The following is a 368,668-nucleotide window of genomic DNA, read 5'->3' as shown; positions in this document are numbered from 1 at the left end:
AACCGTCGGCTCCCCACCCTCAAGAACCGCCACCACAGAATTCGTCGTACCAAGATCGATACCGACCGAACGAGACATAACCACAAGCCTCCGAGTTGAGAGCCGCCCGGCGGACGCCGCGCGGATGGATCTGGTGTTGTGTGTGTGCGATGCGCTTGCGCGATCGTGCTGGTGTCGCCCCCCGCGGGCGGGACGGCCGAGGCCCGACCTGTCACCCTTGAGTGCAACCGGCTCAATATTGCCGACCTAGTGCGCTTCAGTCAACAGAGGTGAGTCAGCTCGGCTCAAGTTCAGGGTCGTCTCAGGGTCGCGTCCGGGTACCCCCGCGAGTACGAAGCCCCAGCTCAGGGTGCCCGCCGCCCGCCCGGCGCAGGCAGCAGGCGGACATGCGAGAGGGCCCCGAGATCACCAGTGGCGATCTCGGGGCCCTCTCGGCTCGTGGTGCGGTGACTACGAGTGGCTACTCCTGCCGGAGGCTCCGCTGACGCGGAACCTCACCGGCCGACCACCCGAGCGTCGGTCATGCGCAGGTGTAGATCTTGAAGTTGTCCACACCCATCAGCGACGCCTGGTTGTCGTTGGAGACATCCTTGACCGAGATCTGGAACCTCACGGTCTTTCCGGCCAGGGTCGACAGGTTGTACTTCGCCGAGGCCCAGCCGTGGGAGTCGTGCTGGGTCCACGGGCCCGGGTTGACCGAACCGGTCAGCGTGCTGCCGTCCTTCCAGCCACTGCCGTCGTTGTACTGGAGCTTGGCGGTGGCACCAGCGGAGGGCTGGTAGAGGCTGAACAGGGTGGCGTAGTCGATCCGCAGCCAGCTGCCGGCGGGGATCTTCTTGCCGGCCGACGTCGCCGTGCCGCTCTCGACACCGGGCTGGGTGAACAGACCCAGAGCGTCCTTACCGGTGTTGACGTAATCGAACTCGAGGTCCGCGTTCATCAGGCCGTTGCCACCGGTCGGGTCGAGCGTCCAGTCAGACGGCGCGGAGTCGAAGGTCTGGACGTAGGACGTCTTCACGTTGCCGACGGTGCAGTAGGGCGTGGCAACCGGGGCGCCGTTGGCCGGGTCCTTGTAGAGCTCGGTCGCGCGGACGGCCTTGTCGACCTGGGCGCAGTCGTCCTCGGTGATGTAGGTGCCGGTCTTGCCGATGTTCTTGCGGCAGGACAGCGGCAGGACGTTGAACAGATCCTTGTAGTCCGTACCCGAGGTCATCAGGTTTTCGGCGGTCCAGTAGATCTTGAACGCCTTCGCCAGGCCGATGCCACGAATGGTGTAGCCGTTGAAGGTGTCGCCCTGGGTCAGCAGGTAGGCGGTCTTGTTGCCCGGCCCGCTGTTGGTGTGCACGCCACCGCTGTCGCGGTACTGCTGGTCGGCAGTCCACAGCGAGGAGGTCAGCCGGTCAGGCTGGTCGTACTTCGTCGGGTCCTTCATGCTGCGCAGCGGCGCGGGCAGGTCCGGCGACGCCGGGTCCTCGTCCTCACCGATCAGCCAGCCCTGGTCGCTGCCGGCCTTGCCGGGATTGGCGGCCAGGTCGATCAGCTCACCCATCGTGTCGGAGATCGACTCGTTGATCGCGCCCGACTGGTAGGCGTAGTAGAGCGCGGAGGTGTGCGAGGTCACGCCGTGGGTCAGCTCGTGGCCGGTCACGTCGAGGCCGGTCACGCCCTCGCCGTAGACCATCTGACCGATGCCGTCGCTCCAGAAGGCGTTGGCCAGGGGGCAACCCGGCTGCAGCTGCGACAGGCAGGTCCGGGTGGAGGCCCTCAGCGTCTTGCTGCTGCCGCCGATGAACGCCGAGACGTCCAGGCCGGCGTAGGAGGCGTACCACCTGGAGACGACGCCGAGGTTGTCGTACACCTTGTCGACGTCGGCGATGCCGGACTTCGCACCCCCCTCGCGGCGGGTGTACTTGTTGGTGGTCCCGTCGCACTTGGCGCCGTCGAGGTCACCAGCGTCCTTGTTGTTCAGGTCGCAGATGTCGCGCTTGAGCGCCGCGTGGTTGTTGCTGACGGCCAGCGCGACGGAGTTGAAGCCGCTGTCGACGAAGACGGTGTAGTCGACGGCGTGGTCGGGGGTGTTGACCTGGAACTTCAGCGTCTCGCGGTTGATCGGCGCACCGGGCGCACCGAGCAGCGAGGGGTTGTAGATCCAGCGACCCTCGTTCTTGACCTCGAGCTTGCCGGCGGAGACGTCCGCCTTCTTGGCGACGTACTTGCGCGCCGCGATCCCGCTCGCCACGGCACTGAACTGCTTCTTCGGCGCCTGCACCGAACCCTTGGCGGTCTTGCCGAGCAGCGCCTCGAGGTTGTTCTGCTTGTCGAGGGACGCGACCAGCTCACCGGCGACGACCGGAATGCCGTTGATCTCCTGCTGCATGCGAACGACGTTGCCGCCGTCGACCTGCTGGGACCTGACGGTCTTCATCTGGGCCGCGTCGACGCCGAGCTTGCCCGCGAAGTTCTGCAGGTGCTGCTTGGCAGCGACCCTCGGAGACTCCGACGAACCCTTCGGCAGCTTGATCGCCGCCCCCTTGGCCGCGATGCCGGTGACGTCGCCGTCGGAACCCTCTAGAACCTTGATCGAGCTGTCCGCCTTCTTGGGCAGGAAGCTCGGGCCGGACATCGTGCCGGCATATGACGGTGCGGCGAGCGCCAAAGCACTCCCGCTGACGACCGTCGCCAGGGCGGCGATACCGCCGACTGTGCGTCGGTACTTCACTAGGAACCCCCATCAGTCCGGAATGTGACGTGACCTTGCGTGCCGAGAGGAGATCGGAACGCGCATACAGGTGCCCGAGGAGCCTAGTGGCAAATCGGGCGATTTGGATACCCACGGGGCGGTGCAACCCAGGTGGGCCCGAGATACCAGAAACCGGACATGACGGCACGGTTACTGTGCGCCAGCTCGCTTCGCTCGAGGTGACCGGAACGCGCAGCGACGTTCGGCTCGACGCGACAGGGGCGAACCGGCACACGCGAAACGGCCTCGGTACCAACCGGGTTTCCGGTTGGTACCGAGGCCGTCGTTCCTCGGTTACGCGACAGGTGCGCCGCGACTCAGCTGCAGGAGTAGATCTTCAGGTTGTCGACCCACCAGGCGGAGTCGTCCGTGCCCACCTTGGAGTGGAAGCGGAACTGCACGGTCTTGCCCGCCAGGCTGGACAGGTCGTACCGCGTCCCGCCGAACCCGTTGGACGTTCCCGCGAAGCTCTTCAGGCCGCCGAACTCAGCTGCCGGGGTGTCCTCGCCGTTGACGTTGGGCAGAGCAGCCATTCCGTGCCAGCCCGAGCCTGTGTTGTACTCGATCCTCGCGCCGTCGCCGTTCGCGAGCAGGTAGGCGTGGTCGAAGCGGAGGTACGAACCAGCCGGGATCTTCACGCCCGTCTTCTGGGTCAGCAGGACGTTGTCGCCCGCGCTGGTCCATGCGACCGCGGACTCGTCGCCGACGGTGGCGTAGGGAAGGCCGACCTCGCTGGAGAGCACCCAGCTACCCCCGAACGTCCAGCCACCGCTCTTGGACTCGAAGCCCTCGGTGTAGCTGGCCTGGGGCGACTTGCCGTTCGCGCAGTAGTTGACGTTCTTGGCGCTCCCCTGCACCGGGTCCTTGTACATCTCGGTGGCCCGGACCGCGTTGTCGACCTGCTGGCAGTCGTCCTCGGTGATGTAGCTGCCCGCCTGGCCGATGTTCTTCCGGCAGGCCAGCGGCATGGTGTAGAAGACGTCCTTGTAGTCCGCGCCCGGGGCGAGGAGGTTCTGGGTCGTCCAGAGAATCTTCGCGGTCTTCGCCAGGCCCAGGCCGCGGACCGTGTAGCCGTTGAAGGACGCGCCGTCGGCGATCAGGTAGACCGACTTGTTGAAGACCCCGCTGTTGTAGTGGACGCCGCCGTTGTCCTCGAAGTCGACGTCGTCGAACCACATGCCGGAGGTCATCTTGTCGGGCTGGTCGTAGGCGGTGGGGTTCTTCATGTCCCGGATCACGCCGAGGGACGAGCCCTCGCCGATCTTCCAGCGGTTGGCCGCGGTGTCGTCGGCGCTTCCGTTGGTGAGGTCGACGATCTCACCCCACGCGTCGGACAGGCCCTCGTTGATCGCACCGGACTGGTAGAGGTACGCCAGGGCGGCGGTGCGCTCGGTGACGCCGTGGGTCAGCTCGTGCCCCGTCACGTCGTCGGTGGTCACGCCCTCGCCGAAGACCATCTGCTGGCCGTCCCAGTAGGCGTTGGCGAACGGGCAGCCGTTGGGGTCGGAGGTGCAGACGCGCACCGTGGCCCGAAGGGCCTTGCCCTTGCCGTCGCCGTAGTCGATGCCGATGAGCTTCGTCAGGTCGAGGTTGACATAGCTCGCGTAGCGGACCGACGTGTCGTGGAAGAAGTCGTAGACCTTGTTGACGTCGGCCACGCTGGACGGGCCCTGGCCCTCGACACGGGCGTAGGGGTTGGCGTCGCCGTCGCAGGAGGTGTCCTCGACGACCCGGCGCTTCGCGTCGCAGATCACGCGGTTGAGCGCCCGCTCGGTCAGCGAGTAGGCCAGCGCGGCCTTGCCGGTGGAGGCGTCGACGAGAACGCGGTACTGCAGTCCGCGGCGGGCGTCGCCGACGAGGTAGGTATAGACCGGCTTGACGCCCTTGGCACCGGGCACACCGAGAATCGAGCCGTCGTACCAGTTGCGGCCCTCGGACCGGACCTTCAGACCAGCGGTCGATCCGAGCTTCTCGCGGGTCGCGACGACCTGCTTGGCGACGCCGGCGAGCTTGTTGGCCTGGAGCTTTCCGACGCTGGGGAACGAACGCGTGGGCTTGCCACCGGTCTCGCCCACTATGAACTGCAGGTTGTTGGACTGGTCGAGCGCGACGACCAACTGCCCGGCGAACACCGGGACGCCGTCGACGGCGCGGTCGAAGCGGACCGCGGAGCCGTTGGCGAGCTTCGTCGACGAGGCCGCCGTCAGCTGCGAGCTGGACACGCCGAAGGCCTTGGCGTAGGTGGACAGGTGCGCCTTCGCGGCCGTCTCCGGCCTGGCGTCGGCGGCCACGCCCTTGGGGCGGGCGATGGTGCCGCCCTTGGGCTCGATGACGCGTACGGACCCGTCGTTGCCGCGCTGCGACACGACTGCGTCCGGGGTGGTGGTGCGAGCGAACGCGGGACTCGTACTCGAGCCCGCGCTGGCCGGCACGGCCATGGCAACAAGCGCCGAACCGCTGACAGCGGTGGCGAGAGCTGCAAGACCGCCGACCAGGCGACGCGATCTCACGTGGGACCCCCCGAGGGTGTCGTCTGGGAAGAGAGGGAACAGACCGGAGCCTAGGGCAGATCAGGCGGGAGGAAGCGGAAGATCTGTGGAAAACCCCGCCATCGGGTCGAAATGCCGACGAGAGGGGACGAATGCCTACGGTCTGTAGCGATGTCAGTACTGTATGTGATCGACCGGGTGCGAAGCTCTCGGCTCACGGGAGGACTGCGCGAACGGCGGCGTCCAGTCGGCGCGCGACGTGGTCCACCCGCCGGTGCCGGCCACCGGCCACCACCTGCACACCGCCGCTGACCACCGCGTCGACGTCGGCCGCCGTGGCGGCGAACACCACCGTCTGCGCGGCGTGGGCGGGGTCCGTCCCGGCAGTCCGCACCGAGTCCAGCCGGACGCTCACCAGGTCTGCTCTCGCGCCGGCCTCGATGACCCCGGTGTCGGGAAACCCGAGCGCGTGATGGCCCGCCTCGGTACACGCCGTGAGCAGGGCCGACGCCGGCCAGTGGCCGCGACGGCCGGTGGCGAGGCGCTCGCCCCACTCCAGGGCGCGGGCCTCGGCGAACAGGTCGACCACGGCGTGGCTGTCGCTGCCCAGGACGAGGGTGGTGCCGGCCCGGGCCAGCGCACCCGCGGGGCCGAGTCCGTCGGCGAGGTCGCGTTCGGTCGTGGGACACAGGCACACGGTCGTCCCGGTCTCCGCGAGCAGGCCGACGCCACTGTCGTCCAGGTGCGTGGCGTGCACCGCGGTGGTCCGCGGGCCGAGGACGCCGCGGTCGAACAGCAGCCGTACCGGATCCATGCCGTACGCCGCAACGCAGTCGGTGTTCTCGCGGGGTTGCTCGGCGACGTGGACGTGCAGCGGCGCGGCCCGGGCATGCGCCCACGCGGCCACGGTCGGCAACTGCTCGGCGGGTACGGCGCGGACCGAGTGCACCGCGGCCCCGATCGACACGTCGTCGGCGCCGGCGTACCTCTCGTGCAGCGCGTCCACGCGTCCGGCCCAACGCTCGGCGTCCCCGTCGCCGAAGCGTTCCTGCGCCCCGGTCAGCGGAGCGCCGATCCCGCCGGTGAGGTAGCACGCGTCGAGCAGGCAGATCCGGATCCCGGCGGTCCGGGCCGCGGCGACCAGCATGTCGGCCATCGCGTTCGGGTCGTCGTAGCGCCGGCCGCCCGGCCCGTGGTGGAGGTAGTGGAACTCCCCGACGCAGGTGATCCCGGCCAGGGCGAGCTCGGCGTACACCGCGACGGCGAGGTCGTAGTAATTGTCGGGATCCAGCCGCTCGGCGACCTCGTACATCCGGTCCCGCCAGGTCCAGAACGTGCCGATACCGGCGGGGGCGCCGGTGCCACCGGGGCCGTCGACCGGGTCCTGGGTTCGCCCGCGCAGCGCCCGGTGGAATGCGTGTGAGTGCACGTCGGCCAGGCCGGGGAGGGTCAGGCCGGGCAACCTGACGGCCGAGGCGGGCGGTCGCGGGACGTTCGTACGGACTGCCGTGATGCGCGTGCCGGCCACCTCCACCAGCACTCCGGTCTCGACCTGGCCGGGTGGCAGCCAGGCGAGGGCACACCAGTACGCCGTCGGCTCCGGACTCATCCGACGCTCGATCCGGGGCTCATCCGGAACTCATCCGGAACTCATCCGCCGGCCCCGTCCGGCTCTCCGGCCAGCAGGTCGGCGAGGACGGCGGTCAGCGCGTCCACGCCGGCGAGGCAGTCGGAGGGTTCGGCGTACTCCTCCGGCGCGTGCGACACACCCGTGGGATTACGGACGAACAGCATCGCGGACGGGATCCCGGCGGCGGCGAGGATGCCCGCGTCGTGGCCGGCCTGGGTGGACAGGACCGGCGGTGAACCGAGCCGGGCCGCCACCCGGTCGCGCAGGCGTACGTCGAACTCCACGCGCGGCGTCCACGACTCCGGGTGCACCTCGAGCCGGGTGCCGTCGCGCTGGGCGCGGTCACCGGCCTGCCGGCGGATCTCCTCCACCAGGGCGTCCAGGCTCGCCTCGTCGGCGGCGCGGGCGTCCAGCCAGGCGCGGACGAGGGAGGGCACGGCGTTGGTGGCGTTCGGCTCGACCAGCACCCGGCCGAACGTCGTCCGGGCGGTGGTGAGCCGGGCACGCTTGTTGGCGGCGAGCGCGGTCATGGCGTACGTCAGCATCGGGTCGTGCCGGTCGGCCATCGCGGTCGTCCCGGCATGGTCGGCCCGCCCGCCGAACTCGAACCGCCAGCGTCCGTGCGGCCAGATGTCCCGTGCGACGGCCACCGGCGCGCCCACGTCGGCCAGTGTCCTGCCCTGCTCGACGTGGAGTTCGACGAACGCCGACGGCGCGCGCAGCAGGCCGGGTGCGGGGCCGAGGTCGACCGCCACGCCGGCCCGCTCCATCGCGTCGGTGAGCGACACGCCGTCGGCGTCCCGCAGACCGCGTGCGCGGTCCGGCTCCAGCGCTCCGGTCAGCAGCCGCGAGCCCAGGCAGGGCACCCCGAACCGCGCGCCCTCCTCCTCCGCGAACACCGCGATCCCCAGCGGCCGGGTCGGCTCGCTTCCCCCGTCAGCGGCGCCGGCCCGGATTGCGTCCAGTGCCGCGAAGGCCGAGACCACGCCGAGCGGCCCGTCGTAGCCACCGCCGTCGGGTACGGAGTCCAGGTGGCTACCGGTGACCACGCCCCCGGTCACCCGCGCGGGATCGGGCCGCCACCACGCGACCAGGTTGCCGCTGCCGTCGGCCTCCACCGCCAGGTCGCGGCGGTCGGCCTCGTCCCGGAACCACCGCTCGCATTGCTGGTGCGCCGGCGTCCACGAGTAGCGGTGGTATCCGCCGGTGCGGTCGTCCCGGCCGATCGGCGCCAGCGCCTTCCACATCTGCTCGAAGCCGTTCCCGAACGAGCCACTCCCGGCCGCTGTCATGCCTGCACGGATCCTTCCACCGAACCCCCTGCCGACCCCTCCGCCGAATCTTCCGCCGGCCCTTCCCGCATGGGTGTGCGTACGCCGAGCCGGCGCGCGGTCTCCTCGGCTCGTTCGTACCCCGCGTCGACGTGCCGGATGACCCCGGTGGCCGGGTCGTTGCCCAGCACCCGGGCGAGCTTACGGGCCGCGAGGGGTGTTCCGTCGGCGACGGTGACCTGGCCGGCGTGGATCGACCGGCCGATGCCGACGCCGCCACCGTGGTGCAGGGAGACCCAGGCGGCACCGGAGGCGACGTTCACCATCGCGTTCAGCAGCGGCCAGTCGGCGATCGCGTCCGAGCCGTCGGCCATCGCCTCGGTCTCGCGGTAGGGCGAGGCGACCGAGCCGGCGTCGAGGTGGTCGCGGCCGATCACGATCGGCGCCGAGACCTCCCCGGAGGCGACCAGCTCGTTGAACCGTAGCCCGGCCCGGTCGCGTTCGCCGTAGCCGAGCCAGCAGATCCGCGCCGGCAGCCCCTGGAAGTGGATCCGCTCGCCGGCCAGCCGGATCCACCGGGCCAGCGGCTCGTTGTCGGGGAAGAGTTCGAGCACCGCCTTGTCGGTCCGCGCGATGTCGGCCGGGTCGCCGGACAGCGCCACCCAGCGAAACGGCCCCTTGCCCTCGCAGAACAACGGCCGGATGTACGCCGGAACGAAACCGGGAAACGCGAACGCCCGCGTCAACCCGCCCTTGCGGGCCTCGTCGCGGATGGAGTTGCCGTAGTCGAACACCTCCGCTCCCGTGTCCAGGAAGCCCACCATCGCCTCGACGTGACGGGCCATCGACTCCCGCGCCCGCTCCACGATTCCCTCGGGGTCACGCGCGCGCTCGGCGGCCCACTCGTCGAAGCCCACCCCGAGCGGGAGGTACATCAGCGGGTCGTGCGCGGAGGTCTGGTCGGTCACCACGTCGACCGGGGCGCTTCGCGCGAGCAGCGCCGGCACCACCTCGGCCGCGTTGCCGAGCACCCCCACCGACAGCGGCCGCCTCGCCCGCACCGCCTCCTCGGCCAGCCGCAGTGCGTGGTCGAGGGAGTCCGCGCGGACGTCGAGGTAGCGGTGGTCGAGGCGGCGGCGGATCCGGCTGTCGTCGCACTCCACGCAGATCACCACGCCGCCGTTCATGGTCACCGCGAGCGGCTGGGCGCCGCCCATCCCGCCCAGGCCCGCGGTGACGGTGAGCGTCCCGGCCAGCGAGCCGGCGGCCTCCGGCCGGGTGACGCCGCGCTCGGCGAGCCGGGCCGCGACCGCGGCGAACGTCTCGTACGTGCCCTGCAGAATGCCCTGCGTACCGATGTAGATCCACGAGCCGGCCGTCATCTGGCCGTACATCGTGAGCCCGAGCGCCTCCAGCCGGCGGAACTCCTCCCAGGTCGCCCAGTCCGGCACCAGGTTGGAGTTGGCGATCAGCACCCGCGGCGCCCACTCGTCGGTACGCAGCACCCCGACCGGGCGGCCCGACTGCACCAGCATCGTCTCGTCGTCGGCCAGCGTGGTGAGCGTGCGCACCAGGGCGTCGAAGCTCGCCCAGTCGCGGGCGGCCCGGCCACTTCCGCCGTACACAACGAGGTCCTGCGGATGCTCGGCCACCTCCGGGTCGAGGTTGTTCTGCAGCATCCGCAGCGCCGCCTCCTGCGGCCAGCCGCGAGCGTGCAGGGTGGCGCCGCGCGGGGCCGTCACCGTGCGCGGGCAGCTGGAATGGGTGTCGGCCGGCGAGTGGGTCATCCGGAACCTCCTGGCCGGGGTCGGTGCGGCTGGTCGGTGCCGCTCCCACCAGCCTCGTCCGGACCGCCGCCCTCCGCCAGTGCGCCACGCTCGACCACTGTGTCGGCGGCGGCGAGGGCGAGCCCGTCGGTGACCACGGCCACCGCAGCGTCGATCTCCCGGGACATCTGCCGGTCCGGCCCGGGCCCGAAGACCCGCAGCCGGAGCTCTCGCAGCGCCGCGGCGGTCGCCGGTGCCGGCGCCAGCGGCACCCGCAGGTCCAGTCCCCGCGCCGCGGTCAGCAACTCGATCGCCAGCACCCGGGTGAGACCGTCGACCGACTGCCGCAGCTTGCGGCCGGCCGACCAGCCCATCGACACGTGGTCCTCCTGCATCGCCGAGGAAGGGATGGAGTCCACGCTGGCCGGTACGGCGAGCCGCTTCAGGTCGCTGACGATCGCCGCCGCGGTGTACTGCGCGATCATGTGGCCGGAGTCCAGGCCCGGGTCGTCGGCGAGGAACGCCGGCAGGCCGTGGTTGCGGGCGACGTCGAGGAACCGGTCGGTACGGCGTTCGGACATGCTCGCCACGTCGGCGGCGACGATCGCGAGGAAGTCGAGCACGTACGCGAGCGGCGCACCGTGGAAGTTGCCGTTGGACTCCACCCGGCCGTCGCGCAGCACCACCGGGTTGTCGATCGCCGAGGCGAGCTCGTACTCCGCCACCGAACGCGCGTGTGCCAGGGTGTCCCGCGCCGCGCCGTTGACCTGTGGTGCACAACGCAGGGAGTACGCGTCCTGGACGCGGGTGTCGGCCGGGCCGGCGTGACTGGCCACGATCGCGGAGCCGGCCAGCAGTGCCCGCATGTGCGCCGCCGCGGCGACCGGGCCCGGATGCGGGCGCAGCGCCTGGAGTTCGGGCGCGAACACACGGTCGGTGCCGAGCAGCGCCTCCACGCTCATCGCGGCGGTGAGGTCAGCGGTCCGGATCAGCCGGTCCAGGTCGTGGCAGGCGAGCACGAGCATCCCGAGCATGCCGTCGGTGCCGTTGATGAGGGCGAGGCCCTCCTTCTCGCCCAGCACCACGGGGCTGATGCCGGCGGCCGCGAGAGCCTGGGCGGCGGGCTGGACCAGGCCGGCCGACTCAAGCCCGGAGCCGACGGCCGTACGGACCTCGCCCTCGCCGGTCAGGGCCAGCGCCACGTGTGCCAGCGGGGCGAGGTCACCGGAGCAGCCGAGACTGCCGTGCTCCGGGACGACCGGCGTGATTCCGGCGTTCAGCAGCGCCTGCAGCGCCTCCGCAGTCTCCGGCCGTACGCCGGTCCGGCCGGTGGCGAGGGTGGACAGCCGGAGCAGCATCATCGCCCGGACCACCTCGGTCTCCGTCTCCGGACCCGAGCCGGCGGCGTGGGAACGGATGAGGCTGCGCTGCAGCCGGGCCCGCGACTCGGGCGGGATGTGCCGGGTGGCGAGTGCGCCGAAACCGGTGGATATGCCGTACGCCGGTGAGGTCGACGAGCCGAGCCGCTTCACCGCCGCCCGCCCGGCGACCAGGGCGGTCAACGCCTCGGGGGCGAGGATCACCCGGGCTGCGTACCGCGCCACCGCGACGACGTCGGCCTCGATGAGCGGTCCGGTGCCGACCTGGACGGTGTCGGCCTGGGCGAAGTCGACCATGCACCAATTCCACTGCGCGTGAGGCCGCCGTGCCAGCGTTGACGGGAATCCCCTATGTCACAGCGCGGGCGCGCAGCGGCACGGTGAACATTCGACGGCGACGACGAGAGCACCGTCAGGGCAGCGGGCGCCGCCAGCCACCGACCTTCGCCAACCACTTGCCGACGCCGGTCATCCACCACCGGAAGGCACTGGCAACCAGAAGTCACTGGCAACGCGAAGGCCCTCGCCGGAGCGAGGGCCTTCGAGAGGTTCGGCGGGTTCGACGGGGTGGTCAGCAGACGCTGTCGTCGCGGCGCGGGTTGGCGAGCCCGAACGCGGCGCGGCCCCGCAGGCCGACCCAGGTTCCGAGGAGGGCGCACAGCCCCCACACCCACCCGTGCAGGCTGCCGGACGCGATGCCCGCGAGGTAGGCGCCGATGTTGCAGCCGCCGGCCAGCCGGGCGCCGACGCCCATCAGGATGCCGCCGAGCACGGCCGCGATCGCCGTACGCGCCGGGATCCGGCTGTGCAGCGTCCACACGCCTCCGGCGGCCGCGGCCACCGCGGCACCCAGCATGATGCCGATGTCCGTCAGGCTCGTCTTGTCGGTGAGGATCGGACCGGCGAGCGTCTGCGCCTGCTTGGGCTCCTGCCAGTACGCCCACGTCTCCGGGTGGAACCCGACGGCCTGCAGCGCCTTCGAACCCCACAGGGTGAACGCGCTGGTCACGCCCCACGCACCGCCGGACACCACCAGGACGGCGGCGCCCAGCACGGCGAGGGCGACCGCGCCGACCCACAGCGGCCAGGAGCCGCGGATGGCGCGCAGGGCGCCGCGGCTGGTCGGCACCGGCGCGACCGGCGGCGGCACCCGGCGGGCCTGGACGACCCGGGTCACCGCGACGACCACCAGCAGCGCCAGGATCGTGATCGCCCACGAGCCCAGCCAGCCGACGTGGTCGGCGAGGACGTACGGCTGGAGCGTCGGCAGGGTGTCGACGAGCGGGTAGGCCCAGGCGTAGACGACCGAGCCGACGATGAAGCCGCCGAGGGTGAGCACGATGGCGGACTGGCCGGAGCCGACCGCGAACAGCGTCCCGGACGCGCAGGCACCACCGATCTGCATGCCCACGCCGAACAGGAACGAGCCGACCAGCAGGCCGACGCCGAGGGGACCGGCACTCGGCGCGGGGACGCTGCCGAACAGACCGGTGCCGGTGCCGATGACCAGTGCGAACAGCGTGGCCGTGGTGCCGAGCAGCAACGCGTGCGCCCGCAGGCCCGCGCCGTTGCCGACCGCGACCAGCTGCCGCCACGCGGAGGTGAAGCCGAACCTGGAGTGGAACAACGCGACGCCGAGCCCGGCGCCGAGCAGGAGCAGGACGCCGGGTTTTGCGCCGTACGACACCCAGACGTAGGCGGCCAGCGCGATCGTGCCGAGCGTGGCGACCACCAGCGGCACCCGCGAGACGGGTCCGAGTGGTGCGGGCTGCGGGGTGGGGGCGGAGGTGGCGGAGGTCAGGAAGCGCCTCGGCGTGGAGGCGGTTCTGGTCAGAACGCCGGTGCCGGTGGAGCCGGGGGACGCGGTGGACCCGGAGGTCGAGGTGGTGCCGCTGGACATGGGCGCACTCTCTGCTGAGGAGGAAAATCTGCGGACTTCGGCGCCGCTCGCCGAGGGCGAGCGAGAGTTCAGCGGCAGAGCTCGTCGTCGACGAGGACGAGCTCGGTGGCGAACAGGGCCAGGCAGAGCTGGCAGGCCGGGCTACGCATGGCCGACACCATAGGTCGGATTCGTGGCGGACACCGAACCGTCGTCTCGCATCATGGACGTTCAGCTCGAAATGTGGACACGTCCCGCGTGCGGCAGACGAAACCGGCGGGGCGCCGGCTCCGGTCTCCCGAAGCCGGCGTCCCGCCGGTTGTCAGTCCTGTGAGCCCCGAACGAACCTGGGCTCAACCCTGGGTGAGGCTTCAGACCAGGCCGTTCCTGGCGAGCCACTCCTTGGCCACCGCGGACGCGTCCTTCTTGTCCACGACGACCTGGGTGTTCAGCGCGAGCAGCGTCTTGGTGTCGAGCTTGGCCGAGACGCCGTTCAGCGCCTCCTCGACCTTCGGCGACGCCTTGGACTTGTTGATCAGCGGCACGACGTTCTGCGCCGGGAAGAGGTTCTTGTCGTCGTCCAGCAGGACGAAGCCGTTCTTCTGCACCACCGGGTCGGTGGTGAACATGTTGGCCGCGTCGACCTGGCCGTTGGCGAGCGCCTGCGGGATCAGGGTGCCCTTGAGCGACTTGTAGTCGCCCTTGAACTGCAGGCCGTAGACCTGCTTCAGCGCCGGTACGCCGGAACGCTCGCGGGTCTTCCACTCCGGCGGGCCGCCGAGCACCAGCTTGCCCGCGACCGGCTTGAGGTCGCTGAGCTTCTTCAGCTTGTACTTCGCGGCCGTCTCCTTGGTCACCGCCACGGCGTCCTTGTCCTCCGCGCCGGCCTGTTCGAGCACGGTGAGCTTGCTCGGCGTGGCCTTCTTCAGCTCGGCGTAGACGTCCTCGGAGGTGGATGCCTTCGTCTTCGCGTCGAACGCCTGCAGGAGGTTTCCGGTGTACTCGGGGATCAGGTCGATGGACCCGTCCTCGAGCGCCTTGAGGTAGATCTCGCGGGCGCCGATGCCGAACTTCGTGGTGACCTTGACTCCCTTGGCCCGCAGCGCGCCGGCGTAGATCTCACCGACCAGCGTGCTCTCGGGGAAGTCGGCGGAGCCGACCACGATCGTGTCGGCCGGCGCCTTGGTCGCGGGAGCCTTGGTGTTCTCGGTCATCGGGTTGCCGCCGCCCCCGCACCCGGCGAGGGCGAGCAACGCGACCGTCGCCGCGGCGGCGATCCTTGCGAACTTCATGACGGGTATCTCCTTGGTGGGTGACGGTTGCGCGGCCTGGTCGCGCCGTACGTGCTCGCGGGTGTCAGGCGTACAGATCTCAGCGGGCTCCGGCGAGTTCCTCCGGGCCAGGCACCTCGGCGTCCGGCTCCATCTCCGTGCGCTCGGCCGAGACGACCGACGCCCGTCGCTGCGCCCTGCTGGTGAGGCCGGTCGGGACCACCAGCCGCTGCACCAGGGCCAGGATCGCCTCGACCACGATCGCCAGCGCGGCGACCAGGATCGAGCCGCCGACCATCTGGGCGTAGTCGCGAACCGCCTGGCCGTCGACGATGAACCGGCCCAGGCCGCCGAGTGAGGTGATCGCGGCGATGGTGGCGGTGGCGATGATCTGCAGCATGGCGCTGCGCACTCCGGACAGGATGAGCGGCAGCGCGCACGGCGCCTCGACCTTGGTGAGCACGCTCATGCCGGTCATGCCCATGCCGTACGCCGCGTCACGGGCGGCCGGGTCGACTCCCTGCACTCCCGAGTACGTACTGGCCAGGATCGGTGGGACGGCCAGCACGACCAGGACGAAGATGCTCGGGATGACGTAGACCAGGTCGCCGTGGATCCGTGGGCCCAGCAGCAGGGCCATCACCACCAGCAGACCCAGCGAGGGCAGCGCGCGCAGGGAGTTGGCGAGGCCCGCGACGAGGAACGCGCCGCGTCCGGTGTGGCCGATGTAGAGGCCGAGCGGGATGCCGATCAGCGCCGCGATCAGCAGCGCAGCCAGGGAATACTCCATGTGCTCGAGCAGCCGGGCCGGGATGCCGTCGCCGCCGCTCCAGTGGTCCGGGTCGGCGAACCAGCCGATCACCGACGAGATCATGGGGTCCCCCTCGCGATGCGCTGCCACGGGGCCAGCAGCCGGGTCAGCACCAGGATGAGCGCATCCAGCGCGAGCGCGAGGACGACGCACAGCACGATGCCGGCGACCAGCGGCGGGAAGTAGTTCCGGTTGAGCCCGTCGGTGAACAGCAGCCCGAGCTGGGGTACGCCGAGCAGCGCCGATACCGCGACCAGGCTGACGTTGGACACCGCGGCGACCCGCATGCCCGCGGCGATGACCGGCACCGCCACCGGCAGGTCGACGGCGAAGAACCGGCGGAAACCGGTGTAGCCCATCGCGGTCGCGGCCTGCTCGACGTCACCTGGAACCGAGCCCAGCCCGTCGGCGACGGTGCGGACCAGCAGCGCCAGCGAGTAGATCGTCAACGCCACCACGACGTTGATCGGGTCGAGGATCTGCGTGCCCAGGATGAGCGGCAGCACGACGAACAGCGCCAGCGACGGAATCGTGTAGAGCAGTCCGGTCACGCCGATCATCGGCGTGTGCAGCCAGCCGAACCGGCTGGCCACCCAGCCCAGCGGGATCGCCAGCACCAGGGCGATCACCAGCGGCAGCGTCGCCAGCCAGACGTGTTGCAGGAAGTACGACGTGATGGTTCCGGCGTTGTCGCCGACCCAGGAGATCACGGGTTCGCGACCTCCGGCTCGGCGGACTGGCCGGGTGCGCTCCGGCCCGCGGTCGGCTGGTCGAGCCGGGCGAGAACCGGGCCGGCGGTGATGGTGCCGAGCAGGCGGCCGGCCGGGTCGGCGACCACGCCGCGTCCGGTGGGCGAGGACAGCGCGGCGTCGAGCACTCCTCGCAGGGAGCCGTCCACGGACGCCACCGTGCCGGCGCGGTTGAGGTGGTCGCTGTCAACCGCGTCCTGGCGGGAGTTCTGTGCGTCAAGCCAGCCTTGCGGACGCTTCTCGTCGTCGACGACCAGCACCCACCCGTCGACGGCGGCCGCGCGGGCGTCGGCGATCGGGGCGCCCAGCCGCACGGTGGGTTCGTCGTTCAGCGAGATGCCGTCGGCCGGGGTGAACGACAGGGCGCGGTAGCCGCGGTCCTTGCCGACGAAGCCCGCGACGAACTCGTCCGCCGGGTGCTCCAGCAGCCGCTTCGGCTCGGCGAACTGCGCAAGGCGCCCGCCGGTACGGAAAACCGCCACCCGGTCTCCCAGCTTGATCGCCTCGTCGATGTCGTGCGTGACGAACACGATCGTCTTGTCGAGTTCGTCCTGCAGGCGCAGGAACTCCTCCTGCAGGCTCTCACGTACGACTGGGTCGACGGCGCTGAACGGCTCGTCCATCAGCATCACCGGAGGATCGGCGGCCAGCGCCCGCGCCACTCCCACCCGCTGCTGCTGCCCGCCGGACAGCTGCGCGGGATAACGGTCACCCAGATGTGCGTCCAGGCCGACGCGTTCGATCAACTCCGCAGCGTGCGCGCGCGCCTTCTTTCTGCTCCACCCCAGCAGCAGCGGGACGGTCGCGACGTTGTCGACCACCGTGCGGTGGGGGAACAGGCCGGCGTGCTGGATGACGTAACCGATGCCGCGGCGAAGCTGCGCGGGATTTGTCGTGCCGGTGTCCTCGCCGTCGATCAGGATGCGGCCCGATGTCGGCTCCACCATGCGGTTGATCATCCGCAGGGACGTCGTCTTCCCGCATCCGGAGGGTCCGACGAGCACCGTGATCTCCCCGGACGGAGCCCGGAGGTCCACCTGGTCGACCGCTACGGTTCCATCGGGGTAACGCTTGGTCACGGATTCGAACTCGATCACGTCGGCCCTCCTCGGTCGACGAGCACGCCTGGCCGCCTGGTGTCGTAGTGACTCCGGCCTGTCACGACCGCGCGCCGAAAATCCACCCCACCCTAGCCGCGTGCACCGACAGTGGCAGAACTCGGAAATGCTCACCCTCGGTTGCGACCAGCCAATGAAACTACCCCGGCCGGTCCGGCGCCGGCCACCCCGGTGACCCAGTCGCGCGGATCCGCCGGGCGAAACGGCCCGGCGACCCGCGGTGTCGGTCCGACCTCCTACCCTCGAACCACCACAGCCGTTCCGAGAAGCCGCTTCCGAGAAGGGCGCCGCGCATGCGTGTCGCAGCGATCGTCATCTCCACCGTGATCACCCTGGTAGCGGTCGCGCTGGTCGCGCGCACCGCGGCCGCGATGGTCGGGGTGATCCGGCTCGGCCAGCCGGCTGCCGGCCGCACCGACCGGCCCGGTCAGCGCTGGCTGACCCTGCTGCGGGAGACGATCGGCCACTCCAGGCTGGCGAAGTGGCGCCTGGTCGGAGTGGCGCACTGGTTCGTGTTCGTCGGCTTCGGCGCGCTCTTCTTCACCCTGGTCACCGCGTACGGCCAGATCTACGCGGGGCCGGAGTGGGCGCTGCCGGTGATCGGGCACTGGTGGCCCTACGAAGCGGCGTCCGAAGTGATCGCGTTCCTCACCCTCGTGGCGATCCTCACGTTGATGGTGATTCGTCAGCTCAGGCACCCGCGGCGGCTCGGGCGGGGCAGCAGGTTCGCCGGGTCGACGTTCTGGCAGGCCTACTACGTCGAGTGGACGATCGTCGCGATCGCGGCGTGCATCCTGGCGCTGCGCGGCCTGGAGGGCGCACTGGCCGGCCAGCGCGGGTGGAGCATCCACTACCCGATCAGTGCCCCGCTGGTCGCGGGCTTCACCGGCATGAGCGCGGCCGCCCTCGGCACCGCGATCCTGGCGGTGGCCACGGCCAAGATCGTGGTGTCGATGGCGTGGTTCCTGGTGATCGCACTGAACGCCACCATGGGGGTGGCCTGGCACCGCTTCACCGCGTTCTTCAACGTCTGGTTCAAGCGGGAGGCCGACGGCGGCACCGCACTCGGGCCGCTGCCGCCGATGCGTTCGCGCGGTGAGCCGATCGACTTCGAGGACCCGGGCGAGGACGACATCTTCGGCGTCGGCGCGGTCGAGGAGTTCACCTGGAAGGGGCTGCTCGACTTCACCACCTGCACCGAGTGCGGTCGGTGCCAGTCGCAGTGCCCGGCCTGGAACACCGGCAAGCCGCTGTCGCCCAAGCTGCTGGTGACGACGCTGCGCGACCACGGGTACGCGAAGGCGCCCTACCTCCAGGCGGACGAGGAGGCACGCGCGTCCCTGCCCGACGCCGTACGCGCCGAGGGTGAGCGGCCCCTGGTCGGCCCGACGACCACGACCTCCGACGGCTCGACCGGCGGCGCCGCCATCGGTCACGGCGCCTCCGGCCACGGGATCACCGGTTACGGCGTGGCCGGCGACGGTTCGGCCACCGCGCTGATCGACCCCGACGTGCTGTGGGGCTGCACCACCTGCGGTGCCTGCGTGGAGCAATGCCCGGTTGACATCGAGCACGTCGACCACGTGATGGACATGCGCCGCAACCAGGTGCTGGTGGAGTCGGAGTTCCCGAGCGAGCTCAACCAGTTGTTCCGGGGCCTTGAAAACAAGGGAAACCCGTGGAACATGAACCCCTCCGCCCGGTTGGACTGGGCGAAGGACCTGCCGTTCGAGGTGCCGGTGATCGGCGGCGACGTGGAGAGCCTGGGCGAGGTGGAGTACCTCTTCTGGGTCGGGTGCGCCGGCGCCTACGACGACCGCGCGAAGCGGACCACCCGTGCCGTCGCCGAACTTCTGCACATCGCCGGCGTCTCGTTCGCCGTACTCGGCGAGGCGGAGACCTGCAGCGGTGACCCGGCCCGGCGCGCGGGCAACGAGTTCGTCTACCAGATGCTCGCCCAGCAAAACGTCGAGACGCTGAAGGAGGCCGGCGCCACCAAGGCGGTGGTCACCTGCGCGCACTGCTTCAACACCATCAAGAACGAATACCGCCAGCTCGGCCTGGAGCTGGAGGTGGTGCACCACACCCAGCTGCTCAACCGGCTGGTCCGGGAGAAGAAGCTGACGCCGGTCGCGGCGGACGCCGGCGGAAACGGCACGGGCAACGGCTCGGCCGGGCGGCCGATCACCTACCACGACCCGTGTTACCTCGGTCGGCACAACCAGGTCTACGAGCCGCCGCGGGAGCTGCTCGGTGCGCTGCCGGGGGTCGAGGTACGCGAGATGCCCCGCAGCGGCAAGGAGTCGTTCTGCTGCGGTGCCGGTGGTGCCCGGATGTGGATGGAGGAGCGGATCGGCTCCCGGATCAACCTCAACCGCACCGAGGAGGCCGTGGCCACCGGGGCCGACCAGATCGCCACCGGCTGCCCGTTCTGCAAGACGATGCTCTCCGACGGGCTGACCCAGAAGCAGTCCGAGGGGGCCGCCAGGGACGAGGTCGAGGTGATCGACGTCGCCCAGTTGCTGCTGGAGTCGGTGCGGCGAGGCACCCTCGCGCCGCGCGCGGCGAACGGCGAGGAGAGCGCTGCCGGCGCCTCGAACACCGCCGGGACCGCGGACACCGCCGGCGGTGCCGACGCCCACAACCAGCCCGGCGACCAGCCCAGCGACCAGAACATCCACCAGGCCTCGCGGGCCGACGGTGACGCCGACGACACGGGGGTGACGTCGCGATAGCGCCAGATGACGTCATCCTGACGATATTGGTGGTTGACATGGCGTCGTGGATGACGCCATGATGACGTCATGGAACTCGCACCGTACGTCGACAGCATCCGCCGCGACCTCTCGGTCGCGGCGGAGGTTGCCGGGCAGGAAGCCCGGATCGCCGCGGAGCGCCTGACGGCCGCGCTGGACGCTGCCGTACGGCTTGCTCTGATGGACGCACTCTCCACCGCCGCCGAGGAGGTCACCCGCGAGCTCGCACCGGGCTCGGTCGAGGTGCGCCTGCGCGGCCGCGAGCCGGAGTTCGTCGTCACCCCGCCGCCGAGTGCACACCTTCCGGAGGAGGAGCCGGCGGGACCGCCGTCGCCTCCCCCGCCGCCCCCGCCGGGTGACACCGAGCAGGGCACCTCCCGGGTCACCCTGCGACTGCCCGAGTCGCTGAAGGTCCGGGCCGAGGAGGCCGCCGCCCGCGAGGGCGTCTCGGTCAACACCTGGCTGGTCCGTGCGGTGAGCTCGGCCCTCTCCGACAGCTCTCCGAGCGGAGGGCCGCGTGGCTCGCGCGGCCGGTCCGGCCCGCGCGTGGGCAAGCGCGTCACCGGCTGGGTGCGCTAGCCCGCCCGGCGGACCAACGCGGCTCGGGGCCGCCCGACCCCCAGCCCCGGAGCCGCGCAGCGCCCGAGACTCCGGGCGCACAGCACATCTCCTTCACTCACCAGCTCACCCCGAGGAGCCAGCATGCCTACTTTCGCCACCCCTGAACCCGTGACCCTGCGGCTGCGCGTCCAGTCCGGTGAGGTCCTCATCGAGGCCTCCGACCGGGCCGACACCGAGGTCGAGGTCCGCCCGTACAACTCGAACAAGCCCGCCGACGCCGAGGCTGCAGAGCAGACTCTCGTGGAGCAGCGGGACGGTGCGGTCGTGATCGAGTCACCCGACGGCAAGGAGTTCGGCCGGCTCGGCCGCTCCGGCGCCATCTACGTACGAGTCGCCGTGCCGACCGGCTCGAACGTACGGGGGACCAAGGCGTCCGCGGACCTGCGGGCCGTCGGCCGGCTGGGGGACGTCAACCTCAACACCGCCTCCGGCGACGTCGAACTCGAGGAGGTCGGCGAGCTGGAGGTCCAGACCGCGAGCGGCGACGTCACCTGCCGGCGGGTGGACGGAGCAGCGAAGGTGCAGAGCGCGTCCGGCGACGTCACTCTCGGCGAGGTCGGTGGTGACCTTCAGGTGGCCAGCGCCTCCGGCGACTTCGACCTGGGCCCGGTCGGTGGAAACGTACGCGTGCAGACCGCATCCGGTGACACGTCGGTCGCCGTCGCGGGCGGCTCGGTCGAGGCTCGGTCCGCGTCCGGTGACGTCTCACTGCCCAGCGTCCGCCGCGGCCAGGTCTCGGTGGAAACCGCGTCCGGAGACGTCACCGTCGGCATCGTCGCCGGAGTGGCCGCCTGGCTGGACGTGTCCTCGCTGTCCGGTGACGTGCACTCCGATCTCCACGACGCCGGCGAGCCCGGCGAGGGTGACGAGTCGGTCGAGCTGCGTGCCCGCACTCTCAGCGGCGACGTCTCGATCGTCCGCGCCCGCTGAACCCGGCCCCCTTCTTCCCTTCCTGATCGATCCCTTCCCGACCATCGAACCCGCCGCGAGAGGCGCACCATGAACGACCACTACCTCCACGCCGCCGCCAGGCAGCGCACCGAAGCCGTCCTCGCCGAGCGCCGTACGGACCAGCTCGCGGCTCGCCTCCGCACGGCCGGGGGTCCCACCCCCGGCCCGGCGCGGCGCGAAGTGGCCGGCCTGCTGCACCGGCTGGCCGACCGCATCCACCCGGGCACGGCTCGCCCCGCGCTACCCATCTCCTGACCAGCGCCGCGGACACCCCGTCCGACAGCGCCCTCGTCACCCCCGAAACGGAGCAACCCACCATGAGCACCTTCCCGGCGTACGAAATCGCCCAGCAGCGCCAGGCCGAACTCCGCGCCCTCGCCGACAGGCACCACGCCACGCCGATGCGCACCGCGGGCAGACCCACGTTGCGCCCCTGGTTCGCCCGGCTCCTACGCGGCCTCGCCGACCGGTTGGAGCCCGCCGCCATCTACCGCACGCAGCGCCGGATGACGTTGCCCGCGCAACGACTGGCCCGCCCGTCGGGCTAGCCACCAGATCAGGGCCGGCCCGGGAGGCAACCGCCTCAGTCGCGCGGGAGCTCGACCAGGGCCTGGACCGGCCAGTGGTCGGAGGCCCACCGGCCGCCGAGGGTGTAGGTGTTGATCGCCGCGACCGGAACCCGCACGCCAGGGCGGGCGAGGATCCAGTCGATGCGGTCGCCGCCCACCTCCGGCGGCCGGTAGCCGTGGAACGTCGCGTACGCCGGTGACAGCCGCTCGTCCGCGACGGTCCAGGTGTCCACCAGGCCGGCCTTTCCGACCAGGCTTTCGTACGGCGCGGACGTCTCCGCCGCCACGTTGAAGTCGCCGGTCACCAGCACCGGCAGGTCGGGGTCGAACTCGCCCAGCCGCTCGGCGACGAGTTCGGCGCCGCGGCGCTGGGCCTCGTCCACGGCATGGTCGAGGTGGGTGTTGAGGACCACGAACGTCACGCCCGTGGACCGGTCGCGGAAGCGCACCCAGGTCGCCATCCGGACCACATCGTTGCCCCAGGACGACGAACCCACGAGGTTGGGCTGGTCGGAGAGCCAGAAGTGGTCGAACTCGCGGGGTTCGAGCCGGGAGGCGTCGAAGAACACGGCCATGAACTCGCCGCGGCTGCCGCCCTCCCGCCCGGTGCCGATCCATTCGTACTCGTCGGGCAACCCCTCGGCCACCTCGCGTAGCTGCTGGTAGAGGCCTTCCTGGGTGCCGATCACCGTCGGGAGCTCGGCCCGGAGGAGGGCACGGCTGGCGGCCTGGCGTTCGGACCACGGGTCGGATCCGTCGCCCACGGCGTTGCGCAGGTTGAACGACATCACCTGCAGGTGGGGCGGCGCGGCGCGGCCGACCAGCGGCGTGGACACGGTGTCAGTTTCGGGCTGCAACACGGTGCCACTGTGGCCCAGATCGCCCGGGGCCGCCACCTCGGGGCTGCGACCACGGCCATGATCGGGCAGTACGAGATGCCGGCTGCACGAACCGTGATCAGTACGAAGCCGGCACGAACCTCGTACGAATCCAGGACGAACTCAGTACGAAGCGTGAGCGGTAGGAACCGTCAGCCGTCGCCGGGGCGGGGCCGGGGCACCAGCGGTCCGGGCTGCCGCTCGGCCCGCTGCTTCACACCCTGCAGCATCGCCCGGTCCATCACGACGCTGATCGGCTCCAGCAGGCTCGGCCCGAACGTCAGCCGGGTGACCAGGTCCTCGGAGGAGTCCGCGCGGAACCTGCTGATGAACCTCGTCCGGCGCGCGTTCAGCGGTTCGACGGCGAAAAGCCAGGTGGCCCGCGCCCACGGCCGGCCCTCCTCGCGTGCCGTCTCGTCGTCCACGTACGCCACGAACGACCGGCCCGGCGAGAGCGTCACCAGCCGCAGCGGCGCCACCTTGGGATGCACGAGAAGTTCGCCGCCCTCCTCCGCGGTCCATTCCGGGTGCAGCGTCTCGGCGTTGCGGATCCCGCAGCCGACGAGGTTCTCCAGCCACTGGTAGCTGTAGAAGCCGGCCCGGTCGGCGCCGACCTGCTGGACCCACGGCCACACGCGTTCCACCGGCGCGTTGATCTCGATCGCGTGGGTGAAGCCCCAGCGCGGCTCGGGGATCAGGTGGTCGCCGGGATAGGTCCGGTCGCGTACGGCTGCCGGGTCGTCGTCGGCGAGGCCCCAGTTACGCCGCCGCCCGCGCAGGAACGGCGTCGCCACACCGGCCGCCATCCTGGCGGCCGCGCCCAGCCCGGCAGTGACGTCGCGCCAGTCGTCGCGAGGAAGACGGCCCTCCGCGCGGGCGGCGATCCGGCGGAGCTGGTGGTTCTGGGCCACGTGGTGCAGCGGGCTGATCCAGCGGGTGTGCAGCCGCCCGCGTGCTCCGCACGCCATCCGCAGCCGCGCGGTCAGCCGGGTGGTGTCGTCGTCGACGGGTTCGAGGACGAACGCCCAGGTCGCCTGCCAGAACCGCTCCGGCCTGGTGGCGGCGAACGGCAGCTGCGTGTTGCTCAGCCGGTCGACGAGCCCGCCGAGGACGAGGACCCGGGCCGGATGCAGGACGAGCACGTCGAGTCCCGCCCCGCCCTCCGGCGTCGCCGGGATCACGTCGCCGACCCGCAGGTCCTGGAACTCCGGGTGCAGCTCGCGGGCGCTGCGCCGGCCGGCGTTGTCGAGGAGGTCGAAGCTGTAGAAGCCGGCCCGGCCGGTGCCCATCTGCACCAGCCAGGGCCAGATCGTCGTCGGCCGGGCGTGGATGGTCACCTCCTGGGTGAGCTGGCCGTCGGCGTCTGGGATGAGTTCGTCGCCGGGCAGGGCGCGTGCGGCGGCAGGGGTCCGTCGGGGTTTCGCGGGTCGCTGCCGTTGCCTGGTCAGCCGGCGGGCGAGCCCGCCCGCGGCCGTGCCTACCGAGCCCGCTGCGCCCGCCGCCGCGCTCCCCGCGCCCATGACGGCGGCCACTCCGCGCCGACTGCGGCCGGCCTCCGCGAGTTCGCCCGGCGTACGGCCTTCTGCCGTACGGCTCTCGTCCGAACGCGCCGCCTCGTCGCGCAGCTCGTCGGCACGCAGCTCGCCGGGGACCATCCCGTCCGTACGGGCTTCCTCCTTCGGCCCGTGCGCCCGGCCGAGACCCGCCATCATCCGCCGGCGCAGCAGCCGTGACCCGGGGCCGAAGACCCGCAGGTGGCGCCGGAACCGCCGCCAGGTTGCCGCGTCGGTCGCGTCCGCCCGTACCTCCAACGTCACCCGGGTCGCGCCCTCACCCAGCGGCACCAGCCGCAACGCCCAGGCCGCCTTGACGAACCCCGGCCGGTCGAACTCCATGAACGCCTTCGCTGAGGGCACCTCCACCAGCGCGACCCGCGCCCGCCACACCTTGCCGACCGCGCCGACGACCATCTCGTGCGGACTGTCCTCCGCGAGCACCTGGACGCCCGGTTCCCGCATGGGTGTCCCCAGGCGTTCCGGGACCTTGCGCAGCGTGGCGAGGGTGCGGCCCAGCCGAGAGTGGGTGAAGAGGTCGCCGCGCCGGATCACTTCCCAGGCGTCCTCGGGGGACAGCGCGAGGTCCACCGTGTCGATCTCGACCATGCGGGCCGCCGGCAGCATCCGGTCGAGTGCCGTTGCCAGCTGCGCCGTGGTGGGGCGCATGGTCTTCGCGCGAGTGGCGCCCGGCATCGCAACCTCCGGCTTGGACGGCCCCGGACCCGAGCGCTCCCGGCCCGCGCGTCGGCAGCCCGGGGCGCACCCGGCCGCAGGACGGCGGACGGTCCCTTTCTCGCAGAATGTGTCCGCGAGGACCGCCGGAGTAGGGGACTCAAGCCCTAGCTGGCGGGCCGTCCGCCAGGCTCAGATGTCGGCGCGGTGGAAATTCCGGTACGACCTGGAAGGAGTCGGGCCGCGCTGGTCCTGGTAGCGGGAGCCGTAGCGCTCGGAGCCGTAGGGATGCTCTGCCGGCGAGGTGAGCCGGAAGAAGCACAGCTGGCCGATCTTCATCCCCGGCCACAACTTGATCGGCAACGTGGCGACGTTGGACAGCTCGAGGGTCACGTGACCGGAGAAACCGGGGTCGATCCAGCCCGCCGTGGAGTGGGTGAGCAGGCCCAGCCGGCCGAGGCTGGACTTGCCCTCCAGCCGGGCGGCGATGTCGTCGGGCAGCGTGATCACTTCGTACGTCGAGGCCAGGACGAACTCGCCCGGGTGCAGGATGAACGACTCGCCCTTCTCACACTCGACCAGGCGGGTCAGGTCGGGCTGCTCCTCGGCCGGGTCGATGTGGGGGTAGCGGTGGTTCTCGAACACCCGGAAGTAGCGGTCCATGCGTACGTCCACACTGGACGGCTGGACGAACCCGGGCTCGAACGGGTCGAGGACCACCCGGCCCTTGTCGAGCTCGATGCGGATGTCGCGGTCGGAGAGCAGCACGCAGGCAACTTACCGAACCCGAGTCGGCAGGAGGACATGCCGTCGGCGGCGCGCCGGGGATGGGTAGTATTCTGAGCGATCGTCGCCTTCGTGGCGGCGGGCGCCGCCTCACCGGCGGCGCGCTGCGGGTGTAGTTCAATGGCAGAACATCAGCTTCCCAAGCTGACAGTGCGGGTTCGATTCCCGTCACCCGCTCCACCACAAAGGCCCAGGCCAACCCCATGATCGGGAAGCCCGGGCCTTCGTCTGGCCGCCATCAGCTCGCGTGCTCGACATCATCAACCGAGCCGTCATCGTACGGGCCATCGCCGGGCCTGGTCCGCCTCTCCACCTCCGCGACCTAGACGCCAAGAGCCCGAGCAACAGTCCGGTCAGCCTCGCTCGTCGCGTGCTGATAGATCAGCGCCGCACTTATCGGGTCGTTCCCCATCCGGGCCATCAGTCACGCGCACTGACCCGTGTCGCCGCCGCGACTGGATGGTGCCGTGCGTCGAGCCAGGGACAAGCCAAAGCCCGACGCTCCTTCACCGTGATCGCCCTACACACAACCCCAGGTGCGGACATGCTGTCCGACTGACGGGAGTGGAGCGCAGTCTCCTACGACCTCAACCGCCAGCGAGTCACTGTCCTAGGGAACTCGGTCCAGCCATAGACGACCGATGGCTCCAGCACCCAGAACGGCGCGGGGTGGCGCATGTCGTACTTCGCTTCGTACACGTCCTTGATCCGCTCCAGCAACTCGGGGTCACCGTCCTCCTCAAGCCGCGAAACCGGACCCTCGAGAATGATGGCCTGCTCACTGCTGTCGAGATGCACTGAGGCATGCGGGTTGACCCGAAGACTCCGCGCCCAGAGGGTCTCACCACCACCGAAGTACAGTCTCTGGTCTACCCACGCCCCCCACACCGGCCTGGCATGCGGCCGCCCCGCCCGGTCGGTTGTGGCGATCCAGTAGTTTGCCGCAGTGTCCATGCGCTGGGTGACGTATTCCCAGGGGAGCAGGCCTTCATCACTGTCGGGGATGCCGTAGCCCTCAGGCGAGGGACGATCGGCTATCGGCACATGTCGGTGTGTTTGCATGCCGACAACCTGCCAGGCACCACCGACAACCGTCGTGGCACGTGGATGGCACGGCCAGGGCGTCGCGCGCCGGGTCGCACGCTCAACTGAGCGGAGGATCAGCCCGCCGTGCGGCCTTGGCGGTTGTGACCGCCGTTGACCGCCGCAGACCATGATCATTCCCGTGATCTGGCACGCATCTGGCACGACACGGGCCTGGAGTGCCCTGGAGGATCCGATCTTGGCCCGTCGGAAGTGCGTAGCGGCGGGTGGCGGCCGTGACGGACTTGAGCCAGCTCACGCGTCCAAGATTCGGGGGCAGAGAAACGATCCCGTGTAGGCGCGAAGACGACCTACCAGACGAGTCCATCTAGATGGTTATGGCCGGAAAGCAGGCGAGCCATGCGGTCCTGCGCCCCTTCGCGTTCGTCAGGCTGGGGGTGGTGTGCGTACAGCGCGAGCTCACCCTGCATGTCATAGAAGTTCAACCGCTCGCGCAGATGCTCGCGCTCGAACAGCTCCGGATACGCGCCGTGCAGCCATCCGGGGACCTGTGTGAGTGTGGTCTCGTCGAGCCCTCGTCCGTCGGGTACGGGTGGGAACTCTCGCGCCTTCGCGCACCAGCGCAGGATGGTGTCGAGCTCGACATCCGCAGGCTGAGCCAACGCCTCCGCGAAATCGATAACAGCTGTGACGCGTCCTTGGTCGACGATCACGTTGGATCCATGTAAATCACCGTGGACGAGGACGGGTTCGTCGGCGGCGAACAACGCCAGCCGCTCCTGGATCCAATCGGCGACGTCCGCGAGTAGGCGCGAGTCATGACCGGGCAGTCGCCGGGCATCCTCGACCTGCTGGAGCGCCGCACTCACGACGGGTGGGTGGAACGCAGCCGGCGGCTTGCCGGCGAGCGCGTCGGCCAGTCAGGGCGGCAGCAGGCCCGCCGGGACAGGAACCCGGTGTAGGGCGCGCAATGCAGCGCCGAAGCTTTCGATGATCGCTTGGCGAGTGTGCGAGTCCGCCGCCGGCCACGCCTCGTGCATGGTTCGGCCGGGCACGCGTTCGGAGACGTACCACGGCCCGTCCGGGCCGTCGCCGTGGGCGAGGTGCCGGGCGTGTGGGACCTCGCTGCCGGCGAGCAGGTTGACGACGGCAGCCTCGTGGCGATACGCGTCGCGGAACCGTTCGTCGTTGTTCAGTCGTACGACGTGTTCGTCGCCGATCCACACGCGGCTAACCCAGCCGGCCTTTCGAATAAAGCGCCCGGTTGCCGGCAGACCAGCGGCCGCCAGGATCCTCAGCAACGCCGGATCGGTAGCCGGCTCGCCGACGAACGGTGTTGATTGGTCGCACACGTACCAAGTCTCGCAGCACATCGGTTCACTAGACCAGCCAGTATTGACCCCACCCTGACTCCAACGACCTGCAACGTCCGGCGACGATGAGCACCTGGTCGACGACATTCGGAGCGCGGACGAGCAAGTCCCGATCGAGCTGCATCTACGGATCACAAGGTCAAGACGGAGCGGGTGGGACGATGATGCGCCTGGGTCGACCCGACAGTCTCGGCCACATGGCCCTCGGCGTAGAACGACTCCACTACGAAGAGGTTGAACTCGAAGCGGCCATATCCCGCCCCTTTGGCCGCCGCCACGTCCGCACGGAGCCGACCGGCGAGCTCATCGTCGCATAAAGGCCCAGACCAACCCCATGATCGGGACGCCTGGGCCTTCGTCGTCAGCCACCATAATGGGCCGCATCCCGCCGAGACCGCTCGACTTGGACGACAGCCGTTTTCGTTTAGAAGTACTCAGGCAACTCCTTGGCCAGCGCGTCGTGGATACGAGCGCGCACGGAGACCGTTGGGTGCGGCTTCTCGAACTCCAGGCCGGTCAGGCGCTCGAACAAGGCGACATACTTGTTGCTGAACTCGATCAACGTCTCGGTGGGGATGTCCGGGACCGGGTCCTGGTAGGGGTCGCACTGGCTCGCGATCCACAACCGCAGGAATTCCTTGTCCAGACTGTCCGGCTCCTCGCCGACATCAAACCTGTCCTGATAGGTGTCGGCGATCCAGAATCGGCTGGAGTCCGGAGTGTGGATCTCATCGGCGACAACGATCATCCCGTCTTCATCAAGGCCGAACTCATACTTGGTGTCCACCAGGATGAGACCCTTCTCGGCCGCCAGTTCCTGTCCACGGGCGAACAAAGCCAGGCTTCTCTCCACCAGCTCGTGCCATTGCACGGCCGTCACCAGCCGGGTCCGGAGGATCTCCGACTCGATGATCGGCGTGTCGTGCCCACCGTGGACCGGCTTCGTCGTCGGTGTGATGATCGGTCGGGCCAGCTTCTGGTTCTTCTTCATGCCATCGGGAAACTCGTGGCCGTACAGCACCCTCTCGCCTCGGTCATACATGGGCCAAAGGCTGGTGTTGGTCGAACCGGTGAGGTATGACCGGACGACGAGTTCGATCGGGAGCATGTCGAGATCTTTGACGATGACCACGTTCGGGTCTGGGTAGGAGATCACATGGTTTGGACAGACACCTGCGGTTTCGTCGAACCAGTAGCGCGCTGTCTGGGTCAGCACCTGACCCTTGTAAGGTACGGCGGCCAAGATGCGGTCGAAAGCAGATTGACGGTCAGTCGAGATCAAAAGCCGTCGTCGATCCGACAACCGATAGGAATCCCGCACCTTGTTGCGTTGGTAGCCAGGAAGCTCGCTAAATTCTGCATCGATGAGACAATTGGCCAGGAATTCAAAATCGTTTGCCGGTCGGCTCATGAATTCGATACCTCGTGGATAGTCTTCGGTGCAGTCGTCCGTATCGTACCGGCCGGAGGTCGCAGCAGCGACAGTCCGCCCACTTCAGATCACTCGAACCCTCGACGCCTTCTCTGCCGGCCGCGCCATGTTGAGTCGCTGTAGAGCGGTACGAACCGCCAGGCTGCGTATGCGAGGTCCCACAAAGCCGGGCTGAGCAAGCCGTTGGTTTTCGAACCCGCCTGACCGGGCCCGATTCAGGCGACGTCAGCTCGCCTCAACCTTCCCAGCTGGGTGCCGCCTGTCATGCAATGCACCTCAGTTGCCGGGGTACGGCGCCGCCTCACTGCCCATGAGCGGCGATCGGCGCAGGAGCCTGCCTACCTGCCAGTCGAAACCGTGAGGCTCGATCGAGTCTGACGTCATGCGTCGGATGTTCTCCGCAACGCCGAGCAGGACCCACGACCACAGCGTGGGAGCCAGGAGGGCCCGATCGACCTCGTCGAGCGGCCGCACTTCTTCGTAGCCGTGCAGAACTTCGTCGTACCTTCCCTGCCACGCCAGCGCGAACTCCGAAGCGCGGTGGTTGAGATGCGTACTTTCGAAGTCCACGATGCCCGTCAGCTTCCCGTTCTGGAAGAGCAGGTTTCTCGCATTGAAGTCGCTGTGCAGCACGATGAGACAGCGGTTGCCAAGATCCAATGCGTCGAACCGTTCGTGTGCACGCTCGGCATGCCACCGGAGGAGGCGGGCCTGCCATGGAAACAGACGTTGATAGGCCGCCAATCCCCGGTACAGCTCCGAATCGGCCACCACCGCCTCGGCACGGTGCCATCCTGGCCGCTGCCCCAGATCACCGAGGGTCTCCGTATCCGCATGCAGCTCTGCCAGGAGGCGTCCGCGCGCACGCTGCTCGGCCTTGGGATCAGCAACGGTCCGCGACGCCCCTGACAACCGACTGAACAAGCACCAGGTATGCCCATCGACATCGATCGGATCGTCGACCGGTACGGGGACTGGCCAGCCCATGGCGTTCAGACGCCGCAGAACGCTCAACTCATAGCCCACGTCGCCGAGGGGCTCCGCGGGGTAGCGGCGGAGAACGAGGGGCGATCCGGCGGCGGTGACCAGCCACTGGGTGTTCGCCCTCCCACCCAGGTACCCCTCGACCTGAACCCCCAGCCGGCCCGTCACCTCACTGGGCGGAAGCGGATACCCGGTTGCCGAAGCGTCCATCGAAGCCATCTTGCCCCAACTTGAGGTAGTCACCGAACCGCCAGGTCCGAGCCGCAGGGGCTTGCGGGCCCGGTCTCCGCGACCCGAGTCAGGCACCGGCCAAAGCCCGCCGGTCCTTCAGGCTGACCGCCCAGCCGGACTCCTCATCGTGAGTCGAGGCGGGCCAGCCATTCATCGCGTCGCGCCACTTTGGCGGGAAGCGTGTTCTCCCAAGCGTTCGGATACGAGACTCCGAAAGCATGCATCACAAGCGTGTCGGCGATCACGTGGCGAAGGCCGTGGGTGCGCATGACCCGAGTCATCAGTTCGAAGGTGTCGAGGTACTGGCTGCTCTCAGCCCATAGGTAGCTCGCGCAGGAGAGGCCGACCTCCTCGACGACACGACGGAACAGCGGGGTGTTGCGCACCAGCGCACAGCACGGGTGCAGCCGGGTCTCGTAGAGCCCCGAGCGTTCCGCTCGCTCCCGCTCCTCCGGTGTTTCCGTCTCGCCGTCCCAGGACATGCGCGGCGCCGTTCCGAACGCGTCCTCGTGGGTGAGCAGGGTCTCGATGAGCCGTTGGATCGTTCCGGGCTGGGTGAGGCAGACGTCGGTGTCGAGGAACAGGAAGTAGGTGCAGTCGGCGTTGGCCGGATCCAGGACGAACCGGCGGAGAATCTCGCCATGAGAGTTGTTCAGCGTCTCGGTGGTGAAGCCGGATGCCACGATCGGCACGCCGAACTTGCCAGCCGCACGGCGAAGGCTGGTCTGGTCATCGGTGGAGGCGTTGTCGTAGATCGTCAGGGTGATGTCGAGGTCGGGATCCTGCGCGAAGAGGGAGCGCACGGCCAGCTCGGTCCATGGCGAGGTGTTGTGGTTGACCACTGCCGCACGGATCTTGGCGGATCCGGCACGCTCTGCAGTTCCCATGGACCCCTGTCCTATCCCGCCGTCGACGGCTCCCGCCAACGGATATCCGAGTTGGTGCTCATCGAGCCGCAAACAGGGTTCGCGTCAGCCCGCAAGCAGGGTGTCCGGCTCGGTCGATGGCCGCCACTCTCGCCGGATCAGCCCGTAGACCCACGAGTCGGAAACCTCGCCGTCCACGATGCAGTCTTCCCGCAACGTCCCTTCACGCACGAACCCGAGCTTCTCCAGCACGCGAGCAGACGCCACGTTGCGCGTGTCCGCCTCAGCCTGGACGCGATTCAGGTCCAGCGTGTCGAAGGCCCACCGCAACAAGCCGCGCGCGGCCTCGGTCGCGTAGCCCTGGCCCCACGCCGCATCGCTGTAGCAGTAGCCCAGCGCCGCGCTGCGGTAGTCCGGATTCCACCGGTTCAGGCTGCACCAGCCGATGAACGCCCCGTCGGAGACACGATCGACGGCCAGCCGCGCCCCGGTACCCTCCGCTGCCGTCTGCCGGCAGGCCGCGATGAACCGCTCGGCGCGCGCACGGTCGGTCCACGGCGGCGAGTCCCAGTAACGCAGCACGTACGCGCTGCTGTGCAGCGCGAAGAGGTCGTCCGCGTCCGTCTCGGCGAAGGGACGCAGCCGAAGACGAGCGGTGAGCAGCGTGGGGGTGGGCAACGACATGGGCGTCCTGTTCTCTCCCGTGACTGGCGGCCGGTCAATCAGACATGCGGTGCCGGCCCCTCGCAATGGATTTTCTCGCCGGGCGGGCAGAACGACGTGCCCGCTCGTCGGCAAGTTCCGCGCCTCAGCGTGCCAACTACGGGCCTGAAGGTCCCCGGGCGTTTTGGACTTTCGGGGGACCGGCTTAGCGTGTGGCTGGTGGAGCGATACGAGGGACTGCTCCGACGGCCGCTGATGGTGGTTCTTCTGAACCTGGGGTTGGCGGCCGCCTTGTATGGGTCTGCGCGGATTGGCCTGGTGATCGGGCTGGATCGCGGATCCATCAGCCCGTTCTGGCCACCTACCGGGATCGCCGTGGCGGCGCTCCTTCTTCTGGGGCCCGAGATGTGGGCCGGAATCCTGTTGGGCTCGGCGGTCAGCAACGTGATGACCGGCCCGGCGATCAACGCCGTCCCCACCGCGGTGGGCATGACCCTTGCCTGCCTGACTGCGTACTGGGCACTACGCAGGATAGGTTTCCGGGTCGAGTTGGATCGCTTGAAGGATGCCCTCGCGCTTGTCTTCATCGCCGCCCTCGGAGCGATGCTCATCAGTTCGACGGTCGGGGTAGCGGTGCTGCTGATCACCGGGGTGGTGCCCCTCGGCTACCTCCTTCCCTCCTGGCTGACCTGGTGGACCGGCGACGCGATGGGCGTCCTCATCGTCACGCCACTGCTGCTGACTCTGAGCAAGCTTCCGTGGCGCCGATATCGCTACATCGACTCCGAACGATTCACGGAGGTAGCACTCCTGATAGTTGGGACGCTCGGCATCATGCTGGTCGGCGAAAAGGTGTTGGGGGTGTCGTTCCTGGCGTTCCCGGTGCTGGTCCTCGCCGCCTGGCGATTCCAGCTGCCGGGCGCGGCACCCGTCGCGCTGCTGGTCTCTGCAGTGGCCATCCACGCCGCGGTTCATGGGTACGGCACGTTCGCCGGCCACGATCTGCTCTGCACGATGGCGATACTTCAGATGCTCAACGGCTCGATCGCCCTGACCGGGCTCCTGTTGTCCGTCGCCATCAGTGAACGCGAGCGTTCACGCGAGGAACTCGAACGCACCTGCACACAACTCGGAGACGTCATCGCCCATCTCGACCACGCTATGCGGCCGGACAAAACGTCCTCTCTCCGACACTGGGCCAAGCATAAGCAGAGTACCTCCAGGGGACGAGCCTGACCCGCTGAGATCAATGCACCCGTGCTTGCTCCGGTGCCATCATCACCCGGCCAGCCTGCCGACCTCCATATTGCGCCCAGAACGCCTTAGCGCCACGGCGCAGCCGTACCCGGTCCGCGCCATTACCGGATGGGACTGATATACGACCCAATCGTAATATGCGCAACGTGCCGTTGCCGGGGCGCTTGTGTTGGTCGGCGCGGCCTCGAAGTTGACCCGTCAGATCGCTCGCAGGACGAAGAGAACCACGCCGAGGTGCCTATTGAGCCACTCCTGCTTGTGGGGATAGCGGTTCTGGTTCTCCGGGGTCAACTGCGGCTCGATGGCTCGTTCGACATGAAGCCCTGCGGCGGCGAAGGCGTTGAGCATGTCAGCGATCGTCTGGGTCTTGCGGGTGAGAGTCACGTTCGCGTTCCAGCGGGAGGCGTACTGGTACGGGTCGGTCGAGTAGTACTCCTCGCCGAGGCTGGTGCCGTTGACTTCGGCCCGTTCGACAGCGAATCGAACGGGGTGGGATCGCTGAACGATGATCCGGCCTTGCGGCGCCAACAGACCGCGAGCGCTGCGCAGCGTGTGCACCTGGTCCTTGGCGTAGCTGAGGGACTGGAGGAAGAGGATTCGGTCGTAGACGCGACCGCGTATTTCGTCGATGGCGTCGGGGTCAGACAGGTCCCCGCTGATCAGTCGAACGTTGTCCGGCGGATCGGGGACGAACTGACCGGTGATGTCCACGCCGACAACCTCGGCCGCACCGTGTCGGGCCCAGTGCACCGCCTTCGCACCGCTCCCACAGCCGAGGTCCAGGATCCGCAGCCCTTGCGGATCACCGATGACTTCCTGCTGCATCGGCCACTCGAGGATGCGATCGAGAGAATCCGGACGCTGCCGCGCATTCTCGTAGTCACTCGCCAGGTCCCGCCAAGGCTCACCGACCGACACGGCCGTCACCCTAGCAGTGGGCGATTCGGGCTACTCAGGATCGCTCCGCCAGTTGGGCGACAACGTGGCCACCCGGATCACGCCACACCCGCGGAGTTCCTCCACCGGCACGGTTGTCTCCGCAGCGACATCAGGCGGCACCAATCCGCCGTCGAAGATCATCATCACCCCCTCCGTCCGACCCTCGTTCGGCGGCACCCAGTCCACGGCCAGGAGGCGCCCCATCCGGATCCAGAAGTAGCACGCCGGCTCCCATTCGCTTCCGGGGAAGGGTCGACAGGTACTGGTCCGGCGAAGGATCGGGGACGCTCATCCACGGCAAGCTACTGGCTCCCACGATGATCGTGTCCCTCCACGTCGGCGTCCCCCTCTGGTCAGCGCAGGCGGAGTTCCGCGAGATAGCCGGCCCCGTCTTCGTCGAACTCGGCGAGCCGCCAGGCCGAGTTCTTCGTCAGGCCGACCAGTTCGTCGCGCGAACAGAAGAGGTAGTCGAACCACGGGTCGGCGAGTCTCTCGAACCGACTTCGGATCCGGGTCTGCCCTCCAGGCCGGCCACGTTTCCGGTTGTGGGCGTGGTAGTCCAGATGGAGCTTCGCGTCGGTGCGGTAGGGGTCCCTACTCCCGCCCAGCACCTTGGCGTTCGGCGAAGCCACCTGGGCGAGTGCGTCGAGCACGATCGGAGCATGCTCCGGTGATCCCAGCAACGCGAGGTTGTTGCCGAGAAGCACGAAGGTGTCGAAGCGTTCCTCAAGGCGGGGAACGTCCTCGACGCTGGTCCGACGTACTTTCCGTACGCCACGCGCACGGCTCACCTCGCATGCCCCGGCAGACGGATCGATCCCGGTGACGTCGAAACCCTTCTCCTGCAGATGAAGGCTGTGCCGACCCGCGCCGCAGCCGACATCGAGCGTCTTCCCCACCACGCGGGCGCACGCGATCCGGTCCAGCTCGCTCCACTCGTGGATGCCGCCGAGATAGATGCGGCCATCGTGGGGGTCGAGCACACCGTCGTCTCTCTCGATGGCGCCAAGGGAAGGGCGCCCTTCCATAGCGGCGCGAAGAAGCTCGCCGAAGGCGTCACCAGTTGTCGGGCCGTCCATCAGACGGACGCTAGCACCGCCCTCCAGCGACGGTCATGGGCATTTCAACCGGCTTCCTCACAGGCAGCGAGTCCATCCGACGATCAGGGAGGATCCCCCGTCCGGATCCCGGAGCCAGGTGTAGCCGGCCTCGACCGGCACCTGTGACACGTCTTCGTCGCCTTGTCGTCGATGCAGATGGGAAGGCGGACGACGACCGAACGCCTCGTCGAATCGCGGGTTGACATCAGGCGGTCCAGTTCAAGAACACGTCCCCGAACCACAGCACCGCGAACCACCACGCCAGCCCCAGGAGCGGCAGAGCGAGCGCCAGCAGCGGCCGGCGCCGAAACGTTCGCAGGGCGGTGACGAACAACAGGCACCAGACCACGCCGAAGCCCGCGACCGCCCACCACGGCGCGACCAGCCCGCTGACGAGGTAGAGGAACAACAGCGGCACGAAGCATGCCAGCCCCAGCCACCCCACGACGACCCGCGCAGAGATGTTCACACGCTCATAGTGGCGGGTGACTGGTCCCGCGGCCAGTATCGACCGTGCCGGCTTGACTCGCCTCAGATCGCCAGGAGCAAGATCAATCACCGAAACGGGCATCGAGCTCCAGAACGTGGTGTTCTAACGTCCGCCGCGCTGGCCGGACCCGGAGTACCCGCAACAGATGCACCTCGACATCTCCGTACCCGATCTGGACGACGGCGAGGGACTCGTTCAACGGCTCGGCGCGTCCAAGCTTCAGGACAACGAAGGGTTCCGCGTCTAAGCCGACCCGGACGGGCATCCGTTCTGCCTCTACGCCACCACGGCGCAGGAGTCCCCTCGGGTCGAACGCGTGGTCATCGACTGCTTCAGCCCACGCGCGGTTGCGGCATAGGGCCCATTGCCCGTACTCCTCCTCAGCCAGCCGAGCGGATGGCGGCGGCAAGGTGCTGGTAGGCAGGGACGAGTTCGCCCCATCGTGTCCCGTCGTCGTCTCCGGGCCCGCGACCGGCGACGTGGGCCGCCAGGTGTTCGACGTGGATCTGCAACCCGGCCCCGTAGGCGGCGACCTTGTCCAGGGGCATGCCGTGGGCCTCGATGACGAGGACCGTGCGATCTCCGTCGACGGTCAGCGTGGCCTCGAGGGTCTGGTCGAAGGGCGGGACGCCACCACTTCGCTGCCAGGACTCGTCGGTCTCTCTGGTCACCACGCGCAGGCGGCGCGGGGGCTCGCACGTCTCCACCCGACCGACCCCACGCAGGTCCGGACCTTCGAGATAGGTCCGGAACTCTCCGCCGGCACGAAGGTCGCCTTCGACCGTGCCGTACCACCGGGCCAGTCGATCCGGATCGGTGAGTGCCGACCAGAGGTCGTCGATGTCGGTGTCGTAGCGGTCCTCGACGCGTACGAGGCCTTTGCCGTCGACAGCCCCCAGGCTGCCCAGGATGCGAGTGCCGCCACCGGTGGTGCTGGTCATCTGGTACTCCTTCGTTCGCGCCCGCGAGAAACGTACCCAACCGGTTACGTAACAGTCAAGGTACGAACTGTGGAAGATCCGGTACGCGATCTTGTGACCTGGGCGGTCGCCGGACCATATCCTCGGCGTTTTGGACTTTCCGGGAGCCGTCCTAGCGTGTGTGGCGTGGAGCGATACGGGCAACTGCTCCGGCGACCGCTGACGATGGTGCTCCTGAACCTCGGATTGGCGGCCGTTCTGTATGGTTCTGCCCAGATCGGCCTGCTGATCGGACTGGAGCGTGGGTCCATCAGCCCGTTCTGGCCGCCCACCGGGATCGCCCTGGTCGCCCTTCTCGTGCTCGGACCCGAGATGTGGCCCGGGATCTTCGTGGGTTCGGCGATCGTCAACATCTTCACCGGCCCCGTGGCCACCGTCGTTCCCACCGCGGCAGGGACCACGTTGGCCTGCCTGGCCGCGTACTGGGCGTTGCGACGAACGGGCTTCCGACCTGAACTGGATCGCCTGAAGGACGCACTCGCACTGGTGTTCCTCGCCGCGCTCGGCGCGATGCTCATCAGTTCCACGATCGGCACCTCTCTGCTGGTGCTGTCCGGCCTGATACCACTCGCTTCCTTCGGCACCTACTGGCTGACCTGGTGGACCGGTGACGCGATGGGCGTGCTCATCGTGGCACCGCTCCTGCTGACGCTGATCAAGGTTCCGTGGCGTCGCTACCGCTATGTCGACGTCAGACGAATCGCGGAAGTGGCGGTCATGCTGGCGGCATCGTTCGCGCTCATGGTGATCGGCGAAACCGCGTTCAGTGTCTCGTTCCTCGCATTCCCGGTGCTGGTGCTGGCCGCCTGGCGATTCCAGTTGCCGGGTGCGGCACCGGTCGGCGTGCTGCTGTCCGCCGTGGCCATCCACGCCGCGGTGCACGGGTACGGCACGTTCGAAGGCCGCGATCTCATGGGCACGATGGTGATTCTTCAGGCTTTCAACGGCTCCATCGCCCTGACCGGGCTCCTGTTGTCGGTCGCGCTCACCGAACGCAACCGTACGCGCCAGGAACTCGAACGTGCCTGCATGGAACTCGGAAACGTCGTCGAGCACCTCGACCGCGCCCTGCGACCGGAGAGCTCCCCGCTTCTGAGCCATTGGACCGAGCACAAACAAGCAGCGCCGAAGGCCCGAGGCTGAATTCCTGCGACCCTTGATCGGGCTCAAGCGTCACAGAGCGCGTGCTCGATCTCCACCCGGTGCGCCTTGGTCCACTCGTAGTTGGCGTGTCCGAATTCCACCGCGCCCAGGTCACGCAGCAGTTGGTAGCCCTTGTGCCCGGCGTCGGCGAGGTCCGCGATTCCGCGCCAGGTCTGGTCATGGCGCGTCAGGACGATCGTGATCAGCGCGGAACGGTCGGGGAGCCCGTAGGCGTCACACATCAGGCGCATCAACCGTCCCAGCGTCTTCGGGTCGGGGCGGTCGGGTGCGAACCGAGCCGACGGATACATCCAGCAGATGTCTGCCACGTCGTGGATGCGCGGCCCTGGAGTCGAGTCGTCCCAGTCGATGAACGCCACCGGGCGGAAGGATCCGTCGCCGGCGTCACGGTAAACAGTGTTGTTCGGGGTCAGGTCGTTGTGACAGAGGGTCTCCTGATCCTCGGCAAGCGGGGTCGCTGCGGTGAGATCGTGGAACTCCCGTACGAGCCTGGCCACCCCGGCAAGGCTCTCGTCCGACCACACCCCTGGGGGAGCGACCTGGCTTTCAGCCGGCTGCGCCACCAGCCTGGGCAGCGGAACCCATCCTGGAACGTAGCTGAGTATCTGGCGGCCCTCGTCGTCGACGCCCAGGAAGCGAGGGGCGCCGGCCCAGCCACGGTCTTCGAAGTGGTTCAGCAGCGCGCGGGTATCGTCAGGACGACCGGGTGGCCGTCGCCGAACCGTGTTGCCGATGCGCACGACCTTGTTGATGCGGCCACCAGGCAGCTCACTCACGAGGACGGCTCCTTGTGTGGTTTCCCCGCGCGAGGAGTGACGGCGGTGGACTGGTCAGCGCGGCAGCTGCATCGCTCACGGGCAGTTCCCCCAGGGCGTCGCAGGCCGGGTCACCGCATTCACAGTCGTACGTCCGGACGACCGTACTGGCATCGGGGGGTACGGAGGCCCGCGCGAACGCCTTGAAGCTGTTGCTGACAGCGACCTCGTTGGCGTAGCGCAGCAACTGCCACCGTTCTTGCACATCCTGCGCTGTCGGACCCGCCGCCAGTTGCCTGGCGAAGTGACTCTCGACAGCGGCGACCGTCTGACTCACGGACTGATTGTCGACGACGATGGTGGCCGCGTTCGCTGCCGCGTCGAGTTGGTCCCGGACCAGCTGCCAGCCCCACAGATAGCCATGGTGCACGCCTTCCGGGTGGTGCTTCTCGAGCCTGGTTCGCTGTTCTTCCTGCGACGGCATCAGCCACACCGCGTTGCCCGTGGACGCGGCCAGGCCGGGCGTGACGAGGGCACCTTCGACCACCACCAGGGGCCCCGGCAGAGAACGCAGATCCTCGAAGATCATCGGACCGCGGTCGAAGTCACCCGGACCCTCACCCGGCAAGGCGACCCCTGCCGCCGCCGCACGGTCCCGGTACTCCATCATGTGCGCATCCACGCTGTACCACCGCAGGCCGTGACGTCTTGCCAGCAGCCGGCTCACCGTCGTCTTGCCGGCAGCAGCGGGGCCGCCGATCCACAGTACGTGCGTCAGGTCTCCCATGGCCCTCCCCTGGCTAACGTGAGCCCGCGGCCTCGATCGTGGCGGCGATGGACTCGAGGTCGGCGACGAGCTGGTCGAGTGCGTCCGGCTCCTGGCAGAAGCACGTCACCAGGTGGATCGGCTCCACGAGCTGGGGCATGCGGCGCGCGGTGGGCATCTTCGAGGATTCCTGGGCCGTCAGCCGAGTTCCTCGGCCAGCGCGACGATGATCCCTTCGGGGCCGAAGACGTAGCAGAGCCGGTAGCTGTTGCCGTACTGCACCACCTCACCGACGAGTTCGGCGCCGTGGGCTCGCAGGCCGGCGACCGTGGCGTCGAGGTCGTCGACGGCGAACATGATGCTACGCAGACCCAGCGTGTTCCCGAGCGCGTTCTTCGGTTCGGCAGGGACCGCGGTCGGGGTGTGGAACTTCGTCAGTTCGAGCTTGCCGTGGCCGTCCGGGGTCCGCATCATCGCGATGTCGACTCGGATCCCGTCCAGCCCGTTGAGCCGGTCCACCTCAGGTCCCTCGATCGGCGCCTCGCCCTCGAGTTCCATGCCGAGCTCGAGGAAGAACGCCTTGGCAGCCTCGAGGTCGTCGACGACGACGCTCACGTGATCCATCCGCCGAATCGTCACCCTGATTCTCCTTCTTCGCGTTCAAGTGGCGGGCCTACCGGTCGGCGTCCTTCCTCGCGAGCAGAGTGAAGTCGTTCGGGAACCTGCCCAGTTGCTCGACGTCAGCGGCCGGGACGTCGGCGGACTCCGGAGGTGAGAAGTACTCGTCCAGCAGTTCGATGCGCATTCCTGCTCGGGCCAACGCTGTCACGACATCGCCCACGAAGCAGCCGCGTAGAGGATGCATCTCCTCCAGGAGCAGGTGGCCATCGCGCCTGAGACAGGATGCCACGATAGTCGCCCGGCTGGAGATGGGCAGCTCCGACGGATCGAAGTTCCCCACACCCCTGGCAAAGGACTCGGCGGACCTCAGTCCATCGGGGCGTGTCCGCGCCACCACGTCCCACGCTCGCCGGTTGACCTCTGTCAGTCGGGTGATCTCCGAAAGGTCCATGCGCGAACACTAGGAACCCGCCGCCGGTCCGTCCAAGGCATTCCCGTTCAGGAACGTACGGATGTGCTCGGACCAGACCTCGGGTTTCTCGAAGTGGCACATGTGCGCGGTGTCCTCGATGGTCGCCAGCTCGCTGGTGGGCAGCGCGGCGTGCAGACGTCGGGCGAGTTGTACGGGGAAGCCCATGTCCTTTTCTCCGTGCAGGATGAGGATCGGCTTCCCCCAGGTCCGCAGGATCTCCTCCGGATCACCGGTGAACCACGGATGCATCCGCCCGGCGAGGTAGGCCTCGTGGCTCCAGTCACCCTCGTCCAGGTCCCTGATCAGGTCGAGATACGCGGGTGCCAGGTGGAGATTCCAGACGAAGATCGTAGAGTTGCGCAGCGCGCCGTGCTGGGCGTCCTCTGCCCGCTGACGTCGTTGGTACTCCTCCTAGTCCCGCAGATACGGCTCGTTGTCGGCGGAGCTGTACGCCGAGCTCGAGGCCAGCACGAGTCGGCGCACCTGGCCGGGATGCCTGTTCACGAACTGCACGGCGGCGCGCCCTCCGGAGGAGAAGCCCACCAGGTCGACCTGCCCCAGCCCGAGGACGTCGACCAGCCGACGGGCGTCCTCGACGACGTACTCCGGCTGCAGAGCTTCCTCGGGCAGACCGCGACTGCTCCGCCCGCACCCGCGAAAGTCGAACAGGACCACGTGATGGTCACGCGCCAGGGGCTCGAACCCGGGCAGCAGGTAGCTGTGGCCCACGTCCGGCCCACCGTGCAGCACCAGCAACGACGGCTTGTCTCGCCGGCGCTCACCGAGCTGGCGTACGAAGAGCGTCACGTCCCCTACGTCGATCAGTTCGCCGTCGTCCATGCCGCGCAGGATCCCAGACCCCACCGACAGCCCTCGCACTCCGAAGAGCTACAGCTGAGCAGCGGCCTCCAGCGCCTGCACCGCGAAGCCCACCATGGTTCGGATCTCGACCTCCTCCCCGAGCGACCACTCCGCCACGCGCGAGGCCATCGCCGCCGGCACCGGGTCGGCGATGCCAGGGGCCACACCGATGTCGTACGTCGCGTGGCCGTCGTGCGGCATCACGAGGCCGAGGCCGCGCGCCAGGGCGGTTCGGGCGGTCGCGGCGACACACATCTCCGACATGCCCCCGCCGAGGGCGATCCGGGTGACCGCATGACGGCTCAGCAGCTCCGCCAGGTGAGTGCCGTCGAACCCGTCGTCCTTCGTCTTGCGATCACGTGCGCAGGCTGGTGTCACGTATCCACCGCTTTGTCCGGGGCGGCCCGGCGAAGCGACCGGGGATACGAGCTCTTCGGGGAACGCCCCCAGTTCCCGGGCGGTGGCGACGTCGGAGCGGTGTTCTAGGGTCGGCCGTACGCGCGCGGACCGGTGCCGTTCCTCGCCCGCTTCGTTCTCGCGCCCCTTCAGCCCCCTAAGGACGCCATGACCTCGACCATTGCCGGACGTACGACGCCGACCGCGGTTCGCGCCGCCACGGCGGCGACCTACGCCGCGTTCATCGGCTCGGGTTTCGCGTTCGCCAGCTGGGCTTCCCGGATCCCGCAGATCCGCGACCGCCTCGAACTCGACTCGGCCGCGCTCGGCCTGGTGCTCCTCGCGGTCGCCGTGGGTTCCCTGCTGGCGCTCCCGTTGTCCGGGCCGGTCGTCACCCGGATCGGTTCGGCCCGCACCGTCAGGGCGATGGCCATCCTGCTCGGCGTCGGCCTGACCACGGCGGCTCTCGGCTCGCTCATCGGCGTCGTCCCGGTGGTGATCGGGTTGTTCCTGCTCGGCTTCGGCAACGGCGCCTGGGACGTCGCGATGAATGTCCAGGGCACGGTGGTCGAACGCCACCTCGCCCGGTCGATCATGTCCCGCTTCCACGCCGGCTTCAGCCTCGGCACCGTCGCCGGCGCCTTGGTCGGCGCCGCCATGGTGGCGCTGCACGTGGAGGTGGCCGTGCACCTGGCCGCGGTCGCGGTGCTGGTGGTGATCCCCGTGGTGTGGTTCACGCGGCGGTTCGTCCCCGACCACGACGGGACGGAGCAGGACGAGGCCGGCCAGGACGGCGCCGAGCAGCCCCGGGGTGGCGGTGCGCTGACCGCCTGGCGGGAGCCGCGCACCCTGCTCATCGGGCTCTTCGTCCTCACCTTCGCCTTCGCCGAGGGAGTCGGCAACGACTGGATCAGCGTCGCCGCCATCGACGGTCACGGGGTGTCGGCCCCGCTGGGCACACTCGCCTTCGCCGGCTTCCTCACCGCCATGACGGCGGGTCGCTGGTTCGGGCCCGGGCTGCTGGACCGGTACGGCCGGGTCCGCGTGGTCCGCACCATCGCCCTGATCGGCATCCTCGGCGTGGCTGTATTCGTCTTCTCGCCGGTGCCGAGCCTCGCCTACGTCGGCGCCCTGCTGTGGGGCCTCGGCGCGTCGCTCGGCTTCCCGGTCGGCATGAGTGCCGGTGGGGACGACCCGCGGCGGGCAGCCGCCCGGGTCAGCGTCATCGCCTCGATCGGCTACTGCGCGTTCCTCGCCGGCCCGCCCGCCATCGGCTTCCTCGGCCACCACATCACCGTGCTGCGCGCCCTGGTGGTCGTGGCCGCCCTGCTGGGCCTGGCCCTCCTCATCGCCGCCAGCGTCCGCCCGCTGCCCGCCGTACAGCCTGCATCCGACGAGGCCGCCGACCGGGCCGCGTGACACCCGCCGGGGGGCCGTACGCCACGCGGCGGCCTCCTACTTGGGTTTGAGGACGACCCGGGTGGGCGCGTTGTCGGGGACCACGACGGCCCGCCAGGTGTAGGTGCGCCCTTTCGGTCCGCCGGTGATGAAGCGGTCGCCCCTTGCCTGCCCGGGCCTGTCGTCCACGAACGTGTAGGCGCGGCGTCCGTTCACGGTGATCTGGTGCAGGCTGCCCGGACGGTCCAGGACGCCGATCCGGACGCCCAACGTGCCCGGGTCCGCCAGGTCGGCGGTTCCCACGACGACCGGATGCCACACCGAGGTGCAGGACCCGGCACACACGCCCACCTTGGAGTCGACTGGCGCGTTGTTGATGTAGATGGTCAGCCCGCGATGGTCGGTCAGGAGGCGGCTGAAGCCCGCGATGTCCCGGGTCCGCAACGTCGACGGCCCGACCGTGGGCGTGTACGCCGGCGGCGCGCTCGGCACGAAGCCGACCGCCTTGTCGGGCTCGGAGGGCTTGGGGTTTCCCCCGCACCCGGCCGCCAGCAGCACGGCGACCACCGCCGCGGCCATGGCCGACCGTACGACGCCTGCCGCCGCACGCTGTCTGCGCTGCGGGATGCGTCCGCACAGGGCCTGCGCTCGGTTCGTCACCGGTTCACTTCCGTGGCTTGAAGACGACGTCGGTGGGTGCGTTCTTCGGGACTCGTACGGCACGCCAGGTGTAGGTCCGCCCGCTGGACGAGCCGGTGATGAACAGGTCGCCCTGAAGCTCCCCGGGCCGGTCCGCGACGAAGGTGTTGACGTAGATGCTGAGGCCCTGGGTGGTGGTCAGGATGCGGCTGTAGCCCTTGACCTCGCGCGTACGCACCGCCGCCGCCTGCACCGTCGCGGTGTACGCCGGCAGTGCGCTCGGCACCCACCCGGCTGGTTTGCCGCGTTCGGACGGTGAGCCTCGCTGGCATCCGGTGAGCAGGGTGGCGACCATCACCGCGGCCACGACGGTGGCTGCGGCCCGTACGACGGTCTGGGGCCGGCGCGGCCGCGGGCGCGGTGTGAATCGGTCGTCCAGAGACCGCGCTTGGTTCATCATGCTGACTCCGTACCCATCTTTGTATTCATCGCTTCAACTCATCGCTCCAACCGGATCGTCGCCGTAGCGGTCGACGGAAGGACGACCACCGACCAGGTGTAGACGTCACCGGTCGCGCTGCTGGTCCGGAACTTCTGCCCGCGGGTCTGTCCGGGCAGCCTGTCGACCACGAACGTGTAGACGCGGCGACCGTTGGTGGTGAGCTGGTGCTGGCCGCCGGGCAGCGGAAGGGTCCCGAAGGTCTTCCCGGGCACGCCGGCGACCGTCGACCGGACACTCGCCGACCCGACCACCACCGGGCGCCAGATGTTCGTACACACGCCCTTGCAGCGCGGGACGGCCTGGCTTGTGGGATAGCTGTCGGTGACGTAGACCGTGAACCCGCGGTGATCGGAAAGCAGCCGGCTGCCCCCCCGGGAGTGCCCGGGTGCCCAGGCTCGTCGGCCCCACCGTCGGGGAGTACGACGGATGCGGGCCCCCCTCCGTACTGGAGGTGGGCACCGGAAACTCCGAGCTCACCGGCACTCCTCGCTTCGTCGGGAGTGGGCTCTGGCAGCGGGTCACCATGGCGGTCACGACGACAGCGAGCAGAGCCAACAGTCCCCAGGTCGAGTCGCCGCTTCTTGACGTCGAACTGGTCATCCGAACCCTCTGATCCGATGGTCACCTGGGGGTGAAGACGACCTCGGCCGGCGCCGCATGTGTGACGCGTACCGCCTGCCAGGTGTACGTCCGGTTCTGTGCGTCGCCGGTGATGAAGCCGTCGCCACCGGCCTGTCCGGGCCCGCTGTTGGTGTAGATGGTCGTGCCCCGGTGGTCGGTGAGCAGCCGGCTGAAGCCCCTGACCTCTCGCGTACGGTGCCCCTACCCTCCGTTCCAGCCCCACCAACCCCGAGCGGCCCAGTCCCACTCGCTACCAGGATCGCGGCATCGTGGGTGAGCGGGACGTGGCCAAGGGTTGCCCTAGCCTGAGCGGGTGGTCACCAGAGAACGGGACGGACGCACGTGGCGGATCGGGACCGGTGCCGATGTCATGTGGATCATGCGCGGCACCTCCGTCAGCCGGACCATCACCGCCGCCGTTCCGCCGGTCTTCGAGGCGTACGCCACCGTGCTCCTTCCCCAGGAGACCGGCGAGCAGTACGAACGTGACCGCGCCCTGCTCTCGCTGCTGCGCGAGCAGTCGCCGGACCAGCCGTGGTGGATTGGTTACCTCGACACCGGCGCCGACGACATCGTCTTCCCCGACGCGCCCACGGTCACCCTCTACACCGGTTGGCCGTACGTGCTGGTGGAGGCCGGGCCGGAGCAGGCAGCGACCTGGCGGCACCAGGAGGCCGGGTCGTTCTGGCTGGGTGCGCTGCCCAATCTGATGTTTCCCGCGGACCACTCCTGGCTGGTGTCGACGATGTGGGACGACGACTGGACCTGCGTCGGCGGACCGGCCGACCTGGTGGACCGGCTCGTACGCCACCCGGTCCTGCGTGGCCGGCAGGTGACCCTCGACCAGGACGCCGCCCCGCCCGGGAAGCCGTTGTGACCACGGACTGGCTGGCGGACACCCGTACCTCCTACGACACGGTCGCGGCCAGCTACGCCGAGCGGCTGCGTGGCGCGCTGGCCGGTGCGCCGTACCTGCGGGCGGGGCTGGCGGTGTTCGCCGAACTCGTGCACGCCGCCGGTGACGGCCCGGTGGCGGACGTGGGCTGCGGGCCGGGTCACGTGACCGCGCACCTGCACGCGCTGGGGCTCGACGCCTTCGGCCTGGACCTGTCACCGGCGATGATCGACGTGGCCCGCCGTGACCACTCCGGGCTGCGGTTCGAGGTGGGCTCGATGACCGAGCTGCCACTCGCCGACTCCTCGGTCGCCGGCCTGGTGGCGTTCTGGTCGCTGATCCACGTACCCGACGAGGTGGTGCCGACGGTGCTCGGGCACTTCCGGCGGGTGCTGCGTCCGGGCGGTCCGCTGCTGCTCGGCTTCCACGTCGGCGACCGCTCGACGCTGAAGACGGAGGGCTACGGCGGCCACCCGATGAAGGTCCACGTCCACCGACGCCGGCCGGAGCAGGTGGCTGAATGGGTCCAGGGCGCCGGTCTCACGGTGTCGGCCCAGATGCTGCTCGGCCTCGACCAGAGTTCCCCGGGCGCGTTGCTGTTCGCCCACCACGGCGACGCCTAGGCCGCGTCGTCCTGCCGCGTCGGGCCCATCACGAAGAGGGTGTTGCCGGCAGGGTCGATCACGTTGAACGTGCGCGCACCCCACGGCTCGTTCTCCGGCGGGCCATCGATCTCGACCCGCTGCCGCCACTCGTCGTAGTAGGAGTCGGCGTCGTCGACCTCTAACGAGACACAGGCGTGTCGGCCGTGCCCGGACATCGGGGCGTCGATCGTGAGGCGGATCGTCCCGCGTTCGAGCCCCAGCAATCCGGTCGTACCGTCCTCGGACGCCTCGAAGGTGACCGCGAACCCCAGTCCGTCGACGTAGAAGTTCCGAGCAGTACGCAGGTCGTCCGCGGGCAGGATGGGGATGGCGCGCTCCATGGCCAGCAGACGATACGCCGCGAGGCGCCGGCCTGACCAGCCGTGCGGTCAGTCGGTGAGCGGATGCACCATCAGGTGCTGGTCGTGCTGGAAACCGACGCGCTCGTAGACCGGGACCGCGCGGGTGCCGGAATGGACGGTGACCCGGCTGCAGCCGCGCTCCCGGCCGTGGTCGACGAGCGCGCGTACGACCATCGAACCGATACCCTGGCCGCGGTAGTCCGGCAATACGAAGACCGACTGGATGTCGCCGGTACGCCGGTCCAGGTCGCCCGGCACGGGCACGCGACCGGCCAGCGCGAGGAACCCCACGCCGACGAGTCGCGTTCCGTCCGCCGCCACCACGGCCACGTAGTCCTCGCGCCGCTCCCACCACGCCGAGAAGCTCCGGACGTAGTCGTCGAGGCCGTCGACCGGCTCCGGCCCCGGCTGGCGCTCGAAGGTGGATCGCCAGCGGAGCCTCGCCAGCTCGGCCGTCTCGGCCTGCGTCGCCTCGCGGATCTTGATGGTCACGGCCTGACTCTATGCAGTTCCCTACGATGGGTCGATGCGCAGGCGACGGCTCACCGGGCGACTGCTGACGCTCGCCCAGCTCGGACATGCTCACTGGTTCTTCGGCAATCTCTACGAAGCCGTGGTCAGGGTTCCGGACCGGCTGGCTGCCGGCGCCGAGTGTGAGCGTGCGCATTCGCCGCTCGGTCCCGGAAGTCCGCTGCGCTACTACGTTCCCGCCGTTCCTGCGACGTTTCCGGCCTCGCTCGCCGCGGTCTGGTCCGGATGGGACGACTGCCCGGAGTCTCGGAGATGGCTCGTCGTCGCGGCCTCCTGCTCCATCTCCGGTGCCGCGGTGACCGCCGTTCTCGTACCCCTCAATCTCAGGCTGTTCTTCGCCACCGAGCAGTCACCGGCCGCTGAACGGGAGGAACTCCTGCGGACCTGGTATCGCTTGAACGCCCTACGGCTCGCCACCACCGCTGCGGCGTGGATCGCCACCCGCCAGGCTGCTGCCCGCATCACCCGGATCGCCCGCTAGCGAAAGATGAACGCATGGAGCCGGACGAACGCCGCGCGGGAGCTTGGCGAGCAACGCCATTCCACCGCGGCGTTCCGCCGGGTCGAACCGCTGGCGTTGCCCGACTGGCGGGCTGAGCCTGTATCAACGCGTTCATCTGCACAGAGCCGTATCCCTCGTCAAGGAGTCATTGACGAGGGATACGGCCTGCGTGTGGTTCGGCGAGGTGGGCCGGAGCCCTACGCCCATTCGGTCGGGACGTCGCCGGCGATGTAGGTGCCGTGCTCCTCGCCCTGGCAGATGCCGGCCATCACCCCGGCCCGGTCGATGTCGAAGACGTGCAGGGGAAGCTTCTGGTCCCGGGCGAGGATGAACGCGGCCTGGTCCATCACCCGCAGGCCCTGCGCCAGGACCCGGTCGTAGCTGATCGAACGGTAGCGGCGCGCGTCCTTGTCGACGTTCGGGTCGCTCTCGTACACCCCGTCGGCCCCGTGCTTGGCAACCAGGATCGCGTCCGCGTCGATCTCGGCGGCACGCTGGACCGACGGGTAGTCGGTGGTGACGTAGGGCTGGCCGATGCCGCAGGCGAGTACGACGATCTTGCCCTTGGACAGGTGGTTGAGCGCGCGAAGCCGGATGTACGGCTCGGCGACGGAGTTGATCGGGATCGCGGTCATCACGCGTACGTCGTGGTCGCTCAGCGCACTGATCTTGCCCCGCAGGAGGATCGCGTTGATCAGCGTGCTCAGCATGCCGATACTGTCGGCCTCCACGCGGTCGATGCCCCACTCGTCGGCAGAACTCCCGCGGAAGACGTTGCCGCCGCCGACGACGATCGCGACCTGGAGGCCGAGGTCACGCGCGCGCAGGACCTCTCGTGCGAGGTGGTCGAGCGCGTCCGCGCTGAACCCGGAGTTCTGCGCGCCCGCCACGGCCTGGCCGCTGAGTTTGATTAGGATGCGTCCGTACCGAGACATGCATGCGTCCCCTCGTTCTGCGTCGCGGCCGGGGTGCCGCGGCGCCCCGCACTCTACTGGGGCGTACGTCGGCGACCGGCGCACTCGTTGCCCGGACTCACGGGGTGTCAACATCCCCCGCGTGGCGACTACGAGCGGTCACCGTCGAGTCGGCGCGACTGCCGGTTGGCGCTGCTTCGATCCACAGGTGAACAGGTGACCTCGTGTACCTACGGACATCACCCGTCTTCGTCGACTTTCCCTTGTGGACAACGGCTCGCTTGTCGGTGGTCGCCGATAGCATTCGATCATGTCTTCGAGTGAGTGGGGTGCCTGGACCGGTGGCGGTGCCGCCGACCGGATCCTGGCTGCGCTCGACTCGGTGGACCCGTTCCTGGACGAGGCGTGGGTGGTCTCGAAGGGCTCTTTGACCGCGGAGGAGTGCGGGCTGGTGCTCGCCAGGGCGCGGGCGAAGAAGGCCCGCTTCGAAGCACTGGAACTGGCCCTGGTCCGCCAGGCCGAAGCCTGTGACATCGGGAAGCTGACCGGCTCGCCGAACGCCACGGTCTACCTGCGCACCGCGCAGCGGTACGCACAGAAGGAAGCGTCCGCCGCCGTGGGGCTGGCCAGGGTCCTGGATAAGGAGGCCCGGCTGACCGGTGAGGCGTTGGCGGCGGGGGTGGTGTCGGCCCGGCAGGCCGGCGTGATCGCCGAGGCGATCAAGAAACTCCCCGAATACGTCGGTGCTGACGAACGTGACCGGGGTGAGGAGTTCCTGATCGAGGCCGCCCGGACCCACAACCCCGACGAGCTCCGCAGGCTGGGCGAGCCCCTGCTGGAACGGATCGCCCCCGAAGAGGCCGAACGGCTGCTGGGAGAGGAGTTGGAGCGCAAGGACCGCAAGGCCGAACAGAAACGCTCCCTTCGCTACGTCCCCAACGGGATCCCGCAGTCGGAGTCGGTGCGGATCACCCTGCCGGTGTGGGAGATGGAACTGCTCCGCAAGATCATCGAACCCCTCGCCGAACCCAACAAAGGACCGGAGCCGGATCTGCGTTCGATCGAGCAGCGGCGCGGGGACGCGTTCGCCGAAGCGCTCGGCCTGCTCGCCGCCGCCTCCACCGCACCCGTCCGCGGCGGCAGACCACCCCAGGTCACGGTCACCATCCCCCTCGACACCCTCCTGAAGGGCACGGGTGCGGGGACCATCGACGACACCGCCACCCCCATCCGCCCCAGGCCCTGCACCTGCCCCAGCACCGACCCCAAGTACGGGACTGCGAAGGCGACCAACACCGCTGGGAGTGCGGCCAAGAAGCCTGGCCACGCCGGTGAACCGACACCGCGGGAGGCAGCAGGCCAGGGCGAAGGCCGGAAGGCACAAGTAGGTAAGCCGAAACGGCCATCACCCGACACAGGTTCGCTCGGGGACGGGATACCGCCACCTCGAACACCGGGGCAGCGCCCACAACCGAACACCAAACCCGGTACGGCCGGGTCGGAGGCTGCCATCGACCCGCACGACGGGTGCCCGAAATGCGGAGGCGGCGGATCAGCCCGCTACCTCGGCACCGACGGCAAAGCCATCTCCGCCGCCACCGTGCGACGGCTGGCGTGCGAGGCCGACCTCATCCCCGTCGTCCTCGCAGGAGACGGGCACGTGCTCGACCTCGGCCGCTCCGACCGGTACTTCAAAGAACACCAGCGCCGTGCTCTGGCGATCCGCGACGGCAGCCACTGCCACTTCCCCGGCTGCAACATCCCCGAACCACGCTGCATCACCCATCACATGACCGCCTGGGACCACGGCGGCCCAACAGACCTGAACAACGGCGTACTCCTGTGCCGCTACCACCACGTCACCGTCCACCACAAAGGATGGCAAGTCCGCATGGGAGCACACGGCCACCCCGAATACGTACCGCCGGAGTGGGTGGATCGACAGCAGAGAATCCTCCGCCCCTGAAGCCCGAGCGAGCCGTTCCCGGCTGCGCACGCGTCCTAAAGTCGTTGTACACGTGCTTGCCGCACCAGCAAGACTGGCGGCGTCCGCCGGCCCGGGTCGCGAGCACGGAGGTCTGACATGCCGTACTACTACGCCGAACACGAAGCCGCGTACGAACAGATCGCACGGCGCGGGCTCACCCAGTGGGACGAACTCTTCGAGAGCGGCAGCCCGAACTCCTATGAGGAGTTCCCCAACCGGCGGTTCCTCGAACGCACCCTGGCGCGACTCGACCTGCCGGCGCCGGCAGAGGTGAACGTACTCGAGTACGGCTGTGGCACCGGTCCGGCAGCCTGTTTCCTCGCCTCGCGGGGGTTCCGGGTCCACGCCGTCGACCTGATCCCACGGGCGATCGCACTCGCTCGCGAGTTCGCGCGGCAACGCGGCCTTGACATCAGGTTCGACGTCCAGGACATGTGCGCACTGGCGAAAGTACCCGCCGACGAGAGGTACGACCTCGTGGTGGACAGCTTCTGCCTGCAATCCATCGTCACGGACGCGGACCGGGCCGACCTGTACGCCGCGGTGCGCGCCCGGCTCGCGTCCGGCGGCCACTACCTGGTCTCGACGGCGATGTACGAGCCGGAGCGTGACTACGAGGACGGATTCCGGTACGACGAGGCCACCGGCATCTGCTACGAGGAGGTGCCGGCCCCGGTCGCCGCCGGAGAGGAACTGGACAGCGCGACGCGGACCGACGGCATCTGGTATCTGCCGCATCGCCGCCACCTGCGGCCGGAAGCGCTTCGTGCGGAACTCACCCGTGCCGGCTTCGAGGTCGTGTCCCAGAGCACATCCGGAGGAGATGTCGCGTGCTGCCTGTCAACCTGACCTTGCCTACCGCGTGGGCGACGGGCACCGGCATCCCCCGGGAGTCGGCTATCACCGTGGTACTGCCGGCGGCCCGGCGTGACGTGATCACGGCCGGCCCGGGAAGCCACGACGGGCGAGGGTACGGACCGCGCCGCGTCACCCGGACGGAAAGCACTGTCGGAGTCCTCGACGACGTCGGTAGGGTCTGCCTCCATGCCGGCTACCCGATCCGTCGACCTGCTCGCCACGGAGATGGACGTCCTCTGGAACCGAGACGCCCGCGGGCGACTGCGGAAGGCACACCACGTCGTCCTCGGCGTCGCCGACGACGGCCACATGCTGGCGGTCGGTGAGGACGTGCCCGACGACGTGGCCGACGACCTGACCAAGACGTTCGAGGCCGCGGTGGAAGGCATGCAAGGGGACGCCGAACCCGGTCGGCCGCCGGAGTTTCTCTCGTACTGCCGGCAACGAATCACCGGCTCGCTCGGCCCGGTGGTGGTCTCGGCCGGGCCGAGTTACCTGGTCCCGAGCACGGTGACGCCGAACACCGACGGGCGTACGTACGACAACGACGCGGCAGCCGTACGGATCGTGCGCTCCGACGACGGGACCGAGGCCAGGGAGGTCCTGCGCGCCGCCGCGACCCCCGCCACCTGGACCGGTGAGGAGTGGGCCGACCTGCTCAGCGGGTCGCTCGGCCCGTGGGCGATCGCGGTCCGCGACGCACTCGTCCTCGCCGTCGCGCACACTCCGGTCGCCGACTCCCGGGGCGCCGAGGCCGGAGTCTGGACCCACCCGGACGCGCGAGGGCGCGGGCTCGCCACCACGGTCACCGCGCACTGGGCGACGTTGACCCGGGGTACGGGGCGGCTGCCGTTCTACAGCACGTCCGCGGACAACCTCTCCTCCCAGCGGGTGGCCGCGCGCCTCGGGCTGCGCCCGATCGGCTGGCTGTGGAAACTGTCGAGTCCGGACCGGCTCGGCGTACACGCGCATCGGACGTGGCGATCCGGCTGACTTCGCCGCGACAACGCTGAACTCGGTGACAATGGCCGCATGTCCGAGGGAGTCTCGCGGCCCCATCCGGCCGCTGCGCGGTCCACGTCCGGCCGCGAACGCGCTCTGCTCACCTGCGGGGTCGTGGGTCCGATCGTGTTCGTCGTCGCGTTCCTCGTCGAGGGAGCGACCCGTCCCGGTTACAGCGCCCTGCGGCACCCGGTGAGCTCGCTGGCGCTCGGGGAGTACGGCTGGACCCAGCGCGCGAACTTCCTCCTCACCGGCATCCTCCTGCTCGCCTTCGCGGTCGGGTCCCGGCCGGCGTTGCGACGGATGTACGCCGCCGGCGTCTGGGCGCCCATCCTGCTCGGCGGGGTCGCGGTGGGCCTGCTCGGCGCCGGCGTCTTCGCCACGGACCCGGTCGGCGACTATCCGCCCGGCACTCCGGTACCCGCCCCGCAGACGACGACGGGAAACCTGCACGACGCGTTCTCGGCGCTCGTCTTCCTCGGGCTGCCGCTGGCCTGCTGCGTGGTCGGCTATCGGTTCGCCCGCGCCGGTCATCGGGGCAGGGCGGCGTACTCGGTGGCGACCGCGGTGGTGTTCTTGGCCCTGTTCTTCCTTTCCAGCGCGGGGTTCTCCCAGCAGACCGCACTGGCGCCGGTCGGCGGGCTCTTCCAGCGGCTCACGCTGGTGGTCGGGATGGGCTGGCTCGGGTGGCTGGCACTTACGCTGCTGCGCGGCCTGGCCGGACGACCGTCCACGTCCGATTGACAACGAGTGGGCGGCAGACGGCGGGTCATCGCTTCCGGGGTGGGACGCGGCGTTCCGGTCGGCACCGCACTCTGCAGGGGAAGCCGGGTGGGTGCGTCGGGCGACACCGTGATCACTCGCCTCCGGAAAACAGCGCCGTCCGGAGCCGGGTCCGTCGACGGTGTCGTCTCGGCATCCTTCGTGGCTGTCGACCTGAACCACCGCATGCCGCGAGCACCGCCTGCAGGGAACACGCGGGCGGGGCAGATCGCCCCGACTTTCGCGGGCCGACGGTCTGGGGCAACAACCTGCCGGGAAACAAAGGTGTCCGGGGAAACAACCTCTCGGCGATACTTCGCGCATGGAACTCGATCCGATCGTGCACGAGTACGTCCTGCGGTGCGGACCCGAACGCGCCTTCGAGGTCTACACCGGCGACATCGCCTCGTGGTGGCATCCGAGTTACACCGCGAACGCGCAGACGCTGACCGCCGTGACGATCGAGCCGCGCGTGGGCGGCCGGGTGTTCGAGTCACATCGTGACGGCGAGGAGTACGGCTGGGGATGGGTGACGGTCTGGGAGCCGGGCCGCCGGCTCGCCTACACCTCGACCCTGGCGCAGCCGTCCGGCCATCCCAGCGAGATCACCGTAAAGTTCGGCCCACACGACGGCGGCTGCCGAATGCGCTTCGAGCACGGCGGATGGAACGCCGACAACGCCGCCGAACGCTCGAAGTTCACCGAGTGGCCGAACATCCTGGACCGGTTCGCCGCCCTCGCCGACGGCGCGCCGGCCAGCTGATCGTGGCCAGCTGATCGTGGCCGGCTGATCCCCGGCCGGCCCGAGACCTGCGGCGTCTACGTCAGCGCGGGAACCACCTCCGCGGCCAGGCGTTCCATCTGCTCGGCGTCGTCGTACATCGGGTTGAGCAGGATCGTCGCGGCGCCCGCGTCGGCCACCGCGCGCAGCCCGCGCACGCACTCCTCCGGTGGGCCGTAGACGGCGAGTGCCGTCAGGTTGCTCAGGCCGAAGTAGCCGTAGAGCCGGTCCAGTGCCGCGCCGATCCGGGCACGGCCGCGCTCGAGGTCGTCGTCGACGGCGATGTAGACCCGCTTGGCGATCGGGAGGTCCTTCTCGTCGCGACCGGTCTCGGCGAGCGTGGCCCGCAGGGTCCGCACCTGGCCGGCGAACTGCTCCGTGGTGGTCGACCCCGCACCCATGAACGCGTCGGCCAGCCGGACCGCCCGGCGCAGCGCGTTGGGATGGCTGCCGCCGAACCAGACCGGGGGATGCGGCTTCTGGAACGGCTTCGGCTCCATCGCGGCCTCCTCCAGCTGCCAGAACTTGCCGGCGAAGGTGACCCGCGGCTGCGTCCAGCAGGCCCTCATCACCTCCAGCCCTTCGGTGAACCGCCGGTTGAGGCTGTCGGGGTCGACGCCGAACGCCGCCACCGCACGCTGCCGGCCGCCGATGCCGAGCCCGACGTCGATCCGCCCCCGGCTGAGCTGGTCGAGGGTGCTGACGCTCTTGGCGAGGTGGACCGGGCTGTGCAGCGAACTGACCAGCACCGCACACCCCAACCGCAGCCGCTCGGTGCAGGCCGCGGCGTACGTCATGGTCTCGATCGGCGCCAGATGCGGCATCGTGCCCAGCACCTGCTCCTGCGTCCAGGCGCTGTCGAAGCCGAGCTCCTCGGCCCGGGCGAGGTAGGCGCGGAACGCGCCCGGGTCGAAGCTGCCGTCGGGGTAGTGCTGCGGTATGGAGATCGAGAAGCGCATGCGCCGACGTTAGCCCCGGCCACCGACAGTCCGCACCGGTTCAGCTCGTCGGCGTTGCCGGCTGCCGCATGACGCGGAACGCCGGGACCTTCACCACCCGACGAGGCACCTCCTTCAGCAGCCAGGCCGGATCCACGCCGGCCAGGTCGGGTGCGCCGAGCTCGGCCCGCACGGTGTCGAGGTCGGACCCGATCACCACCTCACCTGCCGGGACGTCGACCAGGCTGCCCTCGATCCGGGCGAGCACGCTCGCGACATCCATGCCGAACTCCATCTCCCGTGACGACCGCGGGACCGTTCGGACCCCGCTGCCGGAGAGCCTGGCAGCCCGGCGCCCCGGCGGCCATCGGTCGTTGGGCGGACCGTCCTACGACCTGCGCCCGGGTTGATGCCCGTCCGACGGGCTTCGTCCCGCCGATGTAACCACCGAACGACCTGCGCGAGATGGCCGTACCTGCCCCGAAAGGTTGGTATCGGTCTGGACGCAATGTCCGGCAGAACTCGCGTGATGCTCGCACGGTCGGCGAGAACTGAGGACAATGGTCGTATCTAATCGCGGCACCCGGTCAGGGAGCTGGCTGGATGCCCGGCCTGTGAGGGAAGGGGGATGCCGTGATCGTTCTCGGCGTCATCCTGTTGATCCTCGGCGCGATCCTCAAGATTTCGATCTTGTGGACCATCGGGATCATCCTGCTGGTAGTCGGGGTCATCTTCTTGATCCTCGGCCGGATCGGCAAGCCGGTCGGCGGCAGGCGAGTTTGGTGGTAGCTGCCGGCCGCGGGCACCCACGGGTGTCCGCGGCCTCCAGCGTCACCTTCGGCCCCACCGCCTGATCCCACAACGTTCGGGGTCTGGTCCGGTTCGGACGCCGGCCTGCTTCAGGCTCTGACTCGGCGGGCCTTCCACACCTCCGCGCTCGGCCACCGACGCGACCACTCGTGGTCGACGTAGTCGTACTCCGTGGTGGCGTTCTCGGGCGCCTGCACCTCGATCAGGTCCTCCAGCACGAAGCCGGACTCCCTGAGCAGCCGCACCATCGGGCCGTGCGGCAAGTGGAAGTTGACAGCACCGCCGTCTGCGCCGTCGGCCCCGTCGGACTCCTCCTCCAACCGGAACAGGCCGAACTGCGGGCGCAGCAGGGTGCGCCCCGCCGGACCCTCGTCGGGTACGCAGAGGGTGAGCAGGGTGGAGTTGCGGACGAAGACGAGCTCACCGCCGTCGCGCAGCAGCCGGGCCGCCTCCGGGATCCAGCGGTACGGATCGCACCAGCCGATAGCGCCGTGTTCGCTGATGGCCACGTCGAAACTCGCGTCCGGAAGGTCGATCTTCTCGGCGTTCCCGTGGATCAGCGGGAACTCGCAGCCGAACTCCCGCTGCATCGCCCTGGCAGTCGCCAACTGGCGTTCGGAGTTGTCCACCCCGACAGGACGGGCGCCGGCCCGGGCCGCCCACGCGCTGACGTAGCCGGTGCCGCACCCCAGCTCGATCAGGTCCTTGCCGGCCAGGTCGTCCGGCAGCACGGGCAGGTCCGTCTGCGGAATCCGCCACGTGCCCCAGTGCGGCTCGGCGGCCCACTGCTCGCGCGCCCGGGCGCCGTACCACTCGCTGTGCCGGGCGTCCCACACCTGCCGGTTGCGGCGCACGTGCTCGGGAAGGTCGTCCGCGTTCGGTTGGTGCGACTCGTTCGACCGGTTCGACTCGCTCGGCTCGTTCACGAGGTCAGGCTGGTGCACCCCACCGGGTCACGTCAAAGGTGTTTCGGCACGCCACAACCGCTGTCAGTGGAGCCCGCCGGCTACTGGGATCCGCCTGCCAGCTTGCGAAGCTCCGGGCCGTAGTCGGGGTGGGCGAGCGCCGCCGCGAACTGCGCGCGAAGGTAGCCGAGCGGGTTGCCGGTGTCCCACCACGTCCCGTCGATGACCTGCCCGAAGACTGGGTACTCCCGTGCGTGCTCGTGGATGGCGTGGGAGAGGTAGACCTCGCCCTCCGGGTTGTGCCGGTGCCGGTTGAGCTGGCGTTCGAGTTCGTTCACGATGCCCGGCGTCACGACGTACCCGCCGATCGAGGCGAACGCCGACGGCGCTGCGTCCGGGGACGGCTTCTCGATGATGCCGGAGATGCGCAACAGCCCGGCTCCGAGGTCGTCCTCCACCACCGGAACGCCGTAGCGCTGGGACTCACTCGGCTCCATCGGCATCAGCCCGAGCACCGGCGCACGGGTGCGTTCGTACGCCGCGACCAACTGCTGGGCACGCGGCACGGCGGAGGTGAACACGTCGTCGGCCCACAACACCATGAAGGGCTCGTCGCCGACGATGCGCGCGGCGTTCAGTACCGGTGTGCCATTGCCGTAGGGGCCGTGCTGGTAGAGGAACGTGATCCGGGCCAGCGACGCGAGCTCCTCCAGCGCCTCGGCCAGGTCGTCCTTGCCGTCCGCGCGCAGCCGCATGTCGAGGTCCTCGTCAGGTGCGAAGTGCTGCTGGATCAACGCCTTGCGGGCGGAGGTGACGATGATGATGTCGTCGATGCCCGAGGCGACGAGTTCCTCGATCGTGTGCTGCAGAACGGGTTTGTCGAGGATCGGCAGCATCTCCTTCGGCAGCGCCTTCGTCAACGGCAACAGCCGGGTTCCCAGCCCCGCGACCGGGATGACCGCCTTGCGCACCATGTGTTCGCCCTTTCGCCGCACCGAAGAACATTCTCACCGAGCACATCGTCGGAAACGCTACCCGCTGTGGGCGCCGGGCGCGGCCGGGCGAACAGGCCCGCAGGAAAGGGATCCGCTGCTCTCCGGCCCGGCGGTGTCAGGCGGGGTCGAGGCGGTGTCAGGCGGTCGCGACGCCCGCCGCCGCACGCAACAACAGCGCGGCGTCTCCCACCACCGGAGCACCGTGGCCGAAACACGCCACGTCGACGTCCAACTCCGCGACCCGTCGGAACGATGCGACGGCCTTTGCCCGGTCGACGTTGAACACGCCCAGAATCGGCACGTCCTGGATGCTCGCGATCGCGTCGCCGGTGAACAGCACCCTGTGCTTCGGAAGGTGCACGGCGATGCTGCCGTCGGTGTGACCGGGCATGCCGATCACCGCGGCACCTCCGCCGATCTCGATCCGGTCGCCGTCGACGAGTTCCCGGTCGACCCGCACCGGCTGCGCCGCGGGGACGTTCGGCACGACGCGTTCGTAATAGGGGCGTTCCTCCTCGGTGATGACCGGCGCGGGCCCGGACTGCTCCCCACGAACGACCGGTGCGTCCAACTGGTGCGCCATCACCGTGGCGCCGTTCCAGCGCGCGACGTCGGCCGCCGAACCCACGTGGTCCTCGTGGAAGTGCGTGAGAACGACGTTCCTGATGTCGCGCCGGTCGAAGCCGAGACGGTGCACCCCCGCCTCGATCTCCGGCGCCGAGCCGGCCACACCCGTGTCGATCAGGGTGAGACCGTCCTCATCTGCCCACAGATAGACCTGACCCACCTCGAACGGGAACATGTGCAGGCCCGGCACCAGCTCGATCGTCTGCATGTCATCGACCCTAAACGGGTCGTACGCCCGGAGTCCGGCCATTCCGCCGGGGGCTGAAACATGCCCCGGAGCCGACGGTCGGCGAGGATGCCGCCATGGATCTGCATCTGCGACTGTGATCGTGACGTCCACGAAAAGTTGATCGACCCGTGAGTCCCGGAGGGGCAGAATCGGCTCGCGCCCGGTGGACCGGAGCGCGCAAGCGCTCCTTGACGCCGGGAGGACGACCACCATGCCGGATCCGCGCGAGCAGCTCCCGGACACCGAAGTGCTGCAGGACCGCGCCGACCGGCCTGTGGTCCGGGTGGGCGGCACCGTGCACCGTCCCGTCCAGCCGTGGACCCCTGCGATCCACGCGCTGCTGGACCACCTCGCCGCCGTGGACTTCCGGTACTCCCCGCGCGTCCTCGACGTTCTCCCCGCCACCGGCACCGGACCGGCGACCGAGGTCGTCACCTACATCGCCGGCGAGTCGGGTCCGGCCGGCTGGGCGAAGGTGGTGGACGAGAAGGGTCTGCGGGCGGCGGCGCGTCTGCTGCGTGAGTACCACCAGGCGGTCGCGGAGTGGTCGCCCTCGACGCCGCCGGTGTGGTCCGGCGGCCGCACGGGCGCCGGTGGACCGGGCGAGGTCGTCTGCCACAACGACTTCGGGCCGTGGAACATCGTGTGGGACGACGTCACGCCGGTCGGCCTGCTGGACTGGGAGTACGCCGGACCGGGGCCGGTCATGCAGGACGTGGCGTACGCACTGGAATACGTCGCACCGTTTCGCGACGACGAGGAGTGCGTGCGCTGGCTCCGCCACCCCGGCCCGCCGGACCGCCGCCGCAGGCTGGAGATCTTCGCCACCGAGTACGGCCTGTCCGACACCACAGGCCTGGCGGACGAGGTGATCGCGATCCAGCGGGCCGGTCTGGATTTCGTCCGGCAGCTGGCCGAGGAGGGGCACGAACGCCAGGTCGAGCTGGTCGCGTCCGGCCACCTCACCGAGATCGCGGACCGCATCCGGTGGAGCGAGGACCACCGCCACCTGTTCGACTGAGTTGGCGGCCGGCCGAAGCCGGGGATCCGAAGCAGGAGATCCGAAGCCGGGGGATCCGAGGCTGAGATTCGGCTTTCCGCCGTCCGGCCGGCGGCCGGTCTGCGACGCTGGCACCGTGACCAAGGCCGTCAGCGGCAGCAGGGAAACCCGGCTCGCGCCGCCGTCTCCCACCGAGATCGCCCGGTCCACCTGGGCGGCGGGTGACTTCCAGCGGATCGCCAACCGGATGGTCCCGGTCAGCGAGGAGCTGGTCCTGGCGCTGGACGTCCTTCCCGGTGAACGCGTGCTCGACATCGCCGGCGGCACCGGCAACACCGCGCTCGCCGCCGCCCGCCGGGACGCCCGGGTGACCTGCGTGGACGTCGTACCCGAGCTCCTCGACCACGCCCGGCTGCGCGCCGACGTCGAACTGCTGCCGCTGGAGACGGTCGAGGTGGACGCCGTGGCGCTGCCGTTCGCCGACGGGGAGTTCGACGTGGTGACGTCGACGTTCGGGCTGATGTTCGTGGCCGACCAGTGGCAGGCCGCGGCGGAGGCGTTGCGGGTGCTGCGTCCGGGCGGGCGGATCGGCCTGACCAACTGGACCCCGGACAGCGCGCTCGGCGGCCTGTTCCAGCTGGTCGCGAAGTACGCCCCGCCACCCGCCGATGCTCCGTCGCCGCTGCGCTGGGGCACCCGCGAGGGCCTGGCCCAGCTGCTCGCCCCGTACGCGGAGTTCACCGATCAGCGGCTGGAACTGCGGTGCGTCGACCTGGCCGCCCGCTCGGTCGCCGAGCAGTTCCGCAGGTACCGGCAGTGGTTCGGGCCGGTGAAGCTGGCGGTGGACGGGATGAGCGAGGAGGACGCGGAGTCGTTCGCGGAGGAGTTCGCCGGACTGTGGGAGCGGTTCAACCGCGGTGGGCCGGACGCCGTGGTCGTGCCGTTCGACTACCTGCAGTTCGTGGCCACCGTCGGCGGTCCCGGAGTCACCGAGCATGCCGACGGGCACGCCGGCCACTGACGCAGCGAGGGCGGCCCCGTTCCCGGGTCCGTCACCGCACGTGAGGGATCTCTCCGCCTCCGCCCGGCCGCTGCATCCAGGCATGCACACAGGGTGAGGGGTCAAGATGGGCGCGTGCACCCCAGCGACACGTTCCGGCCCGCGCGGCTGCTCCTGGTCGAGGACGACCAGGAGCTCGCCGCGATGCTGGCCGGCCTCCTCACCGAGGAGGGGTACGCCGTCGACCTCGCGCCGGACGGCCAGCGGGGGCTGCACCGCGCCCTCAGCCGGGAGTACGACGTGATCGTCGTGGACCGCGGCCTGCCCGGCATCGACGGCCTGGACCTGCTGGTCCGGCTCCGCAACAGCGGTGTGGCCACGCCCGGGCTGGTGCTGTCCGCGCTGGGCACGCCCGCGGACCGGGTCGAGGGCCTGGACGCGGGGGCCGAGGACTACCTGGCCAAGCCCTTCGACGTGGCCGAACTCCTCGCCCGCCTCCGGGCGCTGCGCCGGCGCCACCTCGACCAGGCCCGGCTGCTGCCCGTCGGGGACGAGGTGCTCAACCTGGACACCCGGGAGTTCGGCCGGGCCCAGCTCTCCGAACGCGAGTGCGACCTGCTGGCCGCCCTGGCGTCCCGGCCCGGCCACGTGTTCAGTCGTACCGAACTGCTCGCCCGGGTCTTCCCCGGCGCCGAGGGCGAGATCGTCGTGGACACCTACGTCCACTACCTGCGCCGCAAACTCGGCCGGGCGATCGTCAGAACGGTCCGCGGCCGGGGGTACCGGCTGGGCGAGGGGTCGTCGTGACCGCGCCGAGGGTAGGCCGGGACCGGCGGCTGACCAGCGCCGAGTCGGCGATGTTGCGGCGTACGGCGGTACGCCTCGGCATCCAGGCAGGCCTGATCGTCGCCGCCATCGTCGCGGTCCTGGTCGGCGTGACCCTCGCCGTGGTGCTGCACGCGGAGGCGGCGGGCACCAGGTCGATGCTGGCCGCCGCGGTCGGCCGGGCGGACGAAGACGTGGCCGACGCTCCGGCGAACATCTGGCTGGTGATGCACGGGCCGGACGGGCAGCGCAGCACCGAGGGCCTCCCGGCGGGCGCGGCCGACCCGCAGGCACTCGCCCGGACCGCCCGCACCGGCGTCGCGGAGACCCACGAACGCGAGGTCGGCGGCGCGGAGTACCAGATCTTCACCATGCGGCGCGGCGACACCACGGTCCAGGGCGTCCTCGACCTCGGCCCGGTGCACACCGACCGCAGGCACCTGCTGTTCTCCCTGCTCCTGGTCGGCGGACTCGGGCTGGTGCTGGCCGCCGGTGCGGGCGCCATGCTCGGCGTACGGGCGGTCCAGCCGCTGGCCAGCGCGCTCAGCCTGCAGCGCAGGTTCGTCGCCGACGCCAGCCACGAACTCCGTACGCCCCTCACCCTGCTCACCACCAGGGCGCAACTGCTGCGCCGGCACCTGCAGCGGGGACACGACCACCAGGCCGCGCTGGCCGACGCCGAGAGCCTGGTGCGCGACAGCGACAATCTCGCCGCCGTACTCGAGGACCTCCTGATCGCCGCCGACCCGCACGTCGAGGGCGCCACGGAGGAGATCGACCTGCGGGTACTGGCCGGCGGGGTGGCGGCCGCGAGCGCCGCGGAGGCCGGCGCGCGGGGGGTCACCGTGCGGGCCGAGGGCGGCGACGACCCGGTGGTCGTACGGGGCGCGCCGGTGGCATTGCGCCGGGCGCTGACCGCCGTCCTCGACAACGCGGTCCGGCACGCCGAGCAGACCGTCACCGTGACGGTCCACGCGACCGACCGGCAGGCCGTGGTGGAGGTCGCCGACGACGGTCCCGGGCTGGACCCGGGCCTGGCGCCGCGGATGTTCGACCGGTTCTCCTCCGCCGGGGGAAGTTCGCCGGACGGGCGGCAGCGGAGGTTCGGCATCGGGCTGGCGCTGGTCGGGGAGATCGTCGCCCGGCACCACGGCGAGGTCGAGGCGCTGGCGGCTCCCGGCGGCGGCGCGGCGTTCCGGCTCACCTTTCCCCGGCAGGTCCCGCGCACCCACACCGATCCCACTGACCACCCGAACCCCACAAACGCCACCGGCCCGGATCGTCCCTGACCCCGGCACGGGCCGGTACCAGCACGCCACGCTCCGGTCAAACCCGGCGTTTCCCAGGAAACCCACAGGTGCCCTCGAGGCGTACTCCAAGAAATCTCCCAATCAGGGTGGACATGCTGAGAAGCGGCCATCGGGGCCTGCCCGGTGCACCACAGGTGCGCGAGAGGTACGAGAGATACGCCAGCGGCAACTGCCAGGAGGTTCGCCCGTGCCCACCTTCCTGAACGGACTTCCCTTCCACGTCCTGATCGTCCACGCCACCGTGGTCGCGGTGCCGCTCGCCGCGCTGGCCGCGGTGATCGTCGCGCTCGTGCCGCGCCTGCGCCGCCGGTACGGCTGGGCCGCCGTCGCCGTGGCCGCGGTTGCCACCGTCCTCGTGCCGATGACCACGTCGGCGGGCGAGGGCCTGGAGTCGCGGATGGAGCACAGCGCCGCGATCGAGAAGCACGCCGAACTCGCCGACGCGATGATCTGGCTGGTTGTGCCGCTCCTCGTCGCGCTCGCCGCCCTGGTCGCCCTGGACACCTACCGGCTGCGCAACGCCCGCGCGGAGGGGCCGGGCACGATGACCGCCGAACGCCGCGCGGTCGGCGCTCCCGCGTGGACCCGCTTCGTGAGCATCGCGCTCATCGTGGTCACCTGCGGGTTCGCGGTGGCGTCGACGGTGCAGATCGTCCGGGTCGGCGACGCGGGCTCGCGGGCCGCCTGGGGCGACGAGCAGTACACCGCCCCGCACGGCGGCGGCGACTGATCGCAGACTCCTACGACGTAGCGGTACGCGGCGTCGCCATCAGCAGCGTGGGTACGCCCGGGTCCCCGGTCTCGCCCGACCGCACCGGCAGGGGCACCCAGTCCAGGCCCACCATCCGCGGGCAGTCGCACGGCAGGTCGGGGTCGACGCCGAGGCGTGGCTCACCCTCGGCGCAGGTCACCGCGAACGCCGACGTCTGCCCGGAGGGATACGGGAAGTCGTAGAGGTAGCGGACATCGAGGCAGGTCAGGCCGACCTCCTCGGCCACCTCGCGGCGGACCGCGTCGGCGGGTTCCTCGCCGCGGTTGATCCCTCCACCCGGAAGCGTCCAGTACTCCTGGCCGTCGTGCCGACCGGTCGCCCCGAGCCCCCGCTCGCGCACCATCAGCACGGCGCCGTCGCGGAGGATGACCGCCGCCACCCGCCGGCGGCGGGGTCTCACGCGGGGCTGCCGGCGTAGCTGGTGCTGCCCGGGGCGAGCTTGCGGCGCCCCGCCGGCGACACCAGGAGGACCGGGTCGGGCCCCACCGCAGTGACGGCGTTCCCGGCCACGATCGCGTTGGCGTGCTCGGTCAGCGCGAGGACGGGCCGGCGGTAGGTGGCCGTCCACACCGCTTCGCGCGGCAGGTCGCCGTCGGCGTGGTGCACGAACACCGCGTGGCCCGCGGCCAGGTCGGCGCCGGTGGTGTCGACCACCTTGTCGTCGTTGCGGTCCAGGTGCGCGACCGTACTGATGTCCGCGCCGAGCAACGCCGCGCCCGCGCTGCCGCCGAAGACCATGCCGCCGGTCGCGACGTACTCACGCAACCGGTCCAGCAGGCCGAAGCGCTGGGCGTGCGCGAGCAGGCGGTAGGTGTTGCCGCCACCGATGTAGATGCCGCGTACGCCGGTGAACGTCGGTGGGGTGTCACCGGTCCAGGTCGAGATGTCGCGGACGCCGAACGGCTCGTAGATGTCGCGCAGCCACGCCTCGGCACCGGCGTACCGCTCCGGCTCCGCGCCGACCGGCCAGAATGCCAGCGGACCCGCGCCGATCGCGTGCGCGAACTGCTCGTCCAGCGGCTTGGAGACTTCGGGTCTGCCACCCCCCGCGAGGAACACCCGCCCGGTCACCTATACCTCCATAGCCCGACTGTCGAAGAGACTACTCACCGACTCGCCGAGGTGGATCCGGCGGATCGCCTCGGCGAACAACGGCGCGATCGAGCGTACGGCCAGGTGAGGAAGGTTGTTGTCCGGAGCGAGCGGGACGGTGTTGGTGGTGACGATCTCGTCGACGTCGTCCTGCACCGCCAGGCGCTGCACTGCCTTGCCGGTGAACAGCCCGTGCGTGCAGGCGAGCACGATCCGGCCCGCGTGGTGCTCGCGCAGCCGGTCGAGGAGTTCGACGATGGACCCGGCGGTGGCGATCTCGTCGTCCAGCACGATGACGTTCTTACCCTCGACGTCGCCGACGATCGCGTCGATCACCACCCGGTCGTCGCTGAGGCGCTGCTTGCTGCCCGCGGCGACCGGGAGGTTGAGCAGCCGGGCGAACTGCGTGGCCGCCTTGGCGTTGCCGAGGTCGGGCGAGACGACGACGGTGTTGCTCAGGTCGCGTCCGGCGAAGTGCTTGGCGAGCTCGTTGATGGCGTTGAGGTGGTCGACCGGGATGCTGAAGAAGCCGTGCACCTGCGGTGCGTGCAGCGCCATCGTCAGCACCCTGCTCGCGCCCGCGGTGGCCAGCAGGTCGGCGACCAGCCGGCCGCCGATGGAGATCCGCGGCTGGTCCTTCTTGTCCGAACGCGCGTAGGCGTAGTGCGGGATCACCGCCGTGATCTGCGCGGCCGACGCGCCACGCGCCGCGTCCAGCATGAGCAGAAGCTCCATGAGGTTCTCCTGCACGGGCGGAACCAGGGGCTGCACGAGGTAGATGTCGCGTTGCCGGCAGTTGGCGCGCAGCTGGACCTGCAGGCAGTCGTTGCTGAACCGCTGGATGTGGGCCTCGGACAGCTCGACGCCGAGTTCGGCGCAGATCTCCTGGGCCAGCCTGGGGTGCGCGCTTCCGCTGAAGACGCCGATCTGAGGCATGGTGGATGAGCCAATCGTGACCGGGGGGCGGGCGGGGCGGTGACGACGGACCTCAGGGTAACCCGCTCTCCTCGGCGTACGCCCACGCGCCGGGTCGTAGGCGACCCGCCTCCTGCAGGGCGTCCTGCAGGAGGCGGAGCTGTCCGCAGGCGCGGTCTACCGCTACTTCCCGGACAAGAACGACATCGTCGAGGCCATCGCCACCCACGCGCTGGCACGCGGGGAGATCAGCGCCGACGTGCCGGCGCACAACTTAGGTTACCGACAGGTAGCCACCGAAGTTACCGGCAGGTAGCATCGGCTGCAGCGGTCCAGGTCCACCTCCCGGTCGATCCCGACCGGTCGATCCCGCCCGGTCGACGCCCGCGACCCCCCGCCGTCCCGCCTGCGTCCGGTAGCACCCGGCCCCCGTCCGAAGGAGCGCGCCCGATGAGCCACTACAGGAGCAACCTCCGCGACCTCGAGTTCACGCTCTTCGACGTGCTCGGGCGCGGCGAGGCGCTCGGCTCCGGCCCGTACGCCGAGATCGACGTCGACACCGCGCACAGCATCCTCTCCGAGGTCGACCGGCTGGCCCGCGAGGAGGTGGCCGCGTCCTTCGTCGACGGCGACCGCAACCCGCCGGTCTACGACCGCGACGCCCGCACCGTACGGGTGGGCGAGTCGCTCAAGGACAGCTTCCGGGCCTGGATGGACGCGGAGTGGTGGCGGCTGGAGATTCCCCCGGAGCTCGGCGGACAGCCCTGCCCGCCCTCCCTGCGCTGGGCGGTGTCGGAGCTGGTTCTCGGCGCCAACCCCGCGCTGTTCATGTACTGCAGCGGCCCCCGCTTCGCCGGCGTCATCTCCCGCAAGGGCACCCCGGACCAGCAGCGGCTGGCGCAGCTGATGATCGACCGCCAGTGGGCCGCCACCATGGTGCTCACCGAGCCGGACGCGGGTTCCGACGTGGGCGCCGGCCGTACCCGCGCGATCCAGCAGCCCGACGGGACCTGGCACCTGGAGGGCGTGAAGCGCTTCATCACCAGCGGCGAGCACGACCTGACCGAGAACATCGTCCACTTCGTGCTCGCCCGGCCGGTCGGCGTCGAGGGTGCCGGCGGCCCGGGCACCAAGGGCCTGTCGCTGTTCCTCGTACCCAAGTTCCACGTCGACCTGGAGACCGGCGAGCTGCGCGGCCGCAACGGCGTACACGCCACCAACGTCGAGCACAAGATGGGCCTGAAGGTGTCCACCACCTGCGAGCTCACCTTCGGCGAGGGCGAGCCGGCCGTCGGTCACCTGCTCGGTGACGTGCACGACGGCATCCGGCAGATGTTCCTGGTGATCGAGTACGCCCGGATGCTGGTCGGCACCAAGGCCATCGCCACCCTGTCGACGGGCTACCTGAACGCGCTGGAGTACGCCAAGGAGCGCGTGCAGGGCGCCGACCTCACCCGGATGGCCGACAAGACCGCTCCCCGGGTGACCATCACCCACCACCCCGACGTACGCCGCTCGCTGCTCACCCAGAAGGCGTACGCCGAGGGTATGCGTGCACTGCTGCTCTACACCGCGTCGGTGCAGGACGTCGTGGAGGCGGGCGAGTTCGCCCAGCGGCGCGGGGAGGACGAGCGCGCCGCGGCCGGGCTGAACGACCTGCTGCTGCCGGTGGTCAAGGGCTACGGCTCCGAACGCGCGTGGACGCTGCTCGGCTCGGAGTCGCTGCAGACGTTCGGCGGCTCCGGCTTCCTGCAGGACTACCCGATCGAGCAGTACGTCCGCGACGCCAAGATCGACACGTTGTACGAGGGCACCACCGCGATCCAGGGCCAGGACCTGTTCTTCCGCAAGATCGTCCGCGACCAGGGGCAGGCGTGGGGCCGGCTCGCCGGGGAGATCCAGGCGTTCGTGAAGTCCGGTGCGGGCAACGGCGCACTCGACGCCGAACGCGGCCTGCTCGGCAAGGCACTCGACGACGTGCAGGGCATTCTCACCGCGATGGTGGGCTACCTGCACAGCTCCCAGCCGCAGGTGCCCGGCGGTGACCCGGCCAACCTCTACAAGATCGGCCAGAACACCACCCGCCTGCTGCTGGCCGTCGGTGACCTGGTGTGCGGATGGCTGTTGCTGCGCAAGGCCGAGGTCGCCCTTGCCCGCCTGGGCGGCGAGTCCGCGGGCAGGCACGGCGGCGAGCTCCGTCCGGACGACCGCGCGTTCTACGAGGGCAAGGTCGCCGCCGCCCGGTGGTTCTGCGCGCAGGTGCTGCCGAAACTCACCGCCGAGCGGGCGATCGCCGAGTCGACAGGCAACGATCTGATGGAGCTGTCCGAATCAGCCTTCTAGAGCGGGCCTGATCGACCTACTCTGGCCTGACCGGCGCACACCGAAAGGTGCCCGCCTCAGATACCTCGGGCCGGGTTCGACGGCTACCCCCCAACCGTCGGCCCGGCCCGAGTCATGCCTTCGCCGCGTCAGAAGTTGAAGCGGGCCAGGGTTTCTCCGGCGAGGCGGACGTTGTCGACCTCGTGCGCGTCCAGCATGTTGAACAACAGTCCGTCCAGCCCGGCGTCGACGTGCGCCTGCACCTGCTCCAGCACCTGGTCGGGGCTGCCGGCGACGAGCATCGCCCGCACCTGTTCCTCACCGAAGCCGGTGGCGGCGCGGATCTGCTCGACCTTCTTGTCCGCCTGCTCGGCGGTCGGCGCGATCACCATCGTGCACAGCTTGGTCTTGGTGATCTCGGCCGGGTCGCGGCCGACGTCGGCGCAGTGCCGGGCCAGCACGTCGAGCTTGTGCCGGATGGTGGGCAGGTCACCGAAGATGTTCGACGCGTCGCCGTACTCCGCGACCAACCGCAGGGTGCGCTTCTCGCCGCTGCCGCCGATCATCACCGGCGGGCCGCCCGGCGTCACCGGACGGGGAACGTTGAACGCCTCGTGGATCCGGTAGTACTTGCCGGAGAAGCTCGGTGCGTACTCGGTGAACATCGCCCGGCAGATCTGCAGCGCCTCCTCCAGCCGGTCCATCCGCTCGCGGGTGGACGGGAAGTCGAAGCCGTAGGCGTTGTGCTCGCTCTCGTTCCACGCCGCGCCGATACCGAGGATCGCCCGGCCGGAGGAGATGACGTCCAGCGTGGTGACGGTCTTGGCGAGCAAGGCGGGGTTGCGGTAGGTCACGCCGGTGACCATGGTGCCGAGCCGGACCCGGGAGGTCCGCGCGGCGAGCGCCGACAGCAGGCTGTACGCCTCGAACATCGGCTCGTCCTCGGCGCCGAGTCCGGGCAGTTGGTAGAAGTGGTCCATCACCCACACCGAGTCGAAGCCGCCGGACTCCTCCGCGGTGGTGGCGATGTCGGCGACCCGTTCGAACAACGCCGAGTCGGGCACGCCGGGATAGGTGAACCGTGGGATCTGCAAACCGAAACGCGTGACAGTCACTGGCTGGGCTCCTTCGCTGTGGCTTCGTCGCCTGTGACGGATACCTCTCGTCAGCCTATGCGCTGGATCGGTGGCGCTCCCACCTGAGGACGCGCTCTGAGGACTCTGAGTACACGCCTGGGGACGGGACGACCATGACCGGTTTGCGGCCGGCCGCCCGCGCCCTGATCATCTGTCCATGAACCAGACTCCTGCGCCGGTGAGGCGCAGACATGCCGTCCGGGCGGTCATCCTGGCCGATGACGACCGTGTCCTGCTGTGCCGCTTCAGCTTCCCGCATCCGGCCGTGCCGGCGGGTGCGACGGTCGTATGGGCGGCCCCGGGCGGCGGCATCGAGCCCGGTGAACTGCCGCTGGAGGCACTGCGCCGGGAACTGCACGAGGAGACGGGGCTGGTCATCGACGCCGACCCGCCGCACGTCTGGCACCAGGAGGTCGCCGCTCCCGCCAACGCGGACGGGTACGACGGCCTGGTCAACGACTACTTCCTCGTCCGCACCAGGCACTTCGATCCCCGCGGCGCACTGTCCGAGGAGGACCTCGCCGCCGAGCACATCAGCGGGATGCGATGGTGGCAGCACGCAGACATCGCCACATATGGCGGCACCGACCTCTTCTCACCCCGCGACCTCGCCACACCGCTGGCGGCGCTGATCGGCGGAGACATCCCGAGTACGCCGGTGATGCTCGGACTGTGATCAGCGTTCCACCCGGAAGTAGTCGAACACCGACATGGCCGGGCCGTACTTCCCGGTCGTCTCCGGTGTGGACGCCTGCGACACCAGCCCGACCTGCGGGTCGGCGTCCGCGGGCAGCGTCCAGGTCAGTCCCCACGTCCAGTGGGTGCCGTCGGTGCTGGACGCCGCGCGGTAGCGGTGTTCGCCGGTACGCGGGTCGCGGGAGTGCACCAGCCGCAGCCACGTCGTGTCGGCCGGTGCCCCGATCAGCCCGCCACCCCAGGACCGGCGGCCCTGGAACACCGTCTCCTTGCCGAACTCCACGATCCGGGTCGGGCCGACCGCCACCACGTCCAGCCGCAGGAACTCGTCGTCGTCCGCGTACACGATCAGGCCGCCCTGCTGGAAGTTGCGATCGACGTCCTCGCCGAGGTCGATGGTCAGCTTCGTCTGCACGGTGTAGTCGCCGTCGGGCATGGCCGACCGCAGCAACAGGCCGGGCGTTCCGTCGCCCACCAGGTCACCGGTCTGCGTCGGCCAGCGCAGGGCGCCGCCGCTCACCTGCGCCTTCGGGTCCGGCCGCACCCAGGTCCAGCCGTCGCCGAGTGAGCCGTCGAACTCGTCGGAGTACGCCGGGTCGACCCGGCCCGGCTTCGGGGCGGGCACCGCGCGGGTCACCGGCGTGTAGAGCGGGTTCGCGGCGAAGTTGTCCGCCTCGGCGGTGACTCCGGAGCCTCCGCCGGATCCTGCGGACACCAGGCCGGCGCTGCCGGGCCGGTCCAGGCCGTGCGGCAGGTCGAGTCGTACGGTCGCCCACGGGTCCTCCAGCCGGGCGTCGGTGACGTCGGCGGTCGCGGTGGTCCCGCGGACCTGCAGGGCGAGCACGTGCCACGCGGAGGTGTCGAACCCGGCCGGGAGCGAGACCGCCGCACGGCGCACCTGGCCGCCGAGCCGGGCCTCGATCCGTACCTGCCGGGCGCCCGCGTCCAGGACCGCACGCACCCCGGACCCGTCGGAAGCAGCCCGGGCGACCACGCCCACCGCACCCTTCGCGTCGTCTCCGGGCACCCGCACGTCGGCCTCGACGCGCACGTCGGGACGAGAGATCGTCCGCCGGGTCAGCGCCGTGGTCGTGCCGGACAGCCGTGCGAACCGGCCCGAGTCCGATGCCTGGTCCGGGCCGGCGACGTTCATCGCACCGCCGGCCACGGTGAACGCCGAGCCGGTCGCCGCCGGGTCCTCGAACCGGTCGTCCACCTCGCCGCGCACCACCGGCGCGGGCTGCGGACCTTCCGACGCGCCCAGCCCGGCGCGGACGGTCGGCCAGCCGTCGATCCAGTCCATCCGGTCCAGGTTCATCGGCCGCATGGTGAAGCCGGGCGAGACGTCCAGCCACGGGTCGAAGCGGTCGATCGCGTGGTAGGCCATGTAGGTCTGCCCGCTCACGTCGAGCGCGGCGGAGTGGTGACCGGTGCCGATCCACTTGTTGCCGTTCGGCGCGATGACGGGGGTTCCGCCGGCCCGGCTGGCCAGCAGCGGCTTGCCAAGCCTGTCGACGAACGGTCCGAGCGGGCTGCGGGAGCGCCCGGCGAACACCGAGTAGCCGGTGGTGGGGCCGGCGCAGCAGTTCGCCGAGGAGCCGAACAGGTAGTACCACCCGTCGCGTTCGAGCACGTTCGGTCCCTCGTAGCGGGACGCCGCGACGTGCACCGGTTCGCCGACCGTGCGCAGCCCGTCGGCGGACAGCTTCACCACCCAGACGCCGGTGCCGAAGCCGCCGTAGTACAGGTAGTGCGTTCCCGTGCTGTCGGTGAACATCGCCGGGTCGATCACCGTGTCGTACCCGCCGCCCACCGGCTTGGCCGGGACCAGCGGCCGGTCCGACGGCGTCCACGGACCGGCCGGGGTGGGTGCGGTGGCCACGCCGATCGCGGGGTCGAACCCCTGCGTGGTCGTCGTGGTGTCGGGGACGGTGAAGTACAGCAGGTACTTCCCGTTGAGGTAGCGGATGTCGGGCGCCCAGAAGCCGGTGGTCGGTGTCGCCCAGGACGGCCGCCGGCCCTCGGGGAACACGTCGCCGACCCTGCGCCAGTGCACCAGGTCCGGCGAGGTGGCGATCTTGTACGACGAACCTGTCGTACCCGTCTCGTCGTACGGGCCGCCGGTGGCGTAGGCGTACCACTGCCCGTCCTTGCCCCGCATCACCGCCGGATCGGGAAAGTCGATGGAGTAGCCGCGGGTCACGTAGTTGGTGTACGTCGCCCGCTGCGCGTCCGCCGGCCGGCTGGCGTTCGCCGGTGCCGGCGCGGCGGCGAGGGCCGCCGCGGCGAGAGCACCGCCGAGCACACCGGCCAGCGCTGCACGGCGGGGTAGAGCCTGACGGGAGTGCCGGAACGGCTTCATCGGTGCTCCTTCGGGTTCCGCGGGATCGCACCACCACGGCTACGTGGGCCACATCCGGGGTACGACATGCCCGATGTGTCCGTTCCGACGTGTCTAGGCGTACCGGCCAACGTTGTAAAGATCGGCTGGCCGGGTCCGGCCGTGCGACGTCCGGCCCGAAGCCGCGCCAGGATGGGGACATGGCCGGCCGCCCGGCCGGTGCGAGCCCTGCGCCACCAGCGCGACGTCAGCGTTCTGCGAAGGAGTGCCCATGCCGATCGCCACCGTCAATCCCGCCACCGGCGAGACCCTGGAGGAGTTCACCGCCCAGTCACCGGACGAGGTGGACCGCCGGCTGGCGGCCGCGGAAGAGGCGTTCCGGGCGTTGCGGCGGACGACGTTCGAAACCCGCGCGGAGTGGATGCGGGCGGCCGCCGACGTCCTGGAGCGCGAGACCGACCGCGTCGCGGCGACGATGACCACCGAGATGGGCAAGACGCTCGGCGCGGCGAAGGCCGAGGCGACCAAGTGCGTGCACGGCATGCGCTACTACGCCGACAACGCCGAGCGCCTGCTGGCCGACGAGCCGTATCCCCACCCGGACAAGGTCGGCGCCTCCAGCGCGTACGTCACCTACCAGCCGCTGGGGCCGATCCTCGCGGTGATGCCGTGGAACTTCCCGCTGTGGCAGGTGATCCGGTTCGCCGCGCCGGCGCTCATGGCGGGCAACACCGGGCTGCTCAAGCACGCGTCGAACGTCCCGCGCACCGCGTTGTACCTCGACACGCTGTTCATCCGCGGCGGTTTTCCCGAGGGCAGCTTCGCCACCCTGCTGATCGGCTCCGCAGCCGTCGAGCAGGTGCTCACCGACCCGCGGATCCGGGCGGCGACGCTCACCGGGAGCGAGCCGGCCGGCCGCTCGGTCGCGGCGGTCGCCGGCAAGCACGTCAAGAAGACCGTGCTGGAGCTCGGCGGCTCCGACCCGTACGTCGTGATGCCCTCGGCCGACCTCGACAAGGCGGCGCAGGTGGCCGTCACCGCGCGCTGCCAGAACAACGGCCAGAGCTGCATCGCGGCGAAGCGGTTCATCGTGCACGAGGACTGCTACGACGAGTTCGCCGAACGCTTCGTCGCCGCGATGGCCGCGCTGAAGGTCGGTGACCCGATGGACGAGGAGACCGATGTCGGCCCGCTGGCCACCGAGTCCGGCCGCGACGACGTGGAGCAGCTGGTCGCGGACGCGGTGGGCAAGGGCGCGAAGGTGCTCTGCGGCGGCGACACCCCCGACCGGCCGGGCTGGTGGTACCCACCGACGGTGCTCGCCGACATCACCCCGTCGATGCGGATGTACACCGAGGAGGTGTTCGGCCCGGTCGCCCAGCTCTACCGCGTCGGTTCGCTCGCCGAGGCGATCGAGCTGGCCAACGTCACGACGTTCGGTCTCGGCGCGAACGCCTGGACCCGCGACGGCGACGAGCAGGCGGCGTTCGTCCGCGACCTCGAGTCCGGGATGGTGACCATCAACGGCATGGTCACCTCCTACCCCGAGCTGCCGTTCGGCGGCGTGAAGAACTCCGGCTACGGCCGGGAGCTGGGTGCCCCGGGGCCGAAGGAGTTCTGCAACGCCAAGACGGTGTGGGTCGGCTGAGACCGGTTGACGTCGGCCGAGTCCCACTGAAGCCGTGCGTCAGCCCTTGCGTCAGCGGGGTGACGGTCAGCCGCGGTACGCCGCGAACGCCAGCAGGGCCAGCGGCAGGCCGAGGGCAAGCACCCACGGCAGCCCGAAGACGAGCGGCACGACACCGACCAGGGCGAAGTCCGGTCCGCGGAAGATCTGCGCCACGAAGCCCGCCGGGAGCGCGCCGGCCGGGGTGGAGATGAGCGGGCCGTCGTAGCTGACCCGCTGCCGGGTCACCGAACGGATCCCACCGGCGGCGATCGTCGCGGCGAGCGCGAGCCAGGTGACCGCGGCGGGTTCTGGTGCGGAGAACCCGAAGACGAGCATGGAGTTCCCGGCGACAGCGGGCAGCGCGGCCAGCGCCCACAGGACGGCGGCCGCAACCAGGGGTGCCGCGAACGCCATCCGCAGCGGCCGGTCGGTGACCGGGAAGGCGCGCCGCAGCCCGGCCGACCGCGCGACGACGTGCAGGCCGCCGCCAAGCGGGCGCAGCGCGAGATACCCGACCACCACGGCGAGGATGGGGGTGAGCGTGGGTACGCCGATCCGGTCGACGGCGTACGGCACCGCCAGCAGACCCACGGCGAGCGCCAGCCGCTGGGGCGACCGCAGGGACCGCTGCGCCTCCCGTACGGCGACCGCGACCAGACCGCTCCCGTGTCCGCGCAGGACACGCCCGGCGCCGCGCTGCCGGAACCTCCGGGCGACCAGCAGGTCGGACACCATCGAGGTGTCCAGCGAGGCCGCCGCACCGGCCAGCCCGGACAGGAGTTCGCCTCCGGCGACGAGGTCCCGGCGTGGCAGCCGGCCGACCCGGCGGACGACGGTGACCACCAGTAAGAGGGCAGCGACCCCCGCCACCACAGCGCACGCGACCAGCGGACCCGGCCGCGCCCAGGCCGTCGACCACACGGCCCGGTCGAAGAGCAGCAGGGGTACGACGGCCAGGGTGGCGACCACCACCACGTCGCAGCCGATGCCCAGCGCCCGGCGTACCTTCGGCGTTCCCTGGACGAGGATCGACGCCGCCACCGCCACCACGCCGACACCCGCGCCGGCCAGGGCACCCGCGCCGACCGCGGCGGGGTGGCTGGAGGTGAGCAGCACGAGGACGGACGCCAGCCCGGCCCCGAGAACGATCGCGCCCGCCAGCAGCGCGGCCGCCGGCCGGAGCAGCAGCCCGCGCCGGTCGACCGGCGTACCCAGCAGGAAAGTCCCCGACGCCCGGCTGGCCACCAGCGGTCCCAGTGCGACCAGCGTCCGCACCGCGAGCGCCAGCACCGCCGCACCCAGCGGCAGCGGCAGCACCAGCCGGGCGTCCACGCAGCCCGGCCCGGAGCAGCGGGCGATCTCCAGCCAGGCCCGGGACAGGGTCGTACCGGCCATCGACCCCACCATGAGCACCGCGAACAGCCACAGGTAGAGCTGGTCCAGCGCCTGCCCGAGCGTGCGGTTGGAGTGGTCGCGGCGGCGTTGCCGGATCTCCCGCCGCAGGCTCCGCGCCGTCGGCACGGTGACCGGCCGGCCGGGAGTCGACGGCGCGCCCACCCTGGCGGTCACGCGTCGCCGCCGACGCGCAGGGTGTCCGTGGCGACGGCCCTGATCAGGTCCGGTGAGTGGCTGGCGAACACCACGGCCACCCCGGCGGCCAGATCGCACCGCAGCTTCTCGGCGAGCCACTGCCGTCCCTCGACGTCCAGCCGCTGCTCGGGTTCGTCGAGCACCAGGAGCCGGCGCGGCCGGACGAACGCGGTGGCCAGCGCGAGCCGGTGCCGCTGGCCCGACGACAGCGTGCTGGGGAACTGCCGGGTGGTGCCGTCGATCCCGAGTTCGCGCAGGGTGTCGTCGACCGCGTCCTCGGGATCCGGCACGCCGTGGGCGCGGGCCAGCAGGTCGAGGTGCTCGGCGACGGTGAGATCGGGGAAGAAGTCGATGTCGTCGAAGACGGTGGCCACGTCGCGGCGGATGTCGGCGGAGGTCTCCTCGTACGTCGCCCCGTCGAAGGTCACCGTGCCGCCGGTGGGTTTCTCCGCGCCGGTGAGGCAGCGCAGGAGCGTGCTCTTGCCGGTGCCGTTGCGGCCCACCACGGCGAGCGCGGAGCCGGCGTTCACCGTGAACGACACCGCGTCCAGGACCGTGTGTGCGCCGTAGGCGTGGCGGAGCCCGTCGACGACGAGCAGCGGCGCGGTCATGCGGTCACCTTCTCCACGTCCAGGGTGTCGCCGATCTGGCCCAACAGGTCGAGGAACGCCTGCTTGCCGGCCGCCACGTCGCCCTCGCCGGGTGGGGTGTCGACGGTCGCGGCGAACATGTCCGCAACGAGGTCGAGGGTCTGGCCGAGAAGCGCGGGACCGGTCTCGGCTCCGGCGCGGACCGGGCCGATCATGATCATGCCCAGCGAGATCACACCCATCAGGTGGCCGAGCACCGCCGGGTCGACCTCGGCGCGCACCAGGCCGGCCGACCGCAGGCGTTCCACGAACGCCTCGCTGAGTGCCAGCCGCGGGCCGCTCGGGCTGGGCGGGTTGCGGCGCAGGCGGGTGCCCAGCACCTCGACGTCGCGGGTGTAGAGCGCCCGCAGGAAGGGCCGGTCGAGGAGTTCGGCGGTGCAGTGGTGGTAGATCCGGGAGAGCCGGCCGCCCTGCTCATCGGCCTGGACGCGCGTGGCGGCGGCTCCGAGATAGGCCCGCAGCTCGTGCCGGACCAGTGCCTCGACCAGGGCGTCCTTGCTCTGGAACTCCAGGTAGATCGCGCCCTTGGAGATGCCGGCGGCCCGGGCGATCTCGTCCACGGTCGTCTTGGCCACCCCGAACCGCACGAACAGCTCGGCTGCGGCGACCAGCACGCGCTCGGTCCGATCCATCCCACTCCCATGCTCTCCGACTGCCCCACCAGCTGACCGGTTGGGCCCATCCGGTCAGAAGGTAGCAGCCCTTTCCCGGTCGGCCTCGGGGCCGGTCTCCGAGTCAGGCGTCGGATCAGGCTCCGGGCCGTCCGGGCCCGGCTCCGACGGCCCCTCCAGCGCCAGCCGGTGAGCCAGCCGCGCCAGCGGGCGGGGCGCCCACCAGGCGGCACCGCCGAGCAGCGCGAGCACCGCCGGCACCAGCAGCCCGCGCACGATCGTGGCGTCCACGGCGATCGCGATCAGCATGCCGAGGCCGATCAGCTTCATGAACTTCAGCCCGCTCAGCGCGAACGCCCCGACCACCACCGCCAGCAACAGGGCGGCGGCACTGATCAGCCCGCCGGTGCGCCCGAGGCCGATCACCACCGCCTCCTTCGCCGACGCACCCGACCGGTAGGCCTCGGCGATCCGGGACAGCAGGAACAGCTCGTAGTCGGTGGACAGCCCGAACAGCACGGCCAGCATCAGCACCGGGATGGAGGCGTCGATCGGGCCGGCCTCGGTGTTCAGCAGGCCGGTCAGGTGCCCTTCCTGGAAGATCCACACCACGGCGCCGAAGGACGCGGTGAGGGACAGTCCGGACAGCAGAACCGCCTTGACGGGTACGACGCCCGAGCCGAACGCCAGGAACAACAGCACCAGCACCGCGCCCGCGAGCACCGCGAGCATCCACGGCAACCGGTCGCCGATGGCCTGCAGCGAGTCGACCAGCGACGCGGTGGGGCCGCCGACCAGCACCTCGTCCACACCCGCCGGCGGCCCGAGGTCGCGTACTTTCCGTACGGCATCCTGCGCGGCCTCGCCCTGCGGGTCGCCGTCGACCTGCGCGGCGAGCACCACCCGGTCACCCTTGCCCCCGAGCGGCGCCACCTGCCCCATGCCGGGCACCGCGGAGATGTCGGCGGAGAACTCCCGCACCGCCTGCTGCCCCGGCGCCCTTCCGTTCGCGCCGACGAGGACCACCTGGGCGGCGTCGGTGGACGCGGCCGGCAGCCGGTCGCGGACCTGTTCGGTGGCGGTACGCACCGGGTTGCCCCTGGGCAGCACCGAGGCGTCCACCTCGCCGTACTCCGCGCGCAGGAACGGCGTACCCGCGAGCAGCAGGGCGCCGATCACGACCACCGCCACCAGCGCGGGTTGCCGCATCACCACCCGGCCGATGCGGCCCCAGCCGCGCTCGGTCCGGACCGCCGACCGCGCATGCCGGCCGGTGCTCCGGGGGCGGCCGGCGCGTCGGTTCCGCCCCCACGGGACCGCCAGCGCGTCGACCCGGTAGCCCAGCACGGCGAGCAGCGCGGGGAGCACGGTGACCGCGGACAGCGCCGCGACGATGACCGCCGCGATCCCGCCCAGCCCGATCGAGCGCAGCATCCCCTGCGGGAACACCAGCAGCCCCGACAGCGCCGCGGCCACGGTGAGGCCGGACACCAGGACGGTGCGGCCGGAGGTGCGCATCGCCACCGCCAGCGCGGCCCGGACGCGTTCCCGGTCGGCCTCCCTGCCGCCGCTTCGATCGGCACCCGCCGCAGTCGTCCCGGCGTGCAACTCCTCCCGGAACCGGCTGACCATGAACAACCCGTAGTCGATGGCCAGGCCGAGGCCCAGCAGCGTCACGATGTTCATCGCGAACACCGACACGTCGGTGAACGCCGAGAGCACCCACAGCACGCCGAGCGCGCCGACGATGCCGATCCCGCCCACCACGAGTGGCAGGCCGGCCGCGACCAAGCCGCCGAAGACCACCACGAGCAGGACCATCAGGACGGGGAACGACACGAGTTCGGCCCGCTTCAGGTCGCTCTCGGTCTGTGCGTTGACCGCAACGCCCATCGCCGCCCAGCCGCTGAACCGCACGGTCAGGCCCCGCACGCCGTACGTCGCGCCGCTCTGACCGTCGAGCTCTCGCTGCACGGCCTCCCAGTCGGCCAGCTGGTCACCCTTGGCGGTGGTCTTCAGCCGGATGCCCACCGCGGCGGTACGCCCGTCGCGGGACAGCTGCGCCGGCTGCTGCCACCAGCCGGTCGCACCGGCCACCTTGGCGGCGGGCAGGCCGGCGACCTTCCGCTGGACGGCGCGGACGGTCGCGGGGTCGCGCATCGACCGGCCCGCGGGCACCGTGTAGACGGCCAGGGCGTCCACGCCGTGGCCGCCGAGCGTCCTGGCCACGGCGGAGTTCGCGCGCACGGACTCGCTGCCGGGCACGTCGTACCCGCCCTGGTCGAGCCGGCCGGTGAGCGTCGTCGACGCGACTCCGGCGAGCACCGCGAGGGCCGCCGCCACCGAAAGAACCCACCAGCGGCGGCGCACGACCAGCCCTGCCCAGCGTGCGAGCATGGATACCTCCGGAATGCGGAAAATGTGACGATCCTAAACTTGCTAAAGGATCGTAACGAAGGACGAGGTGACCAACGACATGAGAGCGGCCACATCGGCGCGTGGTCCCCGTCCGTCCCCGTCCGCTCACCAGACGGCCCCAGCCCCGGCGGCCCCGGCCGCGTCGGACGTCCGGCCGAGCCGCCGGGAACTGCGGCGGCGGGAGCTCCTCGCCGACATCGGCGCCGCCGTCCGCGAACTGGTGGTCGCCGAGGGACAGCCCGCGGTGACCATGGCGGCGGTCGCGGCCCGGCTGGGGGTCACCCCGCCCGCCCTCTACCGCTACGCACCGCAGGGACGCACCGGCCTGCTCGACCTGGGCTGCGCGTCGGTCGCGCACGAGGTCAGCGCGGCCCTGCGCGACTATCGAGCCTCCCTCGGCCCCGAGCCGCTGGACCAGGCGGTCGGCATCTGCCGGGCGTTCCGCCGCTGGTCGCTGGACCACCGCGCGGAGTTCGCGCTGCTCTTCGCGCACCCGGCCGACCACCTCAACCAGCTCACGCTCCACACCGGAACGCCAGCCGGCGCCACCGACACCACCGGCGCCGCCTACACCACAGGGGACAACGACGGCGGCGTGGAGGCCGAGGTGATCGCGGCCGTCCACGACCTGGCCTGGGTGTTCGAGGAGACGATGCTGAGACTGTGGGCCGCACGGTCGTTCGACGTGCCCGCCGACGAGACCCTGCCCGCGGCCCTGCGTACCAGCCTCACCGGCTACCGCGACGAGGTGCTCACCCGCGCCCGGGCGGCCGGCGTGACCGTCGACTCGCTTCCGGTGGCCGCGATCTCCACCCTGCTGCAGTGCTGGGTACGGGTGTACGGCCTGATCTCGCTGGAGACGTTCGGGCATCTGGCCCACATCGGAGGCGATCCCGAGCCGTTGTTCGAATCCGCACTCGACGAGCTGACCCGGCTCGCCGGAACCGCTCCCGAGCGCACGCCCGAAGCCTGAGCCTGAGCAGGGCCGGAGCAGGGCCGGGCTCAGTCCTCGACGCTGCCCCCGAGCACGAGCGACAGGGTCGTCCCGGCACCTTCGGCCAGCCGGATCGGCACGCCCCAGTCCTGCTGGTGGATGTGGCACATCGGGTGGTCGGCGTCCACGTCGCAGCTGGCCGCCGTGGCCGCCACGTGCAGGACGCCATCCCCTACGGCGGCGTCCAGGACCAGCCGCCGGGCGAGCTCGGTGCCGCTGCCCTCGCCCTCGCGCAGGAACGCCGGCGGGGTCGCCGACACGTACAGCCGGGTCGCCGGACCGGCCGTGTCGTCCAGCTTCTGCCCCGGCGGCGGCTCGAACTCCACCAGCAGCTCCACCTCGCCGGGCGCGATCGTCGTCACCGGGCGCTGGGTCTGGTGGGCGAACTCGCGTACGGGCCGCACCTGCCCGCCGAGCGGGAACCTCGCCACGCGGTGCGCGGCCGACTCCACCACGACCAGCGTGTCCCCGTCGACGACGGCGCCGCTCGGCTCGACCAGACCCGTGAGCAGGGTGGTCACGGTGTTCGCCGCGGGGTCGTAGCGGCGGACCGCGCCGTTGTAGGTGTCGAGGACCGCGACCGAGTCGTCGGGCAGTACCGTCACGCCGAGCGGGTGCTGCAGCAACGCCTGGTCGGCCGGGCCGTCCCGCAGGCCGAAGTCGAACAGGCCGGTGCCCACCACCGTGTGCACCTCGCCATCCTCGCCGTCCTCGACGTAGCGCAGGGCGGAGGTCTCGGCGTCGGCCAGCCACAGCCGGCGCCCGTCACCGGAGACCGCGAGCCCGGACGTCTGGGCGAACCACGCCTCCGGCAGCGGACCGTCGGCCAGGCCCTCGTTGGTCGTCCCCGCTACCGGACGCGCCTCCCGGGTCGCCGGGTCGAACGTCCACAGCTGGTGGATGCCGGCCATCGCCACCCACACCTGGCCGGCGTACCACGCCACGTCCCAGGGACTGGACAACGCGCCAACCCCGTCACCGCGCATCCACTGCAGGCCGTTGCCGGCCAGGGTGTGCACCTGACCGGTCGACAGCCGTACGCCGCGCAGGGCGTGGTTGGCGGTGTCGGCGACCACCACGTCGTATCCCGCGGACGCGGCGACGTCGGGCGGGAGGAGACACAGGCCGTTCGGCTCCCGGAAGGCCGCCTCACCCGGGCCGCCGTCGAGGAAGCCTCGATCACCGGTCCCGATCCTGCGGACGACGGTCTCCAGGTCGGGCGCCAGCACGGCCAGGCTGTGCGCGCCCGCGTCGGCCACCAGCAGGTTGCCGTCGGGCAGCGGCACCGCCTTGGCCGGGAAGCGCAGCGCGGTGTCCGGCGGGGGCGGCGGGACGTACGGCGAGGAGTCCCGACGCAGGGTCGCCCGGGCGTCGTGGGCGGGGACGAGTTCGGCCAGCAGGGCGTCCAGCGCGTGCGCGTGGCCCTCGCCGGAGTACTGCGCGACGACGTACCCCTCGGGATCGACCAGGGTGAGCGTCGGCCAGGCCCGCGCGGTGTAGGCCTGCCAGGTGGTCAGGTCGGGGTCGTCGAGGACCGGATGGCGGACGGCGTACCGCTCGATCGCGGACCGGACGGCCGCCTCCTCCGCCTCGTGGGCGAACTTCGGCGAGTGCACGCCCACCACGACCAGGACGTCGGAGTACTTCTCCTCCAGCGGCCGCAGCTCGTCCAGGACGTGCAGGCAGTTCACACAGCAGAAGGTCCAGAAGTCCAGCAGCAGGAAGCGGCCCCGGAAGTCGGCCAGCTCGTACTGCCGTCCGCCGGTGTTCAGCCAGCCGCCACGTCCGACCAGCTCAGGGGCACGTATCCGCATGAGCGGAACCTATCCCGTGAGCCCGCGACGTGCGGGACGCGGGACGCCGGTGCCGCGTCAGGTGCGCCGGGCGTACCACGGGGGAACCAGGTCCGGCTCCCGCGGATAACGCTCGAGGTCCTCGCGGAAGTCGTCCTCGGTCGCCGACGCCACGGTGGGCTCGCTGTCGTAGTCGAAGTCGATGCTGAACCGCCCGTCGGCGGCGAGCTCGAACCTGGCGACGTACCACGCGCCCTTGCCCGGCTCGTACGTCGCGTCCCGCAGGTCCCGGAACAACTCGTAGAGATCGTCGGGCATCGCGGTCGAGGACTGCCGCCCGGACCCGTCGGTGTACCCGACGTCGAACCTCGCCTGGTCCCCGACCATCGAGCAGACCACCCGCGCGGAGGCGAAGTCGTCGGGCAACTCGTCGAAGAGTGCCTGTCCGATCGCCTGCAGGAGCTCCTGCTGACGTGCCTGATCCACCATCGCCTGGGTCCCTACTTCGGCTTGCTGCGGTTGGAGATTACCTCCGTGACCGTATAGGGCGGGCTGCCGTCCCTCGGCGTCACGGTGTACTCCACCTTGAACCAGTCCGGGCGCTCGCCATTGCCGCCGGGGTACTTCGGGACGACCTTCAGGTCGACGTCGTTCTCGCCGTCGACCAGGGTCTTCAGCCTGCGCTCCATGTTGCGCCACTGGCCGTAGCTGTTCTCCCGCCAGCTCTGCGGCAGGGTGTTGATGCCCGCTCCCGAGCCGCCCAGTTCGCGGGCGATGATGTGGCCGCCGGCGTCGGTGTCGTACCCCTGTGGGTTTCCGGACTGACGCCGGTGCCGGCCGCCGGACCAGACCTGCTGGTCGGGGTCACGGACGTTCTTGGTCCTGACCAGCCGGCCCTCCACCCTCGAGACCCGGCCGTACCGGTCGGTCTGGTAGACCGCGCTGAGCTTGGTCTCCGGGTCATGGACGCGGTAGATCGTGTTCGGTTCCCACCCGCGCGAGGTGTTCGGCGCCTCGGACGCTGTCGTACGACGGCCCGGCGTGTGGCCCGGCAGGTGGCGGTTGACGCGCACGTCGGAGGGGTCGACGTGATGAACGCGGACCCGTCGGCCGGACATCTTCTCCAGCCTCTTCACGATCGCGCGCGCCACGCGCGTGCTCGACTCCCCCGCCACACCACGTCGTGCCATGTCCCGACTCCCCGGCCACCGTCAGCGAGTCCTCACGATAGAGGTCCGGCAGGTGAGTCCGGCACGGTTTGTCCACAGGAACCACGCTGTCCACAGGCCGTGGCCCACGCGTCCTCGGCCGGCAGGTCCGGCGGACTACAGTGCCCGTTGGTCCCGCCGAGCCGATCAAGCCGATGGAGCCTAATCAAGCTGGATCGAGCACGACGCCGGCTCGGACCTCCGGGTGACGGTCGGGCGGGAAGCCGAACCGTGAAGTCGAACGTGAAGCCCAACGAGAAGTCGGACGGGAAGAGGTGCGCGCCGATGTCGCGAGCCGGGAGAGCGGGTTGGTTCGTGCTGGTCGCCGCCGGTGCGCTCCTCGCCGGATGCGGTGCCCCCGGGGTGCAGCCGGTGAGTCTGGCCGAACGCCCGCCGAAGGCGCCGCCGAGCCGCACGCCCGAGCCGGGCGGACCACCGGCGTCGACCGAGACTCCCTCACCGGACCCCACGGCCACGGGGAAGCAGGAGTCGCGCCCGCCCGGCACCGTGCTGGTGACCTGCGCGACGCTCGAGTTCGCGGTCCCGACGTCGTGGACGGCGAAGGAGGCGGCGGGTGGCGCGACCTACACCGTGCCCGCCGACGACGGCGGTGGCGAGGTGAGCGTGTCCGGTAGGTACTACACCGGGGAGCGGGCGCAGCAGTCCCAGGAGGACCTGCGCGCGGTCGTGCGCGGCACCGACGGTGTGACCCTGCAACGCGACACCGACAACCAGGTCGTCGGCAGGCTGAGTGTGCAGCGCGGCACCGAATGGCGGTTCGCGCAGGCCTTCCCCGACGAGCGGAGCGAGGTCGTCAAGATCACCTACGCCCCGGCCTCCGACGCCTCCGAGGACGCCGTCGGCAGGACGACCGACCTGCTGCAGAGCGCCGTCGGCAAGCTGGAGATCACCGACCCCGGCACCTGCGACTAGGGTCCGGCCCGCACGCGGCTCCGGCTACCGGACCTTGAGCGGGGCAGGCCCTCGAGGGGCTGCCCCGCTCGCGATCACGTCGTCAGATCGGCATCGACACGAACGGCGAGGCGTACGCGTCGACCTTGTCCAGCTGCGCGGAGATCTGCTCGGCGCTCAGCGCGGAGCGGTCCTTCTCGCCCTGGACGAGCTTGGACAGCAGCCGCACCTCACCCGGCGTCGCGATGCCGGTGATCTGCGGGTGGGAGAGCACCCACGCCAGCGCGGCGGTGACGTTGCTCTGCTCGTCCAGCGGCTCGTACCACGTGGTGTAACGGTGGTCGTCCTCGGTCCAGGTGCGCCGGGCGACCGTCTTGATGATCATCAGACCGGCGTCCACCCGCTGGGTCTCGGCCGCCAGCTCCTGCCACGCGTTGTAGTAGGTCTCGTCGCGGCCGAGGGCGTAGTTGAGCGGGGTGAGCACCGTGTCGAACGGGAACCTGCGCAGCGCCTCGCGGTGCGTGGCCGGCGCCTCGTGGCCGTGGCCTGTGATCCCGATGTGCGAGACCAGGCCCTCGTCGCGCGCCCTGATCGCCGCCTCCAGCGCGCCGCCGGTGCCGGTCGCCTTGTCCAGCTCCTCGCGGTCACCGACCGCGTGCAGCTGGATCAGGTCGAGCCGGTCGGTCTGCAGGCGTTCCAGCGAGGCGTTGATCGACGCCCACGCCGCCTCGCGCTCCCGCTCACCGGTCTTGGTGGCGAGGAAGATCTGGTCGCGAATGCGCGGCATCCACGGGCCCAGCCGCAGCTCGGCGTCGCCGTAGCTCGCCGCCGTGTCGAAGTGGTTGATGCCCGCGTCCAGCGCCTCCTGGATGGACGCGTCGGCGACGTCCTGGGTCACCTCGGCCAGAGAGGCCGCGCCGTAGATGAGGACGCTGCTCTGGTGTTCGAGTCGTCCGAGCCGCCGCTTTTCCATGGTGAGCTCCGCTCCACAAGTCTGGACACATCCGTGCGCCCGCCGCACGTCAGCGCACCGGGCACGGCGTTCACTCTACGGCGGCGGGCCGCAATACGCTGTGGCCACGCCTGGCCAATGGACGGCCGCTCGACCGGACCATTTCCCGGCGGTGGCCGGCGTCCTGCAGGTTCAGGCCGGGTCAGGACGGGGCTGGCCGCCGGCTCTGCACGATCCGGAACCGGCCGGTCACGTAGGCCGCGTCGACGTACGCGGCGTTGGCCGCCGGGTTGGCGCCGGTGCCGTGGTAGTCGCTGAACGCCGCGGACTGGTTGACGTACACCCCGCCGGTGAGGTTTTCAGACAGTGCCACGCCCACGTCCAGCGCGACCTCCCGGGCGGCGTCCAGAACCGACTCGGAGGTGGAGTAGACCGCCGCGGTCATCGCGCCCCGCTCGTGGCCGAGGCGGCGTACGAGATCCAGCGACTGGCCGGTGTCGGCCGTACGGACCAGGAACGTCACCGGGCCGAAGCACTCACGGGTGTACGGCCGGTCACCGGCAGCGTCGGCACCGCTGGGGTCACCCGCGTCGACCGCCACGATCGCGGGGGTACGGACCACCGCGTTCTTGAGCGAGGGGTGGTTCAGCGGCCGCGGCTCCAGCACCACCTCGCCGAGGTCCGCGGCCCGGTCCACCCGGCCGAGCACGTCGTCGTTGACGATAGCGCCGAGGAGCTCGACCGCCCGGGCCTCGTCGGCGAGCAACTTGTCGACCGCCGCCGCCAGGCCCGCACCGACGTCGGCGAAGCTCTTGTGCCCCTCGTCGGTCTCGATCCCACCTGCCGGGACGTAGATGTTCTGCGAGGTCGTACACATCTGCCCGGAGTACAGCGACAGGGTGAACGCGAGGTTGGCGGTGAGTCCGCGGAAGGAGTCAGTGGAGTCGATCACCACCGGGTTGACGCCGGACTTCTCGGTGAAGACGAGCGCCTGGGTGGCGTGCGACTCCAGCCAGCCGCCGAACTCTCCCGACCCGGTGAAGTCGACGATCCGCACCTCCGGACGGGTGGCGAGGTCCATGGCCAGGCCGGTGCCCTCGGCCTCGGCGGCGAGAGTGACCAGGTGCGGGTCGAAGCCCCGCTCGGCCAGCACCTCCTGGCAGACCTGGACGGTGATCGCCAGGGGCAGCACCGCACGCGGATGCGGCTTCACCACGACCGGGTTGCCGGTGACCAAAGACGCGAACAGGCCGGGGTAGGAGTTCCAGGTGGGGAACGTCGTACAGCCGATCACCACCGCCACCCCGCGCGGAACCACGGTGAACGTCTTCTCCACCCGCACCGGGTCGCCCTTGGCCGGGCGTTCCCACACCATGGTCGCCGGGTGCCGGGTCATCTCGGTGTGCGCGAACGCGACGGCCTCCAGCGCCCGGTCCAGCGCGTGCGTCCCTCCGGCCTGGAAGGCCATCACGAACGCCTGGCCGGTGGTCGCCATCACCGCGTTCGCGAGCTCGAAGACCCGCCGGTGCAGCCGCTGCAGGATCTCCAGCGTCACTTCGACCCGGGTGTCGGGTCCGGCGTCGCGCCACTGGGCCATCCCGGCCCGGGCAGCGGCGAGCAGGCCGTCCAGTCCGGCGGCGTCGACCTTGGGGTAGCGCACGTCCAGCGGGATGCCGAAAGGCGATTTCTCGTTGGCCACCGTGCCGTCCGAGCCCGGCGTGCCGACCGGGAACTCCCGGTCCTGCCACGCCTCGAACGCCCGCTGCCCCTCCACGGCCGCGTCCGGTCCGTAGATCCGAGGGCTCGGGGACTCGGGGAACGCGGAGAAGTAGCCGCGCGTACGGATGGCGGCAACGGCCTGGTCGAGAGTGTCGGCATCCACGGCGTCAGCGTAGGCGCTCGGCGGCATCCCCGGCACGCATTGCGCGGACCCGTTCCGGCGCCGGGTGGGACTCATGCCGGTCCCCCGTGCATGCGCTGCTGGAGCAAGCGGAGCCTGGGGCCGAGCAGCGCCAGGACGTCGCCGCCCGGTCCTCTGCTCGGGGGAGGTTCTCCACGAACGACCCGCCGATGAGAACACCGGCTACCGCGTCCACAACCCTCGCCGAACGGCGGCTGTGGACAACCCGGCTGTCGCGCGGGCTGTGGACGACATCGGGGGACGGAGCCGCTCCTGGACGCCGCGCCGCGGGCCGTCCACGGTACGAGTGCACCCGCGGGGCCCGTACGCCAGGATGGGGCCATGGCGGGACTTCCTGTTTCCACTCCGGTCGGTGTCGTGGGCTCCGGGACGATGGGCGCCGGCATCGCCCAGGTCGCCCTGGTCGCGGGCCACGAGGTGCGGTTGTACGACGCGCAGGACGGCGCGGCCGACCGCGGCGTCGCCCAGATCCTGGCCCGGCTGGACCGACTGGTGGAAAAGGGCCGGCTCGATCCCGCCGCCGCCGACGCCGCACGCGGCCGGCTGACCGCGGTCGCCTCACTGACCGACCTCGCCCCGAGCGGCCTGGTGGTCGAGGCCGTGGTCGAGCACCTCCCGGTCAAGCGAGAGGTGTTCGGCACCCTGGAGAAGGTCTGCGCCGACGACACGATCCTGGCCACCAACACCTCGACGCTGTCGGTGACCGCGATCGCCGCCGGGCTGCACCGCCCGGGCCGGGTCACCGGCATGCACTTCTTCAACCCCGCCCCGCTGATGGCCCTGGTGGAGGTGCCCGCGGGCGCGGCGACCGACCCGGAGGTCGCACAGACCGTCGCCGACACCGCCACCGCCTGGGGCAAGACGCCGGTGCGGTGCGCGTCGACGCCCGGGTTCGTCGCCAACCGGGTGGCCCGGCCGTTCTACGGCGAGGCGATGCAGGTGCTGGAGGAGGGCGGGGCCGACTGCGCCACCATCGACGCCGTACTCACCGAGGCGGCCGGCTTCCCGATGGGCCCGTTCACCCTCGCCGACCTGGTGGGCAACGACGTCAACCTCGCGGTCGGACGGTCGGTGTGGGAGCAGACGTTCGGCGACCCACGCTACGCGCCGTTCGTCGCCCAGCAGCAGGTCGTCGACGCCGGCTGGCTGGGCCGCAAGACCGGGCGCGGGTGGTACGAGTACGGCGGGGACGCCGAGCCTCCCGGGCCGCGGACGGCGGAGCCGCGAACGCCGCCGGACCAGGTGACCTACCACGGCGGGTTCACGGCCTGCTTCGGTCTGCTCGACCGGATCGCCGCGGCCGGGGTGAGCATGGAGCGGTACGACACCGGACCGGCCGCCCAGCGTTCCGGACCGGGCGAGTTCGAGCCGGGTGAGTCGGCGTACGGCATCGAACTCCCCGGCGGCGGCCTGGTGCTGGAGACGACCGGCGAGCCCGCCACCTTCGATGGGGACGCGGTGACGCTGGACTGGGTGGGTGACGCGGCGACCGCGACGCGCGTGTGCCTGGCCCCCGGCGACGGCTGCGAGCCGGGCACCCTGGACCAGGCGATCGGGTTGTTCCAGGCCGCCGGCCTCGCGGTCAGCGTCATCGACGACGTGCCCGGCCTGATCGTCGCCCGCACCGTGTGCATGCTGGTCAACGAGGCCGTCGACCTGGTGGCCCGCGGGGAGGCGAGCGCACCCGACGTCGACGTCGCGATGCGGCTGGGCACCGGGTACCCGCGCGGCCCGCTGACCTGGGGTGACCTGGTGGGCCCGGAGGTAGTCGCGGACGTCCTCGGCACGCTCGCCCGCGCCTACCCCGGCGGGCGCTACCGCCCGAGCCCGCTGCTGGTCCGCGCCGCCCGGACCGGGCGTTCGCTGCGCAGCCTCTGACGTCCGGGCGCAGTCATGGGCCGGAACCTTCCCCGAAAAAGTCGCGAACCCCTTCCGGGGGCCGGACATAGAGGGGGTGTGGATCAACTCCGGCCCACCAGCGAGCCCGACGGGGAACTTTGGCGCAGGGCCGCCAAGGGCGACGACCCGTCGGCGTTCGGTGGGCTCTTCGAGCGCCACATCGATGCCGTCTACAACCACTGCTTCCGGCGTACCGGATCGTGGGAAGCGGCGGAGGACCTCGCCTCGGTGGTGTTCCTGGAAGCGTGGCGGCGCCGGCACGACGTGTCGCTCAGCGGAGAGTCGATCCTGCCCTGGCTGCTCGCGGTGGCCAACAACGTCGTCCGCAACCGCGACCGCAGCCTGCGGCGTCATCGCCGCCTCCTCGCGAAACTGCCCGCAGCGGTGGTCGCTCCCGACCCCGCCGACGACGCGGTGTCGCGAGTCGACGACGAACGCGCCATGCAACGGGTGCTCGAGGTCTTCACCCGTCTTCTACCAGACGAGCAGGACGTGCTCGCGTTGTGCGTCTGGGCCGGACTCAGCTACACCGACGCGGCCGTCGCCCTCGGGATTCCCGTCGGCACGGTGCGCTCCCGGCTCTCCCGCGCCCGCGAACACCTACGCCGGCTTGCCGGGCTCGAGGCGGGCGCGGGACGAACGGGGGGTCCCGCGCCCACCTCGAGCCCGGGAGGCGCCCAGGGAGCGGTCCAGGGACGGGCCCGGCGAAGAGCCACGGGAAGGGCTCTGTCGGCGCAGCGCTCGAACAACGTGAACGGGGAACTCCTGCCATGACTGACGACGACTTCCACCTTCCGCCCCCACGCACGATGCCGCGGGAGCGCCGCGACACGCTCCGCGCAGCGCTCGTCGCCGAGGTGAGCGGCACCAGCCGCCCGTGGTGGCGGCGCACCTGGAAGGGTGCCGCCGTCGGGGGAAGCGCGTTCGCGATGGTTCTGGCCGGCGGTGCGGCCACCGCCTACGTCGCGTTCAAGCCGCCCAGCAACACCAGCAGCGTCGTGTGCTACTCCGCGCCGAAGGTCGACGCCGCGCGCGTCGACGTCACCCGGGTCGCGGTCGCACGGAAGATGCCCGCGGGAAGCGCCGCCTCGGCCGGCGGCACCGTCGCCATCCACGACCCGGTCGCCGCGTGCGGACAGGCGTGGCGAAACGGTCTCGTCTCCGCGGGCGACCGCGGCTCCACCGCAGCATCGCCGGGCCGGTCGACCCGGGTCCCGACTCTTGTGGCGTGCACTCTCGACAAGGGCGTGGCGGGGGTGTTCCCGGGACCTCCCTCCACCTGTGAACGCCTCGGCCTGCCGCGCGCCACGAGATGAGCCGGCCGTGCTGCCCCCGGGCGGCAGCACGGCCGGCGAGCCCCCTCGACCGGGCCGGGCGTGACCCGCTCGGCCCGGTCACCTCCCGGATCGGGCCAGCCGGATCGGCGCAGGTGGGCCCGAAGGTCCGAGGGTCGGCTCAGAAGAACTTGATCGACGACGTCCGGTCGTTCATCGTGCCGAACGTCGAGCAGCTCCCGTCGCAGTAGCGGTAACTGCCGGTGTAGCTGGTGCCGTCGTGGTGGCGCCCGAGGCAGTTGGAGTACGTACGGGCGGAGGAGATGCGGTTGTCGAACCCGAGGCTGGACATGCTCGGGAAGCCGTACCACGTCCCGGAGTAGCAGCCGGAGCCGCTGGATCCGTAGAGGACCAGCGAGTCACCGCCGTAGTTGGAGTCTTCGTACTCGATGCCGACCAGCGGCTGGCTGGCGAGTGCTGCGGGGGTGGAGACGACGCCCGCGGCCTGCAACTGCCTGGTGCTCACCGAGCGGGCATCGGGCGCGAGCCGGACCCGACCGGCCGTGGCGTAGGAGACGGACTCGGCGAACGAGCCGAAGCAGGAGATCCTGCTCGGCTTGGTGAGATGGGCACCGGTCTCCGACTGCGTGGCCGGCATCGCCGGCATACCGACGGCACAGTGCCGGGAACGGTCGGGAACTCCGGTGGCCGCCTGTGCGGCCTGGGCCTGCCAGGACACGAGAACCAACGTGGCCAGGAAGGCCAGCCAGGTATATCGACGTCGACGCACGATGAGTACCTCCCGAGTGGGCCTGCCCCCGATCATGACATGTACCACTGATCACGGTCACGCACGTTTGTCCGGTAACTACCCAACGTACCCGCGGCCTCACGGCGGCGGCGGACCCCGCGGCGGGGAATCCCCGGCGGTTCGCTGATCGCCATCGACGTTCGCACCGGGCGTCCTGCGTTCGGGCCGCCCGCGCCTGACCCACGGCATCGCCAGCGGTGACCCGACCGCGAACGGTGCGGTGGTGTGGGCCCGCGCCGACCGGACCGCCCGGATGTGGGTCGAGGTCGCCCGTACGCCGGACTTCCGCCGGGCGGTCACCGTGCCCGGGCCGGTGCTCACAGCGGAGACCCACCACACCGGACGGGCCGACCTGCACGGCCTGCCGTCCGGCCAGGAGCATTTCTACCGCGTCCACCTCGAGGACCCCGACCGGCACGGCGTCGTCGGCGAGGCACTCACCGGCCGGCCGGTCACCGCCCCGCGGCACCGCACGGACGTACGGTTCCTGCGGTCGGGCGACATGGTGGGGCAGGGTTTCGGCGCCGGGTCTACCGCAACGTCGTGACCGAGGAGAAGAGCAAGGTCGCGCAGACCCTGGACGAGTACCGCGGCCAGTGGGCGTACAACCTTTTGGACCGCAACGTGCACGCGTTCGCCGCGGAGGTTCCGCAGGTCAACCAGTGGGACGACCACGAGGTGCACAACAACTGGTACCCGAGCCAGATCCTGGACGACGACCGCTACACCGAGAAGCGGGTGGACGTGCTGGCCGTGCGGGCACGGCGGGCGTTCTTCGAGTGGATGCCGATCCGGACGTCGCACCGCGACCCCGAGGGCAGGGTGTACCGGAAGGTGTCGTACGGGCCACTGCTGTACGTGTTCGTCCTGGACATGCGGACCTACAAGGACCCGAACACACCCGGGCTGGAGACCGTCCCCGACGGCGGCGTACTCGGTTGGCGGCAGACGAAGTGGCTGACCGAGGGGCTGCTGGGGTCGCGCGCCACCTGGAAGGTCGTCGCCAATGACCTGCCGCTCGGCCTGGTCGTTCCCGACGGCGCGACCGCGATGGAGGGCCTCGCCCAGGGCGACCCCGGTGCGCCGAAGGGACGTGAGCTGGAGATCGCCACCCTGCTGTCGACGCTGCGCCGGCACCGGGTCGAGAACGTCGTCTGGCTCACCGCGGACGTCCACTACACCGCCGCGCACCACTACTCACCGGACCGGGCGAGCTTCACCGACTTCTCGCCGTTCTGGGAGTTCGTGTCCGGGCCGCTGAACGCCGGCGCGTTCGGGCCGAACAAGCTGGACGCGACGTTCGGGCCGGAGGCGATGTACGTGCACGCGCCGCCGCGTCAGGGCGCCTCGCCGCTGGAGGGCTGGCAGCACTTCGGCGAGGTGGAGATCACCGGGGACAGCGGGGAGCTGACCGTACGGCTGCGCGACCAGGAGGCGAACGTGTTGTACGCGCGCACGCTCACCCCCGGCCGCCGCTGACTCCCAGCCGCTGGTCGGGCGACCCCGTTTACGCGAGCAGCAGGGCGGACGCGGGGTCCTCCAGCACGCTCGCGACGTCCATCAGGAAACGCGAGCCCTGTTCGCCGTCGACGATGCGGTGGTCGAACGACAGCGACAGCGTGGCCACCCAGCGCGGGACCACCTCGTCGTCGACGACCCACGGCTGCTTGCGGATCGCGCCGACGGCGAGGATCCCGGACTCGCCGGGGTTGAGGATCGGGGTGCCGCCGTCGACCCCGAAGACGCCGACGTTGGTGATCGTGAACGTCGTTCCCTGCATCTCCGCGGGCTGTGTCTTGCCGGCGCGGGCGGTCTGGGTCAGCTCGGTCAGCGACCGGGCCAGGTCGGCCAGCGGCATCCGGTCGGCGTTCTTGACGTGCGGCACCATCAGCCCGCGCGGCGTGGCGGCGGCGATGCCCAGGTTGACGTGGCGCTTGAGGACGATCTCACCGGCCGGCTCGTCCCAGGTCGCGTTGAGTTCGGGCGTACGCCGCAGCGCGAGCAGGCACGCCTTGGCCACCACGACCAGCGGGGACAGCCGGACGTCGGCGAAGTCGCGGCGGGCGCGCAGCCGGTCCAGCAGCTCCATCGTCGCGGTGGCGTCGACGCTGACCCACTCGGTCACGTGGGGGGCGGTGAACGCGCTCTGGGTGACGGCCTGCGCGGTGGACCTGCGTACGCCGCGGACGGGGATCCGGGTCTCGCCGGCGGAGGGTGCGGCGGGTGCCACCGCGGCCTCGGCGGGCTCGGCCGCCGAGGCCGCGGTGGCGGCGAAGGCCTCCACGTCGGCCCGGCTGACGGTGCCGTTCGGCCCGGTCGGCGGCACCTGCGTCAGGTCCACGCCGAGGTCCTTGGCGAGCTTGCGGACCGGCGGCTTGGCGAGCACACCAGGGTGGGCGGGTGCGGGAGCAGCCGGCGCGGGCGTGACGTGCAGGGGCGGCGCGGGAGTCGGAGGAGTCGCGGGGGCGGCGGCCGTCGGGGCGGGTGCCGAGGTGCTGGTACGCGGGCGGCGGCGGGCGGAGGTCGTCCGCGGGCCGTACCCGACGAGCATGCTGGTCTTCTGCTCGTCGACGGCCGCTGCTTCGGTGGTCGCGCCCGGGCTTCCGGCGGCGACGTCGAAGGAGCCGGCGACAGCGGCCTCGGCCGCCTGCGGAGCAGAGGCTGCCGGAGCCGCCGCGGCGGCCGGAGCGCTCGGAGCGGACGGTCCCGGGGAGACGGCGGTGCCGGGTGCGGCGACCCGGATGATCGGTGTACCGACGGGAACGACCTGGCCCTCCGGCACCAGCAGTTCCGCGATCGTCCCGGCGTAGGGGCACGGCAGCTCGACCAGCGACTTCGCGGTCTCGATCTCGACCACGACGTCGTTGACCTTCACCTCGTCGCCCGGCTTGACCCGCCAGGACACGATCTCGGCCTCGACCAGCCCCTCACCTACGTCGGGGAGCCGGAACTCGCGCGCTTCGGTCATGGACCTTCCCTTCGTACGTTCGGGCCCTCAGTAGGCGAGTACGCGGTCGACCGCGTCGAGGATGCGGTCCAGGTCGGGCAGGAAGTCCTCCTCCGCCCGGGCCGGTGGGTACGGTGTGTCGAACCCGCCCACCCGCCGCACCGGTGCCTGCAGGGAGTAGAAGCACTCCTCGGTGATCCGGGTGGCGAGCTCGGCGCCCAGGCCACCGGTGATCGGCGCCTCGTGCACGGTGACGACCCGCCCGGTCCGGCGTACCAGCTCATACACCGGGTCCAGGTCGAGCGGCGAAAGTGTGCGCAGGTCGACGACGGCGAGGTTCTTCCCCTCCTCGGCGGCAGCCTGCGCGGCCTCCAGACAGGTCTTGACCATCGGCCCGTACGCCAGCAGCACCGCGTCGGTGCCGTCGCGGACGACCCGCGAAGCGAACAGCGGGTAGGGCGCCTCGGTGGCCTCGGTGTCGACCTCGGCCTTCTCGTAGTAGCGGCGCTTGGGTTCGAGGAAGATCACCGGGTCGTCGCTGGCGACGCACTGTTGGATCATCCAGTACGCGTCGCCGGGGCTCGCACAGGCGACGACCTTCAGGCCGGCGGTGTGGGCGAAGTAGGCCTCGGGGGACTCCGAGTGGTGCTCGACCGCGCCGATGCCGCCGCCGAACGGGATCCGGATCACCATCGGGACCGCGAGCCGGCCCTGGGAGCGGAAGCGCATCTTGGCGACCTGGCTGACGATCTGGTCGTACGCCGGGTAGACGAACCCGTCGAACTGGATCTCGCAGATCGGCCGGTAGCCGCGCAGCGCGAGGCCGATGGCGGTGCCGACGATGCCCGACTCCGCCAGCGGCGTGTCGATCACGCGGTCCTCGCCGAAGTCCTTCTGGAGTCCGTCGGTGACCCGGAAGACGCCGCCGAGCCGGCCGATGTCCTCGCCCATGATGACGACCTTCGGGTCGTCCTCCATGGCGCGGCGCAGGCCGGCGTTCAGGCTCTTGGCCAGGGTGAGCGCGGTCATCGGGTCACCTCCGCGTGGGGTGCGCCGCCGTCGGCCGCCTGGCCGGAAGGATGGAAGGACGCGTGGTATTCGCGGAACCACTCCTGCTGGGCCCGCAGCTCCGGTGTCATCTCGGCGTACACCCGGTCGAACGTCGCCGCGAGGTCGGGTTCGGGCATGGCCAGGGTGCCGGCGCGGACGTGGGCGGCGAGGTCGTCGGCCTCGGTGTCCAGGTCGGACAGGAACGCGTCGTCGATCAGGGCGTTGCGGGTGAGGTACGCCTTGACCCGGGCCAGCGGGTCCTTGAGCTTCCAGTGCTCCAGCTCGTCCTGCAGGCGGTACCGCGTCGGGTCGTCGGTGGTGGTGTGGGCGCCCATGCGGTAGGTGAAGGCCTCGATCAGCGTCGGGCCGCCGCCGTCGCGGGCCTGCTGCAACGCCGCCTTGGTGACGGCGTAGCTGGCGAGGACGTCGTTGCCGTCGACGCGTACGCCGGGGAAGCCGAAGCCCGCGGCCCGGCGGTAGAGCGGGATCCGGGACTGCCTCTCCTGCGGGGCGGAGATGGCCCACTGGTTGTTCTGCAGGAAGTAGACGGTCGGGGTGTTGAACACCGCGGACCAGATGAACGACTCGTTCACGTCGCCCTGGGCGCTGGCCCCGTCACCGAAGTAGGCGAGCACCGCCGCGTCCCGCTCCGGGTCGCCGGTGCCGACGCAGCCGTCGCGCTGCATGCCCATGGCGTAGCCGGTCGCGTGCAGGGTCTGCGCGCCGATGACGATCGTGTAGAGGTGGAAGTTGACGTCGGCCGGGTCCCACCCGCCGTGGTCGACGCCACGGAACAGGCTGATCAGCGCCAGCGGATCGACGCCGCGGCACCACGCGACACCGTGCTCGCGGTAGGTGGGAAAGATGAAGTCCTGCTGCCGGACCGCGCGGCCGGAGCCGATCTGTGCGGCCTCCTGGCCGAGCAGCGACGCCCAGATGCCGAGCTCACCCTGCCGCTGGAGGGCGATCGCCTCGGCGTCGATGCGCCGGGTGAGCACCATGTCACGGTAGAAGCCCCTGATGGCCTCGTCGTCCAGATCGAACGCGTAGTCGGGATGCTCGCAGCGCTCGCCCTCGGGCGTGAGCAGCTGCACGAGGTCGGGCTCACCCGCCGGGGCCCCGAACGTGCCTTCAGTCACCGTGCACTCCTTCAGTCCATCGGTGGGCGGGGTCGCCGCCACCGGGCCGGAGCTCAAGCCGCCTCGGACCAGTCGCCACCGGTGGGCGCGACCAACGTCCGACACGCACGGCTGTGACCGATCGCACAGCCGTGCCACCTAACGTACCGACAGCGCCCGCTCGACGCACCCGAACCCTGGGTGCACCAGGTCGTCCCAAGCGTGCCCGCCTGAGCTGTGCGTCCAGGATCTGCCCTCCTTCCCAGACCGCGCCATGTCGGATTCCACGGTTAGGCGCAACCGAAGTCGTTCGGCTCCCACAGTTTGTCGGACGTCCGAACGGATGGTCGGACGTCCGACTACCCGGCCCCGGGGGCGACCGCGCCGGAGCGGACCAGCTCACCGATCTCGGCCTCTCCGAACCCCGCGCCGGCCAGCACCTCCCGGCTGTGGGCGCCCGGAGCCGGCGCCGCGCCCGGCACCCCGCTCGGCGTCCGCGACAACCGGGGAGCGGGGGCGGGCTGGACCTGTCCGCCGACATCCACGAACGACTGCCGGGCCGCCGCCTGCGGATGGTGCGGCGCCTCGGCGGGTTCGAGCACCGGGGTCACACAGGCGTCGGTCCCGGCGAAGCGCTCGGCCCACTCGTCCCGCGTACCGGTGGCCAGCGCCGCCGCGAACGTCTCGTGCAGCAGCGGCCAGCCCGCCTCGTCGTACTGTCCGGGCAGGTCCTCGTCGACCAGCCCCAGCCCGGCGAGGAGTGCTGCGTAGAAGCGGGGCTCCAGCGCAGCCACCGCGACGAACCGGCCGTCCGCGCAGGGGTAGCAGCGGTAGAACGGTGCGCCGCCGTCGAGCAGGTTGCCGCCGCGCGGCCCGGTCCACATGCCGTCGGCGAGCAGTCCGTGCAGCTGCGCCGACAGCAGCGCGGCCCCCTCGACCATCGCCGCGTCCACGACCTGGCCGCGGCCGGAGCGTTCGCGTTCCCACAGCGCCGCGAGGATGCCGACGACGGCGAGCATGCCGCCACCGGCGAAGTCGGCGACGTAGTTCAGCGGCGGGGTCGGCGGCGCACCGGCCGGCCCGATCGGCGCCAGCGCCCCGGACACGGCGAGGTAGTCCAGGTCGTGCCCGGCCTCGTTCGCACCCGGGCCATCCTGACCCCACCCGCTGATCCGGGCGTAGACCAGCCGCGGGTTGGCGGCCAGGCAGGCGTCCGGTCCGATCCCGAGGCGTTCACAGACGCCCGGCCGGAACCCCTCGACCAGCACGTCGGCGGACCCCACCAACCGGAGCACGACCGCGATCGCCTCCGGGTGCTTGAGGTCGAGGGCGATCGAGCGCCGCCCGCGCGCCAGCGGATCGCCCGGTCGCGCCGGTCCGCCGGCCACCGCGTCGTGCCGGTCCACCCGCACCACGTCGGCGCCGAGGTCGGCCAGCATGGTCGCCGCGAACGGCACCGGGGCGAGGTTGGTGAACTCCAGGACGCGTACGCCGTTCAGCGGGCCACTCATCCGCCCATCATTCCCGCGCGGCGCTCCGGGACGCGCACCTACCCGTCGAGCATCGCCCGGCCGATGATCTCCTTCATGATCTCCGAGGTGCCGGCGTAGATGCGCTGCACGCGCGCGTCGGCGTACGCCCGGCAGATGGGGTACTCCCACATGTAGCCGTACCCGCCGTGCATCTGCACGCAGTCGTCGACGACCCGGCCGAGCATCTCGGTCGCGAACAGCTTCGCCTGCGCCGCCGACGGCGCGTCCAGCGCGCCCGCGTTGGCGGCCAGCACGCACTGGTCGACGTACGCCTGCGCCACGTCCACCTCGGTCCGCAGCGACGCGAGCCGGAACCTCGTGTCCTGGAACGCCGACAGCGGCCGGCCGAACGCCTGGCGTTCCCGCACGTAGGCGATCGTGTCCCGCAGCGCGACCTCCGCGCCGGCGACCGCGCTCATCGCGACCACCAGGCGTTCCTGGGCGAACTGCCGGGTCAGCTGGACGAACCCCTCGCCCGGGTGGCCGAGCACGTTCTCCTTCGGCACCCGGCAGCCGTCGAAGAACAACTCCGCGGTGTCCTGCGTACGCAACCCCAGCTTGTCGAGCTTGCGGCCCCGGGTGAACCCGGGCGTGCCGCTCTCCACGACGAACAGCCCGATGCCGTGCCGGCGGTCGGGTTCGGTGCGCGCGGCGACGAGGACGATGTCGGCGGTGATGCCGTTGGAGATGAACGTCTTCGCGCCGTCCAGCACCCAGTGGTCGCCGTCCTCCACGGCCCGGGTGCGCAGCGCGGCGGCGTCGGAGCCGGCCTCGGGTTCGGTGATCGCGATCGCCAGCACGGCCTCGCCGGTGATCGCCCGGGTGAGGAACCTCCGCTTCTGGCTGCGGGTGGCGGCGTGCAGGAAGTACGGCGCGACGATGCCGTTGTGCAGGCCGAGCCCGAAGCCGGACTCGTGCACCGCGGCGAGCTCCTCGATCATCACCTGCTCGTAGCGCAGGTCGGTGACGCCGAGCCCGCCGTACGCCTCGTCGGCGGCGGGCACCAGGAACCCCCGCCGCCCCGCGGCCAGCCAGACCTCCCGGTCGACCAGGCCGGCCTTGTCCCAGCCGGGCTGGCGGGGCACGACCTCCCGGGCACAGAACGTACGAAAGGACTCCCGGAACGCGTCGTGGTCGGCGTCGAAGTAGCCGTGGGCCCGCATGGTCTCGATCCTGCCGTGCCCGGCCTTCGCCGTAAACGGGGTCGGCGAACCGGTCAGCGCAGCAGCAGGCCGATGCCCGCGGCACCGCCGGCCCACAGCAGACTGACGAACGTGCCGATGATGAACCGCTCGGCGGCACCGGAGGCACGCAGGTCGGGGTAGCGGCCCAGGCCCTTCACCGCGAGGACCACCGCGACGCCCTCGCCGTACCCCACCAGCAGGCAGCTCGCGATCGCGGCGCGTTCGAGCACGCCGATCCAGGCGCCGCCACGGAGTACGGGGCGGCCGGTGCGCACCCGGCCCGGGCGGCGGGGAGTCTCCGTCCCGGTGATGCTCCGGGCCGCGCCGGGCGCCCCGGCGGGCAGTCCGCCGGCGCCGGGCAGGCCCCGCCCGGAGGCCATGCCGGACAGGGGGTCGCCGCCGGACGGCGACGAGCGGGCACCCGTCCCTGCGAACGCTCCCCCGTCGGGTCCGGGTGTTCCCGGTGTCCCCGGCGGTGCAGCCGGACCGCTGCTCGTCCCACCGTCAGCGCCCTCCCCCGGCAACGGCGTCGGCGCGGGCGCGACCGGCCGGGTGATGTCGGGGATGCCGGACTCGCCGGCGCCCCGCAGGATCGCGTGGGTCACGGGCTCGCCGCCGGAGATCGCCACCGCGACACTCAACACGACGGCGAGGACCCGGATCTCGTGCGACGGGACGCCGGTCATCCCGCTCGCGAACAGGCCGGCCAGCCCGAGCAGCCCGGCAGGTACGAAGGCCACCAGCCACCAGGGGAGCTGCTCGACCCGGTCGTGGACCGTCGGCACCCACGAGCCGACGGCGACCACGGCCAGCAGGGCGAGGACGACCAGTGCCAGATCGCCCCACACGTTCATCCGGAACTCACCTCGTCCCTTCCCCGTCGGTAGGTGCTCTCCGTACTCTGACAGCCGCTCTGCGTACTTTGACAGGTGCGCGGCCTCCTCAGGTGCCCTGCGGACCTTTCAGTCGCGACCGGAGGTGGACGCCGTACCGCGGGCCGCCCGGTCAGCCTCGTCGGCCTGGGTGAGCAGCCTGGCGGCGAGTGGCCGGGCCCCGCGCTCCTCCTGCCACAAGGCAGTGCGCAGCCGCTGGCTCACCGCCTGCGGGCTGATTTTCAGGTCGGTCGCGATGTCCTTCTGCGGGAGCCCCTGCCGGATCAGGTCGACCACCTCCCAGCCGGGTCCCGTACGCCGCTGCACCACCGCGGACAGCAGCGCGAGCAGGGACTCCGCCTCGGCGGCCGTACGGGTGTCGGGCCCGACCACGGCCAGCCTGGACGGGGTGTTCTTCGCCCGCTCCACCGCCTCCCGGGCGTTGATGAACGCCGGCCCGGTGGCCGCGCGCACGCTCGCCGGGATGGGTTCGCGCACCGATCCCACTCCCACTCCCGCCCACCAGTCGCCGGCCCGGACGACGTCGAGCACGACGTCGACCGCGTCGTCGGGATGGTCGAGCAACCCCTGCACCTCGTCCCCCGCGGTGCGTTCGAAGTCGCGCACGAACCGCATCGATGCCGGGTTGGCGCGCAACCGGGCAAGCAAACCGTCGATCTTGTCGACACCGTTGCGGCTGCCGCGCTGATCAAGCGTGAGAACCAGCATGTTTCCCTCCGGTACTCACAGGGACCGAGGTCCGGGGGCGACATTATCCAGGCGAGAGACTTGATTGGGGGGAAACAAGTCTCACCACTTGATGGGAGGTGGCTGGAACCGTTCGCCGTAACGCGCCATCAGCTCCTTGGCACGCGCCGTGAACACCGCGGGCCCACCGGATGCCGAGACGAACTGCGCCGCACCGCCGGTCCAGGCCGGGAAGCCGATCCCGAGCACGGTGCCCACGTTGGCGTCGCGAGCCGTCTGAACGACCCCCTCGTTCAGACAGCGCAACGCCTCCAGCGCCTGGACGAACAGCAACCGGTCGGCGACGTCGCCGACCGGCACCTCACCGGACCCGGTGGCGAACCGCTCCGCCAGCTCCGGCCACAGCCTTCTCCCGTCGTCTCCCCCGTAGTCGTAGAAACCGGCGCCGCCGCCCTTGCCGGGCCGGTTCAGCTCCACCATCGCCTCGATCACGTCGTACGCCGGAGAGGGCGCGGGCGTGTGCCCCTCCGCCGCGAGGTCTGCCATTTCCTGCGCCCGTACCCGGGCCAGCAGGGTGAGGCTCACCTCGTCGGCGACCGCCAGCGGGCCGACCGGGAAGCCCGCCGTCCTCGCGGTGTTCTCCACCACGGCCGGCGGCACACCCTCGACCACCATGGCGATGCCCTCGGTGACGTAGGTGCCGAACACCCGGGAGGTGAAGAAGCCGCGGCCGTCGTTGACGATGATCGGCAGCTTGCCGATCTGGCGTACGAAGTCGAAGGCCGCGGCCAGCGTCACCGGCGAGGTCTGCGCGCCGCGGATGATCTCCACCAGCGGCATCCGGTGGACCGGTGAGAAGAAGTGCAACCCGACGAAGCGCTCCGGCGCCTGGACCGCCGCGGCCAGGCCGGTGATCGGCAGGGTCGAGGTGTTGGACGCGAGGAACGCCCGGGGCGCGGCGCGTTCGGCCGCGGCGTGGACGGCGTTCTTCACCGCGCGGTCCTCGAACACCGCCTCCACCACCAGGTCGCACTCGGCCAGCGCCTCCATGCCGGGCCCGGTGTCGGTGACGGTGATCCGGGACAGCACCTCGTCCCGGCGGCCGGGCGTGAGCCGGCCCTTCGCCACCCGCTCGTCCAGCAGCGCGGCGACCCGGTCCCGCCCGGCGCGGGCCTGGTCGGCGGTGACGTCGGCGAGTACGACGTCGATGCCGGCGTACGCACTGACGTGGGCGATCCCGGCGCCCATCATCCCCGCGCCGAGCACGCCGAGCGTGCGCACCGGCCGCTTCTCGTAGCCCGGTGGCTTGGACGCGCCGCGGGCCACCTCGTTCCGGCCGAACCACAGCGTGCCGATCATGTTCTTCGCGACCTGGCCGGTCACCAGGTCGCAGAAGTACCTCGTCTCGATCTCCAGCGCGGTGTCGACGTCGACGAAGCTGCCCTCGACGGCGGCGGCGAGGATGCGTTCGGGTGCGAGGTAGGCACCGTGTGTACGACTGGTCAGCATCGCCGGAGCGGCCGACAGCGCGGCGTACCCCTGGGCGTCGGTGGGCTGGCCAGGCACCCGGAACCCCTTGTGGTCCCAGGGCTGGACCGGCCCCTCGGCCTCGGCGGCCCGCGCGTCGATCCAGCCGCGGGCCCTGGCGAGCACGTCCTCCGGTGTCGCGGCCAACTCGTCGACCAGCCCCGCCTTGGCGGCCGCACCGGGACCGAGCTGGGTGCCCTCGACCAGCAGCGGAAGCGCGGCGGTGAGGCCGAGCAGCCGGACCGACCGGACGATGCCACCGGCACCGGGCAGCAGCCCCAGCGTCACCTCGGGGAAGCCGATCCTCACCGCCGGGTCGTCCAGCGCGATCCGGCGGTGGCAGGCCAGCGCGATCTCCAGGCCGCCACCAAGCGCGGACCCGTTGATCGCGGCGACCACGGGGCGGCCGAGGCGTTCGAGCCGACGCAACTGCGCCTTGACGTCGGTCAGGAAGCCGCGGAACTCCGCGAGATCACCGCGGTCGACGTCGCGCAGCATCTCCAGGTCGCCGCCGGCGAAGAAGGTCGGCTTGGCCGAGGCGAGGATCACCCCGCGGAGCTCGCCCGCGTCGCGGTCGCGTTCGAGCCGGTCGACCGACGCGCCCATCGCCGTCATGTAGTCGGCGTTCATGACGTTGGCCGACTGGCCCGGCTGGTCGAACGTCAGCGTGACGACACCGTCGGCGTCCCTGTCGTACCGCACGGCGTCTGTCATCACGTCCTCACCCAAGCTCGGGACGGCGGTGTTGTCGCGGAGGGTTGTCGCAGTGTTGTGTGGAGACGCTACCCGCCCGGTCACGCCTTCAGTCCGTACGTCGGCGCGCCCACGGGCCGGAGCCGGTCCCGCCGACGAGCCGAACGGTCGGACCGGCCACACTGGCGGACCGAACGTAGGACACAATCCTGCGCCAACCGGTTCGGGCGCCAGCCCCCGTCCCAAGATCAGATCGATTCAGATCGATAACGATAAGGAAAGATCGGGATCTGGTCGGGATCTGGTCGGAGACGGACCGGCGGACGGACCGCCCCGTGGTGAGGAGACGCCGATGCCGCAACCGTTCCTGCACGAGCTGGTCAGCTGCGTGCACGCCCCCGCAGTCGCACTGTCCGATGCGGACGGGCAGATCCGGCCCGGTGGCGTGCAGGGCGTGCTCCTGCACGACCGGCGCGCCCTGTCCACCCTGCTGGTCGATGTCAACGGCGTGGAGCCGACGCCGGTCGGGCACGCCGTCCACGACGCCGGTACGGCACGGTTCGTGAGCGTGGCGCGCGACCTGGGCGACCCCGGTGCCGACTCGACGGTGCGGGTCGAGCGCGAACGCCGGGCCGGTCCGGACGGCATCGAGGAGACCCTGACGCTGGTCAACGCCGCCCGGACCGCGGTGGAGTGCGTCGTACGGGTGCGGGCCGGGTCCGACCTCGCCGCCATGGACGACGTACGCCGCGGCGGTCGGCCACCCCTGGCGGCTCTGACCTCGGCGGGTTCGGGCACCTGCGCCTGGGACGGCGAGGACGTCCGGGTGACGTTGCTGGCCGCGGACGGTGCTGGAACGCACGGGGACGAGCGGACGCCGGTCATGTACGAGACCGACGCCGAGCGCCACGCGGTGTTCGCCTGGCGCGTCAGCCTGCCCGCGCGGACCCGCTGGTCGACCTCGCTGCGGCTCACCGTCGAGCGGATCGCTGCCGCCGGCGGCGCCGAGCCGGTGACAGCCACCAGTGCCTTCCTGCCCGCGGCTGACGGCCCCGGCTGGTCCGAGGTCGACGTCTCCGGACCGGCCGAGCTGGAACGGCTGGTCGACCGCAGCGTGGAGGACCTGGCCGCGCTCGCGCTCGCCGACCCGATGGCGCCGGACGACGTGTTCCTCGCCGCCGGCAGCCCGTGGTTCTTCACGTTGTTCGGCCGGGACTCGCTGTGGGCGGCCCGGCTCACCCTGCCGCTCGGCACCGACCTCGCCCGCGGCACGCTGCGGACCCTCGCCCGCCGGCAGGGCACCAAGACCAACCCGGACACCGCCGAGGCGCCGGGCAAGATCCTGCACGAGGTACGCCAGGACACCCTGGCCGTCGGCGGTCCCGGCGGGCTCCCGCCGCTGTACTTCGGGACGATCGACGCCACCGCGCTGTGGATCTCGCTCCTGCACGACGCCTGGCGCTGGGGCATGCCGGCCGAGGAGGTCACCGAGTTCCTCGACCCGCTGGAGGCCGCGCTCGGCTGGCTGACCGGGGACGCCGACGCCGACGGTGACGGCTTCCTGGAGTACATCGACGAGTCCGGGCACGGCCTGGCCAACCAGGGCTGGAAGGACTCCAACGACTCCATCCAGTTCCCCGACGGCACCATCGCCGACCCGTCGATCGCGCTCAGCGAGGCGCAGGCGTACGCCCACGAGGCGGCCATCGGTGGCGCGGCCCTGCTGGAGGCGTTCGGCCGGCCCGGGGCGGACCGGCTGCGGGACTGGGCGGAGGTGATGCGCGAGCGCTTCCGTACGACTTTCTGGGTGTCGGACCGACGCGGCTCCTTCCCCGCGATCGCCCTGGACGGCGGGAAGCGGCCGGTCGACACGGCCACCTCCAACCTCGGCCACCTGCTCGGCACCGGCCTGCTCAACCCGGAGGAGTCCGCCCGGGTCGCGGCCAGGATGGCCGAGTCCGACCTGGACAGCGGCTACGGCCTGCGCACGATGAGCGCCGACGCGGCCGGGTTCAACCCGCTCGGCTACCACTCCGGCTCGGTGTGGCCGCACGACACCGCGATCGGCATGCTCGGGCTGTCCCGCGCGGGCCACCACCGGGCCGCGGCCTCGCTGGCGTTCGGACTGCTGCGGACCGCACCCGACTTCGCGTTCCGGCTGCCGGAACTCTTCGCCGGCACCGACGCCCACGCCGGGGATCCGGTGCTCGCCTACCCCGCCTCGTGCCGGCCGCAGGCGTGGTCGGCGGCCGCCTCGGTGGTGATGCTCACCGCCGCACTCGGGCTGGAGCCGGACGTGCCGGGCGGGACGCTGCGGGTCGCGCCGGCGGCGGACTTCGCCGCATGGTGGCCGCTGCGGGTGAGCGGGCTGCGGATCGCCGGGCATTCGCTGGCCGTCGCCGTGGACGCTTCCGGCCAGGTCGAGGTGCAGACGTCCGCCCCGGTGAAGGTCGAGACCCGCTCCGTGTAGTGCTCGGCCCGCGATCCGTCCAGGTACCGGAGCTAGCATCGGCCGATGGCCGAACGACTGTTGCTGCGCGCCTTCCTCGAGGCCGACCTGGACGTCCTGGATCGCCTGTGCACGGACCCGGAAGCGCTGGGCACCTTCGAGTGGCACGGGTTCGTGGATCCGAAGATTCGCCGCCGTCGCTTCGAAAAGGACAGCTACGTGGGCGAGGACTCCACCGCGCTCGCCGTCACAGTGGACGGGGAGGTCGCCGGCCTGGTGTCCTGGCGCGGACTGGACTACGCCGGACCCGAAGGCACCTGCCTCGAGGTCGGTGCCGCACTGCTGCCCGAGCACCGCGGCAACGGGCTCGGCACGCAGGCACACCGGGTGCTCGTCGACCACCTGTTCAGGTTCACGACCGTGCACCGGCTCGAGGCTCGGGTCGAGGCCGGGAACACCGCCGAACAACGAACGCTGGAGAAGGTCGGCTTCCGGCGCGAGGGCGTGCTGCGCGAAGTCTGCTGGCGGGACGGCGCCTGGCGGGACGCAGTGATCTACGGCCTGCTCCGCACCGACGCCTAGCGAGTAGGGTCGTACCCGCGTGGTCAGCGGCGACCCGCGACGGACCGCCCGACAGTTCGCGAGCGGAGGAACCCGCGTGCCGACCGACCAGCGCCCCGACCGCCGGCCGAACATCGTCATGGTCCTCACCGACGACCACGCCGCACACGCCATCTCCGCGTACGACGACACCCTGCTGCAGACGCCCAACCTCGACCGTCTCGCGCACGAGGGCATGCGGTTCGACGCGACGTACTGCACGAACGCCCTGTGCGCGCCGAGCCGGGCGTCGATCCTCACCGGCACCTACAGCCACGTCAACGGCGTCCGCACGTTGTCGACGCACTTCGACGCCGCGCAGCCGACGTTCGTGTCGATGCTGCGCGACGCGGGCTACCAGACGTGGCTGGCCGGGAAGTGGCACCTCGGCCACGGCGGCGCGCACGACCCGCAGGGCTTCGACTACTGGGAGGTGCTGGACGGGCAGGGACCGTACTGGGATCCGGAGCTGATCTCCGAGCACGGGCGGCGCACCGTCCCCGGTTACACCACGACGATCCTCACCGACCTGGCCATCGAACGGATCCGGCAGCGGGACCCGGACCGGCCGTTCTGCCTGCTGCTGCACCACAAGGCGCCGCACCGCAGCTGGGACCCGGACACCGCGCACACCAAGCTGTTCGCCGACGAGGACCTGCCCGAGCCGGCCACGTTGTTCGACGACCACGCCGGGCACGGGCGCGCGGCCCGCGAGGCCCGGATGCGGATCGGCCGTGACCTGAACGAGCGCGACCTCAAGGCGCCGTTCCCACCCGGGCTGACCGAGCCGGAACGGACCCGGTGGGCGTACCAGCGGTATCTCAAGGACTACCTGCGCTGCGTGGTGTCGGTGGACGAAAACACCGGCCGGCTGCTCGACGTGCTCGACGAGGAGGGACTGCGCGACGACACGCTCGTGGCGTACAGCTCCGACCAGGGCTTCTTCCTCGGCGACCACGGGTGGTACGACAAGCGCTTCATGTACGACGAGTCGCTGCGGATGCCGCTGCTGGTGCGCTATCCGCCGGAGGTGCCGGCCGGGTCGACCACCGACGCGATGGCGCTGAACATCGACTTCGCGCAGACGTTCCTCGACTATGCCGGTCTCGAGGCGCATCCGCGGATGCAGGGCGAGAGCCTGCGGCCGCTGCTGCGCGGCGAGCGTCCGGACGGCTGGCGGGACTCGATCTACTACCGCTACTGGGAACACGACGACGAGCCGCACCACGTCGAGGCCCACTACGGCGTCCGCACGCAGCGGTACAAGCTCATCTACTACTACGCCCGCGGCTTCGGCCTGCCCGGCGCGTCGGACCGGACGATGCCGCCGGAGTGGGAGCTGTTCGACCTCGAACGCGACCCGGCCGAACTCACCAACGTGTGGGGCGATCCGGCCTATGCCGGCGTGCGCGAGGAGTTGCGGGCCGAGCTGGCCCGCCTGCAGGCGCAGTACGCCGACGAACCGTGCGAGGACGGCGACCGGTAGAGCACGCGGGGTTGGGCTAGCGGGGTTGGCTAGCGGGGTTGGCTAGGGGCTGAGGTGGCGGTGGGCGCGGCGACCCGGGTCAGCGGCATCGAGTCCGTCATCGACGAGACGCTCCACTTCGCCGCCCGGGCCCGGGCCGCCGAACTCGTCCTGGTCGACGGTGCGCCGGGCCTTGTCGTCGCGCACGAGGGCCGACCGCTGCTGGCGGTCACGTTCGCGATCGAACAGGACCAGATCGCGGCGTACGACGTGATCGCCGACCCGGCCCGGCTGGCGAGGCTCACCCTCGCGGTGCTCGACGGCTGACCAGCGCAGCCGCCCAGCCGGACGGTCACTCAGAGGCGCTCGATCACCGTGGCGACGCCCATGCCGCCGCCCACGCAGAGTGTCACCAGGCCGCGGCGAAGGTCCCGGCGCTCCAGCTCGTCCAGCACGGTGCCGACCAGCATGGCTCCGGTCGCGCCGAGCGGGTGGCCGAGCGCGATCGCGCCGCCGTTGACGTTCACGACCTCCGGCGACAGGTCCAGCTCCCGCATGAACCGCAGCACCACCGCGGCGAACGCCTCGTTCACCTCGTACAGGTCGATGTCCTTCGGCGTCAACCCCGCCTTGTCAAGAGCGCGGCGGGCCGCCGGGCCGGGACCGACCAGCATCAGGGTGGGATCGGTGCCGACCGCGGCGGCGCTGACGATCCGCGCACGCGGAGTCAGGCCGAGGTCGCGGCCGGCGCGTTCGCTGCCGATCAGCACGGCGGCCGCGCCGTCCACGATCTGGGAGGAGTTGCCCGCGGTGTGCACGTGCCGGATGCGTTCCACACTGGGGTAGCGGTCCATCGCCACCGCGTCGAACCCGAGCGCACCCATCTTCGCGAAGCTCGTGGGCAGCGCGGCCAGCCCGCCGACCGTCGTCTCCGGCCGGATCGCCTCGTCCTGGTCCAGCAGCACCTCATCGCTGACGTCGACGACCGGGACCAGCGAGCGTTCGAAGTAACCCTTGTCGCGGGCCAGCGTCGCCCGCTGCTGCGACGTCGCGGCGAACGTGTCCACGTCCGCGCGGTCCAGACCCTCCAGGGTGGCCAGCAGGTCGGCGCTGATGCCCTGCGGTACGAAGCCGGTCTTCAGGTTCGTCTCCGGGTCGATGAACCACGCACCCCCGTCGGAGCCCATCGGCACCCGTGACATCGATTCCACACCGCCGGCGACCACCAGGTCGTCGTAGCCCGAGGCGACCTTCTGCGCGGCCAGGTTGACCGCCTCCAGCCCCGACGCGCAGAACCGGTTCAGCTGGGTGCCGGGCACGCCGACGTCCCAGCCGGCCACCAGTACGGCGGTCCGGGCCAGGTCAGCGCCCTGTTCGCCCACCGGCGTGACAATTCCGAACACCACGTCGTCCACCCGGGCGGTGTCCAGGTCCGCGCGGTTGGCCAGCGCGGTGAGCACGGTCGTGGCCAGCGTCACCGGCTTCACGCTGTGCAGCGAACCCCGCTTCCCCTTGCCCCGGGGGGTGCGGACGGCATCGAAGACGAACGCATCGGTCATGCCCCCAGCTTGCCCCCTCGCCGCGGCCGCGGGCGCCGCAACGGTCGTTTCCCGAGGGGATTCGGGCTGATTACACGCCGTTACGCGAGGGATCTGGTGATTGCCGGCGGATCCTTCGGGACGGGTAGCGCGCCGGGGGGCGGACGGTGCACCCTGTCGGGATGGCCGCCGAGAGCACGACGGGTCGCCACCGCGCCGAGGCCGCCCGGGTCCCACGGGTCGAGGACCCCGACCCGTGGACGGTGCCGGCGGCAGACCCCTCGTACGTCCACGATCTTCTCTGCCACCTCGGCCACTACGGCTGGCCCGGCGCGCCCCGATACCGCGTCGACCGTGACGGCCGCGAGGTTCTCGGCCGGCTCGACGGGCACGTCGCGTGGGAGGTCGCCCAGCCGCCGCCGGTCTGGTCGGAGGACAGCCTGGTCAAGGTGGCGAAGCTGGTCCGGCAGTTCCACGACCTGACCGCGGGCACCCATCTCGCCGGTGACCAGGAGGTCGCCTGCCACCACGACCTGGCGCCGCGCACCACGGTCTACCGCGAGGAGGAGGCCGGGCTGCGTCCGTACGCGTTCGTCGGCTGGGATCTCGCCGGCCCGGGCCGCCGCGTGCACGACGTGGCGCTGGTGTGCTGGCAGTTCCTCGACCTCGGGCCGCGCCGGGCCAGCGCCGCCGGCCCGGCGAGGCTGGTGGCCCTGATCGCCGACGCGTACGGCCTGCTGCCCCGCGACCGGGCCGACCTGGTGGAGACGATCCTGTGGTGGCAGGACCGCTGCTGGCGCGGGCTGGCCGCCTCCGATGCCGCCGGAGCAGGAGACGAGGTGGCGGCCGCCGCGGTCGCGGACGTCCGTGCCGCGTACGCGTGGGTGGCCGCGCACGCGGACGAGTTCGCCGCCGCGATCGCCCCTGCCCGGGTGCTGGACGCCGGTACGCACGCCCGCGAGGCCTGACCTGCGTGACGCAGGTCCCGCTCAGCCGGTGCGTACGCCGGCGGGCTCGGCCTCGCCGACCTCGGTGACCACGTGAGCAGTGGGCGTCAACGGTGCCTTGGCGCAGCTGGTCTTGCGGTCCGGGCGGAGGGTCTCCTCCCGGCCGGTGACGGTCCAGGCCCGGCCCCCCGCGACCACTCGTACCCGCCATCCCGACGCGTCGGGCACCTCGGGCTCTGGTCGTACGGCGTCCGGGTCGGTCTCACCTGTCAGCTCGCGGACGGCGAGTTCGGCCACCTGGCCCGGCGCCGACCAGGTGGACCGGCCGCGGCAGCGTTCGGTCACCATCCGCCCGGCCCTGGCCTCGGCGAGCACGTGCTCGGCGAAGTCGACGTCCAGCCGGCCGTACAGGTAGCCGGTGGGCAGCAGCACCGCGGTCGGCGCGAACCGGTGGCCGCCGGTGTGCGTGGTCTCCCAGACGGTGCCGCCCGCCGGATCGTCCGCGGCGTGGCGCCGGGCGAGCTCACCCGCGAGCGGACGTCCGACCAACGCGCAGCACAGGTCGCGGCGGCCGTTGCTGCACACCAGCAGGACCGGCCCCGCGAGCCGTTCCCCCCACCCGAGCGGCTCCTCGCCTGCCGTCAGCGCCGCGAGGTCGAGGTCGAGCAGGGACCGGGGGTCGTCGACGACCGCCGCCCGCAGCCAGGTCGCCCCGGTGCCGGTGTGGGCCACGAAAACCCGGCGGCCACCGGGCAACGTGTCCGGGGGATGCGCGTCGGCGTGCCGTCCGGGGCGTCGGATCAACTGGATGCGTACGCCGGTGCCCTTCGCCCGGGCGGCGAGCTCCCCGCCGAGTTCGACGTCGAAATGGCTCTCCACCAGCGCGTCCGCGCCGTAGGGGCCGGGCTGTTCGATGCACAGCCAGGTCGTCGCGGTCGCGGCCGATCCGGCGATGGGTTCGTCGTACGTCGCGGAAAGGATCGAGCACGCGTCGGGGGAACGCCCGACCAGACCGTGGCCGGCAGCCGGCTCGTCGGTATTCGCGCTCACCCTCGCTCCGGCCTCGGCACCGTCACGTGTCACCGGACTCCTCCGTCGCATCCGCGGATCATCTCCCACCACCGCCCTGGATCCGGACACCGGCGACCGGTCGGCCGTAAGGCCGGGCGATCGCCGCACTCCGTCCACTCTGTCAGCCCCGCGTCGGGGCCCGGGTCCGGGGCGCCACTATCGGCCAGCCGGTCCGGGCGGGAAGGTCCGACTCGGCCAGCTGTGCCCTCAGAACGGTGGCAGGTCATCCTCTGCCGTCCTCGTACCGGCGGTAGCCGTCGCGGGTTCGACCGGCACCACGGGATCGGTGAGGGATGGTGCCCCGCTGCTGTAGCTGCGGCCGAAGGGGTCGGTGAGGGTGTGTTCGCCGGGTGCGGTCTGCTTCAGTTTCCAGTCGCGTTCGGTTTTGGCCTTGTGGTGGCGCGGGCACAGCGGTGCGATGTTGTCCACACTGGTCTCCCCGCCGTCGGCGTACTCGGTGTTGTGGTCCAGGTGACACGTCGCCGCGGGCCTGCGGCACGTGGTCCACGCACACCGCTGGTCGCGGGCATGCACCAGCTCTGCCTGGAGTCCGCGCAGGAACCTCGCCGGTATCGGATGCAGATGCAGTAACCGCCCCGTGACCGGATGAGTGACCCCGACACTGAACCTGGCTTCGGGGTTGGTGAGGTTGTTCGCCACCAACCGCTCGGCCACCTCGGTGATGACGGGTCCGAACCCGCCGAGTTCCCCGGGCCGGGTGGACAGTCCCATCAACGTGGTCAACGGCACGTTCAGCTGGATCTTGGCGCGCGTTCGGATCGGCCCCCAGCTCAGCTGCGAGGAAGACCACGGCGGTGGTGGTGGCGAGTTGTCCGGTGGCGGGTCGGGTGGAACTGGTGGGCCCGGTGGGTCGGCCGTCTCATCCGGTGGCCGGTTCTGCCGCGGGATCTGACCCGCAGCCGAAGGCCCGGTCACCGAAGCCGCACTCTCACCGGTTGCGCTGCTTCCGGCCACGTTCTCCCCGGCTACGTTGCTTCCGGCCACGTTCTCCCCGGCCACGTCACACTCCGTGGCGCTCGTCCCGGCCGAGCCGCGGTCGGCGGCAAGGTGAGCTGCGGTGTCATGGACCGGAACGCCGGTCGTCGCGGCGCCGCCGCACACCGTGCACGTGGCGACCGGCACAGGAGAACAGTCGCCACACTCACACCAACTGTCGTGCAGATCATGGTCGGGGAACCGGTGAACACCACAGTGCCCCTGCCCGCCCTGCTCGTTCTCACCCTGCTCGTTCTGGCCCTGCTCGTTCGCCGACTGCTCACCGTCGACCGGCTCGGAGTCCGCCTGCTCGGGCTCGGTGCGTACCTGCGGCGTCTCGTTCTCCGCAGCGCACCGCCCAGACTCGTCCTGCCCGGCTTCGTCCTGCCCGGCTTCGTCCTGCCCGGCTTCGTCCTGCCCAGACTGGTCCTGTGCCGCCTGGCAGTGCTCAGAGTCTGCGGCCGCTGCGTCCTTCGCGGCCTTGGGCTGGGCCTGGCTCTTCCCGGTGTGGTTGTCAGTGACTGTAGGGGCGGAGCAGTCAACGATGTCGGCGGTGCCGGCGAGCAAGGAGTAGGCCACGTCCGCGCGCAGTTGGCTGAGCCTGCGGGGGTCGCCGCTGGACTTGACCGCGCGGGCGATGGCGTCGATGTAGCCGTACGCCTCCGCGGCCTGGTCCGCGGACAGTCCGCGGATGGCGAGGTCGGCGACGCCGTCGACGGCAGGCCAGATCGCGACGTTGCGCCCGGTCCTTGCGGCACGGTGGCGTTTGGCGGCGGCGTCGGGGTCGGCCTTGACCACCTCGGCCTCCACCTTCGCCCGCAACAACCCACCACGAAGTTCCAGCACCTTGGGGAAGATCGCGTCCTCGATCGCGCCCCACAGATGCGGTTTGGCGTCGGTGACCCGGTCCACGATGATGCGGACCTCAGCCAACTCCAACCGCCCCGACGCCAACGCCTCCCGCACCCGGGGCAGGCGGGGAAGGGTGGTGGCCAGCGTCAGATACCAGTCGGCGTGATAGCCGGACCACCCCAGCAGAGCCTCCAGGACGACCTGGGTCATCGAGTCCAGCTCGACACTGCGTTGCGCCGGCTCCTCAGGCATACCGGGGGCGGTGTGTGCCAGCTCGTTCACATCGGACAGGCACTCGGCCTCCAGCCAGCCGATCAGCTTCCGACGCGCCCTGACCAGCTCCTCCAGCTCGAACCCGTTACACAAAGCCCGGTCCACCGATGCAACCAGCACAGCCAGCCGCGGCCCAGGCAGCATCTCCGCCAACCCCGAAGGCAGCACCCGGCGACGACCCGGGCCCCCACCCGAGTCGTCGCCGAAGAACCCACTGCCGTCGCTCATGCGTTCGATTCTACCCGACAAGATCGGCTGACTCTCGCCGGAAACCGCTTATCCACAAAGAGATTCCCGCCAACTTCAACCTGTCGAACCGAGCGCAGCGGACCCGACGGGCGACAGGCGACAGGCGAACGCGAACGCGTTCAGCACAGACGAGGCCCGCGAATCTCGTACCACCGAACAGCGCAACCCACATCGCATCCCACGAGGACACCGGCAAGTCCGCGCGGGAGGCACCACACCAGAAAACGCCGACGGACCCTCCCCGATACGGGAAGGGTCCGTCGTAACGTGACCGTGACGCGTCCTGCGCATCTCTGTGCCGCACTACGGCTCGCATCCACAGGACGGACGCGAGCCGCAGCGAAGCGACTACTTGCTGAGCACCTCGTAGGTGACTTCCTGTCGGCCCTGGTCACGGGAAACGCCGAGCGCGTCCCAGGTGTCGGGCAGCAGGTCGATCACCGCGCCGGTCCAGCCGGCCGGGCCGCGGTCCTCGACCGGAGCGATGACACTCTTGCCGGTCTGCTTGCTGGTGATGCGCACCATGGTGCCGCAGGGGATCTTCCACAGCGCCACACCCTTGGTGGTGGTCCGGGTGTTGCCGCCGCAGGCGGTGGGCTGGTACTCCGAGGCGTCACCGAAGAAGGTGGCCGGCCCGCTCTTGGTCTCCAGCACCTTCCAGACCGGCCCGGAAGCCTTCTTGACGGACTTCTTCGCCTTCCTGGTCGCCTTGGGGGTCGGCTTGGCGGTCTTCTTCACCACCTTCTTCTCGACCTTCTTGACGACCTTCTTCTCGGCCTTCTTCTCGGCCTTCTTGGTCACCTTCGGCTTCGGCTTCGGCGACGGCTTGGCGGTCTTCGTCGGTGTGGGCTTCGGGGTGGCGGTCGGGACCGGCTTCCGGTCGGCGCCACGAGCAGCGGCCTTGGACGACTTGGCGGCCTTGATCGGCTTGTCGACGGACGCGGTCGCCGGCGTGGGCTCGGACCGGTTGGCCAGGACCAGGCCACCGGCGGCGACTCCGGCCACCACGAGGGCGGCGGCCACCACACCTACGACGATCTTTCGACGGGCTCTCTGCGAGAATTTCTGCGGCCCAGACAAGAGCAAAACCTTTCGATCGGGACAAGTCGTTCTGCACCGCTGCGGAATGATCTCCCCCGACCGCGCGCGGCCCGAATACACGGGCCACCGGCGTCACGAAACCTGGCGTTGTGTCGCTTTTGTGTGAAGGTCTCGATACTTATGTACGGACAACCGCGGGCAGTCGGCGCGATGAGACACGACTGCTCGGCGCAGCACCGGAATGTAGCTGGCGAAACCGCGCAGGGTTCGCCACGACGCCGCCTACATTTACATGTGCGGCGAGATCATTCCAAGTTGGTGCGCACGGGGAGAAAGTGACCTTCACCACATCAAATGCGGCGAGTGACCCGGTGGTGGCGCAGACCGGATATAACGGAAAGAATATGCGAACATCCTGCGGGTCCGCGAAAGATTATCAGCAATTTCTCGTGCCTTTATCGGGGCAACTCTAGCTTTCCCGGGCACACCGGTCCAAATGGCTCTCGAATTGCTCGGCAGCGGCGACAACCGGTCGTTGACAGCTTCTCGTCCGGACAGCAAGCGGCGCCCGGCCCCGCCACGCGGGTGGGACCGGGCGCCGCACGGCATCCGGAAGGCGGACCGCCTCCTTCGAGGTGGAGTACGCCTACCTCGCCAGATCGCCTACTTCGTCAGACCGTCCACGAAGTCGGCGTTCTTCTTCGACCAGTCGGACACGCCCTTGGCCTCGTTGCCCTTGTTCTTGTTCAGGGCCTCGTCTTCCAGGGTGCCGAGCTGCTGGTCGTTCATCTTGAAGTCGGCCACCCACTTCTTGACCTCGGGGAAGTCCTTCCCGAAGTCCTTACGGCCGACCACGTGCAGCTGCTCGCCCTTGCCCAGGGTGCCCTTGGGGTCCTTGAGGTCGTGGATCGGCAGCTTGGCGTAGGCCCAGTGCGGACGCCACAGGGTCACCACGATCGGCTTCTTGGCCTTGATGGCCTTCTGCAGCTCGGTGAGCATCGCCGGCGTGGAGGACTTGACCAGCTTGTAGTTGTCCAGGCCGTACGCCGGCATGACCTTCTTCTCGGTCGTGCTGGTCAGCCCGGCGCCCGCCTCGATACCGGTGATCTTGCCGCCGAACTCGCCGGACTTCGCCTTCAGGTCCGCGATCGTCTTGACGTCCTTGACGTAGTTCGGGACGGTGATGCCGAGCGTGGCGTTGTCGTACCAGACGCCGAGGTCCTCGAGCTTGTTGCCGTACTGCTTCCAGTAGGTCCCGTGGGTGGTCGGCAACCAGGTGTCCAGGAACATGTCGATGTCACCGCGGGCCAGGCCGGCGAAGAGCGGTCCCGGGTCCAGCTGGACCATCTCGACCTTGTAGCCCTTCTTCTCCAGGGCCTGCTTCCACAGGTGGGTGGTGACGACGTCCTCGTCCCAGGGGATCCAGCCGATCTTGATCGTCTTGCCTTCGCCGGAGCCACTCGCCTGAGTGGTCCCCTTCTTCTCGCCACCGCCGGCGTTGTTCGCACCACCGATGGTGCCGCAGCCCGCGGCCACCAGCGTGGTCGCCACCAGTGCCGCGAGCGCAACCGCCAGGCGGCGCCACAGTCCTCCATTTCGCACGGTTCAACAGTCCTTTCGTCGTCAGGTTGTTCACGTCACGCGCCGGACGACACGCGAGTGCCCCGTAAGGCGGGTGTCAGCGCTGCCGGAACCTCATCGGTTTCCGGTGGCCGACTGCGCTCGGACCACTGCCGAACGACTCGTCAAAGAGGCCGTCAGCCGGTCGAGGTAGACCGCGAGCACCACAACGGCCAGGCCGGCCTCGAAGCCGCCGGCCAGATCGATGGTGGAGATGGAGGTGTAGACCTTGCCGCCGAGCCCACCGGCGCCGACGAGTCCCGCGATCACGACCATGGACAGCGCCAGCATGATCACCTGGTTGATGCCGGCCATGATCGTCGGGAGGGCGAGTGGGATCTGGATCCGGCCGAGGATGCGTCCCGGGGGCGCACCGAACGACTCACCGGCCTCGACGACCTCGCGGTCCACCTGGCGGATCCCCAACTCGGTCAGGCGTACGCCGGGTGCCATCGCGAAGATGACCGTCGCGACGACGCCGGGCACCACGCCGACGCCGAACAGGAAGATCGCCGGGATGAGGTAGACGAATCCGGGCATGGTCTGCATGAAGTCCAGCACCGGCTTGACGATCCGGCTCACGGTCTCGCTCTGCCCCGCGGCGATGCCGATGGGGATGGAGAGCGCCACCGCGACCAGGCTCGCGACCAGGACCAGCGCCAGCGTGTCCATGGTCGGCTTCCACAGGCCCATGCTGTCGATCAGAAGGAACGCGACGACGGCGAAGAGACCGAACTTCCAGCCCCGCAAGGCCAATCCCAGCACGCCGAACGCCACCGCGAGCACGATCGCCGGTGGCAGTCCGCCGAACGCCGCGGCGTAGCCGAGCGCCAGGGCCACCACGAAGGCGCCCGCGCCCCACTTCCAGCCCTTCAGGGCAAGGGCGAGCAGACCGAAGACCACGGCCAGACCGACGATCACGGGCGCGTTGAAGAACCCGGCCAGCCCGTCGACGACGAACCCGACGGCACTGCCGATCGCGTCGAACACCCCGCCGAGGTTGTTCACCAGCCAGTCGACGACGGCGGCGAAGACCTTGCCGACGTGCAGGCGAGGAATCGAGAACATCGCGAGCAGACTCACGGCCTGACCTCCTGGGCGTCCGGGCCGGTACTCCCGGCGAGCTTGTCGTCAACCCCAGGTTGCGCACCGTCAGTGTCAGCTTGCGTCCCGTCAGGACCGGCTTGCGTCCCGTCAGGACCAGCTTGCGCTGCGACCGAACTGGCCTGCCCACCGGTGAGATCGGACGCATGGGTACCGCTGCCCAGCGCGGCGAGCAGGGTCACTCTGGGGATCACGCCCAGCAGTCGCCGGTCGTCGTCGACCACGGCGAGCGGCACCGGCACCTCCGACGAAGGAGTCAGCAGGTCGGCGAGCATCACGTCCGGCCCGACCGACACCACGTCATCGGCGTTGGTCAGTCCCTCCAGGGACTCCTTGCCGGTACGGGTCGCCTCTGCCGCAACGCTGTCACGCACGGCACCGATCAGGTGGCGGTCACGATCGACGACGAACGCCGCGCCGACCTGGTTCTCCCGCATCACCCGCAGCGCCTGCCGTGGGCCGGACTTGGCCCGCACCAGCGCTACCGGTGGTTCCATGACCGCGCTGGCGGTGAGCACCCGAGAGCGGTCGACGTCCTGCACGAACTGCGCGACGTAGTCGTTCGCCGGGTCCTGCAGGATCTCTTCCGAGGTACCGATCTGCACGATCCGGCCGTCCCGCATCATCGCGATCCGGTCGCCGAGACGCATCGCCTCGTTCAGGTCGTGGGTGATGAAGACGATGGTTTTCCCCAAGCGGGCTTGGAGTTCAAGCAGCTGTTCCTGCATCTCGCGCCGGATCAGCGGGTCGAGCGCGCTGAATGCCTCGTCCATCAAGACGATGTCCGTGCCGGCGGCGAGCGCCCGGGCCAAGCCGACGCGCTGCCGCATCCCGCCGGAAAGCTGGGTCGGCAGGTGGTCCTCCCACCCGTCCAGCCCCACCATGGAAAGTGCCTCGCGGGCACGGTCGTTCCGCTCGGCCTTGCCGAGCTTGCGGACCTCCAGCCCGTAGGCGGCGTTCTCCAGGACGGTCCGGTGCGGCAGCAGCGCGAAGTGCTGGAAGACCATGCTGATCTTCTGCTGCCGGACCTCCCGCAACTGCTTGGCGGAAAGGCGGCTCAGCTCGGTGTCACCGAGGTAGACCTTGCCGGAGGTGGGAGTGAGGAGTCCGTTGAGCATCCGGATCAACGTGGACTTTCCCGAGCCGGACAACCCCATGACGACGAAGATCTCGCCCTCTTCGACGGCGAAGGACGCGTCGATCACAGCTGGCGTGACGCCCATCCGGCGTACGTCCTTGGCTTCCTTGCCCTGCTCCAGCAGGGGTACGGCATCGTCTGCACGACGCCCGAAGACCTTGTAGATCTTTTCGGCACGTACTGCGTGCACGAGCTCCCAATCTTGTCGATCGCACCTCGTGACACACGGCGGTAAGGCCGGGCACGGCGAAGCACTCGGGGCCATGTCAACCGCGGGTTGGCGCACGCGGGTCGCGTGCGCTCGCACGGTCACAGTCGACCGGCACCCCCTGAATCGATCACGACGATCGACAGCACGGGCGCTGAGTGCGCCCAACGGCGCCCTGTCAAAAGACACCTGTGCGGGCCGGTCCACCCCTGACGGGTAGTTCGGCCCTTGACGCTACCGGGACCCGCGGTCAGATCGCCAATCCGGTAACCGGAATGTTGTCAATCTCCCACCGATGTCACGTCGCGTGCATGGGAGGAACGCCTGTGCCACAACGAATCGTCGAACAGCTCACACGCGGGCACTCGGTGTGACGGGATCCGGACCGACGCGGGAAGACAGGGTCGCCGGCTCGAGGTACCCGTTCGGTGAGGGTACGGACCGTCAACGTCGGGTTTGCGGTGGATCACCGGGGCCGGGGCCCAGCCGGCAGGTGACCGGACAACGAGAAGGAGCCGCCTCCCCCCAGGGAGACGGCTCCTCGTCACTCGCCGTGGCCGGCCCGAAGAGGTCGGCGCAGGTGATCAGTCGCTCAGGCCAGGCTCTCCAGCCACGCGTTGTGCAGGTCGGCGAACCGCCCCGTCTGCTCGACCAGCTGGCTGGGCGACCCGTCCTCGACCACCCGGCCCTGCTCCATCACCAGCACCCGGTCGGCGATCTCCACCGTGGACAGCCGGTGGGCGATGATCAGCGCTGTCCGGTCCGCGAGGATCGTCCGCAGTGCCCGCTGCACCAGCCGCTCGCTCGGAACGTCCAGGCTGGACGTCGCCTCGTCGAGGATCAGTACCGCGGGGTCGGCGAGGAACGCCCGGGCGAACGCGATCAGCTGCCGCTGACCGGCCGACAGCCGGCCACCGCGCTTGCCCACCTGGGTGTCGTACGCGTCCGGAAGGGCCTCGATGAACTCGTCCGCGCCGATGGCCCGCGCCGCCGCCACGACCTCCTTCATCGTGGCGTCCGGCCGGCCGAACCTGATGTTGTCCGCCACCGATCCGGTGAACAGGAAGTTCTCCTGGGTCACCATGACCACTGCATTGCGGAAAGTGGCCTCGTCGAGGTCGCGCAGGTCGACCCCGTCCAGACGGACGGCACCCTTCACCGGGTCGTAGAAGCGGGACAGCAGCTTCGCCAACGTCGTCTTGCCGGCACCGGTCGCGCCCACCAGCGCGACCGTCTGGCCCGCGGGCATCCGCAGGTCCAGCTCGGGCAGCACCGGCCGGCCCTCGACGTAGCCGAACTCGACGTGGTCGAAGTGCACCTCGCCGCGGGCGTTGTCGAGCTTGACCGGGTTGGCGGGCTCGGCCACCTCCGGCTTCTCCTCCAGCACGCCGGACAGCTTCTCCAGCGCGGCGCTGGCGGACTGGAACGTGTTGTAGAACTGGCTGATCTCCTGCATCGGCTCGTAGAACTGCCGCAGGTACAGCAGGAACGCCGCCAGCACACCGACGGTCACCGCGTCGTGGAACGCGAGCCAGCCGCCGTACAACAGGACTGCCGCCACCGTGACGTTGCCGATCGCCTTCACGCCCGGCATGAAGACCGCGATCAGCCGCATGCCCTGCATGTTGGCGTCACGGTAGTTGGCGTTGACCTCCTCGAAGATCTCCTGGTTGCGCGGCTCGCGACGGAACGCCTGCACCGCGCGGATGCCGCCCATCGACTCCACGAAGTGCACGATGACGACCGCCACCGTCTCCCGCGTCTTGCGGTAGGCGATGCTGGACTTCTTCCGGAACCACTGCGTGAAGAACAGCAGGATCGGAATCGGGACCAACGCCACCAGACCGAGGTTGACGTCGAGGATGAGCAACAGCACGGCCGTACCGACAAGGGTGAGCACCGCGCTCACCATGCTGTCGAAACCGGACTGCAACAGCTCGTAGATCGCCTCGATGTCGGAGGTCAGGCGGGAGATCACCCGACCGGAGGTGTACTTCTCGTGGAACGACAGCGACAGCTTCTGGAAGTGGTTGAAGATCCGTCGCCGCAGGTGGAGCAGCACCTCCTGGCCGATCTTTCCGGACAGCTGCAGGAACAGCTGCCGGGTGACGGCCTGGGTGACCGCCGCCACGACCAGGGCCACCACGACGGTGACCAGGGTGGTGGCGCCCTCGTTGTGGACCAGCGGCGGGATGCCGCGGTCGATACCGACCTTCACGAGGTACGGGATGGCCAGCCGGGCGGCGTTCTCGACGACCACCGCCACGACCAGCAGGGCGATCAGCTTGCGGTAGGGACGGAGCAGGTCGCCGAGCAGCTTCCGGGAACGCTCCCGGAGGAACACCGACGCCTTGTCGCCGATGTCGTCCTGCCCTTCGGCCGCGACACCCCGCCAGCCCTTGTCTTCCGCCGGCTGGGTGCCGGCGGTCTTCAGGGCGTTCTCGTCGGCCTCGCCGTCGGAGGTCTTCGTCGTGGTCTGGGTCTGGGTCGTCACGAGTACACCTCCTTCGCCTCGAGGTCGGTGTCGGCGTCCTGGCCGAGCAGCTCCCGGTAGGCGGGCACCTCGGCGAGCAGCTCCTGATGGGTGCCGACGTGGGTCACCGTGCCGCCCTGCAGCAGGGCCACCTTGTCCGCCAGCAGCACCGTCGACGCCCGGTGGGCGACCACGATGCCGGTGGCCTCGGCGAGCACGTACCGCAGCGCCTTCTCCACCAGCGCCTCGGTCTCCACGTCCAGTGCGGACAGCGTGTCGTCGAGCACCAGGATCTTCGGCCTGGTGAGGACCGCCCGGGCCAGTGCCAGGCGCTGCCGCTGACCGCCGGACAGCGACAGGCCCTGCTCGCCGATCCGGGTGTCCAGGCCCCACGGCAGGTCGTGGACGAACTTCGCCTGCGCAACCTCGAGCGCCTGGTGGACCTCCTCCTCGGTCGCGTCGGTGCGACCGAGCGTGAGGTTCTCCCGCACGCTCATGGAGAACAGCGTCGGCTCCTCGAACGCGGTGGCCACGATCGAGCGCAGCGCCGGGAGGGTGAGGTCGCGGACGTCGCGCCCGTCGATGGTCACCCGGCCCGCGGTGACGTCGTGCAGCCGGGGCACCAGCGCCGTCAACGTGGTCTTGCCGGAACCGGTCGCGCCCACGACCGCCACCGTCTCGCCCGGCTGGACGTCCAGCCACACGTCGTGCAGCACCGGAGTGTCGTCGTCGGGGAAGTGGAAGCCGACCCCCTCGAACCGCAGGTGACCGGCCGCCCGCGGCGCCTCGTCCGAACCGTCGACGATGGCCGGCTCGGTGTCGAGCACCTCCATCACCCGGTCGGACGCGGTCATCGCCTCCTGTGCCATCGCGAGGATCTGCCCCAGCGAGGCGATCGGCCACACCAGCTGCAGCACCAGCGTGCTGAACGCCACCAGGGCGCCGAGTGTCAACGCTCCCTTACCGACGGCCAGCGCGCCGAACAGCAGGACGAGGGTGAGGGTGAGGTTGGGGACGAACCCGAGGAACGTCCAGAACCTCGACGACAGCCGCACCTTGTCCATCGACGTGTCGTAGACCTGGCGTGCCTGCTCGTCGAAGGTGTCGTACATGTGGTGCCGGCGGCCGAACGCCTTGATGACCCGGATCCCGACCGCGCCTTCCTCGACGATGGTCGCGAGGTCACCCTGCTGGTCCTGCACCGCGCGGGAGATGCGGATGTAGCGCTTCTGGAACCGCGCCGACATCACGATGACCGGCGCCGCGGTCGCCGCCACCAACAGGCCCAGCGGCCAGTACATCTGCAGCAACAGCACCGTGACGACGGTCAGCTGCACGACGTTGGTGACCAGGAAGATGACACCGAAGCCGAGGAACCGCCGGATGATCGACAGGTCCGTGGTGATCCGGGACAGCAGCTGGCCACTCTGCCAGCCGCCGTGGAAGCTCATCGGCAGTCGCTGCAGGTGAGCGTAGATGTCGTCGCGGATCTCGGTCTCCAGGCCGAGCACGGCCACGGACTGGATCCAGCGACGGAGGAAGATGAGGAACGCTTCGACGAGTCCGAGTGCGACCGCCAGCAGGCCCAGCAGGACAAGGCCACGGGAGTCACGGTCCGCGATCGGTCCGTCGATGATCTGCTTGGTGACCAGAGGTATCGCGAGGCTGGCGCCGACGCCGACGAGTGCCGCGGCGAACATCACGACCAGTCGGCCGACGTAGGGTCGAAGGTAGCTCCGCAGCCGCCACAGGGAGTCGAGGCTACGGAGATGTTTCCTGGAGTTGTTGGTACCGGGCTGGTTGGACTGGTTGGCGACGGTCGCCGCCGAGGTATCTGATGGCATTGTCGGGCAGGCCACTCCTCACCGAGTGCGTTTCGGAAGAAGGATCGCCGGTCGCGAACGCCGCCCCTCCACGGGCGATCCGGCGGAAGCTGAAACTGAGACCTCCTCAGGATAATGGGTTCGAACAACCGCTCGCACCGGAGAAACCGAGACGCCCGGGGGAGACCGCCAACCCCGGTTGGACTTCTGGCCGCATCTGGCCAGGCAGTGTCACTGCCGCCGGACGTACGACATACAGCACGTGACTGGTCCCGGCGTGCGGGACCTCACGGGCGAAGCGCATCCCCAACCGGTCCATCACCGCACGTGAACGCGTGTTGTGCGGCAACGTGAAGGCGACCACTTCCCGGGCCCCGAGCTCGGTGAAGGCGAGCAGCAGTCCGGCCGCACCGATTTCGGTGGCGTACCCGCGGCCCCAGTGATCCGGGCGTACCGTCCACCCGATCTCGTGCGTCGAACGGCCGTCGAGGGTGTACGGAGAGACTCCGCCACGGCCGACGAGTTCGCCGTCGGCACGGTCGTAGGCGGCCCACGTGCCGAACCCCACCGCGTCCCAACCGGCCCGCAGGCGCAGCACGCTTCGCCGGGCGGACTCCTGCGTCCACGCGCCGCCGAGCCAGCCCGCCACCTCCGGACTGGCGTGCAGGCGCCACAGGTCCATCCCGTGTTCGGGACCGATCGGCTCCAGCCGCAGCCTCCGGGTCAGCCGGGTACGCGCGGCCTTCACCACCGTCTCGGCCAGGCCGGGTTCGGCCACGAGCTCCGGCGACCGCACCCATGCGGTGTCGCCGAGTCCGGCCCAGGTGAACGCGTCGTGGTCGGTGTGCGCGAGGTCGGGCCCAGCGGCGGGGTCCGCCGCGGACCCAGCGGCGGGGTCTGCCGCGGTGACCAGGAAGCGGAGCTCGCGGCGGACCGGCCGGCCCGTACGACCTGAGCCGTTCGGCGCCGGCCCGGCGATCGGGCCGCCGATCGGCCCGCGGAGCGGTTCGAGGATCGGCTCGACCGCGCGGACGGTCCAGCCGGTCGCCCGGCCGACCGCGTGGCGGAGGGCCTCACCAACGGTCGCGCCGGCCGGTACGTCGGCGACGACGGGCTCCCAGGTGCCGGGCCGCGGTGCCTGGTCGGAACGTCGGAGCAGCAGGACCCGGTGCTGCCGATCACGGACGAGCGCGGTCACCCGCAGTGCGGGCCCGCCATGGTCACGGGTCAGCCCGCACAGGTCCGCCGCGACGTCCCCCATGACCTCCGCCTACCCACCTGCGGCGCCCACACTCGCACGCAGTGGTCGGGGCAGGCGGGCGCGGTCGGCCGGCTCGGGCAGTCAGTTGGCTCGGGACGCCCAGCGGCCGGCGAGTTCCAGGAAAAGGTCGTTGGCGGCGGGTTCGCCGACGCTCACCCGGCACCCCTCGTCGCCGAACGGCCGGACCACGACGCCACCTTCCTCACACGCCCGGGCGAACGCCTGCGTGTCGGCGCCGAGCGGGAGCCAGCTGAAGTTGGCCTCGGTGGTGGGTACGTCGAAACCGAGCGCGCGCAGCCCCTCGGCCACCCGGGTGCGCTCCTTGACCAGCACCTCGACCTGCTCCAGGAGTTCGTTCTCGCAGGCCAGCGCCGCCAGGGCCGCCTCCTCCGCGACGCTGGAGACCGCGAACGGCGGGGTGCACACCCGCAGCGCCTCGGCCACCGGGTCGTGCGCGATCGCGAACCCGACCCGGAAGTTGGCCAGGCAGTACGCCTTGGAGAAGGTCCGAAGCACGCAGACGTTCGGGTACTCGCGGTACAACGCCAACCCGTCGGCCGCCTCCGGGTCGCGGACGAACTGCAGGTAGGCCTCGTCGACCACGATCAGCACGTCGCGCGGGACCTGGGCGCAGAAGTCGGCCAGCTCCTGGTGCGTGACCACCGGGCCGGTCGGGTTGTTCGGCGTACAGACGATCACGACGCGGGTCCGGTCGGTGATCGCGGCGGCCATCGCGGGAAGGTCGTGCCGCGCACCGGTGGTCAGCGGCACCTCGATCCTGGTGGCGCCGGCGACCTGCGCCGCGATCGGGTACGCCTCGAAGGAACGCCAGGCGTAGATCACCTCATCGCCGGGCTCGCAGGTCGCCTGGAGCAGGTGGTAGAGGAGCGCCACCGAACCCGTGCCCGTGGCGAAGTGGCTCGGCGGGACGTCGAGCCGGTCCGACAGCGCGCCGACCAACCGGCCGCAGGCGAGGTCGGGGTAGCGGTTCATCACCCGGCTGGCCTCGTGCGCGGCCTCGGTGAGAGCGGGCAGCGGCGGGAACGGGTTCTCGTTGCTGGACAGTTTGTACGTCGGCCGGTCGGTGGCCGCCGCTGCCGGGCGGCCCGGCTTGTACGACGGGATGCCCTGGAGGGCTTTGCGCAGGCGAGGTCCGGTCGACGGGTCGGTCATAGTCCTCACCATAGGGTCTGCCGGACGGGCCGCGGCGCCCGGATCCTGGTCCGGGACGAAGCGGTTCGCATCGGTACCGGCGGGCTCCAATTGCCTGGTCATCAGGCACGCTTGGTGACGTGCGGGCAGACAGGGACGCCAGGGACGTGCGGGCAGACGAGGTAGACCAGGGCGACACCCACCATTCCGACGATTCGGACTCGCTGGCCGACGTGCTCGGCGGCTGGGAGGCCTCCGTCGACGCCGCGCTGCCGCCGGTGGCGTTCGTGGCCGGCTGGCTGCTCACCGGCAACTCGGTGGGATGGGGCGTCGCCGCCGCGCTGGCGGTCGGGGTCGCGGTGGCGGCGTTTCGGTGGTCGCGTGGTGCCCGCCCGCGCGCCGTCCTGCTCGGGCTGCTCGGGGTCGCGGTCGCCGCCGTGGTCGTACTCCGTACCGGCCGGGCCGCCGACTTCTTCCTGGTCCAGCTCGCCACCAACGCCGCCAGCGGGCTGGCCTGGATCGTCAGCATCGCGGTTCGCCGGCCGCTGCTCGGCATCGTCGTGGGTGCCGCGCTCCGGCAGCGCGGGCGCTGGCGACGTGACCCCGACCTGTTGAAGGCGTACCGCGCGGCCTCCTGGGTGTGGGTCGGTCAGTACGCCGTACGGGTGAGTGTCTTCGGCGCGCTGTACGCCGCCGACGCGGTGCTCGCCCTCGCGGCCGCCCGGGCCGCGCTCACCTGGCCGCTGGTCGCGGCGTGTGTCGCGGTGAGCGCGTGGGTGCTGCGGCGCTCGCTCCCGGCCGGACATCCGGGCTTCCGGCGTCCCCGCGTCGAGGATTCCTGACCGGCCGGAACCCCGCGCGATCGTCGCCTCCGGCTCGGTCGTGGTCGACGACGTCTCCCGTCTGATCGTCGCGGCCCCTGCTGGCGGTCCGGATTTCTTCACTCAGGGCATGTCGGCGTCACTCAGGGCTTGTCGGCGTCGTATCGGCGATATATCGTGAACCATCGAACGACAGTCGGCGACACGTCGCCACACCTGAGGAGAGATCACATGACTCGGCACACCCCACCTTTCGCCCGGGCACTTCCCTACGCCGTGCCGGTGGCCGCGGCCGCGCTGCGGGCAGCCGCCGCCCGACGGGCTTGCGGCCCGGCGGGCCCTGGCTTCGGCCCCCAGACGTTCGGGGCCACCGGTTTCGAACCGCCGGGCCCACACCACCCGGGCGGTGAGTTCGCAGACGCCGGCGAGTACGACGTCCCGGGCGACCCGGCGGAACACCTCCGCGGCCACTTCCACGGAGCGCATGGAGAACACGGAGAACACGAAGGCCGCGGCGGAGGTCGCGGACGTGGCGGACGGGGACGTGGCGGCGGACGCGGGCGTGGCGGGGGCTTCGGCCCCGGCGGCTTCGGTCCTGGCGGCGGCCCCGGAGGATTCGGCGGCTTCGGCTTCGGCGGCCCGGGTGGCCCCGGCGGCTGGGGTCGCGGCGGCTGGGGCCCGCCCTTCGGTCCCGGCCGTGGCCCGCGGGCGCGTCGCGGTGACGTCCGGTCCGGAATCCTCCACCTGCTCGCCGACACCGGCCGGCCGATGCACGGCTACGAGATGATCCGGGAACTCGCCGAACGCAGCGGCGGCGCCTGGCGCCCCAGTGCGGGCTCGATCTACCCCACGCTGCAGTTGCTGGAGGACGAGGGCCTGGTCAGCTCCACCGAGGAGGGCGGGAAGCGGTCCTACGCCCTGACCGACGCCGGCCGCGAGCACGTGGCCACCCGCGAGGGTCAGGCGCCGTGGGAGGAGTTCGCCGAGCCGGCCGACTCGCCGTGGCACGAGCTGCGCAACGCCGGGATGGGCCTGGCGGCCGCCGCGATGCAGGGCGCCCAGGTCGCCGACGAGAACCAGCTCGCCCGGATCGTCGACACGCTGTACGAGGCCCGGTCGAAGATCTACCGGATCCTCGGCGAGGACCAGCCGCGCGGCGACGCGGACGGGGTGGCAGAAGAGGACGAGGACGACTGACGTACGCCTGACGTACGGCACGACCGACCGGCCCGGCCGACCCCGTACCCACGGGCGGCCGGGCCGGTCGGCATCCTGGGACCGTGCAGCTACCTCCGCCCCGCGATCCGTCCGCGTACCACCTGAGCCTGGTCTGCCTGGGCAACATCTGCCGGTCACCGATCGCGGCGGTGGTCGTACGGCAGCAGCTCGCCGAAGCCGGGCTCACCGCGGTCCGGGTGGACAGCGCCGGCCTCGGTGGCTGGCACGTCGGCGAGGGAATGGACCCGCGTTCGGCCCGTGTACTGGTCGCCTCGGGGTACGACGCGGACGAGGTGTCCGCGCACCGGGCACAGCAGTTCGACCGCGACTGGTTCGCCGGCCGCGACCTGGTGCTCGGCATGGACGACGCCAACCTCGACGGCCTGCGCCGCCTCGCCGGGCCCGGCGACCGGCACCGGGTGGGGCTGTTCGGCTGGTTCGGACGGAACGTCAACGAAATCCCCGACCCCTACACGGCGAGCGGCGAGGCGTTCGACAAGGTGCTCGAGATGGTCGAGGAGGCGGCCGCCGGTCTGGTCGCCGAACTCGGCTCGCTGCTCGCACCTGCGGACTGATCGTCACCAGATCGACATCGCCCGCCTACGCAAAGTAAGAGCCAAGGTCTTACTATCGGGCAATGGCTCGGCAGGCAAGCATCGCTCAGCACATCGAGGAGCTCCTCGGCACCGCGGTCGTGGCGACCAACCCCGTGGCCGGCGGCGACGTCTGCGTCGCCACCCGCGCCCGGCTCGGCGACGGCCGCAGCGTCTTCGTCAAGGCACGGCCAGGCGCACCCGACGACTTCTTCCCGACCGAGGCCGCCCACCTCGCATGGCTGGCCTCCGCCGGGGAGGGCGCGGCCGCCATCCCCGCGGTGCTCGGCGTCGGCCAGGAGTGCCTCGTCCTGGAGTGGCTGGAGGCGGGGCGGCCCACGCCGGAGGCGGCCGAGCAACTCGGCCAGGCGCTCGCGGCCACCCACCGCAGCGGCGCCGCGTCGTTCGGCGGACAGGCGGACGGCTACATCGGCGCGCTGCCGCAGCCGAACGAGCCGGCCGACACCTGGGCCGCGTTCTACGCCCGCAACCGCGTCGAGCCGTACCTCCGGACCGCGTTCAACCGAGGCCGGCTGCAGGCCGACGACGCGAACGCCATCTGCGCGGTCCTGGACCACATCGACGACCACGCCGGTCCGCCCGAGCCGCCCGCGCGGATCCACGGCGACCTGTGGTCGGGCAACATCGTCTGGGCGCTGGACGGCGAGCCGCGGCTGGTCGACCCGGCCGCGCACGGCGGGCACCGGGAGACCGACCTGGCGATGCTGGCGTTGTTCGGTACGCCGCACCTGGACCGGCTGGTCGCCGCGTACGACGAGGTGTTCCCGCTGGCCGACGGCTGGCGCGACCGGGTCGCGCTGCACCAGCTCCATCCGCTGCTCACCCACGCGGCCGCGTTCGGTGGGGGGTACGGCGCCCGCGCCGGACAGGCCGCCCGGTCCCTCACCGCGGCCCTCGCCACCCGGGACACGGTGACCGAGGCCTGACCCGTGACGCGTACCAAGGCACAGGCGTTCTGTGTTGTGACCGGCTCCAAGGAGCGGGACCGCGCCGTTGACCTGGTCCGCGGTTGAGGTCGTACGGTCTCAGGCCATGACCGACCGCGCCACCCACGCCGAGCTCGCCGACCGGTTGACCGTCGACCTCACCACGACAGGACGCCGCAGCGGGCGGCCGCTGCGGGTGGAGATCTGGTGGTTCCACGTGGACGGCAGGTTCGTCATCACCGGGACGCCGGGCCCTCGGCACTGGTACGCGAACGTCCTCGCGGACCCACACGTCACCGTCCACGTCGACGGCCGCGATCTGCCGGCGCTCGCCCTGCCGGTCACCGATCCGCTGGCCCGGCGCCGGGTGTTCACCGACCCGCGGACCGGGTGGTACCGCGAGCAGGCCGACCTCGAGGAGCTCGTGCGAACCTCGCCGATGATCGAGCTGGAGTTCACCGAGCCAGCGGCGACTCGGCCCGGGCCACAGGCGCAGGCTCAGGCACCGGACGAGTAGACAGCGGGCGGCGCGACACGTCCGGTGCGGACCGGACGCCGGCGACCACGACGAGGGGCACGCCGGTCATCAGGACCGCCGCGAGCACCGCCACCCCGGAGTCGTTCAGCGCGAAACCGAGCAGTCCGGTGAGCCAGACCGCGCGCAGGGTCGGCCGCGCCGTGGGCCAGCGGCGGCAGGTGGTGGTGAGCACCCTCGTGCCCACGCCGCGCGGGTGCAGGAGGAACACACCGACCCCGACGTACGCCAGCAGGGTCAGCCAGCCTAGTGGGCCGCCGTAGGTCAGGCTGGCCAGCGCCGCCTCGGCCTTGCGGGCGATCACCGGACCGCCCTGCCCCTCGACCAGCCGCTGGACGAAGGTGCCGAGGTGCGACCTGCTCTCCGGCGGCCGCAGCCAGTCCGCGACCGAGATCGCGCTCACCGCAGCCACGGTCGCGACCGCGACGAGGACGACCCGGCGTACGGTCAGCCGGACCCCGCCGACGTTGGCCGCGAGCACCAGCACTCCGGGCACCAGCGCGAGGACGCCGCCGAAATCCGCACCCCAGCTCGGCCAGCCGTCCAGCACTACCGCGGCGAACCCGATCGTCAGGACGACGAGCGCGGCCCGGCGACGGTGGTGGCGTTCGGCCGGGCGGGCGGCCAGGCCGCCGGCGGCGAGCAGGGCCGCGGTGGCGAAGATCGCGAACGCGACGTTGCCGAAGCCGAAGTAGCGCCCGCCGACCAGTGGCAGGTCGCCGGGCGTCACGAGGTTGCCGCCCTGCAGATGCGAGCCGGTCATCACGTCGGCGCCGAGCACGACGGCGGTGACCAGGGCGAGCATGGTCGGCCCCGCCCAGGGCGGGTCGTACGGTGTGCGGCCGGCCAACGTGGCCAGCACGGCCGTGAACGCGGCGACGGACAGGACGAGCGACCACACCGGGAGCGGCGAAGCCGCCCAGGGCACCAGCCCGGCGAGCACCGCCGCGATCGGGGCGGCGCCGCAGACCAGCCCGGCCGCCGACACCAGCCGGCCCACGCGCCGGCGCCACGCCGCCCGCCGGGTGCGGGCGGCGACCAGCAGTGCGAGCCCGTACGCCAGTGCCTGCAGGAGGACCAGCACGGTGAAGAACCAGAACCCGTAGGTGCCCACCACGCGGTTGGTGGTGTCGAACGTCCGCAGCCGGTCCAGGGTGCGGGCCGTGGCGGCGGCGCCTGCGGATCGGCCGACCGGCCGGTCGCCGGTGGCGCGCCAGCGGCCGCCGTCGAAGACCTCGTCGGTGCCGGTGCCGAGCAGCTCGGTGAGGGTCGGGGTCAGGTCGGTGAGCTGCACCAACGCCTCGCGCCGGGTCCCGCCGCTGGTGAGCCAGCTCCCCTCGAACCCTGCTCCGGCAGCGGCGGCCACCCGCAGGGACGTACCGCTGCCCGTGGACTCGTCGGACAGCCCGGCGGCCAGCACGGTCGCGGTCGGGCCGGAGGTCGTCACCGCCTTCGCGACCAGCGCGTCCACCGCCGCCACGGCGGCGGCACGTCCGGCGCCGCGGGGAAGGGCACCCGCGTCGACGACGGTCAGGGGGCAGTCGGCGGTGGGTGCCGCCGTACGGCCGAACGACGGAAGGTAGCGCGCCACCGTGCCGCTCCGGTCGGCCAGCGCGACCGCGGCGCCCGGTCCGACGGCGGTGGCACAGGTGCCCGCCCGGGCGAGGTGTTCGGCCAGCCGGCCCGGTTCGGCGCCGTAGCCGGTGCCCGCCTGAGCGGCCACCAGGCGACCCCAGCCGTGCACCGCGTACGTGCCGGCGCCTCCGGGGACCGGCACCACCCGCGGCAGCGGACCGCACGTCGAAGGTCCGGCCGCGCGCTCGCCCGCGGACACGGTGAGCCAACCGTCCAGTGGGCAGGTGTGCGTGCGCACCGAACGCGGCACGAGGACGCCGGGCGAGCCGCGACCGACCAGTGCGGCCAGCGAGGGGGTGCGGGCGGGCGAGACGTCACCGGCGGTCAGCCCGCCGATCCCGACCAGCACCACAGGCCGTGCGGGACCCGCGCGCTCACCCTGGTCGGCGTCCGCCCGATCCGGCGCGCCCGCCAGCGCCGTCGCGGCCACCGGCAACGCGGCGAGCATCCACACGACGGCGGCGGCGAACGACACCCGGCGCGACATCGCGACCAAGATTAGGGCGTGCCGGGGACAGCGCCCGGGACTTCACCTCAGCTGCCGGCGTTCCACTTCCGGACCAGCTCGGCGAGCACCTCGTGGAACTCCGGGAACGTCTTCTTCACACACCCCGGGTCGTCCAGCGTCAGGCCCGGCGTCCGCAGGCCGGTGACGCCGAAGCTCATCGCGATCCGGTGGTCGCCGCGGCAGTCGATCTCGGCCGCCCGCGGGGTGCCCGGCCACACCTGGATCCAGTCCCGGCCGGTCTCCACCCGCACGCCGAGCCGGGCCAGGTTGGCCGCGCAGGCGTCCAGCCGGTCGCACTCCTTCACCCGGGTGTTGTAGACGTCCTCGATCCGCACCGGCCCGTCGGCGAACGGCGCGATCGCGGCCAGCGTCGGCATCGTGTCGGAGATGTCGCGCATGTTGACCGTGACGCCGGTCAGCCGCTCCGGTCCGGTGACGGTGACCGAGTCCGCGGTCAGCGTCACGTCCGCGCCCATCCGGCCCAGCACCTCGGCGAACCGCACGTCACCCTGCAGCGCGTCCGCGCCGAGCCCGGGAACGGTCACCGAGCGGCCGGTCAGCGCGGCCGCGGCGAGGAAGTAGCTCGCCGTCGACGCGTCCGGCTCCACGGCGTACTCGGTGGCTCGGTAGCGGCCCGGCGGCACCGTGAACGTGTTGCCGGCCCGCGTCGCCTCCACCCCGAACCGCCGCATCATCGCCAGCGTCATCTCGACGTACGGCACCGACACCAGGTCGGTCACGGTGACCTCGAGGCCCTCGGTCATCAGCGGCGCGGCCAGCAGCAGTCCGGTGAGGAACTGCGACGACAGCCCGGCGTCGAGGGTGAGCGCGCCGCCCTTCAGCCCGGCGCCGCGGACGGTGACCGGAAGGTGCCCCTCACGCTCCTCGGCACGTACGTCGACTCCGAGCCCGGCAAGCGCGCCGACCAGGGGGCCGAGCGGGCGGCGGCGCAACTGCTCCGAACCGTCGAAGGCGAACTCGCCGTGCCCGAGGGTGCCCAGCGTGGGCAGGAACCTCGCGGCCGTCCCGGCGTCCCGGCAGAACACCTCCGCACCGCGGGCGGGCGGGCCGGTCGCACTGCCCCGCACCGTGCACCGGTCCGGGCGTACGTCGACGTCGTAACCCAGCGCGGCCAGGCCGGCGGCGAACGCCTCGGTGTCGTCCGACCACAGCGGCCGGTGCAGCACCGACGTGCCGTCGGCGCAGGCCGCGAGGAACAACGCACGGGCGGTGAGCGACTTCGACCCCGGGATCGCGACGTCCGTCACGCGTACTCCTTGGCTGGTGCGGTCACAGGTGTTCCTGCGCGGCGGCGGCGGCCTGCGCCAGCACCGTCTTGACGGGGCGGCCGGTGAGTTCGGCCAGCGCGAGCACGTCGTCGTACTCCGGCTGGGCGTTGACCACCTGCCCGGCGTACGTCGCGACCTTCAGGCGCACCGTGCCGCCGGGGAGTTCGAGGATACGGAACTCCCGCTCCAGTGGGCGTTTGCGCACGGTGTGGCTGCGTACGCCGATCGCGGAGGTCTGGGTGAAGACCACCTCGCACACCGCGTCGTACCGGTCGGGGTCGACCAGCACCGCGAGGGTGTGCGCCGGGCGGCCCTTCTTCATCAGGATCGGGGTCAGCCAGGCGTCCGCAGCCCCGGCCTCCAGCAGCTGGGTCAGCACCGCCGGCCACACCCGCGGGTCCAGGTCGTCGACGTTGGACTCCACAACGAGCTGGGTCGACTCACCCGGGGAGGCCGCCGCGCCGGCGGATCCCGCCGTCCACACCTCCGGGGCGGGCTCGCCGACCAGGAGGCGGACGGCGTTCGCGCGGCCGGGCGTCTCGCGGGTGCCGGCGCCGAAGCCCTGCGCGGCCACCCGCATCGGCGGCTGTGGGCCGTACGCCGTGGCGTGCGCGACCAGCAGTGCCGCGCCGGTCGGAGTGCACAGCTCACCGACGGGAGTTCCGTCGATCTCCCCGGCGTACGACGGCGCGCCGGCGGCGGCCAGCAACTCCACCACCGCGGGCACCGGCACCGGCAGCCGGCCGTGCGCGGCCCGGACGAACCCCGACCCGACCGCGACCGGCGACACGACCAGCCGGTCCAGGCCGAGGTGGGCCAGCCCCGCGCACACCCCCACGACGTCGGCGATCGCGTCCAGCGCGCCCACCTCGTGGAAGTGGATGGACTCCGGCGTCGTGTCGTGCACCCGCGCCTCGGCGTGCGCCAGCGCCTCGAACGTCGCGTGCGCGGACCGGCTCACCTGCTCGGGCAGGCCGGCGGCGTCCAGCAGCGAACGCACGTCGGCCCAGGTCCGGTGGTGGGTGGAGTCGGTGCCCTCGACGTGCACCAGGGTCGCGGCCAGGCCGTTGCGGACGACGCTCTCCGGGCGGAGCCGGATCTTCTCCGGCGCCACGGCGTCGACGGCGTGGGTGAGGACGTCGAGGGGTACGCCGGCAGCGACCAGCGCGCCGAGCAGCATGTCGCCGCTGGCGCCGGACGCGCAGTCCAGCCAGCCGATTCGGCTCACCGGGCGGCTCCGTTCGATACCTCGCCGTTGGGTGCGGCTCCGTTCGGTGCCTCGCCGTTGGGAGCAGCCGAGGACGCGCGGCCGGCGTGCGCCCGCCGGGCCACCCGGGCCGCGAACACGCCCGCGCCGAAGCCGTTGTCGATGTTGCAGACGACGACGCCGGGCGCGCAGGAGTTGAGCATTCCGAGCAGTGCCGCGAGGCCGCCGAACGACGCGCCGTACCCCACGCTCGTCGGGACCGCCACCAGCGGCACCCCGGTCAGCCCGCCGACGACGGACGGCAGCGCGCCCTCCATCCCGGCGACGACGATGAGGCAGTCGGCATCGTCGAACTCCTCCTTCGCGGCGAGCAGTCGGTGCACTCCCGCGACACCGACGTCAGTGATGGTGCGAACTCCCGCGCCGTAGGCCTCGACCGTGTGCACGGCCTCGCGGGCCACCCGCGCGTCGGAGGTGCCGGCGGCGAGTACGCACACCAGACCCACCGGGGTGGGCGGCGGGCCGAGCGTCGCCGTGCCGGCCACCTCGTCCAGCCGGGCCTCCGGGAACGCGGCGCGCACCCGGTCCAGCGCCGTGGCGTCGAGCCGGGTGGCGAGCGCGGCCCGGTCGGGGTGCGCGGTGTGCAGGTGGCGCAGCAGGTCGACCACCTGGTCGGGGGTCTTGCCGGCGCCGTAGACGACCTCCGGGTCGCCGGTACGGGTGAGCCGGTCGGTGTCCAGCCGGGCGTATCCGAGATCGACGAACCCGGGGTCGGGCTCGGTGAGCCGGGTGGCCTCGGTGGCGTGATCGGGCCGGGGGGTTCGGCCGGCGTCGTCGGGGGCGGGCGAAGTCATGGAACCGACCCTAAGTCCGGGCATGGCGGACCCTGCCGGGAGCCTGCCGTCCACACCCTGCCGGGGCCGGCGGAACCTCCCCGCCCCTCCCCTGCGGCGAGGTTGACATCCTCGAACACGCGTTCGATGATGCTTGGGTGGTCGGGACTTCACAGGCATCCGCGCTGGACACCAGCCGGGCGCCGCGGCGGTCCGCGGCCGACCGGGCAGCGGTGCTCGCCGAGCTTCGGGCCGAGCTCGCCGCCCGGCCGACGACCGCGGGGGTGGCCGGGCGCGCGGTGCCCACCGTGCCCGCCCTGCCGGCGTTCGCCGGACTGCTGCCCGACGGCGGGCTGCGGCGTGGCGCGAGCTACACCGTGGCGGGGTCGACCACGCTCACCCTGGCCCTGATCGCCGGCGCCTCCAGGGCGGGGTCGTGGTGTGGCCTGGTCGGGTTCTCCACCCTCGGCGCCGAGGCGGCCACCGGACTGGGCGTCGACCTGGGCCGTCTCGTCCTCGTCCCCACCCCCGGGCGGAAGTGGCTGGGCGTGGTGGCGGCACTGGTCGACGTCCTCGACGTGGTGGTCGTCCGCCCGCCCACCTCGGCCCCCGACGGCGAGACGCGCCGGCTGGCCGCCCGGGTGCGCGAGCGCGGCGCCGTGCTCGTCGTCCAGGACGCGGACTGGTCGGGAAGCGAGCTGGGGCTGTCGATCACCTCGAGCACCTGGCACGGTCTCGGCGACGGCCACGGGCACCTGTCGGCACGCGAGGTCACCATCCAGGCGACCGGACGCGGAACGGCCGGCCGGCGCCGCACCTCCCGGCTGTGGTTGCCCGACCACGCCGGTGCCGTGGCGGTGGCGACCGAGCCCGCCACCGCCATGGCCGACCAGTCGACCGGGCAGTCTGGCGACCGGCCGGACGATCAGCCCGCCGAGGTGATCTCCCTCGCCGGCCGCCGGTTGTCGGCATGACGTCGCGGCGACCGCGAAACTCGCGGGCGCCCGGTCGGCGGGCGCTGGCATGATCGCGGGTGACTCGACAGCCACACCGGCAGCCACGGGAGGACTCATGCCGACGTACGCCATCGCCAACCTGCAGGTCGCGGGATACCACCCGGACATCGCGGAGTACATCGAGCGGATCCAGGGCACTCTCGACCCGTTCAACGGCCGCTTCCTGGTGCACGCCACCCAGCACGAGGTGATCGAGGGCTCGTGGCAGGGCGGCGTGGTCATGATCGAGTTTCCGAGCCTCGCGGACGCGCACGAGTGGTACGACTCCCCGGCCTACCAGGAGATCCTCCACCTGCGCACCGACCACATCCCCGGTGACGTGATCTTCGTCGAGGGCGTGTCGGAGGGCTACGACCCGGCGAAGACCGCGGCCGCGATGCGCGCGGCGAACGAGGGCGGGGCCGGGCAGGAGTAGGGGCCTCACTCCCCCTCGAAACCCTCGGAATCAAGCCAGTCGAACCCGCTCGATCCGGTTGACACGGATCGAACATGTGTTCGAGGATAGGGCCATGGTTCCGGTCCGGTCGGGCGCACCGCGCGGTCTCCCCCGCCGCCTGGGGGTGGGGGCGGGATGAGTGCCGTACGCACCCTGGTGGTGTGGTGCCCCGACTGGCCGGTGACCGCGGCCGGGCGCGACGCCGGGTGTCCACCCGACGCCGCGCTGGCCGTGCTCGACCGGGGCCGGGTCCTCGCGTGCTCCCAGGCCGCTCGCCACCAGGGCGTACGCCGGGGCCTGCGGATCCGCGAGGCCCAGTCCCGGTGCCCCGGGCTGACCGTCCTGGCCTACGACCCGGCGGTGGACGCCCGGGCGTTCGAGCCGGTGGTGGTCGCGGTCGAGGCGCTCGCTCCCGGCGTGGAGATCATCCGTCCGGGCATGTGCGCGCTCGCCGCCCGCGGGCCGAGCCGCTACTTCGGCGGCGAGCAGGCGTTCGCCCAGGCGTTGCGCGAGCACCTGGGGCAGGCCGGTTTCCAGTGCGTGATCGGCATCGCCGACGGGCCGTTCGCGGCCGAGCAGGCCGCCCGGCTCGCCGAGCGGGCCGGCGAGCCCGAGCTGGCGTTCCCGCCGGGTGAGTCCGCCCGCTGTCTCGCGTCCCTGCCGATCGACACCCTCGACCGCCCCGACCTGGTGGATCTGCTGCGCCGGCTGGGCATCCGCACGCTCGGCGAGTTCGCCGCGCTGCCGGCCCGGAGCGTGCTCGGGCGGTTCGGCTCCGACGGCGTGGCCGCGCACCGACTGGCCGGTGGCCGCGACTCGCGCAACCTCGCCACCCGCAGGCCGCCGCCCGAGCTGGCCACCGAGGTGGCGTTCGAGCCGCCCGTCGACCGGGTCGACCACGTGGCGTTCGCGATCCGCGGCGCCGCCGACCAGCTGGTCGCGGGCCTCGCCGAACGCGACCTGGTGTGCACCTGCCTGCGGGTGGAGACCGAGAGCGAACGCGACGAGCCCGCCGGCCGGCAGTGGCGGCACCCCCGCTGGTTCAGCGCGGCCGACGTGGTCGACCGGGTCCGCTGGCAGCTCCAGGGCACCCGCACCGACTCCGGCGGGCCCGCCCAGGAGCTGACCTCCGGGGTGGTCCGGATCCGGCTGGTGCCCGACGAGGTGGCCGCCACCGGCGCCTACCAGGACGGCCTGTGGGGCGACCAGGCACCCGACGAACGCATCCACCGGACCTTCACCCGGGTGCAGAGCATGCTCGGCCACGACGCGGTGGTGACGGCCGTCCTGTCCGGAGGGCGAGCGGCCGCCGAACGCGTGACCTGGGTGGCGTGGGGCGACGAGCCCACGCCCGCCCGACCCACAGTGCCGCCGTGGACGGGGCACTTACCGCCTCCGGCCCCGTCCACGGTGTTCCCCTCCCCCGAGCCGGTCGACGTTCTCGACCCCGCCGGCCGGGCCGTCGCGGTCGGCGAGCGGGGCGAGATGTCCGGCGACTGCCAGACGCTCGCGCGGCCCGGCGGTCAGGTGGCCGCGCAGCCCATCGTCGGCTGGGCCGGGCCCTGGCCGGTCGACGAGCGCTGGTGGGATCCGGACGCCGCCCGCCGCTACGCCCGCTTCCAGGTGGCGTGCGCCGACGGGAGTGCGTTCGTCCTGCTGCACGAGGCCGGGCGGTGGTGGATCGAGGCCAGCTATGACTGAGCTGAGCGGCTGGTGTCCCTGATGGGATGGAAGAACCCCCGGATGCCCTGGTCGGAGCTGGAACGCAAGCTGTCCGGCCGCCGGCCCGGCGGCCCACCGGCCGAGGTGGACGGCGGCGACAGCCCGGCCTGGACCTCCGTCCGTCCGCCCTACGACCCACCTCCGGACGAGCGCCCGAAGCGTCCCGACGGCCCGGTCGTCCCGTACGCCGAGTTGCACTGCCACTCCAACTTCAGCTTCCTCGACGGCGCCAGCCACCCGGAGGAACTGGTCGAGGAGGCCGTGCGGCTCGGCCTGCAGGCGCTCGCGCTCACCGACCACGACGGCCTGTACGGCGCGGTCCGGATGGCCGAGGCCGCGGAGGCGGCCGACTACCGCCTGGGGACGATCTTCGGGGCGGAGCTGTCCTTCGACCTCACCGAGCCGCAGAACGGCGCCGCCGACCCCGAGGGCAGCCACCTCCTCGTCCTCGCCCGCGGTGAGGAGGGCTACCACCGGCTGGCCGGTGCGCTCACCGAGGCGCAGCTTCGCGGCGGGGAGAAGGGCCGGCCGGTCTACGACCTGGACGACCTCGCCGCCCGCGCCGGCGACCACTGGCTGGTCCTCACCGGCTGCCGCAAGGGGACCGTGCGGCAGGCCCTCGACCGCGGTGGCACGTCCGAGGCGGGCCGCGAGCTCGACCGGCTGGCCGGGCTGTTCGGCCGCGACCAGGTGGCGGTCGAGCTGATCGACCACGGCTACCCCCTCGACTCCGACCGCAACGACGCGTTGACAGAGCTCGCCCGGTCCCGCCGGCTTCCGGTGGTCGCCACCAACAACGTCCACTTCGCCACGCCCGAACGCCGGCCGCTGGCCACCGCGCTGGCCGCCGTACGCTCCCGCCGCAGCCTGGACGAGATCGACGGCTGGCTGCCCGCTGCGGGCACCGCCCACCTGCGAAGCGGCGCGGAGATGGCCGCGCGGTTCGCGCGCTATCCCGGCGCCGTCGCCCGCACCGTGGAGTACGCCCAGGCGCTGTCGTTCCCGCTGCGCCGGGCCAGGCCGCGGCTGCCCCGGCAGGACGTCCCGGCGGGCCACACGCCGATGAGCTGGCTGCGCGAGCTGGTCCGCCAGGGCGCCGAACGCGCCTACGGCACCTTCACCGGACGGTTCGCCGAGGAGACGCGCCGCCGGCTGGAGAAGGAGCTGCGGGTCATCGAGGAGAAGGACTTCCCCGGCTACTTCCTGATCGTGCACGACATCGTGGAGTTCGCCCGGAGCAGGCGAATCCTCTGCCAGGGAAGGGGATCCGCGGCCAACTCCGCGGTCTGCTACGTCCTCGGCATCACCTCGGTCGACGCCATCTTCTACGACCTGCCGTTCGAGCGCTTCCTGTCCGCGACCCGGGAGGAGGAGCCCGACATCGACGTCGACTTCGACTCCGACCGGCGCGAGGAGGTCATCCAGTACGTCTACGAGAAGTACGGCCGGTACAACGCCGCCCAGGTCGCCAACGTCATCACCTACCGGCCCAAGATGGCGATCCGCGACATGGCGAAGGCCCTCGGGCACAGCACCGGGCAACAGGACGCCTGGTCCAAGCAGGTCGACTCGTGGGGCACCACCGCCACGGTGGACAGCGACATCCCCACACCGGTGGTGTCGATGGCCGAACAACTGCTGAAGTTCCCGCGCCACCTCGGCATCCACTCCGGCGGCATGGTGCTCACCGACCGGCCGGTGGGCGAGGTCTGCCCGATCGAGCACGGCCGGATGGACGGGCGCACGGTGCTGCAGTGGGACAAGGACGACTGCGCGTGGATGGGCCTGGTGAAGTTCGACCTGCTCGGGCTCGGCATGCTCGCCGTCCTGCACTACACGATGGAGGGCGTCCGCGAGCACCTCGGCGAGGACTGGACGCTGGCCACGATTCCCAAGGAGGAGCCGGGTGTCTACGACATGCTCTGCCGGGCCGACTCGGTCGGGGTGTTCCAGGTGGAGAGCCGGGCGCAGATGGCGACCCTGCCCAGGCTGCGGCCGCGCCGCTTCTACGACCTGGTCATCGAGATCGCCCTGATCCGCCCGGGCCCGATCCAGGGCGGAGCCGTCCACCCGTACATCCGCCGCAAGCTCGGGCAGGAGCCGCCGACACCGCCCCATCCCACGCTCGCCCCCGCACTCGAGCGCACCCTCGGGGTGCCGCTGTTCCAGGAACAGCTGATGCAGATCGCGATGGAGGTCGGCGGGTGCACCGGCGACGACGCCGACCTGCTGCGCCGGGCGATGGGCTCCAAGCGCGGGCTGGAGAAGATCTCCTCGCTACGCCAGAAGCTGTACGCCGGGATGGCCGCGCGCGGGATCACCGGCGACACCGCCGACATGATCTACGAGAAGATCGAGGCGTTCGCCAACTTCGGGTTCGCCGAGAGCCACTCGATCAGCTTCGCGCTGCTGGTCTACGCGTCCTCGTGGTTCAAGCTGCACTACCCCGCGATGTTCCTGGCCGCGTTGCTGCGCGCCCAGCCGATGGGGTTCTACTCCCCGCAGAGCCTGGTGGCCGACGCCCGCCGGCACGGTGTCGAGGTGCGCGGTGCCGACCTCCACCTGTCCGGGGTGCACGCCGACCTCGAGCTTCTCGACCTGCCGGACCCGGGCTCTCCGGCCGAGTCACCCGGCGCGGGGCCGACCGGGGACCCGGCGTGCGTGGAGACCTTTCACCCGCCGGTCGGGGAGTTCGACCCGGACGCTCCCGCAGACGACGCCCGGCACCGGCGCGACGGGAGACACGCCGTACGCCTCGGGCTGGCCGGCATCCGCTCGATCGGCGCCGACCTCGCCGGGCGGATCGTCGCCGAACGCACCGCGCACGGGCCGTTCGCCGACCAGGCCGACCTGGTGCGCCGGGTCGGGCTTACCTCGGTGCAGATGGAGGCGCTGGCGACGGCGGGCGCGTTCGGGTGTTTCCGGATGTCCCGGCGGGAGGCGTTGTGGGTGGCCGGCAGTGCCGCCCAGGAACGCCCCGACCAGTTGCCGTCCAGTGGCACGTACGCCAGGAAGGGGAGCGGGGCGGCCGGAAAACCCAAGCAGGGCAGGGTTTCCACGCCCGCGCGCGGCGGCGTTCCCGAGCCTGCCAAGCCGGTACGCGAGGAGCGGCACGAGCAGGTGCCGCTGCTGCCCGAGCTCAATCCCGCCGAACGCGTGATGGCCGACCTGTGGGCCACCGGCATCTCCCCCGACGACTACCCCACCCGGCACGTCCGCGACAAGCTCGACGAGCTCGGCGTGATCCCGGCCGCCCGGCTGCGCACCACCGAACACGGCCGCCGCGTGCTGATCGGTGGCGTCGTCATCCACCGCCAGCGACCGGCGACCGCGGGCGGGGTCACGTTCCTCAACCTCGAGGACGAGACCGGCATGGTCAACGTCATCTGCCCACAGGCGGTGTGGAACCGCCACCGCCGGGTCGCCCGCGACTCCCCCGCCCTGCTGATCCGCGGCCGGCTCGAACGCGTGGAGGGCGTGACCAACGTGGTGGCCGAGAAGTTCAGCCGGCTGCCGCTCACCATCGCCACCATGTCCCGCGACTTCCGCTGACGTCCCGCGACTTCAGGTGACATGGGATCATCGCCACCGTGCACTCGTTGACCTTCGACGCGCTCCTGTGCGACCTGGACGGCGTACTCCGGATCTGGGACTCCGAACTGGCCGACGCCGAGGCAGCCGGCGGTCTGCCCGCCGGCTCGCTGGCGGCGGCCGCGTTCGCACCCGACCGGCTGCTCCCCGCGATCACCGGTCAGGTCGGCGACGAGCAGTGGCGGGCAGGAGTGGTCGACGACCTCGCCGAACGCCACGGGTCACGCGCCCCCGCCCAGGCGGCGGTCGACGGGTGGTCCGCGCACGTCGGGCGGGTCGACACCGAGGTGCTGGACCTGCTCGTGGCGGCGCGTACGCACGTTCCGGTCGTCGTGGTGTCCAACGCGACGACCCGGCTGGAACGCGACCTCGACGCGCTGGGGCTCACCTCGCACCTGGACGCGGTGGTCAACACCTCCCGGATCGGGGTGGTGAAACCCGATCCGCGGGTGTTCCGGTACGCCGCCGCGGTCGTCGGGGTGGACCTCTCCCGGTGCCTGTTCGTCGACGACCAGGCCGGCAACGTCGAGGCGGCGCAGGCCCTCGGCATGCAGGGCCTCACCTACACCGGCCCCGACAGCCTGCGTGCCACCCTCGGCCTCGCGGCGCAAGCCCGTGAGCGGGGTCAGGCGGGCCAGGTGAACGTGGCCGCACAGGTGCAGGTGCCCGGCTCGACCTCGGTGTAGCCGGCGTCGCGGACCGTCGCGGCGGCCACCTCGCCGCCGACGATCCGGCGCCAGCCCTCCGGGGTCGCCGGCACGACCCGCAGCGGGAAGTTCGCGAACGCCCACGCGGTGACGGTCGGCTCGTCGAGTTCCAGGAGCGCGAGGTGGGCGGCGTGGCCGACCTGGGCGCAGGCCTTGCCGGTCGACATCCGTACGCCCGGCGCGAGCACGATCGACAGCACCGGTCCGGGGCCATCGACCCGCTCGGCGGCACCCACCGGCTCGGCGGGCGTCAGGTCCAGCCCCTCCACCTGCAGCTTCGACACCTCTACCGGCGGCCGCGCGACGGGGTGCGGGGTCAGCGCGCGCACCTCCGCCCCGCCGGAGCGGGCGGTGATCCCCGGCAGCCGGTCCACCTCGGTCCACCGGATCCCCCGCGCCCGGCGTACGACCTTGCGGATCCGGCCGTCCATCCAGCGTTCGAGGTCGGCGTGCCACGGCCCGCCCGGCGCGCTGTCGCGGTCGGCCAGCAGGCGCACGACCGCCAGCGCGGACGCCGCCAGCGCGTCGTCGTGGGTCGGCAGGCTCTTCTTCTCCACCCGGACCACCAGCGGCAACGCCCACGGCTCGTCGTCGTCGCGCTCCGCCTGCCCGATCCACGCGAGGTTGCGCCAGTGTTCGCGCCACCAGCGCACCGCTGCCATCGGGTCGGACGCCTCGTCAACCTCGACTTGCGCAGGCAGGCCGGGCTGCCCGGACTGGTCATCAGGTAGGTCTGCGGGGTCGCCGGGCCGGACGGGTTCGGTCACCGGGCCAGTATCCGTGCGCACACCGCAGGCGCGGACGGGCGGGTACGTTGGGACGCCGACCTGAACGCGCCGCCGACAAGGAGGTCCCGATGAGCGAGCAGCCGGACTTCGCGCCCATGCCCACCGACTGGCAACGCTGCCTGGCGATCGTCGCGCATCCCGACGACCTGGAGTACGGCGCGGCCGGCGCGATCGCCAGCTGGACCGCGGCCGGTCACGAGGTGATCTACCTGCTGGTGACCCGGGGCGAGGCGGGCATCGACAACCTGTCGCCGGCGGAGGCCGAGAAGGTCCGCGAACGCGAGCAACGCGCCAGCGCCGAGGTCGTCGGGGTCGACCAGGTGGAGTACCTGGACCACGCCGACGGCGTCATCGAGGAGGGCCCTCGCCTGCGCCGCGACCTCGCCCGGGCGATCCGCCGGCACCGGCCAGAACTCCTGGTCACGCTGAACCACCACGACAGCTGGGGAATGCCGGGCAGCTGGAACACCCCCGACCACCGCGCGGTCGGCCGGGCCGTACTCGACGCCGCGGGCGATGCGGGCAACCGGTGGATCTTCCCCGAGCTGGTCGACGAGGGTCACGAACCCTGGAACGGGGTCCGCTACGTCGCGGTGGCGTCCTCCCCGTACGCCTCGCACGCCGTCGACGTCAGCGGCACCTTCGACCGGGCGGTGGCCTCGCTCGCCGAGCACCGGGCGTACATCCAGGCGCTGGACGACCGCGATCCGGTCGACTACGCCCGCGAGCACCTCACCACCTACACGCAGGGCGCGGCGGAGCGGTTCGGCGGCCGGCCGGCGGTGTCGTTCGAGCTGTTCACCCGCTGACGATCACCCGCTGAAGATCAGCCGCCGAAGATCAACCGCTGACCTCGCGGCGTACGGCGGACACGGCCGCGCTCACCCGGGCCGCGCGCGTCGGCCCGGGGCCCGCCTCGGTGACATACCCCACCAGGTGCCGAAGATGCGCCTCGCCCACCTCGTCGGTGTCGATGCCCGCGCCGGCTAGGGCGGCGGCCAGGTCGGCCGGAACGTCCACGTGGCGCCGGCCTTCCGGCAGGACGAGCGTGCCCTCCCAGGACTCCGGCAACGAGTCCGCGGCGCTCGTACTCAACGGGCAGACCAGTGTCACGTCGTCCAGCGTGAGGACCCGTACCCTCACTGCCCGGCACGTCACGCGCGCCGCACCCGACGACGTTTCCGGAGGCTCCGGCTCGGTGAGCAACAGCGTGACCGGGCGGAAGCTGTCGTGACCGGTCAGCCGGCGGTCCAGCACGTACGCCACCGCTCCCGCGTGGTCGTGCCGGCGGCCGCGCACCGCGATCCGGGTGGTCCCGTCCGTCCGGGAAGGCCCGCTCATCGGCACGGTCCGGTCAGCGGCCGGCCCGCGTACGTCGAGTAGCACAGCGGCCGGTAGCACCGCCATCGCTCAGGAACGAGCCCGCGCGGCGCGGCGGCGCGTTCGATGTCCCGCCGAATGTCGAGGTAGTACGCCAGCTCACCGGCGTCCTCGGCGCGCAGCAGATCCACCAGTGTGTGCGACTGGTACACCTGCACGGACGAGAACACCGTGCAGTGCGGAAGCAGCGTGCGCAGGAAGCCGCGCATCAGCGGGTACGGGTCCAGGCCCACGACGTAGGTGAACGACGTCTGCAGACCGGCCGCCCGCACCCGGGCCGGCAGGCCGGGCATCTCCTCCGGTGTCAAGCTCGCCTTGCTTGCCTTCAGGAGTACGTCCCGGCGCGACGCGCACTCGGCGGTGTACAGCAGGAACGGACCGATCTCGGCGAACGCCTCCGAGCTGCGCAGGTATCCCGGCACCGCGTCGTCCACGGCGCGGCGTTCGACCCGGGCGAGCGCGAGATCGTGCCACCTCGCCAGGGGCGGCGTGTCGACGAGTGCCGTCATGGCAGACCCACTTCCACCGATGCGCCGTGGCCGAACGCCGGTGGCGATTCGTGCGACAATCTCCCGCGTCTTCCCGCCTGCGGTTTCGCCCGCAGATCCCTGTCCGCGTGAGGAGTTCGCCGTGCCCGGCAGCCGCAGCGTCCTGGTCCTCGGAGCGACCGGCAACCAGGGCGGGGCCACCGCGCGGGCCCTGCTCGAGCGCGACCGGCCGGTGCGGGCGTACGTCCGCGACCCCGCCAAGCCGGCGGCCCGCGCACTCGCCGACCTGGGTGCCGAGCTGGCGACCGGTGACCTCGACGACACCGGCGCGCTGCGGGCAGCGATGACCGGCGTGCACGGGGTGTTCAGCGTGCAGCCGCTGGCGGTCAGTGCCGAAGAGCTCGCCGCCGAAGTACGCCAGGGCACGGCGGTCGCCGACCTGGCCTCGCAGACCGGGGTCGCGCACCTGGTCTACAGCTCGGTCGGCGGCGCCGAACGCCACACCGGCGTCGACCACTTCGAGACCAAGGCCGAGGTCGAACGCCACATCGCCCGGCTGGGCCTGCCGGCGACGGTGCTTCGGCCGCCGAGTCCGGCTACCAGGCCGACATCGCGGCACTCCGCGCACGGCACCCGGACATGCTGACGTTCAGGGAGTTCCTGACCCGTCACCTGCCGCGGTAGGAAGGCGCTCGGGCCGCATCCGTACGTCGTCGTCGATCGGCGCCCGGTCGCGACGGGACAGGCACCACCGAACCAGCCACACCAGGATCGCGATCTGCACCAGCGGCGTCACCGTGTCGCGGATCCGGTCGGTCACGAAGCCGACCAGGGACGGCAGGTCGACCACCCGGCCCGGCACGTACGCCGCGGCCATCATGGCGGTGCGGGCGAGCACCATCGAGTCCAGCCGGCCGGCGACCAGTCCGGCCAGCGGCGCCCAGGCGAGTAGGTCGTACCACGGCAGGCTGTACTGCGTGGTGAACACCCAGGCCAGGCAGAGTACGGCCGCCACCCGGACCGCCTCCGGTGTCGGATCGGCCGGCGCGTCGCCCGACGACGTCGCGGCCGCCACCGGCTCGCGCACCGCGGCCGGCACCGCCCGCCACAGCAACGCCGCCAGCAGCACCGTCGTCACCGCCGAGGCGATGGCGATGACCGCACGGGCCGCGGGCATCGGCAGCACGAACAGGTACAGCGGCCCGAACAGCAACCGCCACGGCGTGCCCGACGACACGAAGCTCGGTGCCGCCAGCACCCGGTCGAACACGTGCGGCCCGGCGAAGACGTACGTCCCGGCGAGCGTGAGCAGCGACCCGGCGCACAGTGCCGCCGCCGACCGCGGCGACCGGCGCAGCGCCCACAGCAGTGCCAGGCCGTAGAGCCCGACGGTGAGCTTCACCGCGCCGCCGAGGCCGACCAGCAGCCCCGCCGCGAACGGTGACCGGCGGACCACCACCAGCGCGGCCACCGCGAACACCACCGCCTCGGCGTCGTTGTGCGCGCCCGCGACGACCAGCCAGGCCAGGACGGGATTGGCGAGGACGCACAGCACGGCCCGGGCGCGCGCCCGCGGCGCCCGCCCGGCCAGCCGTACCGCGAGCAGACCGACGGCGACGAACGCCAGCGAGTTCGTGACCTGCAGGCCGAGGACCGTGGCGTGGGTGGAGCCGCTGCCCAGCCAGGCCGCCGCCTGCTGCAGCCAGGTGCCCACCGGGCCGTAGACGGAGGTCGCGGTCTGCCAGGGCCGTTCGGTGGCCGCGGCCACCGGGTCGGAGGTGTGCAGCACGAACTCCGCCGGCGCGGTGAGGTACGGGTCCCCGCCGCGCGCCGCGATCCGGCCGTACGCGGCGTACATCAGGACGTCCCCGGAGGCCATCGGCGGCACCAGTGTCAGCGCGGTCACCCCGGCGGCACCGAGCGCCGCCAGCCGCCGTGGGATCGGCGTCCATCCGGCGGACAGGGCACGCAACCCGGCGTACAGGCTCAGAGCGCCGACGACCAAGCCGGTCAGCGCGAGCGTGACCACCAGCCAGGCCGGTGGATGCGTGTCCCACCAGTACGGCGGTCGCCACGCCGCCCGCTGCGGGAGGGTGAGCGCGACGACGGACGGTCCGAGCAGTCCGGTGACGGTGAACAGCGCCAGGCTGGCTCCCAGGCCGAGCACCGCCAATCCGCCTGCCCGGCGGGCCGGGTCGGCCGGGCCGGCGCCGTCAGTTCGTACGTCGGTCACGACGGGGAGAGCCGGCGTCGACGTCCGGCTGGGCCGGTGCGTCCGGGCGGCGGAGGGGAGCAGTCCCGAACGCCGGAAGGGTGGGAACGGCCGGAAGGGGTACGACACCCCGCCGGGCCAGCGCCTCCGCGACGTGCAGCCACTGCCGGCCACGGTGGAGCTGTCCCCGCAGGTCTGCGCCGGTCACCCGGTGCTGGAAGTCGACTGGGACCTCCGCGACCCGGAAACCCCTGCGCAGCAGGTCGATCGTCATCCCCACCTCGACCCCGAAGCCGCGGGCGAGCGGGCTGGCGGCGTCCAGCGCGGGCCGGCTCAGACACCGCTGCCCGCACAACGGCTGCGTGGCCTGCCAACCGGTGGCCCGGGCGATGCCGGCCCGCGCGAGCCGGACGACGAAGCCGCGCCCGCCACCGGGCCCGCCGTGCTGCGGCGGCATCACCGCGATGGTGACGTCCGCGGTGCCGTCCAGCACCGGGCGAACCAGCGGCTCCGCCCGGTCCGCGCTCTCGGCGAGGTCCGCGTCCAGGAACAGCAGGTGCCGCGGCTGGGGAGGGTTCTCCCGCGCCTCGATCGCCGACACCGCCTGCGCACCGGTCGCCAGCGCGGCTGCCTTGCCACGTGGACGGTGGTGACCGACGACGACCGCGCCGGCCTCCTGCGCGTGCACCGCGGTGGCGTCCCGGGAGCCGTCGTCGACCACGACCACCAGGTCGACGGCGGATACCTTCCCGGCGGCGCGCACGGTCGCGGCCACCCGCGCGGCCTCGTCACGCGCGGGGATGACGACCGCCACCCGGCCTGCCGGCGAGGACGTAGCACCAGACACGGCACGAGCCTAGGCCATGGTGGGAGGTGAAACGCCTGTGTCGGGCCGGGCTGGTGTCCGGCGTCCGTGCGTCGTCGACTCGGGCGGGTGCCGGGCCTCAGCTCTGGTCGGTGCCGGGCGTCATGTCGAGCACGGCGTACACGGTGGTGGTGCGGTTGCCGCGGCGTACGCCCCACCGGGCGGAGAGGTCGTCGACGATCGCCAGCCCGCGGCCGCCCAGCGCGGACGCCGGCAGCTCCAACGGGCGTGGCTCGGTCGGCCCACCGCCGTCGGTGACGCTCACCTCCAGCTTGTGGGGACGCCACCTCCACGTCACCCGCAACGCGCCGGTGGCGAGAGGTCGAGCGTGCCGGAGGGCGTTGCCGACGAGTTCGCTGAGAACGAGGACCGCGTCGTGCACGTCGTCGGACGCGATGCCGGCGGCACGGAGGTCGGCCGCCAGCCGTCGCCGTGCCGTCCTGGCGCTGGCGACCTCGAACGGCAGCACCAAGGCAGTGGAGGTCGTCGAACTCTCGACGGAAACCACAGTCACGCCTTCTCCTTAGACCTCCGCTCGCCACACCCTTGTGCCGTGCATGCCCGCTTGGGCATGACGCTTTGCTTCCCGCACCGACAGGGGCGGAAACCCTCGCACGCCAGGGCAAAGCAGCTGTCCGGCGAGCGCACGCGGGGTCACAGGCGGTGGTTTTCCGGATGTGGCCAGGGAAGACGCGCGCTCGGGCACCCACACCGGACCACCCACGGATGGCTGTGAACGGCTGTGGACGGCTCCAACGATGCACCTGGCGACGCCCGGTAACCTCGCCCACTGTGACGTGGGCGAACGGCAGGACCGTGCGAACAGCGGGAATCCTACCCGCGCTGGCCCTCGCGCTCGCCACCGTGGCTCCGGCGACGATCGCGCCGCCGGCGGCCGCCGCTCCGAACCCCACGCCGACGCCCACCGCGAGCCGGACGCCGCCGAAGTCTCCCGATCCGACGCCCACGTCGCGGACCGGCGACGAGCCCGGCGGCACCGGTGCGGGAAACGCACCGGTCGACCCGAGCCGCTACCAGAACACCGACTGCCGAAACCAGTACGCCGGTCCCGCGACGAGCGCCGGGGAGCCATGGGCGCAGAGCCGCCTCCAACTGGACCGGCTGACCCCGTTCGCCACCGGGCGCGGCGTCACCGTCGCCGTGGTCGACACCGGCGTGGACTTCCGCAACGACCAGCTCACGCTCGCCCGCGCTCCCCACGCGGCCAGCTTCGTGCAGGACGAGGACACCCCGATCCCGCCGTGGCGCGACTGCGCACCCGGTGGGCACGGCACCCTGGTCGCGGGCATCATCGCCGCCCGGGAGCTTCCGGGCGCCGGGCTGCGAGGTGTGGCGCCGCTCGCCGACATCATGTCCGTACGGGTCGCGCCCGGACCGGAGCAGGGCTCGGCCGCCGCGCTCGCCGACGGCATCCGCTACGCCGCCGACAACGGCGCCGACGTCATCAACGTGTCCGTCGTCACAAGCACCGAGTACGACCCGCTCGGGCAGGCCGTCCACCACGCCCTGGACAAGGGTGTGGTGGTGGTCACCGCCGCGGGCAACACCGGCGGCAACCAGGGCAACGCCGAACAGTGGCCGGCGGAGTTCGCCGCCGAGAAGGGGTACGAGGGCCTCATCGTGGTCGGCGCGGTCGACGAACAGGGCAAGGTCGCCGACTTCAGCACCACCTCGGTCCCGGTGTCCGTCGTCGCGCCCGGCACCAACCTCACCAGCACCGCTCCGAAGGGCAACTACCAGCGAGGCCAGCAGGGCACGAGCTTCGCGGCCCCGTTCGTCTCCGGGCTCGCCGCCCTGCTGGTGGAGAAGTACCACCACCGGTTGACACCGGTCCAGGTCAAGCGGCTGATCGAGGACACCGCCGACCATCCCGGGCTGGACCTTCCGGACCGAAGCTACGGCTACGGGATGGTCAATCCGTACGAGGCGCTGACGCAACTGCTTCCGGATGCGGGCACCACCCGGAGGCCGGAGACCGGCCCTGCGATCGCCCCGCTTCCCACGCCCGCCGCCGCCGACTCCACCCCGCGTAGGGTCGCGCTCGGCGTCGGCGGAGGCGCGGTCGCCCTGACCCTGCTCGTGCTCGCCGGTGTCGCGGTGGCCCGACGAGGGAGGGCCCGCGGCTGGCGCCCCGGCCCGAACACCGACGCGGACGCCGCCCGCTAGCTCCTCTCAGGAGGGGGGCTGGTCGGTGGCGCCCTTGACGTACGCGGTCTGGACCAGCCGGGTGCCGAGGCGGCGGCTCACCAGCGTGCCGCGGCCGGGCGGCAGCGGCGCACCCCGGACGCCGCCCCACAGCTGGCCCTCCTCCCTGGTGCCGGACATGATCAGGCCGGGGTTGCCCATGTCCCGGATGCGCTGGACGATCGGGTCGTACATCGCCCGGCCGGCGCCGCCGAACCCGCGGGCGATGATCACGTGCAGGCCGATGTCGCGGGCCTGGCTCACCAGATCGGTGATCGGCGCCAGCGGGTTGCCCGAGGAGGTGGCGACCAGCTCGTAGTCGTCCACGATGAGGTAGAGGTCGGAGCCCTTCCACCAGGACCGGTTGCGGAGCTGTTCCGACGTCACGTCCGGACCGGGCAGCCGCTTGCGCAGGGCCGCACCGACGTCCTTGAGCAGCGACGTCGCGGCGTCGGAGGACGCGGCGAAACCGATCAGGTGGTCGCCGCTCACCGCGTCCAGCAGTGCGCGCCGGTAGTCGATGATGATCAGCCGCGCCTCGTTGGGCGGGTGCCGGTCGACGATCCCGCGGGCGATGACCTCCAGCAGGTTGGACTTGCCGCACTCGTTGGACCCGAACACCACGAGGTGCGGCTCCTCGTCGAGGTTGAGGTAGACCGGTGCCAGCTCGTCCTCGTCGATGCCGATGGGAACGCCCGGCCGCGGGTCGGCGCCCGCCTGCGGCAGGCTCTGCAGCGCAAGCTCCTCCGGCAGCAGCCGCACCGGCGGCGCGACCGGCCCCCGCCAGGCGTCCGCGACCGCGGCGACCATCGCCTGCACGCCGTCGGCGACGTCCTCGGCTTCCTCCACCCCGTCGATGCGGGGCAGCGCGCCGAGGAAGTGCAGTTGTTCGGGTGAGAGCCCGCGCCCCGGCCGGTTGGCGGGGACGTTGGCGGCGGCCCTGCGGTCGACCTCGGAGTCGTACGGGTCACCGACCTTCAGCTCCAGCCGGGTCTGGATGAGGTCCTTGATCGCCATCCGGAACTCCGACCACTTGTTCGCGGTGGCCACCACGTGGATGCCGAACCCGAGCCCGCGGGCGGCCAGCGTGGTGACGGCGGCCTCGACGGCCTCGTGGTCGGCGCGGACCGTGCCCCACCCGTCGACGACGAGGAACACGTCGGAGGCGAACCGGTCGGGCTGGATGCGGCCCTGCCGCCGCATCCGGCGGTAGGTGGCGATCGAGTCGACGCCGGCGTCGGTGAAGGCGCGTTCGCGCTGCTCCAGCAGGGCGGTCAGCTCGCCGACGGTACGCCGGATGGCGTCCGCGTCGAGCCGGGTCGCCACCCCGCCCACGTGCGGCAGCCCGAGCAGCGCCGACAGCGTCCCGCCGCCGAAGTCCAGGCAGTAGAAGGCCACCTCGTCGGGCCGGTGGGTGAGGGCGTACGACGCGATCAGGCTGCGCAGCAGCGTGCTCTTGCCGGACTGTGGTCCGCCGACGATGCCGACGTGCCCGCCCGCGCCGGCCAGGTCGAGCCACATCGGGTCGCGGCGCTGGTAGTAGGGCTTGTCCACCAGCGCGACCGGGGCACGCAGCATCCCGCGGCCCTCCCAGTCGACCGTCAGGCCGTTGTCGGTGCTGACCGTGAGGGGGCCGGGCAGGAGCGCGCCGAGCGTCGGCGGCGCGTCCAGCGGGGGCAGCCACACCTGGTGTGCGGCCCGGCCCATGGTCTTCAGCTGGTCGACCACCAGGTCGATCAGCACCCGGGGCTCGGGCCGGTCCTGCTGGGCGTACGCCGGCACCTCCTCCGGCTCCGGCTCCACCGGCACCTGCACGATCTCGGGCTCGACGTAGTCGGTGGTGTAGGCGGTGATCCGCGGCACCCAGCGCTTCTCGCCCGGCTTCGGCGGCGGCTTGCGTCCCGGTCCGGTGGCCAGCCCCGACGGCTCGTAGGTCCCGCCGACGTAGGCGGCCTTGAAACGGACCAGGCCTTCCGTACCGACCTTGAGGTAACCGCCACCGGGCTCCCGCGGCAGCTCGTAGGCGTCGGGGACGCCGAGCACGACCCGGCTCTCACCGGCGGAGAAGGTGCGCAGGCCGACCCGGTAGGACAGGTGCGTGTCCAGCCCGCGCAGCTTGCCCTCCTCCAGCCGCTGGGACGCCAGCAGCAGGTGGACGCCGAGGCTTCGCCCGAGCCGGCCGATCATCACGAACAGTTCGATGAACTCCGGCTTGGCCGACAGCAGCTCGCTGAACTCGTCGACCACGATCCACAGCGACGGCATCGGCTCCAGCGGCTTGCCCTTGGCGCGGTCGTCCTCGTAGTCGCGCAGCGAGCCGTAGTTGCCGGCCTGCCGGAGCAGCTCCTGCCGGCGGTTCATCTCACCGGCAAGGGCGTCCTGCATCCGGTCGACCAGGATCAGCTCGTCCTCGAGGTTGGTGATGACCGCGGAAACGTGCGGCAGGCTGTCCAGGCCGAGGAAGGTCGCGCCGCCCTTGAAGTCGACGAGGACGAGGTTGAGCGCGTCGGGGGAGTGCGTGACGGCCAGGCCGAGCACGAACGTGCGCAGCACCTCGCTCTTGCCCGAACCGGTGGCGCCGATGACCAGCCCATGCGGGCCCATGCCGCCCTGGGCGGACTCCTTGATGTCCAGCTCCACCGGCTGACCGTCGGGGGTGAGCCCGAACGGGATGCGCAGCCGGTCGTGACGTGGCCGCGGCTGCCAGATGACGTCGGGGTCGAGATGGTAGGCGTCGGGGATGCCGAGCAGGCTCATCAGCTCCAGCTCGTACTGCGGCTTCACCTCCTCGACCTCCGCCTGCTCCTCGACCACGCCGGTCGGCCCGACCAGGGCGGACCGCAGCGGGGCGAGCTGGCGGGCGAACGACTCGGCCTGGGCGACGGTCAGCTCGTCGGGCCGGCCGAGCAGGCTCTCTTTGCCGCCCGCGTCCAGGTCGTCGTCGGCGCCCGCGGCGACGTGGAAAACCTGGTCGGAGGTGACCCGCAGCCGCATCACGCCGTCACCGAACCGTCGGACGGCGTTGCCGGTGAGGTCGATCACCGTCACGCCCTGCGGAGGTGAGCTGAGGAACCGCGAGTCGGTGCTGGCGTGCCCGCCGTCGACCAGGACGACGACGTGCGGCTGGCCGGTGAGCGGCTTGCCGTCGGCGGAGAAGAGCGGCCGGTTGGCGAGCTCAGGTGCCAACAGGCGTTCGAGCTCGGCCAGCGACGAGGTGACCAGCCGTACCTGACCCGCGCCGTCGGTGGCGGTGGGGTGCAACGCGTGCGGCAGCCACTTGAGCCAGTCCCAGTCGGCCCGCCTGTCGGGGGCCAGGCAGGACGCGACGACGAACTCGTGCGGGGCGTGGAAGGCGGCGAGGTGCGCGACCATCGCCCGGGCCAGGCCGCGGACGGCCTGCGGGTCGCCGTCCATGCGGACGTGCGCGAAACCGCGCAGGGACACAGCGACCGGCACGTCGGGAACGGTGCGGTAGGTGGCGATGAACCGGCGCAGGGCGCCCGCGGCGACCGGCTCGAGATCCTCCACCGGCTTGGTCTCGGGCGCGATCAGCTGCAGGACGAACCGCTGGACGCCCTTGGCGACGCGTACGTGCCCGAAGTCGCGGTCGCCGGGCCGGCGTTCCCACAGCCGCCTGCTCAGCGGCAGCATCCACAGGCTGTCGGGCTCGGGATAACGCCACTCCAGCGCCTCGCGCTGCCGGTTGGCGGCGGTGCGGACCCGCCGGCGGAGCTGGCCGAGGTAACGGAGGTAGTCACGCCGGCTGCCGTCGATCTGGTGCTTGCGCTCGCCGTTCTTGCCGCCGCTGCCGAGCTGGCTGATGTACATCCCCACCATGGACACGGCCATCGTGCCGCTCATCAGCAGCCGCATGGAGTTGTTGCCGGTGGAGCCGCTGGACAGCATGAACGCCATCACCGCACCGCCGCCGAGCATGGGCAGGATGCCGAACATCTTCTGCATCGCCCCGCCGGGCGTGGCCTCGGGCAGCTCCGGCGGCGCCTCGAACAACACCTCGCCCTTGGGCAGCGCCGGCGGCTGCCGGCGACCGGGGCGACGGTAGAGCACCGTGCTCACTGCGCGGCCCCTCTCAGCCGGACCGACGGGTGCGGTGGATGTGCGGTGGATGTGGTGCGGGTGTGCGGTGGATGTGCGGTGGCGGTCGGTGCACTTCGGTGTCAGACAATGGCAGACAATACGACCCGACACGGACAGGCCCCTCCAGCCGCTTCCAGGCTGCCCCAGCCCGACGAGGAGATCAACAGTGGACGCGAACAGCGGCGTGGAGCTCTGTCGCGTCACCGTCGTCGCCCCGCGCACCCGGATGGATCTCGCCCTGCCGACCGACACCCCGCTGGCCGACCTGTTGCCGACACTGCTGCGGTACGCCGGGGAGAACCCCGACGACCCGGCGTTCCTGCGTGGCGGGTGGGTGCTGCAGCGGCTCGGCGAGTCCGCCTTCGACCCGTCGCTGCACCTGTCCGGTCTCGGCGTACGCGACGGCGACGTGCTCCACCTGCGCCACCGCGAGGGAGCCATCCCGGAGTTCGCGTTCGACGACGTGGCCGACGCGGTCGCGGTGGCCACGCGGGAGCGGCGGGCCGCCTGGCAGCCGTCCGACGCACGGGCGACCGCCCTGTCGACCGCGGGCACGTTCTTCGCGCTGGGGGCGCTGGTGGCGCTGACCACCGGCCCGTCCTGGCTGCTCCAGTCGGCGGTGGCGCTGGTCGCCGCGCTCGGCCTGGTCGGTGGTGGTACGGCGATGTCGCGGGCCTTCGGGCAGCCGGACGCCGGTGTGCTGCTGGCGGCCGCGGGCGTCGGCTACGCGGGCGTCGGCGGGCTGCTCCTCCTCGGCGGCGACCATCGGCTCGGCGACTTCGGCGCTCCGCAGGTGCTGGTCGGGTGCGCCTTGGTGCTCGTGCTGGCGACGGTCTCGGCGTTCGCGGTGGCGGCCGGATGGGACGGCTTCCTCGGCGTCGCGGCCGTCGCCCTGGTCGGCGCCCTCGCCGCGGCGGCGGTGCTGGTCCTGTCCGCCTCGGCCGGGGTGGTCGCCGCCGCGACGGTGGCGCTCGCTCTGGGGGTGATGCCGTTCCTGCCGACGATCTGCGCCCGGCTCGCCCAGCTGCCGCTCCCCCAGCTGCCGACCAGTTCGGAGGACCTCCGCCGGCAGTCCGGCGTCCTGCCCGGACCGACCGTCCTGCAGCAGGCCGTCGTTGCCGACCGGCTGGTGGCCGCGCTGATCGCCGCCACCACCACGGTGTGCGCCGTCGGCGCGGTCTGGCTCACCCGGCAGCCGGGCTGGTTCGGGCCGGCGCTGGTCGGCGTCACCGGGCTGGCGTTGTTCCTGCGCTCCCGGCACTTCCGGGGCCGTACGCACCGGCGGTGGCTGGTGTGTGGCGGGGTGGCCTGCGCCGCGCTGCTGGTCTGGCGGCTGGCGACCGGCGACGGATCGGGGGCCATGACGGTGCTCGCGGTGGGGGTGCCGTGCCTGCTCGTCGCCGCCGCGCTCGGTGCCTGGGCGGTCAACGCGCCGGGGCGGCGGCTGTCGCCGTACTGGGCCCGCTACACCGACCTGTTCGAGGTACTCGTTCTGCTCACGGTGGTGCCGCTGGCGTTCGGCGCGATGGGCGTGTACGACGCGATCATCGCGCTGCTGTCCTGAGATTTCGGGGGCCCGGGCCTCGGGCCGGGCCGCGCGCTCAGCGGTCGCCGAACAGCCGCTGCTCCATGCCGCTCAGCCCGAGCTGACCGAACGCCAGCTGCCCGGCGGCGGCCACCGCGACGACGTCCGGCGGCATCTGGGTGAGCCAGCCGGCGCGGTCCCTGGCCAGGCCGAACCCGCGCCGGGCCACGTCGGCCGCGGCCGGCTCCACCCGCTGCGCGATCAGCAGGTCCGAGGACCGCAGCCGCTGCTCGTCGCTGGGCTCGAGGTCGGTCTGCACCGACATGAACGTCTGCCAGTCGCCCTGCTCCCACCGAGGCAGGGCCTGGTGGTCGCGGGTGGCGTCGATGACCAGCGACGGCCGGGCGAGGCTGCCGGTAGCGCTCACCCGGGCTCCCGTCGGCAGCACGGTCAGCCAGGACGGGCCGCGCGGAACGGCCGACACCAGCCGGCCCCAGGCGGCCACCGCGTCGGTGACCACGGTGACGTGGGCGCCGACCGCGATCGCGCGGTAGGCGACGAGCTGGGCCAGCTGGCCGCGGGACACCACGCAGATGCGCACCGGGTCGCTGCGGAACAGGCGTACGACGAGCGCACCGGCCTGTCCCGACCCGAGCACCAGCCCGGCCGGCGGCAGGGTGAGCGTGGTGTCGTCAAGGTCGTCCAGCCGCGTCTCGTGCGCCTGCACCTGCGGGAGGTGGGCCGGTTGCGTGCGGCGGGTCACCGGGCGCCGCCTCCCATCGGGATCGTGGCGATCAGGCCCGGCAACTGCTCGCCGTCCAGCCGGACCACCCCGATCTTCGCGCGGGCGCCTGCCTTGGTGAGCTGCCGGAACGCCGTACGGGCGAGCTTGGCGTCGTCGGCGACCACCCGGACGAACGTGGTCGTACGCACGGTCCGGTCCGGCGACCAGGTGAGGGCGAGCGAGGCCACGGCGGCTCGTACCGGCAGCCCGGCCATCGCCGCCAGCAACCGGGACAGCGACGGAATCCCCGCCCGGGGCCAGCTCCGCAGCCAGCCACTGACGTGGGCGGCCCCGTCGCAGCTCCAGCCGCGCCAGGACTCGGCCGTACGGCGCTCGCGGCGGGCGCCGGGCGCGTGCTGGGCGTCGACACCGAGGGTGAGGTCGAGGACCTCCCGCAGCTCCGACTCGTCCAGCGGGCGGCAGGGCAGCCCGGAGGAGGACAGCACCTTTGTGGCCCAGCCGACGGTGGTGCGCAGTGCCCTGCTCACCGCCTCCACGTCGGAACCGTCCAGCGTCACCGACGTGCCGTCCCGGCCCGGCTCCAGCCGCAGCGCGACCCACCAGGACGTCGCCGCCGGGGTGGAGCGGCCGCTGATCTCGGCGTACGACGCGCCGAGCTGGGCGGCGTAGGCACCCAACGTCGGAGCGGGCGCCGGCAACGTGCGGACGAGCAGCTGGGCGGACGCGAGCCGGATTCCCTCGGCGTCGCCGACGTTGGCCAGCGCGCCCAGCGGGACCCGAACGGGGTCGGCGGAAGCGATCAGGTCGTCACCGCGCGGGCCGAGGACGACGACGTAGCCGGTGCCGTCGTGGGCGACCCCGGCCGGGCGTTCGCCGCGCCGGCCGGCAACTGCGGACAGCTCGAACGCCGGCAGCCACTCCCGCAGCGGCGCGAGTCCCGGCTCGTGGGGCGGGGCCGGCGCGGCCTGCGCGTTGCGCCGGCGAAAACGCGCCCACACGCCCAGCCAGCGCCACAACGGCCGGCCGTTCCACCACACCGCGGTGCCGAGCGCGACCGCGAAGAACACCACTCCGCCGACCACCAGCAGCACGCCGCCCACGGCCACGCCGGCGGCGAGCAGCCCCAGCGCGACCTGCCACGCCACGAGGGTGGCGACGGGGAGGGCGCCCAGGTGGCGCCCGGGGTAGGAGCGCCGCAGCCGGGCCGGTCGCCGTGGACTTCCGGAGCCGGCTCCCCGGTCACCGCGGCCGGCACGCCGGTCGCGTCTGCGGTCGTTCGCCGGGGACGATCCGGTGCGAGCGGTTGGTTGCGGGGCGCGGACAGCGGACACCGGACCCCTCCTCCCGTGGACGTCAGGCGCACCCGTCGGGTGCGGCCCGCGCGGGCTGCGCCGCGGTGGTCGCGGCTCGCCGGAATATCGTAGTGTCGCCGACTCGGGAACCGCCGGGGGCGGCGAGGCCGATCCACCCGCGGCCGCAGTGCCCCAGAAGTGCCAGGGGTGGCCCCGAAGCGCCCCAGAAGTGTCCCGGCAGTCACCGCGCAGCGCCGTCCGCGAGGAACACCACCACGATGCAGACCCGACGCGACCAGCTCCAGGCGTACCGCTATCTCGTACGCCGGGTGCTCGCGGCCATGCTCGGCAACGCCCCGGAGGCGATCGAGCACCCGATGCGCCGCGTCACCACCTCGACGTTCGCGGGCATCATGGTCGGCGCGCTGGCCTGCGCGGGAGTGGCGTTGTACGCCTGGCTGGGCAACAGCTCCTCCACCCGCTGGAAGAACGACGCGGCCTCCTCGGTGATCGTGGAGAAGGAGACCGGCGCGCTGTACCTCTACCTGCCGCGGTCGGCCCTCGACTCCGGCGGGCCCACTGCGCAACAGACCCCCCAGACACCGCAGGCACCGGGGCAGGCCTGGCAGGGCGACGACAAGAACATGATCCTGGTGCCGGTACGCAACACCACGTCCGCGCTGCTGATCCGGGGCAGCGGGATGAAGAAGGTGTCGGTGAGCAGGGAGTCGCTCGCCGGGATCCCTCGCGGCCCCGAGATCGGGATCGCGCAGGCACCCACGTCGGTACCCCTCGCCTCCAGCATCCGGTCCACTCCGTGGGCGATGTGCGCGACGGCGGTCGCCGGCCAGGGCGGCGCCGCGACCGGAACGCCGAGGGTCACGGTGCTGATCGGTACGCCGGCGAAGTCGGTCGGCGGCCGCCAGGTCGGGGACGCCGCGCTGCTCGTGCGCGGCCCGGACGGCAGTCACCACCTCGTCTGGCACGGGCGGCGGCTCGCCGTCGGCGAACGCGAACTGGCGAGCCTGGGCTACTCCACCTCGGCCGCCGTGCCCGTGAGCTCGGCGTGGCTGCGGGCGTTGCCGGCCGGGCAGGATCTCGCCGGCCCCGTCGTACCCCGTCGCGGTGAGCCGGTCTCCGTCGGCGACCAGTCCGCAACGATCGGCCAGCTCTTCCACACCCCCGACCCCGACCGCTACTACGTGATGACCGCCGACGGCTTCGCCAGGCTGAGCGAGGTACAGGCGAAGATCCTGCTCGGCACCGGCGCGGGCGGTGACGGCAGCGGCGGCGGCCAGGCGCAGAGCACGTTCACCGAGATCGCGTTCAGCGTCGTACTCGCGCACACCTCGCCCACCGACGACGACCTGCAGGTGAAGGACCTCCCGCCGACAGCGCCGCGGCTGGCCGCCCCGTCGAGCCCGGACGCTCCGCTGTGCCTGTGGTACGACAACGACCAGGCCGGCGATCGTGCCCGGATGCACCTCACCACGGGTGGGACCCTCCCGGCCGGCGCGGGGTCGTCGGGGTCCTCGGGGTCCGCTGGATCGGATCCCTCCGCGCCTCAGGTGCTCGTGCCGCCCGGCGGCGGTGCGCTGGCTGCGTTGCTCCCGGCACCGGGCGTACGACCGACCGGCTACTACCTCGTCACCGAGTCCGGAGTGAAGTTCCCGGTGCCCGACACCGACACCCTGGCCCGGCTCGGTTACGCCGACGCGCATCCGCTGCCGGTGCCTCCCACGCTGCTGAACCTCATCCCGACCGGGCCTGCGCTGTCGCAACAGGCCGCCTACCGCTCCGAACGCTTCGCCCCGCAGCCCGGCAAGTAGAGCCCGGCAAGCAGCCGGGCGGATTTCTTCACCGGAAGAATCGGCGGGCCGCTCGACTACAAGGCTCGACTACAAGATGGCCAGGGAGTTATCCACAGCTGGAGATTTCCGGCCCCCGGCCAAACCTCGATTCGCGTTAGCGTGTTCTCGCGTCGGGTGCCAACCCAACCGACGATCTCCCGGCACCGCGGTTGACACGGGGACCGCGGTCGAGCGGAACTCACGGACGCACGCGACATCGCGGATCGGCGCCACCAGGCGCCGGTCGACAAACACTGCCCGGCGTGACCGGGCTGACGGAGGAGGTAGGTGTGGGAGGAGCAGCGTCGCAAGACAGAGCTGCGATGGCCGAGGCCGCCCAGCGGGTGGGCGACTCGTTCGATGTCATTGTCGGCATCAAGGGCAAGCTGCAGGACTACAGCAGGGAAGCCGCCGGCCAGTGGGAAGGCAACGCCGCCACCACCTTCACCCGGGTGATGGGCACCTTCGACGAGAAGTTCCTGACCGTCTGCGACGCCCTGAACGACCTGCGGGAAAAGATGGGCGCCGCGCGCATGAGCTACGAGGCGACGGAGCAGCAGCAGGAGGAAGGCGTCAACAAGATCGACCAGCTCCTCAACGGCCTGACCTGATCGCGGTCCGATCCGATCGCGGCCTGATCTGATGCACGTCCGACGAAGTTCAGCACGCCCTACCTGCACGGAAGGTTCACGTTCATGAGTGATTTGACCAGGTGGAACAGCCAGGCGCTGCTCGACCTCCAGGCCAACCTGCGGCTCGCCTACCGCGGCGTCGAAGACGAGACCAACGACCTGGAGAAGAGCCTCGAGGCCAAGCTCCAGGACTGGGACGGCGAGGCGAAGAACGCCTACTGGGAGGCGAAGGCCCAGTGGGAGAAGGCGATCCGGGAGCTCAACGGCGTTCTCGACCAGCTGCACGCGGCAGTTCAGAACGTCCACGACAACTACACCGCGACCGAGCGCAGCAACACCACGATCTTTCAGTAGGCCGCCCGTGTCGTCCGTCGTACGGCAGTGGCGATGGCCCCGGTCACCGCACCAGGTGGCCGGGACCTTCGCTGTCCGGGCCGGCCTGGCTCCGCCCGGCACCTGAGCCCACCTGACCGGTCGCGCCGGTCACGTCGCCGTGGTCCGCGCTTCGCCGACCGTGCCGGCGTACGACCCGCAGTGCCCACGCGGCCGAGGCTGCGAGGAGCAGACACCCGATGCCGAGCAGGACATAGCCGGTGGCGATCCGGCCGGTGTCCTGGCCGGCGTGCAGGACCAGCGCCGCGGCGATCGCGAGAGCCGCCGCGATCGTGACGATCCACCAGGCCGGGCCCCAGCGCACCGGCCGCGACCGGTTCGCCCACCAGGCGCCGAGCACCACCGCGGCGACGGTGCAGAGTCCCAGGGCGGTGAAGAGAACGAGGTTCGTGCGGTCGCTGGCCGTGGCCTCGGCCCGGTCCACCCCGGCCGGGTCGACTGCGAGCGCGGCGAAGACTCCCCGGCGAGGACCGAACGCGAACACCGCGTAGACCACCGCGAGCACGACCTCGACGAGCAGGACGACGAGCACCCGGCCGAGCGCATCCGGCCGGTCGGACGCCGGCCTCGGTGGCTCGTTCGCGACCGGAGGACTGCCGGCCGCTGCCGGCACGTCGGTGCCGGGACGGTTCGGCGGGGTTCCGCGGCGCGGTGGCGTCTGCCACGGTGCGGCGTCGACGGACCCGGACCACGGTGGCGACTCGGCCGGCGCTTCGGCCGGTCGCCGCCACGACGGCTGGATCGGGGACGGCCGGGCCCCCTCGGGCGGGTCGGACACGTCGCGGCCCGCGGGGTCGCCTACCGGATCACGTGCCGGATCGCCTGTCGGGTCCGACGAGTCGGCCAGTGCCAGCCCACACCGCGCACACGTCCGAGGGTTGTCGGGGTTGTCGTAGCCGCAACGTGCACAGCGCATCTACGGGAGCCTCGTCATCTCGTCGTGCCGCCGTCTTGCCGGACGGCCGCGAGCCTACCCGGACCGGCGCGCGCGAAAGGCCGAGGATCACCAAGCCCTCATCCGGTCACGCCGGGTTTCGTCTCTCCGCCGTGGGACTTCTCATCGAACTTCTCACCGGCGTACGACGCCCGCACCGGCGCACCGGCATCACCCGAGGTACCGCTCGTCGGGAACGCACAGCTCGGCAGCCGCACGCATGCAGCGTTCGGCGTCGTCGCCGATGGAACGCACGACCTCCTCGGCGCGGCGCTCGTCGCGTACCAGCCCGGCCGCCTGGCCGGCGTATACCACCGCGACGTCGTAGTCCTCCGCCTTCGTGGCCTTCGTCAACTCCTCCTTGACAGCGGCCAGCTTCCCGGCGGACTCCGGGTCGGACCCTTCCGCCCACTCGGTGAGCTCGGCCTCCCGCGGATGCCAGCTGCGGGCGAAGGAGTTGCGCAGGGCCCGGCCCGGATAGCGCTCGGGCCAGGGGATTCCGCCCACGAGGTCGAAGACCCGGGTGTGGATGGTGTCGGTCTCCTTGGCCGAGAGCACAGCCATCTTGGCCAGCAGCGGGCTGTGCGCCTCGGGGGTGGCGAGGAACGCCGTACCGATCCAGCCGGCGTCCGCACCCGCCGCGAGCACCGCGGCCAGCCCGCGGCCGGTGCCGATCCCGCCGCCGGCGAGGACGAAGACGTCGTCGTACTCCACCGCCTCGAGCACGCCCTGCAGCAGCGGCAGGGTCGCCACCCGGCCGGCGTGGTGGCCACCGGCCTCCGCACCCTGGACCACCACCACGTCGACGCCCGCGTCGACCGCCTGCCGCGCGTCGGCGACCGAGTTGACCTGGGAGGCGGCCAACGCGCCGGCCCGATGGACCTGGTCGATGTAGGGGCTGGGGTCGCCGAACGACAACGAGACCAGTGCTGGCCGGGCGATCTCGATCTCGTCCATCACGCCGGGCTGGTTCGGCAGCGCCCACACCTGCACACCGACGCCCCAGCGCTGCTGGCCCATCGAGGAGGCGGCGTCGAGGTGGGCGCGCACCCATTCCTTGGTCGCGCGACTGCCCACGCCGACCATGCCGAGGGCACCTGCCCCGCTGACGATGGAGGCGAGCCGGCCGGTGCCCGGGCCCGCCATCGGCGCGCCGACGATGGGGTAGCTCAAGCCGAGGAAGCGGGAGAACTTCGTCTGCAACATGGTGGCCTCCGGGGTGCGGGTTGGGTTCGCGGCGCCAGTCTGCCGCGCACCACCCCCAGGGTCCGGGAAGGCGCCTCAGGCGTGCTGGGAACGCAGGAACGCGCCGAAGTGCGGGACGGTGAACGCCACCGAACCCCGCTCCGCGGCGTACACCAGGCCCTTCTTGATCAGCCCGTCCCGCGCCGGCGACAGGCTCTGCGGCCTGCGGCCGAGCAGTGCGGCGACGTCCGCGGTGGGCACCGGCCGGTCGGCGCGTTCCGCGCCGAGCTCGGCCATCGCCCGCATGTACTCCCGCTCGGCCGGGGTGGCGCGTTCGTACCGCGATCCGAAGAAGCCGACCGCGAGTTCGGCCTCCGCCTCCGGTGCCGCGACCTTCACGTCGTCGGCGCTGATCGGGCTGCGCGGTGCGACGTCCCAGGTGGCCTTGCCGAAGGCCTGGACGAAGTACGGATAGCCGTCGGTGACGTCGTGCAGCGCGTCCAGGGCCGCCGGCTCGAACTCCACGTCCTCGGTCTGCGCGGGGACGGTGAGCGCCCGATCGGCGGCGTCGCGGTCGAGCCGGTCCACCGAGACGTAGCGGAAAAGGCGTTCGGCGTAGGACTTGCTCGCCGACAGCGCGGTCGGCAGGTGCGGCAGCCCGGCGCCGACCACCACGAACGCCACGCCGCGCTGGCTGATCTCGTGGCAGGCGCCGCACAGCGCGGCCAGCTCGGCGGGCTGGATGTCCTGCATCTCGTCGACGAAGACCGCGACGCCCACGCCGAGGTCGCGGGCGAGCTCACCGGCGGCGGTGAAGAGTTCGGTGAGGTCGAGTTCGAGGTCGCCGGAGTCGGCTCGGCCACGGCTGGCGGGAACGTCGTACGGCGGCCGCCAGCGCACCCCCTTGCGGTCCTTCACCGACGTCTCCAGCGCGAACGCCTTGAGTACGCCGAGGAAGTCGTCCACCCGCTCGGGGTCACGGTGGCGTGGGGTGAGCTCCCGGCTGGCCGCGTGCAGCGCCTGGGCGATCTGCAGCCGGATCGACCGGTCGGGGCGGGCCTCGACCTTTCCGGTGCCCCACGCCCGGCTCAGAGCCAGCGAGCGGAGGGCGTTCAGCAGGACGGTCTTGCCGACGCCGCGCAGCCCGGACAGGACGAGGCTGCGTTCGGGCCGGCCGGCGGCGACGCGTTCGAGCACCACCTCGAACTGGCGTACCTCACGGTCGCGGCCGGCCAGCTCGGGAGGACGCTGGCCGGCACCGGGTGCGTAGGGATTGCGCACAGGGTCCACGCTCAGACTGTATGGGCTCGTCTAGCCGTGACCCTAGATTTGACTAGAGGTGGCTAGCCGCGTGTCGCGGTCACCTCAGGACGACGGTCAGGAGCAGCGGCGCGAGGAGGATCGCCGCGAACAGCGCGATGCCCTTCGGGTTGCCGAAGTTGACCGTCCAGCCCACCCCGAGCCGCTTGGGTACGAACATCGCCGGGTCGGCGCGGTTGACGTAGACGCTGCCGGCGGGCCAGTACCTGTCGTCGTCGCGCTGCACCAGACCGGTGTCCTCCGCTGCCGTACCCGCGCCGGGCTCGCCGTCGGCCGGGAGCCTGCTGCCGCCTTGCCCGGTCCGGATCGCCGAACCGATCACCACCGCGGTGCCCACCAGGATCGGCAGGATCACCACACCCGCCGGCAGCCGCGCTCCGCCGCCCCACATCTGCCAGGCGATCACCAGCATGGACACGTCGACGAGCGCGGCGAGGACGAGCACCGCCTTGGCGGTGGCGAGGAGGAAGCCGCGGTACTGGTGGGCGGAGACCTTCGGTGCGGCCGCGTCCAGGTCGGGCCGGAACCGGATCGACGCCCACATCAGCCCCACCAGGAGCGCAGTCATCCCCACCTGGACGAACACCAGCGCGAACGCGCTGCCCACGGTGGTGGTCATGGTCCGGTCGGGCGTGCCGTCGAGGTCCCAGTGGGTGACGAGCGTCGGCGGCAGGTCGGGGTAGCGCACGATCCCGAGGACCGCGGTCGCCGCGCACAGGAGCACGGCCGGCACCGCCCACAGCCACGGGAAGCGAACCGGCTCCGTGCGCAGGGAGGTGTCGGCGGCCACGCCCTGCCGCAGCCCGTCGTACCAGCCTTCGCGTTCCTTCACCGTGCCGATCTCCCGGCGAGCCCGCAGGAACGCCGGCAGCCACACCACGACGACCGCGACCAGTGCGATGCCCTGCGCGACCGGCAGCGGGAGGAGGTAGGTCAGCCCGACGGCGGCCGCCACGACGACGATCCCGGCGCCGAGGATCCACCGCCGGTACGTCCGCAACTGCGCCGCGATGACGGGGGCGTCGGCGTGCGCGGCCGGAACCCGGATCCCGAACGGCAGCGTCCGGCGGTTCATGGTGGGCAGCAGCCACAGCACCACCAGGCCGAGGACCGGCCCGAAGAGGTTCACCAACATCGACTCGGCCATCACTGCGTCCCCTCGTGGTTCGTCTCGGGTTGCGGCTTGAACGACGTGAGCACCGACCGGCAGTGCTCGAGCGCCTCCGGGCCCCGCACCCCCTGCGCGACGGCCTCGGCGAGCAGGGTGCGCAGCCTGGCTTCCCAGTCGCCGACGAAACCGGGCCCCGGTGGGCCGGACGCCGGGTCGCGGACGACGACCGCGCCGCTCTTGCGGTTGAGCCGGAGCAGTCCCTCGTGGCGAAGCAGGTCGTACGCCTTGTTGACGGTGTGGAAGTTGATGCCCAGGTCGACCCCGAGTTGACGGGTGGACGGCAGCGGACTGCCTTCCCGCAGGTCGCCGGCGGCGATGGCCTCGACGACGCGGTCCCGGATCTGCTGGTAGATCGGGACCTCGCTGGCGAGGTCCAGAGTCACGATCATGTCATCTCCTGGCGCTCTGTTATAGAAGTTATAGAACAAAGCGCGATAGTGCGTCAACTCGATGCCCGTTGGAGGGTCGGCGGAGGCTCGGAGACCGGAGACGGCGGAACGCCGGGCGGCACCCGGGTCTCGTGGCGTATCAGGGCGTATCAGGCTGTCTATCGGTCGCTAGCGCAGGTCTTAGATTCGGCTAGAGAGCACCAGAGAAGGGCAGAGAGCGGCGATGCCGGGCCTGCGGGCGGGAACAGAGCCTGGACCGGCCTGGACCGCTTGGCCGCCGATCCCTTGAACTCAACCCCGGTTGAGGCCCGAGGCTTGGCCCGTGCCGTTTCTTTCCGCGTACCGCCCCCTGCTCACCGACCCGCGGCTGCGCCGCCTGCTGGGCGCGTTCGGGGTGAGCGACCTCGGCGACGGGATGAGCGTCGTCGCGGTACCCCTGCTCGCCATCGAGATCGCCGCGCCGGGCCAGGCGGGGATGCTGGTCGGCGCGTCGGTCGCGGCGTACGCGCTGCCCGGCGTCGTCGGCGCCCTGGTCTTCGGCCGGTGGCTGCGACGGCTACCGGCCGCGCCGCTGCTGCTCGCCGACTCCTCGCTGCGGGCGGCATGCCTGTCGGCCGTGGCGCTCGGCTCGGCGTTCGGCGTTCTCCGGCCGGTGGGACTGGTGGCGCTGCTCGCGCTCTCCTCACTGCTGCACGCCTGGGGCTCGGCCGGGAAGTTCACCCTGCTCGCGGAGTTGCTGCCGCCGCACCAGCGCCTCGCCGGGAACTCGCTGGCCAGCTCGACGAGTTCCATGGCGATGATCGTCGGGCCGGCGGTCGCGGGTGTCGGCGCGGCGGTGGCCGGACCCGGCTGGGTGATCGGCGCGGACGGGGTGTCGTTCGCCCTGCTGGCGCTGGTGGTGTGGTCGGTCCACCGGGAGGTACGCCGTACAGCACGCGGAGCCGGATCGGCCGACCCGGCCGGAGCGCGCGGCTCGACATCCGGGCTGCGCTTCCTGCGCGGCCGGCCCGCGCTGCTCGGTCTGCTGGTCCTGACCTGGGCGTTCAACTTCCTGTTCGGCCCGGTCGAGGTGGCGCTGCCGCTGCACGTCACCGGCGGCGACCGCGGCCACACCGAACTGCTCGGCGCGTACTGGACGGCGTTCGGGATCGGGGCGGTGGCCGGCGGTCTCACGGTCGGTGCGTTGCGGCGGCTCTCGCCCGCGCCGGTGCTGCTGGCCGTGGTCGCCTGCTGGGGCCTGATCCTGCTGCCGTTCGGGTTCGGCCCGCCGACCGCGGTGGAGCTGGTCTGCTTCGGTCTGGGCGGAGCGATCTACGGGCCGTTCCCCGCCGTGTCGTACACCCTCCTACAGGCGCGTACGCCGGCCGCCGCGCTGTCCTCGGTGCTGGCCGCCCGGTCGGCCGTCCTGCTCACCGCGGCGCCGGTGGGTACGGCCATCGGCGGCCCGCTCACCAGTGCGTTCCGGCCCGCGCACGTGCTCGCCGGCTCAGGTGCCGCGACGCTGCTGCTGGCGCTCGCCGCCGTGGTGGCCTGGCGCGGCCGGAGCGTGCTCGACCGGCTCAGCGGGCCGGCTCGACGTCCGCCTCGGCGGGTTCCGGCGCCTCCTCCGCGCCGACCGGCCGGGGAGGGCCGGCCACCGACAGCCACGGCAGCGCACACCCCGCCACCAGCATCACCAGAGCGCTCGCGGTGAGCGTCACGGTGAACAGGTTGTTGGCCATCCCCTGGAAGAGGAACGCCAGCACCGCCACCCCGATGCCGAGGGGCTCACCGGCGGCCGGGCGACCCGCGGCGGAGAGTTTGCGCGCCCGCCGGATGACCGCCACCGCCACGGCGGCCAGGACGACGTTGAGGACCAGCGCACCGAGCAGGCCGAGGATGCCGTTCTCCGCTCCGGCGAGCAGCACGGTGTTGTGCGCGTTGTTGCCGGCCACCCCGAACGTCGTCGTCCGGTAGGTGGCGGGGTCGGCCGCGGTGAACGCGGCCTGTTCGCCCGGACCGACCCCGGCCAGCGGGTGGTGCCAGAAGACCCGCAGACCCGAGGTGTACAGCGCCATCCGGTCGGTCCGGTCGTGCGCGATCCGCTCGAACGCCGGCGGCACCAGGACGAGTACGCCGACCAGGACCGCGACACCGCCGACCAGCCATCGCAGCCGTCCGCGCAGCGCCACCAGTGCGGCCGCGGCGAGCACGGTGACCGCGAGCGAACTGCGGGTGTAGGTGAGGACCAGCGCCACCATCTGCACCAGGACCGCGGCCGACCACCACAGGCGCGTACGCCGGTCCGCCGCGTCCAGCGCGATCCCGAGCGCGACCGGGATGGACAGCACGAGCAGGGCGCCGAGGAAGTTCGGGGACAGGTCCAGCGTCCCGGTCACCCGGCCCGGGATCTCGCCCACCAGGCTGGTGTTGCCCTCCGCCGGCTGCAGGCCGAACCCACCGGGCAGCCCGACGAAGTACGCCACGACGCTGAACGCCGACTCGAACGCCCCCACGCCGGCCAGCGCCCGGGCCACCACCCAGCGGGTGCGCTCCGGCGGTGACTGGGCGAGCACGACCAGGACCATCGCGACGTACAGCAACAGCCGGCCCGGCCCGCGGAACAACAGGTCGACCGTGTCCGGCAGGGTGTCGGCGTTGACGAACGCCGACACCGTCGCGCCGGCGGCGAGCAGGCCCGCACCGAGCACCAGGCCACGGCCGAACGGCGCGCGTTCCAGCGGGCCGCGCCGCCAGGCGTACGGCACCAGCAGTGCCAGCCCGAGCAGGAAGAGCAGGTCGTCGGCACCGACCCCGGCGGCGATCGTCTGGTGCGGGGGCACGACCGTGAACACCGCGACCAGCAGCCCCAGCACCGGCGGCCAGGCGCGCAGCCGCGGCACCAGGCGCCACACCAGCACGGCCGTCACCACCGCGGCCGCACCGAACGCGAGCGCCATCGACGCCCTCACCGTTGACCGCCCTGACACGGGCAGTCCGGACCGAACTTGCTGATCGGCGGGCTGAAATCTGACCGCGCGTCGGCCGGGATGAGGTCCTTGTCGAGCACGTTGTGGCGGACGAGGTGGTCGACGCCGATGTCCACCGCGTCCGGCTCCACCCGGACGGCGTGCACGGCGCCGACCACCATCAGGTCGTCGATGCGCACGTGCCGCGAGCCCCTGGACAGGCAGATGGCGTCGCCGTTCTTCACGGTCACGCCGTAGTCGTGGGGGGACGCCCGACCGCTGCGGAGGTAGAGCCTGCCGCCGGACCACCAGGCCGCCTCGTGGGCGTAGTCGCGGGGCGCCCGGGCATAGCCGGTGAGGGCGATCCCGCCGATCTTGACGAAGCCGAAGTCCGGGTCGCCGGCCAGCCGGATCCGGTCCGGCCAGGGCGCGCTCCAGGTGCGGTGCTCCGGCGTGGTCTCCCGCAGCGTCCACGGTCCGGTGACGGGCGTGTCGGTGGTGAGCACCACCGGGCGCAGGATGTTGGTGTAGACGTTGCGCCGGATCACCACCGGCCGCTCCGCGGTGCCCACGACAGTCGGGCAGTGCACCCCGGTGCCGAGGTACGGAAGCTGGTCGCCGTACCCCGCCATCAGGATCTGGGTGCCCGGGCGGGCACGGCGCAGCGCCTCGGTCAGCGTCGCCAGCGGCTGGTCGGGGAGCGTGCCGGGCACGCCGTCGTCACCGATCCGGGCATCGACGTACAGCGTGTGCGGCGATCCGGCACTGGCCGGCGGGACGACCCGGTCGGCGACCAGGCTCACCGCGAGCACCGCGACCGCGGCCACGACGAGGCGGAGGAGCGTCCGGCGGGTCAGCACGGGCGCCTCAGCACCTCGGCCCCGCCGGCCGGTGGCGCCGACCCGGCCGGCGCCGACCCGGCCGACGTGGCCGACCCGGACCTGGCCGGCAGGCCGGCGTACAGGTCGATCGTCGCGGCCGCCGCGGCGTCCACGTCGTGCGTACGGGCAACCGCGTCGCCCGCGGTCACGAGCGCGGCGCGACGGGCCGGGTCGCGGACGGCATCCTGGGCGCGCACCAGCGCGGACGCCAGCGCGGACGAGTCTTCCGGCGGGCAGGTGAACCCGGTCACGCGGTCGGTCACCGACTCGGCCAGCCCGCCCACGGCGGAGACGACGGGCACGCAGCCGGCCGCCATCGCCTCCAGGGGCGCGAGACCGAGCGCCTCCTCCCGCGAGGGGACGGCGAGGAGTTCGGCTCGGGCGATCTCGCCGACCACGGCGCGCTGCGGCAGCGCACCGGCGAAGTCGACCCGCAGGCGTGCGGCGGCGGCCTGGCGCTGCAGCGGCTCGCGTTCGGGTCCGTCGCCGACGACCCGCAGACTCGGGACGGGGACGCCCCTCCGGTCGAGTTCGGCCAGCGCGGCGAGCAGTACGTCGAGACCCTTGCGGTGAACGAGGTTGGCGACGAAGAGGAGTTCGTACGGCCGCGAAGCCCGTCCGTCGGCGATGGTGCCGGAGTCGGTCCTTCTGTCGGAGGCGACGCGGGCGGCGGCCAGGTCGGCGTACCTGATCCCCGGCGACACGACGGCGACGCGTTCGGCCGGAAGGTGGAACCGGCCGGCTACCTCCCCGGCGAGGTAGCGGCTGTTGGCGACCACGAGGTCCGCGCGCTCGAACACGAACCGGCACAGCCGGGCGTCGACCCTCGACCGCCCGGGGAGCCGGAGCACGTCCGACCCGTGCGCGAACAACACCAGCGGGGCCCGCAGCCGGGCCGCGAGCGGCCAGGCGAACGCGCCGGACGGGTGTGCGATGTGCGCCTCGACGACGGTGCCGGGCGTGCCCGAGCGGCTGGTTCGACCTGGGCGGGCGGCGCGGACCACTCCGGTGAGCAGGCCGGCGTACCGTGCCGCCGCCGACCGGTGGTCGCGGACCGCGACGACCTCGACGTCGTGCCCCTGCCGCTCCAGCGCCTCCACCCGGTTGGCCACGAAGGACCCCCAGGCGGGCCGGCGCCGGCTCGGCCAGAGATTGGTGACGACGACGACGTGCAGCGGTGGCTCCTCGCTCGGGTGTACCTGTGCGGCGTGCGCCGGACCGCTCGGGCCGACGCGACCGGCGACCTCGATCGCCTGATCCGAAGGCTCTAGGGTCGGTCCTTGCGGATCAAGACCCTAGGACGCGACGGTGCCGAAGAATACCCTGCCGAACCCGGACGCCGACCCGACAGCCGGTTCCCCTGTGGACGACGGCGCCGGTGCCGGTCCGGACGGCGAGCCGGTTCCGCCGACGCCCACGGACGAGGAGGCGGCCGCACGGCGCCGGCTCACCGGCCGGTTGGTCCGCGGCACATTGTGGTCGATGCTCGGGATCGCGGCACTCGGCGTCACCCGGCTGGTCTACACCGCGCTGGTCGGGCGCACCGGCGACCCGGCCCGGTTGGCGGCGGTCAACTCCCAGGTGTCGCTGGCGTTCCTCGCGACGTTCGCCACCGCAGCCGCGACCGGCGCGGGTGCGGCGAAGTTCCTCCCGCTCACCGCCGCGCGGTCCGGGCCGGCCGCGGCCGCCGCCGTCCGCCGCCGGCTCACCCGGTGGACGGTCGCGGCGACCGTGGCCGTGGTGGTGGCGCTGGCGGCGTTCGGGCGGGTGTTCCTGCCGGACGCGGGTTGGGCCGACGTGGCGTGGGTGTGCGCGCTGGTCACGGCGTACGGCGCGTACTCCTACACCAAGTCTGTGCTGTACGGCCACCACCTCCCGCACCGCTACGCCGTCCTCGAGGTGGCCGCGGACGCGGTGATCCTCGTCCTCACGGTGGCGGTGGTGTGGTGGGTGCCGACCCGGCCGGCGGCCGGCGTGCCGGGCCTGCTGCTGGCACCGCTGGTGGTGGGGTACGCCGCGTTCGCGGTGGCGGCGGCCCGGTCCGCGCCGCGGGTCCGCCCGGGTGAGCTGCCCGCCCTGCGCGGTGAGCTGGGTGGCTTCGTGGCGTACACCGCGGTCGGCATCGCCGCGGGACAGGGCTTCTTCCAGGTGTCGATGATCGTGGCCCGGCACGCGACCGGCGGCTCCGAAGCAGGCGCCTACGCCGCCGCCATGAGCCTCGTCGGCCCGGCGTTCTTCCTGCCGCGGGCGATGGGGATGGCGTTCTTCCCGGCCGCGGCGGAGGCGGTCGGGCGCGGCGACCAGTCCGCGCTGGCCCGGCACACCGACCTGGTCACCCGGCTGTTGTTGCTGACCGCGCTCCCGGTGTTCGGGCTGGCGGCGATGCTCGGCGGTCCGGTGCTCGGGCTGGTCTTCGGACCGACGTACGCCGACGGCGGGCCGGCCTTCGCGATGCTCGTCCTGGCGGTGTTCTGGTACGTCGTGGCGGTGCCCTCGGTCAACGTGCTGTCCGCGCAGAACCTCACGCTGGCCCGGATCCCCCCGCTCGCCTCGGCGGCGGGGGTGGTCGTCGGGGTCGCGACCTGGCTGACCGTCGGCGCGCACTGGGGCGCGGTCGGGGTGGCCGCCGGCTACCTCGCCGGGATGCTGGTGCAGGCCGGCGTGCCGCTGGTGGTCGCGTTCACCCGGCTCCGGCTGAGGTGGGGCACCCGCCTGCCGCGCTACGCCGCCGGGCTGGCCGCCGGGATCGCCTCGTCCACGGTCGCGGTGCTCACTCCGCGTCCCGGCGTGATCGCCGTGTGCGCCGCCGGGTTCCTCCTGGCGTTCGGGCTGCTCAACGCCTCCGAGCTTGCGGGTACGGTTCGTCGCGTTCAGGAACTGCGATCGGCCACCGCTCGGCGCTGACCGCGGTACCCGTCGGGCGCGCATCATCCGTTCGCAGGGGATGTCCGGCACTCGACGGCACGATCATCCGACTGGCATCCTGATCGGCGCACATTGGTCGGTGGTTCCGGCGCGGGAGGGAATGTGACGACAACGCGGCACCTCCAGGCTCAGGTCGGGCCGCGTGCGGCCGGTCCCGCCCCTCCTGAAGCCGACCGGTCGCGGCGCACGCACATCTGCGGCGTACCCGTCGACGTCCTCACCATGGAGGAGACGCTCGTCGCGGCCAGCGAGCTCATCGAGTCCGGACGCCCGCACCAGCACGTCGCGATCAACGCGGCGAAGGTGGTGGCCGCCCGGCGCGACCCGCGACTGCGGCAGATCATCGAGTCCTGCGCGCTCGCCAACGCCGACGGCCAGTCGATCGTCTGGGCCAGCCGGCTGCTGCGGCCCCGGCTGCCCGAACGCGTCGCCGGCATCGACTTCATGCTGCGGATGTGGGAGGTCGCGGCAGACCGCGGCTACCGCGTCTACCTGCTGGGCGCCAAGCCGTCGACGGTGCAGAAGGCCGCCGACGCCGCCCGCGCGCAGGGCGTCACGGTGGTCGGCGCCCGCAGCGGCTACTGGACCCCGGCCGAGGAGACCGCCGTCGTGGCCGAGGTCGCGGGCTCCCGGCCCGACCTGCTGTTCGTCGGCCTGCCCACGCCGCGCAAGGAGGAGTTTCTGCACCGGCACCTGGACCGGCTGCGCACTCCGCTGGCCGTCGGCGTCGGCGGCTCGTTCGACGTCGTGGCCGGAGAGGTCACCCGCGCGCCGGAATGGATGCAGCGGACCGGACTGGAGTGGGTGCACCGGATGCGGCAGGAGCCACGCCGCCTGGTCCGGCGCTACGCCGAGGGAAACCTGAAGTTCGTCGCGATGGTGGTCCGGGACGCCGCCAACCGGATACGCCGCACGCCCCGGCGGCCCGACCGGCCACGCCACTCCGCGCGCTGAGCGCTCGCACCCCGACGACCGACGTGCCGACCACCGATCCGGCGTCCGCCGAACCCGGCCTTCGCCCCGCCGCGAGCTCGGAGACCATCCCTTCCTCGGACACCGCCGCGCCCGGGCACGTCCACTGGCTGTCGTGGGCGCGGATCGTGGCGATCGTCGCCGTCGTCACCGTCCACGTGTGCGCCCACCTCACCCTGGAGTGGGGGACGGTCGGCGCGAAGCTGTGGCACTTCGGCAACCTCGCCGAGTCGGCCGGCCGGTTCGCCGTACCCCTGTTCGTCATGGTGTCCGGAGCGACCCTGCTGCAGCCCCGGCCGGCGGAACGCCTGAGCGACTTCTACCGCCGCCGGGCCGCCCGGATCGCGGTGCCGCTGGTCGCCTGGACCGCGGGCTACCTCGTCCTCGACGCCTGGCTGAACGGCCGGGCGATCACGTCGTACACCTTCGTGCAGGGGTTCGCGTGGGGCCGGCCGTACTACCACCTCTACTTCCTGTACGTCGTCGCCGGGCTGTACCTCGTCACTCCGTTCCTTCGGGCGTTCGTCGCCACCGCCGACCGTCGACTGCTGGTCGCCGGCACCGCCGTGTGTCTCGGCCTGGCCGTCGCCGACAAGGCCCAGCACCTGCTGATGGGCGGCGGCGGGTTCAACGCGTTCTCCTACTTCGTGCCGTTCCTCGGCTACTACCTGCTGGGGTACGTCGTGGCCACCGCGCGGCCGCGCCGGCCCCGGCGGACCGTGCTCGCCCGGTCGGCGGCCGCGTACGCCGGCGCGGTGCTGGTGACGGCGGCGGTCACCTGGTGGCTGTTCGGCCTGGTGGGACCGCAGGACGGCCGGCCGCTGTACGACTACTACGCGCCGACCGTGCTGGTGGCGGCGGTGGCGATGGCGTACGGACTGCGCGCGGTGTTCGGCGACCGGGCACCTATCCCGGCACGCGCCCGGCTGGTACGCCGGCTGGCCGACCTGACGTTCGGCATCTTCGTGCTGCACCCGATCCCGCTGGAGCTGCTGGTCCGCCGGCGGCAGCCCGCGTTCGCCTCCGACTACGCCGACATGGCGTTCCACGTGGGAGTCGTGCTGGCGCTGGTGGTCGGCTGCGGACTGGTCACCCTCGTACTCCGGCGCGTGCCCGTGGTCCGCCGGCTCTTCTGACCGGCTGTTCCCGCCGGCGGGCCGACTGGTCCGGTCCGGCCGGTCCGACGTGCGCGTCTGACCGTCGGGATGGATCCCGCGCAAGCTTGCATCCGTGATCGACTGAAGCCACCCTCGATAACCGGACGACCGGGCGGCGCCGATGCGTTGTCCACAAGGCGACGATTCGCAGCAGCCGCAGCGCCGCGTGCTCGCGTACCGTAGTCGAGGCATCTACCCGCAGTTCGGAAACAGCCCGCGCGACGGTCGCCCGGGCAGGCACGTTCGGGAGCGACCGGTGGACAACCGCAACGCCCGGGTCATCGCGGTCATCGCGGCCGTGGTGGCCGTGCTGTCGGTCGTGGCGTTGATGGTGAGCACCTATCTCGGCGGCGACCGGGACACTCCGGCCGCCGAGCCGACCGCGACGACCGGCGAGGTCGACGGGCCACCCGCGCCCGCCGGACCGGAGGTCCCGACGCCGACGCCGACCATGCCGGACGAGGGCTCCGACCACGCCGACGACCCCTACACGCCGAACGCGAAGACGAAGGCCACGCTGATCCGGGTCAGCACGCGGTTCCTCGCCGAGTGGAAGCGGCCCGGCACCCCGGCCGAGCGCACGACTCGGCTGCGTCCGTACGCCACCGAGTGGCTCACCACCCGGCTGGCCAGGATCGACCCCGCCAACCTGCCCACCGCGTCACCGAAGGGCAGGCCCGCGATCGTCGCCGCCACGCCGTACGCCGCGGCCACCAGCACGCTCTTCGACGACGGCATCCGCATTCGCTGCAACCTCGTGCTCGACACCACCGGGTGGCGGGTCTCGGAGGTCCTGCCCGACTCCGACACCCCGGTGCCGAGCCCACCGGCCACGCCGACCACGTCGCCCTCACCGAAGCCGGCCAAGCCGGCGAAGCCGGTCGCCACGTCCAGCCCCAGCCCCAGCACGACGAAGCGCGCCGGAGCGCCCTGATGCCGGCACCGGTCGTCGTCGCCGCCCGCACAGCAGGCCGCCGGCTCGCCCGGGCCGCGGCCACCAGGGTGGGCCGCCGCACCGCCGACTCCGCCATCCGCCGCGGGACCGGCGGGCGGGTCGGGCACGCACCGCACCGCCGCACGCTCTACGTCGCACTCGGTCTGGCCGTCCTTTTGCTGCCGGTGCTGATGGTCGGCCTGGTCGGCTCGCTCGGGCTGGCATTGTTCGCACCACTGGGCTCGACCGACACGCAGAACTCCGTGCCGTGCGGGCCGATCGGTGTGCTGGCGGCGTCGGACACCTCCGGCGCGGGCACGGGTGCGGGCTCGCACGTCGGCGTGGTGGCCGGCGACCCGTCTCAGCTCGACCCGGACCAGATCGACAACACCAGATCGATCATCGCCGCGGGCAAGCAGTCCCGGGTGCCGGAGTACGGCTGGGTGGTCGCCCTCGCCACCGCGCTGCAGGAGTCGGGGCTGCGCAACCTCGACTACGGCGACCGGGACTCCCTCGGCCTGTTCCAGCAGCGCAACGCGTGGGGCCCGCGCGAGGACCGCACCAACCCGTTCAAGTCCGCCACGATGTTCTACACCGGCGGCATGCGCGGCCAGCCCGGTCTGCTGGACATCCGGGGCTGGCAGAACATGACCGTCACCGACGCCGCCCAGGCCGTGCAGGTGTCGGCGTTCCCCAGCGCGTACGCCGACGACGAGCCGCTCGCCCGCGCCCTGGTGGCGAAGTACGGCGGTGGCGGAGGCGACGGACCCGGCGACTGCGGCTTCCCGCCCGGCACCACCTGCCCGCCCACACCGTGGCCCGCGTCGGAGGCCGGACTCACCCCGGACGCACTGAAGGTGATCCGCTGCGTGCACCAGCAGTTCCCGCAGTTCCGGACGGTCTACGGCGTGGGCGAGCGCCCGGCCGGCGGCGACGGCGACCACGCCCACGGCCGCGCGGTCGACGCGATGCTGCCGTTCCCCGACTACAAGTCCCAGCCGGCGAAGGCGTTCGGCTGGCAGGTGGCCAACTGGGTGCGCGCCAACCAGGCCCGCCTGGGCGTGCACTACGTCATCTTCGACAAGAAGATCTGGTCCATCAACCGCGACAAGGAAGGCTGGCGCGACTACACCCACTACGCCGGATGTACGACCGACACCTGCCTGCACTACGACCACATCCACGTCTCGGTGTTCGGCAACGCCGCCACCCTGCCCGCCACCGGCGTGTGGGTGCTCCCGGTCCCGCCGGGTTCCTACCGACTCACCGCGCGGTTCGGCCAGTGCAGCAGCCACTGGGAGAACTGCCACACCGGGCTCGACTTCGCCGCGCCGCCGGGCACTCCGGTCCGCGCGGCCGCGGCGGGGACGGTCATCTTCGCCGGTAACGGCGGCCCGTACGGCAACATGATCAAGATCGACAACGGCAACGGCGTCGTGACGATGTACGCGCACCAGCGCGCGTTCGCCGCCAGGGTTGGGACACGGGTGATCCCCGGTCAGATGATCGGCGAGGTCGGCTCGACCGGCAACACCACCGGACCCCACCTGCACTTCGAGGTCCGGGTCGACGGACGGCCCCAGGACCCGGAGGTCTGGCTGTCCGGACACGGAGTCTCGCCGTGATCCGCCAGAAGGTCCGGCGAGGAAAGCGGCGAGGCATCCGGCGAGGTTGCACATCCGCGCCGAGGAACTACTGTTCGCGAAGTACACACCACGGACGCCGCACACGTGTCCGCCCGTGCGAGGCCGACGGTGCGCGCGTCATGATGGACGGGCGAGCGCTCCGGGGAGGGGGCAGCGAGGTGACGACAGGCTCCGGTGCGGGCTCGTCCGCACCCGACCGGCCCGACCGTTCCGGCGTCGACTCCCCCGGGCAGAGTGCGCCGAAGGCCGAGCCACCGACCTCCGGGCGACCGGCCGCCGGGTCACCGACGCCGGCCGCGCCGTATCCGGACCTGCCCGACGTGGAGTTCGCCGGATCGGAGTTTCCCGACGCCGAGGCTCTCGGTGCGCGCGACCCGAACCACACCGGCCCCGGCTACGAAGGCGCGGACTACGACGACGCCGACCACGACGGTCTGCCCTTCCCCGGCGGGCCGGAGTTCGCCGACGCCGACACCACGACGTCGAACTCCTCGGACCCGCCCGCCACCGACGGTGCCGGCCGTCCCGCGGGTCTTCGACTGGAGCCGGCGACGGCGTTCGGCGTGGAGGGTTACGATCCCGCGGATCCGTGGAACGCCGTCCTGTGCGTGGAGAACGAGACCGTGGCGACCGTCCTCCCACTGACACCGAGGAGCCTGGACCACCTGCTCGCCGGCCTGGTCGCCGTCCGCGACGCGCAACGCGTCGCTCTCGGCGCCGAGCCCGCACCGGACCTCGTCGGCGAGGCCGGTGCCACCCTCGACGAACGTCCCGGCGAACGCCTGAGTGCGCTGCGCCAGGTCGGGAACGCCGCCCGGCTCGCGACCGGTAGCGCCTCGGTCGCCCGCCTGTGGAACGACGCCGGCCGAGGCAGGATGGTGATCATCGGTGGCGCCGTGTTGTTCGTCCTGATCGGATTCCTCGCGTCCCTCTTCACTCGTTAGCGTGCTCAGAACGTGCTCAGGCCCCGCCGGGAGCAAGCCCCCACCGCAGGGAGAAAGTTGTGAGTGACCAGCAGCCCCACGATGACGACATGCCTACCGGCGATGCCACGTCGGGCGAGCGGCCGGCGTCGTTCCACGGACCGCACAACGGCTCCGGGAACGGCTCAGGGAACGGCTCGGCGGACGGGGCCGGAAACGGAAACGGTTCCGACGACGCCGGCGCCGGTTCGGCTCGGCCAGGGGAGCGCCCGGGCGAGCAACGCCCGGAGAGCGTGTTCGACGTCGATCCCGACGCCTACGAGGAGCACATCGGGGTCGGACGTCCCTACCAACAGCCCCCGCACCGCCAGCCCGACGACGACTCCCCGGAGTCGGAATCCGGGTCCGGCTTCGGGTCCGGCTTCGGTTCCGGGTTCGGGTCCGGCTTCGAGCCGGCACGGGACGAGCCACCGTCGCAGTGGTTCTTCAGTTCGGTTCCGGCCGGCAACGGGGACGCCGAGGTGACCCCGGCGGCCGCGTCCGACGCCGGCGGCATCGACCGCGCCGACGAGCCGGGAGACGCCGGAGCGCCCGACCACTCATCGGCCGCGGACTACTCCGACGAGGCCGGCAGCGGGCACGCCTCCACCGCGGACACAGCCGGCCAGGCCGACACCACAGGCACAGACGACGCGGACGCCGACGCGAGGACCGACACCGCGACCACCGGCCGGGCGGACGACGCCGGTGCCGACACCTCTCGGCAGGCGTACACCGGCGAGTCCGCGACGAGTGCTCCGGCGCGCGGTGACGACACCGGCTTCAGCCTCGGCTTCGGGCCGATCTCCTCCCAGCCGCCGTCGCGCTGGTCACCCCCGGCCCGCAGCCAGGGCGGCAGGCGTGGCCCCACCGAGCCGACCGGGACCGAGCCCACCGGAAGCGGGCCGTCCGGCGCCGGCTCGTCCGGCGCCGAACGCTCGCCGCAACCGGCCGCGGCGCAGGGCCGGGCCGCGCAGACCGGGTCGACGTACGAACGCGCGCAGTCCGGCTCGGCGACACCGGCCGAACCCTACGGCGGCGCGCGGTCGACGGCTGCCTCGACCGCACCACCCTCGCCGGCGGCCAGGCGACGTGGCGAGGACTCCCTGACCATTGACGGCCCCGCCCAGCGCACCTCGGTCGACCAGGGCTGGAACCAGCCGCGGCACAGTGCCGACAACGACCGGAGCGGGTTCGAACGCGACCCCAACGAGCGCGGCACCGGCGAACGCCGCCCCGCCGAGCAGTTGGCGGGCGACCACGCGCGCGGCGGTCCCGAGGGTGGTTCGGCCGCGACGGTTCGGGGAGTCAGCAGGTTCGGCCGGCCGGGCCGCGGCGACACGCCTGCGCGTGGGAAGGAACTCGTCCTCGACGTGCCACCGATCAGCGACGACGAGGACGAGGCGTTCAGCCGTGACCTGTCCACCCAGCGCCGCCGGCCGGTGCCGCGCTTCGGCTGGCAGGGCGCGTTGTACCGCCTCACCCGGATCAACCTCGGCCCGAGCCGGCGGGACCGCCAGGAAATGGAGCTGCGCGAACGCCTCAACCGCCAGCTTCGGCGTACCCGCGGCTACTGCGGCTACATCGGCATCGCCTCGGAGAAGGGCGGCGTCGGCAAGACCACGCTGGCCGCGCTACTGGCCGCCGAGATCGCCGAGGGGCGCCGGGAGTCGGTCGGCGTGGCCGACCTCAACCCCGACCTCGGGACGCTGCCGGACCGGTTGGGTGTCCGTCCGGCCCACTCGATCCGCGACCTGCTCGCCCACGTGGAAGAGATTCCGTGGCGCTACCACGTGCACGACTTCATGGAGAAGGTCCCGGAGATGAACGTCCGGGTGCTGGCCGCCTCCACCGACCGCAAGATCCGGCACCAGCTGAGCATGGCCGACGTCGAACTGCTCGCCGAGTTGTTCGCGCCGTTCTTCTCCTTCGCGATCCTCGACAACGGCACGCACATCACCCACGAGGCGATGCTCGGCACGCTGCGGGTCGCGCACGGAATGGTGCTGGTCACCGACAACACCAAGGACGGCGCCAACCTCGCCCGTAAGACGCTGCAGTTCCTCAGCGACAACGGGTTCCCCGACATGCGGCGCCGGGTGGTGCTGGCCGTGGTGGCGAAGGAGACCGCGAGCCCGGTGAAGGTGCGGGCGATCGAGCGGGCGTTCGCCGACCACGTGCGCGAACTCGTCGTCGTGCCCTACGACCCCGCGCTGGACGGAGGCGGAAAGATCCCGTTCCGCGACCCGAACGCCGTCAACAAGATGTTGCGCCCGCAGACCCGGGAGGCCGTCCGCCGGCTGGCCGCCATCCTCATCGACGACCTCGTGTCCTGACCTGCGATGGGTGGCCGGCAGGCGCCCGGGACCGGCCGCTGGGTCGGTATCGACCTGGGTACGACGTTCTCGGCGGTGGCCCGGGTCGACGAGTTCGGCCGGGCCACCGTGCTGCCCAACCGGGACGGCGAACGCATCACGCCCTCGGTGGTGTTCTTCGACGGGGAGCAACCGCTGGTCGGGACGATGGCCCGGCGGTCGGTGGCAGCGTCACCGCTGGACGCGGTGCGGTTCGTCAAGCGGGCGATGGGCGATCCGTCCTGGCGGTTCGAGACCTCACGGGGCACCGGCTACGGGCCGGAGGAGATCTCGGCGCTGATCCTCAAACGCCTGAAGGAGGACGCCGAACGCGCGCTGGCCGGCGAGGTGCGCGACGCGGTGATCACCGTGCCGGCGTACTTCGACGACGCGGCCCGGCGGGCGACGATCGCCGCGGGAACGATCGCCGGGCTGACGGTACGCCGGGTCGTCAACGAACCCACCGCGGCAGCGCTCGCCGCCGGGCTGGTCGGCGATCCCGGTGAGGGCAACGGGCCGGGCGCCGGCGGCTGGGCGGGGTCGCTGCTGGTGTACGACCTCGGCGGCGGCACCTTCGACGTCACCGCGCTGCGGGTCGAGCCGGACGCGGTGCACGTGCTCGCCACCGCGGGCGACCGCAACCTCGGCGGCTTCGACTTCGACAACGCGCTCATGCACCTGCTGGACGAACGCTTCCGCGCCGAGGGCGGGCCGAGCCTGCTCGGCGACGACGCCACCGAGGTGGACCTCCGCGAGCGTGCCGAGCTTGTCAAGCACACGTTGACAAGCGTCGACAAGGCGGTCGCCCACCTGGCCGTGGGCGGCTTCGCGCGCGCCGTCACCGTGACGCGGGACGACTTCGAGCACCTCACCTCCGCCCTGTTGAGCCGTACCCGCGACACCGCCGAGCAGGTGGTCGAGGAGGCCGGCCTGACCTGGCCGGGGGTGGACCGGATCCTGCTGGCCGGCGGCTCGACCCGGATGCCGATGGTGCGCCGGATGCTGACCGAGATCTCCGGCCGGGCTCCGGACGCGACCGCCAACCCCGACGAGGTGGTGGCGCTCGGCGCCGCCCGGATGGCTCACCTGCTGGAGCAGGCCGAACCCCCGGCCGCGCCCGCGCCGCGCGGACGTTCCTCCCGGCTCCGGTCCAGGGCGCCGTTCGGGCTGCGGCGGAAGGAACGCACCGAGGAGTCCGAGGAGTCCAGGGCAAGTCCTGCCGGCATGCGGCTCGCCGTGCACGACGTGACGTCCCACGGGCTCGGTGAGATCGTCTTCACGCGGGACACCGACGTCCTCATCAATCGGGTGATCATCCCGCGCAACACCCCGATCCCGGCGGAGGAGTCGGCGGTCTTCTACACCCGGTACCCACGGCAGGGTGAGCTGGGCATCCGGATCACCGAGGGGGACGACACCGATCCGGCGCACGTCCGCATCCTCAGTGACGAACCCGTCCGGGTGCCGCCGTACCCGAAGGGTGCGCCGTTCGAGACCACTCTCGCCTACGACGCGAACCAGATCATCTGCGTCCAGATACGCGACCTGACCGCCGGCGAGCTGGTCGGCACGTTCGAGATCGAGCACGTGCTCAACCCGAACGCCGAGCGGGTCGCCGCCTCGACCGACCGGATCCGGGCTATCTCACCGCTGTAGGCCTCACCCGCCACCAGGTGCCAGACGTTCGGGAGCTTCCCAGCCTCCCAGGTATTCGAGGCGGGCGGTGACCCCGGCCACCATCTGGGTGTCACCGACCTGCGGGCGGGCACGCAGCCAGCCCGCGACCTGGTCGCCCGCGACCAGGTGCACCACCGCCCGAGTGGCATGGTCACGTCGGCCGACCAGGGCGATGTCGATCGGTGTGCCGGGGCGGGCCGATCCCCACACCGCCAGCACCACTCCGAGATCCGCATCCCTCAGCCAGGGCACGTCGTCGGCCGCCTCGAGGAGTTCCCCCACGGGGCGCAGGCGGGCGGCCAGTTCGGCGGCATCACCGTCCAGTCCATAGGCCTCGACCGGACCTGAGTCCTGGTCGACCGAGGTGAGCGCGAGCGAGCCCTCCCAGCTGCGGGACTCCACGACGTACACCCCACCCGGTCCGGCGACCAGATGTTCGGCGACGAGTCCACCGGGCAGGGCGAGTCCGCCGGCCACCGTCCAGTCGCCGGGCAGCGAGGCCAGCGTCGTCGCCGTCCGGTCCGCCCCGCGGGCGGCGAGCGCGACCGCGCTTGTGTCGGCCGGCGCCCGCCGGACCGTCGTACGGCGGAGGGTCAACCGACCTCGTGAGCGGAGGACGACGAAGGCCACCGCCACCACAAAGCCGGCGACCGGAACCACGGACAGCGCGAAGACGCTCAGGAAGCTCGCCACCACGAGGAGCGCATGGGCGGCCACCACGGTGGGCAACCGACCAGCCGGTCGGCCCGTCCCCGGGTGGGGGGTCAGCCAGACCAGGAGCGTCAGCACGCCGAGGAACGTCCAGAACACCGTGCCCAGCCACAGCGGAGCATTGGCCCCCAGCCCCGCACCGGCGACCTGGGTCACCCAGGAGGTGACCAGGCACGCGAGCAGCAGGGACAGGAGGGTCAGCGCGCCGTCGCGGCTTCGGCGCATCCACCAGGCGAACCCCGCCGCCGTGAGCCCCGCCGCCGCCAGCGCGATCGTCGCACCGTCGCGAAGCGCCAGGACGACCACGAGGAGCAGCCCCAGCACGACCGCGACTCCACGGAACACGCGAGAGTGCGCCGTCACCATCACGTCGGATCATTGGGCGGCGGGCGCTTGCCGCCACCACCGGGGTTCTTCAGCGCCTCGAGCACTTCCTCGTGGCGGCCCTCGGCCTGGTTCCAGTCCTCGATCCGGCGCTGCTCGGCGGCCTCGTCCCGCCGCCGCCGCAGTGCCGGCGCCTGCGCCCTGGTCACGGTCATCCGGCCCTGGTCACCGGCGAGAGTCTGCGCCCGGCCGACCTGCGTCGTCATCCGCCCACCGGCGACGGCGCCCTGCATCCGGCCCCGGCGTACCTCTGTACGCCACTGCCGGGATCCGCGTTCGTAGCCGAGGCCCTCGGCGGCCTCCGCGCCGGCCATCGCACCGGAGCGGGCGCCGCTGCGTACGCCGCGCTGCATGAGGTACGCACCGCCGACCGCCGCGCGCGTGCGGGCGGTCGCGCCGGTGTCGGCCGGGACCACACCTGCCTGCGTGGCCTCCTGCACGACCTGGGGTGCGAGCGCACCGGTGCGCAGCGCGGACAGGATCTTCCAGATCGCGGCGGTGGCCACCAGCATCAGGAAGATCTTGATCACCATGCCGCCCTGTGCGACCTGCAGGATGTTCAGCACCGCGAGCAGCAGCGCCAGCACCAGGCCGAACACGCAGCGCAGGAACACCGCCTGCACCATCACCCCGGCCATCATCCGCACGATCCGCCGCGCTGGTGGGAACGCCGCGATCGCCCCGATCAGCGGCAGGAAGATCCAGGCCATGAGGAACACCGCGTGCCAGAAGATGGTGAGCAGCGCCAGCAGGCCGACGAAGACGAACGCGATCAGGTTGACGAACAACGCCGCGATCGCGGTGGCCATCCGCCCGGTCGGCTGCGTGCCCTCCCAGAACTCGTAGTTCTGCGGGTAGACCTGCGCGATCTTGTACTGCACGCCCTTCCACAGGAAGTAGTTCTGGCCGGTGTCGACGCGTTTGCCGTCGGCCTCGTCGATTGTCTGGTTGCGCGACAGCGACTGCGCCACGACCTGCTGGACGGCGAGGTTGATCTTCGGCCGGTCCTGGCCGGCTGCGACCGGACGGTCGTCGCAGCGGTACTCGATGCTGGTGACGCCCTTGGGGCGCTGGTAGACCGGCGCCTGGCTGTTCGGGCAGTAGTTCTGGGAGCCCACCTTCAGGTCGTCGACCTTGAGCTGGCGTTCGGTGCCGAACTGGCCGTTGACCCAGGGCTGGAACAACAGCACCTCGTAGAGCATGCAGGAGGAGACCCGCTTGCCGAGGTTGTACGTCAGTGCGCGCGGGGAGTCCTGCGGCGGCCGCATGCCCAGGGAGCCGGCCTGGGAGTCGCCCTGGGCCTGGCTCGGCGTGGCCACCGTGGGCAGGTAACACGCGCTGGACGCGTCGGTGTTGCGGTTGATGATGGCGAGGTCCATCACCGCGGAGTTGAACTCCGAGGTGTACTTGTCCACCGCGCCGGTGAGCTTGACGTAGTTGTTCCCGGTGAGGATGGCGGTGATGGCCACCACGATCAGGGCCGAGCTGATCACGCCCGCGTAGGTCTCGCGGGAGTCGGCGCGGCGGTGGATGCGGGTCAGCACCCACAGGCCGGTGACCGCCACCGCGAGCGCGATCGCGGGTACGCCGATCTTGTCGTTGAGGTTGGTGAGCAGGCTCTGCTGGGCGTCGTAGAACGTCTCGAACGGCGCTTCGTTGCTGGCCAGCTGCTTCATCCCGATGGTGAGGCCGCCGAAGAAGCCGCCGAAGGAGAACAGCATCTGCGCGATGCCGGTGGCCGAGGCGTCCATCACCGAGCACTGCGTCTCGAAGTTGCTCTCCGGGTCGGAGGTGCCGAACTTCTGCTTGCCGTCGCGTACGTCGGTGTTGAGCGCCTTGGGGGTGTACGACCACAGCAGGCCGCGCGGTCCAGCGACCTCCAGCAGCGTGTGGTCGGAGGGGTTGGCCTGTCGCCCGCGCTTCTGCTTGTCCGGGTCGGCGCCGGGCTCGACGTCCTCCTTGGCGATGACCGGGATCCACGCCGTCATCCCGGAGCCGCCGTGCTCGGGGCCGGCGTTGGTGATGTTGCCGCTGCCGAACGGGCAGTCCCACGGCGCGGCACTCGCCGGACGCATCGCGACCGTGACCCCGAAGATCGTTCCGGCCACCACGCCGAACGCGGCGAGCAGCCGGCCGGCGCGCAGCCACCCCGCCCGCCAGGCGCGCCGACGTGAGCCGGCCGCCGGACCGGGGCGATCGGCGGCGGTACCGGACGGGCCACCGGTGGGCTCGGCCGAGGCGGCGGGGACGGCGAGCAGGAACTCCCCGCGCTCGACGCGAGGACGGGCACACCGCCTGAGGGCCGACGCCCGACGGGGCGCCGGTGGCGTGACCGAACTGTCGCGTCTCATCTGCCCGGTGTCGTCCCTACTGCCTCACTGTCACAACTGCTCTGAACGTCCTCGATGCCCCCGCTGTCACCACTGTCCTCCATCCCCCCCGTGTGCCCGGCGTCCCTCGCGGCCGGTGTGTTGGGGTTGTGGCCGGTTGGTGGCACGTTGGTGCGCCCTAGTCACGATAGGCGTCCACGTCGGCTTTGTACGTACGGAGACCCCCGGATGTGGACATTCGGTGCCGAGTGCACCGACCTGCCACCTGAGGCCCTCCTCACCCCTCGGCGGGAGCGCGGATGCCTCCCGGGAGGGATGGCGGCGCGGGCCGCGGCGACGAGAGTTCCGAGTGTGAACGAAGCGGCGGGCCGCCACGCCGACGCGGGAGGGGGCGGATGTCAGGATGACGGCCATGACCACGACGACCACGACCCCGACGTTCGTCCTCGTGCACGGCTCCAACGGCAACGCCGCCAACTGGACCGCCCTGCAGCGCGAGCTCACCCTGCTCGGCCACCGCAGCCTCGCCGTGGACCTGCCCGGGCACGGCTTCGGCGCGACCTTCCCGGCGGCCTACCAGGCCCCGCAGGACCTGGCCGCGCTGGCGACCGCGCCGTCGGCGATGGCCGGCGTCACCCTGGCCGACAACGTGGACCACGTCACCGGCGTCCTGCGGCGGGCCGCCGAGCACGGGCCGGTGATCCTGGTCGGGCACAGCCGGGGCGGGATCACCCTCACCGCGGTCGCGAACGCCGTACCGGAACTCGTCGACCGGCTCGTCTACGTCTCGGCGTGGTGCTGCGTCGACTCGACCCCGGGTGAGTACATGCAGGGCTCGGAGTACGCGAGCAGCGCGCTCGGCGACACCATGGGCCTGCTGGTGGGCGACCCGGCCGCACTGGGCGCGATCCGGATGAACTGGCGTACCGCCGACCCCGACCTGCTGGCCGCGCTGCGCACGGCGATGCTGGCCGACGGAAGCGAGGACGAGTTCCTCTCGTTCCTGAACACCCTGGAGCCGGACGAGAGCCTGGACGCCGGCGGCCCGGACGACCGCGCCCAGGCAGCGACGTGGGGCCGGATCCCGCGTACATACGTCCGGCTCACCGGGGACCGCTCCATCCCGGTCGCGCTGCAGGACCGGTTCATCGCCGAGGCGGACGCCCTCACCCCGGACAACCTGTTCCAGGTGCACACGCTGGACAGCAGCCACGTCGAGTTCCTGATCCGGCCCCGGCAGGCCGCGAAGCTCCTCGCCGGCCTGGCCGAAAACGGGGCGGGCGACGGACCGCGCGGCCATTCGGACAGCGAGGGGTAGTGCCGTGAGGAGGGGACAGTGGTGAGGACGACGGTCCCGGCCGGTACGACGGCCCGGCTGCGGGCGTGGAGCCGCGCGCTGCTGTTCCTGCTCGTCGGCACCGGCGGCGCCAGCTCGGTCGGGTTGTGCGCGTGGTTCCTCACCCTCCCGGTCACGCTGAACCTGGATTCCGGCTGGGTCCGCGCCGCCCTGGTCGTCGCGACGGCGCTGGTCCTCGCGCTGGCGATGGGCCTGCTCATCCCGGCCCGGCGTACCGAGGTCGTCCTGGCCGAGACGCTGCTCGGCGCGCGGTTCCCCGACGGATGGCACCGGCAACAGCAGGCGGGGCGGGTCGAACGCGTACGAACGTCGCTGTGGTTCACCGCGCACCTGGTGGCCGGCGCGGCCGTGCTGCTCGCCGGCCTGGTGGCGATTCCGGTCGGGGTCGGCCTGGTCGGCGCGCCGTGGACCGGCGCCGCGGGCACCCGCCCGCTCGGCATACCGGCGCTTCCCCTGCTCGGCACGGGTGCGGACTGGCTGGTGGTCGCCGCCGGCGCGGTCGCCGCCGTGGTTGGTGCTGCGGTCGTGGTCGGCCTGCCCCTGCTGGCCACCTGGCCGGCGGAGGTGATGCTCGGCCCGTCGCCGCGGGAACTGATGGCGATCACCGCGACCCAGGCCGCCCGGGCCGCCGAGCGCAACCGGGTCGCCCGCGACCTGCACGACTCCGTGGGGCACAACCTGAGCATCATCTCGGTGCTGGCCACGGCCGCGGTCCGTACGCCGGAGGAGAGCGCGGTACGCGCGTACTGCGAGGACATCGCCGGGGTCGCGCGGTCCGCACTGACCGACCTCGACGAGGCGTTGCGGGTCCTGCGCGCCGACGCGGGTCCCGGCTCCGGGACCGGCTCTGGGACCGGCTCCGGGACCGGCTCCGGCAGCAGGTCCGGCAGCGGCGCGGACACCGGGCCCGGCCCGGGCGGCGGAGCCGACCAAGGCTCCGGTGGAGGGGACACGGACGCCCGCACCCTCGCCGACCTGGACACCCTGCTGGAGCGGCTGCGTTCGGCCGGGCGGCGGATCGACGGGAGCGTGCCCGCGGAGGCGGGCGCGGTGCCGGAGCCGGTGAGCCGCGAGGGATACCGGATCGTCGCCGAGGCGCTGACGAACGCCGCCCGCTACGGCACCGACGACCCCACCGAGCTCACGCTCACCCTCGCCGAGGACCGGTTGAGGATCGAGGTGGCCAACCGGGTCGGCTCCACCGGCCGCGGCCGGCGCGACGGCGGGCGCGGCCTGGTCGGCATCCGGGAACGTGTGAACCTGCTCGGCGGCACCCTCGCCGTCGGACCCGAGGAAGGCGCCGCGGGATGGTGGCGGCTGCGCGCCGAACTCCCCGGAGCGGCGGCACGCCCCCGTCCCGACTCCCGTTCCCGTCCCGTGTCACCGAACTCACCGGCCTCACCCACCCCACCGGCACCGGAGCAGACCAGATGAACCCGAACATCAGCGTTCTCGTGGCCGACGACGAGCCGATGATCCGGCACGGTCTCGCGGCGATCCTCGCCCCCGAACCCGACATCGCCGTCGTCGGCGAGGCCGGCGACGGGGCAGAGGCCGTCTCGGCGACCGGGCGGCACCTGCCGGACGTCGTCCTGATGGACGTCCGGATGCCCCGGGTGGACGGCATCGAGGCGACCCGGACGATCACCGCCCGGTGGCCCGACCGGGTGAAGGTGCTCGTGCTCACGACGTTCGCCGACGACGACTACGTGACCCGGGCGATGCTGGCCGGCGCCTCCGGCTTCCTGCTCAAGCGGGCGTCCGGAGAGGAGATCACCCAGGCCATCCGCACGGTGCACGGCGGTGAGTCGCTGCTGTTCCCGGCGAAGGTCCGGGCGATGTTCGGGTCGGCCGGTGCGGCCCACGAGGCGCACCCCGGGTTCGGCCGGCTCACCGCGCGGGAGGCGGAGATCCTCACCCTCGTCGCTGAAGGGCTGTCCAACGCCGAGATCGCCCGCCGGCTCTACGTCAGCGTGGAGACGGTGAAGACGCACGTCGCCTCGGTGCTCACCAAGCTGGAGGTACGCGACCGCACCCAGGCCGTGGTGCGGGCCTACCGCGACCGGTTCATCACGCCCTGACGCCGACCTTCGCGCATCCGGCACCCGGATGGCGAGGCTCCGGAAGCGGACGTACGATCTGCGTTCGTGTCGTGCAGTGTGTCGAGATCCGCGAGCGCTACCCGCCGGGACCAGTCCCCGGCGCAGGGGTACGTGCTCGCGTTGCTGGCCGTCCACGCACACGACGTCGCCGACGTGCTGTGTCGCTGACTCCTGCCTCCGACTTCCGGAGCACCCAGGGACCGGCGTCGGGCGCAGACGTCACACCACTCGCCGTACACCGCCGTACGCCGTCCCGGGTGCTCGTGTCCCCACCAGGCCGTCCGCTCCGACTGCTGAGCCGACCGGCCTCCGGTGCCTCCCGAAGGGCTCTCCATGCGTCACGTTCCACCTCTTCTCATCCGGGCCGCGGCCATCGGCGTCGCTGTGGCCACCCTCTCCGTCGCGACCGCGTGCGGTTCGGGCGGCGGTGACGACAACGCCCGCGGCGGCAGCGCGGGCGGCGGTGGGTTCGATCCCGCCAAGTGCCAGGGCGGCACGCTGTCGGTTCTGAACCAGAAGGACATCACCCACCTCGACCCGGCCCGCCTCTACACCTCCGGCGGCGGCAACATCCCCTCGCTGCTGTTCCGTACGCTCACCACCCGCAACCGCGCGGGCGGCGCCGCGGGCGCGAAGGTCGTTCCCGACCTGGCCACCAACACCGGTGTCGCCAGCGACGACGCGAAGACCTGGACCTACACGCTGCGGGACAACCTGAAGTTCAGCGACGGGTCGAAGATCACCTCCAAGGACGTCAAGTACGGCATCGAGCGGTCGTTCGCGCCGGAGCTTCCCGGCGGTGCGCCGTACCTCCGCGACTGGCTGGCCGGCGCCGCCAACTACCAGGGCGTCTACAAGGACCCGGCCGGCATCAAGGCGATCGAGACCCCGGACGACAAGACGATCGTGTTCCACCTGCGCAAGCCGGAGGGCGACTTCCCGTTCCTCGCCACGGCCACGCAGTTCGCCCCGGTGCCGAAGGCCAAGGACACCGGCGTGAAGTACGAGAACAAGCCGGTCTCCAGCGGGCCCTACCAGGTGGAGTCGTACCAGAAGAACAAGAAGCTGGTGCTCACCCGCAACCCGCACTGGTCGCGGTCGGTCGACAAGAACCGCCTCGCCTGCCCGGAGCGGGTCGAGGTCACCTCCGGCCTGGACGCCGCGGTGATCAACCAGCGGATCTTCACCGGCGCCGGCAAGGACGCGAACGCCGTCACCACCGACACCGACCTCGGCCCGTCCGAGCTCGCCCGCCTGGGTAACGACCCCGAGCTGGACAAGCGGGTGGCCAAGGGCCACTTCCCGTTCCTGTACTACATCGCGTTCAACCCCAAGCAGAAGCCGTTCGACGACCCCAAGGTGCGGCAGGCGATCTCCTACGCGGTGAGCCGTACGTCGGTGATCAACGCGGTCGGCGGCACCGCGCTGGCCGACCCGGCGACGACGTTCCTGCCGGCGCAGAAGTCGATGGGCTACCAGAAGTACGACTACTTCCCGGCGGGCAAGGCCGGCGACCCGGCCAAGGCGAAGCAACTGCTCGCGCAGGCGGGTCACCCGAACGGCCTCACCGTGCCGCTCACCTACGTCTCCGACTCCAAGGACGGGACCGGACCGGGCGCGGCCACCGCGATCCAGGACGCACTGAAGAAGGCCGGCATCACCGTCAAGCCGCAGGGCCTGGAGACCGACGCGTTCTACGAGCAGACCGGGGACCCGAAGAAGGAGCCCGGGATGATGCTGTTCGGCTGGGGCGCGGACTGGCCGTCCGGCTTCCCGTTCCTGCAGCCGATCTTCGACGGCCGGCAGATCCCGCCGCAGGGCAACTACAACCTCGCGCAGTACGACGACCCGAAGGTGAACGCGGAGTTCGACGAGATCGCGAAGATCACCGACCCGGCGCAGGCGGCGAAGCGCTACGGCCAGCTCGACGCCCAGCTGGGCAAGCAGGCGTTGACAGTCCCGCTCTACACCACCAAGGACCTGGTGATGTACGGCAAGAACGTCAAGAACGCCTTCGTCAGCGACTGGACCGGCAGGTACGACGTCACGATGCTGTCGGTGAAGTGAGCACCACGGTGATCAGCTCGGTGAGCAGCAGGTGAGCGCCACCGTCTCCACGCCGCCGCCCGCGTCCGGCCCCGAGCCGGACGCGGGGGCGGTGCCCGCGGGCCGCGGCGCGGTCGGCGGCGGCCGGGTGGTCTGGCTCCGGTTCACCTCGAGCCGGGCCGCCGTCGTCGCCGCGGTCGTCGTCGGCCTGCTCGTCCTGGTCGCGCTGCTGGCACCGCTGCTGGCCGCGTTGGAGGGGCAGGACCCGACGACCTTCCACGACGGGCTGATCGACTCCGGCCGCGGCGGCGTACCGCTCGGTTCGTTCGGCGGGATCAGCGCCGACCACTGGCTCGGCGTGGAGCCCACCACCGGGCGGGACCTGTTCGCCCGGGTCGTCTACGGCGCCCGGGTCTCCCTCGGCGTGGCGATCGGCGCGACCGTGCTGCAGGTGCTGATCGGTGTCACGGTCGGGCTGGCCGCGGGTGTGGGCGGGCGACTGCTGGACAGCGTTCTCGGCCGGTTCATCGACCTGATCCTGGCGTTCCCCGGGCTGGTGTTCTCAATCGCGCTGCTGGCGATCGTGCCGTCGTCGTTCCCGCGTCCGGTGCTGCTGGTGGTCGTCCTCGGGGTCCTCGGCTGGGCCGGGGTTGCCCGGATCGTGCGCGGCCAGACGCTGACTCTGCGGGAGGCCGACTATGTCGCGGCCGCCCGGCTGGCCGGCGTGCACCCGGTGCGGGTGGCGCGCCGGGAGATCCTGCCCGGCCTGGCCGCGCCGGTGCTGACGTACGCCGCGCTGCTGCTGCCCGGCAACGTCGTGGCCGAGGCGGCACTGTCGTTCCTCGGCATCGGCGTCCGCCCACCGACGTCGTCGTGGGGGCAGATGCTGTCCACGGCGACGACATGGTTTCGCGGCGACCCCACGTACGTGCTGATCCCGGCCGTGCTGCTGTTCGTCACCGTGCTGGCGTTCACCCTGGCCGGCGACGGCCTGCGGACCGCACTCGACCCGCGGGCCCGAGCACGCGTGCGGGGGCGGGCCTCGTGACCGGCTACCTGCTGCGCCGGCTGGCGGGCGCCCTGGTGGTGCTGCTCGTCCTGTCCGCCGTGGTCTACACGATCTTCTACCTCACGCCGGGCAACCCGGCGCTGCTGGCCTGCGGCAAGGGCTGTACGCCGGACCACCTGAAGGTCGTCGAGGCCCAGATGGGCGTCGACCAGCCGATCTGGGTGCAGTACTGGCACTTCCTGCAGGGCCTGCTGGCCGGCCGCGACTTCAGCGCCGGCCCCACCGTCGACCACTGCCCGGCGCCCTGCCTGGGCTACTCGTTCCAGACCGACGAGCCGGTACTGGCGCTGCTGTTCGACCGGCTGCCGGTGACGCTGTCGCTCACCCTCGGCTCGCTGGTGATCTGGCTGGTCGTCGGCGTCGCCGCGGGTGTGGTGTCCGCGCTGCGCCGGGGCCGCACCGCCGACCGGCTGGTGACGGTGACCACGCTCGCTGGGATGTCCGCGCCGACGTTCCTGGTGGGCATCCTGTTGCTGATGCTGGTGTGCGCGTACCTTCGCTGGCTGCCGTTCCCGTCGTACGTCCCGCTGCACGAGGACCCCGCCGCCTGGGCCACCAACCTGGTGCTGCCGTGGGTGACACTGGCGATCGTGCAGGCCGCGGTCTACACCCGGATCACCCGCACCTCGATCCTGGAGACGCTGGCCGAGGACCACATCCGCACCGGCCGGGCGTACGGCCTGACCGAACGCTCCATCGTCGGCCGGCACGCCCTGCGCAGCGCGCTCACCCCGCTGGTGACGCTGGTGGCGCTCGACCTCGGTGCCCTGCTCGGCGGCGCGGCGATCACCGAGAGCGTGTTCGGGCTGCCCGGCCTGGGCCAGCTGCTGGTCGACTCGGTCCGCGTGGTCGACCTGCCGGTGGTGGTGGGCCTCACCCTGCTGTCCGGCTTCTTCATCGTGCTCGCCAACGCTGTCGCGGACCTGTTGTACGCGGTGGCCGACCCGCGGGTCAGCCTGGGCGAGGACCGGCTGGGGCGGAGGGGCGCATGACCGGCAACGTCGTTGACAACATCGTTCAGCCGGCGGTGTCCGTCCGCGACCTGCGGATCGCCTTTCCGGGTGCCGCGGCCTCCGGGGCGCCTCCCGCCGTCGACGGGCTGTCGTTCGACCTGCCCCCCGGCGGCGGGCTCGGCCTGGTCGGTGAGTCCGGCTCGGGCAAGACGGTCACCGCGCTGACGCTGCTCGGGCTGCACCGGGGCACCGACGCGCGGGTGTCCGGCGAGGTGGAGGTCGCGGGAGTACCGGTCCTCACCGCGCCCGACGAGCAGGTACGCCGGATGCGGGGAGCGGAGGTCGCGATGATCTTCCAGGACCCGCTGTCGGCGTTCGACCCGTACTACCGCGTCGGCGACCAGATCGGCGAGGTCTACCGGCTGCACACCGGCGCCGGCCGGCGGGCCGCTCGCGAACGCGCGATCGAGGTGCTCGACCGGGTGCACATCCCCGACCCGCACCGCCGGGTGGACGCGTACCCGCACGAACTGTCCGGCGGCATGCGGCAGCGGGCCCTGATCGCGATGGCGCTGGCCTGCGAGCCGCGGGTGCTCGTCGCCGACGAACCCACCACCGCCCTCGACGTCACCGTGCAGGCGCAGATCCTCGACCTGCTGGCCGAGCTGCGGGCCGACACCGGGATGGCACTGATCCTGGTGACGCACGATCTCGGCGTGGTGGCGGGCAGCGTCGACAACGTGCTGGTGATGAGTGCCGGGCGGGAGGTCGAGCGCGGGCCGACCGCACGGGTCCTGGGCGCGCCCTCCGCGGCGTACACGCGCCGACTGCTGGCGGCGGTGCCCCGGGTGGACGTCGCGCCGGACCGGCCTGGCCGCGTAGGTACCGAGGTCGCGGCGAGCGAGGACGAACGCGACCCCGCCGACGGCGTGGTGATGACGATGCGCGGCGTGCACCGCGACTTTCCCGGCAGACGCGGTGGGGCCCGGCGGCGGGAGGTCGTGCACGCCGTCGCCGGCGTCGACCTGGACCTGCGCCGCGGCGAGGTGCTGGGCGTGGTCGGAGAGAGCGGCAGCGGGAAGACGACGCTGGCCCGGATGATGGTCGGCCTGCTGCGGCCCTCCGCCGGCGAGGTGCTGCTCGGCGGGACGGACCTCTCGAAGCTGTCCGGCCGCCGGTTGCGCGAGCGGCGCCGCGAGGTGGCGATGGTGTTCCAGGACCCGGCGTCCTCACTCAACCCCCGGCGCGCGGTCGGGGACAGCATCGCCGAGCCGCTGCGAGTACGGGGAGCAGGGCGGTCCGAGGCGGCGGCGACGGTCGCGGACCTGCTCACCCAGGTGGGCCTGGACCCGAACCGGTCCGGCGACTACCCGCACGAGTTCTCCGGCGGTCAGCGGCAGCGGATCGGGATCGCTCGAGCGCTCGCCGGCCGCCCGTCGGTGCTGGTCTGCGACGAGCCGGTGTCCGCGCTGGACGTCACGACCCAGGCGCAGGTGCTGGAGCTGATCGACGAGCTCCGGGCGGAGTACGGCTTCGCGGTGGTGTTCGTCAGCCACGACCTCGCCGTCGTCCGCCAGGTCAGCGACCGGGTGGCGGTGATGCGCCGGGGCGAGGTGGTCGAACTCGCCGACGCCGAGGTGTTGTACGAGGACCCGCGGCACGAGTACACCCGCGCGCTGCTGGCCGCCGTACCGGTCCTGGATCCCGAGCTCGCCCGGGTCCGCCGCGCCGAACGCCGCCAGCTCGCCGGGACTCCCCAGCCGACCGAAGCCTGACAGCTCCGGGTGACCTCGCTCGGGTGATTCTTCCGCGGAAGAATCCGTACGCGCCCGGAGTCGAGCCTCAGGAGTCGATCCGGCTGAGGTCGGTGAGGAAGTCCTCCTCCTCGGCCACGTCGTCGTCACGCGGGCCGACCACGAGCCGGGTCGACGCGGCGGCTTCGTCCACCAGCTCCGACGCCTCGTCCACCCAGCGCCACTCGTCCACGTCGGGCGAGGGGTCGATCGCCTTGAACCGCGACTCCAGGTGCGGGTTGGACTGGATTGCCGCGGCGAACTCGAAGAACGCCCGGTCCACCTCGACGCTCGCCAGCTCAGCGTCCACGTCGCGCATCACGCACTCGCCGTCCCGCAGCGACTTCAGCGTCTCGATCATCGACCGCTCCGCCGGCGCTCGGTTCAGCAGCGGAAGCGTCTGCGCCGCGTCGGCGTCGGAGTGGTGCCGGAACGCGAACACGGTGTGGATCTGGTTCGTCCCGGCCGCCTTGGCGTCCAGGTCCTCGGACTCGATCCGGGCCAGGTCGCCCGCCTGCTGGGTGATGAGCACGATCCCGATGTTGAACGCACGACCCTGCTTCAGCACGAAGCTGATCAGGTCGCGGCCCTCCCCGGTGCTCGCCACGCTGTACGCCTCGTCCACGAACAGCAGCTGCGGCCGCCAGCCCTTGACCGGGTGGCGTTCGGTCGTCTCCTCCAGCATCTGGAAACCGAGCCGGGTGACGAGGTAGATGATGCCGCGGGCGATGTTGGCCGAGGAGCTGTTGCCGTGCGCGCGGGGCAGTCCGCGCAGGGTGATGATCGTGCGCCGCTTGCCGCTGTCGTCGACCACTGCGCTGGCCTCGCGGGCGAACGCGACCCGGGCGTAGGGGTTCTTGCGCAGGTCCTCCAGCACGGCCGCCGCGAACCGCAGGTCGCGTACCTCCGTGTCGGCCACGCCCGCGTCCTTGACCCGGTCGAACTCGTCGACGACCAGTTGGAGGACGTTCCACGTGGTCGGCCGGGGCACCGCGCGCTCGACCTCGGACCGGGCGACGCCCGGGTTCGCGGCGCGGTAGGCGGCCACCTCCCGGTCGTACTCGTTGACCGTCCGCGAGAACGCCTCCACGACGTACCCGCTGATCCGGCTCCACGCGACCTCGCCGAGGAAGATCTCCAGCATCGCCTGGGCGTGCATCCGGCCCTCGGTGACCGTCGACGCGGTGAGCAGCGGGTCGAGGTTGCCGGCCCGTCCGCGCAGCGGGTCGATGATCTCGGTCTCCCGCCAGTACTCCTCGTTGATCGGCTGGAACGGGCACCCGGGCCGGCCGAGGCAGCCCTCGCCCGCGTGCCGCATGAACTCCGGGTCGAGCACCTGCGACCCGAACGCCAGGAAGTACGCCATCCGCGCCGCGTCGATCTTCGGGTCGATGAACACGCACCGCACGCCGGCCTCGGACTCGTAGTGGAAGATCTTCAGCGCGAGCGTGGTCTTTCCGCCGCCGGACGCACCGACGAGCACGACACCGGCGCCGTTCTCCCGGGCGATCGCGGAGTGGGCGGAGTAGTGCACGGGGTTGTGGCCGTCGCGGGTACGCCCGACCAGCATCCCCTCCCAGCCCTTGGCGATCCCGTCCCGGCCGACGACCGCGCGGTCGCCGACCTGGGTGGCGGTGGTGAGCAGGGCGACACCGAGCTGGTCCAGCTCCTGCAGCCGCCGGAACGGAGCGATCCGGCCCACCGGCGAGCGGTCGCCGTCGCCGGGCAGCATGTTGTAGAGCAGGCGGTACTGCAGCCGCTTGGGCCGCAGCACCGTCGCGTCCAGCGTCTTGGCGAACAGCCGCTCGATCCGCTTGCGGCGGTTCTCCAGCTCCTCCGGGGTGGCCGCGGCGATGGTGAGCAGCAGCTGGGACTCCATGCCGGGGAACGGCCGGCTGTCCTGCTCGTCGACAAGGTGGTTGGCGCGTTCGACCTGCTCCACCAGCAGGGAGTCGATCCGGGCGCTGGCGCGGTCCATGTCGCGCGCCTCGTCCTCCAGGTTGTCGCGGATCTTCTTGCCGCGTTCGCGGAACTCCTCCGGCGGCAGCAGCACGCCGCGCCAGGACACCACGACCGGGAAGTCCAGCCGCTTGAGGGTCCGGCCCCACGCGCGGTTCTTCGCGAACCGGATGGCGTCCGGCCAGCCGGTCGCGACCAGGGTGGTGAGGTAGGTCTTGCGGTCCTCGCCGGTGTCGTCGTCGATGACGCTCACCTCGAGGCGGCTCTTGTGGTTGGGCGCCCGGAAGTCCGCGGCCAGCTCGAACTCGTGCGCGCCCCACGGGCGGCGGTCGATCACGCCGTCCTCGGGGATCGGCAGGTGCCCGAAGAGACAGGTGCGCACGATGCGTACCAGGTCGCGGCGCATCAGCGGCTGGGTGGCCACCCCGGCGTCGACCGCGACGGCGTACACCTCGTCGGCGCGTTCGTGCCACTCGGCGACGACGTTCGGGTCGAAGTACTCGTCGTGGACGCCGGTGGCCTGGTCGGCGATCGCGGCCACCGCCGCCGAGGCCGAGCCGCGGCCGTCGCCGAGCTGGCCGATCCGCATCAAGAAGACGACGTCGTACTGCGAACCCAGCCGGTCGTTCGAGGTCGCCCGGGCCGCCTCGCGGCGGATCAGCTTGCGGTAGTTGTCGGTGGGCCGCCAGGAGCGTTCGACGAGGTCCAGGGCCCAGCCGGTGAGGTCGGGGCGGCGCGGGACCAGCATCACCTGGAACTGCGGCCGGTGGAACTCACGGCCGAGCTGGTGCATCAGGTTGGGCAGCTTCAGCGCCTCGGGTACGAGCTCGTCGCTGGAGATGTGCTCGTCGGTGGTGGTGTCGACGAAGAAACCCGTCCACACCGAGCGGCCCCAGACGAAGATGACGTCGTCGCCGTAGCGGTAAGGGAGGCGTTCCCGCTCCGCGCGCGGCTCCTTCGGCTTCTTCCGGGCCGCGTCCTCGTCACCGCCGCCGACGTTGAACACGAAGATCGCGACCGCGCCGAGAGCGACGACGCCGAGCGCCAGGAGAGGAAGGAGGTAGTAGAGCGGATTCATCGTCGTGACCCCTACTCACGGACCGGGTCTGCTGCTGGATCTGCCGTCCCGGTTGCCGGGGCGGTTGCCGTCACCGAGCCGGTTGCCGGGTCGTGGATGTAGTACGGGTCGTACGGATCGGCAGGGCACGCCCGCAGCAACCGCTCCGCCCGCTCCTCGCGGGCCCTGGCCAGCGCCTGGTGCCAGCGCGGGTGCAGAGGCCGCCACAGGATCATCCGCCAGTGCACGATCTCCGGCTCGACGTCCTCGGCGAGTCCGTGGATGCGGCGCGGCTGCAGAAAGAGGTAGTCGACCGCGACCAGGATGTTCTGTTCGGTGGTCAGGCCGTTGCGCCACCGCCTCGGCCAGAGTACGTACAGAGTCACCGCGATGGCGAGGCAGCCGAGGATCGTCCAGACGTTCAGCGCCAGCCCGGGCACCACCGGCGCGGCCAGCATCACCCCGCCGAGCAGGCCGAGGAACGCGATGCCGCCCGTCACCAGGGCACGCAGGTCGATGCCGCCGAGGATGGTCAGCGGGACACCCTCGGCGAGGTTCCACAGCTTCTTGCGCCGGCGTTCGAGGTCGGTGTGGTCGTACGCGACGTACTGACCGGGCGGGTCCGCCATCGCTCACCTCCTCCGGGGACGCTCGTCGGGACCTCGTTGGGACTCCTACGCCGACTAGCCGCCGATCTGCCGGCCGATCGCGCTCAGCAGCGAGGCGATCCCGGACGCACCGCCGATCAGGAGCGCGGCGAACGCCACCACGCCCATGTTCTGGATCGCCTCGCGGAAGTTGTCACCCCGCCGGATCGCGAACATGATCTTGAACCCGATGATGATGATGGCCACGGTCAGGGCACCTACCGCCACCCCGGCCAGCAGCCGTTCGATTCGGCCGAAGAGCGCGTCGAGCTGGGAACCCCCCGACGCGAGAATCCACATTCCGGTCACCTCGGCTCACCTCCCTCGTTCCTTGGTGACGTACGTCTGCGACGTCCGTCGTTGTTGACGCGTGGTGGGTCTTTCCTGGCCGGCCCGGGCGGCCGCACGCGGCGCGTGCACTGTAGTGAACTCGCCCCCCGATCGCTGAGCGAACACGTCTATCCCCCCTTGACGTCGGGGATCCCTCCCTGGATGTCGCGCACCGCCCATTCCTGGGTCGGGCTGCTCGCCTGGGTGGTCTTCACCAACTGGAGCCGGTAGGCGCGGGTCTCGGTCGCCTTGGATCCTTCACCCGGTGTACGCCAGACCACCCACACCCAGGCCTGCGTGGTCTGCCGGGTCTTCCATTCGTACGGCGTCGACGGGTCGGCACCCTTCGGCAGGAACACCCTGGCTTCCTGGATGGTCGGAGAAGCCAGGACGCGGTTGAGGCCCGCGGTCGTGCGGGCGGTGGCGTCCGGCGTCACCAACCGCTGCAGCGCCGGCCGGTCGGAGGCACCCCACGCGGTGAAGAACTGCTCGAAGAACTGTCCCTGGGTGAGCGCCTCGCTCAGCCGGGAGTCCGTCGCCGCCGGCGGCTTGACCTCCGGCGCGGCCGCGAGGTTGGGCTGGGGCATCTCGCCGATGTCGCCGACGATGCGCATGCCGTTGGCGTTGGCCAGGTCGGCGACGTAGACGGGGACGGTGACGATGCGGCTGCTGCCGGAGTCGGTCAGCACCCGTACGGTCATCATCCTGGCGTTGCCCTGCAGGCCGGGTACGTCGATGGGCTCGGAGTCACCGGTCCAGGTCGCGTCGGCGACGGACTGGGATCCCTCGCCGTTCCACCCGCAGCGGGGGTCGGTGCCGCCCGAGACGTACCGCGCCAACTGTCGCTCCCGGGCGTCGTTGGCGCCCGGCGTGGGGTCGTGGGTGAAGCAGAGCCGCGCGTAGTCCGCGGCGAATTGGCCGGCCTCCGCGGTGGGAAACGCGGTGAGGCGGTAACGAGCGAGGTCGGCGCTGCTCAACCGGGGGGAGTTGTCCCGTCCGGTGGAGATTCCGAGCGCGAAGGCGGCGTACCCGACGACGCCGAGGGCCAGCAGGCAGGCGGTGACGACGAGCGCGACCCGCAGCCCGGTGTGCGCGGCGCGGCCGCCGGAGAAGCGGCGACCGGGCGCCGGCACGTCGAAGTCGCCGCGGTCTCGCCGGCTCCGCTTGGTGGCTGTCACGGCGGGTGCCGGTGCGACGGGCCGCGCGCGGGGTCGGTCGGTGGCCCGGGTCGTTCCGGTGGTCGTGCCGCCGAGACGGCCGGAGGTGGCCGCGACGTTCGTTCGTGCGACGGGAGTACGGGAGGTGGGTTTGGCCGCCTGGTCGGCCGCCGCCTGGTCGTCGCCCACCTGGACCGGGGCGACTTCGGACTTCGCGGCCGCCTTCCTGGCGGTGGTCCTGCGGGCATTCTTCTGGGCGGCCTTGGCCTGCGCGGCCCGGCTCTTTCGCTCCTGGCGTTCGCGGCGCTTGCGTCGGCGTCTGCTCTCGGACTCAGCAGCCGCGTCGTCGTCGAGTTCGCCGAGGTCGGTGGCGACCCAGGCCGGGTCGTCGACGTCGGGCTCGGGCTGTGACTCCGACCGCGAAGCCGACCGTGACTCCGACGGCGAAGCCGACCGTGACTCGTCCAGCCGGTTGCGGGCCTCCTCGCTCACCCGCCGGCTGGGGGCCGTCGGGGGGGAGTCGTCGGTGACGGCGTGGCCGTTGGTCGACGTGGACGACGTGGACGGCGCGGCCCGGGGAGGCGCGGGAGTCGTCGGCAGGTCCGACCCCGGCTGGGCTCCTCGGGCCGATCGGGACTCCGGATCCGGCCGGAACCCCTGAGCAGGCCGGTCGGCCGGACCGGGCTCGGGTCGCGACGGGGACGCCGGCGTACCACCGGCACGAAGGCTGCCGGCGTCCCGCTCGTCGGCGTCCCGCTCGTCGACATCCGGCTCGACGGCGTCCTCGTGGACGGACTCGTCGTCGACCGACGCCTCGTCGTCGGCCACCTCAGGCGCGTCGGAGACGTCGGTCCCCCGCTGCCAGGAGAACCGCATCCGCGCCAGCGGTGTGGTCGGTTCGTTCGGTTCTGTCATGACCCTACTGTTCTCGGCTACTTGCCCGTAGTAGTCACGATAGGCGTCCGTACCCATCTAATGCGTCCCGGTGGGCACTGCGATGTCCGAACGCGGGTCATCCGTTATCGGGCGTTCGAGCGTTTCTCCACGATGCGGGAGGCGCGCCGACGGCTCAGTACCGAATCCTGCACACCTGCGCACCTTGTGTGCAGGATTGGATACCCGAAATGTGTCCGAACCGGACACCGGTGATGCTCAGGAACCTCGTGGGTGTCAGCGGGCGAGGAGCGAGCGGGCGATCGTGGTCGCCGGACGGGCGGCGTCGACGCGCAGAGCGGAGAGCCGGTCGAGGTAGGACTGGTCCGGCCCCTGGAGCGCCTTGCGGACGGCCACCACCACGTTCTCGCGCAGCTCTGCCTGGTCCGCGGCGCCCCCGGAGGGGATCGGCAGCGTGGCGGCGACGGGCCGGCCCACCCGGTCGGCGAACGCCGCCACCTTCGGGTCGTACGACAGCGCGACGAACGGCCGGCCCGCCCCGGCCGCGGCGATCAGCGCGTGCAGTCGCATACCGAGGACGGCGGTGGCGCCGGCCACCGCGTCCAGCGCGGCCTGGTGTCCGTCGCCACCGGCAGGTTCGACGTCGACCACCGAGGCGCCGGGACCGAGGTCGGCGGCCAGTTCGCGGGCCAGGTCGGCGTCCTGGCCGGCGTGGAACGGCACGAGTACGACGTCCGTCTCGGCCGCGAGCTCGGCCAGCGCCGAACGCACCGCGGGCAGCCAGTGCTCAGAGCCCGCCCACGGCCGGAGCGCGACCGCCAGCCGGGGTCGCTCGCCGCCGAGAGAGGGCGGGTGCTCCGCCGACAGGTCCAGACCGAGAACCGGATCGGGTACGAGGTCGACGTCGCGGACTCCGAGCCGTTCGGCCAGCGCCACCGAGTCGGCGTCCCGCAGCGCGACGTACCGCGACGCCCGTAACGCGGCACCGGTCAGGGCGCGGTTGACGGGGCGCCGCACCGGGCCCAGCCCCTGGGCGTACACGAAGACCGGCGTACCGACCGCCCGCGCGGCCAGCATGGTGCCGGCGTAGAACGCGACCGGCCGGGCGCTGGTGACGTCCTGGAGCAGGCTGCCGCCACCCGCGACCAGCGCGGCGCTGGAACGCAGGGCGGCCAGCACCGCCCGGACGTCCGTACGCGACACGGCGTCCACCCCGTGCGTGCGCCGGGTGTGGTCGGGGTCGCCGGAGATCACCACGAACGCAGGCTCCGCCTGGTCCGCCGAGGCGCCTTCCGGGACCTCCGCCGCGAACGCGGCCCGCAGCGCCGCGATCTCGGCCGCGAGGATCGCCTCGTCCCCCGCGTTGCCGAACCCGAAGTAACCGAGCAGTGCGACTCTCATCCGTCCTCCTGCCTCGTGTGGCCGACGGGTGCGTTCGCCGGCCCCGACCGCCTTCCCCGCCGCGCCCGTGACGCTGCCCTCCGCCTACCCGACCCCGACCTGGTCGGCCGCGCGGTCAGCCAGGCGAGTACCGCCGCCGCGACGGCGCCGAGCACGAGCCCGCAGACACCGGCGTACGCCGTGCGCAGCAGGGCCGCCGCCATCGGTGTGTGGAAGTGCCCGAACGTGTCCACCGTGCTGGCCGTACCGACCGCGGCGACCACTGCCGCCGCCCAGCCGAGGCCGAACCTGCCGCCGCGCGCCGTCAGGAGCAGCGCCACCATCAGCGCGGGCAGTCCGAGGAAGGCCTCCTTGAACCGCGGCCGGATGTACAGGGCCTCGTCCAGGGTGTCGCGGAGCGAGAGTTCGAAGCCGGGCGCGGCGCCGGAGTTGCCCGAACGGACCAGCAGGTAGCCGACCAGGGCGAGCACCACCGCGGTGGCGAGCAGGTGCCGCGGCCGCACCGCCCGGACGAGCCGGACCAGGCGCCCGCCTCGCCGCGGTGCCGGGGCAGTGGGACCGGCGTCGCGCGCGAGGGCCCGGCGCCGGCGGGCCGACAGCAGCGCGTACACCGCGACCAGCACCGGCGGGCCCACCAGCAGCGCCTTCACCCCGACGAACGGCGCCAGCCCGACCATGGAGAGGCTCCGGGCACCGAAGGCGGCGACCACGACTCCGGTGGTCACCGCGACCCACACCCCGAGGACGTACGCGGAGAACGCCCGGCCCCAGCCCCCGCGCCGAGCCCCACCCGGCGGATCGGCCGACCTCATCGCAGCCAGGACGGACAGGACCGCGCCGGCGGATCCGACCACGAACGTCACCAGTTGCCAGGGCAGCAGCCGGTCGGTGACCAGCGCCGCGAGCCCGGCCGCACCGGTCAGCGCGACCCCGGCGCCGGTCACCGTGGCGGCCACCCGCCGCCGCACCATCGCGCCGAGCCACCAGAAGCCGGCCATCGCGAGCAGCACCAGCCCGCCGGCGAGGACCAGCATCCGCGCCCACAGCGGGGGTTCCACGGCGGGCAGCGCCTCGGGCGTCCCGAGACGCAGGCCGACGGGCAGGTCACGGGTGAGCGGCGGGGCGAGGTCGAGGACGGTCCCCAGCGGCAGCCGCGACCGCGGATCGGTGCCCGAGGCGCTCAGGACCACGAACCGCACGCCGCGTTCCTTCTCGGCCCGGTGCGCGCGCACCACCACGGCGTGCCGGTCGTAGCTGCCCTGAACGGGGATGACGTGGGTGCGGATCACCCGGCCCGGCAGCCGGGTCGCGTACGCCACGTCGCCGGCCGGTGAGTACATGTCGGGGAGCGCCAGGTCGAAGTCCCGGGAGCGCAGGAACTCGGTGAACCGGTCCAGGTCGGCGGTGTCGGCGGTGCCGGAGGCGCCGTCGCCGGCGAAGGGCAGCGGGCCGGCCGCGAGAACCGACCGGGCCCCCGCCATCGACGCCGCCTGGTCGAGCTCGGACTCCAGCCAGGCCCGGCCGGACGTCACCCGGGCAGGCAGTGCGAGCACCACGTGGAAGCCGGACTCCCACAGCATCCTCAGCCGGGCCTGGTCGTAGCCGACCGGGAAGTCGTCCAGGTTGTGCGCCCCGGCGACCCGGAGGTAGGGCACCATGCCCGGCGTGCTCGCGGTGCTCAGGCGGGCGCCGAAGCGGGTGGTGAGGGCGTCGACGGCGCGCGCGAACGTCCCGTCCGGGTCGTACGGCCGGCCCCGGATGACGACCGCCTGGCCGGGCCGGTCCAGCGCGGCGGGCACCTCGCCGCGGGCCGCCCTGCGTACGTCGACCGGCGTGAGGTCACCGGTCTCTACGTAGTCGCGCACCGACCGCATGCCGACCACCAGCGACCCGACACCGCTCGCGCGTACCCGCCTCAGCACGTCGGCCGTCCCGGAGGTGCTCCGGCCGTCGGTCCAGTTACCCACGGAGGAGTCGACGACGGCGATGTTCACCGCGTTCGAACGACGCTCGGCCTGCATCCGTGTCCCCAGTACGGGAAGGACGAGCGCGACCGCGAGAAGGCAGCCGAGCGCGACCCGGGCTGGTTTCACGGGGAACCTCATACCGGATCTCGGCTGGCGCCGGACCGGCGTGCCTCCTCGGACACGTCCGCCGGGGGCATCTCGTGCGGTACGGCGTCCGGCGTGGGTCCCGGCGCGGGCCTGGCCGCGTGCCTCGGCGTGTACTCCGGTGCGGCCTCGCGCGTCGGCCCGGCCGCGGACCCGCGGGCCCACGCCGCGCCGGCCTCACCCGGCGAGGCAGCGGAGTCCGGCGAGGGAGCGGCGTCGGACGCGCCACCGGACCGGCGCAGCCGCCCGCGAACCAGTCGCACCACGTCAACCACGTCGGAGGGCCGGGGCACCAGGGGGAGCAGCGGGGCGCCGGTCACCCGGCGGTAGCAGCCGAGCAGGACCGCGGCGGTCCCGGCGTACGCGATCACCGAGGCCAACGCCGCGCCCTCGATCCCGAGCCGCGGGATCAGCACAAGGTCGGCCGCCACCGTGAGGACCGCACCCACGCCCGTGCCCACCGACACCAGACCTGGCCGGCCACGGCCCTTCAGGTCGGCGGCGAGGATCCGGGCCAGCGCGAGCGGCAGCATCGAAGCGAGCAGGAGGAGCAGTGCCGTGGTGCCCCTGCGGTACACCGGACCGAAGAACAGCCCGAGGACCAGCGGCGACACCGCGGCCAGAACGGCGGCAGCGGCCAGCGTGGTCAGCAGGGTGAGCCGCGAGGTGCGTTCGGTGGTGGCCGTGTCGTGCGGATCGGTCTGGGCGGAGACGTGGGGGAAGAGCATCGACGACGCGGCCGTCGACGGCTGGCCGACCACCTCGGCGACCCTGGTGGCCACGAAGTAGACGCCGGCGAGGTCGAGCCGGAGCAGGGCCGGCACCAACAGCAGGTCCAGCCGCAGGTTGAGGAACGTCAGTACGTTGCCGAGCTGTCCGGCCAGGCCGAGCCGCATGGCGTCCCGGGAGAACTCCCGGTCGAACCTCGGCCGGATGGTCCCCGTCGTGCGGCGCAACCCGACCAGGGCGGCGAACGCGGGTACGGCGATGCCGAGCCCGGTCGCGAGGACGTAGCCCTCCGCCGTCCGGCTGAACACCGCGAGGATGAGCACCGTGCATCCGAACGTCGCGGCGCTGCGGGCCACGTCGGCGAGGACGTACGCCCCCCGGCGGTGCAGGCCGAGCAGCAGCGCACCGACCACCTCGTACCCCACCGTCGCCAGCGCGATCACCGCGGCGGCGCCGATCAGCAGCGGGACCTGCCGGCCCACCACGAGCGGACCGACGACGACGCCGGCCGCGGCGGTGAGTACCGCACCGGCCGCGAGCGCCCCGAGGGTCAGCCCGAGAACCGCGCTGACGACGGCCCGCTCCTCACCGGGGCGCCGGCCGAGGAAGTAGACGGCGGAGATGTTCAGGCCGCCGTTGGCGACGATCGCGATCGCCCAGCCGAGAGTGAGGCCGACACCGGAGACGCCGAGCGCGGCCGGGTCGAGCAGTCTGGCCGCGACCACACCGGCCAGGAACTGCGCCACCACCGACGCCAGTCGGGCAGCGGTCAGCGCGACCATGGCCGAACCCAGGTTCCCCCGCTGGGGCGCGGCGTGGCGCACCACTCGTCCTCCGAAGTGTGTGGTGAAGTGAGGCCGCCGGCGTACATCCCCCACGTCGACGACATCGCTGCATCGCTATGTCGACCAGTTGCCTGGCGGCCTCGTCTGCCGCGGGTCACCCTAGGCCGCCCGCGTGTGCGGTGCTTCCCACGGGTCCCGCGCCGGCCACGTCCGTACGGTTTCCCGGACGGCTCGGACACGAGTTGAGACTGGCGTCCTACTTCAGCAGTCGGGAGAGCCGGCGGTCCGCGAGCGGTTTGCCGCCGGTCTGGCAGGTGGGGCAGTACTGCAGGCTGGAGTCGGCGAACGACACCTCGCGCACCGTGTCGCCGCAGACCGGGCACGGCTGTCCGGTGCGGCCGTGCACCGCGAGGTTGGTCTTCTTCTCCGCCTTGAGGTCCTTGGCGGCCAGACCCCGCGCGCGGACCGCGGCGTCGGCGAGCACCGAACGGATCGCGGCGTACAGCGCGGTGGTCTCGGCGGCGGAGAGCCCGTTTGCCGGCTTGAACGGCGAAAGCCGCGCGGCGTGCAGGATCTCGTCGGAGTAGGCGTTGCCGATGCCGGCGATGCGCGCCTGGTCGGTCAGGATGCCCTTCAACTGGGCGCGGCCGGCCGCCTTGAGGACGTCGCCCAGCGCCTGCTCGGTGAACTCGTCGGCCAGTGGGTCCGGGCCCAGCCGGAAGACGCCGGGTACGAGCGCGGGGTCGGTGACGACGTAGGTCGCCAGCCGCTTCTGGGTGCCGGCCTCGGTGAGGTCGAAGCCCACGCCGTCGCCGAGGTGGACGCGCACCGCCAGCGGGCCCTTGCCCGGACGCGGGGGCTTGTCCGCCAGCGAGGTGCTCCAGCGCAGCCAGCCGGCCCGAGCCAGGTGGACGATCAGGTGCAGGTCCTCGGCGGCCCCCGTGTCCCCGCTTCCCTCGGTGGCCCCCTGTGCGCGCATGGTGAGGTCGAGGAACTTGCCGTACCTGCCGACCGCCGCAATCGTCCGTCCGGCGAGGTCGGTGATAGGCGGCTGGAACGTCTTGAGCGCGCTGATCGCCACCGCGTCCACGCGCGTCACCGTCCGGCCGACGGCCTCCTCGCGCAGGAACTCGGCCAGCGCCTCCACCTCGGGCAACTCGGGCATGCTCACATCCTGCCCCGGCGCGCAAGTCCCCGACCAGTTGATCAGTGCCGCGGCGAGGCCCGGGGCGGGGCACCGTGGCCGGCAGCGACCTCGGCCCGGGGTAGGCGACGCGGAAATTCACGGCATGATCGACGCATGTCCGACGTCACGCCGCTGCCGGTTCACGGCGAGGTCTTCCTCGACGTGCGCGGAGACGACCGCACCCTGCGGGTCAACCGGCACCCGCAGATGGGCGCCGACGGGCTGGTCGTCCTGTCGCTGTGGCGGGGCGACACCTGCGTCGGGTCGTTCCGGCTGCGGCCGCGCGACGCGCACCTGCTGTCCGACCTCCTCGCCGGCAGTGCGCAGTCCACTTCACCCGACAGCTACGTCGATCCCTACGAGGGGCCCCACGACGGCCATCCCTACGGCGGCCGCCACCGCTACGCCGACGCCGAAAGCTACGACGGTGACACGGGCGCCGCCGACGACATCACCCAGACGATCGTGCGGGTCGCCGACAACCGCCAGCAGGACCCGTCCTACCTGCCGCGGGCGTTCCCCGCCCATCGAGGCTCCTCGGTCCGGCCGCCGAACGCCGGCGGGCTGGGCAGCCGCAGCGCCTGATCGAGCCGGGCGAGATACTCCGCGCGAGGGATCTCGATCGCGCCCAGCGACGCCAGGTGCGGCGTCCGCCACTGCAGGTCGAGCAGGCGCCGCTCGGCGTCCGGCTCCTTGGCGAGGATGTCGACCAGGCCGACGAGGGCGACCTTCGAGGCGTCCCGGACCCGGTGGAACATCGACTCGCCCGCGAACAACCCGCCGATGACGATGCCGTACAACCCGCCGGCGAGCTGCCCCTCGGGAGTCCACGCCTCGACCGAGTGCGCCCAGCCGAGTTCGTGTAGCCGGACGTACGCCGCGATCACCTCCGGGGTGATCCAGCCGCCCGGACGGCCGGGGTCGGCGCATGCCTCGATGACGTCGGGAAACACCGTGTCGACCCGTACGGTGAACCGCGCGCACGACTGCCGCAGCGACCGCGACACCCGCAGGCCGGTCACAGGGAGGATGCCGCGCTGGGCCGGTGACCACCACGCGGTCGGCGCGGACCGCCGGACCGGCATCGGGAAGATCCCCTTGCGGTACGCCGCGAGAATCGTCGCCGGGTCCAGGTCGGCGCCCTGGCCCACGAGGTCCTCGTCCCCGGCGAGGTCGGGGGTGGGGAACTCCCAGCGGGAAGGCGGCAGGTCGGTGGGCACGCCCCCATCCTGCCCAAGCCGGCGGCTCTCCGCTCGGCCGGACGCCGGACGGCTTGACGCCCGACGCCGGACGGCCGGACGCCGCTCGGCCGGACGCAGGACCCGTCGGCCGGGGACGGAAGGGGGCGAGATCCGACCAGCCGCGCGGAAACCGGCATCACGACGTATCGTTTCGTCAGATCGCTCGTCCAGGACGGAGCCGGCCAGGGGTCCCCCGCTCGAGCTCCCGTCGATCGGATCCGTACAGATCTCCTACAGATCTCTCGTCGAATGGACAGGTGGACCATGGCCGTAGGAAAGATGGTCGCGCGTGGCCTGGGGCCGATGGCCCGCCAGGTGACACCTCGCGCCGCCGCGGGACTGTTCCGCAACGTCCTGGACGCCGCCATCGACGGCCGCGGCCGGTTCCCCGGTGCGCGGGCGGTTGCCGACCGGCACCTGGCCCGCGCCGGGGGCGACCACACCAGGGCCGCCGACGAGGTGGTCGAGCAGCACGTCCGGCTGGCCGGCGCGCAGGGGTTCGTGACCAGCCTCGGCGGGTTCGCGATCCTCCCGCTCGCACTGCCGGCCAACATCACCGGACTCGCCGTACTGCAGGCCAGGATGGTCGCGGCGATCGCCCACCTGCGCGGGTACGACCTCGCCGACCCCCGCATCCGGACGGCGGTCACCGCCTGCCTGCTCGGCGACGACACGGTGACCGAGCTGGTACAGAAGGGCTCGCTGCCGTCGACCCCGCTGGCGATCGCGACCGCTCCGGTGCACGACGTCGAGCTCGACCACCGGGTGGCGACCGAGCTCGGCGCGATCCTCGCCGCCCAGGTCGGCGGCAAGCGGCTGAGCCTCACCGTGGGCCGGCGGATCCCGCTCCTCGGCGGCGGAGTCGGCGCCGTCGTGGACGCCGTGGCGACGTACCGCGTGGGCCGGTACGCGCAGAGTGAGCTTCCTCCTCGACGTTCGGCATAACGTCAAGCGTTCGACATACCGAACGAAGTCCGGAATCGGAAAGCGTCTTCCGCCCGATCACGCAAGGCCATACGCTGCGGAAACGCTTCGACGCAACCCCACCGCGCCGTCGAAGCAGCCGGGCGTGCGCGGCCTCTCCTCGACTCCGCAGGCGCCTGTTCTCTCATCGATGCTCGTCTCACGAAACGAGGTGAACATGGCGCCCAACCGACGCACGTTTCTCGCGGCGGCCTCTGGACTCCTTGGCACCGCACTCCTCGGCACCTCCGGTTGTGGCACCCGGGGTTCCTACCTCACCCCCGAAGGCACCCTGAGCCTTTGGTACTGGAACCGTTCCATCAGCGACACGCTACTGGCGAAGACGCCCAAGGCGACCGGCGTCAAACTGGTTCCACAGAAGATCGGTGGCGACTTCAAGTCGAAGTTCCTCACCAGCCTGGCCGGCAAGGCCTACATCCCCGACATCGTCGGTCTGAACGAGGACGTCGCGACGTACTTCCCCGACGCCGACCAGTTCGTCGACCTGAACGAGATCGGCGCCAAGGACGTCAAGTCGGAGTTCCTCGACTGGAAGTGGGAGCGCGGGGTCACCCCCGACGGCCGGATGGTCGGCTTCCCGATGGACACCGGGCCGACGGCGCTCTTCTACCGGGCCGACCTGTTCGAGAAGGCCGGGCTGCCCAGTGAGCCCGACGAGGTGGCACAGGCGATGTCCACCTGGGAGAAGTACCTCGAGGCCGGCTCGACCCTGGTCAAGAAGCTGCCGAAGACGTACATGATGCCCAACGTCGACATGGTCTTCAACCAGGCGCTGGCCCAGCAGGGCAAGCGCTACATGGACGAGAAGAACCACTTCATCGGCAACGGGCCGCAGGTGCGCCAGCCCTGGGACCTCGCGGTGGACGCGTACCGCCGCCGGATCACCTCCAACACCAACGACTGGACCAGCGACTGGAACGCCGCCATGAGCACCGGCCGGGTGGCGTCGTTCGTCGGCGCGGTCTGGATGGGCCAGGTCCTCACCGACGCGGCCTCCGGCACCTCCGGCAAGTGGCGGGTCTGCCGGGCACCCGGTGGCGCCGGCAACAGCGGCGGCTCGTTCCTCGGCATCCCCAAGTCCTGTCGCAATCCCGAGGCCGCGTTCAAGGTGATCAGGTATCTCCAGTCACCGGAGAACCAGGTGGTGTACGGGCTGAACGAGATGCAGCTCTACCCCTCCGCGATCTCCTCGCTGGAGGACAGGCGGGCACAGGTGAAGGACAAGTTCTACGGCGGGCAGGTCATCAACGAGGTCTTCGCCACCTCCGCGAAGGCCGTCAAGCCGGTCTACCTCAGTCCGTACGACAACGTCATCGGCCCGGCGTTCAGCGACCAGGTCACCAACATCTGGAGCGCCGGCAAGAACCCGGACCGGGCGTGGAAGGACGCGCTCGCCGAAGCCGACCGACAGCTCTCCCACCTGGGGTTGATCTGACATGACCACCACGACGCCGATCGCCGCCCCGGCCCAGGCCCCGGAGGAGCGCCGCACGACCGGTTCCCACGCGGGCCGCTCGAAGTCCGAACTGCTGTCGCTGTACCTCGCGATCTCGCCGTTCTACATCCTGTTCGCGATCTTCGGCTTGTTCCCGATCGGGTTCTCGCTGTACCTGTCGTTCCAGAACTGGAACGGCATCGGGGCGATGAAGTTCGTCGGGCTCGCGCAGTACCAGTTCATGCTGTCGGACCCGATCTTCTGGAAGTCGATCGTCAACACCTTCCAGATCTGGTTCATCTCCACGATCCCGATGCTGTTCTTCGCGCTGGTCATCGCGTTCATGCTGAACCAGCAGATCCGCGGCCGCAGCGCCTACCGCATCGCGTACTTCATCCCCAACGTCACCTCGATCGTGGCGATCGCGATCATCTTCGGCTCGATCTTCAGCAACAACTTCGGCCTGCTGAACGCCGCCCTGGAAGGGCTGCACCTGGACACGGTCGAGTGGCTGAACACGCCGTGGGGCATCAAGGTCGCCATCGCCGCCATGGTGATCTGGCGATGGACCGGCTACAACGCGATCATCTATCTCGCCGGCCTGCAGGCGATCCCGACCGAGTTGTACGAGGCCGCGAAGGTCGACGGCGCGAGCCTGTGGCAGGTGTTCTTCCGCATCACGGTTCCGCTGCTGCGCCCGATCATCCTCTTCACCGTCATCACCTCCACCATCGGCGGCATGCAGTTGTTCACCGAGCCGCAGGTGCTGGTGGGCAACGGCGGCGGGCCGGGGTCGGAGGGCACGACGATGGTGCTCTACCTCTACCAGCAGGCGTTCATCAACAACCAGTTCGGCTACGGCGCCGCGATCGGCTGGGGCCTGTTCGTGATCATGATTCTGTTCTCGCTGATCAACTGGCGGCTGGTGCAGGGCGCCGGTAACCGCGGTTCGCGGAAGGGAGTGCGCGCATGAACGCCGTCGCCGCCCGGCGCGTGTGGTCGGTCGTCACCCACGTGCTGCTCCTTCTCGGCGTCGCCGTCTCGATCTTCCCGTTCTACTGGATGTTCGTGATGGCCAGCCGGACGACGCAGGACATCTTCAAGTTCCCGCCGGAACTGCTGCCGGGCACGCACCTGCTGGAGAACTTCCACAAGGTGTTCGACAGCGTGAACCTGCTCGGCTCCACCGCCAACACGATCTTCGTGGCGGTGGTGACGACGGTGCTGGTGTTGTTCTTCGACTCGATCGCGGCGTTCGCGTTCGCGAAGTTCGACTTCCCGGCCAAGAACCTGCTGTTCGTCGTGCTGCTGGTGACGTTCATGATCCCGTCCCAGCTGTCCACGGTGCCGTCGTTCGTCATCATGGCGAACTTCGGCTGGGTGGGTTCGTTCCAGGCACTGATCGTGCCGGGCGCGGTGAACGCGTTCGGCATCTTCCTGCTCCGGCAGTACGCCCAGGGCGCGGTGAGTGCCGAACTCCTGGACGCCGCCCGGATCGACGGCTGCAACTTCTGGCGGCAGTACTGGCACGTGGCGGTTCCGCTGCTGCGGCCGGCGCTGGCGTTCCTCGGGATCTTCACCTTCATCAACGCCTGGAACGACTACTTCTGGCCGTTGGTGGTGCTGATCGACCCGGGCCGCCAGACGCTGCAGGTGGCGCTGTCGCAGCTGAACGGCCTCTACAACACCGACTACAGCATGGTGATGGCCGGCACGCTGCTCGCGGTGATCCCGCTGATCATCGTGTTCTTCCTCGGCGCCCGGCAGTTCCTCGCCGACCTCGCGGCCGGTGCTGTCAAGCAGTAGTTGACATGTAGGCAACGACGGTCCGTGGAGCGGCCGGCGACAACGACGTCGCCGGCCGCTCCCGTCGTCTCGGCGGGCGCGCGTCAGTCCCTCGTCGCGGCTATCCTCGACCGGTGAAGAGGCGCGGATCGAGCAGGCGGGGTGCGGGCGCCATGCTGCCCCGCGGAGTCCGCGCCCTCCTTCCGGTGCTGGGTGCGAACGGCGGTGTAGGACGTTCGGCGCTGGCCGGGCTGCTCGCCCAGGTGCTCGCGCCGACCACCCGCACGGTGCTGGTCGACACGGTGCCCCGGGGTGCCTCGCCGTGGGCGGACTGGCTCGGCCTCGGCGTCACCGGAGGTGCCGTCCGCGACGTCTCCCGCGACGAGGCGGTGGGCCTGCCCGCAGCGCTGGTTCCCCCAGGCCGTCCCCTCGACCCCGACGCGGTGCGCGACGCCGCGCTGCGCCGGTCCGTTCCGGTGCGCCGGCGCCGCCGGGGCGACGACCTGCCCGACCTCGGTGCGGACGCCGCCGACGGACCGGGGTACGACGTCCTCACCGACGCCCGGCCGTGGACCCGGCCGCCGGTCGCGGTGCCCGAGGACCCGCGGTGGTACGCCCACCTGCTGGAGACCGGCGGCTGGTTCGCCGGAGTGGTGGACACCTCGACACCGGTCGCGCTGGCCCACGTCGCCGCCCGTAACGCCGTTCGGCCCTCGGCGCTGGACGAGTGGTCCCGCCGGCCCGACGCGGTGCCCGTGCTGGTCACCTCGGCGAGCGGCTTCGGCGCGGCCGCCCTGGCCCGGCTGGTGCAGGTCCTCGAACACGACGGCCTGGCCGTCGACCGGATGGTGGCCGCGGTGGTCGACGTCGCCGGCACCGACCCGCCGCGCTGGATGGACGGTGAGCTCGCGCCGGTACGCGACCGGCTCGCCGCCGTCGTCCGCGTCCCGCACGACAAGGCGATCCGGGCGGACGGGCTGGCCCGGCTGGGCGACCTCGCGCCGGGCACCCTCGCGGCGGCCCAGGAGATCGTGACCAGGGCGGCAGAGCTGGTGCGCCCGGTTCCCGCGGCGGAGGCCCCGGGCGGGTTGGGCGGACCGGGCGGGTTGGGTCGTCCGGCCGCGCCGGCTTCTTCGGGGCGACCGCCGGCACCGCCCGTACGCCATCGGGGGCCGGAGAGTCCGGACGCGCAGCAGTCCGGCTGGGTGCCCAGGCGATAGGCGGTTGCGGTTGCGGTTGCGGTCCGGCCGGGGCCTCAGCCCAGCCAGCCGGGCCGCACCAGTCCGGCCTCGTACGCGAACACCACCAGCTGCGCCCGGTCCCGCGCACCCAGCTTGATCATCGCCCGGCTGACGTGCGTCTTCGCGGTGGCCGGGCTGACCACCAGCCGGGCGGCGATCTCGTCGTTGGACAGCCCCTCGGCGACCAGGGCGAGCACCTCGCGTTCGCGTTCGGTCAGCGCGGCCAGGTCGGCGCCGCGTACCGGCTCCTTCGACCGGTTGGCGAACTCCGCGATCAGCCGCCGGGTCACACCGGGCGACAGCAGCGCGTCCCCGGAGGCCACCGCGCGTACGCCGCGCAGCAGCTCCACCGGCTCGGTGTCCTTGACCAGGAAGCCGCTCGCGCCCGTACGCAGCGCCTCGAAGACGTACTCGTCCAGGTCGAACGTGGTGAGGATGACCACGTGCACGCCGGCCAGTTCGGGTTCGGCGACGATCCGGCGGGTCGCCTCCAGCCCGTCCATGTCGGGCATCCGGATGTCCATCAGGACGACGTCCGGGCGCTTCGCCAGCGCGTGCTCCACCGCCTGGGCGCCGTCGGCGGCCTCGGCGACCACCTCGATGTCGGGTTCGGCGGCCAGCAGGGACCGGAAACCGGCGCGCACCAGCGCCTGGTCGTCGGCGAGCAGGACCGAGATCATGGTGCTCCCTCCCGCGGCAACTCCGCGTACACCCGGAAACCTCCGCCCGGCAATGGTCCTACGGTCAGCCGGCCGCCGAGCGCACCGACCCGTTCGCGCATGCCGGGCAGGCCACTGCCGCCGCCGGCACCGTCCGCGTCACCGACACCGGCACCTCCATCGGTACCGCCTTCTCCGCCCCCGGCTGCGGCGGCCGGCGTACCGCACCCGTCGTCGGTCACCTCGACCGCCACGGTCTGCTCGGCGTAGGCGACGCGCACCACGGCCGAGCGGGCGCCGGCGTGCCGGAGGACGTTGGTGAGCGCCTCCTGCACGATCCGGTACGCCGCGGTGTCCACGCTGGACGGCAGCGGCTCCGGCGTACCCTCCACGTTCACCCGGACGTCGAGCCCGGCCGCCCGGGTGCTGGCCGCCAGGTCGCTCAGCCGGCGCAGGCTGGGCGCCGGCCGGCGCGGTCCGGGTTCGTCGACCTGCCGCAGGACACCGAGCACCGAACGCAGCTCGACCAGCGCCTCCTTGCTGGCCTGCTTGATCGCGGTGAGCGCGGTCCGGGCCTGCTCGGGCTGGGCGTCCATCAGGTGCAGCGCCACTCCGGCCTGCACGTTGATCAGCGAGATGTTGTGCGCCACCACGTCGTGCAGTTCGCGGGCGATCCGCAGGCGTTCCTCGCTCACCCGGCCCGCGGCCTCGGCGGCCTTGGCCCGCCGGCTCTCCTCGACACGTTCCTCGCGGATGCGGTTGAGCTCCGAGCCGATCAGCACCGCCAGCAGCCAGCCGGCGACCACGGTCGCCGCGACGAGGCCGGGCCCCTCGCCGGACTCCCAGCGGTAGGCGATGTGGCCGAAGTAGACCGCGCCGGCGGTCAGCCAGGCCGCCAGGCGGTGGCCGTACCTCACCGCCTCGAACAACGCCACGATCGCGGAGAGGAAGAACGGGCCGTACGGGTAGCCGATCAGGATGTAGGCGAACGACACCCCCATCACGAAGTACAGCGCGGCGACCGGCCGTGCCCGGCGGAACACCAGCGCGGCCGGACCGAGGAGCAGCAGCACGACCGCCAGCGCGTCGACCGGCCTGGCGTCCGGCTGGTTGTGCGCGGCGCCGAGGGTTCCGCCCACCTGGAGGAACGCCAGCACGATCGGCAGCTTCACCGGCCACGACCCGACCGCGCGCCAGAACCGCCGACCCGGGTTGCCGGGCGAGGGGGTGGCGGGAGGGGAGGTCACGAGGGAACGCTAGGTCACCGGGGCACCGGTCGGCATCCGTCCGGAGCGGGCGGCTTCCCTACGACGTGGGGAGTACGGCCTGCTCCGGCTCGGGCGTCCTGCCGACTCAGGCGGCTCAGCCGACGCCCGTGGACGCGGCCGACTCCTCCGCCTCGGCCGCCTCCAGCAGCTTCCAGAAGTCCGCGACCCGGAGCGAACCGGGCGGATCGCCCGCCCGGGCCGCCTGGTTGGCCAACCGGCGGGCGAGCTCGTTCGCGGGCGTGGGTACGCCGTGCAGGCGGCCGAGCAGCACGATCTCGCCGTTCAGGTGGTCGGCCTCGATCGCTCCCGTGGCCCGGGCCAGGCTCTGCCAGGAGGAGCTTCCGGTGCGGGACTGGCCGTTGACCGGGCGGACCTGGATCAGGTCGCCGCGCCGGGCACGGTCCTCCTCGAACGACATGAACTCGATGCCGGCCACCTCGAGCACCGCCGTGCCCTCCGCGCGCAGCCGCTCGACGATCTCCCGCGGGTCGTCGCCGTCGGCGTCGTCGGAACGGCCGCACAGCGCGTCGATGGCGTTGCCGAGGTTGCCCAGCAGTTTGACGTACTTGCCGCGCATGATGTCCTGCCGCGGCTCGCAGGCGAACGTCGCGGACCGGAACGCCGCCGCGATCCGCTCGGCGGTGTCGTCCACTCCGCGCGGGTAGCGGCCGAGGTCCAGGATGCCGGTCACCGGGGCCGACTGCGCCTGCACCACGCCAGGGGTGAGGTGGGTCGCGGGGAACATCACGTGCACGCCGTAGACGTTGGCGAAGTGCCGCAGCACGGTGGCCTCGTTGGCCACGCCGTTCTGCACGCACACCACCGGCGTCGCCGGGTCGGCCACGGCGGCCAGGGCGCGGACGGCGGCCTCGGTGTCGGTGCTCTTCATCGCGAGCAGCACGACGTCGCCCGGACGCCAGTCGACCTCGTCCGGCCCGGCGACCGCGGGGATGGGCAGCGTCTGCGTACCGTCGGGGGACTCCACCCGCAGGCCGTCGGCCCTGATCGCTTCCAGGTGCGCGCCGCGGGCGATCAGCACGACCTCGTGGCCGGCCGCGTGCAGCCGGGCACCGAGTACGCCACCGATCGCGCCCGCGCCGTAGACGACGAACCGCTGTACCGTGCTGTTGCTGGATTGATCAGAAGCCACGGACCGAGCCTGCCAGCAGGCTGCCCGGATCGCCAGTCGGTGTCCGCCGGCGTCCGTACGTCAGCCGCTGTCCGTACGTCAGCCGCTCGGCGAGATCCGCGGCGGGATTCCCCCTACGGTGAGCAGCCGGCCGGGTCCCAGCGACCCCACGGCGGGCAGGTCGACCACCCGGACCGAGCGGTCGCCGGCGAGCCGCCGGACACTCGCCGGTGGAAGCTGGTCGCGTCCGTGTGCGAACACGAGGTACGACACCGGTGTGTTCGGCGGCAGGTCGCGCGACCGCACCTGTCCGAGACTCGCCGTCGCGCAGCCGGAGTACCACCCGACCTCGGGCTGGTAACCGGTCACCACCACGCACCGGGCGCCCGAGCCGATGGATCCCGCCGAGTCACCGAGCGCCCCACCGGACTCCGCTGCCAGCGCCGCGGCCGCCGCCACCAGGGACTCTCGCTCGCTGGTCACGTCGCGCAGCGGCCCGCGGGCGACGAGCAGACCGGTCACCGGCATCGTCGCCACCGCACCGGCCGCGAGTACGCCGAGCAACAGCCGGGCGCGTGCGCGGGCCCACTCCGCCAGTGCCGCCACTCCGGCCAGAGTCAGCCAGAACACCGACATGAACACGAACCTCGGCTCACCGTGCGCGGCCAGTCCGATCGAGACGACGAGCGTGACGGCGGCAAGCACCGCGAACACCGTACGGCGGTCCTCCGGTCGTGGCCTGCGGCGAGCCAGTCGCCACGCCGCGAGCGCCCCCGCGAAAAGCCCGGCGGCCATCACCACCCCACCCCAGGGCCCGGCAAGTTTCACGGGGAACATCCGCACGTAGGTGAGCAGGCCGCCGAGCCCCTCCGAGTGGCCTGCGTCGGCGGATGCGCGCACCATGCCGAACGGCGACCCGGTCCGGCGTTCGGCGGTGACGAGGTGCGGCGCCAGCCCCACCGCCAGCACCGCGGCCACGCCGAGCAGGCCGCGCCACCGGGCCAGCCACGCCCGCGGTCCCCAGGCCACCGCGGCGGCGAGGGCCAGCGCGAGGACGCCCGCGACCGCGCCGTACCGCAGGTAGAACGCACCGAGCGCGAACCCGGCCGCGGCCGGCAGCCACCGGTCCCGGCCGCCGGCTCGCTGGGAGCCGGTACGCCGGACCGGCACCGTGTTGCCTTCCTGGGCGCGGACCAGGCAGTACGCCGCTCCGGCCAGCAGCCCGGCGGTCCCGACATCGGTGAGGAACTCCGGGACCCGGCGCACGAACCCCGGCCCGGACAGCACGAGCAGTGCGACCACGACGCCGCGCGCCGGCCCGAGCAGTCCGATCCCGATCCAGCAGAACAGCCCGAACGCCAGCAACGCGAGCAGCAACCCCACGACCCGGACGGACGCCACGCTCTCGTGCACCGCGAGTGCGGCGTAGCCCAGGGCCGGCAGTCCGGGCGCACGGTGATCACCCCACTGTGCGCTCGGTGCCCCCGTCAGCCAGGATCGCGCCTTGGCCGCGTAGACCGCCTCGTCGTGCCCGAGGTAGGGGATCGACGACTGGAGTGCCGCCCAGACGGCGGCGGTGAGCGCGAGGACGCCGAGCACGAAAGCCCAGGTCGGAGGCCTGCGTGCGAGCCGGTCCATGCGCACTGTCCGTATTGCAGACCGCGATTTCATTATTTGAGACATACCATCGCCCGTTCCCGACAACCGTTACTGTGACTTCCGGTCACGAGTGCCAGCAGGAGACTCGGCCACCGCAGGTTCACGGCGCGATCCGCGCCCGCCGACGTGGTGGACGAGACTCGCCAGCCCCGGCTTGCTGGCCGGCAACCCTCCTCCGCGGTGGGGTGCCCCGGGTGAGGACCAGGTCGCGCCGGCCGGTGCGGCAAGCGCGGGACCCCACACCCACGGGTCCCCGAGACCTGTGAGGTGTGTTGTGAGTCTTCTGAGTGCCGTGGCGGTCCGGGCCGAACGCCGTACGCCCGACATCACCCCCGACATCCCGCTCCCGTCCCGGGCCGACCGGGTGACGTCCGGCGCCGATCGTTTCGCCGCGGCACCCCAGGTGGGTGCCGCCCCGCTGCTGCCCGTGGTGGGCGCTGACCTCCCGGTCCCGCTGGTCACCGGCGAGACCACGGCGTACGCCAACCTCGACTACGCCGCGAGCGCGCCGTGCCTGTCCGAGGTGGCCGCGCACCTGGCGCAGGTGGCGCCCTACTACGCGAGCGTGCACCGGGGCGCGGGGTACGCGTCGCGGGTCAGCACCGCGCGCTACGAACATGCTCGTGCCCAGGTCGCGGCGTTCGTGGGAGCACGCGCCGACGACGTGGTCGTGTTCACCCGCAACACCACCGACGCGCTGAACCTGCTGGCCAGGTGCGTGCCCGGCCGCACCGAGGACGGCGGGGAGGGCGACGCCGGCGACGTGCTCTTCCTCGACATCGAGCACCACGCCAACCTGCTGCCGTGGCGGCGGGGCCGGCACCGGTGCGTGGTCGCCGGTACGACCCAGCGGGCCACGCTGGTCGCCCTGCGCGCAGAACTCGCCGCCCGGCCGGCCACGCTGGTCGCGATCACCGGCGCGTCCAACGTCACCGGCGAGGTGCTTCCCCTGGACGCGATCGTCGCCGCGGCCCACCAGGCCGGCGCCCGGGTCGTCCTGGACGCCGCCCAGCTCGCGCCCCACCGGCGGATCGACCTGGCCGCCGGCGGCGTCGACTACGTGGCGTTCTCCGGGCACAAGCTCTACGCGCCGCTGGGCGTAGGTGTCCTGGTCGGGCGCCGCGACTGGCTGGACGCGGCCCCGGCGTACCTCCCCGGCGGCGGCGCCGTCCGCGAGGTGACTCTCACCGGCACCATCTGGGCGGACGCCCCGCAGCGCCACGAGGGCGGCACCCCCAACGTGCTAGGCGCGGCGGCACTGGGCCAGGCCTGCGAGACCCTGGCCGCACTGCCCGACGGCGCGCTGGCCGCGCACGAGGAGGCGCTGCGGGCCCGGCTGGTCGCTCGGCTGGACGCCCTGCCCGGCGTACTCCGGCACCGGATCTGGCGGGACAGCCCGGACGCGATCGGCGTGGTGGCGTTCAGCGTGGACGGCTACCACCCCGGGCTCGTCGCGGCGTACCTGTCCGCCGAGCACGGCATCGGCGTCCGTGACGGGAAGTTCTGCGCGCACCCGCTGCTGTCGCGGCTGGGCGCGCCCGACGGGACGCTGCGGGCGAGCTTCGGCGTCGGCACCACGCTGGTCGACGTCGACCGGCTCGCCGACGCGGTGGAGGGCCTGCTGGTGGCCGGGCCGCGGTGGGAGTACGCCGTGGTCGACGGGCGCTGGGAGCCGGTCCACGACACCCGCCCGGTGCCGGAGTGGGCCGGCGCGGCGACCGTCGGCGCCCCCTCCCTGGGCGGGTTCGCGGGTACCGGCGGCACGTCGCCGTGCGAGCAGGAGGCCCGGCCGTGACCCGCCGGCTCCTGCCCCTGCTCGACGTGTTCTGGAACGGTCGGCGGGGCGACCACTTCGACCAGCGGTGTCGGTGCGCCGCTGGTCCGTCCGCCTGACCTGCCCGGAGGACACCTGCCCGGCACGGGCGTGGGACCAGCGGTTCGAGCAACCCATCGTCGGCTCGACTCGTTCCCCGGAGACACCCATGTCCGCGACATCCCTGAACTTCAGCGACACCTCCGCCTCCTCCACCTCCGTCCCCTTCACCGGCGGCCGCACCGCGGGCGGGCGGTTCGGCGTCGACGTGCCGAGCGTTGCCTCCGCGGCCGCGCTGGTACGCCGGGTCGCCGCCGACCCGCGACTGTGGCAGGACCAGCTGCGCTTCGGTCACGGCGACGAACGCTGGTACGCCCGCCTCGACGTCGATCCGGACCACGAGGTGTGGCTGATCGCCTGGCTGCCGGGACAGGGCACCGGGCTGCACGACCACGGCGAGGCCCTCGGCGCGTTCACCGTCGTGCGCGGTGCGCTGACCGAGACCACCGTCACCCCGGCCGACGCGCCGCCCACCGGCCGGATCAGTCCCGGCACCGTGGTACGCCCCACCCGCCGGCACTTCGGCGCGGGTCAGGTCCGCGGCTTCGGGTACGAACACGTCCATGACGTCGCCAACACCGGCGACGTCCCCGCGGTCAGCGTCCACGCGTACGCGCCCGAACTCACTGCCATGACGAGGTACGCCGTGGTGGACCGGCGGCTGACCGTGCTGTCCTCAGAACGCGTAGGAGTCGACTGGTGACCACGCCCGTAAGGCCGACGCCGGAGCATCCCTGGCCGGAGCACCCCTCGCCCGAACGGGCCGCGCCCGTACGCCGCACGATCGACGATGTCCTCGCGCGGGCACGCGCCCGGCTCACCCGCCTCAGCCCGGAGCAGGCGTACGACCGGGTGCGGTCTGGCGCGGTGCTGGTCGACATCCGCCCCAGCGAGCAGCGGGCCCGGGAGGGGCAGGTCGAGGGTGCGGTGCCGGGTGCGCTGGTGGTCGAACGCAACGTCCTGGAGTGGCGGTTCGACCCGGCCAGCGACGCCCGGCTGCCGCAGGCGACGGGGTACGACGTCGAGGTCCTCGTCCTGTGCTCGGAGGGCTACACGTCCAGCCTCGCGGCGGCCGCGCTGCAGGACCTCGGCCTGCACCTCGCGACCGACGTCGAGGGTGGCTTCGTCGCCTGGGCCGCCGCCGGCCTGCCCACCCGATCGGACTGACCGAGCCGGAGACCGGGATTCTCGAGCGCGGATTCTTCCGCGGAAGAATCCGACGAGACCAGCGGAACCGGCCGAGACGACAGACCGCACCGGCCAGGGCCGCGATCCGATTCGCCGCCGGCCGCGGTCGGGCGCGGGAGATTCAGCTGGTACGGAGGACGGCCCACAGGTCGGCGCCGCGGCGAAGGCCCAGCGCCAGGCCGGGCCGCCAGCCGGGCGGGTCGGTCTCGGTGAGCAGGGAGTACGCGAGGGTGGGGCTGAACTCGCCCGCCCGCAAGGTGGCGCCGACGCCGCACTGCCCGTCGGACTCACCGGGCGGCCGCGCCCACACCTGCATGTCCAGCCCGTCCGCGCCGCCGAGACGTGGTGCCAGCCCGACCCGCTGACCAGGCGGGTTGCACCACTGCACGTCCTCGCTCGGCCGGCCGTTGCGGCTGGTGTCGACGAGGAACCGCGACGAGATCCCCTTCTCACCGAGCGCGTCGGCGATCGCGTGGCCGTAGTCGACGTTCGCGTCCGTCGACCGGTAGTTGGAGACGTTCAGGGCGAAGCCACGCGCGTTCGCCACGTGGGCCTGGCGCAGCCGCTCCGCCATCACTTCGGGCGACACCCAGGCGACGTGCCCGGCGTCGACGTACACCCACGTACCGGGTGAGACGGCGCGGAACCGGTCCACGGCGTACGCGATCAGTTGGTCGTACTGGCGCTGCAACGCCGCGGGCAGGCAGGTCTGCCCGGCCAGCGCGTCGGGTTCGAGAATCACCACGGCGGGGCGGGAGCCGATCCCCGTGGCCAGCCCGTCGATCCAGGACCGGTAGGCCGCGGAGTCGGACGCGCCGCCCGCGCTGTAGCCGCCGCAGTCGCGGTGCGGGATGTTGTACGCCACCAGGACTGGCAGCCGGTGTGCCCGCGCGGCGCTCGCGGCGTACTCCCGCGCCGAGGTGGCGTCGTCCCAGCCGCCCAGGAACCACCTGGCGACCGGCCGCTGCGCGATCCCCTCCGCGATCAGGGCCCGCCGCGGGTCGCGGGGGTTGTCACGGACCCAGGCGGTGGGCTGGCCGCGCCGGTCGACGTAGAAGCCGTTGGTACGCGAGACCGGGTTGTCCGTCGTGGGATGCGGGGACATCGGCCAGGTGGGACCGTTCGAGGACAGTTCGTTCGTCGGGCCGATCAGCATCGCGGTGACCGCGGCCACCGCCAGGATCGCGCCCGCGCCCACCATGCGCCGGGTGCGCCGGCCAGGCTCGAACGGCGCGATCACCGGCCGCAGCCTCCACCTCAGCCGAGATCCCAGGTCACGCCGCCGCGCCTGGTCCGGAATGTCGCGCAGGATGTCCCGAAGGCCCATGCCGCTCCCCTCGCCGAGCGGGGCGCACGACTCGCACGCGACATCGGCGCCACGACCGCCCACGGTGGCCAACAGCCGCCAACGTAACCCCGCACGTGTGGGCCGGGCGCCGAACTCCGGCGGAGAGGGGAGGCAGGTTCACCCGAACAGGGGAGCGGCCCTCACCCGCGCCGCGCGTCTCCCGCCGGCCTGCTCCGGGTGACCACGGCGCGGCACCTCAGGTCCTGCGGCTGACAGTGCGAAGGGAGGATCAGGCGCGTTCGGCGGCGACCTGGTCGCGGACGGCGGGGATCACCTCGGCGGCGAACCGCCGCCACTGGTCCGCGTCGTCCGCCCCCAGCACGAACGTGTCGAACCCGAGGCCCACGGCGAGGTCGGTCAGCTCGTCCACCCACTGGCCGGCGGGACCGCGCAGGAGTCCCTCGGACCGGCCGGCGGTGAGCGTTCCGGCGACGTTGAGAATCCGGCGTACGTCGGCCGGACGGCGGCCCGCTGCCAGCGCGGCCTCGTCGATCCGGGCCGCCCCCTCGACCAGCGCACCGACGTCGCCGTCGCGGAGGGAGGGCAGCCATCCGTCGGCGGATCGTCCGGTCAGCGCGAGTGCACGCGGGCCGTGGACACCCAGCCAGATGCCGATCGGATGCGCGGGCACCGGGCCGGCGGTCGCCCCGGCGAGCCGATGGAAGCGGCCCTCGTACCGCAGGTCGCGCTGCCCGCTCCACAGCAGCCGGATCACCTCGATCGCCTCGCCGAGACCGGTGATCGCCTCGCCGGGCGTGCGCCGGGTGCCGCCGTACGCCTCGATCGCGTCCCAGAACGCGCCGCTGCCCAGGCCGAGCTCGCACCGCCCGCCGCTGAGCACGTCCAGGCTCGCGGCGGCCTTGGCGAGCACGGCCGGCGGGCGCAGGGCGAGGTTGGCCACGTCGGGAAAGACCCGGATCCGCTCGGTGCGGGCGGCGATCATCGCCAGCAGCGTCCACGTCTCGACGTAGCGGCGCTGGTACGGGTGGTCCTGGACGCCCACGCAGTCGAAACCAGCCCGCTCCAGCTCCCGGGCGGTGTCCAACAGCGGGTCGGCGGCGTTCGGCACCAGGAAGTACCCGAACGCCAGATCCCGCCCGTAGTCGGGCATCTCGCCCCCTCCCCGACGATCCCGGCGAGACCCCGCAGACGACCGCCGGCCCGGCGCCCGTCTGCGGCCTCCGGGGTCGCGGCGCGGTTACTTCGGCAGGTTCTGCTCGATCGTCTCCACCAGCTTGGGGTCGTCCGGGTCGGTCCCGGGGCGGAACCGCGCGACGATCTTGCCGTCCGGCGAGATCACGAACTTCTCGAAGTTCCACTGGATGTCGCCGGCCTCGCCCTCGGCGTCGGGCACGGCGGTCAGCTCGTCGTAGATCGGGTGCCGGTCGGGCCCGTTGACCTCGATCTTCTCGTACATCGGGAACGTCACGCCATACGTCGTCGAGCAGAACTCCTGGATCTCCTCGGCCGTGCCCGGCTCCTGCCCGCCGAACTGGTTGCACGGGAAACCGACAACCGAGAACCCGCGGTCGGCGTACTGCTCGTGCAGCCTCTCCAGGCCGGTGTACTGCGGAGTCAGGCCGCACTTGGACGCGACGTTGACGACCAGCAGGGCGCGCCCGGCCAGGTCGCCCAGGGATCCGGGTGCACCGGCCAGCGTTCGTACAGGGGTGTCGTAGATGCTCACGCGTGTGGGTCCTTCCGTCGAGGTGGCTCCCGCCGTACCCCCATCAAACCCCAGGACGCCAACCCGGAGAACGCCGCGACCGGCCGGCCGCCCGCGACCGGCCGCCCGGCATGTCACCAACTACCGGCCGGCCTCGTCTACGGTCGAGTTCGCGGCGGCAGCTCGGCGGGGTGACAGGAGGCGCGGTCATGACCATGGCGCACGATCCGGAGAGCCCTGGTGGGGTCGAGGAGCCGCAGGCGGAGGGCGCGGACGCACTCGACTCCGGCGACGCCGGAGATCCCGGCGACCCCGGCATCCCCGCTGACCCGACGGCGGTCTTCGACGAACACCGGGACCTGCTGTTCGGCGTCGCCTACCGCGTCCTCGGCCGCGCGGTCGACGCCGAGGACGTCGTCCAGGACGCCTGGCTGCGCTGGCGCGAGGTGGACCACGCGAGCGTGCGGGATCCCCGCGCGTACCTCGTCCGGGTGGTGACCCACCTCGCCGTCGACCGGCTGCGCAGCGCCCAGCACCGGCGCGAGACGTACGTCGGGCCGTGGCTGCCCGAGCCGATCCTCACCGCGCCCGACATCGCCGACGACGTGGCGCTGGCCGACTCGGTGTCGTTCGGGATGCTGGTGGTGCTGGAAACCCTGTCCCCGTTGGAACGCGCGGTGTTCGTGCTGCGGGAGGCGTTCGGGTTCTCCCACGCCGAGATCGCCCAGACGCTCGGCCGGTCCGAGGAGGCCGTCCGCCAGCTCGCCCGGCGTGCCCGCCAGCACGTGGAGTCGCGCCGGCCGAGGTTCGAGACTGACCGGGGCACCCAGCGGGACGCGACCGAACGCTTCCTGGCGGCCGCGAACTCCGGCGACCTGGCCGGGCTGATGAACCTCCTCGCCCCCGACGTCGCTCTGCACAGCGACGGCGGCGGCGTGGCCAAGGCGGCCCTGCGCGTCATCGAGGGCGCGGACAAGGTGGCCCGCTTCCTGACCGGCATCGCCCAGAAGCCGCCACCGGAACCGCGCGCCTACCTCGCCTCCGTCAACGGGCGGTTGGCGCTGGTGGTCACCTCGCGCGGAGAGCCACACAGTGTGTTCTCGCTGGACGTCGTGGACGGGCTGGTGACGACCATTCACCTCCAGGTCAACCCGGACAAGCTGCACGGCCTGCACGACATCGCGGCCGTGGGAGACCCGGTCGGCCTCTCTTAGCCCGGACTTCGGGAGCCTCCGTGTCACGTCCGACCGGCGTACCCCGTCGTGCTGGTGTCGTCTGCCGAGTCGGGCGGGCGGCACCTGTGAAGGGGTAACGATGACGCACCACACCGTCCGTGCCGACCACACCGACCACACCGTCCGTGCCGACCATCCCGGAAAGGCCGGACCTGCCGACCTCACCGTGATCGGCGGCGGACTGGGTGGGCTGGTGGCCGCGATCGCGGCGGCCGAGCAGGGCGCCCGGGTCCAGCTCCTGGAGGCGCACCGCACGCTGGGCGGCCGAGCGCGGTCGACGAGCATGCCGTACGTCACGAACGACGGCCCGCACGCGCTCTACAGCGACGGCCCGCACTGGTCGTGGCTGGTCGAACGCGGCCTGGCCACCCCCGCCAGGCCGGCGCCGCTGGGGGCGACGTTCCGGCTGCGGTTCCGCCAGGAAGGCCGGCTGCGCACCCTGCCGTCCCGGGACGTCCTCGCCGCCGCGGCCCACCGGCGCCTGCGGGCACCCGTCGACCAGGACTTCACCAGCTGGGCGAGCGGCCGGTTCGGTGACCGGGCCGCGCCCGCGCTGGCCGCCGCCACTGGCGTGACGGTGTACGACCACAACCCGGGGAGGCTGTCCGCGGCGTACGTCTGGGAACGGTTCCAGCGGCTCGTCCGGCCCGGACGACCGGCCGCCCGCTACGTCGTCGGTGGTTGGCAGGCCATGGTCGACCGGCTGGCCGCGCGGGCCCGCGAGCTCGGCGTCGTGATCGAGACCTGCGCCCGGGTCGACGCCGTACCGACGCGGAGACCGGTGATCGTGGCCACCTCGCTGCCCGCGGCCCGGCGACTACTCGGCGATCCCGCGCTGACCTGGGAGAGCGGCCGGGCGGTGCTGCTCGACCTGGGCCTGCGTCAGCACCGCGGCGACCCGTTCATCGTGTTCGACCTGGACGAGGCGGGGTTCGTCGAGCGCGTGACCGTTCCCGATCCGTCCCTCGCACCCGCGGGACACTCGCTGGTCCAGGCCCAGCTGCCGCTGCGGCTGGGCGAGTCGAAGGCGGCGGGGATTGCCCGGCTGGAGAGGACGCTCGACCTGTCCCTGCCCGGCTGGCGGGACCGCGTGACGTGGCGGCGCGACGCGGTGGCGTCCGGGCGTACGGGCGCGGTGGACCTGCCCGGGACGAGCTGGCTGGACCGGCCGGCGATCGACCGCGGCGACGGCGTCTTCCTCGTCGGTGACCAGGTGGCCGCGCCGGGCATGCTCGGCGAGGTGACGATGGCCAGCGCGAGAAAGGCCGCCGAACTCGCCGTTGCTCAGCTGCGACCGGGCATCAACAGTCCACGGTCGAACGCGACCGCCACCGCCGCGGCCCGGTCGTTCACACCGAGCTTGCCGTAGATGTGCAGCAGGTGCGTCTTGACCGTCGCCTCGCTGATGAACAGCTTGGCGGCGGCCTCGCGGTTGGTGGAGCCGCGCGCGATCAGGCCGAGCACCTCCAGCTCCCGCTGGCTCAGCGGCTCCACCGCCGGCCGCCGGACCTGACCGAGCAGCCGGGTCGCCACCGCGGGGGACAGCACGGCCTCTCCGCGGGCGGCCGCCACCACCGCGCGGAACAGTTCCTCGCGAGGAGCGTCCTTGAGGAGGTAGCCGGTCGCGCCCGCCTCGATCGCAGTCACCACGTCGCTGTCGGTGTCGTACGTCGTGAGCACCAGCACCCGCGCCTGCGTACCGGCCTCGGCCAGCCGGGTGATCGCCGTGACCCCGTCCATCACCGGCATCCGCAGGTCCATCAGAACGACGTCCGGCCGCAACTGCGGCACCATGCGGACCGCCTCGGTACCGTCGGCGGCCTCGCCCACCACCTCGAACCTCGGGTCGGCGCCGAACATCCCGTGCAATCCGTCACGGACGACGGGATGGTCGTCGACGATCAGCACCCGGATCGGGTCGGCGGGCGTGGGCAGCGAGGTCGGCGGAGTCGGCGGTGTCGGCGGTGTCGGCGGTGTCATGGCGTACCCCCGGCGTCGATCGCGGGTACGACGGCCGACAGGGCGGTGCCGGCGCCCGGCTCGGACTCCACCTCGAACCGGCCGGCCAGCCGCTGCACCCGCTGCCGCATCGCCGTCAGGCCGTAGTGGCCCTGGTCGGGGCGGGCGTGGGACGGGAGGTCGGCCGGAGAGTCGGCGTTCGCGACGGGTTCAGCTCCTTCGGCCGCCGGGCCGCCGACCTGTGCCGGCACCTGGACCGGCACCGGGGCCGGAACCGGCCCGGCGGAGAGGGCCGCCGGTACGAATCCGATCCCGTCGTCGCGGACGTCCAGCGACACGACGTCCTCCATGTAGGAGAGGGTGAGTCCGACCCGCGTCGCCCGGGCGTGCTTGGCGACGTTCGTCAGCGCCTCCTGCGCGGTCCGCAGCAACGCCACCTCCACCTCCGGATGCAGCGGGCGGGCGGTCCCGGTGGTGGTCACCTCGGCGGCCACGCCGTGCAGCGTCGACCAGCGGCCCGCGACCTCGGCGAGCGCTTCGGGCAGCCGCGCCGTCTCCAGCGCCTCCGGCCGGATCGCGCGCACCGAACGCCGCGCCTCCGACAGGCTCTCCCGGGCCAGCCGGGTGGCGTTGTCCAGATGCCGTCGCCACGCCTCGACGTCGGCGCCGTCACCGGCGGGTCCCGCCAGGGCGGCCGCCTCGAGTTGGGTGATGATGCCGGTCAGCCCCTGGGCGAGGGTGTCGTGGATCTCCCGGGCCATCCGCTGGCGCTCGTCCAGAATCCCGGCCTCCCGCGCCTGCGTGAGCAGTTGGGCGTGCAGGCCGGCGTTCTCGGCGAGGGCGTCCTGCAGCCGCTGGTTGGCCTCGGCCAGCTCGCTGACGGTCCGCCGGCGTTCCTCGTGCTCGCGTTCGTTGGCCATGGCGAAGAAGGTGACGATGCTGGCGATGCCGACGTTGACCAGCAGGAGCACGCCGAGCGCCGCGAGGTAGTACGGGTCGGCCTTGGGCAGGCCGCCGCCGGTCTGGGAGCTCGCGGCGATCAGTCCGGTCAGCGCGATCCCGGCGTACCTCCAGCGCCCACGCAGGAATGCACCCGCGTGCAGGTAACCGACCCAGACGAAGATCCCGAACCACGGGCTCCGCACGACCATCGCGGCGGACAGGACGACGAACCCGGCGAAGTAGATCCGTGCGTACGCCGGACGCTCGACCAGGGTGGGACGCCGGGTGATCCAGGCGTAGACCCAGACGCCGGTCAGCACCGCGAGCCCGACCGAGATGCGCGTCGCGGACCAGGAGCCCGCCTGGATCGCGGTGGGCACCATGGACGCCACCAGCAGGACGTACGGGAGAACGGTGTAGACCGGGCTCTCCAGGCTCTCCCATCGCCGCACGCTGAACCGCCGCGAAGCCATCGGACCGCCTCCCTCCCTGATCACGGCGCTCCGGACGGAGAATCCGCCGCCTGCGAATCTGCCCACACCGCGAGATCACTCCCAGCGGAACATCCGGGCGGCGACCGCGGCGGCGACCGCGGCGATCGCCGCCATTATCGCCAGCTGGAGCAGCTGCGGGCCGCCGCCGGTCCAGGCATCCTGCAGCGCCTGCACCCCCGGTGGCGCGTACTGACCGAGCGTCACCACCAGGTCGGGCAGGAGGTACCGGGGCAGGAACACCCCGCCGAGGAACATGCACACGAAGTAGATCGGCATCGCGATCGCGGCGACCGCGCGGGTGCTCGACGCGGTGGCCGCCGCCAGCGTCCCCAGCGCGAACATCGACCCCCCGCCGAACAGCAGGGCCGCGGCGAAACCGAGCGGGTGGCGCGGCATCGGCACGTCGAAGGCGAGGTACCCGACGAGCATCAGCAGGCCGATCGCCACCAGCGCGACGACGGCGTTCACGACGAGTTGGGCGGCGAGCAGGTTGCGGGGGTGCACCGGGGTGGTCGACAACCGGCGCAGGATGCCCTTCTCCCGGTAGCCCGCCAGCCGGGTCGGCATCGTGTTCACCCCGAGCAGGGCGAGCACCAGGACGATCAGCGAGGGCATGAAGACGTCCACGAACCGCATGCCGCCGAACAGCTCGTCCGGCCGGCGCAGTGCGGGGATCAGGCCCAGGACGACCAGGAGCAGGGTGGGGAAGGCGATGGTCAGTACCGCCATCCCGGTCTCGCGGAGGAACAGCTTCGCCTCCACGGCGGTGAGCTTGGCCAGGGCGGACATGGGGTTTCTCTTTCCGGTGCGGGGGTCGGCGGGCCGCGGTGGGATGCCCGCTGGTGGGGTGGGCTGGGCTGGTGGGTTGGGCTGGGCTGGTGGGTTGGGCTGTCGGCTGGTGGGGCGGGCTGTCGGCTGGCTGTCAGTTGGCGAGGGCCCGGCCGGTGAGCTCGACGAACGCGTCGTCCAGGCTCGCCTGCTCCACCCGCAGTTCGTGGGCGACGACCTGGCGCCGGGCCAGGGTGGAGGTGACTGCGGCCAGCACGTCGCCGGTCCCGGTGACGACCACCAGGTCGCCCGTCCGGCTCACACCGGTCACGTCCACCAGGTCGGCGAAGACGTCGTCGGGCAGCGGCGCCGACGGCCGGAACCTGATCCGCTGCTCGCCTCCCGTGCGGGCGACCAGGCCGGCCGGGGTGTCCACCGCGACCACCCGGCCCGAGTCGATCACCGCGAGCCGGTCACAGAGGCGTTCGGCCTCGGCCATGAAGTGGGTGACCAGCACGATCGTGACGCCGCTGTCGCGGACCTGCTCGATCAGGTTCCAGGTGTCGCGGCGCGCCTGCGGGTCCAGGCCGGTGGTCAGCTCGTCCAGGATCGCGACCTCGGGGTTGCCGATCAGCGCCAGCGCGATGGAGACCCGTTGCTTCTGCCCTCCGGACAGCTTCGCGAACACGGTGTTCCGCTGGCCGGCCAGCCCCAGCCGTTCGGTCAGCTCCCGCCAGTCCGCCGGCGCGCGGTAGAAGGAGGCGTACAGCTCCAGCGCCTCCCGCACCCGCAGTTGGCCGGGCAGCTCGCTCTCCTGGAGCTGGCAGCCGAGGTGTTCGCGGAGCGCGGCCCGGTCGCGGCGGGGGTCCAGCCCGAGCACCCGCAGGTCGCCCGCGTCGGGGGTCCGCAGACCGCTCACGCACTCGACGGTGGTGGTCTTGCCCGCACCGTTGGGGCCCAGGATGCCGAAGATTTCACCGGCCTCCACCGTGAGCGAGACGTCGTCGACCGCGACCTTCTCGCCGTACCGCTTCTGCAGGTGGGACACCTCGATGACCGGCATGGCGCCGCCCTTTCGTCGTACGGCCGGACGCTCGGCCGGGTCTTTCCGTGGCTGGTTCCGGTGGCTGGCTCCGGTGGCTGGCTCCGGTGGCTGGCTCCGGTGGCTGGCTCCGGTGGCTGGCTCCGGTGGCTTCGAGTCTGGCGGTCGGGTGGGGCCGGGCGGATCGCCCGACCGGCCACACCTGCGATCAACCGATCGGTTGATGGGCGTCGATGGGCGTGCTGACGGGTGTACGGGATCGGCAGGGCGGACCGCGGTCCTGGTGGCGGCTCGGCGGAGGTTCGGCGGAGCTCGGCTGTGGATTGGCCGGGGATTGGTGCGGGCGTACGATCCCTGAACATGGCGATCACCCGAGCCAAACTGGCCTGGGACACCCTCCTCGACGTCGAGGGCTCCGGGCCGCTGCACGAACGCCTCACCCGGGCGCTGCGGCACGCGATCCGGACCGGCCGACTCGGGGCCGGCAGCGCGCTGCCACCCAGCCGCGCCCTCGCGGTCGACCTGGGCTGCTCGCGGTGGGTGGTCACCCAGGCGTACGAACAACTCGTCGCGGAGGGCTACCTCACCGCCCGGACCGGCTCGGCCACCGTCGTCCGCGCGGACGCACCGACCGGACACCGGACCGTCCAGCCGACCACCCGGTCCGTCGTCCAGCTCACCAGTCGGCCCACCGGCCGGCCCGCAGGTCAGCCCGCAGGTCAGCCCGGCGCACGGACGCACGCGACCGGGCCGACCAGAGCGTCGGTCGGCACACCGTACGACCTGGCTCCCGGTCTGCCGGACCTGCGCGAGTTTCCCCGGCGACGCTGGGCGGAGGCCGTCCGCACCCAGCTGTCCACCGTGTCGTACACCGATCTGGGCTATCCGCCGCCGGGCGGCACCGCGCACCTGCGGCAGGTCCTCGCCGACTATCTCCGCCGCTGCCGCGGCGCCCATCCACATGCCGGTGACCTGCGGATCACCGCCGGTGTCACCGACGGGGTGACCCAGCTCGGCCGGATGCTCCGCGCCGAGGGACACACCCACATCGGCGTCGAGGACCCTGGTTGGACCCGGCTGCGGGAGGCGCTGGAGCGGGTCGGCCTGGAACCCGTCGGGATCCCCGTCGACGGCGACGGGCTGCTGGTGGACGAGCTCGCCAATGATCCGCGGGTGCGTGCCGTGGTCGTCACACCGGCCCACCAGTTCCCGACCGGCGTGGTGCTCGGTCCGGCCCGCCGTGCTGCGCTGCTGGCCTGGGCGCGGGAGGTCGACGGGGTCGTGCTCGAGGACGACTACGACGCGGAGTTCCGCTACGACCGGCGGCCGGTGGGCACCCTGCAGGGAACCGACCCGGCCCGGGTCGCGCTGTTCGGCTCACTGTCGAAAACCCTGTCACCGGCCATCGGAATCGGCTGGCTTCTCCCGCCGGGCCGCTGGGCCGCCGCGCTCCGTGAGACGCCGGAGCACCGCACGTCCGGGCCGCCGGTGATCGACCAGCTCGCGCTGGCGTCGTTCGTGGAGACCGGTGGGTACGACCGGCACCTGCGCGCGGCCCGGCACCGGTACCGCCACCGGCGGGACGCCCTGGTGGCCGCACTCGGCACGAGCCTGCCCCGGTGCGAGCTGTCCGGCGTCGCCGCCGGGCTGCACCTCGTCCTCCACCTGCGACCCGACACTCCCGCCGCGACCGTCGTCGCCCGGGCCGCCGCCCGCGGCGTCCGGCTCGCCGACCTCGACGGCTACCGGCTGCACCCCGACCCGGCCCGGCCGGCACTCGTACTGGGCTACGGCAACCTGCCCGACAACGCCGTCGCCACCGCAGTCGCGCGGCTCACCGACGCGATCCGGGCCGCCGCCGGCGAGGGAGAATGACGCCGTGACGACGATGCCGCGCAGCTTCCCACGCGATGAGTTCCAGGGCGTCTTCTGGGCCACCAAGCGGGCCCTCGCCGAGGCGGCCGACGTGGCCTACCGCGCACACGGCGTCCGCGACGGCCAGCAGTTCCTGCTCAGGGAGCTGTGGAAGGAGGACGGCCTCCCCCCCGGTGAGCTCGCCCGCCGACTCGGCCTGGCCACCCCCACCGTGACCCGGGCCGCGATCCGGATGGAGGCCGCCGGGCTCGTCACCCGCGAACCTGACCTCCGCGACCGCCGGTTGGTCCGCATCCATCTCACCGAGCGCGGGCGGGAACTCGAGGGCGTCCTGGACGCGGAGACGCGGGCGCTGTCGGACCGGGCGCTGGCCGGGTTCGACGAGGACGACCGCGCGGCGCTGATCCGGGCGCTGGAGCGGATCCGGGGCAACCTCGGCTCCTGAGTCACCTCCGGAGCCTCGGTCAGGGTCAGCGGGACAGCCCCTCGGTCAGGGGCAGCGCACCACCTGTCCGGCGTACGCCAGTCCGCCGCCGAACCCGAACAGCAACGCCGGCGCACCCGTCGGCACCTCGCCGCGTTCGACCAGCTTCGACAGCGCCAGCGGCACGCTGGCCGCCGAGGTGTTGCCCGACTCCACCAGGTCCCGGGCGAGCACCGCGTTCGTCGCGCCGAGCTGGCGTACCAGCGGCTCGATGATGCGCAGGTTGGCCTGGTGGGGTACGACCGCGGCGAGGTCGGCCGGGGCGACGCCGGCCCGCGCGCACACCTCCCGGGCGATCGGCGCGAGCTTCGTGGTCGCCCAGCGGAACACCGCCTGGCCCTCCTGGCTGAACACCCCGGGCTGGCCCTCGATGCGCACCGCGTCGCCCAGTTCCGGCGCCGAACCCCACACCACAGGCCCGATCCCCGGCTCCTCCGACGCGGTCACCACCGCGGCACCGGCTCCGTCGCCGACCAGGATGCAGGTCGACCGGTCGGTCCAGTCGGTGACCTCCGACAGCTTCTCCGACCCGATCACGAGCGCCGCGCGCGCCGCACCGGCCCGGATGGCGTGATCGGCGGTGGCGAGCGCGTAGCAGAACCCCGAGCAGGCGGTGTTGATGTCGTACGCCGCCGGTGCGGCGATCCCGAGGCGGGCGGCGACCCGGGCGGCCATGCTCGGCGACCGGTCGACCGCGGTGCAGGTGGCGACGACCACCAGGTCGACCTCGCCCGCGGTGTGCCCTGAGGCCGACAGCGCCTTCTCCGCCGCGGCGGCCGCCATCTCGTCCACCGTCTCCGACTCGGCGATGTGGCGGGTACGGATGCCGACCCTGCTCTGGATCCACTCGTCGTTGGTGTCGACCAGCCGGGCGATGTCGTCGTTGGTGAGCACCTTCGGGGGCTGGTAGTGGCCCATGGCCACAATCTGCGAACCGCTCATCGAAGTCCTTCGCGTCGTCGGGTAGTTCCCATGGCGGCTGCCAACCGCCGCGCCCAGGCCAGCAGGGTCTCGTCGGCGCCCGGGCGGCCCACGCACTGCAGCCCGACCGGCAGCCCGTCGACCAGACCGGCCGGCACGCTCACCGACGGAAGCCTGGCCTGGGTCCAGGGCAGCGTCATCAGCGGGCTTCCGGTGGAGTCCAGGCTCGCCGGGGCGGGTCCGGTCGCCGCGGGTGCGATCCACCCGTCGATCCCCTCGGCGTCCATGCGCCGCACCAGGTCGTCGGCGAAGTGCTGCCGCCGTGCCAGCGCGTCGGCGTACTCGGCCTCGGACACCCGCTGTCCGTCGCGGACCGCGGCGGCCGTCAGCGGGTGGTAGAGATCGGCGTACGCCGCGAACCAGCGCTCGTGCACCCGCGCGAACTCGAAGCCGTTGATCGTCCGGTTGCGCCGGTTGACCTCGTCGACGTCGTCGAGCATCCCGATCCGGCGGACGGTGTAACCGGCGGCGGTCAGCGTCTCCACCTGCGCGGCGAACGCCTGCCGGGCCGCCGGGGTCGCCTGCCGCAGGTAAGCACCGTCGGGTACGCCGAGCACGGGGAGCCCCCGCGACGGCGGATCGGCCACCAGGTCCGGGCGCCAGTCCGTGCACAGGACGCCGGCCGCCCTGGCCGCGGTGTCCACGTCGACGGCGAGGATGCCGACCGTGTCGAAGGTCGGGGCGTTCGGCACCAGTCCGTCGGCCGGGATCCGGCCGTGACCGGGCTTGAAGCCGACGATCCCGCAGTACGCCGCCGGGCGCAGCACCGAGCCGACCGTCTGCGTACCCAGCGCCAGCGGCACCAGTCCGGCGGCCACTGCCGCCGCGGACCCGCTGCTGGAACCGCCGGGCGTGTGACCCGGCCGGTGCGGGTTACGGGTGGGCCCGGGCGCCACGGAGGCGAACTCCGCGGTCACCGTCTTGCCCGCCAGCACCGCGCCGGCGTCCCGGAGCCGGGTGACCGCACCGCCCTCGGGACCGGCGAGCACCTCCGGCGGCAGCCGCGATCCGGCGGCCGTGGGCAGTCCGTCGACGTGCAAGATGTCCTTCACCCCGACCGGGACGCCGAAGAGCGCGGGCCTGTCGAGACCGTGACCCGTGCCGGAGCCGGCCAGAGCGGTGAGATCGCGGAGATCGCGCCGTAGGCGCTCACGCCGTCCGGGCTCGGCGACGAACGCGTGCAGGTCGGCGGCGGCGTCGATCCGTGCGCACAGAGAGTCGGCGGACTCGGGATCGTCCGGATCGAGGGCATGCCGGTCCAGCCCTGCCCACGTCTGCGCCATCTCCCCACAGTGCCACACGTGTCCCCCCGGACCGGGAGGTTGTACGCCTTTCGTCCCGAATCACCGGGCCGGATCCAACAGGGAGACAACGAAAAACTCTCCCGGCCGATGGAGGCCGGGAGAGTTCGTAGCTGGTGCGCGAGGGGGGAGTTGAACCCCCACGCCCTTGCGGGCACAGGAACCTGAATCCTGCGCGTCTGCCTATTCCGCCACTCGCGCGCACACTGCAACCCCGTCACGCCGCACCGCGGTGATCTGGAGCGCCTAGAGGCTAGCACGGGCCCACTGGCGACGTTGTCCCCAGCTCGCCACACTTGTCCGGCCGACGGCACGCGACGTTCCGGGGGCGTCGGCGTGTAGAACGTCCCTGGACCTGTGGCAGCACCCCGGCGGCTCCTCGACAGCTCCCGGGGCGGTGTCCTGACGGATCGGCGAGGGTCCCGTCGTACGCCCGAGAACCCCCAGGGGGTGGTTGGAGTCAGCCGCACTCTGGAACGACAGTTACGATCGACGCGAACATGGCCGGCGCTGGTACGGGAAGGAGGTACCTGTGGGAGTCTTTCGACGCTTTGAGCGTGGCCTGGAAGGCATCGTGACGGGAACCTTCGCGCGCGTTTTCCGCTCGGCCGTCCAGCCGGTCGAGATCGCCTCCGCGCTGCAGCGGGAGCTCGACAACTCCGCCCAGGTGCTGTCCCGCGACTCCAGCCTGGTCCCCAACGACTTCGTTGTCGAGCTGTCACCGAGCGACCACGAACGGCTAGCACCCTACGACCAGACCCTCAGCAAGGAGCTCGCCGAGGTGGTGAGCCGGCACGCCAGCAACCAGAGCTACGCGTTCACCGGCCCGGTCACCGTCTCGTTCGAGCGCCAGGACGGACTGTCCACCGGACGGTTCCGGGTCCGCAGCAGCGCCGTCGCCCAGGTCACGCCCGGTCGCCGTCAGCCCTCGCCGGACCGCCGGCCGGGTCCGGGTGGCCCGCCGCGCGGACCGGGCCAGGGTCCGGGTCCCGGACAGGGTCAGGGGCCGAGACCCGGCCACGGGCCGGGACACGCGCCGCCGGGCAACGGCCCCGGTCAGCGACGGGCACCCGCGCCCGCCCCCTACCTCGAGGTCAACGGCCAGCGGCACCCGCTGGAGCCGCCGGGCGCCGTGCTCGGCCGGGGCACCGAAGCCGACCTCCGCATCACCGATCCGGGCGTCTCCCGCAGGCACGCCGAGATCCGCGTGGTGCAGGAAGGCCCCCGTTACACCGTCACCATCCACGATCTCGGTTCCACCAACGGGATCGTGGTCAACGGGCAGCGCGTCGACTACGCGCCGCTTCGGGAGGGCAGTCAGATCCTGCTCGGCAACACGCTCCTCGTCCTGCGCCACCCGGACGGAGCGCAGCGGTAGTGTCCGAACTCACCCTCACCATCATCAAGCTGGGCTTCCTCGCGGTGCTCTGGCTGTTCGTGCTGTCCGCCGTCTCGGTGATCCGTTCGGACCTGTTCGGCACCCGGGTCAGCGGATCGGGCAAGGCCGACCGGCCGCAGAAGAAGCCGGTCAAGCCCGCCAAGCCGCCGCGGCGCAAGCGAGGAGAGCCCACGACGGCGGTGGTGGTCCAGGGGGCGAGTTCGGGACTGCAGGTGCCGCTGGGCGACTCGCCGCTGGTGATCGGCCGGGGCGGGGAGTGCGAGCTGCAGATCGACGACGAGTACGTCTCCACCCGGCATGCTGTGCTGCGACCGCAGTCCGGCTCGTGGTACGCCGAGGACCTCGGCTCCACCAACGGCACCTTTGTGGGAGAGTCGCGCATCCACGGTCCGACCGCGGTCGGGCCAGGCATCCCTGTCCGCGTCGGCAAGACGATCATCGAGCTGTACAAGTAGGCGCGCCACGATGACCTGCGAGGTTGTACGGATGAGCGGAGTGACGCCCGGGCTGCCCGGTGCCGTCCGGCGGGCCGGTCGTGTCCGGTCCCGCCGCGTCCACCTTCCGACCTCTCCCGGCCAAGAGAAGGCAGGATGACGCTCGCGCTCCGGTACGCCGCCCGCACCGACGTCGGTCTCGGTCCGAAGAAGCGGAACGAGGACTCCGGCTACGCCGGGCCCTATCTGCTCGCCGTCGCCGACGGGATGGGCGGCGCGGTCGGAGGCGACGTCGCCAGTGCCATCACGATCACCACGGTGCGCGACCTCGACGTGGCCGAGCACGCGGAGCCCGACGAGGAGCTCAACCGGGTCGCGGCCGAGGCCAACTCGCGCATCGCCGCCCGCATCGAGACCGAGCCGCACCTGGAGGGCATGGGCACGACGCTGACGGCGATCCTGTTCGACGGGCACGTCGCGCACGTCGCCCACATCGGCGACTCCCGCGCCTACCTCCTGCGCGGTGGCCGGCTGCGGATGCTCACCCACGACCACACGTTCGTGCAGAGCCTGGTCGACGAGGGCCGGATCACTCCGGAGGAGGCCGAGTACCACCCGCACCGGTCGCTCATCATCCGGGTGCTCGAGGGCCGCCAGGACGCGCGACCCGACATCCAGCCGATCGAGGTCGACCCGGGCGACCGGTTCCTGGTCTGCTCCGACGGGCTGGACAACGCCGGGATCAAGGACCCCGTCATCGCGGAGATCCTCGGCCGGGCGGCCACGCCGGAAGAGGCCGCGACCAACCTGATCGAGGCGGCTCTCGACCACGGCAGCCCCGACAACGTGACCTGCGTGGTGGCCGATGTCGTCGATCCCGAGCGCGACGGCGGGCAGGGTGCGGCTGCGACGGCGATCGCCCTGGTCGGCGCGGTGGCCGCGGTCGACCCGGAGGTCAGCGCCGGCGGCAACAGCGTCACCTCCTCCCACCCCACCTCCACCCACGACGTCCTGGACGAGGACGACGACCTCACCCGGCCACGGACCGTCGGTGCCGACGACACCGACGTCGCGATCTCCGACGTCGACGCCGGAGTGCCCGGCGACCCCGACCGCGAGGAGGAGCTGCGCTACGCACCGCGCCCGCCGCGGCGGCGGTTCCGGTGGCTGGTGCGCGTCCTGTGCATCCTGGCGGTGCTGGCGCTGCTCGCGGTCGGCGTCCGGTGGGCGTACGACTGGACCCAGAAGCAGTACTACGTCGGCGCCTATCCCGCCGACGCGGCGGACAGCGGCGGCACCGGCACCGCCGCCCGGGTGGCGATCTTCCGCGGGATCTCCCAGCAGATCCCCGGCCTGCGGGTGTCCCAGCTCTACGAACTCGAGCCGCTGACCCTGGCCAAGCTCCCGCAGTACCACCGCGAGCGGGTTTCCAGCACGATCACGGCCAACGACCTCGGTGAGGCCCGGGCCATCGTCTCGATGCTGTCCGACGTGGCCCGCCGCTGCTCCGCCCAGGGCACTCCCAAGCCCACACCCACCCCGACGCCCAAGCCCACCGGCAAGGCCACACCCGGCCGGCCGAGCCCCACGAAGACGCCGAACGCCAACGCCGCCCTGCCCTCGCCGTCCGTCACCGAGTCCCCGGCGCAGCCCGGCAACCGCGCGGCCGGCGCACCCGACATCCCCCTCGAGTGCGATGGCGGCGAGGCCCCGACCCCGACCCCGACAGGTACGAAGTGAGCGACACTCAGCAGACCAACCCCGTGCAGCCCCGCAGGCGCCGCGGTGCCGAGCTGGTCCTGCTCGTCCTCGCGCTGGGAGTCGCCGTCGGTGCGTACGCCATCGTCGGCGTCGCGGTGACCGGTCACGTCTCCCCGCAGATCGTGTCGTACGCCCTGGGTCTCGTCCTGCTGGTGGGCATCGCCCACGTCGTGGTCCGCTACCGCGCGCCGTACGCCGACCCGATCCTGCTGCCCTGTGTCGTCCTGCTCAACGGCCTCGGCCTTGCCCTGATCCACCGGCTCGACCTGTCCAAGGTCAAGGCGGCCCAGGACGCCGGTGAGTCGATGCCCCACGTCGACGCACCCGCCCAGCTCACCTGGACCGCGGTCGGCGTGGCGGCGTTCATCGCCATGTTGCTGCTGATCCGCGACCATCGGTGGCTGCAGCGGGCCACCTACACCGCGCTGTTCGCGGGTGTGGCCCTGCTGCTCCTTCCGCTGGTGCCCGGGATCGGGGTGCGCTTCCAGGGCGCGCAGATCTGGGTGCGGTTCGCCGGGCTGTCGTTCCAGCCGGGCGAGGTGGCGAAGATGCTGCTGATCGTCTTCTTCGCCGGCTACCTCGTGGTCAAGAAGGAGGCGCTCGCCCTGGCCGGGCGGCGGTTCCTCGGCATCGATCTGCCCCGCGGCCGCGACCTTGGCCCGATCGTGTCCGCCTGGATGATCAGCCTGGCCATCCTGGTGTTCCAGCGCGACCTGGGCACCGCGGTGCTGTTCTTCGGCGTCTTCGTGATCATGTTGTACGTCGCGACCGAACGCCCCGGCTGGCTGTTCCTCGGCGGCACGATGTTCGTAGGCGGCGCGTGGTTCGCCTACATCGCCGCCACCCAGCTCGGCATCTCGCAGTTCTCCCACATCGCCAACCGCGTCAACGCCTGGCTGCACCCGTTCGACCCGGCCAACGCCAACGGCGCGTACCAGATCATCCAGTCGCTGTACGGCTTCGCCTACGGCGGGCTGCTCGGCCGCGGGCTCGGTGAGGGCCACCCGACACTGGTGCCGCTGGCCAAGAGCGACTTCATCGCAGCGGTGATCGGTGAGGAGCTCGGCCTGACCGGGCTGATGGCGATCCTGCTGCTGTACGGCGTGATCGTCGAACGCGGCCTGCGCACCGCCCTGGTCTGCCGCGACCAGTACGGCAAGCTGCTGGCCACCGGCATCGCCTCGGTCTTCGCGATCCAGGTGTTCGTGGTGATCGGCGGGGTGACCAAGCTGATCCCGCTCACCGGCCTCACCACCCCGTTCCTGTCCTACGGAGGTTCCTCGCTGGTCGCCAACTGGGCGCTGGTCGCCCTGATGCTGCGGATCAGCGACTTCGCGCGAAGGCCGGCCACCGTCCTGCCGCCCGCGCCGACCGAAGACGCCCTGACCCAGGTAGTGGTGGTACGCCGGTGATGTCTCGATGAACCGTTCGATCCGCCGGATCGCGGTGGCCTTCATGGTGCTGTTCCTGGCCCTGCTGGCCAACGCCAACTACATCCAGGTGTTCCAGGCGTCCGATCTCAACGACCGCGCCGACAACAAGCGGGTCACGCTGGACGAGTACGCCCGGGAGCGGGGCCCGATCATGGTCGGCGGCACCCAGGTCGCCTACTCCGTGAAGACCAAGGACGACCTGGTCTACCTCCGCAGGTACCGCGACCCGCAGTTGTACGGCCACCTCACCGGGTACTACTCCTACGTTCTCGGCCGGCGCGGCCTGGAAAAGGCGGAGAACTCCGTGCTGGCCGGGACCGACGACCGGCTGTTCGTCCGCCGGATCGTCGACCTGATCACCAACCGCCAGCCGCAGGGCGGCAGCGCTCTGCTGACGATCAACCCGAAGGCGCAGCAGGCGGCCTACGACGCGCTCGGCAACAACCGCGGCGCCGTGGTGGCTATCGAGCCGTCGACGGGCAAGATCCTGGCGATGGTGAGCAAGCCGACGTACGACCCCAACCAGCTCTCCTCCCACAACGCCAACTCGATCCTGAAGGCGGCCAACCAGCTGGAGGACAACTCCAGCAGGCCGATGGAGAACCGCGCGGCGCAGCGCCGTTACCCGCCGGGCTCGACGTTCAAGCTGGTCACCGCGGCGGCGGCCCTGTCCGGTGGGCGTTACAACCCCGACTCCAAGCTGCCCGCGCCGGCCGAGCTCGACCTGCCGCTGACCACGTTCAACATGAAGAACTGGCAGAACGGCCTGTGCGGCCCGGCGCCGCAGGTCACTCTCACCGAGGCCCTGGCCACCTCCTGCAACACCGCGTTCGCCGGGCTCGGGCTCAAGGTCGGCGACAAGGCGCTGCGCCAGCAGGCGGAGAAGTTCGGCTTCGGCCAGGAGTACCTCCAGGACCTCAACGCCGCCACCAGCGTGTTCCCCGGTGAGCTGAACCCCCCGCAGCTCGCGCAGAGCTCGATCGGCCAGTACGACGTCGCCGCCACGCCGCTGCAGATGGCGATGGTCTCCGCCGGCATCGCCAACGGCGGCAAGGTGATGCAGCCCTACGTCGTGGCCAAGGTGAGCGGGCCGGACCTGAAGACGCTCGAGGTGACCGAGCCACAGACCCTGTCCCAGGCGACGTCACCGGGCGTCGCCAGGCAGTTGACCCAGATGATGGTCAACGTCGTGGACCACGGCACCGGTGCGCCGGTGAAGATCGACGGGGTGTCGGTGGCCGGCAAGACGGGGACGGCGCAGACCACGCCGGACAAGCCGCCATACGCCTGGTTCGCGTCGTTCGCGCCGGCGAACGCACCCCAGGTGGCGGTGGCCGTGGTCATCGAGCACGCCAACGTGGGGCGCAACGAGATTTCCGGCGGGCGGCTGGCGGCCCCGGTGGCCAAGGCCGTGATGCGGGCGGTGATCGGGCGATGATGCCGCGACACCGTATGAGGAGAGGTACGTCATGACGGAGGCGCGTTTCCTCGGCGGCCGCTACGAGCTCGGCGACGTGCTCGGACACGGCGGCATGGCCGAGGTGAGGATCGGCGTCGACCGCCGGCTCGGCCGGACGGTCGCGGTGAAGACGCTGCGCCCCGACCTCGCCACCGACCCGGTCTTCCAGGCCAGGTTCCGCCGGGAGGCCCAGTCGGCGGCGGCGCTCAACCAGCCGACCATCGTCGCCGTCTACGACACCGGCGAGGAGAAGGTGGACGGCATCTCGGTGCCGTACATCGTGATGGAGTACGTCGAGGGGCGGACCCTGCGCGACGTGCTCCGCGAGGGCCGCCGGATCCTCCCCGAGCGGGCGCTGGAGATCACCGCCGACGTGCTGGAGGCACTGGAGTACAGCCACCGCGCGGGCATCGTCCACCGCGACATCAAGCCCGGCAACGTCATGTTGACGCCGAACGGCGACGTCAAGGTGATGGACTTCGGCATCGCCCGCGCGGTCGCCGACGCCTCGGCCACGATGACGCAGACCGCCGCAGTGATCGGCACCGCGCAGTACCTCTCCCCGGAGCAGGCGCGCGGTGAGTCGGTCGACGCCCGCAGCGACATCTACTCCACCGGCTGCCTGCTGTACGAACTCCTCACCGGCCGGCCGCCGTTCGTCGGCGACTCGCCGGTCTCGGTCGCCTACCAGCACGTCCGGGAGGAGCCTCGACCCCCGTCGATGCTCGACCCCGAGGTGCCGCCGATCGCCGACGCGATCACCCTCAAGGCGCTGCAGAAGAAGCCGCACGACCGCTACCAGTCCGCGGCGGAGATGCGGCAGGACATCGAGCGCGGCCTGTCCGGCCAGGAACTCATCGCACCGATGCTCGCCGCCGGCGCGACCGCGCGCTTCCTGCCGCCGGACGAGCCGATCCCCCCGGCCGATCCCGAACGCGCGGCCGCCTACGCCGAGGACGACGACGAGACGCCCGACCGCGGCCGGAAGGCGGCGTACATCCTGCTCGCCATCGCGATCGTGTTCGTGCTCGGGGTGGCGGCGTTCATCGGCCTGCAAAGTCTGGGCAAGGACTCCGCGAAGACCGTCTCCACCCCCACCCTGCAAGGAAAGACCCTGGCCGAGGCGCGGACCGTGCTCGCGCAGAGCCAGCTCCGGCTGGGCAAGATCACCCAGCAGGCCAGCGAGAACGTCACCAAGGGGCAGATCGTCTCCCAGAACCCCACGCCGGGCGCGTCGGCGAAGGTCGACTCCGCGGTGGACGTGGCCGTGTCCAGCGGGCAGGGCGAGGTCACCATTCCGGCGGTCGTGGGCAAGAAGGTGTCCGCGGCCCGGGCGATGCTGGAGAAGGAAGGCCTGAACGTCCTCAGCAAGGAGGATCCGAAGGCTTCCGGCAACGCCACCGACGTCAGCCGGGTGGACCCGGACGAGGGGTCGGTCGTCAAGGCGGGGAGCACGGTCACGCTGTACCACGCGAGCGGGCTGACCTCCGTCCCGGACGTCGTGGGAGACAGCGCGGCGGTCGCGGAGGCCCGGCTCGCCGACGCGGGTTTCCGGGTGAGCAAGAGCTACGACACCACGTCGCGGGGGCAGTCGGGCACGGTCGTCCGGCAGGTGCCGGGCGCCGGATCGCGCCGGGCACCCGACACGACGGTCTCGATCGTGATCGCTCGCGCGCCGGGCCAGCAGCCCAACCCGCGGCCGAAGCCCAAGCCGAACAAGACCCAGAAGCCCTCCCCGACTCCGACGCCGAGCCCGACGCAGACGCAGCCGGAGCCCACTCCGTCCAAGACCGAGACGCCGCCTCCTCCCACGGAGACTCCGAAGCCCACCCCGACCGACACGCCGGAGCCTCCACCACCGCCGCAGGGCGACGGGGCGACGACACCGCCTCCGCCCCCGTCGGCCTGAGCCGGGGCCGAACGTCGACGGTCGGCGTCGGATCAGTGGTTCACGGGAGAGGGCGTACCGGTCGGAGCGTGCGAGTCATCTGACCCGGCGGCTCACGACCGGCTGACCACGGGCGCCAGGCCGGCCGACCGCTCGACGGCGTCGGTCTCGCCGCAGGTGACCAGCCAGTTGGCCAGCAGTCGGTGGCCGCCCTCGGTGAGGACCGACTCGGGGTGGAACTGCACTCCCTCGCAGTCGAACTCGCGGTGTCTGAGCGCCATGAGTACGCCGGACGCGGTGCGCGCGGTGACCTCGAACTCCGGCGGCACCGAGGCGGGCTCGACCGCGAGCGAGTGGTAGCGGGTCGCGGTGAACGGGTCGGGCAGCCCGGCCAGCACCCCCGCGCCCTCGTGGTGGACCAGGCTGGTCTTGCCGTGCAGGAGCTCGGGGGCGCGGGAGACCACCCCGCCGTACGCCACGGCGATCGCCTGAAGACCGAGGCACACCCCGAACACCGGCACCCGCCCGGCGGCCCGGCGCACCAGGTCGACGCAGACGCCAGCGTGTTCCGGCGTGCCCGGCCCGGGGGACAGCAGGACACCGGCATAGCCGTCGATCTCGGACAGCTCCACCTCGTCGTTGCGGCGTACGTCGCACTCGACTCCGAGCTGGTAGACGTACTGCACCAGGTTGAAGACGAAGGAGTCGTAGTTGTCGACGACGAGGATGCGCGTGCTCACCGCACCATTGTGCTGGGCGCCCCGTCCGGACGTCCGCCCGCCCGGCCTCTACCGCGTCCGTCAGCGGGAGGCCGCGTCCCCGCTGACGTCGCGTTCGACGGCGTAGTCGAGGTTGAGCGGCCCGTCGAACGCCGGCATCCGCAGGTTCGTCGACCGGGTGAGCTTCCACCCGAGGCGGTACCTCGGGTCGGTGACGTAGGCGAGGTAGGTGTTGATCGCCGGCGAGTCACCGATCGCCTGGATCATGCCGCCGACGTCTCCGACCGCCTCGATGCGGTACGGCGGCGGGTAGGGGACGCCGTGGAGTACGACGGAGTTGCCGACGCAGCGGATCGCGGAGGTGGAGATCACCCTCTGTCCCTGGATCGTCATCGCCTCCGCGCCGCCGGCCCACATCGCGTTCACCACGGCCTGGATGTCCTGCTGGTGGACGACCAGGGCGTCGGGATCGGTGTCGTTGGTGCGGGCGCTGGGCGGTGCGTCGTCCAACACGACGGTGACGCCCGGACCCCGCACCGGCGTCAGCCCGGCGACGGGCGCGAGCCGGTCGACCTTCTTCTGCGCGGCGTCGGACCGGTCGCTGCGCAACTGCCGGGCCAGGAGTTCGTCGACCTCCGCCCGGAGCTTGCTCACACGTTCGCCGAGCCGCTGGTTGGTCCGCAGCTGGGATCGTGCGAGGTCGGCCAGGTCGGTCTGGCGTTCGGCCCGCAGGTCGGTGCCCTCGGCGTTCACCGCGCTGGTCACCCCGAGGAACCCGGCCAGCGCGAACGTCAGCGCGACCAGCAACCGGGACGGGCGCAGCCGGCGGCGCCGGGTCTTCGTGCCGCCTGCGCCGTCGGTGACGTCCGGGCCGTCGGTGCCGTCTCCTCGCTGCGAGGTCGACGAGTCGGGCAGTTGGTCAGCCACGTGCCCTCCGTCGTCGTCGCGCCCTGAGTGTTGACTACGCTAACCGACGTCAGTGTCCGACCATTGTCCAGTCAGTGTCCCGTCAGGGTCCCGTCCACGTCAGCCGGCCCCAGCCGGAGTCGGCCGGTGTAAGCCGGCTCGGACGTCTTACTACGAAAGGTGGCGAGGTGCCCGAATCACACGGCCGGAAGAAGCAGGCCTACACCCCTCCGCGCGGCGGCTCCGCCAAGGCCGAGGGAAGCAGGCACGCCGGGCGGTGGGTGGTGCCGGTCATGCTGACCTGTTTCCTGGTCGGCCTGGCCTGGATCGTCACGTTCTACCTCGCCGGCACCGAGATCCCGGGCATGCGCGACCTGCACAACTGGAACATCCTGATCGGGATGGGCCTGATCGCCACGGGGTTCGTGGTCTCCACCCAGTGGCGCTGACACGGCGGCTCCCCGCGAGGCGTGGTGACCGCCCGGTGACTCACTGACGTCGCCGCTCCGACTTACAACCGTGTAGTTCATCCACACGGCCATCCCCAGACTGTGGACAACTTTCCGGGGGAACGGCGCCTGTGGAGCGGTAGTCGTCCGCCCCAGACGGTGCGGCCTGTGGGTATGTACCGGTCGTACGCCTGGGCGCACCGGATCCGACGGCTCGGCAACCGCGAGTAAACCTGATAAAACTGCAGGTCAGAGCCCTGCTCAGGGTCGCGCGCAGAGCCTCCACACGCTGTCCCCAGCGAGACAAGAGTTATCCCCAACATCCACAGGCGCGCTGGGGATATCCCCGGGCAGGTGGGGGCAGGTTTTCCCCAGCTGTGGACTGTGACGGAGGCGAATCAGCGCCGGAAGTGCCCGGCCGGTCTCGGGCGAGGGTCCGGGTGTCAGGCCAGGCCGGCGTTGATCTGCGCGGTCCGCCACAGAATCAGCGCGATCGAGGCGAGCAGCACGCCCGCGAAACCGAGGGCCTGCACGAGGTCACGGCGTTCGCGCGGGGCGTAGGCGATGATCGCGCCCAGAGCCAGCCCGGCGACGAACCCGCCGAGGTGGCCCTGCCAGGACAGGAAGTGCCGGAAGACGACGTTCAGCACGACGTTCATGAGCAGGATGCCGAGGAACCAACTCATGTCGGCGCGCATCCGCCGGGCCATCATGACGGTCGCGCCGAAGAGTCCGAAGACCGCGCCCGACGCGCCGAGGATGGGCGTCAACGGCGAGGTGAAGGCGTACGCGACGGCGCTGCCGGCCAGCGCCGCGACGAGGTACAGCCCGGTGAACCGCAGCCGCCCGAGCAGCCGCTCCAGCGGCGGGCCGAGCACCCACAGCGAGAACATGTTGATCGCGAGGTGCCAGATCTCGACGTGCAGGAACGCCGAGGTCAGCAGCCGCCAGTAGGCGCCGCCGGCCACGCCGAAGGACTCGCCGACCGCGTCGGCGAAGAAGAACCTGTTGCCGACCAGGGAGAGTTGCTGCTCGACCGAACGGCCGACCACCACTGTCAGCAGGAAGACCACGAGGTTGAGCCCGATCAGCACCTTGGTGACGAGTGCCTCGCGGCCGCGGACCACCCCGCCGAAGCGGGTGCGGGCGGTAGGGGTGGAGCGGGCACCCTCGCGTACGCACTCCACGCACTGGAAACCCACCGCCGCCTGCCGCTGGCAGTCCGGGCAGATCGGCCGGTCGCAGCGCTGACAGCGGATGTAGGTCTCGCGCTCGGGGTGGCGGTAGCACGTCGGCACGGGCGGTTGCCCGGAGGACTGTCCGGCCTCCGGGCCCTCGTCCGGCCGTGACTGGTCGGTCATCGCTGCGCGCCCCAGGTCGTCGGAGGTCAGGCCTCGCGGCGCTCGATGTCGACCGACTCCAGGATGACCGGCTCGAGCGGCCGGTCCATCTGCCCGGTGGGCACGGAGTTGATCTCGTCCAGCACCGCCTGGCTGGCCTTGTCCTCGACCTCACCGAAGATCGTGTGCCGGCCGTTGAGGTGCGGGGTCGGGCCGGCGGTGATAAAGAACTGCGAGCCGTTGGTGTTGGGGCCCGCGTTGGCCATCGCCAGGAGGTAGGGACGGTCGAAGCGGAGATCGGGGTGGATCTCGTCGCCGAAGCGGTAGCCGGGACCACCCGTGCCGGTGCCGAGGGGGCAGCCACCCTGGGTCATGAAGCCCTCGATGATCCGGTGGAACGTGAGGCCGTCGTAGAAGCGGTCGGAGGACTTCTCCCCGGTCTCGGGATTGACCCACTCGCGGGTGCCCTCCGCCAGACCGACGAAGTTCTGAACCGTCTTGGGTGCGTGATCAGGGAACAGCCGGATCACCACATTGCCCTTCGAGGTCCGAAGTGTGGCGAACGTCTCTTCACTCACCGGTACGTCCTCTCTCCGCTTGCATTGCCGTAGCGGCGATCCTTTCACGGCAACGAGTGGAATGCTTGCGGGGTGCCCCCGCGACAGGAACGTGCCGACCGGGCATGATCGGAGGCACCCTGGGAAAGGCATCCCGATACATCCCCGCCGCGTGGTGCACGGGGAGTACAGACGAAGCCGCACATCGCACGTGTGGACAAGGAGGCGCAACCAGATGGGACGCCAGAAGAAGCGAGCGGGTCTCGCCCCGGACATCCGCGAGCGTGTCGCTCCGGCCGCCGACTACACCCGCGAACGACTCACCCCCGCCGTGGACAGTGCGCGCCAGCGACTCGTACCCGCCGTCGAGTCCGCCCGCGAGCGCGTCGTGCCGGCCGTTGAGATCGCCCGCGAGCGCGTCGTGCCGGCCGTTGAGATCGCCCGCGAGCGGGTGAGCCCGGCGGTGGAGAACGCCCGGGTGCGCCTCGCGCCCGCCGTGGAGAACGCCCGGGGACGTCTCGCCCCCGCCGTGGAAAACGCGAGGACGCATCTCACTCCCGCCGTGGAAAACGCTCGTACGCACCTCGGTCCGGCGGTCGAGGAGGCCCGGGAGAAGGTCACCCCCGCCGTCGAGCACGCCCGCCAGGTGCTCGTCGAGGACGTCGCACCGCGGGTGAGCGAGGCGGTCTCGCATGCACTCGAGGTCAGCGAGCCCTACCGCGACGAGGCCGTACGCCGGGGCACTGCCGCCTACGCCGCCCTGCGGGGTGAGGTCGAGGTGGCCAAGCCGCACCGCAGGCGCAAGTGGGGTCTGCTCCTGCTCGTGGGTGCGCTCGGCGGCGCCGCCATCGCCGCCTACCGCGCCCTCAAGGGGAGCAGCCAGCAGCAGTGGCAGCCGATGCCGTCGGCGGCCCCGCCGCAGACCTCGGCTCCGGCGAGCCCGCCCGCACCCGGCCAGACCCCGGAGACCGTCGCCGGGTCCGGTGCACCCAAGCACGCGTCGACCGAGCCGGCCGACACCGTGGGCGCCAGCCCGGGCGAGGCGGTCGCCGACCGCACGCCCACCCCGCCGATCCCGACCACGCCGGACGCACCGGCCGAGCACGTCGAGACGCCGGAGGCCGCCGAGGACAACGACCGCGACAGCCGCCACTCCGGCTGACCTGCGACCCCTCGGCACAGAACCGCCGACAGCGCCAAGACCACGCGGCACACGCACCTCTGCGCCGGCAGTGCGACCTCGCCCGCATCCAGCGGGTCACGAGCGCCGCGCTGCCGGCGTCGTGCGTTCGCACCCGGCCGGCTGACTTCGCCGGTGCTCAGCGGGCGAGCCGGCCGAGCAACGCCGACGCCGTGGCGATGCCCACCGCCGCGGCGAGGATGAGCACCGCGAAGTCCAGCGTCAGGTGTGCCGGCGTACCCACCAGGAGCCCCCGGAGCGCGTCCACCTGGTAGCTCAACGGGTTGGCGAGGGCGATCCAGCGCAGCCACTCCGGCATCAGCGCCACCGGGTAGAGCGCGTTCGAGGCGAAGAACAACGGCATCGTCAGCGCCTGTCCGATCCCCATCAGCCGGTCGCGGTTGAGCACCAGCCCGGCGATGCTGAGGGACAGACAGCAGAAGAACGCCGCGCCCAGCATCAGGGCGGCGAACGCGCCCAGGATGCGCAGCGGGTTCGCGGTCAGGTCCACCCCGAGCACCGCCGCGAGGAGCAGCACGATCACCGCCTGCGCACACGCCCGCACTCCCGCCGCGAACGCCTTCCCCGTGACCAGCGCGGCCCGCGGTGTCGGCGTGACCAGCAGCTTGGCGAGTACGCCGGCGTCGCGCTCCCAGATGATCTGGATGCCGTAGAAGATCGCGATGAACAGCGCCGACTGGGCCAGGATCCCCGGGGCCAGGAAGTCCAGGTAGGGCACCTGGCCGGTGGGGATGACGTGCAACCGGCTGAACGTCGTACCGAAGACGGTGAGCCACAGCGCCGGCTGCACCGCGCGGGTGACCAACTCGGTGCGGTCGTGGCGCAGCTTCTGCAATTCGAGCAGGCACAGGGTCACGACCCGGCTCGGCAGTCGCCACGAGACGCGTTGCGGTGCGGGCCGGTCAACCGAGCCGCCGGGCCGTGCGACGCGTGCTTCGGACGCCACGGAAGTCACCGCCCTCCTCGCCCTCGCCGCTTCCGTCACCGAACACGTCGCCGGAGTGGTGCCGGAAGACCGCCTCCAGCGTGGCGCCCGGCCCGAGCGCGGCCTTCAGCTCCGTCGGCGCGCCGACCGCCCGCAGCCGGCCGAGGTGCATCAGCGCGATCCGGTCGCACTCCTGCTCGGCCTCGTCCATGTAGTGGGTGGTGACCAGCACCGTCATGCCGGTGTCGGCCCGCAGCTCCTGGACGCGCTCCCAGACCGTCCCGCGCGCGATCGGGTCCAGGCCGATGGTGGGTTCGTCGAGCACCAGCAGCCGGGGGCGGCTGACCAGAGCCTGGGCGAGTTCGAGCCGGCGGATCATGCCGCCGGAGTACGTCGAGGCGAGCCGGTCCGCCGCGTCGGTCAGCCCCATCACGGACAGCGCGTCGTCGACCTGGTGGCGTCGTTCGCGCCGCGGCACGTCGAACAGCCGGGCGAACAGCGTGACGTTCTCCCGCCCGGTGAGGGCCGCGTCCGCGGACAGCTGCTGGGGAACGTAGCCGAGCAGCCGGCGTACGGCCATCTTCGACCGGCGTACGTCGCGCCCGAAGACGTGCATCTCGCCGTCCTGGACGGGCAGCAGGGTGGTGAGCAACCGGATGGTGGTGGTCTTGCCCGCGCCGTTGGGGCCGAGCAGCCCGAACACCTCGCCGGTGCGTACGTCGAGATCGACGCCGTCGACGGCCAGATGCTCCTTGAAGCGGTACGACAGACCGCGCAAGCACACCGCCGCCCCCTCGGGAGATCCGTCGTACGAACCTGTGGACAGTTCGGTGGACCACCCTGTGGACGACTCTGTGGACAGCCCAGAGGGAGGGCCGCCGGACGGCCCGGCGGGACCGGCGTTCATCCTGCCAGCGTAGCTCCGGACGGGTCCGGTCGTGAGCCGACGAACGACCAGGCTGCCCACGCACAGCAGCCCTGTGACCTGCGGCTTTACCGGTCGGAACCTTAGGAGAGGACGTCCTTGCGGAGGAACGTCCACCACGCCAGCCCGAGGAAGACCGCCGTGTACGCCAGGGACGACAGGCTGCCCTTGGCCAGGTCCTCCCACTGCATCGGATCGGTGAACAGCCCACGCCAGGCGCCGGCGTAGTGCATCGGCAGCAGCGAGCGGATCTCGCCGAGCGCCTCCACCGCGTCGAGGATGTTCGCGACGATCACCACCAGGACCGCGCCGCCCACGGCGACCAGTGGCGCGTCCGTGCGCACCGAGAACCAGAACGCCAGTGCCGCCACCAGCAGCAGACAGACCGCCAGGTAGCCGATCATCACCGCGATTCGCCACAGCGCGTCCGGCGCGGCCAGTTCGTCGCCGCGCGGGGTGCGTAACGGATGCCAGCCGAACGCCACTGTCCCCACGGCCAGCGCGGTCACCGCGAGGACCAGCAACGCGACCACCGACGTGGCCAGGCCGACGGCCAGCTTCACCCCGAGCAGCCGGGCGCGTGGGACGGGCACCGCGAGCAGGTAGCGCAGGCTTCCCCAGCCGGCCTCGCCGGCAACGGCGTCTCCGCACACGAGCGCGACGATCAGGGTGAGCAGCAGGGCCGCCGCGGTGGCCAGCGTGAACACCGTGAAGTTGACGCCGCCGAAGGTCGCCAGGGCGGCGTACGACGGCAGTCCGCCGCCGTCCCCGGATCCCCAGGTGAACGCCGCGACCAGGACGAGCGGGAGTGCGACGACGAGGCCGAACGCGAGGGCGGTACGCCGGCGGCGCACCTGCCGGCGAAGCTCGGCCCGGAACGGCAGAGTGGCCCCGGGCCGGTAGCCGGGCGTCCCGCCGTCGGCGGCCGGGGCGGGGATGGTGGCGGCGGGGGTGGTGGCGGCGGGGGTGGTGGCAGCGGCGTCCTCGGTTGCGGCGGCGTCCTGGGTCGCGTCGTCCTCGGTCGCCCGTTCGGTCACGTCCGGCCGCCTCTCTGCACCGCGGCCACCAGATCGTCGACCGGCGCCACGCCCTCTCCCTCGCCCTCCGCCTCGTCCTTCACCAGCGCGAGGAACACGTCCTCGAGGTTCGGCGAGTCACCGACGACCTCGACCACCGCCCCGGCCGCCAGCCGGCTGCCCCGGTGCAGGACCACGACGTGGCTGCAGGTCCGCTCCACCTCCGCGAGCAGGTGGCTGGACACCAGGACCGCACGGCCGCCCGCGGTGTAGGCGCGCAGCGTCCGGCGCAGAGTCGCGATCTGTGGCGGGTCGAGCCCGTCGGTGGGCTCATCCAGGATGAGCACGTCGGGCAGCCCGAGCATGGCCTGTGCGATCGCCAGCCGCTGCCGCATGCCGTGGCTGTAGGTACGCACCTTCCGGTCCAGCGCGGTGCCGAGCGCGGCGATCGCGAGCACCTCGGCCAGGTGCGCGTCACCCGGCGGGCGGCCGGTGGCCTGCCAGAAGAGCTCCAGGTTGGCCCGGCCGGTCAGGTCCGACAGGAAGCCCGGCCCTTCCACCAGCGCGCCGACCCGGGACAGCACGGGCGCACCGGGGCCGACCCGGTGGCCGAAGACGAGCGCCTCACCCGCGGTCGGCCGGACCAGGCCGATCAGGATGCGCAGACAGGTCGTCTTGCCGGCGCCGTTCGGTCCGAGCAGCCCCACAACCTCGCCGCGGCGGACGGTGAAGTCGACGCCGTCGAGGGCGGTGAGCCCGTCGGCGTAGGTCTTGGTCGCGCCGCGGACCACCAGCGGCACGTCGGCGAACTCCGCCACCACCCGGCGAACCCGCCGCCTGCTCCACCGGCGCGCCGCCCACCAGCCGAGCGGGAGGACGACCGCCGGCGCGGCAACGACGGCGCCGAGCAGGACGGCCCACGGCCCGGTCGGATCAGCGGCGGTGAACGCGGCCACCTGCGGCAGCTGGACACCGGAGCGCGGCGCCAGGCCGACGGTGTAGACCTGCGGTTGCGCCGGACCGGCGTACGCCTGGTCGGTGGTGGCGAGGGTGATCCGGAGTCTGTGGCCGGCCGGGAACCTGTGCACGATGCCGGGCAGGGTCACCGGCACCGGCCGGGCCTCCTCGATCGAGGCAGGCAACCCGCTCAGCCGGACGGGAGCGACCCCGCCGCCGGGGAGTTCCCGGGCGCCGCCGGCCGCGACATCGTAGAGCTTGACGAACAGCACCGCGCTGCCCGAGCTCGACGCCGCCCGGATCCGCACGGTGGGCGCACCGGTGACGTCGACGGGCGCCGTCAGCGGTGCCGAGTCGTACGACACGAACTGGCCGGGGACGTCCGTGGTCAACGCTCCGCCGAGCGCCCCCGCGAGCGGGGACTCCACGGAGGACCCGGCGGAGGGCTCCGACGAGGAGCCGGACAAGGCCCCGGTCGAGGACCGGGACAGCAGCGAACCGGCGAGGGCGCCCAGCCCGGGCAGGGACGAGACGGCCGCCGGGGTGCCTGCCGGTGGGTTGCCGACCTCGCGCGGCGACCCGCGCAGCGCGACGGTGCGGGCCGGGCGGTCCCCGTCGAGGCGGGGATAGCTGTCGGCGTACAGGCCGAGCACGCGCACGCCGTCCCCGCCGTAGCCGGTGCCGGTGACCCGGCTGAACGCGAACGAGTCCGGCGGCGGCGACCCTTCGCCGCGCAGGTGATAGTCCAGCCAGCCCAGGGTCGAGGCCCTCACCCGGCGCTGGTCGAGGTCGGTGCCCGCACCGCCGTCGTGCCCGCCGGAGAACCACGTCACCCGCACCCTGGTGCCGGCCTTCGCGATGCCGATGGCGTTGGCGTCGGCCTCGCTCAGCGGGAAGAGCGTGTCCGCCGTGCCCTGGATCAGCAGCGTCGGGGCGGTGATGCGGTGCAGGACGGAGGCGGGGCTGGACCTCGCCAGCAGGGCGCGCGTGGCGGGGTCGATGCGTCCGGTGAGGATCAGTCGCTGGTACGCCCGGCACACGTCCTCGGCGTACCGTCCGCAGTCGGCGCTGGTACCCGCGGTAGGTCGCTTCGCCCTGCCTGCGCCGGCGGCCGAGTCGAGTCCCGCGGCGAACAACCGGCCGGCCCAGGCCCGCTTGAGTACGCCCGCACCGGAACCCCGCCCGGTCGCCTCCGGCGCCAACGCGTTGCCCAGGTCGTTCCAGGTGACCTGGGGAACGATCGCGTCCACCCGCCGGTCGTAGCCGGCCACCAGCAACGCCAGCGCGCCGCCGTAGGAGGCGCCCACCACGCCGACTCTCGGGTCGTCCGGACCGTCCCGGCGTACCTCCGGCCGGCGGGCCAGCCAGTCCAGCAGGCGGCGGGCGTCGGTGACCTCCCAGTCGGGACTGTCCAGATGGATCTGCCCACCGGAGGCACCGAACCCCTCGGCGGTCCAGGTGAGGACGACGTAGCCGCGTCGAACCAGGTCACGGGCCTGCCCGGTGACGCTGTCCTTGGTCCCGCCGAGTCCGTGGGCGAGGAGCACCGCGGGCGCCGGATGGTCGGCGGTCGCGGAGGAGGGGACGTACAGCCGGGTGTCCAGCCTGACCGGCCGGTCACCGCGCGGACCGGTGCGGACGGTGACCATGGCGTCGTCGGTGCGGTAGCCAGCGCCCTGCGGATCCTGCCCGGCCCGCCCGTCCACGACCGCTACGACGGCAACGCCGCCGCCGGTGAGGAGGACGACGGCGACGACGAGGAGGGTGACCAGTGCCGCGCGGGTGCGCGTCCGGCCGCGGGCTGCCGATGCGGCCATGGCGCAACCGTAGGCGGCACCGGCCGCACTCGTCGGGGGTTCGTCCCGGCCGGGACACGTGTCGCCGAGCGTAGGTGGTGCCACCTACGCCCGGCTACGTACCGCTACGAGCTGCCGTGCCTGACTACTGCGTGGCGTCCAGCACCAGCCGGACCGCGAGCGCACCGAAGATGGTCGCGGACGCGCGCTCCAGCCAGCGGCGGAAGGCCTGACGGCTCAGCACCCGCTCGGAGAACGTCCCGGCCAGCGTGGCCACGGTCGAGTCCACCACGATCCCGATGGCGATGAAGATCGCGCCGAGGACGAGGAACTGCGCGGTCACCGGCCAGCTGTGCGCGCCGGTGGTGAGGAACTGCGGCATGAACGCGAGGTAGAAGAGGATGACCTTCGGGTTCGCGAGGTTGGTGAGCACGGCCATCACGTACACCCGCGGCAGCGAGCGCGGCTTGTTCGGCGTACGTACCGAACCGCCCTTGCCCCGGCTGGCCCGCCAGGTCATTACCGCGAGGTAGACCAGGAACAACGCCCCGGCGATCCGGATGCCCTCCAGGACCAGCGGCGCGGTCCTGATCAACGCGCCCAGGCCGAACGCCGCCGCCACGGTGTGCACCGTGAGCCCGGTCGACATTCCGGCCGCGGCGACAAAGCCCGTCCGGCGACCGCCGGAAACCGCGTGGGCGAGGACGAACATCATGTCCGGGCCGGGTACGACGCTGATCAGCGCCACCGCGACGACGAACGCGATGAGCAGGGCGTGGTTCATGGAGCTGGGGTCCTCCTGGTTCAGCCGGGCGGCCCGGTCGGGGCGCACACCGAGGAGGAGCCGCCCTGTGGGTGCGGCTCCTGGTGGTTACGTTCTGTGCCGGACCGGGGGATTGGGATCGCCATTGCCGGGCGGCGAGCCCACCTTAGGTGGCCGGTGTCCACGGTCCCGAACGCCCCGGCACCCGGGGTGCATTCCACCGCGTTGGGTGGCCGATCGGTCGCCGCCGGGTACGTTTACGCCGTTTTCCTGGATTGGTTACGCTCAGCCACAGTGCGGACTCCGGGGCAGTGGGCTTTACAGCCGGCGGGTCCTCGCCGTTCTGCGCTACCTCGGCAGCTGACGTCCCCGGTCACTCCGCGGGTTCGTCGCCCAGCCGCCGGCGGCCCCGCCGGGCCGGGCGTTCGTTCCACTCCCCGTCCCGGTCGCTCCCCTCGTCGGCGCCGTCCCCGCCACGGTCACGGCGCAGCAGGCGCACGGCGGCGAACGCCACCACGGCCAGGGCGGCAGCCGCGACGATCGCCTTGGAGAACATCCCGACGTACACCTCGACCAGCGACCAGTGCGCACCCAGGAAGTACCCGGCCAGGATCAGCGCGGAGTTCCACACCGCGCTGCCGGCCGCGGTGAGCGGCACGAACAGCACGAGCGGCATGCGTTCCACGCCGGCCGGTATCGAGATCAGGCTGCGGAACAGCGGCACCATCCGGCCGAAGAACACCGTCGACCGCCCGTGCCGCAGGAACCACTCCTCGGTCCGGTCGACGTCGGCCACCTTCACCAGCGGCAGCCTTCGCACCAGTGCGCGCGTACGGTCACGCCCCACGGCAGCGCCGAGGAAGTAGAGGACGAGCGCGCCCAGCGTCGAGCCCAGCGTCGTCCAGCCGATGGCGCCCAGCAGACTGAGGTCGCCGCGGCTGGCGGTGAACCCCGCCAGCGGCAGGATCAGCTCGCTCGGGATGGGCGGGAAGAGGTTCTCGAGGAAGACCGCGACGCCGGCACCCGCGCTGCCGAGCTTCTCCATCAGTCCGGTGACCCAGCCGACGATCCCGCCGGTCGGCTCAGCTTCGGCTGCCACCGCCATGGCGCTCACAAACACACTCCGTTCGATCATGCGTCGACACTGCGAACCACGTCCGGGCAGCGACCATGAGGTACGCCGCACGGTTCGGCGGCCCCTCAGGGAGCAACGACCGAGCACCCGCGGGCGCTCCCGATCAACCTCGTTTCCGAATCGGGCTTTTCTGTTACACCTGCGGTGACCACCAGCCCGACACCTGCGGAGCGGCACATGAGCACCCGGTACGACGACGTACTCGACAGCCTCCGGCTCGCCTACGACGACGGCGCCGAACGCCGCGACGCCACGGACAAGGCGTCATGGAAGCTCGCCGAACGCGCGGCCTTCCTCGACCGGCTGCGTGCGGAGGGCGCCACGACACTTCTCGAGGTCGGCGCGGGCACCGGTCAGGACAGCGCGTACTTCGGTGACAACGACCTGCGGGTCGCGGCCACCGACCTGTCCCCGGCGATGGTGGAGCGCTGCCGGGCGAAGGGCATCGACGCGCGCGTCGCGGACTTCCTGCACCTCGGCTTCCCGCCGGGCTCCTTCGACGCCGCGTACGCCATGAACTGCCTGCTGCACGTGCCGAACGCCGACCTGCCGGCGGTCCTGGGGTCCATCGCGACGGTGCTGCGGCCGGGCGGGTTGTTCTTCCTCGGTGTCTACGGCGGAGAGCAGGGTGAGGGGCCGCTGGCCGACGACCGGCACGACCCGCCGAGGTTCTTCGCCTCGCGTACCGACGAGGAGATCCAGGAGTACGCCCGCCGGTCCTTCGAGATCGTGGACTTCCACGTGGTGAGCGTGACGGACTTCCACGGGGGCCCGCCGGCGAGCGACTTCCGGTTCCAGTCCCTGACCCTTCGCCGCCCGGCCTGAGCGCCCCCGGCCGTCCAGCCGGACGCAGGCGCAGCGCTAGAGGTAAAGGCAGAAGGGGTGGCCGGCGGGATCGAGATACACGCGTACGTCGTCCTGCGGCTGGTAGTCGGCAAGCGTCGCGCCGGCCGCCTCCGCGTGGGCGCCGGCCACCTCGAGGTCGTCGACGTTGATGTCGAGGTGCGCCATCATCTGCTGCGCTCCCTCGGTGGCGGGCCACGTCGGCCGGACGTAAGCGGGTTCGGTCTGGAACGACAGGGCGGCGCCACCGTCCTCGCGGTCCAGGCGCACCCAGTGCGGCTCGTCCTGCACGACCTTCCAGCCCAGCAACCGGACGTAGAAGGCCGAGAGCGCCTGCGCGTCGGAGGACTCCAGCACGGTGGCCGTGACGTGCATGCGGGGTCGCTCGGTCATGTCTACCTCCCTCGGCAACCGGGCACGCGGGTTTCGGCCCGGTGCCGCCGGACACTAGCGCCGCCCACCGACAGGCCACACGGGTCCGGACGCCGAGGACGTGGGCGCCGTCAGCGCCGCGCGGTCAGCTCCACCGTCGTCGGGAGCTCGTCCAGCTCGACGGCCTGCCGCGCCCGGGACAGCGCCTGGTCGATCCGGACCCGCGCCGCCGCCGGGTCCGCGTCGCGGTCCAGGACCACGTGCAGGTGCAGCCGAGGATGCGACGACGAACCGGTCAGCTGGGCGTGGCCACGGTGGAGGTACGGACTGTCGGCGAGGTCGTTCTCGATCGCCGCGGTGACCGCCCTGCCGGGGAGGTTCGTCACCCCCTGCCGCGGGTCGGGTTCGAGGCGGAGGTTGCGCAGGCTGTCGACCCGGGTCTGGCTGGCCAGCCACCACAGCCCCAGCAGTGCCAGCACGATCGCGACCACGGCGAGCGCGGGCCAGAACCACTTCTGCTCCACGACGAACCGGGTGGTCCCCACATCGATCACCGGCGTGGAGGCCGATCCGAAGACGCGGGGGAGGAGGTTCAGCCCGCGCGCCAGCCCAGCCGCGCCGGCCAGCAGCAGGACCAGCCCGACCAGGGCGAGCCCCACGCGGTTCCTTCGGGCGGTACGACGATTCCTCGTGGTCATCTCACTCAGTCCTGTCTGCGGCGAACGGAGACCCGGACGTGCGGGCGACCAGCCATCGGTGCGAGTTCGTCGACGCGTTCGGTGACGGCCGCACGGATCTGCTCGTCCAGGCCCGCGGTGTCGCGGAGGGAACTCGACGCGGCCACCCGCACCTTGCGGGCGCTGACGGCGACCTGGGCCGAGGAGACTCCGGGCACCGACTCCGCCGCCCGGGCGAGGTGCCTGCTCATCCCCGCGGACTCGATTCCCATCACGACCTGGGGATCCGAGGACGTCAGCACCACCGCACGCGGGCGGCCGGGCTTCAGCGCGAGGAACAGCAACAGCAGTCCGAGCAGGACGCCGAGGCCGCAGACCGTGAACGTCAGCGAGTCGTTCCAGTGGGTTTGCCGGCCCAGCGAGCTCAGCCTGTCGACCGGCAGCAGACCGGGTGGTGACCCGAACAGGCCGCCGATCACCTCGACGGCCACCAGAGCTGCCACCACCGCGAGCACGAGCGCGACGATCGTGGCCGGCACCACCCGGCGGGGACGGAACACGTGGGTGGCCCGGCGGAGCGTCCTACGGTCACCAGTACCGGTGGGCGGCGGTGGCGGGATCGGCCAGTCGGCCGTGTCCGCAGTGCGGATCTGCTCCGTGGACGCGCTCACAACACCCTCCTACCGTGCTCGGCCGGGGGTACGAGGTGCGCGACGTCGATGTCGACCTGGCGCACCTGGATCCCGGTGAGTCCGGAGATCCGTTCCATCACGTGGGTACGGAGGTTCCGGGTCACCTCGCGCACCGGCGCGGGATAGACCACCGAGACGTTCATGCGTACGGTGGCCAGGGCGCCGTCGACGTGCGCCGACACCTGCGGCCCGGAGTCGAGGTCGTCGCGGCCCAGAGGCACACCGAGCACCCTCCGACTGGCTCCGCCGGCCTGGTCGATCTCGGTGAGTGCCTGACCTGCGATGCGTTCGAGGACGCGGCCGGCGATCTGGGTACGCCCCCGTGACTCCGGTGGACCCAGCGTCTCCGTCCGGTCCCCTGTGCCGGACGGCGACTCCGGTGGGCGGTCCACCGGCGCCTCGGTGACGGTCACGACCGCCTCCGGCTACCCAGCAACGCACCCACGTCGAGGTCTCCGGTGAGTGCCCGGCCGACCAGCAGGCCGAGCAGACCGAGCACCGCCACGATCAGGAACGCCGAGAACCCGCCGAACGCCCCCGCGAATCCCACTGCCGTACCGAACGCCAGGCCGATCATCGGCCACCAGCGCGTCTCATCCATCGAAGGCCACACCCTTTCGATCAGTAGTCCCGCGAACGCGTCACCGCACCCGGGGTTCCCGGCAGCGCATGCGTCGCCACCACCGGATCAGAAGCCACAGTCCGCCCCGTCGGCGGAACGTGCTCACGTCGTCGACCCGCGCCGCGTTCGCCCCCGCTCCCGGTGACGGCGTACGTGCCGACGGGAGGCGGCGGCCGGCCCGTATCCGCTCCAGTCCGGCGACGAACTCGGCGTGGTCACCGCCCACGTCCGGGTGGTGCGTACGCACCCAGGCGCGGAACGCGCTGCGCTCCGCACGGGTGCGGGTGGTGGGAGGGTCCGAGCTCATGCGACGCCCGGACCCCCTCCCTCACCGTCCCCGCCTACCGCCACCCCGCTTGCCGGGGCCGGCGCCGGTGGCTGGTCGTACTCCTCGTCACCGATCGCCAGGTCGTCGATCGTCACGTCGACCCGACGGGCGGGTACGAGCGGAGCGACCGCTGCGCGTACCTGCTCGGCGATCTCGGCCAACGGCCGCCCGTACCGCGCCACCACGGCCACCCGGATCTCCTCGTCGCGCACCGCGACTCCGGGCACCGAGCGCCCTGGCAGGTAGGTGGCGACGGGCCCGGCGCTGAGCCGGGCCACGTCCGGACAGGCCGTGACCGCCGCGGCGATCCGGTCCGCCAACCGGCCCGCGTCGACGGGCTCGGTGCCGGGCGACTCGACGGTTCGCGGTTCGACGTGAGCCGATTCGGTGCCGACCGACTCGGTGATCGACTCGGTGATCGACTCGGTGCCGACCGACTCAGCCGCCGGCCGGCTCACTGGACCCGGGGCTGCTCGGGAGCTTCGTTGGACTCCTGGTCACCCGGCAGGTGAATGTCACCGACCGTGATGTTGACCTCGGTCACCTCGAGCCCGCACAACTTCTCCACGGCACCGACGACGTTGCGGCGGATGCCCGCGGCGAGGTCGGGGATGGAGACGCCGTACTCGACCACGACGTCCAGGTCGATGGCAGCCTGGCGTTCGCCCACCTCGACCGCGACGCCCTGGGTGACGGTGGAGGTCGACCCGCCGATCCGCTCGCGTACCGCGCCGAACGCGCGGGAGATGCCCGCGCCCATGGCGTAGACGCCGCGGACCTCACGGGTGGCCATGCCGACGATCTTCGCGACCACGGCGTCCGCGATCACGGTGCGGCCACCGCTGCCGGCCAGGTCGGTGCCGGAGCGGGTGGCCACCGCGCCGGTGGACGGTCCGTTGGACTCGCCGGCGGTGGGGGTCTTCTTGTCGTTCGTCTGCGCAGTCATGTTCGCCTCTCGTCCGAGCCTGGACACCACGTGCGTCCGGGTGCAATGCCCGGAGTAGTGCCTCGTCCGTGCGTGTGTTGTGCGTTCCATACGTCTGTCGAAACCCGTCCGACGAGGCGTTCACCTGGCGCCTGCTCGAGGTGACCACCGCTTTGCGACTAATCAGACGGGCCGATATACCTAGCGAAGATGTTCCGGGGTCCCTTCTCCTCACGGGGGTTGTCACGTGATCTGGGTCACAGTTATCCGGACGCTCCCCGTGGCGGGGTGACCAGGTGACGACGTCCGCGCCCGCCGACGACACTCTCGTGGCGCGAGCGCGGATCGGCGACACGACGGCGTTCGCCCAGCTCGTACGCCGCTACTCCGGCCCGGCCTACCGGATCGCGCTGCGCATCCTTGGCGACCCGGACACGGCCCAGGACGTCGCCCAGGAGGCGTTCATCACGGCCTGGCGCCGCCTCGACCGGATCCGGGTGGACCAGGCCTTCGCCGCCTGGCTCTACCGCATCGTCACCACCGCCGCCCTCCAGGCAGTACGCAGCCGCCGCGCCCACCCCGATGCCGAGCTCGATCATGAACATGTCAGGCTTCCGCCTTCGGCTAGCGGCAATCCCGAGCAGCAGATCCTCGTCGCCGACCTGCTCGCCGCCCTTCAGGCGGCCCTCGGGCTGCTCACGCCGGAGCAACGGGCATGCTGGGTGTTACGAGAGTTGGAGGGGCTCTCCTATGACGAGATCGCCGAGGTCACGGGAATCGGACCCGATGCGGTTCGGGGACGCATTCATCGCGCCCGCGTCCGACTCGCCAGGGAGCTGAAACCATGGCGATAGACCATCCCGACGGCAACACGCCTCCGCAGCCCGACCGGGACCGGCGCGAGGAGGTGCTCCCGTGCGGCCGCGACACGGGCACGGTGTACGACCACCTGACCGGTGGCGGCCTGGACGACCACGAACTGTCCTGCCCGCACTGCCGGGGCGCCGCGGCGGAGTTCGCACCCGTGCTCCAGGCCACCGAACTGTTGCGGGACGAGCCTGCCGAGCCCCCACCCGGGTTCGTCGACTCGATCATGGCCCGCATCCACGCCACCCGCAGCCGAAGCTGGCGACTGCCACTGCCGGCCGAACACCCCCTGCACCTCGCCATCACCGAACACGCGGCCGCCACGGTGCTGGCCGCGGCCGCGAGCGAGGTCGCTGGTGTCTCGGTCAACCGCTGCCACTTCCCCGACCGTGCCGACCCGACGACACTGCAGATCAACCTCACTCTGCGGCAGCGCACACCGGTGTCGCTGATCGTCGAACGCGTTCGGAAGGCGGTGCGGGCTGCCGCCCGCCGGCAACTCGGCCTGGAGTTGAACGCGATCGACGTCCGTGTCGACGACATCGTCCTGTGACGAGCCGCGGGACCACACAGAACGCATGACCGGCTCGGGCGTGGCGCTAGCGTGAACGCATGGACGCCGCGTCGACGGACCTGCAGCAGCAGACCCTGGCTGCCGCGCGATCCGGCGACGAGGCGGCGTTCGTCGCCCTGGTCGAGCCGCATCGGCGTGAGCTCCGGGTGCACTGCTACCGCATGCTGGGCTCGTTCGACGAGGCCGAAGATCTCGTTCAGGAGACCTTCCTGCGCGCCTGGAAGGGCATCGGCGACTTCGCGGGCCGATCGAGTCTGCGCGCCTGGCTGTACCGCATCGCGACCAACGCGTGCCTCGATGCGCTGGACGGCCGCGCCCGCCGGGTGCTCCCGCACCATCTGAGCCGGCCGTCCGACGCCGGGGACGCGCTGCCGCCGCCACGGACCGACCTGCCGTGGCTGCAGCCGTTCCCCGACCGCCGGCGGGACGGAGCGGGCGGCGGCTCTCTCGTCGAGCCGGCAGGTCCGGCGGCGCCGCGAGATGCCGAACCGGACGCCATCGTCGAGGCCAGGGAGACGCTGGAGTTGGCGTTCCTGGCAGCGATCCAGCATCTGCCACCCCGGCAACGAGCGGTGTTCGTCCTGCGGGACGTACTCGGTTGGCCGGCGAAGCAGACCGCGGCGCTCCTGGAGAGCAGCCTGGCCGGGGTCAACAGTGCGTTGCAGCGAGCCAGGACCACCATGCGGGAACAGTTGCCCGAGCGCCGGTCGGAGTGGGTCGCTGCACGAGAACCCTCCGCCGAGGAGCGCGCGGTGCTGCGCCGCTACATGCTGGCGGTCGAACGCGCGGATGTCGCCGCGGTGGCGGAACTCCTCGCCGACGACGTCCGGACGACGATGCCTCCGTGGACGCTGTGGCTGCAGGGCCGGGACACCGTCGTCGCCGCGTTGACCGCGAGCTGGAACGCCGGCTCGCCGAACTACGTGGGACGGTTCCGGATGCTACCCACCCGGGCGAACGGCCGGCCGGCGGTGGCGTCGTACGTCCGCGATGGCGGCGACTCCACCTTCCGCGCGTTCGCGATCGGGGTGGTGCGGATCGAGGACGGCCGGATCGCGGAGATCACCGCCTTCCACGACAGCGGGTTGTTCCGGGCGTTCGAGCTTCCCGCTTCCCTCACCGGGTAGCACGGGCCGCCCGCCCGCCGACCGTACGCCGTGCACCGCGGTCGGCGCCGATCACTTTGTCCGCGGTCCGCCGTCTCAACGAGGGTCATCCGCGGCGAGCTCCGGGAAGTGAACGACCTCCACGAGCTCCGGGCGGACGCACCATCGAACGGAGGCGGCTCGTGAGCAGGCTGTTGTACTCGTGCACCATGTCGCTGGACGGCTTCATCGCCGGGCCGGGAGGCGACATGTCCTGGTTGACCAGGCATCTCGGCCCGAACCCGGTCGTCGACCAGCTCATACCCCGGATCGGCGCGCTGCTCGTCGGCAACCGCACCTTCGGCGGGGACGACCCGCACCGGGGCACCGAAGCCGAGGGCAAGGCGTTCGGCGGCGGGTGGGAAGGGCCGCAGTTGGTCCTCACGCACCGGCCGCCGGATCGGTCGGTCCCGGGCGTCACGTTCGTGACCGACCTGCGGCAGGCGGCCGCTCAGGCGAAGGCCGCTGCCGGCGGGAAGTACGTCAACGTGCTCGGCGCCCGGACGGCCCACGGCTGCGTCGAGGCGGGCCTGCTGGACGAGATTCTGGTGTTCGTGGCCCCGGTGCTGCTCGGTGACGGCGTTCGGTTGTTCGAGCACCCCGGTGGGACGGACGTACGGCTGGAACGCATGGACGTGTCGCCGACCTCCCAGGCGACGTGCCTGTGGTTTCGCGTCCTCCACTGACCGCCGCTCATCCGGTCAGGACGAGCCACCGAGAGGTCGTACGGCTGACAGCAGCTTGGCCGCGAACCGGGGCAGGTGCGGGTCCAGGGCGTCCGGTGGCTCGTCGCCGACCTCGTCCACCCGTACCCACCTGATGCCGTCGAACTCGGCCGCGTCGTAGGAGACGATCGCGGACCTGGGCAGCCCGAGGACGTACCAGAGACTGACGTCGGTGTGCGGGCCGGCGCCGCGGGTGCGGGTCACAGTGACGAAGAACGGCCGGTCGCCGGAGAGACCGGGCAGCCGGGAGGGCGCCGCCGCGACCCGCAGCTCCTCGCGGCACTCTCGTACGACCGTCTGCCACGGGTCCTCGCCGGGTTCGACATGACCGCCGGACGGCAGCCAGAGCCCGGCCTTGCGGTGGGCGACGAGCAGCACCTCCAGCCGGGTCTCGTCGAGAACGACGAAGTAGCTCACCAGGTGGGGGTCGGGGACGTCCGGTTTCGCGGTCCGGTGAATTGGGGCATCACCGGCCAGCCAGTCCAGGACGGTCTGCCGGTGTGCCCGCTCGGTCTCGTCCCAGGGGCAGATGTTGTCGACCAGGTCGACCAGGTGCTGCCGTGACGCCGTGGCCGCGGTCACTTCGGTGCCTCGGCGGAGCTGCTGCGGTCGTGCTCTGCCACCAGGCGCTTCGGAGCCTGCTGACGCCACGCCTCTTCCACGAGCGCCTGGACACGGTCGGCGGAGACGTCAGCGAGACGGACCTGCAGGCCCAGGAAACTCTTCCGCGCGTCCGGCCGCCGGAGGGCCTCGTAGGTGGCCGGGTCCGCCGCGGCGACGTCGTAGGCCTCCTGCTCGCAGACGCAGAACACGGCGGTCGTGCTGTCCTGGCCCATGCCGACGAAGGTCCGGCCACGCACCTTGAAGACGGGTACGTGGAACCGGAAGTGTTCGGTCTCCTCGACCTCGGGCAACGCGGTCGCCCACCGCCGGATGTCGTTCGTACTGGTCACGTCGGCACCGTACCGCCGGCCACCGACCGGAGCTTCGGTCTTCGGCACCTCACCGCGCACCGGCCCGGGTCCCCGTGAGGATCAGCGCAACGGTCAGGGCCGGCAAGGCGGCACACCCCAGAAGCGCGGCGCGTACGCCGGTTGACGCCGCGACGAGAGCGACGGCGCCCCCGCAGGCGATTGAGCTCGCCAGGCCGACGAGGCCGAGCGCACCCACGACACACGCCGCGACGTATCCGTGTGGAGCCGTACGTACGTCGTCGACGTGTGGCTCCACCAGCCGCAGTGCCACAGCCCCTACGAGCAGGGTGAGGAGGCCCAGAACGGTGTACCAGGCGACCGGATCGGTGGGGAACCCGAGCTCGGCCAGACGCCGCGGATACAGCCGACCGAAGGAGCTGCGCCCGTCCCGACCGCACCAGCACACCGGAGACACGCACGGGATCGTCGAGCTCGTCGGTGAGCCAGGCGACGTCCGCACCGCTGGCGAACGTTCACGCCACACCCCAGCCGGGACCTCGAACGCGAACGCGATCACCCCTGCGCCACGCCGATCAGCCCGAGCTGCGCCCCCGACAGGTGTACGTCGGCGACCAGATAGACGCTGGTGACGAGCCACCAGCCCCGGGACTCGACGCCTTTCGTCACGCACCCGGTGTTCGACGCTCCCGGTCGCCCTCGGCCTGGGAACGGTACGCGTGGGTATCTGGTGGGTGGGTGGCGTACGCGCGAGGACAACTGTCGGCCGGGGTGGGTGGTGGGTTTCCCGACAACGACCAGATTCGAGCTCACCCTGTTCGTGGTGGGCCGAACGGGGTCGTCGTTGCGCGCGGAGGGTCAGCTGAGATCCCTGTGCGAGGCCCTGGTGCCGGGCGCGTACGACCTTCGGGTGGTCGACGTCGACGAGGAGCCCGAACTCGCCGAGCAGGAACAGATCGTCCTCACCCCGACGGTCGTACGGTCGATGCCCCTGCCTGCGGTCAGGGTCGTCGGTGATCTGTCCGACGACGAACGCACGGCCGCCGCACTCGGGCTCCCCACACCCTTCCAGTCCCGGATCGAACGGCTGCGAGATGAGCGATAACGCGCTGGAGAAGATCCCTACCGGCATCAACGGGTTCGACCCGATCGCCCTGGGTGGCCTGCCGCGTGGCAGGTGCACGCTGGTGACCGGGAGCACCGGCACCGGGAAGACGCTCTTCGCCATGGAGTACCTCGCTCGTGGCATCTCCGCCTACGGGCAGCCCGGAGTGTTCGTCACGTTCGAGGAGTCGCCCGCGGACCTGCGCCGGAACGCGGCGGCGCTCGGCTTCCCGGTGGAGCAGTGGGAACGTGAGGGCAGGTGGACGTTCCTCGACGCCTCGCTCGACAGCCCCCAGGAGACGGTCACGACGGGCAGCTACAACTACGCCGCGCTGGTCAGCAGGATCGAGAGCGCGGTCCGCTCGACGCACGCCGAGCGGGTCTGCATCGACTCGGTCGGCGCTGTCCTCGCTCGGTACCCCAACGTCGGCTCGGTGCGGGCCGAGCTTCGCCGTTTCGTCTTTCACCTGAAGGCCCTCGGGGTCACCTCCGTCATCACCGCCGAACGAGTGGAGGAGTACGACGGGGTCTCCCGGCTGGGGGTGGAGGAGTTCGTCCTCGACAACGTGGTGATCCTGCGCAACGTGCTGAGCGGCGAGCGACGCCGGCGAACCGTCGAGATCGTGAAGTTCCGCGGTGCGCCACACCGGACAGGTGAGTGGTTGTTCACCATCGAGCCCACCGAAGGCCTGGTCGTCATCCCCCTCGCGTTCCTCCGGCCGGGCACGCACGCCTCCACCGAACGCGTCTCCAGCGGCAACGCCGACCTGGACCGAATGTGCGGTGGAGGGATCTATCGCGACGCCATCGTGCTGCTGACGGGGCCGACCGGCTCAGGTAAGACGCTGACGGCCCTGAGGTTCGCCCAAGCCGGGTTCGACGCCGGTGAAAGCTGCCTGTTCTACACCTTCGACGAGACGTTCGAGCAGTTGTCCCGCAGCGCCTCGGGATGGGGCATGGACCTGCCCACCATGCAGCGGTCGGGCCTGCTGAACGTGGTGTCCACCTATCCCGAGACAGCCTCGCTCGAGGACCACTTCCTCAGCATCCGCCGTGAGGTCGAGACGTTCCGGCCCCGCCGGGTGGTGATCGACACGATCTCCGCGCTGGAACGGATCGTCGCCCCCCGCGGGCTGCTGGACTTCGTGCTCGCGCTGAGCGCCGTCCTGCGGCGAGACACCACCAGCCTGTTCACCTCTGCCCCCATCGGGCGCTTCACCTCCAGCCTCACCCCGTCGATCGCGGCGGAGATCGCCAGTCTGATCGACACCACCATCACCCTGCGGTACGTCGAACGGTCGGGTTCCATGCACCGGGTGATCGCGATCCTGCAGAACCGGGGCTCCGGGCACGACGCCGCGATCCGCCAGGTCAGGATCGACCAGCACGGCATGCACATCGGCGACCCGTTGCCCGACGTCCCGTCCGCGGCCGGCGAGGACTTCAATCCCTGAGCCTCGCCGCGGACGGACTGCTCCAGCGCTCCAGCGCTCCAGCGCTCCAGCGTTCTAGCGCTCGGGCAGCGTCGGGTGCGGAGACGTTGGCCCGATGTCGATCATGGTGTTCGTGATCGCCCAGCGCTCGTGGTCGCGCCAGGCCCCGTCGATGTACAGCAGCTTGGGCGAGTAGCCCTCCTGCCGGAATCCGACCCTGCGTACCAGCTTGAGAGACGCGTGGTTGGCGGGCTGGATCTGGGCTTCGAGCCGGTGGAGCCGCAACTGCTCGAAGGCGAAGCGCACCGCGAGCGTGAGCCCCTCGGTCAGGTAGCCCTGGCCGGCGGTCGGGGCAAACGCGGCGTAGGCGACGGATCCGGACTGAAACCGTCCCCGGATGATGCTGTTGATGTTGACCATCCCGGCGATGGCTCCACTGCCGCGCACGCAGACCAGCACCGACTCTTCGTCGGGCCCCTCGTAGCGGGCGAGATAGGCCCGGAACTGCTCCGGCGTGGACGGCAGGGACATCCACGGCCGATGCAGGTGCGTGCTCGCGCCCACCAGCTCGAGGAACTCGTCCTGGTCGCGGTCGGCGAGGTGGCGCAGAGTCACCCGGCTGGAAGTGCCCGACTGGTTGGAGTCAGGGAGGTCGGTCGCCGCGTCGTTCACGAGACGGGACGGTACCCGGTGTCCGTCGACCATCGGCGGCCCGGCCGAGCCACGGCCTGACCTGGTGTGTTGTGGTGGTGGAGACGAGGGGACTCGAACCCCTAACCCCTGCCTTGCAAAGGCAGTGCTCTGCCAGTTGAGCTACGCCCCCGGGATCGGCGCCGAAGCGCCGGAGCGCCGAGCCGGTCGGTCAGTGAGCGCCACCGGAGGGCGGGACCGGGTCGGTTGCCTCCGCCCAGAGGTTCTGCTCCGCCTTGTCCGCCTGCAACCGCTTGTACGCGAACCAGCCACCGGCGATCGCGACAGCGGCGAGGAGTGCCTTCTTGATCACCGGGAGCCTCCTTGAACGACACCGGCCTGGGATGACCACACCCCTGCGGGTGGCCGGCACGGGCACGGCATCACTGCCGTGTCCTTCGTGTCGACCGCTCGGGTGAGTGGGCCTAACTGGACTTGAACCAGTGACCTCTTCCTTATCAGGGAAGCGCTCTAACCGTCTGAGCTATAGGCCCGGGCGCCGACGAACGTTACCGCAACCCTAGCGTCCCGCCCAAACCGGTTCGACGCGGGTACCACCCAAGGAACGGCGCGCGACCGGACGGTCCCGGAGAACACCGAAGGCGGTCACCGGGTGGGGGCTCGTCGCGTCACTCGTCCTCGGCGAGCGTGACCTCCAGGCCGCCCAGCAGGCTGGCGGACAGGTTGTAGAGGAACGCGCACAACGTGGCGATCGCGGTGATCAGGATCACGTCGACCACGCAGATCAGTGCGGTGAACCCGAGGACCCGCTGCAGCCCGATGTAGTCCTCGAGGTTGAACCGGGTCTCCGAGGCGCTGCCGAGTACGTCGGAGATCGTCCGGCTGATGGAGTCGTACACGCCGGCCGCCTGAAGGACGTACCAGACCACGCTCACCGCCACGACGGTCACGATCGCGAACGCGATGGACAGCAGGAACGCCGTCTTCATCACCGACCACGGGTCCAGCCGGACCGCCCGCAGCCGGGCCCGGCGCACGCGGGTGCGCGGGTCCGGTGGCGGCTGCGGCGCGGACAGGATCCGCTGACGGAGCCCGTTGCGCTCCCGGATCGCCGCCGGGTCGGTCGGCCGGTTGGGCGCGGGCCTGCGCAGGTCGGGGCGTGGGGGCGCCGCACGCGGAGTGTTATCCGGACCGTTCTGGGCCTTGTGCCCAGGACGGTTGCTCTGGCCAGCTCCGCCCCCGGTCGAGGGGATGACTTGGGTAGCGGATTCGTCAGGCCCGCCGTTCCGTGTCACGTGCTGTCCTCCTGGCTGTCAGCCTGGTCCTGCCCGGCCGGACCGTCGGTAGGTCCATCATCAGCGGGCAGGTCGTCGGCCGTCTCCGGTTTCCCGTCGTCCCCAGCATCGTCCTCGGTGTTCCGGGCGATGGCAACGACCGAATCCCCTTCGCGCACTCCGGCGAAGATGACGCCCATGGTGTCACGTCCCTTCGCCGCCACGTCCGCCACCGGGCTTCTGGTCACCTGTCCGCTGGCTTTGACGGACAGGACCCGGTCCCCGTTACTTACCACTATTGCCCCAACGAGGGAGCCCCGGGCGTCGGAAATCCGCATCGCCTTGATTCCCAGCCCGCCCCGGCCCTGTCGGCGGTACTCGGAAACTGCCGTCCGCTTGGCGTAACCACCGTCGGTCACCGTGAAGACGTACTGACCCTCTTCCTCGCCGGCGCGGATCACCGCCATCGACAACAGTTCGTCACCGTCGCGGAACCGCATCCCGGTCACGCCGGACGTAGCCCGGCCCATCGGACGCAACTGTCCGTCATCGGCCACGAAACGCACCGCCTGAGCCTTGCGGGACACCAGGAGGAGTTCGTCGTCGGGGTTGACCAGTTCGGCGCCGATCAGCTCGTCGTCCTCGTCGCGGAAGTTCAAGGCGATGACCCCGGCCGCGCGGTTGGAGTCGTACTCCCGCAGCGGGGTCTTCTTGACCAGGCCCTTCTTGGTCGCGAGGACGAGGTACGGGAACTGCTCGTAGTCGGCGATCGCCAGCACCTCGGCGATCTCCTCGTCCGGCTGGAACGACAGCAGCCCCGCGACGTGGCCGCCCTTCGCGTCCCGCGCCGCCTCCGGCAGCTCGTACGCCCTGGCGCGGTAGACCCGGCCACGGTTGGTGAAGAACAACAGCCAGTGATGGGTACGGGTCACGAACAGGTGGTTGATCACGTCGTCGCCCCGCAGCGCCGCCCCCCGCACACCCTTCCCGCCGCGCTTCTGGCTGCGGTAGAGGTCGCTACGGGTGCGCTTGGCGTAGCCACCCATCGTGATGGTGACCACGACCTCCTCGTCGGGGATGAGGTCGGCCGCGGTCAGGTCGCCGTCGGCGGGGATGATCTGCGTACGCCGGTCGTCGCCGTAGCGGTCGACGATGGCGGTCAGCTCCTCGGCGACGATCCTGCGCTGGCGTTCCGGGGAGGCGAGGATGTCCTTGTAGTCGGCGATCCGGGCCTCGAGCTCGGCCAGCCGCTCCAGGATGGCCTGGCGTTCGAGCGCGGCCAGCCGGCGCAGCTGCATGTCGAGGATGGCCCGGGCCTGGATCTCGTCGATCTCCAGCAGCTCGATGAGGCCGGTGCGGGCGTCGTCGGCCGACGGGCTGCGCCGGATGAGCGCGATGACTTCGTCGAGGGCGTCGAGTGCCTTGGCCAGGCCGCGGTAGACGTGGGCGTCCTCCTCGGCCTTGCGCAGCCGGAACCGGGTGCGCCGCTGGATGACGTCGATCTGGTGGTCGATCCAGTGGGTGAGGAACTGGTCGAGGGACAGCGTGCGCGGAATGCCGTCGACCAGCGCCAGCATGTTGGCGCCGAAGTTGTCCTGCAGCTGGGTGTGCTTGTACAGGTTGTTGAGGACGACCTTCGCGATCGCGTCCCGCTTGAGGACGACGACCAGCCGCTGGCCGGTGCGGGAGGAGGAGTCGTCGCGTACGTCGGCGATGCCGGTGACCTTGCCGGAGTCGGCGAGCTCGGCGATCCGCAGGGCGAGATTGTCCGGGTTGACCTGGTAGGGCAGCTCGGTGATCACCAGGCAGGTGCGGCCCTTGTTGTCCTCCTCCACGTCGACCACCGCGCGCATGGTGATCGAGCCGCGGCCGGTGCGGTAGGCGTCCTCGATCCCGCGGTTGCCGACGATGAGCGCACCGGTCGGGAAGTCCGGGCCGGGGATGCGCTCCATCGCGGCGGCGAGGATCTCCTCCCTGGTGGCCTCCGGGTGCTCCAGCGCCCACAGTGCCGCCGAGGAGACCTCGCGCATGTTGTGCGGCGGGATGTTGGTGGCCATCCCGACCGCGATCCCGGCCGAGCCGTTGACCAGCAGGTTGGGGAACCGGCTGGGGAGTACGACCGGCTCCTGCCCGCGGCCGTCGTAGTTGGGGCGGAACTCGACGGTGTCCTCGTCGATGTCGCGCACCATCTCCATCGCCAGCGGCGCCATCCGGCACTCGGTGTACCGCATGGCGGCCGGCGGGTCGTTGCCCGGCGAACCGAAGTTGCCCTGCCCCTGCACCAGCGGGTGCCGCTTGGTCCACGGCTGCGCCAGGCCGACGAGGGTGTCGTAGATCGCGCTGTCACCGTGAGGGTGGTACTGACCCATCACGTCACCGACGACGCGCGAGCACTTGGAGAAACCGCGGTCGGGCCGGTACCCGCCGTCGTACATGGCGTACAGCACGCGGACGTGCACCGGCTTCAGCCCGTCGCGGACATCCGGCAGCGCCCGGCCCACGATCACGCTCATGGCGTACTCGAGGTAGTTGCGCTGCATCTCCGCCTGGAGATCGACGGGGTTGACCCTGGAGGGCGGGGGTGGTGGAGCGGCGGTGGTGTCTTCGGTCACTGGACCTGTTCCTTCGCACTACGGCCGTCCGCGGGGGACGACACGAGGTGTCCGATCGAACCGGTGGACGGGTGGCTGGTCGTTGCGGCGAGAGTCATCAGATGTCGAGGAACCGGACGTCCTTGGCGTTGCGCTGGATGAACGAACGCCGCTGCTCGACGTCCTCTCCCATGAGGACGGAGAAGATCTCGTCCGCCTGTGCGGCGTCGTCGAGGGTGACCTGTCCCAGGATCCGGCCGTCGGGATCCATCGTGGTCTCCCACAACTCGTCGGCGTTCATCTCGCCGAGACCCTTGTACCGCTGGATCGGGTTTTCCCTGGGCAGCTTGCGCCCGGCCTCCTGGCCCGCGGCCAGCAGACCGTCGCGTTCGCGGTCGGAGTAGGCCAGCTCGTGCGGCGCGTTGGACCAGCGGATCTTGAACAACGGCGGCTGAGCGATGTAGACGTGGCCGGCCTCGATGACCTGCTTCATGTAGCGGAACAACAACGTCAGCAGCAGGGTGGTGATGTGCTGGCCGTCCACGTCGGCGTCGGCCATCAGCACGATCTTGTGATAGCGCAGCTTGGCCAGGTCGAAGTCCTCGTGGATCCCGGTGCCCAGCGCGGCGATGATGGCCTGGACCTCGGCGTTCTGCAGCACCCGGTCGATCCGGGCCCGCTCGACGTTGAGGATCTTGCCCCGGATCGGCAGGATCGCCTGGATCCGCGGATCGCGCCCACCCTTGGCCGACCCACCCGCGGAGTCACCCTCCACGATGAAGATCTCGCACTCGTCGGGGTTGGTCGACTGGCAGTCGGCGAGCTTGCCCGGCAGGCCACCCCCGCCCAGCAGGCCCTTGCGGTTGCGGGCCAGGTCACGCGCCTTGCGGGCGGCCACCCGCGCGGTCGCGGCGGCGATACCCTTGCGCACGATGTCGCGGCCCTCGCCGGGGTTCTTCTCGAACCACTGGCTGAGCTGGTCGTACATCAGGGTCTGGACGAACGTCTTGGCCTCGGTGTTGCCGAGCTTGGTCTTCGTCTGCCCCTCGAACTGCGGCTGTTCCATCTTGACCGAGATGATCGCGGTCAGGCCCTCGCGTACGTCGTCACCGGACAGCCGGTCCTCACGCTTCTTGATGAGGTTCCAGTCCTCGCCGAACCTGTTCACCAGGCTGGTGAGCGCGGACCGGAAGCCCTCCTCGTGGGTGCCGCCCTCGTGGGTGTTGATCGCGTTGGCGAAGGTGTGCACCGACTCGGTGAAGGAGGAGTTCCACTGCATCGCGACGTCCAGGCTCATGCCGGCCTTGGTGTCCTCGGCCTCGAACGCGATCACGCTGCGGTGCACCGGGTCCTTCGTGGCGTTGAGGTGCTCGACATAGTCGACGATGCCGTTCTCGTAACAGAAGACCGCCTCGCGCGCCTCGCCCGTCTCGCTCAGCTCGGTCCGCTCGTCTCGCAGCGCGATGGTGAGGCCCTTGTTGAGGAAGGCCATCTCCCGCAGCCGGGTGGCGATCGTCTCGTAGACGAACGTCGTCGTCTCGAAGATGTCGGGCGTGGGCCAGAACGTGATCGCGGTGCCGGTCTCGTCGGTCTCCTCGTGCTGGGCCAGCGGGTGGTCCGGCTCACCGAGGTGGAACGACTGGGTCCAGCGGTGACCTGCGTTCTTGACCTCGACCTCGAGCCGGGTCGACAGCGCGTTGACCACGGAGATACCCACGCCGTGCAAACCGCCGGAGACCTTGTAGCCGCCGCCGCCGAACTTCCCGCCGGCGTGCAGCACGGTCATCACGACCTCGACCGCCGAACGCCCCTCCGACTCCACGATCCCGGTGGGGATACCGCGACCGTTGTCGACCACCCGCAGGCCGCCGTCGGGAAGGATGGTGACCTCGACCCGATCCGCGTGACCGGCCATCGCCTCGTCCACCGCGTTGTCGACGGCTTCCCACACCAACTGGTGCAGACCCCGCTCACCGGTGGAACCGATGTACATTCCCGGCCGCTTACGCACCGCGTCCAGGCCCTCCAGGACCCGGATCGCGCTGGCGTCGTACTGAGGCAGATCTTCGTTGGTTGGCGCATCATCAGTCGTAGGCACATCACCAGTCGTCACGTGTGGTTGACCTCCTGCCAACAGGACACGAAGAGGCCGCTCCGCGTGTGAGCACGTCCGGCGTCCGGCGAGGACGCGGCGCCCCAGACGGTTGGAGCGGCCTGAACTGCCGCCAGTGTACTCGTCCGGCGCCGCAGAAGCATGTCTGGCAGGCCCTGGAAGCCCCACTGGCCAGCACAGCCGCGACCGACGTATCCCCCTCCGTACCTTCGCTTCCACTGATCGGTCTGAGCGCCTTCTGTGGACGATCACGAGGTCGGCCGTGCCGACGGCCGTTCCGGCGGACGAAACCGGTCAATCCAGGAGGTAGCCGGGCGATCGGGAAGGGGCCTCACGCCCGGGGCGCCGACAGTGAGCCGACAGTGAGCCGACAGTGAATGGACGCCCCGGCGGCTCAGCCGTAGGTGTCCCGGGGACCCCGTCCGTCGCGGACACTGCGCAGACCCCGCTGCCAGCTCGGAGCCGACGGACCGAGAACGATCACCCGCCGGACGGTGCCGTCACCGAGTTCCTCGTTCAGCCGCCGCACCAGGCTCGGGGCGAGCAGCCGGACCTGGGTCGCCCACGCGGTCGAGTCGGCCCGGACGGTCAGCTCGGCGTCGACGTACCGCTCCGCCCGGCAGTGTGCCGCGACGTCCGGCCCGACGATGTGGTCCCAGCGGGCGAGCGCGCCGGCGACGGCGACGTCGGTGGTCCAGCCGCGTTCGTTGACCAGCCGGCCGATGGTGGACTCGAGTGCCTGCGGGTCACGGTCGTCGGGCCCGGCGCCGGACCGGGTGGTCCTGGAGGTGAGACCCGCTCGGGAACGCCGGTCACCGGCGCGCCCGGCCGAGCCGGACCGCCTGCCGGGACGGCCGCCGACCCCGGGGCGTGCCAGGGCCGCGGCGACCGCCCGGGCCAGTTCCAGACCGGAGGGGTTCCAGGTCGCGTCGCCGTCGTCGGGTGAGCGGGGGCCTTCCGGCGTCTCGTCGTCATGGTCCTTGCCGTCCTTGCCGGCCGGAGCCTGTGCCGCACCGTCGACGGGGTCGACGAGCACCGCGGGGTCCAGGGAGTCCGAAGCGTCGGAAGAGAACGCCGACGGGTCTGCCGGATCGGAGCGGTCGGGCAGGTCGGGCAGGTCAGGCGGCAGGTTCGGCACGTTCGACCTTCCCCTCCACGACGACGTACCGCGTCCCGGCCAACTGCTCCGGGACGTCCTCCGCCACGGCGGCGGTCACAAGCACCTGCTCCGCGCCGGCCACCAGGCCGGCCAACCGGCGCCTGCGTCCGGCGTCGAGCTCGGCGAACACGTCGTCCAGGATCAGCACCGGCTCACCTCCGTCACTGCACAGCAGGTCGTACGCCGCCAGCCGCAGCGCCAGCGCCACCGACCACGACTCGCCGTGGCTGGCGTACCCCTTCGCCGGGAACTCGCCGAGGCTCAGGACCACATCGTCGCGGTGCGGACCGACAAGCGAGACGCCGCGGCGGACCTCCTCGTCCCGGCGTTCGGCCAGCGCGGCGGTGACGTCGTCGGCCAGCGCGGCCGCGGTGACCTGGTCGCCGAGGTCGGCCGAGCTGCGGTAGTCGAGGCGTACCTCCTCCTGCGTGGGCGACACGTGTGCGTACGCCTTCGCCACCAGCGGACGCAGCAACTCGATGGTGGCCAGCCTGGCCGCGAGGATCTCCCCACTGAGCCGGGCCAGGTGCGAATCCCACGCGTCCAGCGTGCGCAGGGCCCCGGAGGACGCCTGCGCGGCCGTCTTGAGCAGGGTGTTCCGCTGGCGCAGAACCCGATCGTAGTCCTGCCGTACGCCGGAAAGCCGTGGCGCGCGGGCCACCAGCAACTCGTCCAGGAACCGCCGCCGGGTGTCCGGGTCGCCCTTCACCAGGGCGAGGTCCTCGGGTGCGAACAGGACCGTGCGGAGGACGCCGAGCACGTCCCGCGGGCGGGATACCGGCGACCGGTTGAGCCGGGCACGGTTGGCGCGCCCGGGCGTGACCTCCAGCTCGATCAGCGCGTGCCGGGCGCCACGGACCACGTCCCCGCGAACGATCGCCCGGGTGGCGTCGGCGCGCACCAACGGCGCGTCGTGCGGCACTCGGTGCGAACCGAGTGTGGCGAGGTAGCCGACCGCCTCCACGAGATTGGTCTTGCCCTGGCCGTTCTGGCCCAGAAACACCGTGACCCCTGGTTCGAGGTCGAGCTCGACCGTGGCGTAGTTGCGGAAGTCGGTGAGGGAGAGGTGCGCGACGTACACGGCAGTGCGTCGGACGTTGGCTCAGGGAGCCTCGGTGTCCGGGCGCACCGAGTGGGCGTCCGGGTGCACCGCGTGTCCGCCGAACTGGTTGCGCATCGCGGCGATCGCCTTCATCGCGGGGGAGTCGTCCTGGCGGGAGGCGAAGCGGGCGAACAGCGCGGCGGCGATGGCCGGCATGGGTACGGCGTTCTCGATGGCGGCCTCGACGGTCCAGCGGCCCTCGCCGGAGTCGTCGGCGTACCCCCGGATCTTCTCCAGCCGCTGGTCCTCCTCCAGCGCGGAGACCAGCAGGTCGAGCAGCCAGGACCGGATCACGGTGCCCTCGCGCCAGGAGCGGAAGACGTCGGTGACGTTGTCGACGATGTCGGTGGCCTCGAGGAGTTCGTATCCCTCGGCGTACGCCTGCATCACGCCGTACTCGATGCCGTTGTGCACCATCTTGGCGAAGTGGCCGGCGCCGACCTTGCCGGCGTGGACGAAGCCGAACTCGCCCTCCGGCTTGAGCGCGTCGAACGCCGGCTGCACCTTGGCCACGTCCTCGGCCGTGCCGCCGCACATCAGGGCGTAGCCGTTGGTTCGGCCCCATACGCCGCCGGACACGCCGCAGTCGACGAACCCGATGCCGCGCTCGGCGAGCGTCTGGGCGCTGACTGCGTCGTCGGTCCAGCGGGAGTTACCGCCGTCGACCACGACGTCACCCTCGTCGAGAAGCGTGGCGAGCTCGGTGATCACAGCTCTCGTGGTGGCCCCGGCCGGGACCATCACCCACACCACGCGCGGTCGCGACAACTGGGCGACCATCGCCTCGAGACTGTCCACGTCGGAGACCTCGGGGTGGTGGTCGTATCCCACGACCGTGTGACCGGCGGCACGCAGGCGCTCCCGCATGTTCGCGCCCATCTTGCCCAGGCCGACAAGCCCGATCTCCATCAGAACCAGTCCCTTCTCGCGTGCCGGTACGCCGTTCCTCCCATGTGCTGCCCCAACCGGGCCGGGGCATTCCCGCGTCGGCCCCGCCGATCGGCCGGGATGGATCTCTCCTGGGCTCAGCTCTGCAGTCGTACCGGCATCAGCAGGTAGCGGTAGTCGGTGTTCGGCTCGGCGTCGGCGGCGGCCAGGCCGGTGAGGACGGCCGGGCGGGTCGACTGGGTGAACGCGAACTGTGCGATCGGGGCCTCGATCGCACCCAGGCCGTCGAGGAGGTACTGCGGGTTGAACCCGATGGTCAGTCCCTCCCCCTCGATTGTGGCCTCGATCGACTCCGAGGCCTGAGCCTCGTCGCTGCTGCCCGCCTCCAGGGTGGCGACCCCGTCGTCGAACGTGAGCCGGATCGGGGTGTTGCGTTCGGCCACCAGAGCGACTCGCTTCAGCGACTCGACCAGGGCGCCGGTCTCCACTCGGGCGACGGTCTGCTGCTCGGGCGGGAAGAGCGTGCGGTACTTCGGGAACTCACCGTCCAGCAACCGGGTCGTCGTCCGGCGTTGGGAGCCACCGGTGGTGCCGGTGAAGCCCACGAGTCCCTCGCCGCTGCCGGTGCCGGGAGCGGCGAGCGCGATCGTCACGTCCGATCCGGCGCCGAACGCCTTGGCCGTGTCGGCGAGCACCCGCGCCGGCACCAGGGCGGTGGCCGACAGGTCGGACTGCTCCGGCGACCAGGTGAACTCGCGGACCGCGAGGCGGTAGCGGTCGGTCGCGGCGAGCGTCACCGACGAGCCCTCGATCTCGATGCGGACACCGGTGAGGACCGGCAGCATGTCGTCGCGGCCGGCGGCCACGGCCACCTGTGAGACGGCGTTGGCGAACACGTCGCCCTTCACCGTGCCGGAGGCGGCCGGCATCTGCGGCAGTTCGGGGTAGTCCTCGACCGGCAGCGTCTGCACGGTGAACCGCGCGCTGCGGCAGGTCACCACGACCTTGCCGCCCTCGGCGGTGAGGTCGACCGGCTGAGCAGGAAGGCTCCGGCTGATGTCGGCGAGCAGGCGCCCGGAAACCAGCGCCGAGCCCTCTGCGGAAACGTCGGCGGGCACGCTGACGCGTGCGGAGGTCTCGTAGTCGAAGCCGGACAGCAGCAACTCGCCGTCGCGGGCCTCGACCAACATGCCGGCGAGCACGGGCAGCGAGGGCCTGGACGGAAGGCTGCGTGCCACCCAGGCCACCGAATCGGCGAGGACGTCACGGTCTACGCGGAACTTCACCGCTCTTCGCCTCCTCGACGGACAGCGGCCAACTGGGAGCACGACGCTACACCGCCGACCATGTCGGCGGTGGTGGCGGGGCGACCTGACCGACGCGCTGTGCGCGTCCGCGTCGGGACCTGCTCACCGACGGGGTCACCCGCGGCGTGGGTCGCCGAGGTGCCGACCCGGTCGGCCGTGGGAGTCGGCAACTGCGGGGTCTGGTGTCGTCGTCCCCAGGAGCGGGCCGTTGGGGATTGTGGAGTTCTTGTCATAGACGTAATTAGGCTCAGCTTCGTCATAGGTGCGGTGGACACTGGGGATAACTCGCGTTTGCGCTGCTCAGCGGACTTGCGGGCGTCCACCGGGGCTGTGTGCGCGGTTGGGGGCACGTGGGTGGGCCCGGTGGACCGCGGAGTTCTGTCCCACCCGATCCACAGTTCTTCCCCGACCTGGTCGGGATTGATCCACAGAGTTGTCCCCAGGGTGTGAGCACAGCTCGGAGGGCGTACCGGGCGTGTCAGGGGTGGCGGGCAGGCCGCCGCGGCGTCGGGGTTCAGGACGACCGCGCCTGCTGCTTGATGCGGTTCGTCAGCTCGGTCACCTGGTTGTAGACGCTGCGGCGCTCCGCCATCAGCTGCCGGATCTTCCGGTCCGCGTGCATGACCGTGGTGTGGTCGCGTCCGCCGAACTGCTGGCCGATCTTCGGCAGCGACAGGTCGGTGAGCTCGCGGCAGAGGTACATCGCGATCTGCCGGGCCGTCACCAGGACGCGGCTGCGGCTGGACCCGCACAGGTCGTCCATCGACAGGCCGAAGTACGACGACGTCTGCGCCATGATCTGGCCCGCGGTGATCTCCGGCTCGCCGCCGGTCGGGATGAGGTCCTTCAGCACGATCTCTGCCAGGGCGAGGTCGACGGCCTGCCGGTTGAGGCTCGCGAACGCCGTCACCCGGATCAGCGCGCCCTCGAGCTCGCGAATGTTGGTCTGGATCTTGCTGGCGATGAACTCCAGCACCTCCGGCGGAGCGGTGAGGCGTTCCTGGGCGGCCTTCTTGCGCAGGATCGCGATCCGGGTCTCCAGGTCGGGCGGCTGGATGTCGGTGATCAGCCCCCACTCGAACCGGTTGCGCAGCCGGTCCTCCAGCGTCTCCAGTCGCTTCGGCGGCCGGTCGGAGGAGATCACGATCTGCTTGTTCGCGTTGTGGAGCGCGTTGAAGGTGTGGAAGAACTCCTCCTGCGTGCGCTCCTTGTTCTCGAGGAACTGGATGTCGTCGACGAGGAGCACGTCGACGTCGCGGTAGCGGCGCTGGAACGTCGGCGCCTTGTCGTCCCGGATCGAGTTGATGAAGTCGTTGGTGAACTCCTCGCTGGACACGTAGCGGATCCGTGCGTTCGCGAAGAGGTTGCGGACGTAGTGGCCGATCGCGTGCAGCAGGTGGGTCTTGCCGAGCCCGGAGTCGCCGTAGATCAACAGCGGGTTGTACGCCTTGCCGGGCGCCTCCGACACCGCCACGGCCGCCGCGTGGGCGAACCGGTTGGACGAGCCGATGACGAACGTGTCGAAGAGGTACTTCGGGTTCAGCCGCGGGGGCTCGCTGTCGGCGCGTACCGGCTGACCGGGCGGAGCGGACGAGAGGGCGAAGGCATCCGTTCCGCTCACGCCGCCGTTCAGCCCGGACCGAGGCAGGTCGGGTACGCCGGACTGGCCGGACGAGCCCGAGCCGGGTGAGCCGGGCGAACCGAGTGAACCGGACATCCCGGGCGTCTGCGTTCCGCTCGACCCCTGGTCGTGCGGTCCGGCGGAGCTCCCACCGCGCTCTCGTCCCTGGTCGTACTCGTCCCGGTGGCTACCCGTGGCAGCGCCCGCCCTGCCGTCTCCGTCGTGGTCGTCATGGTCGTCGAGGGAGAGCGAGGGCTCGACGGTGACCGCCAGCCGGACCGACTGGCCGAGCGCTGTGGACAGAGCGTCCTCGAGGCGCGGACGGAGCTTGGTCTCGAGCTGGGTGCGGGTGAAGTCGTCGCGCACCGCGATGATCGCGGTGTTGCCGTGGAGGGTGACCGGGCGACTCTGGGCGAGCCACACCCGGTGAGTGGCCGGCAGATCCTGGTCGAGGCCTTCGCGGACCAGTCGCCAGGTGGCGCTGAGTGGGTCTGGTTCGCCGGCCACTAGGTCACTCCCGTCTCGACATTCCTTCGGTCTTGCGCCCACGCCCCTGTGGATGACCGCTTCGTGCGCGGTTGTGGACGGACTTCCGTCGACCACAATCCCAGGCGGCTGCAGGCGTCCACAGATCCTTCCACAGGCTGTGTAAAGCGGCTGTGGACGACCCTAAGGGTGAGGGACGGTAACAAGCGCACAATCCGGCCAACAAGCTCCGGTTCATTCCGGCGAAACCGGCCGGAGCGCGCGAAAGCCCCGATCGTCCTCGGCTGGTCACCCGCGGTGGCCGGATGCCCCGGGCGCACGGCGCGCCGGCGACCATGAGACGGTCGCCACGACCGGGCAGGCGTGGGTGGACAGAACCCAGTTTGACCGGCCGAGCGGCTGACCCGTACCGTAAGTCGGTCACGGTGCTGTTCTCTTCGGCGCTCGCCGTATGCTCACGGATCAGATCCCACACCGCACTGGGTGCGTGTGCTGGGCCGCGGGTGGACGGTGACGTCGAGTTGACGGTGCCCGCGATCATCGTCACTGACCAGGAGACTCCCTGTGAAGCGCACCTTCCAGCCCAACAACCGGCGCCGGCACAAGACGCACGGCTTCCGGCTGCGGATGCGGACCCGAGCCGGCCGCGCCATCCTCTCTGCCCGGCGGCGCAAGGGCCGCCAGCGCCTCGCCGTCTGACGGCCGAGGTCGCCCAGGTCACACTCGATGTCGTGGTCCCGGCCCGCCACCGCATGCGTCGTCCGGCCGACTTCGCGACGGCCATCCGACGCGGACAACGGTCGGGCCGGTCGACGCTTGTCGTCCATCTCGCACTCACCACGGATCCTGCCCCCGCGAGGGTCGGTTTCGTGGTGAGCCGTGCCGTGGGTAACGCCGTCGTCCGCAACACCGTGCGGCGGCGGCTCCGACACATGCTGCGAGACCGGGTCGCCGGGCTGTCCCCAGGAACCCTCCTCGTCGTCCGCGCGTTACCGTCGGCAGCGGAGGCGTCCGGCGAGCGGCTCGGACGTGACCTCGACGCGGCGTTCGACGTCGTCCTGGCGCGGGCGCGGCGGGTCGAGGCGGAGGGTGTGCGGTGAAGGTCGTTCTTGTCCTGCTTCTCAAGGGGTATCGCCTGGCGGTGAGCCCCTTGTACGGCCAGGTGTGCCGCTATCACCCTTCGTGTTCCGCCTATGCCCTGGAAGCAGTCGAGACACACGGGGCACTGCGCGGTAGCTGGCTTGCGGTACGCCGGCTGGCGCGGTGCCACCCCTGGACCCCCGGTGGGTACGACCCGGTCCCGCCACCCCGACCGCGCGCCGGTGTGGGCGCGCACACCCACACCTGAGGTGCATGAAGCGTGAGTTGGTACGACACGATCCTTACGCCGCTCTACGACGTCGTGTCGTGGATCATTCGAGCGTTCTACACCGTTTTCTCCCCGCTCCTCGGTCCGGACTCGGGGTGGACGTGGGTTCTGTCGATCGTCGGCCTCGTGGTCTTCATCCGGATCCTGCTCATCCCGCTGTTCGTCCGGCAGATCCGGGCCAGCCGCAACATGGCACTTCTGCAGCCCAAGGTGCGCGAGCTGCAGAAGAAGTACGGCCACGACCGGGAGCGGATGGGCCAGGAGCTCATGAAGCTCTACAAGGAGAGCGGCACCAACCCGTTCTCCTCGTGCCTGCCGATTCTGCTGCAGTCACCGATCTTCATCGCGCTGTTCCGCGTGCTCGACGGCGCGGCGAACGGCATGGTCCGAGGTTCGGGCCTGAACCAGGACCTCGTCGACTCCCTGCGCCACGCCTCGATCTTCGGCGCGCACATCTCGGACAAGTTCATCGGCTCGACGAGCATGTCCGTGCGGATCGTGACGATCGTGCTCATCCTCCTGATGACAGCCACGACGTTCACCACCCAGCGCCAACTGATGCGCAAGAACATGCCGCCCGAGGCGCTGACCGGCCAGTACGCCCAGCAGCAGAAGCTGTTGCTCTACGTGCTCCCGCTGGTGTTCGCGGTCGGCGGCGTGAACTTCCCCGTCGGCGTTCTCATCTACTGGTTCACCACGAACGTGTGGACGATGGGACAGCAGTTCTGGGTGATTCGCCGCAATCCGGCACCGGGTACGCCTGCCTTTGACGCCTACCAGGCGCGCAAGACGAAGAAGACGGGACATCGCACCGGAATTGGTGGGATCCTGCCGGGCGGCGCCAAGGAGACAGCCAAGGAGAGCGCGAACGGAGCGGCTCCTTCCGCTGACGGCGTGCAGCCGGAGGCCGCCCAGACGGTCAAGCGGGTACAACCGCAGCGTCTGCCGCGTAGCAAGCGGAAGGGCCGTTGACGACGGACGGCATGCCCGTCCCCGAAGGTGTGAAGCGCCAACCGACGGCGCAGGAACGAAGGAGAAGTCGTGACTGAAGGCGCTACGTCGTTCGTCGAAGGTGGCGATGCGGAGAAGTCCGGGGCGTCGAGCGAGCAGGGCGAGCAGTCCGGCCAGGCCGCAGAGACCAGCTCGGTGGATTCTCCCGAGCCGGACGAGTCGGCAGAGGTGACCGACGAGGTCGCCGGATCGGGGCCGTCCGAGGAGGTCGGAGACCGCGACAGCGGTCAGGAAGCCGCCGAGGCGTCCGCGGACCGCATCGCCCGGCTGGAGGCCGAGGGTGACGTCGCTGCCGACTACCTCGAGGAGTTGCTCGACATCGCCGACATCGACGGTGACATCGACCTCGACGTCGAAGGTGACCGTGCGATGGTCGCGATCGTCGGCGGCGACCTGAACCTCCTGGTGGGCCAGGACGGCGAGGTCCTCGAGGCACTGCAGGAGTTGACCCGACTCGCGGTCTACCGGGAGACCGGGGAACGCAGCAGGTTGATGCTCGACGTCGGCGGATACCGCGCCCAGCGCCGTACCGACCTGGTCGCGCTGGCGGAGAAGGTGGTCGAAGAAGTCCGCGCCAGTGGTGAGCCGGTCCGGATGGCGCCGATGACGCCGTTCGAGCGGAAGATCGTCCACGACGCTGTTGCTGCGAAGGGGCTGACGAGTGAGTCGGAGGGCGAAGAACCGGAGCGGCGAGTCGTCGTCCAGCAAGCCTGAGTCCAAGGCTCCGGCGTCCGACGTTTCACGTGAAACAGCGCCTACTGCGGTAGCTCCTGACAGCCCACCCTCTGCTGAGCAGGTGTTCGGCGAACGCCTGTCGCTGGCTCGTCGGTACGCCCAGTTGCTGGCGGGTCCGGGCACTGAGCGAGGCCTTCTCGGTCCGCGTGAGGTTCCACGGCTGTGGGATCGGCATCTGCTGAACTGCGGAGTCCTCGCGGACATGGTGCCGACCAACGCCACCGTGTGCGACATCGGTTCCGGTGCCGGCTTGCCCGGCATCGTGCTCGCGATTGCCCGACCTGACCTCCGGATCACCCTGCTGGAGCCGTTGTTGCGACGGGCGGAGTTTCTGTCCGAGGTGGCCGAGGAGCTCGAGTTGGACGGCATCACGGTCGTTCGGGCGCGTGCGGAGGATCATCGAGGTAGCTACGACGTGGTCACGGCCAGAGCGGTCGCGCCTCTTTCCCGCCTGGCCCGTGTCGCGCTTGGTCTGTGTCGGCCCGGTGGGTCAGTCTTGGCCATGAAGGGGGAACGCGCGGGCACCGAGTTGGACGAAGCGCGCCAAGAACTCGATGCGGCTGGTGCGGTGGAGTACTCCATCGAGCGTCTGGGTGCGGAGCTCCTGCCGGTGCCGACCACTGTGGTGCGCGTCGTCGCGGGAACATCGCGAGGTGCTGCAAGCTCGGCGAAGAAGAGGCGAAGTCGCCGGGACGGGTCCGGTTCGGCAAGGGGAGTGTGACGGTGACCGACGTGCAGGTGACAACCGGACTCGGCTGGCCCGGGGAACCGTCACGCGAGTACGAACCCGAATTTCCGGGAGCTGGTTCGGCACCTCGCCGGACCGGACTCGGTTGGCCGGCGACCAGGTCGCCGGCTGCTTCGTCGGGACCGGGTGGTGACTCCACCACCTCTGACTCGGCGGGGTCACCATCGCGGCTGGGCGCGACCGAAGGATCAGCTGCTGCTGAGTCGACAGCCGACGATTCGGGTGTCGCAGGCCCGACCGAGGAGAGTTCCATCGGAGCCACCGGAGCGGAGCCTGGTGTCGGGTCCCCGGAAGCGCCTTCGACTTCATCGGCATCGGCACCATTGGAGCCTGAACAGGTTCCGGCCGAGTCGTCCGGCGCTACTTCCCTCTCTGGCGAGCGTGTGGGGCCTGACAACGGTGCGGCCTCCCACTCCGACGACTTCGCTCCGCTGACAGGAGGTCGGCCGAGTGGTTCGCCGGACTCTCCTGCCGGCCCAGATCTCCCCTGGAACACCGGTGCCGGCCTGGCTGCCGATGACCGTGCGGTCTCGCCCGGCGGTACGCATGGCGCAGTCCCACTTGAGGCCTCTCGCGGGGAGAACGCGGGCATAGGGGTGGAGGACAGCGCCACTGTTCCGCCGCCGCCTGGAACGAGGACCGGTACCGCCACCCCGTTGTCGTCCGACGAGTGCCTGGGAGACGACGTGCCCGGGGAGGTAAACGCGAATACTCCCGACGGCCGACTCCCTACAGCTACCGGTCCCTCAGCGAACGTGGGCGCGTTTCACGTGAAACCAGATGGGTCGGAAGAATCACTGTCGAGTGAAGCGCTTGGGACCAGCAGCCCCGACGTCACGGTCTCTGCTGATGTGGTGACCGAAGCTCATGAGGATGGGACGTTTGGCCTGGGTGACCGGCCTCACGTCAGCGGCTCAGGGAATGGGTTCCCGAGCGCCCCGAGCGCCGACGATGCCCAGTCCGGCCTGCGTGACGTGGATGGGCGTCGGGCCGTCCTCGGTGGTACCGCTAGCTCTGACGGGGGGCCCGCGTCGGGGCTCCGCCCTCGGGAGGCCGACCTCGGGAATTCAGCTCCGGCGGAGACCACTGCGGAGCGGCTGATCGGCAGCTCACCCGACAGCGACATCCCGTCCACAGCCTCGTTCTGGCTGCCACCCGGAGTGCGTGAGGACGCTGCGGGTCGAGTGGAGGCGACGCCGGGTGAGCCAGTGAGTGGCTCGACCGAACGTGGTGAGACAGCAGGCCGAGGCGACGACTCGGTGGCTGGTACGGAGAAGCTCGCCCCATCGGCGCAGAGCGAGCACAACTCCCAGGCTCCGCCTGACTATGACCGTGACCGGGCCGCCGGCGAGACCTGGGTTCGAAGCGCGGTCGACCGCGCGCGGGGCCGCGTGAATCAGATCTTCAGTACTTGGAGACCTACCATCGAAGCCGACGAGAACCGGAATCAACGTGAGCGGCAGGCGTACGGACTGGACGTTCTGGTTCCCAAGCATCTCGGTACACCGGCACGGGACGAGGCCGCTCCGGTCAGGCCGGCCTCGACTGCCCGTCACGCCGACCGGCCATCAGCCGCTGAACACCGGCCCACCGACGCGGGTCCTACTGCGAACGAAACGGGGGGCGGGAGCCACGTAGAGAACGACGACGGCCGAGGCGAAGGGACGTACAGCCGCGGCCGTTCGGACTCGGACGACGCTGCGCAGCTTGGCGGTTCGCGTCCTGCCGCCCTTGCGTCGGAGCCCGAGGTGGACACTTCCGCAGTCGCGATGACCGACTCCGCTGCGGGCACCTCGGACGAGCATGTGGCGGCCCCGGCCACGTCGCCTTCCGACGAAGGCGGGTTGCCTCCGGGTTCACCTGCCGACAGCGGAGACGACGACGAGGGTCCCCAGAAGACTTCCGAGTCCGCCGTGCTGGATGAGTCGCAGTCGACCGATTCGGAAATGGCATCGGGAGTGAGCCGGCGCGGCTTGGAGAACTCGGTCGAGGACCAGCCTCATGGCGCTGCGCATGGCTACACCACTTCTCTCGAGGAAGGCGCTCGGTCTACTCCGGCAGAGTCGCTCACGCAGCCCTTCATGGCTGATCCATGGACGGCAGGAACGGTGGCACCCGGGGACAGTGACGTTCGTGGACGGATTTCATCGCCAGTTGGCGAGCGGTCGGAGACCAGTGAACGCGAGTGGCCCGTCGAGCGACCAGTGCCGAGCGCTATGGAGTCAGTGGCTCACGTTTCACGTGAAACAAGCACACCGATCGACGCCGGTGACAACGTCGACTCGATGCACCAGGTCGCGGTGGACGAGACGTCGGAGCGCAGTACGGGTGACCACGGCTTCCAGGGTGGATCACCTGAGGATGAGTTCGTCGACGCAAGCACGCCAATTGCTGCCGAACGAGCCGAGGCCGTCAACGAGGTGGAGTCGCCGGATCGCGGCTCAGCCAGTCCAACGGAAACAGCAGTCGAAGGGGCCACGGGCACACCAGTCGCGGACCGAGGACGAGCTGACTCGGCTGAGGGCCGGCAGCCAGTGGGATCGGGGCCCGATAGTGATACGGGCGGCGCCAGCGTCGTTTCCAGATCGGAGCACAGCCTGGAAGTCGTTGAGCCGATGTCTTCGGAGACTGGAGCTGGGCAGCCACACCTCCACAACCCTTCGGGCTCGCCGGGGGCGCAAGGGGCCGTCGAGTCTGCGTCGGTGCAAGCACCGGGCCTCGGTCAGGACGATGGCGGTCGGCAGTTTGAACTGACGGACGTCCGGCCGACTGTGGAGCCGGCAGCGAGGGACGACCTCGACGCAGATGCTGCCGCCACGAGCCAGGACTCCGACCCGGCGGAGGACCGGCGAGCGGGCGAGTCGGCGTCGGCGCACGTTGTGGAACCCACCCAGGCCGACATGGCCAGCGAGTCTGGCCAGGCGAGTGACCGGCAGGTCCTCTACTCGGCGGCGGTGCAAGCTCCGGGTGGGGAGCAGAACGACGTCGGCAGCATCGACCGGGAGTCCGGGTCGACGGAAGACCAGGCGATAGCCGGCCCTGCGTCGGCAGGCCGCATCGGATCTGGTGGGGCTCGCCCGTCGGAGCGCGACAAGGGCTCCGATGACCGCGGTGAAGCTTGTCTCGCCGGTGAGACGGACGGTTCGGCAGAGTCGCATACGGCCGGCATGGTCGACGTCTCGGCTGGTCGACCTCACGGAACAGCTTCGACGCTTGAATCGGCTGGGCGAGAGGGCGAAGCCTTGGCGGCTCTCGATCCTCCAGCTGAAGCCGAGCACGCGAGTGGGCTGGCCGTGACCGACGGTTCTCGGAGTTCCGCGGACACCTTGGGTCCGGAGGAGCACGGCGCTGCCTCATCCGCACCCCTCCCGACATCCCACGTCGAGGACCTTGTTCCCACTGAGGATGTGTCTGGCAGCGACGCGGAACCGGAGCAGGAAGCCACGACGACGGGCCGTCAATTCGCTTCAGCTGAGGGAACAGGTCTCGACACGCCTGTTTCACGTGAAACGGAGGGCTTGGCGGGGCACGACTGGGCTGCTGACGACGAACCGCCGGCATCGAGGGCCGACGAAGTTGACGCACAGGACTCGGACCGTCGATCGGACGGGCCGCGGTCGGAGGTTATGGAGACGTTGCCGGAACGAGGCGGCTCGGCCGGCGCCGAAACTCCCGCAGCAACCGAGCGGTCCAGCGCGGGAACGGACGAGATCGGCGTCCGGGCGAATGACGTCGACCAAGTGGGCGCTGCCCGAGTCGGCCTGGACGGGACACGCGTCGATCAGGCCGGCCTGAAGGAGTCACGCGTTGATCAGGCGGGCGCCGACCGGGCGGCGGACGAGGCTCAGTCGAACCCGACGGACCCGCCGAAGGACGCGGATTCACACGCTGACGACCGGCTTACCCAGGGTGAGACCCCTTCGGCTTCCTCGCGGGCTGCAGAGGGCGACGAACTGCGTGCCGAGGCCGCAGGTTCGGTCACCTCCGGGGTCGAGTCGGTCGTATCTCGGGCCGAATCAGTCGCGCCTGGAGCTGAGCTCGAGGTCGAGCCTGTCGAAACTGGGGTCGAGCCGACCGCGGCTGCGGTGGAAGCGGTCCCGGCCTTCGGTGAGGCGGGAGATGAAGAGGCCGCAGCTGACGCATCGGGCCGAGCCGCTACTCCCTACGGCGAACACCACTCAAGCGGCGACCGGGCCGAGGATGTCGCGGCCGGTAACGAGCCAGTCGGCAACTCCTCGGTAGATGCGCAGCCAAACCAGGAGAGAGTCGCGCCGGAGACCGCGCCGACCATGGCGCAACCTGGGCCGATCGACTCGTCACCGCTGCCGCAGCCCGAAGACGCGGACATCCTCGTTTCACGTGAAACGACCGAGCTTCCTCCCGCTGCGTCCCTACCGCCGAACGTGAACCTGCCGATGGTCTTTCGGCCGACACTGCCGAAGCCGGTGAGGACCCGGATCTTCGTTGTGGCGAACCAGAAGGGCGGTGTCGGTAAGACGACCACTGCGGTCAACATGGCTGCGGCGTTGGCAGGTTCGGGCGCACGGGTCCTGGTGATCGACCTCGACCCGCAGGGCAACGCGTCGACCGCGCTGGGAATCGAGCATGGCGAGGGCGCGCCAGGTATCTACGACGTGGTCGTGGATCGCCAGCCGCTGGAGAAGTTCGTCCACACCGTCCCGCGTTTCCCGACGTTGTGGGCGGTGCCCGCCACGATCGACCTGTCGGGCGCGGAGCTGGAACTCGCCAGCGTGGTGGCGCGGGAGAGCCGACTCAAGCGCGCCCTCGACACCTACCTCCGAGACCAGGAGGCGGCGGGAGAGCGGTTCGACTACGTGATGATCGACTGTCCGCCGTCGCTCGGGTTGCTCACCATGAACGCGCTGGTGGCCGGTGAGGAGGTGCTGGTCCCGATCCAGTGCGAGTACTACGCGCTGGAAGGCGTGGAGACCCTCTTCAAGATCGTCGAGCTGGTGCGTGAGCTCAACCAGGAACTCACGGTCTCGACGGTGCTGCTGACCATGTACGACGCACGCACCAGGCTGTCGGCCCAGGTTGCGGAGAACGCGCGAGAGAACCTCGGCTCCGCCGTGCTGCGCACGTCGATTCCGCGTTCGGTCCGCATCTCGGAGGCGCCGAGCTTCGGGCAGACGGCGATGACCTGGGACCCCGGCTCTTCCGGCGCGTTGTCCTATCTCGAGGCTGCTCGGGAGCTGGCGTACCGCGACCCGGCGGCCCCGCCCCCGAGTCGGCCGCCACAGGGCGGTCGTCCAGGCGATGGTGACAACTCAGACGTACTAGGCTCGACCACCGCAGAAGCTACCAAGCGAGGGGACGTTCGATGACGGTTCGACGTGGTTTGGGTCGTGGGCTCGGCGCGCTCATTCCGCCGGCACCGCCGCAGGGAGCCAGCCATCCGATGCCGTCGGCCGACCACGACGGATCGGCGGCAACGGCCGCCGAGCACACCGGTGACGTCGGCGGTGTGACGACTGCCCAGGCCGTCGAGGCACCCGCTGTCGCGGGAGCGCACTTCGCGGAGGTGCCGGTCGACGCGATCAGGCCGAACTCCCGTCAGCCGAGGCAGGTCTTCGACGAGGAGGCCATGGCCGAGCTCGTCCACTCGATCAAGGAGATCGGCCTGCTCCAGCCGATCGTCGTACGTCGCCTGGACGCCGGCTCCTACGAACTGGTGATGGGCGAACGCCGCTGGCGGGCGACGCAGGAAGCCGGCCTGGAGAAGATTCCCGCGATCGTCCGGGACACCGGCGATGACGCGATGCTGCGGGACGCATTGCTGGAGAATTTGCACCGGGCTCAGCTCAACCCGCTCGAAGAGGCGGCCGCGTACGAGCAGCTGCTCGACGACTTCGGCTGCACCCACGACGACCTGGCGCAGCGGATCGGGCGATCTCGTCCACAGATCAGCAACACGCTGCGGCTGCTGAAGCTCCCACCGGCCGTGCAGCGCCGGGTCGCGGCCGGCGTGCTGACTGCTGGACACGCGAGAGCCCTGCTCGCGGTGGACGACGAGGAGACCCAGGACCGGCTCGCGCACCGCGTCATCGCGGAGGGCCTGTCGGTCCGCGCTCTCGAGGAGATCATCGCGGTCGGCCTCGGCGAGGGTGAGAAGGCGAAGCCCAGGCGTTCGTCGAAGCCGGTGGCACCTCGGCTCGCGGACCTGGAGAGCCGCCTCGGTGACCGCTTCGAAACCCGGGTGAAGGTGGCCCTGGGCCGGTCGAAGGGACGGATCACGGTGGAGTTCGCCTCGCTGGACGACCTGGAGCGCATCATCGGACTGATGGACCCGCCGACAGCGGAGATCGTGGGCAGTGCCGAACAGGTCTGACGGCCCGAAACCTCGTTGATCCCCAGGTTTTTCCACACCACTTTCCACACTGGGTCGCACCTTCGAGCAACGGGCGGGCGCGGTAAACCTGCAGGTAGGAGCGTTGTCGGTGGCGGCTGTGAGAGGCGGTGGCCGACTGAGGATCCACCGCGGGTGCCGTAACTCACAGGTACATCCCCAGGTCACCGGCCGCCTTATGCACGTGTTGGACACAATTCATCCGCTGCCGCCGCCCCGGTTGTGGCCGCCAGGAATCAGCCTGCGGATGACCGTGCCGGCGAAGCCCTGACGCCGGCGAAGGCCTGACGCCGGAGGAGGGTTCAGCTCGACCTGCGATGAAACCCGTCGCAGGTCGATCGGCGAGTTACACGACCGGGCGGGCGAGTTGTAGGAGCGCGACCGGACCGAGGTGGTCCGAGGCAAAGGACGCTAGGCGGTACGCGCCGGCACGGCGCGTCGGACGGCCGCGTCGAGCAGTTCGCGGCAAACGACGCCCAGGTCCAGTCCTGCCGACTCCAACGCCAGCGGCACCAGCGAGGTCTCGGTCATACCGGGCGCGACGTTGACCTCCAGGAACCACGGCTGCCCGTCGGCGTCGACGATCAAGTCGCTGCGGGACAGGTCCCGTAGTCCCAGCGCTTCGTGAGCGGCCAGCGCCATCTGCGCGCACGCGGCGGCGCTCTCTTCGCCGAGCCGGGCGGGTGCGATGAACTCCGTCGCTCCGGCGTTGTAGCGCGCCGCGTAGTCGTACACCCCGCTGTCCGGCACGATCTCCACTGCCGGGAGCGCCTGTGGGCCGTCGCCCACGTCGACCACCGTCACACTGACCTCGGTGCCTGCGACGTGGCGTTCGAGGAGGCTGACGTCGCCGTAGGCGAAGCAGCTGACCATCGCGGCGGGGAGTTCGGACACGTCGTGGACGACGCTGCAGCCGAGGGCGGAGCCACCACGGGTGGGTTTCACCACCAGCGGCAGCCCCAGCCGGTCGACGATCCGGTCGAGGACCGCCTGCGCACCCAGTTCACGGAACGTCTCGTGCGGGAGTACGACCGACTCCGGCGTCCGGACACCGGCGGCGGACACCACGGTCTTGGCCACCGGCTTGTCGAACGCCGACCGGCACGCCGCCGGCGTCGAACCCGCGTACGGCACCTCGAGAAGGTCCAGCACCTCTCGCAGCGCGCCGTCCTCGCCCGCCACGCCGTGCAGCAGCGGGAAGACGGCGGCGGGCGGATCGGCCTGGAGGGACGGGATCAGGCCGGCGTCCGCGTCGCGTTCCTCGACCTCGACTCCGACGTCGCGAAGCGCCTCGCTGACCCGGCGTCCTGACCGAAGTGACACCTCGCGTTCGTGGGAAAGTCCGCCCGCGAGAACCACCACGCGGCCAAGATCGCTCATCTGCCGTCCCTTCGTCACCAACCGGCTCGCCCGCTCGTCTCGATCAAGTGCACTTGTCAGTGCACTTCCGGGCCAGGGAACTCGATACCTCCGTCGCGGCCACCGCGTACGGGCCCGAAGGTCTCCCGAAGGTCTAGTTCCCGCTCCACCACCGCCGCCAATCGGCGGACACCCTCCCGGATCCGCTCCGGCGGGGGCAGACAGTACGACAGCCGCATGTTCTGGGAGCCGAACCCGTCGGCGTAGAAGGCCGTACCGGGCACGTACGCCACCCGGGACGTCACCGCGCGCGGCGACATAGCCTTCGCGTCGATGCCCTCGGGAAGAGTGACCCACACGAAGAAGCCGCCTCGCGGGGTGGTCCACGTGGTGGTGGCCGGCATCAGGTCGGCCAGCGACTCGAGCATCGCGTCCCGGCGCTCGCGGTACATCTCCCGGAAGGACTTGATCTGACCTTTCCAGTCATGGTTGGCGAGGTAGGTCGCCACGGCGTACTGGCTGAACGTCGGCGGGCACAGCGTCGCCGACTCCTGGGCCAGCACCAGCTTGTCCCGGATCGCGTGCGGCGCCAGCGCCCAGCCCACCCGGAATCCGGGTGCGAAGGTCTTGGAGAAGGACCCGAGGTAGACCACCCGGGCCGGGTCGTCGGCGCGAAGCGCGCGGTAGGGCTCGCCCTCGAAGCCGAGCAGGCCGTACGGGTCGTCCTCGACCACCAGGACGTCGTGCCGGTGACAGATCTCCAGCACCCGTTGCCGCCGGTCCGCGCTGAGCGAGACGCCCATCGGATTGTGGTAGCTCGGGATGGTGTACAGCAGCTTCACCCGCCGGCCCTGCGCCGCCAGGGAGGTGAGCGCGTTGTCCAGGTGCTCGGGCACCAGCCCCTGGTCGTCCATCTCGACGTGGACCACGTCGCACTGGTAGGCGGCGAAGACGCCGAGCGCACCGACGTAACTCGGGGCCTCGCACACGACGGTGTCACCGGGGTCGCAGAAGATCCGGGTCACCAGGTCCAGGGCCTGCTGGCTACCGACAGTGACTACCACGTCGTCGGGGTTGGCGTCGATGCCCACCTCGGACATCACGTCGGTGATCTGCTCCCGCAGCCGCGGATCTCCCTGGGCCGGGGAGTACTGCATCGCGACCGCGCCGTGGTCGACCACGAGTTCGTTGAGCAGGGAGCCCACGACGTCGAGAGGAAGCCCGGAGATGTTGGGGGAGCCGCCGGCGAGGGAGACGACCTCCGGCCGGTTGGCGACGGAGAACAACGCACGGATCTCGGAGGCGACCATGCCTTTGGCGCGCGCTGCGTACCGCGTGACGTCGGCGTCGAACCTCGTCTCGCGGTGTACTGGCCGGTGGTCCGGACTGCCCTCCATAGCGGCGTACGCTCCTCTCTTCGCGGAAGCGCGCAGCCACATGCCCCCTGGGCTGCCCACTCGCTACTACGATGCCCTATGGAGCGGCCTCGCGGGGAGCTGGGTCAGCACCAGAAGGGTAGTCATGCGGATCGTCACCTGGATGCTGATGGGCATCGGTGCGGGAGCGCTCGCCGGTTTTGTGAGCGCGCTACTGAGGCGACGACACCTCCGCGTGGGCGAACCCGTGGCCGAGTACGCCGGTGGATACGCCGCTCCGGTGGCCTCCGAGGACCAGACCGCCAGCTATCCGGCGAGCGTCCTGGTTTCCGGTAATTCGAAGAATTCGGACAATTCGATCGGTTCGGGCGATTCGTCGACCTCTGAGGCGAAGGCGGATCACGCCGGCCCCGCCCAGGCGCACCGGGTCGGTCACGCCGTCACCGCCGGCCGGGCCGATCGGGGTGGGCGCAGGTAGCGGCACCATGGGTACGACACGCCGTATCGTCAACATCACTCTCGACAACCTCGACGATCTGCCGTGGCCGTGCCGGCAGTGCGTCTTCTGGGAGCTCGACCCGGTCGCGCGCCAGCACGCCGAGGACGCGGGTGACCCGGGGCTTGAGAAGGAGGCGTGGATCTCCGCCGCCCTGCTGGAGTGGGGGTCGTGCGGAAAGGTCTGTTACGTTAACGAGGTGCCTGCGGCGTTCGTGATGTACGCACCGCCGTCGTACGTCCCCCGCTCGGTCGCCTTTCCCACCTCACCGGTCAGCGCGGACGCGGTGCTGCTGATGACGGCGCGCGTGCTCCCCGACTTCGCGGGGGCGGGCCTCGGACGGGTGATGATCCAGAGCGTGGTGAAGGATCTGCTCCGCCGAGGCGTACGCGCGGTGGAGGTGTTCGGAGACACCAGCTGGCATCGACCCGAGTGTCTGCTGCCCGCGGACTTCCTGCTGTCGGTGGGATTCAAGACCGTACGTCCACATCACCGGTACCCCCGGCTGCGGATCGAGCTCCGCAACGTCCTGACCTGGAAGGAGGATGTCGAGGCGGCGCTGGAGAAGCTGATCGACTCCATGACTCCCGAGGGCATTCCGAACCCCGCCTGACCGCCGGGCCCGGGTTCGGGCTGAGGGGATGGATCCGGTCCCTCCGTCCCACTGTCGACCCGGTCTTGTCACCCGCAGGGCGACGTTGACAGGAGGCCGTCTGCCAGGTCGATTCGCAATCACTACGACGAAGCCGGGAGGGACGATCATCGGCGACGTCCGGATTCACAGGCCGATGTTGACAGGCCGACGTTGACAGGGAGACGGTCGCAAGAGCCTGTTGACGGCACGCGACAGGCGACCGGGTCCGCCCGACCACAGACGGTACGACGAGCAAGCAGGGCCGGGCGATCAGCCGGACGTGGTCAGCGGATGAGTTCGCCGAGTTGGAGTACTCCGGTCGGCGCGTCCATCTCCGGCGGCAGGTAGACCCGCTGAACGGCCACCACGATCGCCTCGGCGACGACGTCCCGGAAGCCGGGATCGGAGATCCGGGCCGCGTCGCTGGCGTTCGTCACGTAGCCGAGTTCGATCCGGACGGCCGGCATCCGCGTGTAGCGGAGGAGGTCCCAGGTCTTGGCGTGGGTGTGACAGTCGCGCAGGTCGGTCCGGGCGACGATCTCGCGCTGCACCAGGCCGGCGAAGCGTTCGCCCAGCGTCGACGGGATGTCGTCCTCGTGGCCTGCGGCGCCGTAGTAGTACGTCGCGACCCCGCTGGCGTGTGGGTTGGGGTGCTCGTCGACGTGCAGTGACACGACGAGGTCGGCGTCGGTCTCGTTGGCGAACCGTGCGCGGTTGGCCTCGTCCGGGCTCGCGTCACGGCCACGCGAGAGATAGACGCGGACGCCGGTGGCCTCCAGCCGGCCCTCGATCCGGCAGGCGAGGTCGAAGGCGATCTCCGCCTCGGACAGGCCGTTGGCCGAGCAACCCCGGTCGGCGCCGCCGTGTCCGGGGTCGATGACGACCACCTTGCCCGGCAGCCGGGGGCCGGAGCGGTGGATGCGCTCGGACTCGCGGAGCGCATCGGCACGTCCACCGGTGACGATCGGCGACAGCCGGGCGAGCGCCTTGAACGTTACCGGGCCGCAGGTGCCGTCGGCCGGCGCGCCCACGCTGTGCTGGAACTCGCGTACGGCGTGTTCGGTGCTGGGGCCGTACATCCCGTCGACCCGGTCGACCTCGAACCCCAGCTCCATCAGCCGGCGCTGAAGCGTCGCCACGTCGTCACCGGTGAGGAGGTGGCCCGCGGTGTAGGACAGCAGCCGGTCACCGAGCCGCCACCGCGCCTCGTCGAGGACGCGGTAGGTCTCGGCATCGACCACCCCGTTGGCTGTCAGCCCGCGCTGCTGCTGGAACTGGCGTACCGCCTGGTCGACGCTGTCGTCGTACGGCGCGTCGACCTGCCCGGCGGCCTCCGCCGTCGCCGGCAGTATGCCCAGCTGGACCAGCTTCGTACGGATCTCGGCCACCGCGGGACCGCGGTCGCCCAGCCCGTATCGGTGCTCGGTCATGGGCGCCTCCGAAGTCGCGTACGCACAGGGCCCCGGCCTGGGCCCGGATCGGCGTCGCCATGCTATCCATGCCCGCTGGCAGGACTCATCCCTCGGGGCGGCCCCCGGCGAACGAGCCGAGCGTGGCGGATGCCATCCGCCCGGTGCAGGACGGGACCAGTGCGGTAGTCGTGGGGTCGGCCATGGTGGGTGGCCGGGCTCCTACCGACGGGCTCCCACCCACGGGCCCTACGGATGGGGGATCCGGGAGGGCGGGCGGCCCGAGGTGAGCGGGCTCAGTCGACCAGTTCGCCGGCGAGCGGGCCCCGACGAGGAAGTCGGCACCGGGCCGACCGCGAGGCCTGGAAGGGAAGTCGGCACACGAAAGGCCCCGGCCGCCGCCCGCCACCTCGTGCCCGCCGGGTTGGCGGGACGAGGCGATCGGTTCGTACGGTCGGGGCCTTCGCAGAACCCGGGGGCCGGTCGCCCCTCACCTGGTGCGGCTCGCCGCGACCCAGTGGTGCGTCCCAGCCGGTCAGGCGGTGACGAGGTCGGACAGCTCGGCCTTGATCGCGGCCTTGGGACGCGCACCGACCAGCGACTTCACGACCTGACCGCCCTGGTAGACGTTGATGGTCGGGATGCCGGTCACGCGGTACTCGAGCGGCGTCTGCGGGTTTTCGTCCACGTTCAGCTTGAGGAACGTGATCTTGTCGGCGTACTCCTTGGCGAGCTCCTCCAGTACGGGCGCCACCTGACGGCAGGGACCGCACCATTCCGCCCAGAAGTCGACGACGACCGGCTTGTCGCTCTGCAGGACCGTCGTCGGGAACTCGGCATCCGTCACCGGCTTGATATCGCCCACTGGTGTCTCCTCTTGAGGGTTTCGTCTCAGGCTTCCACGGTCTGTGCGGTCCGCACGTCCGTGTCGTCTTCCAGCGCCGCCAGGTAACGCTCCGCGTCCAGGGCGGCGGCCACACCGGTCCCGGCCGCGGTGGCGGCCTGCCGGTAGATGCTGTCCACGAGGTCACCGGCGGCGAACACTCCTGGCAGGTTGGTACGGGTGCTGGGGTGGTCGACCAGCACGTAGCCGGCCTCGTCGAGGTCGACCTGCCCACGGACGAGCTCACTGCGCGGGTCGTGCCCGATCGCCTCGAAGAACCCGGTCACGGGCAACGTCGACTGCTCGCCGGTCCGGGTGTCCCGCACCAGCAGGCCTTCCAGCTTGTCGGTGCCCTCGGCCGCCAGCACCTCGGTGTTCCACAGGAACTTGATCTTGGGGTTGGCCATGGCGCGGTCCTGCATGATCTTGCTGGCCCGCAGCGTGTCGCGACGGTGCACCACGGTCACCGACCGGGCAAACCTCGTCAGGAACTGCGCCTCCTCCATCGCGGAGTCACCGCCGCCGACGACGGCGATGTCCTGGTCGCGGAAGAAGAAGCCGTCACAGGTGGCACACCAGGACACGCCGTGCCCGGAAAGGTGCTCCTCGCCCGGGACGCCGAGCTTGCGGTAGGCCGAGCCCATCGCGAGGATGACCGCGAACGCCCGGTGCTCGACCCCGGCGGAGTCGCGAACGACCTTGACCTCGTTGGTCAGGTCGACGCTGTGCACCTCGTCGGCGACAAGTTCGGCGTCGAAGCGTTCGGCCTGTTTGCGGAAGTTGTCCATCAGGTCCGGGCCCATGATGCCGTCCGGGAAACCGGGGAAGTTCTCCACTTCGGTGGTGTTCATCAGAGCACCGCCGGCCTCGACCGATCCCTCGAACACCAGCGGTTGCAGCCGTGCGCGTCCGGCGTAGAGCGCCGCGGAGTATCCCGCGGGCCCGGAGCCGACCACGATCACATTGCGGACATCGGACACGGACTACCTCGCTCTCCAAAGCAACTGACGCTGCCCATGCGTAACCGATCCTAGGCGCCGGGCATTCCGGAGCCATCCGGTCGCCCGGTGGCCCGCACGCGCGGTGATGCCGCCGGTGACATCGGTGACAAACCGGTCGATGCCGGCCACAGCCGACGGGTGGGCGGTGGCGGGGATCAGCGCACCGGCACCTGCGCGGAGTGGACGATGTGGGCCTGCGCGGAAGGGCACCCCGCGACGGCGTACGCCCGGACCTTGGGTTCGCCCGCGGAGCCACCGCTGGTCCTGACCAGCGCGACGATCACGGGAGCACCGGCGAAGCGTGCTCCGACCGTGTCGAGCAGCGTCCCACCCGCACCCGCGTCGTCCAGGACACGGGTGACGCAGGGGCTCGGGTCGCCTGCGATGCCGTTGTTGCTCTGCGGGCCGATCGGTTTGCCCGGTGCCTTCGGGGCGGCCGCCTCGAGGACGGTGCCCACCTGGCTGCCGAAGCCGGCTGCGGAGAAGTCCGTCTTCGCCGCCTTCGCGCTGAAGCTGTAGCTCTTGGGGCGCATCGGTCGCACCGACGGAGAGGCCGTCGACGGAGACGGGGTGCGCGCCGCGGTGGAGTGTGAACCACCGGCCACCGGGACGTCGTTGCGGTCGGCGAGGAGGCTTCCGGCCACGCCGGCACCGGCAGCGAGGACGGCCACGCCGGCGGCGACGGCGAGGAGCCGGGACGGACGACGCCATCCGGCTCGGCGGTCGGCGCGGTCGCGGGCAGCTCCGCGGGCAGCAGAGAGCGAGCTCACTGCGGGCTGGTCGGTGGCCTGCTCGGTGGCGCGGTTGCGGGCCTCCGCCGCGAGGGCCGACTCCATCCGGTCGGCGACCGCCGACGGTATCTGGGTGGGGACGGCCGCGCTCTCCCGGAGCAGATGCGCGAGCTCCGCGTGTGCGTCCGCGGCGGCCGCGCACTCCGCGCAGCCGGCGAGGTGGGCGTCGATCCGGGCGTTCTCGGCATCGGACAGGAGCCCGGCGTGTGCGTCGGCCAGGGTGTCGTCGTCAACGTGCGGGCCGGCCGTCACTTCGCCTCACCTCCACGTCGTCGCGCGCCTCCTCGGCGGTGGGGGGCCGCCGACAGGGTGTGGTCGGGATCCTGGTCGCTCCGGGCCCCTCGAACGCGTTGGACGTCAGGTGCCGCCGGGTGGTTCCCCCCGGCTTCGGCGGCCTCGGAAACGGCTCCGGCTGTGGGCCGGAGGTGGGCCAGCAGCGGGACGAGCCTGGCCCGGCCCCGCGCGCATCGGCTCTTGATCGTCCCCGGGGCACAGTCGAGGATCTGGGCCGCCTCCTCCACGGAGTAGCCCTCCATGTCGACCAGCACGATCGCCGCCCGCTGGTCCGGATTGAGCGAGTCGAGCGCGGTGAGGACGTCGATCCGGAGCTCCTGCGCCTCGGCGGGGTCCGGCGGCCGGTCGGCGGCGAGCTCGGCCGCGCGGTCGTCGTCAGGCAGCGGGTCGGCCGCCCGGACGGCACGTCGCCGGATGCGGTCCAGGCAGGCGTTGACGACGACGCGGTGCAGCCAGGTGGTCACCGCCGAGTCGCCGCGGAACTGGCCGGCGTTGCGGAACGCCGAGATCAGCGCGTCCTGCAGGGCGTCGGCCGCCTCGTCCGGGTCGGACATCGTGCGCAGCGCAACCGCCCACAGCCGGTCGCGGTGCCTCCGGAACAGTGTGGCGAACGCCTCCGGGTCACCGGCCACGTGTGCCGCGATGAGGTCCCGGTCGCTTGGTGCACCGCCGCCCTCGGCGAGGGTGTCCGGGGTGCTGGTGGTCATCGGCGTACGACGATCTCCGCAATCCCGCCGCGGTAGTCAGAACCGTCGGGCGGCAGCTTGGTCAGCCAGACCAGCAGGAACCGGGTGCGCACCGGCTTGTCCGGACGCAGCGTCACCTCACCGCCTGCGCCGTCCTGCTTGGCGATCTGCTGCCAGTCGTCGATGGCGGACGGTGCGCTCGACGCGCTCTCCGGCGCCGCGCGCAGCTGGACGTCGGTGCCGCCGCTGCGCAGGCTGAGCTCGACCCGGCCCACGTCGGCCGGCTTGCCGAGGTCGAACCAGACGCCCACGCCCGGCTTGAGCCCGCCGAGCTGGGGGTTGTTGTGGTAGCTCATCGTCGTCCACAAGGTGGACTGGTTGCCGTCGTAGGCCTTGTCGACGTCCTCGGGGTGCTCCTCGCCGTTCCCCCCCGGCGGCGGGTCGAAGTCCTTCGCGCCGGTGATCCGGATGGGCGAGCCTGCCGCCGCTACGTTGGTCTTGGAGGGGGAGGGGCTGCCACCGGCCGAGGGTGTCCTCGTGGGACCGGGGCTGTCGAACGCCGCGCTCATCAGCTGGTAGCCCAGCAACCCGGCGCCGGCCAGCACCAGCAGCGCCACCAAGGCCGCGGCGATCCGCCACCAGCGTGGCCGCTGCTCACGCTCGTGCTCGGGGTAGTGGTGCGGCGCCTGCGCGGGCGGGTGCGGCGGGGCGTAGTTGCCGCGCGGATGCATCGCGGTGTGGGACATGTCGGCGGCGGCGACCCGCTGGGTCTGGTCGCCGAGGTCGCCGGCGGCACCGATGTGCTGGGTGTGGGCCGGGGCGCGGCCGTTGAGGTCGCCGCGGGTGGCCCCGACCGGCGGGACGCCCACCTGGGTGGGTGCGTCGGCGTAGTTGGGTGGCCCGCCCGCATGGTGACCGTGGTCGTGCTCGTCGCCCGACGCCGAGGCCGGCGGGAGCACTCCCTCGATCGGGGTCATGCCGACGACCTCGGTGAGCGCGGCCGCGATCTGCTGCGGCGTGGTCAGGGGGTCACCGTGCCGGGGCTGCTCGTCGAGGATCCGCTCGGTGATCTCGTCCAGGGGGCGTGGAACGCCTGCCCGGCACTGACGCGGGGACAGGAGTGTTCCGTCGGCCGCGCGGGGTGCGGCGTTCAGTCCGCTGCGTGGACCGGCCGGCCAGCGCGCGGTCAGCGCGGCGTAGAGGAGCCGGCCGAGGCCGACCGCGTCCTCACGCTGCGGATCGGTGCCGGTCTCCTCGTCGGTGCGAGCACCGCTGAGCGCGGCCTGGGTCGCCAGCCCGACGATCTTGATGGACCCGGTGTCGGTGACCACCACCGCGTCCGGATCGAGCCGCTCGTGGGAAAGACCCTGGTCGTGGGCGCGGGCGATCGCCTCGCTCACCTCACGGACCAGCAGTCCGGCCTGTTGTGGTGGCAGCGGTCCGTCGGCCAGCAGCGCGCCGAGGCTACGGCCGGCCACCCATTCGCGGACGACGTAGGCGACCCCGTCGTCACGGAGCGCGTCGAGCACCCGGATGAACCGCACGTCGGCGGCCGTCGCGGCCCGCCGGGACGCCTCCAGTAGATGGTCGACCCGCGGGTCGTCCGCGGCCAGCACGTGCACGACCACGGAACGTGAGAGGACCTCGTCGATGGCCCGCCAGGTCTGCGCTACCCCACCGTCGCCGGGCGTCTCCGCGAGAAGCTCGGCGACACGGTAACGACCAGCGAGCGTCACGCCCGGGTCGACATCGGTCGGATGCACGGCCCTCCTGCTCGCCGAGGGACGCGGATCCGTCCCGGACTGTCTGACTGCGCCTACATGCTAATGCCCGAATGCTACGAGCGCCTCGCCCGGCGACGAGCGCCGGAGGGCCGTCAGGCCGCGGACCGGCCCAGCCGAGCACGGAGAAGGCCGAGGAGCTCGGCGATCTCCCGGACCGCGAAGAGCCTCGCCAGCACAAGGTATCCCCCGAGCAGGACCACGCCGCCCACGGCCACCGCCAGCAGTTCCACCAGCGGGGACTCGCCGAGCCCCGCGGTGACGAGCCGGGCGAGGGCGTACGCGAGCGCACCGGGGATCAGGGCCGCCCCGCCGGCCCGGGCGTACGTACTGAACAGTCGGCGCCCGTCGACCCCGCCCATCCGGCGGCGCAGCACGACCAGGCTGCCGAGAAACCCGATCCAGTAGCCCAGGCCGTACGACGCGGCGATGCCCACCGTCTTCCACTGCACCGGCAGGACGGTGTAGGCGATCACCGCGCAGACGATGCCCACCGCGACCACGCCGATCTGGACGAAGACCGGCGTGCGGGTGTCCTCGTAGGCGTAGAAGCCGCGCAGCACGATGTGGTGGCTGGAGAACCCGATCAGTCCGAGCGCGAAACCCATCAGGACGTACCCCATGAACCGCGCGCTGGTGTCCGCGTCGCCGTGCAGGAAGAAGAACAGCGCGCTGGTCATGTCGGCGCCGAGGGCGAGGAACGCGACCGACGCCGGGATGATCGCCACCGCCGTGAGGCGCAGGCCGTACGACAGGTCGTCACGGACCGCGCCGTCGTCGCCCTCGGCCGCCGACCGGCTCATCCGGGGCAACAGGGCGGCCACGATCGAGACCGTGATCACCGCGTGCGGGAGCATCAGGATGAGGTAGGCGTTGAGGTACGGCGTGAGGCCGTATCCGCTGTCGTGCCCGAACTTCGTCAGCGCCTGCGCACTCACCGCGGTGGTCAGCCGGGTGGCCACGATGAACCACACCTGGTTGACCAGGACGAAGCCGATGGTCCAGATCGCCAGCTTGCCGGACTTGCCGATGCCGCCGCCCCGGAAGTCGAACCTCGGGCGGAGCCGGAAGCCCGCGCTGCGCAGCACGGGCAGCAGGCACAGCGCCTGCACGGCGATGCCGAGGGTCGAGCCGAGGCCGAGCAACAGGATCTGCGCGGTGGTGATCTCCTGCGGGCTGTCCGCGTCGGAGATCACGATGAACGCCACGAACACCACGATCGAGACGATGTTGTTCAGGATCGGCGACCACATCATCGGGCCGAACCGCCCGCGGGCGTTCAGCATCTGCCCGAGGATGACGTACAGGCCGTAGAAGAAGATCTGCGGCAGGCAGTACCACGCGAACGCCACAGCGAGGTCGAAGTACGGCCGGTTGGCCGGCGCGTTCATCGCGGCGCCGGAGTAGGCGCGCACCAGCAGCGGTGCGCACACTACGGCCACCACGCTCATGGCGGCCAGGACGAGGGCCGCCAGCGTGAGCAGCCGCTGGGCGAACGCCACGCCGCCGTCCGGGTCGTTCTTCATCGCCCGGACGAGCTGGGGGACGAAGACCGCGTTGAGCGCGCCGCCGGCGATCAGGATGTAGAGCGAGTTCGGGATCGTGTTGGCGAGGTTGAACGTGTCGGCGAAGAACGCCGTGCCGAGTGCCCAGACGAGGACCAGGCTGCGGACGAAGCCGGTGACCCGGGAGACCACGGTGCCGGCCGCCATGACCGCGCTGGCGCGCAGCAGGCTGGTCTGCTGCTCCTTTCGTGGTTCCTTCTTCTGGGGGACAGCGACGTCACCGTTCACCGCTTCGCCTTCGTCATGTCGGGGCCAGGAGAGCCGGGCTGGGATCCGGGCCGGGTGCCTGGATCCCTGTCGTGCGGCTGGGCGGACCTGCCGTTCGACCGGGCCGGGTTGCCCGGCGCCTGCCCGTCCGGAGCGGGTCCGTCGGGTCCGCCCGGCTCGCCGGCCGTGCCGGCCGCCTCCCCCCCGCCGTCGGCCGTGGCCCTCCGTGCCGCCGCGGCCGCCCGCAGCCGCCGGACGATACGCGTACCGGCGGCCAGCAGCAACAGCCCCAGGCCGACGAAGATGACCACCCAGCCGACCCGACCGTAGCCGGTGACCCTGACGAAGAACGGCTGGGTGGCGCCGAACGACGCTCCGGAGCGGGTCGTCACCCGCGCCTCCATCTGCACCGCGGACCGGACCGTGCTGTCCGCCGGGGCCTGCGCCGTCACGCTCACCGTCGCCTTGCGGTTGGGGTCGACGCGCACCGGGTCGATCGGGGCCACCTTGAGCATGTCGGGGTCGCGGGGGCGCACCTCGAGGCGTACCTCCACCGGCTGGCGGCCGCGGTTCCAGATCGTCACCGGGAACCGGCCGGTCTGGCTGGACAGGGTCACCAGGCGTGGCGGGACGACCTCGACCTGGCCGATGGCCTTGCGGATCCGGGAGTTCATGGTGTCGACGAGTTCGATCGCGTCGGCGTCGTCCCCCCGCCACGACGTGGACGCCGCCCGCAGGAACTCCCGGTCCAGCGCCGGTCGGGACCGCTCCGGCTCGGCCAGCATGTCCAGGAGCATGGCCGAGCTGGCCGCGAGGTCGCGCAGGTGCTGGACGTGCCGCGGGCTCAGCTCGGCGCGGGTGTCGCTGGGGGACGTACGCAGGGGGCCGCCGTAGGCCGTCGGCGCCTGGGACAGCAGCGCACCGACCGAGAGGGGGCGCAGCCAGGAGACGGACTCGACGGTGCGGAACAACGTGTCCCCGGAGGCGCCGGGGTTCCAGTCGCGTGGCATCGCCGCGACCATCCGCCGCAGCGTGGTGGCCGGGTCGCCGCCCTGCATCGCCGCCAGCGCGGTCTCGCTCAGGAACCGCTGCTGGATGCCCACCGGCGAGGACTGCCCGCCCGGTCCACCGGCGGTCAGGGAGGGGTCGGCGACGAGCGCGGTCACCGCGCCTTCGGGGGTGGCCAGCGACGCCACCGGGCTGGAGCCGTCCTTGGGCAGGGCGGGCAGGGCCCGCTGGGACAGCAGCACCGTGTGCGCCTTGCTGGCGGCGATCGTCTCCAGGGTGCCGGCATCGGCGTAGCCCGCCCCGGGCCAGACCAGGGTGCCGCCGGTCTGGTACTGGTCCGAGGCCTGGGCGGCGGCCCGGACCGCCTGGGGGAAGCGGTCGGTGAGGTGGTAGCGCTGCAGGGTGGGCAGGTCGGGGTCGGCGTACGGCAGCATCTTCGCGTCGCCCGCGGCGAGCACTCCCCGGGCGCGGTTGAGCCACCGGCGTACGTCCGCGGTCTGGTCGGGGCCGACCCTGGTGCCCGACGAGGTGGTGAACCCGTCGGACATCCGCCGCGCCTCGTCCAGCAGGGACGGGTCGACGAGGAAGCTCAGGTCGTGGTCGGCGCCGAGTTGGAGCAGCCGGCTCAGCCGCCCGTCGGGCGCGAAGTCCCTCAGCGCCACCGTCCCACCGGCGTCGTTGCTCGCGGCCGGGCCGTGCACGACGTCGCCGTCGACCAGGCGGGGCCGGGCGGTGACGGGCAGGACGAACGCCACCTCGACCGGCGTCAGTTTCGTGCCCGCGGGGAGGTACGGCAGGAAGGTACGAGCTCGCCAGGTTTCCCGCAGGCTGGAGTCCGGCGTCGTGGCCCGGATGTCGACGCCCACGACGTACACACCTGCCGCGCTGAGTCCCAGCCGTGCCAGCGGCACTTTGACGTCGAAGCGCGCGGACGCATGCGGCCGCAGCCTCAGCGCCACCTGGTCCACGAGGTTCCACGGCTGGTCCAGCCGGGTGCCGAGGCGTTCCCCCGGCTGCTCGGCGGCCGCGGTGGTGAGCTCGTCACGGGACGTGAGGGGTGACTGATCGAACCACAACATCGCGTTGACGGTGGACAGCGCGACATCCCCGGAGTTGACCACCCGGCCGGTGAGACGGAGGTTTTTCGTCCCTTTGGTGGCGTACGGCGTCACGGAGTCGATCTGGATGCGTACTCCCGGCACCTGGGCCGAGGCGGGCGTGGCTGTCCCCGTGACCAGGCCGCCCACGCAGGCCAGCAACGCCAGCACCGCCACGACGGCGGTCGCCAACCTTGCTCGACCCGCCAACACGCCTCGATGCTAGGGCATGTCCGTATGCGGGGTGCCTGACTCGGTCCCCGCCCGCCACGGCGTACCGGGCTCAGCCGAGGCCGTACGCTTGCCTCCCGTGTCGACCGACCACCTGAGCGAGGCCCAGCAGCGCGGAGTCCGAGAACTCCTGCGAATCGCCCCCGTGATCGACGAACTCGGCGCCAGGTTCCAGGCCGTCGGTGCCCGGCTCGCGCTCGTCGGCGGCTCGGTCCGCGACGCGCTGCTCGGCCGGCTCGGCCTCGACCTGGACTTCACCACCAGCGCCCGGCCCGTCGAGGTCGAACGCCTCCTCACCGGCTGGGCCGACGCGGTATGGGACATCGGCCGCGAGTTCGGGACGATCGGCGCCCGCAAGGGTGACTGGACGATCGAGATCACCACTTTCCGTGCGGAGGCGTACGACCCCGACAGCCGCAAGCCCGCGGTCACGTTCGGCGACACCCTGGAGGGCGACCTCGGCCGGCGCGACTTCACCGTCAACGCGCTCGCGGTCAACCTTCCCGACCGGGCGTTCGTCGATCCGTTCGGCGGGCTGAGCGATCTTGCCGCCGGGGTGTTGCGCACGCCCGGCCGGCCGAAGGACTCCTTCACCGACGACCCGCTGCGGATGATGCGGGCGGCGAGGTTCGCCAGCCAGCTCGGCTTCTCGGTGGCGCCGGAGGTGGTGGCCGCGATCCACGCGATGGCCGACCGGATCACCATCGTGTCCGCGGAGCGGGTCCGGGACGAACTGGTGAAGCTGGTCCTCGGCGGCGACCCCCGCGCCGGGCTGGAGCTTCTCGTGGGCACCGGCCTGGCCGACCACGTGCTGCCCGAGCTGCCCGCCCTGCGGCTGGAGCTCGACGAGCACCACCGCCACAAGGACGTGTACGAACACAGCCTCACCGTCCTCGACCAGGCGATCGCCATGGAGGACCGGGTGGGCACCGGCGGCCCCGACTTCGTGACCAGGTTCGCCGCGCTGATGCACGACGTGGGCAAGCCGGCGACCCGGAGGTTCGAGGACGGTGGCCGGGTGACCTTCCACCACCACGAGGTCAAGGGCGCCCGGATAACCACCAAGCGGATGCGGGCGCTGCGGTTCTCCGGTGACCAGGTGGACGCGGTGTCCCGGCTGGTCGAGCTGCACCTGCGGTTCCACGGGTACGGCGGCGGGGAGTGGACCGACTCCGCCGTACGCCGTTACGTCCGGGACGCCGGCCCGCTCCTGGACCGGCTGCACGTGCTCACCCGCGCCGACTGCACCACCCGTAACCGGCGCAAGGCGGCCGCCCTGCAGCGGACGTACGACCAACTGGAGGAGCGGATCGCGCTGCTGGCCGAGCAGGAGGAGCTGGCCAGCATCCGGCCCGACCTCGACGGCAACGAGATCATGCAGACGCTGGGGATCCCGCCCGGCCCCGTGGTCGGCCGGGCGTACAAGCACCTGCTGGAGGTCCGCCTCGACGAGGGGCGGCTGGACAAGGACGCCGTACGCGCCGAACTGCTGCGCTGGTGGTCGGAGCAGCCCGAGTCCGGGGCCTGAGCAGGGCCGGGCGGCCGGGTGATCAGTCCGCGGCCGACTCGGAGGAGGCCGGGGAGCGCGGCCACAGGCGTACGCCGGTGAGCCGGGCGTAGCCGGTCGCGGCGGCGGCGTAGGCCACCGCCGTGACGGCGAGGACGGCGTACGAGCGGCCGGTCGGCGGCAGCCACAGCGCGGCACAGGCAGCGGCGAGCACGACGACGAAGTTGAACAGCACGTCGTACAGCGAGAAGACCCGGCCGCGGTAGACGTCGGCGACGGTCTCCTGCACCAGCGTGTCCACGCAGATCTTCACGCCCTGGCCGCACAGGCCAAGGACGAACGCGGTCACCAGGACCGCCGGCACGGTGAAGAAGGTGCCCGGCACCACGACCGCGACCGCCCCGACGAGGAACAGCACCACGATCCAGGCCTCCTTCCGGATCCGCCGGACCGCGAGCGGGGTGAGCAGCGCCGCCGACCCGAACCCCAGCCCGGAGACCAGCACCGCGGTACCCAGGCCGGCGATCCCGGCCGCGGCGTCACCGGCGGCGAAGTGGTTGCGGTAGAGCAGGATGATCGCCACCGTGCACAGGGTGAAGAAGAACCGCTGGACCGCGATCGCCGCCAGGCCGAGGGCAGCCGGTCGGCACTCCACCACGTGCCGCGCCCCGTCGGCCAGGCCGCGCAGCACGTGCCGGACCGTCGCCGCGACCTCGGCGCGTGCCGCCGCCAGGTCAGGGCCCAGCATCGGCCGCGGAATGCGCAGCACCAGCAGCGCGCTGGCGGCGTACCCCAGGCTGGCGAGGACCAGCACGACGTACTCCGCGGTCGCCGGGGCGCCCCACCCCAGCGCGGCCACCGTCGAACCCACACCCAGGCCGGCGAGATAGACGAGCGTCCCGCAGGTGGGCGTGACCGCGTTGGCCAGCACCAGGCGGTCGTTGGGAACCACGTGCGGCAGGGACGCCGACAGTGCGGCGAGCAAGAAGCGGTTGACAGAAAGGCAGGCGAGGACAGCGAGGAAGAACAACGGCCCCTCGCCGCCCCCGCGCGTCACTGCCAGGACCAGCAGCACCAGCACCGCCCGCACGGCGTTGCACCACAGCATCGTCTGCCGCCGCGACCAGCGGTCCAGCAACACACCACAGAACGGGCCGAGCAGGGAGAACGGCAACAACAACACCGCGAACCCGACCGCGATCGCGCCGGCCGTCGGCTGGCGTTCGGGAGAGAACAGGACGTACGACGCGATCGCGACCTGGAAAACCCCGTCGGAGAACTGCGAGACCAGCCGGACGGCGAACAGCCGCCGGAAGAAGCCCAGCCCCAGCAGGGTGGCGACGTCACGCAGAAACCGCACTCCAGCAGGGTAGGCGGCTCAGCGCTCGACCTCCGGCCCTATGGTCGAGGTCTCGGCTTCGCTTGCTGCGCGGACGGCTCGTTCCTCGCCGGCCACGCCGCTCGCTCAGCGCTCGACCTCTCCGCGGATGAACTTCTCCACCAGTTCCCGCGCCACGTCGTCGGAGTACTGCTCCGGCGGGCTCTTCATGAAGTACGACGACGCCGACAGGATCGGCCCGCCGATGCCGCGGTCCTTGGCGATCTTCGCCGCCCGGATCGCGTCGATGATGATGCCGGCGGAGTTGGGCGAGTCCCACACCTCGAGCTTGTACTCCAGGCTGAGCGGAACGTCGCCGAACGCCCGGCCCTCCAGTCGTACGTACGCCCACTTGCGGTCGTCCAGCCAGGGCACGTGGTCGCTCGGGCCGACGTGCACGTTGCGCTTCTCCAGGTGGTGCGGGATCTGCGACGTGACCGACTGCGTCTTCGAGATCTTCTTCGACTCCAGCCGGTCGCGCTCCAGCATGTTCATGAAGTCCATGTTGCCGCCGAAGTTGAGCTGGTACGTGCGCTCCACCACGACGCCGCGGTCCTCGAACAGCTTGGACAGCACGCGGTGCGTGATGGTCGCGCCGACCTGGCTCTTGATGTCGTCGCCGATGATCGGCAGTCCCGCCTCGGTGAACTTCGCCGCCCACTCCGGGTCCGTGGCGATGAACACCGGAAGGGCGTTGACGAACGCGACCCCGGCGTCAATCGCGCATTGCGCGTAGAACTTGTCCGCCGCCTCCGAACCCACCGGCAGGTAGGAGACCAGCACGTCGGCCTCGGCCTCGCGCAGCGCGGCAACGATGTCAACCGGCTCTTGCTCGGACTCGCTGATCGTCTCCCGGTAGTACTTCCCGAGTCCGTCCAGCGTGTGACCGCGCTGCACCGTGATCCCGGTCGGGGGTACGTCACAGATCCTGATCGTGTTGTTCTCGCCGGCCCTGGTGGCGTCGGCGAGGTCGAGGCCCACCTTCTTGGCATCGACGTCGAACGCGGCCACGAACTCCACGTCCCGCACGTGATAGTCGCCGAACCGCACGTGCATCAGCCCCGGCACCTTCTGGGTGGGGTCGGCGTCGCGGTAGTAGTGGACTCCCTGGATCAGTGACGTCGCGCAGTTTCCCACGCCGACGATGGCAACCCGGATCGACTGCGGGCTCATGGACGCTCTCCTCGGTCTGTCAGTGCCCTTGGGCGTGGCGCTCTGGTGATCTCTTCGGGGTGGTGGACTTCTGGGTGCTGGTCCGCCGGGCGGCCCACGCGCTCGGAGGCGATCAGGTCGCTGAGCCAGTGCACCTCCCGCTCGACGGACTCCACGCCGTGCCGCTGGAGCTCGACGGCGTAGGTGTCGAGGCGTTCCTGCGTACGGTGAAGTTGGGCGCGCGTGCGGTCCAGGCGCTCCTCCAGCCGCCGGCGGCGGCCCTCCAGGATGCGCAGCCGCACGGCCGCGTCGGTCCGCGCGAAGAACGCGAGGCGGACGCCGAAGTTGTCGTCGTCCCAGGCGGACGGGCCGCCCTCGGCGAGGAGTTCGGTGAGGCGCTGCTCACCGGCGGGGGTGAGGCGGTAGACGATCCGCGCCCGGCGCCGGGCAGCGCTGCCGGGGGACGTCTGGTCGCCGTCGTCGGCCGAGGAGTCCTCGCGGACGCAGTCCCGGGCGAGTAGGGACTTCAGACACGGGTAGAGCGAACCGTAGGACAACGCCCGGCCCCAGCCGAATCTCGCGTTGAGGCGCTTGCGCAGCTCGTACCCGTGCATCGGGGCCTCGTGCAGGAGGCCCAAGACCGCGAGCTCGAGTACGCCACCGCGGCGTGCCATGCAGCTCACCGTCCTTTCCGGGCCGATGGCCGGATCCCGCGTCGGGATGTCCGGCCTGTCTCGCTTCGAGGGAGTTGCGGACATTTCGATGTATCTATTTGATACATCGAATCGAGATGTTCGGACGATAGAGCCGGGCGGCGTACGAGCGCAAGGGGTGACCGCACCGGGACCGATCGCAGCCGGGCCGATCGGCAGGTTTGATCGCCGCACCCGCGCCGTGGGACTCGACGCTCCAGCCGAAGGCCGTACTCTCGTTGACATGTGGTCCCAACGGTCCGTGGTCGATTACAGCCTGCAGCGCAAGGCGACGCTGCGGGCGCTACGCGGTGGCCGCGCGACCGTGATGGACGACGTGTGCGACGCCGACCCCTACCTCCTGCGGGCGGCGAAGTTTCACGGGGAACCAACCGACCGGCCCTGCCCGATCTGCCGGAAGGAGAAACTGACCCACGTCACCTACGTCTTCGGTGACGAGCTCGGTCAGTACTCCGGCCGGATCCGGCAGACGCCGGAGCTGGAGAGGATGGCCCGCGAGCACGGGGAGTTCCGCGTCTACGTCATCGAGGTCTGCCAGGGCTGTTCGTGGAATCACCTCACGCTCTCGTACGTCCTCGGTGACGGTGTGCCACGACGCCCGCCGCGCCGGCAGCGCACGGTGGAGGACGAGTACTCCTAGCCCAGGCATCTGCCGTACCCTCGGCAGCGCCAATCCGCTGTCGGGCAACCCCCTGGAACGCCACCGTGACACGCAGACACGTAGACAGGTACGCCGACGACCACACCTCCGTGGACGTCTACGGCGACTCCCGCGAGGGTCGGGGACCTCGCGCGGGTCACCGCTCCCGCAGGCGACCCCGGAGACGTCTGCGGCGTTTCCTGTTCGGGTGCCTGTTCGCGTTCCTCGGGATCGCCATCCTGGGCATCGCGGCGTTCGTGATCGGCTACGCGCGGACGTCCATCCCGGACCCGAACGCGATGCTGGACTCCAACACGACGACCATCTACTACCGCGACGGCAGGAACGTCCTGGGCTCCTACCACGCCCAGAACCGCATCTCGGTGCCGCTGGACCAGGTGCCCAAGAACACCCAGGACGCGGTGGTCGCCGCGGAGAACCGCAGCTTCTGGACCGACCGCGGCGTGTCGCCGACCGGCATCGTCCGCGCCGCGTGGAACACCGCGCGCGGACAGAACGTCCAGGGCGGCTCCACGATCACCCAGCAGTACGTCAAGAACTACTACCTGAGCCAGGAGCAGACCTGGACCCGCAAGGTGAAGGAACTCTTCATCACCTTGAAGGTCCAGCGGCAGCTGTCCAAGCAGGAGATCCTGCAGAACTACCTCAACACCAGCTACTTCGGGCGCGGAGCGTGGGGCATCGAGACCGCCTCACAGGCGTACTTCGGCAAGCACGTCCAGGAGCTCACGCCCCAGGAGTCGGCGGTGCTGGCGTCCCTGCTCCGGGCGCCGTCCATCTACGACCCGGCGGTTGACCCGACCAACCGGCCGCGCCTGGAGGCTCGCTACCACTACGTGCTCGGCGGGATGGCCAAGCTCGGGCACCTGTCCGCCGCCCAGGTCGCGCAGGAGCCGCTGCCGAAGATCAAACGGCTCAGCAAGACCACCAACAACGGCGGACCGGGCGGCTACCTCGTCAGCCAGGTGCGCAAGGAGCTGGTCAGGCTCGGCTACAGCGAGGCGCAGATCGAGACCGGCGGCCTGCAGGTCACCACGACCGTCGACGCCAAGGCCCAGCGCGCCATGCAGGACGCGTTCGCGAAGAACTTCCCGACCAAGAACGCCAAGGGCGTGTACGCCGGCGGCGCCGCCGTGCGCCCGGGCACCGGCGAGGTCGTCGCGATGTACGGCGGGAAGGACTACATCAAGCGCCAGTTCAACGACGCCACCCAGGCCAAGCTGCAGCCCGGCTCGACGTTCAAGTCGTTCGCGCTGGCGGCCGCGCTGGAGGACCGGGTGTCGCTGCGCAGCCGGTTCGCCGGCAACTCGCCGTTCGAACTCGACAACGGCGACGAGGTGCGCAACGAGTTCAACCGCGACTACGGCCGCTACGTCGACCTGATGCAGGCCACCCGGGACTCGATCAACACCGCCTACGTCGACCTGACCGTCAACCGCATCGGCCCGGACGCCGTCTACGACGCGGCCGTGCGCGCAGGCGTACCGGAAAACTCACCCGGCCTGGACAAGCACGCGAAGATCGCCCTCGGCTTCGCGTCGGTGTCCCCGATGGACATGGCCAACTCCTACGCGACGTTCGCGGCCGAGGGCAGGCGCGCACCGTGGCACCTGGTGGAGAAGGTCACCGCACCGGGCGGCAACGTCCTGCACGAGACGAAGGTGCAGGACAAGCGGGAGTTCTCCAAGCCGGTGGTCCGCGACCTCGACTACGCGCTGCAGGACGTGGTGAAGCACGGCAGCGCGGAGGAGGCGGCGCAGAACCTCGGCCGCCCCGCCGCGGGCAAAACCGGCACGCACGAGGACCAGACGGCGTGGTTCGTGGGCTACACCCCGCAGCTGGCCGCGTCGGTGGCGTTCTACAAGGACGCGAACGGCGACGGGAAGAAGGAGTCGCTGGACAACGTGGGCGGGATGAACACGTTCTTCGGCGGCGGCTACCCGGCGCGCATCTGGGCGCAGTTCATGAAGGAGGCGCTGGCAGGTCAGCCGGTACGCCAGTTCCCGCCGCCGGCCAACCTCGGGAAGGTCGTCAACCCCAAGCCGACGTTCACCCGGCGGCCCAAGCCGACGTTCACGCCCACGCCGACTCCCACACCGACGCCAACGGCGACTCCGACTCCAACTCCGACGGACACTCCCACACCGACCCCCACCTTCACCCGGAAGCCGCCGGGTCCGAGGCCCAAGCCGACCAACACCCTGCCCATCCCGACGCCCACCTCCTCGCCCAGCCCGACCAGGACCAAGGGACCCCACCGGCCGTTCCCGTGATCCTCGGCTCGGGACGGAGACTGCTGCCACGGATCGGAGCCGACGGGCCGTCCCGACCGTTGGTGCGGGGCAGGTCGTTCGGCGTGGCGCCGGGAGGGTACCCACCCCGTCAGCGCGATAGGGCACGATGGGCTCCGACGTGACGCCGGACCGGACGGAGGCGCGGGTGAGCAGGAGTCCCTCCCGGGAGGATCCCCTGGCCCGCCTTGCGACCACCTGGCTCGGCGGACCGGTCGGTGTGCACGCGCGCGTGAGTAGCTCCCGGTGGACACCGCTGGCGGTGGCGTTCGCGGTGACGACGGGGATGTTCGTCCTCGGTGTTCTGCAGAAGGTGCCCTGTCACGGCGTGGGCTGGCCGCGTGAGTCCGGGTACGCCTTCAGCCATCTCTGCTACACCGACGTGCCGTACCTCTACCGCGAGCGCGGCTTCGCCCAGGGCAACCTCGCCTACCTCGACACCGGCAACTACCCGCCGCTGGAGTACCCCGTCCTCACCGGCGCGGTGATGCAGGTGACCGCCTGGCTGACACAGGCGTTCGGGTCCGGGGACGCGGTGCGCGACAGCGTGCTGTACTTCGACCTCACCGTCGTGTTCCTGTTCGCCTGCGCGCTGGTGACCGTGTGGGCGCTCGCCCGCATGTGCCTTCGCCGGCCGTACGACGTGCTCTTCTTCGCCGCGGCGCCGGTGCTCGCGCTGGCCGGCACCATCAACTGGGACCTCGCCGCTGTCGCCCTCACCACCTGTGCGCTGCTGGCCTGGTCGCGGTCGCGTCCGTACCTCGCCGGGGTCCTGATCGGGCTCGGCGTGGCGACGAAGTTCTACCCGCTGCTGGTGCTGGGACCGCTGCTGGTGCTGGCGCTGCGCACCGGCCGGATGCGGCTGTGGGCGACGACGGCGCTGTCCGCGCTGGCCGCGTGGTTGGTCGTCAACCTGCCGGTGCTGCTGCTCGCGGAGAGCAGTTGGGCGGTGTTCTGGTCGTTCAACACCGCCCGGATGGGCGACTTCGGGTCGATCTGGTACGCCCTCGGGCTGGCCGGGCACCCGGTCAGGGCGGTCAACACGGTCTCCCTCGGGTTGTTCGGCCTGGCCTGTGCCGGCGTGGCGGCGCTGGGGCTGTTCGCACCCAGACGGCCCCGGCTGGCGCAGCTCGCGTTCCTGACCGTCGCGGCGTTCCTGCTGGTGAACAAGGTCTACTCCCCGCAGTACGTCCTCTGGCTGCTGCCCCTCGTGGCACTGGCCCGGCCGCGGTGGCGGGACTGGGCGATCTGGCAGGCCGGTGAGCTCCTCTACTGGCTGGCCATCTGGCTGCACCTGTCCGGCAGCCTCGCGGGCGGCGGTGCGGAGCGGCTCTACTGGCTCGCCGTGGTGGTCCGGATGGCGACGACCGGCTACCTGTGCGTGCTGGTGGTCCGCGACATCCTGCGGCCCTCCGCCGACGTCGTACGCGCCGGGGACCTGGTGGACGACCCGACCGGCGGGCCCTTCGACGGGGCGGCCGACGCCGCGTGGCGGAGAGGGCGCTTCCGAAGTCCCGAGCCGATCGAACGGGCCCTGCAGGAAGAGGGTGTGGCACGGTGAGCAACCGACGCAGGTGGACCGAGGAACCGCCGGACGGACCCGGTCGCGGTGACGGCGGGCGTGGCGGCGGGCGTGGCGCAGGGGGAGCCCCCGGCCTCGGTGGTCCTGCCGGCTCCGGCGGCTCCGGCGGCCGTGCCGGGCCCGATCTGTGGGGCGAGCGTTCCTGGCCCGGGGAACCCTTTCCGAGCCGGCCTGCGCGCCGGCGCGCCGACGGCGGACCGGACTGGCGGGAGACGCTGGCGTCGCGCCCTGACGAGCCGGTGGACGACCGGACGCCCCGGCCGGGTGCGCCGGCGCACGGCCGTCGTCGCCGGGAAGACGTCCCGCCCGAGCCCGTGACGGACACCGGCTGGTACGGCGCCTCCGACGTGGAGGCCTCCGCGCCGCCGTGGGACACCCGCGACTGGAACTCACCCCAGTGGACCATGCCGGAGCGGGGTACGCCGGAGCGATCGCTCGACACCACCACTCCGGCGTACCGGGCCGCCGGTGAGGGCGGCCGGTACGAGGGCCCTGACGACGGGGTGAACGACGGCCCGAAGGACGGCGTTGACGAGGATGAGCGGCGTCGTGCCGACCGGCCGCGTCCGTGGTGGTCGGACGAACTGGACGCCTCGGGGGGTGACGCGGACGACGACGTCTCCGAGCCGCTGACGCCGATGGGCGGCACCCCGGCACCGGCTCAGGATCCGGACGAGCGCGAGACGGACCGGCCGGCGCGGCAGCGCGAGCCGGGGCAGCCGGGCCGTCCCCAACCGCCGGCCGAACCGGTGGCCGAGCCGGCAGGAGCGCGTTCCACTCCGCCGGGGCCTGCGCCGACGACACCCTCCGGCTCCTCGACCTCGACGGCCTCGGACGCACGGGGGCCGCAGGGGTCCTCCCGGCTCCGGTGGCTGCCCGAACGGCTTCGCCCGACGCCCGGCGACGTGCAGGTGCTGGCCTGGTGGGCGGTCACCCGGCTCGGCATCCTGCTGGTCGCGGTGACCGGGCCGTGGCTGTTCCACGGCACCGGCAAGATCCCGAGCTTCTGGGACTCCTGGAAGCAATGGGACTTCTGGCACTTCGACCGGATCGCGACGTTCGGCTACTTCGCGCCCGGCTGGAGCACGCCGATCGAGGCGTTCTTCCCCGGCTTCCCGATGGTGCTGCGGCTCGGCGTCCTGGTCGGGATCCCCACGGTTGTGGGCGGCCTGCTGGTGTCGTTCGTCGCCGGGGGCGTCGCCGCCGTCGCGCTGGCCCGGCTCGCCGACCGCGAGTGGGGACCGGGCGCGGGCCGCTACGCCGCCGCGATGTGGATGCTGGCGCCGCCCGCGATCTTCCTCGCCGCGCCGTACACCGAGGCGTTGTTCCTCGCCCTGGCGATCCCCGCGTGGCTGTCCGCCCGCCGGGGCAACTGGTGGCTCGCCGCCGTGCTCGCCGCCGGCGCGTGCACGGTCCGGGTGTCGGGCATCTTCCTGGTCGTCGCGCTGGCCGTGGAGTTCCTCACCTCCGGCCGCCGGAAGGGATGGCTCGAGGGGCTGTGGCTGGCGCTGCCGATGGCCCCCGTGCTCGGCTACATGGCCTATCTGAAGGTGAACACCGGCGACTGGCTGCGGTGGTACCACGCCCAGTCCGATGAGTGGTATCGAGGCTTCACCCTGCCCTGGACCGCGTTCTTCAACACCTGGAACGCCGCGACCGGGCACACCGCGTTCGGCGACGTGAGCGACGCGCTGCGAGCCAACTTCGAGTGGATGTTCCGGGCCGAACTGGTGGCGATGCTGGTCGGCCTGGTGGTCACGGTCGTCCTGCTGACGCTGCGCCGGTGGGGCGAGGCAACCTGGGTGGGCGTGCAGGTGGCCGCGTTCGCGACGTCGTACTGGTTCTTCTCCGTTCCCCGCGCCACGCTGCTGTGGTTCCCGCTGTGGATCGGCCTCGGTGCGCTGGCGGTCCGGCGGCCATGGGTGTGGCGGGCGTACGTCATCCTCGCGGTGCCGTTGTTCGGAATCTGGGCGGCCGCCTACCTCACCGGTCGCTGGTCCGGCTGACCTGGCCGGGCAGAGCCGAACCCCGGCTGGTCAGGACGGCCCCGCCTCCCAGGTGAGCCGGAACCACCGCCGCCGGCCGATCCGGAGCAGCGCGCCCTCCCCGGCGCCGGCGGGCAGCAGTTCGTCGGCGTCGGCCAGCACCCGGTCGGCCAGGCGTACCCCGCCCTGGTCCACCAGTCGCCGGGCGGCGCTGCGGCTCAGGTCCGGCTGGGCCAGACAGACGAGGTCCCAGACGGTGAGCCCGCCCGTCCCGGTGGGAGCGGCGGACAGCACCGGCACTTCGGTGGGTTCGCGCCGGGCGGAGAACGTCGAGCGGAACCACTCCCGCTCGGCGGCGGCCTGTTCGGCCCCGTGGTAGCGCGCGACGACCGCCTCGGCCAGTCCGAGCTTGGCGTCCCGGACCTCCCGGCCGCCGCGTTCCATCGCTCGCCGGGCCTCCTCGACCACGGCCGTCGGCACGGTCGTGTAGACCTCGAGGTAGCCGGGCACGAGGGCGTCCGGAATGCTCATCAGCTTGCCGAACTTCTCCCGCGGCGGGTCGGTCAGCGCGACGTAGTTGCCGAGGCTCTTGGACTGCTTGGCGCGCCCGTCGATACCCGGCGTGATCCTCGTGGTGATCACCACCTGCGGCTTCGCGCCCAGCCGCTGCTGGTAGTGCCGGCCGAGCATCTCGTTGAAGAGCTGGTCGCTGCCCACGATGGTGAGGTCGGAGCGCATCGCCCACGAGTCGTACCCCTGCAGGACGGGGTAGACCAGCTCGTGCATCGCGATGTCGCGGCCCTCGGCCACCCGGCGGCGGAACATGTCCCGGGCCATCAGCTGGCCGTGGGTGACGTGGGCCAGCAGAGTCAGCCAGTCCCGCGTGGTGAGGGTGTCGTACCACTCGGAGTTGCGGCGTACCTCGAACACCTCCGGCTCGGTCCGCAGCACCGTGCCGGCCTGCTCCAGGAACGCCGCGGCGTTCGCCTCGATCGCGGCCCGGGGCAGGACCGGCCGGGTCTCCGTGCGACCGGTCGGGTCGCCGACCTGGGTGGTCACGTCGCCCAGCAGGAAGACCACGGTGTGGCCGGCGTCCTGCAGGCGGCGCATCATCCACAGGTTGACCGCGTGGCCGAGATGAAGGAACGGCGCGGTGCAGTCGACGCCGTACTTGATCCGCAGCGGGCGGCCGGATTCGAGCAGGGCCTCGAGCTCGGGCCGGCTCACCACCTCGTCGGTGGTGCGGGCGAGGTCGTCGAGCAGGGCAGCGTGGTCGGCGGCAGGCGGGTTGGCGGCAGAGCCGCCCATGGTGGCAGACACGGGTCGGGATCCTTCGAGGTCAGCAGCGAAGGGCGCACCCTGAGGGCGGCCCGGGGACGGCGCGCGTCAGCGCCGATATCGCTGCTGGGTCCCGATCACGCGGGCAGTCTAGGCCATGAGCGGGGTACGGTCCCGCCGATCGGCCCGCCCGGCCGCATTCGGCCCGCTCGCACGAACCGGCGCTCACCCGTACCGGCCCGCTCGGCCGGATCAGTCGAGAACGACCCGGTCGAACTTCGTGATCGCCATCCCGACGTTGACCGGCAGCTCGGTGCCGACCTCCGGCGGGCGGATCGAGTGCGGCAGGAAGAGCACGCTCACCTGCATGTGCGGCGGCTCGGCGAACCACCGCCGCTTCCCGGCCACGGTGTACGGCGACAGCGCCCGGCCGGTCGCCTCCAGCCCGCTGGCGGTCAGCACCCGGGCACGGGTGCGCAGGTCGGCGACGTGACTCGGCGCCTCCAGCGCGATGCCGTGCGCGGTGCCGCCGCTGGCGACGACGAGGTGCCCGGCGCCGGGCACGCGGCGGCGGCGGTAGCCGAAGCGGTCGCCCTTGCTGACCGGATGCACGTCGAGCACGTGCGCCCGCGCGGCGTAGGCCTCGCGGTCGGCCAGCCACAGCCGGGTGCCGATCCGGGACCGGATCTCCAGGCCGGGGTGGGCGGCGGCGAGAGTGCTGAGCTCCTCGGCCGTCAGGTGGGAGACGAACAGCCGGTCGTACGCCACACCGGCGTCGTTCAGCCGTTCGATCCAGGTGGTGACCTCCGGCCCGTGCCGCCCGGCCGAGGGCAGCGGCAGGTGCAGCGCGAACCCCTCGCAGCGCACACCCTCCAGCAGTTTCACCACGTCGGCCAGCTCGTCGGCGGGCACACCGTGCCGGCGCATCGAGGTGAACAGCTCGACGACCACCCGCGGACGTCCGGGGCCGTCGGCCAGGGACCGCAGGTCGGCTACCCGGCTCACCGTGGAGATCACCCGCGGGTCGTCCGGCACCTCGTCGAAGGGCCGGATCGGGGTCAGCACCAGCAGGTCGCCGGCGAACTCGTCGCGGACCGCGGCCAGCTCCTCGTACGTCCCGACGGCCAGCATCTCGACGCCCATCCGGGTCGCCTCGGTAGCCAGCAGCGCGTGCCCGAAGCCGTAGCCGGTGCCCTTCACGACCGGGACCAGCCGTGGGTACGCCGCGGAGACGGAGTCCAGGTGGCCCCGCCAGCGGGCCGTGTCGACGTGCAGCGTCAGCGACATCTGCGGGCTACCCCCGTCGGCGCATGTAGAGGTCGAACGCGGTGTACAGCAGCCGGGAGATCGGCAGGTCCCACTCGCCGAGGTACTCCGCGGCCTCCCCGCCTGTGCCGAGCTTGAACTGCAGCAGCCCGAAGTGGGAGTCGGACTCGTCCATGGTGTCGGTGATGCCGCGCAGGTCGTAGACCCGGGCACCGGAGGACAGGGCGTCCCGGATCATCTCCCACTGCAGCGCGTTCGACGGGCGGACGTCGCGCTTGGCCGTGGACGACGCGCCGTAGGAGTACCACGCGTGGGTGCCCACCTGGACACCGATCGTGGCCGCGGCCAGCTCGCCCTCGTGGTGGGCGAGGTAGAGCTTGGCGCGGTCGGGGTGCTCGGCGTTGAGGGCGCGGAACATGGTGACGAAGTAGGCCAGCGGACGCGGGGTGAAGTGGTCGCGCCGGGCGGTTTCGACGTACAGCTGGTGGAAGGCGGGCAGGTCGTCGGCCGACCCCCGGCTGACCTCGACACCTGCCTTGGCGGCCTTCTTGATGTTGCGCCGCCACAGCTGGTTCATCCCGGACAGGACGGTCTTCTCGTCGCGGTCCTCCAGTGGCAGCTGGAAGACGTAGCGGGGCTGGCCCGCGGCGAAGCCGGAGGCGTTCTCGGCCGGCGGACGCCAGCCCAGGGACCGCAGTTGGTCGGCCACGGCGAGCGCGGTGTGGTCGCTGCTGTCGGGTGTGACGTCCCCGAGGGTGCGCGGACCCGAACTCTCCTCCGCCAGGGCGGCCTTGACGGTGGCCGCGGACCAGCGGCGGGCGATCACCGGCGGGCCCATCCGGATCCCGAAGGCGCCCTGCGCGCTCACGTGCTCGGTCAGCGGCGTCAGCCACCGGCCGAGGTCGGCGTCGGTCCAGTCGATCACCGGGCCCTCGGGGAGGTAGGCGAGCGAACGCCGCATCCGGGGCAGCCGGCGGTAGAGCACCAGGCCCGCGCCGATGACCTTCTCACCGTCGTCGCCGGCGTCGACCCAGCCGACCGACTCCGCTCGCCACTCGCGCTTCACCTCACCCCAGGCAGGGGTCTGGAGGAAGCTGGCCGACTCCCGGGACTCCAGGAAGGCCAGGTGCTCGGCAGGGGTGAGAGTTCGTACGCGCAGGACCACGCAGGCGAGGCTACCGGTCCTGCGGCACCCGCGCGCCCGGGCGGCCCGGCTTCCCGGTAAGCCGGAATCCGGGCCCGGCCGGAGCCGTCACCGACCGTCCAGGTGCCGACGCAGCCAGTCGATGTCGGCGCCCTGGCCGTCGGCCCCGCCGGGGGTCTCCACGATCACCGGCGCCCCCGCCGCCCGGACCACGGCCAGCAGGTCGTCGCCGGCGATCTTGCCGGAGCCGAAGTTGGCGTGCCGGTCGCGCCCGGAGTCGAAGGCGTCCTGGGAATCGTTGGCGTGCACCAGGTCGATCCGTCCGGTGATCGCCTTCACCCGGTCGACGACGGTGGTCAGCTCCTCACCACCCGCGTGGAAGTGGCAGGTGTCCAGGCAGAACCCGACGGTGTCCCCGCCCTCGGCGTCGGTGACCGCCGCCCACAGCCGCTCGATCCGGTCCAGGTGGCGGGCCATCGCGTTGTCGCCGCCGGCGGTGTTCTCGATCAGCACCGGGCACGGCATGTCCATCCGCTCGATGCACTTGCGCCAGTTGTCGAAGCCGACCTCGGGGTCGTCGCTCTTGGAGACGTGCCCGCCGTGCACGATCACCCCGCGCGCACCGATCTCGGCCGCCGCGGTCACCGTCTGCTGGAGCAGTTTGCGGGACGGGATGCGGATGCGGTTGTTGGTGGTGGCGACGTTGATGACGTACGGCGCGTGGACGTAGAGGCCCACCCCGGCGTCGTTCGCGGCGGCCACCAGCGCCTCGGCGCCACCCTCGTAGGCGAACTTCGGGCCCTTCCACCCCTGAGGATCACCGAGGAAGAACTGCGCGATGTCGGCCGAACGGGCCCGCGCCTCGGCGATCGGGTCCTCCTGGTCGACGTGCGCTCCGAGCGGCAGGCTGGTCATGCACGGCACCCTACGAGGGACCACCGACACAGCCCGCGACGCCCCGCCACAGCGCCGTACGGAAAGGCAGGCTCGATGAACGCAGGCCCGACGACCGCAGGCCCGATGAACTCTGTCCCGACGAACGCGGCGCCCCGCACTCTCCGCGAACTCCGCGACGGCATCGAGGCCGGCCGGCACACCGGCGCCCAGGTGTACGCCGCGGTGGACGGCCGGACGGTTGTCGACCGCGCCCTCGGCGAGGCCCGCCCCGGCGTACCCATGCGGACCTCCACGATCGTGGAGTGGGCCTCGGCGACCAAGCCGGTGACCTGCGTGGCCCTGATGAGGCTGGTCGACACAGGTCTGCTCGGCCTCGACGACCCGGTGCACAAGCACCTGCCGGAGTTCACCGCGACCGGCGACTTCCCGGGCAAGAACGAGGTCACCGTGCGCCGCCTGCTCACCCACACCGCCGGCCTCACCAGCACGCTCACCGGGGTGGAGCCGCCGGAGCGGATGGTGGCCGACATCTGCGCCTCACCGCTCGCCCCGGGCTGGCGCCCCGGGCAGCGCAGCGCCTACAACTCGGTCGCCATGTGGATCGTCGCCGCCCTTGTCGCCCGGCTGTCCGGCCGGCGGTTCGGTGACTTCGTGCGTACGGAGGTGTTCGGTCCGGCCGGGGTCGAGGAGGCGTGGATCGGCATGCCGGACGAGGAGTACGACGCGCGGTGGGACGACCTCGCGGTGATCGACGGCTTCCCGCGCTCGGGCACCCGGGACTGGGTCACCTGGGAACGCCCCACCGGCGGGTGCCACGGCCCGATCCGCGAGCTCGGGCGGTTCTACGCGGCGTTCCTCGCCGGGCGGCTGTGCTCGCCCGGGGCCGTCGCGGAGATGACCCGCCCCCAGGTCGCCGGCGTGTACGACGAGTACGTCCACGCCACCGTCGACCGCGGGCTCGGCTTCCTGCTCCGCTCCTCCTACGCCGGGCACGGCTACGGTCCGCACGCGTCACCGGACACATACGGACATGGCGGGCGAAACTGGTGCGTCGGCCTGGCCGACCCCGCCTGCGGACTGGCCGCGGCGGTGTACTGGAACGGCATGGCCGACGATGACGTCCAGGCGGTCCGGCAGCCCGCGACCCTGGCCGCGCTGTACGCCGACCTCGGCCTGGTAACCTAAGTCGCTGGTCCGCTGGGAAGACCCGCCCCATGGCGGAAGGCACCCGGACCTGACGCAAGCCCTCCTGTCACGGAAAGACCGTGACCGCCCGAGTCCAGAGGAGGTGGAGTTCCGCATGCGTCGTTACGAAGTCATGGTGATCCTCGATGCCGATCTTGAGGAACGCACCGTAGGCCCGTCCCTCGACCAGTACCTCTCCCTCGTTCGTCAGAACGGCGGGACCGTGGAGAAGGTCGACATCTGGGGCCGTCGCCGGTTGGCGTACGACATCAACAAGAAGTCCGAGGGCATCTACTCGGTGATCGACCTGACCGCCGAGCCCGCGACCGTCCTCGAGCTGGATCGTCAGCTGACCCTGAACGAGTCGGTGCTGCGGACTAAGGTCATCCGCCCCGACACCCGCTGATTCACGGGAGGCGTTCATGGCAGGCGACACAGTCATCACACTCGTCGGCAACCTCGTCGACGACCCCGAGTTGCGTTTCACCCCCTCCGGGGCGGCAGTGGCCAACTTCCGTCTCGCGTCCACCCCTCGCACCTTCGACCGGCAGAGCAACGAGTGGAAGGACGGCGAGACGCTGTTCCTGACCTGCAACGTGTGGCGGCAGGCGGCGGAGAACGTCGCCGAGTCGCTGCAGCGCGGCATGCGGGTCGTCGTCCAGGGCCGGTTGAAGTCCCGTTCGTACGAGACCCGCGAGGGTGAGCGGCGGACGGTCTTCGAGGTCGAGGTCGACGAGGTGGGACCCAGCCTCCGTAACGCGACTGCCAAGGTCACCAGGACCAGCCGTGCACAGGGCGGCTTCGGTGGCGACGACCCGTGGCAGACGCAGCAAGGTGGCGGCGGTGGCGGCGCCCGACAGGGCGGCGGCCAGCAGTCCGGCGGAAACGACCCCTGGGGCGGACAGCAGTCCGGCGGATCCCAGGACGAGCCCCCGTTCTGACCAACCGACGTCATCCCGTTCGATCCCCATCCGCGACCATTCCCGCGTGAAGCGGGGCTTCCTGGAGGAGCACCACGATGGCCAAGGCACCAGTACGCAAGCCCAAGAAGAAGGTTTGCGTGTTCTGCAAGGAGAAGATCTCCTACGTCGACTACAAGGACACGACTCTGCTGCGGAAGTTCATTTCCGACCGCGGCAAGATTCGTGCCCGCCGGGTGACCGGCAACTGCACCCAGCACCAGCGGGACGTCGCGGTTGCCATCAAGAACTCGCGCGAGGTCGCCCTGCTGCCCTACACCAGCACCGCGCGCTGACGAGGAGGTTGACACGCTATGAAGCTCATCCTCACCCAGGAAGTGTCCGGTCTGGGCACCCCGGGCGACATCGTCGAGGTCAAGGACGGCTACGGCCGTAACTTCCTCATCCCGCGCGGTCTCGGCATGCGCTGGACCAAGGGCGGCGAGAAGCAGGTCGCCTCGATCCGCAAGGCGCGCGAGGTCCGGGAGATCCGCGACCTCGGCCACGCCGAGCAGATCAAGGGCCAGCTCGAGGGCCTGTCGGTGAAGCTGCCGGCGCGGTCCGGCGACAGCGGCCGGCTGTTCGGCTCGGTCACCGTCGCCGACATCGTGGCGGCGGTCAAGGAGGCCGGCGGCCCCGACATCGACAAGCGGCGGATCGAGATCGGCCAGCCGATCAAGACGCTCGGTTCGCACCAGGTGTCGGTTCGCCTGCACCAGGAGCTGAGTGCCAAGCTCTCGATCGAGGTCGTCTCGGCCTGAGCGCTCAGGGCGCCGTGAGCACCTGAGCACCTGAGCTCGACGCAGCAACTGCCCGGAGGGGCGGTCCCGGAATCCCGGGGCCGCCCCTCCGGCGTTCTGCCGACCGTGTGTTGCCGGTGGGTGCAGTCAGCGGCGGGCGGCGCCCGCGCCGGTCACCAGCCAGGCGTCGCTGCGGGCCCGCACCGCGAGGGTCGCCAGCCGGGCCACCATGAACCCGCCGAAGGCCCACCACAGCGCGAGCAGACCTCCGTGGGTGGCGTACACCAGCACCGCGAGCGGCAGGAACGCCACCAGCGTCACCAGGCCGGCGTAGGCGAGGTACTTCCCGTCGCCCGCGCCGATGAGCACGCCGTCCAGGACGAACACGATCCCCGCGACCGGTTCGAAGCAGGCGAACACGAGGATCGCCTGCGCGAGCAGCGCCTGGACGGCCGGGTCGGCGCTGAACAACGGCACGTACACCGGTCGCGCCAGCACCACCACCGCACCGAACACCACGCCCGCGCCGATGCCCCACTCCACCATCCGGCGGGTCGCCGCCCGGGTGCCTGCCACGTCCGACCCGCCGAGGTACCGCCCGACGATGGCCTGCCCGGCGATCGCGATCGCGTCCAGGGCGATGGCGAGGGTGTTCCACAGCGTGAACGCCACCTGGTGGGCGGCCAGCGGCACGTCACCGAACGACGTGGCGACGTACGCGGTGACCAGCAGCGCGGCCCGCAGCGTCAGCGTGCGGATGATCAGGGGTACGCCGGCGTGCGCGCTCGCCCGGATGCCGGGCAGGTCCGGCCGCAGCGGGGCGCCGTGCCGGCGGGCGGCCCGGACCACCACGACGACCAGCGCCACCGCCCCGGCGGTCTGGGCGAGCACCGTGCCACACGCCGAGCCGGCGATCCCCAGGTGCAGCCCGTAGACGAAGAGCAGGTTGAGCACGACGTTGCCGACGTACGACGCGCCCGCTGTCCACAGCGGCGTACGTGTGTCCTGCAGGCCGCGCAGCACGCCCGTCCCGGCGAACGTCAGCAGCAGCGCGGGCATCCCGAGCACGGCCACCCGCAGGTAGGTGACGGCGAACTCGTGCACCTGCGGCGAGGGCCCGAACGCGCCGACCACGGCCGGTGCCGCCAGGGTGCCGACCAACGCGAGCAGCACCCCGAGACCGAGCGCCAGCCACAGCCCGTCGATCCCGTACGCCAGCGCCGACCGGCGGTCCCCCGCGCCCAGGTGACGGGCGACGGAGGCGGTGGTGGCGTAGGCGAGGAAGACGAACACGCCGACCAGCGTCTGCAGTGCGGTTCCGGCCAGGCCGAGGGCGGCGAGCTGAGGGGTGCCCAGGTGGCCGACGATCGCGGAGTCGGCCAGCAGGTAGACGGGTTCGGCGATCAGGGCGCCGAACGCCGGAATCGCCAGGCGGAGGATGTCCCGGTCGTACGGGCTACGGAGCCGGGTGAGGGACACGGGCGGGGTACCTCCGAAAGACGCCACGGCTCGGTCCCGGACGGGGTCCGGGTGGAGCCGGGGCAGGAGTCGCGAATCGGGCGGGCTCGGGTGGGGGTGGCCCTCCCTATGATGCGGTCGGCGCGAGCGTGGTCCGTCGTCGGCCCCGGGCGGACCGCGTTCCCGACCGCCGCGGCCGCGGCACGCCCGGTGTGGACGACACGCCCGGGCAAGCAATTGCCGGGCACTTTCTCCGGACACACGTCGTGTCCACAGCGTGGGGATGCCGAACGCGCAGGCGAACCGCCTGATCGCCGGTCGCCCGAGATTTTCTCCACAGAGAAATCCCCAGGCTGTGCACAGTGAATCCCCAGGCAATCCCCCGGCTACCCACAGCCCCTGTGTACGACAGAGTTGCCGTTCACCGCCCTGCACGGCGTACGGTCGCCTCTCACGTCGAACCCTGTCCGTTCGCGCCGCTTGTCGGCGTTGTCGGTGGTCGCCGCTAGAACTGTCGCACAGGTGTTCGTCACGGGTGGAGCGTCGGAGGTAGTGCGGCAGTGAGTGTCAGTGAGTTCCCTGTCCCGCGCGCGGTCGAGGGTGCCCCCGACCGGATGCCGCCGCAGGACATCGCCGCGGAGCAGTGCGTTCTGGGCAGCATGCTGCTGTCCAAGGACGCCATCGCCGATGTGGTGGAGGAGATCCGCGGTCCCGACTTCTACCGTCCCGCGCACGAGACCGTCTACGAGGCGGTGCTCGACCTCTACGGCCGGGGTGAGCCCGCCGACGCGGTGACCGTGGCGGCGGAGTTGCAGCGCAAGGGCGAGCTGGCCCGCATCGGCGGCGCTCCTTACCTCCACACCCTGATCGCGTCGGTGCCGTCGGCGGCCAACGCCGGCTACTACGCGGTGATCGTGCGGGAGAAGGCGATCCTGCGCCGGCTGGTCGAGGCGGGCACCAAGATCACCCAGATCGGGTACGCCGGCGACGGTGACGTCGACGACGTGGTCGACCGGGCGCAGGCGGAGATCTACAGCGTCACCGACAAGCGCAGCAGCGAGGACTACGCCGTCCTCGGCGAGATCATGGAGTCCGCCCTCGACGAGATCGAGGCGATCGGCTCCCGCGGCGGCCAGATGGTCGGCGTCCCCACCGGCTTCACCGACCTGGACGCGCTGACCAACGGGCTGCACCCCGGCCAGCTGATCGTCGTGGCCGCCCGCCCCGGTGTGGGCAAGAGCGCGCTGGCTCTCGACTTCGCCCGGGCGGCGTCGGTCAAGCACGGCCTGGCGTCGGTGATCTTCTCGTTGGAGATGAGCCGTACCGAGATCACCATGCGGCTGCTGTCGGCGGAGGCGCGGGTCCCGCTGCACCACATGCGGCAGGGCAGCATGACCGACGACGACTGGGCGCGGATGGCGCGGCGGATGGGCGAGGTCTCCGGCGCCCCGCTCTTCATCGACGACTCGCCCAACATGACGCTGATGGAGATCCGGGCCAAGTGCCGGCGGCTGCGCCAGCGCAACGACCTGCGGCTGATCGTCCTCGACTACATCCAGCTGATGACGTCCGGCAAGCGGGTGGAGAGCCGGCAGGTGGAGGTCGCGGAGTTCTCCCGAAACCTCAAGCTGCTGGCCAAGGAGCTCGGCGTCCCGGTCGTCGCGCTGTCCCAGCTCAACCGTGGTCCCGAGCAGCGCACCGACAAGCGCCCGATGCTCTCCGACCTTCGCGAGTCCGGCTGCCTCACCGCTGACACCCGGGTGCTGCGGGCGGACACCGGGCAGGAGGTGGCGCTGGGGGAGTTGCTGGCCTCCGGTGCTCGTGACGTGCCGGTCTGGTCCCTGGACGAGCGCCTGAAGCTGGTGCCGCGCACGATGACCCACGTCTTCTCCAGCGGGGTGAAGGAGGTGTTCCGGCTCCGTCTCGCGTCGGGCCGGGAGATCAAGGCCACGGGCAACCACCCCTTCCTCACCTACGACGGCTGGAAGGCGCTTCGTGAGATCGCTTCGGGTGCCCGCCTCGCCGTCGCGCGCCACGTCCCGCCGCCGCTGCAGATCACCCCGCGGGGCGACGACGAGGTCGCCACGCTCGCCCACCTGCTCGGCGACGGCTCGCACGAGAAGTTCGTGCCGGCCGGTGTGTACTCGCTGCCGAAGCGGCAGATCGGGCTGTTCCTGCGGCACCTGTGGTCGACCGACGGGTGCGTGCACCGGGACGCCGCCGGTCAGGTGCGGATCTACTACGCGACGACCAGCCGCCGGTTGGCGGACGACGTTGCCCGGCTGTTGTTGCGGTTCAACGTGTTCACCCGGATCAGGACCGTCCGCAAGGAGGGGTACCGGGACTCCTACCACGTACATGTGGTGGGTGCGGAGAACCAGCTCCGGTTCGTCGAGGACGTCGGGGTGCATGGCGCACGTGGTGCGGTTGCCGCCGAGGTGCTGCCCGCACTTCGCGCCGTCACCGCCAACCCGAATGTCGACACCGTGCCCAAGGACGTGTGGGACCGGGTCCGCGAGGTGCTCGCCGAGCGGAAGGTGAGCCACCGCCAGTTCGCGGCGGCGATGGGCCCCAGCTTCTCCGGCTCCACGATGTGGAAGCACGCACCGAGCCGTACCCGGCTTGCCAAGGTCGCCTCGGTGCTGGACTGCGCCGACCTGGACGTCCTCGCCACCAACGACGTGCTGTGGGACACCGTGGTGTCCGTCGAGAGCCTCGGTGAGCAGGAGGTCTACGACGCGACGGTGCTGGGCACGCACAACTTCGTGGCGGACGGGGTCGCGGTCCACAACAGCATCGAGCAGGACGCGGACATGGTGATCCTGCTGCACCGCGAGGACGCCTACGAACGCGAGTCGTCCCGTCCCGGCGAGGCCGACTTCATCGTCGCCAAGCACCGCAACGGCCCCACCGCCAACATCACCGTCGCCTTCCAGGGCCACTACTCCCGCTTCGTCGACATGGCCCAGGGCTGATCCTGTCGGTCACCTGCTCACACGCGGCCACCGACTGAAATCAGGACTCACAGGACGGGTCCTGGTGCTGCGGGTCCTGGTGCTGCGGGTCCTGGTGGTGGTGTTCCGGCGTGTGGACTGCGCAAAGCACCTCGGTCAGGAGGTCGCCGCGCGCTCGGCCTGGCTGCGCAGAACGCAGAACTCGTTGCCCTCGGGGTCGGTGAAGACCACCCAGCCGGTGCCGTCGGGGTTGCGCCGGTCGTCGAAGATGGTGCCGCCGAGCTCGAGGACGCGTTCGACCTCGACGTCGCGGGTGGTTTGCGGCTCGAGGCACATGTGCATGCGGTTCTTCACCGTCTTCGGCTCGGGCACCTGAAGGAACAGCAGCGGCGGCCCCTCGGGCAGCTGCACCAGGACCTCGGGGTCGCCGGGGAAGTCGTCCTCGCCGAGCGGGGCGTCGAGGAGCTTGCTCCAGAACTGGGCGAGTGTGTACGGGTCGTTGCAGTCGATGGAGAACGTGCGGACGCGAGTGGGCAAAGGAACTCCGGGGGGTCTGGTCGCTGGAGGTGTGGTGCCGGAAGCTACCAGCCGGGTCCGACGGCGCGTAGAGGTCATCCGTACCCCCACCAAGTACCGGCAAGTACCGGCAGTACCCGCATCACCGGCCTCAGCGCTTGGTGAACGCCATCGGGTCGTCGACGTCCACGATCTGCTTGCCCATCGGGAAGAGCGAGATCGGGACCAACTTGAAGTTCGCCAGCCCGAGCGGAATCCCGATGATGGTGAGGCACTGCGTGACGCCGGCGACGATGTGGGCGAGCGCCAGCCACCAGCCGGCGAGGATCAGCCAGAGCACGTTGCCGATCAGCGATCCGGCTCCCGCGTCCGGCTTGTCCACGAGTGTGCGGCCGAAGGGCCAGAGCGTGTAGTTCGCCATCCGGAACGCCGCGATACCGAACGGGATGGTGATGATCAGGATGCACAGCACGACTCCGACGACGGCGTACCCGAGAGCCAGCCACAGTCCGCCGAAGATCAGCCAGACGAGGTTCAGGATCAGCCGCACCTCTCCAGTGTCCGTGGGCGTTCCCGTTGCCGGTAATCACCGGATCCACTGGTGACCGAAGCGCCCCTTCTCACCCGGCTCGACTTGAATAGACCAGTTGGACCAAATAGGGTCCGAGCGGCAGGCGCAACCTGGCGGTACGAGAAGCCGAGGCGTGAGAAGCCGAGAGGGGTGGTGGGTCGTGCGGATCCGGCCGACGCTGTTCACCGACGCCGACACACTCGGCCGGGCACTCGCGGCCGAGATCGCCGACGGCATCGAGGCGGCGAACTCCCGCGGCCGGCGCTATCTCCTCGGCTGCCCCGGCGGTCGCAGCCCGATGACGACCTACGCGGCGCTCGCCGACCAGGTGCGCATCCGGCGGATGGACCTGTCCGGCCTGGTGATCGTGATGATGGACGAGTACGTCGAGGCCGGCCCCGCGCCCGGCTCGTTCGTGTGTGTCGCCGACCACCTCGCCCACAGTTGCCGTGGCTTCGGCCGGGACCTGATCGCGGCCCCGCTGTCCGCCGCCGCCGGCCCGGGCCGGGGCGTGCAGGAGGAGCACCTGTGGGTGCCCGACCCGGCCGACCCCGCCGCGTACGACCGGCAACTCGCCGCCGCCGGTGGCATCGACCTGTTCGTCCTCGCCTCCGGCGCCTCCGACGGGCACGTGGCGTTCAACCCGCCTGGAACTCCCGCAGACGCGCAGACCCGGATCGTGCCCCTCGCTCGGAGCACTCGGCAGGACAACCTGGTGACGTTCCCGCATCTGCGCATCCTCGACCGGGTGCCGACCCACGGCGTCGGTGTCGGCGTGGCCACCATTCGCAAGCAGGCCCGCCGGGCGGTCATGGTGGTGCACGGCGCGGACAAGGCGCGGGCCGCCGCCCAGGTGGCCGCCGCCGACCACTACGACCCGGCGTGGCCGGCGACGATCGTCAGCGAGTGTGCCCGTCCCGGTCTCTACGTCGACCAGGCTGCCGCCGTCGGGCTCGGCCGCGGTGACCCCACGCATCCGCTGATCAGCCGCGCGGACCGGCGCCATGGCAATCCCGCAACCTCGGGTTGACATCCGTGCACGACTCGCCGCCAAGCACACCTTGACACCACGAACACCCCGCCCGCACACGAGACCCTGACAGCCAAAGAGCTCGGAGGACCACTGATGGCCCGGATCAAACTTGCCTACCTCGGTGGCGGCTCGACACGCGCCGCCGGGACGATGGCGTCGTTCGTGCACCACGGCGCGGAGTTCGACGGGTCCGAGGTCGTCCTCATCGACCTGGACGCCGACCGGCTGGCCCTGATCAAGAAGCTGGCGGAGCGGATGGCACGCAACGCCGGGCTCGACCTCACCATCACCGCCACCACTGACCGGCGCGAGGGCCTGCGCGACTGCGACGCCGTACTCTCCAGCTTCCGGCCCGGCGGCTTCGAGGCTCGCGCCCTCGACGAGCGCATCCCCCTCAAGCACGGCGTGATCGGCCAGGAGACGCAGGGACCCGGGGGCTTCTTCATGGCGCTGCGGTCGATCGCGGTGATGAAGGCCGTCGCCGACGACCTCGCCGCTGTGGCCCCGAACGCCAGGATCTTCAACTACACCAACCCGGTCAACATCGTCGCGCAGGCGATGACGAGCTACACCGACATCCCGATCGTTTCGCTGTGCGAGGGCCCGATCATCTTCCCGCGCATCGTCGCCGAGGGAGCGGGCCTGGACCCCGACCTCGTCAGGACCACGATGTCGGGCATCAACCACAACTGCTGGAGCACCGAGCACACCTACGAGGGCAAGGACCTGATCCCGCTGCTGCGCGACGCCTACGAGGCGCGCCGCGACGATCCGAGCGTGAGCGCGGACACCAGGCGGCTGCTGCGGCTCGCGGTCACGATGGAGTCGGTGCCGTCGTACTACTTCCTCAACTACTACTTCCGCGACGAGGTGCTGCGGCACCTGCAGGGCAAGCCGACCACCCGCGCGGAGGACATCGTGGCGGAGGTGCCGGGCTACTGGCAGCACTACACCGAGCAGGCCACGTCGGAGACGCCCGAGCTCGACCCGGCGCGTTCGCGCGGCGGCATCCACGAGCTCGAACTCGCCATCGACGCGATGAACGCCTTCTACAACGACACCGGCGAGGTGCTCCCGGTCAACCTGCCCAACACCGGCGGCGTGCTGCCCGGCTTCGACGAGGACGTCGTGGTGGAGGTGCCGACCCACGTGGACGCGAAAGGTTTCCGGGCCCTTCCGCAACAGCCGCTGCCGCACGCGGTCCGCGGGCTGGTCCAGGCCCTGGCCGAGCACCAGGTGCTGGCCGCCAAGGCCGGCTGGGAAGGCGACCGGAACGCCGGGGTCCGTGCGCTGGCCGCGCACCCGCTGGTTCCCTCGCTGCCGGTGGCCGAGGAGTTGTACGCCGAGATGGCCCACGCCCACGCGGCCCACCTGCCCGAGCGGCTGCTTCCGTAGATGGAGCCACTGCACCTCGGCGTGGACGCCGGGAACAGCAAGACGGTCGCGCTGGTGTGCGACGCGGACGGTCGCGTCGTCGGGTACGGCCGGTCCGGCAACGGCGACATCTACGGCGCGGAGTCGGCGGCGGCCGCCGTGGACGCGGTGGTCGCTGCTGTCAAGGACGCATTGACAGCAGCCGGCACCCGGGAGGACGACGTCCGTGCGTCGGCGTTCCGGCTGGCCGGGGTGGACTGGCCGGAGGACCACGCGTACTGGATGGACGCTCTCGCCCGGCGACTGCCCGGCCTGCTGGCACCGTCGGTTCTCAACGACGGGTTCGCCGCCATCCGGTGCGGGGCATTGGACGGTGCCGACGGCGCGGGCGGTGGCCTCGATCCTGTCGGTGCCGGCGTGGCCGTGATCGCGGGTACCGGCTCGGCGGTGGCCGGGCGCGGGCCGACGGGTACGGAGTGGAGCATGAGCTTCTGGATCCAGGACGCGCACGGCGCCTCCGGTCTGGTGGGGAGCGCGCTGCGAGCGGTCTACCGCGCCGAACTCGACCTCGGCCCGGCGACGGCGCTGACCTCACGGCTGCTGGCGTTCTTCGGCGCCACCGACGTCGAGGCGCTCCTGCACTCGTTCACGGGCCGGGAGACCGGGCACGGCTGGGCCCGGCAGGCCGCGGCCGCGCGGGAGGTGGTCGCGGCGGCCGTCGGCGGGGACGAGGTGGCCGCGGCGCTGGTCCGTGACCAGGGTCGGCACCTGGCCGACTACGCCCGGGTCACCGCCCGGCGGGTCGGCTTCGCCGTCGACGCTGACGGTGCGGACGGTGGGCGCGGCGTGCCGGTCGTCCTCGCCGGACCGGTGCTGTGTGCGGCGGGTTCACCGGTGACGGCCGCGCTGCTGGAGGCGCTGGGCCGGGTCTTCCCGGTGGCCCACCCGCGTCTCGCCATTCTGCCCCCGGTGTCCGGCGCGGTGCTCGACGCGCTCGCCGACGCAGGCGTCGAGCTCGTACCCGCCGTGTACGAACGGCTGCGGGTTACCGCGCCGCCACCGGCGTTCCTGGCCACCTGAGCGAGTGGCCGATGAGGACGAACGACCGCCCAGCCGTCGACACCGCCGCGGGCGCGACCGCCGAGACCGACACCGCCGATCCCGACACCGCCGTCGGCAGCGCGGTGGCACTGGCGTACGCCCAACTCGCCGACGCGCTGCGCCGCGGTGTGTACCCAGAAGGGACCCGGCTGCCCGGCGAACGTGACCTTGCAGCCCAGGTCGGCGTCAGCCGGATGACTCTGCGGCAGGCCCTCGCCCGCCTCGCCGGCGAGGGACAGCTCGAACGCTCCGCGCAGCGCGGCTGGTTCGTCCCCCGGCGGATGGTCGGCGAACCGCCGAGCGTCCTGCAGAGCTTCACCGAGATGGCCAGGGCGCGCGGTCTGCGCCCGACGTCGCGGGTGCTGGGCACCGAGGCGCGTCCGGCCACGCCCGAGGAGGCGCGGCGGCTGGGGCTGGCCGAGTCGGCGACGGTGCTGCAGATCCGTCGGCTGCGCGGCCTCGACGGCGCACCCGTCTGCCTGGACACCACGGTCCTCGCCGGTGACCGGGCCGGCGCGCTTGCCGAGGCGGACCTGACCGACCGGTCGCTGTACGAGGCGCTGCACACGCTGTGCGGGGTGGCGGTGGCCCGCAGCTCCTACACGGTCCAGGCACACGCGGTCGAACCGGAGCCGGCCCGGCTGCTCGACCTGCCGGTGGGTGCGCCGGTGCTGGTCGGCTCCGAGGTCGCCTACGACACCGACGACCTGCCGGTGCTGTGCGGCACCACGCTCTACCGCGGGGACGCCTACCGGTTCCAGGCCGACCTCTACCGCCCGCTGTCCTGACCGCGGCGCCGTGGCGCACGCCCGATCCCGGCCACTTGTGCGACCGGAGCGTCTCACCCCCGTGACGTTGCCGGCGGTCTCTCGTTGTTCACGATGCCGGTTGCCTGGTCTGGCCACGTGGCCACTTCGGGCCACCTGGCAACCTGACCGGGTCGCTCGCGCGAATCTGCGTGTGGGAGCGACGACGAATAGCATCATCTAGCGGAAGAGAGACCAACACTCATCGGTCACAACCGTCTCGGTCAAGGAATGCATCGTCTGCGCCATGGGGGTGGCATGGGGACAGGCCTGCTGGAAAGTAGCGACGTCGGAGCCGACCGGATCGAGGTGCGCCTGCTCGGGCCACTGCGGGTCCGCCGGCCCGACGGCTCTGTCGTCCCCAGTGGCGGGTGGCGCACCGGCAAGACCACCGACCTTCTTCGGCTGCTCGCCCTGAATGCCGGCGACCCGGTGCCGGCGATGACGTTGACCGAGACCCTGTGGCCCACGGTCGACGAGTCCCGTGCCCGGGCGAGTCTGCGCACCGCCGCGTCCCAGATCCGCAAGGCCGTGGGTGTGGACTGTGTGGGTCGCCGCGCCGGTGGCCTGGTGCTGCTGGACGCCTGGGTGGACGCCGTGGCCTTCACCGGTCTGGCCGCCGAGGCCGCCCGGGCCTACCGCGAGGGACGCCACGCCGACTGCCTGACCGTGACCCGCGAGGCGGAGGCGCTCTACGTCCACGACTTCCGTGCGTACGACGTCGACTCGGTGTGGGCGAGCGAGCACCGCGAGCGGCTCGCGGTGACCTATCTGTCGCTGCTGTCCGACGCCGCGGACGCCGCGGTCGCCCTGGGCTGGATGCACGACGCGGTGGAGTTCGCGTCCCGGGTGCTCGCCATCGACAGCTGGTCCGAGCGGGCCTACCGCGCGCTGATGTACGGCTACGGCGGCCTCGGCCAGACGGCGCAGGCGCTGCACGCCTTCGAGCGGTGCCGGTCCGTCCTCGCCGAGGAACTCGGTGCCGATCCCTCGCCCCAGACCCGGGCGGTGCACCTCCACCTGCTGTCCGCCGACCCGGTGACCCACACCGAGTGTCCGTTCGTCGGGCGTACGGCGGAGTCACGGTGGCTCGGCGACATCGTGCGGTCGACCGTCGACAGCGGCCTGCCGAGCATCGTGCACCTCGGCGGGGAGCCGGGCGTCGGACGGACCGCGCTGGTCACGGAGGTGTGCCGGAAACTCGACCTGCCGCTGGTCCGCGCTGACGGCGACGGCCCGAACGCCGGCCGCGCCGATCTGGTCGATCGCGTCGTCGCGAGTCTCGACCAGGGAGCCGACGGAGGCGAGCCGCCCGAGCGACTGGCCGCCGCGATGTCCCGTTCGGCGCCCACCGTCGTCCTCCTCCGGGAGAGCGACGACGCACCGCCGGCGTACCGGAACGCCCTGTGCCGGGCGGTGCTCCGGTCGACCGGCCCGGTCGTCGTCGTACTCGTCTCCGGCACCGGAAAGGACACCTGCGAGCTGCTCTATGTGCACAGGGGCGGCACGGACGAGCGCGTGCACCGCCTGGACCTGCCGCCGCTGGACGCGACCGAGCTCACCGAGCTCGCCGAGGGCCTGCTCGCGGGTACGCCGACCGAGCCGCTGGTCACGGAGCTGCTGGCGGTCAGTGCCGGCCTGCCCGGCCGGGCCATGGCCACGCTGAACACCTGGTCGCGGCGCGGACGCATCGTCTCCACCCCGGACGGCCTGGCGCTGATGCCGGCCCGCGAGCCCGGCGTACCCACCGTGCCCGAGGTCGACGCCGTCGGCGGCCGGGTCGACGACGGGTACGAGGATGTGGGTGCGGCCCCGCAGTCGGTCCTCGCCCGGGCGTTCGACCACCTCGACGCGGAGTCGCTGACGGTTCTGCAGTACGCCGCGCTGCTGGAGCGCCCGCTGACCCCGGAACTGCTGGTTCCTCTGCTTCGGCCCGACGACCCGGCCGCCGACCCCGCCACCGCGGTCACCTCCCCCTACGCCGTCGGACGGTCGGCGTACGGCGGGGTCACCGACGTCGCGGATGCCGGCGACGCAGCCGTCGAACGCCGACGGGTGCAGGCGCGTCTCGACCGGCTGCTCGACCTGGGCCTGCTCGTCCGCGACTCCCGGGGCGCGGCGGTGTTTCGTGACCCGTTGCGCCGGTCCGCTGTCCGCTACTGGCTGCGCCCGACGGTTCGACAGCGGCTGCACGGCCGGATCGCCGCGCAGGCCCCGATCCCGACCGGCGACCGCGTGCACCACTGGCTGCGGGCGGGTGAGCCGCAGCTGGCGTACCTCGCCGCCGTCGACGCGGCCAACGAGGCGGGGGCCGAGGGCCTGCTCGAACAGGCGCGGGACTTCCTGTTGCGGGCCCGGGCACTCGGCCCCGCCGACTCCGACGCGCTCGACCGCGCCGATCTGGACGAGCGGATCGCCGACGCCGAGGCGACCATCGGCCGGCGGGAGGAGGCCCGGGAGACCTACGCCAGCGCGCTGCGGATCGCCCGCGCGCACGACCTGCCGGTGCAGAGCCGGCTCGTCCGGAAGCTGCGCACCCTGGACGACGCGCCCGGCCGCGACGCCATGTCGGGTGGCTCCGGCCTGCTCGCCTCCGGCGGTCCGGGCGGCGCCAGCCGGTCGGTCCAGCACTTCCCGGCGCCGCCCCCGGCCGGCGGCAACGGCGAGTTCGGCGTCGAACCCGGTTCGCCACCCACCGCCGACGCCGAGCGTGTCCTGCGGGCGGCCGTCGAGGACGCCGACCGGGCCGGCGCTGCCGACGCCGGTGCCCACGCGCGGTTGCTGCTCGCCCGCATCGTTGCGTTCCCCCGGCGCAGCCTCCACCAGGGCCGGCACCTGGCGCGGGAGGCCCTCGCCCTGGCGACCCGGCCCGACCTGCGGGCGCAGGCCCTGCTGGTCGCCAACCTTCCGGACGTCGTCCTCGGCAGCCCGAGCGTCCTGGAACGCCCACTGGCGGAGGCGGCCGAACTGGCCGCCGGTGAGGGCATCCACCCGTCCCTGCTCGGCCGGATCAACCTGCTGCGGTGCCTGGCCGCGCACGACGCGGGCTCTCCCGCGTTCGAGACGATGTGGGCGGAGTACCTCTCCGCGTATCCGCGGCCCGAGGACGACCCGTCGTTCGCCTGGGCGCGGGTCCGGATCCACACCGAGCGCGGCGACCTCGAGGCCGCGCAGGTCGCGGACCGGGTCGACCTCCCGGCGGCGTCCGGGCCACTGCTCGCGCAGCTGCACGCGGGTGCCCGGGCGGACCTGCTGATCGCGCTCGGCCGGCTCGACGACGCCGCCCGGGTCACGCAGTCGCTGCTGGACCGTGCGACCGAGGACGGATGCATCCTGATGGTGCCCGAGGCCGCCGCCCGGTTGGTGGTGCTGCGGTCCCCGACCGATCTGCGGGCGGCGCACCAGTACTTCGACCTGCTCGACTGGGCGATCGGGTCCGAGGGCGACCTGGCGCGGGAGAGTTGCTGGCGGCTGCTCGCCCGGGCCGCGATCCGCACCGCCGACGGCCGGCCCGCCGCCGCAGCCGGCGCCAGTGCCCTCGCCGCGCACGTCGCGGAGTCTGCCGGGCTCGTCCTACTCTCCGCCCGGGCCCAGCTCGACCGCGCGCGGCACCTCGTGGCCGCGGGGTCCTGGGTGGACGCCCGGCTCGCGGCCGCGGCCGCCGGGCGCGCGTTCCGCTCGGCCGGGCTGGAGCACCTCGCCCGGGCGGCGGACTCGGCCACGTCGTCGGCTCCACGGAGCAACGCCGCCGGCGAGCGCCCGGTCGGCTGAACCCGCGACCCGGACCTACGGCGCCACCGGACCGGCGCCGGGTTCGGGTGATGTCGGTGCGACCCGCACCAGGTGCGGCCGGATGATGCCCAGGTTGCGGTCCTGCCAGGCCATCCGTACGTACCACAGCACTCCGAGCAGCGGCATCACCAGACTGACGAACAGCATGTAGAACGGGACGAGCAACAGCACCGGCCCGCGGTGCTTCCAGTGCAGGTACGCCACAAGACCGGCGTACAGCACCAGCGCACACAGCAGCGACGAATACAGCGTGAAGCTCGTGACCACGCCGTCCACCGCCAGCCAGCGCAACGGCGCCAGCGCGATGGTGATCACGCCGCCGTACACCCAGAACCACGGATGCCGGGTCACGAATCGCGCGTTCACCACGAACAGCCGGAACTCCCCGCCGGCCCAGGCCAGCCGCTGCCACCACCACCCCCGAGGCGTGGCGGGCACCGTCGTCGGCACCTCGAACGGGATGTGCGCCACGCGGTAGCCCAGCGCCCGGGCGATCAGGCCCACCTCCACGTCGTTGCCCTGGAAGAACAGCGAGTGGCGGCTCATCACGTCGGCGAGGACCTCGGTCCGAGCGACATGACACGCGCCCGAGACCAGCCAGGACGCGAGGAACCGGAACTGCATCGCCAGCCGGTACTCGTAGTGCTGGAGTCTGGCGAGCAGGGTGTCGGAGTTGAGCGGAACGAGCCGTACCGACGCGAGGTCGGCGCCCTGGCGTTCGAGCTCGCCGACCAGGACGTCGAGCGGCCGGACCGTCGTGGTGTCGGCGTCGAGCGGAACGACGTACTTCGCGCGGACGAGGTTCAGCGCGTCCCGGATCAGCCGGTCCCGCACGGTGCCGGACGTGGCCCGGCGACCGCCGGTCCGCGGGGCGGTGAACGACGCGACGAACACCCGGAACCCATGCTGCCGTGCCAGCGCGTACAGGTCGGAGTAGAAGTCGTCACTCTCACCGGAGGGCGTGCACAGCACCACTCGGTTACCGTGTGCCGCGAGGTAGTCGGCGTTCTCAAGGTACCTGATGTCGCCCCAGATCGGGACCAGCACCTCGAAGTCAGAGTTCGCCCGGGTGCCGGCGAACGCGTAGACCCGCCCGCGTGCCCGCAGACTCGCCAGTGCGTCCACCGCCACGGCGAGGACGGGCACGGCTACCACCGCGAGGACGATCAGGGCGGTCGTGGTGGCTGTCGTGTTGGCGGGTGTGACGGCGGCCGACAGGGCGGCCAGATCTGCTGTCATCGCTGCCGCGCCCTCAGCTCGCCAGGGCGGCGAGGTCGGCGCCGGCCAGTAGTTCGGCCATCGCCCGGCGTACCTCGTCCGGGTGCGCGGTGGCGGCCCGGGAGCACAGCGACCTGATCGCCGCCCAGGACGCGGCACCGGTCTCGGCCACGTCGACCTCCCGGATGCGGGGGTGCGCCGTGGGCCGCTGCGCCTCGGATGGGTCGAACAACTCCTCGTGCAACTTCTCGCCCGGACGTAGACCGGTGACCACGATCTCGGGTTCGGGCGCACCGGAGAGGGCGGCGAACCGCCGGATGAGGTCCAGGATGCGCACCGGCTCACCCATGTCCAGCACGTACGTCTCACCCGCCTGGGCCAGCACGGACGCCTCGATCACCAGGCCGGCGGCCTCCGGGATGGTCATGAAGTAGCGCGAGGCGGCCGGGTGGGTGAGGGTGACCGGACGACCGGCGTCGAGTTGCCAGCGCAGGGTCTCCACGAAGGAACCGCGGCTGCCGAGCACGTTCCCGAAGCGCACCGAGGCGACCGTCGTGGCGCCGGCGGCACTGCCGGCACTGCCGGCCACGACCATCTCCGCCAGCCGCTTGGACATCCCGAGCACCGACGTGGGCCGGGCCGCCTTGTCGGTGGAGATGTTGATGAACCGCTCCACCCCGTGCGCGATGCACGCCTGCAGGACGACCGCGGTGCCGAGGACGTTCGTCCGTACGGCCGCCTCGGGGGAGTTCTCCAGGAGCGGCAGATGCTTACGAGCCGCCGCGTGGTAGACGATGCTCGGCCGCGCCCGGGCGAGTACGCGGTTCAGCTTCGCCTCGTCGGCGACGTCGGCCAGCACGAAGTGCGAGTCGTTCAGCAGCGCGTTGCCCGACAACTCCCGCTGCAGCGAGTACAACGCGTACTCGTCGTTGTCGACGAAGAAGAGCTCGCCTACTCCCAGTCGCGACAACTGCCGGACCAGCTCGCTGCCGATCGAGCCTCCGGCGCCGGTGACGAGGACTCGGCGGCCCGTGACCAGCCGGGCTGCCTCCTCGCCGTAGACCGGTTCGGCCGACCGGCCGAGGATGTGGGCGGGCGAAACTCCCAACATATGGTCGTGCTCCTCCTGACGTCGACCGGCCGAACGGCCGGAACCACGGAGCAGCCTCGCGTCCGACCGTGACGGTGACGTCAAGTCATGTAGTTGACGGAAGCCCCCTGACGCTCCGTACCTTGTTCACGCTCCGTTGACGCCGAGTCCGCATGCTCATCCACAGCAACTGGGGGGCGGCGCGACCGGGCTGGGGGGCCTGGCCGAGCCAACGTCGGGGGGAAGGGCGCGGCCGGGATCGGGGACCCGACCGCGCCACTCTTGGGGGGACGGGGCGGCGCGCGGCCGGATTTCCGTACGGACTCCGGCCGGTGTCGCCCCGGACAAGCAGTAACGGGGGACGTACCGGTGAGACGCTGGAGGGGAGCGTCTCACCGGTACGCCGTTTCAGGGCAGGTCCCGGCCCCATCCCGCCGATCGGGCGCGGATCGTGGCCGGTTCAGGTGCCGCCTTCACCCGGTTCACCTCCCACCTCCTGCATTCCGTACGCGTTCCCTCTGTATTCCGCTCGGCCCACCTCGCGCATCCCGCCCGGCCACCTCGCGGACAGGCCGATCACAACTGTCGGCACGACGGCATAGGCTCGGAAATTCCGCGCCACGGCGATGGCGCGGGCCTGGGGCAGACCCTAGGACGACGGTCGTTCGACAGGGGGAATCCAGCGATGGGCGAGACCCGCAACGGCGGCAACACCGGCAACGGCGACAACACCGGCAACACCGGCAACACCGGCTACCTCCGGTTTCCGACGATCAGCGGCGACACGGTGGTCTTCTGCGCCGACGACGACCTGTGGAGCGTGCCGGCGACCGGCGGCCGGGCCTTCCGGCTGACCGCGGGGGTCGCCGAGGCCGGCCGGCCCCGCCTGTCGCCTGACGGCTCCCGGATCGCGTTCGTCGGTCAGGAGGAAGGCCCCGGCGAGGTCTACGTCATGCCCGCCGCCGGAGGGGAGTCCCGGCGGCTCACCTTCGAGGCCGCGCGGACGACCATCGCGGGCTGGCTGGATGCCGACACCATCGCCTACGCCAGCACGACCGGCAGGCCCGTCGACGAGTACCGCCTGCGCACCGTGCGTGCCGACGGCGGGCCGTCCGCGGAGCTTCCCTACGGCCAAGCCCAGTCGATCGCGCTCGGCCCGGCGGGTGGGGTGGTGCTCGGCCGCAACACCGCCGACCCGGCCAGGTGGAAGCGCTACCGAGGAGGCACGGCCGGACGGCTGTGGACCGACCCGGACAACAGTGGGGAGTTCCGCCCATTGGTCGCACTGCCCGGCAACCTCGCCAGCCCGTGCTGGGTGGGTGACCGCGTCTACTTCCTGTCCGACCACGAGGGCATCGGCAACGTCTACTCTTGTACGCCGGAAGGCGACGACCTGCGCCGGCACTCCGACCACGGCGACTACTACGCTCGCAACCTCTCCTCCGACGGCGCCCGGCTGGTCTACCACCACGCGGGCGACCTGTATCTCCTCGACCCGGCCGAGGACGAGCCGCGGCAGGTCCCGGTCGAGTTCGGGAGTTCCCGTACGCAACGCAACCGGCAGTTCGTCCCCGCCGGTCACCACCTCGACTCGGCCACCCTGGGACCCGACGGCAGCGACCTGGCCATCACCACGCGGGGCAAGGCGTTCTCCTTCGCCCACTGGGAGGGCGCGGTCCGCCAGCACGGCGAGCCGGACGGCGTGCGCTACCGCCTGCTCACCTGGCTGAACGACCACGCCCGGCTGGTCGCCCTGGCCAGCGACGACCGGCCGGAGGAGCGCCTGGTCGTCCTCACCGCCGACGGCAGCGCGCCGCCGCGGTGGCTGGACGACCTCGACCTCGGCCGCGTCGTGGAGCTGGCCGTGTCGCCGCACGCGGACCAGGTGGCGGTGACCAACCACCGCAACGAACTGCTGCTGGTCGACCTCGCCGCCGAGCCCGCGGCCGTACGCCCGATGGACCAGACGCCGCACGGCTCGATCACCGGGATCACCTGGGCGCCCGACGGCCGGTGGCTCGCCTACTCCCGGCCGAGCAGCGCCAAGGTCCGCGCGATCACCCTGTGCCGGGTCGACAGCGGGGAGACCTGGCCGGCGTCGCGTCCGGTGCTCGCCGACCACTCGCCGAGCTTCGATCCCGACGGGAAGTACCTCTACTTCCTCGGCCAGCGCGACTTCGTGCCGGTGTTCGACGCGCTGCAGTTCGAGGCGGGCTTCCCGCTCGGCACCCGCCCGTACGCCCTCGCGCTGCGCGCCTCGGTCGGCTCGCCGTTCGTTCCGCAGCCCCGGCCGGTGGTCAGCGAGGCGGCCGCCACCCAGAAGAAGGCGGAGGAGGAACGCAAGGCGGAGGAGGAGGTCACCAACGACCACGTGCCTCCGGTCGAGATCGACGTGGACGGGCTGCCGGACCGGATCGTCGCGTTCCCCGTGCCGGAGGGCCGCTACGAGCGGGTCGCCGGGATCCGCGGCAAGGTGCTGTACTCCAGTTGGCCGCTGCAGAGCCCGCCCGAAGGGCCCGGTCACCGTGAGAGCGGCGGGGCCCTGGACGTCTACGACTTCGAGACGCAGAAGTCCGACCGGCTGGTCGACGGGCTGTCCGACTTCACCCTCGACCGCGGCGCGCACACCCTCCTCTACTACACGGGCGAGCGCCTGCGAGTGCTGCGCGCGGGGGAGAAGCCGCAGGACGAGGGCGACGACCCGAGGCGCGCAACCGGCTGGGTCGACCTCGGCCGGGTCAAGGTGTCGGTGCGGCCCGGCGCGGAGTGGCGGCAGATGTTCCGCGAGACCTGGCGGCTGCAGCGCGACCACTTCTGGGTGGCCGACATGTCCGGGATCGACTGGGACCGCATCTACGACCGCTACCTCCCGCTGGTCGATCGGGTGAGCACGCGTTCGGAGCTGTCGGACCTGATCTGGGAGCTGCAGGGCGAGCTCGGCACCTCCCACGCGTACGAGATGGGCGGCGCCTACCGGCCCGGACCGCACTACGCGCAGGGATTCCTCGGCGTCGACTGGGAGCTCGACCCCGGCACCGGCCGCTACCGGATCGGGCACCTGCTCGGCGGCGACCGCTGGAAGGACGACCTCACCTCCCCGCTCAACCGGCCCGGCGTCAACGTCGCGGTCGGAGACACCGTGCTCGCCGTCAACGGCCAGCCGATCGGCACCTCCGCCGACGGCACCCACCTGCCGCCGGGCGCTCCGCTGGTCAACCAGGCCGGCGAGGAGGTTCAGCTGACGGTCGTACGCGGCGACGACGCACCGCGCACCGTCACCGTGCGGGCCACCGGCTCCGAGCGGGCCGCCCGCTACCGCGACTGGGTGGAGGCCAACCGCGCCTACGTCGCCGAGCACACCGACGGCCGGGTCGGCTACCTCCACATCCCGGACATGGGCACCCGTGGGTTCGCGGAGTTCCACCGCGGATACCTCCGGGAGTACGACCGGGACGCGCTGCTGGTCGACGTGCGCTTCAACGGCGGCGGCTTCGTCTCCGGGCTGTTGCTGGAGAAGCTCGCCCGGCGCCGGCTGGGTTACGACTTCTCCCGCTGGCTGGAGCCCGAGCCGTACCCCTACGAGTCACCGCGCGGGCCGCTGGTCGCCCTCACCAACGAGTGGGCCGGCTCCGACGGCGACATCTTCTGCCACGCGTTCAAGATGCTCGGCCTGGGCCCGCTCGTCGGCAAGCGCACCTGGGGCGGTGTCATCGGCATCTCGCCCCGGCACGCCCTCGCGGACGGGACGGTCACCACCCAGCCCGAGCACTCCTTCGCCTTCGACGACGTGGGCTGGCGGGTGGAGAACTACGGCACCGACCCCGACATCGAGGTCGACATCACGCCGCAGGACTACCGCGCCGGGCGAGACCCGCAGCTGGACCGGGCGATCGAGGCGGCGCTGGCCGAGCTGGCCGCGAAGCCGCCACACACGCCGCGCCCGGCCGAACGCCCCCGCCTGGCCGCACCCACCCTCGCACCGCGAGACCGCTCGTGACCCCTGCTGCGGGGTATCTGCGGTGACAGCCGGGCCAGCTCCCGCCGGGCTGGACCTTCGCGTTCGACTTCGATGTGATCGTCGCCGACGACCACACCAGGCGGCCGGACCTGGCAGTTGTCCGCGAGGAGAGCATCGACGTCGACCCGACGCCGCCGAGCGAGATCGAGATCGCGATCATCGTCGAGGTCGTCTCGCCAGGCTCCGAGCTGCCTGACCGCAAGGACAAGCCGGAAGAGTACGCCCAGGCGGGGATTCCGGTGTTCTGGCGGATCGAGACCCGGGGCACCCTCGCGCTGGTCGCCCACGAACTCGTGGGTGCGGACTACTCGAGCACGCCCCGGTGACCGGCACCTTCCCCACCCGGCAGCCGTGGCCGCTGGAGATCGACATACCGGATCTGGCGCGGGTCGGGCCAGGCGCTGACTCAGCCGTCAGCTGTCAGCGGGCCGGCTGCGTCCTGGGCGGCGGAGCCGACTCCGAGGGCGCGGGCGGCAAGCTGGGCCAGGTGGGCGGGTTCGCGTTCGCCCGCCTGGCGTACCTGCGTACGGCAGCTGAACCCGTCGGCGAGCATCACCACGTCGGAGTCGGCTGCCCGCACCGCCGGCAGGAGCTTGCGTTCGGCGCAGTCCATCGACACCTCGTAGTGGCCCTTCTCGAACCCGAAGTTGCCGGCCAGGCCGCAGCATCCGGAGTCGAGCACCTCCGCCTCCACGCCGAGCGCGCCGAGCACCTTCCGGTCCGCGACGAAGCCGAGTTCGGCGTGCTGGTGGCAGTGCACCTGGACGAGTGCGCGCTGGCCGGGCCGGCGTACGTCGAGGTCGTCGGTGTGCTCGGCGAGTACCTCGGCGAGGGTGCGCGTCTGCGCCTTGAGCGTTCCCGCGGCGGGTTCGTCCGGCAGCAGGTCGGTCAGCTCACCGCGGAACAGCGCGGTGCAGCTCGGCTCCAGGCCCACCACGGGGACACCGGCGTCAAGCCAGGGTTGCAGGGTCTGCAGCGTGCGGCGCAACACCCGCTTGGCGGTGCCGAGCTGCCCGGTCGACACCCAGGTCAGCCCACAGCACACCGGCTTGTCCGGGACCTCCACCCGGTAGCCCAGCGACTCCAGCACCGCCACCGCGTCCATGCCGAGATCGGGGTCGAACGCGTTGGTGAACGAGTCCGGCCACAACAGCACCCGGGGTGCGTCCGCCGGCAGCGCGGGCGCGGGACGGGAACGGAACCGGCGTACGAACGTGGTCGGCGCGAACTCCGGGATGTCGCGCTCGGGAGCGATCCCGCCGACCCGCTTGGCCAGCGCGGCCAGCGGCCGGACCTTCGTCGCCGCGTTGGCCAGCCGGGCGAACGGCGCGGCCAACCGCAGCCACAGCGGCAGGAAGCCCATCGAGTAGTGCGACGCCGGCCGCACACGTCCCTTGTAGTGCTGGCTGAGGAATTCCGCCTTGTAGCTCGCCATGTCCACGTTGACCGGGCAGTCGGTCTTGCAGCCCTTGCAGGACAGGCACAGGTCCAGCGCCTCGCGTACCTCCGCAGAACGCCAGCCGTCCTTGACCACCTCGCCGTTGGCCATCTCGAACAGCAAGCGCGCACGGCCCCGCGTGGAGTGCTTCTCCTCGCGGGTGGCGCGGTAGCTCGGGCACATCACGCCGCCGTCGGCGGACAGGCACTTGCCCACGCCCATGCAGCGCCGGGTCGCCCCGAAGAACCCGTCCTCGTCGTGGGCGAACGCCAGCGTCGTGTCCGCCCGGATCGTCGGCGGCGCCACGAACACCCGCAGGTCCTCGTCCAGCTTCGCCGGCGAAACGATCCGCTTCGGGTTCATCAGACCGTCCGGGTCCCACGCCGAACGGAAGTCCTCGAACGCGCCGAGGATCGCCGGTGGGTACATCCGGTCGAGGAGTTCGGCCCGGGCCTGCCCGTCGCCGTGCTCGCCGGACAGTGAACCGCCGTGCGAGGTCACCAGGTCGGCCGCGTCCTCCATGAACCGCCGGAACCCGGCCACTCCCTCGGCCGAGAGCAGGTCGAAGTCGATCCGGACGTGGATGCAGCCGTCGCCGAAGTGGCCGTAGTAGATGCCCTGCCGCCCGTGCTCGGCGAGCAGCGCGTCGAAACCGCGCAGGTAACCGCCGAGTCGCTGCGGCGGCACCGCCGCGTCCTCCCAGCCTGGGTACGCCTCGCTGCCGTCCGGGAGCCGGGTGGTGCTGCCGGCGCCGTCCTCGCGCACCCGCCACAGCGCCTTCATCCGGCCGGGGTCGCTCACCACCACGCTGGTCGCGCCGTGGCCCGCCATCACCCGGGCCACCTCGCGGCCGCGGGCCTCGGCCTCGGCGACCGACTCACCACCCGTTTCGACGTACAGCCAGGCGCCGCCGTCCGGCAGCGCCTCCAGCGCGGGGTTGGAGGGGTTACGGGCGCGCACGATGGCGACGATCTTCGAGTCGACGCTCTCGATGGTGAGCGGGTGCAGGTCGAGCAGCGGTACGACGTTGTCGGCGGCCACGAACTGGTCCGGGAACCCGAGCACGGTCAGCGCCCGCGCCGGCGGCGACTCGACCAGGTGCACCTCCGCCTCGAGCAGCGTCGCGCAGGTGCCCTCGCTGCCGACCAGCGCCCGGGCGAGGTGGAAGCCCTGCTCGGGCAGGAGCTGGTCGAGGTTGTAGCCGGAGACCCGGCGGGTCAGGTCGGGGAACTCCGTGCGCACCAGGTCGCCGTAGGTGTCCCGGACCGCGCGCAGGTCGCGGAAGAGCTGCCCTGTCCGGCCGGGGTCGGCGCACAGGCGGGTCAGTTCGTCTTCGCTGGTGGGGCCCGCGGTGAGCCGGGTGCCGTCGGCGAGAACGACGTCGAGGTCGGACACGTTGTCGACCGTCTTGCCCCAGGCCACCGAGTGCGAGCCGCAGGCGTTGTTGCCGATCATGCCGCCGAGCGTGCAGCGGTTGTGGGTGGACGGGTCGGGTCCGAACGTCAGGCCGTACGGCGCGGCCGCCTTGCGCAGGTCGTCCAGCACCACGCCGGGCTGCACCCGCGCCCGCCGCCGGTCCGGGTCGACCGAGACGATCGCGTCGAGGTGCCGGCTGAAGTCCATCACCACCGCGGTGTTGACCGCCTGTCCGGCGATGCTGGTGCCGGCGCCGCGCGGCAGCAGGGGGACGCCCAGCCGGTGGCACACGTCGACGGTGGCGAGTACATCGTCCACGTCGACCGGCTGCACGACCCCGACCGGCAGGTGGCGGTAGTTGGACGCGTCGACGGAGAACATCGCGCGGGACCCGGCGTCGAACCGGACCGCGCCGCGGACGACCTTCGCGAGTTCGCGGCGTACAGATTCGGTCAGTTCGGTGTCGATGCCGCCGGCGCCCGCCGACCTCGGTCGCAGTGCGGCGCTGTTCTGGGTCTGGGCGGAACTCTGCACGGATACGAGCCTTCCACGCGCCGCCCGGCCGGTGGCGACGAGGGGTAGGACCCGGCCGCGCGCTTCGGCCGCTCGCGCCGGTTCTGTGCCGGTTTCTGCCTGCATGGACGCGCTGCGGCAGAATCGGCACGTCGTACGACTGGCTGGCCTGAGCGGTCCCGCCACCTGTCAGGAGCGCCCGGACCGGGCGTCCTCCCAGCTCGCGCTGGTTCCGAAGTAGGTGTCATACAGCTCCTGGACGTCCAGCAGGCTCTCCGGCGGCACCTTCCCGTAGGCGATGCGTTCCAGGTGGCGGAAGTACTCGAACCGCTCGACGCCCGGGGTGATGACGATCAGGATGTCGGCGTCCTCTCCCGGCGCGGCGGCGAAGGCGTGGGAGAGACCGGGTGGGACGACGACCAGGTCACCCCGCTCGGCGGTGACGACCTGCTCGCCGGACAGCAGCTGGGCCGTACCGTCCAGCAGGTAGAAGAGCTCGGCCGAGTTGGCGTGGTGGTGCGGCTTCGCACCGTCCGCGCCGTTGGTCAGGCTGACCCGCTGGGTGGACAACGCGCCACCGGTGGAACTGCTGTCCGCGAGCAGCCGGATCGTGGTCGGGGCGCGCCCGACCACCTCCGCGTCCACGGAGCGCACGATCACCGAACTGTCGAAACGCGGTGCGATCAGCGACATGCGACCGGTCCTTTCGATAGGCACATCAGGGAGTACGAGAAACGTTGTGGGGTTGAGGGTCGCAGCTATCGGACCGCGAACAGCAGCCCCGCGCCGAGGAGGACGACCACGGCCGTGGCGAAGTGGACGCCGAACGCGGTCGCCCGGCTTCCCCCGTGGCGGAGCACGATCAGCGTGTCCCCGAGCGGTGCGAGAGCGACCGCCAGCATGAACCACGCCTCAGCCTGGGCGCCGGCGAACGCGAGCAGTGCGAGTCCGACCACGCCGTAGGTTCCGTCGCGCACTCCCTTGATGGTGAGGTACGCCGGATCGCCGTTCTCCCTGGCCGGGACGCCGTAGCCGGCGGCCGCCGCACGGGGTGCCAGGAGGAACCGCGCGCCGATGAAGAGGATGAACAGGTTGAGCACGATGGCGAGCCCGTAGGCGAGGTAGGTGAGCACGTCAGCTTCCATTCTGCTAGCACCGCTAGATTCTGGAGTGACGCTAACATGCCGTCGACAGGAATGCTAGCGGTGCTAGGCTGACGGCCATGCCGATCCAGAAGCGCCGGGAACGCGAGCGGGCCGAGCGGGAACGCCTGATCGTCTCGGCCGCGCGTGAGCTGGCCGAGTCCGAGGGCTGGGACGCGGTGACCACTCGGCGGCTCGCAGACGAGATCGAGTACAGCCAGCCCGTCCTCTACAGCCACTTCAAGGGCAAGAACGCGATCATGGCCGCGGTGGCGCTGGAGGGTTTCGCCGAGCTCGCGGCCGACCTGCACACCGCCCGCACCTCCGCGTCCGGTGCTCGGGACGCCCTCGCCGACGTCGCCACCGCGTACGCCACCTTCGCCGAACGCCGCCCAGCGCTGTACGACGCGATGTTCACCCTCCCCGTCGACCTGCCGTTCGCCAGCCCGGAGTCCCCAGCTCCTCTGCAGCAGGGGTTCGCCGAACTCCGCGAGACGTTGCGGCCACTCGCGGGAAAGGAAAGTCCGGACGTGCTGGCCGAGACCTTCTGGAGCGCACTGCACGGGCTGGTCACCCTGATGCGCAACGGCCGGCTCCGGGTGGCCGAGCACGAGGTCCGGATGGCCGCCCTGATCAGCCGGTTCTCCGCCTAGCGACTCGCAGCGGGCCGGCCACCGAAGCTCCAGAGATGCACCTCGGTGTGAACGTCACCTCGTGCGGGGAGCAGGGCTGCCGCGGTCTCGGGGTTCGGTGCCTCCACGGCGGCCGCCCGGCCGAGGAGGGTCTCACCGTCGAGGCCGCGCAGACCGCCGTACACGATCAGGTGTGGTGACGTGAGCGGCTCGGGTCCGGAGCCGTCCAGGGCGACCAGCAGGTACCGGTCGTAGCCCTCGACGGCTCCGGCGAAGTCCCACATCGTGTGCCCGAGCACGTTGTCGAAGCGGCACAGCAGCACCGACTCGAAGGCGCCCGCGCGGAAGTACGGCTCCTCGTAGGCGAACTCGCGGGCGGCCCGCCGGTCCGGGAGATCCACGATGTGCAGGCTCCCCGTGGATTCCGCGTCGTCGCCGCGGCCGGTCAGCGTCGGACCACGGGCGATCAGCCGGTCGGCGTAGCGATCCATGAAGTCCCAGTGCTCGTTGCTCAGGCGCACCTTGAGCGGGAACGCTCCCGGACGATCGCGGCCGTAGACGAAGAACTGCACGGTCGCTCAGCCTAGATAACCCGGCGGCCGGCGTGGACAACGGCAGGCTCCCGTCGGTCGCCAAGCGCGACCATGAGCATTGCGCACACAGTGGTGCGACGGGCAGCCTCAGACCGTCGCGGCTCCCTCCGGGTGGAGGTCGGAGGAACGAGCCAGGCGCAGGACGTTCGCGACCAGTTGATGCCCGGCGCGCCCGGTCGCGCTGAGGATCGACTCCGGATGGAACTGCACGGCCCAGCGTCGGCGTACGTCGTCCGCGATCGCCATCGCCACCCGCGCACCGCTCGGATCGTCGGTGACCGCGACGACCTCGAAGCCGGGAACGGCCTCCGGTGTCGCGTACAGCGAGTGGTATCTCCCCGCGGTGAACGAATCCCCAAGCCCGGCAAGGATTCCATCGTCCGCCATGGTTTCGCCGGCGACGACGCGCACCGAACCCGGCTTGCCGTGCGCGGGCCGGGGGAGCAGGTCGAGCGTTCCACCGGCGTACTCCACCATCGCCTGCAGGCCGAGGCACACGCCGAACACGGCAAGCCCGCGCGCCTCCACCGCCGCCAGCAGGCGGGCGCAGTCGAAGTCCGCTGGCCGGCCCGGTCCCGGTGACAGCACCACGAGGTCCGGCGCCAGGGTGTCGAGTTGCTCGATCGGGAAGCCGTACCGCAGCGTCACCACCTCCGCGCCGTGCTGGCGGAAGTAGTCGCCGAGCGTGTGGACGAAGGAGTCCTGGTGGTCCACCAGGAGCACCCGCAGGCCCGCACCGACGGATTCGTCCACGCCCGTGGCGAAACGGCGAACCCCGCCGGACGGATCCGGGTCCGGATCGGGTTCGGACATGGTGTCAAGGAGAGCTTGCGCCTTGAGCCGCGTCTCGCGTTCCTCCTCGTCCGGGTCGGAGTCGTACAGCAGCGTGGCACCCGCGCGCACGCTGGCGACGGAGTTCTCCACCTGGGCGGTACGCAACGTCAGCCCGGTGTTCATCGACCCGTCGAAACCGACGAACCCGACCGCACCGCCGTACCACCGCCGCGGCGTGGACTCGACGTCCTCGATGAACTGCATCGCCCACTGTTTCGGTGCACCGGTCACGGTGACCGCCCACATGTGCGTCAGGAAGGCGTCGAACGCGTCCATGCCCGGCCGCAGCCTGCCCTCGATGTGATCGACCGTGTGGATCAGTCGGCTGTAAAGCTCGACCTGACGACGGCCGATGACGCGCACGCTCCCCGGCACGCACACCCGTGCCTTGTCGTTGCGGTCCACGTCGGTGCACATGGTGAGTTCGCTCTCGTCCTTGGTGGAGTTGAGCAACGCCGCGATCTGGGTGGCGTCCTCCAGGGCGTCCTGTCCCCGGCGGATCGTGCCCGCGATCGGGCAGGTCTCCACCCGGTCCCCGTTCACGCGTACGTACATCTCCGGCGAGGCCCCGACGAGGTACTCCCCCTCGCCGAGATTGCAGAAGAACTCGTACGGCGCGGGGTTCTGTGTGCGCAGGCGCTCGTAGAAGGCGGCCGGTGAGTCGCAGCGCCCACTGAGGACATGGCTCGGCGTCACCTCGAACAGGTCTCCACGCAGGAAGCGTTCCCGTGCCGTACGGACGATCTCGGCGTAGCGCCCCGGCTCCGGCGGCGCGGGCACCGGACCGGCCTGCGCCCGGGGTGTGGGTGCGGTCCGCCGCACCAGACCGGCCGTCGTCCGTCCGCCCACCTCGAAGTCGTACGCGTACCGCATGCTCGTCTCCCGCTTGCGGTCCACCACGACGAGTTGGTCCGGCAGGTGCAGGACGAGATCACGGTGCGGGTCGGCCGAACGGTCGTGCCGCAACCGCACTGGTTCGAACTGGAACGACAGGTCGTAGCCGTACGCGCCGTACAGTCCGAGGTGCGGGTCGACCGGACTGGCGAACGCCGCGACGACCGCCCGCAGTGCGGTGAAGACCGTCGACTGCCGGCTGCGTTCCTCCTCGGTGAAGGACTCGGCCGACTCGGGGACGTGGACCGCGCAGCACGACTCCTCGTCGACCACGACCTCCCCGGTGCCGGACATCGCGGCGGCCACCACGGGCAACAGGACGAGTCCGCGTTCGTTGAGCGCGCGGGCCTCGATCCGCCGGCCGTACGCGACGAGTTCGATCGGCGGGTTGAGGTAGCCGAGGTGCCAACGGCTGTAGCGGCCCGGATAGTCGACGCCGGACGACAGCACCGCGCCACGGCGGTTGTCGAGGTCGGCGACCAACTCGGTGAGCACGCTCTCCTCGACGGGAGTGGCGGTCCGGGTGACCGCTACTCCGCCGGCGGTGGCATAGACGGTCGTGGCGGGCTGGGGTGGTTCGAGCACGTCGGTGGGCCTTTCGGGAGGGCCCGCACCGGTGGCTCGGCGTCCGTGCCGTAGGCGGTTCCACCTGCCGGACAACGGAAAACGACCGCCGGTGAGGGCGGTCGTCGCTTGGAAACGCGTCAGGATGCGCAGATCGGGGCGGCCGCCGGAAGGGGGCGCCACCACCACTGCAGCACGCGACTACGCATGCCGGGAAGCCTAACCCACGACCGCGTTCGCAGGTAGGGGAAACGAGGACGACGTTGCGCGCAAGGCGGTCACTGTGACCACCCGCCCGAGCACTCAGGCGACCTCAGGCGACCTCAGGCGACCTCGGGCAGCGGCGCCATGCCGAACGTCGTACGCAGTCCGTCCTCGCCGGCCCCGGTCACCCGGACCCCGCGGCCCGTCCCCACCCGGGTGAGCCACTCCAACGCGAACAGCCGCTCGGTCAGGGCGGCGCCGACCGCGCCGGCGAGGTGGCTGCGGCGTTCGGTCCAGTCCAGGCAGTCGCGGACGAGCGGACGGCGGCCGCGGGCCAGGCCGGCCACGTCGACGCCGAACTCGGTGAGCGCGTCCCGGCCCGCCGGGGTGAGGGTCGGTCCGTCGTCGGTCAGGATCCCGCGGGCCCGCAGCGCGTCGGCCAGCGCGACACCCGCGCGTCCGGCGAGGTGGTCGTAGCAGGTACGCGCGGCGGCGAGCGCGCGGCCGCGGGAGGCGGCCCGCAGGCTGGTGACCGGCGTGGGAGGCGCGATCAGCAGGAGGGGTTCGATGGCCTCGGCGATCTCGGTCCCGGCCAGCCGGTAGTACCGGTGCCGGCCCTGCGTCACCACGGTCGCGAGGCCGCCGGAGACCAGCCGGGCAAGGTGTTCGCTGGCGGTCGACGGGGCGATCTCGGCGGCCCGGGCGAGCTCGCTCGCGGTCCAGGCCCGGCCGTCGAACATCGCCAGCAGCATGGCCGCGCGGCTGCGGTCGGCGAGCAGTCCGGCGATCCGGGCCAGGTCCACTTCTGCGGGCATGCCGCCACGGTACCCACCGCACGTTTCGGCCCGGCCCGAACGATCCGGAGCGGCTCGGGCGGACGTTCAGGGCCGAGACGTGAGGAAGGTCGTGAGCTCGTCGTGGGTGGGGATGCCCGAACGCCCGTCGATCGCCCGGCAGGCCAGGGCGGCCGCGCCGTTGGCGTACCGTACGGCGTCCGGCAGGTCCAGTCCTCGGTCCACCGCGAGCAGCAACGCGCCGTGGAAGACGTCGCCCGCCCCCAGCGTGCTCACCACCTCGACGGCGAATCCGGGCACGTGCACCGGCTCGCCACTTGCCGGCAGCAGGTGCGCACCGTCGCCGCCGGCGGTGGCGACCACGAGCCCGGCGCCGCCGGCCCGGGCGCGTTCCAGCAGCACGCCCACCGGATGGTCGCCGTACGTCAGCCGCAGCCGGTCGACGGTCGGGCCGTAGAGGTCCACGCCGCGCGGGTGGAAGCCCGGGATCGGGTTGCCCTCGTCCACCGAGATCCTCGGCTGCGCCGGTCGCTCCGAGATGTCGGCCAGCACGTCGCGAGCCGCCGGCCAGCCCAGGTGGTCCAGGTGCACCCAGGCGGCGGCCGCCACGAGGTCCCGAGCACGCGGCCCGAGCTCGAACGCCGGCAACGCCCTGGTGCAGATGGCCCGCGTCCCCGAGGACCGGTCGACCAGGACGACGCTCGCGCCGCCGGCACCGGCGGGTACGGGGACGACGCCGGACACGTCGACGCCTTCCCGGGTCAGGTCCGCGACGATGCGTTCTCCAGTCGGGTCCTCGGCGATCGGCCCGACGAACGCGACGTCCCCGCCGAGCCGGGCGGCGGCCACCGCGGCGGTCGCGGAGTTGCCTCCGCCCGCGTGTACGAGCGCCTCGGCGAGCAGCCGCTGGTCCGGTCCGGGGATGTGCGGGACGACCGCGATCGCGTCGTCGTTCACCGAACCGACGAAGACCAGCCGGCTCATGCGTCCGTCCAGGGGCGGGCGTTCGCGGACACGATCGCGGCGAGTTCGCGGAGGTACGGCACGGACTCCTCGCGCAGCAGCCGCTTCCGGTCCGCGGCGGGGAGCGCGTTCGTCCACAGGGCCCGGCCGGCGAGCATCCCGGACGCGCCGCCTCGGCAGCACGCCGCCACCGCGGACGGGAAGTCGGCGCGTTCGACGTGGGAGGACAACACCACCCACGGGCAGGTGATGGAGCCGGTGAGCTCGGCCGCGGCGGCGGCGATCCGGTCGGCGTCGCCCCGGCCGAAGTACGGCACCTCCGCCTTGTACAGCGAGGGTTCGACCGTGCCGAGCTCCCGCGCGCACCGCAGCAGCGTCGCCTCCCGGTCGAACGTGCCGTTCGCCTGCTGCTCCGCGGTCGGGCGTACGACACCCTCCACGATGCTCGGCATCCCCGCGTCCCGGCAGGCCGCGACGAACCGGGCGGCGTCGGCCACCCGTTCACCCATCCGGTCGTCCTCGCGCCACACGATCAGCAACTTCGCGGCGACCACGCCCTGCGCGGCGTACTTCGGCAGGTCCAGCGTCTGGTCGAACCACGCGTCGCCGACCACCTCACCGGGGCGGCTCGACAGCCGGTCGGCGGCCACGATCCGCCCGGTCTCCGCACCGGGCGAGGGACTGCCGGCGAGGATGTCCGCGCCGAACTCCGGGTCGGCGAGGAACCCGGACGCCTCCGGTCCCAGCGCGACGGCCACGTCCTGCTTGAACTCACCGAGCTCCGCGTCGGGGACCGCGTCGGTGGTGCGGCCGGAGGTCTGGGCGAGCATGCCGCGCAGCGACTCCCGCTGGTCCATCGCGACCATCACGAACGTTCCGTCGGGGCGGGCGAGCCCGCGCAGGCCGGGATCCGGCATCGGTGCCTCACAGTCCTGGGATCGTTCCCACATGGCTGGTCAGTTGTCGTTCGCACAGCTCGGTCCAGCACGATCATGCCAGGGGCGAGTCCCGGCTGGTCGTGCCGGACATCCGCGCACCTGTGGTGCCGGCCTGGTGTCAGCTCATCGCCGAGGGCGTGAGTGAGACGTAGGGCCCGACCGACCCGGGGCATGGAGGCAGGCCCCTCGCATGTCCGGATTTTCAACAAGGATGTCCGTCCAGGACCTGCGGCCGCACGGTGCGCGACGCCTACCGTCGAACGCGTTGCCGATGCGCATCTACTCTCTCCCCGAACCGCAGGAGGAATCCCCATGGTGGACGAGACCCAGCTCGCGTCCCACGCCGCCGCGTACGCCGAACACGGCTACGTGCTCGTCAAGGGTCTGCTCGACAAGGCGGAGGCACGGGCCTACCGCGAGGAGAGCCACGCGCTGATCGAACGCATGAACCGCGACGCCGACCCGACCTGGGAGAGCGCCCGGCAGCTCGGCATGGGCGACCGCACCGAGCTGAAGCACTGCCACGACGTGCAGTTCCACGCCGCGGCGTTCTCGAGGCTGCTGGTCGATCCGCGGTTCACCGACGTGGCCGCCGCGGTGATGGGTACGCCGAACGTCCAGCTGCACCACACCAAGCTGTTCGTGAAGCCGGGGGAGTTGGGGTCGCCGTTCCCGATGCACCAGGACCACCCGTTCTTCCCGCACGCGAAGCACTCGGTGGGTGCCGCGATCTTCCACTTCGACGACGCCCCGCTGGAGAAGGGCTGCGTACGGGTGATGCCGGGCAGCCACCGCAACGGCCCGCTCACCCACCAGCCGGAGGGAAGCTGGCACCTGCCGTACTCGGACTGGCCGCTGGACGAGGCGACGCCGTGCGAGGCGGAGGCCGGCGACGTCCTGTTCTTCACCTACCTCACCGTGCACGGCTCGGGCGTGAACACCACGTCGGAGGCGCGGACGACGCTGCTGGTGCAGTACCGCGACCCCGCCGACCCGCCCACCGAGGACCTGCACACCCACTCGCTCGGCCAGGGCATGATCCTGCGCGGCATCGACCCGACCTCGCGGGGCGCCGCGGCCGCGGCAGCGATGTGAGCAACCCGCAGGTGTCCGGCCATGAACGCCAGCCGCACCCGCCCGGTCCGCCGGCGAACGGCCGGGCGCTCGCGTCGCTGACCGCCGCCCGCGTCGGTGCCGACGTGGCCGGACAGCGTGCGGAGTTCCTGTACTGGGGCTACTACGAGCCGCGCCCGTGGCGGAACTACCTGCACACGCACTCGTTCTTCGAGATCTGTTACGCCTACGCCGGTACGGGCGTCTTCCGGACCGGCGAGCAGGAGCACGTGGTCGGCCCGGGGACGCTCTTCGTGGCCCGCCCGGGCGACGTGCACGAGATCGTGTCCGACACCGCTGACCCGCTGTGTATTCACTACTGGTCGTACACGCTGGTGCCCGCGCGGCCCCGCCGCAGGTCCATCCCGAACCCGGAGCGGACCGAGGGGCGGGATGTGCTGGACCTGTTCGCGGCGCCGGGTGCGCGGGTGCTGTCGCAGGCGACGGAGCGGATCCCGGCGGTCCTCGACCTGCTCACCGCCGAGGCCGCCGCACCCGGTCCGGCGTACGAACACCTGCTCTCCGCGCTGGCCGGCGCTCTGGTGGTGGAGACAGCGCGGGCCGTGGTGGACGAACCCGGCCTGCGCCCGCGACCCGGCGCGGACTCGGCCGGCCGCGACGAGCGGACCGCGGCCACGATGGTGCGCTATCTGGAGGACAACCACGACCGGCCGGTGGCGGTCCGCGACGTCGCGGCTCAGGTGCACCTCGGCGAGCGGCAGGTAAGCCGGTTGTTCCGGGCGCACACGGGCACCACGGTGCACGCGTACCTCACCCGCTACCGGCTGGAGATCGCGGCCCAGCGGCTGCTCGAACGCTCCGCCGACGGGGAGTACGCCGCCATCGCAGAGGTCGCCCGGGCGTGCGGTTACCCCGATGTCCGTCACTTCACGACCGTGTTCCGCCGGCACTGGGGTGTCCCGCCGGGCGCCTTCCGGGACGCCGGCGGCACGGCGCAACTGGGACAGACCCTGGGGGACCGGCCGTCCACAAAGTAGCCGCCCCCGGTCACCGAACGTTGACGCTCCATCGGGCCGATGGTTACCGTCCGGTAGTCCATGCCGAGATGTCAGTATTTTTCGGTCACGGAGAGCGTCGGACGACGTTCGCTCCGCCACAGCCCTCTTCTGGAGGTTTCGTGCCCCAGTCGCGACGATGCGCCGATGCCGCCGCGTTGCAGGTCGCCCCGGCCACCGCCCCGAGCGCCACCGCACCGGCGGTGCCCACGCCACCGGTCGTCCCCGGCGCACCGGCCAGGGCGACGCTGGCCGACGTCGCCCAGCGGGCAGGGGTGTCCCGCTCGACGGCCTCGCGCGGGCTCACCGGCCGTGGGTACGTCGCACCCGCCGCCCGCGAACGCATCCTGCTCGCGGCGGAGGAGCTCGGGTACGTACCCGACGGCAACGCCCGCAGCCTCAAGGCACGGCACACCCCGGCCGTCGGCCTGCTGGTGTCCGACCTGCGCAACCGCTTCTACGCCGAGGTCGCCGCGGGGGCGAGTTCGGTCCTACGGGAGCACGGTTACACGATCGTGCTGGTCGACGACACCGGCAGCGACCCGGAGGAGGTGGCCGCGGCCCGTACGGTGCTCGCGATGCGGGTCGCCGGCGTGCTGGTCACGCCGGTGTCGGCCGAGGCCGGCCGGATGGTGGCCCGGCACGGCGTACCTCTCGTGGAGATCGACCGGCAGTTCTGCCGGGGAGAGTGCGACGCGGTCCTGGTCGACAACGTCACCGGCGCGCGCGAGCTCACCGAGCACCTGCTCGGGCTCGGCCACCGGCGGATCGCCCTGCTGGTCAACGAGACCGGATGGACGACGAGCGCGGGGCGGATCAAGGGCTACCACCAGGCCTGGGCGGCGGCGGGCAGGGAGGTGCCGGCCGACGGGCTGGAGCCGGTGGGCTTCGACCCCGCCCGGATCGAGGAGAAGGTGGGCGAGGTGCTGTCGCGCCGGCGCCGGCCGACCGCGGTGTTCGCCGCCAACAACGTCGTGGCGGAGGCGGTCTGGCGGCAGTCGGCCCGGCTCGGCCTGCGCATCCCCGAGGACCTGTCGTTCGTGGCGTTCGACGACTCGCCGTGGATGAGCATGGTGAGCCCCGGCATCACCACGGTCGCGCAGCCGTCGGTGGAGCTCGGTGCCCGGGCCGCCCGACTGCTGCTGAACCGGATGGCCAAACCCGGTCGCCCGCGCACCACCCGGCTGGACTGCCCGCTGATCGTGCGCGGATCCACCGCCAGGCTGGGCCGTCGGCGTACGGCTTCGCGCGGTGAGCGCGGTGACGGCCGGGCAGGCCTCGGGCGTCCGGCCGGCGCGTTGACGTAGATCGCGGGGCCCCTCTACGTTCGTGTGGGAACGATGCCAGCGCGGGCCCGCCGGACCAGTCCTCAGAGGAGTGCCTCACCGATGTCTCGACCAGCGGCCGCCCCCGCGCGGCTCCTGCACATGATCGGCAACGCCCACATCGACCCGGTGTGGCTGTGGCAGTGGCCGGAGGGGTTCCAGGAGGCCCGGTCGACGTTCTGGTCGGCGATCCACCGGATGGAGGAGTATCCCGACTTCGTCTTCACCTGTGACCAGGTGGCGCTGCTCGCCTTCGTGGAGGAGGCCGATCCCGCGCTCTTCGAGGAGATCCGCAAGCGGGTCGCGGACGGCCGCTGGGTCAACGTCGGCGGCTGGTGGGTCGAACCCGACTGCAACATCCCCACCGGTGAGTCGTTCGTACGCCAGGGCCTGCTCGGCCAGCGTTACCTGGAGGAGAAGTTCGGCGTCACCGCGACCGTCGGGCTGAACGCCGACCCGTTCGGTCACAACGCGAACCTCCCGCAGATCCTGCGCAAGCAGGGCCTTCAGGCGTACTGCTTCCTGCGCCCGGGTCCGCACGAGGCGGAGCTGCCCGGCAACCCGTTCTGGTGGGAGGCGGCCGACGGCTCCCGCGTGCTGGCCTACCGCATCCCGCACGAATACTGCAGCCCGCGCGCCGACGTCGCCTACCACACCGACAAGGCGATGGCGCAGCTCCCGCCCGGCCTCGGCACGGCGATGGTCTTCTACGGCGTCGGCAACCACGGCGGCGGGCCCACCAAGGACAACATCGACAGCGTGCACCGGCTGGACCGGCTCGGTTCGTACGGCGAACTCCGGCTGTCCAGCCCGCCCGCCTACGTCGAGGACGTGCTCGCCTCCGGGGTGGAGCTTCCGGTGTGGCGCGGCGACCTCCAGCACCACGCCGCCGGCTGCTACGCCGCCCACTCCGGCATCAAGGCGTGGATGCGGTCGGCCGAGCACGCGCTCGTCGTGGCCGAACGCTGGGCGAGCGTTGCGGCCGCCGTCGCGGGCACGCCGTATCCGCACGAGGCGCTCACCCATGCGTGGAAGCAGGTGCTGTTCAACCAGTTCCACGACATCCTGCCCGGCACCTCGATCGAGCCTGCCTACGACGACGCCCGCGACCAGCTCGGCGAGGCACGCTCCATCGCCCGGCGTACTGTCAACCTCGCCTTGCAGACGCTGGCGCGCGACACCGACATCCCGTTCCGCGAGGGCACTCAGCCCGTGCTGGTGTTCAACCCGCACCCGTGGCGGGTCCGCGCCGACGTCGAGTGCGAGTTCGGCCTGTCCATCGAGCGCCCCTGGGTGGAGGACGACGCCGGGCAGCCGGTGCCGTCCCAGTTCACCCGCGCACTGGCCACCACGTCCAACCCGAAGCGGATCGCCTTCCCGGCAGACCTTCCCCCGTTGGGACATCGGCTGTACTGGATCCGGCCGGGCTCACAGGCGCCTGTCTCCGTTGGCGATCGGGCCTTCGAGGCGCTCACCGAGGCGGCCGGGTCCGGGCCGGTGCTGGAGAACGCCCACCTGCGGGCCGAGGTCGACCCGGCGACCGGCTGGCTGAGCAGTCTGCTGGACAAGGCGACCGGCGCCGACCTGATGGCAGGTGTGGCTGGTGTGGCCGGTGTGGCAGATGCCGCCGGTGCGCAGGCACCCCACACCGTGGTCACCGAGGACCCCACCGACACCTGGGGCCACCGGGTGGTGTCCTACGCCGGGCCCGGTACGCCGTTCACCTGCACCTCGGCACGGATCGTGGAGAGCGGTCCGGTGCGCACCGTCGTCCGGGTGGAGAGCGCGTACGGGAAGTCCACGCTGGTGGAGGAGATCATCCTCGCCGCGGACGCCCGGCACCTGGAGGTGCGCGTCGATCTGGACTGGCAGGAGAAGCTGCGGCTGCTGAAGCTGCGCTTCCCGGTCGGCCTGGCAGAACCCACCGCGACGTACGAGATTCCCTACGGCCACCTCGCCCGGCCCGCCGACGGCGCGGAGGAGCCCGGCCAGTCCTGGGTGGACGTGAGCGGCACGCTCCCTGGCGGGGCACGAGCCGGGCTCACCGTGGTCAACGACGCCAAGTCGGCCTACGACGTGAGCGGTGCGGACATCGGCATCACCGCCGCACGCAGCCCGGTCTACGCCTGGCACGAGCCGCGTCAACTCGAGCCTGACGGCCTCTACAGCTACCAGGACCAGGGCCGGCAGACGTTCCGCTACCTGCTGGTGCCGCACGCGGGCGACTGGCGCGACGCCGGGGTGGTGCGGCTGGCAGCGGAGCTGGCCGAGCCCGCCCAGCCGACGTACGAGTCGTTCCACCCGGGCCCGCGCTCCGCGACGGAGTCGTTCGCCGTGGAGAGCGAGGGCGAGAACGCCGGCGGCTCCGTGGTCACGACCGTGCTGAAGCGCGCCGAGGACGGTGACGGCCTGGTCGTCCGAGCGTACGAGTCGGCAGGGGTGCAGGCGACATGGAGCCTGGACCTCGGCTTCGCCGGGCGTACGGTCGCAGCGACCTTCGGCCCGCACGAGATCAGGTCGTTCCTGGTGCCGTTCGACGCCGACCGGCCGATCGTGGAGACCGACCTGCTGGAGCGTCCGCTCATCGAGACCGAGAGCGCGGAGACCGGGAGCGCCGAGACCGGGAGCGCCGAGACCGAGAGCGTCGACGGTGCCGGCACAGGATCCGGCTCCGCGACGGCGACCCCCGAGGTGTCGGGGGCCGTGGCGGCCGCGACGAGTTCCACGGACGAGGGAGTCACCGAGTGATGCACGACCTTCTGGCCCGGCAGTTGGCCGAGCACGTCGACACGGCGCGGGCGGTCGAGCCGCTGCTGGGGCGGGTCGGAGAGCTCGGCGAACTGCTGTGTACGACGTTCGCGGCCGGGGGCCGGCTCTACACGTTCGGCAACGGCGGCAGTGCCGCCGACGCCCAGCACCTGGCCGCGGAGCTGATCGGCCGCTACAAGCGCGAACGCCGTCCGCTGCCCGCCGTGGCGCTCAGCGTCGACCCGTCGGTGGTGACGTGCATCGGCAACGACTACACCTTCGACGACGTGTTCGCCCGGCAGGCCACCGCGCTGGCCCGGCCCGGCGACGTGGTCGCGGGGTTCACCACCAGCGGTACCTCCGCGAACGTCGTGGCCGGACTCGCCGCCGCTCGTGAGGCGGGCGCCCGGACGGTCCTCTTCGCCGCCGGCTCGGGCGGGAAGGCCGTCGAGCACGCCGACGTGTCCCTGCTGGTGCCGTCGAGCACGACCGCGCGGACCCAGGAGATGCACCTGCTCCTGCTGCACCTGGTCAGCGAGTGGGTGGACGCCTGGGCCGCGGGCGAGGCCGACGAACGCGGCGTCGCCCTCCAGCCCGCGACGGCCGGCTGACCGGGTGCGAGTCAGGCGTGGGCGGCGACGAACTCGCGGATGAGCCCGGCGACCAGGGCCGGCTGCTCCAGTGGCATCGCGTGGCTGGTGTCCAGTCGGTTGACGGTGATGGCGGGGTTGGCGGCCGCCAACCGGTCGAGGTCGCGGTCGAGTCCTCGCCGGTACGCCGCCATCAGGTCGCCGAACCCCTGCGCGGCGGGGAGATCCTTCGTCGCCACGCACAGCAGAGTGGGGCAGCGCACCTCGTACAGCGTCTCCAGCACGTCGCCGTCGCGCAGCAGCGGCCGGATCGCGCGGACGGTCTCCGCTTCCGGCCGCAGGAAGGTCTGCCCGTCGCGCACGACCAGGCCCCGGTCGAACACCTCGTTCGCCTGCTCGGCCGGCAGGCCCATCGCGGTCATCGTGGCGAGCAGGTGCTCGCGCATCGCCGCGACCTGCTTCGGCGCGAGCGGCTCGGCCATCGCCGCGGCCTGGTCGGTGAAGAGCTGGGACAGGGCGGCGAGCTCGCGGGCAAGGCGGTCGGGATCGAGACCCGGGTAGTTGTCCGGAGCGGTCTCGGCGCCGCGGTGCCCGTCCAGGTCCACGACCGCCGGGCAGTCGGGGTGGCTGCGCCCCCACCATGCGGCCAGGCATCCGCCCAGGGAGTGGCCGACGACGATCGGCTCGGCCAGACCGAGGTGGTCGGCCACCGCCTCCACGTCGGCGAGGGCGTCGGTCCAGGTCCACGGCCCGTCGCCGGAACGCCCGTGCCCGCGCAGGTCCGGGGCGACGACGCGGAAGTCGGGAGTCAGCAGCGGCGCGAACGACGTCCAGGCGGCGAGGTTGGCACCCGCACCGTGCAACAGGAGCAGCGGGCGGCCGCTTCCGCCGAAGTCTCGTACGGCAATGGGTACGGGGCCGGTGTCGACCACGAGATCCGTTGTGGCGTTGGCGGCAGACGCGGACATGTGAGCTCCTCCGTACTGAGGTTCGGCCGGCTGGCTCGGCTCGCTGGGTGTCGGGTCGGAGCCTGAGGCAAAGCGTGGTTGACGTTGACAAGCTGGGATTGACGGTCACCAGCGGCGGTACGCGGCATCGCGTTGGCGGAGCCGCTCGCGGACCGACGCGACGGTGACGCCGCCGTCGGGATGGCGGTCCAGCCGGCCCCGGGTGAGCAGGTCGTGTACGCCCTGCCGGGTGACGCCGAGCATCGCCCCCGCCACGGCGTAGGTCACCGCCGTGGCCGTCGGGTGGCCGACCCGGCGAGCCGCGACCTGCCCGAGGGGCGTCCGCCACCACGAGGCAGGTGGGTCGAAGGCCTCGTCACCGGGCCAGAGTGTGCCGATCAGCCGGGCCAGGGTGTGGGCGGCCTGGCGTTCGGTGTCGTCGATCAGGTCGGAGGCCCACTCGGCCGCCTGGGCGACGGCGCGGTCGCGCAGTTCGTCCAGTTGCGGGCCGGTGCCGAGCAGGATCTCCAGCGGGTCGAACAGCCGCCGTTCCAGCAGGTGCAGCAGGTGGTCGGCGAGCTCGCGGTGCTCCCGGCCGGCTGCGGTCACACCTGCCTCCTACCCGTCGTGGGACACCTACTTGACACGCATCGTCAAGCAGCTGGACGGTTGTTGTCAAGTTACCTGACGGATGATGTCAAGCATCGCCCTGCCGCGTCCGAGAGCTCAAGGGCTGCTGAGCGACCCGGCTGCACGAATGCGGCGTTGGGCTGCCGGCGGCCGGTCTGGCAGGCTCGGAACCGTGACGATCCGCCGCGACGGAAGGGGTCAGTGAACGATGCGAACGACGACGCTCGGAGCCGGAGGTCCGCAGGTCGGCAGGATCGGGCTGGGCTGCATGGGGATGTCCTGGGCGTACACCGAGGCCGACCGTGACGACGCGGCCTCGATCAAGGTGATCCATCGCGCGCTCGACCTCGGCGTCACGCTGATCGACACCGCCGACGCGTACGGCCCATACTCCAACGAGCAGCTCGTCGGCCGGGCGCTGCGCGGCCGGCGCGACCAGGCGGTGCTCGCCACCAAGGTCGGGCTGGTCCCGGACGGCAACCGCCAGCTCCACCGCAACGCCCGCCCGGAGTACATCCGCGGCGCGATCGAGGGCAGCCTCGCCCGTCTGGGTGTCGACCACGTGGACCTCTACCAGCTGCACCGCGTCGACCCGGCCGTCCCGCTGGCGGAGAGCTGGGGCACGCTCGCCGAGCTGGTGACGCAGGGCAAGGTCCGCGCGATCGGCCTGTCCGAGGCGACGCTGGAGGAGATCAAGGAGGCGCAGGCGATCCATCCGGTGGCCAGCGTCCAGTCCGAACTCTCGCTGTGGACCCGCGGCCAGCTCGACGAGATCCTCCCCTACACCGAGGAGCAGGGTATCGCCTTCCTGCCGTTCTCCCCGCTCGGGCGCGGGTTCCTCACCGGCGCGATCACCTCCGCGGCCGACCTGCCCGAAGGCGACATGCGCAAGCAGTTGCCGCGCTTCCAGGGTGAGGCGTTCGACGCCAACCAGGCACTGGTGGCGAAGGTGCGCGCGGTGGCCGAACGCGTCGGTGCCACGCCCGGCCAGGTCGCCCTCGCCTGGGTGGCCGCCCAGGGGCAGTACGTCCTACCGATCCCCGGCACCAAGCGGCTGCGCTACCTCGAGGAGAACGCCGCCGCGGGCGACCTGGAGCTGCCGGCCGACGCGCTGGCCGAGCTGGACGCGTTGCCGCCCGCGGTCGGCGACCGGTACGGCTCGGCGTTCGCCGGGGCCTCGACCGCAGGGGCCTCGACCGGCTCCAGGTAGCCCACCCCGGGCGAGGGGAGCGCGGGCGCAGGCGCTCAGCCGAGCTCGGCGAGCGCCCGCGCCAGCCGCTCGGGTTCGGACAGCATCGGCCAGTGCCCGGTCCGCACCTCGGCGAAGGTCCACTCCTTGCCGGCGAACCCGGCGAAGTACGGATGTCCCTCGGCGACCATGGCCCGCACCTGTTCCACGGGAAACATGCAGGTGACCAGGGTGTGCGGCAGAGCGTCGCGGCGGCCGCCGTCGGCGAGGTCGAGCGGCTGGGCGGTGGCGTTGAGCGGCTGCGGGACCGCCAGGGCGGTGAACAACGCCCGGGCCGCCTCGTCGAGTCCGGCGTACACCGGCGCGCCGGAGGCGAGTTCGGCCGCCGACGGCGGCGGAAGGAGCCAGCCGTCCTCGCGTTCCTTCATCCGCCGCAGCGTCGCCTCGCGTTCCTCCGGCTCGATCATGTCCAGCTGCGACGTCCCGCTCGGCAGTGGGCCGCTCTCGACGTAGACCAGGCGCGCGATCCGGTCGGTCACCCGCTCGGCCGCACCCGTCACCGGGAAGCCGCCGTAGCTGTGGCCGACCAGGATCACCTCGTGCAGGTCGGCGTACTCGATCGTGTGCACGACGTCGGCGACGTGGGTGTCCAGGTCGACCTCGGGGGACGCGAGGTGTTCCCGGTCGCCGAGACCGGTGAGCGTGACGGGGTGGACGTCGTGGCCGTCGGCACGCAGGCGTGCGGTGACGCCGGACCATGCCCAGGCGCCGAGCCAGTTGCCGGCGACGAGTACGTACGTGGCCATGTGCGGATTCCTTCCGGGAGCGCTCGGGGGAGCGGGGAGAAACGGACGAAGCGGAGAAGCGGCTGGTCAGGGGAGGCCGGGCAGACCTGCCCCCGACCAACGACAGCCACGCTAGAACCAAATCCGGACCGAACCCGCCCGCATTGCACGGCATCCTGGGAACATGTCGCCGAACTCCTCCCCCGCCGAGCGACCGCACCCCACGACCCGGGTCCTCGCGCTGCTCGAACTTCTGCAGGCCCACCACCGGCTGGGCGGCGCCGAGCTGGCCGAGCGGCTGGGCGTCGACCAGCGCACCGTCCGTCGGTACGCCACCCGGCTGAGCGAGTTCGGCGTGCCCGTGGAGGCCGAGCGCGGCCGCTACGGCGGCTATCGCCTGCGCGCGGGCTACAAGCTGCCTCCGCTGATGTTCACCGACGACGAGGCCACCGCCGTCGTGCTCGGACTCGTCGCGGCGCGCGCCGCCGGGCTGTCCACCACCACGACGGCGACCGCCACCGAGAGCGCGCTGGCCAAGATCTCCCGCGTCCTGCCCGACGCGGTGCGCGACCGGGTGACCGCCGTGCAGGAGACCCTCGGCCTGACCCGGCCGGCCCGGACCGACGAGGTGCCGCCGACCGCGGTGGTGCTCACCCTCGCCTCCGCCGCGCGGCGCCGGCGACGGGTGCACCTGACCTACGCCGGTCGCGGCGGCGAGCGGTCCGAGCGCGACCTCGACCCGTACGGCCTGGTCGTCGACCGGGGCAGGTGGTACGTCACCGGCCACGACCACCGGCGCGACGAGGTGCGCACCTTCCGGGTGGACCGGATCCTCGCGGCGACCCCGACCGGCGTCGGCTTCGAGGCGCCGGCCGACTTCGATCCGGTCGCCCGGGTGAGCGAGTCGCTGGCCCGGGTCCCGTGGGCGCACGAGGTCGAGGTCGTCCTGGACGCGCCACTGGACGACGTACGCCGGCGGGTCCCCGCGACGCTGGCCACGTTGACGGAGGTGGACGGCGGGGTGCTGCTGACCATGCGGGCCGAACGCCTCTCCGGTGCCGCGCTGATGCTGGCCGGGCTCGGCTGGCCGTTCGAGGTGCGCCGACCGGAGGAGTTGCGCGCCGAGGTGCGGGCGCTCGGTGAGGCGCTGCAGTCGTACGCCGGCCGCGGTGCCTGACTCCTCGGATGCCGGTCCCGCTGCAGGTGTCCGCCTTGCTCAGGTGTCGGTGCCGCGCCGCCCTCGGCGGAGCTCGGTCCCGAGCGCGTCCAGCCGCTGCGTCCAGAACCGCCGGTATCGCTCAAGCCACTCGTCCACCTCGCGCAGCGGCGCGGCGTCGACGGCGTACAGGCGACGGGTGCCATCGGCCCGGACGTTCGCGAAGCCGTTCTCGCGGAGGACCCGCAGGTGCTGGGACACCGCCGGCTGGCTGATCCCGAACTCCGCCCGGATCGTCTCCACGATCGCGCCGGCGGACTGCTCGCCGTCGGCGAGGAGTTCGAGGATGCGCCGTCGTACGGGATCGCCGAGGACGTCGAAGGCGTGCACAGGTCGATCCTTCAGACCGTCCCGGGCTCGGCCGCACCCGGGTCGGGGCCGCCCACGTCGGAGCCAATGTCGGAGCCGGGGTCGGTGCCTACGGTGGTGGTGCGTACGTCCATGACTGGCGGCCTCCGTCCTCGGCCCCGCGGGATCGCCGGGGCAACGCCGTCATCATTTGCGATCGACTTATATAAGTCAAGGTGAATCATAGGGCCGCCGCCGACGTGGACAGCAGCCGTCGGTGGCCGCTTCCAGCCGCTTCCGCCCGCCGGGCGAGCCACTGGCGCTGGTCGCCGTAGTCTGCGAGCCGACAGACTGCCGGCAGAGTGCCGACAGAGCGGACCGGGCTACGCACGGCGGGAGGCGGACGCGGGTGCAGACGGAGTCAGGGCGCGACCCCCGGACCCCCGGCGCGGGGCGGGGCGCGGGACCGGTGACCCGGGTGGTCGGCCTGATGTCCGGTACGTCGTACGACGGAATCGACGTGGCGGCCGCGGACCTCGCCTTCGACGGGACCACGATCGTGCTCCGCCCCCTCGGCGCGCTGGCCCACCCCCTGGACCCCGACATCCGCGAGCTGATCGGCGCCACCCTGCCGCCCGCGCCGACCTCGATGGCGGACGTGTGCCGGCTGGACACCGTGCTCGGCCAGGCGTTCGGCGAGGCGGCCGCCCGCGGCGTGGAGGAGCTGGCCGGTGGCCGGGCCGACCTGGTCGTGTCCCACGGCCAGACGCTGTTCCACTGGATCGACGACGGCCGGGCCCGCGGCACCCTGCAACTCGGCCGGCCCGCCTGGATCGCCGAACGCACCGGCGTTCCCGTCGTCTCCGACCTGCGCAGTCGCGACATCACCCGGGGCGGGCAGGGCGCGCCGCTGGTGAGCATCCTCGACGTCCTGCTGCTGCCGCCGGGGCC

General features: G+C 71.6%; 321 protein-coding genes, 4 tRNA genes, 3 pseudogenes and 1 riboswitch (1 of these 329 running past the window's edge). Of the genes and pseudogenes, 138 read left to right on the top strand and 190 right to left on the bottom strand.

Annotated elements, in window-relative coordinates; all coding sequences use genetic code 11:
- Window positions 1-520: 520 nt before the first annotated feature.
- The 11 genes from ABZV93_RS06455 to ABZV93_RS06405 all read right to left on the bottom strand — a co-directional run bounded on the left by ABZV93_RS06455 (window position 521) and on the right by ABZV93_RS06405 (window position 17,082).
- Window positions 521-2,719: a M4 family metallopeptidase gene (locus ABZV93_RS06455; RefSeq protein WP_354931334.1), complete on the bottom strand. Its 2,199-nt coding sequence runs from the start codon at window positions 2,717-2,719 to the stop codon at window positions 521-523.
- Window positions 2,720-3,057: 338 nt separating this feature from the next.
- On the bottom strand, window positions 3,058-5,178 hold the full coding sequence (locus tag ABZV93_RS06450) for a M4 family metallopeptidase (protein WP_354931331.1): 2,121 nt from the start codon (window positions 5,176-5,178) through the stop codon (window positions 3,058-3,060).
- 265 nt (window positions 5,179-5,443) lie between these two features.
- Window positions 5,444-6,838 (bottom strand): formimidoylglutamate deiminase, encoded by a 1,395-nt coding sequence (locus ABZV93_RS06445; RefSeq protein ID WP_354931328.1) that lies wholly within the window; start codon window positions 6,836-6,838, stop codon window positions 5,444-5,446.
- Between the two features lie 41 nt (window positions 6,839-6,879).
- Window positions 6,880-8,151 carry an allantoate amidohydrolase gene (locus ABZV93_RS06440; protein ID WP_354931325.1) on the bottom strand — a complete coding sequence of 424 codons (1,272 nt, stop codon included), beginning with the start codon at window positions 8,149-8,151 and terminating at the stop codon, window positions 6,880-6,882.
- Window positions 8,148-9,917, bottom strand: a complete 1,770-nt coding sequence (hutU, locus tag ABZV93_RS06435) for a urocanate hydratase (protein WP_354931322.1) — start codon at window positions 9,915-9,917, stop codon at window positions 8,148-8,150. The genes ABZV93_RS06440 and hutU overlap by 4 nt, the downstream gene beginning before the upstream one ends.
- The gene (gene hutH, locus ABZV93_RS06430) at window positions 9,914-11,572 is read right to left on the bottom strand and encodes a histidine ammonia-lyase (protein ID WP_354931319.1); all 1,659 of its coding nucleotides are present in this window, start codon (window positions 11,570-11,572) and stop codon (window positions 9,914-9,916) included. Before hutH ends, hutU begins: the two co-directional genes overlap by 4 nt.
- A gap of 274 nt (window positions 11,573-11,846) precedes the next feature.
- A complete protein-coding gene (locus ABZV93_RS06425) occupies window positions 11,847-13,175 on the bottom strand; it encodes a YeeE/YedE family protein (protein ID WP_354931316.1) in 1,329 nt (442 codons plus the stop codon).
- A gap of 350 nt (window positions 13,176-13,525) precedes the next feature.
- Window positions 13,526-14,446: an ABC transporter substrate-binding protein gene (locus ABZV93_RS06420; protein ID WP_354931313.1), complete on the bottom strand. Its 921-nt coding sequence runs from the start codon at window positions 14,444-14,446 to the stop codon at window positions 13,526-13,528.
- Between the two features lie 79 nt (window positions 14,447-14,525).
- The gene (locus tag ABZV93_RS06415) at window positions 14,526-15,299 is read right to left on the bottom strand and encodes an ABC transporter permease (protein WP_354931310.1); all 774 of its coding nucleotides are present in this window, start codon (window positions 15,297-15,299) and stop codon (window positions 14,526-14,528) included.
- Entirely contained in the window at window positions 15,296-15,946 is a 651-nt protein-coding gene (locus ABZV93_RS06410; protein WP_354931307.1) for an ABC transporter permease, read from the bottom strand. The genes ABZV93_RS06415 and ABZV93_RS06410 overlap by 4 nt, the downstream gene beginning before the upstream one ends.
- Window positions 15,943-17,082, bottom strand: a complete 1,140-nt coding sequence (locus ABZV93_RS06405) for an ATP-binding cassette domain-containing protein (protein WP_354931304.1) — start codon at window positions 17,080-17,082, stop codon at window positions 15,943-15,945. The genes ABZV93_RS06410 and ABZV93_RS06405 overlap by 4 nt, the downstream gene beginning before the upstream one ends.
- Before the next feature lie 314 nt (window positions 17,083-17,396).
- Here ABZV93_RS06405 and ABZV93_RS06400 point away from each other — a divergent pair, with 314 nt between their 5' ends.
- The 5 genes from ABZV93_RS06400 to ABZV93_RS06380 all read left to right on the top strand — a co-directional run bounded on the left by ABZV93_RS06400 (window position 17,397) and on the right by ABZV93_RS06380 (window position 21,979).
- Window positions 17,397-19,838 carry a (Fe-S)-binding protein gene (locus ABZV93_RS06400; RefSeq protein WP_354931301.1) on the top strand — a complete coding sequence of 814 codons (2,442 nt, stop codon included), beginning with the start codon at window positions 17,397-17,399 and terminating at the stop codon, window positions 19,836-19,838.
- 69 nt (window positions 19,839-19,907) lie between these two features.
- Window positions 19,908-20,438 carry a toxin-antitoxin system HicB family antitoxin gene (locus tag ABZV93_RS06395; protein WP_354931298.1) on the top strand — a complete coding sequence of 177 codons (531 nt, stop codon included), beginning with the start codon at window positions 19,908-19,910 and terminating at the stop codon, window positions 20,436-20,438.
- 123 nt (window positions 20,439-20,561) lie between these two features.
- The gene (locus tag ABZV93_RS06390) at window positions 20,562-21,410 is read left to right on the top strand and encodes a DUF4097 family beta strand repeat-containing protein (RefSeq protein WP_354931295.1); all 849 of its coding nucleotides are present in this window, start codon (window positions 20,562-20,564) and stop codon (window positions 21,408-21,410) included.
- 69 nt (window positions 21,411-21,479) lie between these two features.
- Window positions 21,480-21,686, top strand: coding sequence for a hypothetical protein (locus tag ABZV93_RS06385; protein WP_354931292.1), 207 nt, complete (start codon window positions 21,480-21,482; stop codon window positions 21,684-21,686).
- Window positions 21,687-21,748: 62 nt separating this feature from the next.
- Window positions 21,749-21,979 carry a hypothetical protein gene (locus ABZV93_RS06380; protein ID WP_354931289.1) on the top strand — a complete coding sequence of 77 codons (231 nt, stop codon included), beginning with the start codon at window positions 21,749-21,751 and terminating at the stop codon, window positions 21,977-21,979.
- 35 nt (window positions 21,980-22,014) lie between these two features.
- On the opposite strand, the gene ABZV93_RS06375 is transcribed toward ABZV93_RS06380, so the two are convergent.
- The 3 genes from ABZV93_RS06375 to dcd form a co-directional block, all read right to left on the bottom strand.
- Complete coding sequence (locus ABZV93_RS06375) at window positions 22,015-22,860, bottom strand: endonuclease/exonuclease/phosphatase family protein (protein WP_354931286.1); 846 nt, start codon at window positions 22,858-22,860, stop codon at window positions 22,015-22,017.
- A gap of 170 nt (window positions 22,861-23,030) precedes the next feature.
- Window positions 23,031-25,127, bottom strand: a complete 2,097-nt coding sequence (locus ABZV93_RS06370) for a hypothetical protein (RefSeq protein WP_354931283.1) — start codon at window positions 25,125-25,127, stop codon at window positions 23,031-23,033.
- 171 nt (window positions 25,128-25,298) lie between these two features.
- Window positions 25,299-25,874, bottom strand: coding sequence for a dCTP deaminase (gene dcd, locus ABZV93_RS06365; RefSeq protein ID WP_354931280.1), 576 nt, complete (start codon window positions 25,872-25,874; stop codon window positions 25,299-25,301).
- A gap of 124 nt (window positions 25,875-25,998) precedes the next feature.
- On the opposite strand from dcd, the gene ABZV93_RS06360 reads away from it, so the two are divergent.
- Window positions 25,999-26,072, top strand: a tRNA-Gly gene (locus ABZV93_RS06360).
- A 399-nt stretch (window positions 26,073-26,471) separates the two neighbouring features.
- Here ABZV93_RS06360 and ABZV93_RS06355 read toward each other — a convergent pair.
- The 6 genes and pseudogenes from ABZV93_RS06355 to ABZV93_RS06330 form a co-directional block, all read right to left on the bottom strand.
- On the bottom strand, window positions 26,472-26,954 hold the full coding sequence (locus ABZV93_RS06355; RefSeq protein WP_354931277.1) for a pyridoxamine 5'-phosphate oxidase family protein: 483 nt from the start codon (window positions 26,952-26,954) through the stop codon (window positions 26,472-26,474).
- Between the two features lie 332 nt (window positions 26,955-27,286).
- A pseudogene (locus tag ABZV93_RS06350) lies at window positions 27,287-28,237 on the bottom strand (phosphotransferase).
- A gap of 496 nt (window positions 28,238-28,733) precedes the next feature.
- Window positions 28,734-29,720: a phosphoribosylaminoimidazolesuccinocarboxamide synthase gene (locus ABZV93_RS06345; protein WP_354931274.1), complete on the bottom strand. Its 987-nt coding sequence runs from the start codon at window positions 29,718-29,720 to the stop codon at window positions 28,734-28,736.
- 297 nt (window positions 29,721-30,017) lie between these two features.
- On the bottom strand, window positions 30,018-30,935 hold the full coding sequence (locus tag ABZV93_RS06340) for a phosphotransferase (RefSeq protein WP_354931271.1): 918 nt from the start codon (window positions 30,933-30,935) through the stop codon (window positions 30,018-30,020).
- A gap of 143 nt (window positions 30,936-31,078) precedes the next feature.
- Window positions 31,079-31,843 (bottom strand): glycosyltransferase, encoded by a 765-nt coding sequence (locus tag ABZV93_RS06335; protein ID WP_354931268.1) that lies wholly within the window; start codon window positions 31,841-31,843, stop codon window positions 31,079-31,081.
- An 84-nt stretch (window positions 31,844-31,927) separates the two neighbouring features.
- Window positions 31,928-32,506: a GNAT family protein gene (locus tag ABZV93_RS06330; protein WP_354931265.1), complete on the bottom strand. Its 579-nt coding sequence runs from the start codon at window positions 32,504-32,506 to the stop codon at window positions 31,928-31,930.
- Between the two features lie 198 nt (window positions 32,507-32,704).
- On the opposite strand from ABZV93_RS06330, the gene ABZV93_RS06325 reads away from it, so the two are divergent.
- Window positions 32,705-33,721 (top strand): MASE1 domain-containing protein, encoded by a 1,017-nt coding sequence (locus tag ABZV93_RS06325; protein ID WP_354931263.1) that lies wholly within the window; start codon window positions 32,705-32,707, stop codon window positions 33,719-33,721.
- Window positions 33,722-33,940: 219 nt separating this feature from the next.
- On the opposite strand, the gene ABZV93_RS06320 is transcribed toward ABZV93_RS06325, so the two are convergent.
- From ABZV93_RS06320 to ABZV93_RS06305, 4 genes are all read right to left on the bottom strand, one after another.
- The gene (locus ABZV93_RS06320; protein WP_354931260.1) at window positions 33,941-34,660 is read right to left on the bottom strand and encodes a class I SAM-dependent methyltransferase; all 720 of its coding nucleotides are present in this window, start codon (window positions 34,658-34,660) and stop codon (window positions 33,941-33,943) included.
- A 374-nt stretch (window positions 34,661-35,034) separates the two neighbouring features.
- A complete protein-coding gene (locus ABZV93_RS06315; RefSeq protein WP_354931257.1) occupies window positions 35,035-35,760 on the bottom strand; it encodes a class I SAM-dependent methyltransferase in 726 nt (241 codons plus the stop codon).
- A 226-nt stretch (window positions 35,761-35,986) separates the two neighbouring features.
- The gene (locus ABZV93_RS06310; RefSeq protein ID WP_354931254.1) at window positions 35,987-36,250 is read right to left on the bottom strand and encodes a hypothetical protein; all 264 of its coding nucleotides are present in this window, start codon (window positions 36,248-36,250) and stop codon (window positions 35,987-35,989) included.
- Between the two features lie 401 nt (window positions 36,251-36,651).
- Window positions 36,652-37,212: an SRPBCC domain-containing protein gene (locus ABZV93_RS06305; RefSeq protein ID WP_354931251.1), complete on the bottom strand. Its 561-nt coding sequence runs from the start codon at window positions 37,210-37,212 to the stop codon at window positions 36,652-36,654.
- 93 nt (window positions 37,213-37,305) lie between these two features.
- On the opposite strand from ABZV93_RS06305, the gene ABZV93_RS06300 reads away from it, so the two are divergent.
- On the top strand, window positions 37,306-38,394 hold the full coding sequence (locus ABZV93_RS06300) for an MASE1 domain-containing protein (RefSeq protein WP_354931248.1): 1,089 nt from the start codon (window positions 37,306-37,308) through the stop codon (window positions 38,392-38,394).
- A gap of 23 nt (window positions 38,395-38,417) precedes the next feature.
- On the opposite strand, the gene ABZV93_RS06295 is transcribed toward ABZV93_RS06300, so the two are convergent.
- The 8 genes from ABZV93_RS06295 to ABZV93_RS06260 form a co-directional block, all read right to left on the bottom strand.
- Window positions 38,418-39,191 (bottom strand): aminoglycoside phosphotransferase family protein, encoded by a 774-nt coding sequence (locus tag ABZV93_RS06295; RefSeq protein WP_354931245.1) that lies wholly within the window; start codon window positions 39,189-39,191, stop codon window positions 38,418-38,420.
- Window positions 39,184-39,957 carry a hypothetical protein gene (locus ABZV93_RS06290; protein WP_354931242.1) on the bottom strand — a complete coding sequence of 258 codons (774 nt, stop codon included), beginning with the start codon at window positions 39,955-39,957 and terminating at the stop codon, window positions 39,184-39,186. Before ABZV93_RS06290 ends, ABZV93_RS06295 begins: the two co-directional genes overlap by 8 nt.
- Window positions 39,958-39,970: 13 nt before the next feature.
- Window positions 39,971-40,096 carry a hypothetical protein gene (locus ABZV93_RS06285; RefSeq protein WP_354931239.1) on the bottom strand — a complete coding sequence of 42 codons (126 nt, stop codon included), beginning with the start codon at window positions 40,094-40,096 and terminating at the stop codon, window positions 39,971-39,973.
- A gap of 38 nt (window positions 40,097-40,134) precedes the next feature.
- Window positions 40,135-40,575 (bottom strand): VOC family protein, encoded by a 441-nt coding sequence (locus ABZV93_RS06280; RefSeq protein ID WP_354931236.1) that lies wholly within the window; start codon window positions 40,573-40,575, stop codon window positions 40,135-40,137.
- Between the two features lie 34 nt (window positions 40,576-40,609).
- Window positions 40,610-41,008, bottom strand: a complete 399-nt coding sequence (locus tag ABZV93_RS06275; protein ID WP_354931233.1) for a hypothetical protein — start codon at window positions 41,006-41,008, stop codon at window positions 40,610-40,612.
- 9 nt (window positions 41,009-41,017) lie between these two features.
- Window positions 41,018-41,278, bottom strand: a complete 261-nt coding sequence (locus tag ABZV93_RS06270; protein ID WP_354931230.1) for an alpha/beta hydrolase — start codon at window positions 41,276-41,278, stop codon at window positions 41,018-41,020.
- Between the two features lie 162 nt (window positions 41,279-41,440).
- On the bottom strand, window positions 41,441-41,869 hold the full coding sequence (locus ABZV93_RS06265) for an alpha/beta fold hydrolase (protein ID WP_354931227.1): 429 nt from the start codon (window positions 41,867-41,869) through the stop codon (window positions 41,441-41,443).
- A gap of 48 nt (window positions 41,870-41,917) precedes the next feature.
- Window positions 41,918-42,268, bottom strand: a complete 351-nt coding sequence (locus ABZV93_RS06260) for an isochorismatase family protein (protein WP_354931224.1) — start codon at window positions 42,266-42,268, stop codon at window positions 41,918-41,920.
- 186 nt (window positions 42,269-42,454) lie between these two features.
- Here ABZV93_RS06260 and ABZV93_RS06255 point away from each other — a divergent pair, with 186 nt between their 5' ends.
- A complete protein-coding gene (locus ABZV93_RS06255; protein WP_354931221.1) occupies window positions 42,455-43,705 on the top strand; it encodes an MFS transporter in 1,251 nt (416 codons plus the stop codon).
- A 36-nt stretch (window positions 43,706-43,741) separates the two neighbouring features.
- On the opposite strand, the gene ABZV93_RS06250 is transcribed toward ABZV93_RS06255, so the two are convergent.
- The 3 genes from ABZV93_RS06250 to ABZV93_RS06240 are packed head-to-tail and all read right to left on the bottom strand — an operon-like array spanning window position 43,742 to window position 45,037.
- Entirely contained in the window at window positions 43,742-44,344 is a 603-nt protein-coding gene (locus ABZV93_RS06250; protein ID WP_354931218.1) for a hypothetical protein, read from the bottom strand.
- 4 nt (window positions 44,345-44,348) lie between these two features.
- Window positions 44,349-44,783, bottom strand: a complete 435-nt coding sequence (locus ABZV93_RS06245) for a hypothetical protein (protein ID WP_354931215.1) — start codon at window positions 44,781-44,783, stop codon at window positions 44,349-44,351.
- Between the two features lie 38 nt (window positions 44,784-44,821).
- Entirely contained in the window at window positions 44,822-45,037 is a 216-nt protein-coding gene (locus tag ABZV93_RS06240) for a hypothetical protein (RefSeq protein ID WP_354931212.1), read from the bottom strand.
- A gap of 173 nt (window positions 45,038-45,210) precedes the next feature.
- On the opposite strand from ABZV93_RS06240, the gene ABZV93_RS06235 reads away from it, so the two are divergent.
- From ABZV93_RS06235 to ABZV93_RS06225, 3 genes are all read left to right on the top strand, one after another.
- The gene (locus ABZV93_RS06235) at window positions 45,211-45,438 is read left to right on the top strand and encodes a hypothetical protein (RefSeq protein WP_354931209.1); all 228 of its coding nucleotides are present in this window, start codon (window positions 45,211-45,213) and stop codon (window positions 45,436-45,438) included.
- A gap of 321 nt (window positions 45,439-45,759) precedes the next feature.
- Window positions 45,760-46,323, top strand: coding sequence for a hypothetical protein (locus ABZV93_RS06230; RefSeq protein ID WP_354931206.1), 564 nt, complete (start codon window positions 45,760-45,762; stop codon window positions 46,321-46,323).
- Window positions 46,320-46,964 (top strand): class I SAM-dependent methyltransferase, encoded by a 645-nt coding sequence (locus ABZV93_RS06225; RefSeq protein WP_354931203.1) that lies wholly within the window; start codon window positions 46,320-46,322, stop codon window positions 46,962-46,964. The genes ABZV93_RS06230 and ABZV93_RS06225 overlap by 4 nt, the downstream gene beginning before the upstream one ends.
- Here ABZV93_RS06225 and ABZV93_RS06220 read toward each other — a convergent pair.
- Both ABZV93_RS06220 and ABZV93_RS06215 read right to left on the bottom strand, forming a co-directional pair.
- Window positions 46,961-47,326 carry a glyoxalase superfamily protein gene (locus tag ABZV93_RS06220; RefSeq protein ID WP_354931200.1) on the bottom strand — a complete coding sequence of 122 codons (366 nt, stop codon included), beginning with the start codon at window positions 47,324-47,326 and terminating at the stop codon, window positions 46,961-46,963. The two genes, ABZV93_RS06225 and ABZV93_RS06220, sit on opposite strands and share 4 nt — an antisense overlap.
- Before the next feature lie 48 nt (window positions 47,327-47,374).
- Window positions 47,375-47,839, bottom strand: coding sequence for a GNAT family N-acetyltransferase (locus ABZV93_RS06215; protein WP_354931197.1), 465 nt, complete (start codon window positions 47,837-47,839; stop codon window positions 47,375-47,377).
- 34 nt (window positions 47,840-47,873) lie between these two features.
- On the opposite strand from ABZV93_RS06215, the gene ABZV93_RS06210 reads away from it, so the two are divergent.
- Entirely contained in the window at window positions 47,874-48,359 is a 486-nt protein-coding gene (locus tag ABZV93_RS06210; RefSeq protein WP_354931194.1) for an anthrone oxygenase family protein, read from the top strand.
- Between the two features lie 218 nt (window positions 48,360-48,577).
- On the opposite strand, the gene pyrH is transcribed toward ABZV93_RS06210, so the two are convergent.
- Window positions 48,578-49,315 carry a UMP kinase gene (gene pyrH, locus ABZV93_RS06205; RefSeq protein WP_354931191.1) on the bottom strand — a complete coding sequence of 246 codons (738 nt, stop codon included), beginning with the start codon at window positions 49,313-49,315 and terminating at the stop codon, window positions 48,578-48,580.
- Between the two features lie 289 nt (window positions 49,316-49,604).
- On the opposite strand from pyrH, the gene ABZV93_RS06200 reads away from it, so the two are divergent.
- The 5 genes from ABZV93_RS06200 to ABZV93_RS06180 all read left to right on the top strand — a co-directional run bounded on the left by ABZV93_RS06200 (window position 49,605) and on the right by ABZV93_RS06180 (window position 54,666).
- A complete protein-coding gene (locus ABZV93_RS06200; protein WP_354931189.1) occupies window positions 49,605-51,260 on the top strand; it encodes a DUF222 domain-containing protein in 1,656 nt (551 codons plus the stop codon).
- Window positions 51,261-51,377: 117 nt separating this feature from the next.
- Complete coding sequence (locus tag ABZV93_RS06195) at window positions 51,378-52,130, top strand: class I SAM-dependent methyltransferase (protein ID WP_354931186.1); 753 nt, start codon at window positions 51,378-51,380, stop codon at window positions 52,128-52,130.
- A 195-nt stretch (window positions 52,131-52,325) separates the two neighbouring features.
- Window positions 52,326-53,132, top strand: coding sequence for a GNAT family N-acetyltransferase (locus ABZV93_RS06190; RefSeq protein ID WP_354931183.1), 807 nt, complete (start codon window positions 52,326-52,328; stop codon window positions 53,130-53,132).
- Window positions 53,133-53,171: 39 nt separating this feature from the next.
- The gene (locus ABZV93_RS06185) at window positions 53,172-53,885 is read left to right on the top strand and encodes a DUF998 domain-containing protein (RefSeq protein ID WP_354931180.1); all 714 of its coding nucleotides are present in this window, start codon (window positions 53,172-53,174) and stop codon (window positions 53,883-53,885) included.
- Window positions 53,886-54,225: 340 nt separating this feature from the next.
- A complete protein-coding gene (locus tag ABZV93_RS06180; protein WP_354931178.1) occupies window positions 54,226-54,666 on the top strand; it encodes an SRPBCC domain-containing protein in 441 nt (146 codons plus the stop codon).
- Window positions 54,667-54,722: 56 nt separating this feature from the next.
- On the opposite strand, the gene ABZV93_RS06175 is transcribed toward ABZV93_RS06180, so the two are convergent.
- Both ABZV93_RS06175 and ABZV93_RS06170 read right to left on the bottom strand, forming a co-directional pair.
- Window positions 54,723-55,643, bottom strand: a complete 921-nt coding sequence (locus ABZV93_RS06175; RefSeq protein WP_354931175.1) for an LLM class flavin-dependent oxidoreductase — start codon at window positions 55,641-55,643, stop codon at window positions 54,723-54,725.
- Between the two features lie 40 nt (window positions 55,644-55,683).
- Window positions 55,684-55,905, bottom strand: a complete 222-nt coding sequence (locus ABZV93_RS06170) for a hypothetical protein (RefSeq protein ID WP_354931172.1) — start codon at window positions 55,903-55,905, stop codon at window positions 55,684-55,686.
- Window positions 55,906-56,255: 350 nt separating this feature from the next.
- Here ABZV93_RS06170 and ABZV93_RS06165 point away from each other — a divergent pair, with 350 nt between their 5' ends.
- Window positions 56,256-56,411: a DUF6131 family protein gene (locus ABZV93_RS06165; RefSeq protein WP_092889798.1), complete on the top strand. Its 156-nt coding sequence runs from the start codon at window positions 56,256-56,258 to the stop codon at window positions 56,409-56,411.
- Between the two features lie 110 nt (window positions 56,412-56,521).
- Here ABZV93_RS06165 and ABZV93_RS06160 read toward each other — a convergent pair whose 3' ends face one another.
- From ABZV93_RS06160 to ABZV93_RS06150, 3 genes are all read right to left on the bottom strand, one after another.
- Window positions 56,522-57,358, bottom strand: a complete 837-nt coding sequence (locus ABZV93_RS06160) for a class I SAM-dependent methyltransferase (RefSeq protein WP_354931168.1) — start codon at window positions 57,356-57,358, stop codon at window positions 56,522-56,524.
- An 80-nt stretch (window positions 57,359-57,438) separates the two neighbouring features.
- On the bottom strand, window positions 57,439-58,311 hold the full coding sequence (locus ABZV93_RS06155) for a UTP--glucose-1-phosphate uridylyltransferase (RefSeq protein ID WP_354931165.1): 873 nt from the start codon (window positions 58,309-58,311) through the stop codon (window positions 57,439-57,441).
- 157 nt (window positions 58,312-58,468) lie between these two features.
- Window positions 58,469-59,167 carry an MBL fold metallo-hydrolase gene (locus ABZV93_RS06150; RefSeq protein WP_354931162.1) on the bottom strand — a complete coding sequence of 233 codons (699 nt, stop codon included), beginning with the start codon at window positions 59,165-59,167 and terminating at the stop codon, window positions 58,469-58,471.
- 232 nt (window positions 59,168-59,399) lie between these two features.
- On the opposite strand from ABZV93_RS06150, the gene ABZV93_RS06145 reads away from it, so the two are divergent.
- From ABZV93_RS06145 to ABZV93_RS06125, 5 genes are all read left to right on the top strand, one after another.
- Window positions 59,400-60,209 (top strand): aminoglycoside phosphotransferase family protein, encoded by an 810-nt coding sequence (locus tag ABZV93_RS06145; protein WP_354931159.1) that lies wholly within the window; start codon window positions 59,400-59,402, stop codon window positions 60,207-60,209.
- 115 nt (window positions 60,210-60,324) lie between these two features.
- Window positions 60,325-61,209 carry a class I SAM-dependent methyltransferase gene (locus ABZV93_RS06140; RefSeq protein WP_354931156.1) on the top strand — a complete coding sequence of 295 codons (885 nt, stop codon included), beginning with the start codon at window positions 60,325-60,327 and terminating at the stop codon, window positions 61,207-61,209.
- Window positions 61,210-61,323: 114 nt separating this feature from the next.
- Entirely contained in the window at window positions 61,324-61,995 is a 672-nt protein-coding gene (locus tag ABZV93_RS06135) for a response regulator transcription factor (RefSeq protein ID WP_354931153.1), read from the top strand.
- Window positions 61,992-63,302, top strand: a complete 1,311-nt coding sequence (locus ABZV93_RS06130; RefSeq protein WP_354931150.1) for a HAMP domain-containing sensor histidine kinase — start codon at window positions 61,992-61,994, stop codon at window positions 63,300-63,302. The genes ABZV93_RS06135 and ABZV93_RS06130 overlap by 4 nt, the downstream gene beginning before the upstream one ends.
- Before the next feature lie 208 nt (window positions 63,303-63,510).
- A complete protein-coding gene (locus ABZV93_RS06125; RefSeq protein ID WP_354931147.1) occupies window positions 63,511-64,053 on the top strand; it encodes a DUF2231 domain-containing protein in 543 nt (180 codons plus the stop codon).
- A 10-nt stretch (window positions 64,054-64,063) separates the two neighbouring features.
- Here the strand turns inward: ABZV93_RS06125 and ABZV93_RS06120 are convergent, their stop codons facing one another.
- From ABZV93_RS06120 to ABZV93_RS06110, 3 genes are read right to left on the bottom strand one after another with little or no spacing between them, the layout of a single operon-like run.
- Window positions 64,064-64,495, bottom strand: a complete 432-nt coding sequence (locus ABZV93_RS06120; protein ID WP_354931145.1) for an NUDIX hydrolase — start codon at window positions 64,493-64,495, stop codon at window positions 64,064-64,066.
- On the bottom strand, window positions 64,492-65,166 hold the full coding sequence (locus ABZV93_RS06115; RefSeq protein WP_354931143.1) for a Type 1 glutamine amidotransferase-like domain-containing protein: 675 nt from the start codon (window positions 65,164-65,166) through the stop codon (window positions 64,492-64,494). The genes ABZV93_RS06120 and ABZV93_RS06115 overlap by 4 nt, the downstream gene beginning before the upstream one ends.
- Complete coding sequence (locus tag ABZV93_RS06110; protein ID WP_354931140.1) at window positions 65,167-66,123, bottom strand: ribose-phosphate pyrophosphokinase; 957 nt, start codon at window positions 66,121-66,123, stop codon at window positions 65,167-65,169.
- Between the two features lie 112 nt (window positions 66,124-66,235).
- Between ABZV93_RS06110 and ABZV93_RS06105 the strand changes: the two genes are divergently transcribed.
- Both ABZV93_RS06105 and ABZV93_RS06100 read left to right on the top strand, forming a co-directional pair.
- Window positions 66,236-66,418: a TetR family transcriptional regulator gene (locus ABZV93_RS06105; RefSeq protein ID WP_354931373.1), complete on the top strand. Its 183-nt coding sequence runs from the start codon at window positions 66,236-66,238 to the stop codon at window positions 66,416-66,418.
- Between the two features lie 134 nt (window positions 66,419-66,552).
- Window positions 66,553-68,445 carry an acyl-CoA dehydrogenase gene (locus ABZV93_RS06100; RefSeq protein ID WP_354931138.1) on the top strand — a complete coding sequence of 631 codons (1,893 nt, stop codon included), beginning with the start codon at window positions 66,553-66,555 and terminating at the stop codon, window positions 68,443-68,445.
- 128 nt (window positions 68,446-68,573) lie between these two features.
- On the opposite strand, the gene ABZV93_RS06095 is transcribed toward ABZV93_RS06100, so the two are convergent.
- Window positions 68,574-69,539, bottom strand: coding sequence for an LLM class F420-dependent oxidoreductase (locus ABZV93_RS06095; RefSeq protein WP_354931135.1), 966 nt, complete (start codon window positions 69,537-69,539; stop codon window positions 68,574-68,576).
- A 178-nt stretch (window positions 69,540-69,717) separates the two neighbouring features.
- Here ABZV93_RS06095 and ABZV93_RS06090 point away from each other — a divergent pair, with 178 nt between their 5' ends.
- Window positions 69,718-70,236: an NUDIX domain-containing protein gene (locus tag ABZV93_RS06090; protein ID WP_354931134.1), complete on the top strand. Its 519-nt coding sequence runs from the start codon at window positions 69,718-69,720 to the stop codon at window positions 70,234-70,236.
- Here ABZV93_RS06090 and ABZV93_RS06085 read toward each other — a convergent pair whose 3' ends face one another.
- The gene (locus tag ABZV93_RS06085) at window positions 70,237-72,618 is read right to left on the bottom strand and encodes a family 43 glycosylhydrolase (RefSeq protein WP_354931132.1); all 2,382 of its coding nucleotides are present in this window, start codon (window positions 72,616-72,618) and stop codon (window positions 70,237-70,239) included.
- A gap of 250 nt (window positions 72,619-72,868) precedes the next feature.
- Between ABZV93_RS06085 and ABZV93_RS06080 the strand changes: the two genes are divergently transcribed.
- Window positions 72,869-74,245, top strand: coding sequence for an NADP-dependent succinic semialdehyde dehydrogenase (locus ABZV93_RS06080; RefSeq protein WP_354931130.1), 1,377 nt, complete (start codon window positions 72,869-72,871; stop codon window positions 74,243-74,245).
- 66 nt (window positions 74,246-74,311) lie between these two features.
- Here ABZV93_RS06080 and ABZV93_RS06075 read toward each other — a convergent pair whose 3' ends face one another.
- Genes ABZV93_RS06075 through ABZV93_RS06060 form a run of 4 tightly spaced genes read right to left on the bottom strand, consistent with a single transcriptional unit; the run spans window position 74,312 to window position 79,514 of the window.
- Complete coding sequence (locus ABZV93_RS06075) at window positions 74,312-75,835, bottom strand: DUF6297 family protein (protein ID WP_354931128.1); 1,524 nt, start codon at window positions 75,833-75,835, stop codon at window positions 74,312-74,314.
- The gene (locus tag ABZV93_RS06070) at window positions 75,832-76,467 is read right to left on the bottom strand and encodes an ABC transporter ATP-binding protein (RefSeq protein ID WP_354931125.1); all 636 of its coding nucleotides are present in this window, start codon (window positions 76,465-76,467) and stop codon (window positions 75,832-75,834) included. The genes ABZV93_RS06075 and ABZV93_RS06070 overlap by 4 nt, the downstream gene beginning before the upstream one ends.
- A complete protein-coding gene (locus tag ABZV93_RS06065; RefSeq protein ID WP_354931122.1) occupies window positions 76,464-77,138 on the bottom strand; it encodes a helix-turn-helix domain-containing protein in 675 nt (224 codons plus the stop codon). Before ABZV93_RS06065 ends, ABZV93_RS06070 begins: the two co-directional genes overlap by 4 nt.
- A gap of 54 nt (window positions 77,139-77,192) precedes the next feature.
- Window positions 77,193-79,514, bottom strand: a complete 2,322-nt coding sequence (locus tag ABZV93_RS06060; RefSeq protein WP_354931119.1) for an MMPL family transporter — start codon at window positions 79,512-79,514, stop codon at window positions 77,193-77,195.
- 79 nt (window positions 79,515-79,593) lie between these two features.
- Between ABZV93_RS06060 and ABZV93_RS06055 the strand changes: the two genes are divergently transcribed.
- Entirely contained in the window at window positions 79,594-80,508 is a 915-nt protein-coding gene (locus tag ABZV93_RS06055) for a TetR/AcrR family transcriptional regulator (RefSeq protein ID WP_354931117.1), read from the top strand.
- Between the two features lie 29 nt (window positions 80,509-80,537).
- Here ABZV93_RS06055 and ABZV93_RS06050 read toward each other — a convergent pair whose 3' ends face one another.
- Genes ABZV93_RS06050 through ABZV93_RS06040 form a run of 3 tightly spaced genes read right to left on the bottom strand, consistent with a single transcriptional unit; the run spans window position 80,538 to window position 83,512 of the window.
- A complete protein-coding gene (locus ABZV93_RS06050; RefSeq protein WP_354931114.1) occupies window positions 80,538-82,343 on the bottom strand; it encodes an NHL domain-containing thioredoxin family protein in 1,806 nt (601 codons plus the stop codon).
- 57 nt (window positions 82,344-82,400) lie between these two features.
- Window positions 82,401-82,811 carry an immunity protein YezG family protein gene (locus ABZV93_RS06045; protein ID WP_354931111.1) on the bottom strand — a complete coding sequence of 137 codons (411 nt, stop codon included), beginning with the start codon at window positions 82,809-82,811 and terminating at the stop codon, window positions 82,401-82,403.
- Between the two features lie 11 nt (window positions 82,812-82,822).
- Window positions 82,823-83,512: a DNA/RNA non-specific endonuclease gene (locus ABZV93_RS06040; RefSeq protein WP_354931108.1), complete on the bottom strand. Its 690-nt coding sequence runs from the start codon at window positions 83,510-83,512 to the stop codon at window positions 82,823-82,825.
- Window positions 83,513-83,815: 303 nt separating this feature from the next.
- Here ABZV93_RS06040 and ABZV93_RS06035 point away from each other — a divergent pair, with 303 nt between their 5' ends.
- Window positions 83,816-84,463 (top strand): hypothetical protein, encoded by a 648-nt coding sequence (locus tag ABZV93_RS06035; RefSeq protein WP_354931105.1) that lies wholly within the window; start codon window positions 83,816-83,818, stop codon window positions 84,461-84,463.
- 82 nt (window positions 84,464-84,545) lie between these two features.
- On the opposite strand, the gene ABZV93_RS06030 is transcribed toward ABZV93_RS06035, so the two are convergent.
- Together ABZV93_RS06030 and paaN are read right to left on the bottom strand one after the other, a co-directional pair.
- Window positions 84,546-85,415: an aldo/keto reductase gene (locus ABZV93_RS06030; protein WP_354931102.1), complete on the bottom strand. Its 870-nt coding sequence runs from the start codon at window positions 85,413-85,415 to the stop codon at window positions 84,546-84,548.
- A gap of 181 nt (window positions 85,416-85,596) precedes the next feature.
- Window positions 85,597-87,276, bottom strand: a complete 1,680-nt coding sequence (paaN, locus tag ABZV93_RS06025) for a phenylacetic acid degradation protein PaaN (protein WP_354931099.1) — start codon at window positions 87,274-87,276, stop codon at window positions 85,597-85,599.
- Window positions 87,277-87,636: 360 nt separating this feature from the next.
- On the opposite strand from paaN, the gene ABZV93_RS06020 reads away from it, so the two are divergent.
- The 3 genes from ABZV93_RS06020 (at window position 87,637) to ABZV93_RS06010 (ending at window position 90,530) form a co-directional block, all read left to right on the top strand.
- Window positions 87,637-89,193: a 3-hydroxyacyl-CoA dehydrogenase gene (locus ABZV93_RS06020; protein WP_354931096.1), complete on the top strand. Its 1,557-nt coding sequence runs from the start codon at window positions 87,637-87,639 to the stop codon at window positions 89,191-89,193.
- Window positions 89,194-89,271: 78 nt separating this feature from the next.
- Entirely contained in the window at window positions 89,272-89,988 is a 717-nt protein-coding gene (locus ABZV93_RS06015; RefSeq protein ID WP_354931094.1) for an RNA polymerase sigma factor, read from the top strand.
- On the top strand, window positions 89,985-90,530 hold the full coding sequence (locus tag ABZV93_RS06010; RefSeq protein ID WP_354931091.1) for a hypothetical protein: 546 nt from the start codon (window positions 89,985-89,987) through the stop codon (window positions 90,528-90,530). Before ABZV93_RS06015 ends, ABZV93_RS06010 begins: the two co-directional genes overlap by 4 nt.
- 139 nt (window positions 90,531-90,669) lie before the next feature.
- On the opposite strand, the gene ABZV93_RS06005 is transcribed toward ABZV93_RS06010, so the two are convergent.
- A complete protein-coding gene (locus ABZV93_RS06005) occupies window positions 90,670-91,278 on the bottom strand; it encodes a hypothetical protein (RefSeq protein ID WP_354931088.1) in 609 nt (202 codons plus the stop codon).
- A 244-nt stretch (window positions 91,279-91,522) separates the two neighbouring features.
- On the opposite strand from ABZV93_RS06005, the gene ABZV93_RS06000 reads away from it, so the two are divergent.
- Together ABZV93_RS06000 and ABZV93_RS05995 are read left to right on the top strand one after the other, a co-directional pair.
- Window positions 91,523-91,846 (top strand): PhoD-like phosphatase N-terminal domain-containing protein, encoded by a 324-nt coding sequence (locus tag ABZV93_RS06000; protein WP_354931086.1) that lies wholly within the window; start codon window positions 91,523-91,525, stop codon window positions 91,844-91,846.
- A complete protein-coding gene (locus ABZV93_RS05995; protein WP_354931084.1) occupies window positions 91,843-92,778 on the top strand; it encodes an alkaline phosphatase D family protein in 936 nt (311 codons plus the stop codon). Before ABZV93_RS06000 ends, ABZV93_RS05995 begins: the two co-directional genes overlap by 4 nt.
- A 28-nt stretch (window positions 92,779-92,806) precedes the next feature.
- Here ABZV93_RS05995 and ABZV93_RS05990 read toward each other — a convergent pair whose 3' ends face one another.
- The 8 genes from ABZV93_RS05990 to ABZV93_RS05955 all read right to left on the bottom strand — a co-directional run bounded on the left by ABZV93_RS05990 (window position 92,807) and on the right by ABZV93_RS05955 (window position 102,951).
- Complete coding sequence (locus ABZV93_RS05990; protein ID WP_354931082.1) at window positions 92,807-94,267, bottom strand: dihydrolipoamide acetyltransferase family protein; 1,461 nt, start codon at window positions 94,265-94,267, stop codon at window positions 92,807-92,809.
- Between the two features lie 27 nt (window positions 94,268-94,294).
- The gene (locus tag ABZV93_RS05985; RefSeq protein ID WP_354931079.1) at window positions 94,295-95,275 is read right to left on the bottom strand and encodes an alpha-ketoacid dehydrogenase subunit beta; all 981 of its coding nucleotides are present in this window, start codon (window positions 95,273-95,275) and stop codon (window positions 94,295-94,297) included.
- A complete protein-coding gene (pdhA, locus tag ABZV93_RS05980; protein WP_354931077.1) occupies window positions 95,272-96,435 on the bottom strand; it encodes a pyruvate dehydrogenase (acetyl-transferring) E1 component subunit alpha in 1,164 nt (387 codons plus the stop codon). The genes ABZV93_RS05985 and pdhA overlap by 4 nt, the downstream gene beginning before the upstream one ends.
- A gap of 338 nt (window positions 96,436-96,773) precedes the next feature.
- Window positions 96,774-97,925, bottom strand: a complete 1,152-nt coding sequence (locus ABZV93_RS05975) for a CaiB/BaiF CoA-transferase family protein (RefSeq protein ID WP_354931074.1) — start codon at window positions 97,923-97,925, stop codon at window positions 96,774-96,776.
- Window positions 97,926-97,963: 38 nt separating this feature from the next.
- Window positions 97,964-99,109, bottom strand: coding sequence for an acyl-CoA dehydrogenase family protein (locus tag ABZV93_RS05970; protein WP_354931071.1), 1,146 nt, complete (start codon window positions 99,107-99,109; stop codon window positions 97,964-97,966).
- 53 nt (window positions 99,110-99,162) lie between these two features.
- Entirely contained in the window at window positions 99,163-99,984 is an 822-nt protein-coding gene (locus ABZV93_RS05965) for a hypothetical protein (protein WP_354931068.1), read from the bottom strand.
- Window positions 99,985-100,092: 108 nt separating this feature from the next.
- A complete protein-coding gene (locus ABZV93_RS05960; protein WP_354931065.1) occupies window positions 100,093-100,731 on the bottom strand; it encodes a hypothetical protein in 639 nt (212 codons plus the stop codon).
- A gap of 81 nt (window positions 100,732-100,812) precedes the next feature.
- Window positions 100,813-102,951 carry a 3-hydroxyacyl-CoA dehydrogenase NAD-binding domain-containing protein gene (locus ABZV93_RS05955; RefSeq protein WP_354931062.1) on the bottom strand — a complete coding sequence of 713 codons (2,139 nt, stop codon included), beginning with the start codon at window positions 102,949-102,951 and terminating at the stop codon, window positions 100,813-100,815.
- A gap of 331 nt (window positions 102,952-103,282) precedes the next feature.
- Here ABZV93_RS05955 and ABZV93_RS05950 point away from each other — a divergent pair, with 331 nt between their 5' ends.
- From ABZV93_RS05950 to ABZV93_RS05935, 4 genes are all read left to right on the top strand, one after another.
- Window positions 103,283-105,400 carry a glycogen debranching N-terminal domain-containing protein gene (locus ABZV93_RS05950; protein ID WP_354931059.1) on the top strand — a complete coding sequence of 706 codons (2,118 nt, stop codon included), beginning with the start codon at window positions 103,283-103,285 and terminating at the stop codon, window positions 105,398-105,400.
- Between the two features lie 45 nt (window positions 105,401-105,445).
- Window positions 105,446-105,961: a GNAT family protein gene (locus ABZV93_RS05945; RefSeq protein ID WP_354931056.1), complete on the top strand. Its 516-nt coding sequence runs from the start codon at window positions 105,446-105,448 to the stop codon at window positions 105,959-105,961.
- Window positions 105,962-106,037: 76 nt separating this feature from the next.
- Window positions 106,038-107,465: a sulfatase gene (locus ABZV93_RS05940; RefSeq protein WP_354931053.1), complete on the top strand. Its 1,428-nt coding sequence runs from the start codon at window positions 106,038-106,040 to the stop codon at window positions 107,463-107,465.
- A 60-nt stretch (window positions 107,466-107,525) separates the two neighbouring features.
- Window positions 107,526-107,771, top strand: a complete 246-nt coding sequence (locus ABZV93_RS05935; protein ID WP_354931050.1) for a hypothetical protein — start codon at window positions 107,526-107,528, stop codon at window positions 107,769-107,771.
- Window positions 107,772-107,800: 29 nt separating this feature from the next.
- On the opposite strand, the gene ABZV93_RS05930 is transcribed toward ABZV93_RS05935, so the two are convergent.
- Window positions 107,801-109,003 carry an acetyl-CoA C-acetyltransferase gene (locus ABZV93_RS05930; protein ID WP_354931047.1) on the bottom strand — a complete coding sequence of 401 codons (1,203 nt, stop codon included), beginning with the start codon at window positions 109,001-109,003 and terminating at the stop codon, window positions 107,801-107,803.
- Between the two features lie 161 nt (window positions 109,004-109,164).
- Here ABZV93_RS05930 and ABZV93_RS05925 point away from each other — a divergent pair, with 161 nt between their 5' ends.
- The gene (locus ABZV93_RS05925; RefSeq protein WP_354931044.1) at window positions 109,165-109,950 is read left to right on the top strand and encodes a trifolitoxin immunity protein; all 786 of its coding nucleotides are present in this window, start codon (window positions 109,165-109,167) and stop codon (window positions 109,948-109,950) included.
- Window positions 109,951-109,971: 21 nt separating this feature from the next.
- On the opposite strand, the gene ABZV93_RS05920 is transcribed toward ABZV93_RS05925, so the two are convergent.
- The 10 genes from ABZV93_RS05920 to hisC form a co-directional block, all read right to left on the bottom strand.
- A complete protein-coding gene (locus tag ABZV93_RS05920; RefSeq protein WP_354931041.1) occupies window positions 109,972-110,979 on the bottom strand; it encodes a sucrase ferredoxin in 1,008 nt (335 codons plus the stop codon).
- 228 nt (window positions 110,980-111,207) lie between these two features.
- Complete coding sequence (locus tag ABZV93_RS05915; RefSeq protein ID WP_354931038.1) at window positions 111,208-113,349, bottom strand: HNH endonuclease; 2,142 nt, start codon at window positions 113,347-113,349, stop codon at window positions 111,208-111,210.
- Window positions 113,350-113,718: 369 nt separating this feature from the next.
- Window positions 113,719-114,393 carry a septal ring lytic transglycosylase RlpA family protein gene (locus tag ABZV93_RS05910; RefSeq protein ID WP_354931035.1) on the bottom strand — a complete coding sequence of 225 codons (675 nt, stop codon included), beginning with the start codon at window positions 114,391-114,393 and terminating at the stop codon, window positions 113,719-113,721.
- 681 nt (window positions 114,394-115,074) lie between these two features.
- The gene (locus tag ABZV93_RS05905) at window positions 115,075-116,013 is read right to left on the bottom strand and encodes a glycine betaine ABC transporter substrate-binding protein (RefSeq protein ID WP_354931032.1); all 939 of its coding nucleotides are present in this window, start codon (window positions 116,011-116,013) and stop codon (window positions 115,075-115,077) included.
- Window positions 116,014-116,106: 93 nt separating this feature from the next.
- A complete protein-coding gene (locus ABZV93_RS05900) occupies window positions 116,107-117,114 on the bottom strand; it encodes an ABC transporter permease subunit (RefSeq protein ID WP_354931029.1) in 1,008 nt (335 codons plus the stop codon).
- Complete coding sequence (locus ABZV93_RS05895) at window positions 117,111-118,463, bottom strand: glycine betaine/L-proline ABC transporter ATP-binding protein (protein WP_354931026.1); 1,353 nt, start codon at window positions 118,461-118,463, stop codon at window positions 117,111-117,113. The genes ABZV93_RS05900 and ABZV93_RS05895 overlap by 4 nt, the downstream gene beginning before the upstream one ends.
- A 610-nt stretch (window positions 118,464-119,073) precedes the next feature.
- Complete coding sequence (locus ABZV93_RS05890; RefSeq protein ID WP_354931023.1) at window positions 119,074-120,975, bottom strand: ABC transporter ATP-binding protein; 1,902 nt, start codon at window positions 120,973-120,975, stop codon at window positions 119,074-119,076.
- The gene (locus ABZV93_RS05885) at window positions 120,972-122,798 is read right to left on the bottom strand and encodes an ABC transporter ATP-binding protein (protein ID WP_354931020.1); all 1,827 of its coding nucleotides are present in this window, start codon (window positions 122,796-122,798) and stop codon (window positions 120,972-120,974) included. Before ABZV93_RS05885 ends, ABZV93_RS05890 begins: the two co-directional genes overlap by 4 nt.
- Window positions 122,799-122,904: 106 nt before the next feature.
- Window positions 122,905-124,038, bottom strand: coding sequence for a GNAT family N-acetyltransferase (locus ABZV93_RS05880; RefSeq protein ID WP_354931018.1), 1,134 nt, complete (start codon window positions 124,036-124,038; stop codon window positions 122,905-122,907).
- 81 nt (window positions 124,039-124,119) lie between these two features.
- Complete coding sequence (hisC, locus tag ABZV93_RS05875; RefSeq protein ID WP_354931015.1) at window positions 124,120-125,211, bottom strand: histidinol-phosphate transaminase; 1,092 nt, start codon at window positions 125,209-125,211, stop codon at window positions 124,120-124,122.
- 119 nt (window positions 125,212-125,330) lie between these two features.
- On the opposite strand from hisC, the gene ABZV93_RS05870 reads away from it, so the two are divergent.
- The 5 genes from ABZV93_RS05870 (at window position 125,331) to ABZV93_RS05850 (ending at window position 129,286) form a co-directional block, all read left to right on the top strand.
- Window positions 125,331-126,032 carry a DUF3159 domain-containing protein gene (locus tag ABZV93_RS05870; RefSeq protein ID WP_354931012.1) on the top strand — a complete coding sequence of 234 codons (702 nt, stop codon included), beginning with the start codon at window positions 125,331-125,333 and terminating at the stop codon, window positions 126,030-126,032.
- A 210-nt stretch (window positions 126,033-126,242) separates the two neighbouring features.
- Complete coding sequence (locus ABZV93_RS05865; protein WP_354931009.1) at window positions 126,243-127,208, top strand: PadR family transcriptional regulator; 966 nt, start codon at window positions 126,243-126,245, stop codon at window positions 127,206-127,208.
- An 83-nt stretch (window positions 127,209-127,291) separates the two neighbouring features.
- Window positions 127,292-127,804, top strand: a complete 513-nt coding sequence (locus ABZV93_RS05860) for a low molecular weight protein-tyrosine-phosphatase (RefSeq protein WP_354931006.1) — start codon at window positions 127,292-127,294, stop codon at window positions 127,802-127,804.
- A 62-nt stretch (window positions 127,805-127,866) separates the two neighbouring features.
- Window positions 127,867-128,769, top strand: coding sequence for a fructosamine kinase family protein (locus ABZV93_RS05855; RefSeq protein ID WP_354931003.1), 903 nt, complete (start codon window positions 127,867-127,869; stop codon window positions 128,767-128,769).
- 106 nt (window positions 128,770-128,875) lie between these two features.
- Window positions 128,876-129,286: a nitroreductase family deazaflavin-dependent oxidoreductase gene (locus tag ABZV93_RS05850; RefSeq protein WP_354931000.1), complete on the top strand. Its 411-nt coding sequence runs from the start codon at window positions 128,876-128,878 to the stop codon at window positions 129,284-129,286.
- Here ABZV93_RS05850 and ABZV93_RS05845 read toward each other — a convergent pair.
- Genes ABZV93_RS05845 through larB form a run of 4 tightly spaced genes read right to left on the bottom strand, consistent with a single transcriptional unit; the run spans window position 129,225 to window position 134,797 of the window.
- Window positions 129,225-131,426 (bottom strand): hypothetical protein, encoded by a 2,202-nt coding sequence (locus ABZV93_RS05845; protein WP_354930997.1) that lies wholly within the window; start codon window positions 131,424-131,426, stop codon window positions 129,225-129,227. The two genes, ABZV93_RS05850 and ABZV93_RS05845, sit on opposite strands and share 62 nt — an antisense overlap.
- Window positions 131,427-131,473: 47 nt before the next feature.
- On the bottom strand, window positions 131,474-132,715 hold the full coding sequence (aroA, locus tag ABZV93_RS05840; protein WP_354930994.1) for a 3-phosphoshikimate 1-carboxyvinyltransferase: 1,242 nt from the start codon (window positions 132,713-132,715) through the stop codon (window positions 131,474-131,476).
- Between the two features lie 22 nt (window positions 132,716-132,737).
- Window positions 132,738-133,964 (bottom strand): nickel pincer cofactor biosynthesis protein LarC, encoded by a 1,227-nt coding sequence (gene larC, locus ABZV93_RS05835; protein WP_354930991.1) that lies wholly within the window; start codon window positions 133,962-133,964, stop codon window positions 132,738-132,740.
- A complete protein-coding gene (gene larB, locus ABZV93_RS05830) occupies window positions 133,961-134,797 on the bottom strand; it encodes a nickel pincer cofactor biosynthesis protein LarB (RefSeq protein ID WP_354930988.1) in 837 nt (278 codons plus the stop codon). The genes larC and larB overlap by 4 nt, the downstream gene beginning before the upstream one ends.
- Before the next feature lie 137 nt (window positions 134,798-134,934).
- On the opposite strand from larB, the gene ABZV93_RS05825 reads away from it, so the two are divergent.
- The 5 genes from ABZV93_RS05825 (at window position 134,935) to ABZV93_RS05805 (ending at window position 142,227) form a co-directional block, all read left to right on the top strand.
- On the top strand, window positions 134,935-135,750 hold the full coding sequence (locus ABZV93_RS05825) for a hypothetical protein (RefSeq protein ID WP_354930985.1): 816 nt from the start codon (window positions 134,935-134,937) through the stop codon (window positions 135,748-135,750).
- Between the two features lie 97 nt (window positions 135,751-135,847).
- On the top strand, window positions 135,848-136,207 hold the full coding sequence (locus ABZV93_RS05820; protein ID WP_354930982.1) for a DUF1330 domain-containing protein: 360 nt from the start codon (window positions 135,848-135,850) through the stop codon (window positions 136,205-136,207).
- A 156-nt stretch (window positions 136,208-136,363) separates the two neighbouring features.
- Window positions 136,364-137,929, top strand: a complete 1,566-nt coding sequence (locus ABZV93_RS05815) for a DNA polymerase Y family protein (protein ID WP_354930979.1) — start codon at window positions 136,364-136,366, stop codon at window positions 137,927-137,929.
- Between the two features lie 21 nt (window positions 137,930-137,950).
- Complete coding sequence (locus tag ABZV93_RS05810; protein WP_354930976.1) at window positions 137,951-141,502, top strand: error-prone DNA polymerase; 3,552 nt, start codon at window positions 137,951-137,953, stop codon at window positions 141,500-141,502.
- Window positions 141,503-141,540: 38 nt separating this feature from the next.
- On the top strand, window positions 141,541-142,227 hold the full coding sequence (locus tag ABZV93_RS05805) for an HAD-IA family hydrolase (protein WP_354930973.1): 687 nt from the start codon (window positions 141,541-141,543) through the stop codon (window positions 142,225-142,227).
- Here the strand turns inward: ABZV93_RS05805 and ABZV93_RS05800 are convergent.
- Window positions 142,167-143,015: a peptidyl-tRNA hydrolase gene (locus tag ABZV93_RS05800; protein WP_354930970.1), complete on the bottom strand. Its 849-nt coding sequence runs from the start codon at window positions 143,013-143,015 to the stop codon at window positions 142,167-142,169. The genes ABZV93_RS05805 and ABZV93_RS05800 overlap by 61 nt on opposite strands.
- Window positions 143,016-143,104: 89 nt before the next feature.
- Here ABZV93_RS05800 and ABZV93_RS05795 point away from each other — a divergent pair, with 89 nt between their 5' ends.
- The gene (locus ABZV93_RS05795) at window positions 143,105-143,845 is read left to right on the top strand and encodes a PIG-L deacetylase family protein (RefSeq protein ID WP_354930967.1); all 741 of its coding nucleotides are present in this window, start codon (window positions 143,105-143,107) and stop codon (window positions 143,843-143,845) included.
- A 31-nt stretch (window positions 143,846-143,876) separates the two neighbouring features.
- On the opposite strand, the gene ABZV93_RS05790 is transcribed toward ABZV93_RS05795, so the two are convergent.
- Together ABZV93_RS05790 and ABZV93_RS05785 are read right to left on the bottom strand one after the other, a co-directional pair.
- The gene (locus ABZV93_RS05790; protein ID WP_354930964.1) at window positions 143,877-144,377 is read right to left on the bottom strand and encodes a hypothetical protein; all 501 of its coding nucleotides are present in this window, start codon (window positions 144,375-144,377) and stop codon (window positions 143,877-143,879) included.
- Entirely contained in the window at window positions 144,374-144,925 is a 552-nt protein-coding gene (locus ABZV93_RS05785; RefSeq protein ID WP_354930961.1) for a hypothetical protein, read from the bottom strand. The genes ABZV93_RS05790 and ABZV93_RS05785 overlap by 4 nt, the downstream gene beginning before the upstream one ends.
- Window positions 144,926-145,046: 121 nt before the next feature.
- Between ABZV93_RS05785 and ABZV93_RS05780 the strand changes: the two genes are divergently transcribed.
- Window positions 145,047-145,550 carry an NmrA family NAD(P)-binding protein gene (locus ABZV93_RS05780; protein WP_354930958.1) on the top strand — a complete coding sequence of 168 codons (504 nt, stop codon included), beginning with the start codon at window positions 145,047-145,049 and terminating at the stop codon, window positions 145,548-145,550.
- Between the two features lie 3 nt (window positions 145,551-145,553).
- Here ABZV93_RS05780 and mptB read toward each other — a convergent pair whose 3' ends face one another.
- The 3 genes from mptB to ABZV93_RS05765 all read right to left on the bottom strand — a co-directional run bounded on the left by mptB (window position 145,554) and on the right by ABZV93_RS05765 (window position 148,495).
- Window positions 145,554-147,137 (bottom strand): polyprenol phosphomannose-dependent alpha 1,6 mannosyltransferase MptB, encoded by a 1,584-nt coding sequence (mptB, locus tag ABZV93_RS05775; RefSeq protein ID WP_354930955.1) that lies wholly within the window; start codon window positions 147,135-147,137, stop codon window positions 145,554-145,556.
- Entirely contained in the window at window positions 147,118-147,963 is an 846-nt protein-coding gene (locus ABZV93_RS05770; RefSeq protein ID WP_354930952.1) for a glycosyltransferase, read from the bottom strand. The genes mptB and ABZV93_RS05770 overlap by 20 nt, the downstream gene beginning before the upstream one ends.
- Before the next feature lie 97 nt (window positions 147,964-148,060).
- Window positions 148,061-148,495 carry an ATP-binding protein gene (locus ABZV93_RS05765; protein ID WP_354930949.1) on the bottom strand — a complete coding sequence of 145 codons (435 nt, stop codon included), beginning with the start codon at window positions 148,493-148,495 and terminating at the stop codon, window positions 148,061-148,063.
- A 302-nt stretch (window positions 148,496-148,797) separates the two neighbouring features.
- On the opposite strand from ABZV93_RS05765, the gene ABZV93_RS05760 reads away from it, so the two are divergent.
- Complete coding sequence (locus tag ABZV93_RS05760) at window positions 148,798-150,168, top strand: S8 family serine peptidase (protein ID WP_354930946.1); 1,371 nt, start codon at window positions 148,798-148,800, stop codon at window positions 150,166-150,168.
- A 6-nt stretch (window positions 150,169-150,174) separates the two neighbouring features.
- On the opposite strand, the gene eccCa is transcribed toward ABZV93_RS05760, so the two are convergent.
- Complete coding sequence (gene eccCa / locus ABZV93_RS05755; RefSeq protein WP_354930943.1) at window positions 150,175-154,263, bottom strand: type VII secretion protein EccCa; 4,089 nt, start codon at window positions 154,261-154,263, stop codon at window positions 150,175-150,177.
- A gap of 187 nt (window positions 154,264-154,450) precedes the next feature.
- Here eccCa and eccD point away from each other — a divergent pair, with 187 nt between their 5' ends.
- Window positions 154,451-155,848, top strand: a complete 1,398-nt coding sequence (gene eccD / locus ABZV93_RS05750) for a type VII secretion integral membrane protein EccD (RefSeq protein WP_354930940.1) — start codon at window positions 154,451-154,453, stop codon at window positions 155,846-155,848.
- A gap of 37 nt (window positions 155,849-155,885) precedes the next feature.
- Here eccD and ABZV93_RS05745 read toward each other — a convergent pair whose 3' ends face one another.
- Together ABZV93_RS05745 and ABZV93_RS05740 are read right to left on the bottom strand one after the other, a co-directional pair.
- On the bottom strand, window positions 155,886-156,572 hold the full coding sequence (locus tag ABZV93_RS05745; RefSeq protein ID WP_354930937.1) for a hypothetical protein: 687 nt from the start codon (window positions 156,570-156,572) through the stop codon (window positions 155,886-155,888).
- On the bottom strand, window positions 156,569-157,885 hold the full coding sequence (locus ABZV93_RS05740) for a type VII secretion protein EccE (RefSeq protein ID WP_354930934.1): 1,317 nt from the start codon (window positions 157,883-157,885) through the stop codon (window positions 156,569-156,571). Before ABZV93_RS05740 ends, ABZV93_RS05745 begins: the two co-directional genes overlap by 4 nt.
- Window positions 157,886-158,124: 239 nt before the next feature.
- On the opposite strand from ABZV93_RS05740, the gene eccB reads away from it, so the two are divergent.
- The 3 genes from eccB to ABZV93_RS05725 all read left to right on the top strand — a co-directional run bounded on the left by eccB (window position 158,125) and on the right by ABZV93_RS05725 (window position 160,682).
- Window positions 158,125-159,675 carry a type VII secretion protein EccB gene (gene eccB / locus ABZV93_RS05735; protein ID WP_354930931.1) on the top strand — a complete coding sequence of 517 codons (1,551 nt, stop codon included), beginning with the start codon at window positions 158,125-158,127 and terminating at the stop codon, window positions 159,673-159,675.
- A 284-nt stretch (window positions 159,676-159,959) separates the two neighbouring features.
- On the top strand, window positions 159,960-160,307 hold the full coding sequence (locus tag ABZV93_RS05730; RefSeq protein ID WP_354930928.1) for a WXG100 family type VII secretion target: 348 nt from the start codon (window positions 159,960-159,962) through the stop codon (window positions 160,305-160,307).
- Between the two features lie 84 nt (window positions 160,308-160,391).
- The gene (locus ABZV93_RS05725) at window positions 160,392-160,682 is read left to right on the top strand and encodes a WXG100 family type VII secretion target (protein ID WP_354930924.1); all 291 of its coding nucleotides are present in this window, start codon (window positions 160,392-160,394) and stop codon (window positions 160,680-160,682) included.
- Between the two features lie 43 nt (window positions 160,683-160,725).
- On the opposite strand, the gene ABZV93_RS05720 is transcribed toward ABZV93_RS05725, so the two are convergent.
- From ABZV93_RS05720 to ABZV93_RS05700, 5 genes are all read right to left on the bottom strand, one after another.
- The gene (locus ABZV93_RS05720) at window positions 160,726-161,637 is read right to left on the bottom strand and encodes a hypothetical protein (RefSeq protein WP_354930921.1); all 912 of its coding nucleotides are present in this window, start codon (window positions 161,635-161,637) and stop codon (window positions 160,726-160,728) included.
- A 189-nt stretch (window positions 161,638-161,826) separates the two neighbouring features.
- Complete coding sequence (locus tag ABZV93_RS05715; protein WP_354930918.1) at window positions 161,827-162,861, bottom strand: nitronate monooxygenase; 1,035 nt, start codon at window positions 162,859-162,861, stop codon at window positions 161,827-161,829.
- A gap of 75 nt (window positions 162,862-162,936) precedes the next feature.
- Complete coding sequence (locus tag ABZV93_RS05710) at window positions 162,937-164,130, bottom strand: ATP-binding protein (RefSeq protein ID WP_354930915.1); 1,194 nt, start codon at window positions 164,128-164,130, stop codon at window positions 162,937-162,939.
- Between the two features lie 70 nt (window positions 164,131-164,200).
- Complete coding sequence (locus ABZV93_RS05705) at window positions 164,201-165,307, bottom strand: DUF5808 domain-containing protein (RefSeq protein WP_354930912.1); 1,107 nt, start codon at window positions 165,305-165,307, stop codon at window positions 164,201-164,203.
- Window positions 165,307-165,720, bottom strand: coding sequence for a GntR family transcriptional regulator (locus tag ABZV93_RS05700; RefSeq protein ID WP_354930909.1), 414 nt, complete (start codon window positions 165,718-165,720; stop codon window positions 165,307-165,309). The genes ABZV93_RS05705 and ABZV93_RS05700 overlap by 1 nt, the downstream gene beginning before the upstream one ends.
- 322 nt (window positions 165,721-166,042) lie before the next feature.
- On the opposite strand from ABZV93_RS05700, the gene ABZV93_RS05695 reads away from it, so the two are divergent.
- Entirely contained in the window at window positions 166,043-167,413 is a 1,371-nt protein-coding gene (locus ABZV93_RS05695) for an MFS transporter (RefSeq protein ID WP_354930906.1), read from the top strand.
- 181 nt (window positions 167,414-167,594) lie between these two features.
- Here ABZV93_RS05695 and ABZV93_RS05690 read toward each other — a convergent pair.
- The 3 genes and pseudogenes from ABZV93_RS05690 to ABZV93_RS05680 all read right to left on the bottom strand — a co-directional run.
- Window positions 167,595-168,287, bottom strand: a pseudogene (locus tag ABZV93_RS05690) (O-antigen ligase family protein); the annotation flags it as partial.
- 380 nt (window positions 168,288-168,667) lie between these two features.
- Window positions 168,668-169,528: a hypothetical protein gene (locus ABZV93_RS05685; RefSeq protein WP_354930903.1), complete on the bottom strand. Its 861-nt coding sequence runs from the start codon at window positions 169,526-169,528 to the stop codon at window positions 168,668-168,670.
- Entirely contained in the window at window positions 169,522-170,661 is a 1,140-nt protein-coding gene (locus tag ABZV93_RS05680; protein ID WP_354930900.1) for a glycosyltransferase family 4 protein, read from the bottom strand. Before ABZV93_RS05680 ends, ABZV93_RS05685 begins: the two co-directional genes overlap by 7 nt.
- A gap of 196 nt (window positions 170,662-170,857) precedes the next feature.
- Between ABZV93_RS05680 and ABZV93_RS05675 the strand changes: the two genes are divergently transcribed.
- From ABZV93_RS05675 to ABZV93_RS05640, 8 genes are all read left to right on the top strand, one after another.
- Window positions 170,858-172,453, top strand: a complete 1,596-nt coding sequence (locus tag ABZV93_RS05675) for a lipopolysaccharide biosynthesis protein (protein WP_354930897.1) — start codon at window positions 170,858-170,860, stop codon at window positions 172,451-172,453.
- A 123-nt stretch (window positions 172,454-172,576) separates the two neighbouring features.
- Window positions 172,577-173,428, top strand: coding sequence for a WecB/TagA/CpsF family glycosyltransferase (locus tag ABZV93_RS05670; protein WP_354930894.1), 852 nt, complete (start codon window positions 172,577-172,579; stop codon window positions 173,426-173,428).
- A 23-nt stretch (window positions 173,429-173,451) separates the two neighbouring features.
- Entirely contained in the window at window positions 173,452-174,582 is a 1,131-nt protein-coding gene (locus tag ABZV93_RS05665) for an acyltransferase (RefSeq protein WP_354930891.1), read from the top strand.
- A 277-nt stretch (window positions 174,583-174,859) separates the two neighbouring features.
- On the top strand, window positions 174,860-175,537 hold the full coding sequence (locus tag ABZV93_RS05660; RefSeq protein ID WP_354930888.1) for a hypothetical protein: 678 nt from the start codon (window positions 174,860-174,862) through the stop codon (window positions 175,535-175,537).
- Complete coding sequence (locus ABZV93_RS05655) at window positions 175,537-177,162, top strand: M23 family metallopeptidase (protein WP_354930885.1); 1,626 nt, start codon at window positions 175,537-175,539, stop codon at window positions 177,160-177,162. Before ABZV93_RS05660 ends, ABZV93_RS05655 begins: the two co-directional genes overlap by 1 nt.
- Window positions 177,163-177,341: 179 nt before the next feature.
- Complete coding sequence (locus ABZV93_RS05650) at window positions 177,342-178,127, top strand: hypothetical protein (protein WP_354930882.1); 786 nt, start codon at window positions 177,342-177,344, stop codon at window positions 178,125-178,127.
- Between the two features lie 89 nt (window positions 178,128-178,216).
- Window positions 178,217-180,481, top strand: coding sequence for a hypothetical protein (locus tag ABZV93_RS05645; RefSeq protein ID WP_354930879.1), 2,265 nt, complete (start codon window positions 178,217-178,219; stop codon window positions 180,479-180,481).
- 6 nt (window positions 180,482-180,487) lie between these two features.
- On the top strand, window positions 180,488-182,155 hold the full coding sequence (locus ABZV93_RS05640; RefSeq protein WP_354930876.1) for an Hsp70 family protein: 1,668 nt from the start codon (window positions 180,488-180,490) through the stop codon (window positions 182,153-182,155).
- A 3-nt stretch (window positions 182,156-182,158) separates the two neighbouring features.
- Here the strand turns inward: ABZV93_RS05640 and ABZV93_RS05635 are convergent, their stop codons facing one another.
- Window positions 182,159-183,253 (bottom strand): nuclease-related domain-containing protein, encoded by a 1,095-nt coding sequence (locus tag ABZV93_RS05635; RefSeq protein WP_354930873.1) that lies wholly within the window; start codon window positions 183,251-183,253, stop codon window positions 182,159-182,161.
- Window positions 183,253-185,622 (bottom strand): hypothetical protein, encoded by a 2,370-nt coding sequence (locus tag ABZV93_RS05630; RefSeq protein WP_354930870.1) that lies wholly within the window; start codon window positions 185,620-185,622, stop codon window positions 183,253-183,255. The genes ABZV93_RS05635 and ABZV93_RS05630 overlap by 1 nt, the downstream gene beginning before the upstream one ends.
- 391 nt (window positions 185,623-186,013) lie before the next feature.
- Here ABZV93_RS05630 and ABZV93_RS05625 point away from each other — a divergent pair, with 391 nt between their 5' ends.
- From ABZV93_RS05625 to ABZV93_RS05595, 7 genes are all read left to right on the top strand, one after another.
- Window positions 186,014-186,919, top strand: a complete 906-nt coding sequence (locus tag ABZV93_RS05625; RefSeq protein WP_354930867.1) for an alpha/beta fold hydrolase — start codon at window positions 186,014-186,016, stop codon at window positions 186,917-186,919.
- A 21-nt stretch (window positions 186,920-186,940) separates the two neighbouring features.
- Entirely contained in the window at window positions 186,941-188,392 is a 1,452-nt protein-coding gene (locus ABZV93_RS05620) for a histidine kinase (RefSeq protein ID WP_354930864.1), read from the top strand.
- The gene (locus ABZV93_RS05615) at window positions 188,389-189,039 is read left to right on the top strand and encodes a response regulator transcription factor (protein WP_354930861.1); all 651 of its coding nucleotides are present in this window, start codon (window positions 188,389-188,391) and stop codon (window positions 189,037-189,039) included. Before ABZV93_RS05620 ends, ABZV93_RS05615 begins: the two co-directional genes overlap by 4 nt.
- A 354-nt stretch (window positions 189,040-189,393) precedes the next feature.
- Window positions 189,394-191,127: an ABC transporter substrate-binding protein gene (locus ABZV93_RS05610; protein WP_354930858.1), complete on the top strand. Its 1,734-nt coding sequence runs from the start codon at window positions 189,394-189,396 to the stop codon at window positions 191,125-191,127.
- Between the two features lie 31 nt (window positions 191,128-191,158).
- Window positions 191,159-192,154 (top strand): ABC transporter permease, encoded by a 996-nt coding sequence (locus ABZV93_RS05605; RefSeq protein ID WP_354930855.1) that lies wholly within the window; start codon window positions 191,159-191,161, stop codon window positions 192,152-192,154.
- Window positions 192,151-193,167, top strand: a complete 1,017-nt coding sequence (locus ABZV93_RS05600) for an ABC transporter permease (protein WP_354930852.1) — start codon at window positions 192,151-192,153, stop codon at window positions 193,165-193,167. The genes ABZV93_RS05605 and ABZV93_RS05600 overlap by 4 nt, the downstream gene beginning before the upstream one ends.
- A complete protein-coding gene (locus ABZV93_RS05595; RefSeq protein WP_354930849.1) occupies window positions 193,164-194,903 on the top strand; it encodes an ABC transporter ATP-binding protein in 1,740 nt (579 codons plus the stop codon). Before ABZV93_RS05600 ends, ABZV93_RS05595 begins: the two co-directional genes overlap by 4 nt.
- A 67-nt stretch (window positions 194,904-194,970) precedes the next feature.
- On the opposite strand, the gene ABZV93_RS05590 is transcribed toward ABZV93_RS05595, so the two are convergent.
- The 8 genes from ABZV93_RS05590 to ABZV93_RS05555 all read right to left on the bottom strand — a co-directional run bounded on the left by ABZV93_RS05590 (window position 194,971) and on the right by ABZV93_RS05555 (window position 207,156).
- The gene (locus tag ABZV93_RS05590) at window positions 194,971-197,958 is read right to left on the bottom strand and encodes an ATP-binding protein (protein WP_354930846.1); all 2,988 of its coding nucleotides are present in this window, start codon (window positions 197,956-197,958) and stop codon (window positions 194,971-194,973) included.
- An 11-nt stretch (window positions 197,959-197,969) separates the two neighbouring features.
- On the bottom strand, window positions 197,970-198,566 hold the full coding sequence (locus tag ABZV93_RS05585; protein WP_354930843.1) for a hypothetical protein: 597 nt from the start codon (window positions 198,564-198,566) through the stop codon (window positions 197,970-197,972).
- A 54-nt stretch (window positions 198,567-198,620) separates the two neighbouring features.
- Window positions 198,621-198,884, bottom strand: coding sequence for a hypothetical protein (locus ABZV93_RS05580; RefSeq protein ID WP_241827808.1), 264 nt, complete (start codon window positions 198,882-198,884; stop codon window positions 198,621-198,623).
- A 158-nt stretch (window positions 198,885-199,042) separates the two neighbouring features.
- A complete protein-coding gene (locus ABZV93_RS05575; RefSeq protein ID WP_354930840.1) occupies window positions 199,043-200,986 on the bottom strand; it encodes a conjugal transfer protein in 1,944 nt (647 codons plus the stop codon).
- A 255-nt stretch (window positions 200,987-201,241) separates the two neighbouring features.
- Window positions 201,242-202,366, bottom strand: coding sequence for a polysaccharide pyruvyl transferase CsaB (csaB, locus tag ABZV93_RS05570; RefSeq protein ID WP_354930837.1), 1,125 nt, complete (start codon window positions 202,364-202,366; stop codon window positions 201,242-201,244).
- The gene (locus tag ABZV93_RS05565) at window positions 202,363-204,459 is read right to left on the bottom strand and encodes a DUF5693 family protein (protein WP_354930834.1); all 2,097 of its coding nucleotides are present in this window, start codon (window positions 204,457-204,459) and stop codon (window positions 202,363-202,365) included. Before ABZV93_RS05565 ends, csaB begins: the two co-directional genes overlap by 4 nt.
- A gap of 8 nt (window positions 204,460-204,467) precedes the next feature.
- Window positions 204,468-206,030: a polysaccharide biosynthesis C-terminal domain-containing protein gene (locus tag ABZV93_RS05560; protein ID WP_354930831.1), complete on the bottom strand. Its 1,563-nt coding sequence runs from the start codon at window positions 206,028-206,030 to the stop codon at window positions 204,468-204,470.
- A 217-nt stretch (window positions 206,031-206,247) separates the two neighbouring features.
- The gene (locus ABZV93_RS05555) at window positions 206,248-207,156 is read right to left on the bottom strand and encodes a DNA-formamidopyrimidine glycosylase family protein (protein ID WP_354930828.1); all 909 of its coding nucleotides are present in this window, start codon (window positions 207,154-207,156) and stop codon (window positions 206,248-206,250) included.
- Between the two features lie 135 nt (window positions 207,157-207,291).
- Between ABZV93_RS05555 and ABZV93_RS05550 the strand changes: the two genes are divergently transcribed.
- Window positions 207,292-207,762 carry a hypothetical protein gene (locus tag ABZV93_RS05550; RefSeq protein ID WP_354930825.1) on the top strand — a complete coding sequence of 157 codons (471 nt, stop codon included), beginning with the start codon at window positions 207,292-207,294 and terminating at the stop codon, window positions 207,760-207,762.
- Here ABZV93_RS05550 and aat read toward each other — a convergent pair.
- Window positions 207,678-208,397, bottom strand: coding sequence for a leucyl/phenylalanyl-tRNA--protein transferase (aat, locus tag ABZV93_RS05545; protein WP_354930822.1), 720 nt, complete (start codon window positions 208,395-208,397; stop codon window positions 207,678-207,680). The two genes, ABZV93_RS05550 and aat, sit on opposite strands and share 85 nt — an antisense overlap.
- Window positions 208,398-208,682: 285 nt before the next feature.
- Here aat and ABZV93_RS05540 point away from each other — a divergent pair, with 285 nt between their 5' ends.
- From ABZV93_RS05540 to ABZV93_RS05520, 5 genes are all read left to right on the top strand, one after another.
- A complete protein-coding gene (locus ABZV93_RS05540; RefSeq protein ID WP_354930819.1) occupies window positions 208,683-209,363 on the top strand; it encodes an EcsC family protein in 681 nt (226 codons plus the stop codon).
- 196 nt (window positions 209,364-209,559) lie between these two features.
- Entirely contained in the window at window positions 209,560-210,837 is a 1,278-nt protein-coding gene (locus ABZV93_RS05535) for an extracellular solute-binding protein (protein WP_354930816.1), read from the top strand.
- A gap of 1 nt (window position 210,838) precedes the next feature.
- Window positions 210,839-211,810 (top strand): sugar ABC transporter permease, encoded by a 972-nt coding sequence (locus ABZV93_RS05530; protein WP_354930813.1) that lies wholly within the window; start codon window positions 210,839-210,841, stop codon window positions 211,808-211,810.
- A complete protein-coding gene (locus tag ABZV93_RS05525) occupies window positions 211,807-212,643 on the top strand; it encodes a carbohydrate ABC transporter permease (RefSeq protein ID WP_354930810.1) in 837 nt (278 codons plus the stop codon). The genes ABZV93_RS05530 and ABZV93_RS05525 overlap by 4 nt, the downstream gene beginning before the upstream one ends.
- Window positions 212,644-212,756: 113 nt before the next feature.
- Window positions 212,757-213,842 (top strand): hypothetical protein, encoded by a 1,086-nt coding sequence (locus ABZV93_RS05520; protein WP_354930807.1) that lies wholly within the window; start codon window positions 212,757-212,759, stop codon window positions 213,840-213,842.
- Window positions 213,843-213,877: 35 nt separating this feature from the next.
- On the opposite strand, the gene ABZV93_RS05515 is transcribed toward ABZV93_RS05520, so the two are convergent.
- The 4 genes from ABZV93_RS05515 to ABZV93_RS05500 form a co-directional block, all read right to left on the bottom strand.
- A complete protein-coding gene (locus tag ABZV93_RS05515; protein WP_354930804.1) occupies window positions 213,878-214,543 on the bottom strand; it encodes a response regulator transcription factor in 666 nt (221 codons plus the stop codon).
- Window positions 214,540-215,769, bottom strand: a complete 1,230-nt coding sequence (locus ABZV93_RS05510) for a histidine kinase (protein ID WP_354930801.1) — start codon at window positions 215,767-215,769, stop codon at window positions 214,540-214,542. The genes ABZV93_RS05515 and ABZV93_RS05510 overlap by 4 nt, the downstream gene beginning before the upstream one ends.
- Before the next feature lie 115 nt (window positions 215,770-215,884).
- Window positions 215,885-216,940, bottom strand: a complete 1,056-nt coding sequence (locus ABZV93_RS05505) for a 2-dehydropantoate 2-reductase (RefSeq protein ID WP_354930798.1) — start codon at window positions 216,938-216,940, stop codon at window positions 215,885-215,887.
- A 78-nt stretch (window positions 216,941-217,018) separates the two neighbouring features.
- Window positions 217,019-218,557: a hypothetical protein gene (locus ABZV93_RS05500; RefSeq protein WP_354930795.1), complete on the bottom strand. Its 1,539-nt coding sequence runs from the start codon at window positions 218,555-218,557 to the stop codon at window positions 217,019-217,021.
- 149 nt (window positions 218,558-218,706) lie between these two features.
- A riboswitch (SAM riboswitch) is annotated at window positions 218,707-218,814 on the top strand.
- Window positions 218,815-218,852: 38 nt separating this feature from the next.
- On the opposite strand from ABZV93_RS05500, the gene ABZV93_RS05495 reads away from it, so the two are divergent.
- The 3 genes from ABZV93_RS05495 (at window position 218,853) to ABZV93_RS05485 (ending at window position 221,618) form a co-directional block, all read left to right on the top strand.
- On the top strand, window positions 218,853-220,373 hold the full coding sequence (locus ABZV93_RS05495) for an aminotransferase class V-fold PLP-dependent enzyme (RefSeq protein ID WP_354930792.1): 1,521 nt from the start codon (window positions 218,853-218,855) through the stop codon (window positions 220,371-220,373).
- A gap of 187 nt (window positions 220,374-220,560) precedes the next feature.
- Window positions 220,561-221,154: a cysteine dioxygenase family protein gene (locus tag ABZV93_RS05490; protein WP_354930789.1), complete on the top strand. Its 594-nt coding sequence runs from the start codon at window positions 220,561-220,563 to the stop codon at window positions 221,152-221,154.
- The gene (locus ABZV93_RS05485) at window positions 221,151-221,618 is read left to right on the top strand and encodes a rhodanese-like domain-containing protein (RefSeq protein WP_354930786.1); all 468 of its coding nucleotides are present in this window, start codon (window positions 221,151-221,153) and stop codon (window positions 221,616-221,618) included. The genes ABZV93_RS05490 and ABZV93_RS05485 overlap by 4 nt, the downstream gene beginning before the upstream one ends.
- A 142-nt stretch (window positions 221,619-221,760) precedes the next feature.
- On the opposite strand, the gene ABZV93_RS05480 is transcribed toward ABZV93_RS05485, so the two are convergent.
- The 3 genes from ABZV93_RS05480 to ABZV93_RS05470 form a co-directional block, all read right to left on the bottom strand.
- Window positions 221,761-222,966: a glycoside hydrolase family 6 protein gene (locus ABZV93_RS05480; RefSeq protein WP_354930783.1), complete on the bottom strand. Its 1,206-nt coding sequence runs from the start codon at window positions 222,964-222,966 to the stop codon at window positions 221,761-221,763.
- A 250-nt stretch (window positions 222,967-223,216) separates the two neighbouring features.
- Window positions 223,217-224,098 (bottom strand): LLM class flavin-dependent oxidoreductase, encoded by an 882-nt coding sequence (locus ABZV93_RS05475; protein WP_354930780.1) that lies wholly within the window; start codon window positions 224,096-224,098, stop codon window positions 223,217-223,219.
- Window positions 224,099-224,185: 87 nt separating this feature from the next.
- Window positions 224,186-224,674 (bottom strand): glutathione peroxidase, encoded by a 489-nt coding sequence (locus ABZV93_RS05470; protein ID WP_354930777.1) that lies wholly within the window; start codon window positions 224,672-224,674, stop codon window positions 224,186-224,188.
- A 188-nt stretch (window positions 224,675-224,862) separates the two neighbouring features.
- On the opposite strand from ABZV93_RS05470, the gene ABZV93_RS05465 reads away from it, so the two are divergent.
- Together ABZV93_RS05465 and ABZV93_RS05460 are read left to right on the top strand one after the other, a co-directional pair.
- Window positions 224,863-225,867: an RNA polymerase sigma-70 factor gene (locus tag ABZV93_RS05465; RefSeq protein WP_354930774.1), complete on the top strand. Its 1,005-nt coding sequence runs from the start codon at window positions 224,863-224,865 to the stop codon at window positions 225,865-225,867.
- A gap of 100 nt (window positions 225,868-225,967) precedes the next feature.
- Window positions 225,968-227,257: an NAD(P)-binding protein gene (locus tag ABZV93_RS05460; protein WP_354930771.1), complete on the top strand. Its 1,290-nt coding sequence runs from the start codon at window positions 225,968-225,970 to the stop codon at window positions 227,255-227,257.
- Here the strand turns inward: ABZV93_RS05460 and ABZV93_RS05455 are convergent.
- From ABZV93_RS05455 to ABZV93_RS05440, 4 genes are all read right to left on the bottom strand, one after another.
- The gene (locus ABZV93_RS05455) at window positions 227,173-227,868 is read right to left on the bottom strand and encodes a response regulator transcription factor (protein ID WP_354930768.1); all 696 of its coding nucleotides are present in this window, start codon (window positions 227,866-227,868) and stop codon (window positions 227,173-227,175) included. The two genes, ABZV93_RS05460 and ABZV93_RS05455, sit on opposite strands and share 85 nt — an antisense overlap.
- Window positions 227,865-229,262, bottom strand: coding sequence for a sensor histidine kinase (locus tag ABZV93_RS05450; protein ID WP_354930765.1), 1,398 nt, complete (start codon window positions 229,260-229,262; stop codon window positions 227,865-227,867). Before ABZV93_RS05450 ends, ABZV93_RS05455 begins: the two co-directional genes overlap by 4 nt.
- Window positions 229,263-229,337: 75 nt before the next feature.
- Entirely contained in the window at window positions 229,338-230,072 is a 735-nt protein-coding gene (locus tag ABZV93_RS05445; protein ID WP_354930762.1) for an ABC transporter permease, read from the bottom strand.
- Window positions 230,073-230,205: 133 nt separating this feature from the next.
- Complete coding sequence (locus tag ABZV93_RS05440; protein WP_354930759.1) at window positions 230,206-231,114, bottom strand: ABC transporter ATP-binding protein; 909 nt, start codon at window positions 231,112-231,114, stop codon at window positions 230,206-230,208.
- A gap of 339 nt (window positions 231,115-231,453) precedes the next feature.
- On the opposite strand from ABZV93_RS05440, the gene ABZV93_RS05435 reads away from it, so the two are divergent.
- Window positions 231,454-232,968, top strand: a complete 1,515-nt coding sequence (locus ABZV93_RS05435) for a PLP-dependent aminotransferase family protein (RefSeq protein WP_354930756.1) — start codon at window positions 231,454-231,456, stop codon at window positions 232,966-232,968.
- Between the two features lie 13 nt (window positions 232,969-232,981).
- On the top strand, window positions 232,982-233,413 hold the full coding sequence (locus ABZV93_RS05430) for a MarR family transcriptional regulator (protein ID WP_354931370.1): 432 nt from the start codon (window positions 232,982-232,984) through the stop codon (window positions 233,411-233,413).
- A 45-nt stretch (window positions 233,414-233,458) separates the two neighbouring features.
- On the opposite strand, the gene ABZV93_RS05425 is transcribed toward ABZV93_RS05430, so the two are convergent.
- The 3 genes from ABZV93_RS05425 to ABZV93_RS05415 form a co-directional block, all read right to left on the bottom strand.
- Window positions 233,459-234,394 carry a beta-ketoacyl-ACP synthase III gene (locus tag ABZV93_RS05425; RefSeq protein ID WP_354930753.1) on the bottom strand — a complete coding sequence of 312 codons (936 nt, stop codon included), beginning with the start codon at window positions 234,392-234,394 and terminating at the stop codon, window positions 233,459-233,461.
- On the bottom strand, window positions 234,391-235,716 hold the full coding sequence (locus ABZV93_RS05420) for an amidase (protein ID WP_354930751.1): 1,326 nt from the start codon (window positions 235,714-235,716) through the stop codon (window positions 234,391-234,393). The genes ABZV93_RS05425 and ABZV93_RS05420 overlap by 4 nt, the downstream gene beginning before the upstream one ends.
- 132 nt (window positions 235,717-235,848) lie before the next feature.
- Window positions 235,849-235,935 (bottom strand) — tRNA-Leu (locus ABZV93_RS05415).
- A 331-nt stretch (window positions 235,936-236,266) separates the two neighbouring features.
- On the opposite strand from ABZV93_RS05415, the gene ABZV93_RS05410 reads away from it, so the two are divergent.
- From ABZV93_RS05410 to pknB, 6 genes are all read left to right on the top strand, one after another.
- On the top strand, window positions 236,267-237,112 hold the full coding sequence (locus tag ABZV93_RS05410) for a DUF3662 and FHA domain-containing protein (RefSeq protein ID WP_354930748.1): 846 nt from the start codon (window positions 236,267-236,269) through the stop codon (window positions 237,110-237,112).
- Window positions 237,112-237,588: an FHA domain-containing protein gene (locus ABZV93_RS05405; protein ID WP_354930745.1), complete on the top strand. Its 477-nt coding sequence runs from the start codon at window positions 237,112-237,114 to the stop codon at window positions 237,586-237,588. The genes ABZV93_RS05410 and ABZV93_RS05405 overlap by 1 nt, the downstream gene beginning before the upstream one ends.
- A 135-nt stretch (window positions 237,589-237,723) precedes the next feature.
- Window positions 237,724-239,307: a protein phosphatase 2C domain-containing protein gene (locus ABZV93_RS05400; protein WP_354930742.1), complete on the top strand. Its 1,584-nt coding sequence runs from the start codon at window positions 237,724-237,726 to the stop codon at window positions 239,305-239,307.
- Entirely contained in the window at window positions 239,304-240,740 is a 1,437-nt protein-coding gene (locus tag ABZV93_RS05395) for an FtsW/RodA/SpoVE family cell cycle protein (protein WP_354930739.1), read from the top strand. The genes ABZV93_RS05400 and ABZV93_RS05395 overlap by 4 nt, the downstream gene beginning before the upstream one ends.
- Before the next feature lie 7 nt (window positions 240,741-240,747).
- Window positions 240,748-242,199 (top strand): penicillin-binding transpeptidase domain-containing protein, encoded by a 1,452-nt coding sequence (locus ABZV93_RS05390; RefSeq protein WP_354930736.1) that lies wholly within the window; start codon window positions 240,748-240,750, stop codon window positions 242,197-242,199.
- Window positions 242,200-242,230: 31 nt separating this feature from the next.
- The gene (pknB, locus tag ABZV93_RS05385; RefSeq protein ID WP_354930733.1) at window positions 242,231-244,129 is read left to right on the top strand and encodes a Stk1 family PASTA domain-containing Ser/Thr kinase; all 1,899 of its coding nucleotides are present in this window, start codon (window positions 242,231-242,233) and stop codon (window positions 244,127-244,129) included.
- A gap of 92 nt (window positions 244,130-244,221) precedes the next feature.
- Here pknB and ABZV93_RS05380 read toward each other — a convergent pair whose 3' ends face one another.
- Window positions 244,222-244,848 (bottom strand): aminodeoxychorismate/anthranilate synthase component II, encoded by a 627-nt coding sequence (locus ABZV93_RS05380; RefSeq protein ID WP_354930730.1) that lies wholly within the window; start codon window positions 244,846-244,848, stop codon window positions 244,222-244,224.
- Window positions 244,849-244,908: 60 nt separating this feature from the next.
- On the bottom strand, window positions 244,909-245,754 hold the full coding sequence (locus tag ABZV93_RS05375; RefSeq protein WP_354930727.1) for a DUF881 domain-containing protein: 846 nt from the start codon (window positions 245,752-245,754) through the stop codon (window positions 244,909-244,911).
- Between the two features lie 167 nt (window positions 245,755-245,921).
- On the opposite strand from ABZV93_RS05375, the gene ABZV93_RS05370 reads away from it, so the two are divergent.
- Complete coding sequence (locus ABZV93_RS05370; RefSeq protein WP_354930724.1) at window positions 245,922-246,182, top strand: cell division protein CrgA; 261 nt, start codon at window positions 245,922-245,924, stop codon at window positions 246,180-246,182.
- A gap of 443 nt (window positions 246,183-246,625) precedes the next feature.
- Here ABZV93_RS05370 and ABZV93_RS05365 read toward each other — a convergent pair whose 3' ends face one another.
- Together ABZV93_RS05365 and ABZV93_RS05360 are read right to left on the bottom strand one after the other, a co-directional pair.
- Window positions 246,626-247,543, bottom strand: coding sequence for a rhomboid family intramembrane serine protease (locus ABZV93_RS05365; protein WP_354930721.1), 918 nt, complete (start codon window positions 247,541-247,543; stop codon window positions 246,626-246,628).
- A gap of 26 nt (window positions 247,544-247,569) precedes the next feature.
- Window positions 247,570-248,100, bottom strand: a complete 531-nt coding sequence (locus tag ABZV93_RS05360; RefSeq protein WP_354930718.1) for a peptidylprolyl isomerase — start codon at window positions 248,098-248,100, stop codon at window positions 247,570-247,572.
- Window positions 248,101-248,314: 214 nt separating this feature from the next.
- Here ABZV93_RS05360 and ABZV93_RS05355 point away from each other — a divergent pair, with 214 nt between their 5' ends.
- Window positions 248,315-249,241 carry a DUF5324 family protein gene (locus ABZV93_RS05355; RefSeq protein WP_354930715.1) on the top strand — a complete coding sequence of 309 codons (927 nt, stop codon included), beginning with the start codon at window positions 248,315-248,317 and terminating at the stop codon, window positions 249,239-249,241.
- Window positions 249,242-249,398: 157 nt separating this feature from the next.
- Here ABZV93_RS05355 and ABZV93_RS05350 read toward each other — a convergent pair whose 3' ends face one another.
- The 6 genes from ABZV93_RS05350 to ABZV93_RS05325 all read right to left on the bottom strand — a co-directional run bounded on the left by ABZV93_RS05350 (window position 249,399) and on the right by ABZV93_RS05325 (window position 256,767).
- Complete coding sequence (locus ABZV93_RS05350) at window positions 249,399-250,226, bottom strand: ABC transporter permease (protein ID WP_354930712.1); 828 nt, start codon at window positions 250,224-250,226, stop codon at window positions 249,399-249,401.
- Complete coding sequence (locus tag ABZV93_RS05345; protein WP_354930709.1) at window positions 250,183-250,989, bottom strand: ATP-binding cassette domain-containing protein; 807 nt, start codon at window positions 250,987-250,989, stop codon at window positions 250,183-250,185. Before ABZV93_RS05345 ends, ABZV93_RS05350 begins: the two co-directional genes overlap by 44 nt.
- A 224-nt stretch (window positions 250,990-251,213) precedes the next feature.
- Entirely contained in the window at window positions 251,214-252,167 is a 954-nt protein-coding gene (locus ABZV93_RS05340; protein ID WP_354930706.1) for an ABC transporter permease, read from the bottom strand.
- Window positions 252,164-254,920: an alpha/beta fold hydrolase gene (locus tag ABZV93_RS05335; RefSeq protein ID WP_354930703.1), complete on the bottom strand. Its 2,757-nt coding sequence runs from the start codon at window positions 254,918-254,920 to the stop codon at window positions 252,164-252,166. The genes ABZV93_RS05340 and ABZV93_RS05335 overlap by 4 nt, the downstream gene beginning before the upstream one ends.
- A gap of 124 nt (window positions 254,921-255,044) precedes the next feature.
- Window positions 255,045-255,683, bottom strand: a complete 639-nt coding sequence (locus ABZV93_RS05330; RefSeq protein ID WP_354930700.1) for a LysE family translocator — start codon at window positions 255,681-255,683, stop codon at window positions 255,045-255,047.
- A 352-nt stretch (window positions 255,684-256,035) separates the two neighbouring features.
- The gene (locus ABZV93_RS05325) at window positions 256,036-256,767 is read right to left on the bottom strand and encodes a DedA family protein (RefSeq protein WP_354931367.1); all 732 of its coding nucleotides are present in this window, start codon (window positions 256,765-256,767) and stop codon (window positions 256,036-256,038) included.
- Between the two features lie 207 nt (window positions 256,768-256,974).
- Between ABZV93_RS05325 and ABZV93_RS05320 the strand changes: the two genes are divergently transcribed.
- Window positions 256,975-257,622: a class I SAM-dependent methyltransferase gene (locus tag ABZV93_RS05320; RefSeq protein ID WP_354930697.1), complete on the top strand. Its 648-nt coding sequence runs from the start codon at window positions 256,975-256,977 to the stop codon at window positions 257,620-257,622.
- Between the two features lie 36 nt (window positions 257,623-257,658).
- On the opposite strand, the gene ABZV93_RS05315 is transcribed toward ABZV93_RS05320, so the two are convergent.
- The 8 genes from ABZV93_RS05315 to ABZV93_RS05280 form a co-directional block, all read right to left on the bottom strand.
- On the bottom strand, window positions 257,659-258,033 hold the full coding sequence (locus tag ABZV93_RS05315) for a VOC family protein (RefSeq protein ID WP_354930694.1): 375 nt from the start codon (window positions 258,031-258,033) through the stop codon (window positions 257,659-257,661).
- A gap of 110 nt (window positions 258,034-258,143) precedes the next feature.
- Window positions 258,144-258,671 carry a hypothetical protein gene (locus ABZV93_RS05310; protein WP_354930691.1) on the bottom strand — a complete coding sequence of 176 codons (528 nt, stop codon included), beginning with the start codon at window positions 258,669-258,671 and terminating at the stop codon, window positions 258,144-258,146.
- A 44-nt stretch (window positions 258,672-258,715) separates the two neighbouring features.
- Window positions 258,716-259,360, bottom strand: a complete 645-nt coding sequence (locus tag ABZV93_RS05305; RefSeq protein WP_354930688.1) for a DUF6286 domain-containing protein — start codon at window positions 259,358-259,360, stop codon at window positions 258,716-258,718.
- A complete protein-coding gene (locus ABZV93_RS05300) occupies window positions 259,357-259,794 on the bottom strand; it encodes an Asp23/Gls24 family envelope stress response protein (RefSeq protein WP_354930685.1) in 438 nt (145 codons plus the stop codon). The genes ABZV93_RS05305 and ABZV93_RS05300 overlap by 4 nt, the downstream gene beginning before the upstream one ends.
- Window positions 259,791-259,982, bottom strand: a complete 192-nt coding sequence (locus ABZV93_RS05295) for a hypothetical protein (RefSeq protein WP_354930682.1) — start codon at window positions 259,980-259,982, stop codon at window positions 259,791-259,793. Before ABZV93_RS05295 ends, ABZV93_RS05300 begins: the two co-directional genes overlap by 4 nt.
- 40 nt (window positions 259,983-260,022) lie before the next feature.
- On the bottom strand, window positions 260,023-260,310 hold the full coding sequence (locus ABZV93_RS05290) for a hypothetical protein (protein ID WP_354930679.1): 288 nt from the start codon (window positions 260,308-260,310) through the stop codon (window positions 260,023-260,025).
- Entirely contained in the window at window positions 260,307-260,789 is a 483-nt protein-coding gene (locus ABZV93_RS05285; protein ID WP_354930676.1) for a hypothetical protein, read from the bottom strand. The genes ABZV93_RS05290 and ABZV93_RS05285 overlap by 4 nt, the downstream gene beginning before the upstream one ends.
- Window positions 260,786-261,277, bottom strand: coding sequence for an Asp23/Gls24 family envelope stress response protein (locus tag ABZV93_RS05280; RefSeq protein ID WP_354930674.1), 492 nt, complete (start codon window positions 261,275-261,277; stop codon window positions 260,786-260,788). The genes ABZV93_RS05285 and ABZV93_RS05280 overlap by 4 nt, the downstream gene beginning before the upstream one ends.
- A gap of 275 nt (window positions 261,278-261,552) precedes the next feature.
- On the opposite strand from ABZV93_RS05280, the gene ABZV93_RS05275 reads away from it, so the two are divergent.
- The 4 genes from ABZV93_RS05275 (at window position 261,553) to ABZV93_RS05260 (ending at window position 264,528) form a co-directional block, all read left to right on the top strand.
- Window positions 261,553-262,110 (top strand): sigma-70 family RNA polymerase sigma factor, encoded by a 558-nt coding sequence (locus tag ABZV93_RS05275; protein ID WP_354930671.1) that lies wholly within the window; start codon window positions 261,553-261,555, stop codon window positions 262,108-262,110.
- Complete coding sequence (locus ABZV93_RS05270; RefSeq protein WP_354930668.1) at window positions 262,101-262,676, top strand: hypothetical protein; 576 nt, start codon at window positions 262,101-262,103, stop codon at window positions 262,674-262,676. The genes ABZV93_RS05275 and ABZV93_RS05270 overlap by 10 nt, the downstream gene beginning before the upstream one ends.
- A 59-nt stretch (window positions 262,677-262,735) precedes the next feature.
- Window positions 262,736-263,824 (top strand): sigma-70 family RNA polymerase sigma factor, encoded by a 1,089-nt coding sequence (locus ABZV93_RS05265; protein ID WP_354930665.1) that lies wholly within the window; start codon window positions 262,736-262,738, stop codon window positions 263,822-263,824.
- A gap of 161 nt (window positions 263,825-263,985) precedes the next feature.
- Window positions 263,986-264,528, top strand: coding sequence for a dihydrofolate reductase family protein (locus ABZV93_RS05260; protein WP_354930662.1), 543 nt, complete (start codon window positions 263,986-263,988; stop codon window positions 264,526-264,528).
- A gap of 15 nt (window positions 264,529-264,543) precedes the next feature.
- Here the strand turns inward: ABZV93_RS05260 and ABZV93_RS05255 are convergent, their stop codons facing one another.
- The 3 genes from ABZV93_RS05255 to ABZV93_RS05245 are packed head-to-tail and all read right to left on the bottom strand — an operon-like array spanning window position 264,544 to window position 265,956.
- Window positions 264,544-265,149 (bottom strand): NUDIX domain-containing protein, encoded by a 606-nt coding sequence (locus ABZV93_RS05255; protein ID WP_354930659.1) that lies wholly within the window; start codon window positions 265,147-265,149, stop codon window positions 264,544-264,546.
- Window positions 265,146-265,520, bottom strand: a complete 375-nt coding sequence (locus ABZV93_RS05250; protein WP_354930656.1) for an MmcQ/YjbR family DNA-binding protein — start codon at window positions 265,518-265,520, stop codon at window positions 265,146-265,148. The genes ABZV93_RS05255 and ABZV93_RS05250 overlap by 4 nt, the downstream gene beginning before the upstream one ends.
- Before the next feature lie 49 nt (window positions 265,521-265,569).
- On the bottom strand, window positions 265,570-265,956 hold the full coding sequence (locus ABZV93_RS05245; protein ID WP_354930653.1) for a hypothetical protein: 387 nt from the start codon (window positions 265,954-265,956) through the stop codon (window positions 265,570-265,572).
- Window positions 265,957-266,277: 321 nt separating this feature from the next.
- On the opposite strand from ABZV93_RS05245, the gene ABZV93_RS05240 reads away from it, so the two are divergent.
- Window positions 266,278-266,604 (top strand): circadian clock KaiB family protein, encoded by a 327-nt coding sequence (locus ABZV93_RS05240; RefSeq protein WP_354930650.1) that lies wholly within the window; start codon window positions 266,278-266,280, stop codon window positions 266,602-266,604.
- Window positions 266,594-268,057, top strand: coding sequence for a circadian clock protein KaiC (kaiC, locus tag ABZV93_RS05235; RefSeq protein ID WP_354930647.1), 1,464 nt, complete (start codon window positions 266,594-266,596; stop codon window positions 268,055-268,057). Before ABZV93_RS05240 ends, kaiC begins: the two co-directional genes overlap by 11 nt.
- A 54-nt stretch (window positions 268,058-268,111) precedes the next feature.
- Here the strand turns inward: kaiC and ABZV93_RS05230 are convergent, their stop codons facing one another.
- The 12 genes from ABZV93_RS05230 to dnaA all read right to left on the bottom strand — a co-directional run bounded on the left by ABZV93_RS05230 (window position 268,112) and on the right by dnaA (window position 281,249).
- Complete coding sequence (locus tag ABZV93_RS05230) at window positions 268,112-268,708, bottom strand: GNAT family N-acetyltransferase (protein WP_354930644.1); 597 nt, start codon at window positions 268,706-268,708, stop codon at window positions 268,112-268,114.
- Window positions 268,709-268,783: 75 nt separating this feature from the next.
- Window positions 268,784-268,859 (bottom strand) — tRNA-Ala (locus ABZV93_RS05225).
- A gap of 39 nt (window positions 268,860-268,898) precedes the next feature.
- Complete coding sequence (locus tag ABZV93_RS05220) at window positions 268,899-269,036, bottom strand: DLW-39 family protein (protein WP_330831785.1); 138 nt, start codon at window positions 269,034-269,036, stop codon at window positions 268,899-268,901.
- 110 nt (window positions 269,037-269,146) lie between these two features.
- Window positions 269,147-269,220: transfer RNA gene (locus tag ABZV93_RS05215), tRNA-Ile, on the bottom strand.
- A 135-nt stretch (window positions 269,221-269,355) separates the two neighbouring features.
- Window positions 269,356-269,982 (bottom strand): DUF3566 domain-containing protein, encoded by a 627-nt coding sequence (locus ABZV93_RS05210; protein WP_354930641.1) that lies wholly within the window; start codon window positions 269,980-269,982, stop codon window positions 269,356-269,358.
- Window positions 269,979-272,573, bottom strand: a complete 2,595-nt coding sequence (gyrA, locus tag ABZV93_RS05205) for a DNA gyrase subunit A (protein ID WP_354930638.1) — start codon at window positions 272,571-272,573, stop codon at window positions 269,979-269,981. The genes ABZV93_RS05210 and gyrA overlap by 4 nt, the downstream gene beginning before the upstream one ends.
- Window positions 272,574-272,670: 97 nt before the next feature.
- Entirely contained in the window at window positions 272,671-274,650 is a 1,980-nt protein-coding gene (gyrB, locus tag ABZV93_RS05200; RefSeq protein WP_354930635.1) for a DNA topoisomerase (ATP-hydrolyzing) subunit B, read from the bottom strand.
- 409 nt (window positions 274,651-275,059) lie between these two features.
- Window positions 275,060-275,803: a DciA family protein gene (locus tag ABZV93_RS05195; RefSeq protein ID WP_354930632.1), complete on the bottom strand. Its 744-nt coding sequence runs from the start codon at window positions 275,801-275,803 to the stop codon at window positions 275,060-275,062.
- A complete protein-coding gene (recF, locus tag ABZV93_RS05190; RefSeq protein WP_354930630.1) occupies window positions 275,784-276,905 on the bottom strand; it encodes a DNA replication/repair protein RecF in 1,122 nt (373 codons plus the stop codon). Before recF ends, ABZV93_RS05195 begins: the two co-directional genes overlap by 20 nt.
- 21 nt (window positions 276,906-276,926) lie before the next feature.
- Window positions 276,927-277,835, bottom strand: coding sequence for a phosphogluconate dehydrogenase (NAD(+)-dependent, decarboxylating) (gene gnd / locus ABZV93_RS05185; protein ID WP_354930627.1), 909 nt, complete (start codon window positions 277,833-277,835; stop codon window positions 276,927-276,929).
- Between the two features lie 116 nt (window positions 277,836-277,951).
- Window positions 277,952-279,100 (bottom strand): DNA polymerase III subunit beta, encoded by a 1,149-nt coding sequence (gene dnaN, locus ABZV93_RS05180; protein ID WP_354930624.1) that lies wholly within the window; start codon window positions 279,098-279,100, stop codon window positions 277,952-277,954.
- A 535-nt stretch (window positions 279,101-279,635) separates the two neighbouring features.
- A complete protein-coding gene (dnaA, locus tag ABZV93_RS05175; protein WP_354930621.1) occupies window positions 279,636-281,249 on the bottom strand; it encodes a chromosomal replication initiator protein DnaA in 1,614 nt (537 codons plus the stop codon).
- 543 nt (window positions 281,250-281,792) lie between these two features.
- Here dnaA and rpmH point away from each other — a divergent pair.
- From rpmH to ABZV93_RS05135, 8 genes are all read left to right on the top strand, one after another.
- Window positions 281,793-281,927, top strand: coding sequence for a 50S ribosomal protein L34 (gene rpmH, locus ABZV93_RS05170; RefSeq protein WP_092883951.1), 135 nt, complete (start codon window positions 281,793-281,795; stop codon window positions 281,925-281,927).
- Between the two features lie 32 nt (window positions 281,928-281,959).
- Entirely contained in the window at window positions 281,960-282,328 is a 369-nt protein-coding gene (gene rnpA, locus ABZV93_RS05165) for a ribonuclease P protein component (protein ID WP_354930618.1), read from the top strand.
- The gene (yidD, locus tag ABZV93_RS05160) at window positions 282,325-282,576 is read left to right on the top strand and encodes a membrane protein insertion efficiency factor YidD (protein WP_354930615.1); all 252 of its coding nucleotides are present in this window, start codon (window positions 282,325-282,327) and stop codon (window positions 282,574-282,576) included. The genes rnpA and yidD overlap by 4 nt, the downstream gene beginning before the upstream one ends.
- Before the next feature lie 12 nt (window positions 282,577-282,588).
- Entirely contained in the window at window positions 282,589-283,569 is a 981-nt protein-coding gene (gene yidC / locus ABZV93_RS05155) for a membrane protein insertase YidC (protein WP_354930612.1), read from the top strand.
- Window positions 283,570-283,776: 207 nt separating this feature from the next.
- Window positions 283,777-284,322 (top strand): R3H domain-containing nucleic acid-binding protein, encoded by a 546-nt coding sequence (locus ABZV93_RS05150; RefSeq protein WP_354931364.1) that lies wholly within the window; start codon window positions 283,777-283,779, stop codon window positions 284,320-284,322.
- Between the two features lie 82 nt (window positions 284,323-284,404).
- A complete protein-coding gene (gene rsmG, locus ABZV93_RS05145; protein WP_354930609.1) occupies window positions 284,405-285,064 on the top strand; it encodes a 16S rRNA (guanine(527)-N(7))-methyltransferase RsmG in 660 nt (219 codons plus the stop codon).
- A 3,434-nt stretch (window positions 285,065-288,498) separates the two neighbouring features.
- The gene (locus tag ABZV93_RS05140; protein ID WP_354930606.1) at window positions 288,499-290,436 is read left to right on the top strand and encodes a ParA family protein; all 1,938 of its coding nucleotides are present in this window, start codon (window positions 288,499-288,501) and stop codon (window positions 290,434-290,436) included.
- The gene (locus ABZV93_RS05135) at window positions 290,433-291,440 is read left to right on the top strand and encodes a ParB/RepB/Spo0J family partition protein (protein ID WP_354930603.1); all 1,008 of its coding nucleotides are present in this window, start codon (window positions 290,433-290,435) and stop codon (window positions 291,438-291,440) included. The genes ABZV93_RS05140 and ABZV93_RS05135 overlap by 4 nt, the downstream gene beginning before the upstream one ends.
- Before the next feature lie 429 nt (window positions 291,441-291,869).
- Here the strand turns inward: ABZV93_RS05135 and ABZV93_RS05130 are convergent, their stop codons facing one another.
- Both ABZV93_RS05130 and ABZV93_RS05125 read right to left on the bottom strand, forming a co-directional pair.
- Window positions 291,870-292,838 carry a D-alanine--D-alanine ligase gene (locus tag ABZV93_RS05130; protein ID WP_354930600.1) on the bottom strand — a complete coding sequence of 323 codons (969 nt, stop codon included), beginning with the start codon at window positions 292,836-292,838 and terminating at the stop codon, window positions 291,870-291,872.
- A 56-nt stretch (window positions 292,839-292,894) separates the two neighbouring features.
- On the bottom strand, window positions 292,895-294,214 hold the full coding sequence (locus tag ABZV93_RS05125; protein ID WP_354930597.1) for a PLP-dependent aminotransferase family protein: 1,320 nt from the start codon (window positions 294,212-294,214) through the stop codon (window positions 292,895-292,897).
- A gap of 124 nt (window positions 294,215-294,338) precedes the next feature.
- Between ABZV93_RS05125 and ABZV93_RS05120 the strand changes: the two genes are divergently transcribed.
- Both ABZV93_RS05120 and ABZV93_RS05115 read left to right on the top strand, forming a co-directional pair.
- Entirely contained in the window at window positions 294,339-294,671 is a 333-nt protein-coding gene (locus ABZV93_RS05120; protein ID WP_354930594.1) for a hypothetical protein, read from the top strand.
- A 7-nt stretch (window positions 294,672-294,678) separates the two neighbouring features.
- Window positions 294,679-295,302: a GNAT family N-acetyltransferase gene (locus ABZV93_RS05115; RefSeq protein ID WP_354930591.1), complete on the top strand. Its 624-nt coding sequence runs from the start codon at window positions 294,679-294,681 to the stop codon at window positions 295,300-295,302.
- Window positions 295,303-295,607: 305 nt separating this feature from the next.
- Here the strand turns inward: ABZV93_RS05115 and ABZV93_RS05110 are convergent, their stop codons facing one another.
- The 8 genes from ABZV93_RS05110 to ABZV93_RS05075 all read right to left on the bottom strand — a co-directional run bounded on the left by ABZV93_RS05110 (window position 295,608) and on the right by ABZV93_RS05075 (window position 306,258).
- Window positions 295,608-296,753 carry an N-acetylmuramoyl-L-alanine amidase gene (locus ABZV93_RS05110; protein ID WP_354930588.1) on the bottom strand — a complete coding sequence of 382 codons (1,146 nt, stop codon included), beginning with the start codon at window positions 296,751-296,753 and terminating at the stop codon, window positions 295,608-295,610.
- A gap of 514 nt (window positions 296,754-297,267) precedes the next feature.
- The gene (trxA, locus tag ABZV93_RS05105) at window positions 297,268-297,597 is read right to left on the bottom strand and encodes a thioredoxin (RefSeq protein WP_354930585.1); all 330 of its coding nucleotides are present in this window, start codon (window positions 297,595-297,597) and stop codon (window positions 297,268-297,270) included.
- 26 nt (window positions 297,598-297,623) lie between these two features.
- On the bottom strand, window positions 297,624-298,595 hold the full coding sequence (gene trxB, locus ABZV93_RS05100; protein ID WP_354930582.1) for a thioredoxin-disulfide reductase: 972 nt from the start codon (window positions 298,593-298,595) through the stop codon (window positions 297,624-297,626).
- Window positions 298,596-298,771: 176 nt separating this feature from the next.
- Entirely contained in the window at window positions 298,772-299,659 is an 888-nt protein-coding gene (locus ABZV93_RS05095; RefSeq protein ID WP_354930579.1) for a zf-HC2 domain-containing protein, read from the bottom strand.
- Window positions 299,656-300,408, bottom strand: coding sequence for an RNA polymerase sigma factor SigM (gene sigM / locus ABZV93_RS05090; protein ID WP_354930576.1), 753 nt, complete (start codon window positions 300,406-300,408; stop codon window positions 299,656-299,658). The genes ABZV93_RS05095 and sigM overlap by 4 nt, the downstream gene beginning before the upstream one ends.
- On the bottom strand, window positions 300,405-302,150 hold the full coding sequence (locus ABZV93_RS05085; RefSeq protein WP_354930573.1) for a protein kinase family protein: 1,746 nt from the start codon (window positions 302,148-302,150) through the stop codon (window positions 300,405-300,407). The genes sigM and ABZV93_RS05085 overlap by 4 nt, the downstream gene beginning before the upstream one ends.
- A 113-nt stretch (window positions 302,151-302,263) precedes the next feature.
- Complete coding sequence (murJ, locus tag ABZV93_RS05080; RefSeq protein WP_354930570.1) at window positions 302,264-303,961, bottom strand: murein biosynthesis integral membrane protein MurJ; 1,698 nt, start codon at window positions 303,959-303,961, stop codon at window positions 302,264-302,266.
- The gene (locus ABZV93_RS05075) at window positions 303,958-306,258 is read right to left on the bottom strand and encodes a DUF6049 family protein (RefSeq protein ID WP_354930567.1); all 2,301 of its coding nucleotides are present in this window, start codon (window positions 306,256-306,258) and stop codon (window positions 303,958-303,960) included. Before ABZV93_RS05075 ends, murJ begins: the two co-directional genes overlap by 4 nt.
- Before the next feature lie 112 nt (window positions 306,259-306,370).
- On the opposite strand from ABZV93_RS05075, the gene ABZV93_RS05070 reads away from it, so the two are divergent.
- The gene (locus ABZV93_RS05070) at window positions 306,371-307,804 is read left to right on the top strand and encodes a CCA tRNA nucleotidyltransferase (RefSeq protein WP_354931361.1); all 1,434 of its coding nucleotides are present in this window, start codon (window positions 306,371-306,373) and stop codon (window positions 307,802-307,804) included.
- A gap of 22 nt (window positions 307,805-307,826) precedes the next feature.
- On the opposite strand, the gene ABZV93_RS05065 is transcribed toward ABZV93_RS05070, so the two are convergent.
- The 3 genes from ABZV93_RS05065 to ABZV93_RS05055 form a co-directional block, all read right to left on the bottom strand.
- Entirely contained in the window at window positions 307,827-309,143 is a 1,317-nt protein-coding gene (locus ABZV93_RS05065) for an MFS transporter (RefSeq protein ID WP_354930564.1), read from the bottom strand.
- A gap of 105 nt (window positions 309,144-309,248) precedes the next feature.
- Complete coding sequence (locus ABZV93_RS05060) at window positions 309,249-310,334, bottom strand: inositol-3-phosphate synthase (protein WP_354930561.1); 1,086 nt, start codon at window positions 310,332-310,334, stop codon at window positions 309,249-309,251.
- Entirely contained in the window at window positions 310,331-310,987 is a 657-nt protein-coding gene (locus ABZV93_RS05055) for a PadR family transcriptional regulator (protein ID WP_354930558.1), read from the bottom strand. Before ABZV93_RS05055 ends, ABZV93_RS05060 begins: the two co-directional genes overlap by 4 nt.
- A 262-nt stretch (window positions 310,988-311,249) precedes the next feature.
- On the opposite strand from ABZV93_RS05055, the gene ABZV93_RS05050 reads away from it, so the two are divergent.
- From ABZV93_RS05050 to ABZV93_RS05035, 4 genes are all read left to right on the top strand, one after another.
- On the top strand, window positions 311,250-311,666 hold the full coding sequence (locus tag ABZV93_RS05050) for a DUF5318 family protein (protein ID WP_354930556.1): 417 nt from the start codon (window positions 311,250-311,252) through the stop codon (window positions 311,664-311,666).
- A 65-nt stretch (window positions 311,667-311,731) separates the two neighbouring features.
- Window positions 311,732-313,960, top strand: a complete 2,229-nt coding sequence (locus ABZV93_RS05045; RefSeq protein WP_354930553.1) for a transglycosylase domain-containing protein — start codon at window positions 311,732-311,734, stop codon at window positions 313,958-313,960.
- Window positions 313,961-314,126: 166 nt separating this feature from the next.
- A complete protein-coding gene (locus ABZV93_RS05040; RefSeq protein ID WP_354930550.1) occupies window positions 314,127-315,539 on the top strand; it encodes a glycosyltransferase 87 family protein in 1,413 nt (470 codons plus the stop codon).
- Window positions 315,540-315,874: 335 nt separating this feature from the next.
- Window positions 315,875-317,566: a mannosyltransferase family protein gene (locus ABZV93_RS05035; protein WP_354930547.1), complete on the top strand. Its 1,692-nt coding sequence runs from the start codon at window positions 315,875-315,877 to the stop codon at window positions 317,564-317,566.
- A 30-nt stretch (window positions 317,567-317,596) separates the two neighbouring features.
- Here ABZV93_RS05035 and tyrS read toward each other — a convergent pair whose 3' ends face one another.
- From tyrS to ABZV93_RS05015, 4 genes are all read right to left on the bottom strand, one after another.
- A complete protein-coding gene (gene tyrS, locus ABZV93_RS05030; RefSeq protein ID WP_354930544.1) occupies window positions 317,597-318,865 on the bottom strand; it encodes a tyrosine--tRNA ligase in 1,269 nt (422 codons plus the stop codon).
- 210 nt (window positions 318,866-319,075) lie between these two features.
- Window positions 319,076-320,110 (bottom strand): alanine racemase, encoded by a 1,035-nt coding sequence (locus ABZV93_RS05025; RefSeq protein ID WP_354930541.1) that lies wholly within the window; start codon window positions 320,108-320,110, stop codon window positions 319,076-319,078.
- A gap of 7 nt (window positions 320,111-320,117) precedes the next feature.
- The gene (locus tag ABZV93_RS05020; protein WP_354930538.1) at window positions 320,118-321,254 is read right to left on the bottom strand and encodes a peptidoglycan bridge formation glycyltransferase FemA/FemB family protein; all 1,137 of its coding nucleotides are present in this window, start codon (window positions 321,252-321,254) and stop codon (window positions 320,118-320,120) included.
- 87 nt (window positions 321,255-321,341) lie between these two features.
- Window positions 321,342-322,148 (bottom strand): deoxyribonuclease IV, encoded by an 807-nt coding sequence (locus ABZV93_RS05015; RefSeq protein ID WP_354930535.1) that lies wholly within the window; start codon window positions 322,146-322,148, stop codon window positions 321,342-321,344.
- 105 nt (window positions 322,149-322,253) lie between these two features.
- Between ABZV93_RS05015 and ABZV93_RS05010 the strand changes: the two genes are divergently transcribed.
- From ABZV93_RS05010 to rplI, 5 genes are all read left to right on the top strand, one after another.
- The gene (locus ABZV93_RS05010; RefSeq protein ID WP_354930531.1) at window positions 322,254-323,315 is read left to right on the top strand and encodes a serine hydrolase domain-containing protein; all 1,062 of its coding nucleotides are present in this window, start codon (window positions 322,254-322,256) and stop codon (window positions 323,313-323,315) included.
- Between the two features lie 115 nt (window positions 323,316-323,430).
- Window positions 323,431-323,721, top strand: coding sequence for a 30S ribosomal protein S6 (gene rpsF, locus ABZV93_RS05005; RefSeq protein WP_179785585.1), 291 nt, complete (start codon window positions 323,431-323,433; stop codon window positions 323,719-323,721).
- A 16-nt stretch (window positions 323,722-323,737) separates the two neighbouring features.
- Complete coding sequence (locus ABZV93_RS05000) at window positions 323,738-324,256, top strand: single-stranded DNA-binding protein (RefSeq protein WP_354930527.1); 519 nt, start codon at window positions 323,738-323,740, stop codon at window positions 324,254-324,256.
- 77 nt (window positions 324,257-324,333) lie between these two features.
- Entirely contained in the window at window positions 324,334-324,570 is a 237-nt protein-coding gene (gene rpsR, locus ABZV93_RS04995) for a 30S ribosomal protein S18 (RefSeq protein WP_354930524.1), read from the top strand.
- 18 nt (window positions 324,571-324,588) lie between these two features.
- Window positions 324,589-325,035, top strand: a complete 447-nt coding sequence (rplI, locus tag ABZV93_RS04990) for a 50S ribosomal protein L9 (protein WP_354930521.1) — start codon at window positions 324,589-324,591, stop codon at window positions 325,033-325,035.
- A gap of 126 nt (window positions 325,036-325,161) precedes the next feature.
- On the opposite strand, the gene ABZV93_RS04985 is transcribed toward rplI, so the two are convergent.
- Window positions 325,162-326,493: an MATE family efflux transporter gene (locus ABZV93_RS04985; protein ID WP_354930518.1), complete on the bottom strand. Its 1,332-nt coding sequence runs from the start codon at window positions 326,491-326,493 to the stop codon at window positions 325,162-325,164.
- 593 nt (window positions 326,494-327,086) lie between these two features.
- Between ABZV93_RS04985 and ABZV93_RS04980 the strand changes: the two genes are divergently transcribed.
- A complete protein-coding gene (locus ABZV93_RS04980) occupies window positions 327,087-329,447 on the top strand; it encodes a replicative DNA helicase (RefSeq protein ID WP_354931358.1) in 2,361 nt (786 codons plus the stop codon).
- Window positions 329,448-329,582: 135 nt separating this feature from the next.
- On the opposite strand, the gene ABZV93_RS04975 is transcribed toward ABZV93_RS04980, so the two are convergent.
- On the bottom strand, window positions 329,583-329,963 hold the full coding sequence (locus ABZV93_RS04975; RefSeq protein ID WP_354930515.1) for a VOC family protein: 381 nt from the start codon (window positions 329,961-329,963) through the stop codon (window positions 329,583-329,585).
- Window positions 329,964-330,093: 130 nt separating this feature from the next.
- A complete protein-coding gene (locus ABZV93_RS04970) occupies window positions 330,094-330,492 on the bottom strand; it encodes a YccF domain-containing protein (RefSeq protein ID WP_354930512.1) in 399 nt (132 codons plus the stop codon).
- 154 nt (window positions 330,493-330,646) lie between these two features.
- On the opposite strand from ABZV93_RS04970, the gene ABZV93_RS04965 reads away from it, so the two are divergent.
- The 5 genes from ABZV93_RS04965 (at window position 330,647) to ABZV93_RS04945 (ending at window position 338,598) form a co-directional block, all read left to right on the top strand.
- Window positions 330,647-331,543, top strand: coding sequence for a 6-phosphogluconolactonase (locus ABZV93_RS04965; RefSeq protein ID WP_354930509.1), 897 nt, complete (start codon window positions 330,647-330,649; stop codon window positions 331,541-331,543).
- A 96-nt stretch (window positions 331,544-331,639) separates the two neighbouring features.
- Window positions 331,640-332,941, top strand: a complete 1,302-nt coding sequence (locus tag ABZV93_RS04960) for a glycoside hydrolase (RefSeq protein ID WP_354930507.1) — start codon at window positions 331,640-331,642, stop codon at window positions 332,939-332,941.
- Window positions 332,942-334,000 (top strand): BadF/BadG/BcrA/BcrD ATPase family protein, encoded by a 1,059-nt coding sequence (locus ABZV93_RS04955; RefSeq protein ID WP_354930504.1) that lies wholly within the window; start codon window positions 332,942-332,944, stop codon window positions 333,998-334,000. It begins immediately after the preceding gene.
- 11 nt (window positions 334,001-334,011) lie between these two features.
- A complete protein-coding gene (locus ABZV93_RS04950) occupies window positions 334,012-334,809 on the top strand; it encodes a GntR family transcriptional regulator (RefSeq protein ID WP_354930501.1) in 798 nt (265 codons plus the stop codon).
- A gap of 276 nt (window positions 334,810-335,085) precedes the next feature.
- The gene (locus tag ABZV93_RS04945) at window positions 335,086-338,598 is read left to right on the top strand and encodes a BTAD domain-containing putative transcriptional regulator (RefSeq protein ID WP_354930498.1); all 3,513 of its coding nucleotides are present in this window, start codon (window positions 335,086-335,088) and stop codon (window positions 338,596-338,598) included.
- Between the two features lie 15 nt (window positions 338,599-338,613).
- On the opposite strand, the gene ABZV93_RS04940 is transcribed toward ABZV93_RS04945, so the two are convergent.
- Both ABZV93_RS04940 and ABZV93_RS04935 read right to left on the bottom strand, forming a co-directional pair.
- On the bottom strand, window positions 338,614-339,858 hold the full coding sequence (locus tag ABZV93_RS04940) for a glycosyltransferase family 2 protein (RefSeq protein WP_354930495.1): 1,245 nt from the start codon (window positions 339,856-339,858) through the stop codon (window positions 338,614-338,616).
- A 13-nt stretch (window positions 339,859-339,871) separates the two neighbouring features.
- Window positions 339,872-340,948, bottom strand: coding sequence for a polysaccharide biosynthesis protein (locus ABZV93_RS04935; RefSeq protein ID WP_354930492.1), 1,077 nt, complete (start codon window positions 340,946-340,948; stop codon window positions 339,872-339,874).
- A gap of 664 nt (window positions 340,949-341,612) precedes the next feature.
- On the opposite strand from ABZV93_RS04935, the gene ABZV93_RS04930 reads away from it, so the two are divergent.
- Together ABZV93_RS04930 and ABZV93_RS04925 are read left to right on the top strand one after the other, a co-directional pair.
- Window positions 341,613-344,924, top strand: a complete 3,312-nt coding sequence (locus tag ABZV93_RS04930) for a S41 family peptidase (RefSeq protein ID WP_354930489.1) — start codon at window positions 341,613-341,615, stop codon at window positions 344,922-344,924.
- A gap of 59 nt (window positions 344,925-344,983) precedes the next feature.
- Window positions 344,984-345,271, top strand: a pseudogene (locus ABZV93_RS04925) (Uma2 family endonuclease); the annotation flags it as partial.
- Between the two features lie 80 nt (window positions 345,272-345,351).
- On the opposite strand, the gene ABZV93_RS04920 reads toward ABZV93_RS04925, so the two are convergent.
- The 3 genes from ABZV93_RS04920 to ABZV93_RS04910 all read right to left on the bottom strand — a co-directional run bounded on the left by ABZV93_RS04920 (window position 345,352) and on the right by ABZV93_RS04910 (window position 349,457).
- Entirely contained in the window at window positions 345,352-348,333 is a 2,982-nt protein-coding gene (locus ABZV93_RS04920; protein WP_354930486.1) for an FAD-binding and (Fe-S)-binding domain-containing protein, read from the bottom strand.
- 168 nt (window positions 348,334-348,501) lie between these two features.
- Window positions 348,502-349,005, bottom strand: a complete 504-nt coding sequence (locus tag ABZV93_RS04915) for a cupin domain-containing protein (RefSeq protein ID WP_354930483.1) — start codon at window positions 349,003-349,005, stop codon at window positions 348,502-348,504.
- Window positions 349,006-349,070: 65 nt separating this feature from the next.
- Window positions 349,071-349,457 carry a DUF4267 domain-containing protein gene (locus tag ABZV93_RS04910; protein ID WP_354930480.1) on the bottom strand — a complete coding sequence of 129 codons (387 nt, stop codon included), beginning with the start codon at window positions 349,455-349,457 and terminating at the stop codon, window positions 349,071-349,073.
- Between the two features lie 77 nt (window positions 349,458-349,534).
- Between ABZV93_RS04910 and ABZV93_RS04905 the strand changes: the two genes are divergently transcribed.
- Window positions 349,535-350,107 carry a TetR/AcrR family transcriptional regulator gene (locus ABZV93_RS04905; protein WP_354930477.1) on the top strand — a complete coding sequence of 191 codons (573 nt, stop codon included), beginning with the start codon at window positions 349,535-349,537 and terminating at the stop codon, window positions 350,105-350,107.
- Here the strand turns inward: ABZV93_RS04905 and ABZV93_RS04900 are convergent.
- The 5 genes from ABZV93_RS04900 to ABZV93_RS04880 all read right to left on the bottom strand — a co-directional run bounded on the left by ABZV93_RS04900 (window position 350,104) and on the right by ABZV93_RS04880 (window position 355,849).
- The gene (locus tag ABZV93_RS04900; protein ID WP_354930474.1) at window positions 350,104-350,658 is read right to left on the bottom strand and encodes a YciI family protein; all 555 of its coding nucleotides are present in this window, start codon (window positions 350,656-350,658) and stop codon (window positions 350,104-350,106) included. The two genes, ABZV93_RS04905 and ABZV93_RS04900, sit on opposite strands and share 4 nt — an antisense overlap.
- Before the next feature lie 108 nt (window positions 350,659-350,766).
- Window positions 350,767-352,992, bottom strand: coding sequence for an anthranilate synthase component I (locus tag ABZV93_RS04895; protein WP_354930471.1), 2,226 nt, complete (start codon window positions 352,990-352,992; stop codon window positions 350,767-350,769).
- A 302-nt stretch (window positions 352,993-353,294) separates the two neighbouring features.
- Complete coding sequence (locus ABZV93_RS04890; protein WP_354930468.1) at window positions 353,295-353,990, bottom strand: winged helix-turn-helix domain-containing protein; 696 nt, start codon at window positions 353,988-353,990, stop codon at window positions 353,295-353,297.
- Window positions 353,991-354,056: 66 nt separating this feature from the next.
- A complete protein-coding gene (locus ABZV93_RS04885) occupies window positions 354,057-354,953 on the bottom strand; it encodes a PfkB family carbohydrate kinase (RefSeq protein ID WP_354930465.1) in 897 nt (298 codons plus the stop codon).
- Window positions 354,950-355,849, bottom strand: a complete 900-nt coding sequence (locus ABZV93_RS04880; protein WP_354930462.1) for an aldolase — start codon at window positions 355,847-355,849, stop codon at window positions 354,950-354,952. Before ABZV93_RS04880 ends, ABZV93_RS04885 begins: the two co-directional genes overlap by 4 nt.
- 333 nt (window positions 355,850-356,182) lie before the next feature.
- Between ABZV93_RS04880 and ABZV93_RS04875 the strand changes: the two genes are divergently transcribed.
- The 5 genes from ABZV93_RS04875 to ABZV93_RS04855 all read left to right on the top strand — a co-directional run bounded on the left by ABZV93_RS04875 (window position 356,183) and on the right by ABZV93_RS04855 (window position 362,683).
- Window positions 356,183-356,965, top strand: coding sequence for a phytanoyl-CoA dioxygenase family protein (locus tag ABZV93_RS04875; protein ID WP_354930460.1), 783 nt, complete (start codon window positions 356,183-356,185; stop codon window positions 356,963-356,965).
- A gap of 11 nt (window positions 356,966-356,976) precedes the next feature.
- Window positions 356,977-357,981, top strand: a complete 1,005-nt coding sequence (locus ABZV93_RS04870) for an AraC family transcriptional regulator (protein WP_354930457.1) — start codon at window positions 356,977-356,979, stop codon at window positions 357,979-357,981.
- Window positions 357,982-358,121: 140 nt separating this feature from the next.
- Complete coding sequence (locus tag ABZV93_RS04865; protein ID WP_354930454.1) at window positions 358,122-359,306, top strand: LacI family DNA-binding transcriptional regulator; 1,185 nt, start codon at window positions 358,122-358,124, stop codon at window positions 359,304-359,306.
- An 81-nt stretch (window positions 359,307-359,387) separates the two neighbouring features.
- Window positions 359,388-362,072, top strand: coding sequence for a glycoside hydrolase family 38 C-terminal domain-containing protein (locus ABZV93_RS04860; RefSeq protein WP_354930451.1), 2,685 nt, complete (start codon window positions 359,388-359,390; stop codon window positions 362,070-362,072).
- Entirely contained in the window at window positions 362,072-362,683 is a 612-nt protein-coding gene (locus ABZV93_RS04855; RefSeq protein WP_354930448.1) for an SIS domain-containing protein, read from the top strand. The genes ABZV93_RS04860 and ABZV93_RS04855 overlap by 1 nt, the downstream gene beginning before the upstream one ends.
- An 11-nt stretch (window positions 362,684-362,694) precedes the next feature.
- Here the strand turns inward: ABZV93_RS04855 and ABZV93_RS04850 are convergent, their stop codons facing one another.
- Window positions 362,695-363,630 (bottom strand): alpha/beta hydrolase, encoded by a 936-nt coding sequence (locus tag ABZV93_RS04850; RefSeq protein WP_354930445.1) that lies wholly within the window; start codon window positions 363,628-363,630, stop codon window positions 362,695-362,697.
- A gap of 105 nt (window positions 363,631-363,735) precedes the next feature.
- A complete protein-coding gene (locus tag ABZV93_RS04845) occupies window positions 363,736-364,218 on the bottom strand; it encodes a hypothetical protein (RefSeq protein WP_354930442.1) in 483 nt (160 codons plus the stop codon).
- A 229-nt stretch (window positions 364,219-364,447) separates the two neighbouring features.
- Between ABZV93_RS04845 and ABZV93_RS04840 the strand changes: the two genes are divergently transcribed.
- The gene (locus tag ABZV93_RS04840) at window positions 364,448-365,449 is read left to right on the top strand and encodes an aldo/keto reductase (RefSeq protein ID WP_354930439.1); all 1,002 of its coding nucleotides are present in this window, start codon (window positions 364,448-364,450) and stop codon (window positions 365,447-365,449) included.
- A gap of 35 nt (window positions 365,450-365,484) precedes the next feature.
- Here ABZV93_RS04840 and ABZV93_RS04835 read toward each other — a convergent pair whose 3' ends face one another.
- Complete coding sequence (locus tag ABZV93_RS04835; RefSeq protein WP_354930436.1) at window positions 365,485-366,234, bottom strand: alpha/beta hydrolase; 750 nt, start codon at window positions 366,232-366,234, stop codon at window positions 365,485-365,487.
- 163 nt (window positions 366,235-366,397) lie between these two features.
- On the opposite strand from ABZV93_RS04835, the gene ABZV93_RS04830 reads away from it, so the two are divergent.
- Entirely contained in the window at window positions 366,398-367,390 is a 993-nt protein-coding gene (locus tag ABZV93_RS04830) for a YafY family protein (protein WP_354930433.1), read from the top strand.
- 39 nt (window positions 367,391-367,429) lie between these two features.
- Here the strand turns inward: ABZV93_RS04830 and ABZV93_RS04825 are convergent, their stop codons facing one another.
- Window positions 367,430-367,759 carry a metalloregulator ArsR/SmtB family transcription factor gene (locus ABZV93_RS04825; RefSeq protein ID WP_354930430.1) on the bottom strand — a complete coding sequence of 110 codons (330 nt, stop codon included), beginning with the start codon at window positions 367,757-367,759 and terminating at the stop codon, window positions 367,430-367,432.
- A gap of 367 nt (window positions 367,760-368,126) precedes the next feature.
- On the opposite strand from ABZV93_RS04825, the gene ABZV93_RS04820 reads away from it, so the two are divergent.
- Window positions 368,127-368,668, top strand: partial view of an anhydro-N-acetylmuramic acid kinase gene (locus ABZV93_RS04820; protein WP_354930427.1) — the 5' portion only. Its footprint extends 712 nt past the window's final position; the window shows 542 of its 1,254 coding nt (coding positions 1-542); the start codon lies at window positions 368,127-368,129; its stop codon lies off the right edge, out of view.

The sequence above is a fragment of the Actinopolymorpha sp. NPDC004070 genome (genome assembly GCF_040610475.1).
Taxonomy (GTDB): Bacteria; Actinomycetota; Actinomycetes; order Propionibacteriales; family Actinopolymorphaceae; genus Actinopolymorpha.
The sequence above is the reverse complement of the archived record's forward strand: the minus strand, read 5'-3'. Positions and strand labels throughout refer to the sequence as shown.

Coding starts and splice junctions, on each gene's coding strand:
- ABZV93_RS05925 (WP_354931044.1), top strand. CDS start 109,165: ATGGCCGCCGAGAGCACGACGGGTCGCCACCGCGCCGAGGCCGCCCGG.
- ABZV93_RS05425 (WP_354930753.1), bottom strand. CDS start 234,394: ATGAGCGGTTCGCAGATTGTGGCCATGGGCCACTACCAGCCCCCGAAG.
- ABZV93_RS04950 (WP_354930501.1), top strand. CDS start 334,012: ATGAGGACGAACGACCGCCCAGCCGTCGACACCGCCGCGGGCGCGACC.
- pknB (WP_354930733.1), top strand. CDS start 242,231: ATGACGGAGGCGCGTTTCCTCGGCGGCCGCTACGAGCTCGGCGACGTG.
- ABZV93_RS04835 (WP_354930436.1), bottom strand. CDS start 366,234: ATGGCCACGTACGTACTCGTCGCCGGCAACTGGCTCGGCGCCTGGGCA.
- ABZV93_RS06305 (WP_354931251.1), bottom strand. CDS start 37,212: ATGACCAGCACCACCGGTGGCGGCACTCGCATCCTGGGCAGCCTGGGG.
- ABZV93_RS05885 (WP_354931020.1), bottom strand. CDS start 122,798: ATGCCATCAGATACCTCGGCGGCGACCGTCGCCAACCAGTCCAACCAG.
- ABZV93_RS05785 (WP_354930961.1), bottom strand. CDS start 144,925: ATGACGGCACTCGTCGACACGCCGCCCCTGGCGAGGTGGCACGATCTC.
- ABZV93_RS06010 (WP_354931091.1), top strand. CDS start 89,985: ATGACTGACGACGACTTCCACCTTCCGCCCCCACGCACGATGCCGCGG.
- ABZV93_RS05135 (WP_354930603.1), top strand. CDS start 290,433: ATGACGGTTCGACGTGGTTTGGGTCGTGGGCTCGGCGCGCTCATTCCG.
- ABZV93_RS05585 (WP_354930843.1), bottom strand. CDS start 198,566: ATGGCGGACCCGCCCGGTCAGTACGTCGCGTACGACCACACCGACCTC.
- ABZV93_RS05025 (WP_354930541.1), bottom strand. CDS start 320,110: ATGTCGCTGACGCTGCACGTCGACACGGCCCGCTGGCGGGGCCACCTG.
- ABZV93_RS05970 (WP_354931071.1), bottom strand. CDS start 99,109: ATGCGGGCCCACGGCTACTTCGACGCCGACCACGACGCGTTCCGGGAG.
- ABZV93_RS04830 (WP_354930433.1), top strand. CDS start 366,398: ATGTCGCCGAACTCCTCCCCCGCCGAGCGACCGCACCCCACGACCCGG.
- ABZV93_RS05435 (WP_354930756.1), top strand. CDS start 231,454: ATGGCGATCACCCGAGCCAAACTGGCCTGGGACACCCTCCTCGACGTC.
- ABZV93_RS06180 (WP_354931178.1), top strand. CDS start 54,226: ATGGAACTCGATCCGATCGTGCACGAGTACGTCCTGCGGTGCGGACCC.
- ABZV93_RS06175 (WP_354931175.1), bottom strand. CDS start 55,643: ATGCGCTTCTCGATCTCCATACCGCAGCACTACCCCGACGGCAGCTTC.
- ABZV93_RS05645 (WP_354930879.1), top strand. CDS start 178,217: ATGCCTACCGGCGATGCCACGTCGGGCGAGCGGCCGGCGTCGTTCCAC.
- ABZV93_RS05295 (WP_354930682.1), bottom strand. CDS start 259,982: ATGGATGAGACGCGCTGGTGGCCGATGATCGGCCTGGCGTTCGGTACG.
- ABZV93_RS05130 (WP_354930600.1), bottom strand. CDS start 292,838: ATGAGCGATCTTGGCCGCGTGGTGGTTCTCGCGGGCGGACTTTCCCAC.
- ABZV93_RS05960 (WP_354931065.1), bottom strand. CDS start 100,731: ATGCTGGTTCTCACGCTTGATCAGCGCGGCAGCCGCAACGGTGTCGAC.
- ABZV93_RS04850 (WP_354930445.1), bottom strand. CDS start 363,630: ATGTCCGCGTCTGCCGCCAACGCCACAACGGATCTCGTGGTCGACACC.
- ABZV93_RS06155 (WP_354931165.1), bottom strand. CDS start 58,311: ATGGTGCGCAAGGCGGTCATCCCGGTCGCGGGGCTGGGAACCCGGCTG.
- rplI (WP_354930521.1), top strand. CDS start 324,589: ATGAAGCTCATCCTCACCCAGGAAGTGTCCGGTCTGGGCACCCCGGGC.
- ABZV93_RS05440 (WP_354930759.1), bottom strand. CDS start 231,114: ATGCCGGTCATCGAGGTGTCCCACCTGCAGAAGCGGTACGGCGAGAAG.
- ABZV93_RS05525 (WP_354930810.1), top strand. CDS start 211,807: ATGAACGCCGTCGCCGCCCGGCGCGTGTGGTCGGTCGTCACCCACGTG.
- ABZV93_RS05290 (WP_354930679.1), bottom strand. CDS start 260,310: ATGAGCTCGGACCCTCCCACCACCCGCACCCGTGCGGAGCGCAGCGCG.
- ABZV93_RS05280 (WP_354930674.1), bottom strand. CDS start 261,277: ATGACTGCGCAGACGAACGACAAGAAGACCCCCACCGCCGGCGAGTCC.
- ABZV93_RS05265 (WP_354930665.1), top strand. CDS start 262,736: ATGGACGCCGCGTCGACGGACCTGCAGCAGCAGACCCTGGCTGCCGCG.
- kaiC (WP_354930647.1), top strand. CDS start 266,594: ATGAGCGATAACGCGCTGGAGAAGATCCCTACCGGCATCAACGGGTTC.
- ABZV93_RS05550 (WP_354930825.1), top strand. CDS start 207,292: ATGTCCGACGTCACGCCGCTGCCGGTTCACGGCGAGGTCTTCCTCGAC.
- ABZV93_RS05315 (WP_354930694.1), bottom strand. CDS start 258,033: ATGACCGAGCGACCCCGCATGCACGTCACGGCCACCGTGCTGGAGTCC.
- ABZV93_RS05490 (WP_354930789.1), top strand. CDS start 220,561: ATGTCCGCGACATCCCTGAACTTCAGCGACACCTCCGCCTCCTCCACC.
- ABZV93_RS06255 (WP_354931221.1), top strand. CDS start 42,455: ATGACCTCGACCATTGCCGGACGTACGACGCCGACCGCGGTTCGCGCC.
- rpsR (WP_354930524.1), top strand. CDS start 324,334: ATGGCCAAGGCACCAGTACGCAAGCCCAAGAAGAAGGTTTGCGTGTTC.
- ABZV93_RS05445 (WP_354930762.1), bottom strand. CDS start 230,072: ATGTCCGCCCTGGCCAAGCTCACCGCCGTGGAGGCGAAGCTGTTCCTC.
- larB (WP_354930988.1), bottom strand. CDS start 134,797: ATGACTTCGCCCGCCCCCGACGACGCCGGCCGAACCCCCCGGCCCGAT.
- rpsF (WP_179785585.1), top strand. CDS start 323,431: ATGCGTCGTTACGAAGTCATGGTGATCCTCGATGCCGATCTTGAGGAA.
- ABZV93_RS05790 (WP_354930964.1), bottom strand. CDS start 144,377: ATGAGCGGGCCTTCCCGGACGGACGGGACCACCCGGATCGCGGTGCGC.
- ABZV93_RS05450 (WP_354930765.1), bottom strand. CDS start 229,262: ATGGCTTCGCGGCGGTTCAGCGTGCGGCGATGGGAGAGCCTGGAGAGC.
- ABZV93_RS05655 (WP_354930885.1), top strand. CDS start 175,537: ATGCCGGCACCGGTCGTCGTCGCCGCCCGCACAGCAGGCCGCCGGCTC.
- ABZV93_RS06190 (WP_354931183.1), top strand. CDS start 52,326: ATGCCGGCTACCCGATCCGTCGACCTGCTCGCCACGGAGATGGACGTC.
- hisC (WP_354931015.1), bottom strand. CDS start 125,211: ATGACCGACCCGTCGACCGGACCTCGCCTGCGCAAAGCCCTCCAGGGC.
- ABZV93_RS05625 (WP_354930867.1), top strand. CDS start 186,014: ATGACCACGACGACCACGACCCCGACGTTCGTCCTCGTGCACGGCTCC.
- pyrH (WP_354931191.1), bottom strand. CDS start 49,315: ATGTCTCGGTACGGACGCATCCTAATCAAACTCAGCGGCCAGGCCGTG.
- ABZV93_RS06380 (WP_354931289.1), top strand. CDS start 21,749: ATGAGCACCTTCCCGGCGTACGAAATCGCCCAGCAGCGCCAGGCCGAA.
- ABZV93_RS06285 (WP_354931239.1), bottom strand. CDS start 40,096: ATGCCCCAGCTCGTGGAGCCGATCCACCTGGTGACGTGCTTCTGCCAG.
- ABZV93_RS06340 (WP_354931271.1), bottom strand. CDS start 30,935: ATGGACGCTTCGGCAACCGGGTATCCGCTTCCGCCCAGTGAGGTGACG.
- ABZV93_RS05580 (WP_241827808.1), bottom strand. CDS start 198,884: ATGTGGATTCTCGCGTCGGGGGGTTCCCAGCTCGACGCGCTCTTCGGC.
- ABZV93_RS05515 (WP_354930804.1), bottom strand. CDS start 214,543: ATGATCTCGGTCCTGCTCGCCGACGACCAGGCGCTGGTGCGCGCCGGT.
- ABZV93_RS04955 (WP_354930504.1), top strand. CDS start 332,942: ATGGAGCCACTGCACCTCGGCGTGGACGCCGGGAACAGCAAGACGGTC.
- ABZV93_RS06200 (WP_354931189.1), top strand. CDS start 49,605: ATGTCTTCGAGTGAGTGGGGTGCCTGGACCGGTGGCGGTGCCGCCGAC.
- ABZV93_RS05795 (WP_354930967.1), top strand. CDS start 143,105: ATGAGCGAGCAGCCGGACTTCGCGCCCATGCCCACCGACTGGCAACGC.
- ABZV93_RS04935 (WP_354930492.1), bottom strand. CDS start 340,948: ATGTTGGGAGTTTCGCCCGCCCACATCCTCGGCCGGTCGGCCGAACCG.
- ABZV93_RS06290 (WP_354931242.1), bottom strand. CDS start 39,957: ATGGGAGACCTGACGCACGTACTGTGGATCGGCGGCCCCGCTGCTGCC.
- hutU (WP_354931322.1), bottom strand. CDS start 9,917: ATGACCCACTCGCCGGCCGACACCCATTCCAGCTGCCCGCGCACGGTG.
- ABZV93_RS06110 (WP_354931140.1), bottom strand. CDS start 66,123: ATGCCTCAGATCGGCGTCTTCAGCGGAAGCGCGCACCCCAGGCTGGCC.
- ABZV93_RS05590 (WP_354930846.1), bottom strand. CDS start 197,958: ATGAATCCGCTCTACTACCTCCTTCCTCTCCTGGCGCTCGGCGTCGTC.
- ABZV93_RS05555 (WP_354930828.1), bottom strand. CDS start 207,156: ATGCCCGAGTTGCCCGAGGTGGAGGCGCTGGCCGAGTTCCTGCGCGAG.
- ABZV93_RS06055 (WP_354931117.1), top strand. CDS start 79,594: ATGAGAGCGGCCACATCGGCGCGTGGTCCCCGTCCGTCCCCGTCCGCT.
- ABZV93_RS05475 (WP_354930780.1), bottom strand. CDS start 224,098: ATGCCCGACTACGGGCGGGATCTGGCGTTCGGGTACTTCCTGGTGCCG.
- sigM (WP_354930576.1), bottom strand. CDS start 300,408: ATGACCACCAGCACCCCGGACACCCTCGCCGAGGGCGGCGGTGCACCA.
- ABZV93_RS05575 (WP_354930840.1), bottom strand. CDS start 200,986: ATGACAGAACCGAACGAACCGACCACACCGCTGGCGCGGATGCGGTTC.
- ABZV93_RS06275 (WP_354931233.1), bottom strand. CDS start 41,008: ATGGACCTTTCGGAGATCACCCGACTGACAGAGGTCAACCGGCGAGCG.
- ABZV93_RS06060 (WP_354931119.1), bottom strand. CDS start 79,514: ATGCTCGCACGCTGGGCAGGGCTGGTCGTGCGCCGCCGCTGGTGGGTT.
- ABZV93_RS04980 (WP_354931358.1), top strand. CDS start 327,087: ATGCCGCCGCAGGACATCGCCGCGGAGCAGTGCGTTCTGGGCAGCATG.
- ABZV93_RS05615 (WP_354930861.1), top strand. CDS start 188,389: ATGAACCCGAACATCAGCGTTCTCGTGGCCGACGACGAGCCGATGATC.
- ABZV93_RS05635 (WP_354930873.1), bottom strand. CDS start 183,253: ATGGTGACGGCGCACTCTCGCGTGTTCCGTGGAGTCGCGGTCGTGCTG.
- ABZV93_RS05480 (WP_354930783.1), bottom strand. CDS start 222,966: ATGGGCCTTCGGGACATCCTGCGCGACATTCCGGACCAGGCGCGGCGG.
- ABZV93_RS05430 (WP_354931370.1), top strand. CDS start 232,982: ATGCCGCGCAGCTTCCCACGCGATGAGTTCCAGGGCGTCTTCTGGGCC.
- ABZV93_RS05000 (WP_354930527.1), top strand. CDS start 323,738: ATGGCAGGCGACACAGTCATCACACTCGTCGGCAACCTCGTCGACGAC.
- ABZV93_RS06090 (WP_354931134.1), top strand. CDS start 69,718: ATGAACCAGACTCCTGCGCCGGTGAGGCGCAGACATGCCGTCCGGGCG.
- ABZV93_RS05500 (WP_354930795.1), bottom strand. CDS start 218,557: ATGGACCGGCTCGCACGCAGGCCTCCGACCTGGGCTTTCGTGCTCGGC.
- ABZV93_RS05455 (WP_354930768.1), bottom strand. CDS start 227,868: ATGACACCGCCGACACCGCCGACACCGCCGACTCCGCCGACCTCGCTG.
- ABZV93_RS05950 (WP_354931059.1), top strand. CDS start 103,283: ATGCCGCAACCGTTCCTGCACGAGCTGGTCAGCTGCGTGCACGCCCCC.
- ABZV93_RS05115 (WP_354930591.1), top strand. CDS start 294,679: ATGGGTACGACACGCCGTATCGTCAACATCACTCTCGACAACCTCGAC.
- ABZV93_RS05335 (WP_354930703.1), bottom strand. CDS start 254,920: ATGGCCGCATCGGCAGCCCGCGGCCGGACGCGCACCCGCGCGGCACTG.
- ABZV93_RS04905 (WP_354930477.1), top strand. CDS start 349,535: ATGCCGATCCAGAAGCGCCGGGAACGCGAGCGGGCCGAGCGGGAACGC.
- ABZV93_RS05915 (WP_354931038.1), bottom strand. CDS start 113,349: ATGAGCGACGGCAGTGGGTTCTTCGGCGACGACTCGGGTGGGGGCCCG.
- ABZV93_RS06440 (WP_354931325.1), bottom strand. CDS start 8,151: ATGACAGCGGCCGGGAGTGGCTCGTTCGGGAACGGCTTCGAGCAGATG.
- ABZV93_RS04930 (WP_354930489.1), top strand. CDS start 341,613: ATGGGCGAGACCCGCAACGGCGGCAACACCGGCAACGGCGACAACACC.
- ABZV93_RS06030 (WP_354931102.1), bottom strand. CDS start 85,415: ATGGAAAAGCGGCGGCTCGGACGACTCGAACACCAGAGCAGCGTCCTC.
- ABZV93_RS06185 (WP_354931180.1), top strand. CDS start 53,172: ATGTCCGAGGGAGTCTCGCGGCCCCATCCGGCCGCTGCGCGGTCCACG.
- ABZV93_RS04960 (WP_354930507.1), top strand. CDS start 331,640: ATGGCCCGGATCAAACTTGCCTACCTCGGTGGCGGCTCGACACGCGCC.
- ABZV93_RS06145 (WP_354931159.1), top strand. CDS start 59,400: ATGCCGGATCCGCGCGAGCAGCTCCCGGACACCGAAGTGCTGCAGGAC.
- ABZV93_RS06355 (WP_354931277.1), bottom strand. CDS start 26,954: ATGCAAACACACCGACATGTGCCGATAGCCGATCGTCCCTCGCCTGAG.
- ABZV93_RS05975 (WP_354931074.1), bottom strand. CDS start 97,925: ATGAGTGGCCCGCTGAACGGCGTACGCGTCCTGGAGTTCACCAACCTC.
- ABZV93_RS04875 (WP_354930460.1), top strand. CDS start 356,183: ATGGTGGACGAGACCCAGCTCGCGTCCCACGCCGCCGCGTACGCCGAA.
- ABZV93_RS06210 (WP_354931194.1), top strand. CDS start 47,874: ATGCGCAGGCGACGGCTCACCGGGCGACTGCTGACGCTCGCCCAGCTC.
- ABZV93_RS06045 (WP_354931111.1), bottom strand. CDS start 82,811: ATGGTGGATCAGGCACGTCAGCAGGAGCTCCTGCAGGCGATCGGACAG.
- ABZV93_RS05355 (WP_354930715.1), top strand. CDS start 248,315: ATGGGACGCCAGAAGAAGCGAGCGGGTCTCGCCCCGGACATCCGCGAG.
- ABZV93_RS06315 (WP_354931257.1), bottom strand. CDS start 35,760: ATGGACGGCCCGACAACTGGTGACGCCTTCGGCGAGCTTCTTCGCGCC.
- ABZV93_RS06100 (WP_354931138.1), top strand. CDS start 66,553: ATGAGCCACTACAGGAGCAACCTCCGCGACCTCGAGTTCACGCTCTTC.
- ABZV93_RS05700 (WP_354930909.1), bottom strand. CDS start 165,720: ATGATCGTGACTCTGGACCTCGCCAGCGAGGTCCCGATCTACCAGCAG.
- ABZV93_RS05985 (WP_354931079.1), bottom strand. CDS start 95,275: ATGACCGCGCTCACCCTGGCCAAGAGCCTGAACGCCGGCCTGCGCCGC.
- ABZV93_RS05720 (WP_354930921.1), bottom strand. CDS start 161,637: ATGCGCTGTGCACGTTGCGGCTACGACAACCCCGACAACCCTCGGACG.
- eccB (WP_354930931.1), top strand. CDS start 158,125: ATGCAGACCCGACGCGACCAGCTCCAGGCGTACCGCTATCTCGTACGC.
- ABZV93_RS05125 (WP_354930597.1), bottom strand. CDS start 294,214: ATGGAGGGCAGTCCGGACCACCGGCCAGTACACCGCGAGACGAGGTTC.
- ABZV93_RS05630 (WP_354930870.1), bottom strand. CDS start 185,622: ATGAGACGCGACAGTTCGGTCACGCCACCGGCGCCCCGTCGGGCGTCG.
- ABZV93_RS05110 (WP_354930588.1), bottom strand. CDS start 296,753: ATGACCGAGCACCGATACGGGCTGGGCGACCGCGGTCCCGCGGTGGCC.
- ABZV93_RS05050 (WP_354930556.1), top strand. CDS start 311,250: ATGTGGTCCCAACGGTCCGTGGTCGATTACAGCCTGCAGCGCAAGGCG.
- ABZV93_RS05460 (WP_354930771.1), top strand. CDS start 225,968: ATGACGCACCACACCGTCCGTGCCGACCACACCGACCACACCGTCCGT.
- ABZV93_RS05365 (WP_354930721.1), bottom strand. CDS start 247,543: ATGACCGACCAGTCACGGCCGGACGAGGGCCCGGAGGCCGGACAGTCC.
- ABZV93_RS05465 (WP_354930774.1), top strand. CDS start 224,863: ATGACCATGGCGCACGATCCGGAGAGCCCTGGTGGGGTCGAGGAGCCG.
- csaB (WP_354930837.1), bottom strand. CDS start 202,366: ATGAGAGTCGCACTGCTCGGTTACTTCGGGTTCGGCAACGCGGGGGAC.
- ABZV93_RS06050 (WP_354931114.1), bottom strand. CDS start 82,343: ATGCGGATACGTGCCCCTGAGCTGGTCGGACGTGGCGGCTGGCTGAAC.
- ABZV93_RS06385 (WP_354931292.1), top strand. CDS start 21,480: ATGAACGACCACTACCTCCACGCCGCCGCCAGGCAGCGCACCGAAGCC.
- ABZV93_RS06445 (WP_354931328.1), bottom strand. CDS start 6,838: ATGAGTCCGGAGCCGACGGCGTACTGGTGTGCCCTCGCCTGGCTGCCA.
- ABZV93_RS05120 (WP_354930594.1), top strand. CDS start 294,339: ATGCGGATCGTCACCTGGATGCTGATGGGCATCGGTGCGGGAGCGCTC.
- ABZV93_RS05850 (WP_354931000.1), top strand. CDS start 128,876: ATGACCGACCGCGCCACCCACGCCGAGCTCGCCGACCGGTTGACCGTC.
- ABZV93_RS05270 (WP_354930668.1), top strand. CDS start 262,101: ATGGCGATAGACCATCCCGACGGCAACACGCCTCCGCAGCCCGACCGG.
- ABZV93_RS05640 (WP_354930876.1), top strand. CDS start 180,488: ATGGGTGGCCGGCAGGCGCCCGGGACCGGCCGCTGGGTCGGTATCGAC.
- ABZV93_RS06040 (WP_354931108.1), bottom strand. CDS start 83,512: ATGGCACGACGTGGTGTGGCGGGGGAGTCGAGCACGCGCGTGGCGCGC.
- ABZV93_RS05990 (WP_354931082.1), bottom strand. CDS start 94,267: ATGACCGAAGCGCGCGAGTTCCGGCTCCCCGACGTAGGTGAGGGGCTG.
- ABZV93_RS04860 (WP_354930451.1), top strand. CDS start 359,388: ATGTCTCGACCAGCGGCCGCCCCCGCGCGGCTCCTGCACATGATCGGC.
- ABZV93_RS05930 (WP_354931047.1), bottom strand. CDS start 109,003: ATGACCGATGCGTTCGTCTTCGATGCCGTCCGCACCCCCCGGGGCAAG.
- ABZV93_RS05855 (WP_354931003.1), top strand. CDS start 127,867: ATGGCTCGGCAGGCAAGCATCGCTCAGCACATCGAGGAGCTCCTCGGC.
- ABZV93_RS05965 (WP_354931068.1), bottom strand. CDS start 99,984: ATGAACGTGTGGGGCGATCTGGCACTGGTCGTCCTCGCCCTGCTGGCC.
- ABZV93_RS06390 (WP_354931295.1), top strand. CDS start 20,562: ATGCCTACTTTCGCCACCCCTGAACCCGTGACCCTGCGGCTGCGCGTC.
- ABZV93_RS05060 (WP_354930561.1), bottom strand. CDS start 310,334: ATGAGCCCGCAGTCGATCCGGGTTGCCATCGTCGGCGTGGGAAACTGC.
- ABZV93_RS05945 (WP_354931056.1), top strand. CDS start 105,446: ATGGCCGAACGACTGTTGCTGCGCGCCTTCCTCGAGGCCGACCTGGAC.
- ABZV93_RS06335 (WP_354931268.1), bottom strand. CDS start 31,843: ATGGGAACTGCAGAGCGTGCCGGATCCGCCAAGATCCGTGCGGCAGTG.
- ABZV93_RS05530 (WP_354930813.1), top strand. CDS start 210,839: ATGACCACCACGACGCCGATCGCCGCCCCGGCCCAGGCCCCGGAGGAG.
- ABZV93_RS05705 (WP_354930912.1), bottom strand. CDS start 165,307: ATGGCCGAGTCGATGTTGGTGAACCTCTTCGGGCCGGTCCTCGGCCTG.
- ABZV93_RS04940 (WP_354930495.1), bottom strand. CDS start 339,858: ATGACAGCAGATCTGGCCGCCCTGTCGGCCGCCGTCACACCCGCCAAC.
- ABZV93_RS05540 (WP_354930819.1), top strand. CDS start 208,683: ATGGCCGTAGGAAAGATGGTCGCGCGTGGCCTGGGGCCGATGGCCCGC.
- ABZV93_RS06415 (WP_354931310.1), bottom strand. CDS start 15,299: ATGATCTCGTCGGTGATCGGCTGGTTCGCCGACCCGGACCACTGGAGC.
- ABZV93_RS04840 (WP_354930439.1), top strand. CDS start 364,448: ATGCGAACGACGACGCTCGGAGCCGGAGGTCCGCAGGTCGGCAGGATC.
- ABZV93_RS06220 (WP_354931200.1), bottom strand. CDS start 47,326: ATGGAGCGCGCCATCCCCATCCTGCCCGCGGACGACCTGCGTACTGCT.
- ABZV93_RS06395 (WP_354931298.1), top strand. CDS start 19,908: ATGGAACTCGCACCGTACGTCGACAGCATCCGCCGCGACCTCTCGGTC.
- ABZV93_RS05810 (WP_354930976.1), top strand. CDS start 137,951: ATGGGATGGAAGAACCCCCGGATGCCCTGGTCGGAGCTGGAACGCAAG.
- ABZV93_RS04855 (WP_354930448.1), top strand. CDS start 362,072: ATGCACGACCTTCTGGCCCGGCAGTTGGCCGAGCACGTCGACACGGCG.
- ABZV93_RS05010 (WP_354930531.1), top strand. CDS start 322,254: ATGAACTCTGTCCCGACGAACGCGGCGCCCCGCACTCTCCGCGAACTC.
- ABZV93_RS06080 (WP_354931130.1), top strand. CDS start 72,869: ATGCCGATCGCCACCGTCAATCCCGCCACCGGCGAGACCCTGGAGGAG.
- ABZV93_RS06150 (WP_354931162.1), bottom strand. CDS start 59,167: ATGCAGACGATCGAGCTGGTGCCGGGCCTGCACATGTTCCCGTTCGAG.
- ABZV93_RS06330 (WP_354931265.1), bottom strand. CDS start 32,506: ATGTCGTTGCCCACCCCCACGCTGCTCACCGCTCGTCTTCGGCTGCGT.
- ABZV93_RS06370 (WP_354931283.1), bottom strand. CDS start 25,127: ATGCCGGGCGCCACTCGCGCGAAGACCATGCGCCCCACCACGGCGCAG.
- ABZV93_RS04880 (WP_354930462.1), bottom strand. CDS start 355,849: ATGCCGGATCCCGGCCTGCGCGGGCTCGCCCGCCCCGACGGAACGTTC.
- ABZV93_RS05715 (WP_354930918.1), bottom strand. CDS start 162,861: ATGTTGCAGACGAAGTTCTCCCGCTTCCTCGGCTTGAGCTACCCCATC.
- ABZV93_RS04885 (WP_354930465.1), bottom strand. CDS start 354,953: ATGAGCCGGCTGGTCTTCGTCGGTTCGGTGAACGACGACGCGATCGCG.
- ABZV93_RS05610 (WP_354930858.1), top strand. CDS start 189,394: ATGCGTCACGTTCCACCTCTTCTCATCCGGGCCGCGGCCATCGGCGTC.
- gnd (WP_354930627.1), bottom strand. CDS start 277,835: ATGGAGATCGGGCTTGTCGGCCTGGGCAAGATGGGCGCGAACATGCGG.
- ABZV93_RS05055 (WP_354930558.1), bottom strand. CDS start 310,987: ATGGCACGCCGCGGTGGCGTACTCGAGCTCGCGGTCTTGGGCCTCCTG.
- ABZV93_RS05845 (WP_354930997.1), bottom strand. CDS start 131,426: ATGTCGCGCCGGGTGTCGTTCGCCGCCGCCGTCGTGTGGATGCTCGCC.
- ABZV93_RS05015 (WP_354930535.1), bottom strand. CDS start 322,148: ATGACCAGCCTGCCGCTCGGAGCGCACGTCGACCAGGAGGACCCGATC.
- ABZV93_RS06425 (WP_354931316.1), bottom strand. CDS start 13,175: ATGTCCAGCGGCACCACCTCGACCTCCGGGTCCACCGCGTCCCCCGGC.
- ABZV93_RS05535 (WP_354930816.1), top strand. CDS start 209,560: ATGGCGCCCAACCGACGCACGTTTCTCGCGGCGGCCTCTGGACTCCTT.
- ABZV93_RS05325 (WP_354931367.1), bottom strand. CDS start 256,767: ATGGCGGTGGCAGCCGAAGCTGAGCCGACCGGCGGGATCGTCGGCTGG.
- ABZV93_RS06420 (WP_354931313.1), bottom strand. CDS start 14,446: ATGAAGTTCGCAAGGATCGCCGCCGCGGCGACGGTCGCGTTGCTCGCC.
- ABZV93_RS06020 (WP_354931096.1), top strand. CDS start 87,637: ATGGCGGGACTTCCTGTTTCCACTCCGGTCGGTGTCGTGGGCTCCGGG.
- ABZV93_RS06265 (WP_354931227.1), bottom strand. CDS start 41,869: ATGGACGACGGCGAACTGATCGACGTAGGGGACGTGACGCTCTTCGTA.
- ABZV93_RS05595 (WP_354930849.1), top strand. CDS start 193,164: ATGACCGGCAACGTCGTTGACAACATCGTTCAGCCGGCGGTGTCCGTC.
- ABZV93_RS04945 (WP_354930498.1), top strand. CDS start 335,086: ATGGGGACAGGCCTGCTGGAAAGTAGCGACGTCGGAGCCGACCGGATC.
- ABZV93_RS04890 (WP_354930468.1), bottom strand. CDS start 353,990: ATGCCCGCAGAAGTGGACCTGGCCCGGATCGCCGGACTGCTCGCCGAC.
- ABZV93_RS05420 (WP_354930751.1), bottom strand. CDS start 235,716: ATGGCGCAGACGTGGGCAGGGCTGGACCGGCATGCCCTCGATCCGGAC.
- ABZV93_RS06345 (WP_354931274.1), bottom strand. CDS start 29,720: ATGAGCCGACCGGCAAACGATTTTGAATTCCTGGCCAATTGTCTCATC.
- hutH (WP_354931319.1), bottom strand. CDS start 11,572: ATGGTCGACTTCGCCCAGGCCGACACCGTCCAGGTCGGCACCGGACCG.
- ABZV93_RS05330 (WP_354930700.1), bottom strand. CDS start 255,683: ATGAACCACGCCCTGCTCATCGCGTTCGTCGTCGCGGTGGCGCTGATC.
- ABZV93_RS06035 (WP_354931105.1), top strand. CDS start 83,816: ATGTCGCGAGCCGGGAGAGCGGGTTGGTTCGTGCTGGTCGCCGCCGGT.
- ABZV93_RS05815 (WP_354930979.1), top strand. CDS start 136,364: ATGAGTGCCGTACGCACCCTGGTGGTGTGGTGCCCCGACTGGCCGGTG.
- ABZV93_RS05320 (WP_354930697.1), top strand. CDS start 256,975: ATGAGCACCCGGTACGACGACGTACTCGACAGCCTCCGGCTCGCCTAC.
- ABZV93_RS05400 (WP_354930742.1), top strand. CDS start 237,724: ATGACGCTCGCGCTCCGGTACGCCGCCCGCACCGACGTCGGTCTCGGT.
- ABZV93_RS05880 (WP_354931018.1), bottom strand. CDS start 124,038: ATGGGGGACGTCGCGGCGGACCTGTGCGGGCTGACCCGTGACCATGGC.
- ABZV93_RS06195 (WP_354931186.1), top strand. CDS start 51,378: ATGCCGTACTACTACGCCGAACACGAAGCCGCGTACGAACAGATCGCA.
- ABZV93_RS06070 (WP_354931125.1), bottom strand. CDS start 76,467: ATGACCGCGCCGCTGCTCGTCGTCGACGGGCTCCGCCACGCCTACGGC.
- ABZV93_RS06270 (WP_354931230.1), bottom strand. CDS start 41,278: ATGCATCCGTGGTTCACCGGTGATCCGGAGGAGATCCTGCGGACCTGG.
- ABZV93_RS06170 (WP_354931172.1), bottom strand. CDS start 55,905: ATGGATGTCGCGAGCGTGCTCGCCCGGATCGAGGGCAGCCTGGTCGAC.
- ABZV93_RS06245 (WP_354931215.1), bottom strand. CDS start 44,783: ATGATGAACCAAGCGCGGTCTCTGGACGACCGATTCACACCGCGCCCG.
- ABZV93_RS06065 (WP_354931122.1), bottom strand. CDS start 77,138: ATGGATCGGACCGAGCGCGTGCTGGTCGCCGCAGCCGAGCTGTTCGTG.
- ABZV93_RS05725 (WP_354930924.1), top strand. CDS start 160,392: ATGAGTGATTTGACCAGGTGGAACAGCCAGGCGCTGCTCGACCTCCAG.
- ABZV93_RS06085 (WP_354931132.1), bottom strand. CDS start 72,618: ATGAAGCCGTTCCGGCACTCCCGTCAGGCTCTACCCCGCCGTGCAGCG.
- ABZV93_RS06400 (WP_354931301.1), top strand. CDS start 17,397: ATGCGTGTCGCAGCGATCGTCATCTCCACCGTGATCACCCTGGTAGCG.
- ABZV93_RS05820 (WP_354930982.1), top strand. CDS start 135,848: ATGCCGACGTACGCCATCGCCAACCTGCAGGTCGCGGGATACCACCCG.
- ABZV93_RS05390 (WP_354930736.1), top strand. CDS start 240,748: ATGAACCGTTCGATCCGCCGGATCGCGGTGGCCTTCATGGTGCTGTTC.
- ABZV93_RS04915 (WP_354930483.1), bottom strand. CDS start 349,005: ATGTCGCTGATCGCACCGCGTTTCGACAGTTCGGTGATCGTGCGCTCC.
- ABZV93_RS05865 (WP_354931009.1), top strand. CDS start 126,243: ATGACTCGGCACACCCCACCTTTCGCCCGGGCACTTCCCTACGCCGTG.
- ABZV93_RS04910 (WP_354930480.1), bottom strand. CDS start 349,457: ATGGAAGCTGACGTGCTCACCTACCTCGCCTACGGGCTCGCCATCGTG.
- ABZV93_RS06450 (WP_354931331.1), bottom strand. CDS start 5,178: ATGGCCGTGCCGGCCAGCGCGGGCTCGAGTACGAGTCCCGCGTTCGCT.
- ABZV93_RS05955 (WP_354931062.1), bottom strand. CDS start 102,951: ATGACAGACGCCGTGCGGTACGACAGGGACGCCGACGGTGTCGTCACG.